This is a genomic window from Bacteroides sp. 3_2_5, from assembly GCF_000159855.2.
Lineage (GTDB): Bacteria > Bacteroidota > Bacteroidia > Bacteroidales > Bacteroidaceae > Bacteroides > Bacteroides fragilis.
On record NZ_JH636045.1, the window covers coordinates 346,030 to 716,030 of the forward strand.

Annotated in this window: 264 protein-coding genes, 5 tRNA genes, 4 rRNA genes and 1 pseudogene; 109 read left to right on the forward strand and 165 right to left on the reverse strand. The window is 45.2% G+C overall.

Going from position 1 to position 370,001, the window contains the following annotated elements:
* Positions 1-134 precede the first annotated feature (134 nt).
* From BSHG_RS03410 to BSHG_RS03390, 5 genes are all read left to right on the forward strand, one after another.
* Entirely contained in the window at positions 135-836 is a 702-nt protein-coding gene (locus BSHG_RS03410; RefSeq protein WP_005780363.1) for an iron-sulfur cluster assembly scaffold protein, read from the forward strand.
* A gap of 20 nt (positions 837-856) precedes the next feature.
* A complete protein-coding gene (locus tag BSHG_RS03405) occupies positions 857-1,867 on the forward strand; it encodes a GGGtGRT protein (RefSeq protein ID WP_008661072.1) in 1,011 nt (336 codons plus the stop codon).
* Between the two features lie 501 nt (positions 1,868-2,368).
* On the forward strand, positions 2,369-3,382 hold the full coding sequence (locus tag BSHG_RS03400) for a ketoacyl-ACP synthase III (protein ID WP_005789175.1): 1,014 nt from the start codon (positions 2,369-2,371) through the stop codon (positions 3,380-3,382).
* Between the two features lie 106 nt (positions 3,383-3,488).
* Positions 3,489-4,934, forward strand: a complete 1,446-nt coding sequence (locus BSHG_RS03395; protein WP_008661073.1) for an alpha-amylase — start codon at positions 3,489-3,491, stop codon at positions 4,932-4,934.
* A 1-nt stretch (position 4,935) separates the two neighbouring features.
* Positions 4,936-5,871: a YihY/virulence factor BrkB family protein gene (locus tag BSHG_RS03390; RefSeq protein ID WP_008661074.1), complete on the forward strand. Its 936-nt coding sequence runs from the start codon at positions 4,936-4,938 to the stop codon at positions 5,869-5,871.
* 13 nt (positions 5,872-5,884) lie between these two features.
* Here the strand turns inward: BSHG_RS03390 and BSHG_RS03385 are convergent, their stop codons facing one another.
* Together BSHG_RS03385 and BSHG_RS0220690 are read right to left on the reverse strand one after the other, a co-directional pair.
* A complete protein-coding gene (locus tag BSHG_RS03385) occupies positions 5,885-6,205 on the reverse strand; it encodes a DUF202 domain-containing protein (RefSeq protein ID WP_005789182.1) in 321 nt (106 codons plus the stop codon).
* A 368-nt stretch (positions 6,206-6,573) separates the two neighbouring features.
* Positions 6,574-7,410 (reverse strand): 4Fe-4S binding protein, encoded by an 837-nt coding sequence (locus BSHG_RS0220690; RefSeq protein ID WP_005789184.1) that lies wholly within the window; start codon positions 7,408-7,410, stop codon positions 6,574-6,576.
* A 274-nt stretch (positions 7,411-7,684) separates the two neighbouring features.
* On the opposite strand from BSHG_RS0220690, the gene rho reads away from it, so the two are divergent.
* The 10 genes from rho (at position 7,685) to BSHG_RS03335 (ending at position 21,927) form a co-directional block, all read left to right on the forward strand.
* On the forward strand, positions 7,685-9,751 hold the full coding sequence (gene rho / locus BSHG_RS03380) for a transcription termination factor Rho (RefSeq protein WP_008661075.1): 2,067 nt from the start codon (positions 7,685-7,687) through the stop codon (positions 9,749-9,751).
* A 131-nt stretch (positions 9,752-9,882) separates the two neighbouring features.
* Complete coding sequence (locus tag BSHG_RS03375) at positions 9,883-11,733, forward strand: ATP-binding protein (RefSeq protein WP_008661076.1); 1,851 nt, start codon at positions 9,883-9,885, stop codon at positions 11,731-11,733.
* The gene (locus BSHG_RS03370; RefSeq protein WP_008661077.1) at positions 11,730-13,685 is read left to right on the forward strand and encodes a sensor histidine kinase; all 1,956 of its coding nucleotides are present in this window, start codon (positions 11,730-11,732) and stop codon (positions 13,683-13,685) included. Before BSHG_RS03375 ends, BSHG_RS03370 begins: the two co-directional genes overlap by 4 nt.
* Before the next feature lie 74 nt (positions 13,686-13,759).
* Positions 13,760-15,082, forward strand: a complete 1,323-nt coding sequence (locus BSHG_RS03365) for an MATE family efflux transporter (RefSeq protein ID WP_005789192.1) — start codon at positions 13,760-13,762, stop codon at positions 15,080-15,082.
* A gap of 151 nt (positions 15,083-15,233) precedes the next feature.
* On the forward strand, positions 15,234-16,553 hold the full coding sequence (gene ffh / locus BSHG_RS03360) for a signal recognition particle protein (RefSeq protein ID WP_005789195.1): 1,320 nt from the start codon (positions 15,234-15,236) through the stop codon (positions 16,551-16,553).
* A 404-nt stretch (positions 16,554-16,957) separates the two neighbouring features.
* A complete protein-coding gene (locus tag BSHG_RS03355) occupies positions 16,958-18,043 on the forward strand; it encodes a TlpA disulfide reductase family protein (protein WP_005789197.1) in 1,086 nt (361 codons plus the stop codon).
* Between the two features lie 19 nt (positions 18,044-18,062).
* Positions 18,063-18,944 (forward strand): bifunctional methylenetetrahydrofolate dehydrogenase/methenyltetrahydrofolate cyclohydrolase FolD, encoded by an 882-nt coding sequence (gene folD, locus BSHG_RS03350; protein WP_005780414.1) that lies wholly within the window; start codon positions 18,063-18,065, stop codon positions 18,942-18,944.
* Positions 18,945-19,011: 67 nt separating this feature from the next.
* Entirely contained in the window at positions 19,012-20,643 is a 1,632-nt protein-coding gene (locus BSHG_RS03345) for a redoxin domain-containing protein (protein ID WP_005789199.1), read from the forward strand.
* Positions 20,644-20,655: 12 nt separating this feature from the next.
* Positions 20,656-21,774: a CapA family protein gene (locus tag BSHG_RS03340; protein ID WP_005789202.1), complete on the forward strand. Its 1,119-nt coding sequence runs from the start codon at positions 20,656-20,658 to the stop codon at positions 21,772-21,774.
* Positions 21,775-21,853: 79 nt separating this feature from the next.
* A tRNA-His gene (locus BSHG_RS03335) sits at positions 21,854-21,927 on the forward strand.
* A gap of 191 nt (positions 21,928-22,118) precedes the next feature.
* On the opposite strand, the gene BSHG_RS03330 is transcribed toward BSHG_RS03335, so the two are convergent.
* The 10 genes from BSHG_RS03330 to BSHG_RS03285 form a co-directional block, all read right to left on the reverse strand.
* Positions 22,119-23,147, reverse strand: a complete 1,029-nt coding sequence (locus BSHG_RS03330; RefSeq protein WP_005789204.1) for a DUF4857 domain-containing protein — start codon at positions 23,145-23,147, stop codon at positions 22,119-22,121.
* 33 nt (positions 23,148-23,180) lie between these two features.
* A complete protein-coding gene (locus tag BSHG_RS03325) occupies positions 23,181-23,852 on the reverse strand; it encodes a hypothetical protein (RefSeq protein ID WP_005789206.1) in 672 nt (223 codons plus the stop codon).
* A gap of 25 nt (positions 23,853-23,877) precedes the next feature.
* Complete coding sequence (locus BSHG_RS03320) at positions 23,878-24,765, reverse strand: ABC transporter ATP-binding protein (protein ID WP_005789207.1); 888 nt, start codon at positions 24,763-24,765, stop codon at positions 23,878-23,880.
* A gap of 27 nt (positions 24,766-24,792) precedes the next feature.
* The gene (locus BSHG_RS03315; protein ID WP_005789209.1) at positions 24,793-25,368 is read right to left on the reverse strand and encodes a PepSY-associated TM helix domain-containing protein; all 576 of its coding nucleotides are present in this window, start codon (positions 25,366-25,368) and stop codon (positions 24,793-24,795) included.
* On the reverse strand, positions 25,352-25,936 hold the full coding sequence (locus BSHG_RS03310) for a hypothetical protein (protein WP_005789211.1): 585 nt from the start codon (positions 25,934-25,936) through the stop codon (positions 25,352-25,354). The genes BSHG_RS03315 and BSHG_RS03310 overlap by 17 nt, the downstream gene beginning before the upstream one ends.
* 21 nt (positions 25,937-25,957) lie before the next feature.
* Complete coding sequence (locus tag BSHG_RS03305; RefSeq protein ID WP_008661081.1) at positions 25,958-27,508, reverse strand: DUF6850 family outer membrane beta-barrel protein; 1,551 nt, start codon at positions 27,506-27,508, stop codon at positions 25,958-25,960.
* Between the two features lie 38 nt (positions 27,509-27,546).
* Entirely contained in the window at positions 27,547-28,761 is a 1,215-nt protein-coding gene (locus tag BSHG_RS03300; protein ID WP_005789215.1) for a DUF4876 domain-containing protein, read from the reverse strand.
* Between the two features lie 26 nt (positions 28,762-28,787).
* Complete coding sequence (locus tag BSHG_RS03295; RefSeq protein ID WP_008661083.1) at positions 28,788-31,526, reverse strand: TonB-dependent receptor; 2,739 nt, start codon at positions 31,524-31,526, stop codon at positions 28,788-28,790.
* Between the two features lie 368 nt (positions 31,527-31,894).
* Entirely contained in the window at positions 31,895-32,875 is a 981-nt protein-coding gene (locus BSHG_RS03290; RefSeq protein ID WP_008661085.1) for a GIN domain-containing protein, read from the reverse strand.
* Between the two features lie 101 nt (positions 32,876-32,976).
* Positions 32,977-34,821, reverse strand: a complete 1,845-nt coding sequence (locus BSHG_RS03285; protein ID WP_005789221.1) for a DNA polymerase III subunit gamma/tau — start codon at positions 34,819-34,821, stop codon at positions 32,977-32,979.
* Between the two features lie 148 nt (positions 34,822-34,969).
* On the opposite strand from BSHG_RS03285, the gene BSHG_RS03280 reads away from it, so the two are divergent.
* Complete coding sequence (locus BSHG_RS03280; protein WP_005789224.1) at positions 34,970-35,272, forward strand: FtsB family cell division protein; 303 nt, start codon at positions 34,970-34,972, stop codon at positions 35,270-35,272.
* Complete coding sequence (locus tag BSHG_RS03275; RefSeq protein WP_005789226.1) at positions 35,269-35,613, forward strand: hypothetical protein; 345 nt, start codon at positions 35,269-35,271, stop codon at positions 35,611-35,613. Before BSHG_RS03280 ends, BSHG_RS03275 begins: the two co-directional genes overlap by 4 nt.
* Positions 35,614-35,681: 68 nt before the next feature.
* On the opposite strand, the gene BSHG_RS03270 is transcribed toward BSHG_RS03275, so the two are convergent.
* The 5 genes from BSHG_RS03270 to BSHG_RS03250 all read right to left on the reverse strand — a co-directional run bounded on the left by BSHG_RS03270 (position 35,682) and on the right by BSHG_RS03250 (position 40,058).
* A complete protein-coding gene (locus BSHG_RS03270; protein ID WP_008661089.1) occupies positions 35,682-36,089 on the reverse strand; it encodes a DUF2141 domain-containing protein in 408 nt (135 codons plus the stop codon).
* A 13-nt stretch (positions 36,090-36,102) separates the two neighbouring features.
* Complete coding sequence (locus tag BSHG_RS03265; protein WP_008661091.1) at positions 36,103-38,046, reverse strand: TonB-dependent receptor plug domain-containing protein; 1,944 nt, start codon at positions 38,044-38,046, stop codon at positions 36,103-36,105.
* A gap of 102 nt (positions 38,047-38,148) precedes the next feature.
* Entirely contained in the window at positions 38,149-39,048 is a 900-nt protein-coding gene (locus BSHG_RS03260) for a LytTR family DNA-binding domain-containing protein (protein WP_008661093.1), read from the reverse strand.
* A 143-nt stretch (positions 39,049-39,191) separates the two neighbouring features.
* Positions 39,192-39,797, reverse strand: a complete 606-nt coding sequence (locus BSHG_RS03255) for an OmpH family outer membrane protein (protein WP_005789239.1) — start codon at positions 39,795-39,797, stop codon at positions 39,192-39,194.
* A gap of 27 nt (positions 39,798-39,824) precedes the next feature.
* The gene (locus tag BSHG_RS03250; protein ID WP_005789240.1) at positions 39,825-40,058 is read right to left on the reverse strand and encodes a hypothetical protein; all 234 of its coding nucleotides are present in this window, start codon (positions 40,056-40,058) and stop codon (positions 39,825-39,827) included.
* Between the two features lie 161 nt (positions 40,059-40,219).
* Here BSHG_RS03250 and BSHG_RS03245 point away from each other — a divergent pair, with 161 nt between their 5' ends.
* Complete coding sequence (locus BSHG_RS03245) at positions 40,220-41,686, forward strand: aminoacyl-histidine dipeptidase (RefSeq protein WP_005798834.1); 1,467 nt, start codon at positions 40,220-40,222, stop codon at positions 41,684-41,686.
* Positions 41,687-41,853: 167 nt separating this feature from the next.
* Complete coding sequence (locus tag BSHG_RS03240) at positions 41,854-42,888, forward strand: endonuclease/exonuclease/phosphatase family protein (protein WP_008661095.1); 1,035 nt, start codon at positions 41,854-41,856, stop codon at positions 42,886-42,888.
* Here BSHG_RS03240 and BSHG_RS03235 read toward each other — a convergent pair.
* From BSHG_RS03235 to BSHG_RS03210, 6 genes are all read right to left on the reverse strand, one after another.
* Positions 42,873-44,042 (reverse strand): mechanosensitive ion channel family protein, encoded by a 1,170-nt coding sequence (locus BSHG_RS03235; protein WP_005789244.1) that lies wholly within the window; start codon positions 44,040-44,042, stop codon positions 42,873-42,875. The two genes, BSHG_RS03240 and BSHG_RS03235, sit on opposite strands and share 16 nt — an antisense overlap.
* Before the next feature lie 138 nt (positions 44,043-44,180).
* Positions 44,181-44,837 (reverse strand): fructose-6-phosphate aldolase, encoded by a 657-nt coding sequence (gene fsa / locus BSHG_RS03230; protein ID WP_005789246.1) that lies wholly within the window; start codon positions 44,835-44,837, stop codon positions 44,181-44,183.
* A 65-nt stretch (positions 44,838-44,902) separates the two neighbouring features.
* Positions 44,903-46,720: an alpha-L-fucosidase gene (locus BSHG_RS03225; protein ID WP_008661096.1), complete on the reverse strand. Its 1,818-nt coding sequence runs from the start codon at positions 46,718-46,720 to the stop codon at positions 44,903-44,905.
* Between the two features lie 49 nt (positions 46,721-46,769).
* Positions 46,770-49,832, reverse strand: a complete 3,063-nt coding sequence (locus BSHG_RS03220) for a glycoside hydrolase family 2 TIM barrel-domain containing protein (RefSeq protein ID WP_005814995.1) — start codon at positions 49,830-49,832, stop codon at positions 46,770-46,772.
* A gap of 77 nt (positions 49,833-49,909) precedes the next feature.
* Complete coding sequence (locus tag BSHG_RS03215) at positions 49,910-52,225, reverse strand: glycoside hydrolase family 20 protein (RefSeq protein ID WP_008661098.1); 2,316 nt, start codon at positions 52,223-52,225, stop codon at positions 49,910-49,912.
* Positions 52,226-52,269: 44 nt separating this feature from the next.
* Complete coding sequence (locus BSHG_RS03210) at positions 52,270-53,853, reverse strand: sulfatase (RefSeq protein ID WP_025812920.1); 1,584 nt, start codon at positions 53,851-53,853, stop codon at positions 52,270-52,272.
* 414 nt (positions 53,854-54,267) lie between these two features.
* Between BSHG_RS03210 and BSHG_RS03205 the strand changes: the two genes are divergently transcribed.
* Complete coding sequence (locus tag BSHG_RS03205; protein WP_005789261.1) at positions 54,268-55,734, forward strand: arylsulfatase; 1,467 nt, start codon at positions 54,268-54,270, stop codon at positions 55,732-55,734.
* 136 nt (positions 55,735-55,870) lie between these two features.
* Here the strand turns inward: BSHG_RS03205 and BSHG_RS03200 are convergent, their stop codons facing one another.
* On the reverse strand, positions 55,871-57,520 hold the full coding sequence (locus tag BSHG_RS03200) for a beta-N-acetylhexosaminidase (RefSeq protein WP_005789263.1): 1,650 nt from the start codon (positions 57,518-57,520) through the stop codon (positions 55,871-55,873).
* 177 nt (positions 57,521-57,697) lie between these two features.
* Here BSHG_RS03200 and BSHG_RS03195 point away from each other — a divergent pair, with 177 nt between their 5' ends.
* A complete protein-coding gene (locus tag BSHG_RS03195; protein WP_008661102.1) occupies positions 57,698-60,622 on the forward strand; it encodes a two-component regulator propeller domain-containing protein in 2,925 nt (974 codons plus the stop codon).
* Between the two features lie 75 nt (positions 60,623-60,697).
* On the opposite strand, the gene BSHG_RS03190 is transcribed toward BSHG_RS03195, so the two are convergent.
* A complete protein-coding gene (locus tag BSHG_RS03190) occupies positions 60,698-61,750 on the reverse strand; it encodes a class I fructose-bisphosphate aldolase (RefSeq protein WP_010993259.1) in 1,053 nt (350 codons plus the stop codon).
* A gap of 158 nt (positions 61,751-61,908) precedes the next feature.
* Complete coding sequence (gpmA, locus tag BSHG_RS03185; RefSeq protein ID WP_005789269.1) at positions 61,909-62,655, reverse strand: 2,3-diphosphoglycerate-dependent phosphoglycerate mutase; 747 nt, start codon at positions 62,653-62,655, stop codon at positions 61,909-61,911.
* Between the two features lie 156 nt (positions 62,656-62,811).
* Between gpmA and BSHG_RS03180 the strand changes: the two genes are divergently transcribed.
* Positions 62,812-65,154, forward strand: a complete 2,343-nt coding sequence (locus BSHG_RS03180; protein WP_008661106.1) for a PDZ domain-containing protein — start codon at positions 62,812-62,814, stop codon at positions 65,152-65,154.
* A 140-nt stretch (positions 65,155-65,294) separates the two neighbouring features.
* Here BSHG_RS03180 and BSHG_RS03175 read toward each other — a convergent pair whose 3' ends face one another.
* The 10 genes from BSHG_RS03175 to BSHG_RS03130 all read right to left on the reverse strand — a co-directional run bounded on the left by BSHG_RS03175 (position 65,295) and on the right by BSHG_RS03130 (position 80,348).
* Positions 65,295-66,749, reverse strand: a complete 1,455-nt coding sequence (locus BSHG_RS03175; RefSeq protein WP_008661109.1) for an ATP-binding cassette domain-containing protein — start codon at positions 66,747-66,749, stop codon at positions 65,295-65,297.
* A 141-nt stretch (positions 66,750-66,890) separates the two neighbouring features.
* Positions 66,891-68,405, reverse strand: coding sequence for an arylsulfatase (locus tag BSHG_RS03170; RefSeq protein ID WP_005789275.1), 1,515 nt, complete (start codon positions 68,403-68,405; stop codon positions 66,891-66,893).
* Positions 68,406-68,420: 15 nt separating this feature from the next.
* Complete coding sequence (locus tag BSHG_RS03165) at positions 68,421-69,977, reverse strand: beta-N-acetylhexosaminidase (protein WP_008661112.1); 1,557 nt, start codon at positions 69,975-69,977, stop codon at positions 68,421-68,423.
* Between the two features lie 100 nt (positions 69,978-70,077).
* The gene (locus BSHG_RS03160) at positions 70,078-71,943 is read right to left on the reverse strand and encodes a RagB/SusD family nutrient uptake outer membrane protein (protein WP_005789279.1); all 1,866 of its coding nucleotides are present in this window, start codon (positions 71,941-71,943) and stop codon (positions 70,078-70,080) included.
* Positions 71,944-71,957: 14 nt separating this feature from the next.
* Complete coding sequence (locus tag BSHG_RS03155) at positions 71,958-75,395, reverse strand: SusC/RagA family TonB-linked outer membrane protein (protein ID WP_005789282.1); 3,438 nt, start codon at positions 75,393-75,395, stop codon at positions 71,958-71,960.
* Between the two features lie 137 nt (positions 75,396-75,532).
* Complete coding sequence (locus BSHG_RS03150) at positions 75,533-76,531, reverse strand: FecR family protein (protein WP_008661115.1); 999 nt, start codon at positions 76,529-76,531, stop codon at positions 75,533-75,535.
* Between the two features lie 90 nt (positions 76,532-76,621).
* Positions 76,622-77,182: an RNA polymerase sigma-70 factor gene (locus BSHG_RS03145; RefSeq protein WP_008661117.1), complete on the reverse strand. Its 561-nt coding sequence runs from the start codon at positions 77,180-77,182 to the stop codon at positions 76,622-76,624.
* Positions 77,183-77,422: 240 nt separating this feature from the next.
* Positions 77,423-79,423, reverse strand: coding sequence for a type I pullulanase (pulA, locus tag BSHG_RS03140; protein ID WP_032497492.1), 2,001 nt, complete (start codon positions 79,421-79,423; stop codon positions 77,423-77,425).
* 59 nt (positions 79,424-79,482) lie between these two features.
* Positions 79,483-80,049, reverse strand: a complete 567-nt coding sequence (ruvC, locus tag BSHG_RS03135; RefSeq protein WP_005789290.1) for a crossover junction endodeoxyribonuclease RuvC — start codon at positions 80,047-80,049, stop codon at positions 79,483-79,485.
* The gene (locus tag BSHG_RS03130) at positions 80,046-80,348 is read right to left on the reverse strand and encodes a DUF4286 family protein (protein ID WP_011203211.1); all 303 of its coding nucleotides are present in this window, start codon (positions 80,346-80,348) and stop codon (positions 80,046-80,048) included. The genes ruvC and BSHG_RS03130 overlap by 4 nt, the downstream gene beginning before the upstream one ends.
* 115 nt (positions 80,349-80,463) lie before the next feature.
* On the opposite strand from BSHG_RS03130, the gene BSHG_RS03125 reads away from it, so the two are divergent.
* Positions 80,464-80,537, forward strand: a tRNA-Ala gene (locus BSHG_RS03125).
* 163 nt (positions 80,538-80,700) lie between these two features.
* Here the strand turns inward: BSHG_RS03125 and BSHG_RS03120 are convergent.
* Positions 80,701-82,041 (reverse strand): hypothetical protein, encoded by a 1,341-nt coding sequence (locus BSHG_RS03120; RefSeq protein ID WP_008661122.1) that lies wholly within the window; start codon positions 82,039-82,041, stop codon positions 80,701-80,703.
* Between the two features lie 623 nt (positions 82,042-82,664).
* On the opposite strand from BSHG_RS03120, the gene pheS reads away from it, so the two are divergent.
* The 9 genes from pheS to BSHG_RS03075 all read left to right on the forward strand — a co-directional run bounded on the left by pheS (position 82,665) and on the right by BSHG_RS03075 (position 93,273).
* Positions 82,665-83,684: a phenylalanine--tRNA ligase subunit alpha gene (gene pheS / locus BSHG_RS03115; RefSeq protein WP_008661124.1), complete on the forward strand. Its 1,020-nt coding sequence runs from the start codon at positions 82,665-82,667 to the stop codon at positions 83,682-83,684.
* A gap of 111 nt (positions 83,685-83,795) precedes the next feature.
* A complete protein-coding gene (locus BSHG_RS03110) occupies positions 83,796-84,992 on the forward strand; it encodes an MFS transporter (protein ID WP_005802840.1) in 1,197 nt (398 codons plus the stop codon).
* The gene (gene nth, locus BSHG_RS03105) at positions 84,989-85,666 is read left to right on the forward strand and encodes an endonuclease III (protein WP_005814964.1); all 678 of its coding nucleotides are present in this window, start codon (positions 84,989-84,991) and stop codon (positions 85,664-85,666) included. The genes BSHG_RS03110 and nth overlap by 4 nt, the downstream gene beginning before the upstream one ends.
* Positions 85,667-85,755: 89 nt before the next feature.
* Positions 85,756-87,015 carry a phosphoglycerate kinase gene (locus tag BSHG_RS03100; RefSeq protein ID WP_005789299.1) on the forward strand — a complete coding sequence of 420 codons (1,260 nt, stop codon included), beginning with the start codon at positions 85,756-85,758 and terminating at the stop codon, positions 87,013-87,015.
* Between the two features lie 7 nt (positions 87,016-87,022).
* Positions 87,023-88,045, forward strand: a complete 1,023-nt coding sequence (locus tag BSHG_RS03095) for an ABC transporter substrate-binding protein (RefSeq protein ID WP_008661130.1) — start codon at positions 87,023-87,025, stop codon at positions 88,043-88,045.
* 16 nt (positions 88,046-88,061) lie between these two features.
* A complete protein-coding gene (locus BSHG_RS03090; RefSeq protein WP_005789304.1) occupies positions 88,062-89,099 on the forward strand; it encodes a porin in 1,038 nt (345 codons plus the stop codon).
* Between the two features lie 23 nt (positions 89,100-89,122).
* Positions 89,123-90,313: a DUF418 domain-containing protein gene (locus BSHG_RS03085; protein ID WP_008661142.1), complete on the forward strand. Its 1,191-nt coding sequence runs from the start codon at positions 89,123-89,125 to the stop codon at positions 90,311-90,313.
* A gap of 3 nt (positions 90,314-90,316) precedes the next feature.
* Positions 90,317-92,515, forward strand: a complete 2,199-nt coding sequence (locus BSHG_RS03080; RefSeq protein WP_008661144.1) for a tetratricopeptide repeat protein — start codon at positions 90,317-90,319, stop codon at positions 92,513-92,515.
* Between the two features lie 245 nt (positions 92,516-92,760).
* Positions 92,761-93,273 carry a DUF3836 domain-containing protein gene (locus BSHG_RS03075; RefSeq protein WP_008661146.1) on the forward strand — a complete coding sequence of 171 codons (513 nt, stop codon included), beginning with the start codon at positions 92,761-92,763 and terminating at the stop codon, positions 93,271-93,273.
* Between the two features lie 324 nt (positions 93,274-93,597).
* Here the strand turns inward: BSHG_RS03075 and BSHG_RS03070 are convergent, their stop codons facing one another.
* Positions 93,598-94,437, reverse strand: coding sequence for a glycoside hydrolase family 16 protein (locus tag BSHG_RS03070; RefSeq protein WP_008661154.1), 840 nt, complete (start codon positions 94,435-94,437; stop codon positions 93,598-93,600).
* Between the two features lie 373 nt (positions 94,438-94,810).
* Between BSHG_RS03070 and BSHG_RS0220695 the strand changes: the two genes are divergently transcribed.
* The 5 genes from BSHG_RS0220695 (at position 94,811) to BSHG_RS03055 (ending at position 99,524) form a co-directional block, all read left to right on the forward strand.
* A complete protein-coding gene (locus BSHG_RS0220695; protein WP_005798875.1) occupies positions 94,811-96,325 on the forward strand; it encodes an amino acid adenylation domain-containing protein in 1,515 nt (504 codons plus the stop codon).
* A 14-nt stretch (positions 96,326-96,339) separates the two neighbouring features.
* Positions 96,340-96,582, forward strand: a complete 243-nt coding sequence (locus BSHG_RS0220700; RefSeq protein ID WP_005802828.1) for an acyl carrier protein — start codon at positions 96,340-96,342, stop codon at positions 96,580-96,582.
* 3 nt (positions 96,583-96,585) lie between these two features.
* Positions 96,586-97,968 (forward strand): MBOAT family O-acyltransferase, encoded by a 1,383-nt coding sequence (locus BSHG_RS03065; RefSeq protein ID WP_005798877.1) that lies wholly within the window; start codon positions 96,586-96,588, stop codon positions 97,966-97,968.
* An 18-nt stretch (positions 97,969-97,986) separates the two neighbouring features.
* A complete protein-coding gene (locus BSHG_RS03060; RefSeq protein ID WP_008661156.1) occupies positions 97,987-99,027 on the forward strand; it encodes a hypothetical protein in 1,041 nt (346 codons plus the stop codon).
* A gap of 104 nt (positions 99,028-99,131) precedes the next feature.
* Entirely contained in the window at positions 99,132-99,524 is a 393-nt protein-coding gene (locus BSHG_RS03055) for a hypothetical protein (RefSeq protein ID WP_005789333.1), read from the forward strand.
* A gap of 192 nt (positions 99,525-99,716) precedes the next feature.
* Here BSHG_RS03055 and BSHG_RS03050 read toward each other — a convergent pair whose 3' ends face one another.
* The 6 genes from BSHG_RS03050 to BSHG_RS03025 form a co-directional block, all read right to left on the reverse strand.
* Positions 99,717-100,298 (reverse strand): Maf-like protein, encoded by a 582-nt coding sequence (locus BSHG_RS03050; protein WP_008769613.1) that lies wholly within the window; start codon positions 100,296-100,298, stop codon positions 99,717-99,719.
* Positions 100,299-100,329: 31 nt separating this feature from the next.
* The gene (locus BSHG_RS03045; RefSeq protein WP_005802822.1) at positions 100,330-100,851 is read right to left on the reverse strand and encodes a KdsC family phosphatase; all 522 of its coding nucleotides are present in this window, start codon (positions 100,849-100,851) and stop codon (positions 100,330-100,332) included.
* A 20-nt stretch (positions 100,852-100,871) separates the two neighbouring features.
* A complete protein-coding gene (locus tag BSHG_RS03040; RefSeq protein WP_005789518.1) occupies positions 100,872-101,663 on the reverse strand; it encodes a Rossmann-like and DUF2520 domain-containing protein in 792 nt (263 codons plus the stop codon).
* Entirely contained in the window at positions 101,660-101,992 is a 333-nt protein-coding gene (locus BSHG_RS03035) for a hypothetical protein (RefSeq protein WP_005789521.1), read from the reverse strand. The genes BSHG_RS03040 and BSHG_RS03035 overlap by 4 nt, the downstream gene beginning before the upstream one ends.
* 2 nt (positions 101,993-101,994) lie before the next feature.
* The gene (locus tag BSHG_RS03030) at positions 101,995-102,531 is read right to left on the reverse strand and encodes a nitroreductase family protein (protein ID WP_008769611.1); all 537 of its coding nucleotides are present in this window, start codon (positions 102,529-102,531) and stop codon (positions 101,995-101,997) included.
* A 166-nt stretch (positions 102,532-102,697) separates the two neighbouring features.
* Positions 102,698-103,240 (reverse strand): beta-class carbonic anhydrase, encoded by a 543-nt coding sequence (locus tag BSHG_RS03025; RefSeq protein ID WP_005789526.1) that lies wholly within the window; start codon positions 103,238-103,240, stop codon positions 102,698-102,700.
* Positions 103,241-103,357: 117 nt separating this feature from the next.
* Between BSHG_RS03025 and BSHG_RS03020 the strand changes: the two genes are divergently transcribed.
* The 12 genes from BSHG_RS03020 to BSHG_RS02965 all read left to right on the forward strand — a co-directional run bounded on the left by BSHG_RS03020 (position 103,358) and on the right by BSHG_RS02965 (position 117,652).
* Complete coding sequence (locus BSHG_RS03020) at positions 103,358-104,341, forward strand: GNAT family N-acetyltransferase (RefSeq protein WP_008661159.1); 984 nt, start codon at positions 103,358-103,360, stop codon at positions 104,339-104,341.
* Between the two features lie 232 nt (positions 104,342-104,573).
* Positions 104,574-104,978, forward strand: a complete 405-nt coding sequence (gene mce / locus BSHG_RS03015; protein ID WP_005789532.1) for a methylmalonyl-CoA epimerase — start codon at positions 104,574-104,576, stop codon at positions 104,976-104,978.
* A 125-nt stretch (positions 104,979-105,103) separates the two neighbouring features.
* Positions 105,104-106,657 (forward strand): acyl-CoA carboxylase subunit beta, encoded by a 1,554-nt coding sequence (locus BSHG_RS03010; protein ID WP_005780626.1) that lies wholly within the window; start codon positions 105,104-105,106, stop codon positions 106,655-106,657.
* A gap of 20 nt (positions 106,658-106,677) precedes the next feature.
* Positions 106,678-107,592: an OadG family transporter subunit gene (locus BSHG_RS03005; RefSeq protein ID WP_005798883.1), complete on the forward strand. Its 915-nt coding sequence runs from the start codon at positions 106,678-106,680 to the stop codon at positions 107,590-107,592.
* A 25-nt stretch (positions 107,593-107,617) separates the two neighbouring features.
* Positions 107,618-108,049 carry an acetyl-CoA carboxylase biotin carboxyl carrier protein gene (locus BSHG_RS03000; protein WP_005789540.1) on the forward strand — a complete coding sequence of 144 codons (432 nt, stop codon included), beginning with the start codon at positions 107,618-107,620 and terminating at the stop codon, positions 108,047-108,049.
* 2 nt (positions 108,050-108,051) lie between these two features.
* Positions 108,052-109,212: a sodium ion-translocating decarboxylase subunit beta gene (locus BSHG_RS02995; RefSeq protein ID WP_005789543.1), complete on the forward strand. Its 1,161-nt coding sequence runs from the start codon at positions 108,052-108,054 to the stop codon at positions 109,210-109,212.
* 147 nt (positions 109,213-109,359) lie between these two features.
* Positions 109,360-110,691 (forward strand): tetratricopeptide repeat protein, encoded by a 1,332-nt coding sequence (locus BSHG_RS02990; protein WP_005798885.1) that lies wholly within the window; start codon positions 109,360-109,362, stop codon positions 110,689-110,691.
* Positions 110,692-110,705: 14 nt separating this feature from the next.
* Complete coding sequence (locus tag BSHG_RS02985) at positions 110,706-111,998, forward strand: tetratricopeptide repeat protein (RefSeq protein WP_008661167.1); 1,293 nt, start codon at positions 110,706-110,708, stop codon at positions 111,996-111,998.
* 525 nt (positions 111,999-112,523) lie between these two features.
* Positions 112,524-114,374, forward strand: coding sequence for a glycoside hydrolase family 13 protein (locus tag BSHG_RS02980; RefSeq protein WP_008661168.1), 1,851 nt, complete (start codon positions 112,524-112,526; stop codon positions 114,372-114,374).
* 157 nt (positions 114,375-114,531) lie between these two features.
* Positions 114,532-114,972 carry a MarR family winged helix-turn-helix transcriptional regulator gene (locus BSHG_RS02975; protein WP_008661170.1) on the forward strand — a complete coding sequence of 147 codons (441 nt, stop codon included), beginning with the start codon at positions 114,532-114,534 and terminating at the stop codon, positions 114,970-114,972.
* Positions 114,973-114,984: 12 nt separating this feature from the next.
* Positions 114,985-116,052 (forward strand): HlyD family secretion protein, encoded by a 1,068-nt coding sequence (locus BSHG_RS02970; protein ID WP_008661172.1) that lies wholly within the window; start codon positions 114,985-114,987, stop codon positions 116,050-116,052.
* Positions 116,053-116,056: 4 nt separating this feature from the next.
* Positions 116,057-117,652: an MFS transporter gene (locus tag BSHG_RS02965; RefSeq protein ID WP_008661173.1), complete on the forward strand. Its 1,596-nt coding sequence runs from the start codon at positions 116,057-116,059 to the stop codon at positions 117,650-117,652.
* Positions 117,653-117,746: 94 nt separating this feature from the next.
* Here the strand turns inward: BSHG_RS02965 and BSHG_RS02960 are convergent, their stop codons facing one another.
* Together BSHG_RS02960 and BSHG_RS02955 are read right to left on the reverse strand one after the other, a co-directional pair.
* Positions 117,747-118,751, reverse strand: coding sequence for a class II fructose-bisphosphate aldolase (locus tag BSHG_RS02960; protein WP_005798895.1), 1,005 nt, complete (start codon positions 118,749-118,751; stop codon positions 117,747-117,749).
* Positions 118,752-118,931: 180 nt separating this feature from the next.
* Positions 118,932-119,951 (reverse strand): endonuclease, encoded by a 1,020-nt coding sequence (locus BSHG_RS02955; RefSeq protein WP_005789563.1) that lies wholly within the window; start codon positions 119,949-119,951, stop codon positions 118,932-118,934.
* A gap of 379 nt (positions 119,952-120,330) precedes the next feature.
* Here BSHG_RS02955 and BSHG_RS02950 point away from each other — a divergent pair, with 379 nt between their 5' ends.
* Together BSHG_RS02950 and BSHG_RS02945 are read left to right on the forward strand one after the other, a co-directional pair.
* Complete coding sequence (locus tag BSHG_RS02950; RefSeq protein ID WP_005789565.1) at positions 120,331-120,582, forward strand: type B 50S ribosomal protein L31; 252 nt, start codon at positions 120,331-120,333, stop codon at positions 120,580-120,582.
* Positions 120,583-120,978: 396 nt separating this feature from the next.
* Entirely contained in the window at positions 120,979-122,505 is a 1,527-nt protein-coding gene (locus BSHG_RS02945) for a M48 family metalloprotease (RefSeq protein WP_008661174.1), read from the forward strand.
* A gap of 110 nt (positions 122,506-122,615) precedes the next feature.
* Here BSHG_RS02945 and BSHG_RS02940 read toward each other — a convergent pair whose 3' ends face one another.
* The 4 genes from BSHG_RS02940 to BSHG_RS02925 form a co-directional block, all read right to left on the reverse strand.
* The gene (locus BSHG_RS02940; protein ID WP_008661175.1) at positions 122,616-125,477 is read right to left on the reverse strand and encodes an alpha-amylase family glycosyl hydrolase; all 2,862 of its coding nucleotides are present in this window, start codon (positions 125,475-125,477) and stop codon (positions 122,616-122,618) included.
* Positions 125,478-125,581: 104 nt separating this feature from the next.
* On the reverse strand, positions 125,582-127,180 hold the full coding sequence (locus tag BSHG_RS02935; RefSeq protein WP_008661176.1) for a SusF/SusE family outer membrane protein: 1,599 nt from the start codon (positions 127,178-127,180) through the stop codon (positions 125,582-125,584).
* Positions 127,181-127,215: 35 nt separating this feature from the next.
* Positions 127,216-128,835: a RagB/SusD family nutrient uptake outer membrane protein gene (locus tag BSHG_RS02930; protein WP_008661177.1), complete on the reverse strand. Its 1,620-nt coding sequence runs from the start codon at positions 128,833-128,835 to the stop codon at positions 127,216-127,218.
* A 10-nt stretch (positions 128,836-128,845) separates the two neighbouring features.
* A complete protein-coding gene (locus BSHG_RS02925; RefSeq protein ID WP_005798907.1) occupies positions 128,846-131,854 on the reverse strand; it encodes a SusC/RagA family TonB-linked outer membrane protein in 3,009 nt (1,002 codons plus the stop codon).
* 315 nt (positions 131,855-132,169) lie between these two features.
* Here BSHG_RS02925 and BSHG_RS02920 point away from each other — a divergent pair, with 315 nt between their 5' ends.
* From BSHG_RS02920 to BSHG_RS02875, 11 genes and pseudogenes are all read left to right on the forward strand, one after another.
* Positions 132,170-133,180, forward strand: a complete 1,011-nt coding sequence (locus tag BSHG_RS02920) for a LacI family DNA-binding transcriptional regulator (RefSeq protein WP_005789577.1) — start codon at positions 132,170-132,172, stop codon at positions 133,178-133,180.
* Positions 133,181-133,200: 20 nt separating this feature from the next.
* Positions 133,201-134,517, forward strand: coding sequence for an MFS transporter (locus BSHG_RS02915; protein ID WP_005798908.1), 1,317 nt, complete (start codon positions 133,201-133,203; stop codon positions 134,515-134,517).
* A gap of 350 nt (positions 134,518-134,867) precedes the next feature.
* Positions 134,868-137,175: pseudogene (locus tag BSHG_RS0220705) on the forward strand (family 65 glycosyl hydrolase domain-containing protein).
* 351 nt (positions 137,176-137,526) lie between these two features.
* Positions 137,527-138,579 (forward strand): efflux RND transporter periplasmic adaptor subunit, encoded by a 1,053-nt coding sequence (locus BSHG_RS02910; protein ID WP_005789585.1) that lies wholly within the window; start codon positions 137,527-137,529, stop codon positions 138,577-138,579.
* Between the two features lie 142 nt (positions 138,580-138,721).
* Complete coding sequence (locus BSHG_RS02905) at positions 138,722-141,757, forward strand: efflux RND transporter permease subunit (RefSeq protein ID WP_008661179.1); 3,036 nt, start codon at positions 138,722-138,724, stop codon at positions 141,755-141,757.
* A 27-nt stretch (positions 141,758-141,784) separates the two neighbouring features.
* Positions 141,785-143,059: a TolC family protein gene (locus tag BSHG_RS02900; protein WP_005789589.1), complete on the forward strand. Its 1,275-nt coding sequence runs from the start codon at positions 141,785-141,787 to the stop codon at positions 143,057-143,059.
* 312 nt (positions 143,060-143,371) lie between these two features.
* Positions 143,372-143,623: a DUF4842 domain-containing protein gene (locus BSHG_RS02895; RefSeq protein ID WP_005798912.1), complete on the forward strand. Its 252-nt coding sequence runs from the start codon at positions 143,372-143,374 to the stop codon at positions 143,621-143,623.
* Between the two features lie 180 nt (positions 143,624-143,803).
* Positions 143,804-147,508, forward strand: coding sequence for a phosphoribosylformylglycinamidine synthase (gene purL / locus BSHG_RS02890; RefSeq protein ID WP_005814911.1), 3,705 nt, complete (start codon positions 143,804-143,806; stop codon positions 147,506-147,508).
* A gap of 171 nt (positions 147,509-147,679) precedes the next feature.
* Entirely contained in the window at positions 147,680-151,672 is a 3,993-nt protein-coding gene (locus tag BSHG_RS02885) for a response regulator (protein WP_005802805.1), read from the forward strand.
* Between the two features lie 27 nt (positions 151,673-151,699).
* A complete protein-coding gene (locus BSHG_RS02880; RefSeq protein WP_005789598.1) occupies positions 151,700-152,242 on the forward strand; it encodes a chromate transporter in 543 nt (180 codons plus the stop codon).
* 25 nt (positions 152,243-152,267) lie between these two features.
* Positions 152,268-152,816, forward strand: coding sequence for a chromate transporter (locus BSHG_RS02875; protein ID WP_005789600.1), 549 nt, complete (start codon positions 152,268-152,270; stop codon positions 152,814-152,816).
* A gap of 169 nt (positions 152,817-152,985) precedes the next feature.
* Here the strand turns inward: BSHG_RS02875 and BSHG_RS02870 are convergent, their stop codons facing one another.
* Complete coding sequence (locus BSHG_RS02870) at positions 152,986-154,494, reverse strand: glycoside hydrolase family 10 protein (protein ID WP_008661185.1); 1,509 nt, start codon at positions 154,492-154,494, stop codon at positions 152,986-152,988.
* 169 nt (positions 154,495-154,663) lie between these two features.
* Here BSHG_RS02870 and uvrA point away from each other — a divergent pair, with 169 nt between their 5' ends.
* Positions 154,664-157,441: an excinuclease ABC subunit UvrA gene (uvrA, locus tag BSHG_RS02865; protein ID WP_005802802.1), complete on the forward strand. Its 2,778-nt coding sequence runs from the start codon at positions 154,664-154,666 to the stop codon at positions 157,439-157,441.
* Positions 157,442-157,609: 168 nt separating this feature from the next.
* On the opposite strand, the gene BSHG_RS02860 is transcribed toward uvrA, so the two are convergent.
* The 3 genes from BSHG_RS02860 to BSHG_RS02850 are packed head-to-tail and all read right to left on the reverse strand — an operon-like array spanning position 157,610 to position 159,777.
* Positions 157,610-158,092, reverse strand: coding sequence for an outer membrane beta-barrel protein (locus tag BSHG_RS02860; RefSeq protein WP_005780691.1), 483 nt, complete (start codon positions 158,090-158,092; stop codon positions 157,610-157,612).
* A 7-nt stretch (positions 158,093-158,099) separates the two neighbouring features.
* Positions 158,100-158,330 (reverse strand): hypothetical protein, encoded by a 231-nt coding sequence (locus BSHG_RS02855; protein WP_005780694.1) that lies wholly within the window; start codon positions 158,328-158,330, stop codon positions 158,100-158,102.
* 19 nt (positions 158,331-158,349) lie between these two features.
* Positions 158,350-159,777 carry a carbon starvation protein A gene (locus tag BSHG_RS02850; RefSeq protein WP_008661190.1) on the reverse strand — a complete coding sequence of 476 codons (1,428 nt, stop codon included), beginning with the start codon at positions 159,775-159,777 and terminating at the stop codon, positions 158,350-158,352.
* A 277-nt stretch (positions 159,778-160,054) separates the two neighbouring features.
* On the opposite strand from BSHG_RS02850, the gene BSHG_RS02845 reads away from it, so the two are divergent.
* Both BSHG_RS02845 and BSHG_RS02840 read left to right on the forward strand, forming a co-directional pair.
* Positions 160,055-161,575: a glycoside hydrolase family 10 protein gene (locus BSHG_RS02845; protein WP_032497493.1), complete on the forward strand. Its 1,521-nt coding sequence runs from the start codon at positions 160,055-160,057 to the stop codon at positions 161,573-161,575.
* Between the two features lie 83 nt (positions 161,576-161,658).
* A complete protein-coding gene (locus BSHG_RS02840) occupies positions 161,659-163,929 on the forward strand; it encodes a sensor histidine kinase (protein WP_008661193.1) in 2,271 nt (756 codons plus the stop codon).
* 4 nt (positions 163,930-163,933) lie between these two features.
* Here the strand turns inward: BSHG_RS02840 and BSHG_RS02835 are convergent, their stop codons facing one another.
* Complete coding sequence (locus BSHG_RS02835; RefSeq protein ID WP_008661195.1) at positions 163,934-165,121, reverse strand: hypothetical protein; 1,188 nt, start codon at positions 165,119-165,121, stop codon at positions 163,934-163,936.
* A gap of 769 nt (positions 165,122-165,890) precedes the next feature.
* Between BSHG_RS02835 and BSHG_RS02830 the strand changes: the two genes are divergently transcribed.
* The 4 genes from BSHG_RS02830 (at position 165,891) to BSHG_RS02815 (ending at position 171,945) form a co-directional block, all read left to right on the forward strand.
* Positions 165,891-167,069, forward strand: coding sequence for an ATP-binding protein (locus BSHG_RS02830; RefSeq protein WP_005780701.1), 1,179 nt, complete (start codon positions 165,891-165,893; stop codon positions 167,067-167,069).
* An 18-nt stretch (positions 167,070-167,087) separates the two neighbouring features.
* Complete coding sequence (locus BSHG_RS02825) at positions 167,088-167,648, forward strand: DUF4870 domain-containing protein (RefSeq protein ID WP_008661197.1); 561 nt, start codon at positions 167,088-167,090, stop codon at positions 167,646-167,648.
* Between the two features lie 36 nt (positions 167,649-167,684).
* Positions 167,685-171,239 carry a pyruvate:ferredoxin (flavodoxin) oxidoreductase gene (gene nifJ / locus BSHG_RS02820; RefSeq protein ID WP_008661200.1) on the forward strand — a complete coding sequence of 1,185 codons (3,555 nt, stop codon included), beginning with the start codon at positions 167,685-167,687 and terminating at the stop codon, positions 171,237-171,239.
* Between the two features lie 202 nt (positions 171,240-171,441).
* Positions 171,442-171,945, forward strand: coding sequence for an acetyltransferase (locus BSHG_RS02815; RefSeq protein WP_005814892.1), 504 nt, complete (start codon positions 171,442-171,444; stop codon positions 171,943-171,945).
* Between the two features lie 41 nt (positions 171,946-171,986).
* Here the strand turns inward: BSHG_RS02815 and BSHG_RS02810 are convergent, their stop codons facing one another.
* The 14 genes from BSHG_RS02810 to BSHG_RS02745 form a co-directional block, all read right to left on the reverse strand.
* A complete protein-coding gene (locus BSHG_RS02810) occupies positions 171,987-172,841 on the reverse strand; it encodes a glycine betaine ABC transporter substrate-binding protein (protein WP_032497495.1) in 855 nt (284 codons plus the stop codon).
* 19 nt (positions 172,842-172,860) lie between these two features.
* Entirely contained in the window at positions 172,861-173,685 is an 825-nt protein-coding gene (locus BSHG_RS02805) for an ABC transporter permease (RefSeq protein ID WP_005798933.1), read from the reverse strand.
* Positions 173,682-174,908 carry a glycine betaine/L-proline ABC transporter ATP-binding protein gene (locus BSHG_RS02800; RefSeq protein ID WP_005789627.1) on the reverse strand — a complete coding sequence of 409 codons (1,227 nt, stop codon included), beginning with the start codon at positions 174,906-174,908 and terminating at the stop codon, positions 173,682-173,684. Before BSHG_RS02800 ends, BSHG_RS02805 begins: the two co-directional genes overlap by 4 nt.
* A gap of 334 nt (positions 174,909-175,242) precedes the next feature.
* On the reverse strand, positions 175,243-175,587 hold the full coding sequence (locus BSHG_RS02795) for an MGMT family protein (protein ID WP_008661205.1): 345 nt from the start codon (positions 175,585-175,587) through the stop codon (positions 175,243-175,245).
* Between the two features lie 30 nt (positions 175,588-175,617).
* Positions 175,618-178,341 (reverse strand): substrate-binding domain-containing protein, encoded by a 2,724-nt coding sequence (locus BSHG_RS02790; RefSeq protein WP_008661206.1) that lies wholly within the window; start codon positions 178,339-178,341, stop codon positions 175,618-175,620.
* Positions 178,342-178,527: 186 nt separating this feature from the next.
* Positions 178,528-179,418: a carbohydrate kinase family protein gene (locus tag BSHG_RS02785; protein WP_005789633.1), complete on the reverse strand. Its 891-nt coding sequence runs from the start codon at positions 179,416-179,418 to the stop codon at positions 178,528-178,530.
* A 31-nt stretch (positions 179,419-179,449) separates the two neighbouring features.
* Positions 179,450-180,616 carry an MFS transporter gene (locus tag BSHG_RS02780; RefSeq protein WP_005789635.1) on the reverse strand — a complete coding sequence of 389 codons (1,167 nt, stop codon included), beginning with the start codon at positions 180,614-180,616 and terminating at the stop codon, positions 179,450-179,452.
* A 45-nt stretch (positions 180,617-180,661) separates the two neighbouring features.
* Positions 180,662-182,530: a GH32 C-terminal domain-containing protein gene (locus tag BSHG_RS02775; protein WP_005789638.1), complete on the reverse strand. Its 1,869-nt coding sequence runs from the start codon at positions 182,528-182,530 to the stop codon at positions 180,662-180,664.
* 124 nt (positions 182,531-182,654) lie between these two features.
* A complete protein-coding gene (locus tag BSHG_RS02770) occupies positions 182,655-184,943 on the reverse strand; it encodes a TonB-dependent receptor (RefSeq protein WP_008661209.1) in 2,289 nt (762 codons plus the stop codon).
* Positions 184,944-185,193: 250 nt separating this feature from the next.
* Positions 185,194-185,550, reverse strand: a complete 357-nt coding sequence (locus BSHG_RS02765; protein WP_005789642.1) for a helix-turn-helix domain-containing protein — start codon at positions 185,548-185,550, stop codon at positions 185,194-185,196.
* 154 nt (positions 185,551-185,704) lie between these two features.
* Entirely contained in the window at positions 185,705-186,478 is a 774-nt protein-coding gene (locus tag BSHG_RS02760; RefSeq protein WP_008661213.1) for a BT1926 family outer membrane beta-barrel protein, read from the reverse strand.
* A 53-nt stretch (positions 186,479-186,531) separates the two neighbouring features.
* Complete coding sequence (locus BSHG_RS02755; RefSeq protein WP_008661214.1) at positions 186,532-188,220, reverse strand: hypothetical protein; 1,689 nt, start codon at positions 188,218-188,220, stop codon at positions 186,532-186,534.
* A gap of 1,360 nt (positions 188,221-189,580) precedes the next feature.
* The gene (locus tag BSHG_RS02750; RefSeq protein WP_008661220.1) at positions 189,581-190,636 is read right to left on the reverse strand and encodes a nucleotidyl transferase AbiEii/AbiGii toxin family protein; all 1,056 of its coding nucleotides are present in this window, start codon (positions 190,634-190,636) and stop codon (positions 189,581-189,583) included.
* Positions 190,633-191,232 (reverse strand): DUF6088 family protein, encoded by a 600-nt coding sequence (locus BSHG_RS02745; RefSeq protein WP_008661222.1) that lies wholly within the window; start codon positions 191,230-191,232, stop codon positions 190,633-190,635. The genes BSHG_RS02750 and BSHG_RS02745 overlap by 4 nt, the downstream gene beginning before the upstream one ends.
* 295 nt (positions 191,233-191,527) lie before the next feature.
* Between BSHG_RS02745 and BSHG_RS02740 the strand changes: the two genes are divergently transcribed.
* Positions 191,528-192,793: an MFS transporter gene (locus tag BSHG_RS02740; RefSeq protein ID WP_008661225.1), complete on the forward strand. Its 1,266-nt coding sequence runs from the start codon at positions 191,528-191,530 to the stop codon at positions 192,791-192,793.
* Here the strand turns inward: BSHG_RS02740 and BSHG_RS02735 are convergent.
* The 6 genes from BSHG_RS02735 to BSHG_RS02715 all read right to left on the reverse strand — a co-directional run bounded on the left by BSHG_RS02735 (position 192,790) and on the right by BSHG_RS02715 (position 199,210).
* The gene (locus BSHG_RS02735; RefSeq protein ID WP_005789654.1) at positions 192,790-193,518 is read right to left on the reverse strand and encodes a nitroreductase family protein; all 729 of its coding nucleotides are present in this window, start codon (positions 193,516-193,518) and stop codon (positions 192,790-192,792) included. The genes BSHG_RS02740 and BSHG_RS02735 overlap by 4 nt on opposite strands.
* Before the next feature lie 18 nt (positions 193,519-193,536).
* Positions 193,537-194,235 (reverse strand): type 1 glutamine amidotransferase domain-containing protein, encoded by a 699-nt coding sequence (locus BSHG_RS02730; RefSeq protein ID WP_008661226.1) that lies wholly within the window; start codon positions 194,233-194,235, stop codon positions 193,537-193,539.
* Positions 194,236-194,362: 127 nt separating this feature from the next.
* Positions 194,363-195,202 (reverse strand): patatin family protein, encoded by an 840-nt coding sequence (locus BSHG_RS02725; RefSeq protein WP_008661228.1) that lies wholly within the window; start codon positions 195,200-195,202, stop codon positions 194,363-194,365.
* 67 nt (positions 195,203-195,269) lie between these two features.
* Positions 195,270-197,459 carry a cation:proton antiporter gene (locus tag BSHG_RS02720; protein WP_005789660.1) on the reverse strand — a complete coding sequence of 730 codons (2,190 nt, stop codon included), beginning with the start codon at positions 197,457-197,459 and terminating at the stop codon, positions 195,270-195,272.
* A 373-nt stretch (positions 197,460-197,832) separates the two neighbouring features.
* Positions 197,833-198,183 carry a DUF4907 domain-containing protein gene (locus BSHG_RS0220715; protein WP_032497496.1) on the reverse strand — a complete coding sequence of 117 codons (351 nt, stop codon included), beginning with the start codon at positions 198,181-198,183 and terminating at the stop codon, positions 197,833-197,835.
* The gene (locus BSHG_RS02715; RefSeq protein WP_008661230.1) at positions 198,164-199,210 is read right to left on the reverse strand and encodes a Kelch repeat-containing protein; all 1,047 of its coding nucleotides are present in this window, start codon (positions 199,208-199,210) and stop codon (positions 198,164-198,166) included. The genes BSHG_RS0220715 and BSHG_RS02715 overlap by 20 nt, the downstream gene beginning before the upstream one ends.
* Positions 199,211-199,407: 197 nt before the next feature.
* Between BSHG_RS02715 and BSHG_RS02710 the strand changes: the two genes are divergently transcribed.
* Together BSHG_RS02710 and BSHG_RS02705 are read left to right on the forward strand one after the other, a co-directional pair.
* On the forward strand, positions 199,408-200,733 hold the full coding sequence (locus tag BSHG_RS02710; RefSeq protein ID WP_008661232.1) for a DUF4270 family protein: 1,326 nt from the start codon (positions 199,408-199,410) through the stop codon (positions 200,731-200,733).
* Positions 200,730-201,935 (forward strand): hypothetical protein, encoded by a 1,206-nt coding sequence (locus tag BSHG_RS02705; protein WP_008661234.1) that lies wholly within the window; start codon positions 200,730-200,732, stop codon positions 201,933-201,935. The genes BSHG_RS02710 and BSHG_RS02705 overlap by 4 nt, the downstream gene beginning before the upstream one ends.
* Before the next feature lies 1 nt (position 201,936).
* Here the strand turns inward: BSHG_RS02705 and BSHG_RS02700 are convergent, their stop codons facing one another.
* Genes BSHG_RS02700 through BSHG_RS02685 form a run of 4 tightly spaced genes read right to left on the reverse strand, consistent with a single transcriptional unit; the run spans position 201,937 to position 207,997 of the window.
* On the reverse strand, positions 201,937-202,395 hold the full coding sequence (locus BSHG_RS02700; protein ID WP_008661236.1) for a copper resistance protein NlpE: 459 nt from the start codon (positions 202,393-202,395) through the stop codon (positions 201,937-201,939).
* 12 nt (positions 202,396-202,407) lie between these two features.
* Positions 202,408-203,787, reverse strand: coding sequence for a TolC family protein (locus BSHG_RS02695; RefSeq protein ID WP_008661238.1), 1,380 nt, complete (start codon positions 203,785-203,787; stop codon positions 202,408-202,410).
* 17 nt (positions 203,788-203,804) lie between these two features.
* Positions 203,805-206,930: an efflux RND transporter permease subunit gene (locus BSHG_RS02690; protein ID WP_008661239.1), complete on the reverse strand. Its 3,126-nt coding sequence runs from the start codon at positions 206,928-206,930 to the stop codon at positions 203,805-203,807.
* On the reverse strand, positions 206,930-207,997 hold the full coding sequence (locus tag BSHG_RS02685; protein WP_011203256.1) for an efflux RND transporter periplasmic adaptor subunit: 1,068 nt from the start codon (positions 207,995-207,997) through the stop codon (positions 206,930-206,932). The genes BSHG_RS02690 and BSHG_RS02685 overlap by 1 nt, the downstream gene beginning before the upstream one ends.
* 170 nt (positions 207,998-208,167) lie before the next feature.
* On the opposite strand from BSHG_RS02685, the gene BSHG_RS02680 reads away from it, so the two are divergent.
* Both BSHG_RS02680 and BSHG_RS02675 read left to right on the forward strand, forming a co-directional pair.
* On the forward strand, positions 208,168-209,046 hold the full coding sequence (locus BSHG_RS02680; protein WP_005789684.1) for a helix-turn-helix domain-containing protein: 879 nt from the start codon (positions 208,168-208,170) through the stop codon (positions 209,044-209,046).
* Positions 209,047-209,135: 89 nt separating this feature from the next.
* The gene (locus BSHG_RS02675) at positions 209,136-210,320 is read left to right on the forward strand and encodes an aminopeptidase C (protein WP_005789686.1); all 1,185 of its coding nucleotides are present in this window, start codon (positions 209,136-209,138) and stop codon (positions 210,318-210,320) included.
* A gap of 181 nt (positions 210,321-210,501) precedes the next feature.
* On the opposite strand, the gene BSHG_RS02670 is transcribed toward BSHG_RS02675, so the two are convergent.
* Both BSHG_RS02670 and BSHG_RS02665 read right to left on the reverse strand, forming a co-directional pair.
* Positions 210,502-211,239, reverse strand: coding sequence for a LytR/AlgR family response regulator transcription factor (locus BSHG_RS02670; protein WP_005798966.1), 738 nt, complete (start codon positions 211,237-211,239; stop codon positions 210,502-210,504).
* Complete coding sequence (locus tag BSHG_RS02665) at positions 211,236-212,405, reverse strand: sensor histidine kinase (RefSeq protein WP_008661244.1); 1,170 nt, start codon at positions 212,403-212,405, stop codon at positions 211,236-211,238. Before BSHG_RS02665 ends, BSHG_RS02670 begins: the two co-directional genes overlap by 4 nt.
* Before the next feature lie 189 nt (positions 212,406-212,594).
* Between BSHG_RS02665 and BSHG_RS0220720 the strand changes: the two genes are divergently transcribed.
* From BSHG_RS0220720 to BSHG_RS02630, 8 genes are all read left to right on the forward strand, one after another.
* Positions 212,595-213,275, forward strand: a complete 681-nt coding sequence (locus tag BSHG_RS0220720) for a transporter (protein WP_032497497.1) — start codon at positions 212,595-212,597, stop codon at positions 213,273-213,275.
* Between the two features lie 893 nt (positions 213,276-214,168).
* Positions 214,169-217,324, forward strand: coding sequence for a SusC/RagA family TonB-linked outer membrane protein (locus tag BSHG_RS02660; RefSeq protein WP_005789697.1), 3,156 nt, complete (start codon positions 214,169-214,171; stop codon positions 217,322-217,324).
* A 14-nt stretch (positions 217,325-217,338) separates the two neighbouring features.
* A complete protein-coding gene (locus BSHG_RS02655; protein WP_005798974.1) occupies positions 217,339-219,030 on the forward strand; it encodes a RagB/SusD family nutrient uptake outer membrane protein in 1,692 nt (563 codons plus the stop codon).
* Between the two features lie 76 nt (positions 219,031-219,106).
* Entirely contained in the window at positions 219,107-220,987 is a 1,881-nt protein-coding gene (locus BSHG_RS02650; protein WP_005789701.1) for an alpha-L-fucosidase, read from the forward strand.
* A 399-nt stretch (positions 220,988-221,386) separates the two neighbouring features.
* Positions 221,387-222,259, forward strand: a complete 873-nt coding sequence (locus BSHG_RS02645) for an electron transfer flavoprotein subunit beta/FixA family protein (RefSeq protein ID WP_005789703.1) — start codon at positions 221,387-221,389, stop codon at positions 222,257-222,259.
* 15 nt (positions 222,260-222,274) lie between these two features.
* Positions 222,275-223,294, forward strand: coding sequence for an electron transfer flavoprotein subunit alpha/FixB family protein (locus tag BSHG_RS02640; protein WP_005798976.1), 1,020 nt, complete (start codon positions 222,275-222,277; stop codon positions 223,292-223,294).
* Between the two features lie 3 nt (positions 223,295-223,297).
* Positions 223,298-225,001 carry an acyl-CoA dehydrogenase family protein gene (locus BSHG_RS02635; RefSeq protein WP_005789707.1) on the forward strand — a complete coding sequence of 568 codons (1,704 nt, stop codon included), beginning with the start codon at positions 223,298-223,300 and terminating at the stop codon, positions 224,999-225,001.
* A 232-nt stretch (positions 225,002-225,233) separates the two neighbouring features.
* The gene (locus tag BSHG_RS02630) at positions 225,234-229,259 is read left to right on the forward strand and encodes a glycoside hydrolase family 2 TIM barrel-domain containing protein (RefSeq protein ID WP_008661251.1); all 4,026 of its coding nucleotides are present in this window, start codon (positions 225,234-225,236) and stop codon (positions 229,257-229,259) included.
* A 144-nt stretch (positions 229,260-229,403) separates the two neighbouring features.
* On the opposite strand, the gene BSHG_RS02625 is transcribed toward BSHG_RS02630, so the two are convergent.
* The 5 genes from BSHG_RS02625 to BSHG_RS02605 all read right to left on the reverse strand — a co-directional run bounded on the left by BSHG_RS02625 (position 229,404) and on the right by BSHG_RS02605 (position 235,811).
* The gene (locus BSHG_RS02625) at positions 229,404-229,715 is read right to left on the reverse strand and encodes a chaperone modulator CbpM (RefSeq protein ID WP_005789711.1); all 312 of its coding nucleotides are present in this window, start codon (positions 229,713-229,715) and stop codon (positions 229,404-229,406) included.
* A 15-nt stretch (positions 229,716-229,730) separates the two neighbouring features.
* A complete protein-coding gene (locus BSHG_RS02620; RefSeq protein ID WP_008661254.1) occupies positions 229,731-230,672 on the reverse strand; it encodes a DnaJ C-terminal domain-containing protein in 942 nt (313 codons plus the stop codon).
* A gap of 301 nt (positions 230,673-230,973) precedes the next feature.
* Entirely contained in the window at positions 230,974-232,605 is a 1,632-nt protein-coding gene (locus BSHG_RS02615; protein WP_032497498.1) for a sensor histidine kinase, read from the reverse strand.
* Positions 232,606-232,903: 298 nt separating this feature from the next.
* A complete protein-coding gene (locus tag BSHG_RS02610; RefSeq protein WP_008661257.1) occupies positions 232,904-234,604 on the reverse strand; it encodes a lipid A phosphoethanolamine transferase in 1,701 nt (566 codons plus the stop codon).
* Positions 234,591-235,811, reverse strand: coding sequence for a BamA/TamA family outer membrane protein (locus BSHG_RS02605; RefSeq protein WP_005789721.1), 1,221 nt, complete (start codon positions 235,809-235,811; stop codon positions 234,591-234,593). The genes BSHG_RS02610 and BSHG_RS02605 overlap by 14 nt, the downstream gene beginning before the upstream one ends.
* Before the next feature lie 742 nt (positions 235,812-236,553).
* Between BSHG_RS02605 and BSHG_RS02595 the strand changes: the two genes are divergently transcribed.
* The gene (locus tag BSHG_RS02595) at positions 236,554-238,767 is read left to right on the forward strand and encodes a TlpA family protein disulfide reductase (RefSeq protein WP_008661261.1); all 2,214 of its coding nucleotides are present in this window, start codon (positions 236,554-236,556) and stop codon (positions 238,765-238,767) included.
* A gap of 119 nt (positions 238,768-238,886) precedes the next feature.
* Here the strand turns inward: BSHG_RS02595 and BSHG_RS02590 are convergent, their stop codons facing one another.
* The 3 genes from BSHG_RS02590 to BSHG_RS02580 all read right to left on the reverse strand — a co-directional run bounded on the left by BSHG_RS02590 (position 238,887) and on the right by BSHG_RS02580 (position 240,912).
* Complete coding sequence (locus tag BSHG_RS02590; RefSeq protein WP_005798984.1) at positions 238,887-239,900, reverse strand: threonine aldolase family protein; 1,014 nt, start codon at positions 239,898-239,900, stop codon at positions 238,887-238,889.
* Between the two features lie 89 nt (positions 239,901-239,989).
* On the reverse strand, positions 239,990-240,361 hold the full coding sequence (locus tag BSHG_RS02585) for a hypothetical protein (protein WP_008661263.1): 372 nt from the start codon (positions 240,359-240,361) through the stop codon (positions 239,990-239,992).
* Entirely contained in the window at positions 240,361-240,912 is a 552-nt protein-coding gene (locus BSHG_RS02580; RefSeq protein ID WP_005789731.1) for an RNA polymerase sigma factor, read from the reverse strand. The genes BSHG_RS02585 and BSHG_RS02580 overlap by 1 nt, the downstream gene beginning before the upstream one ends.
* Positions 240,913-241,045: 133 nt before the next feature.
* On the opposite strand from BSHG_RS02580, the gene BSHG_RS02575 reads away from it, so the two are divergent.
* Positions 241,046-241,471: a DUF6249 domain-containing protein gene (locus tag BSHG_RS02575; protein ID WP_005789733.1), complete on the forward strand. Its 426-nt coding sequence runs from the start codon at positions 241,046-241,048 to the stop codon at positions 241,469-241,471.
* A gap of 122 nt (positions 241,472-241,593) precedes the next feature.
* Here the strand turns inward: BSHG_RS02575 and BSHG_RS02570 are convergent, their stop codons facing one another.
* The gene (locus BSHG_RS02570; protein WP_005789734.1) at positions 241,594-241,812 is read right to left on the reverse strand and encodes a winged helix-turn-helix domain-containing protein; all 219 of its coding nucleotides are present in this window, start codon (positions 241,810-241,812) and stop codon (positions 241,594-241,596) included.
* Between the two features lie 240 nt (positions 241,813-242,052).
* On the opposite strand from BSHG_RS02570, the gene BSHG_RS02565 reads away from it, so the two are divergent.
* Positions 242,053-243,792, forward strand: coding sequence for a thiamine pyrophosphate-dependent enzyme (locus BSHG_RS02565; RefSeq protein ID WP_005789735.1), 1,740 nt, complete (start codon positions 242,053-242,055; stop codon positions 243,790-243,792).
* 220 nt (positions 243,793-244,012) lie between these two features.
* Here the strand turns inward: BSHG_RS02565 and BSHG_RS02560 are convergent, their stop codons facing one another.
* From BSHG_RS02560 to BSHG_RS02540, 5 genes are all read right to left on the reverse strand, one after another.
* Complete coding sequence (locus tag BSHG_RS02560) at positions 244,013-244,588, reverse strand: flavodoxin family protein (RefSeq protein ID WP_005789736.1); 576 nt, start codon at positions 244,586-244,588, stop codon at positions 244,013-244,015.
* 197 nt (positions 244,589-244,785) lie between these two features.
* Complete coding sequence (locus BSHG_RS23180; RefSeq protein ID WP_008661268.1) at positions 244,786-246,069, reverse strand: galactose oxidase; 1,284 nt, start codon at positions 246,067-246,069, stop codon at positions 244,786-244,788.
* Positions 246,070-246,094: 25 nt separating this feature from the next.
* Positions 246,095-247,252, reverse strand: coding sequence for a 6-bladed beta-propeller (locus tag BSHG_RS02550; RefSeq protein ID WP_005814834.1), 1,158 nt, complete (start codon positions 247,250-247,252; stop codon positions 246,095-246,097).
* A 145-nt stretch (positions 247,253-247,397) separates the two neighbouring features.
* Positions 247,398-249,035, reverse strand: coding sequence for a chaperonin GroEL (gene groL / locus BSHG_RS02545; protein WP_008661271.1), 1,638 nt, complete (start codon positions 249,033-249,035; stop codon positions 247,398-247,400).
* A 42-nt stretch (positions 249,036-249,077) separates the two neighbouring features.
* Positions 249,078-249,350: a co-chaperone GroES gene (locus BSHG_RS02540; RefSeq protein WP_005789740.1), complete on the reverse strand. Its 273-nt coding sequence runs from the start codon at positions 249,348-249,350 to the stop codon at positions 249,078-249,080.
* A 681-nt stretch (positions 249,351-250,031) separates the two neighbouring features.
* Here BSHG_RS02540 and BSHG_RS02535 point away from each other — a divergent pair.
* The 7 genes from BSHG_RS02535 to BSHG_RS02505 all read left to right on the forward strand — a co-directional run bounded on the left by BSHG_RS02535 (position 250,032) and on the right by BSHG_RS02505 (position 258,158).
* Complete coding sequence (locus BSHG_RS02535) at positions 250,032-251,231, forward strand: FimB/Mfa2 family fimbrial subunit (protein ID WP_008661273.1); 1,200 nt, start codon at positions 250,032-250,034, stop codon at positions 251,229-251,231.
* Between the two features lie 30 nt (positions 251,232-251,261).
* Positions 251,262-252,401, forward strand: coding sequence for a hypothetical protein (locus BSHG_RS02530; protein ID WP_032497499.1), 1,140 nt, complete (start codon positions 251,262-251,264; stop codon positions 252,399-252,401).
* A gap of 13 nt (positions 252,402-252,414) precedes the next feature.
* On the forward strand, positions 252,415-253,548 hold the full coding sequence (locus tag BSHG_RS02525; RefSeq protein WP_008661275.1) for a DUF5031 domain-containing protein: 1,134 nt from the start codon (positions 252,415-252,417) through the stop codon (positions 253,546-253,548).
* Between the two features lie 17 nt (positions 253,549-253,565).
* Entirely contained in the window at positions 253,566-254,648 is a 1,083-nt protein-coding gene (locus BSHG_RS02520; RefSeq protein WP_008661276.1) for a hypothetical protein, read from the forward strand.
* 83 nt (positions 254,649-254,731) lie between these two features.
* The gene (locus tag BSHG_RS02515) at positions 254,732-255,550 is read left to right on the forward strand and encodes a hypothetical protein (RefSeq protein ID WP_005789745.1); all 819 of its coding nucleotides are present in this window, start codon (positions 254,732-254,734) and stop codon (positions 255,548-255,550) included.
* 25 nt (positions 255,551-255,575) lie between these two features.
* Positions 255,576-257,612 (forward strand): carboxypeptidase-like regulatory domain-containing protein, encoded by a 2,037-nt coding sequence (locus BSHG_RS02510; RefSeq protein ID WP_008661278.1) that lies wholly within the window; start codon positions 255,576-255,578, stop codon positions 257,610-257,612.
* A 3-nt stretch (positions 257,613-257,615) separates the two neighbouring features.
* Positions 257,616-258,158, forward strand: a complete 543-nt coding sequence (locus BSHG_RS02505; RefSeq protein WP_005789757.1) for a DUF3575 domain-containing protein — start codon at positions 257,616-257,618, stop codon at positions 258,156-258,158.
* 186 nt (positions 258,159-258,344) lie between these two features.
* On the opposite strand, the gene BSHG_RS02500 is transcribed toward BSHG_RS02505, so the two are convergent.
* From BSHG_RS02500 to BSHG_RS23600, 4 genes are all read right to left on the reverse strand, one after another.
* Complete coding sequence (locus BSHG_RS02500; protein WP_008661279.1) at positions 258,345-259,226, reverse strand: polyphosphate kinase 2 family protein; 882 nt, start codon at positions 259,224-259,226, stop codon at positions 258,345-258,347.
* A gap of 328 nt (positions 259,227-259,554) precedes the next feature.
* Positions 259,555-260,133, reverse strand: a complete 579-nt coding sequence (locus BSHG_RS02495) for a hypothetical protein (protein ID WP_008661280.1) — start codon at positions 260,131-260,133, stop codon at positions 259,555-259,557.
* Between the two features lie 11 nt (positions 260,134-260,144).
* Entirely contained in the window at positions 260,145-260,618 is a 474-nt protein-coding gene (locus BSHG_RS02490) for a sigma-70 family RNA polymerase sigma factor (protein ID WP_005789761.1), read from the reverse strand.
* Positions 260,619-260,842: 224 nt separating this feature from the next.
* Positions 260,843-261,073 (reverse strand): hypothetical protein, encoded by a 231-nt coding sequence (locus BSHG_RS23600; protein WP_025814533.1) that lies wholly within the window; start codon positions 261,071-261,073, stop codon positions 260,843-260,845.
* A 119-nt stretch (positions 261,074-261,192) separates the two neighbouring features.
* Here BSHG_RS23600 and BSHG_RS23800 point away from each other — a divergent pair, with 119 nt between their 5' ends.
* Positions 261,193-261,375 (forward strand): hypothetical protein, encoded by a 183-nt coding sequence (locus BSHG_RS23800; protein WP_080690373.1) that lies wholly within the window; start codon positions 261,193-261,195, stop codon positions 261,373-261,375.
* Between the two features lie 59 nt (positions 261,376-261,434).
* On the opposite strand, the gene BSHG_RS23370 is transcribed toward BSHG_RS23800, so the two are convergent.
* The 3 genes from BSHG_RS23370 to BSHG_RS02480 all read right to left on the reverse strand — a co-directional run bounded on the left by BSHG_RS23370 (position 261,435) and on the right by BSHG_RS02480 (position 263,879).
* Positions 261,435-261,596, reverse strand: coding sequence for a hypothetical protein (locus BSHG_RS23370; protein WP_005789763.1), 162 nt, complete (start codon positions 261,594-261,596; stop codon positions 261,435-261,437).
* Between the two features lie 82 nt (positions 261,597-261,678).
* The gene (locus BSHG_RS02485; protein WP_008661282.1) at positions 261,679-262,698 is read right to left on the reverse strand and encodes a lysylphosphatidylglycerol synthase transmembrane domain-containing protein; all 1,020 of its coding nucleotides are present in this window, start codon (positions 262,696-262,698) and stop codon (positions 261,679-261,681) included.
* Positions 262,699-262,727: 29 nt separating this feature from the next.
* Positions 262,728-263,879, reverse strand: coding sequence for a glycosyltransferase family 4 protein (locus tag BSHG_RS02480; protein ID WP_005789766.1), 1,152 nt, complete (start codon positions 263,877-263,879; stop codon positions 262,728-262,730).
* Positions 263,880-264,181: 302 nt separating this feature from the next.
* On the opposite strand from BSHG_RS02480, the gene BSHG_RS02475 reads away from it, so the two are divergent.
* Positions 264,182-266,365, forward strand: coding sequence for a GH92 family glycosyl hydrolase (locus BSHG_RS02475; protein WP_008661284.1), 2,184 nt, complete (start codon positions 264,182-264,184; stop codon positions 266,363-266,365).
* Positions 266,366-266,388: 23 nt separating this feature from the next.
* Positions 266,389-268,926, forward strand: coding sequence for a S9 family peptidase (locus BSHG_RS02470; RefSeq protein WP_008661286.1), 2,538 nt, complete (start codon positions 266,389-266,391; stop codon positions 268,924-268,926).
* Positions 268,927-269,181: 255 nt separating this feature from the next.
* Here BSHG_RS02470 and hisS read toward each other — a convergent pair whose 3' ends face one another.
* Positions 269,182-270,546 carry a histidine--tRNA ligase gene (hisS, locus tag BSHG_RS02465; RefSeq protein ID WP_008661288.1) on the reverse strand — a complete coding sequence of 455 codons (1,365 nt, stop codon included), beginning with the start codon at positions 270,544-270,546 and terminating at the stop codon, positions 269,182-269,184.
* Positions 270,547-270,641: 95 nt separating this feature from the next.
* Here hisS and BSHG_RS02460 point away from each other — a divergent pair, with 95 nt between their 5' ends.
* Positions 270,642-272,030 (forward strand): TPR end-of-group domain-containing protein, encoded by a 1,389-nt coding sequence (locus tag BSHG_RS02460; protein WP_005789783.1) that lies wholly within the window; start codon positions 270,642-270,644, stop codon positions 272,028-272,030.
* A gap of 102 nt (positions 272,031-272,132) precedes the next feature.
* Here the strand turns inward: BSHG_RS02460 and BSHG_RS02455 are convergent, their stop codons facing one another.
* The 5 genes from BSHG_RS02455 to BSHG_RS02435 all read right to left on the reverse strand — a co-directional run bounded on the left by BSHG_RS02455 (position 272,133) and on the right by BSHG_RS02435 (position 277,584).
* Complete coding sequence (locus BSHG_RS02455) at positions 272,133-273,263, reverse strand: 6-bladed beta-propeller (protein ID WP_080698864.1); 1,131 nt, start codon at positions 273,261-273,263, stop codon at positions 272,133-272,135.
* Between the two features lie 317 nt (positions 273,264-273,580).
* Entirely contained in the window at positions 273,581-274,267 is a 687-nt protein-coding gene (locus BSHG_RS02450; RefSeq protein WP_005789787.1) for a zinc metallopeptidase, read from the reverse strand.
* A gap of 118 nt (positions 274,268-274,385) precedes the next feature.
* On the reverse strand, positions 274,386-275,690 hold the full coding sequence (locus tag BSHG_RS02445) for an alpha-L-fucosidase (RefSeq protein ID WP_008661295.1): 1,305 nt from the start codon (positions 275,688-275,690) through the stop codon (positions 274,386-274,388).
* A 137-nt stretch (positions 275,691-275,827) separates the two neighbouring features.
* The gene (locus BSHG_RS02440) at positions 275,828-277,099 is read right to left on the reverse strand and encodes an adenylosuccinate synthase (RefSeq protein WP_008661298.1); all 1,272 of its coding nucleotides are present in this window, start codon (positions 277,097-277,099) and stop codon (positions 275,828-275,830) included.
* Positions 277,096-277,584 carry a Fur family transcriptional regulator gene (locus BSHG_RS02435; RefSeq protein WP_005789793.1) on the reverse strand — a complete coding sequence of 163 codons (489 nt, stop codon included), beginning with the start codon at positions 277,582-277,584 and terminating at the stop codon, positions 277,096-277,098. Before BSHG_RS02435 ends, BSHG_RS02440 begins: the two co-directional genes overlap by 4 nt.
* Positions 277,585-277,679: 95 nt before the next feature.
* On the opposite strand from BSHG_RS02435, the gene BSHG_RS02430 reads away from it, so the two are divergent.
* Positions 277,680-279,347: an ArnT family glycosyltransferase gene (locus BSHG_RS02430; RefSeq protein ID WP_008661302.1), complete on the forward strand. Its 1,668-nt coding sequence runs from the start codon at positions 277,680-277,682 to the stop codon at positions 279,345-279,347.
* 97 nt (positions 279,348-279,444) lie between these two features.
* Here BSHG_RS02430 and BSHG_RS02425 read toward each other — a convergent pair whose 3' ends face one another.
* From BSHG_RS02425 to BSHG_RS02415, 3 genes are all read right to left on the reverse strand, one after another.
* Positions 279,445-280,107, reverse strand: a complete 663-nt coding sequence (locus BSHG_RS02425) for a DNA alkylation repair protein (protein WP_008661304.1) — start codon at positions 280,105-280,107, stop codon at positions 279,445-279,447.
* A gap of 3 nt (positions 280,108-280,110) precedes the next feature.
* The gene (locus BSHG_RS02420) at positions 280,111-282,162 is read right to left on the reverse strand and encodes a dipeptidyl-peptidase 3 family protein (RefSeq protein ID WP_008661306.1); all 2,052 of its coding nucleotides are present in this window, start codon (positions 282,160-282,162) and stop codon (positions 280,111-280,113) included.
* Between the two features lie 92 nt (positions 282,163-282,254).
* A complete protein-coding gene (locus BSHG_RS02415; RefSeq protein ID WP_005789808.1) occupies positions 282,255-282,719 on the reverse strand; it encodes a helix-turn-helix domain-containing protein in 465 nt (154 codons plus the stop codon).
* Positions 282,720-282,952: 233 nt separating this feature from the next.
* On the opposite strand from BSHG_RS02415, the gene recQ reads away from it, so the two are divergent.
* Complete coding sequence (gene recQ / locus BSHG_RS02410) at positions 282,953-284,758, forward strand: DNA helicase RecQ (RefSeq protein ID WP_008661309.1); 1,806 nt, start codon at positions 282,953-282,955, stop codon at positions 284,756-284,758.
* 394 nt (positions 284,759-285,152) lie between these two features.
* Here recQ and BSHG_RS02405 read toward each other — a convergent pair whose 3' ends face one another.
* Entirely contained in the window at positions 285,153-286,004 is an 852-nt protein-coding gene (locus tag BSHG_RS02405; protein ID WP_008661311.1) for a tetratricopeptide repeat protein, read from the reverse strand.
* A 74-nt stretch (positions 286,005-286,078) separates the two neighbouring features.
* Positions 286,079-287,029 (reverse strand): cysteine synthase A, encoded by a 951-nt coding sequence (gene cysK, locus BSHG_RS02400; RefSeq protein ID WP_008661312.1) that lies wholly within the window; start codon positions 287,027-287,029, stop codon positions 286,079-286,081.
* A gap of 90 nt (positions 287,030-287,119) precedes the next feature.
* Between cysK and BSHG_RS02395 the strand changes: the two genes are divergently transcribed.
* The 4 genes from BSHG_RS02395 to BSHG_RS02380 all read left to right on the forward strand — a co-directional run bounded on the left by BSHG_RS02395 (position 287,120) and on the right by BSHG_RS02380 (position 293,449).
* A complete protein-coding gene (locus BSHG_RS02395; RefSeq protein ID WP_008661313.1) occupies positions 287,120-288,958 on the forward strand; it encodes an LTA synthase family protein in 1,839 nt (612 codons plus the stop codon).
* 24 nt (positions 288,959-288,982) lie between these two features.
* Positions 288,983-289,648, forward strand: a complete 666-nt coding sequence (locus BSHG_RS02390) for a phosphatase PAP2 family protein (protein ID WP_005789818.1) — start codon at positions 288,983-288,985, stop codon at positions 289,646-289,648.
* 596 nt (positions 289,649-290,244) lie between these two features.
* Positions 290,245-292,383, forward strand: coding sequence for a TonB-dependent receptor (locus BSHG_RS02385; protein WP_005799032.1), 2,139 nt, complete (start codon positions 290,245-290,247; stop codon positions 292,381-292,383).
* A 49-nt stretch (positions 292,384-292,432) separates the two neighbouring features.
* Positions 292,433-293,449: a hypothetical protein gene (locus BSHG_RS02380; protein ID WP_008769531.1), complete on the forward strand. Its 1,017-nt coding sequence runs from the start codon at positions 292,433-292,435 to the stop codon at positions 293,447-293,449.
* Positions 293,450-293,670: 221 nt separating this feature from the next.
* Here BSHG_RS02380 and BSHG_RS02375 read toward each other — a convergent pair whose 3' ends face one another.
* The 17 genes from BSHG_RS02375 to BSHG_RS02295 all read right to left on the reverse strand — a co-directional run bounded on the left by BSHG_RS02375 (position 293,671) and on the right by BSHG_RS02295 (position 315,654).
* On the reverse strand, positions 293,671-295,290 hold the full coding sequence (locus BSHG_RS02375; protein ID WP_008661315.1) for a RagB/SusD family nutrient uptake outer membrane protein: 1,620 nt from the start codon (positions 295,288-295,290) through the stop codon (positions 293,671-293,673).
* A 12-nt stretch (positions 295,291-295,302) separates the two neighbouring features.
* Positions 295,303-298,482 (reverse strand): SusC/RagA family TonB-linked outer membrane protein, encoded by a 3,180-nt coding sequence (locus BSHG_RS02370; protein ID WP_005789829.1) that lies wholly within the window; start codon positions 298,480-298,482, stop codon positions 295,303-295,305.
* Between the two features lie 872 nt (positions 298,483-299,354).
* Positions 299,355-300,365, reverse strand: a complete 1,011-nt coding sequence (locus tag BSHG_RS02365; RefSeq protein ID WP_005799038.1) for an NAD-dependent epimerase/dehydratase family protein — start codon at positions 300,363-300,365, stop codon at positions 299,355-299,357.
* Positions 300,366-300,378: 13 nt separating this feature from the next.
* Positions 300,379-301,932 (reverse strand): ArnT family glycosyltransferase, encoded by a 1,554-nt coding sequence (locus BSHG_RS02360; protein WP_005789833.1) that lies wholly within the window; start codon positions 301,930-301,932, stop codon positions 300,379-300,381.
* Positions 301,922-302,569, reverse strand: a complete 648-nt coding sequence (locus BSHG_RS02355; RefSeq protein WP_005789836.1) for a lipid-A-disaccharide synthase N-terminal domain-containing protein — start codon at positions 302,567-302,569, stop codon at positions 301,922-301,924. Before BSHG_RS02355 ends, BSHG_RS02360 begins: the two co-directional genes overlap by 11 nt.
* A gap of 4 nt (positions 302,570-302,573) precedes the next feature.
* Complete coding sequence (locus BSHG_RS02350) at positions 302,574-303,308, reverse strand: glycosyltransferase (RefSeq protein ID WP_005789838.1); 735 nt, start codon at positions 303,306-303,308, stop codon at positions 302,574-302,576.
* 217 nt (positions 303,309-303,525) lie between these two features.
* Positions 303,526-304,587, reverse strand: coding sequence for a 3-isopropylmalate dehydrogenase (gene leuB, locus BSHG_RS02345; protein WP_005789841.1), 1,062 nt, complete (start codon positions 304,585-304,587; stop codon positions 303,526-303,528).
* 12 nt (positions 304,588-304,599) lie between these two features.
* Positions 304,600-306,129: an alpha-isopropylmalate synthase regulatory domain-containing protein gene (locus BSHG_RS02340; RefSeq protein ID WP_005789843.1), complete on the reverse strand. Its 1,530-nt coding sequence runs from the start codon at positions 306,127-306,129 to the stop codon at positions 304,600-304,602.
* Positions 306,108-306,698: a 3-isopropylmalate dehydratase small subunit gene (leuD, locus tag BSHG_RS02335; RefSeq protein ID WP_008661317.1), complete on the reverse strand. Its 591-nt coding sequence runs from the start codon at positions 306,696-306,698 to the stop codon at positions 306,108-306,110. The genes BSHG_RS02340 and leuD overlap by 22 nt, the downstream gene beginning before the upstream one ends.
* A 112-nt stretch (positions 306,699-306,810) precedes the next feature.
* Positions 306,811-308,205, reverse strand: coding sequence for a 3-isopropylmalate dehydratase large subunit (leuC, locus tag BSHG_RS02330; RefSeq protein ID WP_005799043.1), 1,395 nt, complete (start codon positions 308,203-308,205; stop codon positions 306,811-306,813).
* Between the two features lie 47 nt (positions 308,206-308,252).
* Positions 308,253-309,749: a 2-isopropylmalate synthase gene (locus BSHG_RS02325; RefSeq protein WP_005789851.1), complete on the reverse strand. Its 1,497-nt coding sequence runs from the start codon at positions 309,747-309,749 to the stop codon at positions 308,253-308,255.
* Positions 309,750-310,150: 401 nt separating this feature from the next.
* Positions 310,151-310,423, reverse strand: a complete 273-nt coding sequence (locus BSHG_RS02320) for a hypothetical protein (RefSeq protein WP_005802694.1) — start codon at positions 310,421-310,423, stop codon at positions 310,151-310,153.
* 125 nt (positions 310,424-310,548) lie between these two features.
* Positions 310,549-310,659: ribosomal RNA gene (gene rrf, locus BSHG_RS02315) — 5S ribosomal RNA — on the reverse strand.
* Between the two features lie 90 nt (positions 310,660-310,749).
* Positions 310,750-313,637, reverse strand: a 23S ribosomal RNA gene (locus BSHG_RS02310).
* Between the two features lie 146 nt (positions 313,638-313,783).
* Positions 313,784-313,857, reverse strand: a tRNA-Ala gene (locus tag BSHG_RS02305).
* Positions 313,858-313,885: 28 nt separating this feature from the next.
* Positions 313,886-313,962 (reverse strand) — tRNA-Ile (locus BSHG_RS02300).
* Between the two features lie 163 nt (positions 313,963-314,125).
* A 16S ribosomal RNA gene (locus BSHG_RS02295) occupies positions 314,126-315,654 on the reverse strand.
* 2,222 nt (positions 315,655-317,876) lie between these two features.
* Between BSHG_RS02295 and metF the strand changes: the two genes are divergently transcribed.
* From metF to BSHG_RS02275, 4 genes are read left to right on the forward strand one after another with little or no spacing between them, the layout of a single operon-like run.
* Positions 317,877-318,830 (forward strand): methylenetetrahydrofolate reductase [NAD(P)H], encoded by a 954-nt coding sequence (metF, locus tag BSHG_RS02290; RefSeq protein WP_005792069.1) that lies wholly within the window; start codon positions 317,877-317,879, stop codon positions 318,828-318,830.
* A gap of 3 nt (positions 318,831-318,833) precedes the next feature.
* Positions 318,834-319,943 carry an ATP-binding protein gene (locus BSHG_RS02285; protein ID WP_005799206.1) on the forward strand — a complete coding sequence of 370 codons (1,110 nt, stop codon included), beginning with the start codon at positions 318,834-318,836 and terminating at the stop codon, positions 319,941-319,943.
* A gap of 16 nt (positions 319,944-319,959) precedes the next feature.
* The gene (locus BSHG_RS02280) at positions 319,960-321,417 is read left to right on the forward strand and encodes a stage 0 sporulation family protein (protein ID WP_008661321.1); all 1,458 of its coding nucleotides are present in this window, start codon (positions 319,960-319,962) and stop codon (positions 321,415-321,417) included.
* On the forward strand, positions 321,395-321,865 hold the full coding sequence (locus tag BSHG_RS02275) for a gliding motility lipoprotein GldH (RefSeq protein WP_005799202.1): 471 nt from the start codon (positions 321,395-321,397) through the stop codon (positions 321,863-321,865). Before BSHG_RS02280 ends, BSHG_RS02275 begins: the two co-directional genes overlap by 23 nt.
* On the opposite strand, the gene rodA is transcribed toward BSHG_RS02275, so the two are convergent.
* From rodA to BSHG_RS02195, 16 genes are all read right to left on the reverse strand, one after another.
* A complete protein-coding gene (rodA, locus tag BSHG_RS02270; RefSeq protein WP_005792061.1) occupies positions 321,860-323,317 on the reverse strand; it encodes a rod shape-determining protein RodA in 1,458 nt (485 codons plus the stop codon). The genes BSHG_RS02275 and rodA overlap by 6 nt on opposite strands.
* Complete coding sequence (gene mrdA / locus BSHG_RS02265) at positions 323,298-325,154, reverse strand: penicillin-binding protein 2 (protein WP_005792058.1); 1,857 nt, start codon at positions 325,152-325,154, stop codon at positions 323,298-323,300. The genes rodA and mrdA overlap by 20 nt, the downstream gene beginning before the upstream one ends.
* 2 nt (positions 325,155-325,156) lie before the next feature.
* The gene (mreD, locus tag BSHG_RS02260) at positions 325,157-325,654 is read right to left on the reverse strand and encodes a rod shape-determining protein MreD (protein ID WP_005804255.1); all 498 of its coding nucleotides are present in this window, start codon (positions 325,652-325,654) and stop codon (positions 325,157-325,159) included.
* Positions 325,651-326,496 (reverse strand): rod shape-determining protein MreC, encoded by an 846-nt coding sequence (gene mreC / locus BSHG_RS02255; protein ID WP_005792052.1) that lies wholly within the window; start codon positions 326,494-326,496, stop codon positions 325,651-325,653. The genes mreD and mreC overlap by 4 nt, the downstream gene beginning before the upstream one ends.
* A 101-nt stretch (positions 326,497-326,597) precedes the next feature.
* Entirely contained in the window at positions 326,598-327,620 is a 1,023-nt protein-coding gene (locus BSHG_RS02250) for a rod shape-determining protein (protein WP_005792050.1), read from the reverse strand.
* 74 nt (positions 327,621-327,694) lie between these two features.
* Positions 327,695-329,218 carry a bifunctional phosphoribosylaminoimidazolecarboxamide formyltransferase/IMP cyclohydrolase gene (gene purH, locus BSHG_RS02245; RefSeq protein WP_005792044.1) on the reverse strand — a complete coding sequence of 508 codons (1,524 nt, stop codon included), beginning with the start codon at positions 329,216-329,218 and terminating at the stop codon, positions 327,695-327,697.
* A 151-nt stretch (positions 329,219-329,369) separates the two neighbouring features.
* Positions 329,370-331,403 (reverse strand): M13 family metallopeptidase, encoded by a 2,034-nt coding sequence (locus tag BSHG_RS02240; protein ID WP_008661330.1) that lies wholly within the window; start codon positions 331,401-331,403, stop codon positions 329,370-329,372.
* Positions 331,404-331,418: 15 nt separating this feature from the next.
* Positions 331,419-333,374 carry an ABC-F family ATP-binding cassette domain-containing protein gene (locus BSHG_RS02235; RefSeq protein ID WP_005799194.1) on the reverse strand — a complete coding sequence of 652 codons (1,956 nt, stop codon included), beginning with the start codon at positions 333,372-333,374 and terminating at the stop codon, positions 331,419-331,421.
* A 227-nt stretch (positions 333,375-333,601) separates the two neighbouring features.
* A complete protein-coding gene (locus BSHG_RS02230) occupies positions 333,602-335,992 on the reverse strand; it encodes a TonB-dependent receptor plug domain-containing protein (RefSeq protein ID WP_008661332.1) in 2,391 nt (796 codons plus the stop codon).
* Between the two features lie 876 nt (positions 335,993-336,868).
* Complete coding sequence (locus BSHG_RS02225) at positions 336,869-337,771, reverse strand: nucleotidyltransferase (protein ID WP_005792036.1); 903 nt, start codon at positions 337,769-337,771, stop codon at positions 336,869-336,871.
* Between the two features lie 126 nt (positions 337,772-337,897).
* The gene (locus BSHG_RS02220) at positions 337,898-340,249 is read right to left on the reverse strand and encodes a BamA/TamA family outer membrane protein (RefSeq protein WP_008661337.1); all 2,352 of its coding nucleotides are present in this window, start codon (positions 340,247-340,249) and stop codon (positions 337,898-337,900) included.
* 27 nt (positions 340,250-340,276) lie between these two features.
* On the reverse strand, positions 340,277-344,821 hold the full coding sequence (locus BSHG_RS02215; protein WP_008661338.1) for a translocation/assembly module TamB domain-containing protein: 4,545 nt from the start codon (positions 344,819-344,821) through the stop codon (positions 340,277-340,279).
* A gap of 113 nt (positions 344,822-344,934) precedes the next feature.
* A complete protein-coding gene (locus BSHG_RS02210) occupies positions 344,935-347,235 on the reverse strand; it encodes an ATP-binding protein (protein ID WP_008661340.1) in 2,301 nt (766 codons plus the stop codon).
* A gap of 3 nt (positions 347,236-347,238) precedes the next feature.
* On the reverse strand, positions 347,239-348,564 hold the full coding sequence (locus BSHG_RS02205) for an MATE family efflux transporter (RefSeq protein WP_005804263.1): 1,326 nt from the start codon (positions 348,562-348,564) through the stop codon (positions 347,239-347,241).
* Positions 348,548-349,810, reverse strand: a complete 1,263-nt coding sequence (locus BSHG_RS02200) for a M16 family metallopeptidase (protein ID WP_005792023.1) — start codon at positions 349,808-349,810, stop codon at positions 348,548-348,550. The genes BSHG_RS02205 and BSHG_RS02200 overlap by 17 nt, the downstream gene beginning before the upstream one ends.
* A gap of 2 nt (positions 349,811-349,812) precedes the next feature.
* Positions 349,813-350,652, reverse strand: a complete 840-nt coding sequence (locus BSHG_RS02195; protein ID WP_005792021.1) for a peptidylprolyl isomerase — start codon at positions 350,650-350,652, stop codon at positions 349,813-349,815.
* A gap of 93 nt (positions 350,653-350,745) precedes the next feature.
* Here BSHG_RS02195 and BSHG_RS02190 point away from each other — a divergent pair, with 93 nt between their 5' ends.
* Positions 350,746-352,089 (forward strand): sigma-54-dependent transcriptional regulator, encoded by a 1,344-nt coding sequence (locus BSHG_RS02190; RefSeq protein ID WP_008661342.1) that lies wholly within the window; start codon positions 350,746-350,748, stop codon positions 352,087-352,089.
* Positions 352,090-352,343: 254 nt separating this feature from the next.
* Positions 352,344-352,586 (forward strand): hypothetical protein, encoded by a 243-nt coding sequence (locus tag BSHG_RS02185; protein WP_008661343.1) that lies wholly within the window; start codon positions 352,344-352,346, stop codon positions 352,584-352,586.
* Positions 352,587-352,734: 148 nt separating this feature from the next.
* Here BSHG_RS02185 and BSHG_RS02180 read toward each other — a convergent pair whose 3' ends face one another.
* From BSHG_RS02180 to BSHG_RS02170, 3 genes are read right to left on the reverse strand one after another with little or no spacing between them, the layout of a single operon-like run.
* Positions 352,735-353,400 carry an RluA family pseudouridine synthase gene (locus BSHG_RS02180; protein ID WP_005792014.1) on the reverse strand — a complete coding sequence of 222 codons (666 nt, stop codon included), beginning with the start codon at positions 353,398-353,400 and terminating at the stop codon, positions 352,735-352,737.
* Between the two features lie 8 nt (positions 353,401-353,408).
* Positions 353,409-354,155: a 3-oxoacyl-[acyl-carrier-protein] reductase gene (gene fabG / locus BSHG_RS02175; RefSeq protein WP_005792012.1), complete on the reverse strand. Its 747-nt coding sequence runs from the start codon at positions 354,153-354,155 to the stop codon at positions 353,409-353,411.
* Positions 354,156-354,167: 12 nt separating this feature from the next.
* Entirely contained in the window at positions 354,168-354,764 is a 597-nt protein-coding gene (locus tag BSHG_RS02170; protein ID WP_005792010.1) for a TetR/AcrR family transcriptional regulator, read from the reverse strand.
* Positions 354,765-355,002: 238 nt separating this feature from the next.
* Between BSHG_RS02170 and BSHG_RS02165 the strand changes: the two genes are divergently transcribed.
* Positions 355,003-355,075: transfer RNA gene (locus tag BSHG_RS02165), tRNA-Met, on the forward strand.
* A 490-nt stretch (positions 355,076-355,565) separates the two neighbouring features.
* Here BSHG_RS02165 and BSHG_RS02160 read toward each other — a convergent pair.
* The 16 genes from BSHG_RS02160 to rrf (BSHG_RS02085) form a co-directional block, all read right to left on the reverse strand.
* Positions 355,566-357,089, reverse strand: a complete 1,524-nt coding sequence (locus tag BSHG_RS02160; RefSeq protein ID WP_008661345.1) for a hypothetical protein — start codon at positions 357,087-357,089, stop codon at positions 355,566-355,568.
* A gap of 132 nt (positions 357,090-357,221) precedes the next feature.
* Entirely contained in the window at positions 357,222-357,995 is a 774-nt protein-coding gene (locus tag BSHG_RS02155; protein WP_008661346.1) for an ABC transporter permease, read from the reverse strand.
* Positions 357,992-358,846, reverse strand: a complete 855-nt coding sequence (locus tag BSHG_RS02150; RefSeq protein WP_225550728.1) for an ABC transporter ATP-binding protein — start codon at positions 358,844-358,846, stop codon at positions 357,992-357,994. Before BSHG_RS02150 ends, BSHG_RS02155 begins: the two co-directional genes overlap by 4 nt.
* 35 nt (positions 358,847-358,881) lie before the next feature.
* On the reverse strand, positions 358,882-360,270 hold the full coding sequence (locus BSHG_RS02145) for an erythromycin esterase family protein (RefSeq protein WP_008661348.1): 1,389 nt from the start codon (positions 360,268-360,270) through the stop codon (positions 358,882-358,884).
* 23 nt (positions 360,271-360,293) lie between these two features.
* Complete coding sequence (locus BSHG_RS02140; protein WP_005791989.1) at positions 360,294-361,091, reverse strand: hypothetical protein; 798 nt, start codon at positions 361,089-361,091, stop codon at positions 360,294-360,296.
* Between the two features lie 12 nt (positions 361,092-361,103).
* On the reverse strand, positions 361,104-361,472 hold the full coding sequence (locus tag BSHG_RS02135; RefSeq protein WP_005804269.1) for a GntR family transcriptional regulator: 369 nt from the start codon (positions 361,470-361,472) through the stop codon (positions 361,104-361,106).
* A 15-nt stretch (positions 361,473-361,487) separates the two neighbouring features.
* Positions 361,488-362,303 carry a hypothetical protein gene (locus BSHG_RS02130; protein ID WP_005791993.1) on the reverse strand — a complete coding sequence of 272 codons (816 nt, stop codon included), beginning with the start codon at positions 362,301-362,303 and terminating at the stop codon, positions 361,488-361,490.
* Positions 362,300-363,154: an ATP-binding cassette domain-containing protein gene (locus tag BSHG_RS02125; RefSeq protein WP_008770315.1), complete on the reverse strand. Its 855-nt coding sequence runs from the start codon at positions 363,152-363,154 to the stop codon at positions 362,300-362,302. Before BSHG_RS02125 ends, BSHG_RS02130 begins: the two co-directional genes overlap by 4 nt.
* Positions 363,155-363,465: 311 nt before the next feature.
* Positions 363,466-364,899 carry a tetratricopeptide repeat protein gene (locus tag BSHG_RS02120; RefSeq protein ID WP_005791997.1) on the reverse strand — a complete coding sequence of 478 codons (1,434 nt, stop codon included), beginning with the start codon at positions 364,897-364,899 and terminating at the stop codon, positions 363,466-363,468.
* 19 nt (positions 364,900-364,918) lie between these two features.
* Positions 364,919-365,866, reverse strand: a complete 948-nt coding sequence (locus BSHG_RS02115) for a PstS family phosphate ABC transporter substrate-binding protein (protein WP_005791999.1) — start codon at positions 365,864-365,866, stop codon at positions 364,919-364,921.
* A gap of 2 nt (positions 365,867-365,868) precedes the next feature.
* Positions 365,869-366,684 carry an energy transducer TonB gene (locus BSHG_RS02110; RefSeq protein WP_005792001.1) on the reverse strand — a complete coding sequence of 272 codons (816 nt, stop codon included), beginning with the start codon at positions 366,682-366,684 and terminating at the stop codon, positions 365,869-365,871.
* 29 nt (positions 366,685-366,713) lie between these two features.
* On the reverse strand, positions 366,714-367,364 hold the full coding sequence (locus BSHG_RS02105) for an ExbD/TolR family protein (RefSeq protein WP_005792003.1): 651 nt from the start codon (positions 367,362-367,364) through the stop codon (positions 366,714-366,716).
* Between the two features lie 12 nt (positions 367,365-367,376).
* Complete coding sequence (locus tag BSHG_RS02100; protein ID WP_005799179.1) at positions 367,377-367,982, reverse strand: ExbD/TolR family protein; 606 nt, start codon at positions 367,980-367,982, stop codon at positions 367,377-367,379.
* A gap of 27 nt (positions 367,983-368,009) precedes the next feature.
* Entirely contained in the window at positions 368,010-368,822 is an 813-nt protein-coding gene (locus BSHG_RS02095) for a MotA/TolQ/ExbB proton channel family protein (RefSeq protein WP_005792006.1), read from the reverse strand.
* 139 nt (positions 368,823-368,961) lie between these two features.
* Positions 368,962-369,405, reverse strand: a complete 444-nt coding sequence (locus BSHG_RS02090) for a hypothetical protein (protein ID WP_008770318.1) — start codon at positions 369,403-369,405, stop codon at positions 368,962-368,964.
* Positions 369,406-369,904: 499 nt separating this feature from the next.
* Positions 369,905-370,001, reverse strand: a 5S ribosomal RNA gene (gene rrf / locus BSHG_RS02085); the annotation flags it as partial.

The window sequence follows — 370,001 nt, forward strand, 5'->3', positions numbered from 1 at the left end:
AATTCTATTTTTCTCTTTTCATAAAAAAGTAATAAAACCCGATTTGCAAAAACAAATAAAACGACTACCTTTGTGAGCGATTTGAGAATCGTGACTACGTATTTTTAATTATATCACTTAAAAAAGAGCTAATTATGACTTATTCACACGAAGTGGAACACATGTGTGTTGTAAAGAAGGGTCCTAACCACGGACCGGCTCCCATACCCGAAGAAGGAAAATGGGTAAAATCAAAAGAAATTGTTGATATTTCAGGTCTGACACACGGTGTGGGTTGGTGTGCTCCTCAGCAGGGTGCATGTAAGCTGACTCTGAACGTAAAAGAAGGTATCATCCAGGAAGCTCTGGTTGAAACTATCGGCTGTTCAGGTATGACTCACTCAGCTGCTATGGCTGCTGAAATCCTCCCAGGAAAAACTATCCTCGAAGCATTGAACACAGACTTAGTTTGTGACGCCATCAACACTGCTATGCGCGAACTCTTCTTACAGATCGTTTACGGACGTACTCAGTCAGCTTTCTCAGAAGGTGGTCTGATCATCGGTGCAGGTCTTGAAGATTTAGGTAAAGGTCTGCGTAGCCAGGTAGGTACATTGTACGGTACTTTGGCTAAAGGTCCTCGTTACCTTGAAATGGCAGAAGGTTACATCAAGACAATTGCTCTTGACAAAAACGATGAAATCTGCGGATACGAATTCGTTCACATGGGCAAATTCATGGATGAAATCAAGAAGGGTACTGATGCGAATGAAGCATTGAAGAAAGTTACCGGTACTTACGGACGCTTCACTGCAGAACAGGGAGCTGTTAAACACATTGATCCACGTCACGAATAATATAAGGAGGAAAAGAAATTATGATTAGAGAAGTAAAATTTGAAAGTCAGGACCGCCGTATCAAAGGTATCATCGAAGCCTTGAACGCTAACGGTATCAAAGACATCGAAGAAGCTAACGCTATCTGCGAAGCTGCTGGAGTTGATCCTTATAAAACGTGTGAAGAAACTCAACCGATCTGTTTTGAAAATGCTAAGTGGGCTTACGTAGTAGGTGCTGCTATCGCTATCAAGAAAGGTTGCAAAAACGCTGCTGATGCTGCCGAAGCTATCGGTATAGGTCTGCAGGCATTCTGTATCCCGGGTTCTGTAGCTGACGACCGTAAGGTTGGTATCGGTCATGGAAATCTGGCTGCTATGTTGTTACATGAAGAAACCAAATGTTTCGCTTTCTTGGCAGGTCACGAATCTTTCGCTGCTGCCGAAGGTGCTATCAAAATCGCTGCAAAAGCAGACAAAGTACGTAAAGAACCTCTGCGTTGTATCTTGAACGGTCTTGGAAAAGATGCTGCTCAGATCATCTCTCGTATCAACGGCTTTACTTATGTTCAAACACAGTTTGACTATTTCACAGGTGAACTGAAAGTAGTACGTGAAATTGCTTACTCTGACGGTCCTCGTGCAAAAGTAAAATGCTATGGTGCAGATGATGTACGTGAAGGCGTAGCTATCATGTGGAAAGAAGGTGTAGATGTATCTATCACAGGTAACTCTACTAACCCGACGCGTTTCCAACACCCGGTTGCAGGTACTTACAAGAAAGAACGTGTACTGGCAGGTAAGCCATACTTCTCAGTAGCTTCAGGTGGTGGTACAGGTCGTACTCTTCACCCGGATAACATGGCTGCCGGTCCTGCTTCATACGGTATGACTGACACTATGGGTCGTATGCACTCAGACGCTCAGTTCGCCGGTTCTTCATCCGTTCCTGCTCACGTAGAAATGATGGGATTCCTGGGAATTGGTAACAACCCAATGGTAGGCTGTACTGTGGCTTGTGCGGTAGATGTAGCTCAGGCATTGGCAAAGTAACCACCGTTTCTTGATCAAATGATATAAACTCCTGTAATTTTGACAATTACAGGAGTTTCTTTTTATAAACAAAAACGTGAAAATTAAATACTTTCGGAATAACATAGGCCATTTACTAAGCATTAACGAGAAATACAGAAACAGACTAAAGTATGGTTACCCAAAGAAGTAAAGAAGTAGCAAAAACGCTTGAACCAACAGATACACAAATCAGATTAAGACCTCACTCTTACTAAGAAAATCAGACCTGATTATTTCTTTCTTTTCTTGCAAAGCAACCTATCTTCCTTCATTTAATCATTTCCCTAATTCTATTTCTGTATTATAACTTATCCTAATCTCACTAAGAAATTCAACGCATTTAGATTACAAGATATTGAATAAATCTTTCTTTTCTGTATATTTGCGCCCGGTATTTTAGATGCAATCCGAGAAGTTGTAAGTTTTCGGAGTCATTTTATACTTCCCCCGCTTAAGAACTTACTTATTTAGACAAAGTTAATGAAACAAATCAATGCAGTAATTACAGGAGTTGGAGGATATGTGCCCGATTATATCCTGACTAATGATGAGATATCCAGAATTGTAGATACCACCGATGAATGGATCATGGGACGTATCGGAATCAAAGAAAGACGCATCCTGAATGAAGAAGGACTCGGCACCTCATACATGGCACGAAAAGCTGTCAAACAACTGATGCAACGTACTCAAAGTAATCCGGATGATATTGACCTGGTAATTGTAGCTACCACCACTCCCGATTATCGGCTTCCTTCAACGGCTTCCATTTTATGCGAAAGAGTGGGGTTGAAAAATGCATTTGCCTTCGACATGCAAGCGGTCTGCAGCGGTTTCTTATATGCATTAGAAACCGGGGCTAACTTTATCCGTTCGGGAAAATACAAAAAAGTCATTATTGTTGGTGCCGATAAAATGTCATCTGTGATAGACTACACCGATCGTGCCACCTGTCCTATTTTCGCTGATGGTGCAGCAGCTTTCTTGTTGGAACCCACAACAGATCATTTAGGAGTTATCGATTCCGTTTTAAGAACAGACGGCAAAGGACTTCCTTTTTTACACATGAAAGCCGGTGGTTCAGTTTGTTCCCCTTCTTATTTTACAGTTGACAACCACATGCATTACCTTCACCAAGAAGGACGTACAGTATTTAAATATGCTGTAGCCAATATGTCAGATGCATGTGAGTCGATCATCGAAAGAAACCAACTGACAAAAGATGAAATAGACTGGGTCGTTCCCCACCAGGCCAATCAACGTATCATCAGTGCTGTTGCCCAGCGTCTGGATGTACCATTAGAAAAGGTTATGATCAATATCGAACACTACGGCAATACCAGTGCAGGTACGCTTCCATTATGCATTTGGGATTTCGAAAATAAACTCAAAAAAGGTGATAATTTGATTTTCACCGCTTTCGGAGCCGGATTTGCCTGGGGAGCTGTTTACGTTAAATGGGGATATGATGGCAAGACAAATAACGCATGTTAGTCTAATCACAAACGCCGATATCCTTTCTTTCAGTGCTTTTGGGTAAACACAAAAAACCTTATCATACACTTCTTTGTTATTTTCCGATAACTAAATGCATTGGATAATGGAAAATGGTGTAATGATGCAGTATTTTGAATGGAATCTGCCAAATGACGGAAATTTATGGAAACAATTAAAAGAAGATGCGTCACATTTACATGAGATTGGTGTGACAGCAGTATGGATTCCCCCCGCTTACAAAGCCGACGAACAACAAGACGAAGGTTATGCAACCTACGATTTGTATGATCTCGGCGAGTTCGATCAAAAAGGAACCGTAAGAACGAAATATGGTACGAAAGAAGAACTGAAAGAAATGATCGATGAATTACATAAAAATCATATTTCCGTTTATCTGGACGTAGTACTGAATCATAAGGCAGGAGGTGATTTCACTGAAAAGTTCATAGTTGTAGAAGTCGATCCCAATGATAGAACCCAAGCATTAGGAAAACCGTTCGAAATACAGGGCTGGACCGGATACAGCTTCCATGGACGTAAGGATAAATATTCAGACTTCAAATGGCATTGGTATCATTTTTCAGGAACCGGTTTTGACGATGCCAAAAAGCGGAGTGGCATCTTCCAGATACAGGGTGAAGGCAAAGCGTGGAGCGAAGGGGTTGACAATGAAAATGGCAACTACGATTTCTTATTATGCAATGATATAGACCTGGATCATCCTGAAGTAGTCACCGAATTGAATCGTTGGGGAAAATGGGTTTCCAAAGAGCTGAACCTCGACGGAATGCGTCTGGATGCCATCAAACACATGAAAGACAAGTTCATTGCACAATTCCTGGATGCGGTAAGAAGCGAAAGAGGAGACAAATTCTACGCTGTTGGCGAATATTGGAATGGTGATTTGAACACACTCGATGCATACATAAAATCCGTGGGTCACAAAGTCAACCTATTTGATGTTCCATTACATTATAATTTATTCCAAGCATCACAAGAAGGCAAGAATTATGATCTGCAGAATATCCTAAAAAACACATTAGTCGAGCACCACTGTGATCTGGCAGTCACTTTTGTCGACAATCACGATTCGCAATCGGGCAGTTCCTTGGAATCACAAATAGAAGACTGGTTCAAACCATTGGCCTATGGTCTGATATTATTAATGAAAGACGGTTATCCTTGTTTGTTCTACGGAGATTATTATGGTGTCAAAGGAGAGAACTCACCTCATACCCAAATCATTAATATTCTTCTGGATACCAGAAGAAAATATGCTTATGGCGATCAGATTGAGTATTTCGATCATCCTTCCGCCATCGGCTTTATTCGTACGGGAGATGAAGAACATGTCGGTTCCGGTTTAGTCTTTTTAATGTCTAATGATGAAGCCGGCAGTAAAAAGATGGATTTGGGCGAAGAACATAAAGGCGAAATATGGCATGAAATAACCGGAAATATTCAGCAAGAAATCACATTAGACGAAAAAGGAAGTGGAGAATTTTCTGTTAATACCCGTAATATTGCTGTTTGGATAAAAAAGAATTAAAATGGAAATCCATTCCGAAAGAAAGAAAAGACTTAGTTTATCCCTGCTCTTCAAAATAATAAAAGATACAGTTTGGGGATTCATAGACGACAGCGTTATGAGGTTGAGCGCTTCATTAGCCTATGCGACTTTGTTTTCAATTATTCCTTTTCTTTCCCTTCTAGTCACTGTCGATGTCTTTTTCCATATGGATTTGGCCAATCAACTTTATGTCCAACTACAACCGATTGTGGGTCCCGAAGTTACCGAGGCCCTTCGTTCTATTATAGAAAATGCAGAAAATACAGACCCCTCCAGGTCGGCCGCCTTTGTCAGCTTAGGTATCTCTATTTTTGGTGCCACCACTATTTTTGCAGAAATACAAAGTTCATTAAATTCAATTTGGGGAATAAAAGCCGTCCCTAAAAAGAGCTGGCTTAAATTTATTAAAAACCGGATACTTTCTTTCTCAATAATACTTGTATTTGCCTTCATTCTCCTGATTACATTCACCATTACCAATATAATCGGAGAACTCAGTCAAAAATTCATCTTTAAGTATCCGGAAGTAGCCGATTCGTTGGTAAAAGTGGTAGGAATCATCATAAACATGAGTGTCACTACCATCATCTTTACACTCATATTTAAAATATTACCCGATGCCAAAATCAAGAGCAAAGACGTTTGCATCGGAGCTGTTGTAACCACCATACTGCTACTGATAGGTCAATGGGGAATTTCCTTTTATATAGGAATAGCCAATGTGGGGACCGTCTATGGGGCTGCTGCGTTCATGGTGGTTTTCGTCACCTGGATTTATTATTCTTCCATCATCATATATACCGGTGCAGAATTTACCAAAGCATGGGCAAACGAAATGGGAAGTAAAATTTTCCCCGACGAATATGCAGTAGCCACCAAAACCATTGAAATACACGAAGACAAGCCTATCGAATAATCTAGAATAAAAATCACTTCTTCCGTGACGATTCATTCTCAGTATCACGACATGTTTTCGTATACTGTTTCAAATGCTTTCTCATTTGTTCGAAACGGACAAAGCCCAAGAAAAACAAAAAGATTCCGGCTATAATACATCCCCACGCCAGCCCATCCAAACGTGAAATGCTTTCAATTTGAAATATCCCTATCCCCACAGTCAAAAGGTAAAGTGCCATACGGATATATGCAAACAAAGTTCTTTCATTAGCCAGCTTGGTTCTTTCAAGTGCCAGATGATCACGAAGTATCAACTCTTTATCATTCTCAAAGTTATCGGTAAATGTCAGCATAATTATATTAAGGTAACTGTATCTTAAACGTTTATTTAAAACAATAATTGAGTACAATAGTTCAGGAAACAGAATCTCCATTTAGCAAATGACACTGACAGATCCCCCAATCCTGACCAATTTACCGTACACTAAAATCATTTTTAGTTATACTTTTCACAACTGGCTAATTAAATTTATGTAAGTAGAAAAATCTCTTCATAAAAAATAATTCTTGGGATACAAATAACAAGTTATTAAAATACAAAAGACTTGTTATTTGCACACAAGAATCAAATTATAAGGAAATGACGTTAACAATGTTAATTGAAACAAACTCCAATAACAAGTAAAATCTTGCACAATGCTATGCCACTAACCTTTTTTCATTAAACCAACGTACAGGGATCTTTCTGCTTAACAAAACATTGCGACAGTAGTACGGCAAACGGGGTATCATATACTCTGGCTTTCTGTGGGCATCCCTTTACACAGGCACAACATTTAATGCAGCGTTCGGCATCCGTATTCAACTCGTCACCTTTGGCTATGGCGCTTACAGGACACATTTTCGCACACGCACCGCAGTGAGTACACAAAGATTCATCTTCCACCCAAGGAGTACGGGGAAGGGGAACCCCACTTTTACGCAAGGCAATCACTTTCCGCAAAAAGCGAAACAATGGGAAAAAAGGCTGACGCGGACGCCGGATTTTACGGACATCGACCGCATATAATTTTTCCGGTTCGGTAGCAGATGCTATTTTATCTGAAATCTGCTTTCCAAAATCGGCTGCCACAGCAAGGTCACGTTCGTCAGGACGTCCGGCAGCTACGGGATATTTTTCTGTACTATAAGAGTGTTCTCCTATGAAAGTAGCACCGGCAATTACTTTAAACCCCTGTTGAATAGCCCAATAATCAAGTTCCATCAACGATTTTTCGTAAGCACGATTACCGTATACCACCACGATAACCGCCGGAGTATTACTTCCGCGCACACTTGCCAGACGATCCATGGCCAAAGGGGCTACACGACCTCCATATACCGGCACGACAATAATAGCTAATGCAGATTCGGCAATCACTAAATCCTGAGTTGCCTGTTGTGTTAAATTCGTGTTTATCACATTTGTTATTCCGGTTCCACGAACAATTGCCTCCCCAACTTGTTTAGAGGTGTGGGTAGGCGAGAAATAAATCAAATGGACTTCGTTTGCTGTCATAATAGTTACTTTTTATGCAACAAAGGTACACTTTTATGAAGAAAAAAAGAGTAAACGAAGACAAAAACCAAAATTATTTATTATCTTTGCGGCGTTGAAACATTCCGAACCCCTCCAACGGGAGACAAATTCGGATTTCCGATTCAGCCAAACATCCCTAATTCATCATTTAAAGATTATTGCGTTTGTTAAGTTTCCGACCCCTGCGTCGCAGCTTCAGCCGTACGTATTTCAACGAATAAAATTAAAATATTTAAATAACTCACTATACTGTATGTATAACATCATTCAATTGAACGACAAGAATTTGTCGGAACTACAAGCTATTGCCCAGGAATTGGGTATCAAAAAAACAGACTCACTTAAGAAAGAAGAACTTGTCTACAAAATCCTCGACGAACAAGCCATAGCCGGAGCTACTAAAAAGGTAGCTGCCGACAAACTGAAAGAGGAACGCAAAGAAGATAAGAAAAAACGCTCTCGGGTGACAGTAAAGAAGGAAAACGCCGACAAGGTTTTCTCTTCTACCAAGAATGGAGAACTAACCAAAACAGATGCCAAAACACCTGCAGCCAAAACACAGCCACAACCTAAAACAACAGAACCGACCCCAGAAACAGCTAAAGAGGCAAACGCCGAAACAAACGCCACTCCGGCCGAATCTGTCAAAGTGACACCTTATGCCACTCCGAAAAAGAAACCGGGACGCCCCCGTAAAAATCAGGTAGAAACAGAAGCTAAACCCGCAGAAGAAACTACCGAAAAACCGGAAACAGTACCATCGGCACAAGAAGAAAAGCCCGCTGCCCAACCGGAAACAGAAAAACGTCCCATCAGCAAACCGATTCTCAAACCCAAACCGGCCGTTGTAGACGAAGAAAGCTCGATCCTCTCGGATATAGATGCAGACGATGATTTTATCCCCATCGAAGACCTGCCTTCGGAAAAAGTAGAATTGCCAACCGAACTGTTCGGCAAATTTGAATCGACCAAAGCCGAAGCAGCAACAGCCCCCGAACCTGTGGCACAACCCCAACGCCCGCGTGTGATTCGCCCACGAGACAACAATAACAACAACAATTACAACAACAATAATAATAACCAACGCAACAATAACCAGCGTCAGCCTGTACAACAGCGTCCCATGTCGCAACAAAATGCCGCCGAAGCCGCACCCGTTCAGGAACGCCGCGTGATTGAACGTGAGAAACCTTATGAATTTGATGATATCCTCACCGGAACCGGTGTATTGGAAATCATGCAGGATGGTTACGGATTCCTCCGTTCGTCAGATTATAACTACCTCTCTTCACCGGACGATATCTACGTTTCGCAATCCCAGATCAAACTATTCGGTCTGAAGACCGGTGACGTAGTAGAAGGTGTAATCCGTCCGCCCAAAGAAGGCGAAAAATACTTCCCGCTGGTAAAGGTTTCTAAAATCAACGGACGTGATGCCGCTTTCGTACGTGACCGTGTACCGTTCGACCATCTCACTCCGCTGTTCCCAGACGAAAAGTTCAAGCTTTGCAAAGGAGGCTACTCCGACTCGATGTCGGCACGTGTAGTCGACCTCTTTTCACCAATCGGTAAAGGACAGCGTGCCTTGATCGTGGCTCAGCCCAAGACCGGTAAAACCATCCTGATGAAAGAAATCGCCAATGCCATCGCTGCCAACCATCCGGAAGTATATATGATCATGTTGTTGATTGACGAACGTCCGGAAGAAGTAACCGACATGGCCCGCAGTGTCAATGCGGAAGTGATTGCTTCTACATTCGACGAACCTGCCGAACGCCATGTGAAAATTGCCGGCATCGTACTCGAAAAAGCTAAAAGATTGGTAGAGTGCGGACACGATGTAGTGATCTTCCTCGACTCTATCACCCGTCTGGCGCGCGCATACAATACTGTATCTCCGGCATCAGGAAAGGTACTCTCGGGTGGTGTGGATGCCAATGCACTACACAAACCGAAACGTTTCTTCGGAGCAGCCCGTAACATAGAGAACGGAGGTTCGCTCACCATTATCGCTACTGCCCTGATCGACACCGGTTCGAAGATGGACGAAGTAATCTTTGAAGAGTTCAAGGGTACAGGTAACATGGAGTTGCAGCTCGACCGCAACCTAAGTAACAAACGTATCTTCCCTGCTGTCAACATTGTGGCATCGAGCACCCGCCGCGACGACTTGCTGCTCGACAAGCAAACACTGGACCGCATGTGGATTCTACGCAAGTATCTGTCGGATATGAATCCTATCGAAGCAATGGATTTCGTAAAAGACCGATTGGAAAAAACCAAAGACAATGACGAGTTCCTGATGAGCATGAACAGCTAAAGAGTTCCTTTTGTGAACAAAATATAGTAAAAAGAGTGAGATTCTGTTTGAATCTCACTCTTTTTATTTAGCTTTGCACTACATGCATCATAAACAAGCATAAAACAAACATCGGGAAAACAACATTTACTGTGGGAAAGTCTTTCAATATAGCGCTTATAGTAATAGCAGTAACCTTATACTCTGTCACTACATATGCTGCCGATAACAAAGCAACAAGGCACGTGTCAGCGCTGCTGGACCTGATCGACAACAGCCTCAACTATAGTAAAGAAGCTCCCAACGACAGTATTATCCAATGGGGCAACGAATTGGCTCCTCTCCTGAAAAAGCAGAAAGAATATAAAACTCTATTTCAGTTGAAACAACTGATTGTGACAGCTTATGCCTCACGAGGAGACATGAATATGGCCATCGACCATGCCCGCCGGATGTATAAGGAAGCCAAAGAATTGAATTCCCCCATCGGTATAGCTCTTTCCAGCCGTGCCATTGGGGATGCCTACTTGAATGCCAACATGCAGGAACCCGCCATCGAATCTTATAAAGAAGCTCTGGAGTTGCTTGACAAAATACCGGGTAGCGAAATCCTCGAACAAGAGATTCTTCCGAAATTCATCCTGACCCTGATTCAGACCTCGCACATGGACGAGGTACGCATCTATCTGCAAAAGTTTGAAAACCTGTATGCCGATAACCCTAATCCTACATTCCACTTTTTCATATGTGCGTGCAATGCCTACTATAACATCGAGTCCGGTGATCCCGAAAAGGGAAAAGCCGAACTGGACAAAGCCAGGAAAATCCACGAACAACTGAATTATCTCTACCTGCGTAGTATCTACAACTATATATTGGCCCAGTACTATCAGGCTGTCGGGAAGTATGAACTGGCCCTGCAACAATACGAACGCCTGACAAAGGTCCCTAAAGCACCTGCCCCCAACAAACACATCGGTTTGCAGCTTGAGTGTGCCCAACTGCTGACTCAAATGGGACGAACGGAAGAAGCCTATCGTATCTATCAAAAGGCCAACCGGCAAAAAGACTCTTTGAACGCTCTGAGCTATGCCCGGCAAATCAATGACCTACGGGGAATGTATCAGATAGACCGGATGGAAATCCGGAACCAAATTCAACGAAACCAAATCATCTTGTGGATCATCATAGCTTCCATCTTTATATTGATGCTTGTTTTGCTGTTGATTGTCCGCATCCGGCAGGAGTCCAACCGACTTCTCCGCTCCAAAGAAGAATTGGAAATAGCCCGTAAGTATGCCGAGAACTCAATACGTACCAAAAGTCTGTTCCTGTCGAACATGAGTCACGAAATACGGACACCACTGAATGCACTTTCCGGATTCTCATCCATCCTGACCGACGAATCCATCGACAATGACACACGGTATCAATGCAATGACATCATCCAGCAAAACTCCGAACTGCTGCTAAAGCTGATCAATGATGTAATAGACCTGTCAAATCTCGATCCCGGCAAGCTGACTTTCAATTTTAAAGAATGTGACGCCGTCAATATATGCCGTAACGTAATCAACACCGTAGAGAAGGTGAAGCAGACACAAGCCGGAGTCAGTTTTGTCACTTCACTGGATAAACTGACTTTGCGTACAGACGAGGCACGCCTGCAACAGGTATTGATCAACCTGCTGATCAATGCCACCAAGTTCACTACCGAAGGAAGCATCACCCTGACATTAGAAAAAGAATCAGAAACCATAGCTCTGTTCACTGTGACAGATACCGGATGTGGTATCCTCCGTGAAAAACAGGACCAGATATTCAATCGTTTTGAGAAACTGAACGAAGGTGCACAGGGAACAGGTCTGGGACTCTCGATCTGTCAACTTATCATCGAGCAAATCGGAGGGAGAATATGGATTGACCCGGACTACACCGAAGGTGCGCGATTCCGGTTTACACACCCCGTCCGGCCCGCAAAGGAAAAGGAGGCAGAAAGATGAAGCGACTGATACTTATCATCATAGTATGTTGCCGGGCCTTAGGATGGTGTCATGCAAATACACAAACGGAAACGGACAGCCTGTATCGGGTGGCACAGTCACTTCCGCATGACTCGACTCGTCTGGAAATGTTCAAGAGACTGGCACAAATAGAGCAGCTGACTCCCAGGTGTATCACCTTCTCGGGTCTGTTGCGCGAGGAAGCCACCTTGCAGAAGAATGACAGATACAACGCCATAGCCGCCTATCTGCACACAGTGTACTACTATAACCAAAACAACCGGGACAGCGTAAAAAAATGGCTTGACACAATGGAGCCTTATGCCCGCAAATCGCAAACCTGGGATCTCTATTTCGATGCGCTCCGCTTTCAGATAGACCTATGCACCTACGAAGAGCAGTATGAACTTGCCATCAACGAAGCGAACCTGATGTACGAAAGAGCCCCAAAAGTGAACTGCGCCCGCGGACTGATCGGAGCAAAACAATGCTTGGGCAACGTCTATATCAGTACAGAGAGATGGGACGAAGGAATGAAAGCATTGGAAGCTGCCTATCAACTCTCTTTACAAACAGATAATGCGGTAGTACGAATCTCGATTCTCTGTCAACTGATTTCCATAACCAAGGATCAGAAAAACAACCAATTACTCTCCGAATACCTTGCGAAGCTAAAAGAAACACTGCATCACCATACCTCCACGAACCCGATGCTCAAAGAGGCATTTTATGATGTTTACCTGTTCTGCGAAGTATATTACACCTATTATTATCTATATGCAGGCCAGCCGGAACAAGCACATAAAAATCTGGTTAACGCGGGCAAATTTCTCAATGGCAACACCTTCTTTCTCTACAGGGTGCTCTATTACGATGCCTATGCAGCATACTTCCGAGCTTGCAAAGCGTATGACCGGGCACTTGCCAAGATAGACTCCACCATCATACTGCTGCAAGAGGACTTCAACAGCAATTACATCCACCAAAAATTGACAAAAGCCGACCTCCTGGCAGAAGCCGGACGAAGTGCGGAAGCCATTCCCCTGTACATCGAAACGCTCCATCTTAAAGACTCTATCGAAACGACCGTTCTCGACAAACAGATGCAACAGATAAAAGCCAAATACAACATCGACAAAGTGGCATTGGAAGAGGAACGGCTGAAAAGCTACATCCAACTCGGCACCTTAATAGTGGTGGTCATTATCCTGATAATTCTGGTTGCTTTCATGCTCCGCATTTCACACGTACGCAAGGCTTTGGAACGATCGGAAAAAGAAACACGGGAAACAACCCGCATGGCGGAAGAAGCCAACGAAATGAAAAATCGCTTTTTGTCGAACATAAGCTATCACATCCGCATCCCGCTGAACGGTGTAGTGGGTTTCTCACAATTGATAGCCTCCGAACCCAACATGCCCGATGAGCTCCGTAAAGAATACTCTTCCATCATTCAGAAGAACTCCGAAGAATTGATGCGCCTGGTTAATGATGTACTTGATTTATCACGGCTCGAAGCCGGTATGATGAAGTTCAACATTCAGGAGTACGGACTGGCGGAACTCTGCAATGAAGCTACCTATATGGCGCGCATGCATAGTGAAGGGTGTACCGTCATCCGGTTGGAAAACGAAATTGACACAGACCTGAACATCCGGGTAGACACCGTCCGTTTCACACAGGCGTTGCTGAGTGCACTGACATATCCGCAGAAGTACAAAGAAAAACGGGAAATCGACTTTAAGGTGACACTCGACACGGAGAAGAACTTCATCAACTTCCGCATCACCAACTCTCCGCTGGCTGACGAAAGATTTACTTCGCAAGAGGTATGCATCCGTCACGAAATCAACCGCCTGCTATTTGAGTATTTCGGAGGAAACTACAAAGTACAGACAAATCCGGACGGAAAGCCGACCATCCTCTTCACGTTTCCCTCAGGAAGAAATTGACTTCTTCCCCTATCCGCTCGTCTACTTCTACAGAAAGTTGTATCTTTGCAACCTGCAAACTTAAACCCTTCTTTATGTATACCAACAAACAGATCTGGAGTGTCAGTTACCCGATTCTCCTGAGCTTGCTTGCGCAAAATGTCATCAACGTCACCGACACTGCCTTTCTGGGACGTGTCAGTGAGATAGCCCTCGGTGCTTCTGCCATGGGTGGGCTTTTCTATATTTGTATTTTCACCATTGCCTTCGGATTCAGCACCGGTTCCCAGATCGTCATTGCCCGCCGCAACGGTGAAGCACGTTACGGCGATGTAGGTCCGGTCATGATTCAGGGAGTCTTGTTCCTGTTGGTCATGGCTCTCCTGCTCTTCGGATTCACCAAAGCGTTCGGCGGAAACATCATGCGCCTGCTGGTCTCTTCCGAAAGCATTTATGATGCCACGATGGAGTTTCTCGACTGGCGCATCTTCGGGTTCTTCTTCTCATTTGTCAACGTGATGTTCCGGGCACTCTACATCGGAATCACCCGCACCAAGGTGCTCACCATCAATGCAGTGGTTATGGCGCTGACCAATGTGGTACTGGACTATGCCCTGATATTCGGACACTTCGGGCTTCCGGAAATGGGCATCAAAGGAGCAGCCATTGCTTCCGTAATCGCCGAAGCGGCTTCTCTGCTCTTTTTCCTGATTTATACGTACATCACCGTCAACCTGAAAAAGTATGGCCTCAACCGCTTGCGGTCGTTCGACCCGGTTTTGTTGATGCGCATTCTCAGTATATCGTGCTTCACCATGCTTCAGTATTTCCTGTCGATGGCCACCTGGTTTGTTTTCTTTGTGGCAGTGGAGAGGTTGGGACAGCGCGAACTCGCTATTGCCAACATCGTGAGAAGCATCTACATCGTTATGCTGATTCCGGTAAATGCACTGGCCACCACAACCAACAGCCTGGTGAGCAACGCCATCGGCGCGGGAGGCATCAACTACGTGATGCCGTTGATAAACAAAATCGGGCGCTTCTCTTTCCTGATCATGCTGGGGCTGGTCATCATAACCGCCCTGTTCCCACAAGCATTGCTCTCGGTATACACCAACGAAACGGCATTGATCAATGAATCGGTATCATCGGTATATGTCATCTGCGTGGCCATGCTGATTGCCTCTGTTGCTAACATCGTCTTCAACGGAATATCGGGTACAGGCAATACTCAAGCAGCCCTGATGCTCGAAGCCATCACGATTGCAATCTACGGATCGTACATCATTTTCATCGGAATGTGGGTGAAAGCTCCCATCGAATGGTGCTTTACGATTGAGATTCTGTACTATACACTGTTGCTCGCCACAAGCTATATTTATTTCAAAAAAGCAAAATGGCAGAACAAAAAGATATAAAGTACGAGAGATTTTTGTACATTTGCGGCTGATTTCACCGCAGATTGCACAGATTAGCACAGATATTCTCTATGTCAGATATAAAATCCGTGTCGATCCGTACAATTTGCGGCGGGCTTTACACATCATTAGTAATTCATAATTCAAAGATATGTTCGACAATTTAAGCGAAAGACTCGAAAGGTCGTTTAAGATTCTGAAAGGTGAAGGCAAAATCACCGAGATCAACGTAGCAGAAACCCTGAAAGACGTGCGCAAGGCACTGCTCGATGCCGACGTTAACTATAAAGTAGCCAAAGGATTCACTGATACGGTGAAGGAAAAGGCACTGGGACAGAACGTGCTCACAGCCGTAAAACCGAGCCAGTTGATGGTGAAGATTGTTCATGACGAACTGACCCAGCTGATGGGTGGAGAAACTGTCGAAATCGACACCAAAGGTCAGCCGGCAGTCATCCTGATGTCCGGTTTGCAAGGTTCGGGTAAGACCACTTTCTCGGGTAAGCTGGCCCGCATGCTGAAAACCAAGAAGAACAAACGCCCGTTGCTCGTTGCATGTGACGTTTACCGTCCGGCAGCTATCGAGCAGCTTCGCGTACTGGCCGAACAGATTGACGTACCGATGTACTCGGAGATCGACAGCAAAGATCCGGTTTCCATCGCCCAGAATGCCATCAAAGAAGCACGTGCCAAGGGATACGATCTGGTAATTGTCGATACGGCCGGACGTCTGGCAGTCGACGAACAGATGATGAATGAGATCGCTGCCATCAAAGAAGCCATCCAGCCCAACGAAATTCTGTTCGTGGTAGACTCTATGACCGGACAAGATGCGGTCAACACAGCCAAAGAGTTCAACGAACGCCTCGACTTTGACGGCGTGGTGCTGACCAAGCTCGACGGTGATACCCGCGGTGGTGCGGCCCTCTCTATCCGTTCGGTAGTGAACAAACCTATCAAGTTTGTAGGTACGGGCGAGAAACTCGATGCCATCGACCAGTTCCACCCTGCCCGTATGGCCGACCGTATCCTGGGTATGGGTGACATCGTTTCGTTGGTGGAACGCGCACAGGAACAATATGACGAAGAAGAAGCTAAACGCCTCCAAAAGAAGATTGCCAAGAACCAGTTCGACTTCAACGACTTCCTCAGCCAGATCTCCCAGATTAAGAAAATGGGTAATCTGAAAGAGCTCGCTTCAATGATTCCGGGTGTGGGCAAGGCCATCAAAGATATCGATATCGACGACAACGCTTTCAAAAGCATCGAAGCCATCATCTACTCCATGACTCCGGAGGAACGCAGCAATCCAGGCATCCTGAACGGTTCGCGCCGTACACGTATCGCCAAAGGTAGCGGTACGACTATCCAGGAGGTGAACCGTCTGCTGAAACAGTTTGACCAGACTCGCAAAATGATGAAGATGGTGACCAGCAGCAAGATGGGCAAGATGATGCCGAAGATGAAATAAGACTGCACTTTTCTTCCCGAAAGCTTGACTTTGGCTTCGGGATGATGTATCTTTGTCTATGTAATCATTCAATAAATTCAATTAGAATGCAATAGAAGGAGGAAGCCGCTGTTTCCTCCTTTTTTTATGTACCTACCGGAGTAAGAAACCATAACCCGCCGCTTGAAGTCCCGGAGACGGTTGCTCCACTCCCGAATACCGGCTGCATTGCAGTCAGATGCTTACTGCATTTCAGTAACCCCCCGGCTCTACCCGCATCGGATCCCGGCTCTATTCCCAGAAGTTCCTCTTTGCCTTCGGAACTCCTCCCCACCCTGTTAATAATCTATAAAGCTACTCTTGACAAAAAACAGGGGATGGTAAATGATATTACTTTTGCCTGATACCATAAAAGCATTGAATCAATGAAACACATTCTCTTCACTCTGGCGCTTGCTTCCATAGCCGGGATAGCCAACGCACAACACAATGGGCACTCCTATACGGTAGAAGGTTTGATAAACGATTCTACCCTGAACGGACAGACACTCTATATCAGCCGTTATGACGACGGAATGAAAGTGGATAGCACGCAAGTGACCAACGGGCAATTTAAATTCACCGGAAAAGCGGACATCCCCTGTTTTTGCCGCATCGATGCGGGGAGAGAGTATGCCAACTTCATCCTCGAAGGGGGCAACATCCAGGTCAATGTACTGACTCACAATGACCCGAAGGGAACGCCAATGAATGAGGAGTATACCCACATATCTGATAAGACATCCGAGCTGGTCACAGAGTTGAGAAAAAGACATGCGGCCATCGAACAGCAAACAGAAGACAAATCGGAACAACTCCGGCTTAAAAAAGAATACGCCGATACTTACTGGCATCCGACTTATACCCGACTATACAAAGACATGTTTATGAAGAACCCGGACAATGCACTCGGAGAGTTTGCCATCAGAGAGCTTGCCATGTGCGCTTTGCCCGAAGAGATGGACACCATATTTGCGGCTTCCGGCCCCTGGTTGAAGTCACTGAGCGTATATCACCGCATCGAAAAGCAGTTTCAAGGCATGAAAGCGACGGCAGTAGGACAAAAGTTTACCGACTTCAGCGGTAAGACCATAGACGGCGCCGCAAGCTCTTTATCCGATTTTGTGGGCAAAGGTCAATACACTTTGGTAGATTTCTGGGCAAGCTGGTGTGGCCCCTGCCGTTCCGAATCGCCTCATATAGCCGAACTCTACAACACATACAAAGACAAAGGACTGACTGTTCTGGGAGTAGCAGTCTGGGACAAACCGGAAAATACCAAAAAAGCGATCAAGGAACTCAATATCGACTGGCCGCAAATTATCGACACCGGTATGACGCCCATGGATCTGTACGGTGTAAAAGGTATCCCTTTCATCCTCCTCTTCGGACCTGACGGAACCATCATCGCACGTGACCTCAGAGGAGAAGGAATGAAAAATAAAGTAGCCGAAGTACTAAACAATAAATAACTCAATAAACGAATAAGAAATGACACTGATTGATGGAAAAGCCATCTCCGAACAAGTAAAGCAGGAGATTGCAGCCGAAGTGGCAGAAATAGTGGCTCATGGAGGCAAACGCCCTCACCTGGCAGCCATCCTCGTAGGACACGACGGAGGCAGCGAGACATATGTAGCCGCCAAAGTAAAAGCTTGCGAAGTGTGCGGATTCAAGTCGTCACTGATCCGTTACGAAAGTGATGTGACAGAGGACGAGCTGCTTGCCAAAGTACGCGAACTGAATGAAGATGACGATGTAGACGGATTTATCGTACAACTTCCGTTGCCCAAACACATCTCCGAACAAAAAGTGATTGAGACCATCGATTACCGCAAAGATGTGGACGGATTTCACCCGATCAATGTAGGACGCATGTCTATCGGACTGCCTTGCTATGTATCGGCCACTCCGAATGGAATCCTCGAACTGCTGAAACGCTACCGGATAGAGACATCCGGGAAAAAGTGCGTCGTATTGGGACGCAGCAATATTGTTGGCAAACCGATGGCTGCACTGATGATGCAGAAGGCTTATCCGGGAGACGCTACGGTGACCGTATGTCACAGCCGCTCAAAAGATCTGGTGAAAGAGTGTCGGGAAGCCGATATCATTATCGCTGCATTGGGACAACCCAATTTCGTAAAGGCGGAAATGGTGAAAGAAGGTGCCGTGGTCATTGACGTAGGTACCACCCGGGTGCCCGATGCCAGCAAGAAGTCCGGGTTCAAGCTCACAGGAGATGTGAAGTTTGACGAAGTATCCCCGAAATGTTCGTTCATCACTCCCGTTCCGGGAGGAGTCGGCCCGATGACCATCGTGTCACTGATGAAAAATACATTGCTGGCAGGTAAGAAGGCGATCTATCAATAACCCACTCCTCCGTTTCCCTCTTCATAGAAGGGGAAACGGAGAATTTGCTTTTCAATACCTTAGTATCATGAATACGATATTTAAAACCACAGGCTTGTGCGTCTTTCTCTTCGCATGTACCCCATGGGCTGCCGCACAAAATTTTTCTATCGACTATCCCTCATATCAAAAAAGAAATACCGACGCACTTGAAATCAGCCGGATCGTCCGTAATGACACAGCTACCATTCTGTATATGGATGCTTACTCGCGCCCTAACTATTGGATACGGCTGGCTTCAGAGCTCTCTCTACACGGGGAGCAAAGCGGGAAGAATTACCCTGTCATCCGATCGCAAGGTTTCGAACTGGACAAGCAGGTATACATGCCGGCTTCGGGCAATGTGACGTTTACTCTGCAATTTGCCCCTATCGATCCGCAGGACCGGACGATAGACTTTGTAGAAAGCAACAATGAAGAAGACTTCCGGATCGAGGGAATTTGCCTTGACGCATCTGTCCCCAAAAAGAAAGTACACTGCCACCTGGCCGGCAAAATGGCAAACCGACCACAAACCAGTCGCCTGATACTTATAGAAAGCAACAAGAATACACGCGGTACCCCGTGGATTTCGATACCGGTGCGCAACGGTGTCTTTGAGTACGACTTCTATACCGACCACGAAAAGGCTTACGAGCTTATTTGCTGGGACGACCTGTTAAACGGTTGCTGGTATCCGGTCACTTTCTTTGCAGAAAATGGAACGGTATCTTTCACCATATCTGCCATAGACGCACGCCCACCCTATCGCATAGAGACCCTCAACCCACTGACGACGGCCCTCCGGCTATTTGAAGCGGAAGGGGAGGATAAGTTCAGTTTCGATGAACTCAACGCACGAAGAGATACGCTCGAAAAATACGGACGTTTTGAAAGTGAAGCCATGCAAGCACTCTGGAAAAAATTCGATCAGGTGAAAGACAATCCCGAAGAAAGAAACAAGCTTTTCAGAGAAAGAGACCGCCTGGAAGAAAGTGGCGAAGCATTCACAGAAGAAGCAAAAGCACTTATAAAGGAAAGGGAACAACTCTTTCGGAAAAAAGTAATTTGGGAAACGGAACAAGCCTCGCAACACCCTTCGCTGGTGGGACTATTTATCCTGAAAATGAAGGTGGAGAACGCACGGAAAGATGAAGATGTCATCCCCTATCTGGAAGTATTTCAAAAAGTGTATGCCTCCCGCTATCCCGAACATCCCTATACCCGGGAAATGCAAATGTTTATCGACAATAACCAACCCAAGACGGGAAACCGTTTCATCGACTTCTCCGCTCCCGACCTGAATGGTAACATGGTTCAGTTGTCCGAACAGATACGGGGAAAAGTGGCTCTGATCGACCTATGGGCTTCCTGGTGCGGTCCGTGCCGTACGACCTCCAAGCAATTGATTCCCATCTACGAAAAATATAAAGACCGTGGATTCACCGTCATCGGCGTCGCACGCGAGCAGAACAGCGATATCCGTATGAGAGAAGCCATACGGAAAGACGGTTATCCCTGGCTGAACCTTATCGAGCTGAATGACGTTCAACAGATCTGGTCAAAATACCGGATACCGAACGCTGCCGGCGGAACTTTCCTCGTGAACGCCCAAGGAATCATTCTTGCCGTGAACCCTACAGCCGAAGAGGTGGAACGTATTCTCCAGAAAGAACTTTAATATCGGTAATTTATGAAACATCTGATTCTTCTTTTTCTCTTTTTTTGTTCTGTATCTTGCAGTAGCAACGCGCAAGAGCAACCTGTCCCTACCTCATCGGCCGACACAATACCCGCACAGAAGATCACCCTCCTCTTTGCAGGCGACCTGATGCAGCATCAGGCACAGATAGACGCAGCCCGGACAGCAACCGGGTACGACTATACAGACTACTTTAAACTGATAAAAGAAGAAATCGGCAAAGCAGACATCGCCATCGGAAATCTGGAGGTAACCCTCGGTGGAAAGCCCTATCGGGGGTATCCGGCCTTCAGTGCCCCCGACGAATATCTGACCGCAATCAAAGATGCCGGCTTCAACGTATTGATAACAGCCAACAATCATTGCCTCGACCGAGGCAAAAAAGGGTTGGAAAGAACCATCCTGATGTTGGATTCCCTACAAATTCCGTATGCCGGCACCTACACCGACAGCACGGCCCGTGCCTCGCGGTATCCGCTCTTGCTGGAACAGAATGGCTTCCGCATTGTCCTGCTCAATTATACATATGGCACTAACGGCATCAAGGTATCTGCCCCCAACATCGTCAATTATATCGATAAGGATATCATGGCCCGGGACATCGAAACTGCCAAAGCATTGAACCCGGATGCATTGATTGCATGTATGCACTGGGGCATCGAATACCAATCGCTGCCCAACAAGGAACAAACATCTCTTGCCGACTGGTTGCTTAGCCGGGGAGTCACCCATGTGATCGGCTCCCATCCACACGTGGTACAGCCCATGGAGTTGCGAACCGATACGCTCAGCGGACAGCAAAATGTGGTGCTTTACTCTTTAGGTAATTTTATTTCGAACATGTCTGCCCGCAAAACAGACGGGGGACTGCTCTTTAAACTCGAATTAACGAAAAACAGTATAGGCACATCTGTCAGCAATTGCGGGTATAGTCTGATATGGACTGCACGCCCCACACTCTCCAAAAAGAAAAATTACGTTTTATACCCGGCAAGCATTCCGACAGACTCTTTATCGGCAGAAGAACGTAACCACCTGAAAATCTTTATTAATGACACCCGGGAACTCTTCCGCAAGCATAACCGCGGAATTAATGAATACATTTTTTGAAGAAAAAAGTTCGCAGAATGTTTGCAGATTCAAAAAGAATCGCTACCTTTGCATCGCATTTGAGAGAGATGCTAACATGGTGGCTGTAGTTCAGTTGGTTAGAGCGTCAGATTGTGGTTCTGAATGTCGTGGGTTCGAGTCCCATCTGCCACCCAACAAAGAGAGGAAATTCATTATTGAATTTCCTCTCTTTGTTTATATAAGGCAATTAAGGATCAACGTAAGTGAAAGACCTGTCCGCCAAAGACACAGGATTATAAAAAATCTGCAGAAGCAGGATCAAAATCCCGCCTCTACAGAAAACTGTAAACCATTAAAACAAAATGCACCTTGTCAGACCACAATTAAAAACGAGGCATAACAAACTTGTCATCAGGGGATGTAAAGGATAATCCCGGAACAGAGCGGCGCATATCTTTATAAGCGTATTCTTTAATTAGTGAATAGTCAGTAGCATCCAAAGCATAATAATAGTCATCTTTATCCGTTGATAACTTTACAGTCCAATCGAACATATTTCCAAAGATAGTCAACTCGTCTTTGGTGGGATCGAAACCGGGAAGAGCTGATTTAACCAAACTTCCATCACTGTTGATCACATAAAAATGATGCTGGCTGTCTACCATATACCCCAAAGTCCGGCGACTGCGGAACTCAGTAATAAATACATATTCCGGCAAAACGCCTTCAGGCAGCTGAATCAGTTTCACATACGGACGTCCCTTGGTACACTTCAGATGAAACAGTTTATGGTTGGCATCCAAAACCAGATACCCCTCATCATAGTCTTTACGGGTAGTCGGATTGCCCGAAGCATAGCTTGCGGGAAAAGCAAACCCTTTCTGAACCAGCATCTCCGTAAACAATTCACTCTTCGCCTCATCTATACGATTCGTCTCCATACGAATAAATTCGATACCTTTATCGGTAAAGCGAAAAGCATCTTCGGGCATTTTCAAATCCACCCGCTTGGACATGGACTCCATCAGGAAATAAAGTCCTGTTTGGGGAGCATTGATAGCTGACGGCACACTCTTGAAAGTAAAGTTAGTCAACTGGATGTCTTTCGGACTAACTGCCCTACCGCAAATAGTATCGGGAAAACGTTCGTCTGCCGTAAGCTGACGTACGTAAAGAGAAGGTAACAGACTGTCGACCTGTTGTTGTGTATATGTATTGCCTTTCGTATCATAACGGTGAAGCTGCTTATTCTCATCCAGTTGCGTAATGACAAAATCACCAAGCACGGAACTATACATAGTAAAAGGAGTCTTGGCAGGCTTCAATGTGAGAAAAGCATAGCACCAAGGCAACTGCCATACAAGCAGCACAGCCACAGTAACATAAAAAAACATTTTGCTGAATCGAATCATGTTCGTTTAATTTTTTTGGTAATAAACATTCGGTTAGTCTTGCTTACCGGCTTTGAACCGTACCACAGAAATCCATGAAAGAGAAGCGATAAGCAGCGTATAAAGTGTCAGGCAGGGCAAGAAACTGTTATAAGCCTCTGCTCCCGGAGCCAGGAAATAGACACGAAAAATCAATGCGGCAATAATCAGATTCAAGACCCTCCGCTTCCATGTAGGTTCCAGGCAAATCCATGAAACAAGCAGATACCCGGCAAATCCGGCCAAAAACCACGGAGCAGCCGAGAGTAAGATACGCTGTACCAGCTCACTTGTAAAGTGTTGCGGCAAATAAACTCCCATGATAATAAAACTCGTAGCAAAACATGTAAACAGCGCAAGTACTCCAAAGGCTAACATAGCCATGACCATCTTCTTCTGTGAATAAGGTAAATGTAAGGTAAGTTTCAAACACTTGCGTTGCATCTCAGGGAAAAACTGTACGGCTGCCAGCAATATACCGGTCAGTAAAGGAACAAATTGTAACAGATCGATAAATATAGCATCCTTCTGGACCATTACCACCCATAAATGATCGATTCCCTGTATGGCAATGGTACGACCAATACGAAGCATGGAATATCCTGTGATTCCTATCATAAAAAGGGTTGCCAGCAACAAATACCAGCGCGTTTTTATCCACTCTTTATAAAATATGGCTTGTATCATATTTCTTCTCTATTTATTTACATTATTAATACTTTCCGGTGAGACCGATAAAGGCATCTTCCAGACCTACATTTTCGTGCTGCAAACCAGTAAAGGGAACTTGATTTTCCTTCAATAGCCCCTCGACATCCGAAGGGGGCAAAAAAGAATATGTTTCCAAAGTCTGACGAATAACAGCCGGATGATAGCAAGTCACCGGCAATTGAGGCTGATAACCTTCGGGGACAGTGCAAGTATATTTTCTCAACCCTTTCATCAACGTTTCAATAGGTTGCTGGATAAGGATAGAACCATAATCCATAATAATACAATCATCAATCAGCCGCTCCATATCCTGAATAATATGGGAAGTCAGAAAAACCGTCTTGTTCTCGGAACGGGCATAATCACGTAAATAATCTACAAAAAGACGACGATAACCCGGATCAAGTCCTAAAGAGAAGTCATCCAGAATTAACAACTCCGGATTTTGTGCCAGAATCAGCCCTAATGCCACTTGCGAACGCTGTCCGTTCGACATTCTCGAAATACGTTGTCCCGGAGCTACCTTCAATTTGTTCATCAAGTCATAATAAGCTTCTTTCTTCCATTGTCCCGGATAAAAAGAAGCATAAAACTTTTCTATCTGTGTGATATTCATAAACTGATATTGGACATGCCCCTCCAACAGCAAACCGATGTTCCTGCGTAAAGCAGGATCCATGGTCTGAATGTTCTCACCAAAGATGCGACATTCGCCCGAATGCGGCTGAAGATAACCGCTCAATATATTAATGGTCGTCGTTTTCCCTGTACCATTCTTACCCAACAGTCCCAAGATACGTCCTTGAGGCACTTCAAAGCTCAAGTTCTCATAAATCTTGCGCTGACCGTAATAATGGGTCAGGTTCTTACATTCTATAATTGCACTCATGCTTTATAAATCATTTTTTGTTTGTTACTAGAAACACATCAGGAAAAGAATAGGAATCAGGATACCGCCCACCAACTCGATCCCTCCTCTACCCCATAACCCCTTAGGACCTTTTATCATCACCATACCGCTGACGGTGATAACAATCAGACTGACAGCAAAGGCATCGGCAAACCAAGTCCACCATTTACCCGGATTGAAATGAAGCTGTACCATGGAAGAAATCAGCGGACGACGCTTCACTCCTTCGTAAACAGCATCCTTTGTCCGGGTATTAACCACCAGGCTCGAACCACCTTTCAGAAAAACTTTAATCCGATCCGGCTTTGGATAATAATATTTAGTGAAATTTCCGGCTTCGTTCAAAGGTTCCAGCAAAGCCAAAATCACTTTCTCATTGACTTTACTTTTATCCGACAGGTCCTCTGTTATCTTATATTCCGTTCGTGTCACTGTATAATGAGGATTTATGCTATCCCTATGGTTCATCACGATACCCGAAATAGCATAAATCAAAATCATTCCCGCAAAGAAGAAAGATAAATCACGGTGGATGATCCGGCTCCATTTGCGAAATACAGTACCTTTATTCCGCGATTTCATAAGAACTTGCTTCCATATAATAGAATGATAGGTAATCTTTTCCGGTGGCAGCTTTTCTTTCCGCTATTTTTGCACGAAAGTCTGCAATACGGGCTTCAGGAGTATTAGCTGTTTCGCCACGCGCTTTCTTTTCCGAATCACATCCGGCAGCTGTTTCGCCATGAGATTTTTCGGTCTGCGCTTTCAATTTAGACTCCCAGTTTTGCAAATAGGCTTCATCTACCCGCTGTTCTTTCAATGTCCCGGTCACTGTAACAATGGCATTGATACATTTAGTGTCAAATGAACCCAGCGGTCCGGCTTCCACACGAATCGTTTTGGTATCATCACTGCCCATCAGGAAGATTTTTGTAGCTCCATGCTTACAGGTATGCGTGCAGATACCTTCTATAGTCACCTCCCGGTTAGCCAATGAATCGGCATGTGCCAACAGGTTATCGACACTTAATGCCGCCGGAGCTGCCAGCTCCGTTTTTTCGGACTGACTCTGTTTGTTACTGTTTCCACAAGAAGTAGTAGTTACCAAAGCTGCTATTAAGGTTGCAGCGACCATAAATTTAATTTTCATATGCTTAATTGTTTTTATTTGTTAGAAAAAGATGCCCAGTGAACAAGCGACATACCGGGTCGTTCCACTTTTTTTATAATATGCGGCCTGCCATTGAACCGACAAAGACAGATTATATTGTTTCATAATAGGATAATCCCCTTGTAAACGAATACCTACCATCCCATAGCTATCGGACAAATAGTCGATATTCGCCAACAAAGCTTGAGAGGCCGACTTCGCAAGATTCAGCCCCGGTAAAGAATGTTCGGCCGATAAATTGGCATAATACCCGCCATTGGCCTCCGCAGTCAATCGTAACAGCCTCTTCTGATACTGCAAACGGGCACGTAAAGAGCTCTCCAGAGCCGACAGATGAACAAACCGGGATATAGCGCTGTAATCTGTTTCCGACCGATGAAAAATTATACTTGGAATGATTGCTCCTCCCCATACTGACTTATCGGTCAAAAGCCTCTCCCATAAACCGCTGGCAGCAATCTGACAATTCGTGACTTTCATTCCCGGAGATGTACTGATTAATGCACCATAAGAACTTCCGCCTGCCTCACCGTACAGATTCTCCGTCCCTTTACGGACTGTATAGCCTGCATCCAGCTTTACTGCAAGGTGCTCCGACTGCTGAAGTTTTCGCATCCAAGTCACATTCCCTTTCAAATCCGTTGTTGCCAAATTCAATAAAGTAAGATTATTGGCATTGCTTAATTTCTTGTCCATCGACATGCGATCGACCGAAACAGTGGCAGATATGCCTTTCTCCGTATCAACCGGCAGGATACCTATACTTCCTCCCCACCCGGTACCTTGATGCTTCGTTCCAGTCTGATTTCCGGCAAAACGCACATAATCCATACCCAATCCCAACATATGGTATACTGAAGTAGAGCCTTTATCCGCAAGGAACGAAATCTCACTTTTCTGCTGATAAAGCCGGAAATCTGTAGAAACTCCCAAACGATACGCTCCCAAACGATATCCTGCTCCCAAAGCAAAAGAAAGATCGGAAGCTGTATTACGCGGACGCGGATCTTTATCCCGATAATTATGGGAAGCCCTATAACCACCAGTGATTCCCCACGTCCAAGAACCCGACTCACTGGCGTAACCTCCATTGAAATAGTAAGTTTCTCCTTTCAAAAAACCTCCAATAGAATCACCGGTCACGTAAGGAGCAATCAGTCTCCAGTCTATATTTTCGTTCCATAGCACATTCTCCTGTTTCTCACTCCTGTATCCTGCTGAACCGAATACACGATCACGTCCCGAAAGAATGACGAAAGAGTGAACATCCACCCCGATATGGGTATCCTTATCACCTTCCTGTTTCAAAGATGCTTTTCCTTTATCATGATAAGCTCCATTTACGTCCAACCTTGTCCATGTATACGGAGTATAGTAATAATAAAGTGCCGGATTCCTCCATACCTCACCACGAAATCCGGTCGCAAATGAAGCGGTACGGATTACCTTATCGGACAGGGAGAGTGTGTCGGCAGTCTGCCCGAAGGCTTCCTGCCGACTCTCCACAAATAAAGCAATCAGCAACGTAATGATAATTCGGATTCGCATCATGAATAATAAAGATTTATATATCAATAAGATGGATTCAATTATTTGTTAAATAGGCTCGGAGTGGCTGCAGGTGTAAAATCAACAGTAGAATTATTTGTATCCTGCAATACTTCACGCTCACCATCCTTATAGGCTACTTTACGCATTACGCATTTTCCGATGTTTTCTGCAATAGTATTGTTCACACCGACATAAGTATGTCCCATATCCAATCCGGTAGAAGTAACATTCCACTGCCATTCATTGGAAGCCCCTACGTTTACGGCATCAATTATCCATTCATTGGGGAACTTATATTTGCTTTGGGGTTTGCTGGCTGTCCCGTTTTGCATGATATACGTATAATTGTATGCATAGTCTGAAATATACTTTTCTTTTGTCATGCCTTGGGGCAATCTGCCGATAGCATAAGCACGATTTCCTTGTTTATTCAACACCCAGATAGTCTTGGAATAACAATAATAAATATCCAGATTGGGAACAGCCGGATTATCCACATCTTGTTTTGACTCTATGTACCACTCAAAATTGGCCTTACTTAAATCTATTGAATTCGGATTAGCCTCTTTATGATTGATCGCATTGTCACACAGAATAAAAGATTCTCCCGGTTGTACCGGATGATCCGTTCCACTGCCCGGCACCGCTACAACAGAACCTACTGCAATGGCTTCATTCATAATATCCGGATCTACCGACTGGTATTTTTGGGTAGTTTGGAATTGTGATTCCATAAAGATCAATCCATCGGCATACAAAACTTTATCCGAGTTGTTATAGATACGTACATACTGATCGCCATTATATTGCTTTCCAGCTTCATTATAGGTTCCGGGAATAAATATCTCGGCAATCACAAAACCGGGCTCGCCTGTATTGAGTACATGAACCGTCAGTTCCAACTTGCATGATCCTCCGGAAACAGTCACATTCTGCTGTACTCCCTGTACATCGACCTCCACGGAAGTTCCATTTTGTGAATAAGTACCTTTACCTATAAAAGTCACATTATACAATCCATCTGCCAATTCAATGCTTTGGAGCGGATAGGCAACGTCTGTCTTAACCGATGTATTTATATTTTCAAAAGTATAGGTTCCACCGGTCAGCTGCAGGCCCTCGATAGTGGTATCTACAGTAGTGGTAATGCTTACAGTGGATATATTTACTTTGTCATCATCACTACATGCGGTAAATCCCAGCATGGTCGCAAAAAGGATTGCCATTGTCAATTGATTCTTTTTCATTTTCATTTCTATTTTGTTTTATTGTTCATTTACTAAAAAGTCAGGTTCATCTCCATACCGAAATAAGGCGACTCGGAGGTTCTCCGCTGCAACACACCCCGTAGGGTATAATCAGGATAAATACCTAAAAGCCGGTTTACATAAAAAGCCAGGTTCAGATATTTACCGATCCGCTTACTCGCCTTCAGATTGATATCCATATAAAAAGGTACGGTGGTACGCTCAAAATAGGTAGCCGAATATTTCTCTACCAGATGCTGTAACTGAATATTGTTTTTATCTTCTTCACGAAATAGATGTGTTTCACCGGATTGGTCGATATAGCTGACCGGAACGCCATTATTCCATAAGTTCCGTCTGTTGGTATACCAAGTACATTGTGCCGATGTGGAGAAAGTAAGTCCCAAACGCTGTATATAAGTATCAAACATAAAATTCGTATTGAATGCCTGACTTTCTGTCCCGTTCTCCCCCTGGTACAATCCCACATATTTCAACTGTTTGTTGTCTAGCAATATAGAAGAGGCCTTGTATTTGGGAGAATCCGAACTATAAACTGTCTTTATCCAAGCTCCATACACTGTGACACGAGTCTTAAGCGATTCAATTCGTCTGGAAGCGAACTGAAACTCCACTCCTTCTTTATGCACCTTCATTCCATTTCCTTGCGTGGAATACACATCCAGGTTGTATTCATTGGCATAAGTCAACTGAGAAAGTTCGGGAGGGGCTGTCAAAGCCGAACCATCGATACTTGCCGGATCATATAACTTATATGCCAATGATTTATAGTATGTGAGGTCATCAAAAGCATTATTCATCCGTTCGCGGAAATAAGTCGCCGACAAACGGTTTCCCTTGTAACCAATATCCGCCCGCACTTCCCATTTCATGTTACGTGCCGGTTCCAACTGATAATTAGTATTATCCCATTTATACGTCATCATATTGATGCGGCGATAATCCGGATGGTTATGATAATAATTCAATTGAATCAAATCCACATACTTGAAGTCCGGATACAGCTGTGCGGTAGTCGGCATACGGCTGATCCAGCCCAGACCTCCCGAAAAGGCAATATTCCATCCGTTGGATGTAGGCAAACTCCATTGCAGATCCAGACGAAGGTCTGGATAGATCTTACCCTGCATCTCATATTTGCGGTCCAGCCCCAATAAAGACTGCAAACGGATACCGGCTGTAAAAGCCAATTTATGCCTTTTTACGGGAAGATTCAACACCTCTTCGGCATAGAAAGCAAAAGGTTGCAGTCCCGGTATATCTTTAAAACGGCGCGGACGCGTACTTAAACCTTCACTGATAGGTCGCGTCACATCAAATACCTGGCCTTTCCCCAAATTCTTCTGGTAGTTCCATTCCACTCCCAAATTCATCCTATTTTGCAGTCCACCCAGTGGAAAAGCCAAATGTGTACGTGCGGAAACCGTGACATATAAAGGTTTACCGTCAATCTCCATCTGTGCCACATAATTATAAGGCAGATAGATACCGTCAGATTCTCCGGTCTCTGTCTGAGTGGCAATGGCAGCCGGACGATTCAGAGAGACGGATTTTGTTTCACGCATCTTCTCCCACTGCCAACTAACAGAGGTTGCCGCATGAATCTCACGAATCCACGAATGATTCGAAAATTTCAGATTCCATTTTCCCGCCATTTTGAAGCTGCTAAAGTCTGATTTATAGGAGTCTTCCTTTACTGTCGCATCTTTATCCCTCTTTGCATCATCAAACGAACCGGTATAATCGGTACTGAGATTCCAGTGAATATTGCGTTCATTCCATAACCACTTTCCATCCAGACGGGCGGAAGCTGTGAGGCGGGTATAGTTTTTCACACTATTGCGGGGATCTATCTTTGAATCCAGATAACTCAAATCGGTATTCAAAACATAACGTCCGTTCCCATCCAACCGGAATCCTTTGCCTACAGAAAACAGCTTACTGGTCTTATCGGCTTTGAAACGTGCGGATAACGGACTTTCACTGGTTTTACGCTGAATAATCACCGCACCGTTTGCCACGTTACCGTAAGCTACCGAAGGAATACCACGAATGATCTCCACCTTTTCAATATTATCAGTCGGGATAGTACGCATGTCCACCCCTTTTGACATCGTACTCGTCGCATTTACGGCAGAAGTGCTACTCGGCATATATTGCAGATTCGCATCCGTATTCTGAAAAATACCATCAATATAGAATCCGACTCCCAATGAAGAGATATCTTCCGTCTTACCCGTTTCACGTATACGGATCAGATTAGCCTGTCCCATCTGAGGATCAGCCGATTTTCCTCCGGGCACCAATTCCATCAAATCACTGAAACTGCTGGGTTGAAGATGTTTCATGGCGGTACGGTCAACTATGGAAGCACTGGTCGCACGCTTTGATTCGGAAGCAGTCACTACCACTTCGTTCAGCGCCATGTTCGAGGGCTTTAAATAAAATATATCAGAAGTATTTCCCACAACCTTAATTTCTTTCTCGGTAGAATCATATCCTAAATAAGATATGATAATCCGATAGGTCCCAGGATGGATATGAAGAAGTTCAAAATGTCCGTTTGCATCTGTTATTCCTCCATAAGCAAATTGCTTTTCCACAAACAACTGAATGGTGGCATAATCCAATCCCTTATGAGTCTGTTCATCCAATACAGTACCTCGGAATGCAAATGTCTGTCCCCACGCAAGAGATACATTGCAGCAAATTAGAAAAGAAAAAAATGTATATGCAATTTTACGAATCATCTTACTTTCTATTAGCTCGCAAAAGTATAAGATATCCGCAGCAGAGGCAATACCAAAAATTAGGTATAATAGTGTATCTATTCACAAATAGGATACCTACATTTAGGTGTTTACTTAACAATCATCAACGTAGATACAGATACTCTGCCAGACAACGTAGCAATCACCTCTTCCGGCAGTCGATCGGCAAAGTGTAAGACGGTTATCACCTTTTTTACATAACAGAAATCATATCCGGCCGGCTCCATCACTTCGTATAGAAAACAAGATTACTACAGGGGATAATAGACGAAGCGCCCCCTAACAATGGATGTTTATTGTTAGGAGACGCTTTATCCGTCTTGCCTGTCGGCAGAATGTAATACTTTTTAGAGTCTGTTCAGATGATTCTTACCTGTCGACCGTATACTCGGATTTCCTTTATAAGAAATTTCTCCACTACCTTGGATATTGGTTTCAAGTGTCTTCGTGGCTGTACAGGAGATTTCCCCTGATCCATTGACATGAGCCGTTACATTTTCAGCATCCAGTTTTCGCGCACTGAGTTCTCCCGACCTGTTCAAAACCAACGTGGCATTACAAGCAGAACCCGACAAAGTCATGTCTCCTGAGCCATCCAACTGTCCGGATACGCTATTGGCACGAATATCCAATACATCCATATCACCCGAGCCACTCAACTTTGCCGTTACAGTCGATGTGATATTAGTACTTCCAACTTTCAAGTCACCCGATCCCTGAAGCATCGCACTGATTTCGCTTCCGGTAACACCTGCTACTTTCAAATCACCGGAGCCTTGCAAATTCAGATTCACACTTTTAGCACGAAGCTGCCCCTTCACGTCAATGTCACCCGAACCTTGCAACAGGGCAGAAAAATCACCGTTGCAAGTTATACTTTCCGCAACAATATCACCTGAACCTGTCAATGATACATCCAGCCCTTCCACTTTCAGACTTCCTAAATGGATATCGCCAGAACCTTGCAAAGAAGCGCTCTTCAGCATCGGACTGGAAACCAAGATTTTCAGTCGTCCCTCTTTACCATAAGAAATATTGGTACGTGACTTCATATTCACTATCAACGTACTTCCTTCTACACGGCACTCCACCAAATCGACCAAATTATCCGATCCTGCAATTTGTACTTTGGATGCTCCCGGGGACTGCGTATATTCAATCGTGGGACTTCCTTTCAAATAAATCTGATCAAACCGGGTCACTTTGATATTCTTTGTTATATACTTACCACTTGCTGTGATCACTCTCTGTGCATTTACCATAGTTGCCGACATCAGTAATGACAAAAAAAGAAATACACAAATCCCTTTATTACAAATTGCTTTCATATCGATTATGTTTTTTGATTATAGCTATTAGACGTTACAACAACACAAAACGTTGCATGGCCGATCCTCTTTTTTTGAAAATAGGTAACGCAGTATCTTTTTTAGTAGAGTTCCAACCCAAATTCTTCCTTCAACTGTAACAATGCATTATTCTTTTGAGCCATCATCTGAAACTTTTCCACACGACTGACAGCACGTACATTTTCGGTTGCTTCACTGACGCGGACAGTCATTGTCACCTTACGATTCTTCAGCGAACCACGCAAGTAAGCTTGTATACCGGGAATCAGAGCCGTGAAATCTTTCGCAACGATTTCATTATCTACCACCACCTCAAAAGTCGTGTCGTTGAGCAATGACAAACGCATATTCTGCATACGCATGGCTATCGCCTTTTGTTCGATCGGCATACGTCCGGCATACTCCTGCCAATAATAATTCAGATCCCGTTCGTTAAAAATAAAATCTTCTTCGATCTGCTGCGTCGACATCTGAGCAGTATGGACAACACCCGCTCCCCGCTGTTCTTCCTCCTTTTGCGGATGCTTGATGGAAAGTCCAAGACTGGACTTTTTCATGACAGGAATCTTCTTTTCCTCTTTAAATTGAGCCATCCGTACCGCATCGGGCATAGCACCCGATGGAGAAACTGCTCCACCCGGACGTACATTGACAGCCGGAGAACTGCCAGCCTGTTGAGACACAGCCTGCGGAGCAACAGGTGTAGCAGCATTCATACTCTGAGATGGTGAAGCAATAGGTGCTACCTGAGGCTGCTGAGCAGCGGCGGGTTGCGTGAAAACGGGTTTTATAGCTTGTTTAGGGCCACGCCCACCACTACCATCATCCCCCTCGACGGTAAGCTGCGCAACTTGTATCAAAGTCAGTTCCACCAGCAAACGCTTGTTTTTGCTGGCACGATAATTCATGTCACAATCATTGCAAAGCTTCATGGCCCGGTACAAGAAAGGTAACGCACACTTCTGCGCTTGTTCCTGATAGCGTTGACGAATACCGGCACCTACCTCAAGCAACTGGAGCGTGGCGGCATCTTTACTAACCAGCAAGTCGCGGAAATGAGATGAAAGTCCGGTAATAAAGTGACTTCCGTCGAATCCCTTGTTGAGCACATCGTTAAAAAGCAACAAGGCATCGCTCACTTTATTCTCAAGAAAACAGTCTGTCAAACGGAAGTAATACTCGTAATCCAATACATTGAGATTCTCAATCACACTCTTGTAGGTGATATTTCCTCCGGTGAAACTAACCACCTGATCAAAGATAGAGAGAGCGTCACGCATACCCCCATCCGCTTTGAGCGCAATCACATTCAAGGCTTCAGGCTCCGCCGTGATTCCTTCTTTAGACGCTACGTAAGTCAAATGGTTCACAGTATCGTCTACGCTGATACGGTTAAAGTCGTAAATCTGACAACGCGACAAGATGGTAGGAAGAATCTTATGTTTCTCTGTTGTTGCAAGAATAAATATGGCGTGGCGGGGAGGCTCTTCAAGTGTTTTCAGAAAAGCATTGAATGCCGAAGCTGACAACATGTGTACCTCGTCAATGATATATACTTTATATTTGCCAATCTGGGGCGGAATGCGTACTTGCTCCACCAACTGACGGATATCGTCTACCGAGTTATTGGACGCCGCATCCAGCTCGTGAATATTGTACGACCGTTGCTCGTTGAAAGCGACACACGACTCACATTCATTACAGGCTTCGCCATCTGCCGTAAGGTTCATACAGTTAATGGTCTTGGCAAAGATACGTGCACAAGTCGTTTTACCCACTCCGCGCGGTCCGCAGAACAGGTAAGCATGCGCCAGTTTCTGAGTGGCGATAGCATTTTTCAGTGTAGTGGTCAGTGCCCGTTGTCCCACAACCGACTCAAAAGTGGAAGGGCGGTATTTACGGGCGGATACGATATAGTTTTCCATATTCCGGATAATCTCTATTTTTTGAGTTTGTGCAAATGTACGCAAAAAAGTGCAAGGATAAAAAAGGAAGCGAAATAAGTTTTAGAGCGGAAATGATACGTTTTAAGTTATTAGTTTTATCTTTGCAACTGGAATTAATGAGAAAATCATGGGCAAATTAATCACTATCTGGGAGTTCATAGGCAGACATAAATACTGGATTACCGTCGTGGCATTCGGTGTCATCATCGGATTTCTGGACGAAAACAGTATGATCCGCCGCATCGGCTACGCACGCGAAATCAGCCGCTTGCAGGGAGAGATTGATAAATATCGCGCAGAATACGAAGAGAATACGGAGCGCCTCAACGAACTGAGTACCAATCCCGAAGCTATCGAACAGATAGCGCGCGAAAAATACCTGATGAAAAAGCCCAACGAAGACATTTACGTATTTGACGAGGAAGAATGAAACAACTGATACCCGCACTTTTCGCCGTAGGCGCAGTAATGGCCCTCATAGGGGCCGCTGTCTTTATCACCGGATGGGTCTATGCACCTTATATATATACCATCGGGGCAGGTTTTGTCGCATTGGCTCAGGTGAATACTCCGCTTCGGGCTAAAAGCAAGACGCTCCGCCGACTGCGTATCCAGCAGATCTTCGGTGCATTAGCACTGATATTGACAGGAGCTTTTATGTTCACCACACGTGGCAATGAATGGATTGCCTGCCTTACTATCGCAGCCATACTGGAATTATACACGGCATTCCGTATTCCGCAGGAAGAAGAAAAAGAACTTTCCAAATAGAATTTGTTTTCCGATAGGTAAGACAGAGCTTTGGTCAACAAGACAACAGTCGGCAGGATGCCGCATTATCATTTTAAATGAATGACCACCGTAGTATCTCGTTTAAATTCGAAACAACACTTTTCATACGAAGGAGCTCCCATGATACCCTCGGCATCATTGCTGAATCCAAATTTCTCTAAAGGGCGCCCGAATGAACCGGTGTCTAACTTTCCATTTCCGTTTTCATCCTGAAAGAGGGAGATGGCATAGGTCCCGGCAGGAATTCCTTTACAAGGTATTGTCATTGTACGGTCTTTCACAGCCACCCGAAAACCGAAAAGAGGTTTCTTCATAAAGTTCTCTTTGGACGAATAGATAGCCACATAAAGAGTTCCCTCCACATGTTCCACGTCTTTAACTGTTAATGTCAGACTTTGACCGGATACGGCCACACTTGCTAATACTACGATAATTGAAATAATCATTGTTTTCATAATGGTATAATATTTAAAAATTAGAAACATCATAAGCTACCTTCTTACCCAATGTGATATACACTCCCAGATAGAAAAAGTGGTCGCTTGAAGTACGGACAGCCTCTCCGTCGATACGCCCATATTCATTCTTACGTCCCAGCAGATTGGTGGCAGAAGCATGTACAATCACTTTTTTGCCCGCCAGAACCGTAATACCCAAATCGAGAGAATGATAGGGTTTTACTTCATCATTCATCAGTCCGGACAGTTCCGGATTGTGGTAGGGACGCCCGCTTGCCACCCCATCGGTCACGCTAAAGATGGTTCGCAATCGGGGAACACTGTATTTCAACACCAGCGATGCGTTATGACGGGTGGCATACTGTGGCACCGTAAGTTCTGTATACTCCCGATATTTACGTTTCGAGAGGTTATAAGAGTAAGACAAACGGTACTCAAAATTCTTCCACAGGGCATTGTCACAAAAATACAGGTCAATACCTTTACTGTATCCATATCCATCAGGAGTGATACCGTCCGGAACCGATAATTCCAGTTTCTTATAATTTTTATAATAGAACTCTGCTTTGTAAAACCGGCCTCCCTGTTCATATTGGAGACTAAAAAGAACTTGTCTGCAAACATTAGAAGGCAAAGAGATATTCCTTATCAGATAGTCGTTTTCCGGAAGTTGGGTATATTGCCCTGCTACGACCGACACCAGCAGATGATTCCACGTATAACTGACAGCAGCCCGGGGAGACCAGTTCATTGTCCGGTTTAACGAAGTATATTCGGGGCGGAGAGATATTTCAGTTTTAAGATTCTCCGACAGATAAAAAGCAGACGAAAGAAATCCGGCATAGATAGTGGGATACATTTGATGCATATCACGCAATGTTTCCAACTGATAGTGGTTCCGATAAGAACGCACAAAAGTCTCCACACCCATATCCAGACGCAACCGCGAAGTAAACAGTTTGAAGAACTTTGCTTTCAGATGGAACTCTTGTTGGCGTTCGTTCCATACATCCCGGTCCTTCACTGCTCCTTTCACTTTCCGATCATAAAAAGAGTAGGCAGTTCCGATAAACCAATTCCAATCAAAAGCTGTACGTTTGCGGAATGTTGTATTGAGGTATATATTGTTTTCACCCAGGCCGAAAAGATGATGATCGATATCTGTGTAATTCGAAAAATCCGTACGATCATATCCCACATAAAATTTAAAAAGGGTCTTTTCATTCGGTGTGTAGCGAAATTGGGTCGCACCGGATAGCATGCGATACGGCCGTTTAAAATCTATGCGCGAAGGATAAACCCGATCATAAGGAACCAGATTCTGATAATCGAGATTCAATGACAATGAGGATCGATTGAAAGCCCGTGTACCGCCTCCACCCATTCCGACAGTCGAAACATTCATCCCGAACTTATTAACCGTACTATAGTCTTTGGTCTCCAAAGGAAGAACAGCAGACAAAGCCTCTCCATACTCCTGCGACTGTCCTCCGGAAGCCAGATTGACACCACTGAACATAAATGTAGAATAACGCCCGCGTGCAGGAGTATCAGTCCCGGTAGTAGTATAGGGATTCAACACATGCATGCCGTCTATATAGGTTTGTGTCTCGTTGCTGTTCCCTCCACGTACCAGTAAACGACCGCTTTCACCTTGGAGTTGAACCCCCGGAAGTGTTTGCAAAGCCCGGTATAAATCTCCGTTGGAACCTCCTACTGTTACCAGATCGACAGGTTGCAGATCACTCCAACGACTGTTGGCCCTCGGCGTCTTATGTGCTTTGATTACTACCTCGTCCAACGATATACTATCATTGAAAGTGGCCAGGAGAATGGTATCCGTAGCTACACTTTGTGCAGCGATCGGGAGCGAGAGTAACATCAGGCTCAATGCGGCTGGTACATAAAATCCTTTCATGGTGATCTGTTTGCTAACGTTTTCATCGGCAAACATAAAGGATTGGCACAAAGCAAAAAAATATCCGGGACGGACAGCCCGGATATGTGATAAGCAGCACCTCACGTGTGACGAACTGCATCCTTTTGTGATCAATAGTTAGTCGCCAGAGATACCTTCTATCAGTTCTTTAACCTGTTTCGAATAGCCTCGGGATACAGGTATCTCTTCCGGGCAACCCTCCAGAAGCAAACGATATCCCTGGGAGTTTCCATTCACTTTCACCACCTTACGGACGTTGACCAGGAAGGCCCGGTGACACTTCAGCACCAACGGACAAACGGCTGTTACTTCTTCTGCCTGCTTCATGGTTGCACGCAACAGACACTGAACGTTTTTACCTGCTTTCTGATAATTTACCCGGATGTAGTTTCCATTGGATTCTACATACAACAAGTCTTTAGAGTCCAATTCCAAGGATTCCCGGATGCCTCCTTGAAACAAAAGAAAAGGGCTGTCTTGTGTTGTTTCCACAGATTCGGCCGGCAATACCGAACGTTGCAAATGGAGATTCATCTCGGTAGCCTCTTTCAGATGAATGGCCAACAGTCTATTTTGATTCAACAAAATGAAAAGTACAGTAGGAAAAAGTCCGATGACCAAAGTGAATAATGCAAAGGCACAAAAGACATCCCAACGTAATCCCCAACCAAAAACGAGAGTAGAATAAATCCAGTTCCCGATAGCTATAAAAAAAAGTATCTGTAACAGATTGACAATCTGTTTCCACACAGTCCATGTTTCTTCTTTATAGAACTTCGGAAACAGTTTGCCAAAGACATACATCGGAATACTCAGAGATACTGCTGTCACGCCCATAAAGCCCACAAGTATCCAGAACTTATGCTGCCTAATGCCGGATATCCCAAATGGCTGTAAAACCAGTAATATCAGAAATACAACCAGGGAAGAAATCAACACAACCTTCCATCTTTGATATGCAACCGGATAAGGGCTTTGCAGGTATCTTCGTATTTTTTCACCCCAATGACTTCCCATATATTGTATTTTATTCGCTTTCCCTGCAAAGTAATATAAAATATCGGACAGATACGATAAACAGGGAGATTATCTTAACTAAAAAAAGAGGCAACCCGGTAATTGGAATTGCCTCTTCTATTCTATAGTATAGTAAACCGATTTTATTTCTTAGCCACAGGAGTATATCTTGCGTTAAGTCCGTCTACGATCTCTTTAGTAATGTTCAGTGTGCTATCGGCATACAGCAGATTATCAAAGCTGGTATTGCTGATAATCAGGTTATAACCTTTTGTTTTATTATATTCTTTCAGAAAAGCGTTAATAGAGTCACGCAGAATCTGACTGTTTTTAGCATTCTCCGATGCCATCTCTGTAGCCAGTTTGTTCTGCAGAGCCTGCAAATCCTGTTCCAATTTACCTAAGCGTGCATATTCCTGCTGTGCTCTTTCCGGAGAAATAAAAGCATTACTTTCATATTTCTTCTGGAATTCCTGTTGAGATTTACGCAGTTCATTTGCTTTCTGATTCAGCACCATGCGGCTGTTCTCCTCCTTGCTGATCATGTCAGCATTCAGGTCTTTGCAGAAATTATATTGAGACAACAAAGTATCTACTTCTACATAAGCGATTTTCAAACCAGAAGTGGCATTTGCATTTCCGGAAGCGGCAGGAGCAGCAGCATTATCAGCTTTACCAGCGCATTGTGAAAAAAGAAAGAGGAATGCAAGAGCAGCAAATCCGTTAATGAGGTAATTCATTCTCTTCATACTTGTAAAATATAGTTTTTTAATTAATTAGTTCATACTATCGTTTAAGGCTTTTTCAATTTCATCAATAGAAAAACGTCGTTTCTTCTGTGCTTCCCGGTCTTGGGACTGTGCACAACTTATGCCTCTCTCCCTTAACGCTTTATTGCCGCTGACGTGCCCGTTGGGAAATTTTCCACCCTTTGTAAAAAAGACTTTTATGCCTAATAAACCAAGGCAAATAGCAACTATTAACAGAGTTATCAGTATTGTATAGAGCATTTCTATTAATTTTGTGGGTGCAAATATAGACTTTTGTACTGACTAAGCCTCCTTTTTTACCATAAAAAAAGAGAAACGAGTTCAAAATTCGCAAGTAAATTAACCATATTTAGCAATAAGGGGTTAAAATTGAATTTTTAATTCCATAAAAAGAAAAGAGAATGGAAAAATCAGAACTGAAACCGGCCGGTGTATTTCACTTCTTCAATGAAATCTGCCAGGTGCCCCGTCCTTCAAAGAAGGAAGAGAAGATGATCGCCTATTTAAAGGCGTTCGGAGAAAAACATAATTTAGAAACCAAAGTAGACGAAGCCGGCAACGTGCTTATCAAAAAACCGGCAACACCGGGTAAAGAAAATCTGAAGACAGTGATTCTACAATCGCACGTAGACATGGTGTGCGAAAAGAATAATGATACGGACCATGACTTCCTAACCGATCCCATCGAAACGGAGATTGACGGAGAGTGGATGAAAGCCAAAGGAACAACCTTGGGAGCCGACAACGGCATCGGAGTAGCGACCGAACTAGCCATTCTGGCTGACGACAGTATTGAACACGGTCCTATCGAATGTCTGTTCACTGTAGATGAAGAGACAGGACTGACCGGCGCTTTCGCCTTGAAAGAAGGCTTTATGAGCGGAGAAATTCTGCTTAATCTCGACTCGGAAGACGAAGGTGAACTTTACATCGGTTGTGCGGGCGGTATTGATACAGTGGCCGAATTTCAATATGAAAATGAAATGACACCCATCAGCCACCTCTGCTTCCGCATAACCGTTAAAGGTCTGAAAGGCGGACACTCCGGAGGGGATATACATCTGGGACGCGGTAATGCCAACAAGATACTGAACCGGTTTCTCTATCAGATGATGACTACTTACCAGGAGGACTTCCACCTCTATGAATTCAACGGAGGTAATCTGCGTAACGCCATTCCGCGTGAAGCTTCAGCTGTATTCTCCGTGCCCGAACATTACAAACATGACATACGTACAGCCTTGAACGTATTCACCGCCGAAATCGAAAACGAACTTCATCGGGTGGAACCGGATCTGAACATTCTTCTTGAAACAGAGCCGCACCGCGACTGGTCCATCGACTCGAGTACTTCCTATCGGCTGATTACTTCGCTATACGGTTGCCCGCACGGAGTATATGCCATGAGTCAAGATATTCCGGGACTGGTAGAAACTTCAACAAACCTGGCATCTGTAAAAATGAAGCCGGAAAACACCATCCGTATCGAAACCAGCCAGCGCAGTTCTATCCTTTCTTCTCGCGACGATATAGCAACAACGGTCCGTGCCGTATTCAGACTCGCCGGTGCTCAGGTCAACTGGGGTGAAGGTTATCCGGGATGGAAACCCAATCCGGATTCGGAAATCCTAAAAGTGGCGGAAGAGTCATATAAACGCCTGTTCGGTGTTGATGCCAAAGTAAAGGCAATCCATGCAGGACTGGAATGTGGCTTGTTCCTCGACAAATATCCTGCCCTGGATATGATTTCATTCGGCCCCACCTTGACAGGAGTTCACTCTCCGGACGAACGGATGCATATTCCTTCGGTAGATAAATTCTGGAAACATCTGCTGGATGTGTTGGCACATATTCCGGCTAAGAACTAAAGCTATTTCACCACAGAGGACACAGAGTTACACAGAGGAGACGGGTAATTGTTGATTATTAACAAAAAGGCTCTGTGTCACTCCGTATTACTCTGTATTACCCTGTATTACTTCGTGTTACTCTGTGGTGAACTTCAACCGAACAGCATTTAAAAGGAATCCAATCTATGCTCCGTCTCTTCTTCATATTACTTATTTCCCTCTCTTCCCTTTTTCTTTCTGCACAGAATCGACCTCCTTTCCGTGTCGTCTTTTGGAATACCGAAAACTTTTTCGATACCCGACATGATTCACTGAAAAACGATATGGAATTTCTGCCCCATTCAATGCGTCACTGGAACCACCGACGATATAAAAAGAAATTAGATAATGTAGCCCGAACACTCACAGCCATCGGAGAATGGAATTTTCCCGCATTGATAGGTCTCTGTGAAGTGGAAAACGATACAGTTATGCGTGACCTGACCCTTTATTCCCCACTGAAAGAAGCCGGTTATCGGTACGTGATGACCCACTGCTCCGATCTGCGCGGCATCAATGTGGCATTACTGTATCAACGTGACCGGTTCAAACTTCTATCCTACTCTGCCCTCTCCGTCGGAAATTTCAAAGGTCATCGCCCGACAAGAGATATTCTGCACGTCAGCGGATTACTGCTCACAGGCGATACGCTGGACATAATGGTGGCACACCTCCCTTCCCGCTCAGGCGGAGTACGACAGTCGGAACCTTACCGGCTTTACGCTGCACAAAAGTTAAAGGATGCGGCAGATAGTCTTATCAATGTACGTCCCTCCGCCAAACTGATCATTATGGGGGACTTTAACGATTATCCTACAGATAAATCAGTAGTACAAGTGCTACAGGCACTGTCTCCCGAAGTGAGTACCCATCATGACCGACTTTACCACCTGCTGGCACGAAAGGCAAAAGACCGTAACTTCGGTTCCTATAAGTATCAGGGTGAATGGGGACTACTGGACCATCTCATCGTATCAGGAACGCTACTTGATATTTCGGGCACACTCTTTACCGAAGAAAAAAAGGCAAACGTAGCACGCTTGCCCTTCCTTCTGACAAAAGATGAAAAGTACGGAGGCATGCAACCCTTCCGAACCTATGTCGGAATGAAATACCAGGAAGGATACAGCGATCACTTACCGGTGTATGTCGATTTTGAAACCAATCAATCCGAATATTGATATACCTTTAGTTCAAACTTCGGTATCATCGCAAAAAAGTGATCAAAGATATCGGACTGGATACGTTCGTATTCTTTCCAGATTTTATTGCGGGAAAAGAAGTAAATTTGAATAGGTACTCCATATTCCGTAGCTTCTTTTTGACTGATAATCAAGTCAAGATCCTGATTGACCACGGGCAGGCTGCAAAGATAACGTTCTACATACACCCTGAACACCTGCGAGTTAGTGGGAATCACTCCTTCCTCCGGCTGATAATCGGCCAGCAAAGGTATCTCCTTCCGAAAAGTATCAAGCATTTCGGGAGTACAGAATTTCAATGTAGTCAGGTCAAGAAAGATACTCTTCATCACCCGACGCCCTCCGGATTCCGTCATTCCCCGCCAGTTCTGAAACGAACCGTTGACCAGTGAATAGGGAGGGACAGTAGAAATGGTATTATCGAAATTCTGTATCTTCACCGTGTTTAGGGTTATTTCTTCTACAATCCCATTGGCATTAGTCGAAGGGATAGTCACCCAGTCACCGGGACGTATCATATCATTAGCCGATAACTGTATACCTGCCACGAAGCCCAGAATACTGTCTTTAAAAACCAACATCAGGATGGCAGCGGATGCACCTAATCCCGCAAACAATGTAGCAGGAGACTTATCGACAATGATAGCCACAATCACAATGCCTCCGATAAAGAAAACAAGTACCTGCAATACCTGGATAAAGCCCTTCATCGGCCGATCTTTCAACTTCTCCTTAGCACTGAGTATATCCAACAACATCAACAGACTACTGTTGAGAGCCAGCAACAAAGCAAAAATCATGTAAATAACACAGATCTTCTGCGAAACCAGCAGCAGCGTTTTTCCATGTACGAACGCCATAGGAAGAAGCATATACATCAGGATACCGGGAAGGATATGGATCAGGTGATGAATAACTTTATGTTTGACCATCAATGTATCCCATTTATAAGAGGTCTTCCGTGCCAGACGCTTCATCCCGCCTACAAAAATGGCCTGACAAAGATAATCCAGTCCGACCGCTATAAAAATCATCAGGATGGCAATAATCGTTTCATCAAAAGTATTTGCAATTTTAGGGTCTACCCCCCAACCGATAAGGATTTTGTTCATCCAGCTTCCTAAATCTATCATAACTATCGTCTTTATTTTAAAATGTTCATTCTATCCAAATAACACCTAAACAGGCTTTAGGTTTAGTCCAAATAAAAAAGGCTGCACTGAAAACGATACGTTCCAATACAGCCTTTTTTTATCTGTCAGCAAGAATTATCATTCATTTACCTTCTTATAATCTTCCAGGAATTTCTTCAATCCGGCATCTGTCAACGGGTGGTTCATCAGTCCTTTAATAGCACTCAACGGACAAGTTGCTACATCGGCACCGGCCTCCACACATTCCATGATGTGCTTGGAACTACGGATAGAGGCGGCCAGCACCTGAGTAGGATAATTGTAGAAGCGGTACATCCGAACGATATCGGCAACCAATCCAACTCCATCCTCACAGATGTCATCCAAACGTCCCACGAAAGGAGAAACATACGTAGCTCCCGCTTTAGCAGCCAGTAAAGCCTGACCAGTGGAGAAAACCAATGTGCAATTGGTACGGATGCCTTTCCCCGAAAAGTGCTTGATGGCTTTTATGCCATCGGCAATGCACGGTACCTTCACCACAATATGCGGATTGAGGGCTGCCAGTTCCTTACCTTCCCTGACCATTCCTTCGTAATCAGTTGCAATCACCTCGGCACTGACATCACCTTGTACAATATTGCATATCTCCACGTAATGTCTTCGCTGATTTTCGACACCTTTAATGCCTTCTTTCGCCATCAGAGAAGGGTTGGTGGTCACTCCGTCCAGAACTCCCAAATCATGTGCTTCCCGGATTTGATCCAGGTTAGCTGTATCAATAAAGAATTTCATACCTACTAGTGTTTAATATCTTACATTCAAACAGATAACCCGGAACAGTTGTTCAACAGAACGACTTACTTCTGCAAGCGGATCCCTATTTCTTTCAAATCTACCCGGGCCGGCGTAGCATCCGGAGTGGTAGCATCAAGTTTAATGTAGCGTGCACTGACTTTGTTACCGAACGAGACAGTCTGCGGTACAGGATTGTGCATGATGTTACTGAATTCTCCGATAGTCGGCACCTCTTTCCAGTCTCTGCCATTAGTGCTGATATAGAATTTATAACGGAAGGCCATCGTCGGCTTCGCTTCCGCATTAGCCGGGGCATATACAAATCCGGTCATATCCACAGCTTTACCGAGATCAATCACCAACGGAGCGGCAGTTACCTGTTTCCATGCAGTACGGGGCAGATCATTCCAGTCTTCTTTTGCAGCCGACTCTTCGAGCGGACGGGCATAGTAAGCAGCCACTTCGCTGATATTAGCCGCCAGACGACAAGCATCGACCTTCACCCTCAATTGACGGGCTTCGACAGCCGGAATACGTATCAGGCGTTTATAACCGACGGTAGTTCCTTTCGCTATCTCTTTCCATCCATCGGCAGTCAACGCTTCGACTGTGAAAGCCTCCATGCGTTGTCCTTTCGAAATGTCTTCGCGCAGCATCACCACATTGATTTCCGATTTCGGCTTCAACTGGTAGACACGCGTATCACCCGGCCGGGCAGTCCACGCTTTCAAGCCGCCTTTGACACGGTTATCGGCAAAAATCTCTTTACGATAATCGGCAAACTCTTTCAGACGATTGACATCGGCATCACTGATGCGTCCGCGCTGGTCAGGAGGAATATTGAGCAACAACACTGAGTTGTAGCCTACAGATTTGAAATAAATATCGGTCAGGTGCTTGAGGCTCTTCACCTGATTGTCTTCCTGCTGATGATAGAACCATCCCGGACGGATCGATACATCCACTTCGGAAGGATACCAGAAGAGTTCCTTGGCATTGACCAACATGTCGCGTCCGCCCAAGTCCTTGGAAGTCGCCTTCACACCCAACGCCTTGTTCTGCTCTTCACAGCGGGCATACGTACCGGGAGTCAGCACGGTGGCACTCCATTCCGTTTCACGTCCTAATCCACGTTCGTTGCCTACCCAACGTACATCATCGCCCATAATGGCAGTCACAGCACGGGGTTGGAGACGACGGATGGTAGAAAGGATGGCAGTCCAGTCATATTCCTGCTTCTTTCCATTAGGACCTTCACCATTGGCACCGTCGAACCAGACTTCGTGCACCTCACCATAGTTGGTCAACAGTTCGGTCAGTTGTTCGATAAAGAATTCATTGTATTTTGGAGAGTCTCCATAGCAAGAGGCGTTCCGATCCCAAGGAGAAAGATAAACACCAAACTTGATGCCGTATTTATCACAAGCATCGCGCAGCTCGCGTACCACATCCCCTTTCCCGTCTTTCCAGGGAGAGGCCGCCACGGAGTGCCCGGTTGTCTTGGTCGGCCACAGGCAGAATCCATCATGATGCTTGGCTGTCAGGATGGCCATCTTAAAACCAGCTTCCTTGAGCGAACGTACCCACTGCTCCGCATCGAAATCGGTGGGATTGAAGAGTGCGGGATTTTCTTTGCCGTCTCCCCATTCACGTCCTGTGAAAGTATTGATACCAAAATGCAGGAAAGCAGTCAACTCCATCTGCTGCCATTCCAATTGCTGCGGAGTAGGTACAAGACGTGCCGCCATGTCTACCTTTTGTTCCAGAGTGGCTCCTTGTGGAAACTCTACGTGCTTCACATAATAGTCGTTCGTCTCCTGGGCTTGTCCGGCTGTGCAGATAGCGGCAAGAAGGGCCGTCGATAAGATTAATTTCTTCATAAATGTATTGTTATGTTTTTGGGGTGAAATGGATTGGTTAGTATTCTATTTACTTCACTGTACGCAGCGTGAACTCAAAGCTTTGTTCCGTCACAGGAACCCGATATTGCGGCTGTACGCCCGGCCCGCAGGTTGCCGTTCCCACACCGGCCTGTTCGGCATCCAGATGTACGGTGACATGACCGTTACGTTCGAGGTCGTTGATGTGGCGGGCTTTTTCCAATACATCATCGGCAAAGGGGATGACACTGAACTGGAAAGGACGGTTGGAATCGACAAAGATGCCCTGTCCGGTTTCGTCCGTCAGCTTCATCCAGCGGACATCCGTACGGTTCCCGGTAGACTGCGGAGTGACGTAGTAATGAAACATACGTTCGGCCGTAGTCTGATACAGAGCGATCTTGCCCGACTGCATACGGTCGGAATAAGTCTCGTTGTCGCCCCGACCCAGATAAGCTACATTGCCATACGTATCATTCATCTCGAAAGTAAGCCCCAGGCGTGCCATCGATTTCACCACGGCAGTATCGGGCCGGAAAGTCACTTTCACCTTCAAGGCTCCGGCAGAGTTTAGTGAATAGGCGAAATCGGCATCACCCACTTTCATCCCTTTCGCATTCAGAATCTCCACTTTCGCAGTAGCGGCTTTCTTGCCGTCTTTCAGCGACACCACTTTCTGGGTCAACTGATTGAGTCCGGCTTTACGCCAAAGGTATGCACCGTTACGATCGCGGTTGTCATTATCCGTAGCAGGACGGAACAGACTCAGCGTAACAGGAGTTGCCAGCAATTCTTGTCCATCCAGTGTCAATGAGTTGAGAGCACCGGTTTCTTTATCCACCGTGAAAGCTGTCTGCCCAGCCTTAGCAGGCAGATAGGCTGTACTACCTTTGGTTCCGGGCAACACAAATTGGTCGTAAGCCACCTCCCAATCGGTGCCAACCATCGGTGAAGCTTCTTTGCGGGTCCAGCTCAGATTAAGATAACCCTCACGGACATTGGCAGGCAAGGCAACTTTTCCCAAAGTCACATCGGCTGTAGCGTGTGGCGCACAGTTCACCTCTTTGTTACCTTCGGCCAGCAATTTGCCATTGTCACCCACCACCTGCCAGTGGAGGATATATTCGTTGAGGTTAGAGAAGTCGAACCAGTTTTTCACCCTTACGGTCAGATTGTTCTTATTGATCAAGGTGCATTTGATGTTCTGATAGATTTTTTTCACTTCGAGTAAATGCGGATGGGGCACACGATCGGCACTCACCAGACCGTTGCAGCAGAAATTACCGAAGCTCGGAATTCCCTTCGGTCCGTAGTCTCCACCATACGACCAGTACCAGCGACCGTTTGAGTCGATCTCACGGAACGACTGGTCTACCCAGTCCCACACACAGCCACCCTGTGCCATCGGATTATTCTCGAATACATCCCAGTACTCTTTCAGGCCGCCTACACTGTTACCCATGGCATGCACATATTCACAAAGAATGAACGGACGGTAGATATCTTTCTGGGCCAGATAGGCCTTGATTTCGTCGACACTGCGATACATTCGACAATAGATATCGGTATTGTAATTCTGCTCGGCACGTTCGTACTGGACGGGACGGCTTTTCTCTACCGATTTCAGCCAATCGTAGGTACGCTCGAAATTGATTCCGTTTCCGGCTTCGTTGCCCAATGACCAGATAACGATGGCAGGATGATTTTTCGAACGTTCATACATGCGATGTGTACGATCCATGTGTGCTGTCAGCCAAGTGCTGTCTTTGGCAAGCGAAGCGGGTCCATATCCCATACCGTGTGACTCGATATTCGCTTCATCGATCATATAAAGTCCGTAACGATCGCACAGCCGATACCAATACGGATCGGTGGGATAATGTGAGTTGCGCACAGTATTGATATTATACAGTTTCATCAGACGTATATCTTGCTCCATGAGCTCTTTGCTGACGGTACGCCCCAACTGCGAATGTTCATGACGATTGGTTCCTTTGACCAATACAGGCACACCGTTGATGCAGAAACGTCCGTCTTTGATCTCCGAAGTACGGAAACCGACTTCACAACCGGTGACTTCGGTCACCTGTCCTCCTGCATTTTTCAACTCCAACACGAGGGTGTAGAGATTGGGATGCTCGGCACTCCAACGTTTCACATCCTTCAGGCGCTGTTCTCCGAATGTGATGAAGTTACTCAGTCCGCGCGACTTGACAGGCATCTCACCCGACAGTACAGGACGTCCGAGCGGATCGTTCAGTGTATAAGATACGGATGCCACACCGTCTGCAGGCCCTCCGACCGTAACGTCGAGTCCGAAAATACCATCTTTATAACGTTCCTTTTCAAGAGTTGCGTTTACCTTATAATCGGCTATATACTGTTTGGGAGTACTATACAGATACACATCACGCTCAATACCACTCAGACGCCACATATCCTGACACTCCAGATAGGAACCTGAACTCCAGCGATATACTTCGAGGGCAATCGTATTCTCACCTTCTTCCAACTGATCGGTGATATCCCATTCGGCAGCTGTCTTGGAACCTTGGTTGTAACCGAGAAAATGTCCGTTCACCCACACATAATAAAAAGAAATCACACCTTCGCAGCAGAGTACTACCCGGCGGCCCTTCCATCCGGCAGGCACAGTGAAAGTACGGCGATAAGATCCTACTTCGTTCTCCTTATAAGGCACAAGAGGGGGATTCTTCTTAAAGTTGAACATTTTGTCATCAAATTCATAAGTCTCATTTACGTAGATGGCAGTTCCGTATCCCTGGCGCTCCCAGTTTCCCGGAACGTTGATATCTGCCCAGCCTCCGGTATAGAACGAGGGTTTATAAAAGTCTTTCGGACGGAGATCAGGATTTTTCACCCAATGGAATTTCCATTTACCGTTGAGGTTGAGATAATAGGGTGACTGTTCATAATCCCCTTTTTTCACGTCAGTAGCACTGGCATAGGGCCACACATAGGTGTGAGGTGCCAGTTTGTTCAGACCTACTGCATACTGGCTCTGCCATTCGGGAGTATTCTGCGCATTTACAGGCAACAACATCAGACAGGCCAACATCAGCAGGAAGGTTAGTTTGATTGGTTTGTTCATTGTTTATCAGGTATTTAATATTCAAAATCTTAATAAGTTCCAACGTCCCTTAGGTTTTATAAAGTAAAAGCGGACTCTTATTCCACTATTATTTCGTCAAAAAAGATTCGTGCTTCCTGTCCCGGACGGACGTGATCGGGAGGGCATTTTCCGACTCCACGGGCGGTGACGCGTACATATCTGGCTTTTGCCGTTCCCAAATCGAATTTCAAGTCTTCTACATAAGTTCCTTCACGGAAAATCTCTTCGGGAGTGAAATGCTTCTCTCCCACTTCCGTAAAGTTTACGTTGTCCGAAGACAAGGCAACACTAATGGACTCCGGCTTATGAACTGCCATCCCGTACACCGTAATGGAACCCAGCGTAAAAGTATGAATATTTTCTTCTTTCTGCAAATCTAATGTAAAAGAAATGCAATCACTCTTACTCCACGAGCACCATTCGAAGTCAGTTTGCTTCAGGCTGCCCCGCACTCCGTTGGTCAAAACAGATGCTCCGGAAGCTCCTTGAGTGAATATCGGTTTGGCAGTAGCCTTGTTGTGTAACAACGGTAATACGAGAGTCTTTCCCATCTGGCGGCCGGCGGCGAAAGTGGCGCACTTCAGTGTCTGCGCAGTATGGAATTCCAACGGCCGGGTGTAAAGGGTGGAAGTTGCTTCCGGTTCGGAACCATCGGTTGTATAACGAATTTCCACATCGGGGCGGATACATTCCAATTTTATCTGTAATGCACCGTCGACAGGAGTCGAGGTATGCTGAATATTGTACATCGAGCGGGCATATCCGATACCTTTCACATCGAGGTGTTCATTATACCGATCCATCGCTTTCAGAAACAAGTCCCAGTTTTTCTGTTCCGGACGACTCCATCCCACTTCGGCAAGCGCCGCCAAACGAGGGAAAACAAGATAGTCCACATCCTCGGGACGATTACAGAACTCAGTCCACAATGAAGCCTGTACCCCCATCAGCAACGAAGCGTACTCAGGTTTCCAGTTCTTCTGGACCGGTTCGTACTGATAAACATCTTTCAGCGTATTGTTACCGAAATAAGTAAGCGGTTCAAACCATTGCGGTCCCTGATAACGGATCAGATACATCACTCGGGCGGGGGTCATCACAAACCGGTGCCCCCGGTCGGCAGCTTTCAAAGCCGCATTGCCCATCCCTTGCCAGCCAAAGATGACAGCACCTTCGGGAATGAAGCTGTTGGTCAGCTCGTCCCATCCCATCACCTCTTTGCCTTTGCTGCGTACATATTCGCCTATCCGCTTCATGAAGTAACCTTGAAGGTCCTCTTCATGGGCGAGGTGCTCTTTCTTCATACGTTCCTGGCAGAGGGGACACTTTTTCCAGTAGGTTTTCTGGGCTTCATCGCCCCCCAAGTGAATATAACGTGACGGAAACAATGCTGCCACCTCATCGATGACGTTTTGCAGGAAAGTGAATACGCTGTCGTTTCCGGCACAATAGATGATGCTGGCATGATCACCGCCCAAACCCGGCAACACACCGATAAATTGATCTACCACCGGACAAGCCAGTTGAGGATAAGCTGCCAGCGACGAATTGGTATGTGCCGGCATCTCTATCTCGGGAATAATCTCTACCTGACGATCGGCGGCATAGGCAATCATTTCCTTCATATCCTCTTGAGTGTAAAAGCCACCTACAGGGGTGGGTTCACCGGGTAACGGATTCCGCCGTGAATGGAACGGTACGTCCGTATGGTCTACCCGCCACGCGCCTATCTCAGTCAGACGGGGATATTTCTTGATCTCGAGTCGCCAGCCGTTATCGTCCACCAAGTGGAAGTGAAACTTATTGATTTTCAGCATAGCCATGCAGTCAATGATTCGCAACACACTCTCTTTAGGAATGAAAAAGCGGGAAACATCCAACATTAATCCCCGGTAACCGAAACGGGGTTCATCCTGAATAGTCAGACAAGGAACCGTCCACATGGCATTTACCGTACGGGAATTTTCAATATCGGGAGGAAGCAACTGACGGATCGTCTGTAAGGCATAGAAGAATCCTTTGGCGTCAGACGCCTCTATACTGATCTGTTCGGGACTGACGCTCAGCCTGTAAGCCTCGCTTTTCAGCAAGGGGTCGGTGACAAAGCATACATCACCTTTCCCCTTTCCCGTTTTCAGCACGGGGGTGAATCCGGCGGCCCGAGTGAAGAGGTTGACGAAATTCCGCGCCACGCGGGCCTGTTCCGCATTTTCCACCCTCAACACGGTGCTCCCGGAGAAAAGGAAGTTCCCGGTACCCGGTACCATTTGTACCGGGCAGGGAACTACAGAAACGATTGGTGTTAAGTTATCGGCCTGCAGCGTCGCAAGGGGGCAGAACGCCAACAGGAGTATATATATAATGTGTTTCATACAGTTTAGTCAATGGATTTCTGTTTGGAGTGGGAAAAGGAACTCTATTCTTTATCCCGCTCCGGAGAGAAGCGCACCGGATCATTGTATTGTTCCTGCAACTTCAGCATCTGCTCTTTGAGTTCTTTCACCACAGGTTCATACTCTTTCTGTCCGTACAGATTGTGCATTTCCGTCGGGTCGGCTTGCATGTCATACAGTTCCCACCAATTGATGTCGTTATAGAAATGGATCAGTTTATAGCGTTCGGTACGTATTCCATAATGACGTTTCACCATGTGCTCGGCCGGATATTCATAGAAGTGATAGTATAATGCATTCCGCCAGTCTTTGGGCTGTTCGCCTTTCAGCAATGGCAGCAATGACACACCCTGTATATCAGCAGGAACGGGAGCACCGGCCAGTTCGAGGAAAGTAGGTGCATAGTCAATGTTCTGAACCATCTCGGTGATGTCACCACGACGGTCGAATCCTTTCGGCATACGCATGATCAGCGGTGTACGCATGGACTCTTCATACATGAAACGCTTGTCGAACCAACCGTGTTCGCCCATATAGAAGCCCTGGTCGGAGGTATAGACCACCAACGTGTTGTCCAGTAATCCCTTCTTTTCAAGATAGTCGAGCACACGTCCCACATTGTCATCCAGTGACTTCACAGTCTTCATGTAGTCGCGCATGTAGCGCTGGAACTTCCAGTCAGCCAATTCCTTCCCACTCAGGTTTTGCTTGTAGAAGTCATCGATCACCGGACCATAGAACTTGTCCCATGCCGCACGCTGTCCTTCGTCCATACGTCCCAGAAACTTCTGATAAAGTGATTTCAGACGTGAGTCCTTATCCGGACGCAGCATCTTCAGGTCATAAATCATGTCCATGTCCTTCACGATACTCATCTCCTGTGCCGCAGCAGCCGGACGGCCTTCGTAATCATCAAAGAAGTTATCGGGTAGCGGGAAGGTTTTGTCCTCGTACAAAGCCAGGTTACAGGTATCTGCCATCCAGTTACGGTGAATAGCTTTATGATGAATCAACAGGCAAAACGGTTTGCTCTCGTCACGCTTATTCTCCATCCAGTCGATAGCGTCATCAGTGATCAGGTTGGTGATATAACCGTGTTTCTGAACGGTATCGTTATCTTGTGTAATGAAGTCGGGATTATAATAGTCGCCTTGTCCGGGCACAATCTCCCAATAATTGAAGCCTGAGGGCAGGCTCTCCAAGTGCCACTTACCTACAAGAGCGGTTTGGTAACCGGCTTTCTGAAGCAGTTTCGGGAAAGTTTGCTGGGCACTGTCAAACACGCAAGTCGTATTGTCGTAGAATTTATTGGCACAGCTATGTTTGCCGGTGATCATGCAGGCACGGCTGGGGCCGCTCAGTGAGTTGGCTACAAAAGAATTCGTAAAGCGCACGCCATCGCGGGCAATGCGATCGAGGTTGGGAGTTTCTATATAACGGGTATCGTAGCAGCTCATCATTTGCGCCGTATGATCGTCCGTCATAATATAAACAATGTTCAGAGGTTTTTGCTCTTCTTTCTGTTTGCCCGTGGCACATGAAGTCAAAGAAGCTACAGCTGCCGCACCGGTCAGCGAGTAGAGAATTCCGGATGGTAGATTGTTCATCATAAGTAGTTTTTCTATTAGGGATTAATTAGTGGTGCAAATATAAAGAGTTTTAACAGTCCGTCGAGTTCAAAAACAACTATGATTCTTCTGAAAACGTCTAATAATAGGATAGAAAAGACATAAATAGACGTTTTTGAACATCCGATAGACAAAATCGGAAGCCTCTAACTAACAAGTCTTAGCTGAAATTTGTATATTTGCAGACATGAAAAACCTCCCGAAAACCGGGACATCACCCGATAAAAACGAATCTGTTTCACCACAGAGTAACACGGAGTCTCACAGAGAATCTTTTCTCTCTTAAACGTCTATAACGAGAAATAAACCTCCGTGAAACTCAGTGCTACTCTGTGGTGAATTCAAAATCTAACTCAAATGAACTAAATACCAACCTAATCAACAAACACTTTTATGAATCAAAAATTATTGTTCAGTAGCGCGTTGCTTGTCGGCATAGCAGGAACACAACAGGCGCTTGCACAAAAAAAGAAAGTCCAGGATCAAAAGAGACCCAACGTCGTTTTCATCCTGGCCGACGACCTCGGATTCGGTGACCTCAGTTGTTACGGACAAGAGAAGTTCGAAACTCCCAACATAGACAAGTTGGCTCAGGAAGGAATGCGCTTCACCCAGTGTTATTCGGGTACCACCGTCAGCGCCCCTTCACGCTCTTGCCTGCTGACCGGTACCCACAGTGGACATACGGCCATTCGTGGAAATGTAGAACTCGATCCGGAAGGACAATTCCCTCTACCGGCAGATGCACAAACCATCTTCCACGATTTCCAGAACGCAGGATACAAGACCGGCGCTTTCGGCAAATGGGGACTCGGTTTTATCGGTTCCACGGGTGATCCTAAAAAACAGGGCATCGACGAGTTCTATGGCTACAACTGCCAGTTGCTGGCACACAGTTATTATCCCGATCATCTGTGGGACAATGACAAACGAGTAGAACTGAAAGATAACACACTGGACGTACAGTACGGTAAAGGTACTTATTCTCAGGATCTGATTCACTCAAAGGCACTTGATTTCCTCGATCGGATGGGAAAAAGCGGAGAATCGTTCTGCATGTGGTATCCCACCATCATCCCCCACGCCGAACTGATTGTACCCGAAGACAGCATTATAAAGAAGTTCCGCGGCAAATATCCCGAAAAACCTTTCCATGGAACCGAACCGGGTAATCCCGCATTCCGCAAGGGCGGTTACTGCTCACAATTCTATCCACACGCCACATTTGCAGCTATGGTCTATCGTCTGGATGTATATGTAGGTCAGATTGTACAGAAATTGAAAGAGATGGGGGTTTATGACAATACGATCATCATCTTTGCAAGTGACAACGGTCCGCACATGGAAGGTGGAGCCGATCCGGACTTCTTCAACAGCAATGGAATCTGGCGCGGATACAAACGCGACTTGTACGAAGGAGGAATCCGTGTACCGATGATTATTTCATGGCCGGGACGTGTACAGCCCAGTACTCAAACCGACTTCATGTGTTCGTTTTGGGATGTAATGCCTACGTTCCGTGAAATTCTGAATCCGAAAGCAAAGAATCAGCAAATGGATGGTGTCAGTCTGCTACCGTTGCTCGAAAACCGCAAAGGGCAGAAAGAACATGAATATCTGTACTTTGAATTTCAGGAGATGAACGGACGCCAAGCCGTACGCAAAGGACCGTGGAAACTGGTCCACATGAATGTTCGTGGCAAGAATCCGTATTATGAACTCTATAATCTCAATTCTGATCCGTCGGAACGACATAATGTGCTGAACCAATATCCGGAAAAGGTGACGGAGTTGAAGGCTATCATGCAGTCATCGCATATACCTAACCCGAACTTCCCGTTACTTCCGGGAGAAAAATAAGAACTTACCACAGAGGACACAGAGTAACACAGAAACTATTTAAAGTTGTAGTTTATCTACAAAAAACGTTGTGTTACTCTGTGTTACTTTGTATTACTCCGTGTTACTCTGTGGTGAAAAAGCTTTTGGTGAACTTTTATTTATGAGTCTTCAAGGTATCCGCCGCGAATACATCTTCCCGATAACCATAATCCAGAGAAGAATAAATCTTCAGCATCTCGGGTAGGCGCTCCATGAAACGCTCAAAGTTCTTATGCTCCGGCAATGTCCATTGTATTTCGGACAAAGCAGCCATTCGGGGCAGAATCTGCCACTCCATCTTCGTTGAATCGGCTGTCCATTCGGTCCAGATACATCCTTGAGTACCAATCACAAACTTCTTTTCCGCATCGGTCAGTTCTGCAGGTACCGGTTCAAAGTTGTATACACGGTTCATCCATTCGAATCCCGTCATTTTATTGATACGCGGATTACTGAAATAGAGCCGCTGAATAGGAGTCATAATGACATCATGATGCTGGCGGGCAGCTTCGATTCCTCCCTGGATTCCTCTCCATGACATGATAGTGGAGTTCGGAGTCAGACCTCCTTCCAATACCTCATCCCATCCCAGCATACGGCGTCCGTGAGCATTGATTTCTTTCTCCAGCTCGGACATGAAGTAGGTTTGCAACTGATTCTCTTTCGAATGTTTAGGCAGGGCTTTGATACCCAACTCCTTAATTTTAGCCTGACATTTGGGGCACTTCTCCCAACGGCTTTTCGGACATTCGTCACCGCCGATATGAATATATTCGGAAGGGAAGATATCCATAATTTCATCCAATACATCTTTGGTGAACTGAAGTGTCTGGTCATTACCTGCACAGAGTACATCGGGGAAGACACCGAATGAGCAAAGTACTTTGTACGGACCACCTGTACATCCCAGTTCCGGATAAGAAGCCAGTGCAGCAGTAGTATGTCCCGGAAGGTCAATTTCGGGAACTACTGTAATGAAACGGTCGGCAGCATAGCGAACAATCTCACGAGCTTCGTCCTGTGTATAAAATCCACTATGGGGCTTCCCGTCGAATTTCTTGGTTTCCCAATCGATAATGGTAGAGTCTCGTTTAGAACCGATCTCTGTCAGTTTGGGATATTTCTTGATTTCGATTCGCCATCCCTGATCTTCGGTCAGGTGCCAATGAAAGTAGTTGATGTTATGCAGTGCCATCAGGTCAATCATCTGCTTAAGGTAGCTGACCGGGAAGAAGTGACGGCCTACATCGATCATGAATCCCCGGTAACGGAAACGGGGAAAGTCGGTAACCGTACCGGCAGGAAGGGCAGCTGCCACCTTACCGTCTTTCAGGATCGGAAGAGCTTTATGAATAGTCTGGATACCATAAAAGACACCGGCTTCACTGCCTCCCGTCAAAAGAACCTTTTCAGGAGTGATTTGAAGTTTATAACCTTCCGGATGCCCCATTGTGGAGTCTACAGCAAGAATAATAGCATTGCTGCTTTTCTCTTTGTCCGATACACGAACCTCGGTTCCGGTCATTTCTTTAATAAAAGTAGCCAGAAAATCAGCAGTACGATGCATCTTTTCATTGGTTGCCGGGTAGACAATCGTAGTGCTGCGGTCAATAATAAAAGGAGTAGTGTCCCGGGCAAGGACAATCTCCTGCGGTTGAGGGATTACGTCCAAATTACCCTTTACGGTGGCTGCCGGGCGGCAGGCTGTGAATAGCACAACGGCAAACAAACCGGGAGCTAAACGGGATAGTAGTTTCTTGTTCATGGTTTAATTAATTAGAGTTACAAGGGAAGCCTCGCCCCCGCCTCTTCTTCCAATAGAATCAGGAAGAGAAGACAGGCAGGAAAACAAGACAGTGCAAAGATAGGATTTTATTTCCATTTTTTTGGTCACGTCTATGCAAACTGTTACTTTTGCCGGTAACGTGATAGAAATACATCCATGAAAAACAATCCATATACCGGCTTTCTGACCTGGCTGACCGTACTTTTTACTGTCTGTTGCCTCCCGCTGAAAGCCAGCCATTACTACTATAAACAAATTTCCCTGAAGGAGGGACTTCCCTCTACCGTACGTTGTGTCTATACCGAGCCAAAAGGATTTGTATGGATAGGAACCAATGCAGGATTGGGACGATTTGACGGACAAAAGCTGAGAAAATATGTCCACCGGCAAGAGGACGTGCATTCGTTGCCGCACAACTACATCCATCAAATTACCGAAGATATTCAACATAATATATGGATACTGACAGACGGTGGAATAGCGCAATATCGCAGGTCAAGTGACGATTTCGCTATTCCGCTAGACGATCGGGGGCATCCGATCCTCGCCTACTCTGCCTGCCTGACAGAACAAGGGGTAATCTTCGGCGGACGCAACCGCATCTATCGCTACGACTATGACAGCCGATCGATAAAACTCCTGCTGGATTTTAGTTCCGATCCTTATTTCGCTATCTCCGCCATCAGTCGGTGGGATGAAGAGACTCTGCTCTGTTGCAGCCGTTGGCAAGGGCTCCGACTGATCAATCTCCGTTCGGACGAACGCCGTCTCCCCCCTTTCGACTGCGGAAAGGAGATCATGGCACTCCTGATCGATTCTCACAACCGCATCTGGCTGGCTCCTTATAATGAAGGACTCCGCTGCTTCAACCCCGAAGGCCGACTGCTGGCCTCATACACCACCGACAATTCCGGGCTCAGCAACAACGTGGTGCTGAGCATGGCTGAACGGGACTCACACATCTGGGTCGGTACAGACGGAGGAGGCATCAACATCATACATCCGGACAGCCATCGAATCACAGTACTCGAACATATTCCGGGAGATAACTATTCGCTTCCGGTTAACTCCATCTTGTCACTCTACAATGATAATTACAATAACATGTGGGCAGGCAGTATCCGCAAAGGATTGATCAATATCCGAGAAGTGTCCATGAAGACCTATACCGATGTCTTTCCCGGAAGCACCCAAGGTCTGAGTGACCCCACCGTGCTGAGTCTGTATCAAGACGAACCGAACGGACGAATCTGGATAGGTACAGATGGTGGGGGTGTCAACAGCCTCGACCCTGTCACCGAAGAGTTCCGTCACGACCGTTCTACCTGGGGTGACAAAGTAGTCTCGATCACCGGATTTACCCGAGAATCCATCCTTTTATCGGTCTTTTCCAAGGGATTGTTTGTTTATAACAAGGAGAACGGTAAGCGGAAACCGCTACCTATCGACCATCCCGACCTCAAACAATATATTTACTATAGCGGTATGGCGGTCAATATCTACCGGGACGAACCGGGCAGCGTACTTTTGTTGGCAGGACATACTTACCGGTATGACATCGGTTCGCAGAAAATACGCGTAGTAAATGAAGAAGAAGGTATGGAGATCGCAGGCAGTATGAATGCCATTGCGCATAACGAACGTTTCACTTACCTGCACGACAGTCGTACCCTCTACGAACTGGATCGAACCGGCAATAGGCTGAAAAAACTTTTCAGCTGCACGGGCGACACACTGCTCTACTCCGTTTCGATGGACGAGAAAGGTGATTTCTGGATAGGCAGCAATACAGGGTTGGGACAATACAGCATCCGGACCCGGCAATATCACCCATTGATCACTTCACTGTTCGGCGAAGCCAGTTCGGTGATATGTGATCATCGGGGAAAAGTATGGATTGGTGCAGACCACATGTTATTTGCCTGGATGCTGCAATCCCGGAAGTTCATTCTTTTCGGTGAATCGGACGGGGTCATTCCGAATGAATATCTTGCCAAGCCCCGGCTCGTCTCAGGGAAGGGTGAAGTCTATATGGGGGGTGTCAATGGGTTGCTCTGTATCGATAACCGCTTCCCGGCAACTTCCTCCAACTATCCGGAAGTAGTACTGACCGATGTACGTGTAAACGGTGAACCGGCCACGAACCGGACGGCAGGAAATCCCGACAAACTCACCCTACCACAAGACAGCCGGGCAATCACCCTGCGCGTGATGTCTCACGAAGAAGACATCTTCCGAAAAAAAAGATACCGCTACCGGATAGACGGACTCAATGAGGAACCGATCGAATCATACGATCCGGAACTGGTCATCCGCTCACTACCGGCAGGCAACTACCGCATACAGGCTGCATGCAGTACTCAAAATGGCGACTGGACTCCCTTCCACCCGATCCTGTCACTGACCATACTCCCTCCCTGGTACCGAAGCGGATGGTTCATCATCTGCTTGTTACTATTTGTGTCGGGAGGCATCACCGCTATCATCTTCGCCATTTTGCGCCGTAGGAAGAACCGGTTGAAATGGGAATTAAAAGAACGGGAATTGCAGGAATATGAAGAAAAGATTCGATTCCTCGTCAATGTCAGCAATGAACTCCTCCCATCGTTCACGGAGAAGGGGGAACGGGAACTGCAAATCGTAGAACTGATACGTAACCGTCTCCGTAACGGCGAAAAAAGCAAAGCACCTGCCGAAATAGCAAGCAGTCCGAATATTGTCAAGGAGGAACTCAGCCAACCCGATGAAACTTTCCTACGGAAGCTGAACCAGTTGATCACCGACCATCTGGACAGTCCCGAACTGGACGTCACATTCCTCTGCACGGAGATGGGATTGAGCCGCGCCTCACTCTATAACAAACTAAAAGCAATGACCAATATGGGAGCCAACGATTACATCAATAAATTCCGTATGGAAAAGGCTATCCAACTGATATCAACCACCGATCTCACTTTCACAGAGATAGCAGAAAAGATAGGATTTACAACATCCCGCTATTTCAGTACATCATTTAAGCAATATACCGGAGAAACACCGACTCAGTATAAAGAGAAAATAAGGAAAAGCAGTAAGGTGTAGCCATCCGCCAATTAGGGTGTAGCCATCCGGACTGCATGGTTACACCCTGTCTGTCGGATAGCTACACCCTCTCTATCAGGCAATGGTAACAGACGCATCCAGATAGACATCCTGAATGGCGTGAAGTAACTCCACTCCTTCGTTCATGGGTTTCTGGAAAGCTTTACGTCCGCTGATCAATCCCATACCGCCGGCACGTTTGTTTACTACTGCCGTAACGACAGCATCCTTCAGGTCGGACGCTCCATGTGACTCTCCACCGGAGTTGATCAGCCCGACACGTCCCATATATCCATTGGCCACCTGATAGCGGCAAAGATCGATCGGATGGTCCGTAGTCAGCTCGGTATACATTCTTTCATCCGTCTTTCCGAAATGAATCGCTTTGAAACCACCATTGTTAGTCGGCAATTTCTGTTTTACGATATCGGCCTTGATGGTAACTCCCAGACGGTTGGCTTGTCCGGTAAGATCAGCAGCCGCATGATAGTCTATACCATCTTTCTTGAACTCATTGTTACGCAGATAGCACCACAGGATGGTGGCCATACCCAGTTCATGCGCATAATCGAAAGCCTCAGCGATTTCCACCAATTGGCGGCGACTCTGTTCGGAACCGAAATAGATAGTAGCACCTACAGCCACTGCCCCCATTTCCCAAGCCTCCTTGACGGTGCCAAACAGAACCTGATCGTAAGTATTGGGATAAGACAACAACTCATTATGGTTCAGTTTTACTACAAACGGTATCTTATGCGCATATTTTCGGGCAACAGCACCCAGATTGCCGAAAGTGGATGCAACTGCATTACAACCGCCTTCAATGGCAAGCTTCACAATGTTTTCCGGATCGAAATAAATCGGATTCGGAGCGAACGAAGCTCCGGCCGTATGTTCGATGTCCTGATCGACCGGAAGAATGGATACATATCCGGTGTTTGCCAGACGACCATGCCCCAGCAATGTCTGCAAACTGCGCAAAGTCTGTATGTTACGGTCAGAGTCAATCCATATCTTATCGATTGTATCCGGTGACGGTACGTGAATCAGTGATTTATCAATGGTTTTGCAAGTGTGGTTCAGGTAATATTCAGCCTGATTTCCCAACAGTTCTATTATTTTATTCATAATTGTAATGGTTTTGAGTTCACCACAGATTACACAGAGTTCCACAGAGATTATTTTCTCCTAATATCTTATAAACAAGAAATTAAAGTTCTGTGAGATTCCGTATAATCTGTGGTGAGTTGTATTCATTTCTAAACATTTACGAGGTCTCTCTCCTCTTATTTTTTCTTTCCCTGGTTGGCAACCGCTTCCATCAACTTACGGATTTCTTCGGGATCACCCAGGAAATAGTCTTTTTCCAGATTCAGTTCGTCACTGAACTCAAATACGTAAGGGACGGCAGTCGGCAGATTCAGTTTTACGATCTCTTCATCGGAGATGTGCTTCAAGTGCTTGATGATGCCGCGCAAACTATTTCCGTGGGCAACAACCAGAATTTCATCAGCCGTTTTCAGATTCGGGAAGATGATACACTTCCAATAAGGCATGATACGTTCGATGGTATCTTTCAGAGATTCTGTCCGGGGAAGTTCCGCATCGGGTACTTCCTGATAACGATTCTCAAAACGGGGATTTCTCGGATCGTCTTCCGACAGGGCATTGGGAGCTATATCATAACTCCTGCGCCAGATAAGCACCTGTTCATCCCCGTATTTAGCGGCTGTTTCGCTTTTGTTCAGTCCTTGCAGATCGCCGTAATGTTTTTCATTCAGGCGCCAGCTTTTCTCTACCGGAATCCAGTCCTGATCCATCCGGTCGAGTACGCAATTCAGCGTTTTCACCGCTCGTTTAAGGTATGACGTATAAGCTTTATCGAAGTTAAATCCATTCTCTTTCAGTAGTTCGCCTGCTTTACAGGCTTCGGCAATTCCTTTTTCTGTCAGATCGACATCTGTCCAACCGGTAAAACGGTTCTCTTTGTTCCATGCACTTTCTCCATGACGGAGCAATACAATCTTTTTCATTCAACTCTCCTTTCTTTAGGTGTTTACTATAGAACATTTGTACTGAGTACAAAGTTCACGAAACTTTTTCTAAATATCTATGCTGAAGTATGCTGATAAAAGTTACCTTTGTACACTGTAAGTAACCTTTTTATTTAATTCCTAAATGAACAACACATGAGAAAGCTCTTTTTTCCATTACTACTATTCGTATCCGGTCTGCTATCCGCCCAAACAGAGATAACACTCTATGTATCACCTTCGGGCAGCGACCATCATCCCGGAACAGCGGAAAAGCCGATGGCTACTTTAGAATATGCCTGGAAAAAGGCCTCACGGCAGGCCGGCCGGCGTTCCATCACCATCTACTGCGAAGGCACCAACTACCTGTCCGCTCCGATTCTTATCACAAACGAGACTTCGGGCACACCCGAACATCCGATCCGTTTTTCTTCGTATCCCGGACAAAAGGCGGTCATCAGCGGTTCGCGTATACTCCGGAACCTGCGTTGGAAAGAGTATAAAAACGGTATCATGCAGGCCAAAGTGGAAGAAGAACTGATCCCCGACCAGCTCTTTGTGAACGGGAAAAAACAGATATCGGCACGGTATCCGAATTTTGATCCGGATATACGCATCTTCAACGGATATGCAGCTGACGCCTGCTCACCCGAACGTGTGAAAAACTGGAGTAACCCCGCGGGAGGTTATCTGCACGCCATGCACAGCAGAGAATGGGGAGGCTACCAATACAGCATCGAAGGCAAAGACGCCAAGGGCGAACTGATACTGAAAGGCGGATTTCAGAACAACCGCCAGATGGGTATGCACCACACCTACCGCATGGTAGAAAACATCTTTGAAGAGTTGGATGCCGAAGGGGAATGGTATTTTGATAAAGAAACCCATACACTCTATTTCTATCCGCCGCGAGAACTCGACCTGCAAACCGCCTTGTTCGAAGTGCCGCAGGCAGAAAACCTCTTTATCCTGAAAGGAAAAACCGGAAGTCCGGTCCGTCACGTATCCGTAGACCATTTGGAACTGACACAAACCCTGCGCACCTTTATGAAAACCAATGAACCCCTATTGCGCAGTGACTGGAAAATCTATCGGGGAGGAGCCCTGATAATTGAAAATGCCGAAAAATGCTCTGTAAACGGCTGCTACCTGCACGATATAGGAGGCAATGCTATCTTCTTCTCCAATTATAACCGCAACCACCGTGTCAGCCAAAATCATATCACCCGTATAGGAGCCAGTGCTGTTTGCTTTGTAGGCTCTCCGGATGCCGTCCGTTCCCCTCTGTTCGAGTACGGAAAGTCGCAAACCTGGGAGCAGATGGATAAAGGGACAGGTCCCCTCACCCCCGACTATCCCTCAGACTGCCTGGTGGACGACAATCTGATTCACTCGATCGGAGAGACAGAAAAGCAGGGAGCCGGTATCCAACTATCTATGTCCGCACGAATCACCATCCGTAACAACAGTATTTACGACCTGCCCCGTGCCGGCATCAACGTCAGTGAAGGTACCTGGGGAGGACATCTGATAGAAGGAAACGATGTGTTCGACACCGTACTTGAGACAGGCGACCACGGGTCCTTCAACTCCTGGGGACGCGACCGCTATTGGCATCCCGACCGGAATGTGATGGATGAATTCGCGAAAGAACATCCTCAAATGGTATTCCGGGACGCTACCGAAACGACTGTCATCCGCAACAACCGCTGGAGGTGCGACCATGGATGGGACATCGATCTGGACGACGGTTCTTCCAACTATCACATCTACAACAACCTCTGCCTACACGGAGGATTGAAATTGCGCGAAGGCTTCGCGCGAACGGTGGAAAACAACATTATGGTCAACAACACATTCCATCCGCACGTCTGGTTTGCAAACTCTCATGACATTTTCCGTCATAACATCGTCACGACTCCCTATCGCCCCATTCAGGTAAACGAATGGGGAAAGGAAACAGACACTAACTTTTTTGTCACCAAGCAAGGACTGGAACAGGCACAAAAGAGAGGAACGGACCTCCATTCACTTTACGGTGATCCGCTCTTCATCGCTCCTGAAAAAGGAGACTACCGGGTAAAAGAAAATTCGCCTGCCTTGAAGACGGGGTTCCGGAATTTCGATATGGAGCACTTCGGTGTACAATGCCCACACCTGAAAGCTTTGGCGGCTACTCCGAAATTGCCGGTTTTCAAAATTCCGGAAGAAAAGCCGGAGACGGTACAGACGTATTCGTGGAAGGGGTTAACATTGAAAGAGGTGTCGACCGAAGGAGAACGTTCGGCCACGGGGCTCGACAAAATACGAGGCATACTGGTAGTGCAGGTCGAAAAGGGAATAACCGCCCTGCAAGCCAACGACGTGATTCTGCGCATTAACGGCAAACCGGTAGATAACCGGACGGATATGGAAACCGAGATCCGGAAGTCACCCGAAGGCAATAAGTTCCGGATCATCTTCTTCCGAAATCAGAAAGAAAATGCGGTAACGATGTAAAGACATACGACAACAGGTACCAATGTTGTCTATTTGCAAAAAAGGCAGTCATCACACGGACAGGAGTTTTTTTTCCATATCCGCCACCCAAACGACCGATAACACAGGTTGGAGAATGACAAAATAAAAAACGGTCACGCTCAACGATTTCTTTTCAGGAAAAGGCGGTCGGTGATGGTAGAAGGGAGTTCCGATTCGTAATGGGTTACCATAATCATCGTCTTGTCCTGCCGACGGCAAAAAGCTTCGATAATCTTTTTCACCCGCCGGCGATTGTACGTATCGAGTCCGTGCAGCGGCTCGTCCAGAATAAGCAATTCCGGATCTTTCACAAAAGCACGGGCCAATAATGCCAGGCGCTGCTCACCGCTCGACAGCTGAAGAAAAGGTTTGTCCTTCAGAGCCACAATGCCGAACACATCCATCCACCACTCGCAGGCAGCCATCTGGCTTTCCTGCGGGCGTTTATACAAACCGATGCTGTCATGCAATCCAGAAGCCACAATCTCAATGGCCGGCAGATTTTTGAGATAGGCACGGTGCATTTCGGGACTAACGTAACCGATGTGTTTTTTAATCTCCCAAATGCTTTCGCCCGTACCCCGCTTACGTCCGAAAAGACTGATGTCACAGGCGTACGACTGAGGGTTGTCCGCACAAACCAAACTGAGCAGTGTAGATTTACCGGCACCGTTTTCTCCACTCAATGCCCACTTTTCACCCCGGCGGACTGTCCAGTCGAGCTCCTTCAGGATGGTGCGGTCATCATAACGAATACTTACCTTATTTAATTTTACCACCTCCCCGGAGTCATAGTTTGCTCCGTCATAAGGTAATCCGGCTATACGCTGTTGCAGTGCGTCCAGGACTTCGACCTCATCGGTCACACAAAATGAAGCCAGATAAGCCTCCCTTTCCATTTTCGGAAGCACGTGCAGGTCTTCTACCGGAATCACATGGGTAATGAACGAAGGGATATCATCGAGCATCGAAAGCACAAGAATGATTTGCACGGATGACAAGCGGGTGAGACGTTCGAGCAGCGAGAAAAGCAATTCACGGGTAGGTGCATCCAAACCGATAAAAGGATTGTCCATAATCAATACCTGGGGAGCTGTCAGGAGGGTTTTAGTCAGTTGAAATTTACGTAATTCGCCACTGGAAAGAAGAATGATCTTCTTGTCCAACAATGGCTCGATGTGGAAAAGTTCGAACAATTCCTCTTTCAGTCTTTCATCCTTGATCTCTCCCAACATCTCCCGCACCGTAGGGGCATCTTCCTGATCGTGGGCATTCCAGCGTTGCTGATAGTAATAGTTGGCATCCGCCGCCCCATAGGTGTCACGGAAAGCAATATATTTCACGTTATCATATACCGTCCGGGTAGAAGAAGGAGAAAAATCGTAGTCCAATGTACCCTCACGCAAAGGATATTTACCCAAAAGCGTGTCTACAAACAAGCTTTTCCCTCCCCCATTGGGTCCTACGATGGCGATATGTTCGCCGGTAGCGATTTGTGCTGTGACAGGTTGTGCCAAACGCACAAGCGGGTTGCGTGCCACGCCACCCGCTATATTGAATGTGTATTGTTCCATAATCCTATTTCATTATTGGGCGGGGCAAAATTATACCAAAATCCGCACAAAGAGACAGAATAATGCTAAAAAAACAATCTGAACAACCTATTATGTACTTTTATCATCAGATACTCAAACAGTTTTAGACCTATGGTCCCATCAGAACCTGAATTTGGGATTCTCCGGCTCGGTATGCGACTTTTCCATCAACCTCGTCAGTTTCCGAACGATATCGGGATGTTCGGCAGCCACATCATGTTCTTCCCTGAGATCACTCTCCAAGTCATAAAGCTCCATTGTAGAGTTGCCCTTACGGATGTTGTTGACAATTCCTTTCCACTTACCCATGCGAATGGCTTTGAGGCCGATTGTGGGATCGGGATATTCCCAATACAAATATTCGTGTTCTTTCTGGCGTTCCGTTTCGCCAAGCAAAGCAGGCAAGAAACTGATGCCATCGGTCTCCGGACAAGCAATGTTTGCGATATCCGCCAAGGTAGGCATCACATCCTGAAATCCGCAGATATGATCGCTCTGGGTAGACGGTTTGATTTTCCCGGGCCAGGTGACAATAGCAGGGATACGTATTCCTCCTTCGTGAACAAAACATTTTCCCCAACCATACTCAGACCTGAAAGGGCCTCCACTGTCGAACCACGGAGAATCGCTACCGCCATTAAAAGTCGGTCCATTATCGGAAGTAAACATGATAACCGTATTGTCGTACAGACGTTCCTTCTTCAGCTTCTCTATCAACTTGCCTATTTGCTCGTCAAAATAACTGATCATAGCAGCATAAGTCGCATGCGGATAGCGACAAGGCATATATCCGGCTTTTCCGATGTAGGGGGCTTCGTCTCCAAACTTCCCGACATAATACTTCACCCATTTCTCCGGTGCCTGCAACGACACGTGCGGTAGCGGAGTAGTCCACATCAGGAAAAACGGTTTCTTTCTGTTCTGCCCGACAAACGAAATCAGTTCATCGAAAATAAGATCATTGGCATACTCTTTCTGCGAGAACTTGGCATAGGCGGCTTCATCACGGGGGTCGGCTCCTGCATCCAGCTTGGTCGTGTGAGGATCGAGCACTTTATTGGCCAAGTATACCCGGTCTTCATTCTTATACAAAAAGGCGGGGTAATAACTGTGTGCCTGCCGCTGGCAGTTGTATCCGTAGAAACTGTCGAATCCCTGTTTGTTGGGAGTACCTTCCGTGCCCGGAGCCCCCAGTCCCCATTTTCCAAAGCATCCGGTGACGTATCCGGCTTGCTGCATCATTCTTCCGAGAGTCATGGTATGGGCTTTCAAAGGATACTGCCCCTCCAAACCGGGATGTACATACATGGAGTCGTAATTCATGATAGCGCCCCGATAAGCCATTTCATCATTAGCCCGGATTTGCGCATGTCCCGAGTGCATACCTGTCATCAACACACAGCGGGCGGGTGCCGAAACGGGTGAACCTGTGTAATGCTGTGTGAAACTGATGCCATCCTTATACAACCGATCGATGTTCGGTGTTTCTATTTTCTCCGAACCATAACAACCGATATCCCCGTAGCCCAGATCATCCATTATGATATATATTACATTGGGTCGAGATTCTTTCACCTGGCTTTTGGCCGATAAAGCGAAAACGGACAGTCCGATATAGATTTCTATTCTTTTCATGATTAGTTTCTTTTTTTAGTCCCATTTATAATTTGTACCCGCATCTTCCTTCAATGCAGGCCCGAATGAATACCCCTGCTGTTCAAACCACAGTTGCTTAGAGAGTACTTTGCCATAAAACTCATCAAAATTTTCCGGATTGCCGGAATGCCACATCTGCTCGGCAAGTGCGAGAATACGCGGAAAGACCCGACGATCGATCATGCTTTCCGTCACCCCGTCGTCCGTCCACAAGGCAGAGCTCATTCCGAGAATAAGCGGATTTTCCTCCCGGGGCCTATAAGAAGGATTACGCAAATACACATCTTCCAGATCGAAAGTGCGAGCTTGAGTATATCCCTTCCAGGGGGTAAGCGGGAAGTTCAGATACGTATAATAGTTTGTACCGCAAATCACCGGATAATTATGTCTGACGGCATTCTTCAAGGCCAGATCCCGGTGTCCTCTCCAGTTCCACCACTGTATCACCACATTGTCCGGCAAGGGATAGCCGTCTTTGTAAATCACATCTCCCCAAAAGATGGCCTTCCTCCCTTTTTGTTTCAGATAATCGGCCATCTGGGCCGAAAACCACAATTGTAGGTCATGACTGTCTTTTAGTTTTTCTTTTTCAATCCGTGACCGGCAATCGGGACATTTATCCCAATTCCCTTTAGGTGCTTCGTCGCCTCCGAGATGAATATAAGCGGACGGAAACATCCGGCATACTTCGTCCAACACATTCTTCAGGAAGATGAGTGTACTGTCTTTTCCCGCACAAAATATATTCTGCGTAAATCCGCTTTGGGGAACCTTTACCGCAACATTGAAACATCCCAGCCGGGGATATGCATTAAGTGCCGCTTCGGCATGTCCGGGCATGTCAATCTCGGGAACAACCGTAATGCCCCGGTCCGCCGCATAGCTGATGATCTCTTTCACCTCTTCTTGGGAGTAGAAGCCCTGCTGTTCCGGCCCCTGCCCTACAAAAGCTCCTATACGGGTCAGGAACGGATAGCGTTTTATTTCGATGCGCCAGCCAAGTCCTTCGGTCAGATGCCAATGAAAGTAATTCATCTTCAGCATCGAAGCCATGTCGATATATTTCTTGATCGTAGACACTTTCTGATACTGGCGTCCGGAATCCAGCATAAAGCTGCGCCATTTCACTCGTGGGAAGTCGGTGATCTCGACACAAGGAAATATCAGTCCTCTTTCCTCACCCGTGTTCCATTGCCTCAGACTTTGAATGGCATAGATAAAGCCGGCATCATCCGCTGCCCCGACAATTATTCGCTCAGGCGTCACACGGATGCGATAACCTTCTGCCGGCAAAGTAACATCTTTTTTCCAGGAGATGTGGCTGTTTACCTCCTCTTTGCACCATTCCACGGCGCTTTCGGGCACCAGTTTTTCATAAAACAAACGTATGAAAGAGCCGGGAGACTCCTCTGCGTACATTCGTATTTTACCTTGAAGCCGTAACCGGCCATCTGCCCTTTCTATTTTACCGGGGGTAGGCATGATGATTTGTCCGGACAAGTCGATGGAATATGAACACAGGGAAAGTAGTATTAAAATCAGGTATTTCATTTAAATGTAGTATTTTGAGTGCAAAAACTGTCCAAAGATAAGATTTTCTCCGGACAGTTTTTTATCACACGGTTAAAACCATTTGTCAATCAAACATTTCCTACTTTATTCCGTCATCCCAACCCGGATTCTGTTCAAGCTGAGGATTCAGCACCCTTTCGTTGCGGGGAATAGGATTCAGGTAATAATAATCAGGCCAAGTATGGTTCTGTGCAGGATGAAATTCAAGATAGCCTTCCGTTCCTCCACCATCGACAGTCACTTTTGTTCCGGCCGGAAAATCCGATGCTTTGACGTACATGCCCAGTTTCTTCTTCAATGCATAATGACACTTCTTCCATCTCCGCAAATCGTCGAACCTGAATCCTTCGGAAAACAATTCAATGCGGCGTTCGCGGCGAATCTCCCACAACAAGGGATTTACAGCATAATCACCCGGATAAGCAGGGTTACCCAAATCACGTTTAGGATCGAAACTGTCGTTAATTTCCGCCACCTTCATAGGAGCCACGTTAGCACGGCTACGCAATTTATTTACCGTCCGATCGGCCACCGACTGATCGAATTCACCTAATTCACACATTGCTTCAGCATAATTCAGCATCACCTCTTCCACCCTGAACAGTGGCATATCGGTCTCTTCATTTCGCTGTGATCCCATTGACAGATATGTACAATAATATTTCCAGTTATTATAGCCGAAAGCTGACTTGTACCAAGGCTGATTCTCCAAATAAAAATCGAAATGCGGGACTGCTCCCAGGATACCCCCGTCATAGCCTTGACGGAAAGGTAAAGTTTTTTGTCTCTCTTTAGCACTGCCATAGCCTATCCCCAAACGGATATTCAAGCTATCGATGAAACTTCTGTCCTTGGCAACTTCGGTAAATTGCCATTTATTACCCCAGGCATCGGTAGAAGCCGAACGGTCTATTCTGTACGGAGGAGTCACTTGCAACCAGAGTCGGTGATCCCGGCAACTAAACTCGTCATACATATCTTTGTCTCCCTTATATAACGGACTATTCCAACGGGTTTTACCATCCGAACAGAGATAACTGTCCACCAAGTCACGGGTCGGATTATAGTACGAGGCTCCTGTGGTTCCTCCGATACTAGTAGCATGTATTACGTTTTCCGCATTCGAGAACTCCCGATAGAGTATGACTCCGGGGACATCCTTCAATTCAAGCGAACAAAAAAGATCATCGTAGTTGCTGCAAATCTCGGGGAAACTATTCATAACTTCGGCAGACACCCGCTTACATTCTTTCAGATAAGTTTCGGCATCATTCAATCCGTGATATTTCCTCCATGTACCCTCAAAAAGACAGAATCGTGATATAAAGGCTTGAACGACTGCTCTATTAATCGTATTATTACCATCTCCGTTAACATTAATATGCTGTTCGGCATATTGCAGGTCTTCAAGAATATGCTTCGCAATTTCATCTCTGGATGCACGGGGCCCATTAATCAGCTCTGTATCGTTATCACTCAGCACACGGTCTATCCAAGGTACTCCACCATAAGCAGACAGCAATGAGAAGTAGCGGTATGAACGAAAGAAATATCCAACACTTTTCCAATGTGCCTTCTCGGCTTCAGTCATCTGAGAGCTGTCTATCCGCCCCAACATCAGATTGACACGACGAATAAAGGCATAATAGTCCCATGCTGTATCATTCCGCTTATCGGGTACAGTGACCAGTCCTCTGATCCAGTTGCTCTCACTGCTTCCACGAGTCTGATTGTACGAGATATCATCTGTCGAGGTATCACCGTATCCTAATTTCGGCAGTGTCTCATACAATCCCCAGGCGTATGCCTTGAAGTTGTCATACGTCACAAAGGCAGTCTCTTCCGTCGGGTTGCCCAACGGATACCTTTCCATAAAATCATTGTTCAGGCAACCGGTAAAAGCGATCGCACAGAATATAAACAGGGCAAATGTATATTTCTTCATACTATTTCGGTTATTTAGAATGTGACATTAAATCCAAGTGAGAACTTCTTCATAAACGGATATTCCCATGCTCCTTTCGAAAGCATATCAGACTCCAGACCTTCCGGCAAGTGATCCCATGTGTGAAGGTTTTCTCCACTGAAAAATACCTTGACCTCATCGAAGCAAATCTGCTTAGCCCAGGTTTTAGGCAAAGTATAGGATAAGGTGATATTTTGCAACTTCAAGTAAGCCGCATTAGCCAGATATTTGGTCTGCTTCCAGCGGTTCGAAGCAGTATTCACGCCGTTGTTTGCATATACCCTTGGGAAATAGGCATCCGTATGCTCCGGTGTCCAGAAGTCAAGGGTTTCCTTAAACAGACTTCCCCACGTTCCGGTAGGCCACGCAATCTGATCGGTACGCCAAAAGTCACGTTTGCCCACACCACGAAGAAAGACAGAAAGATCGAACCCTTTCCAACTCAAACCTGCATTGATGCCATAATGGAAGCGAGGTGTAGAGTTACCGATGATACGTTGGTCGCCCGGATCGTCCGCTGTTCCTTTTCCACTCCATATAGTGCTGGCATCATCATCAAAGTTTTTATAAAGTATATCACCCGGATATACTTTCCCTACTCCTTTAGGAATAGGAATGCCTTCTTTAAGCGTTCCGTCGGCATTGAAATCATCTTCTCTATAAAAACGATCGGTTACATATCCCCATATTTCACCAATCTTCTGCCCTTTGCGATAGGTGCCCAGCAAGTTGGTCTCGTTGTTAAACTTGGTAATTTCACTCTGCGAATCGTAAAGATTGAATCCGATACGATAATTGAAATCTTTGATACGGTCTCTCCAGTTCAATTCCAGTTCCCAACCATAAGTTTTCAAATTCGCAGCATTCTGCTTGGCAGCAGCCACTCCCACAACCCACGGCAAATCCATTCCCGGTGCCAACATACCTTTTGTATCACGCCGATACCAATCGAAAGTACCATTCAGGCGATTATCAAAAAATCCGAAGTCAACACCGAAGTCGAGCGTATATACTTTTTCCCAGGTGAACGCACTGCTGACCATAGGCGGAGTGGACAAAGTCGTAGGTCTTTGACCGTCTACCAGCCAATTGGTAAGCCCTGGAGCCATCTCCGGTATATACGGATAATTGTCCGGTGAGCCGTCTGCCAGCAAAATGATCTGATTTCCGATCGATCCCCACGAAGCACGAAATTTAAAGTTGGATAGAACATCGCGTGTCGCTGTCATAAAAGGTTCTTCCGAAATGCGCCAACCTGCCGAGAAAGATGGGAAGAACCCAAAACGGTTGTTTTTAGGGAATCGTGAAGTTCCGTCATATCGTCCGTTAGCTTCAAGCATGTAGCGATCCTTGTACGAATAATTCACACGGTAAAAGAGTCCTCTGAGGGCATATTCGTTAAAGGTATCCGTTGCCGTTGTGGTCCCGGTAGCTCCCGATATGGACGGCAGGTTACTCAACAATACATCTTTCCTTTCCGTCCACTGTGATTCCGCATGATTCTCTTCCTGGTTGAATCCACCCATAACACTTATATGATGATTACCTATTGAAAAGTCGTAATTAGCAAATATATTGATTGCATTATAGTTAGTAAATCCCTGTGTCAGCGCATACCGTGTATTTTCCGTGTTATTCAGGACACCGGTAAAGTTCATTCCGATGTATTTATACTGGTTCACATACATGCGGTTGTAGTTCGTCACCCGGTTGTACGTATATTCACCTGTTATCTTCAAGTTTTTCAGAGGCGAAATGATGATACGTCCCAAAGCCCGGAGATCCGTCTTTTTAACAATGCGTGGTTCCCCATAACGGATGTAAGTAGCGGAAGTTTCAGCCGGATAAATAATACCATCCTCTTCATAAGGCGATATATTCTGATAAGAAGGAAGTTGCATGGCACTTCCCCAAATTCCGTTTCTACCGCCTTGCTCCACTTTGTTCTGGGTAGAATTGGCATACCGTATATCCAATTGAGTGGTCAGCCATTTGTTGACCTCCACACTCAGGAAACTTGAGAGATTGGCACGCTCATACCTGTCTTTATCAGTAATAAGGATTCCGTCTTCATTAGTGTATCCCAAACCGATACGATAATTCGTTCTTGAACTTCCTCCCGAAACTGAAAAACTATGATTTTGCATAAAGCCATAATTATCCATCATATCGGCAAACATATCGTTCTCTCTCATCAGAAACAGGTTCCCATCTTCATCGAATACATATCCATTGGGATATTGGGAAGGATTAGCCATATAATCACGTATATACGTCTCCCATTGAGGAATATTCTTACCGTCTACATACGTGTCATTGGGCCATCCCATCTCTTTATATGCCAAGATGGACTCCAACGGACCGGCTTTTTGTGGCAGCTCCAATGCTTTCGAAAACGAGAAATTATTATTATAATTGAATTTAGGAGCCATGTCCTTTTTACCTTGCTTGGTGGTAATCAAGATTACTCCAAACGCAGCACGTGCTCCGTAGATAGCTGCAGAAGCGGCATCTTTCAAGACCGAAACCGACTCGATATCCTGCGGATCGATCATATTGATATCCATCGGTACATTATTGACCAACACCAGCGGACCACCACCGTTGATAGAAGTGGTTCCTCGAATATTGTATGATAGATTGTCACCTGGAGTACCGGTCGTTCCCTCTATTTTTAATCCCGGAACCACCCCTTGCAAAGCTGCCGTAACATTTGTTATCGGACGATCTCCTAATGTTTCCTGTATATTAACTGCTGTAACTGCTCCCGTCAGATTGATCTTCTTTTGTGTTCCGAAGCCGACAACCACTACTTCATCCATCAATTGTGAATCTTCTTTCAACTGAATGACGAAATGAGTTTTTCCATTGGTACTGACCTCCTGAGGCAAATAACCGATATAGGTAACCTGCAACTTACTGTTGTCAGAGACCTCCAATGAAAATTCTCCCTCAAGATTGGTAATCGTGGCCTGCTTACCGCCTACAGCAAGCACATTCGCTCCTATAAGAGGTTCGCCGGTAACGCCCGTCACTTTACCCGTTATCTTTTTCATCTGAGTAGCTTGCCCGGCAGCAGCTTTCTCTTTCTTCTGCTCAACAGGAGTAATGACTATATGCTCAGCCTCATAACGGCAAGTAAACCCGGTATTCTTCAAAAGAGCATCCATTACAAAAGACAGTTCCTTGTCTACAAAGTTGCCTTTAATCTTCCTATTTACATCCAGTCTGGTCTGATTGTATGTAATACTCAATTGAGTCTGCTCCTCAATTTGTTCGAATACTTTTTGCAAAGACTGATTGTTGCCATACACGCTTATCCGCTGATTTTGCCCGTACGCAGTGTTATAAATGCATAAAGCGAGAAGTAAAAGAACTATTTTATGAATTTTTACGGATAGAATATTCCTTAATTTGATTTTTAATTTCATAATTTTGTGAGTTAATCAATTAATACTGTTTAAAGTCTCTAAAGGTTAAAAAGTTTTTGATTGATTTCGGGGATCGGAAATGGGTGTGGTAATTTGTTTCCGGTTCCCTTTTTTGCATATGATTGTTCTCCTTTCCTTTACTTTAATGGACAAATAGATATGGATTCGTCCTTCTCCACTTTATAGGTGATACCTCCTACTGTTTTTGTTACAATATCCAAAACATGGAAAATATCATCACGACGCTTAAACTTTATTGTATAAAGGTCCGAATTGATCCGATTCGACTCCATCAGATCAGACGATAGCTGAATAGATACTGCATAGCTTCTTTCCAGTGTTCTCAGGATTTCCCTGAGTGACTGGGAAATAAAGTTCATTTCTCCCTTTGTCCAACCCGAATAAACAGAAGCGTCTATATCTGTTTTGTTGAATCTACCACTCCGATTTTCGTAATCAAGCTGCTGATTGGGTTCTAAGGTAATAAAATTGTTAGGCTGGTTTTTCTTTCTTACAGCAACAGAACCGGACTCCAATGTGGTAATTGTCCTTCTATCAAAAGGATATGCCTGCAAATTAAACTGAGTACCCAGTACACAAATGTCCAGATGGTTAGTTGCCACCACAAAAGGAAGTTTCTTATTAGGGGCTACCGCAAAGTGCCCTTCTCCGGAAAGATATACAGAACGGGTATCGCCGGTAAATTGCGTAGGATATAGAAATATGGATCCCGAATTCAGGGTGATGATCGAACCATCCGGTAACGTGATCTGTTTTTGCTCTCCCTTGGGAACGATACATTCTACAAAACGGCCTTCCTGCGTGTGATGTTCCACATATATATAGGCCGTTATAATAGATATTAACGGGATAAGAAGAATAGCTGCTATATGCGCCCACCGATGTAGATAGGCCGGCCGGGCAGAAGAAAGCCCCGCTCTTTTTTGAAACTTACGTAAAGAATGCCGGGTACCGGCATCTGCTTCAGGACGATATTCGTCCCATATCTGAAGAAGCGCTTCTTCTTTCCGTTGTTTGCCGGAAGGATCAAGAAGCCATGTCCACACTTTATTTTTAAGGTCCGGACTGGCTATGAAGGCCATAAAGTTGTGTATGATTTTGTATGCGTCAGACATAGTATGTTTTATGGATTATATATATAAGATACGTAACCCGCCAAACACACACAGTTCAAAGAACACTTTTTTTTATATAGCTTGTTAAGTTTATACGAAAGTAGCCATAATGACCCAAAACAATATCTTACGTATATCAGCCAAAGCCTGGGTCAGATGATTCTCAACTGTACGCTTGCTAATGTTCAGTTCACGGGCTATATTTTCATTACTAAGCCCCTGTTCGCGGCTCATCTGATAAATCTTTCTTCTTTGAGAAGGCATTCTTTCAACAGCGATGGCTATAATCAGTTCTAATTCTTTCGCGTTCAGTTCCGATTCTATTTCATACAGATCGGAGTTATCATCCGATAACTGCCTGAATTGATAATTTTTAAATAACAAAGAGCGCTCGATGTACCGGAAAACCGCATTCCGGGCTATACGGAACAGGTATGCATCCAAGTTGTCTATCTGCTTCAGATTTCCCCTGTTCTGCCACAATGACATAAATATATCCTGCGAAAGATCTTCCGCCTCTTCAGCATCCTGTAACAAGCCATTAATGAATCCTTTGACCCGGGGATAATAATCAAGAAAGAAGCCCTCAAACTTTTGGGGACTTTCCAGACTATCCGCATCGGTCACCGGAAATTTCCTTATGAATTTCATTATACAGATAATTTAAAATAGCTCTATAAACACACATCCCTCGACATTCAGAACAGTATTTTAGAGATAATCAATTTAGGTTAACTTTATATTGGTTTTGTATATCAACAAAAGTTATTATAGTCAGAAATCACCACGGATTACATCAATTGCCACAGAATTTTACATTGACCATCAGTCATTTATTTTTTATCTGTGTGAATCAGTGTAATCCGTGATGATTTTTTTCCGCAACACTCCCTACTGATGAATGATCAGTGCAGACTGTGCCGGAACCGTCACCTCAGGTCCGTATAACGAGCCCAACCCTCTTTCATCAATCACACCATCTCTGCATACAACAGTGTATTTACCTTCGGGTATCGCCAGTTTGGCAGGAACAGAACGGGCATTAAGTGCCACGATAATGTTGTCCCAAGTATCTCCGTTAGCGCGGTCTTTCAAGCGGAAAGCCACCAGATTACCACCATCTACCGGGAGGAATTCCAGGTGCTTACGTACCATCTCGGCATCTCCCATACGGAAAGCGGGATGGGCTTTACGAATACTGATCAAACGCTTATAATAGGCGAACACATCTTCGTGAGTTGTCTTTCGGTTCCAATCAATGGCATTAATAGAATCGGGACTCTCAAAACTATTATGCACCCCTTTCTTGTCACGCATCACCTCTTCTCCGGCATAGATGAACGGAATACCTTGCGAAGTCAGCACTGCCGTCTGCGCCAGTTTGTCAAGTCGTACGAGTTGTTCGGGTGTGATGCCGGGGATACTCGACTTCAAGCGATCTACCAAGCACATATCATCGTGGCAGGATACGTAACTGATCATCTGAGTAGGCTGGGAAGCCCAGGGAGCTTTACTGTAATTCACCGAATCATTGTTGACTTGAGGGTGACTGACAGCTCCTACAATACCAAACTTAATGCTCTCTTCTTCCCCGGGGATCCCGGCAAGGAACGCTCCCTTATGATTATCATTAAAAGGACCACGCAACGCATCACGAATTTCATCGGAAAAGGCGGCAATACCCGGCATTTTACAGGTATTGACCTTCATTGCCAGCGAATCACCCGGATACTGAGGTGCTTCCGCTGCCCAACCTTCACCATAAATAATGATAGAAGGATCTACAGCACTGACCGCCTTACGGATTTCATTCATCGTCTCGATGTCGTGAATGCCCATCAGGTCGAAACGGAAACCATCGATATGGTATTCCTTGATCCAGTGAAGCACGGATTCAATCATATATTTACGCATCATAGGCCGGTTGCTTGCCGTCTCGTTACCACAAGCCGAACCATTGGCCAACGAACCATCCGGCTTCTGGCGATAAAAATATCCAGGTACCGTACGTTCGAAGTTACTGCCATCGGTGTTGTATGTATGATTGTATACCACATCGAGCACTACCCGTATACCAGCTTTGTGCAATGCCTGTACCATCTGCTTAAACTCGCGGATGCGGACAGCCGGATCGTAAGGATCGGTAGCATACGAACCATCGGGTACATTGTAATTCTGCGGATCATATCCCCAGTTGTATTTATTTTCATCCAGCTTGGTTTCGTCTACCGAAGCATAATCATAAGACGGAAGCAAATGGACGTGTGTTACTCCCAACTCGATCAGATGATCGATTCCGGTCAGCAATTTGGCAGAGTTCATCGTACCATGTTCTGTCAATGCCAAAAATTTTCCCTTATGCTGAATCCCTGATGTAGAATCTACTGAAAAATCACGATGGTGCATTTCATAAATGATCGCATCAGCCGGTGATTTCAACGGCGGTCGCTGATCTGCCTCCCAACCTTGTGGATCGGTGGACTTCAAGTTGATAATGGCCGCACGTTTTCCGTTCACCCCTACCGCTTTGGCATTGATACCGGGTGTATCACCCATCCATTTATCGTTTACCTTGACATTGAATGTGTAGAACTTCCCCATCAGATCCTTGCTGACCGTTGCCATCCAAGTGCCTTCTTCACCCGGTTCCATAGGAATCGTTTCGTAAGCATGCCCACCTTCACCCGAGTCGAACAACATCAGACGGACTTCATCGGCAGTAGGCGCCCAAAGGGTAAACTTGGTAGACTCCGGTGAATATTCCATCTCCGTGAGGCTACCCGAACGTACCGGATATAATTCGTAAGACGCATATTCTTTCTTGGCGGGAGTACAACTCACTACAGCTGTAGCCGCTGTCACTCCGATAAAGGCAAGATAGTTCATTTTCATGTTTTTCTCTCTATTATATATATTGTTATCTACTTATTGTCTAAGTTCAGAATCCGTCGCTACTTTACTCTTTCGGGATTTTTGGCTATAAAATCTTTCCAACCGCTATACCCTTTCTCCATTACCGGACGCCCCATCTGCAGGAAATGACAATAAGCAGCTGCCAATCCGTCGGTAGCATCCATAAAAACAGGCATATCCTCTTTGGCAAAATGCAGCATGCGTTGCAACATATCCGCCACTTGTTCTTTAGAGGCCTGCCCGTTGCCGGTGATGGCCATCTTTATTTTCAGCGGGGCATATTCAGTAATAGGAATATCACGGCTCAACGCAGCCGCCATCGCTACTCCCTGAGCACGTCCGAGCTTCAGCATCGACTGCACGTTTTTCCCGAAAAAAGGAGCTTCAATCGCCAGTTCATCGGGCAAGTAACTTTCGATAATACTAAGCACCCGTTCGTGGATATGACGAAGTTTGAGGTAATGATTGCCGAACTTCCGCAAATCGATGATCCCCATAGCGATCATCTCGGGTCTTGTCCCGCAAACACGGAGCACTCCGTATCCCATGATCGTAGTACCGGGATCAATGCCCAGAATAATCTTTTCTTTTACCGGCTGAATCACTCCAATACCTCCATCAATGTGGGAAATCCGACTACTTTATCCTTAAATATCTTCACCAGCTCTTGGTTGAGCCGCGCACCCTGATCCTGATGCCAGCGATGCAGCACGCCAGAATCGTCCACCTCCCATTGGAGCGAATAGGAAGTACCTTCGTCACGATGACTCAACACACGACAGATGCGCGGAGCACGGAGAGCACCGTGTTTCTCTACTTCAGGAATATAACTCTCTTTGATCCAGATCAAAAAATTATCATGAACTTCGTCGTCCACCTGAAAAGTGGTATTGTATATCAGCATATTTTTTATCTTTAAGTTGATTATTTCCGCAAACATAGCAATTATTTCAGAATAATACATTATATTTGCAGCACCAAAACAGATAAACGTTCGCAAACGTTATCATTAAGAGCATGGGGGGTTAGCTCATCTGGCTAGAGCGTAACACTGGCAGTGTTAAGGTGATCGGTTCGAGTCCGATACTCTCCACACCCAATTAATAAAAATAGTAAATATTTCATCATTAAAGTGGGGAAATCCGTGAGGACTTCCCCATTTTGTTTTTTCCAGGATTTACCACAGAGTATACCGGTATACAACACTATATACGAAACAGGACAAAAAACGAAGGAGATAGTGTTAGTTATTAGAGTTAACGAAACATGGAACGGAGTCTATTCCAGAAGCCCTCCGTTTTTTCCTCGTTCGCCTTATATTTTTCGATCATCTCGCTGGTTTCTTTCTTATATCTGTCCAGCGATGCCCCCATTTCGTCTAAGCTCGCTATACCTTCTATTATCATCTCCACTTCGTCTTTGGCCGCCGGCTCAGTTCCGGTTTCGACCTCTTCGTTTTCCAGCTTCCCGGCATCCGGCATTGTCTCCCCGGGCATCCCGAACTTCGCCTCCGTCGCCGCCATCATCTCTTTCCACGCCCCGCTTTGAGCATAGTTTTCGTCTACCAGCGCTTTTATCTGGAGCTGCCGTATTTCCTGCGCTTCCTTCCGCGACACCACCTCCACGTCTCTACCAAAATATGTTCGGGCACACCTTTCAAATTCGCTCTCGATTTTCCTCCAAGCGCCCTTTTCGCCCAGTCTGCTTTTGAAGCTGTTTTCCGTGCTATTGTATTTATACATTTCCCTCTCCAGACGGGCGACCCTCGTAATCAGTTCCCGGCGCTGAGCCCGCAGTTCCATTTCACGGATATGCAAATTCCCCACCTCGTCCGACAGTTCCTGCAGGCTTTCATCCTCTCCGGTGTTTCCGGCCTCCCCCACGTTTGGGCACTTTTCCCATTTGAGAAGTCGTTTTTTGAGTCTCTCTACGCGCTTCTCGTTCTCCCGGTTTTTCTCTTTCAGCCGTTCGCACCGTTCAATGTAATATATCTCCTTGTCGCGCAGGTCACTGCACATCCGATTAGCGTCTTCATGGTTCTGCCTTGCTCTCAGCAGCGTATGCTCCATTTCCTTAAAAGAGTCGCGGCTTCGTTCAAGGTCGGTTTGGAGACGCTTGATAAGTTCGTCCGAGCTTTCGGGCAGCCTCCTGGTCACCTTCCTGTACGCTATGAGGTAGTCTTTTACAGACTCAAATCCCATTTCCCGAGCTATCCGATACAGAGGGGCGGCTGTGAAGGCACTGTTGAACAGTTTTCGATCTTCGGTGTTCAGCTTGTCAATCATCACGCAGAGTAGTCGGTGCAGAACGGGGAGGAAATCATCCAGAAGACGCATCTTGAGTCCGGCATCTTCGTCTGCACGCAGTTCCGCCTCGATGCGCTGCTCAAACTTCGCGCAAAGTTGCTCGTAATTGGTTTTCAGGTGCGCCAACCGTTTTTCTTTCTCTACCAATTCGCACACGCTCCCGTCATCAATCAGCACCACGCTGCCCACAACAGAAGTGGTGATTTGGCTTTCACGTACCCACGCTATCACTCTCTCTACACTGATTCCATATTTATCAGATATACTTTTTACTGACTTCCAATCGGCCATATCGATACAATTTAAGGTTTGCAGAAATCAGATGCGGAGTACGCAGAACTCGCAATTTACATAATAATAGTATTAACGGACAGTTCACCCAATCACCCTTCTGCACCCGCTAAATTAATCATTTATTACATAATAACGAATCATTTGTAAATAAAATAATCGCATAGTCCTATCTTTTAACATTCATACGAGGTCCGTACGGCTCAATGAAGGTATCCCCAACGTTTTCTACAACGCTGAAAACATTTCATCAGCGCCTCCTAGCTGACTTCGGTGATGCGATAACGACGGATAGGACCGGCATGCAGTTTATGATAGGAACAACTACAGTAACCCGTTATGATAAAAAAGAGATTCACTAGTGAAAGAAAGCACTCCTCTTACACAAGAAGATGTACGTTATCATAAAAGACAGACGAGCGATTACAACACCTACTGCATGAGGAAGAGAAAACATCTCTCCACCTCCCATTATCATATACAAATAAAGAAAGAGAAAGCCTAAAGATCGGCAAGAGTCAACCAACCGACACATTTTATTTCTTTCTATCCTCTTTGATTGCAATATTATTGTTACTTTTGCAGCAATTTAACGAAAATCGAATAACAATAAATCGCAAGATATGATAGCTAAGATTAATCAACTTCTTGAAGAGGTGGGGGCCTTGAAAGCCGCCAATGCCGAAGAACTCGAAGTTCTGCGCATCAAATACCTCAGCAAGAAAGGAGCCATCAATGACTTGATGGCAGATTTCCGCAATGTGGCTGCCGAACAGAAAAAAGAAGTCGGCATGAAGCTCAACGAGCTGAAAACAAAAGCACAAGAAAAAATCAACGCACTGAAAGAACAGTTCGACAACCAGGACAACGGACAGGACGATCTCGACCTGACCCGTTCGGCTTATCCCGTGGAGCTGGGCACACGCCATCCGCTTTCCATTGTGCGCAACGAAATCATTGACATCTTTGCCCGTCTGGGATTCAACATTGCCGAAGGTCCGGAAATAGAAGATGACTGGCATGTGTTCTCCGCACTCAACTTTGCCGAAGACCATCCGGCACGAGACATGCAAGACACATTCTTCATCGAATCCCATCCCGACGTACTACTGCGCACACACACCTCATCGGTACAGAGCCGTGTGATGGAGGTTTCGCAACCACCTATCCGTATCATCTGTCCGGGACGCGTTTACCGTAACGAAGCTATCAGCTATCGCGCACACTGTTTCTTCCACCAGGTAGAAGCGCTGTACGTAGACCGCGATGTATCTTTCACCGACCTGAAACAAGTGTTGCTGCTCTTCGCCAAAGAGATGTTCGGTGCCGATACGAAGATTCGCCTGCGTCCGTCGTACTTCCCGTTCACAGAGCCCAGCGCCGAAATGGATATCAGCTGTAACATCTGCGGCGGAAAAGGCTGCCCCTTCTGCAAACACACCGGCTGGGTGGAAATCTTGGGTTGCGGAATGGTAGACCCGAACGTACTCGATGCCAACGGAATAGACAGCAAAGTGTATAGCGGATATGCTCTGGGTATGGGTATCGAACGCATCACAAACCTGAAATATCAGGTGAAAGACCTCCGCATGTTCTCCGAAAACGATACACGTTTCCTGAAGGAGTTCGAAGCGGCCTATTAAATTTTACTGCCGCAGACATGAACACAGAGTCTCACAGGGTTTTCTTAAAATTAAAAGAGGCTCTCTGTGAGACTTTGTGTTACTCTGCGGTCCAATCAAAACCACCATACTATGTCCAAAGATAGGCTTGTCACCCCCAGCTATGTTCTGATACTGGCAGCAAACTTCCTTTTATACTTTGCCTTCTATCTGATTCTGCCTGTATTGCCTTTCTATCTGACTGAAATTTTCCAAACCGGAAATGCAGCCGTAGGGGTCATTTTATCCTGTTACACCGTAGCTTCACTCTGTATCCGCCCCTTCTCGGGCTATCTGCTGGACACACTGGCACGCAAGCCACTCTACCTGATCGCTTACTTCCTGTTCATCACCGTCTTTGCCGGATACATCCTTGCCGGGGTGCTGTCACTGTTCATCATGCTCCGGGTGGTGCATGGACTGGCTTTCGGAATGGTGACCGTAGCGGGTAATACCATCGTAATCGACATCACTCCTTCTTCCCGCCGCGGAGAAGCGGTAGGCTACTACGGACTGATGAACAACACGGCCATGAGCTTCGGACCGATGATCGGACTTTTTATGCACGACACCTGTTCGTTCGAGACCATCTTCCTGTGTTCACTCCTCTCCGGTACAGTGGGGTTTGCGGCTGCCTGCCTGGTAAAGACACCTGTTAAGGAACCGGTAAAACGTGAACCGATTTCACTGGACCGGTTCGTATTAATTAAAGGTATACCTGCGGGAGTGGCATTGCTCCTACTCTCCATTCCCTACGGCATGACGAGTACTTATATAGCCATGTATGCCAAGGAGATCGGGATCACACTCAGCTCCGGGCTGTTCTTCACCTTTATGGCAGTGGGCATGGCTGTCTCACGCATGTTCTCCGGACGCCAGGTGGACAAAGGACGTATCACACAAGTCATCACCCTGGGACTCTATCTGGTGTGTGCCTGCTTTTTCACACTGGCAGCCTGCGGCAAATTGATGTCGCTGAGTCCCGAACTGACAGATGTGCTTTTCTTTATGGTGGCTCTGTTGCTGGGAGTCGGATTCGGCACCATGTTTCCGGCCTTCAATACCCTGTTTGTCAACCTGGCCCCTAACAGCCAACGCGGCACGGCCACTTCCACCTACCTGACTTCATGGGATGTAGGCATCGGCATCGGCCTGATACTGGGCGGATATATCGCCCAACTGACTTCGTTCGACATGGCTTACTTCTTCGGAGCTTGCCTGACGGTGGTTTCCACCTTTTATTTCAACCTGAAAGTCGCACCCCATTATCATAAGAACAAACTAAGATGACAAAGAAAGAACGTTATGAAAAAGTAATCGCCTGGTTTCAGGAAAATGTGCCCGTAGCCGAAACGGAACTGCATTACAACAACCCGTACGAACTGCTGATCGCCGTTATCCTCTCCGCACAGTGTACAGACAAGCGGGTGAACATGATCACCCCTAGAATTTATCAGGATTTCCCCACACCGGAAGCACTGGCTGCTACCACACCGGAGGTGATATTCGAGTACATACGCAGCGTATCTTACCCCAATAACAAGTCGAAACATCTGGTGGGCATGGCACGCATGCTGGTGAACGACTTCAACAGCGAAGTACCCGATACGCTTGAAGAACTGATCAAGTTGCCCGGTGTAGGGCGCAAAACGGCCAATGTCATTCAGTCCGTCGTGTTCAACAAAGCTGCCATGGCGGTAGACACTCACGTCTTCCGCGTGAGTCACCGCATCGGACTGGTAGGTAATTCCTGCACCACCCCGTTCAGTGTAGAAAAAGAACTGATGAAGAACATCCCCGACGAGCTGATTCCCATCGCTCACCACTGGCTGATCCTGCACGGACGTTACGTCTGTCAGGCCCGCACTCCCAAATGTGAAACCTGTGGTTTACAATTGATGTGTAAATATTACTGTGAGAAGTATAAAGTTAGCAAAGACACACCGAAGAGGAAGAATAAATAACGATTTCATAGCAAAAAAGAGAAATTAATACTAACTTTGCGGTCATCATAAAAGAAACTAACACTTTTAAAGTAAATAAATAAAGTATTATGCAGACAATTGACAATTTCAATTTTGCCGGTAAAAAGGCATTCGTTCGCGTGGACTTCAATGTACCCTTGGACGAAAACTTCAACATTACAGACGACACTCGTATCCGTGCTGCACTTCCTACCCTGAAGAAGATTCTGGCAGACGGTGGTAGCATCATCATCGGTTCTCACCTGGGCCGTCCGAAAGGCGTTGCTGACAAATTCTCTCTGAAACACATTGTTAAGCATGTATCAGAGTTACTGGGCGTTGAAGTTCAGTTTGCCAACGACTGTATGGGCGAAGAAGCTGCTGTAAAAGCCGCTGCTCTGCAACCGGGCGAAGTGCTGTTGCTTGAAAACCTTCGCTTCTACGCTGAAGAAGAAGGCAAACCAAGAGGATTGGCTGAAGACGCAACCGACGAAGAAAAAGCCGCAGCCAAGAAAGCCGTAAAAGAGAGCCAGAAAGAATTTACCAAGAAATTGGCTTCGTATGCAGACTGCTACGTAAACGACGCATTCGGTACAGCTCACCGTGCTCATGCTTCTACAGCACTGATCGCTAAATACTTCGACACCAACAATAAGATGTTTGGCTACCTGATGGAAAAAGAAGTGAAAGCCGTTGATAAGATATTGAACGACATCAAGCGTCCGTTTACTGCCATCATGGGTGGATCAAAAGTATCTTCTAAGATCGAAATCATCGAAAACCTGCTGAACAAGGTAGACAACCTGATCATCACAGGCGGTATGACTTACACTTTCACCAAAGCAATGGGTGGACAGATCGGTCTGTCTATCTGCGAAGATGACAAACTGGATCTGGCTCGCGAACTGATGCAGAAAGCCAAAGACAAAGGTGTAAATCTGGTATTAGCTGTTGACGCTAAGATTGCTGACGCTTTCTCTAACGATGCCAATACTAAATTCTGCCCGGTTAACGAAATTCCTGACGGATGGGAAGGTCTTGACATCGGTCCGAAATCTGAAGAGATCTTTGCCGAAGTAATCAAGAATTCTAAGACAATTCTTTGGAATGGTCCGACAGGTGTATTCGAATTCGAAAACTTCACTCACGGCTCTCGTTCAGTAGGCGAAGCTATCGTTGAGGCTACTAAGAACGGCGCTTTCTCACTCGTTGGCGGTGGCGACTCTGTAGCTTGTGTCAACAAGTTCGGTCTGGCAAACGGTGTATCTTATGTTTCTACAGGCGGTGGAGCACTGCTCGAAGCAATCGAAGGAAAAGTTCTTCCGGGTATTGCCGCTATCCAGGAATAAGACTGAAGTGAATCACTATAAGACAGAAAAGGCAACCCCGCTCGGAGTTGCCTTTTTTAAAAGCCGGAAATGGGGAGAGAGCCTCCTTTTCAGTATCCTGTTCCTTTTCTTTCTATCAGCCTGCACAGGAAAGAAAGAGAAGCATTCCGCTTTGCCGGAACTGCAAACTCTGACTTTCGGACTGATGCCTTCTTTCGATGGACTGCCTTCTCTGGTTGCTGTCCGTCAGGGTATTTATGACTCGCTGGATATCAAAATCGATTTCATTACTTATGCTTCGGCAACTGACCGCGATGCCGCTTTTTTATCGGGGAAACTGGATGGTATGCTCACCGACTACCCGGGTGCAACTCTGTTGCAGGCAAAAGGAAGCCGCTTACGTCTGGTTATGGAAACCGATGGCAGCCTCAGTCTGATAGCAAGTAAAAAAAGCAATGTCAGGAATCCGGACGATTTGAAAGGGAAGAATATTTCTGTCTCCGGCAATACCTTTGTAGAATATGCCACAGACGAAGTAATAAAACGGGCCTGCCTGCACCCCGGAGAAGTGAACAAACCTGAAATAAACAATATCCCCTTGAGGCTGATGATGTTGGAGGACGGACAGATCTCCGCATCTTTCTTACCCGGACCGGCAACGGCAATTGCCCTGAACGATGGGCATACAGCATTACTGAACACAAGACAAATGGGACTGCGTTGCACCGGAATTGTTTTCTCAGAAAAAGCCATCACGGAAAAAGACGAAGAGATCAGGCGGTTTATCACCGGCTACAATCTCGGCGTGAAATACTTGCAAACCCGTCCTCAAAACGAATGGACGGAAATTTTAGTAAAAGAATTCGGACTGCAGGAAAAGGCGGCCATGCAGATAGACTTGCCGGACTATCGGCCTGCTACCCGTCCGTCTTACCACGACATAGAAAAAATCATTGCCTGGCTGAAGAGTAAAGGGGCAATCCCCGACTATTATCCGGGAGAAAATTTAGTGGATACCACCTTCATTCCCGGCACACTCAAACCACAATAAATACAACAAAGTAAAGATGAAAAACACATTCCTGTTAACATTCGCACTGATACTCCTGGCAGGCAGCCCCCTGAAAGCGCAGGAGAAAGAAGAGGCTGCTACACTGAATAAAGTGGTCAACACACTGAAAGAGCGAATCACTCTGGCCGGATACGCGCAGTTGGGATATACCTATGACGATGCAGCAAAAAAAATGAATACGTTCGACATCAAACGAATCATTTTCATGGCTCACGGAAAGATCACGGACCGCTGGACCTGTGATTTTATGTACGACTTTTACAACGGCGGCATGCTGCTCGAAGTTTACACCGATTACCGGATTCTACCCGGGCTGAAAGTGCGTATCGGCGAATTTAAGGTTCCTTATACCATCGAAAATGAATTGTCGCCCACTACCGTAGAACTGATCAACTGCTATTCTCAGTCAGTCTGCTATCTGGCAGGGGTGAGCGGCAGTGATGTCGCCTGTGGCATGACATCGGGACGCGACATCGGGGCCATGGTTCATGGAGGCCTGCTGAATGATCTGCTATGCTACAAACTAGCCATAATGAATGGACAAGGACTTAACATCAAGGATAAAAACAATCAAAAAGATATCATCGGCAACCTGATGGTGAATCCCCTGAAATGGCTGTCGGTGGGTGGTTCGTTTATCAAAGGGACCGGACACGCCATTGCCGACTCCGAAATAACCGGCATCCGGGCAGGAGAAAACTATACCAAAAATCGCTGGAGCATAGGAGGCGTCATCACGACAACACCGTTCAGCCTCCGTTCCGAATATCTGGCCGGAAAGGATGGAGGCGTGAAGAGTGATGGTTTTTATGCCACCGGATGCTACCGGATGCTACGCAATTTCGACCTTGTGGCTTCGTATGACTATTTCAATGCAAACAAAGCCGTCAGTAGGAAACAGACCAATTATATAGCCGGACTGCAATATTGGTTCTATCCCAAGTGCAGGCTGCAAGCACAATACACTTTCTGCGACCGGAATAAAGGCAAAGACAGCAATCTGTTTCAGGCGCAGGTACAGGTAAGATTCTGAAATAATCATAATAACAATAACCAATGGAACACAAAATCAGCGAACCCAATGCCCGTGTAGACGTGGCCGATGTATTGAGAGGACTGGCTGTGATGGGCATCATCATCCTACACAGTATCGAACATTTCAACTTCTATTCCTTTCCGGACACTGTTCCCTGCGAATGGATGAAATTCACCGACAAAGCTATCTGGAACGGACTCTTTTTTGTCTTCAGCAACAAAGCATACGCCATATTTGCCCTACTGTTCGGCTTTAGTTTCTATATACAAGACAACAATCAGCAACGCCGCGGCAAAGACTTTCGTCTCCGGTTCATCTGGCGAATGGCGCTGCTCTTTATCATCGGGCAGTTCAATGCAGCTTTCTTTACCGGTGAGATACTGACGATGTACGCCATGCTCGGTCTGATACTTCCCCTGTCCTGTCGTCTCAGCGATCGGAGCATAGCTATCTTCGCCACTCTGCTCATCATACAACCGATAGACTGGTGCAAAGTGATCTATGCCCTTTGCAATCCGGATTATGTAGCCGGTCCCAGTCTGGCTTCCCATTACTTCGGAATTGCCTTCGATGTACAGAAAAACGGCACCTTCCTCGAAACAATCCGTATGAATCTCTGGGAAGGACAACTCGCCAACCTGACCTGGGCACTGGAACATGGACGTATCTTGCAGACCCCTGCCCTCTTCCTCTTCGGCATGCTTGTGGGACGTAAGGGATTATTTCTTTATAGCGAACAAAACGAACAGCACTGGCTCAAAGCATTGGGCATCTCGTTAATCTGTTTCTTTCCTCTGTATGGACTGAATAATATGTTGCCGGAGTTTATCACCCGCAACGCCATACGGGTCCCTCTGCAATTGATCATCAGCTCTCTCAGCAACCTTAGTTTCATGGTACTGCTAGTCAGCGGACTGCTTATCACTTTTTATCGCATCAAAGACCGCAGATTTCTGATGCGCTTCACCTCGTACGGAAAGATGAGCCTGACAAACTATATCGGACAATCCGTCATTGGGTCCCTCCTTTTCTATCACTGGGGCTTCGAACTAGGACGTTTCCTGGGAATTACTTATAGTTTCTTTTTTGGCATCCTTTTTGTACTTCTTCAAATGGCATTTTGTTCCTGGTGGCTCAGCCACTTCAAACACGGCCCCTTTGAAGGTTTATGGAAACGCCTTACATGGATTGGAAACAATAAACGGAAGTAAATTATGAACGAACAACTTATCAATGAACAATATCAATATATTCTCCGACTGATCGGGCAAAAACGCCTGAAGGAAGCATTAACTCAATTGGAATCATTCCTATGGAAGTGCCCCGAATGGTCGCTCCGTACCCGTCTGGAACGAATACAGACTTCGTACAGCTACATGTTGCAATACATGCGCCAGGGCGTAGAAGACCCGGAACGTAGAAAGCTGTATCAGAAACTGCTGACCGACACACTCGAGATTACCGACCAGGCGCGTATTACGTTGCTGGACAGCGTATCGAACCATTACTATCACCAGTACCGTACCCGCCTTTCCGAAGAGGTATCCCCCCTCACTCTGGAGATGCTGATGCATACGCTCGAATCGTTCAATGACGATCTTGCCGTAAGCGGATTCGTCTCAGACCAAAACATGGAGGAAGTGCTGAAACGCCATGAAGACAGTTTGAAGACTTTGTTTTTGCAAACCTGGACCCATACTAACTGGACTGCGGAAGAAGTGGCAGCCGCACAAGCCATGCTTCAGTCCGAACTGCTTCCGGTGAACGATCTTTGCCTCTTCACAAGCGCCGTTACCCTCAGTGTGATGGAGTGTTTCGACCTCAAGAAACTCTTATGGCTGATAGATGCTTACCGTCATCCCAATGTACAGGTCAGCCAACGAGCCCTGGTAGGAATTACTTTTATCCTGCATGCCTATTCGCCACGCATCTCTTTCTATCCGGAGATCAATCTGCGCATCACAGCGCTGATGGAAGAAACTGCATTTGAAAGAGACTTGTTACGCATACATATCCAGATACTGCTCAGCCAGGAGACGGAAAAAATCGACAAGAAAATGCGTGAGGAGATCATCCCCGAAATGCTGAAAAGCATGTCGCCTATGCGCAACATGAAATTCGGCTTCGAAGAGTCCGACGAAGAGAAAGATGACACCAATCCTGACTGGGCAGATGCCATCGAGAAGTCGGGGCTAGGTGACAAGTTGCGTGAAATGAACGAATTGCAACTAGAAGGAGCCGACGTATATATGAGCACTTTCTCACAACTCAAGAGTTATCCATTCTTCAGAGATATCTCCAACTGGTTCTATCCTTTCGACAAGCAGCAATCGGATGTGATCAAAGAGTTCCGTCATCGGGGAAAAGAGGGAGGAAGCCTATTGGAAATCATCCTGCAATCGGGTTTCTTCTGCAACAGCGATAAGTACTCACTTTTCTTCACGATGCAGCAATTGCCACAATCGCAGCGGGACATGATGCTGAATCAGCTTACGGATCAGCAGATAGAAGAATTGGCAGACCAGTCGAAAGCCGAAACGCTAAAGAAGTTCTCCGAACGTCCCGATACGGTAAGCAACCAATATCTGCACGATCTGTACCGCTTCTTTAAACTCTATGCCCGGAGACTGGAATTTCGTGACTTATTCAAAGAGTCCATCTGCCTCTACAACGAACCGGATTTGATAGATATTCTATTCAATCCGGAAGCCATGGAAGCCATAGCTAATTTTCACTTCAAGAAGAAGCACTGGGAAGAAGCCGCCGAAGCCTACGATACGATAGTTGATATGCTTATGGATGAAGAAGAAGCAGAAATCTGCCAGAAGCAGGGCTACTCCTTACAGAAACTAAAACGATATGACGAAGCCATCAAGGCCTACCGGAAAGCAGATATCCTGAAATCGAACAATGTATGGACCAACCATCATCTGGGCACTTGCTATCGCCTCAACAGGCAATTCAAAGAGGCCCTGAAATATTATCGGAAAGTGGAAGAAGTGTTGCCGGAAGATACGAAAGTGATTTTTTACATAGGTAGTTGTCTGGCGGAAATGTGGAATTTTGAAGAAGCGTTGAACTATTTCTTTAAACTTGATTTTCTGGAGAGTAACTGCGTCAAAGCCTGGCGTGCCATCGGTTGGTGTTCGTTCATGATCGCTAAACGCGAACAGGCCATGAAGTATTATGATAAAGTGATTGATCAAAGCCCAATGCCGGTAGATTACCTGAACGCCGGTCATGTAGCATGGTCTTTGGGAGACGTGGAAAAAACCCTCTCTCTATATACCAAAGCCGCAGAACTATATGGCAGCAAAGAGCTATTCCTTGAAGTGTTCCGTAAAGACGAGGAGATTATCACAAGCAAAGGAGTCACCCCGGATGACATTCCCTTGGTTCTCGATCTGATTTAAAACAAAAAAGAAAAACAGAATGATCAGAGTGTGGCAGGAGTTGATCACTAATTAACAGATTCCTGAGGCACTCTGATCTTTTTTAATAACCCGCTTATTATCATCCATCTGACAACGTAGCATACCCGTTAAAGCTTCCCCTGCAAAAAATAATTTGAAAATAATTTCATATCCGTGCAACTTAATACGATTCCATCACGTCTAATAGACAAAGAAAGATATAAACTAACTAAACAATAAAGGATATGAAAACAATTACATTTTTCAAAAGAGTATTAGCTTCTGCTGCATTAGTTTCAGTATGCGGATTCGCATGTGCAACCAACAATGGAAAACAGTTTATCCATAACGATACGATGGAAGGAGGAAAGTTGGTTTGCCGTGAAATATATGCAATGAACGATGCCGCCTCAGGCATACTGAATCCGGTAAAGATGTATAAATACAGCTACGATACCGATCAACAGAAAACAGTGAAATCCACCTATGCATGGAACATATTCAAGAACACTTGGGAAACAGAATCGAGGACCGTAATCTCCCGGTACGAGACCGAAACATCGGTGGAGTATTCTGTATGGAATAAAGAAAAAGGATCATTCGATCTATCAAAAAAATATATATACATAATAACTGACAATAACAATCAACTGATTGCCCAATATGCATACAAAATGAACTCCCGCACCAATCAATGGATATTAGAGAAAGACGCCTTGACACCCATTTACGAGAACATCTACGCAACAACCCGTTAACGGAGCCCCTCGGATGCAGGGAAAGTCAAACACCACAATCGGATGAACCGGAACGTAAAAGGAAAAAGCCGGATCCGGAAGTTGGCAAAAGAACAATTATCCTATGTTCTCTTTATCGAAACATTGTCAGCCCCCCCAAACGATCAATCAAGACATGCTATTGGTAATCAACCGACTGAGCAATCTTGAAAGCTAACGGTAGAAAGTTTGTTTTAACACAGTGTTAAAGTTAGTGCTTTGGATATAAACAACAAGTCTTTGATACATCAAAGACTTGTTGTTTATATCCGGAAAAGTAAAAATGAAAATTATGAATTAACAATGTTAACGTCCCGTAGGCTGACTCACTTTTACCCAGTCAATCTCCATCTTTGCAGGCAATTCACTATCCGTTATAGTACCGGGCCAAGTTCCGGGACCACCCAAGGCATAATTTAAAATCAAATAAAAAGAGGTGTCGAACGGCCACTGCTTTTTGACACTCTCATCAGCCAAGTGCAAGTTAGGATAAACTAAAGTAGTAGCTCCATTCACCTTAAAAGTAAGAGCTTCGGGAGTCCACTCGATACCAAATATATTGAATTGCCCTTTATTGTAAGGCACTGTTTTTGTCGGAACAGGCTTAGTGAATCCCAGATCATTTTTATAATGACTGTGAATTGTCTGATATACAATGCCATCATGATTCAACTGTTCCATAATATCTATTTCACCGCAAGCAGGCCATCCACTGTAAACGGGTTTGGCAGGCATCATCCAGATGGCAGGCCATCCGCCCTTTGCCGTCTTGGTGAAACGGGCGCATATCTCTATCTTACCATATTGAAATTCCGCTTTACCCAATGATTGCACTCCTCCTGTCTTATATACTCCGTTCACTTTTTCGGCAACCAACACTAATTTTCCATCGTGTACATAAGCCTGATCATAGCTTTCGGATAAATATTTGCTCCAGGCCGGGCTTCCCTTCTTACACAAACTCCATTTATTTCTATCAGGAATACTATCTGCCTGGTTGAAATCATCTTGGAAAACGATCTTCTCCGAAACTGCATCCGCCCTTGTCAGAGGCGCATCGATCATTGAATCATCAGAAGACGAACAAGCATGGAAGAAAAGTGCCGATATGGCAACACTGCATGATAAGACAAGAAATCTTTTCATAATACTAAGATTTTAGAGTTAAACATAAAATTACTAATAAGCAACAAACCGTATATTTATTTAGTTCATCGTCCCCCATTGTTTTTTTATACAATCTGATAGAGATGACAAATCTGTCCGATTAGAATTTATGTAAGTATCAATAAAGTATCGTGTTGTCTATCCCATTCAAAGTCGTCGGCTATGAAGCCAACGCTATTTCCCCTTCCGAAAGAGGGAAAGCGAGACCGGGCACGTGCGTACCACATAATTAACATTCTTTAATCGATTGTGCGTAGGGAGATCAGACCATTTCACTGTCATCTTAATAAACGATCTCAAGAAGATATATAAAGAACCCCTAAACCCAAAACATGAATAAAAACTAATGGATATGACAACATCTTCCCAGAAGGATATTATCAATGATATTCTTTCCGCCATGCAATGTTATCCCGAAAACGAAGCATTCATTATTGACGATAAACATTATACTTATGCCCAACTCGGTGAAATAACAGCTTCTATCACCCATTCGCTATCAGAAATAAAAGATGAAAAAATCGGAATCGTAGCGGAAAACCGGATTGAAACCTATGCTGCTATTCTGGCAGTACTAGCCGGCGGAAAGACCTATGTTATCCTGCATCCTGCCTACCCGGAAGAGCGTAATCTCAAAATAGCCGCTCTGGCCGGACTGCGTACTTTGCTCTGTACAAGTGACACTGACCGGTCAGCATTCGGCACCGGACACTTCAGAATCATCGATACGGACCGGCTACCGGGAAAAACACTGTCAGAACAGCAGTCCCATTCATCGGACGAAGAAAGGAACGCTTATATCATTTTTACATCGGGAAGCACAGGCGAGCCCAAAGGAGTGCCCATCACACGGGCTAACTTGAACGCCTTTTACCGGGCATACAGTTCGCTCGACTGGAATCTGGATGAACATGATCGCATGTTGCAAATGTTCGAACTTACATTCGATGTATCCGTAGTATCTTTACTGTATCCTCTTACTTTAGGTGCTGCCGTTTATACGGTAGGCCATCAGGATGTAAAGCACTTCAAGGTGTTTGAACTTCTGGAGAAGTATCAACTGACCTTTGCCACTGTCACTCCCTCACTGCTACAACTCCTTTCACCCTACTTCGACGAAATCAATCTGCCCTCTCTGAAATATCTGGGAGTATCGGCAGAAGCATCGCAAACCGAGCTGTTGGAGCGATTCAGAAAATCGGCACCCAACGCAACGTTCATCAACCTATACGGACCGACCGAAGCTACGATTTACTGCACCTGTTACCGTATTCCGGCTTCGGACAAATGCAAGCATTACAACGGAATGGTGGCTATCGGAAAACCATTTCCCGGCATCCGCGCCATCATTGCCGACGAAGAAGGAAACGAGCTACCTCAAGGAGAGACGGGAGAACTTTGGGTATCCGGCCGGCAGGTAATGAAAGGTTATCTGGACGACCCGGAAAAATCGGCATTGGTTCTGATACACCGTCCCGACGGACAAATCTATTACCGGACCGGAGACTTGTGTATTCTGGATGGCGACGGGGATATTATTTATTGCGGACGTAAAGACTATCAGGTGAAAATACAGGGTTTCAGGATAGAACTGAGTGAAATAGAATATACTGCCCAGTCGTTTTTCAAGACTCCCTGCAGCGTGGCTGCCGTTCCGTTGCTCTGCGACGGAATCTGTAACGAATTACATCTGGCCGTCGAGACAACTGAATGTACCCAAAGCGCATTGATAGAATATCTGAAAGAAAAGCTGCCCAAATACATGCTGCCGAAGCAGATTCATTGTATTTCCCAATTTCCGGTGACCAATAGTAATAAAACAGACCGTAAAAAGATTGCCGAACTGATAAAAGAGAAGAAACTCTAAAAACAATAATAAATATGAATCGAGAAGAAGTATTAAAACAACTACAAAGCATTTTCCGTGATATCTTAAAAAAGGACAACGTATGTATCGACGAATCATCTACCTCAAAAGATGTAGATGGCTGGGACTCGCTAACCCACATGCAAATTATAGCTCAAATCGAGAAACATTTCGGAGTACGTTTCAATTTCAGGGAGGTCATTAAGTTCAAGAATGTCGGCGATTTGTGCAGTGCCTTATTAACCAAAATGGAATAAACGATGCAGTTCCTCTCTTTTAGTTTCCTGGCCCTGTTTACCCTCTGTTTCTTCCTCTACTATGCAGTCAAAGGCCGTGCCCGCAACCTCATACTACTGGTAACCAGTTGTATTTTCATCGGATGGTACTATCTGCCTTTCCTGTTGACGGCAGTAGTGGTAGCACTGTTCACCTTCTTTTGGGCACAATGGATGGAAAGCAGGGCAAAAGCCGGAAAAAAGACCAAACCCGTCTATATCGCAGGAATCATCGCCCTGATCGGCGGATGGCTCCTTCTTCATGGCACGGTCATAGATGATATCATCTTTCCACTTGGGATGTCATTTTACACATTTCAAGCCATCAGTTATCTGACAGACGTGTACTGGCAAGAGCAACGCAGCGAAAGAAACTGGGTGGATTTCCTGATCTATATGCTTTTCTTCATGAAGTTTCTCTCCGGCCCTATCGAACGGGGTGGAGACCTGTTGCCACAATTGAAAGATCCCCGCCCGTTCATCTACTCAAACGCGGTGACCGGACTGAAATATATTTTACTCGGACTGATCAAGAAACTGCTGATAGCCAATCAGATCTCCCCACAAACAGATGTCATGTTTCATTCGATCCATGACCTCTCGGGTGTACAACTGCTAATGACTTGCCTACTCTACCCTATCGAACTGTATGCCGATTTTTCGGGTTATACGGATATTGCTATCGGAGGGGCCTATATGTTCGGCATCAAGTTGTCGCCCAACTTCAACCGCCCGTTTGCAGCACGCTCGACTGCCGACTTCTGGCGCCGTTGGCACATGTCACTCTCCTTCTGGGTACGCGATTATCTCTATGTACCGCTAACCGCCGGTACCCGTAACTGGGGACAGTGGGGAATCTACTTCAGCCTCCTCATCACCTTTCTCGCATTGGGTTTGTGGCATGGGGCCGGATTGACTTTCGCCATATACGGCCTGATTCAGGGTGTCCTTATCTGCTGGGAAATGAAAACAGCTGCTTTCCGCAATAATCTGCCCCAATATATAGGAAAATATGCGGCCGACAGCTTGCTGATTGTCCGGACTTATCTATTGTTCGCACTCTCGCTTATATTCTTTCGTGTACAATCGCTGAGCGATGCCTGGTATTTCTTACGGAACATCTCGTTCGAGGTACATTCTTCCTGGAAAGAAATGAACATCGGCATACGCGATCATAATTGCATCGTAGCAGGTTCGGCCCTATTACTGGTGTTGATCTACGAATATTATGCATCTAAGTACAACCTGATGGAAACACTTGAACGCCAACCCGCATGGTTACGGTGGAGTGTCTACTATCTGTTGGTATTCGCTCTGCTGATGTTAGGCAAATTTGACACGGAAACTTTCATCTATTTACAATTTTAACCGAAACCCTTTACGCGCATGCTACATCATTCATCGAGAATCTCCCCCAAGACACGTTTTTGCCTGAAGTTGCTTTTACTGATCCTGCCGCTGATCCCGATAGTGGTTGTCTATTTTATGTTTGATCCTTATAGGGTATTACACCCCTACAAACGATTCGACGACTCTCCCATGCTACTCAACGAAGCCCATGTGGGATGGCAGAATTATCTGCAGAATCGCGATTCGATAGCCTATAACTCCTTTATACTCGGCAACTCCTGTACCATGGCATTCCTGACAGGAGAATGGGAAAAATACCTGGATAAGAACGACCATGCCGTACGCTTCTATGACAACGGAGAAAGCCTGGGTGGCGTCCGTCAAAAGCTTCAGCTGCTCGACTCTGTAGGTGCACCCCTGAAAAATATACTGATCGTTCTGGATAAAAAATCACTGGACAAAAACGCTCCTTTATCGGGCAACAATCATCTGTTTTCGGCCGAAGCAGCCGGCATCAGCCAATTGGGATTCCAGTTGAGATTCCTGCAGGAGTTCCTTTATCCGGACAGAATGATTCCTTACATAGATTATCTGATCCGACATAAGTATGCTCCTTATATGAAAGGGGTTATAAATCCGGGAGATCCCGTCAGGGAGCCTTACACGAACAATTTTATCAATCCCAGAGAAAAAGAGATCGCGCAAGATGGCGAAATATACTGGAGCCGTCATGAAAAAGAATTCAAGAAGCGAACGAATGCGGGTATGGAAGAACTTCCTGTTATATTTGCCAGCCAGATTCAGGTACTTCGCTCCATCAAAAAAATCTGCGATAAGCACCACACGAACCTGAAGTTCATCATCGGTCCGGATTACTATCAGAAAAAGACCAGCCGGGAAGACATAAAAATATTGAAGGCTATACTGGGTGATTCCGCTGTCTGGGATTTCACGGGAATCAACGAATACACAGCCGACATACATCATTATTACGAACCCGGTCATTATCGTCCGCTGCTGGGAGCACGCTTACTGAAAGCCATTTATCAGGATCAAGACACCTGCCACAGGCAATAAAAGTTCCTCCCATAACAGTAGCACACACAGAAGAAGAGCATCCTCGATCCGAAAAAAATAATTAGACCAAAGAAAACAATTATATCACATTAAAAACTTAGATTATGAAAAAGATTTTATTATTGCTATCCGTCTGTATTTCATTTTCATCATGCTGTACATTATTCAGCAGTTCCAAACAAGATATCACCTTTACGGGAATGAATGGAACTAAAATCTACGAAGCATCGACCAAACAGAAAATAGCGGAAATCAAAGAAGACAATAGTGTCACTGTACAAATCAAAAAGAAAAGGGAAGACAAACAACTAGTAGCCAAAAAGGAAGGGTACCAAACGACTCCCTTTGTCCTGGAATCTACATTTAACAATGCCTGCCTGTGGAACATTCTATTTTGGCCGGGCTTTCTGGTAGATTTGGGTACGCAAAAGATGAACAAATGGGATAACACAATTATCAATATCGAAATGGAGAAAGAAAATACAGAAAACAAATGATCAAACTATAATTTCGCATGGCACTCTTCTCCTTCCACGGAGGGAGTCGCCATACGGAATCATGCGACCTACAAGGAAGGCATAATTCACCACAAGGCAACACAGAGTTTTTTATAAAAGTTCTTTAGAGAATAAATCTACTCTGTGAGACTCTGTGCTACTCCGTTGTATATACGAGTTTCGGCACACTCTCTATAGTTGTTTCAATTCTCTGTATAATTTCTGAATGGGAAGTCCCATTACATTGAAGTAGCTGCCGGATATGGATTCTACTCCGACAAAACCGATCCACTCCTGCACACCATACGAACCGGCTTTGTCCATGGGCTGATAGTGATCGACATAATAAGCGATTTCATCTTCATCAAGAATCGCAAAACGGACATCCGTCACGGCAGCGAAACATTTTTGCCATTCTCGGGTAGTGAGACACACACCGGTAATCACTTGGTGCGATTTACCGGAGAGGCTCCGCAACATCTCTATGGCATCCTGCCTTCCGACAGGTTTGCCGAGCGCTTTGCCTTCATGCCAGACAATGGTATCGGCTGTGATCAAAAGCTCTTCCGGTCCGATCATCGACTGATAGGCGGCTGCCTTCTCACGGGCTATGAAAAGAGGAATCTCTTCACCTTGCAACGTATCGGGATAAGATTCGTCCACATCCGGCAAAGTTTTTACTACATAATCGACACCCAAGCCCGTCATCAGCTCTTTCCGACGCGGAGAATTAGAGGCCAATACGATTTTATAACGATCTAAGTTAGCAAGCATACTGATAAATAAATAAGGTATATACTGGAAATCACCATCCGAAAGCATCATCGGACAACCATTGGCCTTGTGCTTTAAGCACCTGCTCCACCACATCGCGTCCACAGCCGTATCCTCCATCGGCATACGAAATGTAACGGGCAATCGCTTTCACCTCGGGAACCGCATCTTTGGGACAGCAGGGCAATCCGCACTCACGCATCACTTCCATATCGGGAACGTCATCGCCCATGTAGAGTATCTCCTCGTCCGTAAGTCCGTGTTTGTCACGGAAACCACGATAATCGTGTATCTTCACCGCAGAGCCGAAGTACAGATCGGATACCCCCAACCCGATAAAACGTTTCCGCACGACATCGCTCCGCCCACCTGTAATAATAGCGATACGAAGCCCTTTTTTTACGGCCAATTGGATGGCATAACCGTCTTTTACATTTACCGTACGCATCGGTTCACCCGACGGATGCAAAGGGATGACATTGGCGCTCAGCACTCCGTCTACATCGAAAGCAAGTGCCTTTATCCGGGTAAGGTCGTAATTGATTGTGCTCATTTTTATTTAATGTTTCGGGATTATTGTCTTTCGTGAATGCTTCGGCTAAGCAACTCGTATAACCGCTGCATGGCAGGATCATCGGCAAGCATCCGCAAGTGATTGCCGATCACATTCTCGTCATAACGGATGGCCGGCCCGGTCTGGGCCGTCTTAGGTTCCAGTTCGTGCACCTTACGGGCGGTTTCATCAATCAACGGCAACATCACGTCAAACGGCAGATTGTATTTCTTAAGCAACTCGGCAGCAAGGGCATACATGTGATTGGTGAAGTTACATGTAAACACGGCAGCCAGATGGAGACTTTTACGCTGCTCCGAGTCGGCATCGTACACACGGTTGGACAGTGTAGAGGCAATGGCTTTCAGAAACGCGGCATCTTCTGCCGAAGAAGCCTCTATGAAGAAAGGAATCTCCTTAAAATCTACCTCCCGCTGCTTGCTGAAAGTCTGCATGGGATAGAACACACCGTAATGCGAGACATGTCCTTCCCAGACATTCATCGGGATGCTACCTGCCGTATGCACCATCAATGCCTCTTCCCGCTTACCTTCGACAATGCCCTGAAGAAGTTCGGCAAAGGCGGAATCTTTCAGTGAAACAATATACAGCTTCGCATACGGGTTCACCTCTGCGAGGTCTGTCGTATATTCGGCTTCCACTTTCTGTGCCAGCTCGCGGGCCGACTCTTCCGTACGGCTATACACCTGTACGATACGAAAACCTTTCCGATATAAGGCTTTTGCCAGATTAGTGGCAAGATTTCCGGCACCGATAAATACGATCGGCGTATCTTCTATACTTCTTTTCATCGTGTTGAAATCAAATACAATATACCTCCGATTATCAATAAAGCCAAAGGCAGCAGATAACCGGACATCGAACCAAGCAACGAAACAATCAGGCCGATGTTCAGCACCAACCACAATCCGAGCAATACCAAGCCGACGGATTTATCCCGCTTAATAAACAGGAAAATCACCGCAGTGTAAAGCAAAAGATTATCCTTATTCATCACCCAGGGTATCCCCAAAGTGGAAAAGTGTATCAGTTTGTCGATCAGATAGAGCACCCCCATCACAATAAGGGTGACTGCTGTGGCTTTGTAGGTATCTTTATTGTTTGCTTTTACCGCACTCACCGTTACTTACCTCCGAACTTATTAATATGGATTTTTTCCCATTGCAAATGGTCTTCATTAAAGGGTTTACGTTCCATCCCTTTATGCCCGATCGCTATGACGGACAACACCTGCAACTGCAAAGGAATGTCGAGCACACCGCGCACAAATTCATCGGAAGGCATCCCGGTGGCAGTATATCGCTCACGCACCTGCACCCAGCAACTTCCCAATCCCAAGTCTTCGGCCTGAAGCTGAATCATAATAGAGGCAATGGAAGCGTCCTCAATCCATACATCGCTCGCCAAGGGATCGGCAGTAACGACAATGGCCAATGCCGCGTCGGCAATAAAGGCCGAAGCCTGCTCTTTGCAATGTGAAAGTTCACTGAGCAACTTTTTATCATCGACTGCAATAAATTGCCAGCTGTTACTGCGCTTTGAAGTAGGAGCCATCAGGGCCGCTTTCAGCAAAGCGACTACATCTTCCTGAGAAAGTTCTTCTCCGGTAAATTTCCGCATGCTGCGGCGATTTTTTATTAGTTCACTGAAATTTTCCATGTATCTATACTTTGCATTATTTGAATATACCGCCAGTCACCATAGAATGCACAAACACACGCGAACCGAGGTACCGCCCGGCATGCCCGTCTATATAAGGTATGCCCTGCAGGACTTTGCATGAATCGGCGCGCTCCGTGGCGATTCGAGCGCAAAGATAGGCAATTTATTCCACTCTCGTCAACTCGCCGGTCAGTGAATCGATGATAAAACCATGCACCCGGACATCTTTCGGAATAAGCGGATGGTTCTCTATGGAACGAACCGTGCCCCTGACGGACTTCACCGGATCGTCGAATCCGCCCAGCCACGAATTAAAATCGACCCCGCAGTAGCGTATCATGTCGATTGTTTCGGACTTGATTCCCCGCTTTTTCATGTGAGCTATCATTTCGTCGCTGTTCATGTGGCAAGCACCGCAATCAGAATGGGCAATGACCATCACTTCTTCTACTCCCAACTCGATGATAGCCACCAGCAGACTACGGATGACACTGCCGAAAGGATGGGAAATGACGGCACCGGCATTCTTTATAATCTTTACGTCTCCGTTGTGAATCCCCAAAGCGGCGGGCAACAGTTCTGTCAGGCGGGTATCCATACAGGAAAGGATGGCGATTTTCTTATCAGGATACTTGTTAGTGATATACTTTTCGTATCCCCTGTTCTCAACGAACTTTTTGTTGAATTCAAGAATTTCTTCTAACATAATCAAAAACGGATTTTATTGTAGTATCTCCACAAAGATAGTCACAAAACGACAGCTCAACAAAATAAGCCCTGCAAATGTTGTAAAGAGAAATAAAAAATGTAAATTTGTCCCGATATGCCATTAAAACTGACTACATATTACCAAGGAAGTGAGATTCCGGATTTTCCCGGAACCAATACGTTTCATTCGAAAGAGCTATTTCAGATCTACGAAGAAACTCCGGGCTACACCCCACTCCTGATTATGGCTTCGGAAGACGGAAAACCCGTTGCGCGACTGCTTGCTGCCATCCGCAAAAGCATCCGCATATTTCCTCCCGCTTTCATCAAACGCTGCGAAATCTATGGCACGGGCGAATATCTGATAGCGGAAGCCGACAAGGAAAGGATATTCGGCGAAATGCTGGAGCACCTCACCACGGAGGCTTTGCGGAACTCGTTTCTAATAGAATTCCGCAATCTGGAGAACGCCATGTTCGGCTACAAATATTTCCGGTCCAACAGATACTTCCCTGTCAACTGGCTGCGGGTACGAAACTCGCTTCACGGCATCGAAAACGCCGAACAGCGTTTCAGCCCCTCCCGTATCCGCCAGATCAAAAAAGGCCTGAAAAACGGAGCAAAAGTAGACGAGGCACGTACGGTAGAAGAGATACGCGAATTTTCGAATATGCTGAGGCATCTCTATTCGTCCCGCATCCGTAAACATTTTCCCAACATCATCTTTTTCCAACACATGGACACCCGGCTGATTCACAGCCGGCAGGCAAAGATTTTCATCGTCCGCTACAAAGACAAAATTATCGGAGGCTCTGCCTGTATCTATTCGGGAAACGATGCCTATCTCTGGTTTTCGGGAGGTATGCGAAAGACCTATGCCTTGCAATACCCGGGTATACTGGCTGTATGGAAAGCCCTCCAGGATGCCCATCAAAACGGATTCCGCCACATGGAGTTCATGGACGCCGGACTCCCATTTAAGAAGCACGGCTATCGTGACTTCGTGCTCCGCTTCGGTGGCAAGCAAAGCAGCACCCGGCGATGGTTCCGTTTCCGCTGGCAATGGCTGAACGACCTGCTGATCAAAATATACGTCTGAACATCCGCCTGTCTCAGGGATCAGCGCCAACCCTCTCCGTCTTTTAAACCACCCCCCTTAGGTTTTAAACCAACGATACCTGCCTTTTAAACCCATGCACCTTAGGTTTTAAACCTATTTTCACCATAATTAATTGCAGAAAAATTTCTTTATTAAACAAGAATTGATTTTCTTTGTGCTGTTTTATACCATTCCGAAAAGACGATTAATACCAAAATTTAAAAATATAGTTATGAAGATTTCACACATTGAACATTTGGGCATTGCCGTAAAAAGTATCGAAGAAGCCCTTCCGTATTATGAAAACGTTTTAGGTTTGAAATGCTACAACATCGAAACTGTAGAAGATCAAAAAGTAAGAACAGCCTTCCTGAAAGTAGGTGATACCAAAATCGAATTACTGGAACCCACATGTCCGGAAAGTACCATCGCGAAATTCATTGAAAACAAAGGTGCAGGTGTTCATCACGTAGCATTCGCCATTGAAGACGGCGTAGCCAATGCCCTGGCCGAAGCCGAAAGCAAAGAGATCCGCCTGATCGACAAAGCTCCGCGCAAAGGTGCCGAAGGCCTGAACATTGCTTTCCTTCACCCGAAATCAACTCTGGGCGTACTGACAGAACTCTGCGAACACTAAAAAGATGTACGATTCGGACGATCCGCGCCACGGACAAACGGAATTTTTCTTTGCATTAAATTCCCCATCCGGGTTGTCAATCGTCCGGTTGTAAATATTATAACCCTTTAAATTAAGAAAAACTCATGAGTAACCAGCTTGAAAAAGTAAAAGAGCTTATTGAACTTCGTGCTCAGGCTCGTTTAGGTGGTGGCGAAAAGGCTATTGAAAAACAACACGCCAAAGGCAAATATACAGCCCGCGAGCGTATTGCACAGTTGCTTGACGAAGGTAGTTTCGAAGAACTGGATATGTTTGTTCAACACAGATGTACCAATTTCGGACAAGAGAAAAAACATTTCCTCGGCGACGGTGTGGTAACCGGTTATGGAACGATAGAAGGTAGATTAGTATATGTTTTCGCACAAGATTTCACAGTATTCGGTGGTTCACTGTCGGAAACCATGGCACAAAAGATCTGTAAAGTAATGGATATGGCCATGAAGATGGGTGCCCCTGTTATCGGTATCAACGACTCGGGTGGCGCACGTATTCAGGAAGGCATCAACGCCCTGTCCGGTTATGCTGAAATCTTCCAGCGCAACATCATGGCTTCGGGTGTCATCCCACAGATTTCAGGTATTTTCGGTCCGTGTGCCGGCGGTGCGGTTTACTCTCCCGCCCTGACGGACTTCACGCTGATGACGGAAGGTACATCTTACATGTTCCTCACCGGACCGGCTGTTGTGAAAACAGTAACGGGTGAAGACGTGTCTCAGGAAGATCTGGGTGGTGCAAGCGTACATGCCAGCAAGTCCGGTGTAACTCACTTCACTGCCGAAACCGGTGAAGAAGGTCTGGCGATTATTCGCAAGCTTCTCAGCTTTATTCCGCAAAACAACCTGGAAGAAGCTCCATTGGTGAACTGTACCGACCCCATCGACCGTATGGACGACCTGCTGAACGAGATCATCCCCGACAGCCCGAACAAACCGTACGATATGTACGAAGTGATCGGCGCCATCATCGATAACGGAGAATTCCTGGAAGTACAGAAAGACTATGCGAAAAATCTTATTATCGGTTTTGCCCGTATGAACGGACAATCGGTAGGTGTGGTTGCCAATCAGCCTAAATACCTCGCCGGAGTACTCGACAGCAATGCTTCACGCAAAGGTGCACGCTTCGTTCGCTTCTGCGACGCATTCAACATTCCGCTGGTGACATTGGTAGACGTTCCGGGATTCCTTCCGGGTACGGGTCAGGAATATAATGGTGTAATCCTTCACGGAGCCAAGTTGCTGTACGCTTATGGTGAAGCCACTGTGCCCAAGGTAACTGTTACCCTGCGTAAATCTTACGGTGGTTCGCACATCGTAATGAGTTGCAAGCAACTCCGCGGCGACATGAACTATGCATGGCCGACAGCCGAAATCGCCGTAATGGGCGGTGCCGGTGCAGTAGCGGTATTGTATGCCAAAGAAGCCAAAGATCAGGAAAACCCTGCTCAATTCCTGGCAGACAAGGAAGCCGAGTACACTAAACTGTTCGCCAACCCGTACAATGCAGCCAAATACGGTTACATCGACGATGTTATCGAACCGAGAAACACTCGTTTCCGCGTGATCCGCGCCCTGCAACAGCTGCAGACCAAAAAATTAACCAACCCTGCTAAAAAGCACGGTAATATTCCATTGTAACAAATTAAACATCGATTGTTATGAATAAGAAAAGAATCGGGATATTTATCGCTCTGCTGGCAATGGTTTGCATGGGGCTCAGGGCGCAAAGTGCCACCAGTCTGAGAATCAATGAGGTTTTGGTCGTCAACGACCAGAACTATCAGGATGACTACGGACTGCACAATGCGTGGATAGAGATATTCAACACCTCTTTCGCTTCTGTAAATCTGGAAGGTTGCTTTCTGACGAACGATAAAAACAATCCGACCAAATATCCTATTCCCAAAGGCGACGTGCTGACTCTGATCAAGCCGCGCCAACATGCTTTGTTCTGGGCAGACGGAATGCCTAACCGGGGTACATTCCACGTGAACTTTACGCTCGACCCGAACAAAGAGAATTACATTGCTTTGTATGACTCTAACGGTAAAACTCTGATTGACGAAGTAACCATACCCGCCGGTCAGCTTGCCGACCGTTCATACGCTCGCGAAAAAGACGGAAGTGCCAACTGGGTAGTAAAAGGTGAAGGAGAACACAGCTATGTCACTCCGAGCACCAACAATATGACTATCGACAAAAACCCGAAGATCGAGAACTTCAAGAAACACGACTCTATCGGTATCGGTATGGCCATCATCGCCATGTCGGTCGTATTCATAGGTTTGGTACTCTTGTATCTTTCATTCAAGGCGGTAGGTAACGTAGCTGTCAGATTGGGTAAGAAAAACGCGATGAAAGCCACCGGTATCACCGACAAGACGGAAGCGAAGGAAAAGAACCTGGGTAGCCACACAGGTGAAGAAACCGCCGCAATCGCCATGGCTTTGCATGAATACCTGAATGACGCTCACGACGTTGAAGACATGATTTTGACCATCAACAAAGTGAAACGCACCTACTCACCCTGGAGTTCGAAGATCTACACACTGCGTCAGACTCCGAAAAGATAATTACTAACCCTAATAAAATGAAGCAATGAAACAATATAAATATAAAATCAACGGCAACCTTTACAACGTTACAGTGAACGATGTAGAAGATAACATAGCCAACGTTGAAGTGAACGGAACCTCTTATAAAGTAGAGTTGGACAAGCCCGTCAAAGCCGCTCCGAAACCGGTGACCCGTCCGGCAGCCGCTCCGAAAACGGAAACAGGTGCTCCGGTAGTAACCAAACAACCGACAGCTTCCAAAAAAGACGGTGTGAAATCTCCGCTTCCGGGCGTTATCCTCGACATAAAAGTGAAAGAAGGGGATACCGTGAAGAGAGGCCAGACGATCATCATCCTTGAGGCTATGAAGATGGAAAACAACATCAATGCCAATAAAGACGGAAAAGTAGCAGAAATTAAAGTTAATAAAGGAGATTCTGTACTTGAAGGTACAGACCTCGTAATCATTGAATAATTATGGGAGATTTCGTATCATTCTTAGGGAATAACCTTGTTGACTTCTGGGGATACACCGGTTTTGCGAACGCGACACCCGGACATCTTTTCATGTTGCTAATCGGTCTCTTCTTTATCTACCTTGCCGTAGCCAAAGAATTTGAACCGATGCTGCTGATCCCCATTGGCTTCGGTATTCTGATCGGTAATATTCCATTCAATATGGAAGCCGGATTAAAAGTGGGTATTTACGAAGAAGGTTCGGTACTGAACATCCTTTATCAAGGAGTAACCTCCGGCTGGTATCCGCCGCTCATTTTCCTGGGTATCGGAGCCATGACGGACTTCTCGGCGCTGATCTCCAACCCCAAATTGATGCTGATCGGAGCTGCCGCGCAATTCGGTATCTTCGGCGCGTATATCATTGCCCTGCTCATTGGATTCGAACCCAACCAGGCGGGTGCTATCGGTATCATTGGCGGTGCCGACGGACCGACGGCCATCTTCCTTTCGTCCAAACTGGCTCCCAACCTGATGGGTGCCATCGCTGTGTCAGCCTATTCTTACATGGCGCTGGTGCCGGTGATACAGCCACCTATCATGCGTGCGCTAACCACCAAACACGAGCGTCTGATCCGCATGAAACCACCGAGAATAGTATCGCATACGGAAAAAGTAATCTTCCCCATCGTGGGTCTGTTGCTTACATGCTTCCTGGTTCCTTCGGGTCTGCCTTTGCTGGGTATGCTGTTCTTCGGTAATCTTCTGAAAGAAAGTGGAGTAACCCGTCGTTTGGCAAATACGGCCAGTGGTCCGTTGATCGATGTGATCACTATCCTGTTGGGACTGACTGTGGGAGCTTCTACCCAAGCTTCACAATTCCTCACCTGGGATTCTATCTTGATCTTTATCCTCGGTGCATTCTCTTTCATCATCGCAACAGCGTCAGGTGTCATGTTTGTCAAATTCTTCAATCTATTCTTGAAGAAAGGCAATAAGATCAATCCGCTGATTGGTAATGCAGGTGTATCCGCCGTACCCGACTCGGCACGTATTTCACAGGTAATCGGTTTGGAATATGATCCGACCAACTATCTGCTGATGCACGCCATGGGTCCTAACGTAGCGGGGGTTATCGGTTCGGCTGTAGCTGCCGGTATCCTGCTCGGATTCCTCATGTAAACGATATTTTTTCATTAGTAAGGTAGACGTCCTTCTTTTCGCAAAGAAGGGCGTCTTTTTTTTGCGTTAATCTATCTAAAAGATATTACGAACCTTTCGTAGAATGGATATTTTTACTAACTTGCGGACAATAAAACAATACGTCCTATGAGAACAAGAACAATGAAACCACTCTTCCTTATTTTCTGTCTTTGCCTCAGTCCCCTACTGATGGGCCAGAATCAAAACAAAATTCAGGAAGCAATGGCAAACTATGACTACGAGACTGCCGTTGAACTGATAAACAAGGAACCTCCCACCATCCCACTGTTAATGCAGAAAGCAAAAGCCCTGAAAGGAATCGGCAGCAATGCGGAAGCTCTACGTTCCATCCGCCAAGTGATAGCGGAAGACTCCACCAACCAACAGGCACACATCGAAGCAGCGGAATGCTGTAAAGCAATGGCCAAGTACAACGATGCGCTGGACTACTACCGGAAAGCCATCAGCCTGAATCCCAAAAACAAGTATGCCCGTTTGCAATTCATCAACCTGCTTTGCAACACCAAAAACTATGCTGAGGCTTTTGGAGAAAGTTCAATGATGTCCGAAACGGACAGTTCGGCCGTAGTGCTCCACCTACAGGCTCAAAGCCTTGAAGGGATGCAACAGATACTACCGGCTATCGGTTGCTATGAAGTCATTCAGGATAAATATCCGGACGATTATCTGGCTGCGGCCAAACTCGGAAACCTGAACATTGTGGCTGGATATCCCGAATATGCCATCCAAGCTACCGAACGCTATAGGGAACGGGACTCCACCAACCTGATTGTCAACCAGCAAAACGCTCTCGCCTACTGCCACGCCGAACAATATCCGACAGCCATCAAGCGCTATGAAAAGCTGTGCCAACAGGGGGACAGCAGTACACAGACCTTATACTACCTGGGAGTCAGCTATTACGCAGATGAATATTATTACGAAGCGCACGCGTGTTTCAGCAAACTGCAAAAAGAGATGGAAGAAAATCCCAATCTGCTCTATTATCTGGGACGTTGCTGCGCCAAGACTTCCTGGAAAAAAGAAGGCATCGAACACCTGGAGAAAGCTATCGAACTGACCATTCCCAAAGACAGCACCATGATCCGACTTTACAAAGGCTTGGTGGATTGTTGTAAACTGGCTCAGGATACTCCAAAGCAAATCCAGGCTCTCAGAGAACTGTACAAATATGACAAGACGAACCATAAACTTCTTTATGACATCGCCTGGAACTATTCATATCAACTCAAAGACAACAAATCGGCCGAACGTTATCTGCAGGCTTTCTTAAAAACCCGAAAGGCGAATGCCAGGAAAGAAGAACCGGTGAGTGAGAAAGGGGAACTTGTACTCGGACTTGAAAATTATTACAACGCTGCCGAAAATTGGCTGAAAGACTTACAGAAAGAAAAGTTCTTCAAAGAAGGAATACCGTTAGAAAGTCAGAAACAATAGAATCTGTCCCCCCCATGAAACATTGGATACTCCTCCTCTATCTGGGGTTCAGCGTAGTGCTGCAAGCCCAGAACACCGCCTCCGTTCAAGAAGCAATGGCAAACTATGACTATAAAACGGTGATCAGACTGATTGATGAAGAAAGTGCATCACCACAGTTACTCATACAGAAAGCCAAAGCTTTAAAAGGTTTAGGGCGTACCGCCGAAGCCCTGTCCACTTTGCAACATATCATTATCGAGCTGCCCGAAAATCAGCAGGCATTGGTAGAGGCAGCAGAATGTTGCAGGCAATTGAGCAAATTTAACGAGGCCTTGGGGTATTATCGGAAGGTGATGGAACTCAATCCCGAACATATTTACGCACACTTGCAATACACCCGCTTGTTATACAACTATCAGCGATACGGCGATGCATTGCGTGAGAGTATCGCATTGGCCAGGAAAGACAGTTCCGCCACCGTATTGCGACTGATGGCGGAAAGCATGGAAGGAGCCGGCATGCCGGTAGAAAGTATGTTTTGCTATCTTTCCATCATCAGGAAATATCCCTCCGACTATCTCTCGGTAGCTAAGCTGGGCAGTATCTTCAATACAATGAAAGATTACGAAGGGGCAATTGCCCTGACAGAGGCATACCGCCGGACGGACAGCACCAATGTAGAAGTGAACCGTCAAAACGCACTGGCGTATTGTCTGCGCAAAGAATATCCCACCGCCATCAAACGTTATCAGGATCTGACCGCCCGGGGAGACAGCACACTGCTGACATGTTATTATCTGGGAGTCAGCTACTACGCTACGAAAGAATACTATAAAGCACGCGATTGGCTGCTCAAAGCAAAATCATGCCAGTCACCCGGCGCCAACCTACTCTACTATTTGGGACGTTCGTGCTCCAAGACATTATGGAAACAAGAGGGAATAGGATATCTGAACCAGGCTATCGCCCTGACTATCCCCGCCGACAGTATCATGGAGCGCTTATACTCAGGCTTGGCAGACTGCTACAGGCAAACCAAGCAAACCCGGGACCAAATCAAGGCTACCAAAGAACAATACAAATATGCCCCTGACAAGCATATTTTACTTTATAACTTGGCGTTCTTATCGGACAAAATTGAAGATACTAAAGCCACAGAGCATTACTTGCAGGCTTTTCTGCGAACAAAATCCAAACAAAATGCAGTACTACAGCAGCCGGATGATGACGAAGAAGAACCCGCACCCTACATAGATTACTACAAAAGTGCCACCAATAAATTGGAAAGCATCCGAAAAGAGAAATTCTTAAAGGGAGAAAAGTGAATTGATCGGATAGATGCATCGTTTCGGACAATTCACCACTGAGTGCAGACAGAGTTTCACAGAGGGAGAATAATGGAAAATAAATTTGAAGATGTGCGGTAGAAGGCACAGTGGCACGTAACCGAAGTCACATCGGCACGCAGCCGAAATTACGGTGCTGTATAGCTAAAGTTACGGTGCTGTGTAGATAAAGTTACGGTGCTGCGTAGCCAAAGTTACGGTGCTGCGTAGATAAAGTTACGGTGCTGCGTAGCCGAAGTTACGGTGCTGCGTAGATAAAGTTACGGTGCTGCGTAGCCGAAGTTACGGTGCTGCGTAGCCGAAGCTATGACGGCATCTCCTTTTCCGGACGTCACGTTCACCTGATTGCATCGAAAAGTGCTCCTTATCGGTTGAGCTCCATCCCGGAGAATTCTCCAATGAAAACGTTTGCATAAATAGATGGCACACAGTAAGAAAGAAAACGGAAAACAATCCGATGATTTACCCTATATTAGCAACATTAAATAATAACGAGCTAATATCATGAAAAAATTATTGTTACTCTTAGGTTCATTCCTACTGTCATTAACCACTTATGCAGCCATGAACATATCCAAAATCGATCCGCCCTGCTGGTTCACCGGTATGAACAATCCGGAACTCCAGTTAATGGTATACGGTGAAGGCATCGGCCAGGCATCCGTATCAGTAAATTATCCCGGTGTATCGCTCAGCAGCATCGTGAAACTGGAAAGCAACAATTACCTGCTTGTCTACCTGCATCTCGATAAAGAAGTAAAGCCGGGCAAGATGCCCATCACATTTACGGTCGGAAAGAAGAAATTGGTGAAAGAGTACGAATTGAAAGCACGCAGCAAAGCCGGAGTCGATCACAAAGGTTTTGACGCATCGGATGCATTATACCTGCTGATGCCGGACCGTTTTGCCAATGGCAATCCGGATAACGACCGGATAGAAGGCATGGCCGAATATAAAGTGGACCGCAACGACCCGAACGCACGTCACGGAGGCGACCTGGCCGGTATCGAACAAAATCTGGACTATTTTACCGACTTGGGAGTGACCGCACTCTGGTTCACCCCGGTACTCGAAAATAATATGAAAGGCGGCTCATATCACGGATATGCAACAACCGATTATTACAAGGTAGACCCACGTTTCGGCACTAACGAGGAATATCGCTCACTGATAGCGAAAGCCCACAACCGGGGCATTAAGGTCGTGATGGACATGATCTTCAATCATTGCGGAGTAGAACATCCCTGGATCAAGGACATGCCTTCAAAGGACTGGTTCAACCATGCGGACTTCAAGAACAACTTTGTGCAAACTTCCTACAAGCTGACTCCACATGTAGATCCGTATGCCTCGGAGTACGATTTCGACCAGATGAACAACGGCTGGTTCGTGGAAGCCATGCCTGACCTCAACCAAAAGAACCCTCACGTATACAAATACCTCTTGCAGAACAGCCTGTGGTGGATTGAGTACGCCGATATCGACGGCATCCGGATGGACACCTACCCGTATGCCGATTACGATGCCATGAGCAACTGGATGAAAGAACTGAACGAAGAATACCCCAACTACAACACGGTGGGCGAAACCTGGGTTACCGAACCGGCCTATACAGCCTGGTGGCAGAAAGACTCCAAACTCTCCGCCCCGCGCAACAGTCACTTGAAAACAGTCATGGATTTCAGCTTCTTCGACAAAGTCAACACGGCCAAGAATGAACAAACGGACACTTGGTTCAAAGGATTGGACCGTGTCTACAACAATTTTGTATACGATTATCTGTATCCCAATCCGGCTTCCGTACTGGCTTTCATCGAGAATCATGACACCGACCGTTTCTTGGGTGAAGGCGAAAACCTCGATATGCTGAAACAGGCCTCCACCCTTTTATTGACCACCCGACGCATCCCGCAACTCTATTATGGAACGGAGGTGATGATGAACGGAGTAAAGAGTAAAAGCGACGGCTATGTACGAAAGGACTTCCCGGGCGGATGGGCGGACGATAAAGAGAATGCCCTGACTCCCGAGGGACGTACCCGATTGCAGAATGAAAGCTATAACTTCTACCGCAACCTGCTGAACTGGCGTAAGGGCAACGATGTGATCGCCAAAGGCAGCATGAAACAGTTCATGGTGCAGCACGGCGTATATGCTTATGCACGCCAATATAAAGGGAAAACGGTATTCGTCCTGTTGAACGGTACGGATAAAGAGGTGAAACTTCCCCTGAAATACTATGCCGAAGTGCTGAAAGACAAGACTCAAGGAAAAGACGTCATTAGCGGAAAAGTAACGGCACTCAATGAAGAACTGACAATGGCACCCCGCCAATCGATGGTTATAGAGCTTTAATCTCACACCGGTTATAACCGCATAAGCAAAGGGCACAAAGGATTTCACCCGACATCCTCTGTGCCCTTTGTGTAGCCTAATGCGAATAATAATAGTTAAACGTTTGACTATTATCGGAGAATATTCCTACCTTTGCACCGACTAAAAGAATACGACGATGACCAATAACGAATCGGCACGCGAGCTCGTCCTACAAACCTTACGAACCCGGATGGCATTCCGCCAGGCCGTTCAGCGGGTACTCAAACGTCACAACGTGGATATGACCTTCGAGATGCTGCAAGTAATGAACTGCCTGTGGAACAAACAAGGCATCAGCCAGCAATCCCTGGCTGAGAAAACAGCAAAGGACAAGGCTTGCCTGACCAATCTGATTAATAATCTGGAAAAGAAAAACTGGGTGATACGGAAGGAAGGCCCCTCCGACCGCCGAAACCGCCTGATTTTCCTGACACCCCAAGGCGAAGAACTTGCCCTCACCGTGAAACCCCTGATCAACGATATCTATGCCCAAACCGGAGCAGAGATGGAGGCAAGCCGGATAACGGAATGCATCGAAGACCTGAAGAGACTGCATGAAGTGCTCAATGAGATCTAAAAGAAATCCACCATGTCCACCCGTCAGATAAAGCTAAAACAATTGAGAAGACTGAAGTTCAGGAACATCTTTCTCAACACAGTATGCATCCTGCTGGCATTGGCAGGTATTTCATGGACAGTAAACTACTTCTGGAAATACGCCCGCTACGAGATAACCAATGATGCCGTAGTGGATCAATACATCGCTCCGCTAAACATCCGGATACCGGGCTATATCAAAGAAGTACGTTTTACCGAACACCAGTATGTTCATGCCGGCGACACGTTACTGATACTGGACGACCGGGAATACCGGATCCGGCTGAAAGACGCGGAAGCGGCCTTGATGGATGCCTTGGGATCAAAGGAAGTGTTAAACTCCGGCATCCGGACTTCAGGAGTAAATGTAGCCGTGCAGGAAGCCAACATAGCCGAAACACTGGCACACCTTTCACAGCAAGAAGCGGAACTGAACCGATATACCCGGCTCCTGAAAAAGCAGGCCGTCAGCCAACAGGATTATGAACTGGCCAAAGCGAACTTCGAAGCGACCCGGGCAAGATACAACGCCCTGTTGCGACAAAAAGAAGCGGCCCAATCGCAGTATTCCGAAACCAGCAAACGCAGTACAGGCGCCGAAGCCAATATCCTCCGGAAGGAGGCCGACCTGGAGATGGCCCGACTAAACCTGTCGTATACCGTTGTCACCGCACCCTATGACGGATACACGGGACGACGTACACTTGAACCGGGACAGTTCGTACAAGGCGGACAAACTCTTTCCTACCTGGTACGGGGCAATGACAAGTGGGTGACAGCCAATTATAAAGAGACTCAAATAGCCCATATCTATATCGGGCAAAAAGTCCGCATCAAAGTAGATGCTTTCAGCGGACGCACTTTTCACGGGACCGTAACCGCCATTTCCGAAGCCACCGGATCGAAATACTCCCTGGTACCGACCGACAATTCGGCAGGAAACTTCGTCAAAGTGCAGCAACGCATTCCGGTCCGCATCGATCTCAATGACGCCTCACCCGAAGAGATGGAATGCCTCCGTGCAGGGATGATGGTAGAAACGGAGGCGGTCCGCCCTTAGGCTTATGGTGAAGCTCAATCTGCCTACCCGTCCCTGGGTGCCTCAATGGTTGGGCATCGTGACCATGTTTATTGTCATCTTTCCCATCACCCTGCTCAACGGTGCCTACACAGGAAGTATGGTCGAAGTATCGAACACGCTGGGAGTATTGAGCGAAGATATTACCATGGCTTACTATTCAGCTTCGGTAGGGATGGCTGTTGCCTATCCCATCGTACCGAAAATACGCACCATAGCCACTCCGAAAACCTTACTGCTTACCGACCTGCTGCTACAGATATTCTTCAGCCTGGTATGCGCCAAAACCGGTAGTATGGACGTCATCATGGTATGCAGTTTCTGTATGGGATTTCTCAAAGCCTTCGTCATGTTGGAGTTCATCATCCTGATCCGCCCGCTCTTCAGTCCGAAAAACGTACGAAGTGAATTTTATGCCTACTTCTACCCCATCGTTTTCTCCGGAGGTCAGCTATCGATGGCTATCACCGCTCAACTGGCCTATCACTACCAATGGCAGCACATGTACTATTTTGTCACCATCCTCTTGCTGATCGCCCTTCTGTTCGTCATCTGTTTCTTCCGCTATGCAAGGCGTCCCATGCACATTCCGTTCAAAGAGATGGACGGAAGAAGCATGTTCATCATCGCCACCGCTTTCCTGCTAACGCTCTATACATTTACCTACGGGAAAACACTCGATTGGTTCGCATCCCCGAAGATCAGAGTATATGTATTCGTCATCCCGCTCCTGATAGTTCTCTTCATCCATCGGCAGCGTACACAAGGCAAACCCTTTGTCAGCCTGAAACCACTCTTTCTGCATAAATCCATCATCGGATATGGCTTCATGGTACTCGCCATGTTCCTGACAGCCACCAGTTCACTGGTAACCAACTATATGAACAGCATCATCCGGGTAGACAGCATACACGCCAATTCGCTGAGCCTGTGGCTATTGCCCGGATATGTGGTAGGAGCCGTCATTTGCTTCTGGTGGTTCCGATGGCAACGATGGAGGTTTCGCTTCCTCATTTCAGGAGGTATGTTCTGCTACGTCATCTATCTGGCTATCCTCTACTTTGGTATCACCCCTTATGGAACTTATGAAATGCTCTACCTCCCCATCCTGTTCCGGGGAGTGGGGATGATGGTCATATTCATTGCGTTCGGTGTGTTTGTTGTCGAAGATTTAGACCCGCGCCTGACGTTGTCCAATGCCTTCTTCCTGATTTCATTCCGCTCAGTATTGGCTCCGGTCCTGTCCGCTTCGTTCTTTAACAACATGCTTTACTATCTGCAGGCAAAGGGGATGAACATTCTTTCGGAAAACATGACGCTGACCAATCCGCTGGCCGAACAAAAATACAATCAGGCATTGAGCAATGCCCTGGCGCAAGGGCACGAATTCGGCGAGGCCGGACAATTGGCAGCCAACAGCCTGTACTCCACTTTGCAGCAGCAATCCCTGCTGCTTGCCCTGAAAACCCTGATCGGCTATGTACTGATACTGGCACTGGTGATTGCTGTCATCGCAGCGTTCATTCCTTTCCATAAAACGCTGAAGGTGGCTGTAGTGAAGACGGGTGACGATATGGTATAATGAGAAGGGATACAAAAAAGCCACCCAATTGCTTGAGTGGCTTCTTAAAATATAAATTAAATCAAGTAAAACTTTTAAATACTAGATTTGGAATTTATTCAGCTAACTTGTTGTCAGAACCCAGCACGTTGATAATTTTGTGCTTGTAGAGTTTTTCCATATTGTCGCGAGCCGGTCCCAGATATTTACGCGGGTCGAACTCAGCCGGTTTTTCTGCGAATACCTTACGGATAGCAGCAGTCATAGCCAGGCGAGAGTCTGAGTCGATGTTGATTTTGCAAACAGCAGACTTAGCGGCTTTACGCAGTTCCTCTTCAGGAATACCGATAGCAGCTTTCAGTGCACCACCAAACTGGTTGATAGTTGCAACCTCTTCTTCAGGAACTGAAGATGATCCGTGAAGAACGATAGGGAATCCCGGAAGTTCTTTCATTACACCGTCCAATACGTCGAATGCCAACGGAGGAGGAACCATACGGCCTGTCTTCGGATCGATGTGGCACTGTTCCGGAGTAAATTTGTAAGCACCGTGAGAAGTACCGATAGAGATAGCCAATGAATCGCAACCTGTCTTGGTAACGAAATCAACTACTTCGTCCGGTTCAGTATATGTGTGGTGGTCAGAAGAAACTTCGTCTTCTACACCTGCCAATACGCCAAGTTCACCTTCTACAGTTACATCGAACTGGTGAGCGTATTCAACAACTTTCTTAGTCAGAGCAACGTTTTCGTCGTAAGGAAGGTGAGAACCGTCGATCATTACAGAAGAGAAGCCTGAGTCGATACAGCTTTTGCAAGTTTCGAAAGTATCTCCGTGGTCGAGGTGCAAAACGATTTCAGGATTTTTGCAGCCGAGTTCTTTTGCATATTCTACAGCACCCTGAGCCATGTAACGCAACAATGTAGCGTTAGCATACTGACGAGCACCTTTTGATACCTGCAAAATAACCGGAGACTTAGTTTCTACAGCAGCCTTGATGATAGCCTGCATCTGTTCCATATTGTTGAAGTTGAATGCAGGGATTGCATATCCACCCTTGATAGCCTTAGCAAACATATCTCTAGTGTTTACCAGACCTAAATCTTTGTAATTAACCATTTTGTTTAAAAGTTTATTGTTAGTGAATTAAAAATTCTATGCAAAAGTAAGAATAATCCTTTGAATAGAGAAACCCTCGGGCGGAAATATCCGTTTGAGGAGCGTAATTCAATTCTATTTCAAATTATTTCCCATCCTTTAAGAGCTGTTTGTAATGTCTACGTAGCAAATAAAGGTTTTTTATTGTTTCCTCATATATATAATGGTAGGCAAATGATCGCTGTAACCATCCAACCACACTCTGCCACCATATGTACGCAGGGGTGCACCCTTATATTTACCATCCTGCTGAAACAGGTAATCGCGCATGAAAACTTCATTGTGATCATATTTCAATCCTTTTGTGGCTTGAAGCAGCGTGGGCGAAAGGATGATCTGATCGAACAGATTCCATTTGCCGCGATAGAGCAAAGTGCCCACTCCCTTATCTTCCAGCGTCACCCACCAGGGGTTGTAAAGGTCATCTTCAGTCATATCCTCGACGTGTTTCTTTGCCCCCAGTACGGCAAGGCTCAAGTCCATCGGATCGTCGTTGAGGTCGCCCATGATAATCAGTTTCAAGTCCGGATCCGTACGCATCAGCGAGTCCTTCAATGCCTTCACCTGCATGGCAGCGTGCACGCGTACCGGTTCCGCCGCCCCCCGAGAGGGCCAGTGGTTGACTATCAGGCAGACTTTATCACCCGCCAGCTCGCCGCCTACAATCAGGAATCCACGGGTTTTGTGGATGGTATCTCCCTCGAAAGGAGTGGAAAGCACCAATGCCGTCGCATGGGGAGTGAATTGTTTGGGGTCATACAGCAACGCACAGTCGATGCCCCGTTTGTCAGGTCCTTCATAATGTATGTATCGATAACCTCCGGCAGCCAGTTCGGGTTGGCGAATCAGATCGTCAAGCACGCGCCGGTTCTCCACCTCCGCCACACCGATTGCAGCAGGTCCTGCCGGTACTTTATCACGCGAAAGTTCACCCAGCACCTTGGACAGATTCTTCAGTTTCGAACGATATTTCTCCGAGTTCCACCCCTTTGCCGCATCCGGAAGATATTCATAATCGTTTTTTCCCGTATCATGAATGGTATCAAACAGATTCTCAAGATTGTAAAAAGCTACGCTGTACAGCCTGTCCGCATGATCCTGTGCCCGGCCACCGACCGCCAGCAACAATAAAAAGTTGAATGCAATAATTAGTTTCTTCATATATTTATTTTTGAGTTCACCACAGATTATACGGATTAGCACAGATTCTTCAATTTCCAATGAAATAAATCTTCAATCTGTACCAATCCGTGTAATCCTGTGGTGAATGTGATTCATTTCTTGCCTGTTTAAAGTCCTTTTTTAGATTTAAAACCAAGCACCCTTAGGTTTAAAACCAAAAGGATCTACCTTTTAAACCAACGAAACTTAACCCGTCACCCCTGCAAAAGTCTTAAAAAAAAGCGAGAATACGACTTTTTTTCCAAAACTTTTTTCCTAAGAAACAAAAAAGCATTATCTTTGCGACCTGAAAAATGACCATTACACTATTCTTACCAAATAGTAAAACGATATAATAATTTAAAAAACGAATATTAAAATGAAAAAAGGTCTTCATCCTGAATCATACCGTCCGGTAGTATTCAAAGATATGTCAAACGGTGATATGTTTTTGTCTAAATCAACTGTAGCTACAAAAGAGACCATCGAATTCGAAGGTGAAACTTATCCGTTACTGAAAATCGAAATCTCTAACACTTCTCACCCGTTCTATACAGGTAAATCTACATTGGTAGATACAGCCGGACGTGTTGACAAGTTCATGAGCCGCTACGGTAACCGTAAGAAATAATAGGTCGGATCATCCGATTGATAAAAAATAAGCTGCCCCAATATTGAGGCAGCTTATTTTTTTGCCCTAAAGCCACTCCGCAAAGGAAACTGCTCCCCAAAGCATACGGAATAAAATCCATCCCCTGTTTTATATTGATAGCACCCAATGGGCGAATAGAAAAATACTGGAAAGGATATGCCATGCACCACTCCGGCATGGAGAAAGAGATCATGGAAATAATTCTCCCAAGTCCCTCACCTACAGAAGCATCAAAGTAAAAACAGCTTTCCAGAAGCAATATATACTTTTATAGGGAAAACCCTATGGCACAATAGGAGAAAAAACAGCGCTGTAGGAAACTTCTTTCGTATCTTCGTAACATCTAATCATAAATTCACTAAAAAAGATACGACTATGAAACGACTGACTATCCTATTTATGCTCTTTCTGACCTCGTGCATGCTCTATGCCAAAGACCGGAAAGGAAATGACCTCAGCGGTCCCATTGCACTGAAAGGCGAATTGACCGAAAAGTACCAAAACTACACGAAAGGTACTCCTGTCGTCATCCGGGGAGTACGAAAAATGCGCATTTCACCCGATGAAACGGCAGGCATCACCTATGCCGTGGAAATAGACGGGCTGCAATATCCTGTCGGGGCAGAAGAAGCCGGTAAGATCATCCGGCTGAAACCGGCGACAGTCCTTGAATACTGGCAAGGCGTTTACTTGTCACAAGGCATGTATGATTACTACAATCGGAAAGGTTATCGTTACAAGATGCGACAGGAACTGGACGAGGAGTGCCTGGACTATCTGGATAAACTCAACGAAATAGCCTACAAAGACGCCTACATTCAAGACTATGTACAGGCCATTTTTGCCAAAGTCAATCCCGGCGAAATAGATACGAACCGTCCGGAACGACTGAATGTACGCATCATTCAGTCACCCGAACCAGATGCCTATATGCTACCCAACGGGGCCATGCTAGTAAGCACCGGACTTCTCTGTACCATCGATTCGGAAGAAGAACTGGAAGCTATTATCGCCAACGAAATGGTTCATTTCATCCTCGATCATCAGGTGGATAATGTGTCACGTGCCGAAACCCGCGCCAAACGGGCCGCTTTCTGGGCGGATGTATTGGGGACAGTAGCCATGGCGGCCGACGATACCAACTGGATGTATGGATATGACGAACGGGTGGGTGCCATCGAGTTGGCAGCCAGCATCGGAACCATTGCCGCTCTGATCAACGTGCGTACAGTGAATCGCCTGGGTATGGATTACAACAGCAAACAGGAGCTGCAAGCCGACCGGATTGCCCGCGATTACCTTGCCTTCAAAGGGATGAACCCCAATGCTCTCTCTTCTGCCATCAATAAAATAAAAGAGTTTTATGGCTCAGTCCATCGCTACGACAACCTGACACGCTACGGCAGCTACGGTCTGTTGAAGGAGCGCCTTGCCAAACTGGGAGAAACCGAAAGCATACACAGCCATATGTTTGAGAAAATGACCTCGGACATCGTGACTTTCAATGCTGCCATGTATCAGGGAGACAAACGCTATAAAATGGCGGAACAACTGGCTCAGAAGAACATAGACAATCGGGTGGCCTCCGATCATGACTACGTGATTCTGGTCAAAGCACGTATGGCCCAGGAGAATACCCCGGAGAGCAACGAAGCTTGTATGAAACTATTGGAAAAGGCCCGGGAAATTGCCACCGCACGCAATCTGGATATCAACAAACAGGAGATTCTGTTGCTGATGCGCATGAACAAACAGGCAAAAGCCGCCGACAAGCTGAGAGAGTATCTGGACCTGCTGGCCGAATATAAACAGCAAAACGACATGAACACCCAGGAATCCGAATGGATCGGAGAAGAACTGGACTGGGCTAGCAAAATGCTTTCAAAAATCAGTCTGCTATAGTCGCTATCTTAAAATTCCATAAAGGGTGTAGCCATACAGCCGGTATAGCTACACCCTTTATTACAGATGGCTACACCTTCCGGAGCAAAGGGTGTAGCCCTTTTATAGAATCAGAAATTGATATAGACGCGACATTCGTGGGCAGGTATCGTCAGACCGGTCGGTATCGAAGTCACATGAAGTTTCGTGCCATCCAGATAGTTTGTCCAGACTCCCGTTACCGGAAAAGAAGTGATTGCCTCTATCGGCTTAGCGGTAAAATTACCAACTACGACCAACCTCTTGCCGTTGGTTGCTGCAAGAGTCAGGAAACGTCCTCCGGTCCAGTTGGCTGTCTTCACCAACCAGGAGAACGTGCTCCCCGGATTAAAGAGTTCAGAATGTTCCCGCCTCAACTTCAACAGTTTTGCATATGTATTGCACAACCCTTTCCGAGCTTCATTGTCCAGATATTCCCAGTGCAGAGGTTTCCTACCTGTCCGTCCCCCTTCTTCAATCGACACATCGTATCCCATTTCACCAAACTGCCATACCATCTTAGGACCGGGTGCCGTGAAAAAGAATGAAGCATTCGCAGCAAGCTGTTTCATACGGACATTTATATCCGATTTTAAAGGTCCCTCGCCATAAGCAATCTGCTTAAAGGCTGTCCGCTCTTCGTCATGGCTTTCCATAAAGCCAACCCACCCTCCGTAGGGCATTGTTGTTCCGAAAGTAACCAATGGTGTAAAATCACTGTTTGACGGATACCCCATTGCCGACTGGCAATAAGCATTGTTCAGGTTACGCCAAAGTTGCATGCCTTCTTCGGCCAATTTGCTCTCCTCTTTTTCGTCACAGAAATGCTCCAGGATGACGACTGCCTCCGGATTCACCTCACGAACTGTCTCGTTATAATCTTTCAGGATGGCAATACGCGAAGCGTCATAATTTCCGGCAGTGGCCTCCGTACTGCTGTTTTGTGTAAAGCCCTTTGTCATGTCGAAACGAAAGCCATCGATGCGATATTCCTCCAGCAGGAACTTCAGGTTCCGTTTCACAAATGCACGTACCAAAGGCGAGTCATGATTGAAATCATGAAAGACACCGTAGGGATGAGGTTCTTTCACATTAAACCAAGGGTTATCGGCTGCCGTACGGTTATTTTTGGTATCCCAATACAAACGGGCAAAAGGATGCGAACCACTGGCATGGTTGTAGACAACATCAAAAAGAACAGCCATACCCGCTTCGTGGCATTTATCGATAAAAGCCTTATACATATGATCGGTACCGTAAGCCTTGTCCAAAGCAAAATAGAAACAAGGATTGTATCCCCAGCTGTCATTGCCATCGAACTCCTGCACCGGCATCAACTCAACAGCATTGAAACCTAAACTTTTCAGATATCCTATCTTCTCCATAGCACCGTTCAGATCGCCTGTGGCAGTGAAATCACGCAACAACAGTTCATAGATCATCAGATTATTTTTATCGGGTATCCGGAAGTTTTTAACCTTCCATTCATAAGAATCCCCTTGTATTTTGAATACAGAGGCAATGCCGACAGCACCCTTGGGATACTCTTTCGCATCGGGGTAGGTAGAAGAGGGAATGTATTTATCGTTATCCGGATCGAGTATCTTACGGCTATAAGCATCAGCCAGACGAAGAATCTCCCCGGCCCTTGTACCGACATAATACTGAAAAGCATATTCACGGGTAGGCTGAAGTCCGGTCAGTGTAATCCACCAGCAGCCCGCAGCATCATCCCGGTTCATTTGGCTGTTGCTTTCATTACTCAACTTCCAGTCATTAAAATCACCCACGACATGGGCAAAATCCTTATGTCCCCCTTTCTTGTCTTTATCATACAGCACCAACGTGACTGTGGATGCGTCTATCAGATTGATTCCTTCCTGCAGACCGCCAGGCATAGAAGCATATCTGACAGCCGCGGGTTCAAAGGGTTTATACAGATGATCGGTAACAGAGACAAACGAGTCTCCGTCCGTTCCTTTCTTGCTCCCGTCGGCACTGCGAATCACGACACCCAATTGCCGAACCGGTGTTTCGTTCGAACCAAACCATTGACGGATCGAAGGTGCCAGCGTAATACTCCAGATATTATCTGCCACCCGGACCATTTTACATTTATCCACATTGGTATTCCACTCCGCAGGCACATACATCCAGGTCCCTTCTGACACCACTCCCGTATGTACATACACATCACCCGCATAACCATAGAGCGGGGAAGTTTTCGTCGCTTTAAAATATAGCGTCAATTGCCTGTCAGCATCCGGAGTCTCAGGTCGGAAACTCAGTCCGTCGTCACATCTTCCCTCCTGCGTGATCCGGATTTTTTCCGAAAGGCTGCCGCTCCTGATGACAATCTCTCCTTCACGCCCGGCCACTCCCTCATTGGGAGCCACCGTAAAAGCCAAGTTGGTAACCACCAGTCCGCGGGTATTGGCCTGCGAAATCCAACTACGATCCACTTCCGGAATTTCGACCTCAAATGTTATATTGGCTTTTACTTCCACCTGCACAGTTCCTCCTTCCTTGCCCACTTCGAAACGGGAAGCTGTCAGTGTCAGTGCATCTTTCTGCTTTTGTGAAACGGTAAAACTTTTTTCAATTCCTCCCGCCACCAGGGTCAGCTTGACGCTACGGCTGTCATAATCAGCATTTTCCTGTATACTGATAGTCACAGAAGCATCGCCCGCTGTTCCCGAAGATGGAGACACCGTACACCAGTCTGCCGCTCTGCGTGTATCCGTATCGGTGGTCAGCGAGATCCGCCATGGACGTCCTGACGAGAACGATAGATTCCGGGTTCCCGAAGTAGCGGCAAAATCAATGCCTTGCTCAAAAAAAATCTCACTATCAGAAGAAAGAATCAGAGAATCGGTTTCTTTCTCTTCCGACGAGCAACCGAAACCAATCAGCGGAAGCAGGAGGAGCAGAAACGGAAAAGTTAAATATTTCATAGATTAAAAGGTATTATTGTATATAAAAAAGGATGCCAACCTTATGCAGGTTGACATCCGAAGTATCTTCCTGGCATTTCTCTTCCAGATAGAGAAATACAGGATTATTTTTTAGTCATGGTCGCCGTTTTAGCATCCGGATTCAATACAATGGTATAGGCTCCGGCTGTCACTTTCATATTAGCACCATCCTGAGTCAATGCCCCCAGGCTGCCACCCAGATTGACAGTCCAAGCACCGTCCCATCTGAATTTCATCTCACCGGCTACCAGAGTGACGTCCACCGACCAGAGTTTAGTTGCCGGATCATAATTCATCACAGTTCCTTTGTCCCATCCACCGGGTGTGGCATCACCAATTATCTCCCAACCGGTCTTGGTCAACGAGGCTGTCAGCTTCTTCATATCGGCACCTACCCGATAGTATCCGGCTGTTTCAATCTTGATATTATCGCCGTCGCTGGGCATCAGAACAAATGTCCCTATGTTCTTAGCTTCATCCCAACTGATAGGGCCCATCATACCGATCCATACCCCGGCATCCCAGAATTTAAATTTGGTATCGGCATCAAAATAAAATGTTCCGGTATAGATAAAGTCGCGGGCAGCAGATTGCACTTTGTAACAATCATCTTTAGTAGCGTCCCATCCCTGATAGCTCCCCGGTAATGCCATTTCCGCACTCGACAATTCAATGGTAGTTTCTACCATGCTATAAGAATATTTACCGGCATTTGTCAGATTCATAGTGATCACGTATGGGCTGGCTTTCAACACCTTAAAATTATTAGGCCCTGCCACCAGTTCGCCTTCAAGTTCGGACTCCTTACCGGATACCGCTCCGTAGTTATCGGAATCCCAGTTATTGTTCGACCTGAATTTAAACTCTTTGTCAAGCAATGAAGTAGTAACCGTCCATAAGCGGGTGGTGGCGTCATAGTCCATTTGCGTGTCCTTATCCCAACCACCGGAAGTAGCGTCTCCCACCACTCCCCATACAAGGGGTTCGGTCTGTTCCACCTTACCTTCGGCATCTACTTTGATCCCGTAGAATCCTTTTTTAGCAGCCGTCTGATCCTTTGCCAGAACCTTGGTAAGATCACTTCCGTCTATAATAGCATACGAAACACCATCCGCATCGAAGTTGGCATATCCCTGGTATACCCCGTCACCATCGGGATCGCCCAACAGGTAAGCATTCGTATAGTCCCAGTCCGGATAGCCCACGGCCACATAAGCGAACTTCCAGTCAACCGCATTCGGATCAAAAAGAGTCGCCTTAAAAGTAATCGAGTTCGAAGCCGGATCAGCAGTCATGTCATACGCTTTAGAAGTCAGCGTAATCGTAAAGTTATAAGTCTGTCCCGGATAAGCCCCCACCTTAGCCATCATAGTGTTCATCTGTCCATTGGTAAACTTCAGGCTGGTAGTTCCGGTTTCACCCAATAAGACAGTTTTCGCATTCGCATCATTCGTCAGTGTAACGTCATAATTCACCACTGCCTTCACTCCATAGTCTGCTGCCGTCCACTTGATCTCGGGAAACTCAGCCGCAGCATTTTCATCGTTGAAAGTAAAGTCGCTTTGAGAGAAAGGCTCAAAAGCAGAGGCTTTCTGCAACTCCATGACGGGCGACTTCTCATCTTCGCAAGCCGTAAAGGCCAGAAGTCCTAACAACAGTGTATAGAAATATATTTTTTTCATAATCTTAATTCGTTGTTTTTAATAGTCATTCGATTTTAGTATCCTTCATTCTGCTTGAGATTGGTGTTAGAACCGATATCGTCTGACGGAATCGGGAACACGTTGTAGAAGTTCTCAACAGCCTTACCTTTGGCTGTACCACCCTTCCAAGGCCATACGTAACCGGCAGTAGTAAACAGTCCGAAACGTACCAGGTCTGTACGGCGTTGTCCTTCGAAGAAGAATTCACGGCCTCGCTCGTCAATGATGAAGTTCAATGTCAAATCGGAATCAGAGATAGGAGCCAGCGTCTTATCACTGTACGCTCTCTTACGCAGATCGTTCACATAACGGAGAGCAGTAGCTCTGTCGCCACCCTGACCGCCTCTGAGCACAGCTTCGGCATACGTCAGGTAGATTTCACCCAGACGGAAAAGCGGGAAGTCTACGTAAGCTTCCTTTGAAGGAGGCAGCGTTCCATCCTTATTTACATTGAAGTATTTGGTAACTGGAATACCGTTATTTTGGAATGTATTTTCGTCAATAATTTCAAGACTGGTTGTCAAATCGGTACGAAGCATTGCCTTACGGGTATCCGCATCACTGCCACTCTCTTTGAGGAACAGATTGTAGAGTGACGATTTTGCCCTTACACCCTGCCATGCTCCTTTGGCATTGACTTCTTCCTGAGTCGCCGTAGCCCCCCAGCAAAGGAAGGCGGTCATACCACCCCAGGTCATCGTCTGGTCGCCCTCATAGCGTACCGGGAAAATCATTTCGTCGGACAAGTGGTTGTCTGCCTTGAACATATCTACATAAACAGGTTCCAACTGATAACCCGTTTCGATCACTTTCTTAGCATACGTGATACATTCGGTATATTTGTTCTGGCCAACGTAAGTCTCCGCATTAAGGTACAGGCGTGACAAGAGTGCCCACGCGGCAGCTTTGTTGGCATGCCCGTAGTCCTGGCTGTATCCCACTGTGGGCTCCAACATATCCTCTACGCATTCAGTCAGTTCTTTCTCGATCCAGTTGAACAGATCGGCAGCCATGATCTGCTTCGGCGGAATACTTCCGATCGGGCTGTTTTCGTCTACAAACGGTACATTGCGATACAAGTCGAGCGCATATTCATAGCTCAATGCACGCAGAAAACGGGCTTCGGCACGCCATGTCTTGATCGAGGCTTTCAGTGATGCGTCACAACCGCGGGCATCCAGTTTATCTTCGGTAGTCTCACGCAGATAAGCGTTGGCTACATTGATTTGATAGAACAGGCGGTAATATGAACCCTTGATCCACGGACTGGATGCACCCCAGGAGATATGGTTGAACTCAGGGATACCGGGGTCATTCCATGCACAGTGTGCAATGTCCGAAGGCAAATCCTGCATATTCCACAATACACGGAGGAAGGAAGCCTGGCTACCGCCATCGATGCCTACCACATCCTGATCGGAATCACCCCCGCTGTTACCGCCGATGGCCATGCCTGCATAAATCTTAGCAAGACTCTGCTCATAAGCCAAGGGCTCGTTCCCGAAAACAACGTCGGAAACCAATTCGTCTTTGTCCAGTGGAACCGTATCGAGGTCGTTCACACAAGACGCTACTCCTAACATCATTCCCAGCAATGCACAGGGAAGAAGATATTTAAATTTTATTGTTTTCATGTTTTACAGATTAAAAGTTGAGATTAAGGCCGATCATGAATACACGGGGGCGAGGATAGATGTTGTTATCGATTCCTTCACCACTGATTTCCGGATCCAGTCCCTTGTACTTAGTAATGACAAACGGATTCTGTACCGTAGCATATACGCGTGCACTCTGCTTATCATTGAAGAGTTTATTAAACGTATATCCCAAAGAGATGTTGTCCATACGCACGAACGAAGCATTCTGAACGTAATAGCTGGAACGGTATTGAGCGTTCTTGAAATCAGTGCTGCGGGCAGAGGTCAGACGATTTTTCAGGAATCCGGTCTGGTCATACATATTGGCGCCTTCGTATGCCTCACGGTTGGACTGCACATTATTGTAAACATAGTTACCGAAGCTGCCGCGCAAAGCAAATGAAAAATCCCAGTTCTTATAAGAAAGTTGTGAGGTCAGTCCCATGAACACATCAGGAGCAGCTTTTTTGAAGCAGATCAAGTCGGCGTCGTTAATCTGGTTATCTCCATTCTGATCTACATAAGCACCTTCGATAGGTTTACCGTCAGGACCATAAATCTGCTCGAACACATAGAAGGAATTGAACGCCTCACCTACCCGATGGATCAGGGCATTGTATCCTGTACCGCCATCGATGCCGCCATGGATGACACCGGCATAGTTCGGGTCGTCGTTGAAAGTCATCTTGGTGATCTTATTCTTATTATAAGAGATGTTATAGCCGATATTCCAGTTCCAGTCCTGTGTTGAAACAGCATGGGCATTGATGCTGAACTCAAAACCCTTGTTCTCCAATGTACCTACATTAGTCAGCAACTGATTGCTGAAGTTAGTTCCGGCAGGAGCCGTAACGGTGTTCAGCAAGTCCTTCGTTTTACGGAAGTAATAGTCGATTGTACCCGTGATGCGTCCATTCAGGAAACCGTAATCGATACCTACGTTCCAGGTTGTGGTTTCTTCCCACTTCAGGTTCTGGTCATAAGGTTGCGGAGCAATCAGTGAGTATTCGGTATCACCAAAATAATAGTTGGCACCTGCCTTGGAATACATGTATCGGGCCATATAAGGATAGTCTCCATTGCCCAGATTCTGCTGTCCGGTCACACCATATCCCAAACGTAATTTCAGATCCGAAATAGCGTTCACATTCTTCAGGAATGACTCTTCGTTCAGCTTCCATGCCAGTGCTACCGATGGGAACAGGCCCCAACGATTGTCCGGACTGAAACGTGAGGAACCATCGTTACGCAGGGTAAATGTCACCAGATAACGGTTCAACAAAGTATAGTTGAGACGTCCGAAGAAAGAAACCAGATAGCTTTCGCTCGCATAGTCATCTCCTTTTTTATAGAATTCTTCTCCCGTCTTCTCTGCATAGGCAGCCGAGTAAGGATAGGAGTTGGTAGTCGAATTATAGAAATGCTGCCAGGAGTAACCTGCCATAACATCAATATAATTAACTCCGAACGTATTGGCATAGTTAAGGTAAAAATCAAGCAAAGTGTTGCGTTTCAGCTGAGTATAATGGCTGTTTTCACCAAAGCCGTTTTTGAAATTACCCGTACAGTAAGTCAAAGGTGAATTATCGGCTATAATCACGTCACCTTTACTTTTCGATACATCATAACCTAAGTTCAGGTTAGCGCGAAGTTCAGGCAGGAAGTGGAATTTATAATCGATCTGCGCATTGCCGATGCTGCGGTAAACAGTCGATTTATCATCTTTCTCTTCAAGCATGGCAACCGGATTGGCCAGGCCGATATCAATCGGAGAAGCCTTGTCTCCCTCCTGCTTCATATACATAAAGTATCCGTTTCCATAAGGATTGCCTTCCATATAGACAGGCTGTGTGGGATCATACTGGGTAGCCAGACCGATAGCTGCACGGTCGGCAAAACGGTTCTTATTGTATACCCCCTTCACATTGAGCTGGATGTTGAGCTTCTTGTCGAAAAAGTTGGGGTTCAAGTTGATGGCACCTGTCAGACGTTGCATATTCGAAGTCTTCAGGATACCGTTTTCGTTTGTATACGCCACGGACACACGATAAGGCATATGCGGAACTGCTCCGGATACACTTACATTATGATCGGTACTGAAAGCCGTACGGAAGATTTCATCTTGCCAGTCGGTAGAGGTTTTACCCAGCGCATTGGCCTGAAGGCTGTTTTCGCCAAACTTCTCGATTACAAAATTACGAAAATCTTCCGCCTTCATCACATCAACCGTATTCGATTTCGTACTGATAGAGAACGTACCACTGTAGTCTACCTTCACACGTCCCGACTGCCCTTTCTTAGTGGTAATGATAATGACACCATTGGAAGCACGCGAACCGTAGATAGCAGTAGCAGAGGCATCTTTCAGAATCGTAAACGTCTCGATGTCATTGGGATGAACAGTAGAGAGCGGGTTGCCCATACCCTTGATCTCGGTGTTATCGACAGGCACTCCGTCAATAACGATCAACGGATCGTTGCTGGCCGACATGGATGAACCTCCACGCACACGGATCGTAGCTCCGGCCCCCGGGGCTCCACCATCGGTAATCACACTGACACCGGCAGCCTTACCCACCAAAAGGTCGGAAGCCGAGGTAGCCATACCTTTTACCATCTTATCCGCATCGATTGCCATCACCGAACCGGTTACGTCATTTTTCTTCACGGTACCATAACCAATCACCACCGCTTCCTGAAGCATCACCGCATCTTCATGGAGAGTTACCGTCACGCTGGGAGCGGCTTTCATTTCAACCGGCTTATAACCGATGAAAGAAATTACAAGAGTTGAATTTTGAGGAACACTCAGAACAAAGTTTCCGTTCAGATCGGTAATCGTACCGATAGAAGAATTATCCTTCACAACCACATTCGCGCCGATTACGGGTTCACCCGTTGAATCTTTCACATGTCCCTTGACAGAGACTTGTTGTGCATAAGCGCTCAATGACAAGAATAGCCCAAACAATAGGGGCAGAATCATACGACAGACTCTAAGATTAACTTGCTTCATGCATCTAAAAATTAAAGTTAACAATATAAATATTAAATATACTTTCTAAGAGATAGAGAATGAACGACTTCATCCCGATTCTTGATTACGTAGCAAAAATACTATTTAAACAATAGTCGCTTATTTAAATTCAAACAAATCCACGCATGCAACTCCGCAAACGATTGCATCATAAAAGCGGACTTATAACATACTATCACTGAACTTTTCAGTCTCCTTTACACTATTTTTGTGACATATTAAACAAATCCATATATACATTGGTTTTGTCTTTATATAAATTCATTTACCTTTGGCTGAAAACCAATATGTACCATGAGTAAACCGCAAATCACCATCAAAGACATTGCCCGCGAACTGGGGGTATCGCCCTCCACCGTATCGAGAGCACTGAAGGACAATCCGGACATCAGCCAGGAGACGAGGGATGCTATACATAAGTACGCGCGCGAACATAATTATAAGCCCAACGTACTGGCACTGAACCTGCGCACCAGCCGTTCGAACACCATCGGGGTCATCATCCCCCAGTTAGTTCACCACTTCTTTTCGTGTGTGCTGAGCGGCATTGAGAGAACGGCGGCGGAAGCGGGCTACAACATCCTGGTGGCGCAAAGCAACGAGGAGTACGAGCGGGAGGTAAAAATCGTTCACTCCTTCCTCGCCGCACGGGTTTGCGGAGTCATCACTTCGCTCGCCAAAGACACATCCCGATATGACCATTACCAGGAATTGCTGGACAACAATATTCCTATCGTTTTCTACGATCGCATCTGTACCGGTATCAACACCGAACGGGTGGTGGTAGACGATTACGCCGGCTCGTTTGCCGCCGTGGAGTATATGATACAGACGGGCTGCAAGCGCATCTTCTTTTATAGCGCCGCTCCCCACCTCGAAATATCGAAAAACCGGCGGAACGGTTATATGGACGCGATGAAAAAGTATCGGATTCCGGTGGACCAAAGCATGATAAAGTTATGTGACAGCCGCGAAAAAGCGATTGCCATCACTCCCGCCCTGCTCGAAAGGCCGGATCATCCGGACGGCTTCTTCGCCATCAATGACGAAACAGCTTCGGGCATCCTCTACTCGTGCAAACTGACCGGACGGAAAGTGCCCGACGAAGTGTCCATCTGCGGATTCACCGACGGCGCCATCGCCCAAAGCACAGATCCGAAGCTGACCACAGTGGAGCAACATGGCGAAGAGGTGGGCAAAAGCACCATCAGGCTGCTGATAGACAAACTGGAAGGGAACGATGAAGGAAAAAGCGGTAATAAAATCGTGCGTACCAACTTAGTGGTACGGGGAACGACGAAATAAATCTACTTAATAAATACACCATGAAAGTAAAGCCTGACTTAAGTTTTTGGAAGCTGTGGAATATCAGCTTCGGTTTTTTCGGCGTGCAGATAGCCTATGCCCTTCAAAGCGCCAACATCAGCCGTATATTCGCCACGCTGGGCGCCGACCCGCACAGCCTGAGCTATTTTTGGATACTCCCTCCGCTGGCGGGAATCATTGTACAACCGATCATCGGAGCTGCCAGCGACAAGACATGGACCCGTTTCGGACGACGCATCCCCTACCTTTTTGCGGGTTCGCTGCTGGCGGTATGGGTGATGTGCCTACTGCCTAATGCGGGAAGTTTCGGTATGGCAGTCGGCACGGCCATGATCTTCGGACTGGTAGCGTTGATGTTTCTCGATACTTCCATCAATATGGCGATGCAGCCTTTCAAGATGCTGGTGGGTGACATGGTGAACGAGAAACAGAAAGGGCTGGCCTACTCCATTCAGAGTTTCCTGTGCAATGCGGGTAGCCTGATGGGCTATCTTTTCCCATTCATCTTCACATTTATCGGGATCAGCAACACGGCGGACAAGGGCACGGTGCCCGATTCGGTAATTTACTCGTTCTACATCGGCGCCGCCATCCTGATTCTATGCGTCATCTATACCACGGTAAAAGTGAAAGAGATGCCTCCCAAAGAGTTTGAAGAGTTCCATGGTATCACGGCGGACGAAAAGAAGGAAAAAGCCGACTTTATCTCCCTGCTGAAGCATGCTCCCAAAGTGTTTTGGACGGTAGGGCTGGTACAGTTTTTCTGCTGGGCCGCTTTCATGTACATGTGGACCTACACCAACGGTGCCATTGCCGCCACGGTGTGGGGCACTACGGACGTCCAAAGCGCCGGCTATCAGGAAGCGGGCAACTGGGTAGGCGTGCTGTTCGCCGTGCAGGCCATCGGATCAGTCATCTGGGCTGTGATATTGCCATTGTTCAAGGCCCGCAAACAGGCCTATGCTTTGAGCCTCGTACTGGGTGGCATCGGTTTCATATCCACCCTATTCTTCCACAACGAATATCTGCTGTTCATCTCTTATCTGCTGATCGGCTGTGCCTGGGCCGCCATGCTTGCCATGCCGTTCACTATCCTGACCAATTCGGTTTCGGGCAAAAACATGGGGGCTTACCTGGGACTGTTCAACGGAACCATCTGTGTACCGCAAATCGCCGCCGCCCTTGTCGGAGGAGGATTGCTCCACCTCGTCGGGGGGCATCAGGTGAACATGCTGGTGCTGGCAGGCGTACTGCTGATTGCAGGCGCCGTTTGTGTATATTTCATCAAAGAGACGATGGCGCATCACGAAGCGTAAAAGTATACTGCGGAAAGATAAAAAGTGCTCCATAAGCAGCTATAGCGCGAATGACTTTTGAGTTTAAAAGAGAGGGGGTATTGGTTTAAAATCAAAGTACCCTCTCTTTTAAACCAAAGGCTACTTGATTTTAAACCAACGCAACCTCCGTCGGCAAGAGATAAAAGAATACCTTCATGACAAAATAAATCGCCCCACCTGTCGCTGATCCGGAATCATCTCCCACCATTCGTACCATAAAATAGCACGAAAGATAAAAAGAACGCAGAGTTTTATCTGTTATCCACTGTCAGCACGGACTTTTTTTGTATCTTGGGTGCCGTAAACAACCGACTCAATCTTAAAAAGCCATGAAACAATTCCTCAAGGTAGACGAATGGAACATCATAGAAGAGGGTTTTCACCCCGATAACATGCGCGCTTCGGAAAGCATATTCAGCCTCGGAAACGGCCGGTTCGGACAGCGGGGAAATTTTGAAGAAACCTATAGCAGTGACAGCCTGCAAGGCTCGTACGTGGCAGGCATCACCTTCCTGGACCGAACCCGGGTGGGATGGTGGAAAAACGGATATCCCCGTTTCTTCTCGCGCGTCCCCAACGCACCGGACTGGAGCGGCATTTACCTGAGACTGATCGATGAGGAGCTGGACCTGGCCCATTGGGATGTAGAAGCATACAGACGACGACTCGACATGCGCGAGGGAATCTCTTACCGCGACTTTCGGGTGACCTCGCCCAAAGGCCACACGCTGGAAGTACACGTAGAGCATATCAACAGCCTGGCAAACCAAAATCTTTGTCTGATAAAGTACAGTGTGACGTCGGTGAACTACGAAGGTAAAATCTCCCTGGTACCCTTCCTGAACGGCGACGTAAAGCACGAGAACTCTAATTTCGACGAAAAAATGTGGAACATCCTGCGGGCCGAAGCCACTAACGAGTACGCCTACCTCTGGGTGCAAACCAAGCATGAGGATTCACAAATCTGCCTGGGCATGACTTACCAGTTTTATAAAAACAGCAAACCCACCCATATCAGTCCCATCAAAATAGAAAAGGAGAAATTGACAGGATTCAGCGCCGGTGCCGATGTAAAACCGGGTGACTCTGGAAAAATATGTTGCCATCCTCTCCTCTCTGCAATGCGACCGTCAGGAGTTGGTGGAGTATGCGGTGGACGAAGCGCAAGCCGCCAAAGAGCAGGGTTGGGAAGCACTGGTCGGCGCGCACAAACAGCAATGGGAAGAAATCTGGGAGGAAAGTGATGTGATGATCGAGGGAGACCCGGCAGCGCAACAGGGCATCCGTTTCAACATCTTCCAGCTGAACCAAAGCTACCGGGGAGACGACGCGCGCCTGAACATCAGCCCCAAAGGATTTACCGGTGAGAAGTATGGCGGAAATACACAATGGAACACCGAACTGTGCTGCGTGCCCTACTTCCTGTTATCGACCCCGAGAGAAATATCACGGAAACTTTTGCTATACCGTTACAACCAACTGCCCAAAGCCATCGAAAACGCACGCAAACTGGGATTCGGCGGTGGAGCCGCCCTCTATCCGATGGTGACTATCCATGGAGAAGAGTGCCACAACGAATGGGAAATCACATTCGAAGAGATACACCGCAACAACATCATCGTGTATGCCATCATGCAATTTTCGAGGGTAACAGGCAACAAAGAATATATCGCCTACTACGGTCTGGAAGTGATGATCGCCATCAGCCGTTTCTGGAGCCAGCGAGTCTCTTTCTCGGAAGCCCGACAGAAGTATGTGCTGCTCGGGGTAACCGGACCCAATGAATACGAGAACAATGTAAATAACAACTGGTACACCAACTACTCTTGCGTGCAGTGCCTGCAAAGCACCATCGAATGCCTGGAGATGGTGGCGCATGAATATCCGGAAGAGTACAACCGGATACGCCGCTCAACCGAGTTCCGGCATGCCGAAGAGACGGCGCGATGGAAGGAGATCATCGAGAAAATGTATCTGCCCGAAGACAAAGAACGCGGTATCTTTGTGCAAGACGACGGCTATCCGGACAAAGTACTGGGTACGGTAAACGATATTCCCGTCAACGAACGGCCGATCAACCAACACTGGTCATGGGACCGGATTCTGCGCTCGTGCTACATCAAGCAAAGCGATGTGCTGTTGGGACTTTTCCTCTATTATGAACATTTCGACCGGGAAACCATCCGTCGCAACTTCCGGTTTTACGAACCCCGCACCGTACACGAATCTTCTCTTTCGCCTTTCGTGCATGCCATTCTGGCTGCATGGATAGGAGATACGGAAGAAGCTTACCGTCTCTTCCTGCATTCCACACGCCTGGATCTGGACGACTACAACAACGAGGTGCACCAAGGCCTGCACGTCACCAGTATGGCCGGAAGTTGGCAAATCATTGTACGCGGATTCGCCGGAATGAAAATACTGGACGGACAACTCGACTTCACTCCCATCATTCCCGAAGCATGGGACAGCTATACTTTCAAAGTAAATTTCCGCAACTGCACCTTACAGATGAAAGTCGGAAAACAAGAGATAAAAATCTCTCTTTTAGAGGGATATGAATTGAACATACGCATCTCCGAAGTTGTTTATAACCTGAAAAAGGGTAAAGATTTGATTGTACCGAAACAAAATTAAGGCAGGGAGTTCTATGGCAGGACTCAAAGGAACATAAAGGCAAAAAGATATACTTCTTTGATTTTCAAACAGGTAAGGAAAATTACACCTTCTTATGCTCTCTTCGGTAAATCAATATTTCGTTAATAATATGAAATATACAAACCGGAAAACTGTTTTTGGTTTTTTAGTTTTATATCTTTGCGCCCTCAAAATGTGACTAAACAGACTATTAATTACTTTAAAACGAACTAAAGGAGTTCGCCACAACACCATACAGAGTTTCTTTTCTATTGTTTCCACTCTGTGGAACTCTCTGTGAATCTGTGGTGAAAGGAACAAAAAACACTTAGCGTATAATCAATGGGAAATATGAAAAAAAACTATGGATGTATCCTCGCAGCCCTCATTCTACTGACGGCTTGCGGACAAAAGAAAGAAGACAGTGTGACAACAGTACGCCCCGTAAAGACGGCCAGGGTAGAGTCCCGGTCGGAAATCAGAAAAGACTTCTCGGGCATTGTAGAGGCTGTGGACTATGTGAAACTGGCCTTCCGCGTGAGCGGACAGATCATTAACCTGCCAGTCGTAGAAGGCCAAAGGGTCAAAAAAGGACAACTGATTGCCGCTATCGACCCGCGTGATCTGGCTTTGCAATACGCGGCAGACAAATCGGCTTACGAAACCGCCGCCGCACAAGTGGAGCGTAACAAACGATTGCTGGCACGGCAAGCCATCTCGGTACAGGAATATGAAATCAGCGTATCGACCTTCCAACAAAAAAAGTCGGCCTACGAACTTTCAAGCAATAATATGCGGGACACCAGACTGACGGCTCCTTTTGACGGCTCGATCGAGAAGCGGTTAGTAGAAAATTACCAACGCGTGAACTCGGGAGAAGGCATTGTACAGCTGGTGAACACCAAAAAACTACGCATCAAATTCACTATCCCCGACGCTTACCTTTACCTGCTCCGCTCCAAAGATCAACGTTTCCGCGTAGAATTCGACACCTACCGCGGGCACATTTTCAACGCCAAACTGGAGGAGTATCTCGACATATCGACAGACGGTACCGGTATCCCGGTGACCATCACGATCGACGATCCGGCTTTCGACCATGCCCTGTACGAAGTAAAACCGGGCTTTACGTGCAGCATCCGCTTCTCTGCCGATGTAGGCCCGTTCCTGGAAGAAAGCATGACGGTGGTGCCGCTGAGCGCGATATTCGGTGAAAGCGAAGGTAACAAAACCTACGTATGGGTATTGAACGGAAACCAAGTGAACCGTCGTGAAGTAACCGTTTACTCTCCTATGGGAGATGCACAGGCTTTCATTTCAAAAGGATTGAAAGCAGGCGAGACTGTGGTGACAGCCGGTGTGACACAACTGGTAGAAGGTGAAACGGTAAAGGAACTGAAATAAGAGTGCCCGTTCAACGCAATAATTAATTTCACCACAGATTACACGGATTAACACAAATTTTTTAATCTTATTATCAATAATATAAATCATTAATCTGTGAAAATCCGTGTAATCTGTGGTGCACTCAAAACCATATACAATCATGAATTTAGCCAAATATTCATTAGACAATACCAAAGTAATCTACTTCTTTCTGGCTGTATTGCTGATCGGAGGAGTCTTCTCCTTCGGCAAACTGGGAAAGAAGGAAGACGCTCCTTTTGTCATCAAATCGGCCGTCATCATGACGCGCTATCCCGGTGCCGAGCCTGCCGAAGTGGAACGGCTGATCACCGAACCCATCTCCCGCGAGATACAAAGTATGAGCGGAGTATACAAAATCAAGTCCGAATCCATGTATGGCATTTCCAAAATCACATTCGAATTGCTCCCTTCGCTACCCGCCTCTTCCATCCCTCAGAAATGGGATGAACTGCGACGCAAGGTACTTAACATACAGCCACAGTTACCCAGCGGCTCTTCGGTACCGACGGTTTCGGACGACTTCGGCGATGTGTTCGGTATTTATTATGGACTGACGGCCGACGACGGATTTAGTTATGAAGAAATGAGAAACTGGGCCGAACGCATCAAGACACAGGTAGTCACTGCCGACGGAGTAATGAAAGTAGCACTCTTCGGCACACAGACCGAAGTGGTAAACATCTCCATCTCCGTGAACAAGCTGGCGGGTATGGGCATCGATCCCAAACAACTGGCCGGCCTGTTGCAATCGCAAAACCAGATTATCAACACCGGAGAGATTACAGCCGGCGAGCAACAGCTACGCGTGGTGGCCAACGGCATGTACACCACAGTGGACGACATCCGGAACCAGGTCATCACCACCCGGGCCGGACAGGTAAAACTGGGAGACATCGCTGTGATAGAGAAAGGATACATGGACCCACCGAGCACCATCATGCGTGTCAACGGTAAACGCGCCATCGGTATCGGTGTATCGACCGACCCGCAACGAGACGTGGTACTGACGGGAGAAATGGTAGACAAGAAACTGGCCGAACTCCTCCCCCTGATGCCCGTAGGACTGAATCTGGAGAGTCTTTATCTCGAAAACGTCATAGCCAAAGAGGCCAATAACGGATTTATCATCAACCTGATAGAATCCATACTGATCGTTATTGTCATCATCATGCTGGTGATGGGAATGCGCGCCGGAGTATTGATCGGCACTTCGCTGGTTTTCTCCATCGGAGGCACACTGCTTATCATGTCATTCATGGGGGTAGGACTCAACCGAACGTCACTTGCGGGATTTATCATTGCCATGGGTATGCTGGTGGACAATGCCATCGTGGTGACGGACAACGCCCAAATAGCCATCGCCCGCGGTGTGGACCGCCGGAAAGCATTGATTGACGGAGCCACCGGCCCGCAATGGGGACTGCTGGGCGCCACATTCATTGCCATCTGTTCGTTCCTGCCGCTCTATCTGGCACCTTCGTCGGTAGCCGAGATCGTGAAGCCGCTCTTTGTCGTACTGGCCATTTCGCTGGGGTTAAGTTGGGTACTGGCACTGACGCAGACCACCGTATTCGGAAACTTCATCCTCAAATCCAAAGCAAAGAATGCCGGCAAAGATCCGTATGACAAACCGTTCTATCACAAGTTCGAAAAAATACTGAGCGTTTTGATTCGGCGGAAAATCGTGACGCTGGGGTCGATGATCGTACTCTTTGTCGTCTCTCTGGTAGTAATGGGAATGATGCCGCAAAACTTCTTCCCGTCTCTGGACAAGCCTTACTTCCGTGCCGACGTGTTCTATCCGGACGGATATGGAGTAAACGATGTGGCCCGGGAAATGAAAAAAGTAGAAGCTCACTTGCTGAAACTGCCGGAAGTGAAGAAAGTATCGATCACCTTCGGAAGCACTCCGTTGCGTTACTATCTGGCATCGACCTCAGTCGGTCCGAAACCGAATTTTGCCAACGTACTGGTAGAACTGAACGACAGCAAGTATACCAAGGAATATGAAGAGAAGTTCGATGTATACATGAAGGCCAACTTCCCGAATGCCATCACCCGTACCAGCCTGTTCAAGCTGTCACCGGCTGTGGACGCGGCCATCGAAATCGGCTTCATCGGTCCCAATGTGGATACGTTGGTAGCACTGACCAACCAGGCATTGGAAATCATGCACCGGAATCCCGACCTTATTAATATACGTAACTCCTGGGGAAACAAAATTCCTATCTGGAAACCAATTTACAGTCCGGAACGGGCACAGCCGTTGGGAGTATCCCGTCAGGGCATGGCACAAAGCATCCAGATCGGGACGAACGGTATGACATTGGGTGAATTCCGCCAGGGAGACCAGGTACTGCCTATCTTATTGAAAGGCAATAGCGTGGCAGATTCCTTCCGCATTAACGACCTGCGCACACTGCCCGTATTCGGCAATGGTCCCGAGACCACCAGTCTGGAACAGGTGGTGTCGGAATTCGATTTCCGATATCGCTTCTCAAACGTGAAAGACTATAACCGGCAGTTGGTGATGATGGCGCAATGTGACCCGCGACGGGGAGTGAACGCCATCGCAGCTTTCAACCAGATATGGTCTCAGGTACAGAAGGAAATCAAGATTCCGGAAGGCTACACCTTGAAATACTTTGGTGAACAGGAGAGTCAGGTGGAATCGAACGAAGCTTTGGCAAAGAATCTGCCGCTGACCTTCTTCCTGATGTTTACCACCCTGCTGCTGTTGTTCAAGACGTATCGCAAGCCGACAGTCATCCTGCTGATGCTTCCACTGATATTCATCGGCATCGTATTGGGATTACTGCTGTTGGGCAAATCGTTCGATTTCTTCGCCATTCTCGGCTTGTTGGGACTGATCGGTATGAATATCAAAAACGCCATTGTACTGGTAGACCAGATCGACATCGAAAATCAATCGGGACTCGATCCGCGCAAAGCGGTGATCAAAGCAACGATCAGCCGTATCGTGCCGGTAGCCATGGCTTCGGGTACAACAATCCTGGGTATGCTTCCGTTGCTGTTCGACGCCATGTTCGGCGGAATGGCGGCTACCATCATGGGCGGACTGCTCGTAGCTTCGGCACTGACCCTGTTCGTGCTTCCGGTAGCCTATTGCGCCATTCACAGGATTAAGGGATAAAGAAACGAATTAAAAATCTAAAAGTATATGATGAAGAATAAACTTATACTTCTATTTGCATTGGGACTCTGTGCGCAAGTGCAGGCACAAGTCCCGCATCTGAGCCGTGAGACATACCGTGAACGTGTGGAAGCCTATAGCCAGGTGCTGAAACAGCAACATCTGAAATCGATGGCAAGCACGGACGCACGGAAAATAGCCTTTACGGGATTTCTGCCCAAAGTGGACATCTCTGCCGAAGGAACACTGAACCTGAAAGAGATGGATTCATGGGACGGACCGGCCGGACAATATCGTAATCACACGTACCAAGGCATATTCGTCGTGTCGCAGCCACTATATACCGGAGGTGCCCTGCAGGCCCAGAACCGCATAGCCAAAGCCGACGAAAAACTCGACCAGCTGAGCGAAGAACTGACACGTGACCAAATCCACTACCAGAGCGATGCCTTCTATTGGAATGCTTCTTCGGCCCGTGCCATGCTCAATGCTTCGGCCCAATATCAGGAGATCGTTGAAAAACAATATGAAATCATCCAGGATCGCTTCAAAGACGGTGCTATCAGCCGCACAGACCTGTTGATGATTTCGACACGCCGCAAAGAGGCCGAACTTCAATACATCAATGCACGCCAGAACTATACGCTGGCTTTGCAAAAGCTTAATATCCTGATGGGAGAAGAGCCTAACGCACCTGTAGACAGCCTTTGCGCCATCGGTGTCGTATGCCCGCCTGTCACCTTGCTTCCATTGGATGATGTGCTGCAACGCCGGGCCGATTTCGCCAGCACAGAAGTCAACATACAGAAGAGCGAAGCCCAACGAAAAGCAGCCTTGAGCCAATACAATCCGCAAGTAAGCATGTACGTCACCGGCGGATGGGCAACAGCCTCTCCCAATATGGGATATGACGTGAAGTTTACTCCCATTGTGGGAATGAGCGTAAATATCCCCGTATTGCGCTGGGGAGCAAGATTCAAGACCAACCGGCAGCAGAAGGCTTACACAGGTATCCAAAAACTACAGCAAAGTTACGTAGTAGACCAGATCAACCAGGAACTGGCAGCCGCACTGACCAAGCTCAAAGAGACGGAAGAGCAGGTAAAGACAGCTGAGGAAAACAAAGAACTGGCTGAGGAAAACCTGGACCTGATCACCTTCTCTTATAATGAAGGAAAGGCAAGTATGGTCGATGTACTGTCGGCGCAGCTTTCGTGGACACAGGCACACACCAGCCTGATCAACGCTTATCTGGCGGAAAAAATGGCAGTAGCGGAATACCGCAAGGTCATCAGCGAATAAACAGAAGCTTCATTCTATACAAACAGAGGCTCAATTCCGGGTGAATTGAGCCTCTGTTTGTTGTATAGGAAGGCTCTGTTCCATCCAATCAAAGGAGAAAAAGTTGTTCATTTTATCCACATTCCAATATAGACAATCAATATTTTATATAAAATATAATACAAAAAGGGTATAATATACAACTTTTATCGTATATTTGCTGTCACAAACAGAATGAATGACTAATTCTAAACACGAAAAGAATGAAAGCTACGCATTGGATGATGTACACCCTACTGGGAATCACGCTTCTTTTAACCGCGTGTGTTGACGATGACAAATTCATACGCCGGCGAGGCAGGCGGCAATATGCGTACCGATATTAAATATTGCAGTACTGACAACTTTGTGTGGGGTATAAAAATTCCTGTCGCCATCCCGCATCCCATCGAGAAGATAGACATCATGCAGGTCTACAGCAAGTTCAGGAGTTGGATCACCGAACCGAACCATTCGGATCCAAGCAGTCCGGACTTCAATGAAAACTGGTTCAAATATTATGATACATCGAAAGTAATAGGATAAGCTATCAGACAGACTATTTCCTGTTTTCACATAGGTATTTGTTTGATTTGTTTTTCAGCCTACCCGGTCATTCCCCCCTTGACCCGTGGTAGGCTGAAGTTTTTTTATAGTATTTCCTTCTCACCACCAACGAATTTGCTTATCTTTGCACGCAAAGAAAACAAAATCGTATATACACACATGATTCTTTTTTTCAGAACCCCTTCTAAGAGCGTGATTGCCGTAGAGAGCAACCACGAACTTAACGCGAACGACAACAACAAACTCTGCTGGCTTTTTGGTGAAGCCATGCCGGAAAGTGAAGAAAACCTGCAAGGCTGCTTCGTCGGGCCACGACGTGAGATGATTACTCCATGGAGTACCAACGCAGTAGAAATAACCCAGAACATGGGACTCGACGGCATCAGCCGCATCGAGGAATATTTCCCCGTAAAAGATGAAAATGCAGACCATGATCCCATGCTGCAACGCATGTACAAAGGTCTTAACCAAAATGTATTCACTACCAACCGCCAGCCGGAAGCTATTATTTATATCGACGATCTGGAAGCCTACAATGAAAAAGAAGGCCTTGCCCTGTCAAAAGAAGAAATGGACTACCTGAAAAAGGTAGAATCTGATTTAGGACGTCGCCTGACTGATTCTGAAGTATTCGGATTCGCACAAATCAACTCGGAGCATTGCCGTCACAAAATCTTTGGCGGAACGTTTATCATCGATGGCGTAGAACAGGAGTCTTCTCTCTTTCAGATGATCAAAAAGACGACTCAGGAGAACCCCAATAAAATTATCTCGGCCTATAAAGATAATGTGGCTTTTGCCGAAGGTCCGGTAGTCGAACAATTCGCTCCGGCAGATCACTCTAAGCCCGACTTCTTCCGGATAAAGGACATCAAGAGTGTTATTTCACTAAAAGCGGAAACTCACAACTTCCCTACTACCGTAGAACCTTTCAACGGCGCATCTACCGGTACCGGTGGTGAAATCCGCGACCGTATGGGAGGAGGTAAAGGTTCATGGCCCATTGCCGGAACTGCTGTTTACATGACTTCTTACCCGCGCACCGAAGAAGGACGCGAATGGGAAGACATCTTGCCGGTACGCAAATGGTTGTATCAGACTCCGGAACAGATCCTGATCAAGGCATCCAACGGAGCAAGTGACTTCGGCAACAAGTTTGGCCAACCGCTGATCTGTGGTTCGGTACTAACTTTTGAACATACAGAAAACAACGAAACTTATGCCTACGACAAAGTGATCATGCTTGCCGGTGGTGTAGGTTACGGCACACAACGCGACTGTTTAAAAGGACAGCCGGAAGCCGGCAACAAAGTAGTGGTCATCGGTGGCGACAATTACCGCATCGGATTGGGCGGTGGTTCTGTTTCATCGGTTGATACAGGTCGCTACAGCAGCGGAATCGAGCTGAATGCCGTACAACGTGCCAATGCAGAAATGCAGAAACGTGCCAACAACGTGGTTCGTGCTCTTTGCGAAGAGGATGAAAATCCGGTGGTATCGATTCATGACCACGGTTCGGCCGGACACGTCAACTGTCTGTCTGAGTTGGTAGAAGAATGTGGCGGCCTGATCGATATGAGCAAATTGCCTATCGGCGACAAAACGCTGTCGGCTAAAGAAATTATAGCAAACGAAAGTCAGGAGCGCATGGGACTCCTTATTAAAGAGGAAGCCATTGAACACGTACGCCAAATTGCCGAACGTGAACGCGCTCCGATGTATGTAGTAGGCGAAACAACCGGCGACCATCGTTTTGCGTTCCAGCAAGCGGACGGTGTGCGTCCGTTCGATTTGGCTGTGGACCAGATGTTCGGTTCTTCTCCCAAGACCTACATGATAGACAAAACCGTAGAACGTCACTATACAATGCCGGAATATGAAACATCTAAACTTCACGAATACCTGACTCAGGTGTTGCAATTGGAAGCAGTAGCTTGTAAAGACTGGCTGACCAATAAAGTAGACCGTTCCGTTACCGGTAAAGTAGCCCGTCAGCAATGTCAGGGCGAGATTCAATTGCCATTGAGCGATTGTGGAGTAGTAGCATTGGATTATCGTGGCGAAAAAGGTATCGCTACTTCTATCGGACATGCCCCTCAGGCTGCATTGGCCGATCCGGCGGCAGGTTCTATTCTTTCTGTATCCGAAGCACTGACCAATTTGGTATGGGCTCCGCTGGCCGAAGGTTTGGACAGTGTATCACTCTCCGCCAACTGGATGTGGCCATGCCGCTCACAGGAAGGAGAAGACGCACGCCTCTACACAGCTGTAAAAGCCTTAAGTGACTTCTGCTGTGCACTTCAGATCAATGTACCTACCGGAAAGGACTCTTTGTCCATGACCCAGAAATATCCGAACGGAGAAAAAGTTGTTTCTCCCGGAACAGTTATCGTATCAGCAGGCGGTGAAGTCTCGGACATAAAGAAAGTGGTCTCTCCGGTACTCGTCAACGATGCAAAAACCACACTTTACCATATCGACTTCAGTTTCGACAACCTCAAACTGGGCGGTTCGGCTTTCGCACAGTCATTGGGTAAAGTCGGTAGCGAAGTACCTTGTGTACAGGATGCCGAATACTTCCGTGATGCTTTTCTGGCAGTACAAGAGTTGGTAAATAAAGGACTGATCCTTGCCGGACACGACATCTCAGCTGGTGGTCTGATCACGACTCTGCTCGAAATGTGCTTTGCCAACGTAGAAGGCGGTCTGGAAATCAGCCTTGATAAAATGAAAGAGACAGATATCGTGAAGATTCTGTTCGCCGAAAATCCGGGTATCGTTATTCAGATCAGCGACAAGCATAAGGACGAAGTGAAGAAAATCCTTGAAGATGCAGGTGTCGGTTTCATTAAATTGGGTAAACCGACAGACGAACGCCATATCTTGGTAAACAAAGAGGGTGCTACTTATCAGTTCGGCATTGACTATATGCGTGATGTATGGTATTCTTCTTCTTACCTGCTCGACCGTAAACAGTCAATGAACGGATGTGCTAAGAAGCGTTTTGAGAACTACAAGATGCAACCGCTCGAATTTGCGTTCATGCCGGGATTCAAAGGAAAACTTTCACAGTATGGCATCACTCCCGAACGTCGCACACCGAGCGGTATACGTGCCGCCATCATCCGCGAGAAAGGAACCAACGGTGAGCGCGAAATGGCTTACTCACTCTATTTGGCAGGTTTCGATGTAAAAGACGTGACCATGACCGACCTTATCAGCGGACGTGAGACACTGGAAGATGTAAATATGATTGTTTATTGCGGCGGTTTCTCCAACTCGGACGTGTTGGGTTCTGCCAAAGGATGGGCCGGAGGATTCCTGTTCAACCCGAAAGCAAAAGAGGCTCTTGATAAATTCTATGCCCGCGAAGACACCCTGTCATTAGGTATCTGTAACGGTTGTCAGTTGATGATGGAACTGGGATTGGTAAATCCGGAACACGAGAAGAAAGGAAAGATGTTGCACAACGAATCACATAAGTTCGAATCGACTTTCGTCGGTGTCACCATCCCGACTAACCGTAGTGTCATGTTCGGTTCACTGAGTGGCAGCAAACTGGGTATTTGGGTAGCACACGGAGAAGGAAAATTCTCTCTGCCATACGATGAAGACCAATACAACGTAGTTGCTAAATACTCTTATGATGAATACCCGGGCAATCCGAACGGATCGGATTATTCAATAGCCGCTCTGGCCAGTGCAGACGGACGCCATCTGGCCATGATGCCTCACCTGGAACGTGCTATCTTCCCGTGGCAAAATGCCTGTTATCCTGCCGACCGTGTACACAACGACCAGGTAACTCCTTGGATCGAAGCCTTCGTTAATGCACGTAAGTGGGTAGAAGAAAAGAAAAAATAATAAGATAAATAATGATGATAAAGGGCGGACCTACAGATAGGTTCGCCCTTTTTTGTCATTCGTCAACCGTAACAAATCCTTTCCTAAAGTTTGCACTTCTCCACTCTTTTTATTAATTTTGTAAAATCATTCGCCCCCCGAAAGAAAAATCATTAAAGGATTCCAGCTTGTATGAAAAAAATTCTTTTTCTTCTGCTCTTATTGCCTCTTATGGTCTCTGCACAAACTTACAAATATATCGGTGTAGAGGATGGGTTAAGCAACCGGAGGGTATATTACATCCAAAAAGATAAAAAGGGTTATATGTGGTTTCTGACCCACGAAGGTGTGGACAGATATGATGGCAAAGAGTTCAAACGATATAAATTAATGGATGACGGTGAAGAACTCAATTCACTGCTTAACTTGAATTGGCTATATCTGGACCACGAGAGCACCTTGTGGGAAATAGGAAAGAAAGGAAAAGTGTTTCGTTACGACCCGTTACGAGATCAGTTCACGCTGGTCTACAAACTACCAGAAGAGAAAATCAAAGACCGCCCCGCTCCCATCAGTTACAGCTTCATCGATCGGAATAACAACATCTGGCTGTGTAACGAGGAGACTCTCTATTTATATAATACCCATACACTACAGACCCTCCAGATCAAGAACGAAATCGGAGAAGACATCACTGATATCGAACAGATAGACGATACTCACTTCTTTATCGGTACGGAACAAGGTATCCATCATGCGGAGTTGAAGAATCAAGGGCTACATTTGCTTCCTTGCGACAAACTGGATAATCTTCCGATACAAATCAATGAACTTTATTTCCACCGTCCCTCACGTAAACTATTCATCGGGACGTTTGAACGCGGTATTTATGTCTATGACATGAATACCAAACAAAGCACTCAGCCCCATATGAGCCTGACCGACGTCAGCATCACGCGAATAAAGCCGTTGAATAATAAAGAACTGCTTGTCGCTACAGACGGTGCTGGAGTGTATAAGATAAACATAAACTCTTATCTGACCACCCCTTATATCGTTGCCGATTACAACCAGTACAATGAAATGAACGGTAACAACATCTCTGACTTTTACGTAGACGATGAACAACGTATCTGGCTCGCCAATTATCCAATCGGTATCACGGTACGCAATAACCGCCATTCAAGCTATAACTGGATAAAACATTCTATCGGTAACAAACAATCACTTATTAACGACCAGGTAAATTCTATTATTGAGGACAGTGAAAGAGATTTGTGGTATGCCACCAATAACGGAATCAGTTATTACAATTCCGAAACCGGAGTATGGCATTCGTTCATGAGTTCTTTTGAAAAGAACGGAGGCAACAAGAATCACATATTCGTTACACTATGCGAGGTAGAGCCGGGAATTATCTGGGCTGCCGGATATAGTTCGGGCATCTATCAAATAAACAAACGGACCTTATCTGTCGAGTATATCACTCCATCTTCACTGTATGGAGTCAACATCCGGCCGGATAAGTACATCCGTTCGATCATAAAAACAGCTGATGGAGACATCTGGTCGGGAGGCTACTACAACCTGAAACGCATCGATTTTCATAAAAAGACTCTTCGCTTATACCCCAAGCTGAACTCGATAACTTCCATCCTGGAAAAAGACAGTAAGCAGATGTGGATAGGTACGGCCACAGGACTCTACTTATTAGAGAAAGAATCCGGTAAGTACCAACGTATCGAACTTCCTGTAGAATCAATGTATATTTATTCTCTGTACCAAGCACGGAACGGGCTTCTTTACATCGGAACAAGTGGCTCCGGATTATTGATATACGACCCAGAAAAGAGAACTTTCACCCACTACCACAGAGACAACTGCGCGTTGATTTCCAATAACATATATACCATTCTTTCGGATACCGACGATGACATTATCATGAGTACCGAAAATGGGCTCAGCAGTTATTATCCGGCAGAAAAATTGTTCCATAACTGGACCAAAGATCAAGGACTAATGGCCAGCCATTTCAATGCCGGCTCAGGTACATTGCGTAAAAACGGTAACTTTATATTCGGCAGCTCAGACGGTGCCATCGAGTTTAACAAGGAGATGAAGATACCCAGGAAGTACAGTTCTAAAATGGTACTCAGTGATCTGACAATTTTTTATCAAACGGTCTACCCCGGTGACGAAAACTCCCCGTTAAGTACGGATATCGATGATACCAAAGAACTGGAACTCAGTTATAGCCAAAATATCTTTTCGCTGAAAGTGTCCTCCATCAACTACGATTATCCGTCGAATATTCTATATTCATGGAAGCTGGAAGGATTTTACGACCAGTGGAGCCGTCCCGGAAATGAAAACATCATCCGTTTCACCAATCTGAGTCCGGGAGAGTATACCCTTCATATCCGTGCGGTCTCTAACGAAGATAAACGTATCGTACTCGAAGAACGTACCATGAAAATCAGTATTGCCCAACCCATTTGGCTCAGTTTCTGGGCCATGCTGGTCTATGCGATCGTACTGGCAGTAATTGCCATCATTACTCTCCGCATCATTATTTTGAGAAAACAAAGAAAAGTATCGGACGAGAAAATCCATTTCTTCATCAACACGGCGCATGACATCCGTACTCCGCTGACATTGATCAAGGCACCGCTCGAAGAGATACGCGAACGGGAAGCGTTAACAAAAGATGGCATCAGCAACATGAATACGGCACTGCGAAATGTAAATGCCCTACTGCGTCTGACCACCAACCTGATCAACTTTGAACGGGCAGACGTATATTCGTCAGAACTTTATATTTCGGAATATGAACTGAATACCTATCTGACGGAGACTTTCAACGCATTCCGTCCATACGCAAGCGTGAAGCATATTAACTTCACCTACGAAAGCAATTTCCGTTACCTGAATGTATGGATTGACAAAGAGAAGATGGATTCAATCCTGAAAAATATCATCTCGAATGCCTTGAAATATACACCGGAGAACGGTAGCGTACATATTTATGCTTCGGAGACCAATGACAGTTGGAATGTAGAGGTAAACGATACAGGTATCGGAATACCTGCCAATGAGCAGAAGAAGTTATTTAAAATACATTTCCGGGGTAGCAATGCGATCAACTCTAAAGTAACCGGAAGTGGTATCGGACTCATGCTTGTATGGAAACTGGTTCATCTGCACAAAGGTAAAATCAATCTGAGCAGCGTGGAACATCAGGGATCGTCTATCAAAGTAAGTTTTCCGAAGGACAGTAAGCACTTTCATAAAGCACACCTGGCAACCCGTACCCGTGAACTCAGCACAGAGCAAGTGCCACACGTGTCTCCGGCCGAGATTTATGAAAAGGCGAAAAAGCAACACGACCAGAACCTGCAACGCCTGTTGATCGTTGAGGACAATGATGAACTGCGGAATTATCTGACTCATACATTATCGGATAATTACACCATTCAGACATGTTCCAACGGTAAGGAAGCACTGACGATCGTAAAAGAGTACATGCCCGAACTGATTATTTCGGATATCATGATGCCGGAAATGCGGGGAGACGAGTTGTGCGCCGCCATTAAAAACGATATCGAAACCTCGCACATCCCCATCATCCTGCTTACAGCACTGAATGACGAAAAGAATATCCTGGAAGGGCTGAAAATAGGAGCAGACGAATATATCGTGAAACCATTCAACATTGGTATCTTGAAAGCAACTATTGCTAACTTGCTGACAAACCGTGCATTATTGAAAAGCAAGTATGCCAATCTTGAAGTCAGCGAGGAAGAGGAGGTATCTCCAAACTGTGCTACAGATCTCGATTGGAAATTCATCGCTACGGTCAAGAAGAGTGTTGAAGAGAACATAGACAATCCGGCATTCAATGTAGATGTACTCTGCAATCTGTTGAACATGAGCCGCACAAGTTTCTATAATAAACTGAAAGCACTGACCGATCAGGCCCCTGCTGACTATATCAGATTAATCCGCCTGAAACGGGCGGCGGCATTATTAAAGACCGGTCAGCACTCTGTCACCGAAATATCCGAACTGACGGGATTCAACGATGTCAAATACTTCCGGGAAGTGTTTAAGAAACATTTCAAAGTGAGCCCCAGCAAATATTGTAAAGAGGGCGGAAAAGAGGATGTAGAGGAACAACAAGAATAAGAAAAGAGAATAAGAACAATACGTTAAATGAATATTTATCTTGAAGCATTCGGCATCTTTTTCAAGATTGGTGCCTTCACTATCGGAGGCGGCTATGCTATGGTGCCTCTGATCGAAAACGAAATCGTAACCAAACGGAACTGGATTTCCAAGGATGACTTTATCGATCTGCTTGCCATAGCCCAATCCGCCCCGGGCATTCTTGCCGTAAACATTTCGATCTTTATAGGATACAAGCTACGCGGCATACGGGGAAGCCTTGTCACCGCTCTTGGGACGGTACTTCCGTCATTCGTCATCATATTGGCCATTGCCATGTTTTTTCATAACTTCAAAGACAACCCCATTGTAGAACGAATCTTCAAAGGGATACGTCCTGCTGTAGTCGCACTGATTGCAGCACCCACTTTCAGCATGGCAAAGTCTGCCAAAGTCAATCGATATACCCTCTGGATTCCGGTTGTCTCCGCCCTGCTCATTTGGTTATTGGGCTTCTCTCCCATCTGGATTATTATCGCGGCAGGTGTAGGTGGCTTCTGCTGGGGAAAATGGAAACAGTCACATCCCTAATCATTCACATTTACATTGAAACATTATGATTTACCTGCAACTCTTTTATACATTCTTCAAAATCGGATTATTTGGCTTCGGAGGCGGATATGCCATGCTCTCGATGATTCAGGGAGAAGTGGTGACACGCTATGATTGGGTAAGTACTCAAGAGTTCACCGATATTGTAGCTATCAGCCAGTCTACTCCCGGTCCCATCGGTATCAACGCCGCTACCTATGTCGGCTTTACGGCTACAGGCAGTATCTGGGGATCTGTCATCGCCACCTTTGCGGTAGTGTTGCCGTCATTTATCCTGATGTTGACCATCAGTAAGTTCTTCCTGAAATATCAGAAACATCCTGCCGTAGAGGCTGTGTTCAGCGGACTCCGCCCTGCAGTGGTAGGATTATTGGCATCGGCTGCTCTGGTCTTGATGAATGTGGAAAACTTCGGTTCGCCCACAGACGATACTTATACTTTTGTCATCAGCATCATTATTTTCCTGGTAGCCTTTATAGGAACAAAAAAATATCACGCTAACCCGATTCTGATGATTATCGCCTGCGGAATAGCCGGACTGATCTTATACTAGGGAAATCTCACTGCGGAACACAAGGGAATGTGTTGATATTCGTATTTACCACAGATTACACGGATTTACACAGAACGAATTTAATCTACTGTAACCAATAATATTTATCTGTATTAATCCGTGTAATCTGTGGTGAAGATGACACATCCCCTCATCTTTTGTAATACATTTACAGTTTCACTTTCTTACTTACCGATTTCGATTCATTGTGCAGACGGTCAAGTGCTGTCACAACATAGCGGTATTTGTTTTTCCCATCCTTGTAAGGGAGCTTATAGAAATTGTTACGGGTAACGGCAACAATATACGAAGCATCGTCAATGTTCACTTTTTCTTTATCATCAAAACGATAAACAACGTATTGCACAGCACGATCCATCTCATCTTTAGCTTTCGGAGCAGTCCAGAATAACATGTAACCATCTTCCGTCCATACTTTTTTCACTTTACGGACTTTACCCGGTGCTTTATCATCCATAAAGTCGAAAACGGGAACCAAAGCAGGATACTTATGATACTCCTGCACAAGTGCATCCCGATATTTTCCGGCATTCTCTACCACAGCGCTCGCCGGCCACTGACAACTGCCACCGATGGTCTGATAAGCTCTTTCCAAAGCCATCTTGCGAGGCAGCTGATTCATGGAAGGATTCTTCGGATCGGCATTCTGAATCGTATTCATCACAGACTGGCCAATGAACAAAGGACGGTTCTCCGTATTCTTTGCCCACCATTTCACCAGGGTTTCATAATCGGCGGCAGGATGCCCTATCTGCCAGTATATCTGCGGAATATTATAATCGACCCAACCATTGCGCGCCCAAAGCAATACATCCGCATACAGATCGTCATAGTTCTGCAGGCCGTTGGTCTTGCTTCCGAGCGGATCGTTCTTTTCGTTACGGTAGATACCAAACGGACTAATACCGAACTTCACCCAAGGCTTCAAGCCACGAATAGTCTCGTGTATCTTCTGAATCAATATATTAACATTGCTCCGGCGCCAGTCGGCACGATTGGTGAACCCTCCGCCGTAACGGGCAAAGCTTGCGTCATCCGGAAAGTCCATGCCTTTTGCCGGATAAGGATAGAAATAATCATCCATATGAATAGCGTCTACATCGTAACGCGAAACAATGTCCGCCACCACCATGCAAATATGACGACGACTTTCGGGCAATGCCGGATCAAAAAAGAGTTGATTATTGTAAGTGACAAACCATTCCGGATGGATATTATACAGGTGATTGGGCGACAGCTCACTCTTCAGTGATGTCTTCACCCGATAAGGATTGATCCACGCATGGAACTCCATTCCCCGTTTATGGCACTCGTCGATCATGAACTGCATCGGATCCCAGTAGGGCGAAGGCGCCTGCCCCTGCACTCCGGTTAGGAAACGGCTCCACGGTTCCAATTGTGAAGCATATAAAGCATCTGCCTCCGGACGCACCTGGAATATGATCGCATTGATGCCTGCCCCCTGCAAAGAGTTAAGCTGATCGATAAGTGTTTGTTTTAACTTCTCAGTAGGAATACCACGGAACTGCCCATTAACAGCCTGTATCCACGCTCCGCGAAATTCTCTTTTCGGATAAGGGCTTTGTTGTTGTATTTGTGCCCCCACTCCTGTTGCAAGAAAGAGAGCTAAAAGAAGAATCAGTTTTCTCAGGTTCATAATTGGTTTTCATAAAAATGTGGTGCAAAGATACAATTTTGCTCCTCATTTGCAACGGTTAAGCAAGCAATTCAATCTTCGCAAGTGTTTTTAAGATAAAAGTTCCTTCCACTGTTAGGTTAAACGTTGCTGACTCACTATCTTTGCAGTCCAAGTAACGAAAACGCTTATGACTGATAGTAAATACATCTCTATAAAAGGGGCCAGAGTCAACAATCTGAAGAATATTGACGTAAACATTCCCCGCAACAAACTGGTGGTGATCACCGGTCTTTCCGGTTCCGGAAAATCATCGCTCGCTTTCGACACCCTCTATGCCGAGGGACAGCGTCGCTACGTGGAAAGCCTCAGTAGCTATGCCCGCCAGTTTCTGGGCCGAATGAGCAAACCCGAATGTGACTTTATCAAAGGCATTCCGCCCGCCATTGCCATCGAACAGAAAGTGAACAGCCGTAACCCGCGTTCCACCGTAGGTACCTCGACCGAAATTTACGAATACCTGCGCCTGCTTTATGCACGTGTGGGCAAAACCTACAGTCCCGTCAGCGGAGAGGAAGTGAAGAAGCACTCCATCGAAGACATTGTAAACTGCATGCTCTCTTATCCGGAAGGGACCCGCTATACCGTGCTGACACAGATTTACCTGCATGACGGACGCACGCTCGAACAACAGTTGGAGATCGACCGGAAGCAAGGTTTCAACCGTCTTGAAGTAAACGGCGAGATGGTGCGTATCGACGAATATGCTGCCGGCAAAGAAGACGTGGTATACCTGCTCGTCGACCGAATGACGGCAGCAAAATCCAAGGATGCCATCAGTCGCCTGACCGACTCTGCCGAAACAGCCATGTACGAAGGCGACGGCATGTGTATGCTTCGCTTTTATCAGCCGGACGGAACGACCCGGTTGCATACTTTCAGTACCAAATTCGAAGCTGACGGTATGACGTTCGAAGAACCGAACGACCAGATGTTCTCGTTCAACTCCCCGATCGGTGCCTGTCCCGTATGTGAAGGATTCGGTAAAGTGATCGGTATCGACGAGCACTTGGTGGTGCCTAACCGTTCTTTGTCCGTCTACGACGGAGCCATTGTCTGTTGGCGGGGCGAAAAGATGGGAGAATGGCGCGAAGAGCTGATCCACAATGCCGAAAAATTCAACTTCCCGATCTTTACTCCTTACTACGAGCTAACCGACGAACAGCGCCGGGTGTTGTGGGAAGGAAACCAATACTTCCATGGCATCAACGACTTCTTCAAGATGCTCGAGGAGAATCAGTATAAGATTCAATACCGTGTGATGCTGGCACGCTATCGCGGAAAGACGCTTTGCCCGAAATGCCACGGCACCCGTCTGAAACCCGAAGCGGGATACGTCCGCGTGGGTGGAAAGAACATTTCCGAACTGGTAGACCTGCCTATCACCGAATTGCAAAAATTCTTCGACTCGCTCACGCTGAACGAACACGACCAGGCCGTAGCCCGTCGTATCCTGACGGAAATCAACAGCCGCATCCGGTTCCTGATTGATGTGGGTCTGGGCTATCTCACACTGAACCGCCTCAGCAATTCGTTGTCGGGCGGAGAAAGCCAGCGCATCAACCTGGCCACTTCGTTGGGAAGCAGCTTGGTGGGCAGCCTTTACATCCTCGACGAACCGAGTATCGGACTCCACAGTCGGGATACCGACCGATTGGTTCATGTGCTCCGCCAACTCCAGCAGTTGGGCAACACGGTCGTGGTGGTAGAGCACGACGAAGAAATCATCCGTGCCGCAGACTACATCATCGACATCGGTCCGAATGCCGGACGACTGGGCGGACAGGTAGTATACGAGGGTGACATGAAAGATTTAAAGAAAGGCAGCAACAGTTATACGGTGAAATACCTGCTGGGCGAAGAGACCATTCCCGTGCCGGAACACCGTCGTCCATGGAACAACTATATCGAAATAAAAGGTGCCCGTGAAAACAACTTGAAAGGTGTGGACGCCCGCTTCCCACTTAATGTGATGACGGTAGTGACGGGTGTTAGCGGTTCGGGAAAGAGCACACTGGTACGCGACATTTTTTACCGCGCGCTGAAACGCGAACTGGACGAATGCAGCGAGCGTCCTGGAGAATTTGTGTCCATTGAAGGCGACCTGCGCAATCTGCGCAATGTGGAGTTTGTCGATCAAAATCCCATCGGCAAGTCTTCCCGCTCCAATCCGGTGACCTACATCAAAGCATACGACGAAATCCGCAAGCTCTGGGCTGACCAGCCGCTCGCCAAACAAATGGGATATACCGCAGGACATTTCAGCTTCAACAACGAGGGTGGGCGTTGCGAAGAGTGTAAAGGTGACGGAACCATCACAGTGGAAATGCAATTCATGGCCGACCTGGTGCTGGAGTGTGAATCATGCCACGGAAAACGTTTCAAGGCCGATACACTCGAAGTGAAATTCCAGGATAAAAATATCTATGACGTACTGGAAATGACAGTCAACCAAGCTATTGAATTCTTTACGAAACACGGACAGAAGAAGGTTGTGAAGAAACTGATCCCCTTGCAGGATGTCGGTTTGGGATATATCAAACTGGGGCAATCTTCATCTACCCTGTCAGGAGGAGAGAACCAGCGCGTGAAACTGGCTTACTATCTGAGTCAGGAGAAAGCAGACCCGACGCTGTTTATCTTCGACGAACCTACTACGGGATTGCACTTTCACGATATACGCAAGTTGCTCGATGCATTCGACGCACTGATCCGACGCGGACACTCCATCGTAATCATCGAGCACAACATGGATGTCATAAAATGTGCCGATTACGTGATAGACCTCGGACCGGAAGGCGGAGATAAGGGCGGCAATATTGTGGCAACCGGAACGCCGGAAGAGGTGGCTGCCTGTGCGGCAAGTTATACGGGACAATTCCTGCAGGAGAAACTGAACCACTTGTAAAACAAGCAAGGGTTCTCTAATCAATTTTATCGGGAACTCACCACAAAGGGGCTGTCAAAAGTCTTTTCACCACAGAATACACAGATTATCAATATGGATAATCAATGACTTAAAATTCACCCTGTGTTACTCTGTGCCCTCTGTGGTGAGTTCCTTTTAAAAGAAAAATCAGAAGTAGAATCCGAAACCTACTTTCAGTCCGAACTTCGACAAATCACTGTCTTTGAAACTCAAATCATAATAGACAGCCGGTTCGATGGTAACAGTCCGTGTCAGGAAAAACGCATAGCCAGCCTCCGCACCGAAGGCAAAGTCGGTCGTGTCTCCTACTTTCCAGTTATAGCGATTCATCTTCAATCCGGCTCCGAGATAAATGCCGCATTTGTCGAAATAATATCTTCCACCCACACCCAGTGTGTACTTATCTTCCGGTTTGCTCCAATTGGCTCCGGCCGTGAGCATCAGTGCCACATTATCCACCAGGAAAGCACCGCCTTGCGCCTGCAACCCGAACTGGGTTTTCTCAGACTTGCTGTACGAAAGTCCAAGTCCCGTCACCGAGGGATTCACAATCCACTTTCCTTTCTCAAACTGTGCCTGTGCCGTCACTGAAACGACAAGCAGACATACGATCCACATTAATTTCTTCATAACGTTTCTACTTTTTCAGGTTATTCATATGTTCTTCCTCCCGGCGGCGCTGCTGCATCTGTTCTTTTTTTCTCAGCACCAGCCAGAGAACCAGAACAATGACATACGAAGCAGCCAGGGTGAGATATTTCTCTGTGTCGCTCACCTCATGATTGCGAGGCAGCAGATAAGCCGCTGTCGCAGATACATAGATCAGCAAGGCGACAGTAACCCAGGTTGACTTTTTTACTTTCTTCATCTTTATACGAATATCGAGTTTATTTTTTATACGAGTATCCAATCCCTTTTTTCCAAACAATAAACCAAACGGCTCCAATCAGTGTACAAAGCCCTCCTGTCACATACGAAACCCAATGTGACAATCCTAATCCTTCGGGGGCGATGCAGATATAAGTGGAACAGACATCTGTCATAAACAGAGCGGGAACCAATGTCAAACCATACCACTTGCGGGCACGCGCCAAGTAGACTGTGATGGCCCAGAGAGTAAAGACCGATAAGGTCTGGTTGGCCCAGGCAAAATAGCGCCAGATCATGTCGAACCCGTCTTTATCACGCAAACTGTAAAGCAACAGCCCGATGGCGACAATGAACATCGGCACACAAATATACAAACGGCGACGAATGCTTTTTTGTTCCAGTTTCAGAAAATCGGCTACGATCAGACGTGCCGAACGAAACGCGGTGTCGCCCGATGTAATAGGCGCCGCAATCACTCCCAGAATGGCAAGCACCCCACCTACCGCACCGAGCCAATCTTTCGTTATAGCGTCTACAATGACAGAGGCATTGTTCTCTTCCATACCGTGTTCACGATAAAAATAAGTCGCGGCGGCAGCCCAGATCAGCGCCACAATGCCCTCGGTAATCATGGCACCGTAAAAGACAGGACGTCCATGACGCTCAGAAGTCATGCAACGTGCCATCAGGGGACTTTGCGTAGCATGAAATCCGGAGATGGCTCCACAGGCGATACTGACAAACATAATCGGGAAAATAGGTAACACGGCTGCTTCCGGATTAGTATTCTGTAATCCGTCCCACAACTCCGGGATGACCGGATGATGAACATAAAGCATCACCAGGATACCCACCGCCATAAACAACAAAGCTGCAGCGAACAAGGGATATATCTTTCCGATGATTTTATCGACCGGAAGCAGAGTGGCAAGAATATAATAGATGAACACCACAATGATCCAGAAAGTAGTGTCGAGACTGTCGGGAGTCAACTTCGCCAGCAGTCCTGCCGGTCCCGCCACAAAGACCGCACCTACCAGAATCATCAGGACAACGGTAAAACCCCGCATCACCTGCTTGGTAGTCATCCCCAGAAAACGGCCGACAATTTCAGGCAAGCTCTCACCACCGTTACGCAGAGAGAGCATTCCGGCGAAATAATCGTGCGTGGCACCAGCAAAGATACTTCCCAATACAATCCACAGATAGGAAGCAGTACCGAACTTCGCTCCCATAATAGCTCCGAAGATAGGACCGAGACCGGCTATGTTTAAAAATTGAATCATGAAGATTTTCCAGGTAGGAAGGGGAATATAATCCACTCCGTCGGCATGTGTCAGTGCCGGGGTCTTTCGGTCGTCGGGGCCAAAGACACGCTCCACCAACCGTCCGTAAATAAAGTAACCTGCAATCAGAGCCAGCAGGCAAATCGTAAATGTAATCATGGCGTGTTGAATTGTTAATCAGCGCAAATGTAACATAATCTAAGGAAACTACACAACTTTACGAAGGGTTTTGCTAACTTTGCAAGCCTTCCGCTCACCGCGGAAGGCAGTTTAGAAGACGTTTCACCACAGATTACACGGATTAACACAGATTCATACGAATTCATACGGATTGATACGGATTGATACGGATTCTTTAACCGGATTCTCAATGAAATAAATTATCAATCTGTGTTAATCCGTGTAATCTGTGGTGAACATCAAAACCATTAGATTTATGAATACCATCTATAAAAGCCATAACGACTCTTTCTCAGTGAAAAAGAGAGCCGGAAGAGGAACATCCCTCCTCTTTCTTTTTCTCCTCTCCTTACTTCCGCTCCATGCGCAGACCTCCCCGAAACACGAGGTACGGGCTGCCTGGATAACTGCGGTCTACGGACTGGACTGGCCACGCACCAAAGCAACCACTCCTGCAGGTATCCGGCGACAGAAAGAAGAACTGATCGATATCCTCGACCGCTTGAAAGAGGCCAACTTCAATACGGTACTTTTCCAGACTCGTACCCGTGGTGATGTGCTTTATCGTTCGGACATCGAACCCTTCAACTCCATACTGACAGGAAAAACCGGAGGCGATCCCGGATACGATCCGTTGGCCTTCGCCGTTGAAGAGTGCCACAAACGAGGCATGGAATGCCATGCCTGGATGGTGACCATCCCCTTGGGAGGCAAAAAACATGTGGCCTCACTTGGCAAGCAATCGGTGACCAGGCGTGAGCGTGACATCTGCGTGCCTTACAAAAATGAATATTTCCTTAACCCCGGACATCCCGCCACCAAGGAATATCTAATGAAACTGGTACGTGAGGTAGTCAGCCGTTACGATGTGGACGGAGTGCACTTCGACTATCTCCGCTATCCGGAAAACGCCCCGCGCTTTCCGGACAGTTACGACTTCCGCCGCTACGGCAAAGGACGCACGCTGGCACAATGGCGCCGGGACAACCTGACCGACATTGTACGCTACATCTACAACGGTGTAAAAGCCATGAAGCCTTGGGTGAAGGTGAGCACCTGCCCGGTAGGAAAATACCGTGACACCTCACGCTACTCCTCTAAAGGCTGGAATGCCTTCTTCACTGTCTATCAGGATCCGCAAGGCTGGCTGGGCGAAGGCATCCAGGACCAGATCTACCCGATGATGTATTTCCGGGGCAACGGTTTTTATCCGTTTGCCCTCGACTGGCAGGAACAAAGCAACGGACGCCACATCGTCCCCGGACTCGGTATCTACTTCCTCCACCCCGACGAAGGTAACTGGACCACCGAAGAGGTGGAACGCCAAATGCACTTCATCCGCTCCAACCGGCTGGCAGGCGAAGCGCACTACCGGGTAAAGTATCTGATGGACAACACCCAAGGGGTATACGACCTCCTGCTGGATCATTTCTATCAATATCCGGCACTACAACCGCCGATGCCGTGGATTGACAACGTCTCCCCCACCGCCCCTTCAGCATTGAAGGCTGTCTCCGCCGGCGACGGATATACCCGTCTCAACTGGAAAGCCGCTACGGACAATGACAAGCAGAATGCTCCCATGTACGTGGTCTACGCATCGGACACGTATCCGGTAGATATCACGAATCCGGAAAATATCCTCGTGCAGAATCTGCGGGATACGCACTACATATATGCTCCCATCCTCCCATGGACAGCCAGGAAGTATTTTGCCGTCACGGCTGTGGACCGCTGTGGAAATGAAAGTAAGGCAGCTCAACAAGAAGAAAAATAACCATCTTTTCTTATTTATATCATTAATATAGTATCTTTGTGAAATAGACGAAAAACAAACCGAACAAACGAACAACACACCGAATGAAAAGTATGCGGTCCATTCATTCACTCATACGTTGCTGTATGCTCTTACTGCTATTGACCTCCTGTTATTCAAAAGAAGAGCGGCGGGTATTGGTGATCCACTCTTATGAAAAGGATTACCAAGGATATGCAGAATTCAATAAACTGATAAAAAAGGAATTCGCCAAAGCTCACATTCCCGTAGAACTTACTTTCTTCTATCTGAATTGTGAAATTAACAACGAACAGCAAGAGATAGATAAGATCAATAACTTTCTCGATTCTATTTCGAAATGGAAACCTGAAGTTCTTCTTGTTAACGATGACCAGGCCACTTACTCGTTATTGGAAACCCATCATCCGTTATTGAAGGGAATACCAATCGTATTCTCCGGAGTCAATTATCCCAATTGGGAACTGATCGGACAATACAACAACGTCACCGGGTTTCACGACAAGATAGATTTCAGAAAGAATCTGGAAATGGTGCACAAGCTAACCGGCAAAAACCATATTTACACCATACTTGACTTTACGTTCTTAGACCGGAAAGTCCGAAACGATATTGACAACCAATTGAAATCGACGGACATCATATCCAATCTGGACTGGCATCTGGACAAAAACGACACACGGAAAGAAGCAGAAAAAGGACATATAATAATTAATGCGCTATCTGCCCGTAACCTCTCCAAGAACCAGAATAAGGATCAGACAAAAGGTGGAGACTTCATCTGGTCTATCAGTAAATACAGTACCCTCCCTTATCTGCAGACAAAGTTTGACTACACAACGGTCACTATGGCATCTTTGTCCACCCGGCAACGCTTTACAACGATCAATGAACTTTTTGACTGCGGGCACGACTTTCTGGGCGGATACATCACCCCGATGCATATCCAGGTAGAAGAGTCCGTTCATGCGGCGGCCCGTATCCTCAATGGAGAAAACGTTGCCGACATACCCATTCAGGAAAGCGCCAAAGGATACTTCATCGACTGGAATGCCATGCAAAAAGAACATCTGACCATCGCAGACATTCCCCATGAATACACCATTATCAACATTCCATTCAAGACCCGGCACCCCATCGTCTGGTGGTTCGCACTATTAGGCAGCATCACCGCCATTGTCAGCCTGCTGTCGGGCATCACTTACCTGTATTGGCGTGAAACGAAAAGGAAACGCTCCATCCTATACGAACTGGAAGATGAGAAAGAATCGTTGGCGCTGGCAGTCGAGGGAAGCGATACATACGCATGGCGGTTAAAGGACGATACGATGGTGTTCGAATACGCCTTTTGGAAAAACTTGGGCATGGCTCCCCATCCATTGACGATTGACGGGTTCCTGTCCTTTGTGGATGCCGACTATCTGGATACGACACAAGCCTTATTGACAAAGAACGCCACCAACGGCAAACACTTCATAAAGCTGAAATGCGACTTTAACGGTACAGGATACCAATGGTGGGAACTTCGGTGCAGCACCATGAAGAGTGCTCTGGGCGGACAGAAAACCACCGGCCTTTTATTAAACATTGAGGACTACAAGAAACGGGAACAGGAATTGATCGAGGCCCGTAAAATGGCGGAAAAGGCGGAACTTAAAGAATCCTTCCTGGCCAACATAAGCCACGAAATACGTACACCGCTAAATGCCATTGTCGGATTCTCCACCCTGCTTGCCTCTCCGGATGATACGGACATCACCCCCGAAGAGAAGGAACAGTATATAGATACCATCAACCGCAACAGCGAGTTGTTGCTGAAACTGATTAATGATATATTGGAACTTTCGCGCATCGAGTCCGGATATATGTCATTCGACTGTGATGACTATCCGCTGGATGCCCTTATCAGGGATACTTATCAGACACATAAGATTCTGATTCCCGGACAGCTCCACTTCCTGTTGGAAGAAGGCGAAAAGGGCCTGATCGTACACGTCGACAAAAACCGGTTGGTTCAGGTGATCACCAACTTCCTGAACAATGCCTCCAAATTTACCCGGGAAGGCTCCATCAAACTGGGATGGAGCTACATGCCGCAAACCGAAGAAGTGGAGATCTATGTAGAGGACACCGGAATCGGTATCCCGCAGTCCGAACAAAAGATGATATTCGGCCGATTCTACAAACAGAACGAGTTTGCACAAGGAACCGGCCTGGGACTCTCTATCTGCAAACTGATCATAGAAAAACTTCAGGGAAGGCTATCATTACGGTCCGAAGCAGGCACGGGAAGCCGCTTCTCCATTTTCTTTTCTTGCAAAAAGCAATCTATATAAAACTTTATCCGCCGGTTTCCACCAAGATATAAGCCCGATAGCGGCTCGACTTCCGGACAGGCACCAATGGCAGATAGCCTTTCACCACCCGTCCGTTTCGGGTGTGCAACGGATGCGCAACCGTCATTGCATCATGCTCCTGCAATGCTTGCCCGTCAGACGGATGATAAGAGATACGAAACGTTCCGCCAGCCCCGGGTCGTACATAACGATCGTATAGCATCCGGGACACAAGTCCCATATTCATCCGCAGGTTGATCTCCACACAAGGATGGATGCGAAACTCCGGAAGGAGAGCGAACCGGCAAATCATCATATCTACTCCCAGATAACCGGCATACTCCGTCCCCAAAGAGACGGACAACCGTCTTTGCAACTCCTCCCGAAGCCGGTGTAAAGCCGCCACAGGCACATAAGCCGACAATCTTCGTTCAATCTCCGCATCAGGCAACAACCGGTTTCCTTCGTAAGCCCCACCGGCATTGGTACGGAACAAAGAGTATCCGGCAAAAATAATCCGCCCCTTTCCGTCCGAATAAAACTCCATGGCAAAATCTTCTACCTTATTATATATAGGTTCACCAACAACTCCCCCCTGCTGCTCTATAACCCGGGCACACCAACGCTCTATCAGAGGAGTGAACGCTCCCTTGCACCAGTTCAGCCCTTTACCGCTTCCGGACAAGGGGGCTTTGAGCAGACAGCGTTCCAGACTCTCTACAAATGCCCGGCAGTCGGACAAAGCAGTCAGGTAGCAAGACTCTCCACAAAACACTTCATCCACTTGCAGACCGGGCAACAACCGTACGGCTTGCAAACGATGGGACAGATCGCGCAACCGTCCTATATCCTCCATCGAAGGTAGCGCAGCATCGGGTACTCCCAATGAAAGCAGACGTTTCCGGAGTGCCGGATTCCATCCCCAGGGAACCACCGAACGGACTTCCGAAAAATCTTCGGCCTGGGTTCTCAATGATGCGGGAAGCGGAAATAAGTCGAGCATCTCTTCCAGAAAAGACTGATTATAGGCAGACGGAGCAAGCACACTGCACGGCCCGTCCGCAAACCATACGGGAAGCAATGCCAACTCTTCCGCCATTCTGCGGGCGGAGGCAGGCGGCATATAATTGACTTCGCCACTGGCAAGAGCCAGATCCTGATCGGGATTAAACAAGTAAAGCAGATTCGTCATTAGCATCAATTAATTAAACAGGGTTCATCCGGACGCAGGAACTTGTGCGAGTGATGGCAGCGAACAGTTACGTGTTTTTTCACCCTAAGATATATCCATGCCCGGGGACAGAAACTATCATTTAATTCCTTAAATGCACCGTCTCCTGTCCTTTTGTTTCCATTTCCGGTTTTTCACTTACAAGCCCTTTGCTATCCAAGAAGCAACCAGCGTTAAAGCCGGTAAGTTTCCTGCAAATATATACACAAAAACGCATATAAAACCGGGAAACAGGTCACTTTATGCGGGGCAAACCGTCACTTTCCGCCGGACAAAGCCTTCACTTCCCCCGGGTAAAGCCTTCACTTCTTCGGGACAAAGCCTTCATATCTCCCGGAGTGACGATTGACAGCCCGTCAACAAAGGCTCTTTTCCCTTTCTCCATCTCTATTTGCTCTCTCCGGAGCAAACATTTCGAACTGACAAAAGAAACCCTTTTTCAAATAAATACCGGCAGAAACTACCGAAAACAAAAAACAATATTTATATTTGCAAGCAAACACTGAAGTAGACAAGCAAAATCACAATTGCCCGATTGAAATGGCTGCGTTTTTTCAGAAGCAGCTTGCCATTGCCCCGAAATAACGCCCCTGCCACCTATCAGGAATACCGTTTTGACAAAGTGAAGCAAAAGATAAACTTGCTAAACGAAACCACAATTTTGCTATCTCTACTTTGCAATCTCTAAAAAAAGGCTTATATTTGCCCCCCGAAAAACCCAAGATAAGAGATGGAAACATTCTACCGCACACATGCCTACCTTGTTGAGCACACCAATGCCCCGGTCCGCCGCGACCTGATGGACGAAATAAACTGGAGTGACCGCTTGATTGGTATCAAAGGAACACGTGGCGTGGGAAAAACCACTTTCCTGCTTCAATACGCCAAGGAGAAGTTCGGAACCGACCGTTCGTGCCTCTTTATCAACATGAACAACTTCTACTTCTCCGGACACAGCATTGTCGATTTCGCCAATGAATTTCAGAAACGCGGTGGAAAGGTATTGCTGATCGACCAAGTATTCAAGCATCCCGACTGGAGCCGCGAGCTACGTATGTGCTACGACCGTTTCCCCAACCTGAAGATTGTATTCACCGGTTCGTCCGTCATGCGGCTCAAAGAAGAAAACCTGGAATTGCGTGACATCGTGAAGAGCTACAACCTCCGCGGTTTTTCGTTCCGCGAATTTCTGAACCTGCAAACAGGGATGAAATTCCGTCACTACACACTCGAAGAGATATTGAGCAGCCACGAACAGATAGCCAAAGGGGTGCTTTCCAAAGTCCGCCCTCTGGATTATTTTCAAGACTACCTCCATCACGGCTTCTACCCCTTCTTCCTCGAGAAACGCAATTTCTCTGAAAATCTGCTCAAGACCATGAACATGATGGTAGAAGTAGATATCCTGCTTATCAAACAAATTGAGCTAAAATATCTCTCGAAGATAAAAAAATTATTATATTTGTTGGCTGTAGACGGGCCAAAGGCTCCGAACGTAAGCCAACTGGCAAGCGACATACAGACATCACGCGCCACGGTGATGAACTACATCAAGTATCTGGCCGATGCACGGCTGATCAACCTGGTCTATCCCAAAGGGGAAGAGTTTCCTAAAAAGCCCTCGAAGATTATGCTGCACAACCCTAACCTGATGTACTCCATCTACCCCGTAAAGGTGGAAGAACAGGATGTGCTGGACACTTTCTTTGTAAACACGATGTGGAAAGACCATAAAGTGCACAAGGGTGACAAGAACACCTCGTTCATGGTTGACGAAGTGATGCCGTTCAAAATATGCTGCGAAGGAGCAAAAATTAAGAATAACCCCGGAGTGACGTATGCTTTGCACAAGGCAGAAATAGGTCGTGGCAATCAGATACCACTCTGGATGTTCGGCTTTTTATATTAACATCAAATCTTGAACATTATGGATTACGAGAAGCTTGAACAACTAAAACGCCTCCACGACAGCGGAGCGTTGAACGATGAAGAGTTCGAAAAAGAAAAGAAAAAGATATTGGACGAAGAAGCTACGGCTAAACCTACAGCCGTACTTCCTATGGGACTGACGGAAAATGCTTATCTGGCACTGATGAATTTCGCCATGTTCATACCATACGTAGGCTGGATTGCCCCTATTGTATTCTGGATCATGGGTAAAGAGAATTCTATACTCGTCAATCGCCAAGGCAAATACATTCTGAACTGGTACATCAGTTGGTTCCTGTACGGCATCGCGCTGACAGTACTTTTTGTAATATTCATGTTCAGCGGAATCTTATCCATAAACGACATGGATTACGCAAATGATCAGACTTCTCCGTTAGCAGTTCTGCTGGGTATATTCGGCGGAGGTGCCGGAATCTTGCTCCTCTTGATACTTGGAATAGGCTGTTTTCTTTGTCTGCTGTTCCCCATCATCGGAGGTATCAAAGGACTGAACGGAAAAACATGGAAGTATCCGCTTTCCATACCGTTTTTGAAATAAACAAATAAATTACTTACTTAAATATTATTTTTAGTTATGACTAAACAGAAGAAATTCATCACATGTGATGGTAATCAGGCTGCTGCACATATTTCATATATGTTCTCAGAAGTAGCTGCCATTTACCCCATCACTCCCTCTTCTACAATGGCTGAATACGTAGACGAATGGGCTGCCGCAGGACGTAAGAACATCTTCGGCGAAACAGTATTGGTACAGGAAATGCAATCTGAAGGTGGTGCAGCCGGTGCTGTTCACGGTTCTCTTCAGGCCGGTGCACTGACTACTACTTACACTGCTTCTCAGGGTCTTCTTTTGATGATCCCGAATATGTATAAGATTGCCGGTGAATTCCTGCCTTGCGTATTCCATGTATCTGCTCGTACACTGGCTTCTCACGCACTGTGTATTTTCGGTGACCACCAGGACGTAATGTCTGCGCGCCAGACAGGTTTCGCTATGTTGGCTGAAGGTTCTGTACAGGAAGTGATGGACTTGGCCGGTGTTGCACACCTTGCCACAATCAAAGCCCGTGTTCCTTTCATGAACTTCTTCGATGGTTTCCGTACTTCACACGAAATCCAGAAGATCGAAATGCTGGAAAATGAAGATCTCGCTCCGTTGGTTGACCAGGAAGCGCTTGCCGAATTCCGTGCACGTGCGCTGAATCCGATGAATCCGGTTGCCCGTGGTATGGCCGAAAACCCTGACCACTTCTTCCAGCACCGTGAATCATGCAACAACTACTATGAAGCTGTTCCCGCCATCGTAGAGGAATACATGAATGAAATTTCTAAGATCACAGGCCGCAAATACGGTTTGTTCGATTACTACGGAGCAGAAGATGCAGAACGCGTAATTATCGCTATGGGTTCTGTAACAGAAGCTGCCCGCGAAGCTATCGACTATCTGACAAGCCAAGGAGAAAAAGTCGGTTTGGTTGCAGTTCACCTGTACCGCCCGTTCTCTGCTAAACACTTCCTGGCCGCCGTACCTAAAACAGCTAAAACAATCGCAGTACTCGATCGCACAAAAGAACCGGGTGCTAACGGTGAACCTCTGTATCTGGATGTTAAAGACTGCTTCTATGGCGCAGAAAATGCTCCGGTTATCGTAGGCGGTCGTTACGGTCTGGGTTCTAAAGATACTACTCCGGCACAAATCATCGCCGTATTCAAGAATCTGGCTATGCCGATGCCGAAGAACCACTTCACAATCGGTATCGTAGACGATGTAACCTTCACTTCTCTTCCTCAGGAAGCAGAAATCGCTCTGGGTGGCGAAGGTATGTTCGAAGCTAAATTCTACGGCTTGGGTGCTGACGGTACAGTAGGTGCCAACAAGAACTCAGTGAAAATTATCGGTGACAACACAGATAAACACTGTCAGGCATACTTCTCTTACGACTCTAAGAAGTCAGGAGGTTTCACTTGCTCTCACCTGCGTTTCGGTGACGATCCTATCCGTTCTACCTATCTGGTAAACACTCCGAACTTCGTGGCTTGCCACGTTCAGGCTTACCTGCACATGTACGACGTAACCCGTGGTCTGCGTAAGAACGGTTCGTTCTTGCTGAACACTATCTGGGAAAGCGAAGAGCTAGCTAAGAACCTGCCTAACAAGGTGAAGAAATACTTTGCACAGAACAATATCTCTGTATATTATATCAACGCAACTCAGATTGCACAGGAAATAGGTTTGGGCAACCGTACCAATACTATCCTTCAGTCTGCATTCTTCCGTATCACAGGTGTAATCCCTGTAGACCAGGCTGTAGAACAGATGAAGAAGTTTATCGTGAAGTCTTACGGTAAGAAGGGTGAAGACGTTGTAAACAAGAACTACGCAGCCGTTGACCGCGGTGGCGAATACAAGACTTTGACTGTTGATCCGGCTTGGGCTAACCTGCCGGACGATGCCAAGGTTGAAAACAACGACCCGGCATTCATCAACGAAGTAGTTCGCCCTATCAATGCTCAGGACGGAGACTTACTGCCGGTATCTGCATTCAAAGGTATCGAAGACGGAACCTGGTATCAGGGAACTTCTAAATACGAAAAACGCGGTGTAGCTGCTTTCGTACCGGAATGGAACGCAGAAAACTGTATCCAGTGTAACAAGTGTGCTTACGTTTGTCCTCACGCTTCTATCCGTCCGTTCGTACTCGACGCTGAAGAGCAGAAGGGTGCCAACTTCGAGATGCTGAAAGCTGTAGGTAAACAATTCGACGGTATGACATTCCGTATCCAGGTTGACGTTCTCGACTGTCTGGGTTGCGGTAACTGTGCCGACATCTGTCCGGGTAACCCGAAGAAGGGTGGCAAGGCTCTGACTATGAAACACCTTGAAAGCCAATTGGCTCAAGCTGATAACTGGACTTACTGTGCAGACAACGTAAAGAGCAAACAACACCTGGTAGACATCAAGGCTAACGTGAAGAACTCTCAGTTTGCTACTCCGTTGTTCGAGTTCTCAGGAGCTTGTTCTGGTTGTGGTGAAACTCCGTATGTGAAACTGATTTCTCAGTTGTACGGTGATCGCGAGATGGTTGCCAACGCTACCGGATGTTCTTCTATCTATTCCGGTTCAGTACCTTCAACTCCATATACTACCAACGCAAAAGGACACGGTCCGGCTTGGGCTAACTCACTGTTCGAAGACTTCTGTGAGTTTGGTTTAGGTATGGAACTCGCTAACGAAAAGATGCGTGCACGTATCGTGAAGTTGTTCAACGAAATCCTGGCAGCCGACAATGCTCCTGCAGAAGCTAAGGAAGTATTGAAAGCATGGATTGAAAACATGTACGATGCAGATAAGACCAAAGAACTGGCTCCGCAGATCGAAGCGATCATCGAACAAGGTATCGCAGCAGGTTGCCCGATCAGCAAAGAGCTGAAGGGTCTGACTCAATATCTGGTGAAACGCAGCCAGTGGATCATCGGTGGTGACGGTGCTTCTTACGATATCGGTTACGGCGGTCTCGACCACGTTATCGCTTCAGGTAAAGACGTTAACATTCTGGTTCTGGATACAGAGGTTTACTCTAACACAGGCGGTCAGTCTTCTAAGGCTACTCCGGTGGGTGCTATCGCTAAGTTCGCTGCTTCCGGTAAGCGCGTACGTAAAAAAGACCTCGGTCTGATGGCTACTACTTACGGTTATGTATATGTTGCACAGATCGCTATGGGTGCTGATCAGGCTCAGACTCTGAAAGCTATCCGCGAAGCTGAAGCATATCCCGGACCATCACTCATCATCGCTTACGCTCCGTGTATCAACCACGGTCTGAAAGCCGGTATGGGTAAGAGCCAGGAAGAGGAAGAAAAAGCTGTTAAGTGCGGTTACTGGCACTTGTGGCGTTACAACCCGGCTCTGGAAGCAGAAGGCAAGAATCCGTTCACGCTGGATAGCAAAGAACCGAATTGGGATGACTTCAAAGGCTTCCTGAAAGGCGAGGTTCGTTATGCATCAGTTATGAAACAGTATCCTGCAGAAGCAGAAGAACTGTTCCAGGCAGCTGAAGACAACGCAAAATGGCGTTACAACAACTACAAGCGTCTGGCTAACCAGGCTTGGGGTGCAGCTGAATAAATCTTTGATCAGATAATAACTTTCGAAGGGGGAAGGGACTAAAAGAGGTTCTTTCCCCCTTTTTGAACAAAAATGAATAGGTTTCACCACAGATTACACGGATTAACACAGAACTCTTAATCCTATATATTGACGAAGATAAATTATTAATCTGTGTTAATCTGTGTAATCTGTGGTGCCCCCCCAAAAAAACGGAATAATCATGAATATAACCATACGCCCCACCCGGCTTGAAGAACTCGGCCAAGTGATGCCATTCTACGAACGTGCCCGCCGCTTCATGGCTACCAATGGCAATGCCAACCAGTGGATCAACGGATACCCCTCCCCTGATGATATCCGGCAAGATATCGAAAACGGGAGCAGCTATGTGTTTGTAAACGAAAATCAAGAGTTAGAAGGCTGTTTTGCTTTCATCCGGGGAGAAGATCCCAACTACAAAGTCATCAAAGACGGCGCCTGGCTCAACGATGCCCCTTACGGGGTGATCCATCGCATCGCATCCGGCGGACGGGTAAAGGGATTGATGGACTTATGCCTAGAATGGTGTTCGTCCCACTGTCCGAACCTGCGTGTAGACACTCACCGTGACAATAAAGTACTCCAAAACATTCTCCTAAAGAACGGTTTCACCTATTGTGGCATTATTTATGTGAAAAACGGTACGGAACGACTTGCCTACCAACGCACTGCCGTTACCCGATAGACAGAAATCAGAAGTTGGATTCCCGGACACACATATACCGCTTATGATTCAGGGATCCAGCTTTCTACCAGTTCCCGATGTTCGTCACGCCATTTTCGGACAAGATCTTCTTCGTCCATGCGTGCATCTTTAAGTGCTTTCATCAACGAACTAATCTCTTCTGTAGTGAATTTAATATTGCTGAAAAACTTTGCCGCAAAAGGATCTTTCTCCGTAAATCCTTTCCATCCGATGACATAGATAGATTCCACATTCCCATAAGTACCTTTCGGATCGTGCAGGAACTTCAATGGATAGCGGTCGAACATCCAATGCGGAGTCCATCCGGTGATGACGATCCACGCCTCCTTCTCCATAGCCTTCTGTAAAGAAGCCAACATAGTAGAGCTGCTCGAGGTGAGTAATTTATAACCATCAAGACCATAATCCCCGATAGCCTTATCGGTAGTTTTCATAATACCGGCTCCGGCATCGATCCCGACAATCTCGGAAGAGAACTGCCCTTTGTAGGCGGCAAGTTCCCCAATCGAATCGATAGTGACATATTGAGGTACCACCAGCCCTACCCTCGCGCTATCATATACCTCTCCGATAAACTCTATCTGATCACCGTATTGATCTATATAATCCTTCATTGTCACAGGTAACCAGGCATCCATAAACACATCTGCCTTCTCACGGGAAACCGAGGCAAAAACGGGAGCTACATCTGCATTCAGCAACTCCACTTCGTACCCCTTCTCTTCCAGCACCACTTTAGCCAGATGACTCATGGCAATTCCTTCCAGCCAGTTGGCATAGGCAATGCTTATCTTCTTTTTCCCGCTATCCGGGTTACAGGCTACGCACATCACAGCCAGTAACAACAAACTTCCTATTATTCTATATTTTCGCATATCCTATTCTTTCTCCTTTCTATTTTTTGTCCTTCCGACGGACCATTCCCTGAGTAATCCGGTCTAAAATAATTGCCAATATGACAACGGCTATACCTCCTTCAAAGCCCAGCCCGATTTTCATCTGGGTGATACCTTTCAAAACGATTTCTCCTAAACCGCCGGCAGCAATCATAGCCGCAATGACAACCATGGAAAGAGACATCATAATCGTCTGGTTCACTCCGGTCAGGATGGTGGGCAAAGCAAGGGGCAACTGTACTTTATAAAGCAACTGCCATCGGGTAGCTCCGAACGAGCGTGAAGCCTCTACCACATTCTTTGGCACCTGACGGATGCCAAGCCCTGTAAGGCGAATCACCGGAGGCATCGCAAAGATGATTGTAGCAAATACTCCCGGAACCACTCCCAGGCCGAAAAACAAAACAGCAGGAATCAGATAGACGAAGGCTGGCATGGTCTGCATCAGGTCGAGAATGGGATGTATCACCTTCTCGGCACGATTGCTGTTTGCCGTCCATACTCCGATGGGAACCCCTACGATAAGGGCCAGGCAGGTGGATGACAGAACCAGTGCCAATGTCTGCATAGTGGCTTCCCAGAATCCCATACCATAAATAAGCAACAAGCCTAAAAGGGTGAAAACTGCAACCCCGCGTCCGGCCTTCGCCCATGCCAGCAGCACCATTGCCGCAATGGTCAGATAGAAAGGAATGCCGAACAGTATGTGCTGGAATCCATTAATAAAACTACCGATGCCTAAGTTGAGTGCATCGAAAAAAGTGGAGAAGTGTATCATCATCCAGTTGATGAGCGTCTCAATATATTGTCCTATGTTGATCATAATTCTATTGCATTTTGAATGATTTCATTGATTTCTTGTTTGTTCTTTCCGGTTACCTCGTAAATAAGCGATGACAACGGAACAACTCCCTGAAACTCACGGGTCTCGTTCACTACCCAGATAGGCGAATTGGTTTTTGTCATCAACGGTAAAATATCTTCCAGTATCGTATCTCCCAACACCGAATGCACTTCCTCCCGGACAACCGACTCGATCGACTTCACCTGGTCTTGACGCAATCGGAGCAAATCTTTCAGCCGGACCTCTCCCACAAGCACATTGTTTGCATCGACCACAGGCAACACAGTCAGGTTACGCTCGAGCATTTTACGAATCAACACCTCCGGTCCCTCTTTCTTCAATCGGGCCACAAGGGGTTTATCTACCATCACTGATGCAGCGGTAATAATCTTGCTACGGTCCACACTCTGCACAAAGCGCTCTACATAAGCATTGGCCGGTTCTGTCAGGATCTCTTCCGAAGTGCCTACCTGTACCACCTCACCATCTTTCATGATAGCAATCCGGTCGCCCAATTTAATGGCTTCATTCAAATCGTGGGTAATAAACACAATGGTCTTCTTCATCTTAGATTGTAAAGTCAGCAATTCATCCTGCATCTGTATGCGAATCAAAGGATCGAGAGCGGAAAAAGCCTCATCCATCAGCAGCACCTCAGGATCATTGGCCAACGCACGGGCCAAACCGACACGTTGCTGCATACCTCCCGACAGTTCGCCGACCATCTGGTTCTCGTAGCCCTTCAGTCCTACCAGTTGCATGCTTTCCATTGCCCGCTGCTCCCGCTCCTGTTTCTTTACTCCTTGCAGTTCCAGTCCGAAAGCTATATTATGCAACACCGAGCGATGGGGCAACAACCCAAAATGCTGGAACACCATAGCCAGCTCTTTTCTTCGGATACGGAGCAATTCTTTATCAGTGACGTTAGAAATATCTCTCCCGTTAATGATCACTTCGCCTGAGGTCGGTTTTATCAATCGGTTGATGCAACGCAGCAAAGTTGATTTTCCACTTCCCGAAAGTCCCATAATCACAAATATTTCTCCTTCCCGGATAGATAGGTTTGCATCTTTTACGGCCACCGTACATCCGGTAGCCTTCAATATCTCACTTTTGCTCTTTTCTTCCTTCAACATGCGTAAAGCATGCTGTTTGTCATTGCCAAAAATGAGATACAAGTCTTTAATCGTTATTTTACTCATACATAATAGGGTTTAGATTATTAAAAAAATAGATCGGGTGACCTATACACACGAAAACAAGCACTTCTTTATAGCAAGGAAGTTGATGCCGGGGAAGCGACGGTTCCGCCGTTCCCCGGTCAAATATGATTTCTTTACCCGATTATTACAGACAGGATTCCTGTCAACAGATAGTTTACTATATCCCGAAAGTCAATTTCACATCTGCACACAGCTATCTTCCAAAGATGCGTATGCAGACAATTAAGTAAACAAGCCGAACGTTCAAATGGTTCATCGCATTATTTCCGGCAGGCGCATTACACGTACATAAACCCCTACAAAAGAGTCAGTATCAATCGGTCAGCACACTGTCATCCCTCCACCTGTGAAGCCTGAGGTCGACACATCCATTTTTACGGAAAGAAACACCTTCGGCATCCAGCAGCCGCCGCTGCTCGTCCCATCCGGGCACTAATCGGCCTATGGCATTGACTACCCGATGACAAGGGAGGTTTAAACCGGCAGGCAGCTGCCTCAAGGCACGCCCCACCATGCGTGAATATTGCGGCATCCCAAGCAAAGCGGCAATATCGCCATAAGTAGTAACACTACCGGCAGGAATCTCACGCACGACACTGTATACTTCATTACAAAAAGTTTCGGACAAATTAGATTTATTTTCTTTATAATCTTTCATGGATGTATTGCTTTTATACAGTGAGTTCCTTTATAATCCGCTTCTCTTCAGGAACTCCGTCGGACTTTCACCGAACTGCTCCTTGTAACACTTCGCAAAGTACGAAGGAGATGTGAATCCCACTTCATATCCGACCTCCGCTATCGTCATATCCGAAGAAGCCAACAGAGATGCCGCCTTTTTAAGACGTGCCATGCGGAGCAGCTCATTAGGAGCGTAGTTCGTGAGCGACTTGATCTTCCGATAAAGCTGAACCCGGCTCAATCCCATCTCCTTGCCCAGATCTTCCACATTAAGTTCCGAATCACCCATCTTCACCTCGATCAGCGACTTGAACCTCTCCACAAAATCTTTATCCATATCGCAAATGTCTTCTTTCGCCAGCGTCTGCCGGTCGCCAAAGAACTGCTTCATACGCTGCCGCGATTCAATCAGATTTCGGATACGGGTCAACAAGAGTTGCGAACTGAACGGCTTTGAGATGTATGAATCGGCTCCTCCCGCATATCCCTGGATGCGTTGCTCATCGAGCGAACAGGCCGTAAGCAGGATAACGGGAATGTGGCAGGTTTGCAGTTCTCCCTTCAGCCTCCGACAACACTCTATGCCATCGATCCCCGGCATCATCACATCCGAAATAATCACATCGGGGACGTACTTCATCGCTTTACGGATTCCTTCGGTACCATCCGCAGCTTCAATAATCGAATACTCCGAATTGAGCAACGTATGCACATAAGCACGGATGTCGGCATTATCGTCGATCACAAGGACAGAAGGTTTGGACGGATCATTCAGGTTTTCCGCTTCATCCTCGCGGAGCAGGCTGTCCACCCGGTCCGGAGCAGACTCCTCCATCGGAGCAGTCACCACATAGGTTCCCTCTTCACAAGTCCGCACCGGCAGATCGACAGTAAAGACAGTTCCCAACCGTTCGTCACTCTCCACACTAATACTTCCGCCATGTATCTCGACGAATGCTTTCACCAATGCCAACCCGATGCCGGAACCGGTATGATGCCTGTCGATTTTATAGAACCGATCGAAAATGCTGCGAATGTGTTCAGCCGAAATCAGGCTGCCGGTATTGGCCACCGTGAAACGGAAGAAAGGCGCGCCGTCCTTCTGCAGAGCCGCAAGACGGACAGTGACCTTTCCATTCTCCGGAGTGAATTTAAAGGCATTTGCCAACAAATTGAAGTAAATGCGTTCCAGCTTCTCCGCATCTGCCTGTGTGTGATAATCCATATCGGGCATACTGTCGAAAGAGAAGTGGATATGTTTCCGCCGGGCAGCCGCCTGAAACGAATCATTCCACTCTACAAAGCATTGCAACAAGTCGAGCGGAACCGGTGTAAACTCCATTTTTCCGGTCTCGTATCTGCGAAAATCAAGTATTTGATTGACCAAACGCAATAGGATCTGCACATTGCGTTGCACCAGCAACAACATTCTACGCCGGTCACCTTCCAGCGACGGATCTGCCAGTAGCTGTTCCACAGGATCGGCAACCAAAGTGAGAGGAGTACGGAAATCATGTGAAATGTTGGTGAAGAAAACCAGTTTGGCATGGGTAGCCTTTTCCAACTGATGGGAAAGTTCGATCAGCTGATCTCTTTGCTCTTCCAACTGCTCCTTTTGCCGTGACAGCTCCCGGTTCAGGCGATTCTTGGAACGAAGCGATTTATATACTACTATCAACAACCCGACGATCAGCAGCAGGATGATCAGGCCTCCGTACAACACTATCCGTTGCGTAGCCACCCTCGAGAGATATATCCCCACACGGTCGTTCAGTGTCTCGATCTTTCCGTCCAGCTCACCGATATGGTTTGTCTGCAACTCCATCACATGCGCGTTTACCGCATCGACTACAGCCGTCTTCAACTTCGTTTCCCGTTCAAAAGGTTTCTTTTCGAGAATATCCATTGCCAGTTGCACCACTTTATCCCCTTCGGTGGGATAGATAAAGGTGGCATCCAGTACGCTGTCGAGCACCAGTTCCACTCCATTCCCCTTACCCGGCAGGGCATCGATGCCCACAAAAATCATCTCCTTCTCCCGTCCTCGACGACCGGCAGCCCGAAAAGCCCCTGCAGCCATACGGTCATTCATTCCATATACGGCATCGATCTCCGGAAAACGTTGCAAAAGGGAGTCCATCTTTGCCTCGGCAGGTTGTTGCAGCCATCCTGCATCTTCGCTGGCAAGCAAGGTCATGTCCGGATATTGGCTGATGGCACTCATAAACCCCTGATGGCGCTCGATAGCGGGAGTAGAACCGACAAGTCCGCTCAGTTCGACTACTTTTCCGCGCCCTTTCAGGCGATGGACTATGTAATTGCCGACGGCTTTGCCCAACTCATAATTGTCGGCTCCGATGTATGCGGTATATTTATCGGAAAGTATTCTGCGGTCTACCATAATCACCGGTATTCCTTTATCGAAAGCCTCCTCGACAACCGGAGTGAGAGCCATTCCTTCATTGGCTGCCACAATCAGCAGGTCAACCTTCTGCCGGATGAAGTATCGTATATCTCCTATCTGACGCCGGCTATCGTCATGCGCCGTACGTGTCTCTACTTTGACTCCTCCGTAGAACAAGGCTTCCCGCTGTATCTCGTCATTCATCTTGTGACGCCAGGTGTCGTCACTGCATTGTGACACACCGATGGTATATCGGGGAGCATCCGGACTGCACGAGACAAGCAGTCCCGACAGCATCAGTCCGAGTAAGAAAAGTATACGGTTCATGGTCGGTTATTACATAAAAGGTTCCGGAGGCAAATATAACAATTTCCCTCCGGAATCTCCCACCTGCTTGGTTTAAAACCAAAGTCTCGTTGGTTTAAAAAAAGGTGAGTTATGAAACACTCTCCTGATTTTAAACCAAACGGAACTTTCTATTAACCAATCAATAACCCTATATAAACCAACACATTAGTCATTCAAACGATTCCTCAAAGCCTCCGGAAGTACGGGCATCGCTCCACTTTGGGTACATACGTAAGCAGATACCTCTACCGCCAGCCGATGTGCCTCAGGGATACTCTTTCCTTTTAAAACAGATGAACAAAAAGCCGCTGTAAACGAATCACCCGCCCCCACAGTATCGGCAACCGGAACTTTCGGTGTCTCCTGGAAAGAGACCGTACCGGGAGTGAATACATAACTTCCGTTCGTTCCGCAAGTCAGGATCAGCATCTTCAGGTTGTACTTGGCCAGCAGAATCCAACATTTATCTTGCAGGTCAATGCCGGGATAACCGAACATGCGGCTGATAATGATCAATTCCTCATCATTAATCTTCAGCACATTGCACTTCCGGAAAGATTCACGCAAGACCTCTTTGGTGTAGAAGTTCTGACGAAGGTTGATATCGAATATTTTCAACTGTCCTTCCATGTCGGGCATGGTGTCGAGGAAGCGGTTGATAGTGGCACGGCTCACCTCGTCGCGCTGTGCCAACGAACCGAAACAGACAGCACGTGTACTCAAAGCCAGCCGTTTCAAGTCGTCTGTGAAAGGAATATTATCCCATGCCACTCCCTCTTTGATGTCATAACACGGCACTCCGCCGTTATCGAGAGTCACCTGCACCGTTCCGGTCGGGTAGTTCACCCTTTCGAGCTGGTGCTTCAACTGTTTCTCCCGGAATATTTCCAGAATCTCGTCACCCAGTTCGTCATTTCCTACCGCACTGACAACGCGGCTGTCGAAACCAAACTGAGACACATGATAAGCAAAATTAGCCGGGGCCCCCCCGATTTTCTTTCCTTCGGGCAGCACATCCCATAGCGCTTCGCCCATTCCTACGATTATACTGTTCATGGTATGAATTAATTTTTATCTATAAATCCGGTTATTTCTTGATTCTCCATGTATAAAACATCAGATAGAGTACTCCGACCAGCATCACCGCTACCGCTCCGCTTTGTCCCACAGCATCCGAAGCCACTCCCATTGCCAGCGGGAAGATCGTTCCGCCGAAAAGTCCCATAATCATCAGGCCGGAAACCTCGTTCTTCTTGTCCGGCATATAGAGCATTGCCTGCGAGAAAATGATGGGGAATACATTAGAGTTGCCAAACCCGATCAGGGCAATACAGACATAAATCATCGCCTGGTCCTGGAAAACGAACAACCCGAACATGGCGGCCAGCATACACAACACACTGATAGCGAAGAAGGTTTTAGCCGCCATCTTCTGCAAAATGAAAGCTCCCAGAAAACAACCTGCCGTACGGAAAATAAAGTAAAGACTGGTCGCAAACCCGGCATCCGCCAGAGTCATGCCCAGACGTTCCATCAGAATCTTCGGTGCTGTAGTATTGGTACCCACATCGATCCCCACATGACACATAATGCCCAAAAACGAGAGCAGGATGAAGGGTTTACCCAGCAAAGCGAGACACTGACCGAAAGTAGAAGGTTTGCCCTCTTCCGGTTCTTCGGTGATCTGCGTGGCGTTGAGCAACAAAATAGCGACTACAGCTACCACCATATAGATGGGGAACAGCACTCTCCAGCCTAAGTCGAAGGTAGGGATGGCCTCGATCGCTCCCCACATAGCGATATAAGGGGCTAGGAAGGAGGCGATGGCCTTTACAAACTGCCCGAAGGTCAGGGTACTTGCCAAGCGCTCGCCGCTCACGATATTCGACAGCAACGGATTGAGCGATGTCTGCATCAACGCATTGCCAATGCCGAGCAACGAGAAAGAGACCAACATCAGCAAATAGCTATCACCAAAGACCGGTAGCAGTAATGATGCGAAAGTGATCACCAGGCTGAGCAACACGGTCTTTTTACGCCCGATGCGGTTCATCAGCATCCCCGTAGGTACAGAGAAGATCAGGAACCAGAAGAAAACGAGCGACGGAAAGATGTTTGCCTGTGAGTCCGTCAGTCCCAAATCTGCTTTGACGTAGTTGGAGGCAATGCCCACCAGATCTACGAATCCCATGGCAAAGAAGCAGAGCATCACCGGGATGAGTTTCATGTAAGAGTTGTTTTTGGTATTTTCCATGATATGTTAATTTAATGAATGTCTCAACGGGAGGCGATAGAGGAACTACAACCTGTATATCTTGCACCGATCCACCTTGAAGGCTCCCCCACGACTGTAAAAACTCATCTGATTGTAAGGAGTTGTAGGGAATATCAGGTTCGTCATAGCAATCTTACCTCCGTTCAGGAAGATTTCTACCGAGCATTTATCTACAAAGATATCCAATTTATAGTTACCGGCTTTCTGCACCGGAGCCCAGGTACCCAAAGCAAAATCGTCTACATAATTAATAGAGTTCTGTTTCCGGCGATCGTGTGCCTCAATGGCATGCGGGGCACTGTCTTTGCCGAAGTCTACGATGCCGCTCTTCGTACGGTCCATCACCAACTTTTTCTCCGGAAGGCTGATGTAGATATCTACATTCTCCCCTTTTTCATTGAACAGCTTCAGTCCCATAATCTCGGCAGAGCCGGTTGCCAGTTCCAACTCTATTTCGTAAGCCCCTTTATTATCGGACAACAACGAATCGACATGATAAGCATCCCCCACCTCAAAAGCCGGAATCTCCCGGGATTCTTTACGCAATGACTTGGTCTCTTCCACCGGGGCGGCAGCCATATAGATATCCCCATCTTGTGTATAAAGGCTCAGTTCGCGAGGCAATGCATTGGCACTGCGGAACTGACGGGTAGGCACGATATTGGCATATTGCCAGTTGCTCATCCAGGGAACCGCAATCGTACGGTCACCCGTATTCGAGAAGCAGACCGTCGCATAGTGATCTTTTCCCCAGTCGAGCCATTTCACCGTTTCGGGCTTATTGTCGCAAACAAACTTCTCTCCGTCAAAGTCACCGATAAAGTATTGGGTGGCACTTCCCCCAAAGTAACATCCCGGATTCACGTTGACTATCAGCGCCCACTTTTTATGGTCCGGGTTGCCGTCTACCGGAAGTTCTACCATATCCGGGCATTCGAACTGGCTGGGCTGAACCCCGTAACCTTCACCCCAACCGCTCATATAGGTCCATTCCTTCAGGTTCTCCGACGAATAGAAACGCATCTCTTTATCGGCCGACACCACCATCACCCACTTCTGATCGGGAGCATACCAGAATACTTTCGGATCACGGAAATCTTTCAGTCCGTCAAACGGAGTCAGAACCGGATTCTTTTCATATTTGGTAAACGTACGTCCGTTGTCAGTGCTATAGGCCATACATTGTATCTGCCCGTTTTTATCACTGGCCGAAGTGTAGAAGGCAACGATGGCCCCTGCCCCATATCCGGCTGTATTGGCATCATCCACTACTGAACTGCCGGAGAAAATATGTCCCAGCGTATCGCGGGCAAGTGCCGGCTCCAAATGTTCCCAGTGCACCAGATCCTTGCTCACCGAATGTCCCCAGTGCATGTTGCCCCACATCGAGCCGTAAGGATTATACTGATAGAACAAGTGATACTCACCATCTTTATATACCAGTCCGTTGGCATCGTTCATCCATCCGTAGAGCGGAGTATGGTGATACAAGGGACGATATTGGTCTGTATTGGTCGTGTCAAAAGTATCCGAAAGCTTGAGTTCTTTCCAACACAAAGCCTCCTTCGGCAAGTGACGGATACGCACGGCTACCTCTTTCTCTCCCTTAGGCAAAGCAAAGGGAACAAAATAGTCCACTTTCTCCCTTGACAGGCGTACGTCCATGTCTACCGGAACCGAGTCCGAAGCAATGCAGACCTGTGCTTCGGGAGTCTTCTCCTCGACGGGCAAAAGTAAATACTGCGTAGGATTTGTAATATGAATCACCGTAAGGCTGTCGCCTTCCTGTTCAAATGTCATTTTACTTTGTGAACTTTGGCAAGACGAAATTCCGAGAGAGAAAGCCAAAGCACCGATCACTCCTCTACTTACATTCATAAAAGTTGTTTTCATGATAACATGGTATTTTTATTAAGTAATGTAATAGCCGTATTTACGGTGGCAAATATAGCGGAGATATCTGCCACCGGCTATTAATTTTGTTTCAAATTGTATAACGATTGATACCAAACTCCTGTCAGAAGCGGATACTGGCAGCCAGCTCCACGGTAAACGGACGAATATAACTGCCCGCCATCCAATGACCGTTATAAGATGCCGCATCTTTTTTGTCCACCAGTTCGGCACCGGCAATGCTTCCTTTAGCCCCGGTCTGATTCAGGAAATTGATAACCGTGGCACTCAACGCAAGATGCTTATTCACCGTCCAGTTGATACCTCCGAAGGTTTCCCAGCGTCCGTTGAAATAGTAAGCATTTTTAATGTTGGCATACGTCTTGCTGAAGTAGCGGAAGCTGGCCCAGACTCTGAGATCATTCGTGATGTTATAGCTGGGATCCAGTTCGACAAGCACTTTCGGAATCTCCGTCACAATATTCCCTGTGGCATCGATCTCCCCCACCGTACCGTCTTTAAAGGTCACACTCGTTTCATACTTCTTGTAAGTCGGACTTTGATAAGTGAACAAGAAGTGGAAGTTGAAGCCCTTAAACGGCTTGATCACTGCATCCGTCGTCCAGCCGATGGTTTGGATGTCATAACTCAACGGGGCGGCGAGAATCTCAGTCTGGTCATTCGGATTAATCAGGTTCAGTGTCGAGTTGTTATTCGTCTTCGAGATATAAGAGAACAGAGAGGTCAGACTGATCCAATCGGTGTTATAATAGACCCCGGCACGTCCCAGGGGAACAGAGATTTTATCGGTATTGGGCATAGTGGCCGGTGCAAAGTTCGACAAGCCGGGACGCTGTGTGTTGTAAGTGAAATCGGCGGTAAAACCAAATTCACGGGTCAGCTTATAAGTAGCGGCGGCAGTAAAGGCCATGTTCATCCAGTCGTAGTCGAAAAGACGGGGAGTGATCCTGACTCCTTTATCGGACACAGCTCCCAGGTAATAATCCGGGAAACGGCCTACGGCATTCCCTTCGGCATCGTATACAGCCGCATTTTCACCTTCCAGGTGCTGCCATTCCAGACGGGCGCCATAATACACGTTCCACTTGGGCGAAATATCCCAATCGTGAGTGGCATAAACAGCCAGTTTGTTTTCATGTCCTTTATAATATTCCGAAGCATTCTTATTGAAATCGTAATATACACCATCTGTATTCCCTTCACGTACCAGACGTTCGGGATACTCCCCTACCGTATGATCGTACATGGTAGTATTCGAAGCATAATCCACCTTATAGTGCCATTCGTTCACTCCGATTCTCCAGGTCGTATTACGATAGGAACGGGAGAGTTCGGAGGTAGCGAAAAACTCATCGATTTTTCCCCGGTTAAGGCAAGACATGCGGCTCTGCACATATCCTTCATACGGTTTCAATGTACCGTCTACCGCTTTCAGGTAGTAACCGGCAGAGGCATCTTTCTGTTCCATGGCCATTGGAGTCTGGTAAACATACGAGCCCAAGGCATGATCATACTTCAGATTGATCTTCCAGTTCAGGCCATTATCCCAGGTGTACGTGTTGAGCAAGGTCAACTGGTTTCCTTTATTCAAAGTGGCATCATAAAGATTGGTCTCCTTCAGTTCACCCGTACGCATGTCACGGTAGGCCATTTCGCCCGTTGTAGGCAGATAGGAACTTGTTCCGAGGCTGAATCCCGGTATTTCTTTCACGCTACCGTCGCCTACATAGATGAAAGGGGCGGAAGTCACTTCGTTGCTTGGCCAACGGCTGTTGCTGTAGTGATAGATAGCCGACAGCTGTCCGCGTCCTTCATTATAATTCTTGGTCAGGGCTGCTTTATAGATTTGAGTACGGTCCTGATTCGATGTAAAACGCAGTTTGAAACTGCCCGGATCAAAATTTTGGTAAACGCTTCCACTGTAGAACCATCCTTTCCCCATACCACCGCTGATATTAGCATCGAACTGCTGCTTGCCAAAGTGATTGGTACTATAATTGACGATTCCACGAAACTTTTCTGTTCCCAACTGGGTGAAAGAGTTTACAGCATAACCGATATTGCCGGTAGTAATGGCGGTTTCGGAGATTTTGAGCAACCCGACGTGCCCGAGACTGCTGTCTCCACGCCAGTGCGTATTTACATTATGCGGATTAGAGGTATAGACTACGGGGAGTCCGTTTTCGAGTACATTTACGTCTCCACCCGGCAAGCCGATAGAGATTTCGCGGGGACCATTGGCGCTCGAAGCGTTCAGCATAACATTACGATTGCCTTCTTCCTTTGATCCGGAAGCTGTTTGAGCAGATTCTTTCTTTTCCTGTGCAGCTGTGAAGCCCGCTATCAGCAAGCAAGCCAGCAAGCAAACAGCCCTTTTCTGGTTCTTCATCATGGTACTTAAATTTTTTAGTTGATTGAGATTGTTTTGATGCCGCAAAGGAACGCGGAATCCCATTTCCCAACTAAAAGATTTGTTTCAAAGGCTGCTAATTTTGTTTCGTCTACTATTTATCCTCTAATTATCAACAACTTACAAAAGAAGTAAAAAGATCTTTTTAGAATTATAAATACGAGGTAATTCCCTTCTTCCTTCTATTTGTTTATAGAAAAGCAGGTGAAAAGAAGATATCAGATATGTAAAATCACTTTCCCTTTCCTTCCAACAGGTCTGCAATCTTCTGTTTCAGGTTCAGTTTCAACATTTCATCGGGACGCAACTCGATCTCTAAACTGATCTTTGCATTTCCCACTTTAAACGGAGACTCTTCGTCCGTAGCAAGAGCATGTTCTTTCTTTATGGAATATAAAACAGCGAAATCATAATCCAGCGCCAACGACAAGCTATACAGGGTATCCGTATCGATACTTTTCCGTGTCAGCAGATAGTCCACACTCTGTGGTTTTACCCCCAACCTACGGGCAAGCTCGGCCTTTGTCACCTGCTTTTCGGCTATGACCTGTTTTATCACTTCACCTATGTATATATTACTCTTTTTCATATTCCAAATACCATTCAGTCTTTCCCAAAGATACCAATCACATAAAAATCCCCGACAGCCGTCACGGACACCGGGGAGGTATAAATAAATGGACTTATTTATTTATAAAATCGTCCACCCGGCCGATGGCCTATCAGCCGGATGGAGATAGAGGTCAAAACTTAAATCCGATCTTAAATGTCGGAGCGGCCAGCACACTGTAGTTGTGGCTGTCTGCCGACAGATCGCCAAGACCTGCTTGCGGATTATACGTAGTCTTGTTGTACGTATAAGCAAACGGATCGATCTGCGCACCGATATAGAGTGCAGGAAGAACAAAGTAATCGACACCGATAGTCAAGGCGCCGCGAAGATTCCAACTCTCGGCAATAGATTTGCCCATAGAGGTCTCTTCATCATACTTCATTTCATTTTCACCGTAAGCAAAACCTACGCGAATACCTGTATACCACATCAGGTTAGGAACACGCTTGATGTTGAAATAACGATCAACACCTGCTGACACATTATAGGCGAACGACTGAGCATCGGCTACGGCACGATAGTTAGGAATCTCTCCCATATTCTCGTCAGCCGAGTTATTCTTATTCGAATCGTCTATTGTGCCGGGAACAGCCGGATAACCGGGGTTATTCGTGAAGCTGACACCGCCACCCAAATTTAGTTTCCACTGATCTTTGAAGAACCAGCCTCCTTCAAAACCAACCATCAGCTTTTTGTCTGCCCAGTTGGTAGAGAGCGCTCTGACTTCATAGTCAGTCAGCAGCCCCGAAGGGGCTGTGACACTTGTGTAACTATTGTATCCAACAGTAGCTGCTACCGTAAAGTCTCCTTTTTTAGGAGTATTGTCTTTACTACAGTTCTGTGCATTCACTGCAAGACACAGCATGGGTAGAACGGCCAACACTAAAAGTCTTTTTATTTTCATACGATACTTTTTTTAATTTGTTGTTTTTTTGCCGTTACTGAATATGAAAAATATTACAAAGCAGCAATGGCATCATCCAGTTGCTTTTTATATTTCTCCACAATCTGTCCCTGACTTTCAATCTGAGCATTCAAAGCTTCAATACGATCTACCATATAAGCATGCAAAGCCTCAGCTGTATCTTCTCCTATATTATTTTGGTCAACAACATAACCTGGATACCATCTTCCATTTAACAAGTAAGCTTGATTGCTCCAAACATAAATAGTGTTAGTACTATTCGCCTTAGCAATATCTTCTTTTGCCTTAGCAATCTGAACATCACAATCAGCAATCATTTGATCAATATTCTGAGTTGAGTTCAAAAGAGTCTGTACATCCTGTAAAGCTGTTTGGTTTGCACTTAACGGCAACTGCGCTGCATCATCAGCATCACTTGCTGCAACCAAAGCCTCAGCCAAAGTTTTCGCATCAGCGATATCTTTGTCGTATGCAGCTTTCGCATCTGCATTAGCAAACAATGCTACTGCATCCTGGAATGCTTTAAATTCAGCTTCAGCTTCAGCCAATTCTTTTTTTGCAGCCTCTAAAGCCTCATCAGCTCTTTCAATATCAGGTTGCAATGCTTCAATTTCAGCTTGAATAGCAGCTTTTTCTGCATCAGTAGTAGCTGCTGCCTTTTCAGCCTCTTTTTGCTTTTTCTGTGCAGCCCAATATTCTATATTAGTATATGCACCTGAAGCCTGTATACCCTTATCTGTATCAGAAGGTACACCTACGATGTTCTCTTTAATATATTTTATTTTATTTTGGAAAGCAAGAGTTGCAGATGTAGTTTCGCTCTTCAGACCCAATTCATAAAAACGAACAGACTGAGCATTATTACTGTTCTCGCCAACTTCTACAAAATTAGAAGTAGTCACTGAGAAATAGTAAGTTTGGTTATTATATTCAACCTCAATATATGTTAACTCCGCTCCTACTTTAGCTAAATCAGAAGATAATTTATCAGTATTTCCGTAGTCATCATAACAAATTTTAGCCTGTGCTTCGTCAAATTTAGCCTGAGCAACTTTTGCAGCATCTGCAGTTTTTCCTTTTGCAGCTGTAAGTTCAGTTTGTTCAACTCTAAGTGTCTCGAATTTTTTCTCTAATGCAGCACGGTCAGAAGCAATCGAAGATAATTTCGACAATTGCTCTTTTCTCTCCGTCTGTTGTGCTATAATTTGATTCTTCACTACAGCAATCTTTTCAGCAGCTTTCTGAGCAGAAACTACACCCGCTTTTAAAGCGATTTCATCAGCAGTAGCGTTGATTAGCTCTGAATTCAAGTTAATTAACAGACTACTTGCATTGGAATAATTATTCCAAAGAGTATTGTTAATCCACTGATCCTGATTAGTAATAATATCCATTTCCGCATCTTTCTGATCTCTTTGAGCCTGTGCTATATCACGAGCTGCCTCAGCTTGGATTACAGTTAATTTAGCTGCCCATTTTGCTTTATCAGCTTCAGTTTTCGCATCTTGATAAGCAGCTTCTGCTTCCTTCAATTTAGCTTCTGCATTTGCTCTAATCGTTTCAGCCTCTGCCTGCGCATTAGCCAATGCAGCAGCACCCTTCAGTTGTTCAGCTTTTGCATTACGTACAGCTTCTACCGATGCCGATTCGTCATTGTCTACGCAAGCCCCCAGTGACAAAGCACCCAGAAGCACTGCTACCATCATGAGTTTCTTTTTCATAATCTCAATTTTTTAGTGTTAATAATATAAGTAATTCAATATTAGTGTAATACCTTAATTCTTCTCTATTCTATCAAAATTGGCTATATTTGCCAACTGCCAATGGTTAACATACTTTTTAAAGATCCCTTTAATAATTGGGTATATTTAATTGTTCGAAGCAAATGTAGATATTATAATTATACTAAGCAAGAGTTAAGAGAAAAAAAATTCTATTTTTTCAATAAGGTTGAATTTTAACGGGATTTTATCATACAAGCCACATTCAAACTTCTTCTTCATGCGCCTTCAACACGCCCCCCCAAAAAACACTTACGCGAATATAATCGTAAAAAAGCCCCCGGATAAAAAGAAAAAGAAACACAACTGCATTTACATATGATAAGGTATACCATATATATATCAGGCAGCTCCATCCTCCCATCTTCCACCTGCCTTTTTCTCAGTTCCATCTACTCTAATCTACTAACGTAGAAGAAAATGCTGATACAACTTGTTTTTCACGCTCACTTACAGTCTGTCATTTTGTATTTTTAAAATGCGGAGAAGCGCTTTTTTATAGCCCAAAGGGAACGGATAGGATAAAAACGTGTGGATTTTGCGATAGCACAATTCACGCATCTTGTATTTAGAGGATATTCTGATCACAATAAAGGATTGTTGACGGATGTCGTAACAAAATCGAAGTCTGAAGTACCTGAATGATTTCAAAATGCTATTCGCATGCTGCCCGTTTGTGATTGGATTCCAGAAAGAAATACCCTTTTTTTTCATTCTATTTATTGTTTTTTCAACGACCTGACCTTGCTTTTTTGTCTGAAAGTTAATATCCTGAAAGCAGGAAGTTAACTTCCTGCTTTCAGGATATTAACTTTCTCTTGCCAAGAAGTTAGTTCTTTGTTTTTACGATGTTAACTTCCTGTTGCCGACTTCCGGATTTCATGGTATAAACAGGCTCAATATTTGCATTTCGCTTGCCGATCCACTCCTGTTTCACTATTTTTTTGAAAACAGAGAGTTATCCCAAGATCACTTTTTCCCACTTTTTAATATAGATTTCGAGATATTGCTTACATAATAACAATCGGTAAGTATAGATACCGATGCTACTTTCAATGGCTACCCAAATCCCTATTCAGACACCTGCTTTTATAGATATGAACAATTAATGCCCATCATAGCCTTTTCAACCTAAATTATATATTGGTCTAACTTTGTTTATACGCACTATGTATTTGAGAGCACTCCTTCTCCATGACACCCCTGCATCACATTGGCTTGCAGGCTTCCCCCTGCATTCCCTTCTAGCCAAATGTCTTTACTAACTTGCGCTCCGTATAGCGTATCTGCAAACAAATGTCTAATCTTTATCTCCGAACTCTATTGAGCGAAAACGGGCTTGTAAGACCTTCAATCGTTCCATCAGTTCCCCAAACTCAAGAGAGGCTCCATAGATAAAACTATTCTGCATTTCCTTGTAATCAGTTTCATACTGGGGTAGCAATACTTCTTTGGGTAGAATGGTGATAGAATCTGGTAAATCCTTGTCATAATCAACGTAGCCGACATGGTAAAATTTTCGGCGATGTTCAACTATTTCGTGGTAGAGAGCTGCATCGTTTATGGCAAGATCCGCATAAGGTGTGTTCATCAGTTTTTCTAAATCATAGAAATGCCGAGTCATCCTTCGTGTTCTAGGCTTTTCTTTTTGAAACTCTTCATTGAGAAGAAATGCTTTTTCCAAAAATGTCCTAGTAGGACTGACCGTACGGATGGTCTGCACCAAATCTGAATCTACATCTTCACCCACATATGTTTGTTCAATAAGCGACGAGATTCTCCTCATCTCGTATGGCTCAGACATTGACAAGATACTGATTTCTATTTTTACTGTCGGGATAGCATATGCAGCCTGACTATTGTAGATTGAGGAGTATTGCACGTAAAGCACAGAAGGGTCTTTGTCGTGTGGCACTTTTCTCGGTTCTCCATTTTCATCAAGTATATCATTGTCAGAGAGTACGGTCACGTTAAGTCTAAGCTCTGCCAGTTTCGCTTCCAACTCGTCTTTGAACTCTCCGAACAAAAAGTCTTGTCCTTTCTCGCGAAGATTATGGATTTGTGTATTGCTAGTGCAGTTTGCACAGGAAAGTTTTTTAACGTTCAGAAAATAGTCCCGACTCAAAACCAAATCAATATCCTCACTAAAGCGGTTGATGATGTCCCATCCTTTACTGAGGCTCGTCCCCCCTTTGAACAACAGATATTCTGACACGCTGGTATGGAACAGGGCATACAACACAGTCGTTACCCACCAGTCTTTTTCTGCAGCGACTTCATCTATTTGTCGTGCCTCAACCACACCTTGTATCATAGCCTTTCGCTCTTTGAGCGAGAAATCAATCCATTTGCTCATCGTTTTAATCCCTTCTTAATTACTTGTCGCATCCATACCGGAGCTAATAATAAATCATATTCTATTGTATCAGCCTCTGGCGTTTCAGTGAACAGCTGACCAATTCTTGTTTCGTCCTTAGGCGTGATGTTATTTTCACCGATGCTGCGCAGTGCTTGCACCAATTCGGACATCAGCCGTCCTCGAAATGCAAAATTCTTAGGTGCCCCATGTTTCAAGGTCACTGTTCGGTTCCCCAATTTTAGCTTTCTGCCAGAACCTGTAGTCAGAAAAATAGTATTCATAGGCACTTGTGTTGAGAATCCCAAGCGATTAGCAGCTGTAGCTCCAGTAGGTATTACCTTTGCTTTGTCTCGCTTAGCTATTTCTGTCACCAATTCGTATGCTGAGGGATATAAGGTACCAAAGCGTGTCTTGCGAGCCTTCACATAGACTCCTTTTGCTATACGTGTTATTAATCCTTCTTTTTCAAATTGAGCGAGCAATTTGGTGACGTACTCAACATCATATTGAGAGAAAGATGACACAAAGAATATCTCACCAAACTTGCTGCGAGTTATTCTTTTCCTAATCTGTTGTATTACTGTATTTTCCATTAATAATCCGCTTTAATAAAGGTCGGAATGATTGCAAATATTTCCGACTATAAAGCTACTGCTTTTATTTCAATTGACAATGGTTTAGACCATAAGATTTTGTTTTTTGACCGAAATCGTGAAGTTTTGTTGTCATTCAAATCGTACTTCCATGAAATTGTTTATGTCTTGTATTAGCTAACCTAGTTATGAAGTACTCTTTCAAATTTCATTATAATATAGGTAAATAATATGTTTTCACACAACTTTCAAAACGAAAGATTGTTTCCCAAACATGTAATTCAAATGATCTCTTATGAACCAAAAGCGCAATCAAACCAAAGTCGTAAACGTGTTTACCGTATTTATGGTAATGCTGATCTTGTATTTTATCGTGGGACTTTTCACCGTCATCAATCAACAATTCCAGATACCGTTACAAACAGCTATGCTGCCCCACGATGGTAATATCACCAATGCATTGGTGACAATGCTGAATTTTTCATGGTTTCTTGCCTATCCCCTATCCGAAGGATTCGGAACACGATGGCTGGAAAAATACGGATACCGAAAAACATCTTATCTTGCCTTACTGATACTTATCGCCGGACTGGCGATCTACGAAGCAGCTGTGCTTTTCCATATATATACGCCCATGCAGGTCTCCATCATCGGAAATCACATTTCTGTCGGCTTTTTCATTTTTCTGATCGGCTCTTTTGTGATCGGTGTAGCCGCAACGATCCTGCAAGTAGTGCTCAATCTATATCTCACAGTTTGCCGAATTGGTAAAACAACAGCCTTGCAGCGACAGATGATCGGCGGAACAAGCAACTCGATAGGTATGGCTATCGCTCCGTTGGTAATCAGTTATCTGATATTTCACGGAACACCTTTGCACGACATCGTGACGAAGCAGTTCATTATCCCACTGATCATATTGATTCTGATCATGCTGATTATTACTCTTTTAGTTGGTAAAACACAAATGCCTTCTATCGACAATGTACGCCAAGCACCGGGAGAAAACCTCGATAAAAGCGTATGGTCCTTTAGAAACCTGAAATTAGGGGTATGGGGTATTTTCTTCTATGTAGGCATCGAGGTGGCCGTCGGAGCTAATGTCAATATGTATGCATCCGAACTCGGAGGATCGTTCGCCTCAAACGCTACCCACATGGCTGCCTTATATTGGGGATTGCTGTTATTGGGACGCTTCTTAGGCTCCTTTATCAAGCAGGTCCCTTCCGAAAAGCAACTGGTGATAGCCTCCATCGGAGCCATCGTACTACTCGTGCTTGCTATGCTGACGGCCAATCCCTGGATATTGACATTGATAGGCTTTTTTCATTCCATCATGTGGCCGGCCATTTTTACATTGGCAACCGACCAACTGGGGAAATATACCACTAAGGCATCCGGAGTGCTGACAATGGGAGTCATCGGCGGAGGTATTATCCCTCTTTTACAAGGAATCTTTGCCGATGTGATGGGTGGCAACTGGCTTTGGACATGGCTGTTGGTCATCGCCGGGGAAGCTTACATTTTGTATTATGGCCTAAATGGATACAAACAACATTAAACTCTATGATAAACTTCATCAAACGGTACTCTGCCCCGTTCACCCCAGATTCCTTTGTTTCCATCCCGTATTCCACAGGCGATCACCATGTTCACTTCGGCCCCATGAGGCAACTTCAATAGTTTCTTCATTTGTTTGCTGTCAAAGCCCTCCAAAGGACAGGTATCATATCCTTCGTTTGCCATGGCAATCATAAATGTCTGGGCAGCCAGTGCACAAGATTTGTGGACGACAACACGCATATCACTTTCGGAAACTTCACGCACAATGGGGCGGAAAAGGCCGATAGCCTTAGCCAATACAGATCTCAGGAGTCCCAGTATCCTAAAAAAGCGGGCATACAGAAACGGCATTAGCTTTCCATAATAGAGCTCTCTGTCTTTAATACGTTTTTCCTGACGTTCTTTGGGACTGTTTCGTCTCACGTTTCCTCTTTCAAAATCAAGCACGAACTTTGCCCGGCTCCGGTATAAATCCTGACGCGTAACAAAAACAACAACCTCTGAAGCCGTTGAAGTTGCGGTCTGATCAAGGCAGGCTTTGGATATTTTTGCCAGCAATTCCGGCTGTATGACTTGATAAAACTCCCACAATTGCATATTTGAACTGTTAGGCGCCAATGTTGCCAGTTCCAGACAATGTTTCACTTTCTCAGGGTCCAACGGCTTCGTTTTATCAAACACCCGCACGGAACGACGATAATTTAAGACTTCTTCTAAATTCATTTCCTATAATAATCAAAATTACTTTTCGCGACTCAACTGCCGCATTACAACTTCTGCCATTTCTTTTGAACTGAACGGGTTTTGTCCCGTTATCAGGTTACAGTCCACCACTACTTTCGAGGTCATCGGAATCAATGCCTTCTCGTAGTCGGCTCCTTTCTTTTCGAGTGCAGCCTCAAGGTCGAAAGGTACTTCCTTTTTTCTCCCGGCCAAACTTTCTTCAAACCAAGAAAAGCCTGTGATCTTTTTATCTTTGATAAGATACTCTCCTCCGGACAGTTTAACATTCAAAAGCCCGCTTACACCATGACAGATGGCCGCTACTGCTTTATCACTCTCATAATGCTTTTCAATAATCGCCTGCAATACAGTATCGTCAGGAAAATCATACATCGCACCATGACCACCTGCCAAATAAACACAGTCAAATAGCTGTCCGGAAACTTCGGCTAAACTTTTTGCATGCTGCAATTCACGCCTGAATTCAAGATCATCCCAATAATCCTTCGAAAGTTTGTCCAACATCATCGGTTTTAGACTCTCCGGATCAACAGGAACATTGCCGCCCTTGGGGCTTGCGACGGTTATTTCATACCCTGCCTCTTCGGCACAATGATAGATATGGGTCAACTCACTGAGCCATAACCCTGTTTGCAGATTACCATCGGCATACATATCGGTTCCGGTTACAACAATCAGCATCTTTAAAGCATCCATAATATATTATTTTAAGTGACGTGATATAGAAACGTACCTACAACCGACTTGTTATCTTGCTAACCGGAGTTTTAACTTTTTTTCAGTGGCTACGGTCATCCCTATTTTCAGTACACCGGACACATCATCAGAGAACTTCAAGCTGCCGCTTCGCACATTCGTATCCTTCCTCATAGAGATCGGTCAGTTTTTGAATATCACGTTCAATGCGGTCCACTACAACAGGCTTCTGAGGACGGATGACAAGGATATCCCCCTCCTCTTCCATACGCTCTACCATCTCTAACTGTTCATTGTACGCAGCACAACGCCGACTTAACGCTTCCCGCATCTTGGGGTATTTACGATAGACAAAAGGAGGAATACGGATGTCTTTGTTCTCTTTTCGATAACCACGATTCCGGGTGAGGACAACTACATTATTCCGATATCCGTCGTGTATGGCACGTTGCAAAGGAATTGAATCTACAATGCCGCCATCCAGCATAGGGATGCCGTCTACATAAGCTATGGGACAAACGAAAGGAAGGCTGCTGGAAGCACGGACAATGTCGATTACACGGTTCTTATCCTTTTTTTCCTCAAAGTAATCGGCTTCCCCGGTCAGGCAATTGGTAGTCACCATCACATATCGTTCGGGCGAATCAAAGTATGCCTGATAATCGTAAGGAAGAATATGTTCGGGAAATTCCGTAAAGAGAAGATCGAAGTCCAGGATATTCCGTTTCTTGAGCAAATACTTCAATCCGATATAATGGTACTTCTCTAACAAGTCGATGTTACTGTACTTGGCCCGTCCACGCTGGCGAGACATATACGAAAGCCCGTTGCAAGCTCCCGCAGAGACCCCGATTGTATAGGGAAAACGAATATCATGGTCCATCAGATAGTCCAGTACCCCACAGGTAAATACGCCGCGCATACCTCCTCCTTCGAGTACCAGACCGGTTTGATTATCAATTGTCATCTTTCAAAATAATTAGTCGTTAGAATTCGGTAATCAATACGAATCAGCAGTTGTCGGGTTTGAAACTTCAACCCTTCTTAGGCCTCCGGATGACCAACAGTGAAGGCAAATCGCGGAACACCTCTTCTTCTTCGGACAGCTTCGTATAAGATAAGTGACTCATCACAAGCAAGCCATCCTTCGCTGCCGAAGTCAGATTGGCAGCACCACTAAAAGGCTGTGTCCGGATCTGAGACGAATATTTTGCCAGGATCGGATCGGTCGATTGCCGGAAAGCTTCATCATCCGTATCAAAAAGGAAGAGATGAACCTGTGCTCCCCCTTCCAACATACTTTCAAGATAAGTCAACAAAAAAGCATCAATCACTCCCCCCAGTACGAAAGAGACGGGGGAGCTGCCGCTATAGCCACGATTGACAAAAACAGCAACCGGACATTTCACCTGCTCCATTACATCGTCTATCTTATCGCGAAACAGAGAGAGCCACAGCACTCCGTTGCTTCCCGCAGTATCCGGCCTGTACTTGCTACCGGCTCCCAACAGAAACATATCGGGACGCTCTTTTCGTGCCAACCGGATCATATCCTGTACCAATTTATCGGTTACCCGGTAACGATTCTCAACGCTAAGTCCCAATTCGGAAGCTTTTTCGTCCACGAGGGAAAAACTATCTCGGGCATACTGCTCTGCATTCAGGGGGTTCAGATCCGTACCCACTGTAAAATGGGCAGCAACGACTTGGGCAGCTTTCATCTTCTTTCCGAACAATAAGAAAAAGATGGAAAGCAGGCTGCGTCCCGACTCCGGCCTGCCAAAACAGAAGACCAGCTTCAGCTTGGCCGACAAGCGTTCTTCACGACGGGCAAAAACCCGCTCGACAAGGTGTAACAACGGAGTCGTCATAAAAGTAGTTACCAATGCCATAATGACGAGGATTACAAAGATAGAAGGCGGAAGTACTCCCATTTCGTATCCGATATTCAGTGCCACCAGTTCCATCAGTCCCCGTGTATTCATCAGCGTACCGATAGTAAAACTGTCTTTCCAGGACTCACCTACCAAACGCGCGGCAACAGCACATCCTCCCAGTTTTCCTGCTACGGCAACCGTAATCAGCAGCAGGCAGACACCCCAAAGCGCCGGACTGTTGATCAATCCGATCTCGGTACGCAATCCTGTAAAGGCAAAGAAAAGAGGAAGAAAAAAGACAAGGGCAATATCTTCTACTTTTTCCATCATCACCTTGCGGAATCCGATGCTGGGCGGCATCACCACTCCTGCCATGAAAGCACCGAACAGGGCATGAATACCGATAATCTCGGTAAGCGTGGAAGAAATGATGAGAATCAGCAGAATCAGCGCCACAAATGTTTTGTTAATCACCTCCTGATTGGCATACACCTCTCCCACTTTCTTGAGGAAAGGACGTACCACCATAAACATGATAATGATATAAAGAGCCGTCAGCCCGATGGCGTAAAGGGCACTGGCAAACGTTCCCGCCTTGGCTATGGCGATGACTACAGCCAGCAGACACCAGGCAGTAACGTCATCATTGGCAGCCGAAGCAATGGCCAAAGTTCCCAAAGAAGTCTTTGTCATATTCCGTTCCTGAATGATGCGTGCCAACACCGGAAAAGCGGTTATACTCATTGAGATACCGATGAAGAGAGCAAACGGCAGAAAGGCGGTCTGGGCAGCCGCATACTCTTCATAAATCCAATAGGATGCCACGATGCCGAGGAAGAACGGAACCAATATACCCGCATGGCTGATGACCAATGTTTCGTTTATCTTGTTTTTGAGTACGCTAAAGTCTAGTTCCATCCCGATTACGAACATGAAAAGAACCAGTCCGACCTGGCTCAGCAACTCCAGATTGGTAAGAGATTCGGGAGGGAAAAGGGCTTGAAACACATCTGGGAAAAAATAGCCTAACACAGAAGGCCCCAACACAATACCCGCCACAATCTCACCAATCACCCCGGGCTGCCCGATGTGCTTGAACAGAAAGCCGAAAAGCCTTACCATCAGCAGGACAGCAATGATCTGTATCAGCAATATACTCAAGGGATGATGTAAGTTGTCGGTGACAAACTGACAAAACATAGTGAAAGGAGTGTCTTCTGCGACAGTTGACGATGCTACCGCATGGTGTGAAAAACGATCTCCCTCCTCGATAGCCATGTAAATAAGCGCCCCGAAAAGGAGCAACATAACCGCATAAATAAGATAATTCTTTTTGGCTCTCTGCATACAAGCATATTTTTTTGTGAAGTGTGTCTATGCAAAGATAAAACAAACCAAAATAAAAAATAGTTTTAGAGTAAGTTTAAATCTATTCGAAATAGTATTTTCACCACAGAGCAGACAAAGCAGGCGAAGACCGGGATGAAACCGATTCGTGGCGGCACAAAACCATAACCAACTCAAAAGCAACACTATACAAATACAAAAATAGGTTTTAAATCAAAGGTATTTGGGTTTAAAAGGTAAGCCCCGTTAATTTAAAACCAACGGGGCAGTGCTTCGAAACCTATCAAAAAGAAACCTTAAACTTGCCTTATAAAGACCAAAAGGTATCGCTTTTCATTCTCCTGTTTGCAAATACATTTTCAAATATCGATTTTCAGTGAGCCCTGTAAAGGAATCCATTTGTTTCCGTCACCTGCTCCAAGTCGGAAGCCGATATTGTGAAATCACTTCCCGACCGTATCCTTTCCAGTACCAGATTTCCGACTCTCCGGGCATCTTCTTCCGAAGCAAACCCTTTCCGTCCGGGAAGTGAAGGTATGTATGGCTGGCAGATCACTACCCGGTCGCCACAAAGAATCCGGTAACCATATCCGCCTTCATTCTCCGTTTCAATTATTTGGAGACTATACCTACAAGCCTTATGCCGATGGTATAAGAAGAAGGATATCAGCATGCAGATAGCGAGAGTCAGCCAAAGTATGCTCTTATTCTTCTTCATATTCATAAGGCTTCAACTCCCAAGTGTCATCAAAGTATGAACTCGATCCACTGCCGCCTGTCGCAATGATCCCCCGGGTTCCGGTAGAAAAGCAGACAGCATGGATGCGTGTACTGCCTTCAAACGCTGTCAGGTCGTCTCCTTCCCAAAGATCGGTTTCAGGATCATAGATCCAATAGTTCGAATAATAACTTCCTCCGGCAGTAGAGCCCAAAGTCAGATACGCTTTTCCATCGATCACAAAACTGACTCCGTAAGAACGGACAATAGAAGTATAATCATAATCATCGTCGCTGGTATTGGCAATATCTCTCAATTGTGTCCACGGCGTGGCGGCAGAAGGATCGAAACGCCAAAAGTCCGACACATCGGAATTGTTGTTCTGTCCTCCACAGACATAGGCTTTTCCATTGATCACAAAGGCTGTGGCTCCCTGACGCTTTTGTCCACCGAAACCATTCACGATAGTCCATTGCGAACCGGCTGCCGCAGTAGGATCGAATCGATAAAAGTCCTTCAAATAGTTATCATTGTAACCGGTACCTACATAGCCATAATTATCAATGCCAAACCCAAGGGCATAATAACGGGCTCCCCCTTTGAAGTCATCCATTTGCCGCCAGGTATTTGTCTCCGGATCGTACTCCCACGTATCGGCCAGATACTTCTGATCGGGATTGTAACCGGTAGTGATGTACCCTTTATTCCCCACCGGGAAACCTGTAGCGGCATTCCGAACCGTACCGGGCATATCGGCACGTTGCGTCCACCAGTCATTGTCGATGTCATACTCCCAGGTATCGGCCAGACGGGTTGTTTTCCCGTTGTAACCTCCACAGATATATCCTTTGTTGCCAATCGTGAAACCGGCAGCATCGGTACGTGCCACCCCGTCGAAGTCCGAACGGCGATACCAGACTCCTGCCGTATAGGAAGCATCTTCCGTACAGGCGCACAAGCAAAAAAGTATGGTACAGAGTACCAAAACTCCGGCCCCCGACCTATTCGTTACTGTTTTTTCTATTCCAGTCATTCTTTTATTCTGTTTTTTTAATCGTTAATTACTGACCGCAAATGTAGGCGACATCGGTAAGCGCAAAAAAAAGGATCGACTAACAGGCACATTCTCTCTACCAACGAAAATGAAGTCGATAAATCGTTCCGATTAGTCGATCCTTTTTTTACAGGGACAATAAATCGTCTTCTTTTGCGGCAAAAATGATCCGATTCATGAAACGAAAAAACTTATCCTTGTTTTTTATCACTCTTTTGATATCACTCCTCGCCTCTTGTCGTGACGAACTGTCGACGGCGGGAGGTAAATGGGTGGAAAGCTCCCTGCGAACCATACAAACCGATACCTGTACCGTACGCCTCAGCACTATCCTGAGTGACTCTCTTGCCACATCGGGTGACACTGTCTGCCAGATAGGAACCATTGACGATCCCGTCTGGGGAAAGATAAAGGCTGCTTTCTATGCCGAATATGACGTACCGACAGTTTCATTCAGTGAAAATGCCGACTACAGATTCGACTCCATTACCATCCGGTTCTATTCATCGGGTAACTATCTGGGAGATACCCTGAGTCCGCAACGTATCTCACTGCACAGTCTATCGGAGAATCTGTCATTGGACGAAGGTTATCTGTACACTACTTCGAAGGTGTCCTATCACTCCACTCCCCTGGCTTCCTTTACTTTCACCCCCACCCCGGGCGAAACAATCCGGGAACATGAAATCCGCCTCCCCGACGAATGGGGAGTCGAGTGGTTCGAACATTTCCAGGCCGGTTCACGTGAGATGGAGTCGCAAGAGTATTTCCGCGACTATTTCAAAGGTATCGCATTTATTCCCGAAGAAGGGGGAAATTGTGTCAACGGTTTCATGGTGAACGACTCAAGCTTATGCATCACTCTCTATTATCATCAGACGGAAACGGATGCCACGGAACTGTCCGCCGATTTTTTACCCAACAGCGATCTGAGGTTCAACCAAGTCAGTTGTGACCGCAGCCGGACCGCACTCTCCTCTTTGCAAAGCGGACTCAACAACGGACTTCCTTCTGAAAAATCGGAGCACCAGTCCTATCTGCAAGGGTTGACCGGCATGTATATCAATATTGATTTTCCATTCCTCAATGACCTGCGTGCCGAAGGCAGGCTGGTGACCATCGAAAGCGCCCTGCTCCGGCTATATCCGGTAAAAGGAACTTATGGCGAACAGTATCCCCTTCCCGAATCGCTGACACTGTATACAGCCGATGAAAACAATGTGACGGAAGATGTAGTGACTGATATTTCAGGCAGTTCCGTACAAACCGGAAGCCTGGTGACAGATGAAATGATGGGAGAAGATACCTATTACTCCTTCGATATCACCTCTTTCCTGCAAAGCAATCTGGGAACGGTAGGATACAACCGGAAGATTCTTCAACTGATGCTCCCGGACAACTTATTCTTCACTACCCTGAACGGAGTCGTATTCGGGGATACCGGACATCCGGACAGCAATCCCGTGAAACTAACCCTACTTTATAAAACATATAACCCATGAAAAGAAACCTGATTCTATTGCTTACTCTTTGCCACTCCACTTTATTAATATATAGTCAAAATACCACCAACTCCCCGACTTCCATGTTCGGACTGGGCGAACTCTCCACCGGAGAAGGCGGACAATACTCTGGACTGGGTGGAGCAGGAATTGCCTTGCAAAGCTACAACTTCCTGAATACAGCCAATCCGGCCTCACTTACCGCCATCGAGGGGCAACGTTTCCTGATAGACGCCGGAGTAATGGGAGCTTACAAGGTATATACACAAACCGGGACGAGCAATCACTCGCTGGTAGGTAACCTGAACAACCTGAGCATCGGTTGCCGCATCACTCCACGCTGGTATGGAGCCGTGTTCATGGCACCGGTCAGTAGTGTAGGCTATGCCATCACACTGGATCAGGACATCACGGGAACCGGCAGTTCCACCGTATCGTCACTCTTCGAAGGCGAAGGCGGATTGTCTAAAATGGGAATCAGTACAGCCTATCGGCTTTTCAAGGGATTTTCTGTCGGCGCTAACCTTTCCTACGTAACCGGGACCATCAAACAGACAGAAACCCAGGGAAGTATCAGTGTGGAAGAAAGCTCATACAAGCATGCCTTTTATGCTGACTTCGGCTTGCAATACAAATTTTCACTGAGCCGGAATAAGTACCTCGTGGCAGGAGCTGTATACGGATATTCGCAAGACCTGGCACAAGACAATACCTTGTCGGTAAGCAGCACATCGGGCAACGAATCGATTGACGAAAGCCAACGCCATGTGCGCCAATGCCTCCCCCAGTTTGTGGGAGCGGGACTTGCATACAACAGTCCGCGCTGGACGCTGACAGCTGAATATAAATATACGGATTGGAGTCGTATGAAGTCATCACAAAGCAACGTCCGCTTCGAGAACCAACACCGATTGTCGGCAGGCACAGCCTATACGGCAGGCAATATTTACCGGAATCCGGTGAAACTGTTACTCGGAGCGGGCGTCAGCAACTCTTATATAGTCATTCAGAAGAAGAAAGCAACCAACTACTATGTCAGTGCAGGAAGCAACTTCACTCTGTACAACGGCAACGTTCTCTCCCTGGGAGTGAAATACAGCGACCAGCTTCATCTGCCTAACGGCATGCAACGGGAACGGGGAGTCACACTCTTTTTCAATTTTACCTTTTCGGAACGGACGTACCGGGCGAAGATCCAATAAATCAATCGAGGAACACCTCTTCCTGCTTTAATACATAGGCATCGGCCAAAGCACCGGTAGCAGGCTGTTTCTCATTGTTCAGCATCACCAGGCTGCCTTCCTGCACTTTGAAGTAAGACACTTCGCCTCCTTTTTCAGTAAGCGTAAGCAGATTATCCTTCACCGTAAACGTACCGGTTTCATCGAAATCGGCATCTTTACGGTCAATATAAGCCCAATGATACGTATAGGTGCGATCCTTCTTCAATGTCAGGGTCAGTTCTATGCCCGGACAATCGGCAGCCGGAACCGTACCTTTGTAAACTCCATAGTAATCGAGAGAGGTTTCGGCAGTATGCATATCTACCACTTGTGTGGTATCGCTGCCTGCCGCAGATACATTGGCTTTCTTCGCATTTGTACAACCTACAGCAGTTAAAGTGATGAATGCTGCTGCCATCCAATAAAGATTCTTTTTCATCGGTTTAAGTTTTTATAAATTAATCTTATTATATAATATACCTGCCGCTTTCAAATAAGCCACATAATTCAGATAAAGCTGGAAATGTGCATTCACTTTCGTTTCGTATGCCTGTTGCCATAAGGCTTGTCCTTCCAGATGGTCGGAAAGGGTTTCCAATCCCACTTCATATTGGCTTTTGCTGACACGCCTGTTTTCCTCGGCCTGTTGGAGAGAACGGTCGGCAAGCTCGCTTTCCAGTTTCGCCTCATCAAGATTATTGGCCGCCCGGGTTAGTTCCAGCAACATCAGCTCGTTCAGGCTTTGCTGTTGCAGGCGGGTCTGTTCCAGTTTCGCCTTGGCTGCGCGCACTTTGTTGCTCCTTTCACCGAAATGGAAAAGCGGTATGCTGACATTGAGCAGGACGGAAAAACTGGCATTGTCCAGGAAATTCTTGTCATTCAGTTCCAAACCATGTACATAATCGTAAGAACCTTTGATACCGATTTTGGGCAACAATTCACTGCGGTTCAGTTTCACCTGCTGTTTGGCTATGGCAACTTGTTTATCCAGAATAGTATATTCAGGACGGGCAGTGATATCCAATACCTGAATTTCCAATCCCTGCTCTATCTCCGGAAAGTTACCGGAAACATGGATGTCGGCAGTCAATGGCTTTCCAATGAGATGACACAAATTCATGGTAGCCAGCCGAAACGCATTCTCCGCCTTACGAACAGCCAGCTCGCTCTCGTTCAGCCTGACCTGTACCTTCAATACATCGTTTTGTGGTTTCAGACCGTGTTTGTATGCACTTTCTACATTCTTCTTCAGCTCGGTAAGTACCGTATGATAGGCATCGGCTACTACCTTCATCTCTTTGGCTTTCACGACAAGAGCATAAGCCTGATCGGTTTTCAGAATCACTTCGGTAGCAGTCAGGGTTTCATTCATCTGCGCCATCTGTTTTCCCAGTACCGACATCTTGTAGGCAGCAGTGATTTTGCCCCCCATATAAAGCGGCTGTTCCAACTGTATCCCTCCCATATAGACCCATCCTATCTTATAATCCAGGTTGATACCCGGAAAATAGGCAAAGCCGCCATTAGGTATGAGTTGTCCGGTCGCATCGGGCAGGAAAGTGGGCAGATTGCCACCGGCTATCCCGTAACTTCCGTCGGCATTACTGTAAAGTCCGGTGCCGCTGGCTGTAAAATTGGGGAAGAAGTTCCCTTTGTAACTTTTGGCTGTGTAGTGGGTGCTTTCCGTCTGTTTAATGGAAGCCGCCATTTCTTTATTGTATTTCAATGCCATTTCGCGACACTCTTGCAGGCTGAGTGTCTCCTGTGCGAATGCCGGAGCACAGAAGTCCGACAACATAAAGCAAAGAGAAAGTATAATTATCTTTTTCATCAGTTCTCATTTTTTAATCAGTCGTTTCTTATCTTGAAGAATAAAGCATATAATATGGGTATAAAAAGCAGTGTGATAAGTGTACTGCATAGCAACCCTCCCATAATGGCTGCTGCCAGTGAACCGAACATAGCGTCGGACAGCAATGGAATCATCCCCAGAATAGTGGTGAGCGATGCCATCATTACGGGACGGAGACGGCTTTGCGAACTGTCTATCAACGCGGTGACCGGTTCTATACCGGCATTAATCTGCAAGGTGATTTCATCCATCAGCACAATGCCGTTCTTAATCAACATACCAATCAGTCCCAGTGTTCCCACAATGGCTACAAAGTTGAAAACCTTTCCGGTAAGCAGCATCACGCCCACTACCCCTACGAATATCATCGGCAGGCAACAGAAGATAATAATGGGTTTACGGTAATCCTTGAACAACATAATCAGAATAGCGATCATCAGGATTATCGCTAAGGGGAAGTTCTTGAACAAATACTTCATGGATTGGTCGCTGGCTATCTTTTCACCTTGCCACACCAATGAATACCCGTCGGGCAACCGTATCTGCTCTATCTTATCCGCAATGGTCAATCGTGCCTTCTCCGTTTCAATGCCCGGAGCAGGCGAGCATTGTACACGCTGACTGCGTTGTCCATTGTAACGGGGCACTACAGGGTCCTCCCAACGAATATCGATTCCTTTGCTGATTTGCTGCAACGGGGTGCTCCCCATCATACTTTCTACCAGGTCTTCTTTAGAAAGAGTACCAGTCTTCAACTTGACCATGGTCTCCTCGTTCAACAACCCGCTCAGGGATGGTAAGGCAGAAAAGACTTGTGTATTGCCCAAGTCCTCTATCGGTTGTCCTTCCTTATCCAGACATTTCAGATAGATATTGTTCTTATGTATGCCTTCATAAAAAGATCCGATAGGAATGCCACCGGCAGCAGTCAATAAAGACATACTGACATCACTGCGGCTCAAACCCAGTGCGCGTGCGGCAGGTTGGTCATATTCAATGGTCAGGACAGGTATTTGAGGCTCCCAATCGGTAGTGATAAGACATACTTCGGGGGTATTCTTCATGATGTTGCGTGCACTGTCGGCCAATTGGTGAAGAACAGCAGGATCGGGTCCCAGAAATTGTGCTTCAATGGGGTATTTCTTGAACATCAGGTTATAGCGCTTCAGTTTGATGTAAGCATCCGGATAAGTTGCCGACAGATAGCGCTGAATTTCATCCATATTGTCTACCAACTCCTCGGGAGAGGTGAAGTCGATGATCAGTTCTCCATAAGAAAGTGACGGGTTAGCTACACTTCTCACCAGATTGTACCGCCCGGGAGTACCACCGATGGAAGCTGTGACATGGGTGATTTCCTTACGCCCTTTCAAGTAAGCTTCTATCTCTTTCAGATCCTGTTCTACGCGGGTATAGTTGTTCCCTTCGGGGAGTTTATATTCCATGTAGAGCTGATCGTAAACCATATCGGGGAAGAAACCCTGCCGCATGTACTGATAGCCAAAAACAGAAAGAGCCAGCAAACCGACCATGGTAAAGACAAAACTCCACCGGTGTGCCAATCCGAAACGAAGTGCCGTACGTAATGCGGCATAAATCTTCCCCTTGTAAACCCGTTTGCCACCACTATCGGCTTCTACGGCAAAATGCAGACGACGGTTAGCCATCAACGGTACATGAACCAACGCCAACACCCAGCTGAGCAGCAAAGAAACGGCAAGTACGATAAAAAGATCGCGCGTATAGACACCTGCCGTATCCGGCGACATATAAATCGGCAAGAAAGCGATGATGGCGATCAGTGTAGCTCCCAGCAACGGCATGGCAGTCTGCCGCCCTATGGCGGTCATTGCCTCCATCCGGTCTTTCCCGGCTTTCAGATCTACCAATATCCCATCGATAATGACAATGGCATTATCGACCAGCATCCCCATAGCCAGCACAAAGGCAGCCAGGGATACACGTTGCATGGTTCCTCCTGCGGAATAAAGAAACAAGAATGAACCGAAAACAGTAACCACCAGGCTGATGCCTATGATAACCCCGCTCTTAAATCCCATGGCAATCATCAGGATAAGCACTACGATGATGACTGACTCTATCAGGTTGATGACAAATGTACCCAATGACTCGCCCACACGCTCCGGTTGGTAGAACACCTTTTGATATTCGACTCCGGCAGGCAGACGTTCGGCCTTGAGTTCAGCCAGTCTGGCCTCTACGGCATGTCCCACTTTCACGATGTCCGAACCACTGGTAGCGGCAATCAGAATGCCCAGTGCACGCTCACCGTCATAGTACATTTCGTTACGGACCGGCTCTTCATAGCCTTTCTCTATTTGTGCGATATCGCTCAGACGCAGTTGGTCGTCATCATGTCCTTGAATAAGCATTTTGCCTATATCTTCTACCGTCTTGAATTTATCATTGACAGTCACACGGATCCGATTGTCACCATTGTCATAATAGCCGGTATAGGTAGTCTTGTTTTGACCGTTCAGGGTAGCAAGAACTTCAGCAGGCTTTACACCCAAATTTGCCATACGATCCTGCAACAAAGAGATATTGATGCACTCCGGACGCTTTCCATACAGATCTATCCGGTCTACCCCTTCCAGTTCGCCGACTTCACGCTTAATCAGTTCGGCATAGTCCGACAACTCACGATCAGACAAACCATCACCGGTCAAAGCGTAAAACATACCGTACACATTCCCGAAGTCGTCTTTTACAATGGGAGCACTGACTCCTTCGGGCAGTGAAGCCCGGGCATCATTGACTTTGCGACGCAGCATATCCCAGCATTGCTCCACATCATCATCCGGCACAGTGCTCAGAAGTTCAATCTGTATAAGTGACAGATCATTATAAGAATAACTTTCTATATTATCTATATTTCCCATGGTGCGGATGTTCTTTTCCAGTACATCGGTCACCTCCAACTCTACCTGATGTGCCGAAGCCCCGGGATATGTGGTGACCACCATGGCAAGTTTTACCTTTATTTCCGGATCCTCCAGTTTACTCATCTGATAGCAGGAATAAGCTCCTCCGAACATCAGGACGGCTATCAGGAAATAAATCAGGTTACGATTATGGAATGCCCATTTACTTATATCCATTATAACAGTCCTCCTATATTTGTGTGAGTGATTTCAGGCAGAGTTTTTACGGTTTCCCCGTTTTCTATATGATGTACTCCTGAAGATACGATTTTGTCTCCGGGTTGCAGTCCGTCAGAAGAAATAAGGCTGTACCCGTCATTGGTCAACCGCAATACAGATACTTCACAATTGTGTACGGTATGGTCTGATGCATTGTAGATAAAGACATACGACTTTCCGTCTTTCTGCAAGATGGCACTGGTAGGGACGGATAACGTACCGGAGCGATCTGTATCGCAAAAGATAGTCACCATGGCATTCATTCCGGGAGAAGGAACAGCCTGTTTTCCGGGTATTAGCTGAAGTCGCATGGTATACAACTGATTAGCATTTGCTTTAGGAGTGACACTGATCAGTTGTAACGGGTAGGTTTCTCCCGGATAAATATCGAATGTACAGTGATAGCGGTTGAACCGGTTACGCCGGATATATTCAGCTGCCGGCAAGTTGATTTCCACCTCGGGTGCACCTGCACTTACCATCGAGATGACAGGCATGCCGGCTCCTATGGTCTCATGGGCTTCGAACAAACGTTTTTGTACATATCCGCTGAAAGGAGCATAAAGGCGGGTATATGCCAACTGATCTTGATGATGTTTATATTTGGCTGTGATTTGTTTCAGTCCATAGACAGCCTTGTCATTGGCATTGGGTGTGGTTCCGTTCTCTTTATAGAGAGCCATGACCCTTTCCGCTTCGGCCTTTACCTGACGGTATTCAGCTTCCGTAGCGTCCAGTTGTACCTGATAGTCAGTCGGATCCAATTCGGCCAGGAGCTGCCCCGCTCGTACTTGCGCCCCGTCTTTCACGTATATTTTATTGATAGTGCCACTTACCCGAAAAGAAAGACTAATGTCCTGAGCGGCTTTTACTCTCCCCGGAAATTGTAGAAATTTCTGTTTATCAGCAGCAATGACTGTGTCTATTTTTACTGTTTGACAATCTTTATTTTCCTTGGTGTGCCGGGCACAGGAAATAAACAGCATAAGAAAAATCCCTGTCAGAATAAGATAAATCTGTTTCATAATTTGCGTACTTTTGTATTTCATATGCAAAGTTATTGGGAAGGGAAGAGATAGAAAGGTTGAAATGAATGATAAATTGTTCTATTTGTATCTTTTTCAGTCTGTATACAGGTAAAAACTTTGCGATTTGTATTTATTTTGTAGCCGGTTTATAATTTAAGAACAGAAGAATGATAGAACAACAAATGCCTTTTCGGAGAATTCTGCTTACCAGTGATACGTTTCAAATACTTAAAGAGGGACAAATAATTTCGACATTCAATAAATGTGGTATCTTCTATTGTCAACGCGGCAGTGTGGAAGTCTCTTTGGAAGGTTGCCATTATCATATCAAACCCGGGGATGTTTATATCTATATGGCTTCTACCTTGGTGCACTTGTTGCATAAGAGTGAAGATGCCGAGGGGATTATGGTTGAAGTGGACTTTTACTATATTCTACCGATTGTAAACAAAGTGATAAATGTGGAAAGCCAGCTCTTTATGCGGAAAAATCCATGTGTCTCCTTGTCCGGTGAACAATGTGCCCATTTTGAATATTTGCTGAACAATCTATGGGATAGGATAAATGCGGAAGACTGCCAGAAGGAGAATGTCCAGTACCAGCATCTGAAACTGGAACTGATAAAATCGATGGGACAGACTATCTGCTATGAAATCTTAAACATGTATTTTACCAACCAGCCCTTGCAGCCTTTACAACAAGGGAAAAAAGATGTTGTCTTTCAGAATTTCATGCTGTCTCTGTTCCGTTTCTATCGCAAGGAACGTGACGTCTCTTTTTATGCAAGGATGCAGCATATCACTCCCCGTTATTTCTCGGCCATCATCAAGGAGAAAACAGGAGATAGTGCCTTGCAATGGATCGTACGGATGGTGATAACCGAAGCGAAACAATTATTGGAGGAATCTGATCTGAGCATAAAAGAGATAGCAGACCAACTGAATTTTCCGACACAGTCTTTCTTTGGCAAATATTTTAAACAATATGTGGGAGTTTCGCCCAAAGAATATAGAAACAATGCTGCGACAACGAGAATAAAACGCTAAAATATAGCAGTAAAGATAGACGTTCATTTCCATATTTGGGGATATTCAGCTATCTTTGTCGCATAAATATTAATAAAAACGACATAATAATGAAAAAGACAATCCTCCTGGCCGCTTTAGGCCTGATCAGTCTGAGTGCATTGGCCCAAGACAAACCACAAGAAGAAGGCTTCGTTTTCACTACTGTGAAAGAAAACCCGATTACATCCATTAAGAATCAGAACCGTTCGAGCACTTGCTGGAGCTTCTCAAGCCTCGGTTTTCTCGAATCGGAATTGCTCCGCACAGGAAAGGGTGAATACGATCTTTCTGAAATGTTCGTTGTACACCACACGATGGTTGACCGCGCTGTTAACTACGTTCGCTATCATGGCGACAGTTCTTTCTCTCCGGGAGGAAGTTTCTATGATATCATGTTCTGTATGAAGAACTACGGACTTGTACCGCAGGATGCTATGCCGGGAATCATGTATGGTGACTCACTGCCTGTTCACAACGAACTGGATGCAACAGCAGGAGCCTATGTTAATGCTATTGCCAAAGGTAATCTGAAGAAACTGACTCCGGTATGGAAGAAGGGCCTTTGCGCTATTTATGATACTTACCTGGGACAATGCCCGGAAAAGTTCACTTACAAAGGCAAAGAGTATACTCCGATGACTTTTGCACAGTCTTTGGGACTTAATCCGGACGACTATGTATCTCTGACTTCGTACACACATCACCCGTTCTATTCTCAGTTTGCCATCGAAATCCAGGACAACTGGCGTAACGGATTGTCATACAACCTGCCGCTCGACGAATTTATGGCTGTAATGGATAACGCTGTAAAGAACGGATATACATTTGCATGGGGTAGCGACGTGAGCGAAGAAGGATTTACCCGTGACGGTATCGCTGTAGTTCCGGATGCAGCCAAAGGTGCCGAACTGACAGGATCGGACATGGCACGCTGGACAGGAATGACTGCTGCCGACAAACGCAAAGAGTTGACTTCAAAACCATTGCCGGAAATGAAAATCACTCAGGAAATGCGTCAGACAGCTTTCGATAATTGGGAAACAACTGATGACCATGGAATGATTATCTATGGTATCGCTAAAGACCAGAACGGCAAAGAATACTTCATGGTTAAGAACTCTTGGGGTACAAACAACAAGTACAAAGGTACTTGGTATGCTTCTAAAGCTTTTGTTGCTTACAAGACTATGAATATTCTGGTTCACAAAGATGCCCTTCCCAAGGATATCGCAAAGAAACTGGGAATTAAGTAAAACATTGCAAGACTAAGACAACAACAGGTCTTAAAGTCTCTTTCACCACAGATGAACAGATTTATAAGGATATACACTTACAGGCAACCGAAATCCCTGTATTGCCCTATACAATCTGTTCATCTGTGATAAACTTCCGGCACATGCTCAAAAAGAGCTTCACCAACCTAACATCCGGTCATTAACTGCTGACACAAATCTTGTTAATATATTCTGTAAATCTTTCCTTATAGTTATCTCCCACCGGTATATATATATTCTTATTGAAAATGATGCGTAACCGGGAAACTTCGGTTATTTTCCGAAGATTGACGATATAAGACCGATGTACCCTCATGAACATCTCCTGCGGCAAGCGTTCTTCCAGCTTTCTCATACTCAGCAAAGTCACTACGGGCTTATCCGCCGCATCGGTATAGATGCGTACATACTCACTCATACCTTCTATATAGCAAATGTCTGCCACATTGATGCGGATAATCTTATATTCGGACTTAACGAACAATGAACCGTCCTTTTCCAATAAATCAGTTTCCGTCCCTCCCCCGTTATCTTGCAAATGATACTCAAATTGCCGACGTGCCTTATCGGCTGCTTTCAGCAGATCCTGAAATTCAAATGGCTTCAGCAGATAGTCGACTGCATCTACCTTGAAACCCTCGACGGCATATTCCGGATAAGCGGTTGTAAACACAATCAGGGGCTTCACCACTAACGAACGCACCAGATCGAGCCCGTTCAGATCGGGCATGTGAATATCGACAAACATCAGGTCGACCTCTTCTTCCGACAACACCTGCATGGCACTGAATGCATCCTGGCACGAGGCTATCAGTTGCAGGAAAGGGACACGGGCTATATAGCCCGTCAATTGCTCGAGCGCCAAGGGCTCGTCATCAACAGCAATGCATTTGATCATAATAACGGAATAATTAGTAAAACATTAAAACTATCGTCACGTTCGTTGATAGATAAAGTATAATCTTGTCCGAATAGCAGCCTCAGCCGCTTGCGGATATTCTCCAACCCGATGCCGTGGTGTTGTTCCACAGATCGCCCGTGATTGCTGTTCGAACAACGAAAGGCAAGTCTGCCATCCTCGACAGACATAAAAACCCGGATAAACGACTCTTCCTGATAACTTACTCCATGTTTGAAGGCATTCTCGACAAAAGAGATAAAAAGCAAAGGAGGAATTTGCACCTCCGGCACCTCATCGGGCATACAGCATTCGATCCGGACTCTCCCAGTATACCTCAATTTCATCAAGGCAATATAATTGTCCAAAAACTGTATCTCGCGTGAAAGCAAAATCGTCCGGTTGCTGGCTTCATAAAGCACATAACGCATCAGTTTGGAAAGTTCGACAATAGTACGTTTTGCCTTGCCGGCATCCATATCGACCAACGCATGTATGTTATTAAGGGTATTCATAAAAAAATGCGGATTTATCTGATACTTCAGATACTGCAACTCCGATTGCAAATGCTGGTGTTCCAACTCTTTCAATGCTTCTTCATCACGCATCGACTTGAACAAGAGTTTGATAGCCACATTAATGCCTACCACAAGCAATGCCAGTGAAAGTCGTCCGAGAAAATACCTCGGAAGAGGATGCGGGCCCCGCCAGCGCATATCAAGCTCCTGTTTCGGCAAAAGGAGCGGTGACGAATGCTCCGGCAATGTATTGGGAAACTCCCTATCCCTATCCGGTAACACCTTTCCTTCCGGATAGCGGCGGGGTTGCATCGGCATCAGATTCTGAAATTGTTTATGTTGAGGAGGATTGATAGAAGGATACAAAATAAAAAGCAGAGTCACGACTCCTGCTAATGAAAGTGCATAAGCCCAATACCGTTTCCGAAGTAACAGCCGGGGAGCCAGAAAATAGTTATTGACTACGAAAAGCAGAATGAAAGGCAGAGTCAGCAACCATGCCATCCGTATGGTCTGCCAACTAAACGTATGTACCGGGCTAATGGAAGCAAACAGATAATCACCCACCAACGGCACAGAGATAACCGTCAGCCAAATGACGAGATAAACCATCTGCTCCAGTAACTTCTGCTCATTAATTTGTTTCATACTCCAAAAAGTTCGTCTTGAATGTCTGTTTACAAAAATACCTCCTTTGTCCTACCCCTGCAAAAGAAGTCGACCAAGAGGGCTCTTTTGACGATAAAGTCGCCTGCAAAGGAAATAGAATCAACGAACAGGGGGATTTTATCAGTAATTATCTATCTTTGCAGCCCGAAAAAGATATCTATCAGCAATATGAAGAAAATATGGATACTTGCAGTCCTGACCATCTGTTCGGTTGCAACACAGGCACAAGAAGTTTTTATCAATGCAGACCTTGTCAGCAGCTACATCTGGCGTGGAATGAAGAATGGAAATGCTTCCGTACAACCCACTTTGGGTGTAGAGTGGAAAGGATGGACCTTATCAGCATGGGGATCGACAGAATTCAGAAATGAAAACAATGAAATAGACCTTACACTGGAATACGAATATAAAAATCTGCAACTGTGTCTCAACAACTATTTCTATCAAAGCGAAGACGCGCCTTTCAAATACTTTCACTATACTCCCCGAACTACGGGACATACTTTTGAGGCAGGAGCCGTCTACACAGTCAGTGAACGTTTCCCTTTATCCATAGGCTGGTACACCACCTTTGCCGGAAATGACTATCGGGAAAATGAGGAGCGTGCCTGGTCCAGTTATTGTGAATTCAGTTACCCATTCACAGTAAAGGGGGTAGACTTGGCCGTCGAAGCAGGATTCACTCCGTGGGAAGGAGAATACGCAGACAAACTGAATGTAGTCAATGTCGGACTTTCGGCTACCAAGACCTTGAATATTTCCTCCGGATTTACTCCGGCCATCTTTGGCAAACTGATAGCAAACCCTTACGAGAACCGGTTCTACTTCGTTTTCGGGATAAGTTTATAGCATGCTATCCAATCTATCATTTATTTATCCATCCAAGCAGTCACAATCTTAAGAAGCGAACTCACCACCAAGTAGCTAATACCAGACAAACGTCTGACAAAAACAGCACAGATAAGAGAGCAGAGGAAGAAGTAACGCCTACAAAAAGAAAGATATAGATAAAATTAATATAATAAATCCAGCTCTTCGTTTATAAAAATATTGAATATTTTATTCGAAATTATCTCTTCATTCTTCAATAAGCCTATAACGTCTCTCTTACGCAACAAACCCTGATTCACATTAGACTTAAATCCATAGATCATTATATTACAACACATTAAGTACAAATCAAATGACATAAAGCAGATTATTCCTGGCAGAACTATAACCAAACTAATTGATTTTAAAGAAATAGATTTTATAATGTATTAAAAAAGAACAGAATATTTTTTGTTTTTTAGATTAACAACGTTGCAAATATAGCGATTATTTTAAAAATAGATAATAATCCCAAAAGTTTTTTTCATTCCAAGGCAATATTCCTTTCTCTTCTTACTCCTTCCGGAAACCAATCAAGAGAAGTACACTGAACCAAGTACAAAGGGTAGACAGAGAGGACTTCAGAAATTTCTGTTTTTGTCATAAAACACTAAATACCAAACACAATGCCAAACCAATCAGTAGAACAACAGGCTATTTCCATCTCTTACTCCCTGCCTATAAAGTCCTTCATTATAAATACAGAGCAGTGATAAAGTATATATATCCGGTGATAATAAGGGAATTACATTTCACCAAGTTCTGCCAGAACTAATCCATTTTTAAAGAAATAAGAAAGGATAATCAACAAGAAAGGAAGAATGTAAAAGAACCAAACAAAACCTTTATTATTAACCCAAAACAAAATTGTTATGTTAAAAATCACTAGACAAGTTACTCTGCTCTTGCTCGCCGGTGCATTAAGCTTCCCAGCTTATTCGTATGCAACGCAAGCAACAGAAGTATTGGTTCCTGAAGTTACTCAAGAGAAAGTGACAGGAACAGTTGAAGATGCATTGGGTCCGGTTATTGGTGCCAGTGTCATGGTAAAAGGCACGACCAATGGTGTCATTACGGACTTAGAAGGTAAGTTCTCGCTGAATGATGTGAAAAAAGGAGATATTATTGTAATATCTTACATCGGATACGTTACACAAGAAATACCTTATACAGGAAAACCTATTCAAGTGAAACTTGCCGAAGACAGCAAGGCTTTGGAAGAAGTAGTGGTAGTCGGTTATGCCACCGTAAAAAAAGCCAACCTGACCGGAGCAGTGTCGGCCGTAGATGGTAAAGTGTTGGAAGATCGCCCGATTGTCAACCTCGGACAAGGTTTGCAAGGTGCCATTCCTAACTTAAATGTAACCACCAGCGGACGGCCCGGGCAAGGTTCAAGTTTCAATATCCGTGGTACTACTGCCATGAGTGGAAGTTCACCATTGGTATTGGTTGACGGTGTGGAAATGGACCCGAACCTGATTAACCCGCAAGACGTGAAAAGTGTTTCCGTATTGAAAGATGCCGCGTCTGCTTCCATCTATGGTGCACGTGCAGCTTATGGTGTCGTATTGATTACCACCAAAGGAGGCCGTAAAGACCAGCCGACACAAGTATCGTTCGATGCATCGGTTTCATTCAACGGGCCTACTACCCGCCCAACATATATGAACTCCATGCAATATGCTACCTGGATGAACACTGCGCAACAGAACACCGTGGGACGCGACTATTTCGATGCTGAGTGGATGCAGCATATCGAAGCCTACTATAAAGATCCGGTGAACAATTCTCCGGTATTTATCCATTCGGACCCGAGTATCAGTAAAAACGGCACCAAATACACGTATGCCGGCAATACAAACTGGATGAAAGAATTGTATAAAAAGAACTATCCCGTCCAGAAGTATAATGTCAATATCAGCGGAGGTGGAAAGAAGGCAACTTACTACACATCCTTAGGATATACCGACCAGGGATCACTGATTCGTTTCGGTAACGAACAGTTCAAGAAGTTCAATGTGATGAACAACATCAATTATGACGTGAACGACTGGTTACACCTCTCGATGAAGACAAGTTTTAACCGCACCAAACTGAGAGGACTGAATCAGGACAATGTACATGGTGATAACTTTATGGGAGGTGATACCCGTCCTATCATGCCGGTGAAACATCCGGACGGCAACTGGGCAGGACAAGGTGACTTTACCAATTTTCCTGCTATCCTTGAAGATGGCGGTAGCCGGCTCACCAACAAGAATGACCTTTGGAACACGATCACGATGAAACTGACCCCAATCAAAGGAATGAGCATCAACATGGACTACACGTTCAATTACTACAGTGAAAACAATAAGGTTCACATGAAGTCATTTGACGAATATGGAGCCAATGGACAATTTCTGCAAACTTTTGCATGGACGAATCCGAATTCTGTGTCACAATCACAAGCCAACGATACATACAATGCTTTCAACTTCTTCGGTGATTACGAAAAAACATTGGGTAAACATTACCTGAAAGGAATGATCGGTTATAATCAGGAAAGCAAACATACTACCGGATTCAATGCCGGACGCGAACAGCTGATCTCAAACGATCTGGGATCTTTAAGTTATGCTACAGGAGACCGCTGGGTAGGCAGCAGTGATAACTCCTGGGCTACACGAAGCGGTTTCTTCCGCATCAACTACGGATATGACGAGCGCTATTTACTGGAAGTAAACGGCCGTTACGACCTCTCTTCCAAATTTCCCAAGCACGACCGTGCCGTATTCAACCCTTCGTTCTCTGCAGCCTGGAGACTCTCTAACGAAAGTTGGTTCAAGAGCTGGACAAACAGTTTCTTCGACGAACTGAAAATCAGAGGATCTTATGGTAGCCTAGGCAACCAGGCACTCAACAATGGCTGGTATGCTTATCTTTCTAACTATAGTACGGGACAGATCAGCTGGATCATGGGCAGCAACCAACCGCAGTATGTGGTTCCCGGCGGCCTCGTCAGCTCGTCCATCACTTGGGAAACCGTTACACAGTGGGACCTGGGACTTGACTTCAACTTCCTGAACAGCCGATTGAAAGGTGCTTTCGATTACTATCAAAGACGTACGTCCGATATTCTTGCCGCAGGTAAAATTCTACCGGGCGTCCTGGGTGCAAACGAACCTCAGGAAAATGCAGCCGAGTCATTGACAAAGGGTTGGGAATTTGAGATCAGCTGGAATGATCAGCTGGCCAACGGATTCCACTATACAGTTGGGTTCAATCTGTCCGACTATCAATCGGAAGTTACCAAGTTCGATAACGAATCGAAAGAATTGGGCAACTGGTATGTAGGTCAGAAACAGGGTGAGATCTGGGGGTATGAAACCTATGGTTTATTCCAGTCCGAACAGGAAATAGCCGGAGCAGCCAATCAGGACAAAGTATCGGGAGGTATCAAACTGATGCCCGGTGACATCCGTTTTGTAGACCGTAACAACGACGGCGTTATCGACTGGGGTGACAACACCGTAGATAATCCGGGTGATAAAAAAATCATCGGCAACAGCACTCCGCGCTATCATTACGGCATCAACCTGGGAGCCGACTGGAAAGGTTTCGACCTGGGTATCTTCTTCCAGGGAGTGGGCAAACGTGACCTCTATCTACCGGGAACTTCATTCCGAAGCCACTACGGAAGCGAATGGCAAGTACCTTCAGCCTACAACAACGATTACTGGACAGAAGAAAATACGGGAGCATATTTCCCCCGTGCGCGTTTCAATGGTGGTTCTGCCATCAACCAAGCCCAGACACGCTATATGGTAGATGCATCTTACTGCCGACTGAAGTCAGTCAGCATCGGTTATACATTGCCTAAAGTGCTGACTCAAAAGGCTTCTATCGAAAAGATACGTATCTATTTCACCGGTGAAAACCTTTTCACTATTTCAGATACCCCCGACGGACTCGATCCGGAATTGGATAACCCATACACATATCCGATGCAAAGATCATTATCTGTTGGTTTAAGTCTCACATTCTAAATACAAAGCATCTTATGAAAATCAAATATCTATTCTACATCGGAGTGGCAACACTCGCCCTATCGGGTTGTAATGACGGTTTCCTGGAAAGAGCCCCGGAAGCGATCAATGACAAAACCTTCTGGAATACCACAGGAGACTTAGAAACGTATGCCAATCAATTCTACAGTTATCTGCCCGGAGGTGTAACCTCGATAGCAGACGGTGAAAGTGACAATCAGGTGCCCAACAGTATTCCTCAGTTCTTCTGGAATCAGTTGAGCACCCCTGCGGAAGCAGCTAGTTGGTGTAATTGGAGTAAAGGCGGATGGCAACCGATCCGGCTAGTCAACTATTTCCTGACTCACTATCAGACCGTAAGCGGTAAGGAGTCGGAAATCAACCAGTATGTAGCAGAAGTCCGCTTCTTTAAGGCAATGCAATATGCCGGACTGATGAGAACATTCGGCGATATCCCCTGGTTGGATAAAGATCTGGGTACAGGCGATACAGATATTCTTTACGGTCCGAAACTAAAACGTTATGAAGTGATGGATAAAATCATTGAAGAGTTTGATTTTGCCATCCAATGGTTGCCCGAAAAACCGGCTACCGGACGTATAGGAAAAGATGTAGCACGCCAACTGAAAGCCAGAACTTGCCTGCACGAAGGTACATACTATAAGTATCATACCGAATTGGGATGGGCAGACAAAGCTGACCGCCTGCTGAAAATGGCTGCTGATGAAACAGATGCAATCATGGCAACCGGTAAATACGAAATCTATAACACCGGACATCCGGAAAAAGACTATTATGACGTATTTGTGATGGAAGACAAAACGAATCTGAAAGAGGCCATTCTCCCGGTCACCTATCTGGATGGTAAAAGAAAACATGGCATGAGCCGTACGCTGGCAGAAGCAAACACAGGTTTCTCAAAAGATTTTGTAGAAAGCTATCTGTGCCTAAATGGTAAACCCATTACAGGAAACGACCAGTATAAAGGGGATACCAATATGAAGGATGAAACGACCGACCGCGATCCGCGCCTGAAGCAAACCATTCTGACTTGGGACTTTCCGACACGAGTAACTGTAGCCACCAATGACAGTACATACATCGAGAAAGAAGAAGACTTCATTTCACAATACTGCCTGACCGGATATAAATCCATCAAATACTTCATACCGACAGACAAAGCTTTCGAAGCAAACAATAATACTTATGACGGCATTGCCTATCGCTATGCAGAAACCTTGCTGATAAACGCAGAGGCTAAAGCCGAGCTGGGAACAATTACACAAGCGGATCTGAACAAAACCATCAACGTATTGCGTGACCGGGCGGGCATGCCGCACCTGACACTGGAAGTTGGTTTCACCGATCCCAACTGGCCGGCATGGGGATACAGCCTGACTCCGCTGTTACAAGAGATTCGCCGCGAACGCCGTATCGAGCTGGCCGGAGAGGGATTCCGTTGGGACGACCTGGCCCGTTGGAAAGCCGGTGCAATCTGTAACAACGTGAAGACATACATCGGAAAACGTGAGCCTTATAAAGAAGGCCAATACGCGATTGTATATCCTGCTTATACCAATGATAACTACTCTTATGAAGCCGGCAAGAGCCGCACCTGGAATGACAGACTCTACTTGCGTCCGATACCGACCGGGGAACTTCAGAGAAATGATAACCTTCTCCCGCAAAATCCGGGATGGGAATAATTGCTTTTTAGTTAGTCCCCGGAACGAGTTTCCGGGGATTTTTTTATCTTTGCACCATTAACCCTTTTAACATATCATGAAAATAAACAAACTACTGTATGCCGGAGCCGCCCTGACCCTACTTGGCGCCTGCGCTCCAGCTGTGAAAGCTCCCGAAGCCATCTTACCCGTTCCCGAAGAGAAACAAGTAGACTGGCAGAAAATGGAAACGTATGCTTTCGTTCACTTTGGTCTGAACACCTTCAACGACCGGGAATGGGGATACGGCGATTCGGAACCGAAAACGTTCAATCCAACCAAACTGGACTGTGAACAATGGGTGAAAACGTTTGTCGAATCAGGCATGAAGGGTGTGATCCTCACCGCCAAGCATCATGACGGTTTCTGCCTGTGGCCCACCCAATTGACGGAGTATTGCATCCGCAATACTCCTTATAAAGACGGAAAAGGGGACATCGTCGGCGAGCTGGCTGCCGCTTGTAAGAAATATGGCATCAAGTTCGCTGTTTACCTCTCTCCATGGGACAGGCACCAGGCCAATTACGGCACACCGGAATACGTAGATTACTTCCATAAACAACTGACTGAATTGATGACCAACTACGGTGAAGTATTCGAAGTATGGTTTGACGGGGCCAACGGAGGTGACGGATGGTATGGCGGAGCCAAAGACAGCCGTACTATTGATCGTAAGACCTACTACAATTATCCGCGAATTTACGAAATACTGGACAAGCTTCAGCCACAAGCTATCGTCTTCTCCGACGGAGGTCCCGGTTGCCGTTGGGTGGGTAATGAAAACGGATTTGCCGGAGCCACCAACTGGTCATTCCTGCGTGCAGGTGAAGTGTATCCGGGTTATCCGAAATACCGCGAACTGCAATACGGACATGCCGACGGCAACCAATGGGTACCGGCAGAATGTGACGTCTCCATCCGTCCGGGATGGTTCTATCATCCGGAAGAAGACGACCGGGTAAAAACCGTAGAGCAATTAACGGACCTTTATTACCGGAGCGTGGGACACAACGCCACCCTCCTGCTTAACTTCCCCGTTGACCGCGACGGTCTGATCCACCCGATCGATTCGGCCAATGCAGTAAACTTCCACAAGAATGTACAAAAGCAGTTGGCACACAATCTGCTTGCCGGCATCCGTCCCAAAGCCTCGGATGAACGAGGAGGACAATTCTCTGCCAAAGCCGCAACAGACGAAAGCTGGGATACTTACTGGGCTACCAATGACGGTGTGACTGCCGCAGATATAGAGTTCGACTTTCCGAAAACAGAGAAGGTCAACCGTATGATGATCCAGGAATATATCCCGTTGGGACAACGTGTCAAATCGTTCATCGTGGAATATGATAAAGACGGGAAATGGCTTCCGGTCAAACTCAATGAAGAGACTACCACCGTGGGCTACAAACGTTTATTGCGCTTTGAAACCGTTTCGACCGATAAACTCCGCATACGTTTCACTGATGCACGTGCCTGCCTTTGTATCAATAATATAGAGGCCTATTATGCAGGTGAAACAGCCGACACATTCACCGTGGAAGCAAAAGAACTGAAAAGTTATCCGTTTACACTTGTCGGAGTGCCCGAAGAAGAAACTAAAAAATGCATGGATAAAGACAAGAACACCACTGCTTTTGTCGAGGGAGATGCATTGGTGATCGATCTGGGAGAAGAACGTACCATCACCTCTTTCCATTATCTACCGGATCAGAGTGAATACAACAAAGGATTGATTTCCTCTTATGAACTATCTGTGGGTACCGAAGCAAATGCGGTAAACCGGATAGTAGCCCAAGGAGAATTCTCAAATATTAAAAACAATCCGATTCTACAGTCCGTCTACTTCACTCCGGTGAAAGCACGATACCTCTCTCTGAAACCGACCAAAATGGTAACTGAAGGAGAAACTATGGGATTTGCAGAAATAGGAATCCAATAACAACATTATTCCGGAGGTATGCCGGAAGTTTTCATAAATCTGAGGCATACCTCCAATATTCTACTCTTTCCCTCTTTTCTCAATAGATACCTTATAAGAAAGATCGTACCGGCGGGCAAGAAAGCTACTGACCTACTCCGACAACGAAGATTTTATCAATAAAACATTCCCGAATTAAAAGATCTGAAAGCTGACGATAACCCTGTATTCATGATCGTAAGACCCCGACAAGTTGCTCAGAATCCTTAAACTTGTGCATTTTTCAGATAGATTTCTTGTCAGAACCAAGCGTTTGCTTAAATTTGCAGGCTGATAGTTAACCGGATAGTGAATAGCAAGAACCTTACTACTGACTACTGGCTGCTAACTTGTAGAAATACTAATACTAAAATTAATAACATGAGTTTGAAAATTGTTGTATTGGCAAAACAAGTTCCCGACACACGAAACGTTGGGAAAGATGCCATGAAAGCCGACGGAACTATTAACCGTGCGGCACTCCCTGCCATCTTCAACCCCGAAGACCTGAATGCTCTAGAACAGGCTCTCCGACTGAAAGATGCTCACCCAGGCTCTACCGTTACCATCCTGACCATGGGACCGGGACGTGCAGCTGACATTATTCGTGAAGGACTTTTCCGTGGTGCCGATAACGGTTATTTGCTGACAGACCGTGCTTTTGCCGGTGCTGATACGCTGGCTACTTCGTACGCTCTGGCAACAGCCATCAAGAAAATAGGTGAATATGACATCATCATCGGCGGTCGTCAGGCTATCGATGGAGATACGGCACAGGTAGGACCGCAGGTTGCAGAAAAGCTGGGACTGACTCAGATTACGTATGCCGAAGAGATCCTGAAAGTAGGTGACGGAAGCATCACCGTAAAACGCCACATCGACGGCGGTGTGGAAACAGTAGAAGGACCCTTGCCCATCGTTATCACTGTCAACGGAAGTGCAGCTCCCTGCCGCCCGCGCAATGCTAAACTGGTTCAGAAGTACAAACACGCCAAAACCATTACCGAGAAGCAACAGGGTAACCTGGACTACACCGATCTGTACGACACCCGTGACTACCTGAATCTGGTGGAATGGAGCGTAGCAGACGTAAACGGTGATCTGAAACAATGCGGCCTCAGCGGTTCGCCGACAAAGGTAAAAGCGATCCAGAACATCGTGTTCCAAGCGAAAGAGAGTAAAACCATCAGCGGCAGCGACCGTGAAGTGGAAGAACTGATTGTTGAACTGTTGGAGAACCACACTATTGGATAAGAGGAGAGAAAAGATATGAATAACTTATTTGTATATTGCGAAATAGAAGACGGCATCGTCGCAGACGTAAGCCTCGAACTTCTGACAAAAGGACGCTCGTTAGCCAATCAGTTGGGTTGCCAGCTCGAAGCAGTCGTTGCCGGAACCGGACTTAAAGATATTGAAAAACAGATCCTCCCGTACGGAGTAGACAAACTCCATGTATTCGACGGTGAAGGACTCTATCCTTATACTTCACTCCCCCACACTTCAATCCTGGTCAATCTGTTCAAAGAAGAACAACCGCAAATCTGCCTGATGGGTGCAACCGTTATCGGTCGTGACCTCGGTCCGCGCGTATCCTCAGCCCTGACCAGTGGTCTGACAGCCGACTGTACATCATTGGAAATAGGCGATCACGAAGATAAGAAAGAAGGCAAGGTCTACAAGAACCTGCTTTATCAGATTCGTCCTGCATTCGGTGGCAACATCGTTGCTACCATTGTCAACCCCGAACACCGTCCTCAAATGGCAACCGTTCGCGAAGGAGTGATGAAAAAAGCCATTCTGGCAGCAGACTACAAAGGTGAAGTAATCCATCATGATGTGAAGAAATATGTAGCCGACACCGATTACGTAGTAAAAGTCATCGAACGTCATGTAGAAAAAGCAAAGAACAACCTGAAGGGTTCTCCCATCATCATCGCCGGTGGTTATGGTGTAGGTTCGAAAGAAAACTTCAACTTGCTGTTTGATCTTGCAAAGGTATTAAACGCAGAAGTAGGTGCCAGCCGTGCAGCCGTAGACGCAGGTTTCGTTGAGCACGACCGCCAGATCGGACAGACCGGTGTTACGGTACGTCCCAAACTCTATATTGCCTGCGGTATCTCCGGACAGATTCAGCACATCGCCGGTATGCAGGAAAGCGGTATCATCATCTCTATCAACAACGATCCGTCAGCTCCGATCAATACGATTGCAGACTATGTAATCAACGGAACCATCGAAGAAGTTGTACCGAAGATGATTAAGTATTATAAACAAAACAGTAAGTAAGAAATGGCTAACTTTTATTTAGATACTCCGGAACTCAAGCATCACTTGAACCATCCGTTGATGAAGAGAATTGTTGAGCTGAAAGAGCGCAACTATGCTGATAAAGATAAATTCGACTATGCTCCGGTAGACTTCGAAGACGCAATGGACAGCTACGACAAAGTGCTGGAAATTGTAGGAGAAATCTGTGGTGACATCATCGCTCCCAATGCAGAAGGTGTCGATCATGAAGGCCCGGTCTGCGCCGACAATCGTGTGACCTATGCCAGCGGGACTACCCGTAACCTGGATGCCTGCCGCAAAGCAGGGCTGATGGGCATGGCTATGCCCCGCCGCTTTGGAGGCTTGAACTTCCCGATCACTCCGTACATCATGGCTGCCGATATCGTGAGCCGCAGTGATGCCGGTTTCGAGAACCTGTGGGGATTGCAGGATTGTGCTGAAACCATTTACGAATTTGCCAACGAAGAACAGAAGCAACGTTATATCACCCGCGTATGCCAGGGTGAAACCATGTCAATGGACCTGACGGAACCGGATGCAGGTTCCGATCTCCAGTCTGTCATGTTGAAAGCCACTTACAGTGAAAAAGACCAATGCTGGTATCTGAACGGAGTGAAACGCTTCATCACAAACGGTGATGCCGATATTCACCTCGTACTGGCACGTTCGGAAGAAGGAACACACGACGGACGCGGTCTTTCCATGTTCATCTACGACAAGCGCAATGGTGGAGTAAACGTACGCCGTATTGAGAACAAAATGGGTATCAAAGGCTCTCCTACCTGCGAGTTGGTATATAAAAATGCCAAGGCCGAACTTTGCGGTGACCGCAAACTGGGTCTGATCAAATATGTAATGGCGTTGATGAACGGTGCCCGCCTGGGTATTGCCGCTCAGTCGGTAGGATTGTCACAGGCTGCTTACAATGAAGCTCTGGCTTATGCCAAAGATCGTAAACAGTTCGGTAAGGCAATCATCGAATTCCCCGCCGTGGCCGAAATACTTTCTCTGATGAAAGCCAAACTGGATGCTTCCCGTTCACTGTTGTACGAGACAGCCCGTTTCGTAGACGTTTACAAAGCACTGGACGACATTGCCAAGGAGCGCAAACTGACTCCGGAAGAACGTGCCGAACAGAAAACGTTCGCTAAACTGGCTGACGCCTTCACCCCGCTGGGCAAAGGCATGGGCAGTGAGTTTGCCAACCAGAATGCTTACGACTGTATTCAGATTCACGGCGGTTCGGGCTTTATGAAAGATTATGCCTGCGAACGTATCTACCGTGATTCACGTATCACTTCCATTTACGAGGGTACCACTCAGTTGCAGGTTGTGGCCGCCATCCGTTATGTAACGACCGGCGCTTACCTGGCCCGTATCCAGGAATACGAGAATATGCCGGTAGCTCCCGAACTGGAAGGCTTACAGAACCGTCTGAAAAGCATGGCAAGCAAATATGCGGCTTGTGTGACTCAAATCACAGAGGCAAAAGATCAGGAACTGCTCGACTTCTGTGCACGCCGCCTCGTAGAAATGGCAGCTCACATCATCATGGGTCACCTGATGGTACAGGACGCTTCAAAGAGCGATCTGTTCTCTGAATCGGCTCAAGTATATGTACGCTATGCAGAAGCTGAAGTAGAAAAACATATCAACTTTATCCGCAAATTCGATAAAGACGATCTGGCTTACTACAGAAAGTAAAGAGTTTACTCCAATACTAAAAAAGGGATTCGGACGACCGGATCCCTTTTCTTTTTGCATTACGGGAGGGCAACAAGGCATTTTATCCTCCGAAAATACCCAATTAATGTCAAATGATTTGGCTATGTGGCTGGTTTTTACGAATATTGCAACAAAATTAAAGAGATACCGGATTACGGCTCAATATGACACGAAAAACTTCAGTAAATAATCTATTAAAAGAAAAACAATTATGCGGAAAATCACATTAGGTCTGATACTATGCAGCATGGTTACGCTCTGCTTTGCCGGTCAACGACCTTTAGAGGGATTTAAGTATGCCTCGGAAAAAGCCCCGGTGGGCAATGAATGGGAATCACCGGAGAACATTGCACTCAACAAAGAACAACCACGAGCCTGGTTCTTTTCCTTCCAGGATGTGGAAAGCGCACGCAAAGTGTTACCGGAGAACAGTAAATACTGGTTGTCACTGAATGGTGACTGGAAATTCAATTGGGCACCCGATCCGGATTCTCGCCCCAAAGATTTTTATCAGACTACTTTCGATGTTTCGGGCTGGGACAACATTCCCGTCCCTTCAAGCTGGAATATCTATGGTATCCAGAAAGATGGTAGCCTGAAATACGGAGTACCTATCTATGTGAACCAAGCTGTCATTTTCATGCACAAAGTGAAAGTAGACGACTGGCGCGGAGGTGTGATGCGTACTCCTCCCACTAACTGGACTACTTATAAATACCGTAACGAAGTGGGTTCCTACCGTCGCGACTTCGACATCCCCCAAGATTGGGACGGTCGTGAAGTATTTATCAACTTCGACGGTGTGGACTCTTTCTTCTACCTCTGGATCAACGGCCAGTACGTAGGTTTCTCAAAAAACTCACGCAATACGGCCAGTTTCAACATCACCCCCTATCTGCAAAAAGGAAAGAACACCGTTGCTGCCGAAGTATACCGCAGTTCAGACGGCTCGTTCCTCGAAGCACAGGATATGTTCCGCTTACCGGGTATCTTCCGTACCGTAGCTCTCTACTCTACTCCGAAAGTACAGGTACGTGACCTCGTGGTAATCCCCGACCTGGACGAGACATACACCAACGGTTCGTTGGCCATCAGCGCCGACATCCGCAACTTTGGCAAGAAAGCAGCCAAAGGATACCAGATGGCGTATACACTATATGCTAATAAACTGTACTCGGATGAAAACACTCCGGTTGCCAATGCCGTTGCTTCGGCCACTGTGAATCTGGTGAACCCGAACGAAACCGTAGAAGCGGAAAAAGCGATCATGAACGTACAGTCCCCCAACAAATGGTCGGCTGAATTCCCCCACCTCTACACACTCGTTGCAGAACTGAAAGACAAGAAAGGCAAAACAATAGAAACCGTTTCGACTACCGTAGGTTTCCGCAAAGTGGAAATCAAAGATACTCCTGCTTCTGCTGACGAATTCGGACTGGCAGGCCGCTATTACTACGTAAACGGCAAAACCGTAAAACTGAAAGGTGTCAACCGCCACGAATCAAATCCGGCTGTGGGACATGCCATCACCCGTGAAATGATGGAGAAAGAGGTTATGCTGATGAAACGTGCCAACATCAATCACGTACGTAACTCTCACTATCCGGACGATCCGTACTGGTACTATCTGTGCAACAAATACGGACTCTACCTGGAAGATGAAGCCAACATCGAATCTCACGAGTATTATTACGGAGCCGCTTCCCTGTCTCATCCGGTGGAATGGAAAAACGCCCATGTAGCCCGTGTGATGGAAATGGTTCATGCCAACGTAAACAATCCTTCGATTGTCATCTGGTCATTAGGCAACGAAGCCGGACCGGGAAAGAACTTCGTAGCAGCTTACGATGCACTGAAAGCATTCGACCTCTCACGCCCTGTTCAGTATGAACGTAACAACGATATCGTCGATATGGGTTCCAACCAGTATCCTTCCATCGGCTGGATGCGCGGTGCTGTGAAAGGCAACTATGACATCAAATATCCGTTCCACGTTTCGGAATATGCTCACTCTATGGGTAACGCCTGCGGTAACCTGGTGGACTACTGGGAAGCTATCGAATCGACCAACTTCTTCTGCGGCGGCGCAATCTGGGACTGGGTAGACCAATCGATGTACAACTATGACAAGAAAACCGGTGAACGCTACCTGGCTTATGGCGGTGATTTCGGCGATACTCCGAACGACGGTCAATTCGTTATGAACGGTATCGTATTCGGCGATCTGGAACCGAAACCTCAGTATTATGAAGTGAAAAAGGTATACCAGCACATCGACGTGAAGGCTATCGATGTAGAAAAAGGCCGGTTTGAAGTGTTCAACAAGTATTACTTCAAGAACCTTTCGGACTATGATGTGAAATGGTCACTCTACGAAAACGGCAAAGAAGCACAATCGGGCCTATTGAGCATAGGCGAAGTAGCTCCGCGTACCCGTACGCAGATTACTGTTCCTTATCAGTTCAGTAAGCTGAAAGCCGATTCGGAATATTTCGTGAAGATTCAATTCCTGCTGAAAGACAACATGCCTTGGGCTGACAAGAACTTCGCACAAGCAGAAGAACAGATACTTGTGAAAGAGGCTACCGCACGTCCTTCTATCGCCACCGTAGCAGCCGAGGGCGACAAACCGGAAGTGATGATGACTAAAGCAAGCGATATCATTACCATCAAAGGCAATGGTTACACAGCTCAGTTCGATATCAAGACAGGTACTATCTACAGTCTGACATACGGAAACGAGAAGGTGATTACTGACGGCAACGGTCCGAAGCTGGATGCGCTCCGTGCTTTCACCAATAACGATAACTGGTTCTATTCACAGTGGTTTGATAATGGTTTGCACAACCTGAAGCATTCAGCTACCGGGTTCAATATGACTACCAAAGAAGATGGTACAGTCGTATTGTCATTCACAGTACAGTCTCAGGCTCCTAATGCAGCCAAGATTCTGGGTGGAACAAGCTCGGGCAAGAACAAGATTGAGGAACTGACAGACAAGAAGTTCGGCAGCAGTGACTTCAAGTTTACTACCAACCAGGTATGGACAGTCTACAAAGACGGTTCTATCGAACTGGAAGCAAGCATCACCTCCAATCAGCCGAGTCTCGTATTGCCTCGTCTGGGATACATGGTACGTGTGCCTCAGCAATATGCCAACTTTACTTACTACGGACGCGGTCCTATCGACAACTACGCCGACCGTAAAGTAGGACAGTTCATCGAGCAACATAAGAATACGGTTGCCGGAGAGTTCGTCAACTTCCCCAAACCGCAAGATATGGGTAATCACGAAGACGTACGCTGGTGTGCCCTGACCAACAATGCAGGCAACGGTGCCGTGTTTATAGCTACCGACCGTTTGTCGGCTTCGGCTCTGCCTTACTCTGCACTCGACCTGATTCTGGCTTCACATCCGTATCAGTTACCGAAAGCCGGTGATACTTATCTTCACCTGGATGCAGCCGTAACCGGCCTGGGTGGTAACAGCTGCGGTCAAGGCGGCCCGTTGGAGCAAGACCGTGTCTTCGCCAGCCATCACAACACAGGTTTCATTATCCGCCCCGCAGGTAAAGACCTGACTGTAACAGCCAATGTAGCTCCCGCCGGAGAGATGCCGTTGTCCATAACCCGCAACCGTGCCGGTGTGGTATCTGTATCATCACAGAAAAAAGACGCCGTTATCCTTTATACAGTAGATAAGAGTAAATCCAAAACTTATACCGAACCGATCGCACTACGCAATGGCGGTACGGTAACTGCCTGGTTCAAAGATGCACCTTTCATCAAGGCAAGCATGACATTCGACAAGATCGAAAGCATCCAGACAGAAGTAATCTACGCAAGTAGCGAAGAATCGGACGGAGGCGAAGCCAAGAACCTGACAGACGGTGATCCGAATACCATCTGGCACACCATGTTCTCTGTAACGGTGGCTAAACACCCGCATTGGGTAGACCTGGATGCCGGCGAAGTGAAAACAATCAAAGGTTTCACTTACCTGCCCCGTCAGGACAGCAGCAACGGTAATGTGAAAGACTACACCATCCACGTAAGTATGGACGGTAAAGAATGGGGTGAACCTATCCTGAAAGGTACTTTCGCAAGAGACCTGAAAGAGAAGAAAGTAATGTTCGATAAACCTGTGAAAGCCCGTTATATCCGCTTCACCGCCTTGAGCGAACAACGCGGACAAGACTATGCTTCGGGTGCCGAACTGACTATCCTGGCTGAATAAGCACAGGCAAGCATAAAAAACAGAGCCTTTATCAGGGCGGAACAGACACTCTGTCCGCCCTTGATAAAGGCTCTGTTTATATGATATAGAGGCTCCGGCCGAAACCATCGGGACCTCAGTATTTCAACACATGAAACAATCTTTTCACCAATCCTCCATAATGCCTTCTCTCTTAAAGACAATAAGCTGGTTCCGGAGCGAACTGATTTCCCTTCGCATGATTTCCATCCTTTCCAGCAAATGATGAATGGCATCGATACCTTCCATATTGATGGACAGGTCATAATACATACGGCTGTATCGTTCCACATCCGGAAGTTGCGACGCAAGCAGATAGTGCTCGCCTCCCTCGGTGCGTACCTCAATCAAGCCACCTTCCTCTAACAGGTCGATAAATGAAGGCTCAATATGACATTTGTGACAGTATTCACTGACAATTATTAATTCGGTCTGCATAGTGTTCTTTCATTATTAGTTCATACTCTGTTGTAACTCTCTGAACAGTTCTTTCTGCCTATCTGTCAGATTGGTAGGTATCTTGACTGAATAAGTGATGATCAAGTCGCCAAACTGTCCTTCTTTTTTATAAACGGGAAAACCTTTACCTTTCAGGCGCACTTTCGTTCCATTCTGGGTTTCGGGCTTTATCTTCAGTTTCACTTTACCTTCCAGTGTATCGATCACCTTCTCACCACCCAGTACGGCAGTATAAAGATCCATCTCCACATCCACATACAGGTCGTCTCCAAGACGCTTGAATACAGAGTCTTCGGCTATCTTGAAAGTGATATACAGGTCTCCTGCAGGGCCACCGTTGATGCCTTCGCCTCCGTATCCCTTCAACTTAATCACCTGTCCGTCGGCTACACCGGCCGGTATCGTAATACGAACCTGTTTGCCATTCACATTCAACACCTGTTTATGGGTCCGGGCCGCATCGCGAAGAGACAGGTGCAATTCTGCATTAAAATCTTGTCCTCGGAAGCCTGCATTGCCTCGTCCGCCTCCTCCTCTATGTCCGAACATAGATTCAAAGAAGTCCGAGAATCCTCCGGCATCACCACCCGAGAACCCCTCTCCATCGGACGAGTACCAATAAGAACCGCCGTCTCCGCCAAAGCCGGAGAATCCTCCTCCGCCTCCACCGGTATGCTGCCGCGCCTTCTTCTGCGCTTCGAATTCGTCCGCATGTTTCCAATGTTCGCCGTATTCGTCGTACTTTTTCCTTTTCTCCGGATCGCTCAATACTTCGTTAGCTTCATTAATCTCCTGAAACTTATCCTTAGCGCTTGGGTCATTAGGATTCAGGTCCGGATGATATTTACGGGCCAATTTACGGAAAGCCTTTTTAATATCATCCTGAGAAGCATTTTTGTCAACTCCGAGAATCTTGTAATAATCTATATAAGCCATGTTTTTATATATTTAAACCTCTATATTAAGTGTATACAAACAACACGCCAACCTGAGTTTTAGATTCAAATTTTAGCACAAATTAAGAGCCTATTTAGATTTTACCTGAATAAAATTTCATTGGAGCTTTATCGGTCCGCCTTGAGTTTCCTTTCGGTCTGTTCCACCGTTTGTATTCGTCACATAGCCCGGCTATACTCCTCACAAAACAAGAACATATCCTTGACAACAATACCAGGCCAGATCAAAACAGACCTTCAGGTCCATCCGGCAAATACTTCAAGAGAGTGGTGAATCAAATTCAACGGACAGGGCTTTCGAGCAGCATATCCTCTCTGACAGGAAGACGGAACCAGAAGCAGGAACCCTTTCCTTCCCGAGTCTCCACTCCGATCGTTCCTCCCAACCGTTCGATAATCACCCGGCAGATGGCAAGTCCCAGTCCGGTACCTTTGACAAAAGTATTCAGTTTGACAAAACGCTCGAAAACCTTTCCCGCCTGATCGGCAGGGATGCCGATACCTGTATCCTTTACAAAGAAATAAAGTTCGTCCTTTTGCCTGGTCAGCCGATAGCCCAAAGTAATGGAACCTTCGGAAGTGAACTTCATTGCATTGTTCATCAAATTCATGATGACCTGTGACAAGCGCAAACGGTCGGTATTGATTACGCAACCGGGTTCTTTTTCAGTAAACATGATCTGCACCTCCGGGCGTTGATTCTTCTGCTGCATCTGTAAACAGATGTCTTCCATCAGTTCATTGATATCCGTCGGGGCATAAGAGAAATCCATTGTCCCCGCTTCTATTTTCGACAGGTCGAGAATGTCATCTATCAATTGCAGTAAAAGCTCATTGTTCGAAGTGACAATCCGGATATACTCCTCTTTTTCTTCAGCATCGTCCGTCTGGCAAATCAGATCGGAGAAACCGATGATGGCATTGAGCGGCGTACGTATTTCATGGCTCATATTGGCAAGGAACGCCGACTTCAGCCGATTGGACTCTTCGGCCTTCTCTTTGGCTTCCTGCAACATACGTTCTACTTTCAGTTTCTCAGTAATATCTTCAAAGCGTAGCAGCCCGCCGATAATTTCGTTTCCCGTATCATCATAAACGGGGGTGGCGGTGATCTCAAAGTCCACATGATCCACATGGGTGATGTGTCTCACGATCTTACCGGTACCGATAGCCTCCCGAAAAGCACATTTCCCGCACGGTTGGGTTCCCTGCCCCGTAGTCCGGTAGCAAACAGTGCCGGGAGTATAATGGCGTCCGGAAACCAGATTTTTAATATTACCGGTCTCTTCCCATTGCACCAGATAGTTCCGGTCGATATAAATCAATCCGAAATCAATGCTTCTCAAAGCCAGTTTTTGCTTACGTACGGCTCCTTCCAACTGCTCTTTGGCAGCCAGCAGTTCTCTTTCGTACATTTTCAACTGGGTGATTTCCCAACGGGCCACCAACAGCCATTTACCCAATTTACCCGAAGATATGATCGACTTCATCACAAGTGTATCGTGCACTTTTCCGTCAGCAGTGACATACCTCTCTTCCGCCTTATAAGGTATTCCGGCCCTGACAAGATCCTCATCTATCTTCCGGTACTGCTTCCCCCTTTCTTCACCAAAGATATCGACATCGGAGAAGCCGACGGCATCTTTGCGGCTGATGCCCGACTGTAACTCGGATTCTTTATTCCAGTAGGTATACTTGAATTGTTCCTGAATATCTTTCACCATGATAGGAAACGGGAGATTATCTAAAATATCAAACAGGAAACGACGATAGTCGTCATCAGCCGAAGCCGACTTACGAAGCAGGAAGTTCTGATAGAGCAGGAAGCAAACGGTCAGAAACAAAAGCAGGGATAATACATAAAGCCACAGACAGTCTGTTACTCCCGTCACCAATAGTAGTTGGGTTGTCATAATTGCATGTTGTGATGAATCGACAGTAAATATAGATATTATTCTCCTATTTTCAACACAAAACACAACAAAAGTACCGAAAGGAAGCAAAGTTTCGAGATGCTGACACTTATCTATCCCAAGGTATCTCCCGAAATCAAACCATGCGGCAAATGTAAATGTGTCACAACTCGTATTCACTACAGATTACACAGATAAATATTATTGGTTATCAATCGATTAAAAATCGTTTTGTATAAATCCGTGTAATCTGTAGTGAATCCTGCTCCTTGCCGGATTGCACGTTAGCCCGGCATTTTCAACGTATCCCCATCTTTCCGAACATCTCAAAGTCTTCTTTACGTAACCCGATGTCATCGTACGAACGCGGCTCGTTGTGGTCGTTCAGGTAAAAACGGGGGAACTCTGTATAGGACGGACTGGCCACCGATAATGAATCGTTTACATAGGTGGTGGTCACCCCGGCCAGATCGAGTACCGAATGGAACACCACCCGGTTCGAAGCAACAGATTTGTGACGATTCTTCTGTAAAGCGTCCATATGCTCAGGATACTTCTCCCGATAGGTGTCCGAAGTCCAGACAATGAACGGTACATGCAACTGATAGTAGGAAGGCACGGGAGACGCATGCAGGAAGAGGTGACGATGGTCGTCGAAAATATCTTCTCCATGATCCGAAGTATAGAGCATAGCCGACCCGGCATCCTGTTGCTGCAGCAGGCCGATCAGTCTTGACAGAAAATCGTCGGTATAACGGATGGAATTGTCATAGGCATTAATCAGATTATCCCGATACTTAAATTCGGCATCGGCAGGACTGTCGGGTTGGAAAAAGGCAGCTTCGGCAGGATAACGTTCCCGATAGTTGAAGTGTGATCCGTAGGTGTGCAACACGATAAACTGTTTGCGGTTTCCTTTCGCAAGTTCCTCTTGCACCAACGCCAGCAGATAATCATCCGAAAGATTCTGACCGGCAGTCAACGAATCTTCCTTGATGAAGTCACAGTGATCGGCTTCTTTTCCAAAGAAGTCGATAAAAGAGTTGTTGTAACGCTGATTGGAGAAGAAAGCTGTCTTGAAACCTGCTTCTTTGAAAGCGGTAATAATTCCTTTCTGATGATAGATGGAATCGAAATTCTCTGCCGAAACGGCAGCCATGAGCATCGGAACACTCTTATGAGTTGTATTCGATTGGGTCAGCACATTCGTAAAAGCCGTCAGGCCGGATACCTCCGACAATTTGGGATTTGTCTCACGATCATAACCGTACAACGACCAATTGAGCGCACGGGAAGTCTCTCCCACTACCAGTACGTAAATCTCCCGGTCTTCCGCCGGATGCGTGGCGGCGGCATTGAAAGTGAAATCCTTCGAAGTCTCTTCATAATCGAGAGTCCGGGCATTCCGCTCCACGGCAAGCACTACGTTATAGCACACATTGACCGGATATAAATCGGAAGTCATCTCGTACTTCTTATCCAACAGGAAGGCCGCTCCCAACGATACCAGACCTGCACCCAGCACAACCCACGCACGTCTCCGTTCCCTGTGGATAAAGCGGACAGAAAGCATACGCTTACGGACAATGGAGATCATCCCCAGTATCAGGGCCGGGATGTACAGGATCACAATCGTAATCAAAGCCGGCAACAGGTTGTCGAGTAACTCCATGGCTTCGGAAGAATTGGTAGTCGCCAGGTTCAGGAACATATCCACCGCAATGATAGACTGCCCGAACAGATAGAGCAACACGATCTGAAAGGCCCCGAAGAATACGAAAAGGAATAAAATCCAGAGCATCTTTCCACAATTCCTGGAAAGGGTCATAATCAGATAATAACACCCCAATGGCAACAGGACATTGGCAATCTTGGCTACAAGCGGCAAAGGTTCGGTGAAACACAATACAACGTTGGGCACTATCAGCACAAACAGGAACAGGTAGAACAAATTCTCCTGATTACCGAACCATTTTTTTATACTATTAAAAAGCTTCATTGATATTAAATATAAATCCGGTCTGGCCTTTTCCAAACCCTAAATCCAATCGTACATTTACTCTCTTCTTAAACTCCCACCGATAGCCAAAGCCATAGTTGGGAAGTATATGTTTCACTTTGAATGAGGAAAAGTCGGGGAAAACATTTCCGGCTCCCACCCAGACGGCTACTCCGTTCCGTTTCCATACGTGCTGGCGGAGTTCCACCTGCATATCCACCACATTCTTATCGCGGTACCGGCCATCATAATAGCCACGCATGGAGTACGAACTTCCCAAGGTAGCCATCAGCCCCCAAGGCGGATTACCGTAGGTCAGCAGGGTATGGAATTGTCCGGCAAGTATTCCACCTTTCCACACCCGGCGATAGTAACTGGTGGTCAGTTCCGTACTACTGAAAGCGTAGTCATTCCCCAGAAATGCCGGACTGAAACGCTGGTCTATGCGCAGGTAATATCCTTTATAGGCATTCGTCAGGAAATCTCTCGAGTCGTACACCAGAGAAAGTCCCGCACTGACATTGGAGGTGCGGGCATCCATCCCTTGCCAAAGCTCGGGTTTCTCAAAATTCCTCCCATCGATATAGTCGAAACTTGCCATAGGCCCCAGATAGAAATTTTTTGCCATCCGGAACATAAAGTCAACCTTTACCTGTGCCTGAAAGCGCTTGTAACTGCTTTCATTCTCGTCATTCACCGCATTCCGGTAGCCGACGCCCCAATACAGACTGGGGAAAGAATAGAAATAAAGGTTATAATTGAGCCGGTACTTGTCTTTCGGAAATATATGACTTCCGCGTACACCGAGCAGATAGAACCCGACAGTGGACACATCACCATACAGCGAAACAGTAGAGAGAGGAAGCAGTGTATCGGCACGGTCGGTACGGTATAGTCCGGCGGCTACCAAGCCCAGTCCGAGTTTGGTGTCACTGGAATAATGCGGGCCACCGATCACACTGAAGTCAAACTTTTTGTTCTTCTTCTCCTTGTTGGCATCATTGAAGTAGTCCAGGAATTTCTTGAAGAAACTACGTTTCACCGCGACAGAATCAGCAGTGACGGATACAGAAGCAGAGTCCTCTATCACAGGAATATGCGTAATCGGTGAGAGGCTGTCGTTGTGATTCTCTCCTTGTGCCAAAGATGCAGTCCACACGATGGAGAAGCATCCCAGTAATAGCCAGTTTTTGTGTTTAGGTCTCATATATTGTTCCCTCTTTAGAAAACTCAATTTGCAAAAGTAGTTTCATCCCGCCTTGTTACAATCATATTACATTCTCTTTTATCTTTTATTGCCTCCATTTAACACTTAATAAACAGAAAATGTTCAAAATCCAAGGTATGAGACCGTATGGCTCAATCCCAAAAACTTGTAAATAACCTATAATGTCAACTAATAAAAGCTCCCTGCTATTCCTTAAGTAAATTAAATCCGCTTTATTTGTATCATACAGCTTAACACATTCCCCAACCTTAAACAATGCTTCCATGATGCCGGCTGCACTACACCGGATATTAGAGACAGCCCCACTTAGCATTACAATAAGATAAAGGTTAGTTAAGAAAGCTATCATAATAGGTATTTAAGGTAGACAATCAATCCGATTGTTTTCAGTAAATGACCCGTCTCCCCCCCCAAGGAGAGCGTGGTTTGTATAACCTGAGGTCCGCCCCTGCGAAGGTCCGGACCTTTATTATGCCTTCTTGCCAAGGCAAGTTCCACTCCTTCGGAACATCAGTACGACGAGTTACCCATCCGGCAGCATACGAGTTGTGCAACTCGGGCACTACCAGTTGCACAACTCGTCATGCACCAGTTGCACAACTGGTATTCCCCGCCTTCCCAAGTACAAGAATCTATCTTCCGGACAAAGATAAAGTAACGTTCCGTAAGGTTTTTACCGACAAATCTTTATCTTTACAGTCTCAACTTTAACGATACATATATGAAAAGCAAACTACTCTTCTTACTGCTACTTTTGGGAAGCAGCTACATCACAGCACAGACAGTGATTGAAAATCCCCCTTTCGAAACACGTCAGGGAAGTATACACACCATCTCGAAAATAGAACTCTCGCCAACAGAAACCCGACTGACGATACGGACTGTGTTCCGCCCGCAATGGTGGACCAGTCTGGACAGCCTGACTTACATTTACGCTCCCGAAAGCAAAAAGCAACTGTATCCCCTGCGCATAGAGGGACGTAAATTTGGCGAACAGGTGACGACTCCCGCCTCCGGTATCATAGAGGACGATTGTGTCATCACCTATCCTCCCTTGCCCGAAGGCACTACCCGGATAGACTGGATGGACGACAACCTGAACTCGGAAACCAATACTTACGGCATCTTGCTGGTGAAACCTCAGGAAACCAAAGAACAGGCCTCCCTCCGCAAGATTCACGGCAACTGGCAGCAAGCCGATGCCCAAAACGGATGGGACATCGGAATTTATGATTCACTGGCCATTATGGACAACCGTTTCTGGAAATATGATCTTTGCCGGAAACAGGGAAAAAAATTCAAACTGAACTTAAAAGACGAAACAGGCGAACAGTGCCTGCTTGAAATAACACAGGAAAAAGACGGCAACCTATGTATCGGAAAAAACGGGGGAAAAGCCAATAAGTATATCCGTGCCGGGCGTCCACAAAGAAATTATGCGGCAACAACAGCAGCCACAGCCCCACAAACAGCCTTCTTCCGGAAAGACACGGTTCACATACGCGGATTCCTGGATGGCTACAGTCCCAAACTGGGATTCACTACCGTACTGATTTATACGGACAATCACATAACTAATGAAGGCACTCCCGCCGTAGTCACCATCCATCCGGACGGACGCTTTGAATCGGACTTCGTCGTCAATTATCCCGGAGTACATCACCTCTCTATGGGCAACAACTGGATGACGTTCTATATCAGGCCGGGCGAGACACTGATGCTTTATATCAATTGGGAAGACCATCTGGACTATCTACGCCAGAGGAGACTGAAACCTATGTTGACAGAAACTCTGTACATGGGACCTTCAAGCAGCATAAATCAGGAACTGATGCCTTGTGAACCGCTGTTCTCAAAAGACTATCACATCATACAGAATGCATGCAAAACGCTGACACCCTCTGAATTCAAAACACAGCAGGAACCGATGTACAAGTTGTGGATGCATCGGGTCGACTCGCTGGAGCAATCGAAAACACTACAACCCGAAGCGATGCAAATGCTGAAGAACGATGTGATGATAAATTACGGCGCCTGGCTCTTGGAGTTTATCCTGATGAGAGACATGGATGCCCGTAAAGATACGACCAACACGATATTGAAAATAAAGGAAACCCCGGACTATTATGACTTCCTGAAAGCAATGCCGTTGAATGATGTCCGCAGCATCGGTTGCAACAACTTCTCCACCTTTATCAACCGCATTGAATTTATGAACCCTTTTCTCCCGGCAAGCTGGCAAATAAAGAATGGGACGGACGATCGGATGGAGAAATATGCAGAAAGCTGGCGGAAAAAAAAGGAGATATTGCAGGACACAACAGGAATGCCCTTCCCGGTAGTCGGCGAACTTATCCTGACACGTTCCTATCCGTTCCTGGCCAAAACACTTGAGAACGAGAAGAAGGCTTTTGCCCTGCTGGACACACTGAAGGGATATCTGCACGACCCATTCCTGGTAGCAGAAGCCGAACGTATGTACCGTCAGGTTTATCCCGTACAGGGGAACAAGCCACAAGAACTTCCGGCAGGAAAAGGTACGGACATTATCCGTAAACTGACAGCACCTTATCTGGGAAAATTTGTAATTATTGACTTTTGGGCAACGTCTTGCGGTCCTTGCCGTGCCAGCATCGAACAACATGCTGATTTGAGAAAAGACTACCGCAACAGTCCCGATATCAAGTTTATCTTTGTCACCAGTAATCAGGACTCACCTGAAAAAGCTTACGAAAACTATGTGGAGAAGCATCTGAAAGAGGAAACCATCTTCCGCCTTCCACAAAGCGACTATAACTATCTGAGGGAACTATTCCATTTCAATGGCATTCCCCGTTACGTATTGTTGAATCGGGACGGCAAATTGCTGGACGAGAACTTCCCGATGTATAATATCGAACTGTTCCTGAAAGAATCTAAGATAAGGAAGGAATAAAAAAGATTGTTCACCACGGAGTAACACAGAGTCCCACAGAGTTTTAATTACTATTATTTTTCCCTCTGTGAGACTCTGTGTTACCCTGTGATGAGCATCTGCCCCTATTGGATATAAAACTATTTTTTCAGTATACGGATAAACGTATCGATATCTTCTTCCGTTGTATCAAATGAAGTAACCAGACGTATTTCGTCGGCTTCCTCATTCCAGAAATAGAAGAAATAAGTTTGCAGCATGCGATCTGTTTCGGCACGGGGCATAGTCAGGAACAACTGGTTGCTTTCCACCCTCTGAGTGAAACGTACGCCGGGAACCTGTTCCAGGGCATCGGCAAGACGCTTTGCCATAGCATTGGCATGGGTTGCGTTTTTCAGCCACAGTTCGTCTGTCAGATAGGCAGTGAACTGACAGGATAGATAACGCATTTTGGATGCCAACTGAGCCGATTGCTTGCGTATGAAACGCGCTTCCGACTTCAACGAATCATCGAATACGATCACACACTCTCCCATCATCAGCCCGTTCTTGGTTCCACCGAAACTAAGCACATCGATACCACAATCCACAGTCAGCGCTCGCAATGAAAGCCCCAGCGAAGCACAAGCATTGGCGATGCGCGCACCGTCCATATGTACCCGCATACCGTATTGATGGGCCAATGAAGTGATGGCTTTCAATTCGTCGGGTGTATAAATAGTACCCAGTTCCGTACATTCCGAAAGATAAATGGCCCCCGGCTGGGAATGATGCTGGTCGGCAAAGCCATGCAGATAGGGTGTGATCAGTTGCGGAGTCAATTTTCCGTCGGGAGTGGCGATAGGACGGATCTGACAACCAGTCATCTTCACCGGAGAGCCACATTCATCCACATAAATGTGCGCAGTTTCGGCACAAAGGATAGAGTTGTAAGGACGAGTCATCAATTGCAGGGCAATGACATTGCTGCCTGTTCCATTGAAAACAAACAGTGGCTCACAATCGGCTACAAACGTTTCTTTAATTTTCCGGACAGCTTCTTCTGTCCACAAATCGTCGCCATAGCCCAAGGCATGATCCCGGTTAGCCCGTGTCAGGGCTTCCATAATGGCAGGATGCACACCCGAATTATTATCAGAGGCAAAACTTCTCATAGTGTGTTAAAGATAAATTATTCTGCAAAGGAAGAAAATTATTCGCAGAAAAAGAAAGGATTTCACCACAGAGTGCCCCCAAAGACTGTTCAGGAATGAAACTTCTTCTTACGAAGCCAGTAATCCAATCCGAGCAACAACAGGACCAACGTTGCAATATAGCTATAGAAAGCCAACAGGGAAGAATCAGCATGAGAAAAATCCATACCGGACAAGTACTCCTTGAAATTGAATTCCAATTTGAAAACAAGCGTATATACTCCCACTCCCAACAATAGCAATATACCCGCAATCATGCCGCACAGCATGACCCTCTCCTTCCGCTTCTGTTGTTTTTCCGCTTCCAGACGGATCTGCTCCATCATCCGATAATTAAAATTGGACGGCAATCTGCCGGGCTGCCTCCTTCGGAGGGCCTGTTTCAACGCATTTTCCGTATGCTTCTTATTTGTTTCCATCATCACTCCTTTCCGTTCATCAATACATAAATCTTTTTGCGGGTACGATGCAACTTTACCTTCACATTTCCCGGCGAAAGTTTCAGCACCTCTCCTATCTCTTCTATCGACTTTTCTTCATAATAGAAAAGTGTAATCAAGGCTTTTTCCTCGACATTCAGTAAATCGATAGCCTGAATCAACCTCGCTGTCCGCTCTTCATCATCAGTAGGATAAAGTATATCGTCAGCTTTTTCATCGGGCACGTTGTTGATCGTGTTCTCTTCTATATAAAGGAACTCCTGCTTTTTCTTGCGTGTGGCAGATACGGCCGTGGTATAAGCAATCCGATAAAGCCAGGTAGAGAAACGGCACTCCCCTCTATAACTGCCCAGACACCGGAAAGCTTTCAGGAATACATCCTGGACCAACTCTTCCGCATCTTCGGAACAACCGACTATTTGTACAATCAGCACATAAAGCGGACGGCTGTAACGATCGAGAAATGCAGAAAAACATTCTGTATCTCCATCCAGTATCCGTGCTATATATTGTGTTTCGTCGTTCTGTACCATGATATCCGGTTAGACGCTGACAAATCTGAAAGGTTACAGCCCAAAAATATTTTTTTCTTTGTAACCTTTCCGCAGCCTGCTGCGTCAAACAGTGCAAAGAACGAAATTATTCACTTAAAAACATACGATCATGATGGATTTTATTACAGCCCCTTTAATTGTAGGCATCATTACTTTAGGTATTTACAAATTGTTCGAACTCTTTGCGTGCAGACGCGAACGCATCACGCTTATTGAAAAGTTAGGAGAGAAAATGTCTCAAACCGATCTTGAGCTAAACGGAAAAATCTGTCTGCCCGACTTTAATCGTCCCCAACTATCATTCGGAGCCCTGAAAGGCGGTTGCTTATTGCTGGGAGTAGGCTTAGGGCTACTAGTCGGATTTATCTTGAGCTATGTCAGTTTTTCTCCCTACGATCTCGACAGACTCGACAGAGGGTATACCCGCGAGATGGTTGGGGTCATCTACGGTTCGTGTACCCTTCTTTTCGGAGGAGCAGGATTAGTGGCCTCTTTCCTGATAGAACAGAACTTTGCAGCGAAAAAGAAAGAGAAATAAAAAATAATCCCCGGAATGTAATGCCGGCAATTGATGTGTCCCCCAATATTCGTATCTGACTTTTGGGGTACACTTCAAATGGACTGTTCCGGGGATTTCTTTGTCATAATAAGCAGCATCATCTACCCAATATAAACATTTACACAGAGGTAAACATAGAGTTCTTCCTCTTCCTGTTCAAACTCAATCTTATCTTCTCTGGCCAACCAACCCAAAGCTGCCCCCAAATCCTTGTCCTTCAGTCCGGATTTCTTTTTCAGGTTACCATAACTCCATTTGTCATTGTTACTCAACAATTGCCAAACTTTTCCGGCATTCAAGCCGATTTCATTTTTATCCATTTGATACAAAAGTTTAAAGGTTAAAACACATAAAGTTACTATTTACGCGGTGAAAGTTAACAAAATTATGCACGCATTGTTATTACAAAGACACTAAAAACATATCACATACGATATTTTTAACATAAAATTCGTCTTATATACCCATCTATCAAGGATATTAGCATACGTTAAATATACAACTTTTTATCACAACTACCTGTTATTGCAACATCAAATCACCTAAACTTAACGATAAATATGGCAAAGAAGGTAGCAGAACAGCTTGTCGATACGCTGATTGAGGCAGGCGTCAGAAGAATTTATGCAGTGACAGGCGACAGCCTGAACGAAGTAAACGAGGCCGTGAGGCAAAATGAGGCAATGAAGTGGATTCATGTCCGCCACGAAGAAACCGGTGCGTATGCCGCAGGTGCAGAAGCGCAACTGACCGGACTACCGGGATGTTGTGCGGGCAGCAGTGGTCCGGGGCATGTCCACTTAATTAACGGACTTTACGATGCGCATCGCTCGGGAGCACCTGTGATAGCCATCGCTTCCACTATTCCGACAGGAGAGTTCGGAACCGAATATTTCCAGGAAACCAATACCGTCAAGCTATTCAACGATTGTAGCTTTTACAATGAAGTGGCTACTACTCCCGAGCAGTTTCCCCGTATGCTGCAATCGGCCCTCCAGACGGCAACCACCCGGAAAGGAGTAGCCGTAGTCGGACTTCCCGGCGACCTGGCAAAGAAACCGGCAGTCAAGGTAGAGTCCTCGGAACAGATTTATCCGCTTGCCTCGTCTGTCTGTCCGGCAGAAGAAGACCTGATACGGCTGGCAGGGATGCTCAATCATTACGAACGTATCACTTTGTTTTGCGGCATAGGCTGCAAAGGGGCACATGAAGAAATCATCCGGATGTCTGAAACCTTAAATGCTCCTGTAGCATACACTTTTAAAGGAAAAATGGAAGTACAATATGACAATCCCTATGAAGTAGGGATGACCGGCCTGCTGGGCATGCCCTCGGGCTATTACAGCATGCATGAAGCGGAAGTACTTGTCATGTTGGGCACCGATTTCCCTTACTCTGCTTTTCTACCCGACGATATCAAAATCGTTCAGGTAGACATTAAGCCCGAAAGACTGGGACGACGCGCCAAAGTGGATCTCGGGCTTTGCGGAGATGTACGTTCTACACTCCGTGCCCTGCTGCCTATGTTGCAACAAAAGAAGAATGACTCTTTCTTACGGAAACAACTGAAACGTTATGAAGGGGTTAAGAAGGATCTGGCGGCATATACGGAAGACAAAGGCAAAATGGACCAGATCCATCCGGAATATGTAATGTCCGAAATTAATAATATTTCCTCCGACGACGCCATCTATACGGTAGATACGGGCATGACGTGTGTATGGGGTGCCCGCTATCTGCAGGCAACCGGAAAGCGTCACATGCTGGGATCCTTCAATCATGGTTCTATGGCAAACGCATTGCCACAGGCCATCGGAGCGGCATTGGCTTGTCCGGACAGGCAAGTGATCGCACTTTGTGGTGACGGAGGACTGTCCATGACACTGGGTGACCTGGAAACAGTAGTACAATATAAACTTCCCATAAAAATCATCGTATTCAATAACCGTTCGCTAGGTATGGTAAAACTGGAAATGGAAGTAGACGGATTGCCGGACTGGCAGACCGATATGCTAAATCCGAATTTCGCACAAGTAGCCGAAGCAATGGGGATGACAGGGTTCAACGTATCAGATCCGGAAGAAGTATTAAATACATTATGTAACGCTTTCGAGCTGGAAGGTCCAGTATTAATAAATGTCATGACTGATCCGAATGCTTTGGCTATGCCTCCGAAAATCGAATTGGGGCAGATGGTAGGCTTTGCCCAGTCTATGTATAAACTGCTGATCAATGGTCGGTCACAAGAAGTTATCGATACGATTAATTCGAATTTCAAACATATCAGAGAAGTATTTTAATGACGAACGGATGGATATGTGATTGACAGACATCCACCAACTGCATTTCAAAACTGAGCAGGGAAACGCACCGAAGGAGGTAGGCATAATTCACCACAGATTACACAGATTATCACAGAGTGAACTTAATCTATTGATAACTAATCATATTCGTCTGTGTAAATCTATGTAATCTGTCGTGAATACGAGTTTCGACACATCCTCAAACCTTTCATTCGCGTTAATTATGTATCGCCTTCAGAAGCCATGCCAACTGCACTCCCAGGTCTTTCATGTTTCTCAACCCTTCTGCGTCATCAAAAACCTCTCCCGGCATTTCACCAATACCGAAATTCCAGTAGGTAGATCCGGGAACAATCATTCCGCTTCCGAGCATAAAACGGTTCAGTTCATCATACACTGTTACAGCACCGCCCCTACGGACACTAATTACAGCCGCCCCCACCTTACGTGTCAGTGTACGTCCCTGACCGATCGTGGTCAGTCCCAACCGATCCATAAATGCCTTCATTTCGGCACTCACACTGCCGTAATAAGTAGGCGAAGCCAGAATAATACCGTCTGCTTCCTGGGCCTTTTGGATGAACTCATTCATTGGATCGGTCTTAATCGCACATTTCCCGTCCTTTGTCTTGAAACAGGTATAACATGAGGCACAACCGCGCAATAGTTTTCCACCCAACTGTACTAATTCGGTCTCTATACCGGCTTCCTGTATCGGTTTAAAAACTTCTTTAATTAAAAGCTCTGTGTTGCCACCCTTACGAGGGCTTCCATTAAACGCCACAATCTTCATTTTGTCTGTTCTTTTATAGGTTTAAAATACAAATATAATCAGTTAAATATGCGATGGTTAAAGTAATATTGTTTCCGAGCCTTCTATTTTGTTTTATTATTGATGCGCACTCTTATTTTAACACTATTTACCGTAATCAATATATTAATAAGAGGGGGAATGAAAAGAAAACAGAGCGGCCCAATACCCTTGACCCGTTAAGGATTAATCTGACTTACGTCAATGGCAATTACATCTCGATGAGGAACTACATATATCCCTTGACGGTTACACCCACCCACTATGTAAAGCGTATTCCTCCAGTAGAAAAGTCCTGCATTTTCCACATCCAAAGCAGCCAGTTCGTATATACGCATTGTATCTGTTTCAATATGGTAGACCTGTAAGTTGCGATTCTCAAAAATATAAATGTAGCTGCCATCAGAAGCCAGCCCGGGATAGGAAACCCCGTCTTTCAAGTCACACAATCGCCGCCATTCTCCCGTCCGCAAATCGTAGCTCGCTGCTGTCCACATAGGGGCTGTATGATAACCACCCCAGAAATACACCTTATCTCCCACCAGGATGCCATTCATCCTGCCGTACCGCCCAGCAGGAAGAGTACCTTCCAATTCATACCAGACACCTCGTTTCAAATCAAGCGTGTGTATTTTATTAGAATAAGCTTTTTCTCTTATAGCTCCTCCCATCGCATACAAGCAGTCATCGTAAATGAAAGAAGTGAAGTCGACCGCCTGATGGGGATTCACGGGATCGACATACAGTGTATCCTTATCAGGATCATAAATTTCCATTGTAGCATCTGTATATTCCAACTGCCGGTTAGTGGAAAATCTTTTCCCTCCTAAGACAAAAATTTTGCCGTTATAAAAATGGGCAGCATGGCCGGCACGAGGTACAAAGCCTTTTGCACCTTTCCTCCATACATCGGTTGCGATATCATACACATACATATTGGAAGAGCGATACTCCCAAGCTTCAGTACCCTGCCTGTGTTTATCAGTAACCATTCGGACCAGTGTTTCGTCACCGGCAACCACATAAATTTTTCCTGCATGCAGAAATCCTCCGAAAGAGTATAAAGGCTTGGGTAAAGGAGACAGTGAAGTCCATTCCAGGAAGAATGGTAGACGCTCTCTACTAACCACTACCTCATGCAGCAATTGGGGATGCTCATGTAGAACCACTTTATATCCAAGATGCTGTAATTCGGATAATGTACACTTCAACAGAAAGTAACCGACATGCGAAAAGACAATGGTATCACTTATCGTTATCTGATCACGGCTAAACATAAATTCTCCATTTCGGTCTGTCGATCCGATTCCAACGGAATCTTTCTGCAAGTAAATATTCACATCGGATAAAGACCGGCCCTTCACACCATCGACAACGATTCCCTTAGTCTGGGCATCAACAACCGATCTCCCCCAAAAGAGAACACATAGAAATAGAATCACGCGCAAGTACTTTGTCAACATATCGCTCCCCCCCAAAAAAGATGAACTACAACTCCATCACCATCAATATCGGATTATCATCCTCCCTTATCTTTACCCCTGGAATTTCACCCATAGCTTCATCCGCAGGAATAAAGAAAGCAATTTTATTTCCACTTATATAATCTGGTAATAATCTGATGACAGTACCCGAAGGAAAACGAAACCGGATTCCACGGAGCGTTGTAAATTGATTGGGACGGGTCAAGATACTTCTCGATACGATTTGATTCGTTTTCCGACTCCATATTTCACCCAGGACTTGCTCCTTGTATGTATACTGCAAATAATAATATCCCGGAAAAGTTTTAATAAACAATCCTTTAATGAATGGATCATATTGATTCCATTTCATGAATTGCTTTACATCTTCCAAAGACGGCGCATATTTGCCCTTACGCAGAATAAAGTCAAGTTTCAATCCATCAGGAGTCAGGAGAAAAACACTATCGCTATAAATGTGATTAAACAAACAAATGTCAGGGGCACACTCTTCTCCAGTGGTATTCAACATAATGGCTCCCCGTGTAATATAATCGGCCGTCGAATCAAAAGGCAAAATGGGAAACTTCACCCGCAGCGTCGTATCCGTCACAATAATTTCTGATTTGCCTTTACTGAAACTGCCACGAAAGAAATAAGTATCGCTCTGCATGTGCAATAAGTAATTAAACTCGGAATCGGCCAAACTGATCTCCCGGAGAAATTTCCCCTGCTTATTATAAATAATATGCTTATAACTGCCATTATCAAAAATACGAATAGTGGAATCTTTTGAATGATATACAACTGAAGATAAATTAACATATTCTCCTGGTCCATTGCCTACATGCCGGAAAGTACTTAAGAAATTACCTTTATAATCGACACAATTTATCCATTGGCTTTTCCCTTCCATAATAATGCACATATCATCATCGAGATATTCTATTACAGGATGGCCATCCATCAGATGGGAAGAGGCCAATGGTATATAGGTAATCTTTCTGGCCACACTATTCCACATAAACGTATCAGGAACTTGTTTATGGATTGCCGAAGCAAAATCCAATACCGGTATAGTATCTCCTTCTACTTTGTTCTCACCGGTATTAATCCCCGGCTGAGAAGTACAAGCCATCACCCCAAAAGTGATGAACCATAAGAATATAAGATGTGTCTTCATATATAAGTTTGTTTTGCTTTGGATATACGAATGTACACAATTATATAATCTCGACAAAGCGTTCCACGCAATATCCGCAGTAGCCAACAAAAAAAAGCTGCTTCCGTTTCCGAAAGCAGCTTCTTTTTTCAATCTTGGGAACAAATTACATCATTCCACCCATTCCTCCCATTCCGGGAGCGCCCATCGGCATTTCGGGTTTATCTTCTTTCTTTTCTACAATCACACATTCAGTAGTCAGGAACATACCTGCGATAGAAGCGGCATTTTCCAAAGCAACACGTGTCACTTTAGCAGGATCTACCACACCTGCAGCATGCATATTTTCGTAAACATCGGTACGGGCATTGTAACCAAAGTCACCTTTACCTTCACTCACCTTCTGAACAACGACTGCACCTTCTTTACCTGCATTGGCAACAATCTGGCGAAGCGGTTCTTCAATCGCACGCTTGATGATAGCAATACCGGTAGTCTCGTCATCATTCTCACCCTTCAATCCGTCAAGTGATTCAATAGCACGAATGTAAGCTACACCACCACCGGCTACAATACCTTCTTCGATAGCAGCACGAGTAGCACGAAGAGCATCGTCCACACGGTCTTTTTTCTCTTTCATTTCTACTTCTGAAGCAGCACCTACATACAGAACAGCTACACCACCTGATAATTTAGCCAGACGTTCCTGCAATTTTTCACGATCGTAGTCTGATTTAGTAACAGCAATCTGAGCTTTAATCTGATCGCAACGTTCTTTGATGTTTTCTTTAGCACCGGCACCGTTTACAATTGTAGTGTTGTCTTTAGAAACAGTCACTTTGTCAGCAGTACCCAACATTTCGATAGTAGCCTGTTCCAGTTTCAGACCTTTCTCTTCACTGATCACTACACCACCTGTCAATACGGCAATGTCTTCCAACATCTCTTTTCTACGGTCACCGAATCCCGGAGCTTTCACTGCACAGATCTTCAACTGAGAACGCAGACGGTTCACTACCAGTGTAGTCAACGCTTCACTGTCTACATCTTCTGCAATAACCAACAGAGGACGACCAGACTGAACGGCCGGTTCAAGGATAGGCAAGAAGTCTTTCAGATTAGAAATTTTCTTATCGTAAATCAGGATATACGGTTTCTCCATCTCACACTCCATTTTCTCTGTGTTAGTCACAAAGTAAGCTGACAGATAACCACGATCGAACTGCATACCTTCCACCACACCGATTGTAGTGTCAGTACCTTTAGCTTCTTCGATAGTAATCACACCGTCTTTAGAAACCTTACGCATAGCATCGGCAATCAGTTTACCGATAACCGGATCATTGTTAGCAGAAACAGTAGCAACCTGCTCAATCTTGTCATAGTTGTCACCCACTTTCTCTGCCTGGTGTTTAATAGAATCAACCACTTTGGCAACCGCCTTATCGATACCACGTTTAATATCCATAGGGCTTGCACCGGCAGTTACATTCTTCAGACCCTCAGCAATAATAGCCTGAGCCAAAACAGTTGCAGTAGTTGTACCGTCACCGGCATCATCACCTGTTTTTGAAGCCACTTCTTTCACCAACTGTGCACCGGTATTCTGGTAAGCATCTGTCAGTTCAATTTCTTTTGCTACAGTCACACCATCTTTAGTAATGTGAGGAGCACCGAATTTCTTTTCAATAATCACATTACGTCCTTTCGGGCCTAGTGTTACTTTTACTGCATTAGCCAAAGCATCAACACCTTTTTTCAATTGATCGCGAGCTTCGATATTGAATAATATTTCTTTTGCCATAACGATTTTACTATTTAATTAATTGATTAGACACTACGTTTATTAACCCAAAACAGCGAGAACATCGCTCTGACGCATAATGAGGTATTTTGTACCTTCTACTTCAAGTTCCGTTCCAGCATACTTTCCATAAAGAACAGTATCGCCTGCCTTTAATACCATTTCTTCGTCTTTCGTACCGTGACCAACTGCCACAACTTCACCCTTCAAAGGTTTTTCTTTTGCTGTATCAGGAATAATGATACCACCAATTGTTTTTTCTTCTGCAGGTGCAGGGAGTATCAGCACTCTGTCTGCTAATGGTTTAATGTTCATAGTTACTTTTTATTTTTTATATGTTATACTTATTATAGTAATATTTTGTCCTTTTAGCCGGACGAATAACCTATTGCGAAAAGCGTGCCAAAAAGAAAGAATGATTGTTTGTCAGAGAAGGACTGACAAAATGACTGATGGCCTTTGAGAAAAAAAGACGCTTACTTAATAGGTAAGAGAATGATAAATCAGTCCTTTTGTTGCTGCAAATGTATGGATTCTTTTTAATGTAACCAAAATATTTCATTTCTTTTTTTATAATGAAACTATTTAATATGCGACTATTATCTCAACTCTTTTAATTAAATTGTTATCTATGCATATTTTTTAAAGTAAATATAATTCTTTATTATAAAATAATTCATATCTAGATATTCATTCCTAATTAAAGATACGGTTTCAGGTCAGAATCATTTGCATAGCCATATATTCATTAAAATTATTCTCTTACCTATTAAGTATGAGAAAAGTCTTTTTTCCAGTCTTTATATTACATTATCTCACATTGCCTCTGTAAGAGGTAAGAGCGTAGCATACCTAATCAACAAATTATTTTCTAATTATTTTCCAGAAGCTCTGCAAGCTCAGCATAGCTATTTTAAACTCATACCCACTTCCTCGGAAGGAGGAGATCGCCCACGACCCGATCATTCACTAAAGAAACAACAAATACTTAACATTATGAAATCATTTAAAATCATGCTCATCACGGTATTATCCGTAATGACTCTGAGTTGTAGCGAGAAAACGACGACAGAAATTCCTGAAACAGAATTGAAAAACATTAGTTGTAGCACCCAATTAGTCACTCATTCATCTACTCAAACCAGAGGAGCGGCACCAACAACCTTGAATGAAAACGATTTCGTGCTTTATGCATTCAAAAAAAACGGTGAAGGTAACTTTAGTTATGAAGAAGCCAAACATGAAACAAGTGTCATTGATGGCGGAGTTTGGAAATACAATGCAGCTTTCCCAGTAGGCACCTACAAATTCATCGCATTTTATAACCTGGACGAGAAGAACCAAGCCGCTCTCAACACGACCATAACAGGTATCAGTAACCAAACTTGGGAAAACATATTGAAGAGTATTGTTATTACCCATTTTCCTTCCGCCACCGATCAATGCCATGAAGATATGAATGAAATATTCTGTGGCAAAACAAAAGATGCAATCGATATCTCCAGTGGAATCGGCGGAGATGACAATGAAATAAAAATCAAATTAACTCTGGAACGCATTGTATCACGTATCGACATTAAGTTTATCAAAGTGGCATCGGATGACGACCATATAGAAGTACCTTATGCTACCGGCAATATTTTCGGTGGAACAGGTACTACTTCGTTGACTTCGTTAATCTTCACATCGTCCAACGTACCTCTTAAATATAATCTTAATGGAGAAAATCCGGATTATGTTACAGGAGTTCAATGCCAAGTCACTTACGCTGCTCCATCATTTCAATACGGAGAAGCCAATGCAGATGCAGTCAAGGCACTTGATTACCAGCCATTCCCCAAAAATGCCGATGCCATTAACAACAATATGGAAACTAATATTAAAAAAGGCATAGCCAAGGGTGGAGCTTACTTCATGGGATCGTATTTACTTCCATTTCCCTCATCATCGCAAACACTGAATGCCAACATTCAACTCAACAAGGCTAATCAAGAACGAACCATCAAAGTTCCCGGTTTCACTGTTACCTCAAATTATGTTTCTATAATTACTGTCAGGCTGAAGTCTTCGACTGATGCCGGAGACAATAACAACGGTAATGACGACGAACACTTATTTAATCCTAAATCTACTTTTATCGTAGAAATAGAAAAGACCTATGATGGCATTCACAATACGAATGTAGACGTCGAATAAAAATCCATTAGAATTTTTCTGCCAAACCCTATGACAATGAAACGCTACATCCGACAAATACTTTTGGGAACACTTTTGCTGGGGAGTGCCTGTACCAATCACCAGGAAGTTATCGAAGAAGATACTTCTGTCAGTGTCGTGTTTAAAACCCGGCAACTACCTTCTACCAAACGAGAAAATGACGACGAAATTTCTGTTCTTATATTTAGAAAAGAGAAAGACCAATTTACCAAAGTAGAAAGTATCCAAGAGAGTCCATGGCTTTTCGAACAAGAACAATTGCAGAAGAATATCTTACTGCCAACAGGGATCTATCGATTTCTGTTGGCAAAAGGATTCTCAAACTCCCCGGGAAACTCTGGGAAAATATCATTTGTGACAGACAATAATCCGGGAAACTTAGTTTCCACTTCGTATGATCGGAACTATTATTTTCAATATCCTACCCGAACCTTAAACGGACAAACGGAACTCAATCACTGTACAACCGCTCTATTCACTGACAAAAATGAAGAATCGGCACAAAATAGTCAGACAGAATATGACTTATCCCAAACGAACAGGACACTGATTGCCCGAAAAATCAGCCATTTGCAGGGACAATTGTGTTTCATCATTCAAAGAGCTAAAAAAGAAAACGGACAATACACATTAATAGATTCACCCGAAAACAGCTTCGATAATGCATTGAAAAAAATCAGTGCCATAAATCTCACAATAGAAGGCAGCAGCCAATGTTGCTATTTAAGTGAAACCGGACTGATATTTAAAAGCCCAATGTCATATCACTGTTTGGTACGGCTCCAGAATGGGGACTATTCTTTTAAAAGATTTGATGCAGACCAGTTCGTATCCTTGTTCAGCCCGATTATAGAGAAAACAGATTATCAAAGATATGAGGGAGCCGCTTATTGTGAAGGTCCGTTGCTATTCCCCGCTCCTCTTGATCAGACAATCCGTGTAACCATTGACATCGATTACACAGGAACGTTGAAAAACAAAACCTTTACGTTAGAAAACATCCCCTTGGAGCGCAACAAGATGTATCTGTTCACTCTTTGGCTTCTAAATGAAGATGTTGACATTTCCATCTCTCCCGATGCCGATTTGGACTTGGAAGAACTCAAATTCAATAATCAAATCACCGGGAATGACGGATTCTGGAACTAATAATATATAGTCAATGAAACCACATACACTTTTTCTGACTTTAGGAATCCTATTGCTCGGATTCTCCGCATGCGAGCCACTCAATGAAACTCCCGAGACGCCCGCTTTCAGTCTCAACCTGACATCTCCTGACGGAGAGCCCTCCACCGATAACGACAATGCGGTATTGCAAAAACTGGTATACCATCTTTTTATTTTCCGTTCCAATACTGCCAATCCTTCCCCCGATAATGACGGCTCCAATTACACTTTTTGGAGGCATACCGGAGATCTCACCCTAAAGCAAATCCGGGAATACACTTTATCCATCCCCAGTGAATCTACAGATCGGTCTTATCTGCTGCTAGTTCACGCCACCCCTAAAGAAAAGCCGGAATCTGAGATCATAAGCAAAGAAGGAATGACTTTCAGTGAGTCAGAAATCAGCATGATAAAAGAAAACGATAACAACTATGTCCCGCTTTCAAAAGATAACTATTACGCCATTCAACAACTCACTCCCGAGGATATAGCGCAAGGGAAAACGTCTATCGAATTCAAATTAAAGCGGGCTGTGGGAGAATTGGTATTTGACGTAATGAAATGCGATGAAAAAAGCCACAACCCGATTGACATTGATACAGAATGTTCTTCAACTTTAGACAGAGTGTTTCGGATCGATATAGCAGTCAATGGCGTGATCCCCAAAGTTTCATTAACCAACGAAACCAGGAATCCCGAACGGATCAACATCTGTTTTTCTAAAGAAATAGTTCTCAAAAGCGACTATACCCCTGATTTTGCAAACAACACAGGAGTCATAGAGCCACTTACTAATGCTCCATTGGATACGAATGAAAAAGCCGTAAAAGGTGCGACACGCATCTGTGGCCCCTATCTCTTCTCCAAAATGACATTAGATTATCCGGACGAAGGAGCAACGGATCCGGAAGAAGGTATCAAGACCATACTCAACTTTTCGTACTACGATACCACTCCTCTTCCGAACGGGAGCTATAGCACGAAAAAACTTATTCTTTCTCTTACCGACAAGCCATTGACGATTGTGAAAGACCATTATACGGTGACCAATATACGTTTGCGGAACAACCGTATCATAGATCTTTCCGTTTCGGGTGACTTCGGAATAGATTGGAAATGGGATTGAAAAACAACAATAAGAATATGATGAAAAACAAATTACTATCTATTTGGATAGGATGTGGGAGTGTATTATGTTCATATACCTCTTGTAGCAAGGAAATGGAATTCATCGACAGCCCCAATGAACAGGTGACCATTCAACTAACCACTACCATCGACGGCCAAGGGTTTTCAACTGACAATGAAATCATACCAATGAAAACCCGAAGCACCCGATCAACAGACTACTACGTAACGGCAATATATGACAGCCGGTTGGTAATTATTAAAGAGACAGGGCAATCTGCCTGGAGCATAGAAAAAATAGAGGATAATGTTATTCCTCAGGGATATATCAAATCCTCCGATGCATGTAAGTATACCATGCAGACAGCACTTCGTCCAGGAAATTACAAATTCATGCTACTCGTTAACGGTCCGAAAAACGAAGCATTACACCTATATCAAAGTTTTTCGGAAGAGGATGTACCATGGCTAACGGATACTGAGAAAGACTATTCCGGATATGAAATCTTTTTCGCTACATCGGGCATCGTCACCATTAAGAAAACAGATAGGTTAGAGGAGTGCGGACAGTATCACCCGCTTCCCACCCCATTGGTTCTTAAGCGGTATTCTTCTCTAATCAGACTGTGTGCAACAGGAGACGATTTTTGGGGAAGCCTTGAAAGAGCAACAGATATCTCTTATAGTATAAAAGAACAAAGTATAAATGGAATAAATCTATTAGGACAGATCGTAAGTAAAGACACCGAGCTGTCTTTCGGAACTTTAACGGCAAGCATCAGAAAGAATTTTGAATGTCAACTCGGAGATAAGAAACTTTTTTTCAGTTATTTTGGAGATGAAGACGAAGCCAAGCAATTGCAAAACATATTAACTCCTTCTGACGGTAAAGATATTACTGTAACCATTTTCCAAAAAGAAAAGCAAACATCTCCTATCGAAACAACAACCCAAGCAAAACCCAATCAAGTGACAACCCTTATCCTTGATAAGACAGAATCAGTTTTAAACTGGAATCAATCTCCTATTATAGGCACACCTATCGATTGGGATCCTGATAATATTCCATGGGGACATTTAGAACTCAATTTTTTATAATGAAAACAAAATACATTTTATACCTTCTGTCTTTAGTCTTTCTTCTTAGTAGTTGCTGGAAAGAAGACTTGAAAAACTGCTGGATGGGCGATGTCACCTTGACAATTGTCGCAGAAAAATTCCAGCAACCCGCCACTGATGAAGGAAAACTGGAAGAGAACTTGTCTACCAGAATCAACAGTATACGTTATTATCTCTATAAAGACAACGTGCTTATCCATTCCGGAATCATCGATAACGTTACCGACCTGAATACAGATGCTTACAAACTGACCTTTCCTAAATTAGCATTTGGAGATTATTGTCTGGCACTTGCTACCAATGTTTCAGAAGAAGAGTTGCCTGATACGACTACTCCTGAGGCTCTCAACCTAAACTATCCGGGAGTTGAACAGACCAAAGACTACTTCACGTCTTGTTATGATTTCACCGTCGATTGCGAATGCGGTTACCAGGATTTCGTAATTCTACGACGTACACAGGGCGTCACTCAATTCCAGCTGAAACAGTTACCCGAAAACATTACCGGAATTGGAATAGAGATACACAAAGTAGCAGCAACCTGTCAAATCGATACTCTATACAAAGGTGAAACGATAGCCGAATACCACACTACAGTTGCAGAAGTCACTAACGCCGAAGAAGTTGCCGACTTCAGCATAGGTACTTTCCCGACGTCCGGACCGGAAAATGCCAGTATTACCTTAAAATTATATGCCGATGATCATTCCGGCTCCCCTATCTATCAAAAAACACTGAACAACATATCCATTCTACGCAATCAACTGACCCGTATTAGTACAGACTTTAATCACAGTATCCTCGGCAACTCGGGATTCTCCATAGCAATCAATCCCGACTGGGACGGTATACATGACGATGATGAAACAATCATACCTTAACTCCGGTTATTTAACACAACTAATTATGAAAAAGAGAATACAAATCCTGATAATTGTCATATTATATGCTTTGATGTTTGTCCCTCTTTCCGCCCAAACTCCACATACCATCAGCGGTATCGTTAAAGACAGGGCATCAGTTCCCATTTCGGGAGTCAATATCCGAGTAGAAGGGCAGAAATGGAAAGCCTCCACCGGAAAAGAAGGGAAGTTTACATTGGAAATTCCTCAAAACTCCACCATCACCTTTTCCTCTGTTGGTTATGAGCCGGTCACCATCCATTCCGGTGAGAAGAAATGGATAGAAATCACTCTCAAAGAATCTCAAAGCCTGTTGCCCGAAATAACAGTTACTTCCACATTAAAAAACAGCATGAAATTTGTTTTCGCTCCGTCCGACCTGGAGCTGATCAAAGACATGCTCTACCTTAAAACGAGATATAAAATCCCCTCCAAACGCTTTCAAAGTGATTCCCGGGTCATCATTCAACCCATTCTCTCAAACAATAGCCGGGGAACTCAAAAAAACTTCTCTCCCATTGTGTACGATGGCAAGAATTATGATATTTTACTCCGGCGAGGAAACGTCTGCGGCGACCGGGCTGAAAAAGAATATTATTCACGCTTTGCACAGGTCATAGACCCTGACTCCATTTGTAACCAGACGTTGACTTATGCGGACTCGTGTACGGTGGACGACATCAACGACCTATATACAACCGAAGTACGCATCAAAATAAGCACTTTCTGCCAGGATGAATATCGGGATACGATTCGTATCACCAACGGCATTATCTACCCGATGCGGTTCTTTAACTATAATCTGAGTGCAATGGACTTGGACAACAGCTACATCCCCAAGCAGACTCCGCTCAACTTCAATGAAAAAGGAGAAATGCATCTTCGTTTTCGCCCTGAAGACGCGAACATCTATGAAAATGAAGGAAAAAACGCCGAAGAACTCAGAAAAATGAAAAAGGCATTGGACGACATAGACAAAGATCGAACAAAGACACTGACCACCTTTCAGATCATAGGATACACTTCGCCGGAAGGAACATATGAATATAACCTAAAGCTGGCCAAAAAAAGAATGAAAAATGCAGAAGGAAAAGTATTCGAGAACATTTCCGAAGAAACCATCCGAAAAGCCAAAGTAGATAACGATGCCGTAGTAGAGTCATGGACAACGGTTTGTGAACTCATGGAAAAGGACAGCATTCAAGAAGTATCACAGCTCAAAGAACTGATCAAACGTGCCCGCGGAAACCATAACGAAATATCCTGGGGAGCCAGACGAATGAAGATTTACCCGCTCATCCGGGACCGTTATCTGCCCCGACTCCGAAGAGTAGAATATTTCTATGAATATTCCGAACTACGTACGCTCAATAAAGACGAAATCGACGCTCTTTATAAAAAAGATCCCAAAAAACTGACAGCCAGCGAGTTTTGGAGTTATATCATGAGTCAGAAAGATGCTACGGACGAAAAACGGGAAGCACTTTACAGAGAGGCTCTCTCGATACATCCCGATTTAATGATCGCAGCCAACAACCTGGCATCGCTCTTAATAAAACAAAATCGTGCCGATACCACTCTCCTGAAACCTTTTATCACACAAGATGCTCCCTCAGCCATACTTGTCAACCAAACTGTAGCCTATCTGCAAAAGCGCGACTTCAAAAGGGCGAATCATTTTGCAGAACTCCTGCCTGACAATAAAGATACTGAAATAGTGAAAGCACTTGCTGCCGCCATGGACGGGAAATATCAGGAAGCCTACCCAATATTCGAAAAACAAGGGGGAATCAATCAAGCAATCTTATTGCTGAGTATGAAGCAAAACTCAAAAGCCTGGGAAGTCCTGAAAAAGATAGAAGATACCTCTCCGGACACCGAATATGTGAAAGCGATTGCCGCAAACAGGCTGAATAACGTCAATGAAGCCGTCATTCACCTACGAAATGCCATCACTCAAAAACCATCTTTAAAGGAAATAGCACAAAAAGATGGAGATGTGTTAGATTTACTGGATTTATTAGATTTAGATAAGAAATAAGGTATGAAAAAGAGAGCATTCTTCCTGCTTTTGTTATTGCTGATTCCGTTGACTTCCATACTTTCCCAAGAGATAGCATTAAAAACAAATGTCCTCTCCTGGGCAACCACGACCATAAACCTAGGAGCAGAATTCAAAATATCACCCCGACTGACAGCCGGGGCAGATATCATGTATAAAGGATGGAGTTTTTTATCCGATAACCGCAAAATGGGCGGATTCTTAGTTCAACCCGAAGCTAAGTATTGGTTTTGCATCCCTTTCTATAAGCACTTTATGGGCCTTCATGCCCACTATGGACAATATAACGGTGGATTCAGTAAATATCGTTATCAGGGAGACTTGTACGGTATCGGTTTATCTTATGGTTACCAATGGATATGGAAAAGACGATGGAACATTGAAGTATCTGCGGGAATAGGATATGCATCTATGAACTACGATAAATATGAACGTCCCAAATGCGGACTATTCCTTGGGAAAGACCATTCCAACTATTTTGGATTAACCAAACTCGGAGTCAGCCTGATCTATATACTCAAATAGCAAATACTTTTCATCAGCAATTTCATAGTTCTCTAAAAATTTTATGTTAAAAAGCAAGCGGATGAATCAAAACTCGTATTCACCACAGATTACACAGATTTACACAGAATGATATTTAATCTACTGATAACCAATAATATTTATCTGTGTAATCAGTGGTAAGTTATAAAATACCCTCTTTTATGCTTATTCATTCAATAATGCTCTTTTGAAATCCTCAATCTGATGCCGCGCCTCAACAGGCATTTCCGGATAATGTAAATCAAGTTCATTCATGCGGTCACATAAAATCTGTCCTACTGCATAACGCATGAACCACTTATTATCTGCAGGAATCACATACCAAGGTGCTTCTTCCGTCGAAGTATGGGTCAACATATCCGAATAAGCCTTCATATAGTCGTCCCAATAGCTGCGCTCTTTCAGGTCGGATACGGAAAATTTCCAATTCTTAGCCTCATCTTCCAGCCTTGACAGAAAGCGCCTCTTCTGCTCTTCTTTCGAAACATTCAAGAAGAATTTAATAATGACTGTACCATTCTCCGTCAGGTAGCGTTCGTAATCATTAATCTGACGATAACGCTTTTTCCAAAATTTCGGAGTAATATCTCCCGGTCCCATAATACCCGGTAACTTAGCGGATAAAACAATTTCAGGATGCACTTTTGCAACCAATACATCTTCATAATGTGAGCGATTGAATATACCGATGCGTCCTCTCTCCGGCAGGCATCTGTTGATGTGCCAAAGATAATCATGATCGAGTTCTTCAGCCGATGGCTGTTTAAAAGAATATACCTGACAACCTTGCGGATTGATGCCGGACATCACATGCTTGATCGTCCCGTCCTTTCCGGCAGCATCCATTGCCTGAAAAATAACGAGGACAGCATAACGGTCCTGCGCATACAACTTATCCTGCAAAGAGGAAAGTTTTCCTATGTTTTCAGCCAGCAATGCCTCGGCCTCCGATTTGGTCAAATCACCGGTATAGCGAGCATCAAACTCCGAAACGCTATGTTCCTCACCGGGCTTGGCCAACAGTCTCTTCAAGATTTCCTTTTTCATTCCGCAAATCAGTTAATTATCCTCACATCTTCTTTTTCTAATCATTTACCCATTCGATAATTGAAGTACTTTCTTGAAATCTTCTGGATGAATAGGCCATAGAAAAAGCAATATAGACCAACAGAGCAAGAGCCGTAACAACCAGTAACGTCCTGATTAGAATGAAATGCTGTCTTTGTTTTAACTCGTTTGTATCCATTTCTGATCCTTTCTTTTTAAGGTGCCTCTCTTTACAGGAACACCTGTTATTATCCGGTAATAAAGATACAAAAAATCGGGCAGAAAAGTTTCATCCGATTAGCTAATTAAAGCAAAGGAGGCTTAAATACTATTCCTGCTTTCCCGACTTTAAATCCTGCAACGCACGGACAGCATCTCTAAACCCTTTTAACCGGTCACCGGTCTTATGATAAATAAAATAATCCCCTAAAAAGCCGGCCAGTATCATCACACACAATACTGTTCTAAAAAGAGGATTGTGCCATATATAGAAAAAAGCGATTATAACGGGAGTGATTATCACATACGAAAAAATATAGGTCAGATTCATCAATACCTTATAAGATTGTAACCTTTTATATTGTTGCTCTACATGTTCAGTTACTGTCTTTAAGGTATATATAATCCGAAACATAAGAGTCTGCATGAGCAAAAGCCATATCACCATTCCCAGCAAATACCATGAAATCCAACCTGGAGCTACATTTCTCCAAAAAGTGTAACACACTATTCCCAGAAAGAGACCTAAGACACCGAAAGCCATCTTTTCCACACGCAATTGTTGCTGCAGGTGGGTTTCTTTCTTTGACTGTATCATATCAATAATTATCTGACGGTTAAGCAATTCATTTTTTTCTACCTGCTCGGACAGTTCTGTCCATTTTTGTTTTAATTCATCCAGTTCCATGTTCCTTTATTCTATTGGTTCGACATCTTTTTTAATTTATCTTTGATCCGATGCAACTTGACAGCTACTGTATTTCGGTTACTTCCGGTAATGGATGCTATTTCGTCATAACTATTTTCATCCAGCCATAGCAGGACAAGCATCCGTTCATATCGGTCGAGTTGACATATCAACTGATACATCTCTTTTAAAGAATCATTGCGCAAACAGTCATCATACACTCCGATATCCACGCTCAATGGTACATAATCCAGTACTTTCTTTTTCCGTAAATCCGAGATACAAGTATTTAAAGCTACGCGATATATCCAGGTAGACAATTTACTTTCATACCTGAATTTAGGATAAGAACACCATAAGTTGACTACTACTTCCTGATAAAGATCGTTCAAATCTTCCTGATTGGAGGCATACATAAAACAGACTTTATATATCAGCGCTTTGTGTTCAGTCAGTAGGTCTATAAAATCTTTTTCTATTTCCATGTTTTTTGTCTCTTTTAATCCATTAGTCGATAAAACCAGAAAATAGTTTCAGCAAAAAAGAAATAAATTAAAGTGGAAGATAAAGGTGGAATATAAATGGCCTCAAAACAGCATCTTCCACCAGGATAGGCATCTTGTAATCAACAACATACATCCTGAAAGGTGGAAGATGGAAGATCGAAAATCATTTTTCGGGTTCTTCTTCAAATTTGGTGGTAAATTCTTTATTTCTTTATTTTCAAGTTGATAATTGTCCTTTTTGCTTGCTTTAATAAGAAAAGACAGACACCGGCTGAATAAGATAGCTCAAGTTTCGGAAATGAGTTTACGCCGTCTGAACCGGTATCTTCATCCTTATACCTTTTTTCAATTAACATTGTTAACGCCTTTTGCGGGTTGGCAGGTTCTTGTGCGCAAATAACAAGTCTTTTGCATTTAAAGAACTTTTTATTCACATCCAAAGAACAAGCTTTAACACTGTGTTAAAACAAAGCTTTTGAGGACAGAAATCTTACTTTTTAAAGATATTGATTTTCAGACAGTTTAGTCTAAGATTAGCTTCTTCACCTCACGGATGGACTCTTCGGGAGAAAGCCGGGATATCTACTTTTTTGTCAACTATAAACGAGGGCTTACACTTACGAAAACCGAATTAGATTCCATGAGTAAAAGAAAACTTACCACCAAATTTGAAGAACCATTTTTCGTAGGAGAAGTATGTTTTATAAAGACAATATTTCTCCTACGGATACTTTAAAGCATCACACATTTCCCGGAAATTGGTCAAATCATTTCTCCGGATACAAGATAATCAGGCTACTTGTTTATACAAGCTATCTCAATGGCCAGCTCTTTATATTTCTTAGTAGTATTGACCAACGAACTGCCTACATAAAACAAAAACACCAGACTGACAATGGTCATCAATGTTCCTATCATGGCGAAACGACTTTTTTGCTGTAATTCTTCTCTACTCATAGGAGGATACTCTTTTAATTTGGGTATGACAAAGATAGCGGCAAGAATTTACGTTCTTTTTACAGGCTTGTGACAACGTTGTTTAATCTCTCAACTTCTTCACCCAACCGGGAATAATGATAGCACCTATCAGCAAATACATATAATAAGTAATAATCCGCCAAACGAAAGCAACGACCAAAGCCATACCTGCCACATCAAAAAAATCGGCATAATATTCACGAAACATATATTCGCTTACTCCGCTTCCACCGGGAGTAGGGCTGATAGTCATCACTACCCATAGAATCAGCTGACGCACAAAAGCCAACAGTTGGCTGCCCGAAGTGGTAAAGGCTATCAGCAAAGCATTGACTACCAGATAACGTGAAGTCCAAGCCAAGCAAGTAATCCCAAAAGCTTTCAACCAAAAGGTAAAAGACTTCTGACTCATCTCTCTGGAACTTAATACCAGATTGTCCGTAAGTGTTTCGATGGCCTTGTGCCAACGGCGAAGCAGTGGCAAGCGGAAAATAGTGAGCAACAAACGTTTTACCCATTCCGGACGGCGGAACAATGCAAGATATAACAGGAAAGTCCAAATCGTAACGACTCCATAGACCAGAAAAAACAGTACCTCTATTCCCGAAGATAGAATCGCCACATTACCAAACAGATCATCGAATGAAAATAGAAGTAAAGCAAACGGACAGGCCAATACAAGAAATAGCTCATCCAGAAACAGGCAGGAGATAGTCAAAGCTGTACTGCGTCCGGCATTAATGCCTTCTTTATTCAAAAATAACACGATCAGGCTACTCCCTCCCACGGCAGAAGGAGTCACTGCCGATGTAAATTCACAAAGCATATTTACCCGGAATGCCTGACGCCAAGTTAATTCCCGGTCAGTAATAAAGCGGAAACGCCACATCAGCCCACCGTCTCGTCCAAACATAAAAAGTACGGCAAGTAGCAATCCGCCTACCAGATGCCAAGAGAAACGAATGCCACTGAAAAGTTCCGGATTGAACTCCCGGTAGAACAACCACCCCACCACCGACAGCCCTATCAGGACGGGAAGCAGGATATAGCCGGTTTTAAAGGTTTTAATAGAATCTGACATAATGGAGGAAGAGAGTTTCAATGATAATCTTATTTATTTCCGTTTCGCTTTATCAACCGGTTATAACGATCGTACACTTCACCGGCCACGTCTTCCCATGACCGGGCAATAGTTCGTGATGCCTCCTCTCCCACCTGTTTTATTATAGCAGTACTGCATAATATTTCACGTATGCGATTGGAATAAGCCTCTGTGCTATTGGGACTCAGAAAACCATTTACCGAATCGGAGATTATTTCCGAAGCGGTAGAATCCCTGATCAATACCGAAGGAGTACCCAATGCAGCCGCTTCACGTATCACCAACGGAGCGTTATCGTACAAAGAAGGAAACAGAAACAGATCGGCAGCAACATAATAACGTTTCAAGATCTCGCGTTCCACAATACTACCTACAAAAGACACTTTGGAAGCCAATCCCAGTTCCACAACCTTTTGTTTCAATTCATGGCTTGCATAGCCTGAACCGACAAAGTACATCCGAAAAGGTACATCAGACAAACGGACAAGCGAATCGAGCAAAAAACCGAGATTTTTCTCCCAAATATGTTGACCGACAAAAAGAAACATAAACTCCCCGGAACGGATACCTAAAGTCCTCCGAGCCTCCTGCCGGACAGATTGGAGAAAAGGCGTACCTGCAAAATCATTTCCGTTATCCACCACTTCTATCCTGCCCTTATACCCATACTCCCGCAACGTCTCTTCGACAGCTGCCTGGGGAATCCACACTTCATCCGCAGCTTCGTAAAAACGAATCACCTTTTTTATCAGATAGTTCACCAACAGACGGGAAGGAATGGCTCTCTCAAAATCCGCCCGGTACTTGGAGTGAAACGTAGCTACAATCGGAACATGCTGTTCTTTGGCAATCTGCATGGCCAGTGCTCCCGAAGAAAAGGGACAATGGGCATGTACCAGCTCGAATGAAAGCCGGCTGATACGCTCGTGAAAAGGCCAATCGATGCGCGGAAAACCCAGTCTGTAAGGCTTTCTCATAGGAATGGGAACAGATGAATAGCGGTAAACCGGATATTCTTCCGCATCTCTCGCATCAGGTGACTTAGGAGTCACCACACAAACATTCCCCGCCTTCCTATGCAGCCAGTAGGCATAGTTCTGTGTAGTAAGTGATACCCCATCCATGATCGGAGGGAAACAATCATTAAAAAGACCTATCATTGTATTCCATTATCTGTTTGCAAAGAAACAGCTTACGTATTACAATTGTTTGACGGAAGTATGACGAGAGTGTTCTTCTGCAAGAGATAACGGGTTCCCATCTCCTCTGATCCGTCCGTCTTCTAAATTCCTTGCTTACAGCCTTCTTCCTTTATTCTGTACGATACTGTCAGTTTTTTCCTTATTTTTGCCCGAAAAGTGAAGATAAGCCGCACTTTGGCATAAAAAATGAACGAGTTCATTTTATTCTGCCCTCAGTTTGCTTATCTTTGTCACAAAAATAATTTATCAAGGTCATTGCTATGAAGTTCAAATCAACCTTTATGACTGCATGTCTGGGGATCGGTCTTTGCACCTCCTGCACTCCCGAAACTCCGACAGCACCCCAAGACTACACTCAGTACGTAAACACCTTTATCGGAGCAGCCGACAACGGTCACACCTTCCCGGGTGCTTGCCTGCCTTTCGGGCTGATCCAGGCAAGTCCGGAAACCAACGCCATCGGATGGCAATATTGCTCCGGATACAATTATCAGGATTCGCTGATCTGGGGATTCTCACAGACTCACCTCAACGGCACCGGTTGCATGGATCTGGGTGATCTACTGGTAATGCCTGTCACCGGGCAGAGAGTTCGGGACGACTATAAAAGCGGATTTTCTAAAAAGACAGAAAGCGCTACTCCGGGCTACTATACCGTAGAACTCGATAAATATAAGGTAAAAGCAGAACTGACCGCTACGGATCATGTAGCCCTGCATCGTTACACTTATCAGAATGCCGACTCGGCTTCATTGCTACTTGACTTACAACACGGCTTGGTATGGAATCCCCAACAATACAAATCGCATGTCAAAGCCTGTGAAATCAACTGGGAAGATGCACAAACACTGACCGGACACGTACGTAGCAGTGTATGGGTAAACCAAGATTTGTATTTTGTCATGAAATTCAATAAACCGGTGACCGACTCCATCTATCTGCCAATGGAAGAGACGGAAAAAGGAAAACGCCTGATCATGAGCTTCGACATGAAACCGGACGAACAGTTGCTGATGAAAGTCGCTATCTCCACAGTCGGTGTAGACGGTGCCCATAAGAATATGGAGAAAGAATTGGCTGACTGGGACTTCGACGGGACAAGACAAAAAGCAAAAGACAGCTGGAACAGTTACCTGAGCCGCATCGAGGTAACAGGTACTCCGGATGAATTGGAGAATTTCTATACCAGTTTCTACCATGCACTGATACAACCTAATAATATTGCTGACGTGGACGGAAGATACCGCAATGCCAAAGATTCGATTGTAAAATCCTCATCAGGCGTTTATTACTCTACTTTTTCAATTTGGGATACCTACCGAGCCGCCCATCCTTTCTATACTCTGGCCGTACCCGAACGAGTAGACGGCTTTATCAATTCGATGATCGAACAAAATCAGGCACAAGGCTATTTACCCGTCTGGACCTTATGGGGTAAAGAAACGAATACGATGATCGGTAACCACTCGGTTTCGGTTATTGCCGAAGCCTACAAGAAAGGTTTCCGCGGCTTTGATGCCGAGAAAGCATTCGATGCCATCAAACAGACACTGACCGTTTCACATCCGAAATCGGACTGGGAAACTTATATGAAATACGGCTACTACCCGACAGACAAAGTAGATGCCGAATCGGTTTCACGCACCCTCGAATCGGTTTACGATGATTATGCCGCAGCTACCATGGCCGGGTTAATGGGTAAAAAAGAAGATGCGGAATACTTCGGGAAACGTTCGGAATTCTACAAGAACCTATTCGATAAAGAAACACAGTTTATGCGCCCGCGTTATGCCGACGGACGTTGGAAGACTCCTTTCAATCCCAGTGATCTGGCACATGCAGAAAGCCGTGGGGGCGATTATACAGAAGGAAATGCCTGGCAATATACCTGGCATGTCCAGCACGATGTACCGGGATTGATCGAACTGTTTGGCGGTAAAGAAGTTTTCCTCAACAAACTGGATTCATTGTTTACTATCGAACTGAAAGGAAGCGGACTGGCCGACGTAACCGGACTGATCGGTCAATATGCTCACGGTAACGAACCAAGTCATCACGTCACTTTCTTGTACGCACTGGCCGGAAAGCCGGAACGCACTCAGGAGCTGATCCGTGAAATCTTCGATACCCAATACAAAAACAAACCTGACGGGCTCTGCGGCAATGACGACTGCGGACAGATGTCGGCTTGGTATATGTTCAATGCCATGGGATTCTATCCGGTCGATCCGGTGAGCGGACATTATGTGTTCGGTGCTCCGCAGATGCCTAAAATTGTTCTCCATCTGCCGGATGGTAAAACGTTTACGGTCATTGCCGAAAATTTATCGAAAGAACATAAATATATCGACAGTATCACACTGAATGGTGAACCCTATACTAAAAACTACATTTCACATGAAGATATCGTGAAGGGAGGTACACTGGTGTACAAAATGAAATAACCAATTATAAACTCAAAACTACAATGGACAAAAAGTTACTGATGATGGCGCTGTTGATAACAACAGGACTTGCCACACATGCACAGGAGAAGCTGACCCGCTATCAGGTGAGGAACGCCATTACGGTGCGTACTCCGATCATGAACGATAGCATCAACCCGAAAGGAGAAAAACACACAGCCAAAGCATTGCTACAAACACCGGTAGTACTCGACCTTGCCAATGCACCGACTCAAATGACAGCTGCCGATACAGCCGGTCTGGTCACCTTCGCGAAAGCTGATAAAGACAATCTGCTTTACCTGATCAAAACCCAACTGCGTGCCGAACGCTTTATGAAAGGTAAACTGAAAGTGACCTCTCCGGTCAGATGGGAGCTTTTCATTAATGGTGAATCGAAGATGGTAAAGGATGCTTCGGAAGACAGCATCTCTAAAGCAGCAACCAAAGAGGTCGCTTTACGCCTCGAACCCGAAATGGATTATGAAATAGCTATCAAACTGCTTTCGACTCCGGACGACAAAACCGTACCTTCACTGAAATGCGAACTGGTAAAAGATGACAAATTCAAAGAAGTGGCATGCAGCACCGATCCTGAACAGAAACATCGTTTCTCACTCGATAACACAGTATACGGTAACCGTGCCATAGCTGTTTCCGTATCACCGGACGGAAAATATCTGCTAACCCGTTATTGGGATAACCATTCGCTGAAACGTTCGCGCACTTATTGTGAACTGACCGAACTGAAAACAGGAAAAGTGCTGCTCACTAATCTGAGAGATGGTATGCGATGGATGCCGAAAAGTAATAAACTGTATTATACAGTAGTGGCTCCGGAAGGAAATGACGTTATCACTCTCGATCCTGTCACACTGAAAGAAGAAGTTCTTTTGCGAGGTATCCCCGAGCAGGGATTCAGTTGGTCGCCCAACGAGGACTTCCTGATATACTATCCCCGTGAAGAAGGTGTAAAAGATGAAGGTCCGTTGAAACGTATTGTCAGCCCGGCAGACCGTATCCCCAATACACGCGGACGCAGCTTCCTGGCCAGATATGACATCGCCAGCGGAACATCAGAACGGCTCACTTACGGTAATCACAGCACTTATATGCAGGACATTTCACCGGATGGTAAATATCTGCTTTACAGCAGTTCAAAGGAGAATATCACGCAACGTCCTTTCTCTTTGAGCTCTTTGTTCCAGGTAAATCTTGAAACATTGGCCGTCGACACACTGTTCTTCGAAGACCGATTCCTCGGAGGAGCCAGCTACTCACCGGACGGTAAGCAATTGCTATTGACGGCAAGCCCGGAAGCTTTTGACGGTATCGGTAAGAATTGCGGCAACCACCCTATCGCCAATGACTTCGACTCTCAGGCATTTATCATGGATCTGGCTACCCGTAAAATCGATCCGATCACCAAAGAATTCAATCCGTCTGTCAACTTCCTGCAATGGAACAAGGGTGACGGTTGCATCTACTTCAGCACCAATGATGAAGATTGCCGGAATATCTATCGCTATTCACCCAAAGATCGTAAGTTTGAAAAGCTGAACCTGGAGACTGATGTCACCAGTGCATTTGCCATGTCGGAAAACAATCCGTCATTGGCTGCTTATATCGGACAGGGATGCTACAATGCAGGAGTCGCTTATGTATACGACCTGAAAAAGAAAACCTCTCGACTGATAGCCGACCCGATGAAACCGACTCTGGAGAGAATTGAACTGGGCGAAATGAAACCCTGGAACTTCACAGCTTCAGACGGAACAGAGATCAAAGGGATGATGTGTCTGCCGCCTTCATTCGACCCGAACAAGAAATATCCTCTAATTGTGTACTATTACGGAGGAACGACTCCCACAGAACGGGGGATCAGTAATCCGTACTGCGCACAGTTGTTTGCTTCACGCGACTACGTGGTATATGTTATCCAGCCGAGCGGAACAATCGGATTCGGACAGGAGTTTTCAGCACGCCATGTCAATGCCTGGGGCAAACGTACTGCGGACGACATCATTGAAGGTACCAAACAGTTCTGCAAGGAACACCCGTTCGTGAATGATAAAAAAATCGGTTGTCTCGGTGCATCTTACGGTGGATTCATGACACAATACCTCCAGACTCAGACGGATATTTTCGCCGCCGCAGTTTCACATGCCGGTATCAGCAATGTGACCAGTTATTGGGGTGAAGGCTATTGGGGATACGGTTATAATGCCATAGCGGCAGCAGACAGTTACCCCTGGAACAATCCGGAACTGTTCACCAAACAAGGTTCGCTCTTCAACGCCGATAAGATCAACACTCCACTCTTACTGCTGCACGGCACCGTAGATACCAACGTACCTATCGGTGAAAGCATCCAGCTATTCAATGCTCTGAAAATATTGGGTAAAACAGTAGAGTTCATCACTGTAGATGGAGAAAACCACTTTATTGCCGACTATCCGAAACGCGTGCAATGGCATAACAGTATTATGGCATGGTTTGCCCGCTGGTTGCAGGATAGTCCTCAGTGGTGGGAAGATATGTATCCGGAACGTCATTTATAAAACACATTCCACTGAAAAAGACAGGGAGAGCACTGATTTATTACGAAGATAATCTGAAAACAGTTAAAACTCTGTGATCTTTATGGTGGTGGAATCCGATGAAAACAGCAATCATCAATCCAATCAGTATTGGCGTTGAAAAGACTTATAAAAAAGAACGGGGCCTTTGGTTTTAAACCAAGGTCCCGTTCCTTTTATCTCCTTACCTTTTTTACACCAACAGTCCCCGGTTTTAAAAAGGTAAGGGCATTTTCCTTATTTTGTTAAAGCGCCAATCAGTTCTTCAGCAGTAACCAATTGCTGTTCACCGCTTTCCATATTTTTCAGCATAGCTTTTCCCTCATTCATTTCATTCTCACCTACGATAGCAACGAAAGGAATGTTCTTAACATTTGCATAACTCATCTGTTTCTTCATTTTCGCAGCGTCGGGAAATATCTCGGCACGAATACCGGCTGCGCGGGCCTTAGACAGAATACCCATAGAAAAAGCAGCTTCTTTCTCACCGAAGTTAATAAACAGAAGCTGAGTTCCATTAACGGCCTCCTTCGGATACAGTTCCAACTGGTTGAGCACATCGAAAATACGGTCGGCACCAAACGAAATACCTACGCCCGATACCCCTGCCATACCGAATACACCAGTCAGGTTATCGTAACGACCTCCACCGGTGATACTGCCAATCTGCACATCAAGCGCCTTCACCTCAAAAATAGCACCTGTATAGTAATTCAATCCACGTGCCAATGTCAAGTCAAGCTCTATTTCGTTTTTCAGTCCCATCGTTTGAAGGGTATTCAAAATAAACTCACTCTCTTCCACTCCCTTCAAACCTGTTTCGCTATCGGAAAGTACAGTCTTCAGTGTAGCCAACTTCTCAGCATTGGTTCCACTCAGAAGAATGATAGGTTGCAGTTTGGCAATAGCCTCTTCACTGATACCCTTCTCGGCCAGCTCTTTATTGACATTGTCCAAACCGATTTTATCCAGTTTATCGATTGCTACTGTAATATCTACTATTTTATCCGCCTCTCCTATGATTTCGGCAATACCGGTCAGAATCTTACGATTATTGATTTTAATGCAAACGCGGATACCGAAACGGGTAAACACCGTATCAACAATCTGCATCAATTCAACTTCGTTCAGCAATGAATCACTGCCTACGACATCAGCATCACATTGGTAAAACTCACGGTAACGTCCTTTCTGAGGACGGTCGGCACGCCATACGGGCTGAATCTGATAACGTTTGAAAGGGAAAGTAATTTCGTCACGGTGCATCACTACATAACGGGCGAAAGGCACTGTGAGGTCATAACGCAAACCTTTTTCACAGAATTTACTTGCCAGCTTAGCCGCATTGCGACTCAACAGCTCTTCGTCAGTAATGCCTGAAAAATAATCACCGGAATTCTGAATCTTAAAAAGTAGTTTGTCACCTTCTTCACCATATTTCCCCATCAGGGTAGAAAGCATCTCCATAGAAGGAGTTTCTATCTGCTGGAAACCATACAGATGATAAACGTCACGAATGGTATTGAATATGTAGTTACGCTTCGCCATCTCTACGGGCGAAAAATCACGTGTTCCTTTAGGTATACCTGGTTTTGCTGCCATTGTTCTAACTGTTTTATTGAATTGAGTTGCAAAGTTATATGAAATAATTGATTATTGAAACAGAAACCACAGACTTTCTGTGAATCTGTAAGCAAATGTATCCGGTGTCCGGTTCCGTTAAGACTGTTCATTTTCGGACAATACTTTTTAATGCCATTCTGCTCAATAAGAGATATTTATTAATTTGGTATACTATTTGCTTTCTGAAAGACAAAGAAATCACATTATCTAACAGAAATCATATGAAAACAGTTTTTTTGATCATTACAATGTTATGCCTTGGACTATCGGGAATGGCACAAAACAACGAAAAAAAAGAATTTGAGAGAAAGTACAGCGCACTCACTCAGGAAGTAGCAAACGCCCGCAAACAGAAAGATTACAAAAAGGCCGAGAAATTAAATTGGGAGAAACTGAAGTTGTATCAAGGATTGCCTCAACAACTTCAGGAAAATGCAAAAAATATAACAGGATTGGTTTATTACGACCTTGCTTGCTATCAGGCACTTCAGGGAAAGAAAAAGGCAGCCCTAAAAAACTTTGAGAAGGCTTTCAACTCCGGATGGAATGATTACAACCATGCTAAAGGTGACAGTGACATCGACAATTTACGTAAAGAGAAGAAGTATCTGGAAATAATGGCTAAAATGCGTCTGGACAGTGACTATCTGTATATTCTGCAACAAGCCGAAGGATACAACAGAACTGAAACAAAACCGATATGTTATAATGAATCAGTAACTGACACTCTACCCCGCTTCACCTACATGAATCCTAACGACAGTAATCTGGTACAGTTACGGAAACATTTCAACCTGGATAGCATCGCCGGAAGCGGAGACGAGATCTCTAAAATCAAAAACCTTCTCTACTGGGTTCACAACATAGTTCCGCATGATGGCAATTCACGTAATCCGGAAGAGCGGAACACAATAGCCATGGTAGAACTTTGCAAAAAGGAGAACCGGGGCGTAAACTGCCGGATGATGGCACAAATGCTGAACGAGTGCTATCTGGCTATGGGATTCAAATCCCGTTTCATCACCTGTATGCCCAAAGTGATGATCAACGATTGCCACGTCATCAATGCGGTCTACTCCAACACCCTCGACAAATGGTTATGGATGGACCCGACATTCAACGCTTATGTAACAGATGAAAAAGGAAACCTTCTGGGCATTGGTGAAGTGCGCGAACGCCTCCGCAACAATCAACCCGTTGTACTAAACGAAGACGCAAACTGGAATAATAAGAATAAGCAGACCAAAGAGTATTATCTGGATTACTATATGGCCAAGAACCTGTATTACGTAACTTGCCCTCTGCAAAGCGAATATAACGCAGAAACAAACTATCCGGGCAAAAAGTGGCCGATGTATATCTCGTTAGTTCCGGAAGGATACAGTAGCAATGGAAAGCCCGGTGCCACCGCCTACGACTCACATAATGACTCTTACTTCTGGCAATCACCTTATCAAGAATAAGCCTAAAAGACCAAACGATATTATCCTCAAGCGTCATAGACAACATCAACTCTAAAACGCCATTTATAGAATCTATGATGTTTGGGGCAACCTTTAAACGACTTACTTCACATGATATGTAAAAATAACCGGATTGTCTCCCTCCTTTATCTGCCCTAGCAAACTGGACATTTTTTCATTAATATCTTCTTCAGCAGACAATTTCTTTTGCTCGCATAGTACTTCAGATGAATAAATGAAGAAAATCCAACTTTGTTTTCCCTCTACCGACATATAATTGGGCAAAGGCAACTGATAATCCGTATTGATAATTACCTGATAATTGTTCACTGTACTAGTGGCTTTTGAAAGCAAACACATGCCAGGTTGGTTGGTTCTAAACAACAAATAGGAAGGAGTATCACATAAATCAGTCATAGTATATACATATTTTCCTTGATAACAGAACTGATTCAAATCATTACATTGGAACTGACGCTGCTTATCACTCTCCGGAAAAGCCTTATCTTTCCAATCTACCATATAAAGTGGTTCAATCGATTCTCCCGTTATCCGATATATATGATTGTCAAACTTACGGGTAAATAGCACTGAGGCAGTATTCGTAATTTGGTAATTACCAGAAGAACAAAACGGTGCTGTTTCGTATAAAGGTTCTAATAAAGAAGTTTGTTTACCCGTTTCCTTATTAATCACTATCAGAGAATAATCTGATACCACTCCATTAGCATAAGTATCATTCCGCAAATAGATAAATCCTTTATCCACGGCAAAAGATTGATACATATCGTCTAATGGATAAGAAGACAGGTATGTACCCTCCAAATCATAGTAAAGAATTTGCGAAGGATAGGTTAAAAGCAACAATTTATTTTCTGCTTCATTAATAGCGATATCGAACAGGTCAACATACTCTCCCTTCCCATTCCCCACAGCATGTATCGTAAATAAATGTTTCCCGGAAAGAGTATAACAAAGCACCTGCTTCATCCGCTTATCCAGAATAAAATATCGTCCGTTAGATTCATAGACTCTATCAATGTTATTTATTAAAGCTTCTTCATTTGTTTCGGGCATAAAAAGAGATAAGCTATCTAAGAAAAACGTATCAGCTATCATAGAAGAACCGACTTCAAAAGAAACCGGCTGCACCCGAGACTCTGTAGCAACATGACTACAGGCCCCCAACAATAAAGAAATGCAAAATATAAAAAAGGCTGTTCTAATTTTCATACTTCTCAATCTACCGGAACCCAACTTTCGGTTATACCTAATGTACAGTTTATCACTCTAACTCCAAAACAGGATGTTTCTGTTACCACGCGATATGCAAAAACGTTTTGTCCTCTCAGGGTTATAAGATAAGGACCATATTGATTGGTATTTGATTTTTTACTATATACCCGATCTCCACCATCGGCATTTACAAAGATATATATAAAAAGAGACTATCAACATTTAGAACATAAAAAAAACACTTCCCTATACACAATAAAAGAGGCTCCGCAGAAAAATCTACGGAGCCTCTTTTATTGTGTATAGATGAAAGATCACTCTCTACGTCCCATAAATATCATAATGTAGTAAATCAGTGTAGCCAACGAACCAAGGGCAGCAACTACATAAGTATAAGCGGCTGAACGAAGGGCATCTTCTGCCTGTCTATGATTATATGAATTCGTTATACCTGAAGCACTCAGCCATACCAATGCACGCTTACTTGCATCGATCTCCACCGGAAGGGTGATAAAACTGAATAACGTAGTCATAGCAAACAAGATAATGCCGGCAAACAACAACTGAGGGAAAGGCTCTAACAGCAAAATACCGGCAAGCAACAACCATGTCATCCACTGAGAAGCGAACGAAACGACCGGTACCAGCTTGCTGCGCAGTGTCAAGGGTGCATAAGCCCGCGCATGCTGCACCGCATGTCCACACTCGTGAGCAGCTACGGCAGCGGCCATGATACTGTTACTGTCATATACTCCTTCACTCAGATTCACTGTCTTATTGGCAGGATTATAATGATCGGTCAACTGTCCGGGAGTATGAGTCACCTGAACATCGTATATTCCGTTATCTTGTAACATTTTAATAGCTACGTCGCGTCCTGTCATTCCATTTCCTGTCGGTATCTTGGAGTATTTTTTGAACTTGTTCTGCAGATTCATCTGCACCAGCCAGCTAACGAGAGCAATGCCAATAAAAATAATCCATTGAAATCCTATTACCATATTCTTTCTTATTTAATTGTTATATATGTGTTATCATACAAATAGCTTGCCAAAAATAAACAAAAGCGACGTACAGGGAGTTTACCGTACATCGCTTTTATGAAGAATTAGCTAAAAATTAGTCAATTGTAAGTTCTACCACGTAGTCTACATCCGTTGGAACTTTAGCAAGTTCCAGTACAATTCCTTCCTTATTCTTTGTGAAACGTACCGGTGTTTTGTCAGCAAAGACCACCGCCTTTTTCACTTTCTTATCGACAATAGGCAAGAAGAGTGCCTTATCCTGTAAATTAAGAATGTGTACATAAAGTTTATTGCCTTTTTGAGTCGTTACTCCCCAATCATGCGGAGCAACCAGACCGCCTCTGGTTCCATAAATAGTTTCACCATATTTCGACATCCACTCTCCCACTTCCTTCAAGCGCTGAACGGCCACTTCCGGAAGTTCACCATCAGGTTGCGGACCGATGTTCATCAACAGATTTGCATCTTTACCGGCAGCTTTCACCAGATAGTGAATCAAAGTTTTAGTCGATTTATAATTCTGATCTGTAATCTTATATCCCCACATACCATTCATGGTCTCACATGTTTCAAGAGGCAGATGGCTGACGCTTTGTCCCGAAAGTCCTGCAGTATTCTCTCCCGGCAAATCACGCTCGAAGATTTGAATATCTTCTCCGGCAAAAGGTGTCTGATGGTGGTTGTTACCTACCAGGCAAGCCGGCTGCAAACGATGAATAAGTGCATATTGCTCGGGAAGTTCCCAATCGAAATCGGGATTGATGTCCTGATCCCACCAACCGTCAAACCAGATAGCGCCGATCGGACCATAATTAGTCAGCAGCTCTGTCAGCTGATTATTCATAAACTGATAATAGCTCTTCCAATCTCCTTTCGGATTGGGACGTCCGGTTCTACGTCCGGTTCTTCCCTGAGGAGCATCTTCACGATACCAGTCTATATGTGAATAATAGAAGTGAAGTTTGATGCCATGTTTGGCACATGCATCGGCCAGCTCCTTCACCACATCACGTTTGAAAGGAGTCGCTTTTACAATGTTATAATCAGAGTACTTGGTATCGAACATCGAGAATCCCTCGTGATGACGAGTAGTGAAGCAAATATATTTAGCTCCGGAAGCCTTGATGGCTGCTACCCATTTGTCTGCATCAAACTTCGAAGGATAGAATCCCCCGGCCAGTTTGGCATACTCTTTATAATTCAGGTTATTGTTTGTCATCGTCCACTCTCCGGTAGCGAGCATGGCATAGAGTCCCCAATGAAGGAAGATTCCAAACTTATTGTCCTGAAATTCACTCCGGGCTTTCAGGTTAGCCTCTGTCGATTGATACTTTTGCTGTGCTGTCAGGGAAGCTGTCATTCCCACTAATAGCAAAAACGTAATAAAATGTTTCTTCATAAGTATTATAAATAAAAAGGCCTCACTTCGGGCCTCTCCGGAAAGAGAGGGAGGAAGAAAGGCCTCATTTTAAATCAATGCTTTTTATAAAGTCTGCTTTTCCTTCTCCACAAAAAAGGGAGAAAGGTGAGGCTTTCTTATTCTTCTGTATATCTAATGATAGTTTGTTCGCGGTCAGGACCTACCGACACAATCTTGATCTGTACGCCCAACTGTTCTTCAAGGAATGAAAGATAAGCATTGAATTCTTCAGGGAATTCATCTTCACTCTGCATTTTTGTCATATCAGTCTGCCATCCAGGAAGTTCCACATAGATCGGCTCTACCTCATCGGTTATGTCGTAAGGGAAGTAATCGATCTCTTCACCATTCATCTTGTAAGCAACACAAGCTTTGATCGTTTCGAACGTATCGAGTACGTCGCTCTTCATCATGATCAGCTTAGTGACACCGTTAACCATAATAGAATACTTCAGTGCAACCAGATCCACCCATCCGCAGCGGCGTTTACGTCCGGTTACCGAACCAAACTCGTGGCCAAGTGTACAAATCTGATCCCCTGTCTTATCGAACAACTCTGTCGGGAACGGCCCCGAACCTACACGTGTGCAATAAGCTTTAAAGATACCATATACATCACCGATCTTATTCGGAGCAACCCCCAAACCTGTGCATGCACCTGCACAAACTGTGTTCGAAGAAGTTACGAACGGATAAGAGCCAAAATCAATATCCAGCATAGTACCCTGAGCACCTTCGCAAAGAATGGATTTGCCGTTATCGAGCAAACCGTTTATTTCATGTTCACTATCCACCAACTGGAATTGTTTCAAGTATTCGATTCCTTCGAACCAGGCTTTTTCAAGTTCTGTCAAATCATCTTCATAGTTCAAACCTTTCAGGATCTGTTCGTGGCGAGCTTTTGCCGCAGCATATTTCTGTTCAAAGTTATGCAGGATATCACCTACACGAACGCCATTACGGCTCACTTTATCCGTATAAGTCGGACCGATACCTTTTCCGGTAGTTCCTACCTTAGCATCGCCTTTGGCAGCTTCATAAGCCGCATCCAAAATACGGTGTGTAGGCAAAATGAGGTGCGCTTTCTTCGAAATATGCAGTCTCTCCTTGAGGTTATGTCCCGATGCCTCCAGCGCTTCTGCCTCAGCTTTGAACAAAGCCGGATCGAGCACAACACCGTTACCGATGATATTTACCTTGTCCCCCTGGAAGATACCTGAAGGAATGGAACGAAGCACATATTTCTGTCCTTCGAATTCAAGTGTATGACCGGCATTCGGGCCACCCTGGAAACGTGCAACCACATCGTATTTCGGAGTTAAGACGTCGACAACTTTTCCTTTACCTTCGTCGCCCCATTGTAATCCTAATAGAACATCTACTTTCATTTTTCTTTTTTATTGTTGTTATTTACTCTTTTTCTCTTATTTGCCCTGTCGCATTTACTACATATACCATATATATATAAGGAGTAATGCGAAAGTTGGAATTTACTTAATTTGGTGTTTTCAATCGCGTTCTGCAAAGCCTCGTTCTGAAACTCGGTGACCTTGCCGCATTGTGTACATATCTGGTGATGATGCGTCTCGCGATTATATGATTTTTCGTATTGGGAGGAAGTACCGAACTGATGTTTGATAACCAGCCGGGCATTGATAAGTAAGATGATGGTGTTATAAAGCGTAGCTCTGCTCACCCTGAAATTCTCCTGATTCATCATCTGTGAATACAGCATATCGATATCGAAATGCCCGTCAATGGAGTATATGGTGTCCAGTATCGCATAACGTTCAGGAGTCTTGCGATGTCCGTTCGCATTTAGATATTCTGTGAATATCTGCCGTACCGTATCTTTCACATTTTGAGTTTCCATATCGGCGCCGTTTTAGCGCCAACAAAGTTAATTGTTTTTTGCGGAAAGCAAAAATATATCTGTAAATTTGCAGCCAACCACTAAAAAAATGTTTTATGACAAGAGTCCCCTTTACACAAAACTATCGCTGGCACTTGCCTCTCCTCCTTCTCGTTTTCTGCTGTTCTTTCTTCATTAACAATGGAGCTATCTTTGCAGATATCATGGAGTCGAGAAATATCATCACTGCACGTGAGATGGTATACGATCATAATTGGCTGGTGCCAACCATGAACGGAGAATTAAGATTGGAAAAGCCTCCTCTCCCCACCTGGATTGCTGCCATAACCGAAATGATTTCGCCAGACAACCTTCCTTTACAACGCGCCATGGCCGGATTTGCCGCTGTCATGTTAGTACTCTTTTTTTATAAATTCGCCACCAAGCTAACCGACAACCGAACCTATGCCCTGGTATCTTCGCTCGTCTTATGTACTTCGTATAACATTATTCTGATGGGACGTACGGCTACCTGGGATATCTACTGCCATGCGTTCATGATGGGAGCCATTTATTATCTTTATCTTGCTTTAAGGCAGAATCCATGCAAGTGGACTTATTTTATCGGTGCAGGTATTTTTATGGGATTATCTTTTCTCGGCAAGGGTCCCGTATCTTTCTATGCCCTGCTTCTCCCGTTCGTATGTGCCTACATCTTATATTACCGCAAAGAGACTCAAATGAAAGGAAAGTGGATTGCACTCGCTGTCATGATTCTCATCGGCATCGTACTCAGCACTTGGTGGTATGCCTATATTTATATCTATCATCAAGAGATGGCTTCCTACGTGTTTCACAAAGAGTCTTCTTCCTGGAGTAATCACAACGTACGTTCCTGGTATTATTACTGGCAATTCTTTTTGGAGACGGGTGTATGGTCACTGCTGACACTGACCACTCTTTTAGTACCCTTCTGGAAGAAGCGAGTAGAATCATCTAAAGAATATCTGTTCTGTCTGAGCTGGATGTTACTGATCCTTTTCTTTTTGTCCCTGCTTCCGGAAAAGAAAACACGCTATCTGCTCCCGATATTGTTGCCCGCAGCCCTGACAATGGGACATCTATTTGTATATTGGATTCGGCAGGCAAAACAAAAAATGCCACAACTTAAGGATAGGGTACTCTACCGCATCAATGCTTACTTGATTGTAGTAGCCGCATTGGCCCTACCTATAGCGCTTTATCTATTCATGTACCGGGAAGGACGGATGGGAACGGGAATGTTCGTATGGTTGGTCGTATTGTTCCTGACAGTAGCAGTATGGCTATTCCGATCTGCTTTCAAACTTCAGCCCTTTTCCTTCCTGATGGGAATCGTGGCGTTATTTGCTGTTGCCGAACTATTTGTGATGCCTTATATAGGAAGTTTTGTGAGCAACTCGGATCCCAAAAGTATCAGTGCTACCCGAGAGAATCCGGAACTACAACCTTTACCGTTTTACCACAGTAAAGACGAAGTGTTGCGCATCGAACTGGTATACGAAGCACATAAAAAGATCGGGGACATGGATTTAACCAATAAAGAAGAGATCATAAAAGCGCTGCCGTTCGTCCTTATCTCACAAAAGCCGGCGGAACTGCTGATTCCGGATTCTATCCGAAAGGACCTGAACCTCCGTTTTATTGATTGTTATGATAACAACCGCTGGGCAAAAGGACATAAAAGATATGACAGCGTATTTATCAGCAATGTGACAATTGTAGAACCGATAAAGGAACAATAGACAGAAGACAGTATATAAAAACGATGAATGGTGAACAATAAAGGGTATATTCGTAATCAATACCACCCGTTTATTGTTCACTATCCGTCATTTATAATCAATCGTTTATCTCGGCTTTCACCATCGCATACAGCATCTGTTCCGCCTCTTTTTCAGAGTTCTCCATGCCTTCTACCAGACGGCAAACTTGAAAAGCATGTTCCTCACTATGCTGCATATACTTACGGATGGCAAGCATTGCCGCATTGCGAACATGATAACTCCCTGACTGTACGGCACAAATCGCCTGATCGAGCAACTCACCGGCAGGACGCTGGGCCATATCTCCCTTTTTCATCAGCAACCGGGCTATGGTGAGATAGCCACACACTTGTGTATATTCCGCCTCATCCGCAATCCATTGGAAAGTTTTCGCCGGAGCATAAGGCAAATTTTGAAACAGATTCATACATGTCAGTTCAGCTATCTCAATATTCCGAATATCCTCTACCCAAATATCGGCTATCTCGGGAAAGAAAGTATCTATCGGCTGTAATAAGCCTGCCAGAATCTTACATTCACGGATATTCTCTTTCCACAAGGCTTGTGCCAGATCATGACTCTTCTCGTAAGCGGCAGCAATGCTTTTGATACGGGGCAATTCAACACCAAAGTTCAGTTTATAGTCCAGCCCCTTTTCACGCATGCTTTGAGACACGACTCCGTTCATAGAGAGGCGGAGCTGTGTTTTTATATCTTTCAGTTGTTCTTTTACGTCCATAAGTTAATCATTTATAGAAGGCAGCGGCGAATAGTCCCTGCTATAACGCAGCATCTGCTCGGCATAGCCTTCATCATAGGTTACTTGTACATCTACTATATTTCCCTGCTCGTCAATGACCGCATCGTATCTCGGATTCACAAATCCCTTATAAGGTGCCAGGTTCAATTTTTTATAACGAGTCAATACTTCGGAATGAAGTTCCGGGTCTACTTTCACGGCATAGGTCTCCACCAATGAGCGGGCTGCGTCAAAGTCTCCGGTAGACTTGATACGTTGTATCTCGGCCAGCAGTTCGCCGAACAGATGACGAAGCTTCTGATAATCGTTTACTACGACATAAGTCTTTCCATCTTTCTGTACCATTTCCACCACTTTATCAGCCTTTCCTTTCTCAAATACCCAACGGGCAATAAGCTGACGATTACGCATATGCGCCTCTTCAACACTGTTGCCCGGCTCGATACGCACCAACTGGGTCATGAGTCCATTCATCAGATAAGTATAATATTCGGCCTTATAAGCATCTTCACTCGGCACCAGTCCCAACTCCAGCAGTTTGGGATCAGCTACATAATAAAGACCGAACAGATCGGCACGTGCCTCTTCTATTGTAGAGCCATAGGCTTTCAATGCATCCGGATCGACTCCCGGAAGCAACTTTCCGGAACCGTGTCCCAGGCATTCGTGCAGGTCGGTATGCAGTTCACCCGTCAGATCGGCATATTTATCAATCAGCTGCTTTTCTGTGTCACTGTACACAAACTCCTCGTTGAACCCGTTTCCGTGGGCCGCCTTATTATAAGCATCGGTAATATTCCCGATAGTCACCGACTTGGAACCGTGATGACTGCGAATCCAGTTAGAATTGGGCAAGTTGATGCCAATGGCAGTCGAGGGATATAAATCTCCTCCCAAGATAGCGGCAGTGATTACTTTGGCAGTTACTCCTTTCACCTTTTCCTTTTTAAACTGTTTGTCCACAGGTGAGTGATCTTCGAACCATTGGGCATTACTGCTTATCAGTTCTGTCCGACGGGTGGCCTCCAGATCTTTAAAATTCACAATCGACTCCCAACTGGCTTTCATGCCAAGCGGATCACCATAACTTTCGGTAAATCCGTTTGTGAAGTCAACACGGGAATTCAGATCCTTCACCCAAAGAATGGCATATTCGTCAAACGTCTTCAGATCACCGGTCTCATAATATTCAATCAACTTGCCGATAGCCGCTTTCTGAGCATCGTCTTCGGCCACTCCTTCAGCTTTCTTCAGCCAATACACAATCTTCTCGATAGCCTGAGTATAGAGTCCCCCTACTTTCCAGACCTTCTCTATTATTTTTCCGTCTTCTTTCACCAAACGGCTGTTCAGCCCGTAAGAGACAGGAGTTTCGTCTTTAGGATTCTTCAACGCATTATAAAAAGCCTCAGCCTCCTGCTGAGTCACCCCGTCATAGTAATTGCTGGCCGAAGTCAGCACCAAGTCTTCACCATCGGCCTGATTCACACGTTTCGGCATTACCTTCGGATCGAAGATCACGGGAGACAGTTCTTCAAAAAGTTGTTCTACCGTCTGCCCTTGAGCCAAAGGGAGCTTCGAAGCGTCAACACTAAGCAATGCCTGCTTCAGAAACTCCGGTGTAAAGCCCGGAACAAACTTCTCCGAGCCATAATGGTGATGAATACCGTTCGAGAACCACACACGCTTCAGATAGGTGGTCAGATTCACAAAGTCCGGGCTGTTTCTGTCACCCGCATAATCCGTATAGATCGTCTCAAGCATCCTCCGGATGGTAAGATTGTATTTTCCGTTCTGATCGAACAGGATATCCCTTCCTTCGAGCGCAGCTTGAGTCAGATAGTATACCAGCTCTTTTTGTTTGAGAGTTAAATTCTCAAATCCGGGTACGCGATAGCGTAATATCTGTAAGTCTGCAAATTGTTCCACTGTATATTTAAAATTATCTGCCTCAGCAGTGTTTGTTTTTTTGGCGCCGCCGCAAGCAGTCAACAAGATTACGGTTGCAGCCATTGAAATTAAATGTTTCTTCATACTTTAGACATTATGGTTATAAAACAAAAAAGGAAATATCTCAAAGACATAGCCTGAGATAATTCCTTTTTATTCCGTTTCAAGAAATGCAATTATTTCTTTTTTTCTGCGTGTTTTTTACGATATCCGTTGGGTGTTTCACCTACGTTTTTATAAAATGCAGCGTAAAAAGACTGACGGTTAGCGAAACCAACCATCGCACTGATTTCCTCTACATTCTTGTCGGCATATCTTTTATCCGTCAACAAGTGCAAAGCATCTTTTACTCTGTACTCGTTCAGCAGGCAAGAATAGTTCATACCAAAGCGAGAATTAACTACAGCTGAAAGATAACGGGTATTGGTTTTCAGTTCCTTAGCCAAATCCTTAGCTGAATAGTCCGGGTCTCTGTACTTCTTCTGTACAACAATGATGTTCAGGATTCTGTCGTACAATTCATCTGCCAATTCGGGTCTGATCAAAGACCGGTAAGCAGCTTTCTTTTCTTTTTTCTCCCTTAAATTGTAAGGGCGTTTTTTAGGAGTTTCTTCCTGGGTTTTGTTTTCTAAATCACTCATTGAATTAACTGGTTAGGGTTTGTTTTTAAATATCACTATTAATTTGTAACTTTAGATGTCACAAATTTCATACATTATTTTGATATACACAACTTTTTCGTATATATTTTTGATATAAAAACAATCAAAATCGTCGAAAAGTAGGTAAAAAGGGCCGTTAATAAGAATATTTAACTTTTAATAACCCGAAAATAAAGCGTACCTTTGCCCGAAAGATGAACGAAAAATATCAAATGATACAGACCCTCAAAACTTATTTCGGTTATGATAGCTTCCGTCCTTTGCAGGAAGAGATCATCCACAACCTGATAAGTAAAAAAGACTCACTGGTATTGATGCCTACGGGGGGAGGCAAATCAATCTGCTATCAGCTTCCGGCTCTGCTTATGGAAGGCACAGCCATTGTTATTTCGCCCCTTATTTCACTGATGAAGGATCAGGTAGAAACTCTACGTGCCAACGGAATACCGGCAGGTGCACTAAACAGCAGCAATGACGAAACCGAAAATGCCAACTTACGCAGAGCCTGCATCTCAGGACAACTTAAGCTCCTCTACATCTCGCCCGAGAAATTACTGTCTGAAGCCGACTATCTGCTGAGAGACATGACTCTCTCACTGTTTGCAGTGGACGAGGCCCACTGTATTTCACAATGGGGGCATGACTTCCGCCCGGAATATGCCCGGATGGGATTCTTACGCAACCAGTTCCCCAATGTGCCTATGATCGCCCTGACTGCTACGGCAGATAAAATTACTAGGGAGGATATCGTCCGCCAGTTGCAATTGAGACAACCGCAAATATTTATTTCATCGTTCGACCGCCCCAACCTGAGCCTGTCTGTAAAAAGAGGCTATCAACCCAAGGAGAAAAGTAAAGCGATCGTAGATTTCATTACCCGTCACAGGGGGGAAAGCGGAATCGTCTACTGCATGAGCCGTAGTAAGACCGAAACAGTGGCACAGATGCTGCAAAAGCACGGCATCCGTTGCGGTGTGTATCATGCCGGATTGTCCGCCCGGCAACGCGACGAGACACAGGACGACTTCATCAACGACCGGATAGAGGTGGTATGTGCCACTATCGCTTTCGGAATGGGTATCGACAAATCAAATGTGCGCTGGGTGATACATTATAACCTACCTAAAAGCATCGAAAGCTTTTATCAGGAAATCGGCCGTGCCGGACGCGACGGCATGGCAAGCGACACTATCCTGTTCTACTCATTGGGTGACTTGATTCTGCTGACAAAGTTTGCAACGGAGAGTAACCAACAGAATATCAATCTGGAAAAATTAAACCGGATGCAACAATATGCCGAATCCGACATCTGCCGGCGGCGTATCCTCTTAAGTTATTTCGGCGAAACGACTACGGAAGATTGTGGCAACTGTGATGTATGCCGAAATCCACCCGAGCGGTTCGACGGCACCATCATCGTCCAGAAAGCCTTAAGTGCCATTGCCCGCACCAACCAGCAGGTAAGCATCACTCTCCTGATAGACATTCTAAGGGGAAACCCAACGACTGAAATCACAGAAAAAGCATATACAGAATTGAAAACGTTCGGAGCCGGAAGAGACATCCCCGCACGTGACTGGCAGGATTATCTGTTGCAAATGCTGCAAATGGGTTACTTCGAGATAGCCTACAACGAAAACAATCACCTGAAAATAACAGGGAGCGGCAGTGACGTTCTTTTCGGCCGTAAAAAGGCAATGCTGGTTGTCATCCGCAGAGAAGAGCCTGCAACTGCCAAAAGAAGAAAAAAGAGTGCAGCCACCCCCACACAAGCATGGGCAGAAGAAAGCAGAAGCAAAGAAGAAGACCTGTTCGAAGCATTGCGCGCATTACGCAAACAGTTGGCCGATCAGGAGGCACTCCCGGCTTACATCGTATTGTCGGATAAAGTATTGCATCTGCTCTGTCTGTCACGTCCCACGACAGTCGAAGCCTTCGGTAACATCAACGGGATTGGTGAATATAAAAAGAAAAAGTACGGAAAAGATTTTGTTGCCCTGATCCGTCAGTTCGTATAGCAAAAACGGAAACCCCAGCTGAATTTTGTCAATAGTATTTTTATGTTTTATTAACCGAATAGAGGAGCTGCCAATTACAATAGGAGATATTCCCGTAACATATATTGTAATATAGCAGAACAAAGCTTCATCTTTATCGGAAGATGGCGTCTGTCCGGGTCGAAGCAACCTTCTGTTTGGGTTGGAAAGCCAGACTTTCATCCGCCCCAAACCTGACTTTTCCCCACGTACACCGGCTTTCCGGGCCGATAAAAAGAATAAGTACGAAAAAAGGGAGAAGCTGTCAGCTTCCCCCTTTTACTGTATTTTAATCTGAATATAGTTTATGATTACGCAGACAAAGATACGACAATCAATAACAAAAGTCAAGTTTTAGGACTCTTATTTTTCCGGATTATTTGCATTGTTGCATCTGTTCGTGAACATCGGCAGGAGGCACTCCCAGCGAAATAGCTTTTTCGAAGTCCGCTTTTGCCAGCGATTTCTTTTTCTGATCGAGATAAATGTCACCCCGCAACAGATAGGCATCGATCGAGTCGGGCGCCAAGCGAATGGCCTCGTCCAGATCGACCAATGCAAGATCATCATGTTTCATATCCCGCTCCACATCGGCACGAGCCACATACAAAACCGCATCTTCGGGAAACTCCACCAGTAATTGGTTCAGGATATCCAGAGCTTCACGGAACTTGTTTTCTTTCTGTTCCAGAGTCCCCAATCCGAGACGTCCGTTATAGTTCTTCGGATCGATTTCGAGCAAACGCTGATAATCCAAACGGGCACCTTTATAATCCCGTCGCAACATATAAATATACGCCCTCATCAACAGCGCCTCCGTATTCTTCTTATCTACATCCATCACCTGGCAATAGTCCACATAAGCCTTGTCCTGCATACCCTGTTCCAGATAAATGGCAGCACGATTCAACAAAATAGGTACGGCAAGCGGAGCAATGTTGAGTGCATAAGTATACGACTCGACAGCATCATTATAACGTCCCAACTTGCGTTGTACCAAGCCGAGATTGGAGAACAGCAGAGCATTATGGGCGTTCTTCGGCTCCAGTTTCAAAGCTTGTTTCAGGAGGTCTTCAGCTTGTACCAGACTGTCTTTTCCGACACACTCCACAGCCTTTTCAGAAAGTTCCTGATAGGTCTGGGCAGAAAGGGAAACAGACAAGAGGCAGGAAAAAAGAAGAAAGAGGAACTTCCTCCTCACCCCTTCTCTTTCTCGAAAGGGAATCATGATAGTTTTTCGATTCATAAATAGTATATTAAAAGCGAATATTATAAAATATCAGACAATTGCAGATATTCTTTTCAGTCCAACGGATAAGCGTCAAATGCGAATAGCTCGGTGGTAAGATAGCGTTCGCCGGTATCCGGCAACAGAGTCACAATCATTTTTCCTTTAAATTCCGGACGTCCGGCCAGTTGACGGGCTGCATAAACAGCTGCTCCGGAAGAAATTCCCACCAACAATCCTTCTGTCGAGGCCAATTCTCGTCCGCCACGAATCGCTTCATCATCGGGCACAGGCATGACTTCGTCCACAACCGAAGCATCATAAATGCCGGGCACGAAATTCGCTCCGATCCCCTGTATACGGTGTGAAGCTGCTTTCCCGCCTTCGAGTACCGGAGAGGATGCGGGCTCTACAGCTACTATATATACATTCGGATTATGTTTTTTTAATGCACGGGCCACCCCGCAAACAGTACCTCCGGTTCCTACTCCCGCCACGAATACAGCCACTTCTCCGTCCGTATCCTGCCAGATTTCTTCACCGGTAGACCGAGCATGGACTTCGGTATTCGCAGGATTCTCAAACTGTTGCAGAATGACCGAACCAGGAATCGACTTTTTCAGTTCCTCTGCCTTGGCAATGGAACCGGCCATTCCCTTCTGTCCGTTAGTCAAAACAATCTGGGCTCCTAATGCCTTCAACAGATTACGGCGTTCCAGGCTCATGGTTTCGGGCATGGTCAGTATAAGGCGATACCCTTTGATAGTGGCCACCATCGCCAGTCCCACACCGGTATTGCCACTGGTAGGCTCGATGATAGTGGCACCGGGTTGCAGCACTCCTCTCTCTTCGGCATCCTCAATCATCGAAAGTGCCACGCGGTCCTTTACGCTTCCGGCAGGGTTAAACGACTCCAGTTTAGCAACTATATTCTCTTGAAGGCCGTATTTACGACTATAACCGGACAACTCCATCAATGGAGTATGGCCTATCAGTTCGGTAAGTTTCTTTGCGATTTTTGCCATATATCTCTCTGTTTTACCACAGTTAATGCGCAAAGATAAAGAAAAGAATCGTACCTTTGCGACCGTTCAATCTTTTTAAGTATAGAGTTTATGAAGAGAAGACTTATCCAATTCGTTACGACTTATTTTCTTTTTGTCCTCATATTCGTCCTCCAGAAACCAATTTTCATGGGTTACTACCATACCTTATATAATAAGGTGTCATGGACTGATTATTTCTCTGTAATGGGACACGGGCTTCCGTTAGATTTTTCACTTGCCGGATATCTGACTGCCATTCCCGGACTATTGCTGATCGCATCGGTCTGGATACAGCCAGCGGTTATCCGCCAGATACGCCGGGGATATTTCATGATAATCGCCATTCTGCTTTCCTGCATCTTTATCGGTGACCTGGGACTGTATGAATACTGGGGATTCCGCTTGGATGCCACTCCGCTGTTCTACCTCTTCTCCTCGCCCAAAGATGCTTTGGCCAGTGTCAGCATTTGGGTCGTGATGGCAGGACTGGCCGCAATGGCTGTCTATGCGGCTTTACTTTACCTGATATTCTACCGGGTACTGATTTATCAAAAACAACCGGTAAAAATACCTTTTCACCGGTTGAGTGTATCCGGAGTATTGCTACTTGCCACCGCCCTCCTGTTCATCCCGATACGGGGAGGTTTCACGGTGTCGACCATGAACCTGAGCAAAGCCTACTTCAGCAGTAATCAGCGGTTGAACCATGCGGCTATCAATCCTTGTTTCAGCCTGATGGAGTCATTGTCACGCCAGGACAATTTCGACAAGCAATATCGATTCATGCCAGCCGAAGAGGCAGACAAACTCTTTGCCGAACTCAAAGACCAGCCGGTTGCCCCCACTGACAGCATCCCACAACTCTTCACGACCGAACGCCCGAACGTGATATTAATCATACTTGAAAGCTTTTCGTCCAAACTGATGGAAACCCTCGGAGGAGAGTCCAATGTGGCAATCAACATGGATCAGTTCGGACGTGAAGGGGTATTGTTCACTCATTTCTTTGCCAACAGCTTCCGCACCGACCGTGGACTGGCAGCCATCATCAGTGGTTATCCGGCACAACCGACTACCAGTATTATGAAGTATCCAAAGAAAACGCAACACTTGCCTTCGATCCCCAGCAGCCTGAAGAAAGCAGGATACGACCTGCAATACTATTACGGAGGTGACGCCGATTTTACCAACATGCGCTCTTACCTGATCCAGGCAGGAATAGACAACATCGTTTCGGATAAAGATTTCCCGCTTTCCGAACGTCTCAGCAAATGGGGAGCGCATGACCATGTGGTGTTCAACCGTCTGCTGGACGACTTGAAACAGCATACACCCCAAAAACCCTTTATGAAGATATTGCAGACTTCAAGCAGTCATGAACCGTTCGAAGTCCCGTTCCGACGATTGGAAAATCCCAGACTAAACGCTTTTGCCTATGCAGACAGTTGTGCCGGCGACTTTGTACGTCAGTTCAAAGAGACTCCCTTATGGAAAAATACGGTAATCGTATTGGTTCCCGATCATCTGGGAGCCTATCCGCAGGACATAGACAACCTGACCGTAGACCGCTATCGGATTCCGCTGATTTTCATAGGAGGTGCCGTAAAAGAGCCCAGACAGATAGGTACTTACGGCTCGCAGATTGACATTGCCGCCACACTGTTGGGACAACTCGGATTACCGCACGAAGAGTTTATCTTTAGTAAAAACATGCTTAATCCGAACTCACCTCACTTCGGATTCTTCACCTTTCCAAATGCTTTCGGAATGATGACACCGGAGAATGAGGTCGTATTCAACTGCGAATCGAACTCCATCGTCTCAGATGAAGGAACACATAAAGGAGAGAATTTACCCAAAGCCAAAGCATACCTGCAAAAGTTGTATGACGACTTGGCTAAACGATAACCACCCTCTTAACCCCAAAATGATATGACTAACGACATGATCCAGTTACTGGTCAACACAGACCAGAATCTACTGCTATACCTCAACGGATTTCACAATGCCTTTGGTGATTATTTCATGAGTACTTTCACCGGAAAATGGATTTGGGTACCGATGTATGCCAGTATCCTGTATGTTCTGCTAAAGAACTTCAATTGGAAAATAACACTATGCTGCCTGACTGCCATCGCACTCACCATCCTCTTTGCCGATCAAGTTTGTGCCAGCCTGATACGCCCTGCCGTAGAACGCCTGCGACCGTCCAATCCGGCAAATCCCATCTCCGACCTCGTCCACATTGTAAACAACTACCGGGGCGGACGTTACGGCTTTCCATCCTGCCATGCCTCCAATTCTTTCGGACTGGCATTCTTTCTGGTCTTCCTGTTCCGCAAACGATGGCTGAGCCTTTTCATTCTTTTATGGGCCACGCTGAATTGCTATACGCGCATTTACCTGGGAGTGCATTATCCGGGCGACCTCATAGTAGGTGCCATCATAGGATGCTGCGGAGCAGCATTCATGTGTTATTTACTGAAGAAAACAGCAAGAGGCGCTTCTTTTGGAAAAGTGAAACATACGGAAATCACGATCTACGTAGGACTACTTACAACAATAGGAATTCTGGTTTACGCTTCAATCATGGCATAATGAACCCACTTCGTCTCCCATTGTCGGAATTAGGGTACTTACCCTATTTCCGGTAACTTGTATATACGGCATAGAGTAACCGACCAGGTTCTTATCCTCCGGACAATATCTAAAAGGGATATACCTACATATAGGTATTGTACACTACCGCATAAAAACCGATATTTGCCGGACAAATGAAAAGGGTAAAACATATACAGAAGAACCGAGTTTTGGCAGCATATCTGTTGCTGCTGACTCTCATGCCATTCTTTTGGATAAAAACGCTCCATACACATGACCGGTCTGAGTGCATGTCTTCCGGTGTACAGCACAGATGCAATCCGGAGGAAGGTTGTGCAATTTGCCTTTTTACTCTCTCCCCCTTCACTGAAGCCGAAAACTTTGAATATATTTGCTTGCCGGTAAGCGTTCCGGTGGGGTATCTTCAGCAGGAAGAAAGAAGTTTCACGACTTCCCTTATCTTTCATTCCCTCCGTGCCCCTCCCTTTGTGACAGTATAACATTTCTCTCTAAACCCCATTATTTTTTGAAACTACCCGGGAAAAGATCCAAAGGAATATTTCCCGGGCATAGACTTACTATACATGTAAAATATGATATTCGAAACATATTTCAAACATGTGTACCTGTATGTTGCATGCCTGTATGCCACATCCGGCACGGGACTATACGCACAAACGCTGCACCAACATGCGGGAACACAGAGAGATACTGTTCCTGTCACATTTCCGGTACAACATCTGGAAGAAGTCGTCATCACCGCAGGGCGTCCGGGAATAACGGCAGGAGCCGTAAGTAACCGGATCTCTTCCTCCGAAATCCATCGTGCGGCAGGCAGTTCGCTTGCCACATTGCTGGAACGGATCAGTGGTGTCAGTTCTCTCAGCACAGGAACAACAGTATCCAAACCCGTCATTCATGGAATGCATGGCAACCGCATCCTGATCATCAATAACGGTGCGCGCCAGACGGGGCAACAATGGGCGACAGACCATGCCCCCGAAGTAGATATAAACGAAAGCGGTAATATTCTGGTCATAAAAGGCGCGGACGGAGTAAGGTACGGTTCGGATGCCTTGGGAGGTATTATCGTGATGGAACAGCCCCCTTTCGCTTTCGGGCAGGAACACCCCAAAGGCAGAATCGCCACATTCTACGGAAGTAACGGGCATCGCTATGCGGCAACCGGAAGCCTGGAAGGCACACTACCTTTCCTCAGAAACATCGCCTGGCGTATGCAAGGGACCTATTCAAATTCGGGAGACCGCTCTACGGCACATTATTTGCTCAACAATACCGGAACCAGAGGATTACACTTCTCTGCATCTGCGGGATATGACAGCGGGCGATTACGGATCGAAGGAATATACAGCCACTTCGGCGAACAGACGGGAGTGATGTTCGGTGCACAGATGGGAAGTGAGGACCTGCTTGCCGAACGTATCCGCTTGGGACGTCCGGTATATACAGACCCTTTTACACGGCATATCTCTTACCCCTACCAAAAAGTTGTCCACAGAACTGCCATCGGAAAAGTCAGATACAATGCAGGTGCGGCAGGTGTCTTTTACTGGCAAACTTCCTGGCAGAAAGACGACCGCCGGGAGAATCGCATCCGCCGGATGAATCATTCGGATATACCGGCCGTCGCATTGCTGCTGAGTTCTATCCAAAATACTTTCCGTTGGAAACTGGATTATGGGCCATGGCAGACCGAAATCGGGGGACAAATGATATTCACCGACAATCACAGCAAAGCAGGGACGGGAATCGTCCCCGTCATTCCCAACTACACAGAAATGCAGGCAGGCGCGTACGGCATACAGAAATACCGGTATGAAAGAACCGCCGTAGAAGCTGGAATTCGCCTGGATAGGCAAGAGACACGTGCCGGCGGATATGACTGGACCGGAAACTATTATGGGGGAAACAGAAAATTCTGTAATTTCACGTATGGCCTGGGCGGGCACTACCGACTTTCAAAATACTGGGAGCTTACATCCAACTTCGCACTGACATGGAGAGCCCCGCATGTGCACGAGCTGTACAGCAACGGAAATGAATTAGGATCAGGCATGTTTGTCCGGGGAGACGCCTCCATGAATGCCGAACGAAGCCACAAGTGGATAACCTCGGTCAGCTACCGGGACAAAGTGTTCCATATCCGTCTGGACAGCTATCTGCAATGGATAAAGGGGTATATTTATGATGAACCGCTGAAAGAGAACATCACTGTCATTTCAGGCACTTATCCGGTATTCCGGTACCGGCAGACACCCGCCTTTTTCAGAGGAGCGGATTTTGACTTCCGCTTTATGCCTGCCGCCTCCTGGGAGTATCATCTGATCGCCTCCTTTATCCGGGCAAACGAACAAGGAACCGGGAATTACCTCCCTTATATTCCTTCTTTCCACCTCAGTCATGAACTGGCATGGACGCACCAAACAAAGTCACACATCCTGTTTCGCCTGACTGCCCGCCACAAATTTGTAGCGAAACAAAACCGTTTTAATCCGGCAACCGACCTTATTCCATATACCCCTCCCGCCTATCATCTTTTCGGAGCGGAAGCCAGTATGGAGTGTCCCGTAAAATACGGAAACAAACTAACACTGACTGTGACAGCAGACAACCTCCTCAACAGGGAATATAAGGAATATACCAACCGCTCACGCTACTATGCCCATGATATGGGACGTGACATACGTTGCACACTGAACTGGAACTTCTGACTATGATTTTTATTCATTGTATAATATCAACAAACCAATTGAAAGAAAAATGAAAACAATTACATCTAAAACCATCTTAATGCTCCTGACGGGGGCCTTTCTTGTCTTATTGTTTAATAGTTGCACCAAAGATCCGGTGATTCCCGAAGACGAAACAAAAAACAAGTTGCATGAAGACCCGGCCAAAGTAACGGTCCGACTGGTAGAATGCCACCTGCATGCCGACTGGAACGAGATACAGACCAACGGTGGTCCGCATCAGAATCCCGAATCTCCTGCCCGACATATAAAAAGAATACAGGACATTACCTATGAACTGAAGGCCGGACAAGGCTGGACACTGGCAGAAGGTAGCCAGAAGAAGTTCTATGTACAGAAAAACGGGGAATATAAAAATCAAGGACGCTTTACGCCTGCTCCCGTTTATCTGATGTTTATCTATTACTACAATGCCAAAGGCGAACTGATGAATAACCAGTTTGTGGAAAACGGGCAAGAGAACATACACCAGCACTTCTTCACACCGGAAAATATAAAGCCAACCTTCGACGGACAGATAGAAGCTGACGACAACGATCCACAGAAGCTGATAGACTATCTTTATGTAGACACTACCCCCTGGGATAAGACCTATCACAGCGGAGAGGCCGAAATCACGGGACGGGACAATCCGGTAGGGTTAAAAGGAATTATCCGTTTCTTGAAAGACCGCAAAGAGTTCGATCTAAAAGTCCGGCTGTATCACGGTTACGAATCCAAAAAAAATCCGCAGACCGGTACTTTCGATCCTTTCTACAAACCTTCTGGGGTATTGATACAACGGGGAACATGGGATATTAACCTGAATCTGCCGGTCGTTGTATTCTGGAGTCGGGAAGAATTTATCGATATAGATGAAGAAGCAAACTTAGAGAAAGTGGGCGAAGACAGTCTCGACGAGGGCAGCAACCGTACCGTACACTCCATCATGGAAACTTTCAACCTGACTTGGAAAGAAGCTCTGGAAGAATTCATAACCTATACCTATAAGGCCGGAGATGCCGAAGGAGGAGCTATCTGGCTGTAATCTCGTCCCAATAGAAACTACACATTGGTACGACTGATTCAGAATATCGCAAGTGATGTCCTGAGGCAACTCTACCGGACTATGAAGTGAAACCTAATCGGTTATAAAAAGCCGACGGCAACGTATTTCTTCTTTATGAAGAATGATACGTTCCGTCGGCTTATTATCTTTATTATCAACGGTGAGTTTAGTTACAAATCATATCTTCGGTGTACAGATTGTCATTCATACGCCGGGTCCTGTTTCAATACACCGCCCGCTTTATCTATTTCGGACTGTGGAATCGGGAAAAATTCAAATGCAGGTTTATACACCTTGATGTATCCCGGATAAGCAGGATCTTCTACCCCGTTCACCCGTTTATCCATCAACTTCCATCGTTTCAACTGGAAGTAACGCAGCCCTTCAAAACAAGTTTCAATACGCCATTCGTTCCGGATACGTTCACGAAGATCGTCTTGTGAGATACCGGCTTCGATGGCCGGTTGTCCCGAACGTGTCCTTACTTCATTAATAGCATTCAAGGCTGTTGTGGTAGCTCCGTGTGCTTCGTTTTCGGCTTCGGCTATCATCAACAATACATGAGCGTAACGCAGTACAACGATATCTGCATCCGAAACAGTACTGTATCCGGGTGTCACATCCGTAGGTTGGACATATTTGAGAGCGCTGAAACCGGTAGGCCCTTTATTATTTGATTCGTTCACCTGAACCTCTTCGTCTTTAAACCCGTCATCGACAAAATTGGCCATCATAGAATGGTTGACAGACTCGTACAGACGACGGTCTCTGTTCATAAACATTTTAGCACGTTCCGCTTTCTTCAGGGCATCGTCATTACCATATAAAATACTTTCGTCAGGACGTACCGTCAAAAGAGATTCTCCCCATGGCTTTCCATCCGTACATTCAAATGCGTCCACCATATTGCGGGTGGGGTCCAGAACCGCCCAGGCGCCATAATACAAATCCATAGAATGAGTCAGGTTCGGACGCAGGAAGCGAACGGAAAACATGATCTCCGGTGATGCCAATTGCTTTTCGGAGATAAAATTGTCACGCACACGCGCAGCCAAACTATAACCTTTGATACTCTGCAACAGAGTCAGTACTTCTTCCATCTTGGAAGAAATAGCCTTTCCATTGCTATCGTAAGCATCGAATAGCAGGATTCTCGCTTTCAGAGCCTTGACAGCCGAAACAGTGAACCGACCGGAAGTTTGTGAATCGGAATACAACTTATCGGGCAATTCACTGATGGCTTCGTCATAGTCGGTCATTACACGATTCAACACTTCTGCGCGGGTAGCCTTAGGTTGATACATCGTATTCAGATCGAGAGACTGAGTCACTACAGGCACCTCTTTATAACACTGATACAACCATGAATAAAAATAGCCGCGCAATGCTTTACACTGTGCAAGCATAAACTTTTTTTCATCCGCACTGATATCCGATCCGGTATACTGATCGAGTTGTTCCATCAAGATATGTACACGGGCAATGCCTTTATAGCAATTGCCGTAAATATCGGTAACGAACCCACCTTGATTGGGAGTAAGATCTCCCTGGGCAATCGTCTTGGCCCAACCATACGTACCTTCGCTATGTTGTACGATCGCATTATCCGTCAATCCGTCCAGACAAGGCATAATCTGAGAAAATACGCCGGAGTACATGACCGAATAAGTTCCGGCCAAAGCCGATTCAAAGTCACTCTTTTTCTGCCAGAATACGCTTTGCGAAGGGCTTGACGGAGGATCTTTCTGAAGAAAGTCTTCACACGAGGTGGCACCGAAAAGTAATGTGGCAGCTAACAATATATGAATATTCTTTTTCATTGCATGTCCTAATTAAAATTCAACATTTAAACCAAACGAATAGATTCTGTTTTGTGGATAGATGGCATCTCTTCCATCCCCGTTACGTTCAGGGTCGAGTCCTTTGTACGGAGTCAGAGTCAACAGATTATCACCGGAGAAGTAGATACGCACTTTAGAGATATTCGCCTTTTCGGTCCATACCCGAGGCAGCGTATAGCCCAAAGTCAGATTCTTCAGGCGGAAGAAAGAGGCATCCTTCAAGTAATAGCTATTGGGACGTGTGTTCTTGCCTCCACCCATATCCTGCCAATAGAGTTTAGGATGTTTAGCACCATAAGGATTCTCTTCTGTCCACATGTGTTTAATGTAGTCCTTGTTGGGAGATGATCCTTGCATAAAGGGCTGTACTCCCCAGTCAGTAGTATAATATTTTTTATCAGCTACTCCTTGACCGATCAGCGACAGGTCAAAACCTTTCCATGTCGCACTGGCATTGATACCATATTCGAAACCCGGAAAACGTCCTGAGAAAGTACGGCGGTCATAGTTATCAATCACTCCGTCCGGTTTTCCATCAGGTCCACTGATATCTTTGTACTTCAGATCACCCGGCTGTGTGTTATCATTAAATTGCTTTGGTGATGCATTGATCTCAGCCTGATCTGCAAATACACCGATACACTCCAACATATAATACTCATCATAAGGTAATCCCTCACGTTTGATGCTGTAACTTCCGATTTCTTCTGCACCAAATTCAGTCAGCTTGTTGCGCGAACGGTCAAAATAAACCCCTGCATTGTAGCGGAATCCCCTGAATGTACCTCCCTTCACCATATTGGCATAGTTTAAGGCAACCTCTATACCTTTATTCTCCACCGAACCATTATTCACCGTCGGAGCAGAAAGTCCGAGTAAACTCGACACTTGTGAAGAACGCAATATGTCATCAGTAGTCTTTTTATACCAATCGAAAGTTACGCTCAAGCCATCGAACACCTGCAGGTCGAAACCGATATCGGTAATAGTAGTGGTCTCCCACTTAATGTTACGGTTGGCATAAGCTGTCTGCTGATATCCGATAATAACACCATCCGAAGTTTTGGTAAACGGATAGTCATCCACACCCGAAATCATAGCTTGATAGGGATAAAGTCCGATATTCTGGTTACCCAACTGTCCCCATGAACCTCTCAACTTGAAATTGTTCAGCCAATTAAGATTCAAATTTTTAATAAACTCTTCTTCTGTGGCACGCCAAGCGACTGAGAATGATGGAAATACTCCCCAACGATTTTCATCGGAGATGCGTGAAGTTCCGTCGTATCTCATATTGGCTTCAAACAGATAACGCTCTTTAAAATCGTAGTTAAAACGTCCGAACAAGGACTGAATAGCCCACTCTTCTTCACCTCCACTGTTACTCCAATCGGCTGTCCCTCCGGCATTGAGTACCGGCAAGTCAAATGCAAAGTCTTTACGATAGGCATTGAGCGTTTCATATTTCTCCGACTCTTGATTGTAACCTACCATCAAAGAGAAATTATGTGCATTATCCACTAACGACAAATCATATTTCAGATAACTATAAAGGTTGGTATAGAAACGGCGGCCATCGCCTACACTTAATCCCAATCCGCCTTTATCGAGTTCGGACGATCTCTCGCCGGTATGGTAATCGTAAGTATAAGTCGTGCTTCCTCGCCAGTCTTTACTTTTGTTAGACTGAAGGCGGGCAGCTCCTTTAGTATACCACGTCAAGCCTTTAGCCAGATTGATCTCTAACCACAGCTGAGCATTTATATCAAAATTATTATCACGCTTCATGGCGTTATCTCCGATAATGGCAGGCATGTTTTTGTTATGACTTTCGAAGGAATAAGCGGAACTTGTCCAGCGGCGAATACCTGTTCCGTCATCCGGTAACCAAGGCATATAGGTCGGTGCCTGCGAAAGCGTAGAGAGGAAAGCATCATTCTGTCCCTGGCGAGGCTGCTCTGTCTCACCATACATCAAGTTGGCATAAGTTCCCACCTTTATAAAATTAGTAATACGCGCAGTAAGGTCGATTGTTGCATTGTATTTTCTATATTTAAATCCACGCATAGTACCCGGCTGATCGACAAAATTCAAAGCTACATTGTAGGTAGTCTTCTCCGTGCTACCGGCCATCGAGAGATTATGTGTCTGCACTACAGCTGTACGGAACATATAGTCCTGCCAGTCAAAGTTAGGATATTGGGGGTCCCCGACATTATTCCGATAAAGATTAATCTGGTCTTGAGTGTATTGTTTACCGGTTCCGGAGTTCTTCCAGGCCAGATTCGCTAGCTCCATATATTCCACAGAATTGGTGACACGATCATATAACTTGGTGGGTGTGTGCAAACCTACATTTCCATGATAACTAATGTGCACCTTATCTCCTACCGCACCTTGCTTGGTAGTTACCAGGATAACCCCGTTGGCAGCTCTCGCTCCATAAATAGCAGCCGAAGCTGCATCCTTTAACACAGAAACACTCTCGATCACGCTGGGATCAAGATTTGTCATGCTACCCGGTACACCATTGATCAGGATCAAAGGATCCGACCCGGCCGAAGAGAAAGTCCCCTGGCCACGGATACGAAAAGAGGTTCCTTCCCCACCTGGCTGTCCAAGTCCCTGATTGACACGAAGTCCCGGAATCTGCCCTTGCAGCAGGATAGCAGCATTGGCAACCGGACGTTTTGAAATATCGTCACCCGTCACAGCAGACACAGATCCGGTCAGATTGACTTTCTTTTGAGTACCGAAACCCACTACAACAACTTCATCCAACTTCTGGGCATCTTCTTTAAGAACAATGTTCATTGGTTCTCTCTGGGCTTTGATACTCTGTGTTTTATAGCCAATATAGGAAATTTCCAAAATGCTCCCTTCCGGAACATCCAAAGAGAACCGGCCGTTCAGATCTGTGATGTTTCCTAAAGTAGTTCCTTTTACCAATACGGATACACCGATAAGAGGTTCGCCAGCTTCATCAGTAACTACGCCGCTGACTTTTAGATTTTGTTGTTGCATAATGGTAACCGCATCCTGTTTGAGCCCATCGGCCACGGCAAACTGAGGAGAAATACATAATAGCAGTAGACTAGCACCTGCTATTTTGAGACAATTCATTTCACGAGTCTTGATTAAACTCGGAAACAGGTTAGTTCTTTTTGTCATACATTAAATTTTTCGGTTAAACATAAAAATAAGGAATGTTCTATCCGGAAGATTTATAAAACCCGGAATTTGTTTTTAGTCGTTTTTCTAAGTCTTCATAAGCTTTCTGATTTTGATTATTAGTATTCTGTCAATATTAGAACTTTACTGAACTATGCTGATACTCCATTCCGAAAGCAATCCATTGGGGAGTAGTCCTTTCAGAACTATATCCGCAGCATAGAAAGTACATTTCGGAGCTTTTAAGGCTAACAAATAATTCACATCTATTAAGTCTTTGGCAGATGTTATGCGGCAAAGATAAGAATAAGATTTAATAAAATGCAAAATACGAATCTTTTTTTTAATAAATCTCAATGTCTTCAAGCTAATTAGTCATTTGAAGTAAATCTAAACAGCCTTCTATTTTCCTGTTTAACTGGTATAAGTTTCGTTTAATCAATATGTTATATCTCTATTAGGTAGAATTAGGGTACAAACAAGTATAAATATTGCGTACGGTACCGAAGGAAATCAATACTTTTTCCGCTTTTATCTTACCAAATTGTATGAAAGTTGTGTTTTTCCAAGTTCTGAAAGAACTTAATCAATTAACAACACACAAGAGGCCTCCATTCTGTACTACCTATTTTATACTAATTGACGTCCAATGCCTTATTTAATCAAGAAAATAAGTGCCCCACTACCCAACATCATTATCTGATATTAGTATATCATTATTTATTTGAAATATTATAAATGAATAAGCTACATTTAAAATTACTCTTGGAATGCCTTCCGGAAGAATTGCTTATAATAAAAAAACTGTTTTTGCCATCAATAATTTCCGGATAGCAAAAACAGTTTATCTTTTTTAAAGAGCTGGTATAGGATTATTTATTGAAATAGCCTACATACCAGTCATAGAATTTTTGAATCCCTTCTTCTATAGAAGTAGAGGGTTTATAGCCAAAGTCCTTTTCCAATCGGCCCGTATCGGCATAAGTACATACCACATCTCCCGGTTGCATACCCATCATCTGTTTAATGGCTGTCTTACCTGCTGTTTTTTCAATAACAGAAATGAAATCCATCAGCTCTACCGGTGCAGAATTACCAATATTATAAATATAGAAAGGAATGGGATCGGCAGAAGGATGAGCAATGATCTTCATCAGACCTGCAATGATATCATCGATATATGTAAAATCACGACGCATTTGCCCGTTATTGAATACTTTAATGGGGTCGCCATTTAATATTGCCTTCATAAACAGACAAGGAGCCATATCCGGACGCCCCCAAGGACCATATACTGTAAAGAAACGCACACCGGTAGTAGGTATACTATAAAGTTTGCTATAAGCATGCGCCATCAGTTCATTCGACTTTTTTGTTGCTGCATACAAACTCACCGGAGAGTCTGCCTTATCTGTTTCAGCATAAGGCACTTTATCATTCAGTCCATAAATGCTGCTTGAACTTGCATAAACCAAATGATTTACCGGATAATGCCGACAACATTCCAACAGATTTAAGAAACCTACAATATTCGATTCAATATATGCATAAGGATTTTCAATCGAATAGCGAACACCGGCCTGAGCAGCCAAATTCACCACAATATCAAAATGTTCGTCTTTAAACAAGTTGGTCAATCCTTCACGATCTGTCAAATCCATCTTGATAAAGCGATAGGAAGGATATTTAGCACTCGGCAACAATATGTCTTTCTCGATCGATTCTTTAGTTATACCGGTATCAGCTAAACGATCATATTTCAACTGTACATCATAATAAGAGTTGATGTTATCCAACCCCACAACTTCACAACCTTGTGCTACCAATGCTTTTACCGTATAAGAGCCAATAAAACCTGCGGCTCCTGTTACTAATGCTTTCATGATTCAATTTAGTTTAGAGTACCATTACAGAAAAACGACCTATAACGTAATGTTCTTTACCATTAACAAACTCTTCCAGTTTCTTGTTCGAACGTATTTTTTTGTTCGAAATCATCAAAATGGTATTCTGATATTTATTATCCAAGACTTCTTCTTCTGTCACTTCTTTCACTCTTTCATGCAGATACACATCCATATTTTCAGAACGACGTACATTCAGGACACAATAACCGGATACGTTTTTCTCCTTAGAAAGTTCCACTGCTTTCCGGCATAACTCGGAATAACCCAACTCACCATTAATAGCCGGTACATCCCAACCTCCCACAAAGACAGCACAAAACAATCCGAGGGCAAGCACATTAATAGTCTTGTTCAACGATTTCTTCCGATAAAGAAAATATAGAGCCGTACCACCACTGACAGTCAATATTCCACCGGCTACATAAAAAAGCTTCTGTCCCAGGAATTCAGTACCCGGCATTCGTCCCAGCACAATAAGAGCCGGCAGCCCTGCCACGAATACGACGGCAGGAAGAAGCAACGTCAACGCCAACCATTGATTCCAACGGAAATGAGATAACAAAAGTACAGCCAAATAAACAAAGAATGGAAAAGTCGGTGCCAAATAGACAGCCAGTTTACCACTGAAACAAGATAACATCAGTAACGTAGTGAGAATTATGACCATAAAGAAACGCTCCATATCAGAACGAATCAGTCGGCGACAAGCCCCGGCAATAATTATACCGACCAGAAACAGAGCCCACGGAGCTAACGAATACCAAACAGAAATAAAATAATAATAAAACGGAGCACTATGATCGAACGCATTGACAGCACGCCCCACTGTTTGACGGAATAACAAATCATGCAGATAAGTTAATCCTCCCTCTTCCCAACAAACACCACCGAACCAAATGAAACATCCGAGCAATAATACAGCGAACGTTTTCCATCCCCAATAACGTCCAAAGGTCTTCACACGTCCGGTAATCAGCAAAAAAATGAAAGTAGACACCAATGGTACCAGTATCCCCACAGGCCCTTTGGAGAAAACTGCCATAAAAATATAAAAAGGAAACAGAAACTGATTCCAGTTCTTACTGCCTTGCCCTTTCAGCATCTGATAAAAAGTACGAAGAGCAAGCACAATAAACATACACATCAACATATCCATGCGCAATACAACAGCCAACCCTAAAAAGAGTCCACAACTCATCAACATTAATTGAGCCGATAAACGGTTAGCTACAGAGACTTCACGTTCCACCCACCGGTCCATTACCAACATGATCACTAAAGCCGGAATAAAAGAGAAGAGTGAAGCAAACCACATGGCATGATTGCCTAACAACCACTTGCCCAACATCAGAATCCAGAAATACAAAGGAGGCTTGTCAGCATACTGAATACCATGATTAGTGAACGTAAAAATATCACCATTACGCAGTGCTTCGTCAACAATACTCAAGTAACGTAACTCGTTGGAGGGAGTGTAGTCACGGAAAATCAACACCGGCAGTACAGCCAGCAATAATAAAAACGGAAGAAATTTACTTTTCATAGGCAACTGATTGCTTGGAGCTTTTACGTCCAATCATCAGATTGCGAAAATAGGCAACGAATCCGACGGATTGACCCAAAATCAACACAGGATCAAGACGGAATACACCGTATGCCACAATAACCGATGAACCGACCAGGCTGATAATCCAGAAGCCGGCAGGCAGTAAAGACTCTTTATGATGGAATGAATAAGCCCATTGATATACAAAGCGGAGAGTGAAAATAATTTGCCCCATTGAACCGAAAATCAATAGCCAAAGAGGTACCTCTTCATTGCGGAAAAAACTATCGATAAAATGTTGCGCATCATGCAACATAAAAGCTGCCGCAATTACCGGTGTAATCACTAACAAGGTTTTCAGTGCTCCGTGAAGCTTATTCCAAATACCTTTCTCGTTCAGATTCCACAAATAGATATAATAGGAAATAAACTGTCCGAAGATAATAGAAAAATCATCACGCAACCATCCATAAATACACAACAAATAAGATCCGGCAATACTCAATATCCAGAATATGGAAGGAGACACTACCTTTTTTGCCCTTTCCGATAATATCCATTGAAATATGATGCGAGCTGAGAAAAAAGCCTGCGCTAAAAAACCAATTACATAGATAAAGCCGCTCCCCTTCACAAATTTACGCTATTAAGTTATTGTCACCGATACGATAGTTAATATATCTCTTTTTCATCCAACGATAGGCAAAGCAATCAAGAAAAGGAGAAACCAACCGGTTCCACAAATGATATTTGGATGTACCTGCTACACGAGGAAAATGGCGAACTGGAATTTGCTTGATTTTAGCATCTTGCAACAAGATCAATGCCGGAAGAAAACGATGCATACCCGTAAAGAACGGAATACGTTTGGCATAGGCTGTATGCAAAACCTTCAGAGGACAACCGGTATCCTGCACACCGTCATTGGTCATCATTCTTCTGAAACCATTGGCAATCTTCGATTGCAGATTCTTGAAAAAAGAATCTTTACGATTGGCGCGGATTCCCATCACCAGCTGATAATCAGCAATATCTTTCAGCAACAGATTGAAATCTTCGGGAGTAGTCTGAAGGTCGGCATCCATATACCCTACATATACCGACTCTGTATAGTCGATACCTGCTTTCATAGCAGCACTTAATCCGGAATTTTTTGCTAAATCCATATAAAAGAAATCCTTGTTACGTGCGCATACCTCCATAATACGCTGCTTACTGTTGTCACGCGAACCGTCATTCACAAACAACACACAGGCCGTACAAATAGATTTGGGTAAAAACTCTCCCAATTTCTGTTCCAAAGAGTAGATATTGTCTTCTTCGTTGTATACAGGAACAACGATAGTCAGTTGATAATTGATCGTTTTATTCATTGCCTCATTGTAAATATCCCGCAAAAGTACAAAAAATATGAAATAAAATAGGATTATTGAAACAACAATCCAAATCTAATTTATGTTTTTATAGCACAAAAAGAAAAAAAGGAACCGGATTATAACATTCATACAGAATTAGAATATAAGAAGAATGCCGGAGAAAGATAAGATTTTCTCCGGCATTGTTATCTGTTTTATAAATCTGAAAACTAAATCATGCTTTCCGGATGTAATCAACAATCCATGCCCCTACTTCTTTCGTACCAAATTTTTCACCACCTTCCACTTGAATCTCGGGTGTACGTACATTAGCATCCAAAGAAGCATCAACTGCTTTGCGGATCAACGCACCTTCAGCTTTACAATCGAAGTATTCGAACAGCATGGCCACCGAAAGAATTTGCGCTAGCGGATTAGCGATATTCAAGCCTTTTGCTTGCGGCCACGAACCGTGAATCGGCTCGAACACCGGAGTACTCTCACCTGTAGAAGCAGACGGAAGCAACCCCATAGAGCCACTGATGACAGACCCTTCATCGGTAAGAATATCACCAAAGGTATTCTCCGTCACCATCACATCAAAAAATTTAGGCTCCTGAATCATCTTCATTGCAGCATTATCCACAAACATATAATCAGTGGTCACCTCCGGATACTGCGGCGCCATTTCTTGTGCAATCTGCCTCCATAGACGACTGGAAGCAAGCACATTAGCTTTATCTACAACAGTCAAGTGCTTACGACGCTTCATAGCATATTCGAAACCGACTTTCAAGATACGTTCTATCTCAGGACGTGTATACATATTCGTGTCGTATGCTTTGTCATTATCCTGATATTTTTCACCAAAATACATACCTCCGGTCAATTCACGAATACACAGAAAATCGGCTCCTTCTACTAACTCTGCACGAAGAGGAGACTTGTGCACCAAACACTTAAATGTTTGGACAGGACGGATATTGGCAAATAAGCCGAGTTTTTTACGCATAGCCAGTAGCCCCTGCTCCGGACGCACCTTGGCAGTCGGGTCATTATCAAACTTAGGATCACCTACGGCCGAAAAAAGAACTGCATCGGCATTCTTACAAACCCGGTAAGTTTCTTCCGGAAAAGGATCGCCTACTTTATCAATGGCATCCGCACCGCAAATGGCATATTCATAGTTTACTTTATGTCCAAACTTCTCACAGACGGCACTCATTACCTCCACACCTTGTACAGAGATTTCCGGCCCGATACCGTCACCGGCTAATACAGCAATTTTAAAATCCATATTATTCAATAATTAATATTCTTCTATTATATTCAGCATTTTTATGGTAGCTTTAATAGCAGCCTCTGTCTGGTCAGCATCCAACCCACGGGTACGGAACACCTTTTCACCAAAACTCCAGGTGATAACGGTTTGCACAAAAGCATCTGTTCGCCCTCCGGGAGGGATACTTACAGCATAGTTGATCAGCATAGGGAACTTACGTCCCAAAGTCACTTTATAAATCTTACGCAGAGCACGTACAAAAGCATCATACTGTCCATCGCCGGAAGAACTTTCTTCGTAAACCTGACCGTCGATTTCGATACTCAGCGTTGCCATCGGTTTCAATCCGTGTGCTAAAGTGACAAAGTAGCTTTTCAACTTCACTTTATTACTCATGCCATCATGCTTCAGCACGTCAGAGATGATATAAGGTAAATCCTCCTGAGTAACCAACTCTTTCTTATCACCCAGTTCAATGATCCGCTCCGTAACTTTTTTCATGGACTCTTCGTCCAACTCGAGTCCCAGGCTTTCAAGATTCTTACGGATATTGGCCTTACCGGAAGTTTTCCCCAAAGCGTATTCGCGCACACGTCCGAACCGCTCGGGAAGCAAATCATTGCAATAGAGATTACTTTTATTATCTCCGTCGGCATGTACTCCGGCCACTTGCGTAAAAACATTCTCACCGACAATCGGCTTGTTGGCAGGTATCACAATACCCGAATACGATTCGACCACGCGACTTACATCATTCAGCCGACTCTCGTCTATATTGGTAATAGCGTTGAAATGATCCTTCAAAATAGCTTGTACGCTTGCTAAAGGTGCATTACCGGCTCGTTCGCCCAAACCATTGATCGTCGTATGCAGTCCTTTGACACCACTTAGCACGGCAGCAAGTACATTACTTACAGCCAGATCGTAATCATTGTGTGCATGGAAGTCAAAATGGGTATCAGGATAACGTTTCTTCATCTTCCGCATAAACTCAATCACTTGAAGCGGATTCAGTATTCCTAATGTATCGGGTAGCATGAATCGTTTAATGGTAGTCTCTTTCAATGCGTCCACAATCCGGAATACATATTCGGGAGAATCCTTCATACCGTTACTCCAGTCTTCCAAATACACGTTGACTTCAATATCGAGTTCGTTAGCATAATCTACCACGGCAAGAATGTCTTCGATATGCTTTTCCGGTGTTTTCTTTAACTGACAAGTACAATGTTTCAGCGAACCTTTACACAGCAAATTAATAACACGACATCCCGTAGCATGAATCCAATCTAGTGAAGTATGTCCGTCGACAAATCCCAGTACCTCTACTTTTTGTAGCAGATTTCTGCGGGCGGCCCAGTCACATATCATCTTTACCGCATCAAATTCTCCGTCGGACACACGTGCCGAAGCCACCTCCACACGATCTACTTTCAACTCCTCCAGCAGAAGTCGGGCAATCATTAGTTTTTCATGGGGCACAAACGATACTCCGCTGGTCTGTTCACCATCGCGGAGGGTTGTGTCCATGATTTCTATTTTGACGCCTTTTCCCATTGTTCTATTTTATCTTTATTAGTCAACAAGAAGTCTATATCGTCAAGTCCGTTCATCAGACAATGCTTCTTGTAGGCATTGATTTCAAAATGCTCACTTTTTCCGGTGGCTTTATTCGTGATAGTCTGTTCCGGTAAGTTCACTTCCACTTCCATCTTAGGATTTTTAAAGATAGAATCGAACAGTTCGGCTAAAAATTCTTCAGTTACCACAACCGGAAGAACGAAATTATTCAATTCGTTGTTTTTATGAATATCCGCAAAGAAGCTACTTACTACAACACGAAAACCGTAATCAGCGATAGCCCAGGCAGCATGTTCACGACTGGATCCTGAGCCAAAATTTTTTCCGGCTACGAGAATTTGTCCCCCATATGTGGGATCATTCAATACGAACGAGTCAATTTTATTCCCCTGTTTATCATAACACCAGTCCCGAAATAAGTTTTCTCCAAAGCCTTCCTTCGTTGTAGCTTTCAAAAAACGTGCAGGTATAATCTGGTCCGTATCTACATTCTCCAATGGGAGAGGTACACAAGTACTTGTGAGTATATTGAATTTTGCTTTCATCTTTTTATTTACAATTTAAACATTTGCGATTTAAATAACTTCGACTTATTATGCAAACGATCTTTATTCACAAACTCCTTGGCCGGTAAATCTACGATCGCTACATTGACCATTACATCAGTTCCCTCGGGTCAGCTATCACTCCCGTTATCGCAGCGGCAGCTGCCACAAGCGGACTAGCTAATAGTGTACGCGCTCCGGGTCCCTGACGTCCTTCAAAGTTACGATTACTGGTAGAAACCGAATACTTTCCGGCAGGAATCTTATCATCATTCATAGCCAAGCAAGCCGAACATCCCGGTTGACGAATAGCAAAACCGGCATCCTCCAGAATCTTATCCAATCCTTCTTCGCGTATCTGGGCATCAACCATCCAAGAGCCCGGCACTAGCCATGCTATCACATGTTCAGCTTTCTGATGTCCTTTCACAATAGAAGCAAATGCACGGAAATCTTCGATACGCCCATTCGTACAAGCACCCAGAAACACATAATCAATCTTCTTCCCCAACAATGCTTCCCCCGGCTGAAATCCCATATAATCCAAAGATTTCAGGAATGAAGCTTTGGTTGTTTCATTCATTCCATCCGTTGTAGGAATATGCTGCGTAATGCCCATACCCATACCCGGATTAGTTCCATAAGTAATCATCGGCTCAATATCCGCAGCATCAAAATGAACTTCTTTATCAAAAACCGCATCATCTTCACTCTTCAGAGTTTTCCAATACTGCACTGCCTGATCCCATTCTTCTCCCTGAGGTGCATTCTCACGGCCTTTGATATATTCGAAAGTCACTTCATCCGGTGCAATCATACCTCCACGGGCCCCCATCTCAATAGAAAGGTTGCAGAGCGTCAACCGACCTTCCATTGTAAGGCTACGGATCGCTTCACCCGCATATTCTACAAAATATCCGGTCGCACCACTCGTTGTCATTTTCGACATCATATAGAGAGCGATGTCTTTGGCTGTTACTCCCTTGCCCAACTTACCATCCACCGTGATGCGCATGGTCTTGGGACGTGACTGCAAAATACACTGAGAAGCAAGTACCATTTCGACCTCACTTGTACCGATACCAAAAGCAACCGCTCCCATCGCGCCGTGAGTGGAAGTATGTGAATCGCCGCAAACAATGGTCATCCCAGGTAAAGTAAGTCCTCGCTCCGGACCAACCACATGGATAATACCATTCCGCTTGTCCATCATTCCATAATGAGTCAAACCAAAATCAGCTGCATTCTTAGTCAGTGTATCCACCTGAGTCTTTGAAACAGGATCTTCAATGGGTTTATCCTGATCGTGAGTCGGCGTATTATGGTCTGGCATACAATATACTTTCTCCGGACGAAACACCTTAATCCCGCGTGCACGCAATCCGGCAAAAGCTTGAGGACTGGTTACTTCATGACAATATAATCTGTCGATATAGAGCTGTGTAGGGCCATCTTCCACTGTAGTCACTACGTGTGCATCCCATATTTTATCAAATAATGTATTCATCTTTTTATTTATTATTTTATGATTTACAAATTACGTTTGGAGTCACATCATTTAGTAAACTTGTTAATACAGTCGATATAAGCTTCTACCGATGCAGCGATAATATCCGTATTCGCACCAAATCCATAGTACATCTGATTATCATATTCAACCTGCATGTGTACCTTGCCCACATCGTCACTTCCTTTACTAATGGCCTGAATTGTAAATTCCTTCAGAGTCATATGACGGTCAATAATACGCTTCAGAGCCTTGATGGCGGCATCTACCGGACCATTACCACTGGCAGCCGCTTCAAATTTCTCTCCGGCAATATTCAATCCGAGGCTGGCAACAGAACGGACTCCTACTCCGCTGGTCACCTGAAGATATTCCAATTTGATGCGATGGTTACCACTTCTGTCTGCACCCGCCAATACCAGAATATCATCATCATGAATATCTTTCTTGCGGTCGGCAAGTTTCAGGAATTCTTCATATACTTTATCCAGTTTTTCCTGATCCAGTGTCACACCCAGAATGGAAAGGCGATTTTTCAAGGCAGCACGTCCGCTACGGGCAGTCAACACAATAGAATTATCATCAATACCTACATCATGCGGATCAATTATTTCATAAGTCTGCACATTCTTAAGTACTCCATCCTGATGGATACCCGAAGAATGTGCAAATGCATTGCGTCCCACAATGGCCTTATTAGCCTGTACCGGCATATTCATCAGACTCGATACCATGCGGCTGGTAGGATAAATCTTCTGAGTATTGATATTCGTCTCAATATCAATCTCGTGATGGCTCTTAATAATCATTGCTATCTCTTCAAGGGCTGTATTTCCGGCACGTTCACCGATACCGTTGATGGTAACTTCTACCTGACGGGCACCGTTCAATATACCGGCCATCGTGTTGGCAGTAGCCATTCCCAAGTCATTATGACAGTGGGTAGAAATAATCGCATTCTCGATACCTGCTACATGATCTACCAAATATTTAATTTTCGCTCCATACTCTGAAGGCAGACAATATCCCGTCGTATCCGGAATATTCACTACAGTAGCTCCTGCTTTAATAACTGCCTCGATCACACGGGCCAGATATTCATTATCCGTACGTCCGGCATCCTCCGCGTAGAATTCCACATCATCTACAAATCGACGGGCATATTTCACCGCTGCTACAGCACGTTCTATGATTTCCTCTCGAGTTGAGTTAAACTTATATTTGATATGCGAATCTGAAGTTCCGATTCCCGTATGAATACGCTTATGCTTAGCAAATTTCAAAGCATCCACAGCTACATCTATATCTTTTTGCACCGCACGTGTCAGCGCACAAATTGTAGGCCACGTCACAGCCTTTGAAATTTCAATCACAGAATTAAAGTCACCCGGACTGGAAATAGGAAAACCTGCTTCAATCACATCTACCCCCAAAACTTCCAAAGCCTTTGCCACCTGAATTTTTTCCACTGTATTCAATTGGCATCCCGGTACTTGTTCACCATCACGAAGGGTGGTATCGAAAATAAATAATCTGTCGCTCATATTCTTTTATTTTAATCTGATTATACACCATCAAAAAAGCCTTTCACACAAGGAAGTGAGAAAGGCTTTCGTATATTTTCATTATACACATTTACGCGCGACACTCACTTCCCCCGACCTTTGCCAGCAGAATAATAATACCACACAGTAGAATATGTATAAATGATTGATTCATATTAATTGTCTCTTTTAATGTTTGACGATGCAAAGGTAGAGATTATTTCTTAGCCTCCAAATAATACGTTACTTTTTTATTGATAAAAATATCATTTCATAAGAATAACACCATTATAATAACAAATATATCACAACCAAAGTCTATAGATTCACCTACAAAAAATGGGAATAAAGTACTGTCAGATACCTTATTCCCATTCAATTATACGGTCGCTACTTGCTGATTATTTCTTATCGCAAGCTTTTTTTGCACAATCTTCTTTCTGAGGGCACTCTGTTTTCTGATCGCACGCAGCTTTATCTTTGCAACAAGCTTTTGTAGAATCACAAGCAACAGAATCACTTTTACAGCAAGTAGCAGCAGATTCCGCTGCTTCTACAGCTACTGAAGTCGAGTCTGCGGCAGCATCTGAATTAGCTGTTTTGTTGCCACCACATGAAACCATTGCAAAAGAAAATGCCACCATTGCAGCAGCTAAAAAGAATTTTGTCTTCATACTTAAAATATTTGCTTTAAACGTTTATAAATACTCGATTGCAAATATAAATAAAAATAAGTAATCTACCAAAAACAAGTCATCCCCTCCGGTCTTTCGACCGAAGGGGATGAACCATCTGAAAAAAACGGCGACTACCTACTCTCCCACTGTTACGCAGTACCATCGGCGTGATCAGGCTTAACTTCTCTGTTCGGAATGGGAAGAGGTGGAACCCTGATGCTATAGTCACCTGAATAAGGCAGACATAATGTACAAAAGTAAATTCAGCGGTCTATTATATAAATAGTGAAGCTAAACGGATATATAAACCATTGAAGGCGGATAAAAGAAAGTCATCGGGCAATTAGTAACGCTCGGCTGTGATGTTACCACCTGTACACCTGCGTCCTATCAACGTTGTAGTCTACAACGACCCTGAAAGAAATCTAATCTTGTGGCTGGCTTCGTACTTAGATGCTTTCAGCACTTATCCAATCCCGACTTAGATACCCGGCAATGCACCTGGCGGCACAACCGGTAAACCAGAGGTCAGTCCAACACGGTCCTCTCGTACTAGTGTCAGAGCCACGCAAATTTCATACGCCCACGATAGATAGAGACCGAACTGTCTCACGACGTTCTGAACCCAGCTCGCGTGCCACTTTAATGGGCGAACAGCCCAACCCTTGGGACCTTCTCCAGCCCCAGGATGTGACGAGCCGACATCGAGGTGCCAAACCCCTCCGTCGATATGAGCTCTTGGGAGGGATCAGCCTGTTATCCCCGGAGTACCTTTTATCCTTTGAGCGATGTCCCTTCCATACGGAAACACCGGATCACTATGCTCTAGTTTCCTACCTGATCGACTTGTAAGTCTCCCAGTCAAGCGCCCTTATGCCATTACACTCTACCGCCGGTTACCAATCGGCGTGAGGGCACCTTTAGAAGCCTCCGTTACGCTTTTGGAGGCGACCACCCCAGTCAAACTACCCACCAAACAGTGTCCTCGCATCAGCGAGTTAGAACTCAAATAACCAAAGGGCCGTATTTCAACAGCGACTCCACAAACACTGGCGTGCCTGCTTCAAAGTCTCCGGCCTATCCTACACATCAATTACCCAAATTCAATGTTAAGCTATAGTAAAGGTTCACGGGGTCTTTTCGTCCCATCGCGGGTAATCGGCATCTTCACCGATACTACAATTTCACTGAGCTCACGGTTGAGACAGTGTCCAGATCATTACACCATTCGTGCAGGTCGGAACTTACCCGACAAGGAATTTCGCTACCTTAGGACCGTTATAGTTACGGCCGCCGTTTACTGGGGCTTCAATTCAATGCTTCTCTTGCGATGACATCTCCTCTTAACCTTCCAGCACCGGGCAGGTGTCAGGCTGTATACGTGATCTTTCAATTTTGCACAGCCCTGTGTTTTTGTTAAACAGTTGCCTGGACCTATTCTCTGCGCCCTCCCGTCACCGGGTAGGGACCCTTTATCCCGAAGTTACAGGGTCAATTTGCCTAGTTCCTTAACCGTGATTCACTCAAGCGCCTGAGTATATTCAACCCGACTACGTGTGTCCGTTTACGGTACGGGTACCTGTAAGATTAAGTTTAGCGGATTTTCTTGGGAGTATGTTTACACGCACTATTACCGTTTTCCGAGGAAATTGGTATACTGTCAGGTTCGACTCTTATCCCGGATTTGCCTGGGATAATCAACATCTACACCCTTTAACGGACTATTCCGTCAGTCCGCGGCGTTGTCACTCCTCCGTCTCCACATCACTCCTACAGGTAGTACAGGAATATTAACCTGTTCTGCCATCGGCCTCACCGTTCGGCTGAGCCTTAGGACCCGACTAACCCTGATCCGATTAGCGTTGATCAGGAAACCTTAGTCTTGCGGCGAGGGGGTTTCTCACCCCCTTTATCGTTACTTATACCTACATTTGCTTTTCCACACGCTCCAGTAAAGCTCACGCTTCGCCTTCAACGCAGAGTGGAATGCTCCCCTACCGATCCATTAGGATCCCATAGCTTCGGTAAAACACTTAATGCCCGATTATTATCCACGCCAAACTCCTCGACTAGTGAGCTGTTACGCACTCTTTAAATGAATGGCTGCTTCCAAGCCAACATCCTAGCTGTCTTAGCAATCTGACTTCGTTAGTTCAACTTAGTGTTTATTTGGGGACCTTAGCTGATGGTCTGGATTCTTCTCCTTTAGGACATGGACCTTAGCACCCATGCCCTCACTCCTGAGATAGAACTAATGCGCATTCGGAGTTTATCAAGACTTGATAGGCGGTGAAGCCCTCGCATCTTATCAGTCGCTCTACCTCACATTAGTAACTCTCAAGGCTGCACCTAAATGCATTTCGGGGAGTACGAGCTATCTCCAAGTTTGATTAGCCTTTCACCCCCACCCTCAGGTCATCCGGAAGCTTTTCAACGCTTATCGGTTCGGTCCTCCAGTTAGTGTTACCTAACCTTCAACCTGCCCAAGGGTAGATCACTTGGTTTCGCGTCTACTCCTTCCGACTATCCGCCCTGTTCAGACTCGCTTTCGCTTCGGATCCACATCTCAAGATGCTTAACCTTGCCGGAAAAAGTAACTCGTAGGTTCATTATGCAAAAGGCACGCCGTCACAGCTAAAGCTGCTCCGACCGCTTGTAGGCGCATGGTTTCAGGGACTATTTCACTCTTCTATTCGAAGTGCTTTTCACCTTTCCTTCACAGTACTGGTTCGCTATCGGTCTCTCGGGAGTATTTAGCCTTACCGGATGGTCCCGGCTGATTCACGCAGAATTCCTCGTGCTCCGCGCTACTCAGGATACCACTACGCTTCGGTTACCTTAGAATACCGGGCTATCACCGTCTATGGCACGACTTTCCAGTCGTTTCTTCTCAATAACTGTCTTGCGAGAGCGTGGTCCTACAACCCCACACATGCCGTAACATGGGTGGTTTGGGCTAATCCCCGTTCGCTCGCCACTACTAGGGGAATCATTATTTATTTTCTTTTCCTGCAGGTACTAAGATGTTTCAGTTCCCTGCGTTAGCCTCCAACCAAGTTGGATGACATTCCTTCAGAATGCCGGGTTGTCCCATTCGGAAATCTTCGGATCAAAGGTCATTTGCACCTACCCGAAGCTTATCGCAGCTTATCACGTCCTTCATCGCCTCCGAGAGCCAAGGCATCCGCCATGCGCCCTTATTTACTTTCTTTTATCGCCAGGGATCATTTCCTTTGAAAGGAGATGAACCCAATGGTTCGATATATACTTTTAGCTCTTACTAAATTTACTTTTTTCTGTACATCATGTCAAAGATCGTTTGATTACACGCAAGCATGTTAGGTTGCGGTATCGGAGTGGAGAATAACGGATTCGAACCGTTGACCCTCTGCGTGCAAGGCAGATGCTCTAGCCAGCTGAGCTAATCCCCCAATCATACAAGATAAAATATCTATCTGTTGGTAGTCCCAGGCAGAGTTGAACTGCCGACCTCTACATTATCAGTGTAGCGCTCTAACCAACTGAGCTATAGGACTGAGTTCAAACCCTTGTCTGTTTATTAGACTCGGCTTCTTTCATTTCTCTTGTTTATCTCTATCTATATTGCTATAGACGGTCGATCTATATTCTATAAATAAACAAGTACCAGTAGTACAATTTAGAACCTAGAAATGAACGTCGTTTTCAACATCACTCCAGAAAGGAGGTGTTCCAGCCGCACCTTCCGGTACGGCTACCTTGTTACGACTTAGCCCCAGTCACCAGTTTTACCCTAGGACGATCCTTGCGGTTACGTACTTCAGGTACCCCCGGCTCCCATGGCTTGACGGGCGGTGTGTACAAGGCCCGGGAACGTATTCACCGCGCCGTGGCTGATGCGCGATTACTAGCGAATCCAGCTTCACGAAGTCGGGTTGCAGACTTCGATCCGAACTGAGAGAGGATTTTGGGATTAGCATACGGTCACCCGCTAGCTGCCTTCTGTACCCCCCATTGTAACACGTGTGTAGCCCCGGACGTAAGGGCCGTGCTGATTTGACGTCATCCCCACCTTCCTCACATCTTACGACGGCAGTCTCTCTAGAGTCCTCAGCATAACCTGTTAGTAACTAAAGATAAGGGTTGCGCTCGTTATGGCACTTAAGCCGACACCTCACGGCACGAGCTGACGACAACCATGCAGCACCTTCACAGTGGTGATTGCTCACTGACATGTTTCCACATCATTCCACTGCAATTTAAGCCCGGGTAAGGTTCCTCGCGTATCATCGAATTAAACCACATGTTCCTCCGCTTGTGCGGGCCCCCGTCAATTCCTTTGAGTTTCACCGTTGCCGGCGTACTCCCCAGGTGGAATACTTAATGCTTTCGCTTGGCCGCTTACTGTATATCGCAAACAGCGAGTATTCATCGTTTACTGTGTGGACTACCAGGGTATCTAATCCTGTTTGATACCCACACTTTCGAGCATCAGTGTCAGTTGCAGTCCAGTGAGCTGCCTTCGCAATCGGAGTTCTTCGTGATATCTAAGCATTTCACCGCTACACCACGAATTCCGCCCACCTCTACTGTACTCAAGACTGACAGTATCAACTGCAATTTTACGGTTGAGCCGCAAACTTTCACAACTGACTTACCAGTCCACCTACGCTCCCTTTAAACCCAATAAATCCGGATAACGCTCGGATCCTCCGTATTACCGCGGCTGCTGGCACGGAGTTAGCCGATCCTTATTCATATAATACATACAAAACAGTATACATACTGCACTTTATTCTTATATAAAAGAAGTTTACGACCCATAGAGCCTTCATCCTTCACGCTACTTGGCTGGTTCAGGCTAGCGCCCATTGACCAATATTCCTCACTGCTGCCTCCCGTAGGAGTTTGGACCGTGTCTCAGTTCCAATGTGGGGGACCTTCCTCTCAGAACCCCTATCCATCGAAGGCTTGGTGAGCCGTTACCTCACCAACAACCTAATGGAACGCATCCCCATCCTTTACCGGAATCCTTTAATAATGAAACCATGCGGAATCATTATGCTATCGGGTATTAATCTTTCTTTCGAAAGGCTATCCCCGAGTAAAGGGCAGGTTGGATACGTGTTACTCACCCGTGCGCCGGTCGCCAGCAAAGAAAGCAAGCTTTCTTCCTGATGCCCCTCGACTTGCATGTGTTAAGCCTGTAGCTAGCGTTCATCCTGAGCCAGGATCAAACTCTTCATTGTAAAAGTATTGTTATATATCCCAATAAGGGAAAATATTAGCTCTGTTCAGGATGTCGAAAATTTATTGACGGTCATTTTTTACATACCTATATAATAAGTATTGACGGTTCTAAATTTGACTTGTACTACTTGTATTGTTTATCAATGTTTCAAAGAACTCTTCTTTTTAAATTCTGCTTCGTTTCAAAAGCGGGTGCAAAGGTAAGGGGTTTATTTTAAACTGCCAAATGTTTTGGGAAGTTTTTTTTCTCAATGCCCGTCTTTTATTTCCAAGCCTCTCTGTGCGAAAGGGAAAGAAAAGACAACCAAAGGCCCTCGCTCTGCGAATCGGACTGCAAAGATAACAACTTTTATAATAATGATCCAAATAAAAAGGAAATTATTTTTGTTATTCTGTAAGGCACGTCCTACGCCGTTGCAACATGTCAAAATTAAATGCTGTCCGTCTCTTGGAAAGCGGATGCAAAAGTAAGGCATTAGGAGATAAGAGACAAATATAAAAGGGGATTTTTTTGAAAATATTTTGAATAAAAACGTAAAGGGCTGAGGGAGAGGAAGGTTCTGATAATTGATTATGGAAAAGGGAAAGGTCGGGGAAGGAAAGGGACACATTATTATATTATATAGGGGAAATTTATAGGGGAGAGGGAAAAGAAGATTGGATGCGAAAGGGAGAAGGAGAAGTGTTTGCGGGAGGAAATTGAGGAGAAAATAGCGAATTTAACGGGAGGTAAACAGAAAATACGACGGGATTGTGACAAGGATTGAACGGGAATCAAACGGAAGTCAGATAAGAGTCAGATGGTAGTCAAACAGGGTTAAACTGAAAAGTCGGTAGGAATCAGGCGAGGATTGGACCGGAATCAAATGGAGAGTGAACGGAAATTAAACGAAAATCAGACGGGGAGTGAATGGAAATTGAGCAGAAGTCAAACAGAAATCAGACAAGGATCAAACAAGAATCAAACGGGAATTGAACGGAATCCTGCGTTAACATTGTTAATGCAGTTGGGGAAACATTTATTTCCAGGACGGAAATAACAAGGCTTCTGCTTCTAAAAGCCTTGTTATTTGGAGACAAAAGACTTGATTTAACAGGGTGTTAAATCAAGTAATAGGAAGAGAAGAAAAGAAAGGAAGAAAAGAATTGAAGATGAATACAATAGAGAGACAAGGGAGTGTTTACTGGGAAAAGGGATAAGTGCCGGACCGAAAGGGATAGTTGCGATTAGGGCAAGTATGGGGGCAGGGGATTTTAAAAGCAAGGTTGGGAATGGAAGCGGGAGGAGCTTACTATTAAAACCCACAGGACATTGGGTAGTGTAAAATGAAGTAAGTATAGTTGTGATCAGAGCAGGTATGGATGCAATCAGAGCAGGTATAGGTGCAATTAAAGCAAGTGCCGGTGCAATCCGGAAGAACATTTGCGATCAGGAAGGTTTCATTATAAAGTATTTTCATAAGCAAAATTTAGGGTAAAAACAGGAGAAGCCTACCTTTCAAACCAAAGGCATGTTGGTTTAAAGCCAAGGGGTGTTGTTGGCTTAAAAGGTAAGGAGTCTTGGTTTTAAAGATAAAAGGATGGCTGTGTAAAGAGGTTATAGGGGTATTTTTAGGGAAATAGAGAGCTGCTCAAAGAAAGAAAGAAAGAGAATAAGGAGATGTATAGATTTGAGAAGAGACTATACAGGATTCAAGTATAAAACCTGAATCCTGAAGTTTTCTATTTACACAAAATTCTGGACAGTGCCAGACTATATGAATCAACCTTAGCCTACTCTATAAACCACACTCACCCACTCCTTGTCCCTATGCCTAATCGTTTTGCATCAATCATCCCCATTATAGCATTAACAACATAGAAAAGTTCCCTCCACTGAAATAATGTTTAGCCCGATACAGATAATGATGTTTGAATCATCTTGAAGTAGAAACTTATTTCTCCATTCCGTCCATTACAACTCAAGCTGAAATAGCCACCGCTTGTATGTAAGCATTATACAAACCAGCTAAATATCTCCAAACAAGTTACAATAAATATCTTTCTATAAAAGTTTTGCCTCCTATTCATTAAAAGTTCAGGTTAACAACAGAAAAAGAATCATAACTGGGACCAAAGGCAATCTTTTCAGGTTCTACAACGATTTCGTTTCATCTTTTTTTCGTATTTTTGTCCCAATATGCATGCTTCTGCAAGGATAGCAAAGACGAATAAAAAAATAATGAGAGTAATTGATTTAATACATAGCAACGAAAAAACAGCTTTCTCTTTCGAAATACTCCCTCCTTTAAAGGGTACGGGCATCGAGAAGTTGTACCAAACCATAGATACCTTACGTGAGTTCGACCCAAAGTATATCAACATCACCACTCATCGCAGTGAGTATGTATATCGGGATTTAGGCAACGGACTTTTTCAGCGCAACCGCCTGAGAAGACGTCCGGGAACCGTAGCTGTAGCTGCTGCCATCCAGAATAAATACAACATCACAGTAGTACCCCACATTTTGTGTAGCGGGTTTACACAGGAAGAGACAGAATATGTACTGCTCGACCTTCAGTTCCTGGGTATTACAGATCTATTAGTGCTTCGTGGCGATAAAGCCAAACATGAAACCGTGTTTACTCCTGAGGGAGACGGACATCATCATGCTTTGGATCTACAGCAACAAATCAATAACTTCAACAAAGGTATTTTTGTAGACGGATCGGAGATGAAAGTGACTAATACTCCTTTCTCATACGGTGTGGCTTGCTATCCGGAAAAGCATGAAGAAGCTCCTAATATCGATATGGATATCTATTGGTTGAAGAAGAAAGTGGAAGCCGGTGCAGAATATGCCGTTACCCAACTGTTTTACGATAACAAAAAGTACTTTGAATTCGTAGAAAAGGTACATCAGGCAGGTATCGACATCCCTATCATCCCGGGTATTAAGCCCTTTAAAAAGATATCACAACTGAATATGGTGCCTAAAACGTTCAAGGTAGACCTTCCGGAAGAGTTGACCAAGGAAGCACTGAAGTGCCAAACCGATGAGGAAGCCCGTCAGGTAGGCATCGAATGGTGCATCAGCCAATGCAAAGAGTTGATGGCAGCCGGTGTGCCCAGTATCCATTTCTACTCCATCGGAGCAGTGGACAGTATCAAAGAAGTAGCCAAAGCAATTTACTAAGCCATGTTTTTCAGAGACGTCATCGGACAAGAAGAGGCCAAGTATCGACTGATACAAGAAGTCAGCGAAGGACGCATCCCCCATGCCCAGCTTTTTTGTGGGCCCGAAGGGGTAGGCAAGTTTCCGCTGGCACTGGCCTATGCACGCTATCTGAGTTGCACCAATCGTAGTGACACTGATGCTTGCGGAGTCTGTCCGTCATGTGTGAAATTCAATAAGCTGGTTCACCCGGATGTTCATTTCGTCTTTCCGGTAGTAAAAAACGGGAGAAGCGATGACTACATTGTAGAATGGAGAAAATTGGTGTTAAACAATCCCTATTTTACCATCAATCATTGGCTGAACGAAATAAATGCAGAAAATGCACAGGCCGTAATCTACACCAAAGAGAGTGATGAGATCATGAAAAAGCTCAGCCTTAAATCCAGCGAGGGCGGATTTAAGATTACACTCCTCTGGCTGCCGGAAAAGATGCAACAGGCTTGTGCCAACAAGTTATTGAAACTGCTGGAAGAACCACCCGAAAAGACAATCTTCCTTTTGGTTTCGGAGGCTCCCGATTTAATTCTCCAAACGATATTGAGCCGCACACAACGCTTCAATCTACGTAAAATTGAGGAAGAGTGTATGGCCGAGGCTTTACAAAGCAAATACGGGGTCCAGCAGGCAACCAGTATTTCGATCGCCCACCTAGCCAACGGAAACTTTATCAAAGCCCTCGAGACGATTCACCTGAATGAAGAGAACCAGTTGTTTTTCGAACTGTTTGTCAGTTTGATGCGACTCTCTTACCAACGGAAAATCCGGGAAATGAAATTATGGAGTGAACAAGTGGCAGGCATGGGACGCGAACGCCAGAAAAATTTTCTGGAATACTGCCAACGAATGATCCGGGAGAATTTTATCTACAACCTACACCGGAAAGAGTTGACTTATATGACATTAGAAGAACAGAACTTCGCTACACGGTTTGCCCCTTTTGTCAACGAACGAAATGTAATGGGCATCATGGATGAACTGAGTGAAGCTCAAAAACATATTGAACAGAACGTAAATGCTAAAATGGTATTTTTCGACTTCTCGCTGAAGATGATCGTACTGTTAAAGCAATAACTTTAAAATAAAGTATATGGAATTTAAACTGCATAATGGGAGCGGAGGTCTTTGTTGTAAAAGCTGTTCCCGACAAGATAAAAAACTAAATACCTATGATTGGCTGGCCGACATACCAGGCAATGCAGAGGAGAGTGATATGGTAGAAGTTCAATTTAAGAACACCCGTAAAGGCTACTACCGTAACAGTAACAAAATCAAATTGGAGAAAGGCGATATCGTAGCTGTAGAAGCTACTCCGGGACACGATATTGGTACTGTCACCCTGACAGGACGATTAGTCCCCCTCCAGATGAAAAAGGCAAACTTTAAACAGGATGCCGAAATCAAGCGTATCTACCGCAAAGCAAAAGCTGTAGATATGGAGAAATATGAAGAAGCAAAAGCCAAAGAACATACCACAATGATTCGTGCACGGCAGATAGCAGCCAGTCTGAATCTGGATATGAAAATTGGTGATGTAGAATATCAAGGAGACGGCAATAAAGCTATCTTTTATTATATCGCCGACGAACGCGTAGACTTCCGCCAATTGATTAAAGTACTGGCCGAAGCTTTTAGAGTACGTATCGAAATGAAGCAAATCGGTGCACGGCAGGAAGCCGGACGCATCGGAGGTATCGGCCCTTGCGGACGTGAGTTATGCTGTGCCACCTGGATGACCAGTTTTGTATCCGTATCAACCAGTGCAGCAAGGTATCAGGACATTTCACTGAATCCTCAAAAGTTGGCCGGACAGTGTGCCAAGTTAAAATGTTGCCTGAACTATGAAGTGGACTGCTATGTAGAAGCACAAAAACGTCTGCCCTCAAGAGAAATCGAACTGGAAACCAAAGACGGAACCTATTACTTCTTCAAAGCAGATATCCTCAGTAATCAGATTTCGTATTCAACCGACAAAAACTTTGCAGCAAACTTAGTGACCATTAGCGGAAAACGTGCATTCGAAGTGATAGGGCTGAACAAAAGAGGTATTAAACCGGACAGTCTGTTGGAAGCCGAACGCAAACCGGAACCTAAAAAGCCTGTTGATTTGCTGGAGCAGGAAAGCTTGACGCGTTTCGACCGTGACCGCCGCCGTAACGCCAAAGACGGAAATGGAAAGGACGAAGGCGGAAACGGAAACCGGAAAAAGAAAAAGAAGAATAATAACAACCGCCCGCAACAAGCTGCCAATGGCGAAACACAGAGTTCACAGTCCACTCCGATTAATGCACAGGAGAACAACGGTTCTCAGCCTGTACAAAACCAACAGCGTACACGTGGTGAACGTCCGAAAAACAATAATCGCAACAACAACCAACCACGTAAAAATAATGAGTCTCGTGAACCGCGTAACAACGAGAACCGGGAAACGCGTAAAAACGAACCCCGTGAACAGCGCCCTCCTCGCGAACCACGCGGACCGCGCAACAATGAACAACCTAAACATATCGAGAAAGCTCAGGAAAATGAAAAGCCTGCTCAAGAATAGCATTTGCATGCTCCTTACCACATGGGTTCTGACTGCATGTGACGAAAATACTGTGTATCACTCTTACCAATCCACTCCCCCGGATGGATGGAAGAAGAGTGATACACTCTTTTTCAACGTGCCTCTAAAAGATTCCCTAGCCAACCTGCGACTGTCCGTTGGTGTACGCAACAGCAGTAACTACCCTTATCAGAACCTGAATATCCTCATCCATTATAATCTGGAAGATTCAACTGTATGGAAGACAGATACCCTGAAGTTTATACTGACTGACCGGGAAGGCAAATGGACAGGAACCGGCTGGGGAAGTCTCTACCAATCGGCACTCCCTTTGAAGGACTGCTTTGTTAAACATCCCGGCAACTATACTTTCAAGATAGTACACGAAATGAAGAATGAACAACTAACCGGGATCAGTGATGTGGGATTGAAAATAGAACATTTATAGCCGTCTGCTACGCCCCGCATCGATACGCAGAAAGATAAAAAGCAGAATCGTAAATCCCCATAAAGATGACCCGCCATAACTAAAGAAAGGCAACGGAATACCGATTACAGGGGTCAGACCAAGTACCATTCCGATGTTAATAAACAAATGAAACAGGAAAATGCTCACAACCGAATAGCCATAAACCCGCCCGAAAGTAGAAGTCTGCCGCTCTGACGTCGCTATAAGACGGAGTATCAATGCCAAGAAAAGCAAAAGAACGGCTGCCGAACCAACAAACCCCTGTTCTTCACCCACAGTACAGAAAATGAAATCGGTATCTTGTTCGGGCACATATTTCAACTTGGTTTGTGTACCATTCAGAAAACCTTTACCCGTCAACCCTCCGGAACCAATCGCAATCTTCGACTGGTTAACGTTGTAACCGGCTCCGGCCAAGTCCTCTTCCATCCCCAACACCACTTTTATACGAATCTGCTGATGAGGTTCAAGAATGTTGTCGAACACATAATCACTTGAATAAAGAAAACCGATAGAACCCAAAGCAAACAATCCGATCAAAAGATAGGCACGTTGCCGTTCGCTCAAAGATAAGTAAAGTAGATAACCTATGGTCACCACACAAAGCCCCCACTCCACCCAAACCAAATTGAATGGAGAGAGATACTCAGAAACGAGATAAGCGATCAGCAGCACAAGCAAACTACCGCCTATCATATTCCGTACAGGTTCCCACTTTTTCCTATACACCCAAACCATGGAACCGGCAAATAAAAGTATCATCAACAACACGGCAAACTCTCCGATAGGCGTAGGCGTATCGGCTATAAATACCTGATCGAAACGAATACCGACCACAAAATAGACTACGGCACATACTCCCGAAAACAAAACTACTCCAGGCATACCCTCGCGATATAGCACCAAGAAGAAGGCAAGATAGACCAATGCCGAACCGGTTTCTTTCTGCAAAATAATCAGCAACATCGGAAGTAAAATAAAAGCTACCAAGGGTAAAAAGCACTTCCACTTCTTGATATTAAATGAATAGGCATTCATAAACTTTGCCAGAGCCAAAGCTGTGGCAAATTTTGCAAACTCCGCCGGCTGCAGACTGACCGGACCTAATATTAACCACGAACGGGAACCTTTCGTATCGGGTGCAATAAAAATGGTTACGATCAACAGAAGAATCATACCTATATATATCAGGTATGCAAACATATCGTACATTCGTTCTTCAAGCATCAGGAGTATAAAACCAAGCCCAAAGGAACAGATAATCCACACAAACTGCCTACCGGCACGTGTTGAAAAGTCCAGAAAGTCACGATCACCATAATCATAACTGGCACCGCACACACTAAACCATCCACCGATTATAAGGAGCAGGTAAATGACGATCGTTACCCAATCCAATGTTTTCCATAAACTAACGCTCCTCGTTTCCATACATAATCACTCTATTACTATATTCTTCTGCACGTATCTCATTCTCCGGAGAGAGTTTCCCTTTTAAATATTGTTCCATCATCAATGCTCCGATCGGTACTCCGTAGACTGCGCCAAAACCACCATTCTCAACATATACGGCGATGGCTATCTTTGGGTTATTCATGGGAGCAAATCCCATAAAAACGGAGTGGTCATGTCCTCGGTTCTGCGCCGTACCGGTTTTGCCACATACTTCAACGTCCGGTAAAATGGCTCCTGCTACCCGGCAAGTACCTCCTGTGACCGCAGCACGCATGCCTGTAACCACATCTTCATAGTGCTTCCGGTCGATAGAGGTTTTTCTGGGAACCCGATAGAGGCTGTCGAGCTGTTCATCTTGAATTTCCTTCACAATATGTGGAGTAATAAAATGTCCCCGATTGGCTATTGTCGCACCCAAATTGGCTATCTGCAAAGGAGTTGCCAGAATCTCTCCCTGGCCAATTGCGATACTGATCACCGTCAACCCATTCCAACGTCCACGATAGGCCTTGTCATAAAACTGAGCATTAGGAATCAATCCCCGCTTCTCACCCGGTAAATCCACCCCGAGTTTATAGCCAAAACCCTGAGACACCATGTGGTCTTTCCATACAGTAATGGCATTTTGTGAGGAGCCATACTTGCGATCGCCAAACATCCGGAACAAGCCCCAACAAAAATAAGAGTTACACGAAGTCGCAATGGCCGGTATTAGCGGCAACGGCGAACCATGGGCATGACATCCCACATGCAAACTCCCGTAATTGAACCCATGAGCACAAGGGAAAGCCGGCGTATTGGTCTGAATAATCCCTTCTTGTAAGAAAGTCAGCGCTTGTGCCGTTTTAAACGTCGATCCCGGAGGATATACTCCCATAATCGAACGGTTTAACAAAGGTTTCATCGGATCTCTCTGGAGCATCAAGTGGTTCTTTCCGCGCTGACGGCCAATCATCAGTCTCGGATCAAAATCGGGTGAAGAAACCATGCAAAGTATTTCTCCCGTCTCCGGTTCGATAGCAACAATACTCCCGATTTTATTTTTCAACAAGCGTTCTCCCAACATCTGGAGATCGATATCGATTCCGAGCTTCAGGTTCTTTCCGGGTATCGGACGCTTATCATACTTTCCATCCATATAATGTCCCTGTATACGTCCATGCGCATCCCTCAACAATACCTCAACGCCCTTTTCACCCCGTAAATAAGATTCATATGATTTTTCAATACCCTGTTTCCCGATATAGTCTCCCCGGATGTAGTAATCATCATTTTCGATGTCTTTCATTGATACTTCACCAATATCACCAAGCACATGGGCAGCGGAGTTATAGCTATATTGACGAATGGTACGTCGCTGGATATAGAATCCGTGAAACTTAAATAGCTTCTCCTGAAATACGCCACATTCTTCTGCCGAAAGTTGAGACATGAATACCTGATTGGTATAGCGTGAATAACCGGGATTCCTGCGACGATCTTTCATATCGCTCATTATCTTCAGAAACTGTGCACGAGTGATATTCAGCGTCTGGCACAAGTCGAGTGTATCGAGGTTCTCAACTTCCTTCGGCACCATTGTTATATCATACGCAGGCTGATTAAACACTAACAGTTTATCATTCCGGTCGTACATTGCCCCACGTGACGGGTACTGAATCTTATTCAGGAAAGCATTACTGTCGGCATTTTTTTTATAGTCATCAGTAGCTATCTGGAGAGAAAACAGACGCAGCAGATAAATCAGGACAATAGCCAATGCTACTCCGCCGATCACATATTTCCGTTTCTCTAAAACATAATCTTTTGCCATACCTATCTCCTCACTCCTTCAACAGCCATAATACAGGTTATAGTCAAAATGGTGCTCGACACCACCCTTAACAGCAATAACGGTATGCTGGTAAATGAGAAGAACTCAAGAGTCAGTAACATAAAATGGTGAACAAAGACACTTACCACCAAATATTTAAGGAAAGAAGCAATTCCCATACTTTTCAGCGAAGGTACGATACTATCCAAAGTATCTCGAGGCGTAAACAAGCGAAGAAACAACGGACGTAGAAAAGCCAGTAGTACTGTCGCCGCCGCATTCATACCCGGGGTATTAGAAAAGATATCGATGGCAAGCCCCATACAGAAACCCCATACCATCAATTCGTTTCGGGAAGTACCGGAGTTAAATTTTAATATAAAATAAACGTATAGAAAAGGAGTAGCCACACCGGCTATGTGCACATTATTCAAGATCAGCACCTGAAGTAATATCAGACCGACAAACCATCCTACTCTATGTATATAGTTGATAATCATTGCGCCAAACTCTTTTGTTCCAACTCTTTTTGCTCTCTCTGACCAGTTCTTGCAATCACACGCACCTCACTCACCTTACCAAAATCCGTTGCCAGTTTTACCTTCAACAGATAGGAAAGACCATCATTCGAATCGGCCATATCATCTACCGTACCAATCATAATACCTTCAGGAAAAACCGTGGAATAACCACTGGTCACAACTGTATCTCCCAAATTGAATTCGGCATGACGAGGCAAATCTTTCAAATAAGCATACCGGGCATCTCCATATTCCCACTTCAGGTAACCGAAATACTCACTACCCACAATTTTACAACTAATGCTGGATTTGCTGTTCAACACCGAAATCACCCGGGAATAGTGAGAAGAAGTTTCATATACGATGCCGACCACCCCATTACCGTCGACCACGCCCATTTCAGGACGGATGCCATCCTTCGATCCCCGATTCAGAGTGATGTAGTTATCTACCAGATTGAGACTGTTATTGATAACCCGGGCTTTGAAGATTTCATAGTCTGTATCCGACAAGTTTCGGATACTATTCAGCTCGGTTGAGTCAGAGAGATGTTTTACTAATGCATTCTCCAGATTGCGGTTCTGCTGCTCCAACTCCATGATGCGATCCAATAAATCCTCATTGACCGACTTCAGATGGAAATAAGAAGTTATTCCACCGGATACTTCATATACTTTGCCGGCAACTACATTGGCCGAACTGAAATAAACACTGTGTTGGTAGTGATTAAAGCGAAATAACAAAACAAAACTGATCACCTCCAACAGAATGAAGAGGAACCAGTGATTATATTTCAAAAGAAAGTTCAGTAAATTCCGCATAAAGACATATAAGTTACAAACTACGATCTACGAGCCACAAGTTCGTGCAGCAACTTACGCAACTGCCTCTCACTTATAGCTCGTAAACCGTAGTCAATTATTTATCTCATCAAGAATGAGAAACGGTCTACATTCTTCAATGCAACCCCTGTACCTTTAGCTACTGCATGCAACGGGTCTTCTGCAATGTGGAAAGGAATATTTATCTTATCAGTCAGACGTTTGTCCAAGCCACGAAGCAGCGCTCCACCACCGGCCAAATAGATTCCATTATGCACAATATCGGCATACAGTTCAGGAGGTGTATTCTCTAACGCACTCAGAATAGCTGTTTCTATCTTCGAGATTGATTTCTCAAGACAGTGTGCCACTTCCTGGTAGCATACCGGAACTTCCATCGGAAGTGCAGTGATACGGTTCGGTCCGTGAACGATATAATCTTCAGGAGCATCCTCACCCAGTTCGGTCAAAGCAGCACCCACATTTATCTTAATACGTTCGGCCATACGCTCACTGACTTTCACGTTATGCTGACGGCTCATGTATTCCTGAATATCGGCAGTCAGATCATCTCCCGCTATACGAATAGAGTTGTTCGAAACAATACCTCCCAATGAAATTACAGCAATCTCGGTAGAACCACCACCTATATCAACAATCATGTTTCCTTCCGGTGCTTCTACATCAATACCGATACCGATAGCCGCAGCCATAGGTTCAAATACCAGATAGACATCACGTCCGCCGGCATGTTCGGCAGAGTCACGGACAGCACGAAGTTCAACTTCCGTACTACCCGAAGGCACTCCGATCACCATACGAAGCGATGGAGAGAAAAGGCGGTTACGAGTATTTACCTGTTTGATCAGTCCGCGCATCATCTGCTCGCAAGCATAGAAGTCGGCAATCACTCCGTCGCGCAACGGGCGGATGGTACGAATATTCTCGTGCGTCTTTTCGTGCATCAGCTTGGCCTTTTCACCTACAGCAATCATCTTGTCTGTCCGACGGTCAAGGGCCACCACCGAAGGCTCATCTACTACAATCTTACCACCGGTAATAATGATAGTATTGGCCGTACCGAGGTCCATTGCTATTTCTTGTGTAAAAGAGAATAATCCCATAATGAATAAATTTCTAATGCGTCAATATACCAGTGTGCCCATAACGGGTTGTCCGGCATACAACAAGTTTTTAATTAGTGCTTAAAGTGGCGGATACCCGTTGTAACCATTGCCATACCATGTTCGTTGCAATAGTCAAATGTCAACTGGTCTTTCACCGAACCGCCCGGCTGGATCACAGCTGTCACACCTTCCTTATCCGCAATTTCCACACAATCGGGGAAAGGGAAGAAAGCATCCGATGCCATCACCGCACCCTGCAAATCGAAACCAAACGACTTAGCTTTTTCGATAGCTTGTTTCAGTGCATCCACACGTGAAGTCTGTCCCACACCGCTTGCCAGCAATTGTTTTCCTTTGGCCAAAACAATGGCATTCGACTTACTGTTTTTTACTATTTTATTAGCAAACAGCATATCTTCTACCTCTTCCGGTGTCGGAGCTTTATCAGTTACCGTTTTCAGGTCTGCAGTTGTTTCAATATTCAAGTCTCTGTCCTGAACCAATACACCATTCAATAAAGAACGGAATTGCTTTCTCGGCAATTTAGCCTCTTTACGAACCAAAATGATACGATTCTTTTTCTGTCCCAGAATTTCGAGTGCATCTACATCGTAATCAGGAGCAATCACAACTTCAAAGAAGATTTTATTGATCTCTTCCGCTGTCTCTTTATCAATAACCGCATTCGTGATCAGCACCCCCCCAAAGGCAGATACCGGATCACCGGCCAACGCGTCTTTCCATGCTTCGAGTACAGTAGGACGAGAAGCCAGCCCACAAGCATTATTATGCTTCAGAATAGCAAATGTGACATCGTCAAACTCATCGATCAAATCGACAGCGGCATTGATGTCAAGCAGGTTGTTATAAGAGATCTCTTTTCCATGAATCTGATCGAACATCTCATCCAGGTTTCCATAGAAATATCCCTTCTGATGTGGATTTTCGCCATAACGCAACGTCTTCTGGCTATTGGCAGAGCAACGGAAAGCAGAACCCTCTTCAGCATCAAAATAGTTGAAGATAGCCGAATCATAGTGTGAAGATACGGCAAATGCCTCTTTAGCCATCCAACGACGTTCTTCAAGAGAAGAAGTGGCCCCGTGCTCCATCAACATATCGAGCAAAGGTTTATATTGAGCTTGTGAAGCAACAATAATTACGTCATTGAAGTTTTTGGCAGCGGCACGAATCAAAGAGATTCCGCCTATATCAATTTTTTCGATAATAGCAGCCTCATCAGCACCCGAAGCAACAGTCGCTTCAAACGGATAGAGGTCTACAATAACCAGGTCGATTTCAGGGATTTCATATTTCTCAATCTGCTGGATGTCTTGTTCCAGTCCACGGCGGCAAAGAATTCCTCCGAATATTTTCGGATGCAGCGTCTTCACTCTACCACCCAAAATAGAAGGATACGAAGTCAAATCTTCGACAGCCTTACAGGGATAGCCCAGCGATTCAATAAACTGACGAGTTCCGCCTGTTGACAGGAACTCTACTCCTTCTTCGTGCAGTTTGGTAATGATTTCATCCAAACCTTCTTTGTGATAAACCGATACCAAAGCGGTTTTTATTCTTTTAGACTCAGACATTGATTTGCTTATTAAGTATTTGGTGCGCAAAGTTACGAAATATTGTTTATCGTACGTAATAAATAAGGTGTGAATTATTAATAAAAAAGCGCTGACTCACAATTGAATGAGTCAGCGCCATTTTTACTTTTATTTTATTTGCAACAATCTATTACCAAATTGACACCCGCTTATCTACCGGCAAGTACATCGGATCTTTTTCAGTAATATTGAAAGCTTCATACCATGCACCGATTTGAGGCAGTGCTCCATCTACACGCCATTTACCCAACGAATGCGGATCGGTCTTCGTACGCTTCAGGATTTCTTCAGGACGGATGTTTCCGGCCCACACATTGGCATAAGACAAGAAGAAGCGCTGTTCGGGTGTAAATCCGTTTTCAATTTTCAACGGAGCCGCAGCCGTCGCTTTTTTGAATGCCTGATATGATACCTGAAGTCCACCGTGATCGGCAATATTTTCGCCTAAAGTAAACTCTCCATTGGCATGAACACCGGGAGCTACTTCAATACTGTCGAAGAAGTTAGCCATCACCGCCGCACGAGCCTCAAAGTTCTTGGCATCTTCTGCCGTCCACCAATCTTTCAAGTTACCATCCTTATCATACTGACGACCCTGATCATCAAATCCATGGGTCATTTCATGTCCGATAACTACACCAATCGCTCCATAATTGAAGGCATCATCCGCATTCATATCAAAGAAAGGATATTGAAGTATACCGGCCGGGAAACAGATCTCATTCGTCGTTGGATTGTAATATGCATTTACTGTCTGCGGAGTCATATACCACTCGTCCTTATCGACCGGTTTACCATATTTGCCGATCATCTCGTTGTAACTCCACTGGTTGGCACGCTCAATGTTGGCCCAATATGAATCATCCTTTATTTCCAGAGAAGAGTAGTCTTTCCACTTATCCGGATACCCGATCTTGACATGGAAAGTCGCCAGTTTTTCAAGTGCTTTTTCTTTGGTCTCTTCACCCATCCAGCTCAGCCCCTTGATGCGCTCTCCCAAAGATTCCTGCAAATTCTTGACCAGCGCTACCATACGCTCCTTAGCCGCAGCAGGGAAATACTTCTCTACATACATCTGTCCGACAGCCTCGCCCAATGAACCATCAACAGTGCTGACAGCACGCTTCCAACGAGGTTGCATCTCTTTCTTACCCGACATGGTACGGCCATAGAAATCAAAATCCTGGGCTATAAAGTCGTCACTCAGATAGTTGGCAGCCGAATTGATCAGATTCCACTGCAAGTACAAAATCTGCTCCTCGAGTGATACCGTATCGATGATGGCATTCACCTCCTTCAATGCATCAGGCTGACCAATATTAACTTCTTTCAGGTTATTCAGTCCGGCAGTTGAGAAAAATACATCCCATGCAAAAGAAGGATACTCTTTTTGCAATTCTTCCAAAGTCTTCTTATTATAGTTGGCATGCGGATCACGCAATTCTACTTGCGAACGTGCCGACCGGGCCAGGCGAGTCTCGATATTCATCACTGCTTTCACAGCTTTCCGGGCAGTAGCTTCATCATATCCGGCCAGTTGGAACATCTTACTTACATGCTGCTGGTATTTATCACGAATTTCTTTCGTCTGCGCATCATCCTCCAAATAATAATCCCGTTCGCCCATGCCCAGGCCACCTTGCATGGTATGCACCATATTTTCATTGCTATTCATGTCATCAGCACTGACATACAGAATGAAGTACGGATACATCCCTCTCTTCTGCATTTCTACAATCAACGGATAGATTTCAGCTTTATCTTTGATGGCACCTATTTTCTCCAGTTCGGGTTTAATGGGAGCAGCGCCTTCCTTATTCAGTTTTACGCTGTCCATAGCTATATTATAAAGTTCACCGACTTTCTGTGCAATGCTGCCGGCTTCATGTTTTTCGGCAGCCAGCCCTTCAATCAGTCCACGCAACTGCTGACGGTTGTTTTCGGCGAGCATATCGAATGAACCGAAACGTGAATACTCATCTGTCAGAGGATGGTTTTTCATCCATCCGCCACAAGCATACTGATAAAAACTGGTGCCCGGCAGGGCAGTTGTGTCAAGGTTGGCAAGGTCAATGCCGGACGTAAGTACGGCCTCTTTCTTACTGTTGCATCCTGTTGCCATACAACAGATTGCAAGAATTGGTAAATACTTAATTACTTTCATACACTTAATAAACTATTATTTTTCATTCATCTCTTCCAACTCCATCGAAACGCGCTCCCACTCTTCCACCGTATGGTCAAGTTGCTGTTTCAGTTTTTGGTGTTGTTCATATAGCGACATGTCCGAAGCACCATCGGGCGTAGCCATCTTTTCTTCAAGAATAGCAATAGCCGACTCTGTCTGTTCGATAGCAGCTTCACAGTCTGCTACCAGGCGCTCCAGTTTCTTTATTTTTTTATTGAGTTCTTTTTGAGCCTCGTATGATAACTTATTCTCGGATATTCCTTCTTCGGCTCCTTCCTCTTTCTTACCGTTTGCGGGCGAGGCGGATGACGGATTCGCCTTCTGAAGTTCATTCAGGTTCTCTATTTTCTTCTTTTGAAGAAAATCATAGATACCTCCCAAATGCTCTTTCACCACGCCACCACCAAACTCATATACTTTAGTCGCAAGTCCATCCAAAAAATCACGGTCATGACTAACTATAATCACCGTTCCGTCAAACTCTCGGATAGCCTCTTTCAGCACATCCTTCGAACGCATATCCAAATGATTGGTAGGCTCGTCGAGAATCAGGAAGTTGACAGGTTCCAAAAGCAACTTTATCATTGCCAGACGTGTACGCTCACCTCCCGAAAGCACTTTCACCTTCTTATCCGATGCCTCTCCACCAAACATAAAGGCTCCCAGAATATCACGTATTTTCAGACGGATATCTCCCACTGCCACCCGGTCGATAGTATCGAAGACCGTTAGATTCTCATCCAACATCTGTGCCTGGTTCTGGGCAAAATATCCAATCTGCACATTGTGCCCCAGTGTAAGTTTACCCTCATAATCAATCTCACTCATGATACACTTCACAAGGGTAGACTTACCTTCACCGTTCTTTCCTACAAAGGCCACTTTTTCACCACGATTAATGGTCAGGTTGACATCATGGAAAACAACGTGTGCCCCATAGGCCTTTTTCACGTCTTCGCAGATCACCGGGTAGTTTCCGCTACGGCTGGAACAGACAAACTTTAATCTCAATGCGGAGTTATCCACTTCGTCAACCTCAATCCGTTCTATCTTTTCCAGTTGCTTCATGCGGCTCTGCACCTGCACAGCCTTCGTTGCTTTGTAACGGAAGCGCTCGATAAACGCCTCTGTATCCTCAATCTGTTTCTGCTGATTCTCATAAGCACGCAACTGCTGCTCACGACGCTCCTGACGCAAAACGATATACTCATCATATTTCACTTTATAATCGTATATCTGCCCACAAGTAATTTCGATGGTACGAGTGGTTACATTGTTTAAAAAGGCCCGGTCATGGCTGACCAGCACCACTGCATTGGCACGGGTAGAGAGGAAAGTCTCCAGCCATTGGATACTCTCGATGTCCAAATGGTTGGTCGGCTCGTCAAGAAGCAGCACATCCGGTTTCCTGAGCAGAAGTTTGGCCAGTTCGATTCTCATACGCCATCCTCCGGAAAACTCACTGGTCGGACGATTAAAATCTTCCCGGCTGAATCCCAATCCTATCAGCGTACGCTCTATCTCCGCATGAAAGTTAGTGCCTCCCATCATCAGGAAGCGGTCATTCTCATGCGTGAAACGGTCTATTAGTTTATGATACTCTTCCGAATCATAATCGGTTCGGTCAGCCAATTCCTGATTCATGCGTTCCAGGTCGGCCTGTAATTCAAAAATATGTTCAAATGCCAATTCCGCCTCTTCCATCACGGTATGGTTATCGGCAAGAATCATCACCTGTGGCAAATAGCCGATCGTTACATCACGCGGAATAGCTATAACACCTCGTGTAGGACTTTGCAATCCGGCCAAGATCTTCAACATAGTTGATTTCCCGGCACCGTTTTTACCCACCAGGGCTATTCGATCTTTTTTATTAATGACATAACTAACGTCCTCAAACAATGGTGTGGCGTTAAATTCTACTGTTAATCCTTCTACTGAAATCACTTCTTTCTATAAATAAGGGAATTGAGGCAGCAAAGATACTCATTTATACAGACTGCGAAAAAAGAAACGGAATAAATATACACCCCCTCTAAAACTGAAAGCCAAACAGACATACACTACAAAACACGATGAAATGATCTACCTCACAATGATCATTCATGTAGCAGTATGAGACAGAACAGAAAGACAACACCCGATTACTCTAAATATACTGATAAAAAGACTTATTATTCATTACCTAAAGTCCGAGTCAAATTTATCAACTTTCCATCTGGTGTGATTCCCTGAACAACAAGAGTCAGTCGACCCTGTTTCGGATTACCGAACTCCAAATGAGAAGCCGCTTTATCAAGCAGAAGATCCGGTGACCAGTATATTGTTCTGAAACTATTCCCACCGTTATTTATTGCACCATAAACAACCGGATAAGAAGGCGAATAAGACTCACGCTTCACCTGATATCCTATGGGACGAATTATCCTAAAATTGGATGCTTTCTTACCAACAGTACCTAAACCTGATTTTGTACTAATCAAAATAGCGCCATTCGATGCTTTAGATCCGATATATGCCATCTGAGCGGCATCTTTTACCAACTCGATGGATTCAACTATGGATACAGGGATACCGACAAGTTCGGAATAAGAAGTTTCCAGCCCATCTACCATTAACAGAGCCGGAGGAGGAGTAGAACTTCTTCCTGCACGCAACCGTGTTATATAAAAGAAATCTCCTGAGTTCGAATCGACTGCCCACCCTACTCCGGGAGTATTAATCAACAAATCTTTAGTAGATGAATAAGGCGAAAGAGTCATTTCGTCCACATGATAAGTCTTATTCCAATCGGAGTGAGCCATTAAAGATTCGATTGCATACTGTTTCTTTTTCTCAATCTTTTTAGTGGAAACAACAACTTCGTCTAAATATTGCTCCATGGAAAAAGGGGCGGTAGAAGGTCGTTGAAACACATTCGCACTGGTCGGAGAAGGATCATTACCGGATTGTTCGGAAACAACCGGTTCATCCATCTCTGCACGAAACCAATCCGCATAAACGGGAAGAGAAGAATGTACAGAAGGAACGGAATCCCGATCGACCAACAGCGCCACATCTGTACCTCCCTTTTTCTTACGCGCCTGAAGAAGGAAATGCGTACCCCGGGGGAAGGAAAGACTGTCGAAACGGAAACAGCCCGAAGCATCACTCGTCGTCTGACGCATAATCTTTTTATCGAAAGAGAATAAAGTGACAACCGCATCAACGATACACTTCTTTTCCGAATATTCGGAAACCACCTTGCCACTGACACACTGACTACGCTCCACCGGAAAGAAACCGTAATCCGGAACAAGGCTGTATTTCACCCAGCCCTGAGTCAGCATCAACAAGTCCAACAGATACGAGGTACGGGAGTCATCACCGGAAAAATAGAAAGAGGGAGCCTCAACATAGCCCTGAAGGTCAGAACTCAGAAGAAAAGAAGAAAGGATATTTACCGTGGTATCCTGAAGAGCATAGCGGTCGTCGGTGACCGAAACAGAAAGGGTACCGCCCAACGGCTCACCCGAGGAATCACGAAGCCCCAAGCTGACATCCCAAAACGAACGTCCCTTCTCTTCTTTCAAACGAGCCGAGAAATCAACGTCGGCACGCACGGAAGGACTCTGATTGAAAGCGGTACGACCACTTATAGGAACGCCCGAACCATCCAACAAAACAAAACGGAGTACACCCGGAGGCAGCGGAGAACGGGGAAGCCGCAAAGGCCTGGAACCGGAGAAAGCCGCATGCAAAAGAATACTATCCCGATATTCCACACGAAGGGAATGACCCGGAGACGGAGAAACACCTGAATTCAAACGCACCAGAAAGTCATCCTTACGGACATCGACACGGAGGCTGACGGCAGAAGGATCTGCCGGAGGTAATGGAAAGCGAAGCTCCATCCCCTCATGATTACGGCACACCGCCGTATAGCTGTCACCCGAAACAGGTTCAAGATTGAAGAAGCCCATCCCCCGATGGACGGAACGCAACGTGGTGACGGTATCTCCACGCTGATTGACCACAAAGCCCTGCACATCTGTTCCCAAACCATCGGGACTCAAAGCCTTGAAAGCGACACGGCTGACACAACCCGAAGGGAGACGTCCCCCTTCCGGAAAGAAAGAGACATGGTAGGAAGCCGCCATACGAGTCACGCTCTCCTTGCGGTAATCCTGAAAGGAACGCCCGCCGACAATGATCTGACGATAGAAGTAACGGGGAGCGGGCAAAGAAGAAAGATGACGGGTATAGAAACGAAGCGTATAATTGCCCGAACGAAGTGTATCGCCCAAAGAGAGGTAACCGGAAAAGACACCGTGATCATCCTTGACCATCTCACGGGAGATGACCTGACTGTCAGCCAGCAGTTCGGCATAAACGTAGCGGCTGTAAGCCATTGTCTCGTGGCGGGTATCCATCAGGTAAGCACGGAAACGGACCGTATCACCACGCTCATAATTGGCACGATCCGTATGGACATAAAGTTTCTCGTGAGGACAGATATGATCAGACTGGGCTTCCGACCGAATAAAAGAGAAAAGGAGTATTATCAGGCAAAGGAGTTTCTTCATATATAATCAGAGTTAAGCCTAAAGGAATATTTCAAATATAAACACATATTCTGAAATAAGCAACGAAAAGAATATAAATATCCGACACATACCGGACATTCGCCCTTTTCTCATCTGCCCCGAAGCCCTGCACACTTTATTTCCTCATAAAGAATTGACAGTCATTTGCAGACATAGACATCAAAAAGACACTGAATCGCAGAATTCGCTTACAAGCCCTTTTCATATTCGGGTGAAAGCAGAAGAAACAGAGTACAGTAAAAAGCTTTTTCTACAGAAAATCCGGGCTTTTGAGCCGGTTGCACCTTTGTTTTTTCGGAAAGAAGGAAGCATTTACCCCAAAAGAAGTAAGTCTTCGGGTGAAAAGAAGTAAGCATTTCCCGAAAATGTTTACTTCTTTTCTGAATATCTCTATATGTTTTGGCAGATTACATCTATTGTAATGCAAATCGGGCGACAAGAGTGACTGATTTTCTCCTGGTTGCCTCCCCCCGCCCGACCGCTGCAAAGTGTCAGAAAAGCAGGAAAAGCTCCGCAAAGAAAAGATTAGGAAACAAAAAAATCATACTTCCTTTCCTTTTATTTCCATTAGGGATGAAACAAGATCAAAACCATGAATGGATATTTGCCTGTAGGCCGTTTTTATAGACTTTACCGGATTGTGGCCCGAAAAAACGAGAAACAGAGGGTTACGATTATCAATTTGACACATTGACAAACCGACCATCTCCTCCCTCGCGACTCCCGGAGGGTGATTTAAAGTTCACCGGCAGGGAGCGTACCAAAGAGGTGTGATCCGGCCTGATATTAAAAAAGGGACATCTTCGCAAAGACGTCCCTTTCAAAATCTACATTATAGAAATAAGCAAATTAGCTTTAGAACAGTTTATCAGGATATTCGCCTGCATCTACCAATGCCTGAATCTTATCTACTACACCCTGACGGTCGGCAGCATAAGTCACGCCGAACCATTTGCTTGTAGTATCCAGAACCTTTACGCGGGCAGTACCTTCGTTCACCAGTTTGTTTACCATCAGCGGAATGAAGTATTCTGATTTCAGGTTTCCTTCGTTTTCTTTCAGGAACTCTTTGAAATACTCTTCCGAATAAGCGAAATAGTCGGGAGTGAATCCCCACATATTCATTGAAACCGGAGTGTTATCGCCGATTGTCTGCATTTCGCCGTTCTCATCCTTGAACGATACTTTACCATCGATACGCTCGATTGCAGTGCGTTCTACCACTGTAGTCAGATAGCCTTCCGCATTTGTCTCACAAACGCCACGAGCTACAGATCCGCTTTCTGAAAGCGTATTGCCTACACGGTAACCTACCATACAATAGTCGTTCTTTTTACCGTCCATCTGAGACAGTTCGGCACCCAATACAGCAAAGCTGTCGCGTCCGTAGAAGTCGTCAGCATTGATAACGGCAAACGGTTCTTTGATGACGTCTTTACCCATCAGGACAGCATGGTTGGTTCCCCAGGGTTTTACGCGGTCGGCAGGGCAAGTGAAGCCTTCGGGCAGGTTGTCCAATGCCTGGAATACGAGTTCCACCGGAATATGATTTTCGTATTTACTCAGAATCTTTTCACGGAAATCCTGCTCAAAATCTTTACGGATAACGAATACTACTTTACCAAATCCACCACGAATGGCGTCGTAAATAGAATAGTCCATGATAGTTTCGCCGTTGGGACCCAGTCCGTCCAATTGTTTCAAGCCTCCGTAACGGCTGCCCATGCCGGCAGCAAGCACAAATAATGTTGGTTTCATAACTGTGAATATTAAAAGGTTAGTGATGTGTCTCATCAGATATCGTTGCAAAAGTACAAAATAGAATGAAGAATGAAGAACGAAGTATGAAGAATTTTCTTACGCCGCCCATCGTCATCGACTATTTTAGAACGGATAGCCTACGGCAAAGTGTAGTCCCAACCCCTTCCAGAAAGAACCGGTCACATTGTAATATCCCTTCTTGCCGGTATCGTACGGATCATGCAAAGGCACACCACAATCCAGACGCAGAATCAGGAAGTCGAGGTCGTAACGTATACCGGCACCTGTTCCCAACGCAATCTGTTTGCCGAAAGTCTTCCAACGCAGTTGCTTTTCCGGTGCCTCTTCATCTTTACGCAACATCCAGACGTTACCGGCATCCAGAAAGACAGCACCGTGCAAGTCACCGTAAATGCGGAAACGATATTCCACGTTGGCTTCCATCCGGATATCTCCCGTCTGGTCCAGATAGAGCCCTTTCGAAGTCTTTGTCGGCCGGAATCCACCCGGTCCGATACTGCGTGCAGTAAACGCACGCACACTATTGGCGCCTCCGATATAGAACTGCTCGCTGTAAGGTGCCGTATTTGTATTGCCATACGCCCAGATAATTCCTCCAGCCACACGGCTGGCTATGGACTGGTTCTTATCGATCTTCCAGGTATAACGGAAGTCACTGTTCACCTTCAGAAACTGTGCGAAAGGAACACCGAACAGTTTCTTGTCTCTTTGGCTGAACTTCTTTCCGAAAATACGATAAATACCGGAAGTTATGTTACCGGCGGAAGTAAACGTAGTCTGCCACCAGATAGGATTACGCACTCCGCGCAAAGCCGCGTTATCAAAAGTATAGGTATATTCCATTGCCGGAATAAACTGATTCTGCAGACTACGGTACAAGGCTTTGTTCTGATCAGCAATTTCCTCAAAGGCCTTCGTTGTGTGTTGCAGCACATTGAAAGTCACCCGGAGAGGTGTCAGGCTGTGACGACTGATACGGGTCGGCTGAAAGTCATAAGTGGCATTTCCTCCGAACGCCAATAGTTTATAGTATTTGGCACGGTTAAGCTGATCGATATACAAACGGAAAGTAGTGGTTGCCGGGAAGTCATACTCACGTCCTCCGAAAGAAGGGAACACGACCCGGGGAAAAGTCAAGGCAGTAGATACTCCCATCTCCCAACTATTCATCAATGAACTTCCTTTATTCTGTCCGGTCTGCCATTCGTAAGAGCCCTTTAACTTGACATTCCACGTCTCTCCTCCCCCAAATACATTGTAACGGGTCAGGCCGAAAGATGCACCGGGGCCGGTCTGGTTATTGCTCTTGGTGGTCAGGTTGAATTCCAGTTCCGCGTCGTACGGTTTATCAAACGTAGCCTGCAAACGCACGTTCAGCGTGTCACAAGTTGCCGTAGAGTCCTGAGGGATATATTGCAGATCGAGATAGCGGAAAATACTCAATTGCGAAAGGCGTTCCTGGATACGCGTTTGCCGATACTGGCTGTATAAACGGCTATGAGCAGAGTTGCGCAAAGAATCATTGCGGACATAAGCCTGATAATTCAACCAACGGTAAAGCATATTCGGACGCACCTGCATCTTCTTATAATAATGAATATCGAGTCCCCGGTATTCGAGTGTACTGTTCGGCACTTCTCCACCCTTTCCGTACAAAAAGACCGATGTCTTACCGACATAATACGGGCGCTGGGCCGCATCCGGAAGTCCCGGTACAGGTATCAACCGGAGACTGACATGCCCGGGATTCAACAGAGTATCCGCCTGATACTTCATATAGTCCGGACGAAAGTAAAAATACCCGCGATTACGCAATAAAGTACTGATACGGCTGCGCTCTCCATCCAGATCACTCACGTTGAACTGTTCACCGGGGGTCAACAACGATCCTCTGCGTCCTCTCTCCATGATTCTCAACGTACGCGGATTGAAACGAGTGTAATAAACCGTATCGATGTAATAAGGGTCTTTCATATCAACCGTATAGCGTATACTTGCCTTCAGGCTGTCTTTCTTGTCGGGCACGGTCTGAAATCGGACCGTCCCATTAAAGTAGCCATAGTCGTGTAACAGGTTGGTGCCTACTTTGGCACGTATTTCCGGATTGACCGTAGAAATGAACACGGGAGGATTGGCGGCAAACCGGTTGAAGAGCCAGTGTCCGAAACCTTTCTTATAGCGAACCAGACTGTTATAAGCCCACATCTTGAAAGGGATGGGGACAAAGCCTAAAATTTTTGTACTTGGAGCTTTATCGAGTGCGGCATCAAGTTCGGTCAGCGCATCCTCTGTCAAAGGCGCTTGTGGCTCGTTTTCAACAATAGTCTTCGATCCGGTGTAGAGTATTTCCCCTTCGGGCAGGTGCTTGGTTGTGGAACATGCTCCCAACAGCAACATTACAAGACCGGCTTGTATGGTAACCCATATTATATGAACTGTTTCTTTACGTATCATCCTGTTTAAATCTCTGTTGTTAATCAATTACTGATGTGCTTCGCTGTCAGACGGAGCTTTTTGCGTCTCAGGAAGTGTCTTCTTCTTTTTACGGAAAATAAATAACTCACCCAATCTGTCGATACGTTTACGCAGTACCAGACCGATACCGGTTTCCGTTATCTCCCCTTCAAGCACACTTTCGTAATTCTTATTGTGGAAAAGGCGAATGTAACGGGTACCGGATGTATCGAGACGATATTCGAGAGAGATATTGTCGATAAACGACTCGACATCATTCGTAGCCTGCGCGCCGGTAGACACCTTACCACCCAGTACGATCTGGAAACGGTCATTGAAGAAACGCTGCGAATAACGGAAACTGTAGTCGGTACGTTTTCCTCCCGCATCAGCCGCATCGTGGTCTTCTACTCCCATCGAGAAGCTGGCATTCTTCAGGTTTCCAGCCAATGCATTGATCTGGCTGGAAAGTATACTGTTCAATGCCGATCCCATATTCAGTCCCCCACCTCCGGAACTTCCCGAATTAGCCAGATAGAGCCCGGTAGCCAACATTGCAATGGCCTGTTTACCCCGTTCATCAGCACTCATAGAAGCCAGCTGATTCTGCACTTCCGCATCATCGGGCGCATCGATCTCAAAGGCCAGTGAAAGGTTATCCAAACGGTTCTTAACTACAATCGACACATCAAAGTTGACCATACGCGATTGCCCGTTCTCACTGCCTACGGAAGCGCGAAGGCGCTCGGTAGCTTTGAGATTGAGCATCGGGTCCATCGGATTACCGGTCCATTCCACGTAACTGCCATTGTTTATATTGAATTCTTTCAGGGGTATCACGGGAAGTGCATACTTCATCATACCACCCGTAAGGGTATACCGGCCTGATAAGGACAAATCACCTTGCGGTGTATATTGCATACTCAGATTGCCTCCTCCCTGCAACTCTACCCGGCTGCTACGGTCAGCACTCAGATCGGCCTTCAACCGGACTCCGGGATCGATTTGTACAGTCATAATCATGTCGAGTCCGCCAAGTGACACAACAGGGGCTTCTTCTTTCTGTACGGTCGTCGTATCACTGAAAGAAGTAAAAGTAACCAGGTCTCCCAACCGGTCCTGCACGGTAAGCGGCGAGTCCATCAATACATAAGTGACATCCGTATTGCCCAGCAAATTCATATTGCCGCGCATCACCAACGCATTTACCGGTCCGCGCACGGTTGCATTGAAGTCGACAAACACTTTGCCATATACCAGGCTCTCCTTTGTACGGGGAGCATTGAGCAGCATATAGTTTTCTGCCAGCATGGACAGATTAACCCTGGGATCGGTCAAATTCCGAAAATCGACTGTACCATCAATCGTGAAAGGATTCTTTCCGGTAGTGAATATAGCGAACTTATCAAAAGTCAAACGGCTGTTTTTGATTTGTACAGGACGATTGTCGAACGTAAACCGCGCCCCTGCCTGACGGGCAAAGACCGACACACTGTCCAAGACCAGATCCCCGTTGACCAACGGCCGGTCTGTATCACCGGTGATGTGAAGCCCACCGTCCATATCGCCGGAAAGGGTGACTACCTGATCCGGTACAAAGGCATTGGCTATCTTTAACGGAAAATGTTCCATGATGGCATTCACCTCAATACTGTCTTTACCGGTCACCGAAGGATGAAGCGAACCGTCAGCCATCAATATCTCCTCGCCCTCATGGGTCAGATAAGTACTGATATAATGTTTTCCTCTTTCACCCGGAAGCCAGGTCACACCGAGTGCAACATCGCCGATGCGTTGACGTTCATAAGTCAATTCATCAATATTAGCCTCAGCCGATACTTGCAAGGAAGTAGCTGTCTGCACGTAATTAGCCTCAGCCGAGAAGAGCCCGGACAAGTCAGGCAGATAAGGAAGCACTTCACTGATCTCAGACAGGCGGATGCGTTGCAACTCCACATCAATATTCTGCAACGATACAGTATCGCTCCGGTTTGATTTTATCCTGAATCCCATGTCTTCGTCATCCGCCATATCGACATTGGCATACAAGCGCATGTTTTTATGGAGGTATATCCAGTTGTGATGATCGACGAAGTGGAACTTTCGGAAAGCAATAATGGGATTTTCCGGTATCAGCGTAAAAGCAAGCCCATCGCCTTTTCCGTTTCCTTCGACCAATGGACGGACGTTCACACCGAAAAGTACCCCGGTTTCGCCTTTCGCATTTTCATAGCGTAGCGTGAGTTCGGCATCATCGTTGCGTATTTCTCCGGCAAAGCTCGATTTAAAAACGATCTGCGGATTCTTGGGGCCGTTGATGACCCCTCCGTGCAAACTCATGCGAGTCGTGTCCTGCTTGACAGTAAAGTAGATCGTGTCCAGTTGCAAGGTATCCATCTTCAATGCATGAATAGAGGCTTTTCCGTTGATCCCCCAGTCGGGAGCAGTGCCAAACTTCACACCCACATCGTGAAAAGCGATATCTTTCGTTGCCAGATAATAGGCCAACGGATTTTCTTTACCGGCCGACATCGAGAATATAGCGGTCGGCAACGCCTCTCGCAATTCCCCGTGATCAAGTTCTTTCTTATCTATTTGCTTGACCAGCACATCAGCAAAATGTGCTGACTGTTTAATCAGCTTATCCAGGCTGGAACGTGCCGAAAGGTTAAGCTTCATATCACCGGCCGTAAGATGAGTGAAAATACGGTCGCGCCGGGCTTCTGCCGTAAAATTAAAAGCTAAAGGATATTTCAGGGGTTTAGGGGCAATCCCCAGTTCATACAAATCAAGTTGTGTAACATCCATATCAAGCTTTCCGTCCATATAAGGTTTGGCAAGGTGATATTCGGCATTGGCATTCATCTTTAACAAGCGGTTGTCACTCACTAAACGGGCTGTGGCAAGTGCGTTCTTTACATCACCGGTCACTTCAATTCCCGAAATCTGATAACGCCCATAATGCAACGATTGCAGTGAGGCCTTCAAAGAGGCAGTCGTACGATAAGAAGTGAAATCGATCCCTCTTCCCACAGCAGCGACCGATGTAGTCAGTTCGTAGATCGAGTCTTTGGGCAGGAAATGATGAAGTTGCAAAGCGTCCACCTTCAGGTCAGCCCGATAAGCCTCAGTGCTTCCATTGTATGCAGCATCTAAATTCAGCATTCCCTCTCCTTCTTTCAACAGGAGTTGCGCCATATATTGAGGCCCTTTCATTCGGGCTTTCGCAACCAATGACATCTGATTGGGAATAACAAGTAAACTATCCGGCCTCGTTCCGCCCAGAGCGGTCAGGAAGTTAAGATTCTGTGTCTGCATCCTCAGGTCAATAATGGCGGACCTCTCCAGGCTATCGGTCAGATTCAATAACTCTCCACCGCCCGAAAGTGAAAAAGCTCCGGGCAACTCGGCACTGAACCGGGTTATCTGCATCTCTTTCAGGTTTCCTTCCGTACCGGCACGTATCACCAACGGACGGAAGGGATAGGCCTCTTTGAAGCTATCCGGCAATCCACCGGCCAGCAACAACACGTCTTGTTTCCCGATCATCGCATTAAAGCGAGCAGTCAGACGTCCGGTAGTAGGAATATTCACCAACTCCCAATAAGTCTGTGCAGTAAGATCCATTTCGGAATGTGGAGTCAGCAGTTTCAAACTCGGCACTTGGATAATGGTATCATTGGCAAACACACGTCCGGTAAGCGAAGTGACACTTAATCCGGAACGGTCGTTCATCGAAAACTCACGGATAACAGCATTCATATTGCGTCCGCGATAATACATCGAATCGAGTCCGATACGAATATCGCGCAAAGCGATGTGTGAAGGATCGAAACCTTCCGCCGGCTCCGCGGTGCCCACATCATAATTGACCGAGGTACCCGATACCAGAAAACTACGAAGCCCGTAATGCAAATTCTTCAAATCGGCTTCCGCATCATTCACTTGTGCTTCTTCCACATGAGCCGCCAAGCGCATACTGTCTGCCGGTAACTGCATGCTGAAAGAGACATTCTTCAATTTCAAATGACGCAGGTCTACTTTCCAGCGGACCTCACTTTGAGCAGTATCTTTAGGCGTAGCAGTGGTATCATTCAAAAGCAACTGTACATGAGTATCAGAGAGTTCGGCCCGGTTTATAATGGCTATTTCATTGGGTAGATCCACCCCATGGCTCTCCAGCCTAAAACTACCCAGAACACCTTTCAGCCGCATACCGTCTATCAGGTTGGCAGAATTAACCGCTACCTGCTGAAGGCTGATGTCATCTACCTCAACCTTGCCACGGAAAAGCGGAAGTGCCTGCACATGTACATTGAGGCTTTCAAGTGAAAGCAATGTATCGGGAGCCTGGATGACTTCAACTCCCCGTACCAACAGATTTAAAGGAAACCGTAAATCGATGCGACGTACATTGATCTGCATGCCGGTTGCTTCGGAAGCATAAGCAGCAGCCTCCTTTCTCAGAAAATTCTGTACGGGAGGGATATAGAGTAATACCATCAGTATCACAAAGAGTATGAGGGGGGTAAGCAAAATCCAGCTTACCCATTTGATCCATTTTCGTTTCATGAAGCTTGTCTCTCAATGTAAAAAGTGATACAAAGGAAACAAAATTTTCCGGAAAAAGATTAAAGTGACGACGATTTTGTATACGAATAGACACTTACGGCAATCACCGATTGTCAATCTCCCGCTACATATCGTCTTGCCTCAGTCATTACGATATCTACCTGTCGAAGAGCTTCATTCGCCTTTTGTATCATTTCGTCCGATACGGCTTCGCCACGACGCTGCTCCAGCCATAATAGCAGAGGAAGTGCCTCGGAAGCCCCAAGCAACGTAAACAGAGGCAATAATTTGTGAGCCATGCCGGCTATCCCATCCACATCAGTGGCTCGGATAGCGCTTTCCATCCGGTTCCGGTTCTTCTCCGTTTCTTCAATAAAGGTTTGAATGATGGTAGAGGCAGCTTCCGGATCATCTTCGGAAAAAGCAGTCAGCGCCCGAAAGTTAAGGGAGTCCGGTGTCAATTCAGCTGACGAACCGGTCATTTCTTCACCACTGATAATCGTCAAGAGTTCCTTTACCGTAAAAGGCTTATGCAAACATCCTGCAAAGCCGTGTTCCTGAAAGTCCTGTTCATTCATCTCACTCCGGGCGGTAACAGCAATTACCGGAATAGTACGCGCCTGAGGTATATTGGATGCACGCAATAGTTTCAGTAAATCGAAACCATTGATGGCAGGCATTTGAACGTCAGTCAGCAACACGTCGAATGTAGCCGTACGAAGTTGCTCAATCAACTCATCCGGCTGTTGGCAGCAAACAGCCTGAATGCCTTGTTGTTCAAGCATAGCGGCAGTCAGAGCCAATTGAATCCGGTCGTCATCAATCAATAAAACACGGTTTAATTTTGGAGATGCCATTACCCCGTCCTCACCGGCTTGATCTGTCGTTGAAACCGAAGACACATTTCCTTCCCGCTTCTCTCCTGTCACAGGCCCCACAGGATAGAGCGGCAGAATGACAATAAAACGACTCCCTTCACCCAAGGTACTTTGAACACTAATCGATCCTTCGAGCAAGGTCACAAGTTTGTGTACAATGGAAAGCCCCAGTCCAAAGCCTTCCTCACCTTGCGCTCCCGGCAACCGGGTAAATTCCTGAAATATCTTTTCACGGTCACCAGGTGCCATACCTTTACCTGTGTCCACCACCTCGATGCGGACACTGGACGAATGATAGGTAATATTCAATGCAATGCTACCCTTAGCTGTGAATTTCACAGCATTGGAAAGCAGATTATTTACAATTTGCCGGATACGGAGCGGATCACTGATAAAGCGTCCGTCCAGTTCGGCGTCTATACTGCAACTTAAAGTCAGATGTTTGGCATCGGTCAGTGGTTTGAAGCTAATACGTATCTCTTCAAACAGTTGTGCCGGATTAAAAGTAACCCGGTTGACTTCTGCCTTATTCAGATCCAACCGGTGGAAGTCGAGCAAGTCACTTACCAGTTTAAGCAGATGTTGCGAGGAACTTTTCATATTGTCCAGATAGAAACGCTGTCTTTCATCCGTAGTCAACCCGGTCAATAAATCCGTATATCCGATGATAGACCCCAAAGGAGCTTTAAAATCATGAGTGATGGCAAGCATTAACTTTTCACGAGCCTCCAACAACGCCTCCGCACGCTTATTGGCCTCCTCCAATTCCTTCCGGTAACGATTGCTCCGGGTGATATCCCGCCAAATCATAATCAGGAAGCAGGCGGACAGCAACACGGCGGCAATGGCAATCCCGCCAATCGTACGAGTTGAACGGTTCCGAAGTTCTTGCTGTTCGGATGCGTTGTCCATAGCACGTTGGGTGACTACTTGCTCATAGGTCGTAATCATGCTGTCAATACGAGTGGTTAATTCCTTATTCATCCGGCGAAGACGGGCATTGTAGTTGGGCCGTACCACAGGCCTGGACTTCCGTTTGGTCACCGTTCGTATGCGCTGATGTAGTGAATCAATCGGATTGTAAGGTTCAAGAATGGTGTCGGTCGCAAATTCCACAGCTGTATTTACCAGCACAGCCGTATCTTCTTTCGAAGGAGCGAACACCTCGCCCAACCTCCTGAAAAAACCCTTTTTCTTTCGTTTCGTAATCACAGAGTCACGCTTGGTGATGATACGATGTTGCACACGCTGTTGAGTGATCACTGTATCTTGTTCAGCAATGATGGAATCCAATTCAACCGGAGTAATCATACTCTCGTTCGCTTCATTAATGATCTGAAGCATCCGGATGGTATTTTCATCTTTCTCTTTCAGTAAAAGCAGCAAACTATCCGTCTGCAAACTCTGTACATCGTCCGTATCAGACAGTTTCTCCATCTCCCTGTGTACAAACAACAGGGAGAGCAGCAGCACAACCAGCAACAAAGTATACCCCGCCGCGATCTTTACTTTTGTGAAACGGGAAGGAATAGCCATAACTTATCTTGTTTTATATCTGAAACGTAACCATAACATAATGGCCGCACTACTCAGTCCGAAAGGAAAAGCCATCCAGACCCCGAGTAATCCCCAGCCCATAACAAATCCAAAGAAATATCCGGCCGGGAGAGAAATGATAAAATAGGCGATAAAAGCAATCAGCATCATAGGCTTTACATCCGAAATACCACGCAGGGCATTAGCGAAATTGATTTGCATCCCATCGCCGAACTGATAAGCCAGAAAAGGCACCATCAGAACAACTACCATCGCAGAGACTTCGGTATTGTCGGTAAACCATCCTCCTACCTGATAGCGGAACAAGAAGACAATAGACAGCAGAACAACTCCCATAGCCAATATGATATGTGCCCCGGCATACGCAGTACGACGTACATTAACAATATCGTTTTGACCCTTGAAATTGCTGACACGCACAGCTACTGCCGCCCCCATCCCATAAAACATCATAAACGTGAACTGTGAGATAGTAAGCATTACCTGATGTGAGGCAAGGGCGATAGTCCCCAACCATCCTACCATCACTGTGCTCAAGCTAAATGAAGCGGTTTCCATCCCCATTTGAAAAGCTACAGGCCATCCTAAGGCATTCAGCTGACGGAACAATGTACGCGACCATCCCAAGCGAATAAATCCCAGTTTATAACGTAAGAAACGGCGGCTGCTAAAAAACACGAATGCAAATACCAGCACCATGACAATACGTGAGAACAACGTGCTGATTCCGGCACCCAATAATCCAAGTTCGGGAAATCCAAGTTTACCGTTAATCAAGATATAGTTCCCCACGATATTCAGTACATTTCCACCCAAAAGTATCCACATAGCTGTCTTAGTATCGGTTATTCCATCGGTAAACTGTTTGAATCCGTTAAATAGCAACACAAAGACCAGCGAGGCAAGTAGTATCAGATAATAGGGCTTGATCAAGGGTAATAACTCTTCCGGTTGCCCCAATCTTTCAACATTCAGATAGAGAATGCCCATAATTACGGTTAATAAAATACCGACCAAAAGATTGGCAAGCAAACTGCAACGTAATGCCTGCCCGGCAGACGCAAATCTACGAGTCCCATAAAAGCCCCCTACAATAGGAGTCAATCCATATGAAAATCCGGTACTGAAAATAATGGCAAGCGTAAACATGTTATTGACAAAGGAGGCTGCTCCCAGTTCGTTGGTGCTGTGATGACCAATCATTAAGGTATCGGCAAAGCCAAGCACAATAACCCCCACTTGCCCGATAACAATGGGAAGGCCGAGAAGAAACAATGCTTTATAATGATTCTTATATATAAGTCTCATCCTTCTCTCCTCTACTACTCTTATAATAAAGTACTACTCCATTTTCTTCTCGGAATGCAGTTTGTGCCACCGCGTTCAAACGGTCGGCAGTCACGGCACGATAGCGTTCAACCTCCTTTTCCATATCTTCAGCCCGCCCGTTCAATTCGAACCAGGCAAGATTGGTGGCAACATTCAGATAATTGATATTTCCGAATATCTGGGTAGATTCAAACTTATTCTTTACCTTCTCGAGTTCCTGTTCTTGGATCAAAGCAGATTGCAGTTCATTCAACTCTTCACGCACCGCAGCCTCAGCTTCTTCCAACGACACACCGGCTGCCGGTTTCCCACTGATATGGAACAAGCCGGCATCAAGTGTTCCCGATATATAAGCATCGATACTCGAGAACAATTGCTTTTCTTGCACAAGATGCTGGTTCAAACGGCTGGAACGTCCGTTACTTAAGATATCCGACAAGATATCAAAAGCATAATAATCGCTATCCGCGCGGTCACACATATGGTACGCCATAAAAAGCGAATCAAGCGGTACATTTCTCTCCACTACCAAACGGCGTTCTTCCGTTTGTACCGGCTCCGGAGGCAATTGCCTCAAAGGAACTTCCCGGCGGGGGATAGGACCGAACCACTTTTCTGTGAGATGTAAAGCCTCTTCAAACGAAATATTGCCGGTAACAGCCAGAACAGCATTATTAGGTGCATAAAAACGAAAAAAGAAATCTTTGACCTCTTCCAATGTAGCATTGGCTATGTGAGACAACTCCTTACCGATGGTAGGCCATTGATAAGGATGAACCCGATAAGCCAGCGGACGCAACAAATGCCCAACATCACCATAGGGCTGATTAAGGCAACGCTGCTTAAACTCTTCCATTACCACTCCCCGCTGAACCTCCAGACTGCGTTCACTGAAATCGAGGCTCAACATTCTATCAGATTCAAGCCAAAATCCGGTTTCCACATTCTGTCTGGGTACAGTGAGGTAATAATTGGTAATGTCATTATTGGTCCAGGCATTATTTTCCCCTCCTGCCAATTGTAACGGAGCATCATAATCGGGTATATTCACAGAACCGCCAAACATCAGGTGCTCAAAAAGATGGGCAAACCCGGTATGCTCCGGGTTTTCATCTCTGGCTCCCACATTATAGAGAATATTGAGCGCAACCATCTGCGTACTGGTGTCCTGCGCATGAACCAATCTCAAACCATTATCCAGAATATGCCTGTTGATTTGCAGCATATTTATTCAATAACAGAAACATTAATAATCTTCACATCCTCTTCCGGGCGATCGCTGCGGTCTGTTTTTACCTGCTGGATTTTGTCAACAATGTCCATGCCCTCGACAACTTCGCCAAAAACAGTATATTCACCATCCAGATGCGGAGTACCTCCGACGGTTGTATAAGCTTTTATTTGCTCAGGAGTAAAGTGGAAATCGGGTTGTTTGGCAGCTTCCGCTTCAGCCTGTATAAACAGAGTATCTTGTAAAGCATAAAGTCCGTCCTGATCATTGGCCTTACGCATTTTATAGATTTCTTTCATGTGTTTTTGCGCCAAAGCATTAAAAGCCTCAGTTACCTTATTCTGATTCTTCTGTTGTTCCATATTCAGAAGTGTCGAATCATTGAACACTTTTCCGGTAACAATATAGAATTGACAACCGGATGACTCTTTCTTGGGATTCACTTCATCTCCCTGTCGGGCAGCAGACAAAGCGCCTTTCTTATGAAAATACTTCGGATATACAAATTCAGCCGGAACCGTATAACCTACATCACCGGAACCCAACATCTTACCTTTCGGAGCATTTTTCGATTCCGGATCACCCGCTTGCACCATAAAGTCTTTTATGACACGATGAAACAACGTTCCATTATATGTTCCGTCTTTAGCCAGTTTAATGAAATTATCTCTATGTTTCGGAGTCTCATTATACAACTTTACTTTGATATCCCCCATAGAGGTCTCAATCTTCAATACAGTTTCTTTTTCCATGTTTCCATCTTTCTTTTGTCCCGACTTACAAGCTACTGCGCTGCAAGCCAGTATAATTAATAATATCCAAAAATTCTGTTTCATAACGCTTTTATTTAATTTAAGTCTGCAAATATACGACTTTACCTCAAAACCTCTTACCTTTGTAGCTCACAAAAAGAGGCAAAAGCTAACATCATGAGATCCATACTGATAGTTGAAGATGATATTACGTTCGGGATGATGCTAAAAACCTGGTTAGGCAAAAAAGGGTTTAATGTATCATCAGTGAGTAACATTGCACGTGCGCAAAAGCACATCGATGCACAACCGGTAGACCTGATTCTTTCCGACTTGCGACTTCCCGACCACGATGGTATTCACCTGTTGAAATGGATGGGTGAGAAAGAGCTCCATATCCCATTGATTATCATGACAGGATATGCAGATATCCAATCAGCCGTACAAGCAATGAAACTGGGTGCACAAGACTATATTGCCAAACCCGTTAATCCCGAAGAGCTGCTTAAGAAAATGAGCGAAGCACTTCAAAAGAAAGAAGCTCCTCTTCCCAAAACTCCCCTCACGGAGAAAAGCCCTAAAACCAAACAAGAATCTCATTCCTATCTGGAAGGAGAAAGTGATGCTGCCAAACAACTCTATAACTATGTCAGCCTGGTAGCTCCCACCAACATGTCAGTCCTGATCAACGGTGCCAGTGGAACGGGAAAAGAGTATATAGCCCATCGTATTCACCAATTAAGCAAACGTAGCGACAAACCGTTTATTGCCATCGACTGTGGCTCCATCCCCAAAGAGTTGGCCGCTTCTGAGTTCTTCGGTCACATCAAAGGCTCCTTCACCGGTGCTCTCTCTGATAAAACCGGTGCTTTTGTAGCAGCGAACGGGGGTACCATCTTTCTTGATGAAATCGGTAACCTGAGTTACGAAATACAAATTCAACTTCTTCGTGCACTACAGGAACGTAAAATACGCCCTGTTGGTTCAAACTCAGAAATTACTGTCGATATCCGTCTGGTGTCTGCAACCAACGAGAACCTGGAACAAGCCATCGAAAAAGGTACATTCCGCGAAGACCTCTACCACCGAATCAATGAATTTACTTTGCGCATGCCTACTCTGAAAGAACGTGGCGGAGACATCCTTCTTTTTGCCAACTTCTTCCTCGACCAGGCTAATAAAGAGCTTGACAAGCAACTGATCGGCTTCGATGCCAATGCTTCAAAGGCATTACTCGAATATCACTGGCCCGGCAACCTAAGGCAGATGAAGAATATCATCAAACGCGCCACATTGCTTGCTCAAGGCAGTTTCATAGGCCTTGCAGAACTGGGTAGTGAAATTCTGGAAACACAACTATCAACTCCCAAAATGACATTACGGGATGAAGATGCCGAAAAGGAACATATACTGGAAGCACTCCGACAAACAGGAAACAACAAAAGCCGTGCTGCACAATTACTCGATATTGACCGCAAAACATTATACAATAAACTGAAACTATACGGAATCGACCTCTAAAGAACACCAAGGTGTGGAATATTTCCACACCCTTTTCCACATTTTCCACAACATTCCACACTGCATCCCATTTCCATTCATTTTTTACTCACCTACAAATCAACAGATTAGTTCACACGTATTCTTTTTGGCACAAGATTTGGGAAATACTCAATACAAGTGTTTAACCAAATGAAAGATAAAACTAAAGAGTTAGTTTTATAGTAGTAGCAATGTTTATGTTTGTTTGTGATGGTTTTAACCTAGACCTTAACATGAAATTAAAAACAGACAATCAGAACTTTAACAAGAAAATAATTATGAAAAAGTTAGTTTTAGTAGTAGCTATGTTTATGTTTGCTTGTGGATCGTTCTTTACAATGGCACAGGATCCGGTGAAAAGAGACCCAAAGAAAGAGGTCAAAGACACTGCAAAAACTGAGCCTAAGAAAGAAGTAGCCGACACAACCGCTATAACGGTCGCAGCATCAGGAGCATTTGCACAGTTTGCCGAATAATAGTAAGCACACTACAACAAAAAAGCCATTCCTACTTCGTCTATTCAGGGAATGGCTTTTTTGCGTTTATATAGGGAAGTAGATAACCAAAGTTGTGCTCCGGTTGAAATTATTTGAGGATCCATCTAAATGAAAACATCACTCTTTTTCATTGAAATCCATGCCATAAGTTACTATCCGGTACAGGAGCATCGAGTTCAATCAATTCTTTAGACACCGGATGAACAAAACGCACATGCCGGGCATGCAAACAAATACTTCCATCCGGATTGGAACGTGCAGAACCATATTTCAAATCACCTTTGATGGGACATCCCATCTTTGCCAACTGGCAACGAATCTGATGATGACGTCCGGTCTTCAGATCAACTTCGAGTAGAAAGTAATGATCCGAATGTCCGATAAGTTTATAGTTCAGAATCGCCTTTTTACTGTTGGGAACCTCCTTATCATAAGCGTAGCTTTTATTCTGCTTCTCGTTACGCACCAGATAGTGAACCAATTCTCCTTCGGGTTGCTTCGGACAATTCTTCACGATGGCCCAATAGGTCTTTTTCACTTCACTGTTCTTAAACATCTCATTCAAGCGGGAAAGAGCCTTACTGGTCTTCGCAAAAATAACAAGACCGCTCACGGGGCGGTCCAGCCGATGGGTTACACCGATAAAGACATTTCCGGGTTTCTGATATTTATCTTTCAGATATTGCTTGACAGTTTCTGAAAGAGGAGTATCACCCGTTTTGTCTCCCTGAACGATTTCGGAAGCGGTCTTGTTAACTACTATAATATGATTGTCTTCGTATATGACGGTCATACCGAATATTACATATTCATACCACCATCTACCTGAATCACCTGACCTGATACATAAGAAGACATATCAGAAGCAAGGAAAGTAGCGATGTTAGCCACATCTTCAGGAGTACCGCCACGACGCAATGGAATCTTCTTAGCCCATTCTGTTTTCACTTCTTCCGAAAGGCCGGCTGTCATGTCAGTAATGATGAATCCCGGAGCAATGGCATTGGCACGGATACCACGAGAGCCAAGCTCCTGAGCGATAGATTTAGCCAAACCAATCATACCTGCTTTTGAAGCTGAATAGTTAGCTTGTCCGGCATTACCGTGAACACCCACTACAGAAGCCATATTAATAATGCTTCCGGCTTTCTGGCGCATCATGATCGGAGTACACGCATGCACAAAGTTAAAAGCAGATTTCAGGTTCACATTAATAACCATATCCCACTGCTGTTCGCTCATACGCATCATCAATCCGTCACGAGTGATACCTGCATTGTTTACCAGAATATCGATACGGCCGAAATCTTTATGAATCTCTTCCACTACTTTTGCAGTATCTTCAAAATTGGCAGCATTCGACGCATATCCTTTGGCTTTCACACCCATTGCTTCGATTTCTTTTGCTGTATTCTGTGCATTCTCATCGATAACAAGATCTGTAAATGCAATATTTGCTCCTTCAGAAGCAAATTTCAAAGCAATAGCTTTACCAATACCACGAGCCGCACCGGTCACAATGGCTGTTTTTCCATCTAATAATCCCATACTAAATTTAAATTATTGATTAATTTCTGTTCTATGTAGTGCGCCAAACACGATGTTGGCAACATATCTTTTTCGGGTTTCCATATCCAGATTAGCTCCTATATGTCCCCGGATATAAGGCACTTCGATACCTTTTACGCAATAGTGTACCAATGCAGCAGTCATTTCCACATCATCTACATGAAACACTCCTTTGTCCTGTCCTTCCTTCAGCACGCTTTTAAACAGTTGCATTTCTTTTGCATCAAAGCGCTTCCGAACTTTTTCCACACGCCAAATATCTCTAAAAAAATTAGCACGAAGGGTTCCATTGCGATATACTACTTCCTTTACCGCATCCAGCCGGGTGTAAATCATCTCTATAATCTTTTTATCAGGAGAGATATCTTTATCTGCCACACGCTTCATCATATCCGACAGAATATCCAGTTCAGACTCTACAACAGCCAAATAGATTTCATCCTTACTTTTAAAATAAGTATAGAGCGTACGTCTACCCTTTTTAGAAGCAAGAGCGATATCATTCATTGTAGTATTCTCCACTCCCATCTTTGCGAAAAGCTGACGGGCAACGTCTACTAACTTGGCTTTTGTCTTTGATACGGTCATAGGTTAATTGCACATTGCTGAATTATTTGTGCAAAAGTAATTCTTTTCTTTCGTCCACACAAGAAAACAAATAAATTATTAACAATTGTATGTGAAAACAGATAAAAAAAATCAATCTAGTTCAGCACTGATCCTCAAGTATATAGTATAAAAGAAGCTCTTTTATAAAAAAATAAATGCCGAAATATTTGGTAGTTCAAATAAAAGCCGTACCTTTGCACTCACAAAACAGAAACATCGCGGAGTGGAGCAGTTGGTAGCTCGTTGGGCTCATAACCCAAAGGTCGTCTGTTCGAGTCAGGCCTCCGCAACTAAATAGAAGAAGAAAGGCTGATAATTAATCGATTATCAGCCTTTTTTATTTTATATCGGGATAAGGAGCAGAGCCGGAATCAGGATTCCGGGATCTTCCATAATTCCTGAGGGATTCTATAATAAGAATGATGAATTCGGAATATCGGCTTGCTCTCTTACAGAAAATGAATTTCAATCTTCCATCTTCCACCCGCATCTTCCACCCGCTGATTTGGGAGTATATCAATAGCTAAGATACTAATTAATAATGGTAAGATGGGCGTTTCTTAACCAGATATCCTGTTTAGAGCATTCTGTTTTTCATTACTATTTAATAAAAAATGGTATGTTCTCTATCTGATCCCCCATATCCGAGCCCATGAACCCGCGTATCTGTGCTGAGGTAAAGAAACCGAGATTTGTTATAATAGACTTAAAGGCAAGATGTTAAGAGTAATGATGTATCTGTTTGAAATCTTAGTGAGAGACCAGATTCGTATCCTTCAACTACATAACCCTTATCACCATCCCCGGATCAGAACAATCTCCTTCTGAAGCATTCATAAGTCCTACCCGGCTAATTACTTCTCCCGGAATTATCAATCGATTATCCTTGATTACAACATTGGAAGTAATGTCCACCGGATTCTCACCGGCCAGATCCTGCGCAAAAACCGTATGCTTTCCTGTTTTCAATGGAGAAGGAAACACCATTGTCACTTCTTTGAAATAACCAAATAGTCCGATAGGTATGTCCCAACGGTCGACGGATATCGAAACAGCAACCTTTTCGGTTACATACTCACGTCCTACATTACGGCCTATAGTAGAAACGGCTACAGCGCCATTGGGGTATCGGGAAGCCAACACAAACGGACAAACCGACAAAGGAGCTCCGGATACCTCCGGTAACTTCATATTCCGAGCAACCCGCGCCGGTGCATCGGCCGTTACATCTGCACCCACCGTACGCCCCTTATTCCAAGTCTCATTTTCCTGTAGAATCCAATGATCGGTTAACTTCACACTGTCGATGGCGAAAGTCCCGTAACCCACTGCAAACGGCTCAGCTATCCGATGCCATCTGACACCACGCACGACTTCATCCAGACGCCGCTTAATATCACGTCCGACCGGAGGAAACACAAAATCTTGTGTCCCATCCGGCAAGGTCCCTGCGAACGGATGTCGCATCACACCGATAGCACAGCCCAAACCTACCGCAATATAAGGTTCATCTTCACAATTAATAATTCCTTTCGCTCCCTCGACTGTCTTATAAGGCAATAAATCACAAATACGCCGGATAGTTATCGGCTGCGCCGTAATATTTTCGACATCATAGGTCCGGAAAACATCGCTAAACTCAATAAATTCATTTCGCAAAGCATGTTCTATATATAAATGGGGAGCATATCGCTTGCCGATAGCTGTCAACTTTCTTCTCCATTCCCCATTCCTGTCTTCCTTTCCCCAATCAACTTTCCAATAATCAAATCCGGCAGCATTTGCCGTTTTAATTCGTTGTTTCCAATACTCCTCTTCAGGAATAGCTGCATGCGTCTCTGCCTTCTGGGCACAAATCCATCCACCGACACCTTTCCAGCCTTTACTCTTGATCTGTTCCGATAATTGTTTCAAACGCTCCACTGCATCTCCACGAAAAGACGGAAAACGATCAGAACTCAGTTCTACGCAACCTAAATAAAGATTGGGTGAATCATTCACATCTTTAGGAATATCCCACGAATCGTCCATTACAAAGTAAAGATCTTTTCGGATTGCAGGATAACAATCCACCCAATTCTGATAAAGCCCGTCCCCAAATAAATAATCTTCAGTCATAGCAGCCCTGGTCAGTTCAGTACTTTTATAGCTGGCCACATAGCCTTGTAAATTCCACGTGCAAAAGTAATCGGGAGCTTGCGATGGCATATCAGGCACAAGGCTTTTTACTAAGCGCGGCTGTCCGGCAGCAGAAACAGCCATACTACAAAATAACGATATCAGTAAGTTTCTATATCCTATCATGGTAAAGTAAATTTTAGGTTAACAAGAACGAATATTGCAAATATAAGCATTCTTACCACTTGCCGAACAAAATCACTTCATTCATTTCGGTAAGCTGGAAAGAACTTCACCCCTTCACTACCAGGAATCATCCTACCGCCATTTTTTATACCTATATAAAATATAACCCACGATAGAAAAGACTATAAAATAACTGATATTAATGGTTTCAAATGATTTCCAATAATAAACCGTTTGCTGCATAAATGAAGAGTATGCATGTAAAATGGAGGAATACGGAATAAAATTAATGTAACGCCAATTACTCGCAATCATCGAAAACACAGTCATAAAAAAACTAAATCCCAGTGCTAAAGCATAATTCTTAAACAAGAAACTAAACACATATTGAATAACAAGGATAGGCAATAGCCCAATAAAAACACGAAAGAAGACAGAAATCACTAAAATTCTCACATCAAAATTTTGAAAGCCCATTGACGGTAAACAAACGCCCAAAATAAAGCCTGATAACATAAAAGCAACATAGGCGATAAGAACTGACAAGAATGTCATTGATAGAAGGTAAATAAGTTTAGCTACATAAACAGTGCCTCTGGGAACAGGAAATAAAAACAAGAGAAGGTAATTGTCATTTTTAAACTCTTTTCCTATATAGGCCGCACAAAACAAGGCTGCCATTAATGGATACAACATACCGTAAAACATGAATAACGTACGTCCGATATTGTATATCCACAAGTTCGTACCGTCATAGCCTTCCTGACTCAGATTCCATAAATCATACACAATGAAAGCTACTGTCAACAACACCGGGAAGAATAGAAATAACTTTGCAGCTACATCGTGACGTGTTTTATAATATTCTGATGCTATGACATTTTGTAAGTCTCTTAATATCCTCATTTTGTTTGTGAAGTTAATTTTAAATAAACCGATTCCAAAGTATTCTCCAAAGGTTGAATAGCAGATATATGATAACCGCCCTGCCCCAGTAGCTCAATAAGCCTGTCATAGGTAGTATCATCGGAAAGGATAACTTCCAATATTGACTCCGACTTGATCCGGCTGTCAATTTGGACCTCTTTACATACCGAATGTAACAAATCCACCTTGTCCAACCTGATATGGATTCTTTTCTCTATATTGTTCAGTAATTCCGATAAATCTCCTTGATACAATAAACAGCCATGCTGAAGGATACCAACATGGGTACAAGTTTTTTCTACTTCATCAAGTAAATGACTGGATAAAAAAACGGTCTTACCCTCTTGATGCAGCTGTAAAAGTAACTCTCTTATAGAATGTATCCCCTCCGGATCAAGTCCATTGAGCGGTTCGTCCAGAAACAGTATATCCGGATCATGCAATAAAGCCATAGCCATTCCCAATCGATGTATCATACCCGTGGAATAGTGTCGAAGCTTCTTGTTTCTGGCATTCTCAATTCCCGTGATTGCCAATACTTTATTGATAGCGGTCCTTCCACAATGATAAATATGGTCTAAATACGCAAGGTGTTCATACCCCGTAAGATTATCATAATAGAATGGTTCTCCCGGGCATAAGCCTATCTTCCTTAATTGTTTTTCTCTCTGATCTCGAAATGGCTGTCCATCATATAATACCTCACCTTTAACAGGACGAGCTAAGCCAAGTAATACTTGAATCGTAGTTGTCTTTCCGGAACCATTATTACCTAAATATCCATAGAGTGCATTTTCCGGAATATCCAGATTCAGATTATTGAGTACCATCTGTTTGCCGTATCGGAAACAGAGATTTCTTATCTCTATTTTGCCCATTTATACATTTTATTTATAAAAGTTTTATCGTAATATACATCATAATTCAGGTCGATATAGAATAGCATATCCATTTGTTCGCTCCAAACTTCCGAAAGACTTGCACCTTGATCCAAACCCGAGATAAACGCTTGTCTCCATCTGCTATCCACGGGTAGTTCATTGAAATTTAAATAAGCAAACCCGACTTTTCTCTGATGTAGCAAATACTCGAGTGACAACGTACTAAGCGGATCCCGTATGCCGCCGTCAGTGTTTCTTCGTGCATACGAAGTAAATGCTATTGTATACATCCGGTCTCCAAAATGTATTTTTAACCTTTGTCCCATAGAGGTGAATCTGGTCGAGTCAACCTGCATCCTCCCCCGGTTGAATACATGCACATTAGCGCACCATACAATCACTTTTTGGTCTTTATAAACCGAGTCTACCAACCAAGTCAAATTATCGGCCATAATAGAATCGCGTAGGTTCATTCGTGTTAAATCACCGACATTCCGATACTTCCATATGCTCTCATACCGTAGTTTCAGTCCTGCAATATAACGCTGATGCAAACCATCTTCCATAGAATATCTTGACTCCTCATGAATTCTATTTTCCAATTTATTAAAATCCTGAACAATGGAGTCTTTTAACATCCTATCAAGCCGGTATCCGAAATAATTCCAGTTTCCATTAAACTCACTCATCTGCAAGAAGAAGCGTTGCACATACGGGAAATCCGAAAGAGAAGAAGAGTAACCATTTAAATACTTCTCAACGGATTCCATGTGTTTCCTTCCTTGTCCATAATTGGTTAACTGGCAGTCGAAGCCATCCAAGGCAATAGAAGGATGGGAGCGATAATATTCCCATAATGATTTTGTCTCATTACTCCCCCACCAAAATGTCCATACAGCTTTAGATGGATTCATCCGCTGACGACCATCCTGATTCATAAGATACATGTCATATAAGCCAGTTTCATATAGTATAACATTATATCCTAATTTCTCGTGTAAATAACGAACCATCCTGGTTTTCATTTGCAAGGTGGCTCCATCCTGATGCAACTGCTCACCTAACAATAAGATTTGCTTGTTTTTTAACTCTTCATCCAAGAAGCACAAGAAATCAGTAGCGGTATCCGGCATCTGTACAGTACATGGCACGGAATGAACATACCGATCAATTTCTATAGCCGATTCTGAAGAAAGAGCCGGTATTTCCAAAGGATACAAAAGATAGCATACCAATGCCAAAAGCAAAAGGATGACCGATAAATAAGACCTCCGTATTGCCACTCGAAAATTCTTCATAGCTTTCAACTTCAAATAACTGAAAAAGGATGCAGCAAGAAAACTAAAATACTCTCTACTACATCCTTCCTTCAATTATGTATTAATAATTTCTTCTTTTATTCTTCTTGAAGTATCAAACTTCCCTTCTCCCGTATAGTTAATCTCAATTCGGCGTCCTCTTTCTTCGGAGTCCAGATCATCTTTTTACACTCACCCCTCTGCAAGTTATTATGATAAACTCCACTTCCGGTCAGATGTTCAGTACCAATTACAGATTCATGAACGCCCCAATTCCTGACGCCATCCAAATCTAAATAGAGATGGGGAATAATTGATTGATGAGCATTAAATGTCACTCCATCTCCATCGACACAAAAAGCACGTATCTCACAAGAGTCCAAACGTAATTCCCCTCCTCTTATATATGTAGTCAAAGAGTCGGCATGCAACCTATCGATTCTCGTACGTAATCCACGAATAGCATTAGCCACAAAAGCCAGATTAGAGTCGGCTTCTATGGTCAGTTGTAATCCTTTAGCTTGCAGGGCCGGAATAAGATACTCCTTTTTTTGCTTAGGAAGATCATAAGTTGTCAAATCCAGGCAAATGACCAATGTATCTGCATTCTGACTGATTTTCAGATATTCGGATTCCGGACTTAAAAGTCTGGTTTTTCCATCTGTAGAAGAAACAACATTCACACAAGCTTCGTCCAACCACACACGACGCGTGTCGTTTGCATACACTTTGACAGCACGGATACCGGAAAACTCTGTTCTAAGTATCTTCTCCGACAAAGTGAGTGTATACGAATTAGTTTCTGATTTCTGGAAAGAAATATAAACGACACCTGCCATCAGTATCACGAGTACCGAAACAAGTATGCCAATAAATATATATGTAGTACGTTTCATAAAATTTCGTTTTTATTTTTGTTTCATCATAAAGTTACGGTACATAGTCAACAACTCGTCATCCGAAACTCCAAGTGTATAGAGTTGACGGAATACATGCTCAAGTTCATCCTTCAGAAAAGTCTCCCGACGAAGTGAAAAAATCAGCTCCTTTGCGCCGGAAGAAACAAAATAACCAATACCCCGTTTATTGTAAATGATATCTTGTGACTGAAGATAATCGAACGAACGCATGGCCGTGTTGGCATTTACCTCCACCATAGCTGCATACTCCCTTACAGAAGGAATTCGTTCTTCCTCCTGATACTGTCCGAGAAGAATCTCGTCACAGATTCGATCTGCTATTTGCAGATAAATGGCTTTACTTTCTTTAAAATTCATAAACGTAAGAGTTTGTTACATTCGATTAATAATCTCAGATTCCTTGAAACGGAAATACGCAAGTGTCCAGTTAGTCAGAGTGAAAAGAACAGCTATTGCCGAAAGACAAGCAAAAGCAGTCTCCTCGCTCATATCCGGATTGTAACTTATTTGATCCGGCCATATCAACTTGGCAAATCCGACCACAATCAATACATAAGCAATGAATATAATCATTCCGGCAGAAAATGTTTTGATAAACGAATTCTTAGGCCAAACAGAACTGCCCAGTACAAAGCAAGACTGACAGAAGAAATAGCTTGCAATCATTAATACAAATGTATGGGTATGCTTGAATACTGTATAATAATCCGTATTTTCACCAAACAGATGAGATAACGGAGTAATCGCAATTGCGTTATTTTCCGGATAAACCAAAGAGTATACCAATACTTTTGTATAATCCGCCAGTTTATAAGTAATCAGAAAAACAATTAAGAAAACAACCGTAAATACCAACCAACGGGAAAAGTATTTTTCAAACGATGTAGCAGGAGTCATCAGAACAGAGAGCCGCCCGGTTTTCGATTTCATCCTCTCCATTGTGAACGAAGCACTCAAGCAACCGAATACACAAAGCCCCCACATAAAAATCACCAGATTGAACTCCCAGGTACTATCTGTATCTTGACCTACTGCCCGGTAACTTAAATATCCGCTCCATAACATTATCACCGCCATAGCACCATACATCAACGCAACACGAAGCAGATTGGACTTCCAATTCTCCACCATCTCTTTACGGCAAAGATTCACAAAACGCGTTTGACTGAAAAAAGTATCTCGTATCATAATTCTGTTTGTTTAGAGTGGAACAATGCAGAAATCCTTTCGGGAACTGCCAAGGTAGCATTAAATAATAATTCCAGGTTAATCTCTGAATCTTCGCCCGATTCATTAGGCAAAAGCAAAAAATTACCTTGAATAGAGGGAGTGGAAAACAAAGACGACTGTAACAACTCCCGGTTTTCGCTTTCAGTAAAAAACAGTTTATCGCAAATACTCATAGTAGATTCATTCAGCAATACCCGACTATTGTCCATAATCAACACATGATCGAGCACCTTATCAATGTCACGCACCTGATGGGTAGAAATCAAGATCGTTTTATCATCCGTCATACCCGAAGCAATAAACTTCCGGAACTGACTTTTACCAGGAATATCAAGTCCATTGGTCGGTTCGTCCATCAACAACAAAGATGTATTAGTGGCTAGCGCAAAGCTCATGAATACTTTTTTCTTCTGCCCCATAGAGAGTGCCCCCAGATCAATATTGATATCCATTTCAAAATAGTGCAGATATTTCACCATATCCTCTTTGCTGAAACGGGGATAAAACGGACTGTTTAACTCTATATAGCTAATTAGCGAAACCGGAGGAAGATCAAATTCTTCAGGAACCAAAAACATATCCTGCAAAGTGATGGGAAGCCGGCGGCGTACGTCAACATCATGATAGACCACTTTTCCACTTTTAGGAGTGAGCAGCCCACTCATCAGATAGAGTAGTGTAGATTTGCCTGCACCATTTTTGCCAAGTAATCCGTAAACCCGCCCCTTTTCAAGTGACAGGGAGAAGTCATGCAAAACGGCACGCTTCGATTTACGATAAAGAAAGGAAAGATTTTCTACTGTAATCATCTTCATTTATTTATGAGTTTATGTGTATTAGTGCAATAGTACACCACAAATGTAGATAAATATATGAATATTACAACCGAATTGGCAATGTATTTTTAGATAATTTTCTTATTTCACTTATTATCAGCGCTATACATTCGATATTCTATCGATACGAAAGGAAAATCATAAAATCAAAACCAATACTTATAGCAACGCTCTAAAAGTAGAAGATGAAACCAAAGCGGATATAGGATAAGAAAGAAACTAAAAAAGGAGGAGCTAAGAATCACTCTCCACTCCTCCTACACGACAAACAACTAAAATTATTACTATTTGATGCCATCCAATGCACGTTTAGCAGTAGCATTAGCGGGGTCTATAGCCAGAATTTTATTCCAATACTCCTTAGATTCAGGAAGTTTGTTAGCTACCAGATAATAATATCCCAAGTAACTATAACACTCAATCAAAGCTGAGTTGTACCTCGGGTCATTTTTATCAATCAAGAAGGCAGCCACCTCTTCATAATAAGGTTTAGCCAACCCTTGAGTGGTCTCCGGGTCTAACGCGGAATTAGTACGTGCTCTCCAGAAGTTACCCAGATAACTATCCGGAGCCACTTTAGCAATCTCAGTAAAAATGGAATCGGCAGAAACAAGAGCCGCCTTCCGCTCATCCAGCGAAACGGTTAACGTATCCGATTGCGTACCCTTTTCGTAATAAAGCTTTCCTATTTGGAACTGTACGTCAGGGGTACGCTTGTCGGCACTCAACGATTCGCTATATTTTTTATAGGCCTCTATTGCCTTTGTAAATTCATTATTCAATTCATAAGAAGAAGAAACTTCACGCCACAAATCTGTTTTAGCGGGATCAAGCGTGATCGCTTTCATATAAGCTTCAACTGCCTGATCATACTTCTTCACGGCATTGAGCAGATGGCCGAAATACATATAATCAAGATAAGAAAAATCTGCCTTATCGGACTCCTTAAAGAACGCATCCGCCGCTTTCATAGCTTCATCATAGCGTTTCAGGTCGGTATAGTTATACATAGCCAAACGATTGAATGCAGCATCACGCGGATTCTTCTGTAAACCCATCAAAGCTATCTGAAGTGATTTCTCAAAATCATGGTTCAAAAAAAGCGCAAAAGAGTATTTCGTCAAATCATCTTCCGTAGCCTCCGGTGTATTGATAAAATGCGCATAAGCTTCGGCCGCTTTATCAAATTTATTATTCAGATAATAAACCTCTGCCAATTTTTTATCGGCAGCCACGCACGAAGGATCAAGGTTTTTCAGTTGTTCCAGCTTCTCGATAGCAAGTTGCGGACTAGCCCCCTTATATACGTCAGCGAACTTCAGATAGGCTTCTTTATAATTAGGATCAAAATAGATAGCCTGCTCATATAACTGACAAGCTTTTCCGGCATCTTTCTTAGCTACGGCAATGTCACCTTGCAGCACCGAAACCGCAGCAGATTTGCTGTTAGCTTTCTGTCCAAGAGCAGCATAGGCTTCGGCCTCATTAATTTTACCGGCTTCCAAATAGGCTTGTCCAATGGCAATCAGAAGATCCGTATTTTTTTTATTTTTACCTTTCAGCAATTGTGCGGCTTCCTCGGAAGCTTGCGCCGGATTAGTCTGAATAAGTTCTTTCACTTTGGCAACCTCACTGTGCCAATCAGCATCTGCCGATTGCGCAAAAAGCGGACCGGCTGCTACAAATGCTCCTACTAAAAACAGTTGAAATCGTTTCATTGTAATTCAATTTTAGTTATTATTCGTCTTTCACGTCCACAATACGAACCGGCTGAGTAGCCGGAACGAGTCCGGACTTTAATATAATCCGCTGCCCTCTGTCAGATGTGAGAAAAGAAGCGAATCCCCAGGGCAGTGCATTACGGGGATCGTTCAATAATACATAAATAGGCCGTGCCAACGGATAGTTACCATAGTACAGATAAGCTTGATAAGGCTTATAACTGTTCTCTACCGTAGCCACATCGTCTGCACTGACAGACATCACTCTGATCTCATCACGGAAAGACAAGTTAGTGGTATCACTTCGGTTTCCAAGCCAATTGACTCCAATCACTCCGATTGCATCAGGTGTATGTGCAACATAGTCAATCACCTGCTGATTTGTTTTCAGAGCCTTTACGTCTTTATCAGACAGAGGAGCTCCCTTACAAATGGAGTCAACCGCAAAGCGTACCGTGCTTGAATTTTTGTTATCAAAGACGAGTTGGATATCACCCAACCCCGACGCAGGATAGAGCTCTTTCCACTTTTGTACCTGACCCGTCAGTATACGGCGGATATCACGCACTGAAATCAACGAATCGGCGTTTTGTCTATTGACAATCAGAGCCAAACCGTCAGTAGCCAGTTTTATCTCCCGGGGAAAAAATTTCCGGCTATGAAAAGAGTTCATCTCCTCCGGAGTCAGTGTACGCGTGGTGATAGCCAAACGTACACTGTCCTTCAGGAGCTGGTTGATAGCGTCTACCTCAGTAGTATAACGGGGAACAATTCCGGCCAAAGGAAACAATCCCTCGAACACATCAATTTCCTCCTGAACAATGGGTTGGAAACTTTCGTCAGCAGTAATAGCTATTACACCCGATGTATAAGTGTCTGTCAGTCCGTCTTTGGGTTTCGAGCTACAAGCAGATAGTGCAATCAAGGACCACGCACCGATCAGCCAAAATTGTTTTTTAGTCATAATTACTGTAGTTTAAAGACAATAGGTACTGTGAAATTTACAGCTACGGCTTTACCGTTCTGTTTTCCGGGAATCCACTTAGGCATTGATTTGATAACACGAATGGCTTCCTTGTCGCAATATGGATCCAACGAACGCGCGATGGTTACATCCCTCACTTGGCCATCCTTACCAATCACAAAACGACAGATCACTTTTCCCTGTGTACCGTTTTCAGCCGCAATGGGAGGATATTTCAGATGTTCACCGATGTACTTCATCAATTCTGTAGTTCCACCGGGGAATGTGGGCATCTGTTCTACCATATCGAAAACTTGTTCTTCGGCCGGCTCTGCCTGAGTAACCACCTGCTTCAAATCGGCAATATCCTTACCGTTTGCTTCATCGTTACCCTTCACGTCAGCAATGGATATAGCGACTTTGGTTTGTGTAAGTTCTTCCTGACTCTTAATCTCGTCATCCTCATGTACCTCTTCGTCTTTCTTGATCACCGGAGCGGTAAATTTAATAGAGCTCTTCAAAGCAGGCGGTGGTGGTGCCACCGGCTCTACTCTTTTCATCTCTTCCTGCTTCACTTCCGGTTCCTCCAATTGCGACAGAGTGGTAACTTCCGTCATTACCTCTTTTTGCTTCGGAGTAGCCATTTTGATTAAGGTCGGAAGACTAAAACCTACTAAAGCTATTATCAACACAATGACCATTGCCACGTTGTGACGCTTGGGTGAATCGGCACGCATTTTATAGGCACCGTAAGCTTTATTTTTGCCTTTAAAAATCAGCTCACACCATTCAAAAGAAGTTAAATCTATTTTTGCCATTTTACTTTTCTATTTTTTGGTGTTACATTTTAGTCGGCAATATTCTGTGAAAGTTCACCCTTGCTTTCAAAGTTCTTCACCAGAAACTCGTCGGCTTCAGCAATGTTCGTTATCACATATTTACCAATATTACATATTTGCATTTCATCGAGAGCGTCAATCAGATTTTTATACGATGCATTATCCATTGCCTTAATGATGACTGTAGGAGTATTCTTTCCACTCTTTATTTCAGAAAGTTGCTTCGTAAATTCATCCTCTGATATCTTAAGTTCCAGCTTTTTCTGTTTCAGATCATTGACTTGTCTGACAGCAGTCGCATTTTTCTTCAGGAGTATCCCCCGTAATCCATCCGGTTTATACGTCGTCTCTTTCAGCGAAGTATAATCCTTGTAATTAGGTTCTCCTTCATAATAATATAGTTTGTCATCGGGACCCAGTAACAGAGTGATTGCCTGTGAAGCTTTCACCTTGCTTTGCTGTTCTTCGGTGATGTTTTTATCATTGCTCGGCATGCTTATCTCCATCGTCTGAGGTTTACTCAGCGAGGTACAAAGCATAAAGAAAGTGATCAACAACATATTCATATCCACCATAGGCGTAAAGTCTACGCGAACCGTCATCTTCTTCTGTTTGCTATTCCCCTTCTTTTTACCGCTTTCTTGTACTTCAGCACTCATAGTTGTTCGTTTTTAGTTTTCAGAAGTCGTTTTCAGAGAAGTAATCAGGTTGTACCGATTCTCTCTGAGGTCCTGAAGTGAATTCATAACATTTTTAATCACAGAATAAGGAGTATCCGCATCGGCCTTGATTGCAATACGTAAATCAGCATTCACCGCGCGTGCATTACGCACCCATGATTTGAATTGGTTATCAAGACTATCACAAGGAATACCTTCGTTCTTCAGTACTGCGTCCTGTTTGTCGGTCGGCAGGTCGAGATAGGTTTTCATGTTTTTCATCGGCACTCCGAAAGTAGAGGCCAACATGAATTTCTTTTCCTGTTCCGGAGTAAATGTGACACCATATTCCTGTCCCATGCTCTCCAATACCGCTTTCAGGTCGGACTGCTTGTCCATACTCATAAATATCTTTCCGTTCGGATCGACCAATATCTGAAGAATATTTTTCTCGGGAATTTTAATTTCCGAAACCGAAGCGGGTGTTGTCACTTGTACCGGCTCTTTCTTCACAAACGTAGAGGTCAGCATAAAGAAAGTAAGCAACAGTACCGTAACGTCACTCATCGCTGTCATGTCGATGAACGTACTTTTCTTTTTAATTTTCGCTCTGCCCATTATTGTCAGAATTTAGTAGATTCTAAATTATTTATGAGTAGCTGCAAAAGTCTGCACAATAGAGAAACCGACCTCATCGAGACTGTAAGTCAACTTATCGATTTTGTTTGTATAGTAGTTATAAGAGATAACTGCCAACGCACCGGTAAGAATACCGAAAGCTGTGTTAATCAAAGCCTCAGAAATACCTTGCGACAAGGCCATTGAATCAGCAGAACCACCTGCAGCCAAAGCGGCAAACGAACGGATCATACCGATAACCGTACCAAGCAATCCCATCAAAGTACCCAAAGTAGTAATAGTACCAATGATCGGAAGATTCTGTTCCATCATTGGAAGTTCAAGCGCCGTAGCTTCTTCCAGTTCCTTTTGGATGGCAAGTAGTTTCTGATCTTTTGAGAGAGAAGATTCATTCTCCATTTCCTCATACTTCCGTAGTGTAGAAGTTACAACGTTTGCTACAGAGCCACGCTGTTTGTCACAGATTTCCTGAGCTTTCCGAAGGTCTCCTACCGACAAAGCCTCTTTAATGTTAGATACAAATTTAACCAAAGAACCTCTACCGAAAGCTGAACGAAGAGCAAAATAGCGTTCAATGCTCAATGCCAATACAGTCAGCAATAACGTTTGGATAACAGGCACAATCACACCACCTTTGTAAATGGTTCCCATAAAGTTTCCCGGAAGCGGATGGTTGTTAGGGTCATTGTTCATAAAGTTAGTGGGATTTCCCAAAATAAAATGATAGATACACACTGCTATAATAAAACAGCAGATAATAACCAATCCGGCATTCTTGATACCTACAATCTTAGTTGACTTTTTTTGAGTAGTTTCCATAATAAAGTTTTTTTTGTTAAAGAATTTGTTATTAAGAATTTAAAGTAAATACGATTAGACACACCACAGGCCAAACCCTACTGCCTCATGCTAAAAATGAGGCTGTATTGTCAAACACAGCAGTATAGTAAGTTAGGAATTAAATAAGAATACGTCTCAAAGCAAAAATGTAGTAGTGGCAGCTTATAGACGCATAATGCGGATCTTTATCCGAATAATAAGACTTACTTTGGTCTAATACCAACAAATTCTCTCTTACCAGGCACCACTTACGCATGGTGTCTTTGAAAAGGTCAGAATCTTCAAGAATTCTGCGCAGACGGAGGTTATTAGAAGAGTATGTTTCAGAAACAGGTTTAAAACCCAATTCAACATCAGAGACAGATAGAGTTTGTGATTTATCAAAACCGGTGATATCACTGCCATAGCGATAAGAATAGTTAGTATCCAGAGAAGATGCGGAAACCTGGCAGGAATTAACCGACTTATGAGAGCATTCCGTAATATTCAATGCATTTCCACTTATGCTAAAGGATAGCATCAGCAGAACAAACATTAATATGAATTTTACAGAAGTTCTCATCGTCCTATTTTTATTGATAAACTCTCTTTTCGATTTTCGGGGCAAAAATAGTAACTAATTGCATAGAGTCACCACAATTTACATCTTTTAATTATCAAAAATTGAACTCTATCATTAAAACACTCTCAATCGGTTTTTGTTTTAACTAAAAGATTCTTTCTTTTATATAAAAGATTAATCAAGTTAAAAAAAAGTATATTGCAAAAGGTTCTTTTGACTTCGCCTCCTATAAAACAAATTATTCAAAACAGTGAAACTTCCTATAATTCGCTTAAATCGCCTCTTTTGCAAGGCTCCGTGCCTCCAAAGGATGCGGAGATACCCACCTCTTCCAATAACCGTTATATAGGACAAGAAAAGGCTATCGGATTTCCCATAGCCATCTCCATTAAGAAAGTGTTATCCGGAGGGCAGCCTGGCGCTCCCTTTCCTCCGCCCCCCGTATAAAACAAGTCATCCCCTCCGGTCTTTCGACCGAAGGGGATGAACCATCTGAAAAAAACGGCGACTACCTACTCTCCCACTGTTACGCAGTACCATCGGCGTGATCAGGCTTAACTTCTCTGTTCGGAATGGGAAGAGGTGGAACCCTGATG

Coding starts and splice junctions, on each gene's coding strand:
- BSHG_RS03410 (WP_005780363.1), top strand. CDS start 135: ATGACTTATTCACACGAAGTGGAACACATGTGTGTTGTAAAGAAGGGT.
- BSHG_RS03405 (WP_008661072.1), top strand. CDS start 857: ATGATTAGAGAAGTAAAATTTGAAAGTCAGGACCGCCGTATCAAAGGT.
- BSHG_RS03400 (WP_005789175.1), top strand. CDS start 2,369: ATGAAACAAATCAATGCAGTAATTACAGGAGTTGGAGGATATGTGCCC.
- BSHG_RS03395 (WP_008661073.1), top strand. CDS start 3,489: ATGGAAAATGGTGTAATGATGCAGTATTTTGAATGGAATCTGCCAAAT.
- BSHG_RS03390 (WP_008661074.1), top strand. CDS start 4,936: ATGGAAATCCATTCCGAAAGAAAGAAAAGACTTAGTTTATCCCTGCTC.
- BSHG_RS03385 (WP_005789182.1), bottom strand. CDS start 6,205: ATGCTGACATTTACCGATAACTTTGAGAATGATAAAGAGTTGATACTT.
- BSHG_RS0220690 (WP_005789184.1), bottom strand. CDS start 7,410: ATGACAGCAAACGAAGTCCATTTGATTTATTTCTCGCCTACCCACACC.
- rho (WP_008661075.1), top strand. CDS start 7,685: ATGTATAACATCATTCAATTGAACGACAAGAATTTGTCGGAACTACAA.
- BSHG_RS03370 (WP_008661077.1), top strand. CDS start 11,730: ATGAAGCGACTGATACTTATCATCATAGTATGTTGCCGGGCCTTAGGA.
- BSHG_RS03365 (WP_005789192.1), top strand. CDS start 13,760: ATGTATACCAACAAACAGATCTGGAGTGTCAGTTACCCGATTCTCCTG.
- ffh (WP_005789195.1), top strand. CDS start 15,234: ATGTTCGACAATTTAAGCGAAAGACTCGAAAGGTCGTTTAAGATTCTG.
- BSHG_RS03355 (WP_005789197.1), top strand. CDS start 16,958: ATGAAACACATTCTCTTCACTCTGGCGCTTGCTTCCATAGCCGGGATA.
- folD (WP_005780414.1), top strand. CDS start 18,063: ATGACACTGATTGATGGAAAAGCCATCTCCGAACAAGTAAAGCAGGAG.
- BSHG_RS03345 (WP_005789199.1), top strand. CDS start 19,012: ATGAATACGATATTTAAAACCACAGGCTTGTGCGTCTTTCTCTTCGCA.
- BSHG_RS03340 (WP_005789202.1), top strand. CDS start 20,656: ATGAAACATCTGATTCTTCTTTTTCTCTTTTTTTGTTCTGTATCTTGC.
- BSHG_RS03330 (WP_005789204.1), bottom strand. CDS start 23,147: ATGATTCGATTCAGCAAAATGTTTTTTTATGTTACTGTGGCTGTGCTG.
- BSHG_RS03325 (WP_005789206.1), bottom strand. CDS start 23,852: ATGATACAAGCCATATTTTATAAAGAGTGGATAAAAACGCGCTGGTAT.
- BSHG_RS03320 (WP_005789207.1), bottom strand. CDS start 24,765: ATGAGTGCAATTATAGAATGTAAGAACCTGACCCATTATTACGGTCAG.
- BSHG_RS03315 (WP_005789209.1), bottom strand. CDS start 25,368: ATGAAATCGCGGAATAAAGGTACTGTATTTCGCAAATGGAGCCGGATC.
- BSHG_RS03310 (WP_005789211.1), bottom strand. CDS start 25,936: ATGAAAATTAAATTTATGGTCGCTGCAACCTTAATAGCAGCTTTGGTA.
- BSHG_RS03305 (WP_008661081.1), bottom strand. CDS start 27,508: ATGATGCGAATCCGAATTATCATTACGTTGCTGATTGCTTTATTTGTG.
- BSHG_RS03300 (WP_005789215.1), bottom strand. CDS start 28,761: ATGAAAATGAAAAAGAATCAATTGACAATGGCAATCCTTTTTGCGACC.
- BSHG_RS03295 (WP_008661083.1), bottom strand. CDS start 31,526: ATGATTCGTAAAATTGCATATACATTTTTTTCTTTTCTAATTTGCTGC.
- BSHG_RS03290 (WP_008661085.1), bottom strand. CDS start 32,875: ATGAAAGCAATTTGTAATAAAGGGATTTGTGTATTTCTTTTTTTGTCA.
- BSHG_RS03285 (WP_005789221.1), bottom strand. CDS start 34,821: ATGGAAAACTATATCGTATCCGCCCGTAAATACCGCCCTTCCACTTTT.
- BSHG_RS03280 (WP_005789224.1), top strand. CDS start 34,970: ATGGGCAAATTAATCACTATCTGGGAGTTCATAGGCAGACATAAATAC.
- BSHG_RS03275 (WP_005789226.1), top strand. CDS start 35,269: ATGAAACAACTGATACCCGCACTTTTCGCCGTAGGCGCAGTAATGGCC.
- BSHG_RS03270 (WP_008661089.1), bottom strand. CDS start 36,089: ATGAAAACAATGATTATTTCAATTATCGTAGTATTAGCAAGTGTGGCC.
- BSHG_RS03265 (WP_008661091.1), bottom strand. CDS start 38,046: ATGTTTGCCGATGAAAACGTTAGCAAACAGATCACCATGAAAGGATTT.
- BSHG_RS03260 (WP_008661093.1), bottom strand. CDS start 39,048: ATGGGAAGTCATTGGGGTGAAAAAATACGAAGATACCTGCAAAGCCCT.
- BSHG_RS03255 (WP_005789239.1), bottom strand. CDS start 39,797: ATGAAGAGAATGAATTACCTCATTAACGGATTTGCTGCTCTTGCATTC.
- BSHG_RS03250 (WP_005789240.1), bottom strand. CDS start 40,058: ATGCTCTATACAATACTGATAACTCTGTTAATAGTTGCTATTTGCCTT.
- BSHG_RS03245 (WP_005798834.1), top strand. CDS start 40,220: ATGGAAAAATCAGAACTGAAACCGGCCGGTGTATTTCACTTCTTCAAT.
- BSHG_RS03240 (WP_008661095.1), top strand. CDS start 41,854: ATGCTCCGTCTCTTCTTCATATTACTTATTTCCCTCTCTTCCCTTTTT.
- BSHG_RS03235 (WP_005789244.1), bottom strand. CDS start 44,042: ATGATAGATTTAGGAAGCTGGATGAACAAAATCCTTATCGGTTGGGGG.
- fsa (WP_005789246.1), bottom strand. CDS start 44,837: ATGAAATTCTTTATTGATACAGCTAACCTGGATCAAATCCGGGAAGCA.
- BSHG_RS03225 (WP_008661096.1), bottom strand. CDS start 46,720: ATGAAGAAATTAATCTTATCGACGGCCCTTCTTGCCGCTATCTGCACA.
- BSHG_RS03220 (WP_005814995.1), bottom strand. CDS start 49,832: ATGAACAAACCAATCAAACTAACCTTCCTGCTGATGTTGGCCTGTCTG.
- BSHG_RS03215 (WP_008661098.1), bottom strand. CDS start 52,225: ATGAAACACATTATATATATACTCCTGTTGGCGTTCTGCCCCCTTGCG.
- BSHG_RS03210 (WP_025812920.1), bottom strand. CDS start 53,853: ATGAACAATCTACCATCCGGAATTCTCTACTCGCTGACCGGTGCGGCA.
- BSHG_RS03205 (WP_005789261.1), top strand. CDS start 54,268: ATGAATCAAAAATTATTGTTCAGTAGCGCGTTGCTTGTCGGCATAGCA.
- BSHG_RS03200 (WP_005789263.1), bottom strand. CDS start 57,520: ATGAACAAGAAACTACTATCCCGTTTAGCTCCCGGTTTGTTTGCCGTT.
- BSHG_RS03195 (WP_008661102.1), top strand. CDS start 57,698: ATGAAAAACAATCCATATACCGGCTTTCTGACCTGGCTGACCGTACTT.
- BSHG_RS03190 (WP_010993259.1), bottom strand. CDS start 61,750: ATGAATAAAATAATAGAACTGTTGGGAAATCAGGCTGAATATTACCTG.
- gpmA (WP_005789269.1), bottom strand. CDS start 62,655: ATGAAAAAGATTGTATTGCTCCGTCATGGAGAAAGTGCATGGAACAAA.
- BSHG_RS03180 (WP_008661106.1), top strand. CDS start 62,812: ATGAGAAAGCTCTTTTTTCCATTACTACTATTCGTATCCGGTCTGCTA.
- BSHG_RS03175 (WP_008661109.1), bottom strand. CDS start 66,749: ATGGAACAATACACATTCAATATAGCGGGTGGCGTGGCACGCAACCCG.
- BSHG_RS03170 (WP_005789275.1), bottom strand. CDS start 68,405: ATGAAAAGAATAGAAATCTATATCGGACTGTCCGTTTTCGCTTTATCG.
- BSHG_RS03165 (WP_008661112.1), bottom strand. CDS start 69,977: ATGAAATACCTGATTTTAATACTACTTTCCCTGTGTTCATATTCCATC.
- BSHG_RS03160 (WP_005789279.1), bottom strand. CDS start 71,943: ATGAAGAAATATACATTTGCCCTGTTTATATTCTGTGCGATCGCTTTT.
- BSHG_RS03155 (WP_005789282.1), bottom strand. CDS start 75,395: ATGAAATTAAAAATCAAATTAAGGAATATTCTATCCGTAAAAATTCAT.
- BSHG_RS03150 (WP_008661115.1), bottom strand. CDS start 76,531: ATGTCTGACGCATACAAAATCATACACAACTTTATGGCCTTCATAGCC.
- BSHG_RS03145 (WP_008661117.1), bottom strand. CDS start 77,182: ATGAAATTCATAAGGAAATTTCCGGTGACCGATGCGGATAGTCTGGAA.
- pulA (WP_032497492.1), bottom strand. CDS start 79,423: ATGAAAATGAACTATCTTGCCTTTATCGGAGTGACAGCGGCTACAGCT.
- BSHG_RS03130 (WP_011203211.1), bottom strand. CDS start 80,348: ATGCTGATATACAATACCACTTTTCAGGTGGACGACGAAGTTCATGAT.
- BSHG_RS03120 (WP_008661122.1), bottom strand. CDS start 82,041: ATGGCCGATTGGAAGTCAGTAAAAAGTATATCTGATAAATATGGAATC.
- pheS (WP_008661124.1), top strand. CDS start 82,665: ATGATAGCTAAGATTAATCAACTTCTTGAAGAGGTGGGGGCCTTGAAA.
- BSHG_RS03110 (WP_005802840.1), top strand. CDS start 83,796: ATGTCCAAAGATAGGCTTGTCACCCCCAGCTATGTTCTGATACTGGCA.
- nth (WP_005814964.1), top strand. CDS start 84,989: ATGACAAAGAAAGAACGTTATGAAAAAGTAATCGCCTGGTTTCAGGAA.
- BSHG_RS03100 (WP_005789299.1), top strand. CDS start 85,756: ATGCAGACAATTGACAATTTCAATTTTGCCGGTAAAAAGGCATTCGTT.
- BSHG_RS03090 (WP_005789304.1), top strand. CDS start 88,062: ATGAAAAACACATTCCTGTTAACATTCGCACTGATACTCCTGGCAGGC.
- BSHG_RS03085 (WP_008661142.1), top strand. CDS start 89,123: ATGGAACACAAAATCAGCGAACCCAATGCCCGTGTAGACGTGGCCGAT.
- BSHG_RS03080 (WP_008661144.1), top strand. CDS start 90,317: ATGAACGAACAACTTATCAATGAACAATATCAATATATTCTCCGACTG.
- BSHG_RS03075 (WP_008661146.1), top strand. CDS start 92,761: ATGAAAACAATTACATTTTTCAAAAGAGTATTAGCTTCTGCTGCATTA.
- BSHG_RS03070 (WP_008661154.1), bottom strand. CDS start 94,437: ATGAAAAGATTTCTTGTCTTATCATGCAGTGTTGCCATATCGGCACTT.
- BSHG_RS0220695 (WP_005798875.1), top strand. CDS start 94,811: ATGACAACATCTTCCCAGAAGGATATTATCAATGATATTCTTTCCGCC.
- BSHG_RS0220700 (WP_005802828.1), top strand. CDS start 96,340: ATGAATCGAGAAGAAGTATTAAAACAACTACAAAGCATTTTCCGTGAT.
- BSHG_RS03065 (WP_005798877.1), top strand. CDS start 96,586: ATGCAGTTCCTCTCTTTTAGTTTCCTGGCCCTGTTTACCCTCTGTTTC.
- BSHG_RS03060 (WP_008661156.1), top strand. CDS start 97,987: ATGCTACATCATTCATCGAGAATCTCCCCCAAGACACGTTTTTGCCTG.
- BSHG_RS03055 (WP_005789333.1), top strand. CDS start 99,132: ATGAAAAAGATTTTATTATTGCTATCCGTCTGTATTTCATTTTCATCA.
- BSHG_RS03050 (WP_008769613.1), bottom strand. CDS start 100,298: ATGCTTGCTAACTTAGATCGTTATAAAATCGTATTGGCCTCTAATTCT.
- BSHG_RS03045 (WP_005802822.1), bottom strand. CDS start 100,851: ATGAGCACAATCAATTACGACCTTACCCGGATAAAGGCACTTGCTTTC.
- BSHG_RS03040 (WP_005789518.1), bottom strand. CDS start 101,663: ATGAAAAGAAGTATAGAAGATACGCCGATCGTATTTATCGGTGCCGGA.
- BSHG_RS03030 (WP_008769611.1), bottom strand. CDS start 102,531: ATGGAAAATTTCAGTGAACTAATAAAAAATCGCCGCAGCATGCGGAAA.
- BSHG_RS03025 (WP_005789526.1), bottom strand. CDS start 103,240: ATGTTAGAAGAAATTCTTGAATTCAACAAAAAGTTCGTTGAGAACAGG.
- BSHG_RS03020 (WP_008661159.1), top strand. CDS start 103,358: ATGCCATTAAAACTGACTACATATTACCAAGGAAGTGAGATTCCGGAT.
- mce (WP_005789532.1), top strand. CDS start 104,574: ATGAAGATTTCACACATTGAACATTTGGGCATTGCCGTAAAAAGTATC.
- BSHG_RS03010 (WP_005780626.1), top strand. CDS start 105,104: ATGAGTAACCAGCTTGAAAAAGTAAAAGAGCTTATTGAACTTCGTGCT.
- BSHG_RS03005 (WP_005798883.1), top strand. CDS start 106,678: ATGAATAAGAAAAGAATCGGGATATTTATCGCTCTGCTGGCAATGGTT.
- BSHG_RS03000 (WP_005789540.1), top strand. CDS start 107,618: ATGAAACAATATAAATATAAAATCAACGGCAACCTTTACAACGTTACA.
- BSHG_RS02995 (WP_005789543.1), top strand. CDS start 108,052: ATGGGAGATTTCGTATCATTCTTAGGGAATAACCTTGTTGACTTCTGG.
- BSHG_RS02990 (WP_005798885.1), top strand. CDS start 109,360: ATGAGAACAAGAACAATGAAACCACTCTTCCTTATTTTCTGTCTTTGC.
- BSHG_RS02985 (WP_008661167.1), top strand. CDS start 110,706: ATGAAACATTGGATACTCCTCCTCTATCTGGGGTTCAGCGTAGTGCTG.
- BSHG_RS02980 (WP_008661168.1), top strand. CDS start 112,524: ATGAAAAAATTATTGTTACTCTTAGGTTCATTCCTACTGTCATTAACC.
- BSHG_RS02975 (WP_008661170.1), top strand. CDS start 114,532: ATGACCAATAACGAATCGGCACGCGAGCTCGTCCTACAAACCTTACGA.
- BSHG_RS02970 (WP_008661172.1), top strand. CDS start 114,985: ATGTCCACCCGTCAGATAAAGCTAAAACAATTGAGAAGACTGAAGTTC.
- BSHG_RS02965 (WP_008661173.1), top strand. CDS start 116,057: ATGGTGAAGCTCAATCTGCCTACCCGTCCCTGGGTGCCTCAATGGTTG.
- BSHG_RS02960 (WP_005798895.1), bottom strand. CDS start 118,751: ATGGTTAATTACAAAGATTTAGGTCTGGTAAACACTAGAGATATGTTT.
- BSHG_RS02955 (WP_005789563.1), bottom strand. CDS start 119,951: ATGAAGAAACTAATTATTGCATTCAACTTTTTATTGTTGCTGGCGGTC.
- BSHG_RS02950 (WP_005789565.1), top strand. CDS start 120,331: ATGAAAAAAGGTCTTCATCCTGAATCATACCGTCCGGTAGTATTCAAA.
- BSHG_RS02945 (WP_008661174.1), top strand. CDS start 120,979: ATGAAACGACTGACTATCCTATTTATGCTCTTTCTGACCTCGTGCATG.
- BSHG_RS02940 (WP_008661175.1), bottom strand. CDS start 125,477: ATGAAATATTTAACTTTTCCGTTTCTGCTCCTCCTGCTTCCGCTGATT.
- BSHG_RS02935 (WP_008661176.1), bottom strand. CDS start 127,180: ATGAAAAAAATATATTTCTATACACTGTTGTTAGGACTTCTGGCCTTT.
- BSHG_RS02930 (WP_008661177.1), bottom strand. CDS start 128,835: ATGAAAACAATAAAATTTAAATATCTTCTTCCCTGTGCATTGCTGGGA.
- BSHG_RS02925 (WP_005798907.1), bottom strand. CDS start 131,854: ATGAAGCAAGTTAATCTTAGAGTCTGTCGTATGATTCTGCCCCTATTG.
- BSHG_RS02920 (WP_005789577.1), top strand. CDS start 132,170: ATGAGTAAACCGCAAATCACCATCAAAGACATTGCCCGCGAACTGGGG.
- BSHG_RS02915 (WP_005798908.1), top strand. CDS start 133,201: ATGAAAGTAAAGCCTGACTTAAGTTTTTGGAAGCTGTGGAATATCAGC.
- BSHG_RS02910 (WP_005789585.1), top strand. CDS start 137,527: ATGAAAAAAAACTATGGATGTATCCTCGCAGCCCTCATTCTACTGACG.
- BSHG_RS02905 (WP_008661179.1), top strand. CDS start 138,722: ATGAATTTAGCCAAATATTCATTAGACAATACCAAAGTAATCTACTTC.
- BSHG_RS02900 (WP_005789589.1), top strand. CDS start 141,785: ATGATGAAGAATAAACTTATACTTCTATTTGCATTGGGACTCTGTGCG.
- BSHG_RS02895 (WP_005798912.1), top strand. CDS start 143,372: ATGACAAATTCATACGCCGGCGAGGCAGGCGGCAATATGCGTACCGAT.
- purL (WP_005814911.1), top strand. CDS start 143,804: ATGATTCTTTTTTTCAGAACCCCTTCTAAGAGCGTGATTGCCGTAGAG.
- BSHG_RS02885 (WP_005802805.1), top strand. CDS start 147,680: ATGAAAAAAATTCTTTTTCTTCTGCTCTTATTGCCTCTTATGGTCTCT.
- BSHG_RS02880 (WP_005789598.1), top strand. CDS start 151,700: ATGAATATTTATCTTGAAGCATTCGGCATCTTTTTCAAGATTGGTGCC.
- BSHG_RS02875 (WP_005789600.1), top strand. CDS start 152,268: ATGATTTACCTGCAACTCTTTTATACATTCTTCAAAATCGGATTATTT.
- BSHG_RS02870 (WP_008661185.1), bottom strand. CDS start 154,494: ATGAACCTGAGAAAACTGATTCTTCTTTTAGCTCTCTTTCTTGCAACA.
- uvrA (WP_005802802.1), top strand. CDS start 154,664: ATGACTGATAGTAAATACATCTCTATAAAAGGGGCCAGAGTCAACAAT.
- BSHG_RS02860 (WP_005780691.1), bottom strand. CDS start 158,092: ATGAAGAAATTAATGTGGATCGTATGTCTGCTTGTCGTTTCAGTGACG.
- BSHG_RS02855 (WP_005780694.1), bottom strand. CDS start 158,330: ATGAAGAAAGTAAAAAAGTCAACCTGGGTTACTGTCGCCTTGCTGATC.
- BSHG_RS02850 (WP_008661190.1), bottom strand. CDS start 159,777: ATGATTACATTTACGATTTGCCTGCTGGCTCTGATTGCAGGTTACTTT.
- BSHG_RS02845 (WP_032497493.1), top strand. CDS start 160,055: ATGAATACCATCTATAAAAGCCATAACGACTCTTTCTCAGTGAAAAAG.
- BSHG_RS02840 (WP_008661193.1), top strand. CDS start 161,659: ATGAAAAGTATGCGGTCCATTCATTCACTCATACGTTGCTGTATGCTC.
- BSHG_RS02835 (WP_008661195.1), bottom strand. CDS start 165,121: ATGACGAATCTGCTTTACTTGTTTAATCCCGATCAGGATCTGGCTCTT.
- BSHG_RS02830 (WP_005780701.1), top strand. CDS start 165,891: ATGGAAACATTCTACCGCACACATGCCTACCTTGTTGAGCACACCAAT.
- BSHG_RS02825 (WP_008661197.1), top strand. CDS start 167,088: ATGGATTACGAGAAGCTTGAACAACTAAAACGCCTCCACGACAGCGGA.
- nifJ (WP_008661200.1), top strand. CDS start 167,685: ATGACTAAACAGAAGAAATTCATCACATGTGATGGTAATCAGGCTGCT.
- BSHG_RS02815 (WP_005814892.1), top strand. CDS start 171,442: ATGAATATAACCATACGCCCCACCCGGCTTGAAGAACTCGGCCAAGTG.
- BSHG_RS02810 (WP_032497495.1), bottom strand. CDS start 172,841: ATGCGAAAATATAGAATAATAGGAAGTTTGTTGTTACTGGCTGTGATG.
- BSHG_RS02805 (WP_005798933.1), bottom strand. CDS start 173,685: ATGATCAACATAGGACAATATATTGAGACGCTCATCAACTGGATGATG.
- BSHG_RS02800 (WP_005789627.1), bottom strand. CDS start 174,908: ATGAGTAAAATAACGATTAAAGACTTGTATCTCATTTTTGGCAATGAC.
- BSHG_RS02795 (WP_008661205.1), bottom strand. CDS start 175,587: ATGAAAGATTATAAAGAAAATAAATCTAATTTGTCCGAAACTTTTTGT.
- BSHG_RS02790 (WP_008661206.1), bottom strand. CDS start 178,341: ATGAACCGTATACTTTTCTTACTCGGACTGATGCTGTCGGGACTGCTT.
- BSHG_RS02785 (WP_005789633.1), bottom strand. CDS start 179,418: ATGAACAGTATAATCGTAGGAATGGGCGAAGCGCTATGGGATGTGCTG.
- BSHG_RS02780 (WP_005789635.1), bottom strand. CDS start 180,616: ATGGAAAATACCAAAAACAACTCTTACATGAAACTCATCCCGGTGATG.
- BSHG_RS02775 (WP_005789638.1), bottom strand. CDS start 182,530: ATGAAAACAACTTTTATGAATGTAAGTAGAGGAGTGATCGGTGCTTTG.
- BSHG_RS02770 (WP_008661209.1), bottom strand. CDS start 184,943: ATGATGAAGAACCAGAAAAGGGCTGTTTGCTTGCTGGCTTGCTTGCTG.
- BSHG_RS02765 (WP_005789642.1), bottom strand. CDS start 185,550: ATGAAAAAGAGTAATATATACATAGGTGAAGTGATAAAACAGGTCATA.
- BSHG_RS02760 (WP_008661213.1), bottom strand. CDS start 186,478: ATGAAAATAAAAAGACTTTTAGTGTTGGCCGTTCTACCCATGCTGTGT.
- BSHG_RS02755 (WP_008661214.1), bottom strand. CDS start 188,220: ATGAAAAAGAAACTCATGATGGTAGCAGTGCTTCTGGGTGCTTTGTCA.
- BSHG_RS02750 (WP_008661220.1), bottom strand. CDS start 190,636: ATGAGCAAATGGATTGATTTCTCGCTCAAAGAGCGAAAGGCTATGATA.
- BSHG_RS02745 (WP_008661222.1), bottom strand. CDS start 191,232: ATGGAAAATACAGTAATACAACAGATTAGGAAAAGAATAACTCGCAGC.
- BSHG_RS02740 (WP_008661225.1), top strand. CDS start 191,528: ATGAACCAAAAGCGCAATCAAACCAAAGTCGTAAACGTGTTTACCGTA.
- BSHG_RS02735 (WP_005789654.1), bottom strand. CDS start 193,518: ATGAATTTAGAAGAAGTCTTAAATTATCGTCGTTCCGTGCGGGTGTTT.
- BSHG_RS02730 (WP_008661226.1), bottom strand. CDS start 194,235: ATGGATGCTTTAAAGATGCTGATTGTTGTAACCGGAACCGATATGTAT.
- BSHG_RS02725 (WP_008661228.1), bottom strand. CDS start 195,202: ATGACAATTGATAATCAAACCGGTCTGGTACTCGAAGGAGGAGGTATG.
- BSHG_RS02720 (WP_005789660.1), bottom strand. CDS start 197,459: ATGCAGAGAGCCAAAAAGAATTATCTTATTTATGCGGTTATGTTGCTC.
- BSHG_RS0220715 (WP_032497496.1), bottom strand. CDS start 198,183: ATGAATATGAAGAAGAATAAGAGCATACTTTGGCTGACTCTCGCTATC.
- BSHG_RS02715 (WP_008661230.1), bottom strand. CDS start 199,210: ATGACTGGAATAGAAAAAACAGTAACGAATAGGTCGGGGGCCGGAGTT.
- BSHG_RS02710 (WP_008661232.1), top strand. CDS start 199,408: ATGAAACGAAAAAACTTATCCTTGTTTTTTATCACTCTTTTGATATCA.
- BSHG_RS02705 (WP_008661234.1), top strand. CDS start 200,730: ATGAAAAGAAACCTGATTCTATTGCTTACTCTTTGCCACTCCACTTTA.
- BSHG_RS02700 (WP_008661236.1), bottom strand. CDS start 202,395: ATGAAAAAGAATCTTTATTGGATGGCAGCAGCATTCATCACTTTAACT.
- BSHG_RS02695 (WP_008661238.1), bottom strand. CDS start 203,787: ATGAAAAAGATAATTATACTTTCTCTTTGCTTTATGTTGTCGGACTTC.
- BSHG_RS02690 (WP_008661239.1), bottom strand. CDS start 206,930: ATGGATATAAGTAAATGGGCATTCCATAATCGTAACCTGATTTATTTC.
- BSHG_RS02685 (WP_011203256.1), bottom strand. CDS start 207,997: ATGAAACAGATTTATCTTATTCTGACAGGGATTTTTCTTATGCTGTTT.
- BSHG_RS02680 (WP_005789684.1), top strand. CDS start 208,168: ATGATAGAACAACAAATGCCTTTTCGGAGAATTCTGCTTACCAGTGAT.
- BSHG_RS02675 (WP_005789686.1), top strand. CDS start 209,136: ATGAAAAAGACAATCCTCCTGGCCGCTTTAGGCCTGATCAGTCTGAGT.
- BSHG_RS02670 (WP_005798966.1), bottom strand. CDS start 211,239: ATGATCAAATGCATTGCTGTTGATGACGAGCCCTTGGCGCTCGAGCAA.
- BSHG_RS02665 (WP_008661244.1), bottom strand. CDS start 212,405: ATGAAACAAATTAATGAGCAGAAGTTACTGGAGCAGATGGTTTATCTC.
- BSHG_RS0220720 (WP_032497497.1), top strand. CDS start 212,595: ATGAAGAAAATATGGATACTTGCAGTCCTGACCATCTGTTCGGTTGCA.
- BSHG_RS02660 (WP_005789697.1), top strand. CDS start 214,169: ATGTTAAAAATCACTAGACAAGTTACTCTGCTCTTGCTCGCCGGTGCA.
- BSHG_RS02655 (WP_005798974.1), top strand. CDS start 217,339: ATGAAAATCAAATATCTATTCTACATCGGAGTGGCAACACTCGCCCTA.
- BSHG_RS02650 (WP_005789701.1), top strand. CDS start 219,107: ATGAAAATAAACAAACTACTGTATGCCGGAGCCGCCCTGACCCTACTT.
- BSHG_RS02645 (WP_005789703.1), top strand. CDS start 221,387: ATGAGTTTGAAAATTGTTGTATTGGCAAAACAAGTTCCCGACACACGA.
- BSHG_RS02640 (WP_005798976.1), top strand. CDS start 222,275: ATGAATAACTTATTTGTATATTGCGAAATAGAAGACGGCATCGTCGCA.
- BSHG_RS02635 (WP_005789707.1), top strand. CDS start 223,298: ATGGCTAACTTTTATTTAGATACTCCGGAACTCAAGCATCACTTGAAC.
- BSHG_RS02630 (WP_008661251.1), top strand. CDS start 225,234: ATGCGGAAAATCACATTAGGTCTGATACTATGCAGCATGGTTACGCTC.
- BSHG_RS02625 (WP_005789711.1), bottom strand. CDS start 229,715: ATGCAGACCGAATTAATAATTGTCAGTGAATACTGTCACAAATGTCAT.
- BSHG_RS02620 (WP_008661254.1), bottom strand. CDS start 230,672: ATGGCTTATATAGATTATTACAAGATTCTCGGAGTTGACAAAAATGCT.
- BSHG_RS02615 (WP_032497498.1), bottom strand. CDS start 232,605: ATGACAACCCAACTACTATTGGTGACGGGAGTAACAGACTGTCTGTGG.
- BSHG_RS02610 (WP_008661257.1), bottom strand. CDS start 234,604: ATGAAGCTTTTTAATAGTATAAAAAAATGGTTCGGTAATCAGGAGAAT.
- BSHG_RS02605 (WP_005789721.1), bottom strand. CDS start 235,811: ATGAGACCTAAACACAAAAACTGGCTATTACTGGGATGCTTCTCCATC.
- BSHG_RS02595 (WP_008661261.1), top strand. CDS start 236,554: ATGAAAAGCAAACTACTCTTCTTACTGCTACTTTTGGGAAGCAGCTAC.
- BSHG_RS02590 (WP_005798984.1), bottom strand. CDS start 239,900: ATGAGAAGTTTTGCCTCTGATAATAATTCGGGTGTGCATCCTGCCATT.
- BSHG_RS02585 (WP_008661263.1), bottom strand. CDS start 240,361: ATGATGGAAACAAATAAGAAGCATACGGAAAATGCGTTGAAACAGGCC.
- BSHG_RS02580 (WP_005789731.1), bottom strand. CDS start 240,912: ATGGTACAGAACGACGAAACACAATATATAGCACGGATACTGGATGGA.
- BSHG_RS02575 (WP_005789733.1), top strand. CDS start 241,046: ATGGATTTTATTACAGCCCCTTTAATTGTAGGCATCATTACTTTAGGT.
- BSHG_RS02570 (WP_005789734.1), bottom strand. CDS start 241,812: ATGGATAAAAATGAAATCGGCTTGAATGCCGGAAAAGTTTGGCAATTG.
- BSHG_RS02565 (WP_005789735.1), top strand. CDS start 242,053: ATGGCAAAGAAGGTAGCAGAACAGCTTGTCGATACGCTGATTGAGGCA.
- BSHG_RS02560 (WP_005789736.1), bottom strand. CDS start 244,588: ATGAAGATTGTGGCGTTTAATGGAAGCCCTCGTAAGGGTGGCAACACA.
- BSHG_RS23180 (WP_008661268.1), bottom strand. CDS start 246,069: ATGTTGACAAAGTACTTGCGCGTGATTCTATTTCTATGTGTTCTCTTT.
- BSHG_RS02550 (WP_005814834.1), bottom strand. CDS start 247,252: ATGAAGACACATCTTATATTCTTATGGTTCATCACTTTTGGGGTGATG.
- groL (WP_008661271.1), bottom strand. CDS start 249,035: ATGGCAAAAGAAATATTATTCAATATCGAAGCTCGCGATCAATTGAAA.
- BSHG_RS02540 (WP_005789740.1), bottom strand. CDS start 249,350: ATGAACATTAAACCATTAGCAGACAGAGTGCTGATACTCCCTGCACCT.
- BSHG_RS02535 (WP_008661273.1), top strand. CDS start 250,032: ATGAAATCATTTAAAATCATGCTCATCACGGTATTATCCGTAATGACT.
- BSHG_RS02530 (WP_032497499.1), top strand. CDS start 251,262: ATGACAATGAAACGCTACATCCGACAAATACTTTTGGGAACACTTTTG.
- BSHG_RS02525 (WP_008661275.1), top strand. CDS start 252,415: ATGAAACCACATACACTTTTTCTGACTTTAGGAATCCTATTGCTCGGA.
- BSHG_RS02520 (WP_008661276.1), top strand. CDS start 253,566: ATGATGAAAAACAAATTACTATCTATTTGGATAGGATGTGGGAGTGTA.
- BSHG_RS02515 (WP_005789745.1), top strand. CDS start 254,732: ATGGGCGATGTCACCTTGACAATTGTCGCAGAAAAATTCCAGCAACCC.
- BSHG_RS02510 (WP_008661278.1), top strand. CDS start 255,576: ATGAAAAAGAGAATACAAATCCTGATAATTGTCATATTATATGCTTTG.
- BSHG_RS02505 (WP_005789757.1), top strand. CDS start 257,616: ATGAAAAAGAGAGCATTCTTCCTGCTTTTGTTATTGCTGATTCCGTTG.
- BSHG_RS02500 (WP_008661279.1), bottom strand. CDS start 259,226: ATGAAAAAGGAAATCTTGAAGAGACTGTTGGCCAAGCCCGGTGAGGAA.
- BSHG_RS02495 (WP_008661280.1), bottom strand. CDS start 260,133: ATGGAACTGGATGAATTAAAACAAAAATGGACAGAACTGTCCGAGCAG.
- BSHG_RS02490 (WP_005789761.1), bottom strand. CDS start 260,618: ATGGAAATAGAAAAAGATTTTATAGACCTACTGACTGAACACAAAGCG.
- BSHG_RS23800 (WP_080690373.1), top strand. CDS start 261,193: ATGGACTCTTCGGGAGAAAGCCGGGATATCTACTTTTTTGTCAACTAT.
- BSHG_RS23370 (WP_005789763.1), bottom strand. CDS start 261,596: ATGAGTAGAGAAGAATTACAGCAAAAAAGTCGTTTCGCCATGATAGGA.
- BSHG_RS02485 (WP_008661282.1), bottom strand. CDS start 262,698: ATGTCAGATTCTATTAAAACCTTTAAAACCGGCTATATCCTGCTTCCC.
- BSHG_RS02480 (WP_005789766.1), bottom strand. CDS start 263,879: ATGATAGGTCTTTTTAATGATTGTTTCCCTCCGATCATGGATGGGGTA.
- BSHG_RS02475 (WP_008661284.1), top strand. CDS start 264,182: ATGAAGTTCAAATCAACCTTTATGACTGCATGTCTGGGGATCGGTCTT.
- BSHG_RS02470 (WP_008661286.1), top strand. CDS start 266,389: ATGGACAAAAAGTTACTGATGATGGCGCTGTTGATAACAACAGGACTT.
- hisS (WP_008661288.1), bottom strand. CDS start 270,546: ATGGCAGCAAAACCAGGTATACCTAAAGGAACACGTGATTTTTCGCCC.
- BSHG_RS02460 (WP_005789783.1), top strand. CDS start 270,642: ATGTATCCGGTGTCCGGTTCCGTTAAGACTGTTCATTTTCGGACAATA.
- BSHG_RS02455 (WP_080698864.1), bottom strand. CDS start 273,263: ATGAAAATTAGAACAGCCTTTTTTATATTTTGCATTTCTTTATTGTTG.
- BSHG_RS02450 (WP_005789787.1), bottom strand. CDS start 274,267: ATGGTAATAGGATTTCAATGGATTATTTTTATTGGCATTGCTCTCGTT.
- BSHG_RS02445 (WP_008661295.1), bottom strand. CDS start 275,690: ATGAAGAAACATTTTATTACGTTTTTGCTATTAGTGGGAATGACAGCT.
- BSHG_RS02440 (WP_008661298.1), bottom strand. CDS start 277,099: ATGAAAGTAGATGTTCTATTAGGATTACAATGGGGCGACGAAGGTAAA.
- BSHG_RS02435 (WP_005789793.1), bottom strand. CDS start 277,584: ATGGAAACTCAAAATGTGAAAGATACGGTACGGCAGATATTCACAGAA.
- BSHG_RS02430 (WP_008661302.1), top strand. CDS start 277,680: ATGACAAGAGTCCCCTTTACACAAAACTATCGCTGGCACTTGCCTCTC.
- BSHG_RS02425 (WP_008661304.1), bottom strand. CDS start 280,107: ATGGACGTAAAAGAACAACTGAAAGATATAAAAACACAGCTCCGCCTC.
- BSHG_RS02420 (WP_008661306.1), bottom strand. CDS start 282,162: ATGAAGAAACATTTAATTTCAATGGCTGCAACCGTAATCTTGTTGACT.
- BSHG_RS02415 (WP_005789808.1), bottom strand. CDS start 282,719: ATGAGTGATTTAGAAAACAAAACCCAGGAAGAAACTCCTAAAAAACGC.
- recQ (WP_008661309.1), top strand. CDS start 282,953: ATGATACAGACCCTCAAAACTTATTTCGGTTATGATAGCTTCCGTCCT.
- BSHG_RS02405 (WP_008661311.1), bottom strand. CDS start 286,004: ATGATTCCCTTTCGAGAAAGAGAAGGGGTGAGGAGGAAGTTCCTCTTT.
- cysK (WP_008661312.1), bottom strand. CDS start 287,029: ATGGCAAAAATCGCAAAGAAACTTACCGAACTGATAGGCCATACTCCA.
- BSHG_RS02395 (WP_008661313.1), top strand. CDS start 287,120: ATGAAGAGAAGACTTATCCAATTCGTTACGACTTATTTTCTTTTTGTC.
- BSHG_RS02390 (WP_005789818.1), top strand. CDS start 288,983: ATGACTAACGACATGATCCAGTTACTGGTCAACACAGACCAGAATCTA.
- BSHG_RS02385 (WP_005799032.1), top strand. CDS start 290,245: ATGATATTCGAAACATATTTCAAACATGTGTACCTGTATGTTGCATGC.
- BSHG_RS02380 (WP_008769531.1), top strand. CDS start 292,433: ATGAAAACAATTACATCTAAAACCATCTTAATGCTCCTGACGGGGGCC.
- BSHG_RS02375 (WP_008661315.1), bottom strand. CDS start 295,290: ATGAAAAAGAATATTCATATATTGTTAGCTGCCACATTACTTTTCGGT.
- BSHG_RS02370 (WP_005789829.1), bottom strand. CDS start 298,482: ATGACAAAAAGAACTAACCTGTTTCCGAGTTTAATCAAGACTCGTGAA.
- BSHG_RS02365 (WP_005799038.1), bottom strand. CDS start 300,365: ATGAAAGCATTAGTAACAGGAGCCGCAGGTTTTATTGGCTCTTATACG.
- BSHG_RS02360 (WP_005789833.1), bottom strand. CDS start 301,932: ATGAAAAGTAAATTTCTTCCGTTTTTATTATTGCTGGCTGTACTGCCG.
- BSHG_RS02350 (WP_005789838.1), bottom strand. CDS start 303,308: ATGAATAAAACGATCAATTATCAACTGACTATCGTTGTTCCTGTATAC.
- leuB (WP_005789841.1), bottom strand. CDS start 304,587: ATGGATTTTAAAATTGCTGTATTAGCCGGTGACGGTATCGGGCCGGAA.
- BSHG_RS02340 (WP_005789843.1), bottom strand. CDS start 306,129: ATGGGAAAAGGCGTCAAAATAGAAATCATGGACACAACCCTCCGCGAT.
- leuD (WP_008661317.1), bottom strand. CDS start 306,698: ATGAAAGCAAAATTCAATATACTCACAAGTACTTGTGTACCTCTCCCA.
- leuC (WP_005799043.1), bottom strand. CDS start 308,205: ATGAATACATTATTTGATAAAATATGGGATGCACACGTAGTGACTACA.
- BSHG_RS02325 (WP_005789851.1), bottom strand. CDS start 309,749: ATGAGCGACAGATTATTTATTTTCGATACCACCCTTCGTGATGGTGAA.
- BSHG_RS02320 (WP_005802694.1), bottom strand. CDS start 310,423: ATGAAGACAAAATTCTTTTTAGCTGCTGCAATGGTGGCATTTTCTTTT.
- metF (WP_005792069.1), top strand. CDS start 317,877: ATGAGAGTAATTGATTTAATACATAGCAACGAAAAAACAGCTTTCTCT.
- BSHG_RS02285 (WP_005799206.1), top strand. CDS start 318,834: ATGTTTTTCAGAGACGTCATCGGACAAGAAGAGGCCAAGTATCGACTG.
- BSHG_RS02280 (WP_008661321.1), top strand. CDS start 319,960: ATGGAATTTAAACTGCATAATGGGAGCGGAGGTCTTTGTTGTAAAAGC.
- BSHG_RS02275 (WP_005799202.1), top strand. CDS start 321,395: ATGAAAAGCCTGCTCAAGAATAGCATTTGCATGCTCCTTACCACATGG.
- rodA (WP_005792061.1), bottom strand. CDS start 323,317: ATGGAAACGAGGAGCGTTAGTTTATGGAAAACATTGGATTGGGTAACG.
- mrdA (WP_005792058.1), bottom strand. CDS start 325,154: ATGGCAAAAGATTATGTTTTAGAGAAACGGAAATATGTGATCGGCGGA.
- mreD (WP_005804255.1), bottom strand. CDS start 325,654: ATGATTATCAACTATATACATAGAGTAGGATGGTTTGTCGGTCTGATA.
- mreC (WP_005792052.1), bottom strand. CDS start 326,496: ATGCGGAATTTACTGAACTTTCTTTTGAAATATAATCACTGGTTCCTC.
- BSHG_RS02250 (WP_005792050.1), bottom strand. CDS start 327,620: ATGGGATTATTCTCTTTTACACAAGAAATAGCAATGGACCTCGGTACG.
- purH (WP_005792044.1), bottom strand. CDS start 329,218: ATGTCTGAGTCTAAAAGAATAAAAACCGCTTTGGTATCGGTTTATCAC.
- BSHG_RS02240 (WP_008661330.1), bottom strand. CDS start 331,403: ATGAAAGTAATTAAGTATTTACCAATTCTTGCAATCTGTTGTATGGCA.
- BSHG_RS02230 (WP_008661332.1), bottom strand. CDS start 335,992: ATGAAGAAACTCCTTTGCCTGATAATACTCCTTTTCTCTTTTATTCGG.
- BSHG_RS02225 (WP_005792036.1), bottom strand. CDS start 337,771: ATGAAACCAACATTATTTGTGCTTGCTGCCGGCATGGGCAGCCGTTAC.
- BSHG_RS02220 (WP_008661337.1), bottom strand. CDS start 340,249: ATGATACGTAAAGAAACAGTTCATATAATATGGGTTACCATACAAGCC.
- BSHG_RS02215 (WP_008661338.1), bottom strand. CDS start 344,821: ATGAAACGAAAATGGATCAAATGGGTAAGCTGGATTTTGCTTACCCCC.
- BSHG_RS02210 (WP_008661340.1), bottom strand. CDS start 347,235: ATGGCTATTCCTTCCCGTTTCACAAAAGTAAAGATCGCGGCGGGGTAT.
- BSHG_RS02205 (WP_005804263.1), bottom strand. CDS start 348,564: ATGAGACTTATATATAAGAATCATTATAAAGCATTGTTTCTTCTCGGC.
- BSHG_RS02200 (WP_005792023.1), bottom strand. CDS start 349,810: ATGCTGCAAATCAACAGGCATATTCTGGATAATGGTTTGAGATTGGTT.
- BSHG_RS02195 (WP_005792021.1), bottom strand. CDS start 350,652: ATGAAACAGAATTTTTGGATATTATTAATTATACTGGCTTGCAGCGCA.
- BSHG_RS02190 (WP_008661342.1), top strand. CDS start 350,746: ATGAGATCCATACTGATAGTTGAAGATGATATTACGTTCGGGATGATG.
- BSHG_RS02185 (WP_008661343.1), top strand. CDS start 352,344: ATGAAATTAAAAACAGACAATCAGAACTTTAACAAGAAAATAATTATG.
- BSHG_RS02180 (WP_005792014.1), bottom strand. CDS start 353,400: ATGACCGTCATATACGAAGACAATCATATTATAGTAGTTAACAAGACC.
- fabG (WP_005792012.1), bottom strand. CDS start 354,155: ATGGGATTATTAGATGGAAAAACAGCCATTGTGACCGGTGCGGCTCGT.
- BSHG_RS02170 (WP_005792010.1), bottom strand. CDS start 354,764: ATGACCGTATCAAAGACAAAAGCCAAGTTAGTAGACGTTGCCCGTCAG.
- BSHG_RS02160 (WP_008661345.1), bottom strand. CDS start 357,089: ATGATAGGATATAGAAACTTACTGATATCGTTATTTTGTAGTATGGCT.
- BSHG_RS02155 (WP_008661346.1), bottom strand. CDS start 357,995: ATGAGGATATTAAGAGACTTACAAAATGTCATAGCATCAGAATATTAT.
- BSHG_RS02150 (WP_225550728.1), bottom strand. CDS start 358,846: ATGGTACTCAATAATCTGAATCTGGATATTCCGGAAAATGCACTCTAT.
- BSHG_RS02140 (WP_005791989.1), bottom strand. CDS start 361,091: ATGAAACGTACTACATATATATTTATTGGCATACTTGTTTCGGTACTC.
- BSHG_RS02135 (WP_005804269.1), bottom strand. CDS start 361,472: ATGAATTTTAAAGAAAGTAAAGCCATTTATCTGCAAATAGCAGATCGA.
- BSHG_RS02130 (WP_005791993.1), bottom strand. CDS start 362,303: ATGATACGAGATACTTTTTTCAGTCAAACGCGTTTTGTGAATCTTTGC.
- BSHG_RS02125 (WP_008770315.1), bottom strand. CDS start 363,154: ATGATTACAGTAGAAAATCTTTCCTTTCTTTATCGTAAATCGAAGCGT.
- BSHG_RS02120 (WP_005791997.1), bottom strand. CDS start 364,899: ATGAAACGATTTCAACTGTTTTTAGTAGGAGCATTTGTAGCAGCCGGT.
- BSHG_RS02115 (WP_005791999.1), bottom strand. CDS start 365,866: ATGACTAAAAAACAATTTTGGCTGATCGGTGCGTGGTCCTTGATTGCA.
- BSHG_RS02110 (WP_005792001.1), bottom strand. CDS start 366,684: ATGGCAAAAATAGATTTAACTTCTTTTGAATGGTGTGAGCTGATTTTT.
- BSHG_RS02105 (WP_005792003.1), bottom strand. CDS start 367,364: ATGAGTGCTGAAGTACAAGAAAGCGGTAAAAAGAAGGGGAATAGCAAA.
- BSHG_RS02100 (WP_005799179.1), bottom strand. CDS start 367,982: ATGGGCAGAGCGAAAATTAAAAAGAAAAGTACGTTCATCGACATGACA.
- BSHG_RS02095 (WP_005792006.1), bottom strand. CDS start 368,822: ATGGAAACTACTCAAAAAAAGTCAACTAAGATTGTAGGTATCAAGAAT.
- BSHG_RS02090 (WP_008770318.1), bottom strand. CDS start 369,405: ATGAGAACTTCTGTAAAATTCATATTAATGTTTGTTCTGCTGATGCTA.